Raw genomic sequence first — 414,430 nt, 5'->3', positions numbered from 1 at the left:
CGACTTGCATGTATTAGGCACGCCGCCAGCGTTCGTCCTGAGCCAGGATCAAACTCTCCATTAAAGACCAACCGAAGCCGGTTTATAGAAAGAGCGATAAGCTCATTTTTAATGCTAGCGATTCTTCTTTATAAAAGAAGAAATCTTTGTTTCATCATCCATTTGTTCAGTTTTCAAAGAACTTGTCTGTTCTCGTTCGTTCAACGAGCCAGGAATTATATCATATCATGTTAGTTGCTTTCTTGTCAAATCTTTTTTTTGATTATCTTTTCAGCAACCTCGCTTCAAGAAATGATACTCTCAAAGCAACGTCTAATAATATATCATGCCTAAAGTTATTTAGCAAGCATTTATTTATATCTATTTTATTTCCTACTATACAACAGATAATAAGGCAGCCACCCCGCCCCAGAGCGGAATGACTGCAGTCATTGCAAAACTATTATTCTTGTTCCAGCAGTCTGATAAATTCATCCTCATCTTCTATGGTGTCAATTCCGAGCTGTTGGGCCTTAGCCAGCTTACTCCCAGCCTTTTCACCAGCTATGACTAGATCCGTCTTTTTCGATACAGACCCCGCAACTTTGGCTCCCAGCGCCTCCAGCTTGGATGCAGCTTCGTCACGCGTAAGCTGATGCAAGGTACCTGTAAGCACAACCGTTTTGCCACTGAAAAAGCTGTCTGTCTTCTTCTCCTGTGGAGCTTCAGGGGCCTGAGCTTTCACCCCTAGAGACAGCATCTTTTCAATTCCCGCCTGAGTAAATGGATCTGCAAAGAAAGCAACAATGCTTTCGGCTACAATCCCGCCCACATCCGGTAGTTCTATCAGTTCTTCGACCGTAGCGGACATCGTCTTGTGCAAATCACGGTAGTGTTCAGCCAACATGCGTGTTGTTGCTTTACCAGTATTCGGTATACCCAGAGCATAAAGGAAAGAAGCCAAATCTCTCTCTTTACTCTTTTCTAGTGCCGCCAAGAGGTTACTGGCCTTTTTCTCACCAAACCGCTCCAGCTTCACTAGATCATCATATTGGAGTGTATACAGATCCGCAGGCTCGCGCACTTCCAGTTCGTCATGCAGCTGTATGGCCGTTTTGTCACTGAATGTCTCAATATCCATAGCATCACGTGAAGCAAAATGGGAAATACGAGCTACAATTTGTGGTTTACAACCCAGCTTATTGTCGCAAAACAAATGGGCACCTCGCTGCTGCAACGGAAACCCGCAGGCTGGACAATGATCTGGTACGACAATTTCCTCTCCGTCGTGCTCAGATGTTACCTTTCCTAATATCTCCGGAATGACATCGTTTGAGCGACGAATAAACACACGTGCACCCAAAGCAAACTTCAAGTTTTTGCGCTCGATGTCACCAGCATTGTTCAGTGTACAATTTTGTACAGTGACTCCCGCCAGTTCTACCGGCTCTACCCTTGCAAGTGGGGTGATTTTACCCGTTCGTCCTACATTCCACTCAACCGAGTTAAGCACTGTAGTTGTTTCCTCGGCTTCGAACTTATAGGCCACCGCCCAGCGTGGGAATTTATCGGTATACCCGAGAGCCTCACGTGTGCGCATATCTGTAATTTTCAATACTGCCCCATCAATGAGGTAATCCAATCCGGCACGAGATTCTTCAATCTCAATCAGTTGCTCCATTACATCTTCAAAATTATCAAAGTAAGTCAGGTAAGGGTTTACCTTAAAATGATTTTCACGCAGGAAAGTCATCATTTCCTGGTGGCTGTTAAACTGGATCCGGTCTGCATAACCCACATTGTAGAAAAATGCATTCAATCGCCGTTCTGCTGTCACTTTGGGATTCAAGTTACGCAAAGCGCCAGCTGCGGCGTTGCGTGCGTTTTTAAGAGGGTCCGTGGCAGTCTCATTATATTTGGACAGTACAGAGAGATTCATTATCCCTTCTCCCTGAACTTCAATAGTTCCATTTCGAAAAGGAATTGTAAGTGGCACGGATTTAATCGTTTTTACCTGCGCCAATATCCCCTCACCCACCACACCATTACCGCGGGTAGAAGCCTGTACCAGCTGTCCATCAGTATATGTCAGGTTCAGCGTTAGACCATCAAATTTAAGTTCTATCGCATAACCTGGAGATGGCAAAGGTTGCTCTGGGTTCTTGGTATTGTAATCATTGACCAGCTTCACGACACGCGCGTTCCATGCACGCAGCTGTTCCATATTCTGAGCTTTATCAAGGCTCCATAATGGGGCAAGGTGGCGATGCGGTGTGAACCCTTTGAGTAACTCCCCGCCCACACGCTGTGTCGGCGAATCCGGCAGCACAAGACCGCTCGTCTGTTCAAGCGCTACCAGCTCGTCATAAAGCACATCATATTCTTTGTCGCTGACCTTGGGTTCATCCAGTGTGTAGTAATGATAGTTATATGTGTTCAGTTCAGCAACAAGCTGCTCCATCCTGTGCATTGGGTTCATGCAGGCGTATCCCTCCGGGAACTTCATCAGGGCAGAGGTCCTAAACCAAGCTGCCACTCATGAGGTTCGAGATTTAATGATGTTTGAGATTTATTCTACTTTTGTAATCGGTGCAAAGCCAGCTAACAGTCGTTTAACCCCTACTGGAGCCGGGAAAGCAATTTGAAGCTCCATATCATTGCCCGTCCCTTTTACAGCTACAATAGTTCCAATCCCCCATTTACCATGCTGTACCTTGTCTCCAGCAGCAAAAATGGAGGGGCCTCCTGCCGAAGCAGCCGGAGTGGGTTTCGCGGATGAAGATGTCGTTACTGTTACGCGAGGTGACGCGGAAGCGGACGAACCACTACGGCTCATCGTATCAAACGAGCGTTCTCCACCAAAGTTGCTGCCACCACCTTTATTCAGTCCGCGCCCACCATAAGATCCGCCTACATTGCCTGAGCGACGGTAGCGGTCACGTTTGATGATCGTATCCTCTTTTAACTCGTCCGGAATCTCTTCGAGAAAGCGGGAAGGCGGGTTAGCTGTGGTGCGGCCAAACAGAGTGCGCATCTGTGCGCATGTAAGGAACAGTTGCTCCTCTGCACGGGTAATCCCGACATACGCCAATCTGCGCTCTTCCTCCAGCTCTTCGTTATCCAGAAAGGCACGACTATGAGGGAATACTCCCTCCTCCATACCGACAATAAATACGATGGGAAACTCCAATCCTTTGGCGCTATGCATGGTCATCAATACAACCGCATCGCTTTGCTCTTCTTCATCGTCATTCATGGAATCAATATCGGCAATCAGAGCAAGGTCGGTCAGGAAGGAGACGAGTGACTTGTCTTCCGCTCCTTTTTCAAATTCCATGGTTACCGACAGGAACTCATCAATATTCTCCAAACGTGAGCGTGACTCGAGTGTATTCTCGTTTTGCAGCTCCAAGCGATATTGGGTGGTTTCCAGCATTTTTTCTGTTAACTCAGTAACCGACAGGTAGTCTACCATCCGACTTAAACCTTCGATCATATCGTAAAACTCAACCAACGCATTGCGCGTACGTCCTGCAAAGCCCAAATCGTCTACAACTTGAAGGACACGGAAAATTGAAACTCCACGTTCTGCTGCAGCTGCCTGCAATTTGCCGACGGTTGTGTCTCCGATGCTTCGTTTTGGCACATTAATGATTCGGATCAAGCTGATGTCGTCGTCAGGATTGGAGAGCAGGCGAAGATACGCCAGCAAATCCTTAATTTCCTTCCGATCATAGAACTTGATACCGCCCACGATCTGGTAAGGAATATCCGATTTAATCAAAATTTCCTCGACAACCCGAGACTGAGCATTCGTACGGTACAAAATGGCATGATGGCTATAGGTTTTGCCCGCATTAATATTCTTATGAATTTCGGAGGCGATAAAGTAGCCCTCATCATGCTCAGAGTCAGCACGATAAACTTTAATCTTGGCTCCGCCTTCTTTGTCAGTCCATAGTTTTTTCGGCTTGCGGCCTGTATTTTGGCCAATAACTTCGTTGGCAGCATTGAGAATATTTGAGGTGGACCGGTAGTTCTGCTCCAGCAAAATGGTGCGTGCTTCCGGGTAGTCCTCTTCAAAATTCAAAATGTTGCTAATATCCGCCCCCCGCCACCGATAGATGGATTGGTCACTGTCACCTACTACGCAAATCCGGTGATGCTTGTCGGCCAGCATTTTGCACAGCATGTACTGCGCACGGTTCGTATCCTGATATTCATCAACATGAATGTATTGAAATTTTTTCTGATAGAAATCCAGTACCTCAGGTACTTCTTTAAAGAGCTGAATCGTTGCCATGATCAAATCATCAAAATCAAGAGAGTTGTTATTTTTGAGTCGTTGTTGGTACTTGGTATATACCTTCGCCACAATCCCCTCAAAATAGTCGCCAATCTTGCGTTCATACATTTCGGGAGTGACCAGTTCATTTTTAGCCGTACTCATCATAGACTGAACCGCTTTGGGTTCAAACTTTTTGGTGTCTATATTCAGATCCTTCATGCAGCTCCGAATGACAGACAATTGATCCGTAGAATCCAAAATGCTGAAATTCGAGGTAAATCCAATCCGCTCGATATCCCGACGTAAAATACGTACACACATCGAGTGGAAGGTGGATACCCATACATCTCTTCCCTGTGGGCCAATCAGCTTGGATACGCGATCCTGCATCTCACGCGCGGCCTTGTTCGTAAAGGTAATCGCCAAAATGCCCCATGGAGCCGTCTTGCGGGTCGCGATGAGGTAGGCTATTCGGTGCGTGAGCACCCGTGTTTTACCACTGCCTGCGCCAGCCATAATCAGCAGCGGACCATCTACCGCCTCCACAGCCTGACGCTGAGGCGGATTAAGGCGAGCTACCGCCTCGTGTATATCTATTGATTGCATGCGTGCATGCTCCTTTCCCTGAGCTTCCATAAATTCACGTTCTATACTTCCAATTTCACAGCTACCGTCTCCAGCGCTTTCGCCAAGTCACGATAAATGATGTTTCCTACTACAATGGTGTCACAAACGGCAGCCGCTTGTAACGCGGTAGATTTATCCACGATACCTCCCCCGTATAGGACACGAGAGCGCTCCGTACTGCGATGTATTTTCTGCACCAGCTCCATATCCCCAAAAGCACCGCTATATTCCACATATACAATCGGCAGATGCATGAGCTTGTCAGCAATCTGTGCATATGAGACGACAGATGAAGCACCCAGCGAAGTATCTGCTTCGGTAAGCTTAGCGACCGTAGAATCACCGTTCAAAACAATATATCCTTCCGCCACAAGCAAATCCCACGGGATCATATAACCAAACTGTTCAATCGCACGTTGGTGCTGCCCTAGAATCCAATTACTGTCAGCAGTATTCAGTACCATAGGAATCATATATAGATCAAACCCTGGCACTACAGCCTCCAGATCGGACACCTCAAGCACGCACGGCACCTCATAACGCCGAACCCTCGACAGCAAATCCACCGTATTTTCATAGGTAATACCTGAGGAACCTCCTACCATAATCGCATCCGTACCAGACATACACACAGCGTCAAGCGCACCATCATCCAGTTCCTTGTCAGGATCAAGCTTAAACACATGCCTCCATGATTGAATTGAATCTGCCAACACACATTCCTCCAGCATTCATTGCTTTTGTCATGATCCAGGCGAGCCGAATTCCAATATCCAAAAGCGTTCTATGCTAAGTCTATGATAGTGCTTAAAAGGTGTCAATGTTCGTATCAAATGGGAACACCCCGTTCAGACAACTCATGGTCGTAACGCATACAACCAACTGCGTTCACTAAGTTCTTTTTCCGTTAAAACATCTGTATAGTAACCTCTCACACCCATCTGTTCATACTCAGCGGCATCCTTCAACTCATTAATGGTATTTACGTAGCACACTGCCCCTGCCTGACGCAAACTTTCCACTAAAGCACCACTCACCCGATTCTCTGGTAAAGTTACTGCCGTTATATCATTTTGTTGTACAAATCGAATGATCTGGTCGTCCTTATCTTCTGTGGCATAGAGCGTATAAATAATGGATGGGTAAGGATAAATACTTCGTAACGTTCGCAACATTTCTTCATTATAAATTTGAGGAACAATACGGGACAAAAGCTCGGGGTTTTTCTCCTGTGCCTGACGGGTCAGTTGCGCAAACAACTGTTTGATTTGGACAGGGTCCTGTTCTTTCGTATCGGTCACAATATAAGCATCCGGGTATGTTTCCAATAAATCCAATACATCCTTCCAATCTACCGGGGTGTAGGAACCGTGTATGGGGGTGTTCTTAAATTGATGATAGCTCCAAGGTTTTCCGCCCTGTTCCGTAGCAACTGCATGTTCCTGTTGCATTTGCTCTGTAAAAGATTCTGTCCATTCATGGCGCGCCACCAATTGTCCATCCGATGTAAACATCAGGTCGACCTCGAATACGCGGCTGCCTTTTTTATAATTTTCCACAAACGCTTCACGCGCATTAGTATAGGCCAAACCATCAACGGCTCCCATGGCATGCGAAATCACACGGTGCGTGGTAAAGCCAGTATATTCTTCTGTAGATTTTCCTTTGTATGCCAGTAAAAATGTGCCGATTAACATTAAAAGAATAACCGCAACAATCAGTCGTTTCATAGGAGGTCACATCCTTTTCGTACAGGTCAATACCCCACATACGCATGCTCAAAACAACTGCCAGACGCAAAAGCACCCTCCGGCTAAACCGTAGGGTGCTTCTGTATTAATACGCGTTCTTGAAACCGTTGCGAATCGTGCGGAAAATAATTTTAATATCGAATAAGAGTGACCAGTTCTCAATATAGAAGATGTCATGCTTAATCCGTTCCTCAATAGATGTATCTCCACGCAACCCGTTGCTCTGTGCCCAGCCTGTGATTCCAGGACGAACATGATGCTTCACCATGTATTTTGGAATTTCCTCACGGAACTGATCCACATAATAGGGGCGTTCTGGGCGTGGACCAACGACACTCATATCACCCAGCAGAACGTTGAAAAATTGAGGCAGCTCGTCGAGACTCGTTTTACGAATAAAAGTACCAAAACGTGTGCGTCTTGGGTCATTAGCAGTCGTCCAGCCCGTATCTTCAGTTCCAGGAGGCAGCACCTTCATCGAACGAAATTTGTACATTCGGAAGGTGCGACGATTCAAGCCCACCCGCTCTTGCTTAAAAATGATGGGCCCTCTGGATGTGATCATTACACCAATCGCCACTGCCAGCATGATCGGAGAGGTCAGGAGAATCGCGAATAAAGAGAATAAAATATCGAATAGACGCTTAAACAATCGATTCCCCGCCACATCCAGTGGAATATCCCGTACATTAATCATCGGCATACCTGCAAAGTTATCAAAGTACGGACGAGCCGGCAAATAATCAAAAAAGTCAGGGATTATAAGCGTGCGCACTCCAGCCTTTTCACACATGTTGATAATCTTGGGATACTTATCATGGGCATCCAGCGGAAGCGCCAGAATAACCTCGTCAATCATCAGACGCGACAGCGTAGCCTCCAATTGATCTAAACCTCCAAGAATCGGGCGAAAATGCGCCGCTTCCTCTTCACTCCAATGCCGCTTATCATCCAGAAAACCCACGACCTCGTATCCTAGATCAGGATACTGTCCAAGATTATGATAAAATCGTTGGCCTAGAGTACCCGCCCCGAGAATAAGCATGAACTGCTTGTTGTACCCTTTTTGACGGAGAGCTTTAAGAACTTGCTTCAAAAAGAACCGGTAAAACAAAATAAGCAGCACATTCCCAACCATATAGATCGCCAGATAGGACCGCGAAATGTCGATTTGCTTCACGAAGAACATCACACTCAACAGCACGAACAGGCCAACAATATGAATTTGGGTGACGCGGAATACGTCATCTGCAAATCGTTTTTTGCGTTTGGGCGAATAGAGCGAGAATAACATCCCTAGCACTACGGCAATCAGGCCGTAGATTAAGCTCCAGCCTCCATATACTTGAATAGGAAGCGGTTCTTTATAGGTGATCCATTCACTTTCAAATTTGAAAAACCAAGCGATCAGAAAGGACAACTGAATGACCGCGAAATCCGCCACAATATATAATTGGGTTAAAAAACGCTGATTTCTGCGTATCATGCTTTCACCTCAGTACGAGATTGTTCCCCGCTGTCCGGCTTGACCGGTGCAGACAACTTATTTTTTAGAAAGGCCATTCCAAACTTCACCGTAATTCCCGCATATACAGCCATATTGGTGATCCAACTGTATTGCTGTTTATAATGCTTACGATGAAATACCCACATAGCTCTATGAAACTCATAAATAATTTTCAAAGGACGGCGGCGAGCGCTACCTCCTTTGATATGAATAATATATGTGCGCGGGTAGTAGTAAATGCCCCACCCGGCTTGCTTAATCCGGTAACACCAATCAATATCCTCACCATACATAAAAAAGGTTTCATCCAAGCCACCGACCTGGTCAATCGTCTCCCGGCGCACCAGCATAAAAGCACCTACCAGTACATCTACTGGATACTCATCATCCGGGCTTAGATGCCCAAGCTGATATTGATTGTACTTCGGGTTATCCGGGTAACGCTTCGACCAGCCGAAAGCGTAGTAAAAAGAAGCTGACGGCGTTGGAAAGCCACGCTTACAAGCCTTATCTAGCGAGCCATCTGGCAAAATGACCTTACAGCCCGATGCCCCCATCTCCGGATGCGTATCCATAAACTGAATCATTGTATCCAGCGTGTCCGGTTGCACCAACGTATCGGAGTTCAATAACAATACATAACGCCCGCTGGCTACTTCCATCCCCTGGTTGTTCGCCTTGGCAAAACCTGTATTATTCTTATTGGCTATCAACGTAATCTCCGGGTATGCAGCACGAATAGCCTCAACAGATCCGTCACTAGAGTGATTATCAATCACAATCACTTCATATCGGTACTGCGACTTTGACGCATACACCGATTGCAAACAATCCAGCGTCAATCGACACGTATTATAGTTGACGACCAGTATGCTTACATCCATATTTAAAACGCTCCTGACAAATTCAGTAATCTATTCTACTATCGCCTATTATAGCATACCGCGCAGACCACGGGGCGCAAAAAAGCACATAACTTGTAGCCTTACATAGTTAGTAGAATTTCACAAAATTCGATTCCAGTCGCTCCAAAGTGCAAATATAGACAAACGAAACCATTTCGATCTATATATTGTTCATTGGAAGTCGTTTATTAGATTTTTGTAAAATCCTCGGTTGAGGTCTAAAATTCATCGTGGTAAGATATACATGGAAAAAGGGCTGGTGCCAGCCAGCCCCTGCGCAACCAACGCTCCAAGAGCGGACGGTTTTGGAACAATCAGGCCGAAAATAGACCCTTCCTTGCGGGGGCGGTCTATTTTCGTTTGTTAAACTCTAACAGTGTGACGATTAACGCCCCGAACGTCAGCATTAAACTGAGCGCCTCAAACACTGTCACAGGCTTCACCCCCCTCCTCGGGAGAGTTAGCCGACCGCCCTTTGCAGCTCTATCGGTTGCACGTTTCAATTATACTATATTTTTCCATAAAGGAACACGCATTCGATGGTATTTTATCTAGTATTCATTTGCACCTTTGACTATTTGACGCTTATATATGGAAAAAAGTTTCAATATTTTTTCTTTCCATACCTCTATAACTTCCTCAATACAAAAACCAACTTATAAATCCAGTTGTCCAACCGTGACTGCCTGTAAAATGGAGACTGCCAAATATATTTCATACGAGAAAACACACCCTTTTGGTAGCTGTCCAGGAATTGATCCATATCTTTATACATTTGAGGAGACATGTCTTGTCCATAAAGCTGAATAAATTGCTGGGCTTGTTTGCTTAAAATATAGCGATTTTTTCCTTTTGCAAATCTACTTAGTCTTTTCCTCCACTTGCTAACCCAGCCATCCGTAGAACCTCCCAGCACATTGTTTTGATGCTGCCGATACCAAATGTACGGATCGGGGTCAAAAACAACCTCACCAAAAGAGGAAGTGCATAAATAAATCCACCAGTCATGCATGATAATATTATCCAAAGAAGTTGGGATTCTCTTTTTCACGAGCTTGAGTGTTTCTTTATTGATCACCATGGTACAACCTACACATACATTCTCAATGAGAGCATTATAGAAGGATACAGGTCGTAGGATGTCAGCTGGCCATACTTTGAGTGGTTCCAATGTTTGAGAGACCATTTGAGTAGCAGAACAGTACATCAGCGGTCGGCTCCCATCCTGCTCCCTGAGATGTGCCACAGCCTGAGCAAGTTTATTCGGCATCCACACATCATCCTGATCACAAAAAGCGTAATAGTCGAATGTATCAGACGATCTTTGAATCAGATCAAAAAAGCTTTTAATAACCCCTACATTGCTCTCGAGGCATAAAAAAATCTGTTGAGGATAACGTTGCTTCAGCGCGCTCAACTTGGCAACCGTATCATCTGTCGAGCCATCATCACGAATTAGAATCTGAATCTCTACGTCTTTTTGATTGATGAGACTTTCTATTTGCTCATCTAAGTAAGCTGCTCCATTATATGTAGATAATAAAATTTGTACGTTAGGTCTGTTCAGAGTAATGACCTCCTTCTTTTAAAATGTGCAATAGAGGGACAATATGTTTCATCTGCTTATACATTATAATGCTCATTGTCCTTAATCAACATAGGCCTAAATATAATAAAATCTCCCACTCATGAACTGATGGGAGATTGTTGATATTTATAATAAGGTTTTATTTACTCGGATGTACTAAGACACTCCTGCAAAAAATCACGCAATCCCTCACGCCAGTCGCGCAAATCATTCAATCCATTGGTTCGGATCGCGATATGCTCCATAACAGAGTTACGTGGCCGCGCTGCTGGTCTGGGAAATTGCTCTGTGCTGCATGGTTCCAATTTCGCTGTGATCTTGGCATCTAATATTTCCGCCGCATCCTGTAAAATAGCTTGCGTAAATTCATACCAGGTACAGGAGCCGCTATTGGATGCATGGTATACGCCGTACTTCTCCGTTTGAATCAATTCCGCCAAAAAGCGTGCCAGATCCACCGTATAGGTAGGTGAACCCTTCTGATCATTCACTACCTGGAGGAGCGGCTTCTCCTGTCCAAGCTTCAGCATCGTTTTGACAAAATTGTTCCCGTGCAATCCATATACCCAAGATGTACGAACAATAAAATACCTAGAGGAAAGTGTTTGGGTCAATACCTCCCCCGCCCGTTTGGACTTTCCGTAGATACTCTGCGGATTGGTATTATCGTACTCATGATATGGCTGTTTTGCCGTTCCATCGAACACATAATCTGTGCTGATATAAACCAGCTTGGCTCCAACCTTTTCCGCAGCCATTGCCATATTACGTGTACCTGCCGCGTTGACTTGATAAGCCCCGTCTACATCAGTCTCCGCTGCATCCACAGCCGTATACGCTGCACAGTGGATTACGGCATCAGGTTGGTACTGTTCCACGATCTTCACAGCCTGCTCCAAATCCGTGATATCCAGCTGTTCCCGATCATATCCAAGAACATCATGTCCTTGATCCTGAAAAACGTTTACTACATCTTTACCAAGTTGACCGGATGCTCCAGTAACCAGCACCTTCATTTTACGCATCCCCCAAGCGGGAACCGTACTGTTTAGCATAGTATTGTTGGTATTCGCCGGATTGAATACGAGTCCACCATTCTTCGTTGTCTAAATACCAGCGAATCGTTTCTTTAATGCCTGTTTCAAAAGAGTGCTTTGGCTTCCAGCCCAGCTCATTCATGGTCTTCGTTGGATCAATGCCATAACGGCGGTCATGTCCTGGACGATCTTGCACATACGAAATCAGAGATTCCGGCTTGTCTAGCTCCTCCAATACCGTTTTGACGATATGCACATTTGTCCGCTCGTTATTTCCCCCAATATTGTATACTTCACCCAGTTTACCCTGATGAATGACTAGATCAATTGCGCTGCAATGATCCTCTACATACAACCAGTCGCGAATGTTCAAGCCATCCCCGTATACAGGTAGCTGTTGGTCGCTCAATGCACGTGAGATCATTAGCGGGATCAATTTTTCAGGAAACTGATATGGACCGTAGTTGTTAGAACAACGCGTGATGTTCACTGGTAAACCGAAGGTTTCATGATATGCACGAACTAGCAGATCGCCGCCTGCCTTGGATGCAGAATAAGGACTATTAGGCTGCAACGGAGTTTCCTCCGTAAACAAGCCTGTTTCTCCCAAAGATCCATACACCTCATCTGTTGATACCTGTACAAACTTGGTCACGTTATATTTCTTGGCTGCGTCCAGTAGCACTTGCGTACCCAATACGTTTGTTTTCACAAACACTTCCGGTTCCAGAATACTCCGATCCACATGTGACTCCGCTGCAAAATTAACCACCACATCAATCCCCTGCTGCATCAGTTGGTCAATCGCTTGTGCGTCGGTAATATCTGCTTTGATGAAGCTATGCTTGGGGTTATTTTCAATGGATTTCAAATTTTCCAGGTTACCTGCATAGGTAAGAGCATCTATATTTACAATTTCATAATCTGGATGCTGTTTTAACATATACAATACAAAGTTACTGCCTATAAATCCGGCCCCGCCGGTGACAAGAAGTTTCATACTGACCTCCTAAATCTTATTATTCCTCTAATCAAAATTAATGTCAGCGTCGGCCAGTGCCGAATGCTTCTGATCCTTCTCTGAAAGAATAGCATGAGAAGTTGGCCAATCAATCCCTAGTGCTGGATCATTCCACAGAATTCCACGATCATTTTCAGGTGAATAATACTCGTCTACCTTATACAGCACTTGAGTGTTAGGAACAAGCGTACAGAACCCATGAGCAAAACCCTTGGGCACCAGTAGCTGACGTCTATTATGTTCACTTAAGATTACCCCGACCCATTGACCGAATGTTGGAGAACTTTTACGAATATCCAAAATCACATCGTAGATAGCTCCAGAAAGCACACGAATGAGTTTGGTCTGTGCTTTAGGATTAAGCTGATAATGCAAACCACGAATCACACCGGCTTCTGCAGACAAGGAGTGGTTATCTTGAATAAAAGCATGGTCTATTCCGTTTTCTTTCATGATCTGTTCATTGTAACTTTCCATAAAAAAACCACGGTGATCACCATGAACCACGGGTTCAATGATTTTTGCACCTGAAAGTACTTCCTTTATTATCATTCACGAAACCTCCAACATCTTGAGTATATACTTTCATTTATGATTACTATAAAATTAATAAGCACACTATATTGGGAGGGAATATGCTTTTGAATTTATCGAGAGTTAATAAAAATTTTGTTTGGTCCTATTTGGTTTTGACGTGGCTACTTATCCCGATTCTAATACTGTTTAAAGTCGATTCTTACTATATTTCCATATTATTCGGTCTAAATATTGCACAGTCGTTTGTCATAGGTGCTACATACATTTTACACATTAGTGGTATCTTAACATATGCCAAGAAAGAAATAATGGTGCAATACCTAGCTTTTGGCGGTTATCTAGTTGGAATAATATTCATTTACGCCTTCCTTCAAAGGGAACATTTCATTTATTATTGGGACTTTTCAGCCTATTGGAATACATCCATACAATTTAATAACCTTTTAAGTACAGATTTTATAGCAGCTTCTAAACAAATCTATGCAAGCATTTTAAGAGATGATTATTCCGTTTTCCCAACAATCTTTCTCTCTTTACCATTAAAGTTCTTAGGTACAAGCTACATGAGCTATGTCTTGGCAATCTATACCTGCTTCTTGTATCCTTCTTGTTTGATACTTTTCTTATTATGTATCAAGATTGCTGATCAAATCCAGTTAAACACAAAATTGAACATTTTCATGATCTTTGTACTTACATTTACCTTTCCAATTATGATAGCTCCTATGTTAGGTGGATATCTGGATTCTATAGGACTTATTTTTATTTGCTTGTCGCTTGTTATCTTATTTAATAATGACTTTGAACGCTTAAATTTAAAAGCAGTTTTACTCTTTGCTGCTTGCCTAGTATTACTAACATTTACAAGAAGATGGTATGGGTTTTGGATCGTATCTCTTTTTGGCTCGATCAGTATCGCTTTTTTGTTCAAATGGATTCTAGAAAAAGAGTTTCGCTTCAAGCAGCTCTTGCAGGTTATTTTAAATTTTTTCATTATAGGATCTTCAAGTGCATTATTTCTTATTATATTCTTCAATGAATTTATTCAAAGAGCCCTAACCAATAACTTTAAAAACGCCTACTCAGCTTATTATTTTGGTGACGTCTTAAGTAACTTACACAATTTATTTTATCATTATGGTGCCTTCATTTTTCTGATAGCTCTTGTTGGTTGCATAGGCTTGTTATTTATTAGTAAAACTAGGTATATATCAATCTTTCTAGTTACAAACTTGTTTATTACGTACTTTCTTTTTACAAGAATTCAAAGCTTAGCTTCTCAGCATTATTATCTTCTTACCGTGAACGTATTAATTTTATTTATTTGTGGCGTTATTCTTATTCTAAACTATTTGTCCAAGATAAAATATGCAAAAAATGTTTTCTTAGTTATTCTAGTTTATTTAGTCGCTTGTAATTTCTTGGTAACATTCACTAATGTAAATGCACGTCCTGTTACCTATTTTTCTTCTTTATTCAGTGACTTTAAACAAACACCTAGAGTAAGAACAGATATACCTGTTTTAAAACAATTAACGACTTATCTTAAGGAAATCTCATCAGAGCAGCATAAGGTATATGTTCTGTCTAGCTCTGGAATTCTTAATGATGACATACTCAGACAGATTGAAATGCCTGACAATAGCGACGCTCTTCCATTTATGAATCTGACCCATCACGTTGATTTAAGAGATGGTTTTCCAGTGTCGTTTTTTGAGTCCGATTATGTCGTGATCGCATTACCTACACAATACCATTTAGGTGAAAGTGGTCAAAAAGTTGTAGGTATACTCGCAGAAGAGGTTATGAACGGATCTCTTAAAAATAATTATAAACCTTTAAAGAGCTATGCTCTGGATAATAACGTTAAAGCCATAGTCTTAAAAAAGACATCATCCATCACGAAGGAAAAAGTTGAACTAATACATTCACAATTCAAAAAAATATACCCTGATAATCCAGATCTTTTCTAATTCAATACAGATGTCGATGCATACAAAAAAGCCCTCGATTTTTATTCGAGGGCTTTTTAAGTTAATCGTTAAACAATCTTATTGGGAATTGTTGCTGTTTTATTAGAACTACCAGAACTAAATTTTTTGCCAATCAGGAAAGGTAAGAATCTATTAAATAGTTCAATAAAAAGAATACAACTTAAGAAGACAAGCAAGGTAGAAATAACAACAAATGAAATTCCATCTAAATACATATTTGTTGTAACAGAAAACTTCTCGTAAAAATTCATATTCTCCCAGAAGCTAAGTATTAATCCATGCAGACCAAATATAATTAAAGAGTTTTTACCAAAATAGGACAGTAAACTAGATGACTCAATTTTTTTGGATAAGTATATATAAAATATTAAACTAGCCAATACCGACAGATAAAATAATACATAATTATGTCCATAGTAATTTCCTGACATGCCTGGTTTATCATTCATTAAAAATAATAAAAGACCCAGAAAGCCCGCTGCGTAAGCAACATATGGTTTGTTAATTCTAATTTTTTCAATAAAATATTGTTCATTCAATTTGAATATATAACCACAAATAATTAAAGAGGCTGCATTAATTGACGTGCCAAATGACCAAGGAAGTGCATGTGTGTCAAGCTTGCTTAAGAATGCACCAAGTATGGTTAGCAATATCCAAAATATATACATATAACTTCTTTTGGACGAAATTTTCAAGACCAAGTACGAAATGATCTGGGCTAAGAATAGACAAGGTAGGAACCAAAGAGACATGTTTAGAATACCTAAGTGATCTCCATCTGCATATAAAAAAGTTTCAATAACAACCATTGGATCGAGCGTTCCGACAATCCCCATCCAATGCATCCAACCAAAATACAGTAGTGAGCATATATACAGAGTCGTATATGGTAAAAGGATTGTTTTGATTTTAGACCACAAAAAACTACTAAACTTATACTTCTGAAAATTAGAAGTAAACCCAGAAGCAAAAAAGAAAAGAGGCATATGGAAGGAATAAAAATAGCCTATAATAAAGCTCTTATCCATCATTTCATTACCTTTAAAACCATGGGGCACCAAATGTGAGAATACTAAAAAAATAATCGCCAATCCCTTTAGTACATCCACCCACTTTATTCTAGTTGGAAGAGCTTTTACAATTTGCATTTAAATAGACTCGCTTTCTTAATTATTTAGCATAAGGTATCTTTAGTTCTATGATAATACTAAGAAAACAGCTCATAACCCATTTCACTTACTAATTTGTTAGCAAGCATCAAAGAACTATGTGTTCCCGCATCAGTCCACCAGTTCTCTAAAATATCAAATGTAAGTTGGTTTCGTTGAATATAAGCGTTATTAACATCTGTTATTTCATATTCTCCTCTTGCTGAAGGAGTCAAGGTCTTGATGATATTGAATACAGAGTGATTGAACATATAAATGCCCGTAACTGCATAATCACTCTTAGGAACCTCTGGCTTTTCTTCAATATTTACAATGTTATCGCCTTGTAGTTCTGGTACTCCATAGCGATTAGCATCAGGCACTTTATGAAGTAATAATTTCGCTCCTGATTCTTGAAGTTTGAATTTTTCAACAAACGATGAGATATCATCTTTAAAAACGTTGTCCCCCAAAATAACAACCATCTTGTCATTGCCAACAAAATGCTCAGCTAAAAGCAAAGCCTGTGCAATCCCCCCGGCTTCATCTTGCACTTTGTAAGTCAGAGTAACTCCAAGGTCGACACCACTTCCTAAGAGATTGACCACATCTCCCATATGTTCTTTTCCAGTAACGATTAAAATATCATTTATATTCGCCTTTTTGAGTTTATCAATAGAGTAATATATCATCGGATATTTACCAATCGGCAACAAATGTTTGTTTGTAACTTTAGTAAGGGGGTATAATCTAGATCCAGTCCCTCCAGCTAATATAATCCCTTTCATATCTAAGTTCCTCCTATTGAAGCTCTTTTATAAGCAGCTCCATAATGGTTTTTGCACGAGCTTCCCAATTATTATGGACTACGAAGTTTTCCAGTTGCTCTTGATCATAAAAAGGGCGTTGTAGGGTATCTATATCCATTAGATATTTTCTTATTTCCTCTAAACTATGATATAGATAAATCCCTTCCTGATTTAAGAGCCTTGTTTCTTCGCTATCCACCGCTAATATCACTTTATTAAAACTCAAATACTCATAAACTTTTACTGGATTGATCGTATCAATTCTATCCGAATTCCTCAAAAAGGGGTATAAAGAAATATCAAAAGCATTAATAATCGCACCAATTTCTGATTTAGGAACAGTCTCATAATATTTAATCCTATTATGCTGTTCAAAATTATAATTCAGGTTATTTCTCCCAACCAAACATACAACAAATTTCTCATCAAAATCAGTAATAGCCTTAACCGCTTCTACATCAAACCAGTGGTCAATCGCTCCCACATAGCCAAAAATATAGTAGCCCTCTTGCTTTAAACGTCTCAATTCATCAGCAACCAAGCTATCTACATTTATGTTTAGTATAGCTGTATCCACAGCATTTTTCACTAAATAAGATTGTCTACATAATGTTTGAGAATGCTTATGCAAATGATTACTTGTAGAAATAACCAGATCCGCCTTGGCAAGTAATTCAATTTCCCACTTTTCGAGTAATTTCTTCATTAATGCATTGTTAGTTAGAAATACATAGTCGTCCATTCGATCAAACACAATCTTCTTATTATTATTTGATTTAATAAGAGGATAAAAGACTGGACTTCCTAACCAAATGATATCTGCACTGGAAACTAAATCTTCCAACTGCCTTTTTTCAAACCATTGATTCATATGGAATATGTCTAGGCTTTCAAAGCTTCTAGGCAATCTCAGACTGCCCGAAGGCCTGAATATTTGAAGACTATCATTTATGGTTTGATTTCTTCTCTTATAATCTGAGTTCTGCCTTACAATACTATTAAGTATGCTAATGGATGGTTCTACAAAGGTGATGTGAACCCCCGGCATTTTAGCAAACTCTTCGGCCATATGTTGCGGACGTTGTTTTAAATCATTCCAATAGATTGGAGAGAAATATAAAATTTTCATTTAACCGCTCCATACTAATAAAGGCGCCCCTTATTTTTTTATAAAAGAGGCGCCTTTAAAGTTTTATTAATTATCTATATGCTCTTGCCAACTGTTTTCGAGAATTTATATCGTTTTCCTTCATTTGTATTAATTCTTCATACGCTTCAACTGTGTATTGTTTATACAGAATATCAATTTCAACGTCTCGATTTTTAGTCGGAATCTTCTGCAAATGATCTAATTCAGCTTTAACAATTTCAAGGTGATTCTTATCTGCCTCAATATCCGATTCCATCGGCGCATACAGATCCTTTTGCAATTGGTAATTAGTTAAAATACTGTTTCGCATTGTCTTTCTAACATGCTCAACAGTATATCGGGAGGTGTCCACATCATGAATGACTTTCATTTTAGGATTAAGACCAACCTTATAGCCGATTTCTCTCATAGCAAAAGATACAACAATTTCTTCTCCTCCAGCGTAATTGTTTCCTTTACGCCCATAGGCGCTTCTAAAGCCCCCAATTCGCATTAGCGCAGCATGTCTAACTGCAAAATTGGCTCCATAAGGGAACTCCCACTGAAAATTAGAATCGATAATTTCTTCGCCTTCCACGATAAGCTGACTCCAGTATGCTTCAGTACCTGGTTTAACCACTTCAGGCCGTTCCTCGTGTAAATTGAGTATGATATTCCCACCCATGACCCCGATATCGGGACGATCTGAGAACCCTCTGATGGTTTCCTCAAGCAAGTTAGAGTTTGCAATAGCGTCATCATCAATATAGAGTATGACCTCTCCTTCTGCCCCAAATAAACCAACATTACGCGCAAAGGAAAGACCTTTTAATGGAGCCTCCATATATCGGAGGAAGGATTCGTCAATATTACAGGTTGCTCTGAACTCACGAACCAAATGATGAATCTCATCATTCAAATAATCATTATTTACAACGATAATTTCATAGTCTGCTTTATCCAACGACTGTTCTATGACAGATTTAATCGCATTCGATAGCTTTTCACTCCGCTGGTAAGTACAAATAATAACTGATAATCTCTTATTATAAACGGGTTCACTTTCAATGACCGCCTCAATACGGTACAAGTGATCGTTCTTAACCTTCGTATTTATAAGAGAGAACAGAACTTCCGTATCCTGTGCAAAAAAGTCATAATTGCTATCTGTTTCATCATTCATTTTATCCTTTATTTTCAGATCCCACGGATAGTCAGCTACAAATGTATCTGTTGTATGCTCTGATTTATCTATAAGCAGTGCATACATAGACGATAAAGTATTAGAATCAATAAATTCAAAATCATGGACTTCGCCTGTTTTTATATATAAATAGCAAATAGGCGTTGCCAAATTAAGACCAATAATCGTATTCACTTCATCTCTTCCAACCACAGTATGTCCTTTAGCAAGAACATACTTCTTAAACTCACCAACTTCAGTAGCATCTCCCTCAATGATCCATACTAATGGGGTCAGATAAAAATCTCTTCTAAAATCATCAAGTACCATGAGTTTATATCTGTTAGAGGTGATGCCTAGTTCTTGATCTAAAGCGGTCAGTGACTTATCGTGCCAGCGATAATCATATATAGGCTCATCGAACGTCACATGTTTGAGCTCAAATAGAGAGTTCACTCTCATCCAGTAATCATAATCCTCAAGGGTATGCTTATAACTAGAATAGTCACCCAATAACTGGGATACCTTGGCCCTATACATAAAAGCTGCACCAATCGTATTGTTAGGATATACGTTTAACTCCAATGCAGACTTAGGCAGCATAACATTGCCACTGAACTGTGGTTCTTCATACCAGCCATGGTTGGAAATCACTTGACCAGCAGAGTCGATTAACCTCATGTTCGCATATACCATACCAATATTTTCATCTCTTTTAAGATCAGCTACCATCTTCTCCAGGAAATTTTCAGGGAGGATATTATCTGCACTTGTCCACGTATGATATTCACCCTTGGCTAGTTTAAAACCTCTGGATAATGTTCTTGGTATTTTACGATTTTCCTGATGAACTACTCTGATACGATGATCTGCTTTAGCGTACTCATCAATAATTTCTGCCGTTGAGTCTTTTGAACCATCGTTAATAATAATGAGTTCAAAATACTTGTAAGATTGCTGCAGAATACTATCAATAGCTTTTGATACATAATCCTCACCGTTATATACAGGAAGGACGACCGATATAAGATCCTTCTCAAATTTAATCTCGAACTTATCAAGCTCCAGAGAAAATGAGTTATCTTTAGATACTTTATAATTGTAAAATTTATACTCATACCAGGTTAATAACTGATTGTAATTCCCTTCATCTTTACGTAGATCAATCGGCTGATCCCCCGCGTTCGTTCTTTTAAGCTTATTCGACACTTTAGATTTTATCTTTTTCAGTAAGATAGTGGTGCCATAACTTTTCCATACTCTATATCCCTTAAGAACATATATCATTTTGGACTTGTGTAAGATATGTTTAAGTTTATTCGCCATTTTCCACCTTTTAGAGTTATAAATATTGTGAATCTCTGTAGACAGTCTTCCATTATATTCTTCCAACTCACTGAACTGGGTGTTCAGTTCATTATATTGACCAAATAGTTGTCTATATTGATGATTTAATATATCCAAGTTGTTTTTTTCGTTATTATAATCCTGTGTAAGTTGAACATATTTCTGTTCTAATTCGTCTTTCTTTTCAGACAGGGATTTAAAATCTGCTGACATGCTACTTATTACATTTTCCTGATGATCTCGCGTTTGAATCAATGTGTTAATCTGATCCATATGCTCAACAATGTGTTGTTTTTGCTGCTCTATTTCTTGGCTTTGAGCATGATTATGAGCTTGTAATTCATTAAATTCATTATTCAGGCGTGTATGCCCTGCTCTATAAGCATGGTCCACGTCATCTTTTAGAAATCTGCTAATTACATCCATACACTTATCTATCGTCTCTCTTCCTTTAACCGGAAACATCTCTAAAGTAAATTTCCTTCTTTGTTGTATTAGTTGTTCATCTAAGATTGCATTAAGTAAGGTTTGTTTAATATTGCCGTTATCGCTCACAAAAGGAACAATATTTTGCTGAACTATTTGTTCTTCCAAAGGTAAAATCCCCTCGAAAGATTCTGTTTGGGGATGTTGGAATATTACAATTGGAGTGTCCGTAAACAGCGCATCAAATATAGCCCCAGAGCCGTCAGACAATATCACATCAGCTTCCTCTATTAAATGAACAAGAGAAGCCTTATGATCAAGCACATCAGGAATATGAGACTTAACTAGACTAACCCGATCATGCTCCAAAAAAGAAGTGCCATGATGCAATTTCACCTTCATATTAAAGGTATCTGACATTTCTTCAATATGGTTCATAACAAGCTCAATAGACGACTCATTCCCATACGTAGGCAAATAAAGCAAATTATATTTATCCGTTTCGCGCTTCTTCCTTTGAAATTTGGCGTATTTAATCATTCCTACGATTTCAGTCTGAGTGTACGCTGCCAGAACCGAGGAATCATACAGCCCATTACAAAAGATAAAATCGAAATTTCGACTCCATGTGTCTAAATTCCAGTTTGGCTTAGCCATTCCATACTGATATCTAAACTTATAATCGGACTTAACTTCCAAATAATAAGGGAGATAAGGATAGAAGGCTATTTTATATGCCTTGTCAGGTACAGAGCTTGTTAGAGTCACTTTTATACCATTGTTCTTCAAATAATGATAGGTATCTAAGGACATGTCTCCCCAATCTTCTTCTTCAATGTGAGGGACATAAATATCACAAACGATCTGCTTTCTTTCACACTCCTCAATTAAAGGCTTAATCGTTTCATATAAAACTAGATTGTGAATGACAAAAGCTATAGATCTGTTCATATTCACTGCAAAACCTCTTCCTTTCAGGCAAAAATCTTATACTTATTTTCTTAATTTCAGTAATGTCTCATTCAGTAAAGTCGATGATGTACTCTTCGTATAGGGAAAATATATAATTTTCACTCCAACTTCCTTAAACTGCAACTCATACTGGTCCCAACGTTCATTTTGAAACCAATCATCACCAACGAACATTACGTCATATTTTAATTTTTGCCAAACCTCAAATTTATCCATGGAGTCCTGAGGAATTACAGTATCAACAAAGCTGATGTTTCTGACAATCTCAATTCTTTCCTCAAAAGGAATTACTGCTTTTTTGTACTTATAGGAAACTAACTCATCTGTCGTCACACCAACAATGAGTTTATCACAGAGTGATTTAGCATTTCTCAACAAATTCAAATGCCCAATATGAAATAAATCGAAGACCCCGGAAGTATAGCCGATAATCATAAGATTTCTCCTAACGTAGTTAAATTGAAGTTAAACCATTTGTCGAATGTCGTCTTCCCTTCAATTTTCTCAGAAGATAGGACTTTTTCAAGTTGAACAGGAAAACCCACCTTTTTTCTGTTTACAATCTCTGCAGGGACAATATCTTTAAAAATTCTCTTGAGAGGAGCCTTAACAACCCCATCCTTCATTTTGTACAGAGAATTTACACCTGCAAGCCTTTCAATTAATCTATAGTCCAAGAAAGGAGATCTTGCTTCCACGGAATTTAACATTGAGGCACTATCCAGTCTTTTAAGTAACCCTCTCAAATGGGCTTGCTGAAAGAATGCAGCTACGATTTTTTGAGGCGACTTTAACTTCATGAAAGGTGCCAAAGCGTCTTCTACAATCTCTATATCATCTTCAGATCCGTAGGTGTAGAGTTCACTAAAGGCTCGGATATCGAAGTCTGTAGTGCTACTAGCCCATCTGAAAATGCGGTCATACCCAAAGAAAAGCTCATCAGCGCCTTCTCCACTTAATATGACTGTATTTTTAGCAGATGCTTGCTGAGTCATATGATACAGTAACACTTCATTGGGCACAGACAGAGGCTCTTTTTTTACAGTTATAAGCTCTCGAGCTAATGATAAAAAGTGATCAGGTTCAAACAATATCGGATGATGAATGGTATTGTATCTTGTTGCTGCGATTTCAGACCACTGAAACTCATTATAATCTTCAAAACCAACAGTCCAAGTATGCTCTACTTTGGCAAGTGCGGTAATAATCGTACTGTCCAATCCCCCGCTTAGGTAACTTCCAATTTCAACATCTGCGATCTTACGGTACTCTACTGCAGAGCGAATTAGAAATTCAAGTTCCTCATCGGAAGGAGGTTCTTTTTCAGAGTAATCAATTTCCCAATATTTAATAAATTCGCCATTCTCGTAATAATATCCTGGTGGAAACTCTTTTATTTCATTATAGATAGTACGATCATTAAAAAAGCATCTCATCTTTTTATATTGTCTTACGGCTTCTTGATCTATAGAAATGTGGTGGACTAATGGGAGCAATGGAGCAATTTCAGAACTGAAAATGAACTCTTCCCCATATCTGTTGTAATAAAGCGGCTTTACTCCCATACGATCTCGTGCTACAAAAAATGATTTCTGCTGGATGTCTAAAACAATAAAACTGAACATTCCATTAAGCCAATTCAACATTTGGGGACCATATTGAATATAAAGCTTCAATAAAAGTTCAGTATCTGAGTTTGTTCTCATTTGAATTGAATAGCTGGAGGCTAATTCTTTATAATTATAGATCTCTCCGTTAAATATAATCACATATCTTCCGTCATCAGAGAAAAAGGGCTGATCACTTCTCCGATCCAAATCTAAGATACTTAATCTGTTATGCCCCAGCATAAAGTTTTCACTCTGATATACACAAAGTGGGGCCGTAGGCCCCCGGTGTTTCATTATATTTAAAGAATTAAGAAATACTTCTTTATTTATGGCTACATTAGAAAACAAAATCCCACACATTTTATCACCAGCCTTAATTAATGACTTGCAAATCTATTGTGTTATCTACAAATATTAATCCTGGTACGTAATTATTCTCGGGCTTAGGAACCTCAAATACAGCTGCTATACTTACGCTATCCAGATAAAGAGGCTCAAAAGGCTTAGGCTTCAAACCAATAGAAATGGTGTATTTACCACTTTCAGATAACAGATTACGGAAATTAAAGTTAACCTCCAGAATGCCTCCCGCTTGCATTTTCGGAACTAATTTTGCTTTATTATAGATATTCATGCCAAACACATCGACACCAGTATGGTTTCTAACCATGTAGCCAATAGTTCCCTCAGAATCTATATCTTTATAATATTGTGCCAATAAACGCAAAGTAACCATTTCGCCAAAAGGGACCTGGTTCACAACTTCTCCATTGACTAACAAGTCCGCTCTTATAAAACGCGCATCTCCCGTTCCAGAACGAAACTCATTGGCACGTTTTGCAAAAGCAGGGTCCTCTTCTAACAGCAACAGCGAACTCTTTTTATCTGTTTCAGAATTAACAAATACATCCAAGGATTGAACACGTTTCATATCTGCAATTTCCTGGTTAACAATGTTTTCATAAATTTGTGCTACACGTTTCACTGGACCAATTTCGACCATGTGTCCTTTATCAATCAGCAACGCTGTATCACAAAAACTTTTAATGGTATCCATGGAATGTGAGACAAATAAAACCGTACTTTTTTTGGAGAGCTCCTTCATTTTGGTAATACATTTTGCCTGAAAATAAATATCTCCAACAGACAAGGCCTCATCTACAATCAAAATATCTGGATCAACATTGATAGCTACTGCAAAGGCTAAACGGGCAAACATACCACTGGAGTACATTTTGACTGGTTGATTAATGAAGTCCCCGATATCCGCAAAGGATACAATAGATTCAAGTTTACCATCCATCTCTATTTTGCTATACCCCATAAGGGTTCCATTCAAATATATGTTTTCCATTCCTGTTAAATCCGGATTAAAACCCGCGCCCAATTCCAAAAGAGCAGCAACTTTCCCATTCACTTTAATGCTTCCGTTGGTGGGAGTAATCACGCCTGTGATCATCTTTAAAAGAGTCGATTTTCCAGAACCATTTTTACCAATAATACCAATCGCTTGTCCTTTATTTATGGAAAAGGACAGGTCACTGATGGCCTTAAATTCAGAATGATACTTTTTTTAAAGGGATGAACGGCCTCTTTTAATCGCTCATTGGGATTATCATATATTTTATATATTTTAGTGACATTATTAACTTCCACAGCAACTGATTCTGTTTGATTCATCATTTTCTCCTCACAATACATCTGCAAAATGAGATTTCATTTTCTTGAAAATTTTGATTCCTATAGTACCTGCGATAATCACAATAGCCCAAAAGTAGATCGTCATTGATGGATGCTCCCAGAACCATTTGTGATCAATAAAAGTATCCCGATATCCTTCGACGATATAAAAAACAGGATTTAGTTTAAAGAAAAACTGATACTTATCTTCAACAATATTTAAATTCCAAAAGATCGGCGTAAGCCAAAAGAATAGCTGAATAAATACCGCAACAACTTGACCAACATCCTTTACAAAAACAACTAATGTCGCTGTTATGTAAGAAATGGACAAGGAAAGAAAAATCGTGGCTAATAAATAATAAAGGATTTGAATGTTATAAATCGTAAATTCAACATTGTAGATTTTAAACATAATGAAAAGAACAATGATAAAAAATACATGTACAAACAGAGCTGACAAAATTTTCACCATCGGCAGCAAACCAACTCGGAAAACAATCTTCTTTACCAAATAATTGTTTTCTATAATACTATTGGTTGCAGTTGCTAAGCTTTCAGAAAAGAATAACCAAGGCACCATTCCTGTTAATAACCAAAGTATAAAGGGAGTATCTCCAATAGGTACATTTTTAAAACCAACCTGAAATACGACCCAATAAACAAGTATAGATACCATAGGATGTATAAAAGCCCAGAGTACCCCCATAAACGAACCAAGGTATCTAGATTTAATATCTTTTTTAGACAGTTCCCAGAGTAACTTTAAATTTTTTGATAAGTTTTCAGTTAAATTCATACGAGTGTGTCACGACCTTAAACATGGTTTGGTAAGTCTCTTACAATCAAACATTGTAAAAATTTGGTATGGTCTTTGTTGCGATATGGCTCTAACAGCTACGATATGCTAAAATGTTGACGTATCTACAAGAAAAGGAGATTGTAAACCTTGTCGAATCCAGTATACGGGAAACAGGCCAAAACGTCGACCCGTGACGATAAAAGGCCGGCTATGTTTTGGGTGTTAATTGTTGGCATGATTCTGTTTTTAGCTTGGGCCCCCTTCCAGGCTGCGCTTTTTAATGGTCAAATGCTCGACTTTGAGAAGCCTTTGTATTGGGCTTTGATCATCAGCACGATTCTATTGATTTTAGGAATTGTAACCTATTATAAAAAATTCAAGCTGGAAGAGCAAAGGGATTGGCTGGCTGTATTAGTACTACTGCTTCCCCTGTCTTATGTGCTTTCACTGACTTCAGCAGCTTCGCATTACTTGGCCATGAATATGGTGGTGGTACAGTGCATATATGCCGCCCTGTTTATCATCTCAATCTATCTACTACAAGATCGCTTAGGCAATAAGATTATTCACAACCTGATTATGACTGTTGCTTATGTCATTGTCGGCTTTGGCTTTATTAACTGGTTCGGACAGTGGGTAATTGCCGGCAAGATGGTAGGCTGGTTTACCCAATATGTGTATCAATATCGTTATACCAATGCAGTTATGACAGATACAAATGGTCTCCGGCTGACATCCGTGTTTCAATATGCGAATACATATGCCGCTTTTCTAATGGCTTTCCTATTCGCTGCCGTTTTCTGTCTGATGAAATCAAAACTATGGTATGGCAAGGCTATTCACGGCTTCATGTTGGTGCCTATTCTGGTCTCGTTATTCCTGACCTTGTCACGGGGCGGTCTGGTTATGTTGCCAGTCGTTTTCGTGCTGCTCTTGCTTTTCCTTAAACCTGCACGCCAAATTATATGGATTTTGCATTGCGCCATTGCTGGTGTAGCGTCAATATCTATCTTGGCGCCAATTACAAATATGGGATTACAACTCAATAAGGCCTACAACGGTGGTGAGGCTGCCAAGGCTTGGGGGTTACTTATTGGGGTCTCCCTTGCTGTAGCTGTTGTACTGTGGCTTGTTGAACGTTATCTGGCACCGAAGTTGGAAAGTGCCCTCACAGGCTGGACTTCCCGTAAGTTATCCAACCTATGGCTGCCTGTCGGATCAGTTGTCGTGATTGGCTTGCTGGCTTTTCTGTTTATTGGAACTGGCCTGCGCAGCGTACTACCAGAAAACGTCCAGGTCCGGTTTGAAAATATCAATTTCCGGCAGCATAGTGTACTGGAACGACTTGTATTCTATCAGGATGCTGCCAAATCGATTAAAGATCATCCTGTTATTGGCACCGGCGGCGGCGGTTGGGCTACTTTATATGAGAAATACCAAGACTATCCTTACACAAGCCGTCAGGCCCATAACTTCTTCATGCAGTATCTGGTTGAGGTTGGTATTCTCGGTTTTGTAATTTTCATGTCATTCATCTTATTTATTTTCTACAAATATATCCGTAACTATATTAGACAAAATGATGAAGAACGGGATTCTCACTTTCTGTATCTCATTTTGGCGCTCTCGATCTTACTTCATAGCTTGCTGGACTTTAATCTGAGCTACGTGTTCATGGGCATACTGATATTTATGAGTCTTGGTGGTATGACCGCTGCTATGGACAGCAAACCTCTTAGACGCTTGTCCATGAGTACTTCTGGTTTCCGAATCATGTATAGTGCAGTCATCGGCATTCTAAGCATTGTGGTGCTTTTTGCAGGTCTCCGCTTCGTGCAATCGGCCAATGCTGCCACATCTGCCAAACAGATCATGGCGGTCAGCACATCTTTTGAGGAAATCCAAAGTGCCATTAATAAGGATCTTGAACTTCGTCCTACGCACCCAGATTCGGTTATAAGTTTGGCTGCACTGTACAAGAATGTGTATGATCAAACGAAAAAAGAGGAATTTTATAATGCTGCAATAGAGGTACTTAATACGGGCCTGAAGGCAGAACCGTATAATAAAATCATGTATAACTCCAAAGTTAACCTTTTAAAAGCAAAAGGTGAGCATGAGCAAGCCTTCAGTATTTTGGAAAATAACATTTCCAACTTCAAATGGGACAATGACTGGTACAACATGTTGATTACTCAAGCCTACTCTATTGGTGATAAGGCACGTGAACAGAAGGACACCGCCAAGGAGCAGAAATATTTCCAAGCAGGCCTTGCTGCATACCAGCAGGTTCTGGATGGGGTAGCTCATATTAAGACGGTTCCACCTGAAATTCAGTTGACACGTACTTTTGAGGTAACTCCAGGTATTGCGCTCAGCACTGGCAAAATTGAATTCATGTCAGGCAAGCCTGCAGAGGCTGCCAGCATCCTGAAAAACGGTCTGAAGGACGATTTGAGTGATGCTACGAATCGTGAGGTCGCCCGCTACTATATCGCTGCTCTGCAACAGCAGGGACAGGATGACAAAGCATTGTACGATAAGCTGATTAAAGCTGATCCGAAGGAGAGGGAGCAAATTGCTCAGTTAAAATCGGAGAAATAGTATAGAAAAAGAGACTATCAGATGATGTTATATCATCCGGTAGTCTCTTTTTTATTTGGAGAAAGAGAGGTTTGGTGAGGTGTTTATTTTTCTTGATCAATATCTTCAATAACCTGTCTCATATAAGCCAGTACTTCATCCTTGATTTCGTTATGCTGTAGAGCATAATGGATCGTTGTTTCAATGAATCCCAATTTCTCGCCAACATCATGGCGATTCCCGTCAAATTCGTAGGCCAGGATCGGATTCTTTTCTCCCAGTTTGGACAATGCATCCGTCAACTGAATCTCCCCGCCTACTCCCGCAGATTGCTGACCCAGGATATCAAAAATATCAGGCGTCAAGATATAACGTCCCATGATCGCCAAGTTGGAGGTTGCTTCTTCCTTCTTTGGCTTTTCTACCAATCGTTCCGCTTCAGAGATTTTGGAAGTAAGTGCATGACCTTCAACTATGCCGTAACGATGTACCTCGTTCCAATCCACTTGTTTTACACCTACAACAGAACGCTGATACTCATCGAACACGTCTATCATCTGTTTGAGGCACGGATTCTCAGACTCAACGATGTCATCCCCTAAAAGGACGGCAAAAGGTTCGTCACCGATAAACTTACGTGCACACCAGATGGCATGCCCCAACCCTTTAGGTTCCTTTTGACGAATATAGTGGATATCTGCCATCTCCGATGGTTTACGCACTTCATTGAGCAGATCCCATTTTTCCTTCGCAGTCAAATTATGCTCCAGCTCAAAGGAGTAGTCAAAATGATCCTCAATCGCCCTTTTGCCTTTACCAGTAACGATAATGATATCCTCTATACCAGATGCAACAGCCTCTTCAATAATATATTGAATTGTTGGTTTGTCTACAATGGGTAGCATCTCTTTAGGCATGGCTTTCGTAGCAGGAAGGAACCGGGTTCCTAATCCCGCAGCAGGAATAATCGCTTTACGGATTTTCATAGGTTAAAACTCCTTTTCAACAAAACTTACTAAATTATTCAATAATTCGATTAACGTTTGTAAATTGCTAATAGTTTATTATAGCACTTAGTCATTGCAATGTTATATAATTTAAGTAAACCATATTATAAACTAAAAAGGATAGAAATTTGAGTACCAGATATGCCAAAATTTGAGGAGAGAGTTCTTTGGATTCAATAATCAGTAACCCTGTTTTAACGTTAGTTATTCCCTGTTATAACGAAGAAGAGGTACTGCCTGAAACTATAAGCAGACTTACGGTCATTCTTGAGGAGTTGGCAGAGAGCCAGCTCATTTCTAAACATAGTAAAATGTTGTTTGTTGACGATGGTAGCCGTGATAAAACATGGGACATCATAGCATCATATAATCTAAAAAATCCTTTTGTCAGTGGTCTCAAATTGGCGAAAAATGCCGGCCATCAAAACGCCCTATTATCTGGGTTAATGGAAGCTAAAGAGACATCTGATTGTGTGATATCCGTTGACGCTGACCTGCAGGATGATCTCAGTGCCATCCGAGAATTTATAATAAAGTTCAAAGAAGGTTATGACATCGTATATGGGGTTCGAAAAAGTAGAACCACCGACACATTCTTCAAGCGTTCAACAGCCCAAGGCTTTTATCGTGTTATGAGTAAAATGGGAGTCAATATTGTATACAATCATGCGGATTACCGTTTAATGAGCAAAAGAGTTCTCCAGGAATTAAGCAACTTTAAAGAGGTAAATCTCTTTTTACGTGGTCTAGTTCCGTTAATAGGTTATAAGTCTACTGAAGTTTATTACGATCGACATGAACGCTTTGCAGGAGAATCCAAATATCCTTTAAAGAAAATGCTCGCTTTTGCTTTCGATGGAATCACTTCATTTAGTATAACCCCAATCCGGCTTATCTCAGCGGTAGGTTTTGCAATGTTTGGCATAAGCTTATTAATAGCTGTGTATACCATTATTAGTAAGCTCCTTGGAACCACTGTCTGGGGCTGGTCTTCTTTAATGTTGTCCATCTGGTTCATAGGTGGTCTGCAACTTGTAGCACTGGGGCTCATTGGCGAATATATCGGTAAAATATATAAAGAGGTAAAACAAAGACCCAAATATATTATTGAGACCCTATTAGATTCCCAGAGCACCCTAGATACTGAAAACACAAAAAAAGTGAAAAATAGTGAGAGGGAAGCTGTGGCTGTCCAATAAACAGATGCGAACAGGTGACTAATTTGACTTTATTTCAGAATAGCTTTTTCCGTTTTCTTGTCGTAGGTGTCCTAAATACAATATGCGGCATGTCCGTCATGTTCCTGCTCTTTAATACTTTAGGGACTAACTACTGGTTATCGACCTTTATTGGTAATTCTGTAGGTGCCACTGTAAGCTATTTCTTAAACAAAAGATTTACTTTCAAAAACAATGCAAGCCATGGACAGACCATTTGGAAGTTTGTCTTTATCATATTGATATGCTATTTGCTATCGTATTGTCTCAGCTATCTAATCAGCCACTTCTTGATCTCAAGTCTGAGTATTAAAAACAATGCAATTTCAGGCAATCTGTCCATCCTAATCGGGAATATCTTCTATACTTTAATTAATTATGTCGGGCAAAAATTCATTGTTTTTTCCAAAAAAACGAAAGTCCAGAAAGTATAACAATACGAGATTCATAGTATTTCAAATGGACTTATTGATAAAAATAGGGTATGTGCTCTCAAAGCACATACCCTATTTTTTCTTTTTCTACGTTCAAATATCAAAATAAATAACTGTGATAACCTATAGCATCCTTTTACTTCACCAGCTGCCCACGTGTAACACCCAACTGATTCGTCGCTTTCAGCGTCTTCCATACTTGTGTTCCACTGATTTCTCCGCGCAGGGCACGGTTATAGAGATCAATAACCTCATGCACTTGCTCCGGTGTCTCCTCCAAAAATTCCACGCGGTAACGGGACACGCCCAGCTCCAGGAAGTTGGATAGGTATTCCGCGCCGGATTGCTCAATCGCGTTGTACACCGTGTTGCGGCAGCCTTCGTCCACACGGACCGGATGAGACATACCAATTCGATCACGCAGGGATGCGCGATGGTCCTCACATGGACGTCCACAGTTAGTGTAGTCGGTGCCTTCACTCATAAAGGTGCAGTATACGCAATGTTCAGTATGGAACATGGGCATATGCTGCTGGATCACGATCTCCAGCTTATCAGTACGTGTACGTCTGAGCATATCGACCATTTGCTGAATGTTCAGATCGTACGAAGGCGTAACCAGGTCGCAGCCAGAATCCAGGAACAGATCAGCCGCTTTATGGTTGGCTATGTTCAGCGAGAAGTCACCAATCAATTGCGGGTGATGTGCGTCCGGGTTCTCCAACCGATGTCGCAAGTAGAAATACAGTGCCCCTGGATTGCGTACCAACACAGCATCCGGCTTCAAGCGCAGGATATTGTTGTGGTAGCCATTTTCACCCGGCATGTGAATACGCGGGGTCGCCAGCGCAATTCGGCGGCCTGCAGCGTGCACAGCCTCTACGGCTGCTGGGAATTGCTTGATGAACTCGAAGTCGGCGTAGATGAATTCCACGCCGGCCTCAAGCGCAGCCTCCACCTGAGGGAGGCTGCGGCACAACGCGGTCAGCTCTGCCTGACCGCGTGCAACAGACGATGCCGGAGTCGATGCATCGTCATACACCTCGACCGTCCGTTTCGTGTACACGGGCGGTTTGGGGCGCTCGCCCGCGAGCAGTTCCACCGCCTGACGGCGGATACCGTTCAGCTCGCGCATCGGCACGATGACGTCCCCATGCAGATGGACGTCCAGTTCTTCCAGCTGGAACACCGTTCCGCCCAGTCGGCCGAACTGCTCTTCGAGCAGTTCATGCGTCATCGGACGCTTCTGGGCAATTTCGAGCTCCAGCTCGGAGTCCACGCGGACCGTTGTGCCTTTCTGCACGTCGGTCCACCATGTCGACAGCGGTTGCCCTGGAGAGCCGCTGACCCGCACATATACCGGGAAGACCCGGTACGGCTTGTCGGTGTCGTACGACTGGCGCAGACGTTTGTCCAGCGCTGGGTCGTTGGTCTTCCAAATGCGGTCGCCCACGTGCACACGGCGCAGATCCACATCGTTGCGTCCCGCTACGATGTCGATGATCCAGCCTTCTCCGGCTTCGCCTTCAATCTTCACGCCCTTGCGGCGGATATCGTATACGCGTCCGCCTTCTTCTTTTTGCGTGGGATCTCCCGCATCGAATACAATACCATCGCCACGCTTGAGCGGTGCATCAATACGGCACACTACGCCATCACGAAGGATTTGTTCCACTCGGCCCAGATACACCCCCCGGCTTTTCGGGAATGTACCGTCAACCAGCTTCTTGTTATTGGTCCCTTCGAGAAAACCGTGCGTAAAGCCGCGTGAAAAGCTCTGCTGCAGCTCGCGGATATCTTCTTTGCTGGTCTTGGACGTATCGCCATCAAAATACTTATCAATGGCCTTGCGGTACTTGCTGACCACATTTGCCACATATTCAGGTGTTTTCAGTCGCCCTTCAATTTTAAAAGAAACAACACCCGCGTCGATCAGTTCAGGCATCAAGTCAATCGCTGCCAGATCCTTAGGTGACAGCAGATACGTCACATCTGCCATTGGTTTCTGCTCTCCGTCCACCATTAGATCGTAAGGCAAACGACATGCCTGTGCACACTCACCACGGTTAGCAGAGCGGCCGCCCCACATTTCTGAAGTCAGGCATTGACCAGAATAAGATACGCATAACGCTCCATGTACGAATACCTCCATTGGAAGCCTCGCCTGATCGCCTATCTTTTGGATCTGTTTCAGGTTGTTTTCGCGTCCAAGCACGACCCGTTCCATATTGAAGGGTTTTGTAAACTCTACCGCTTCCGGCGAGGTAATCGTCATTTGGGTAGAACCATGAATCGGAAAATCCGGTGAAATGTCGCGGATCATTTTCACCAGGCCCATATCCTGGACAATTAAGGCATCGACTCCAGCATCAATACAGGCATCGACCAGCTCCTTAGCGTCCTCCAACTCGTTTTCAAATACCAATATATTGAATGTTAAAAAACCTTTAACCCCATAGCTATGCAAAAACGCCATAATTTCAGGCAGTTCCTCCATGCGGAAATTATTCGCCCGTGCTCGTGCGTTGAACTTTTCCACCCCGAAAAAGATCGCATCAGCCCCGTTTGCCACCGCCGCACGCATACAATCCCAGTCACCGGCTGGTGCCAGAAGCTCAACATCTTCTCTTCGTACTGCTGATTTCATTATTGCCCTCCCCATATGCTGAAAACGAATGATCCCCCGAGGAATAATCGTTGTTTTCAGGGCAGCTATGCTGCTTACTTGGTAATCTCATGGATGTTCCATAGACTCATTCCAAAGCTGATCATGGTTAGTCAGGGGAATGGAAGCCTACTAAGAATCATATTTTAAATCCTATCCGTCTCTATCATCTTGTCCGATCATCCACACACTGAACCATCGGTTCCTCGCGTGAATTACATCCAACTCAAAAAATCCGCATCACAAACATCTGCGGCAGAATCATTCTTATCTTGTAACTAATCTAGTGTACCAGACTGCGACCTAAGCTTCTACACTTTCCAAGCGATTCCTTTAAAAAATAATACTAAAAACACCTCCAAACCCGTCAAGCGGTGCTTTGGAGGTGAGTCATCCTATCATTAACTAGGCAAACCTATACTTCGCAAGCATTTCTCCCCAAGGTGATATTCCCTTCTCTCTGAAGCCTGTTTTACTATATAGCTTTCTAGCTAGTTCATTGTCTGGTTTATACCCAATCATGATAACATCCGTCCTATCACTGGCTTTCCTTATTTCGTCGATAACCAGCAACATCGCATTGTAGCCATAACCTTGACCTTGAAATCTTTCGTCAATCATAAATCGGTAAACCCAGTAATTTCCGTCATCCGGGTCTAAACCATACATTGTAAAACCAATTAATTCGTCATCATTATAAATTGCTTTAGATAAAAATCCATCTAAAAACTGACACTCCGCAATCGAAAAAAGGTTAGATACCATAAATCTTTTTTGCTCAGGTGTCGGTTCAAGTTCGGCACATGCTTCCCAATTATGTTTGTCGACTGCTTTTAGCGTAATCATTTTGGATTCCTCCTATACGGGGAAATACGTATAGACTTCCCTAGTGCTTACTTCACTCATTATAAGATTGGTGGTATTTGGCGAGCGTCAGTGAAGCGGGCCATTGGAATCCGAAGAAGCGTCAGCGATCGTAGGCTCAAATGGCACGCGTAGCGCTTCCCCCACAACCTCGCTAATCTTTTACCTACACCTTCTACTTCACAAAATTAAACGAATTTAACGTCGAATCCAGTGCGTTAGACTGTACAGCCGTGTTGTTCGCATCATTTAATGTTGTTGTCACAGTATACGTTTTTCCGTCACGTTCCAAAACCAATTGGTGGCCTGTGTAGCCAATGCCTTCCTCTATACGATGGAATGTAAAGGACACTGCCGGAACACCAGCAAACGTTACGTCCTTAACTTCCTCAACTTTGAGGTTTTTGTAGTTCTTTGCTTGCTTATCATAGAAGTCCTTGAGCTGGGATACCGTTAGTTCAAATGATTGGTCGTTGTCGATTTTGATGGAAAAACGACCTCCGGTAAACTGGTACTCTACATCGCCCAATTCAAATTGATCGCTAATCGCGGTCCAATATCGTGGGATATTCACCGTATATTCATAGGCTTTTGACGTCTTTTTGACCGTTTTCGTTTTGTCCGTCAAATAGTCGTCTTCTTCCAACTGTCCAAAGTTACTTGCTACGGTTTGAAAATCGATTTGAAGCGAGGAAATGAGCGCATTGAACTGATCATTTCCTTTGCTTACTTTTTCAGGCACTGCGTATTCAGCCAAATAGCGGTATCCATTTTGCTGGATCAGCACATTGTACTCTTTGACCCATCCATCGCCAAAATTATAACGGTACTCCTGTACTAACCCTTGAACGCCTGCAACTTCCAGCGGATACGTCTTCTGTGCCTCATAAGCCGTAGACACAAATGAATCGCTCAGCCATTTTTGCAGTTGCTGTCCCCAGTTCTCCAACTTTCCATCCGCTGGAGCCGAGGTTATTTTCATGCGGAAGCTCGATCCATCATTACTTTCATATTGCATCCGTTGATCGTCCATTTTCCAGCCTGCGGGTATGCTGAGTGACACGCCGTAGTCTGGATTTCCGGCCTCGCGTGTGCCTCCTACGACAGTGGACAAGTCCTTAATACTTTTATCCTGCGCATCAAAAGAGGTCTTGAAGGAATTTAACAGTCCCGCATACTGGGCCAGATCTTTATAATTCGTTGCTTTAGCATCGGAAAAATAAACTACATACAATCGTCCGTTGTCATAGTACTGACGATTTTCCCACAATACGCCGTCCCCATCCTTCGTAATGACACGAGCATAAGGTACCTTCGCTTTCGGGAAGGATTTTCGATCGATCACAGTTTCTCCCGTTTCCTTGGCTGCCTGCACTAATTGTTGCAACAGATCGTCCGCATTCAGTGGAACCGGCTGTGACGCTGTGTGCACTTCCATATAGTACGCACTGTTCTCGTCCATAAAAGTGGAGATACTCTCATCTCCACCTCCCTGACCGATGACGAGACCTGTTGGATAGTTCATAGACCAGCCATAGTAACTGTTCCCGATCTGCGTCTTGCCCTCATCATTATCAATGTTCGGTGTCTCTTCAGCTACCGTGCCCGCCTCTTCTTGTGCTTCCATCCGAATAATGATTCCGGCGCCGTTCTTCTCCAACTTACCGCCAAGCCCTTCTGCTACTTGACGCAGAGGCACCATGAGAATACCTGATGACATTTCCGGTGGAGCTGGAAGTGTCACCTTGTGACCTCTCACCCAAGCAGTACGGCTACCAATGGTCAGCGATACAACATGAGTTCCGCTAGTGATTTTAACCACATTATCTTCAGCCAATCGAATTTTGCTGTTAAATGCCTTTTTAAAAATACCAGCTGGAACCATCAGTGCACCACTTTTTGAATATGGCTTCGTAATATTGGCATTATGGCCGTTCATGATGGCTGTATTGCTGCCGCTTTGCAACCGCAATTCCAGCATGGTTTTATCTTGATCTGCTGCAACTGCTGGCAAAGCGGAAAGCAGAAGGGACAATGCGACAGCGCCGACCCCCAGCTTACGCATCATTTTTCTTTGAATATGCTTCACAGTAAATCTCCCTTTAGCTTTATTTTATAAATTCAAGAGCCGTTATTGTTCACTTTCCAGTAGTTGCCCCTTGAGCTGGCTCCGATGTTTCCTTAGGAAGCGCTACGCCGCCATCTTCAGCGGCCTCCGAACCGTTCGAATCTTCACCATCTTCTCCAGACTGAATGGACTCATAGATTTCACCATTATCCTGTGTCAGTACTAGCTTGCGCTTCACAATATCACCGTCCGACTGCATTAGTACACTCACCGTTTGACCTGGTTGATAGTTTTTAAGCAGCTCATTGACATCAATGGCCGAAGCTACACGCTTACCGTTAATGCTATACAGCTCATCGCCTTCCTTGATTTTGGCCTGAATGGCATTGGCTGAGGTAATTTTCGTAACTTTCAGAGGGTCCTCGGTAGGTAATCCAACGATAGCTGACCAGCTCTCTTCCAGACTCAGACCAAGACTGGCGCGCCGAACCTCTCCGTATTTGAAAAATTGGCCGATGACATATTTCACCGTATCCGACGGAATCGAAAAGCCCATATTTTCAATGCCGACCGCCGAGAATTTCATCGTATTGATCCCAATGACCTCACCCTTGAGATTGACCAGCGGACCGCCGCTGTTACCAGGATTGATCGCGGTATCACTTTGGATCAAACGATAAGCAGCGTTGACACCACGGTTCAGCCCGCTAACAACACCTGAGGTTGCCGAATTGCGAAGTGAAAAGGATATAGGCGTACCAATAGCCACTACCTGCTCACCTACCTGTAGACTGTTCGTTGAAGCTGCCAAGGTGGCGGGTTTGAGGCCGCTTGCCTTGATTTTGACTAATGCCAAATCACTGATCGGATCGCTGTAGCTGTCGGTGATTCCATAAGATTTTCCGTCCGAGGTTACGACCACGGCATCACCTAATCCTTCGATAACATGTGCATTCGTCACAATCCATCCATCGGTACGAATGATAACACCCGTGCCGTGAGCCAGGTTGTATCGATCTCCTCCTGCTACGGTCTCTCCCGTGGCTGAACGGCCAATGATACCGACCACAGAAGGAGATACATTTTTAACCACCTGCGGCACACGATCGGCCGATAACGTATATGTACCATTTGCGCTGTTATATGCGCCGCTGGTTCCTAATGCTTTATTCATATCGCTTACGTTAACATAGACCCCACCATTAATGACTCTGGCCTTTAACGCAGTTCCACTGCTAGCTGCACCTGCCGTTCCAGAAACACATAGAGCGCTGCCCAGAGCTAGAACAACTGCCCTTTTCCCCATCTTACGCATATACTCACCATTTCCTCTCTTACATGACCCTGTTCTATCAGTTAGTCCAAATCTACCATAGAGGGGACACGTATACAATCGCTTTAAGCCCTATCTTTTTCTAAAAGGCGCGTTTGCTACATCCCTGTCCCCTCATGCTATTTATATTATAAATTTTCCAAATCCTTATATCAAAAAAATAAGCAAAAACGATAAATAATCGTTATACCGTTTAGGTCATTCCTTCGTTTACGGGCATAACCAACTATGATACCATCACATTATATCTTAGTTTTATTGTCGGAAATAAAGAATAAAATCATGAATCCTCTATCCAAAACACTAAAGTATAAATAAGCACCTACAGGAGGTTAAAAGAATGGCCTACGAACCAATCTGGAACGCTCATCCCGATAAGCTTAACAAATTCGAGTTAGTCAAGCTGGAAAAGGACGGTCTCGACGTTATCCGTACCATTATTGAAAACTATGCCAACGAAGGCTATGACTCGATCTCTGCGGACGATATGGACCGTTTCAAATGGGCTGGGGTATATCAGCAAAAGCCTAAGGATGGTCATTTCATGATGCGGGTCCGCATCAACACAGGGATCATGACTTCAGCACAGGCACATGCATTGGCGGACATATCCGCGCTATATGGACGCGGTCTTGTGGATGTCACCACTCGCCAGGCGATTCAATTTCACTGGCTGACGGTCGAAAGCTTGCCTGATATTTTTGAAAGACTGGAAAAAGTTAATTTGTATTCCTTTGAAGCCTGTGGAGACTGCCCGCGTACCATTGTTGGTAATCCACTGGCTGGCATCGATCCCAATGAATTGGTGGATACCCAGGAGATTGTAGATGAAGTAAACCGCTTTTTCTTATTAAATCGAGACTTCTCCAATCTGCCGCGCAAGTACAAAATGTCTATCTCCGGTAATACGTACAATAATGCACAGGCTGAAATTAACGACCTGTCCTTCACTCCAGCCACCAAGATCCTCGACGGAAAAGAAGTGGTCGGCTTCCATGCGATGGTTGGTGGAGGTTTGTCCGCCAAGCCGCATATGGCACAGTCTCTGGATTTGTTTGTTCGTCCTGAGGAAGTACTGAAGGTTGCTATTGCTGTCACCACCATTTTCCGTGATTACGGCTATCGGGAAAAGCGGCACCATGCCCGCTTGAAATTCCTCGTTGCCGATTGGGGCCCAGACAAATTTCTGGCTAAGCTCACCGAGTACATCGGTGAAATGCCCGGACGAGGCGAGGACAAAACGATTGGCTGGCAAGCCGCCTATTTTGACGGCGTGCATCCTCAAGCTCAAAAAGGTCTGAACTATGTCGGTCTGAACGTTCCTGTCGGTCGCCTTAGTGCTGACGAGTTACATGAACTGGCCGACCTGGCTGACCGCTATGGCGATGGTCAGATTCGTACCACGATGTCGCAAAATATTTTGCTGAGCGGCGTACCGGATGAGCAGGTGGATGAACTACTGGAAGCCCCCGTGCTGCAACGCCTGACACCACAGCCCAAGCATTTTATGAGTCGTACGGTATCGTGCACAGGAAATGAGTTTTGCAATTTGGCGATTGTGGAAACCAAAAAACGGGCGGTTGACGTTGCCGAGTATTTGGATCAGCACGTACAATTGGATGAAAAGGTGCGCATTCATTTTATCGGTTGCCCGAATTCCTGCGGTCAAAAGCATATTGCGGACATTGGTCTGCAAGGCTCGCTTATTAAGACACCGGAAGGCTTGGTCGACGCGTTCGATATCGCTGTCGGCGGAGCGCTTGGAGCAGGCGCCCAGTTTAACAAGGCGCTCAAAGGTCGCGTACGCGGGGATCAGGTTGGACCTGTACTGGCAGAGCTCATTCTGTTCTACAAAGAAAACAGGAGCGCTGGCGAAAGCTTTTACGCATATGTACAGCGTGTAGGTATTCCGACTTTCCAGGAAAAGCTGTCTGCCATTTTACAATCCAGCCACGTTGCATCCTAAATATAGAGTCTATTAACAGCCTGTTTGTATTACATATACAAGCAGGCTGTTTCTTATCGTCATACAACCTCGCAATATCGTTCCCCTCAATTTCACAAAAAAAGACACCGGATTACTCCGGTATCAATATTTTCGCAAAATCCAGTACTGTTGGCTTATGAGCTCCTGTTGTAGATGTCACCACCACGTAGCCTGAAGGTATCTTGTATATCAATCCCGTATCGTAACGGATGCCGAAGGAATTATCCTCCTTATAATGAGTCCTCGTTTCCCACACCTTCGTACCGTTTCCTTTCAGGCCTGTAATGGTGATGCCATGCATCTTCGTGGTTTTACCCAGTGGATCATATTGATCACTGAACTGGACATACAACTGCTCCTCAGGCAGATACACCCGGTCAGCCGCATAGTCCTCTGTATTACTAAATAATTGTAGACCATTACTAAGCACCTGTGTACGCTTGCTGTTTCCTTTAAGCCCTGTTACAGCAATATGACCGCTCGGCAACTCACGTACTGCGGCAATTTCTTTACCTGATCCTAAGTCCAGATGGATGTCACGAATATCGCGACCATATACATCTGCTTGTACCCCAACGGGACCATCTGAGCTATTCAAAAGCGCATAATATCCATTGTGACTGCCGACCAGCCAACCCGAGGTCACTCCGGCCGTCGTTCGATTCCATTGTAGATCGCCAGTTTCAGTGTATTTGAGTACAGTGAAGGACTGCTCAGCAAGGTTTAGATAGGAGACCAGGAAACCGCCATCCTCCAATGTCTCCAAACCAACCTGAGAATCCTGCCCATGAGATATCAAGCCATCTGTGGGTAATGTTTTGGACCACAAGGTGTTTCCATCCTCGTCCAATCGTGAAGCCTGCAAATCTCGTATTCCGTTCGGTTTTGTATAATCAATCAGAAACAGCAAGCCCCTATCCGATGTCTCCCGCTGGACTCCCCTGCTGCTTGTTCCGGGTTGTACGTTCAGGTCCTGCTGATGTTTCCATACAGCCTCCACAGAACTGTCCAGCTTGCCATATGTGACGTGTACTACACTTGCTTCTGTATCGTCCTCGACGTTCAGCATTAAAAACCCACCATTCGCTGCGGGTTGAATGTAATCATGAGCGTTTTCTAAATCCTTAATACTGCCAATTGCTGCACTTGTTTCGATTTCGGCTTGTTTGGGCGCAAACGCCTCAGACACCTCGGAGGCATAGGACGGTGCAGCACTATAACCCATCAAACATGCCGCCAAAGCAGCTCCTGCTGCCCATGAATATACACGTGTACGTAAAACTCTACTTTGCTTAATCTTCAAGCGTTCCAGCTCCCTTCATGACTTCCTCAAAGATGTTGTATGAACCTTAGATGTGATAAAACTACAGACGGTTTCGCTTCAACTTGTAATGGTTGTCACGCGGGCACGGAACTCCGTATGATGCTAAGTAATCATAAATTATATATTTACCTCTTCAAGCCCGAGCCTAAACATCCAAAACTCCAAAATTTAGAGACTACTCAGAGACTTTCTGTCGATGAATATACGTATAGATTTATTATTCCAGCGCTTGGTAAACTATGTGTCACATGCTTTAACGCAGGAATTTGATAAAAGTTTTCTTTTTTTACAAAAAAAATAAAACCCTGCAAGACGAAGGCATCAATACACTAGTTCGTATTCTGCCTTCCTGCCTGTGCAGGGTTTTTAAATCATACGTTAAATGGTATTTATAGATCGACTGTCTGAAGCGATTGACTACGCTGGGTATCCCGTTCAAGGATCGGCTTTAAGTATCGACCTGTATAGGATTCTTCGACTCTAACGAGTTGCTCCGGTGTCCCGGTAGCCAAGATCGTTCCACCGCCGCTTCCGCCTTCCGGTCCCAAATCAATCAGATAATCGGCTGTTTTAATCACATCCAGATTATGCTCAATAACCAGCACCGTCTCTCCTGAATCAACCAAACGATGCAGCACCGTCAATAATCGGTCAATATCGTGAACATGCAGACCGGTTGTCGGCTCGTCCAAAATATAAATGGTTTTGCCTGTGCTACGACGATACAATTCGGAGGCCAGCTTCACACGCTGTGCTTCACCGCCAGACAAGGTAGTCGCAGGCTGACCCAGCTTGATATACCCCAATCCTACATCCATCAGCGTCTGGATCTTGCGATGAATCTTCGGAATATTTTCAAAAAACTCCGTTGCATCCTCAACCGTCATCTCCAGCACATCGGCAATACTTTTCCCTTTGTATTTAACCTCCAGGGTCTCCCGGTTATAACGCTTGCCTTTGCACACTTCGCATGGAACATACACATCCGGCAGAAAATGCATCTCAATCTTGATGATACCGTCGCCTCTACAAGCTTCACAACGGCCTCCCTTAACGTTAAAGCTAAAGCGGCCTTTCTTGTAGCCTCGTACTTTGGCCTCGTTCGTCTGCGAGAATAAATCACGGATATCATCAAATACACCAGTATACGTTGCAGGATTGGAACGCGGTGTACGGCCAATTGGCGATTGATCGATCTCAACAACCTTTTCGATATGTTCTAGCCCGCGAATTTCTTTATGCTGTCCTGGACGTACTCTCGCCCGGTTTAGATCACGCGCTAACGTTTTGTACAAAATTTCGTTGACCAGTGTCGATTTTCCAGAGCCGGATACACCAGTAACAGCTGAGAAAACACCCAACGGAATTTTGACATTCACATTTTTGAGATTGTTCTCCTTGGCTCCGCGAATCTCCAGCCACTTATCAGCAGGCTTGCGCCGCTCGGTATTGACCGGAATGAACTTGCGTCCGCTCAAATACTGCCCGGTTAAGGAATTCGGGTCTTCCATAACTTCCTGTGGAGTCCCCTGCGACATGATCATCCCACCATGGATTCCAGCTCCTGGCCCAATATCAATGATATAGTCCGCCGCCATCATCGTATCTTCGTCATGCTCCACCACAATCAACGTATTGCCGAGATTCCGCATATGCTCCAAAGCACTTATCAGACGGTCATTATCTCGCTGATGAAGACCGATACTAGGCTCGTCCAAAATATAAAGCACACCCATCAGACTGGACCCGATCTGTGTCGCCAGTCGGATGCGCTGTGCTTCACCGCCTGACAACGTGCCTGCCGCACGGCTTAAAGTCAGGTATTCCAGACCAACGTTAACGAGGAATCCCAGACGGCTGTTAATTTCTTTTAAAATGAGATTGGCAATCGACTTCTCCTTCTCACTCAGCTCCAGTGTATGGAAAAAGTTTGAGGCTTCACCGATAGACAAAGCTGTCACAAAAGCTATATTACGCTCTTGAATGGTTACCGACAGACTTTCTTTTTTCAGTCGGTGTCCCTTACAGGTGTTACATGGCTTTGCACTCATAAAGCCTTCAATAAATTCACGTATACCTTCAGAAGCCGTATCACGATAACGACGCTCCAGATTGGGGATAATCCCCTCAAAGGTCACATAGGCTTCCTTACGTTGACCAAAATCATTCTCATAGCGGAAACGGATCTTCTGCTCTCCCGTTCCATGTAAAATGAGGTTCATTTGCTCTGTCGTCAATTGACTAACAGGAATGTCCTGCGGAATACCGTAGTGCTCGCATACTGACTGTAAAAATTGAGGATAATAAGTGGAAGTTCCACCACTCCAAGCCTGAAACGCTCCATCCTCCACACTTTTTTCAGGATCGGGAATGAGCAGATCAGGGTCAACTACCATTTTAACTCCTAACCCATCACAATCTGGACAAGCGCCAAACGGACTATTAAAGGAAAACATTCTTGGAGACAGTTCATCTATGCTGAATCCACAAATAGGACATGCAAAGTTGGAGCTGAAACGCAACTCCTCTTGCCCCATAATGTCTACAAGCAACTGCCCACCTGAAAGATTCAGTGCCGTCTCAATAGAGTCAGACAGACGCGCACGCACATCTTCCTTGACTACGATGCGGTCTACGACCACTTCAATCGAGTGCTTCTTGTTCTTTTCCAGCTCAATCTTCTCAGACAATTCACGTAGTTCTCCATTCACACGTACCCGTACAAAACCCTGCTTGGCTATATCCGTGAACAGTGTTTTATGTTCACCTTTGCGGCCGGATACCAATGGAGCCAAAATCTGAAGTCTTGTCTTTTCAGGATACTGCAAAATGCGGTCTACCATCTGTTCAACGGTCTGTGAAGTAATTTCAATGCCATGTTCAGGACAATGAGGATGACCCACCCGAGCAAACAACAACCGTAGGTAGTCATAGATTTCGGTAACCGTTCCGACAGTAGAACGCGGATTCCGACTTGTCGTTTTTTGGTCAATGGAAATGGCAGGAGACAGACCGTCAATCGAATCAACGTCTGGTTTCTCCATTTGCCCGAGGAATTGGCGGGCATACGCAGATAAAGATTCCACATACCGCCGCTGCCCTTCTGCATAGATCGTATCGAAAGCCAGTGACGATTTACCTGAGCCGCTAAGCCCTGTCAGGACGACGAACTTGTCCCGTGGAATTGTCACGTCAATATTTTTGAGATTATGCGCGCGTGCGCCTTTGATGATGATGCTTTCATTCGCCAAATGTTTCATCTCCTTAGCCGTAGTTCACGTCATGCTATATCGCATTGGATTATCCCATGGAAGTGATATATCGCAAAGAGAACGACCACATAGGCCGCCCTCACTATTTTTAAAAGCAAAGCAATCAAACATTTTATTTTCATATGTTTTGCTTCTAGCTTATTCTCAATGTTTAATCAGCTCGTAACTCCAGCAAAGCGTCACGCAGCTCGGCTGCCCGCTCGAACTGTAGGTTCTTGGCGGCGTCTTTCATCTCTGCTTCCAGACGCTGAATGAGTGATTGACGCTCCTTCTTGGAAAGTTTACCCGTCTCATTAGGAAGGTAATCATTCTTAGACTCTGCCACCTTGGTTGCTTCAATAACATCACGAATCTTTTTACGGATGGTTTGCGGGGTAATCCCATGTTCTTCATTATACTGAATTTGGATCGCACGACGACGTTCCGTTTCCTTTATCGCTTTATCCATAGAATCGGTAATCTTATCGCCGTACATAATAACACGACCGTCACTGTTCCGTGCTGCCCGTCCGATCGTCTGAATCAGAGAGCGCTCAGAACGCAGGAAGCCTTCTTTGTCCGCATCCAAAATCGCGACCAGCGATACTTCCGGCAAATCGAGGCCTTCCCGCAACAAGTTGATCCCGATTAGCACGTCGAAGGTCCCTAGACGAAGATCCCGCAAAATAGCCATCCGCTCCAACGTCTTAATTTCGGAGTGCATATACCGAACCTTGATGCCTACTTCTTTTAAATAGTCAGTCAAATCTTCAGACATCTTCTTCGTAAGTGTGGTCACCAGTACCCGTTCTTCACGTTCTATGCGAAGCCGTATCTCACTAATGAGATCGTCAATCTGCCCCTTGCTCGGACGCACCTCAATAATCGGATCAAGAAGCCCGGTAGGACGAATAATCTGCTGTACCATCGTTTCGCATTTCTCCATCTCATAGGGTCCTGGAGTAGCCGATACATAGATGATCTGACTTACCTTGTCCTCGAACTCTTCAAACTTCAACGGGCGATTATCCAATGCGGATGGCAAACGGAAACCATGTTCCACCAGTACATTCTTACGTGCTTGGTCACCATTATACATGGCACGAATCTGCGGCAACGTAACATGGGACTCGTCAATGACGATCAGCATATCATCCGGGAAATAATCCATCAGTGTATATGGTGTCGCACCTCGCTCGCGGAATGTCAGTGGACCTGAATAATTCTCGACGCCGGAACAAAAGCCAACCTCTTTCATCATCTCGATATCATAGCGGGTACGTTGTTCCAAACGTTGTGCCTCTAAGAGCTTCCCTTGCTCCTTCAACTCCGCTAATCGCTCTTCAAGCTCACGTTCAATGTTGACCAATGCTACCTTCATCGTATCCTCATGAGTAACGAAGTGAGATGCCGGGAAAATGGCAATATGATCACGTTCACCGATCAATTCACCCGTAAGCACATTAATCTCGGTAATTCGTTCAATTTCATCCCCGAACAGTTCTACACGTATAGCGTGTTCCCCATGGGAAGCCGGGAATATCTCCACAACATCCCCCCGTACACGGAAAGTACCCCGCACGAAGTTGATATCGTTCCGCTGATATTGAATATCGACCAAGCGGGACAAAATCTGATTGCGGGGTTTCTCCATGCCGACTCTAAGCGAAAGCAGCAGGCTTGAATATTCTTTCGGGGAACCCAAACCATAAATGCAGGAGACACTCGCTACAATAATAACGTCACGACGCTCAAACAGAGAGCTTGTCGCTGAGTGGCGAAGTTTATCAATCTCCTCATTAATGCTGGAATCCTTCTCAATATACGTATCGGAAGACGGGATGTATGCTTCCGGTTGATAGTAATCATAGTAGCTGACAAAATAATCGACTGAGTTATTCGGAAAAAATTCTTTAAACTCACTCGCCAGTTGAGCAGCCAAAGTCTTATTATGTGCAATAACCAGCGTAGGCCGATTCAACTTGGCAATGGTCTGTGCGATGGTAAACGTCTTACCTGTTCCCGTAGCACCCAATAGCGTTTGATGCTTCTTTCCTTCTGCAATTCCCTCTACCAATTCAAAAATGGCCTGAGGCTGATCGCCTTGAGGTTGGAATTCCGACTGAATTTCAAAAGTCTTATCGCTAACAACGATATCACTCATTGCCCTGCATCACCCTTATCGTCTAAAATGGAAACATCATGATTTTACACCAGTCGAGCTTTAACGTCTTTACCTGTAACTCTATGTCGATATTTCCCGAGCAATGATACTTGGGAAATATGGTTAGATAAGAATGTTTGTTCCCGTATTATACCTCTTTCTTACCATGGATGCAAACGATAAGTCTTGAATAGGAGTGAATTAAATTTTGGATATCACCATCGTATTGGGCATCATCGCCGGAATCATAGCATTAATCGGTGGCTTCTTATGGGAAGGCGGCGAATTTACAGGGCTGCTTCAAGGTACATCGGCTCTCATTGTATTTGGGGGAACTTTCGCCGCAGTTGTGATCAGCTACCCAGCTTCCAAGCTGAAGACGATCCCCACCGCCCTACGGATGGCATTTAGCCGTGAGGACAATCCTACGAAGCAATATATAGAAGATTTGGTTTCCATGGCTACCACCTCACGCCGATCCGGTGTGCTTGCGCTAGAGCGTACTTCATCAGAGCATCCGAATGCATTTTTGCGTGAAGGTCTTCAGTTGGTCATCGACGGCACCGAGCAGGAGCAGATCAAACAGATTTTAGAGCTTGAGTTAGATGCCATTGAACACAAACATGAAGGATACGCCAAAATATTTGAATCCGCAGGCGGTTATGCCCCTACGATGGGGATTATCGGTACTGTCATGGGCCTGATCCATGTACTGGGCAGCCTGACCGAGCCTACTGCGCTTGGTCCGTCCATTGCTGTTGCTTTTATCGCAACACTATATGGCGTTGCTAGCGCTAATCTGATCTTCCTGCCCATCGCATCCAAAATAAGAGCTGCCAGTGAGAGTGAAATTATCACTATGGATTTGCTGCTGCAAGGTATTTTGGCTATCCAAAACGGAGAGAATCCAAAGCTTGTACGCAAAAAGTTGGAGTTCTTTATCCGCTCAGAGCAAAATATAGATCGCAAACCGCCTCGTCGCTCACGCACAGAGGACGCTTCTCCAAAGGAGGACTTCCATGAGAGCGCGCGGTAAGCGCCGTGGGGGTCAAGGAGGCGGCGGAGACCATCGTGACCGCTGGATGATTACCTATGCCGATCTGATCACCCTGCTGCTCATATTTTTCGTTGTGATGTATGCCATGAGTAGTCTGGATGCTAAAAAATACGATGTCGTTGTTCAATCCCTCCAGGATACGTTCCACAAGGGAGATTCTATTTTGGAGCAAGGCTCGGGCATTACAGGTACTGCCGATCGTTACACCAGCAAGAATCCACCCACGACCAAGCAACCAGCAGCCGATAAAAAGGAAGCTGGATCGACAAAGCTCACCGAACGTGAACAAGCATTCCGCACGCAGGAAAAAGAGCTGCAAAATTTAATGGGTGTCATTCAAGAATATATTACGGACAACAAACTGGAAAACCAGATTTTCGTGTCAGATCAGCCGCGTGGTATTGTCATCACGCTAAATGACCGCTTTTTATTCGATCAAGGTAGAGCTGCACTCAAGCAAGGCTCTGCCAACACGCTATCCAAGTTGGCCAGTCTGTTTCGAGATTTGAAAACACCGATTAGCATTGAGGGCCATACGGACAACATTCCGTTCACGCGCTCCTCGAACTCATCGACGTATAAGGATAACTGGGAGCTTTCCGGCGCACGGGCACTATCTGTACTCCGATTCTTTCTCGACAGAGAGCAACTTTCACCCTCAGGATTTCAGTATGCGGGTTATGCAGATACCCGACCGGTTGGTGACAATAGTACCGAAGCTGGACGACAAAAAAACCGCCGTGTCGAAATCACCGTACTACGCCAGCTTCAACAGTAAAACCCAAAAACCTCCTGAGTCACGCAGTAACGTGAATCGGGAGGTTTTTTTGATACATATCTTCATGTTACATGGCTTCCCCTCTGATGTAGACGCAGAACAATAAACTGTACGAACAACGTGGATAAGAGCGGCGTACGAGATGCAATAGAGATTATTTTGTTTATTCTATATCCCACTATGTATTAGAAGCCCTGGTGAAGTTAGGTTTATCTTGTCATGATACTTGAAAATCAATAAGATAGGACAAGCTCGTGTTGCTTCTCTTGCATTTGTGAACTTTGGGGTATGCTCTGTTGTCTACGATAGCTATATTTCCAGTCACTATATTTATTAAGGAGTCGATCCAACTCCATGGACTTGATTAACACCCGCCGATCCTTCAATCCCACCTCATTCGCCAAATCATTTAGTTCCTTCCGCTTTTCTTCGATGCATTCCTCCAATTGTTTCCATTTCACATCAATAAACCTCCTGTTCGGTGTGGTATTTACATTAGTTTACAAGCTGATACCTTCCCTACAGGTTAAAAATATAATAAAACCCAATTCATCCCTTTAACGGGATGAATCAAAAAACCAGCCTCAGTAAGGCTGGCTTTTTGATCCATCTATTTACTTGGAAAACTCCCTTGAAACTCACCTGGAAGTGAACAGCACTATTGAATTTCACCCGCCTCTACCATGACTAGAAACTGAAATATGAGAATTATTACTAACTATAATATCATGGAAAGAAGACAGAACCCCGATATTACTGACTACTATTAGAGAAAGCAAAAGTGAAAGTAAAACCTTCCTCATCTTTGCACACCTCCTTAATAATAGACTTATAAATCTCAATTTGTCCTTCGTCACATAAAGCTCTATTATTTTCGAATAAAACCATACTTTGGGCGAAACTCTCTACATTTTTAAGAAAGAATGATATCTGTATACATTGTAAATTAGCATTTATTGCATCCTTGTATCTCTTATTTCGTCTATAATAAATGGCTAGTTGGAAATTAAAATTATAATAATCATCCATAAATATTACATCCTGAGTATTTCTAAAAATATCAATATATTGGATAAACCGATCCAAAATACTGTCAACTGAGAAGAAATTTCTATTAGCCGATTCTAAAATATTCACAAGACCGGGTAATATCTCATCATTATTGTTCTCTAATAAGTTTACATATTGAGGGAGCACAGACGTATCTCCTAATAGTAAATCAAGTGTATAAGAGTTCCCCATAGACCATACCTTAAACTTTTCCACTTCTCTTTTCCCAACGGTGTTTAAACCCTCAAACCAACTTAGATCGGCATACTCAGCAACGATTTTTTTTGCATTCTCATAGTCGCCAATTTTTTGTAAGGCATAAGCTTTCATAAGTAATCCTTGCCCATAATATACTACTAAATGTCGCTCGGTCTTTATCGGTACATAATTCCTGTTTTTCCGAGCCCTTCTTTTATTTTCTTCTTCATATATAATTTTAGATTGTTCCCAAAGCTCATCGCTGTGTGTAATTGTTTCTTGCCATTTATGTAGTGAAGAATATATATTTGTTAGATGCAACAATCCGTCTAATTGATGGCACTCTGGCAACCGAAAACGAAAAGGTTCAAATCGTATAGCCGCCTTTAGATTTAATTCAGTATTCTCTCCAATTCTTGCACGAAACAATTTATAATGGCTTATCGCCAATCTCTCAGAATGCTGATACTTTTCATTTTCAATGACACATTCATAGAATGGAATTGCCTCTTGCAGCTTCCCACCTTCGTATAACTCCTCTGCCAAAGCAAAAATTGTAGGGATGTGATTAAGATCCTCCATTAATCGAGATAGCACTTTCTCCACACACCTCAGATTTCCTACTTCAACACAGCGTATAAGGAACGGCTTAACTCTTTTCCAATGAGGTCTTCCATCATAAAAACATTCATCCACATACAGGTCATACAACCAGCCCTCTGGATAATTAAACGCTTTAGTAATCAAGTCCATTTGTCTTACGGAGATAGGTTTAGGCGGATTCCCGTTAAGCATAGCACTAAATATGCCCCGGTTAAGACCCGTAGCTTGTCCAAAACTATTAAAAGTGTAGCCACCAAGTTTTAGTTCTTTCTCAATTTCCGAACGAATCGTGGTTGCATTTTCCAACAAAAACACCCCCGGCGTATTCAGATGATTTTAAAAAATCACCCTCCTCGACAATCAATTACAATATACTAGAAATTATATGAATAAATTGGATGATGGTCAACCCCTTTTCTACACTGTTTTATTATATTATGGAATTTGATGTTTATTAAAATAGTTCTTACAAGAACTAAATATCGAATAATTAAGGCAATTTAATTACCTCCACGCTTAATCTAGCTTTGTCTACACTCATACTATAGGAGTGTGGGTGTCTATGGAAACAACGAAACTATTAGGAACGAAAATCCGTCAATTTCGAAAATTGCGGGGTATTACACAAGAACAGTTAGCAGAAGCATCCGATTCAACAGGTTCCTATATCGGCAAGTTGGAGCGCGGTGAGGTCAATGTGCAGATCAAAACACTGGAGAAAATAGCAGAGGCGCTGAACACAAACGTATTTGCATTTTTTGACTATAATCCATATGAGGAACTCAAAAGCCAGCCCTGGATTTGGGAATGCATTCATATACTTTCCCAGCAGAATGAAGCGGGGCAAAATAAAGCTTATCGCATATTGAAGGAACTATTCACCTCTTCACAAAGCGAGCTTTTGGAGAGTAACTCCGACACCCCTGATACACATGAGGAATAGTAAATTTCACTCGATTAACATGCGCGAAAAATGAAAAGAGCTGTGTGTTCTTCTACTCTAGGTAGAGAAACATAGCCCTTTTTTGCTCTAAGAGGTCATTTGCCTCATACTAATTTCCACTGCTTGTATCACTTTTTTATATTCTGTCCGTTGTTCTTCGGTCGAGTGATCCTTATACTTCTCAAACAATAGCGTGATGGACTTGATATAGTAATTCTTATCGTTTAACTCTGAGGAGGCTTTTAAACTAATCAGCATACTGTCTATCGCCTCGGTATAGCTTCCTTTACTAAAATAGTATCGACTAAGCTCCAGAAAAAAACGAGAATATGTCAGCAGATCATTATTTGTATGATAATACGAAATATTTGTACGTAGCTCCCTAAATTCATTAATATTCTCAGCAAAAAGAGCCAGAGTTTCGTCTACTGAGTAACTGTAATGATTGGCCGATTCTATAATAGTCAATAGCCCGAGTAATATTTCCTGTGGATTATTTCTAATAAGTTCAACATAGGCAGGCAAACTAGCCGTATCCCCCATCAAAATTTCTAAATTCAAACGATTTGCTTTTCCCCATATTTCGAATTTCTGTGCCTCTATCATTCCAATCTCATCTAGACCTTCAAATCCAGTTAGATTTTCATAGTAAGGTATGAACTTCATAGCCGCTTCAAATAGTCCTTGTTTTTCTAAGGAATTTCCCTGCATTAAATAGGCTTGACCATAATAAACGATTAGATGTCTTTCTGTATTTAAACGTATAACTTCACGATTCTTAGCCCTCGCTTGGGCTTGATGCCAATAAATGCTTGTGACCAGTACCTCAAGTTCCTTCGCATAGTGTATAGCCGCCTCATAATCATAAAATTGGAAATATACATTAGTCAATTTTAACAACGCGTCTAGTTGGTAATTCTCGGGTAGATTCTTCCCAAACGGTGCAAACTTTATAGTTGCTTGCCGATTATTATCCAAGTCAGTATTCAGAGAACAACAAAACAAACGATACTGGCAAATTGCCAACCGCTCCGAGTGGTAATATCTCTCATTCTCTATTACACACTCGTAAAAGGGGATAGACTCCTTTTTCTTCCCTGCTTCGTGTAGTTCTTCTGCAAGATCAAATATCGTCGGTACATAGGACAAGTCCTCGGTTAGTCTTGACAGTACCTTTTGGATACAGTCTTCCCTCCCTAACTCTACACAACGTAATAAAAAAGGCTTAATCCGTTTCCAGTGTCCTTTTCCTTCATAAAAGCATTCATCTATGTATAACTCATACAACCAGCCTTCGGGATATCCCAATGCCTTGGTAATTAAGTCCATCTGCCGAACCGAGATCGGCTTGGGTGGGTTACTGTTAAGCATGGTGCTAAATATACCACGGTTAATTCCAGATACTTTACTGAAGCTGCTAAATGTATGCCCCCTTTGCTTTAGTTCTGTCTCTATCTTTGAGCGGATCGTAGGTGTATGTTTCATTCCAATCCCTCTCTTTCTACTTAAAAAAATTATATTTTCCGTCTCTTATAGCATTATAAGGCAATTTTAGTTCGTGATTTCTTAAACTTGAATATAATAATCAAACATATCTCTTGAAGGATTTTTGTGCAAAAAAAAATGAGCAGGTGGGTACTAAATCCCCTGCTCACTTCAACGATGGACACCTGTCTTAATTAGCTACCGGTTCTGTTCCCCAAACAAGTACGCCATTATGATACAACGTAGCTTTCGTATGATCGGCGAATGAAGTCTGCGTTCCTTTATACGAGTAATCGTCACTTTCGTTATAGTTCGACCAGTCTGCTTTATGAATACGGGTTTGAATTCCGCCTGTGCTTCCTCCAGGTGCTAACACGCCTGCATCCGAGTTGAAGCTGACTTCCAAATAATAATCAGCGCCTCCTACAGCTTTATCCATTTTAACCAGCTTACCATTCAGTTTCGAGCAGCTCAGCGTCGCATAGTCGCAGTTGAATGTCTGCGCACGATCGCCGTCGATCGTGTAGTAGTAGCGAATTTTCAACTCGTTGATCGGTACGGAGGTTGTACCTTTGTTTACAATTTGGAAATGCGGGTTCAAGTGATTGTCGTTCACATTTGTATCCGCTGTGCGATACTGGAGCACCAGTCCCGTTGTCGGCTGTTGAGTATCCGCTTTCGGTGCTGCGCTAGCCGTGTTCGAAACCGTTTGACCTGCATCGTTCTTCGCTACGACTTGGTAATAGTACATCGTGTCTGCCGTTACGGCTGTGTCGATGTAGCTGCTTCCGTATACATCGCTCGCTACTGTGGCGAAAGCGCCGTTTTCAGCCGTCGAACGCTTCACTTCATAGCTTGCCGCATTCGCCGATGCTGTCCAGCTCAGCTTTACTTTCGCCGTTTCACCCGCTGCGTTCAGCGTGAAGCTGCCCGGTACTGATGGCTGCTCGGTAATACCATACGTTTTTAAGTTAGTCGGGAGCTTTTCAAGCGTAATGACGTTCGGATGATTATACACTTTTTTCAGATGCTCAAGACTGTTTTGTTTGCCGTCTCTCAAGAAATCCCCATACCATGTAGCGAACCAGCTCCAATGGGCTTGATACGCCTTCATCAGATCAGGGTCCGGGATAGGTCCGTTTTCGCTCATGGCAACTAACTTTTTGTCCTTACCCAACGTAACAAGGTCTTCGTATTTTGCAATTTGCGGGTTGTAGTCGCCTGCTTGCGGATAAGAGTCGAAGCTCAAAATATCCACATACTCATCCCCTGGATACCAGTCGGGAGCAACAGAGTTCCAGACCCAGATCAGATTGTTCAATTTGTGCACATTAGACAAACGATCGTACATCAAAATATACAATTTTTTAACAGGCTCAGGACCTTTAGCGCCCCACCAAAACCATTTGCCTTCCGCTTCGTGCAAAGGACGGAACAGGACAGGAACTTTCGCATCCTGCAACTTCTTCAATTGCCCTGCAATCACATCGATGTCGCGAATAAGCAATTTATAATCTTCGGACTCTGGATGATTCATCGCATATTCTATATCGAATGTAGTCGAATCGGCATAGAAGCCTCTCCACCATTCTTTTCCCTGCGTATCGATCAGACCTTTCGGCGCGTTCCAGTGCCATACAAAGGTAACAATTCCCCCTTGCTTATCCCATTCAATCGCCTTTTCCGTCTCTGTGGAACTAAGACCGTGTTCCGCTCTACTTGGCGAATAGTCGATCAGGTCAAGCGCTGCAATAGCCGGCTTTTTACCTACATTGGCTTGAAGCCAATCAATTTCGGTTATTTCCTCTTGACCGGAAAGCATATTCTTCCCGTATTGATCAACCAGATAGTTCATCAATGCTCTTGCTTCTACCGTCGCATTCGGATTGGTGAGCGTTTTGGTTACCGCATGTGGTGGACGGTCAGCAGCTGGCTCCAGCTTGACGTAGTCGATATCATACCAGCCCCAGCCTGTTTCAAAACCGATCGTGTTCGCCCCTGCATTCAAAAGAACCTTACCACCGGAGGTTTCTTTAAAATCAGCCGATTTCCAAAGTACCAGCTCGCCAGACGCTTTGCCGTTTAAAGAGAAATTCGTACGTTTGTCATCATGAGGCGAACGGTAGCCGATTGTAAGATTGTACAAGCCTGCCGCCTCTGCCTGGATCGTCATCGTCAGGGAATCCCCTGCATTGTGGAAATTAGTTACATAACCAGTACCGGAGAAGCCGGTTCCGCTGGATTCCACAATGGTTCCCTTCAGCGTGCCATCTTCGGCTTCATAGCGATCCGGTCCGTCTACAGGCGTTCGCGGAACCGCTTTCAAAACATTGGATTCGCTCGTTCCCGCCTTTGTTAGTGCGGTTATTTTATAATAATAAGAAGTGCCGTTCGTTACGTTCGTATCCGTATAAGACGTTTCGACCAAGTTGGATGCTACAGCAGCAAAAGGACCGTTTTCATACGTTGCCCGCTGTACACTGTAACTTACAACTCCGCTGGAAGCGTCCCAGGATAAATCGACTTTCCCATCGCCAGCCTCAGCCCTCAGCGCAAAGCTTTCAGGACCTTCCACAGGTGGCACAGACGTATCATTGCCAACAGTCAAGACGATGTGATAAGCCGTCAAAGGCGGTACTGTATAGGTAAAGCGGTTGCCTGAAATTTGCGTAATTGGCGCTGCTTCTTTAATTTGCGAGCTATTTTTGTCGAAGCCCCATACTTTACCGGAACCGTAAGTCGTCTCACCGGAAAGATCAAATTGGGCGTCGAATGCACTGTCCATGCTTTTATTCATGACAACGAGGTGCAGTTCTTTGTAGGATGCATCCGTTACGGAAGCATGCACCGAGCTATTAACAATATCCGACGTTTGCGCATTAACGCTGATATCACCGAAAGTAGAGCTTTTTCCGTCATAATTGCGGTAAAGCTTGTAAGCGGCACTAACGTAGTTGTTGGCACCATCCTTTAACTTCCAGTAGTTTGCCATATAAACATCGTTTTTGCCCAAGATGCCTAACACATCAGTCATAGCGATACCGCCGGAAATATCATTTTCGCCGCCATAGCTATACTCAGTCAAAGCCAGCTTGGTTCCCGGGTAATACTGATTCACCGACTGCTTTAATCGAGGCAGTAAAGGCAAGAATTCACTGTTCCATTGAGCGATCCAGCTATCTTCCTTGTAGGTCGGGTCCCACAAGGTACGAGGCGCCTGCATTCTGGCTGTCTTCGTTTCGTCATTGCCTACCTCATTCGTAATTCGTATGCCTCCACCCATCGCTTCGGGATACCAGTGCACATCGAAAACATCCAGCAATCTCTTGCCTTCGGCTTGCGAGCTGAGGCGCATTTGATCGAGGTAATAGTCCACGAACCAGCTGTAGTTGCCTTTTACAGAGTTCCAATCAGGTGCAGTTTGAAGATCTTTATAGGCGCCAAAACCGTAAAGAACGGGCCCAAAAATTTCCGCACCCGCGTCAACCGCCTTAACGGCTTTGGATAAACTTACCGACCGCTCTACCAACTCTTTCGCTCCGACCTTTTCACCATGAATGCGCGGATGCGTATGCGACCAGAGAGCGGGTTCATTGTCGAGCGAGTATCCTTTCACACCTGTTTTTGTTGAAGCAGAGCCATACTTTTTCACTAAAAAGTTGACGAATTCATCCGCATAAACCTGATTGTCTTTCAGATCAGGCTGCAATTGAAACGGTGCATTTTTAGCGTTTACGACCTCATTCCACCGAGCGGAAGGAGCCTTTTCGCTTTCCTGCACACTTCCGTTTCCATCCTTGGCCACATAACCGGCCATCGGCAGTGTGACTAAAGAATATGTGCCCTGCTTCAGCGATTGATCGTGAAACGAGGTTGCCACCGCACCTGGCTTTTCACATTCGGCTTTTGTCAATCCGGCGTTGTCGCATAAATAGCTATCACTGGACTGCATCCAGTCGCTTCCTGCATTGGACATATTGTTTTCCCAGTTATATCCGGTCATTCGATTGCCACCAAGTCGTCTGGCAGTCAGATTCTCATCGCCTGACAACTCCTGATTCGTACCGTAAATATAAGGGCTAATAGGCTTACGATCCTTGGATGTATCGACTTTAATGGTAACAGTCTTTGCCGTTTGACCGTGAACTACAGTTGGAGTCGGTAGAGCACCCCCTACTATAATCGTGCATGCCATGACGACAGGCAGCCATTTGGAACGTTTGGACCAAATACTACTACTATTTTTCGCCTTCATGCCGCTTCCTCCCTTCAATTTAAAAAGAGCGGCACCCATACGAATGCCCCTCCTTGAGGCTTTAAGGCCCCTTCCCTGTCCCCAAACGAGCTTATCGTTCCGTTGCAGCGTCATATCCGTGCTTGAAATGTTCCAGCCGAAAACAACACCCTCTTTCTTTGAAACTGGATTTATAATATTACCTTAACACAAAGGTATATTGACATTTTTAACTATTATTTTAATTAGCTAGTATTAATTTCTTAAATAACCATATAGCTTGAGTATCCCAATAGCTCTTGCTCATCCACACTCGTCTTCCCTAGCGCACTTTATCCTTTTGAATAAGCTTATAATAGATGCGTGCAGGCTCTGATTCTCCAGTGGATAAAATGTATTCTGCCAAAGGCGCGCACAGCTTTTGGAGATAGAAGGAGTACAACAGCTCGGCCGTGTCAAAATGAATTTTCAGCACTTGCTTCATCAAGCCTTCGAATTTGGAGTAATCCAGTTCTTCCGGGGTAATATCAAACGGGTATTCAGGAAAGGTTTTTTTCTGAATTTCAACAAACTGCTCCCTAAGCTTCGGTTGATTGCCTGAACGGGCAGCCGAGAAATTCATCATAAAAAAAGATACAAAATCCGTCTCACGGTCACTTAACTTATAGTACTCACACCAACGCATGAATATCAACGGTTTTACCATATATAAATCTCCTTTAACAAAAGTTCAGATTTATCATGAATCTTACAAAAATCTAGCGGGTTCCATCTTATGTAATATATAGGTTAAGCCCCATTTTAAAATATGATTCCTTAAATGAATTTTGCTTTTTAACATATCCCCTTATCTTATATATCTATGAAAGTGTACAACAAAAAAAGACCGTTTCAGCATTTTAATGACGCTGACCAAGTCTTCTCATAATCATCCGTATATTCACATTCGTATTTATTCTAATCCTCTACATAGCTGCAAGGTTACAGGCTGCAAGTGAACACATAAGCGGGCGGGACATTGCAGTTTACCTTTTTAATCTGAATGTCAGCAAAAAAGGTGCGAAAAAAATTGTGTTTGACCTTGCTGTACTGGAACGTAATAAATTTGCCTTCCTGGCCCAAAACCTCAGCCGTTTGTCCCAAAATGAGGCTGGATAATGCAGCGGGCAAGCTGGTGAAAGGGAGCCCTGACACGACATAATCCACCTTTGGGACCTCATACTGTCGTATATACTGAGCTACATGCTCAGCCGATCCATGAATAATGTGTACCCTCTCCAAGTGTCCGTACTTGCTTTGTAGCGTTTTGTAAAACGATTCATTAGCTTCAATCACTAAAAGTAGCGTTTCTGGACGCTTGTTCAAAATCAACTCTTGCGTAAACACACCGGTTCCTGCACCATATTCAATAATGCACGATGCTTTGTCAAAGTAAATCGGTGTGGCAATTTGTTTGGCCAACTGTCTTGAGCTGGGTATAACAGCGCCTACGCTGCGTGGATGCCTGATGTACTCTCGAATAAAGTGGATCGCGTTCATCTTTTCCTCTCCCTGCTTGACACACATGATAGGCATTCGGTTCATCAACGCTTCTTATTACATATTCATTGTATACCGATCAGAATATTGATTTCAAGCAGGCTACTGTCGGCATATAAAAAGAGCGTAGCCTTATTCGACTCTAATCAAATAATGGCTACCCTCTTGTTGTAACATCTATTTGTCCACGGTATCCAAATGTGCCTTCTCTGCCTGCGATGCCTGTCCAGCTTTACGTTGGCGTGCGCCTATGTGCATGGCAACAATCCGGTAGATGGAGGCTGGCTGTATGGATACGGCCCAGCTCGCGTCTGCATCAGGTGCAAGCACAACCCCTAGCTGGTGATGATCGCCATCGTACATGCCTCGCTGCACAAACTTGCTCTCGCCCTGCAGATTGCGTACCTCCAGCTTACAAAAAGCAGAGTTGATCCGCAAGGCCTGGTGTAACTCGGCACGGGTATTCACAACAATCCCATTCACGCGGTAAATGGCCTCGCCCGGCAGTATGCCCATGGCTGTCGCCGGACTGTCTGGCAGCACAGCGAGAACACGCATCCCTTGCTCCGGATGGACAAACAACGGGCTAAGACGACTTTCCTCTATATTACCATACCAGATCAGCGCCTCATGAGCCAGAAAGGAGAATAACGCTGCTAACAATATCAGCGGACTCCACCATGCAGCCAGCAAGCTCAGCAGAAGTAAAGCCACACTGTACAGGAGCAAACGGTTCGAAGTAAGTACCGCCTTCTGTCGTGGTAGCTGGCCTAGCGTCACGCTGCTGAAGCCCATCAGGACTGGCAAGGCTGCCAGCATATACCCGGTTCCGGCATCGCCGCCGAACAAAGGTGTCCAGGGAAGCGTAAATCCTCCCTGGGTCGGTACCAGCAACAACAACGGAATGGGCCAGAGGTCTTCCATACGATAGCCGCCAACCAATCTTCCCCGTTTGCCCTCGACAAACAGCGGAGTGGCCGCCTTCCCCCCTTGCCAGCGAACCAACAGCGCCTCAGCCACATGCAGCACGGCGACCAACACCAACAGTGCTGGAATATCCAATCCGCGGATAGCTACTACTGATGTTCCGAGCGCTCCTCCAGGTTGCCAGCCACTGGCCACGTTTAGGAAAAATTGAACCACACCTAGCAGACCTACCGAATAAGCGAGACACAGGTAACGGACGCGTACCAGCATGAGCAGTAATGTCGCTACCCACAGGCATACGATGGAAGCCGAGTTCAGATGCACGCTGACGAACATTCCCAGAGCAGATAGCGCCATTCCAGCAAGCAAACCACTCCATACGACACGCCAGGTCTCTGAAGCCCAGCTATGCATTTTGGTATGAAATAGCTTGCGCTCCAGCAGCATTTGCCGACGATAACCAAGTGCTACAATGAGTATTGAGATATAATAAAACGGCTGCAAAAGCAGGTACAAGCAAGCATTTAAGACGCTCCATCCCCATTGTAATGCCCATTCCAAGTCCATTCACACTCCTTATGCCCCTGGCCCGCTGTATAGCGGATCACGTACATTTCATATCCATTTATTCTATATGAAATTGCCAACGTAGGGAAGACAAACCGACAGACTGCAAATAAATCCCAATATAAAAGGAGGCTGTTTCCAGCCCCCTTGTTGTAGCCTCACTATTATTTCGCTACGCTTGTCTTCATTTCCTTCCGAATCTCTTCAATCCCCTGCTTGAGTTGATTATCATTTTTCGGATCACGAATTTTCTCAATCAGCTTGGCTTCCATCGCTGCTGCTGTCTTCGCATCAATGATGCCGCTAGCCGTCAGCTTCGCTTGTTTTTGAAAAGCAATAACAGAGCTTTCAGTTACTTTGTCAAAATAGCCATCCTCGCGACCTGGGTTGTAACCCAAGCCTTGTAGAATGATTTGTGCATTTTTCACATCACTGCTATTCATATTGTATTTCAGGGACTTTTCCTTGTTCAACGGTGCTGCTGTGAAGTATTCAGGCTGTTCCACCGCGATATTCGGCTTAATCCCTTTTTTATGAATCCACGTTCCATTTGGCGTTAACCATTTGGCAATCGTGATTTTGAGCAGGCTACCGTCACCCATTTGTTTGTCATAGCTGGTTTGTACAGTACCTTTACCAAAGGAATTTTCCCCGATCAACACGGCACCCGCTGATTGCTGGAGAGCACCTGCCAGAATTTCGGATGCACTTGCGCTACCTTTATTCATTAGCAAAGTCACAGGATAATTTTTGCGTGAACCTTTGGATTTCTCTTCTTCACGCTTCTGATTCTTGTCTTCCACTTGTACAATCGTTTTGCCAGAAGGTACAAATTGCTGTGCAATATCAATGACGACGGAAAGCACGCCGCCCGGGTTATTACGCACGTCAATGACGAGCCCTTTAAGCCCTTGTTTTTCGAGCTTCGCTAACTCTTCCTTGAAGCGTTCTGCTGTATTCAAGGAGAACTGGGTGATCGTGATGACGCCTACACCGTCGCTTTCCATATGAGCCGTTACAGTTTCCATATCAATGTTGTCACGGGTAATCGTGTATTCGAGCGGATCAGGAGAGCCACTGCGCTGAATTTTGACTTTCGCCTGACTGCCTTTAGGTCCACGAATTTTGGAAACGGCCTTGTTTAGATCCAATCCGTCCAGTGTTTCACCATTAACAGACAAAATAATATCCTTAGAGCGTAACCCTGCCTTTTCAGCCGGGGAGCCTTTAATTGGCGTGACTACAACTACTTTCCCGTTTTCGGCCGCTACTTCGGCTCCGATCCCGGTAAAGGAACCTTCTATGGATTGCTCGAATTGTTGTGCAGTTTCTTTACCCATATAAGAGGAATACGGGTCACCGAGCGACTCCATCATACCATTGATGGCGCCATCCACCAGCTTGGTACGATCCACATCCTGATAATATTGTCCCTGAATCAAGTCCATCGCCGTCTCAATTTTGCGGATATCACTTCTGGAGGTAGAACTGCTACCTGTCACACTCGCCAGCAGTCCTTCGCCCAGAGCGCTGTTCCCTACTGTAGTCGTTCCAGTATAGGCAAAAGTGAGCAGACTGCCGCCAAGCAGCCCGATCACCATCAAGAGTATCGCTGTACTTTTTTTCAACATCTAATCGTCCACCGCCTTCTCATTATCTTGTATCCTATTGCCTTACAACGCATATCCATCCACGAAGTATACGTCTAGCTTGTACGGAATATGTTAATTGTATCCTACTCGGTGTCTCAATGCACATGTTCTTCATCGGATATTAACCATTACAGCAAAGCCCTATCTACAACCGTAATGGCTATAAATAGGGCTTACCTTATCTACTATAAATAGTTCATCGGATTTACAGGTTTGTTATTTTCGCGCACCTCAAAATGACAGTGAGGTCCTGTGGAATTGCCCGTCGAACCAACTTCTGCAATTTTTTGACCCCGTTTCACAGTCTGCCCGGTATGAACCACCGTACCGCCATTGCGAATGTGTCCGTATAGGGTCCATAGTCCGTCTCCATGGTCAATCACAACTGTGTTTCCATAGCCACTCCACCATTCGGCAACAATGACAACACCATCTTCGGCTGCATGAATATCGGTTCCCTGCGGAGCCGCCATATCAACACCTGTGTGGCCTTTAAGCTTGCCAGTAATCGGATGTACCCGCATGCCAAAAGTAGATGAGAGTCGGTAATGGGATACAGGTGAAGCCAATGTGCCCGTTCCACCTGTATACGTACTGGCTGCCGCATGGCTTGAATTTGAGGCGGCGCCTGAGGATGAAGATGCATATCGTTTGGCTTCAGCCGCACGTGCAGCCGCTCTAGCGCGTGCGGCTTTGGCAGCCTGCTCCGCTCTAAGCTTGTTCTTCTCCTGCACCAGACCCACACGTTTGTTAGCGAGTGCTACCAGCATGTCATTTTGCTCTTCGCTGATTTCATCTGACTCAGCAATATCATGATCGTAATTGGAAATCAGTCTTTGCTTCTCTTTTTCCTTCGAATTCAGTTCTGCTTTGGCGTCCTGCTTGAGCGCATACAGCTTCTTAGCATTTTTATATTCCGTGTCCAGCTGTTTCTTCTTGCTTACGACCAGTGCCTTGTCCTTTTTATGCTCGTCCAACAGGATTTGATCCTGCTCCACGATCGTTTTCAGGGAATCTACCCGGCTGAGAAAGTCACTAAAACTGGACGAAGACATCAGCACGTCCATATATGAGACGGTTCCATCCGTATACATCAAGCGCACACGGGTTTCCAGCATTTTTTCCCGTGACTGGATACGATCAATGGCCTCGGCTAAATCTTTTTTGGTCGCACGCAGATTATCTTCCGTTTGATCAATCTGAACCGCAACACGAGTCAGCTGATCACTGACGCTGTTAATCTGAGCAAGCACAATTTTGAGGTTTTGCACGGTTTTATTTTTGTAATGTTGGGCATACTGTTTATCTTGAGCAGCCTTTTTCTGTTGTTGCTTGGCAGATTGGGCCTGCTTTTCCAATTGGTTCAGCTGCGAATTGATTTCACTCATGCTTTTGGCATATCCGTCAGAAGGCTGGATTAGCAATGCGGCTACCAAGGTAGCGGCCAACACAGATCCTGTTTTTTTCAACTTGCACTCCCCATCCTTTATCGCAAAATAACACCGGGCTTCCCCGTTCTAATTGATATCGAACACGACGTCCAGCCAACGCTTCTTTTATACTTTTAAGAACTTGCGCATGGACAGGGTACTGCCAACAATTCCGACCAGCATCCCCAAAATAATCAGCAATGCACTCAACTGAATCCAAATGCCTTCAAGTGGCATAAGCTTCAACATATTCAGAGCTATATCGCCCTGAACGGCAGTCAGCAAACGCTGATAGCCAGTAAATAAAATACCTACCGTAATAAGGGAACCAATGAGACCAATAAGCGCGCCTTCGATAAAAAACGGCCAGCGTATAAAAAAGTTGGTTGCACCGACCAGCTTCATAATACCAATCTCTCTGCGTCGTGCCAATATGGTCACGCGAATCGTATTCGAGATGAGGAACATGGACATGATCGCCAGTCCGGCGACGAATATAAAGCCTACATTACGAATGAGCTTCGTAATCGTAAAGAGTGTCTCTACGGTGCCTTTTCCATAACGCACCTTTAAAATCGGCTTCTCAGGATGCAACGTATTCAGCTTCTCAATCTTTTCGGCCACAAATGGAACCGTTGTTGGTTCAATTACCTCTACCACAATTTTGTCCGGGAGTGGATTGCTGTCCTTGTCAAAGCCCTCCAGCAGCTCCTTGCCGCTGTCTCCCAAATCTTTACGCAGCTCCTCCAAACCCTGAGCTTTAGTCACAAAGGTCGTTTTGCTGATTTCCGGCATCGCCGCAATTTCCTTTTGCAGCGTTTCACGCATGTTCTGCTCTACATTTAGCTCCAGAAATACGTTAACCTCCACCTGACTATCTGCCTGATCAGCCAGGGAATTGACGTTGAGCACCAGCATGATAAATACGCCCAATATAAGTAATGACACAATAATCGAGGTGACGGATGCCACGGACATCCAGCCATTGCGGAATATGTTTTTGAAACCTTCCCGCACATGACGTAAGAAGGTGTTAAAAGTCATATCCGTACTCCCCTCTTACCTGATCCCTTACGATGTTGCCATTTTCAATGGCAATGACACGTTTACGCATGGAGTTCACGATGTCCTTATTGTGGGTCGCCATTACAATAGTCGTGCCCCGAAAATTAATTTCGTCCAGCAACTGCATGATCTCCCACGATGTTTCGGGGTCCAGATTACCCGTTGGTTCATCGGCAATGATCACGGAAGGATTGTTCACGATCGCCCGCGCAATTGCTACACGCTGTTGCTCCCCACCGGAAAGCTGGGCAGGCTCACGATTCATTTTTGTTTTCAAGCCAACCAGTTCAAGCACTTCTGGTACCCGTTTGCGAATCAGCTTCTTGGGAGCTTCAATAACTTCCATAGCAAAAGCCACATTCTCATAAGCCGTCAAACGCGGCAAAAGCCGGAAATCTTGAAAAATGACTCCGATGTTACGACGAACGTAGGGAATTTTACGCTGCTTGAGCTTCCCGATATTAAAACCATTGACTGAAATTTGCCCCTTGGTAGGTACTTCTTCTCTATAAATAAGCTTCATAAAAGTCGATTTCCCCGCTCCAGACGGGCCGACTACGTATACAAATTCATTACGGTCAATTCTGACCGATACTCCTTGAAGTGCGTGGGTTCCGTTAGTATAGGTCTTCCACACATCCTGCATTTCAATCACTCGATCACTTCCCGTTGCTTAATCATATTACGCATAACCTAATATCCATTCGACATATTCCATGCATTTCCTTTAAAAACTTCTCTATTTCATCATACCGTTTATCATTGTAACAAATTTGTTACCTAAATAGTACCGAAAGTTTTCTGCTTTTGGCACATATATATGAATATTATGGCACACGAATCGCTATCAAGCTTATCAGACAGGAGACATCTGCATTATGAAAAAAATTCATTTATCTGTCATTTGGATATGGTCTGGTGTTTTGGCGCTGGCCATGTTGTGGGGAGGACTTCATCTGTACGCCGACAGACAAACGCTGCCGGAGGGAGTGAGGGTCGGAGGAATAAACGTAGGAAGCATGGATCACACAGCCGCTCTTCGGCTGGTGGATAAAAAATTGGATGCATTGAAGCAACGTCCACTGCTTCTGACGGACAGTGACAGCAGTGCACAGGATATAAAACTTACACTCGGGGCAGCAGGGATTCATTATAAAGCGGAGGCATTTCGGAATGCCGTGAAGGCGCTCAGCTCGGAGCATCTATGGACTCGTGTTCAGACACGTTTTAGCTTCGAGAAGGAATGGTCTATCACATCTTTCCGACAGGAGGAGATATTAAGGGCCCAATTCGGAGCCGATTGGGAGGAGCAACGATACGGCATGCCTATCAATGCTGTGCGACAGATTGACGGGAATGACCAGGTTCGTTATATTCCGGGGCGCTCTGCCCGACGGCTGGATTGGCCCAGATTGGACGCCGCACTAGATAAGGCGCTGCCCAAGGATTTTACCGCTTCGGAAGAGCCAATACGAGTGGAATTACCTTTCCGTCAGCTGGAACCGAACATTTCGGTGGACAGTCTACGGAACGAAGGGATTGAGCGCAAAATCGTACAGTTCTCCACCAGTCTCGGCAGTAGCTCGGAAGGACGCGTGTATAACGTTAATTCAGCGGCAAGCACCGTTGATGGTCTAACTCTCAAGCCAGGTGACATATTCGACTACGGTCAATTGATTGCCAAGGCTGAGCGCACTCATGGCTTTCGTGAAGCTCCAGTGATCGTGAACGGTCAGTTGGAGTCCGGCATAGGCGGCGGGATTTGTCAGGTATCCAGCACGGTGTATAATGCAGCGCTGCGAGTCGGCTTGGACATTGTTGAGCGCCGCAACCATTCTTTGCCAGTCAGCTACCTACCCAAAGGTCAAGATGCGACTTTTGCTACAGGGTCCATTAATTTTCGTTTTAGAAACAATACAGGCAAGCATTTACTGCTTCGTGCCGCTGTCCAAAACCGAACGCTTACTGTTAAATTTTTTGGTACATTTCCATCCAATGTTTCGTATGAACTGGAATCCCATACAGTTCGCATACTTCCCATACCGGAGAAGAGACTCCGTAATGACTCACTTTCCCCCGGCTTCTATCAAGTACTTCGGCAGGGCAAAGAAGGGTATGTGGTAGAAACATTCCGGGTAAAAAAGGTAGACGGAAAAACTGTAGATCGCACCCGAATCAGCCGCGATACGTATCGAGCGCAGCAACGCATTACAGCTAGTTATGGCGGTGGCACATCGTCTGAGCCACAAACACGTGAACCCGAGAAATCTATTGTCGAGGACGGTATAAGCGAATAAACGAAAAATCCCCCTTCCACTGTCGACTGGACTTGTTCCAGACAGAGTGAAAGGGGGATTTTAGCTATAAATTACTCGCTGCGTTTACCCAAAACAGAAATTTCTACAGGCTCACTTTCGTTACCATCTGCATCTTTAGCTTTGATTACCAGCCTAACCGTTGCTTTTTGAGTAAGCACACTGATACTAAATGTGCCATCATCTTTGGCTACTGCACTACCGATAGGCAGTTCGTTGGAATAGGCGGTTACTGTGGAACCTGCTTTAGCTGTCCCCGTAATTGTACCTTCTCCATCATACACATTGTTGACTTTCAGTGCTCCCGTAGTTGCAACTGTGTCTGTAGTGCTATCTGTAGTCGTAGTCGTATCCGTAGTTGTGTCGGTATCTGTGTTGGTATCTATTGTTGTAGAGTTGTCCGTAGTCGTGCTATCTGTGCTGGTACTTGTGCTGGTATCTCCTGTTTCGCTGCCAGAAGTAGTTGACGTGTTACCATAAGTGGAATCTGTCACGTTGCTGTATGTGGAGTCCGTCACCGTTCCACCAGGAGTCGTCGTCAGATTATCGACAGAGCTCAGGTTGTAACCGGAGGCAGCGTCCAGAATAGCAATCGCCTCTGCACGAGTCAGCGACTTCAGTGGCTGGAATTTACCATCTGGATAACCGTTGATGATTTTTTGCTCCGCAGCTGCCGCTACACTTTTCTTCGCCCAAGACCCAATTTTGTTGGAGTCAATGAATTTAGTAACATCTGCTGCGTTACCCGCAGTCAGTCCAATAGCTTTGCCTACGATAGCCGCAGCCTCTTGACGTGTTACCTTACCATTTGGTTTGAGCTTGTTATCTGCATAGCCGCTTATGTAGCCTGCATTCACGGCACTTGTCAGCTCGTTGTATGCCCAGTGCGAAGCTGGAACATCTGTGAACGTTCTGCTTCCATTACCATTTACTTTCACACCACCCGCATATGTTACGTCTGTCACTGCTGGAGTTTCCTGTGTGAACGTTCCCAAGCTGCGATTCAAAAGAACAATAAATTCGGCACGTGTGATCGCCGCATCTGGTTTTACCGCCCCGTCCAATTGCCCTGTGGCTGACCAGCGTTGCACCTGATCTCCCGCCCAATGTCCACTTGTAGTTTGGGGAGCAGCTGCCGCTGCACTGAATGCGCTAAGAATAAGACCTGTACTCAATACACCTGTAACTGTGTTTCTTAACTTTTTTCCCATGCTATAAATTCCTCCTCTGATTGGATTCATCATTCTTTTTTAAACACTTTACCAGAAATCAAACCCAAATAACCCCCAAATTAAAAAAATCGTCCCATATAACCATACCCCCACCTAATGTAGGATAAATAAGAAACGGGACTTAATACCTAGTTATTCACTTGGATATGTATATTTAGACAGGCTAAGGTATACTGAATGAATACTCGGTCATATGCTGGAACACCGCAATGAGGTCACAAAACCCTAGGAAAGAGGTCTTCTTATGGCTCTTATTCAATGTCAGTTTTATTCGGAAGTTCTAGGCCTGAGCACATCCATGAATGTTATTCTTCCTCAGGCAACCCGTTCGCAAATTGGACTGGAGGGCAAGCAAGGAACCGGGCCACATCCGACGCTATATTTGCTGCATGGCCTGTCGGACGATGATTCAACCTGGTTGCGTCGAACCTCCATTGAACGCTATGTCGCCTCATTGGGCCTAGCTGTCGTCATGCCCCAAGTACATCGGAGTTTCTATACGAATATGGAGCAAGGAGCGGCTTATTGGACCTTTGTCAGTGAGGAATTGCCGGCTTTGGCACGTTCATTCTTTCCTCTGTCCGACAAGCGTGAAGACAATTTTGTAGCCGGGCTTTCTATGGGTGGATATGGTGCTTTCAAACTGGCACTCCAGCATCCAGAGCGTTTTGCAGCTGCTGCGAGCCTTTCGGGAGTCATGGATTTACACGCATCACGCACCGATCCTATGCAAAATGCGATGAGTCCAGCGGAATGGCTTAACATTTTTGGTCCAGATGAAATACGTGGAACGGATCACGACTTGCTGGAACTGTTACAACGTCATGCTGCCTTGGGGACCTCGCTTCCCCGGCTTTACCAATGCTGCGGCACGGAGGATTTCCTATATAAGGGAAATCAGGCTTTCCGTGAAACATGTAATACTACCGGAGTTCCGCTGACCTACGAAGAAGGTCCTGGGGCTCATGAATGGGGATACTGGGACGCGAAAATTCAGGATGTACTGGCGTGGCTACCACTCAAAGAGCACTAAACAGGTTAAAAAAATCCCCGCAGCTTCCCTCATCGCACCATGGCGAAGGGATAGGCTCGGGGATTTTTTTGCACATTACGGATTTGTCGTGGTCTCCGTCGATGGAGATTCTTTAGTTAGTGACTTGGGTAGCACCTTGTACAAGCGCCACTCACCGTTAAACTCACGTTCAAGCTGGACCCATGGAGCGCCTTTTTCATATAAATTCGGATATACCATATTGATTTTACTCAGTGGCATGCCTGACATGATCTTAGGTACAAGGACATAATCCACATGGTTATCCTGCGGATAACTTAATGCCTTATTGAACGAATAATCACTGGTGATCAGGAAGCGTTTGGGATATTGGCTGTAGACAATCATGGTGTAGGCTGAGGCCGAATCGGTCATAATGGTAGACTTCGGCAGATGCTCATCCAACCAGACGGCAATCTTACGATCTGACTCCTGTCTCACATAGTTCACATTACCCGTTCGTGTGAGAAAGCTGTTCTCATCCGGTGCAATATCCGGGCGAGTCAACGCATAGGAAAGTAATCCAGCGGTAAGCAGCAGACTGACGGATACCAGGCCAAAGGCTGCCCTCCGCCATCGTCCCTGAAGCTGGCTCAGCTCATAGGGCAACCAAGCTACAGTAATTGGGAACACGTACATAAAATAACGAAACCACCCATACGAAGATTGCTTCATCATGAGTAAAAACTGCAACCCCGGCACTGACAGGAACAGCAGCAAAATAATCAGTGTTCCCCATCGGAACAAGCGTCCACTTAACAGACGAATGAACAGAATAGCAAACAACGGTACCGAATACCAGAGTGTTTTGGAAGCAATAAATTTCAAGGCCACCAGCGGATTGGAGAAAATCTCTACAAACTTATCATCATTCAGAAGCTCTGCCGATTGGGCTGTGTTCGAATACTCCGAATTCAGGAAGTAAAAAGCATTCCCCATAATGAGATAGTTGAAGAAAATCCACAACAGCCCGGAAAAGACCACGGGGAGCAGAAGCAGTAACCAAGTTGCCTCGACCTTGTGCAATTTTTCTCGCAAGGCCAGCTCACGTCTGCCCATGTTTCGATGTAGAAACAGGATCGCCAATACCACTCCACCCGCCATTGCCACGCCCAGAGGAACCGCTTCATAACGAGTCCAGAACGCCATGGCAAGCGCTAATCCAGAAACAATCAGACTTGCCGTCATGCGATCCTTGAGCCACAATGCAAACTCAATCACCGTCATCATAATGAAATATATGTATAGCGAATCGCTCAGCCCATTGGCACCAAACAGTAAAATAAACGGATTCAGTGCATACAGCAGTGCCAGCATGATGCTCATCCCTGAGCTAAGCCCTGTTCTGACCCCCGCCCGATACAGCAGCATAGCAGTCAAAGCGGCAAAGGTAGCACTAAGAATGACAGCAGCCAATCCATAGGTGGCTAATGCCGGAAAGATTGGATACAGCAGTAGAATCACCATTTCCAGAAGACTAGGTAGTGGATTCCAGATAAATCCGATTGCGCCCAGATGCGGGTCACGGCTGTACAACACATAAAATGCATTAGCTACGCGACTGAGCGCGTCTGTGTGCATATATCCCAGAACATAGCTGAAATAGATGCCCGCAGACAACTCCAACGCAAGTATAAATACAAACAGACCTATAGCCATCCATCTGCTTGCAGACCATTTGCGAAAGGACATTCCTCTCGTTCCCCCTCAAACTTCTTGCGGTGATACAGCTGTAGCCCACTCACACCCTACAGCTGTATTCTTCGCTCCGCTACGATGCACTAAAATATAATAATTATTTCGATTCTTCATGCTTTATTTTGTACAGTCGCCACTGCCCGTCAAAGTCATGTACCAGTGAGGCCCACGACGCTCCCTTTTCGAACAAATCAGGATAGTTCCGATTTACCTGATCCAGCGATACCCCATCCACCAAGCGCGTGATCAACACATAATCCACCTTGGAAGCAGGCAGATCCACTAAAGATTCCCCAAAATCAAAATCACTCGTAATCATAAACTTCTTCGGAATTTTGCTGCTCAAAATGATCGGATAGGCGGCATAAGAATCTGTCAAAATGAGAGATGTACCATAATGCTCATCCAGCCACGGCGCTATTTTCCGCTCAATAATTTGACGTTCGTAGCTTTCATTACCACTATGCGTCAAATAGCTGTGTTCATCTGCTGCAATCGCGGGGTTCGTCAGTGCGTAGGATAACAAGCCTGCTGTTACCAACATTCCTGCTGTTACCAGAGAGATTCCGATCCCCCTCATTTTTCCCTTCAATAAACTTAGCTCATACGGCAACCAGGCAACCGTAATCGGGAACACATACATAAAATATCGGAACCACCCAAAAGAAGAATGCTTGAGCATCAGCAAAAGCTGAAGTCCAGGCACCGATAAAAAGATTGCTAATAGCGTAAGCGTGCTCCAACTCAACAGACGTTTGTCCAACAATCGTATGAGCAAAATGGCAATCAACGGAGCAGCATACCATAAGGTTCGTTGCCCGATAAACTTTAGCATCAGCACAGGGTGGGCAAACATGGCCACAAAGCGTTGATCCTCTAACAAAGCCGCTGATTGTGTGGAATTGGAATATTGCGAGCGTAAAAAATAAAGCGGATCGCCCATGATAATCCAGTTAAAAAAGAGCCACAGCAGACCGGAAAAAACAAGTGGCAACAACAATAGAAGCCATGTCGCTTCCACCTTGTACAGGCGCTCTTTTAAAGACAATTCCGTTCTAACCCTCTCTCTGTTTGTACGCCATCTATGCAGAAAAAAGATCGTCAGCAATACACCCAAAGCCATCGCAACGCCAAGCGGAACCGCTTCATAGCGTACCCAAAAAGCCAGTGCAAGCGCAAAACCGGATACGATCAAATTCGCCGCCTTGCGGTCCTTCAACCACATACAAAATCGACTCACTGTCAACAGGATGAAAAAGATATATGGCGAGTCACTTAAACCGTTGAAGCCAAACAGAAACATAAATGGATTCAGTGAAAATAATAGCGCAATCAGCAAGCTGGTTGCACCGTGAAGCCCCAACTGTTTGCCCGTCGCATACAATAATGCCCCGCTCGCCCCTGCAAACAGGCTGCTCACAATCACTGCCGCCAGCCCGTGGGAAGCGAGTGCTGGAAATAAAGGATAAAACAACAGCACAATCAGTTCCATCAAACTGGGCAGGGGATTCCATACAAACCCGATAGCACCCAAGTGTGGGTCACGACTGTATAGCACATAAAATGCGTTAGCCACTCGACTGAGCGCATCGGTATGCATATAACCAAGATACCATGCAAAATACACGCCCACGGCCAGTTCAAGAGCAGTAATACAAGCAAACAATGATAGAAATTTTCCGTGTTTTCTTAAAATCATGAAACCTCTTTCTGACGCTGTTGCGGAACGGAGAAGATCCAGTAGCGGTTCCAGAAATAATTATGAACAGGCACGATGATGGTAGTTAGTACTTCACCGATCAGATACGACCAACCGATCCAGTGAATGGTCACGTACATCAGAGCAGCATTTAAGAGCAAGCCACAGGTACAGACCAATAAATATTTAAGAAACTGGGTGCGACTTCCCTCGCCGGTAGGCTCGAACGTCCAGTTTCGGTTCAGCACATACGAAACGAGCAATGTAACCACGAATCCGATTGTAGTAGCCGTTACTGCTGGTACCGTAAACAACTCCACCAGCAGCACAAGCACACCCACATGGATACCTGTACCTAGCAACCCCACAATACCGTATTTAATGATTGGATACTTTAGATATGAACGTCTGATCATGTTGATTAAACTCCCTGTCCACCCACAATCGGTCAGCATTCGCCCGTTTATCTGCTATCAGATAGCGAGGCCTAGCTTTGACTTCGTGATATATGGCGGCAATATATTCTCCTACCACTCCAATCGACAGCATGAGTACACTGCCAATAATCAAGAGCAGCAAAATCACAGTGGTAAAACCGGTCACAGCGTCACCCGTTAATTTGCGCATTAAGGTCTGAATCCCCAATACGACTGAAATCAGCATAAAAATGAGGCCCATCAGACTTACTACCCGCAACGGTACTGTTGAAAACGAAACGATCGCTTCTGCTGCCAGTCGAATCAGCCCTAACGGACTCCAGCGGCTTGGCCCCTCTTCGCGTGGAGCCACCCGGAATGAAATCTGGGTTTTGCGGAAACCTAGCCAGGCTGTCATCCCGCGGAAAAACGGCATCCGCTCTGGCATCGCCATCCAGGCATCCACCACTCGTCGATCCAGTAGCTTATAATCGGAGGCATCCTTGAGATTAAAGCCCGTCAAGCGGTTCAGGGTCGCGTAGAACAATGAAGCACCGAGCTTTTTGCCCACCGACTCTTCTCCCCGAAATTCTTTCACACATTCGACCAAATCATAACCTTCATTTTGCCATAAACGTACCATTTCTCCAATCATTTCAGGAGGATGCTGCAAATCACCGTCCATGACAATAATCGCATCGCCAGAGGCATTTTCCAGACCTGCGCACAACGCCAGCTCCTTACCGAAATTCCGACTCAGCCGGAGCGCGAGCAAAGAGGGCATACGACGGGACAATTCGGACAGCTTGAGCCACGTATCGTCTTTGGAACCATCATCTACTATGATGAGCTCATAGCGTGAGGTGACAACAGACAATACCCCATCAATTACCTTAAGCGACCGCTCGAGATGTGAGCTTTCATTGTACATGGGAATGACGACGGATAAAAAAGGTGTTTTTGTCTCCATTCTTGCTCCTTCTTTCTTCATATTCAGGAGGACTGTGCCGGGGTATCATCCAAGTCGTGCATATCGGTCAGACCATGCGTGGTCTTCTCCCAATAGAACGGCTTGGTAATGAGCTGCCAAGCTGCTTTCACCGCAGCTATACTCATAAGTACCCAATATAACGGCGAGAGTAGCCCGTATTTGACCATCGCGTATGAAAATGTTCGTTCACCGCGCTCTTCCAGTTCCCCGATGACCCAATACATTCCGGCCACATTACTGAATACGAACAGAAAGTTACCGATATAAAACTCCGCACTGGCCAGGTAATACACATAACCCGGGAATAGCTTGGGAATAAAGGACAACTCCCAGCCAAACCATAAAATAAGCAACCCCCAAAAAATCGGATTCAGCAACGGCAACATCGGAGTTGCCAGAATCATCACCTGAAAGCCGAAAAAGCCTTTCCAGCCCACTTCGCGCACCAGCTTAACCGGATTTCGCATATGAACCAGCCATGTCTGCATATACCCCTTGATCCAGCGTGACCGCTGACGAATCCAGTTGCCCACGCGGCTGTTAGCTTCCTCCCATGTGCGGGAATCGACAATAGCAGTTTTGTAGCCGCCTTTATACAGACGTATGCCCAGATCAGCATCCTCGGTTACATTGTAGGGGTCCCACGCATTAATATCTTTTAATACAGATACCCGAAAATGATTGGATGTGCCGCCTAACGGAATTGGGGTATCTAACTGCATAATACCCGGCAGCAGTAACTCGAACCACATACTGTATTCTTGAGTGAACCAGCGGGTCAGCAGATTTTGTGTACTATTAAAATAGTTGAGCTTCGCCTGAATACACGCATAATGCTCAGGGAGTGAATCGAACGCTGCAATGACCTTTTTAAGCTGATCAGCGTCGGGACGATCCTCAGCATCGTAAATCACGACAAACTCGCCACGTGCCCGAATAAGTCCGTAATTACATGCCTTCGGCTTGGTTTTCGGCAAACCGTCTGGAACGACTAGTGTCGTGTAATAGGCCGGTAGCTTCATTTCCCGAAGTAGCTCAATCGTCTCTATGTCGTCCTCTTCAATCAGCAGCCGCACATCCAGCTTGGACTTTGGATAATCCAGTTGCTCCAAATTCCGCAATAACATCGGAAGCACGCCCGCTTCCTTATACATAGGTACAAGAATGGTATAGATCGGCAGTTTCTTTTCATCCATGGCGTCAACCTCTTCCTTCGTAAAACGAAGCTGTGCCCCACGCCGGGAACCGAGATAAATGATGCCAAATTTAAATAGCGTCATCGCAAAATAAAACAGCTGAATCATCATATTGATGATCAACACCGTTTTCCAACTGTTCCAGAGGAGACCGAGCAGTGTAATCATACCCATGGCCGCGAACACCCAGAGCTGTCCCTTTGTAAAGGTCGTCCGTGCTGAATTGTGTGGTTCTTTTTCCAATAGCCCGGTCGTGCTCTCCTGCATCATTTCTTCACCGTAGATTTTACCCCAGAGCTGCTCCATCTCTTCCTTCGTAGCGAGCACCTGCTCTACCGGCATACCCAAAATTTCCTCCAGCTTCAAGCGTCGCTCTTCTGGCAGCGGATCGCTGACCGCCACAATATAACGGTTCATATATTGATGGATGACGACCACGCCATATGCCATCGCCACTTGCTCGGGTAGTTTATACGCCGCATCCAGCGCGAGCTCCTCACCAATTCGCCCGATTCGGTTCTGTGTAGCAATCGCGCGGTACAAGTCCGCAGGTTCCAGCATTTGCAATGATAGTAAGATGTCTCCCAGTAGTCCGCCGCTCTTCGCCTGGAACTCCAGTGCGCGCTCCAGTTGTTCCGGTAATATATAGCCGGAACGAACCAGCATATCGCCTAGGCGCTCCTTGGACTCATCGCCGCCAACCTGTTCCTGTAGCTGCTCGGCTGTAATGAAGCCCATTTCTACAAGAATATCGCCCAGCCTGCCACCGTAACGCTTCTGGTTGCGGATGGCATCTGTCAGCTGATCGCGGGTGATCATCCCGTTCTCCACCAGTTGATCCCCCAGACGGGCCTTGCCGTTTCGTCCGCTCTTCGTTCCTCTTACTGCCTCTTGGCCTTCCGTACCAGGGATACTGGAAGCAGCGCCCATAGCGGTTCCTGTCGCTACCTGTTCCTGCCCAGATGCATATTGGACTTGAGCCTCCTGCACCTGTCCATCCTGTAACCCTTCATCCAGCAATTGTTCCACAGCTGCTGCTGTATCATTGGCGTTCTGTATCGCCTGGATACGAAGTTCTGTATCCTGAAGTCGCCGTTCCAACTCTTCGATATGAAAATCAAGCTTGTACAGTTCCGGGGCCTGCTCTAACCGCTGAGCCTCTAGCTGTTGTTGCAGTTGTTCGATTCGCTGACGCTCTTCTTTTATTCTTCTCTTGGTTTGGCGAATTGAAACTCCTCCAACCTGCCATCTAAGCTTGTCACCCATGAATTCCCGCCCTTTCAATCCAGCGCCGCTCTTCCGCAAGCGCATCCGCAAGCAGCTGCTTTAACTCCCCATCCCGCTGCTTTTTCCGTTCCAGCGCCGCGTGGAAAAGTTCCCGCTCCTCACGCAGTAACTCCTCCGCTTGCACCCGTTCCTCATGCAATGAAGATATCAGTTGATCGGCTTCAGAAGCGCGATAACCGATCCAAGCGCTCTTTAACTGACGCGCTGTCCTTTTAGTTCTCATAATACCTCCCTGGATCATCCCGACTCTGCCTTCAGCTACGTCGCTACTTTAGAGCTTTTACTTACCGTTCTCCCAAAACCAGGACATACCTATGTTCTCATTCAAGCCCTTCATTTACACATTTATGAAATTCGCCTGTTCAAAAGAGCCCCTAGTAACTTGACATTTACTTATTGAATATAGTTCTTGTCCTATTAAATTGGTAATTCGATGAAAAACTTAGTGCTATTCTACCATAATCATCATAGGTGTAGTATACAAAAATGTAAATTCTAGAAACTTTCATACCAGTGTATTAATAGGTATTTGGAACTATGAATTAATGCCCCAAAAAACACAAAAGACACCGCGAACGGTGCCTTTGAAACTTAGATTGCTAATTCCTTAAAATTTGATTTTACACAGCATCCCGCTGCTATGCAAGAGAATAATATCTTTCTTTACTGATTAATTTTTCGGCTTGTGCCCTTCAAACCATGTTGATGTATTCGCCAGGAGCTGTTCACTGCGCCCAATAGCTGCCTGTACCTGCCCGGTAGCGGTTCCGCCATATACATTCCGTGCATTCACTACCGCTTCTGGTTGAAGTACCTCATAGATACGCTCGTCAAACAGATCCGAAAACTGCTGGAATTCGTCCAGTGTCAGATCAAGCAAGTATTTTCCATGCTGGATGCAATACAGTACGGTTTTGCCAATGACCTCATGCGCCTGACGGAACGGGAGCCCTTTGCCGACCAGGAAGTCCGCAATATCCGTTGCGTTGGAAAAATCCTGATTGACTGCTTGACGCATACGATCCTTGTTCACCTTCATCGTGGCGATCATCGGTGCGAACAGTTGCAAGGCTCCTTCCAGCGTGGCAACGGTATCGAACATCCCTTCCTTGTCCTCCTGCATATCCTTGTTGTATGCCAGCGGCAAGGATTTCAGTACGGTCAACAAGCCCACGAGGTTTCCATAGACACGTCCGGTTTTACCACGTACCAGCTCCGGTACGTCCGGGTTTTTCTTCTGCGGCATAATACTGCTGCCTGTGCAAAAAGCATCATCCAGCTCGACAAAACCAAACTCCGTGCTACTCCATAGCACCAATTCTTCGCTCAGACGAGACAAATGCGTCATAATCAGCGAGGCGCCAGCCAGGAACTCTACGATAAAATCCCGGTCGCTGACGGCATCTAGGCTATTTTCATATACGCCATCAAACCCCAGTTGCTCGGCTACAAAGTGACGGTCGATCGGAAAAGTGGTCCCGGCCAAAGCGCCAGCACCGAGCGGCAACACGTTAATCCGCTTATAGCTGTCTTTGAGTCGGTCAATATCACGCTCCAGCATAGATACATACGCCAGCAGATGATGTGCAAATAAAATAGGCTGCGCACGCTGCAAGTGTGTGTATCCAGGTACAATCGTGTCCAGATTATCCTTTGCCTGGCCGATTAATGCAGCTTGTACGTCATGCAGCATACCCACCAGCGATACCACACGTCCTCGCAAATACAAGTGCATATCCGTTGCTACCTGATCGTTACGACTGCGCCCCGTGTGCAGCTTACCTCCGACCGGACCAATGGCCTCGATTAGATTTTTTTCGATATTCATGTGAATATCCTCATCCGAAACGGAAAATTCAATTTCCCCACGGCGGATACGCTCCAGGACCGTTTGCAATCCTTCCTTGATCGTGTCTGCATCCTCCTGCGGAATAATTTCGCATTTCCCCAGCATGGCCACATGAGCCAAACTACCTTGAATATCTTCTTCCGCCAACGCCTGATCAAACCCGATAGAAGCCGTATATTCCTCTACCAACTTGTTCGTTTGCTTCGTAAACCGTCCGCCCCATAGCTTACTCATTGCATGATCCCCTCTCTGCAATACAAGCCGCCCTCGTCGTTTGGACAAGAACGGCCCGCATTCCGTACATTTTTTAGGTTACATCATTATTTATGATTTTGTGTTACGCCTGCGTTGACCTTTAAACGCAGAGCATTCAAGCGGATAAAGCCTGTTGCATCGCCTTGATCGTAGGCTTGTGTCGGGTCGGCTTCCATGGTTGCAATGTCCGGGTTGTACAAGCTAACCGGGCTTTTAACGCCTGCGCCGATAACGTTGCCTTTGTACAGCTTCACGCGCACGGTACCACTGACATTTTTCTGACTTTCATGAACCAGAGCCTGCAAAGCGACACGTTCTGGTGCGAACCAGAAACCGTTATAAACCAAGGTAGCATAACGGGTAATCAGACTATCACGCAGATTCATAACCTCGCGATCCATCGTGATGGATTCCATTTTGCGGTGAGCAGTGAACAGGATCGTACCGCCCGGCGTCTCATAGACTCCCCGACTTTTCATGCCGACAAAACGGTTCTCTACCATATCCACACGTCCGATACCATGCTTGCCGCCGAGCTCATTCAGTTTTTCCATCACTTGCAATGGACTTAGCTGTTCTCCGTTCAAAGCGACGCAGTTACCTGCTTCAAATTCCAACTCCAAATATTCTGCTTCATCAGGAGCGTCCTCAGGCGCGTTGCTGAGCAAGAACATTCCTTTATTTTCAGGAGCACTTGGATCAAACCAAGGGTCCTCCAGCACGCCGCTTTCATAGCTGATATGCAGCAGATTACGGTCCATGGAGTATGGCTTGGCTGCAGAAGCAGTTACCGGAATGTCGTGTTTTTCCGCATAGGCAATCATTTCTGCACGGCCCGGGAACTGATTGCGGAACTCTTCCAGCCGCCAAGGTGCGATCACCTTGATATCCGGCGTCAACGCCGCCGCGTTCAGCTCGAAGCGTACCTGATCGTTACCTTTGCCTGTTGCCCCGTGAGCAATGGCTGTTGCTCCCTCGGCAATCGCAATATCGACCATCCGCTTAGCGATCAATGGACGTGCAATACTCGTTCCGAGCAAATATTGTCCTTCATATAAAGCACCCGCCTGAAACATCGGATAGATAAAATCCTTGGCGAATTCATCACGCAGATCATCAATGTACACTTTGGAAGCCCCTGTAGCGAGTGCTTTTTCCTCCAAACCGTCCAGTTCTTCCTTTTGACCGATATCTGCGGTGAATGCGATGATTTCAGCATCATAAGTTTCTTTGAGCCATTTCAGAATGACCGACGTATCCAGACCGCCGGAATATGCGAGTACGATTTTTTCTTTTGCCATTGTTGAAGTCCTCCCCGAATGCTTCTAGCCTTTATCTTCTTTACCTATCAATACCTATCAATCTTAAATCTTATGCCATTAAAGCAACTAACAGCGCTTTTTGCGCATGCAGACGATTCTCTGCTTCATCAAAGATGACCGAATTCGGACCATCGATTACACCTGCACTTACTTCTTCCCCACGATGCGCAGGCAGACAATGCAAGAATAAATAATCCGGCTTCGCCAGCTTGACCAGCTCCTCATTCACCTGAAAGTCGGCAAAAGCAAGCTCCCGCTCCTTCTGCTCTTCCTCAAACCCCATGCTCGCCCACACATCTGTGTAGATCGCATCCGCATCTTGTACTGCTTCCTGCGGACTCTGAGTTATAACGATCTCACTCCCTGTCTGTTTGGCAATTTCACGGGAAGCTGCGACCACATTCGGGTCGGGCTCGTAACCAACTGGACTTGCAATGGACACATGCACTCCAAGCTTTGCTCCCCCAATTAAGAGGGAATGAGCCATATTGTTACCGTCTCCGATGTAAGCCAATTTGAGCCCTTTTAGCTTACCCTTTTGCTCATACAAGGTTTGATAATCAGCCAGCACTTGGCATGGATGCGCCAAATCACTCAAACCATTGATCACAGGAACGGACGCATAACGTGCCAACTCTACCACATTATCGTGTCCAAAGGTACGAATCATAATGCCATCCAGATAACGTGACATGACTTGAGCCATGTCGCTAATCGGTTCGCCGCGTCCCAGTTGAATGTCATTTTTGCTGAGGAAAAGGGCATGCCCGCCCAATTGATACATACCGACTTCGAAAGATACCCGTGTACGTGTAGAGGATTTTTCGAAAATCAGTCCGAGCGTCTTCCCTTTTAGCGGCTGATAAGTTTCCCCGTTTTTGTGCTTACGCTTAATTTCAATGGCGAGATCAATTAAATACTGGATTTCCTCTGGAGAGTAATCGTCCAGCTCCAGGAAGTCCCGTCCTTTCAAATTCATCTGCTGCAGTGCGCCGCTCTGGCTCATGCTATCGTCTCCTTTTACACTCTAGTCTATGATAATTTGGCCTTTACACTAAGCCACATGCTCCCGAATCAATTCAGCAATCAAGGTTACAGCCTGATCTATTTCGTCTTTCGTTACATACAAGTTAGGCAACAGACGAATCACGTTCGGTCCTGCTGTAATGAACAGAATGCCCTTCTTCTGTCCTGCCAAAACAAGCTCCGCTACCGGTTCCGCACACTCAATACCAACCATCAGACCTTTTCCACGGATATCCTTTACAAAAGGGCTATCTCCAAGCTGCTTTTGCAGACTATGGAAAAGGTAATCTCCCATCTCAGCTGCACGTTCTGTTAGCTTGTCATCAATAATCGTTTCAATAGTAGCTTGAACCGCTGCCATAGCAAGTGGCGTACCTCCAAAGGTAGAACCATGACTGCCCGCTGTGAACGCTTCACGCAAATATCCTTTGCCTAGCATCGCACCCACAGAGAAACCACTGCCCAGTCCTTTCGCCAATGTAAAGATATCCGGCTCTATACCATAATGCTCAAAGGAAAACAGCTTGCCCGTCCGTCCCATACCTGTTTGTACCTCGTCAATGATCAGCAGCAAACCATGCTCGCGGCACAGCTTTGTAATCACATCTACGAAAGCAGGGTCTACCGGATACATGCCACCTTCGGCCTGCACCATTTCCAGCATAATTGCCGCCGTATGCTCACTAATGGCTGCTTCAAGAGCCGTCTGATCATGAAGCGGAACACTTTTGAACCCGGCAGGAAGCGGTAAAAAGCCCTCTTTAACTTTGTCCTGACCCGTAGCGGTCAAGGTTGCCAGCGTCCGTCCGTGAAAGGATTGCGTGAACGTAATGATTTCGTAGCGACCGGTCTGCTTTACCTTCTGGTGGTAACGACGCGCCAACTTAATTGCAGCTTCGTTCGCTTCGGCCCCGCTGTTGCAGAAAAACACGGCATCTGCGCTGCTATTGGCTGTCAGCAAGGCAGCAGCCCGTTCTTGCCCCGGAATATGAAACAAATTGGATACATGCCACAATTCATCGATCTGTTTTTTCAATCGTTCAGCTACTGCTTGAGGCGCATGGCCGAGATTGGTAACGGCAATGCCTGACATGAAATCCAGATAACGCTTGCCCTGATCATCCCACAGCCAGCTTCCTTGTCCTTTCACCAGTGTAAGCGGGTATCTTGCGTAGGTTGGAAAAAGGGAGCTTTCTGTCTGCGCTTTTGCCGACACCTTTTCCGTTTGCACTCCGCTTCCATCCGTACTTGGCATTTCCTCGCTCACCAGCGTATTCGGTTCCTTACTCATTATGTTCACGCTCCTTTATCGTTTGGTTATATAGGTCGAGCTATATATTGCAATTACTGCATACGCACGATGCGTGTTCCAATCGATTCTCCGCCCAGCACACGGCTTAGTACCTGCGGTTCGCTACCGTTCACAATGACGACTTCCTTCACTTTGCCGTGGATACAGGCAATAGCCGCTCTCACTTTCGGGATCATACCACCATATATTTCACCTGTGCTGATCATATCCTCAATCTCCTGTACGGTGATAGAATCCAGCACTTTCTTTTCTCCGCCATACTTCTTCAATATGCCTGGTACATCTGTAACGACGATCATCCGACTGACCCCCAGATGAGAGGCTACCGCACCCGCCGCTGTATCCGCATTAATGTTGTAACGCTGACCAGATCGATCAATCCCGATGGGTGCAATAACAGGCATATAGTCCATATCCAGTACACCTGTAATAATCGAGGCTTGAACGGACGTTACCTCTCCGACCCAACCGACCTCAGCGGCATTCGACACAGGCTTGGCTTCGATTAAATAGCCATCACTGCCTGACAACCCCAACGCTCGGCCCCCATGCATCCCTATTCTACGTACAATCTGCTTGTTAATGCTGCCTGCCAGTACCATTTCCACGACATCCAGCACAGGTTCGGTCGTTTTGCGTAATCCATGAATAAACTCTGTTTCGATCCCCAGCTTCGCCAAGTTGTCGGAAATCGCAGGGCCACCGCCATGTACAATGACAGGTTGAAGACCTTCCGACTGCAAACGCGCCAAATCTTCAAAAAAGGAATCAGGTAACGCAGCCAGCGTACTTCCTCCGCATTTCATCACAAAATTACGACGTGCCACTCCCGCATGATTCGCTTGATCCGCGTGTTCCACTGCCGATTGCATATCATCTCTCCTTTTCTTCTCTGCATATCCGTGCAATTTTCAAATGATACTGGACTTCCATCCGCTCGTTGTTTCTATTATCTACTATCCTTATTCAATCCGTATTTTATTCTGGTCTCTATGTCCGATAAGCAGCGTTTATCCGCACATAATCGTAGGTTAAGTCACAACCCCATGCTGTAGCGGTTCCGTTCCCGTGATGCAAATCAACAATAATTTGCACCGTATCTCCCCTCAAATAGGCTAGCGCCTCTTCTTCGTCAAAAGCGACCGGACTCGATTGGCTTAGCACAACAATATCACCCAAGCGAATATCTACCGTATCTGGATTAACGGGCTCTCCAGCACGCCCTACGGCCGCAATAATCCGTCCCCAATTCGCATCTGCTCCGAAGACGGCTGACTTGACCAGACTGGACCCAACCACCGTCTTAGCTATCGCTTGAGCGGACGCATCGCTTACCGCTCCGCTTACAGACACCTCTACCAGCTTCGTAGCACCCTCTCCATCGCGAGCAATTGCCTTCGCCAACTCTCGGCAGATATAGGTGAACGCCTCGGCAAAAGCGTCCCAATCGGGATGCCCTACGTGCAGTTCACGATTGCCAGCCAGTCCGCTCGCCATGGCGATTAGCATATCGTTCGTGCTCGTATCCCCATCCACCGTAATCATATTAAAGCTGGTATCCGTTGCCTGCTTTAATAGTTGATGAAGCGCCGTCTGTCCGATCGCTGCATCACAGGTCATAAAAGCGAGCATTGTTGCCATATTCGGATGTATCATGCCAGATCCCTTGGCCGCCCCGGCGATGTGTACGGTCACACCGTCCACTTCAACCGCCACACACGCTTCCTTTTTAACTAAATCCGTTGTCAGAATGGCTTGCGTAAATTGCTCTGCTCCATCGTTTGCCCCGCTCATACGGGCAGGTAAAGAGGATATACCGCCAAGCACACAATCCATTTTCAAATGCTCACCGATCACGCCCGTCGAGGCGACGGCTACATTGCTCTCAGCAACACCCAGTTCATGAGCCGTAGCCGAACGCATAGCGTAGGCATCTTGCTCTCCTTGTTGTCCCGTGCAGGCATTGGCGTTCCCGCTGTTCACCACTACTGCCTGCAATCGACCATCTGCCAAGCTCTCGCGGGTCACCTTCAGCGGTGCAGCCTGAAACACATTGGTGGTGTACACCGCAGCAGCTGTCGCTTCTACCTCGCAACGAATCGCGCCCATATCGTTGCGGTACGAATTTTTCAGTCCGCAGTGTAATCCCCCGGCTGTAAAGCCACGCGGAGTTACGATGTTGCCTCCGTTTACTACTGTAAACTCTACTTTGCCCATAATTATGTGCCCTCGTTCGCAACATATTCGATGAATGACAGCTGCCTGTATTCGAAATTCCGCTCGCTGACGTTTCCGTATCCATGTTGCGGTTACTTGCTACTTACGGATATACCGGTATGAAGCCCAGCCCGAGGTTCTCCTCCCATCCCATCATCAAATTTAAATTCTGAATCGCCTGTCCAGCGGCACCCTTCACAACATTATCAATGACGGAAATAATCGTAAGGCGCCCGGTTCGAGCATCTGCTGCAAAACCGATGTCGCAGTAATTCGAACCCAATACTTCCTTCGTTGCTGGCCATATACCTTCACCACGTACGCGGACAAAAGGATGCCCTTTATAATAATCCCGGTATAACCCGATAAGATCCTGATCTGTATGGTCACCCTTCAGCGTGACATAAATTGTACTCATAATTCCTCGGGTCATGGGAACAAGTTGTGTCGTAAACGTAATCGTAACGTCCTCGCCCGCAATATCACCCAGTACCTGTTCGATCTCAGGGATGTGCTGGTGCTTATTCACCTTATAAGCTTTAAAATTCTCGTTCATTTCCGCATAATGCGAAACGAGGCTTGTTCCCCTACCTGAGCCGGATACCCCAGATTTGGCATCTACAATCAGCGACCGGTGGTCAATCCAATCCGCTTTCAGTGCAGGAATAATGCCCAGCAATGTTGCGGTCGGATAACAGCCTGGATTAGAAATAAAAGAAACGCCCGCCAGCTTTTCTGCATACACCTCACTGAGTCCGTATACAGCTTGCTTGAGATACTCGGGTGAAGCCGCAGGCTTTTTATACCATGCTTCATACGTTCCCCCGCTTCGAAGCCTGAAGTCCCCGGAAAGGTCAATGACCTTCAGTCCGGCATCAAGAAGCTGCGGCACTAACTTAGTACTAACGCCCGATGGGGTAGCAGTGAAAACCAGATCGGCCTTGGCAGCAATTTCGTGGACTTCGACACCGTCCAAATCCTGCACCACAATGTCCGTCAGATGTGGAAACCCGTCACTGATTGGGACACCCGCGCTGGATGAAGAAATAACAGATACAATCTCTACTTGCGGATGATGAACCAAAAAACGAATCAGCTCCACCCCGCCATACCCGGTGGAACCGACAATTGCCACTTTTAACTTGCTGCTCACAGACCTTCCTCCATTCCGTCCCTATGAAATATGTATTATTATACGACTCTATTCATATAAATACAACACCTCATGTCATGTTATTCCTCCAAATTTAAAATATGCGCTCTTACCTATTCTTTTGACGGGCAGGCAGTACAGGCTATAATAAAGGAAATAAAAAATAAACAGAGGGCCTCTTGAATACAGTCTGCCGTTTTGCATAAAGAAAAGGGGGATATTCCCTTTAAATTATTTCACATATTGGTATTCATCTCGATTGGTCATTTGCTGCACTTTATGAACTTGTTGAACATGAAGGGAGTACACGTAGCACTACACACAAGAGCAAATCACATGGGCTGCATCTAGTGAATCTGCGCAGAGGAGCCGCTGAAGCGGATAATTGGGGTCGAAAATAATCCAAAATGTTAGGAGTGCTACACATCGAAACATATACAGCGAATATCGTTATAGATGCAAAAGCAAAGTTAGGCGAGGGGCCTAGCTGGGATCAGCGGTTTCAACGTTTATTTTGGGTCGATATTGAAGGCTTTCAATTGCATATCTACGATCCTTCTACGTGCACAGATCGTACAATAGATGTTGGTGAACATATTGGTGCAGTTGTACCTTATCTCAAAAATAAAGTAATCGTAGCGCTGATTAGCGGTCTATATTGTTTGGATATTGAGACAGGGGCCAAAGTATTGATCCATGATCCTGAGGAAGGTAGACTAGGTAATCGTTTTAATGATGGAAAATGCGATCCTGCAGGGCGTTTTTTAGCAGGAACAATGAGCCTAAACGACGAACACGCGCAAGGAGCATTGTATAGTTTGAACACAAAAGGCCATGTCTCCTTACTGGTTGATAAAGCCTCCGTATCTAATGGATTAGCCTGGAGCGCAGATCATCGTACAATGTATTACATTGATACTCCAACATTGGAGGTCGTCTCCTTCGATTACGATGTGGCACAAGGCACGATTAGGAATAAGCAACTGGTGGCTAGATTGGATGAAAGTGAAGGGTATCCAGATGGCATGACAATCGATGCAGAGGGCATGTTGTGGATCGCGAGATGGGGCGGTAAACGTGTCTCCCGTATCCATCCTGCTCATGGAGAAGTGATTGCTGAGGTGTCACTCCCCGTCAATTGTGTGACTTCGTGCGCTTTTGTCGGTGAACATCTGGATGAGTTATATATTACGACTGCTCAAGATGATGATAGTGCCGATCAACCCTTAGCGGGCGGTCTATTCATGGTGAAAACAGGCGTAAAAGGGACGCCAACCTCGTATTTCAATCAAGGACAAACGGCAAATTGGCTTGAACGATTAGTAAAAAGAATCTAGTAAAGCCATACTGAAGAGAGAGGAGCCCACTACATTAGTGGGCTCTCCTGCATGGATTCATTTAAGAGCATGCCTCCAGAAGGCCCTCTTTGTTTCAGCTTTCCTTCTTAAACCCTTCACCCAATACCTCACGAGTATTACTAATAATCACAAAGGCTTCTGGGTCTACCAAGCGGACGAGCGTTTTAAGGCGAGTTACCTCGTTTTGTCCGACTACAACCATAAGCACAGGACGTTCTTCGTTCGTGTAACCGCCCCGTCCCGCCAGCTCTGTCAATCCCCGGTCCAAATCCTGCAAAATAGCCTGCGTGATCGTTTCTTTCTGATTGGATATGATGTAAGCCACTTTGGAGTAGCTCAGTCCCATTTCCACGGCATCAATGACCTTGCCCGTTACAAACAAGCCGATCAATGCATACAGCGCCCGTTCCGGCGAGAGGGCGAAACCAGCCAGTGTAATCACCGTGCCATCCATCAACATGACACAGAGAGAAAGACTAAAACCCGTATACTTTTGAATAATCTGCGCCAAAATAGCCAGTCCACCCGTCGAACCCCTGCCCCGAAACACGGTACCTAAACCCAACCCAACTCCGATTCCACCATATAGCGAAGCCAGCAACGGATTTGTTGTCGGTACTGCCCAGTCCTTCGTCACATAGACGAACAGCGGCAGCATAATACTTCCCAGCAGAGAACGTAAACCGTATTTTTTCCCTAACAGCAGTACCCCTGCGATAAATAACGGAATATTCATTCCCCACTGCGTATAGGCGGGTTCCAGGCCAAACAGGTCCTCCCCCAAGATAGACAAGCCCGATACGCCTCCGGACGCGATCCGGTTTGGGAGCAAGAACATGTTAAAGGTCAGCGCTGTAATGAAAGAGCCAAGTATAATCAGTAAAATATCGGTCACGTTGCGTGCGGGTCCGCTGGCGGCAATCAGAGGCTTGCGTCGTCTTCGGCGGACAGCGGGAGGATTCAATTGAAACATCATTCGTGTTCTCCTTTAGTTAAAAAATACCGTTACACAAAAATTCCTACAGTCCGCAGGCACATGGTCTGCGGACTGTAGGAAAACGTACAGGCTATTATTCTGCGTCCAGCTTAATTTGGCTGCGCAGGTAACCATCGATGAATGGATCGAGATCGCCATCCATGACAGCTCCTACGTTGCCAGTCTCCACGCTAGTACGGTGATCCTTAACCATGCTGTATGGATGGAACACGTAGGAGCGAATTTGGCTACCCCATGCAATATCAGACTGTTCTCCGCGGATTTCGTCCAATTGCTGACGCTGCTCTTCGATCTTACGCTCGTAGAGCTTGGAACGGAGCATCGTCATGGCACGCTCTCGGTTCTTGATCTGGGAACGTTCATTCTGACAGGTTACGACAATACCGGAAGGTAAATGCGTAATCCGAACGGCTGAATCGGTCGTATTAATATGCTGACCGCCCGCACCACTGGCCCGGTACGTATCAATTTTGAGATCTTCCGTGCGGATTTCAATGTCCACATCATCCGCAATTTCAGGCACCACATCACAGGATACGAACGATGTATGCCGACGGCCGGAGGAATCAAATGGAGAGATACGAACCAGCCGATGCACGCCTTTCTCCGCTTTCAGATAGCCGTAGGCATTATAACCTTTGATCAATAGTGTTACACTCTTAATCCCTGCTTCATCACCCGCTAGATAATCCAGGGTCTCTACCTTAAAGCCCCGTTTTTCAGCCCAACGTGTATACATCCGTAGCAACATTTGCCCCCAGTCTTGGGACTCAGTTCCGCCTGCTCCCGGATGCAACTCCAAAATGGCATTAAGTTTGTCATACGGCTGATTCAAAAGCAATTGCAATTCAAACTCCTGAAGCTTGCTCAGCAGAGAAGTGACACTGTTCTCGATCTCTCCAGCCAGTGTTTCATCGCCTTCCTCATCAGCTAGCTCAGCCATCATACCAGCGTCTTCATATTCCTGACGAAGCTGTTCATAGCTGTCTACTGATGACTTAACAGCGTTCATTTCTGCAATTACACCTTGAGCCTTATCATTATCATCCCAAAAGTCAGGTGCAGCCATCTTTACTTCAAAGTTTGCAATCATTTCCTGTTTGAGATCTAAGTCAAAGAGACCCCCTAAGGTTTGTTAGTTTCTTGCCTATTTCTCGCAAATCATGCTTTACACTTGGATCAATCATGATGTCATTCTCCTTTTAATATATGGTTAGGGGGATGGGGCGTTGTGAGTTACGGCTGGGTGAAGAGACGCTGCGCGAATGATTTGATCTTACGATCGCTGTTGCAGCGAGATGCCCTTGATTGGATTAACACATTCAAAGGTGGGCATCTCACTGCAAAGGCGAACGCTGACGCTTCTCCAGATTCAAATCCTCCGCTTCGCTACCAACCGCCGTAAAGTCAAACGACTTATAGATAATCGGCTCAGGTATGTGAGCCGAGTCAAGAGCTGAATTAACTGACAAACAAGCAGATACCTGCTTGCTTGTCATAATTGTTTTAAAAGAATTGAGAGCAATCTAGCCATTCATCAATATTCAAACTGACCCTCAAACAAAAGAACTATAAGTTGAATACATCAGTCTCACCCCTGTATGGCACAAAATGGCCGACGGTCAGTGGTTGAACTGCCGCCTGCCATTATATGCACTGCAGGGAATAGTGTATCTCAAGATCTCTCCCTTAATTTCAATCCGTTATTTTCTACGCGGACGCGAAGGAGCGGATTTCTTTTTAGGAGCCGCGGGTTCACCACTCGTCGAGATTTTGTCTTCGTCGATGACAGCTTGACGCTCTTGATTGGATTCAATTTGTGCTTTCATGATGTATGTCGCTACTTCCTCTTGGATGCTAGCGATCATAGCATGGAACATTTCGAAGCCTTCAAATTGATATTCGCGCAGCGGATCGGTACCGCCGTAAGCACGCAAGTGAATACCTTGACGCAATTGATCCATAGCATCAATATGGTCCATCCATTTGCTATCGACTGCACGCAGTACGATAACTTTCTCGAACTCGCGTACCATATCTTCGCCAATCATTTCTTCACGGCTGTGGTATCTGTTGGTAACTTTTTCGAAGATCATATCCACGATCTCCTCTTTTTCCTTGCCCCACAGGTCGTCACGTGTAAGTGTATTTTCCTCAAGCAGGTTGTTGTTCACATACTCTGCTACTTCTTCAAGTTCCCAGTTTTCAGGAATGTCATCACCGCAATGAGCTTCCACCACACGCTCAATGACAGGCTTGATCATGTCAAACACAATTTCCTTGATGTTCTCTGATTCCAGCACCTCACGGCGTTGCTTGTAAATAATAGCACGCTGCTGGTTCATTACATCATCATACTGGAGAACGACTTTACGTTGATCAAAGTTGTTGCCTTCGACACGTTTTTGAGCTGATTCGATAGCACGTGTAATCATACGACTCTCGATAGGTTGGTCTTCCTCGAAACCCAACCGCTCCATCATATTCAGTACGTTGTCCGCACCAAAACGCTTCATTAACTCATCGCCCAGCGATAAGTAAAACTGTGTGGAACCCGGATCACCCTGACGTCCTGCACGTCCGCGAAGCTGATTATCAATACGACGGGATTCATGACGTTCTGTACCGATGATGTGCAAACCACCAAGTTCTGATACGCCTTCGCCCAGTACGATGTCAGTACCGCGTCCAGCCATGTTGGTAGCGATGGTAACTGCGCCAGCTTCACCTGCACGGGAAATAATCTCAGCTTCCTCAGCATGATACTTGGCGTTAAGCACTTTGTGACGAACGCCTTTGCGTTTCAGCATTTCAGAAAGAAGCTCCGAGTTTTCAATAGAAACCGTACCTACTAATATCGGCTGGTTCTTTTTGTTACGCTCCAGGATTTCATCTACCACTGCATGGAATTTGCCTTTTACGCTCTTGTACACTACGTCAGGCATATCCACACGCTGGTTGGGGCGATTCGTCGGAATTTGGAGCACTTCCAGACCATATATTTTTTTGAATTCTTCTTCTTCTGTTTTCGCTGTACCCGTCATCCCCGCCAATTTGCGGTACATACGGAAATAGTTTTGGAATGTAATCGTCGCTAGCGTCATGCTTTCATTTTGTACAATGATGTTTTCCTTCGCTTCAATGGCTTGATGCAAACCATCACTATAACGGCGTCCAGCCATCAGACGACCTGTAAACTCATCGACAATCAGAACTTCACCGTCAGCTACAACATAATCCACATCCAAACGCATAATAGCATTAGCCTTCAATGCCTGTACAATGTGATGATTAATTGTAACACTTTCCTGATCGTACAAGTTTTCGAGACCAAAGAAATTTTCAGCTTTGGATACGCCGTTTTCGGTCAATGCAACCGACTTCACCTTAATATCCAGCGTGTAATCTTCTTCAACATTCAGGCTCTTCACAAAACGGTCGGCCGCGAAATACAGCTCTGTCGATTTCTGAGCTTGTCCTGAAATAATCAATGGTGTACGAGCTTCATCGACGAGAATGGAATCGACCTCATCAATGATACAGAAGTACAACGGACGTTGAACCATCTGCTCTTTGTAAAGCACCATATTATCGCGTAGATAATCGAACCCGAACTCGTTGTTTGTACCGTACGTGATATCACAAGCATACGCTTCCTGCTTGGCGGCATGATCCATATTGGCCAAATTCAGCCCTACGGACATTCCCAGGAAGTTATAAATCTGTCCCATTTCTCCGCTGTCACGTTGCGCCAAATAGTCATTGACCGTAACCACGTGCACGCCTTTGCCCAACAGAGCATTCAAATAAACCGGCAGTGTTCCTACCAGTGTTTTACCTTCACCGGTTTTCATTTCGGCAATTTTACCTTCATGCAGCGCAATACCGCCGAGCAACTGTACGTCATAATGACGTTTGCCCAGCACCCGCTTGGACGCTTCACGAACCGTTGCAAAAGCTTCCGGCAAGATTTCTTCAGCCGTAGTCCCCTGTTCGACCCGAGCTTTAAATTCCGCCGTCTTCGCTTGCAATTCCTCATCCGAGAGCTTTTCAAAATCCGGCTCTATCTTATTGATCAGTTCAACCGTCTTCATTAAACGCTTGACGTCACGTTCATTGGTATCTCCGAAGATTTTCTTAACAATTCCTAGCATGGTTTACCCCTTTCGCGCAAAACAATTAATAGAATCAATTTCACAATTAGAAAGGGTCCATGATGAAATTGATTCCCGATATGTTTGACAGGCCCGGCTGTACCAGCCCATCGTGCGATGTTCTTTGCATAAATTGTAACAGTTTGTAGGACATGCCGCAACACAAGCAGCCTCCAGATTTGCATCCGGTTAAAGATACCAAAACAATTGACGTACGAAATACACAACTTGGTTACACTTATCCAAGTTGAATTTTCCTTACATTTACAAAAAAACATATAAAAGAGCCTTATCCCGCCAGGTTCGCAAGGATAAGGCTCGTGTTTGTTTTCATTTTCCTAATATCCATGAAGCATGCTTCAATCGAAATCGTTCTATTCATTTTAAAATGTGAAAAGTTCCTACTTACAGGCTATTCCCGTTCGATCAGACCGTATTTACCATCATTGCGCTTGTAAACTACGTTAACTTCTTCGTTATCAATATTGGAAAATACAAAGAAATTATGTCCAACCATGTTCATTTGAAGAATAGCTTCTTCCACATCCATAGGTTTCAATAAGAAACGCTTGGTGCGGACGACTTCCAGCTCATCCAGTTCTACATCCTCATCTTCAGCAACAGCCACGCCACCTGCCGGATCTTCCACAAAAAGGGTTTTCAAACTACCTTCCTGACGGAATTTTCGGTTTAGCTTGGTTTTGTGCTTGCGAATTTGCCGTTCAAGCTTGTCTACCACGGCATCAATGGATGCATACATATCATCGCTCTCGTCTTCGGCACGGAGTACAAGCCCCGGCAAAGGAATGGTTACTTCTACAGTGTGCAAATCTCTGGTTGTGCTTAACGTTACACTTCCATCAGACGTCGGGGGTGCATCGAAATACTTTTCAAGTCTGCTGAATTTCTTATCAACGTAGTCCTTCAAAGCGTCGGTAACCTCGATCTGTTGACCTCGTACTGTTAAGTTCATAGGGCACGCCTCCTTTGCCCCTTCAGTATAGCACATATGTTAACGCCAAGTAAAAAAAGAGACCAACATTTCGAAGCTATTTTACAAAGTTCTTCTTTTTTCGCTAAAACGCTTCCCATAACGTCATTCTTTGAAAACAAGTCTGTTTAAATTTGACTTGCATACATATGTGAATAATGTGTGCATATATAAAAATTGCTCCGCTGACGTCATAACAAACAATTATTTTGGGCTTCATGCTAAGTGATTTTATGGAAAAAGGGGGTGCCCTTTTCCCGCTGGATCAGGTACATGGGCTTGTGCGGTATGCAATGCCTGGTTACAACGCAGGCCATTTATACGAAAGGATTATTACACCCAGCCTAGCTGGCTCTTCCTATACGGAGATCCCAAGATAACGGATTTGGAAGAGATGGAAAGTAGGAAGCTAATCCATGGCTTTTATTCAGCGTTACGTAACGAATCAGACGGGGGCTGTCTAGGGAATACACTTGGGCTGGCACGCTCTAATTCGGTAGGAGTGCCGGGAACAGCGACCAGCATTGGCGCTTTCATCACAACCAATACAGCCTCTCGCTTCGGCACGTATCCATTCGGTACGACTTCTGCCTTTACCAGTAACTCATCGACAGCATTCCTTGTGCTTCCTGTGGGCAGTACGGTGCTGTACGCTGAGCTTATTTGGGGAGGAAGTTATGCGAACGGCAGTACCAATGTATTATCCAGCACCAACAACCCGGTCACATTTCAGACACCTGCTTTATCTACTACGGTCAGTCCTGAATCTGCAACATCAGTCAACGTCACCAGTCTCAGTACCTATGTGAGAACAGCGAATGTCACAAATCTAGTCATTCAAGGCGGTGCAGGGACATATACGGTCGGAAATGTGACGGGCACCATCACGGTTCCCGATTCCACCAACACCAACCATGCCGGCTGGACGCTGGCTGTGGTGTACAATAACCCATCTCTGCCCTTCCGTAACCTGTCGCTACGCGTTGGTGGTGAAGGGGTCAGTACCGCTACAGGCTCGGTCAATGTGGTGGTGAGTGGCTTTGCCACGCCCGTACAGGGGACTTTGCGTGGTAGGGCGCTGATTAGCGCCCAAGAGGGTGACGTGGACATCACTGGTCTTCTCCGCGCTTGTCGTTCGTGCCTCCGAGTCTGGCACACTAGTGAATCAAGCTCTGCTGGCTTACTCCTACCAGCTGCCGGACGGACGAAGCACGAATCTGGTAACTGCTTCACCTTCTGTCTCGGTTAAAGTAGCCCCTACTGCTAGAGGAACCTTGTCGGCCGTGCTACGCACAACAGTGTCTACTGTCGCATTAGGGGATGCTGTACCTTATCAGCTGACTCTTGTTAACGATGGAGGCTCGGTCATTACCGATGTAGTATTAGCCGATTACGTACCGAATGGAACCATCATAAACCCGGATAGCTTGAGAATTAACGGTTCTCCACCTGCTTCTAGCAAGCCGGGTGAACCATTATTTATCGGCAGCTTACAGGCGGGACAGACAATGAATGGATCCTAAGTCTCTGCCTCTCGGAGGACGTCTAAACAATAGCGTACGGCTTCAATATGCTGGCAGTGACGGTGCGAGCGAGGTTACCAGCAACACCGTGACTATAACTGTTTTTGATCCACAGCTTGCCGCAATTATCTCTACGGAAAATACAGAGGCCATCGCAGGAGAAAGCCTTACTTATACGGTACTGCTCAACAACTTTGGCAACGTAACATCCGAAGTTACACTGCAACATTTCATTCCTGCCGGGACTCTATTGATTCCTGACAGCATACAGTTGAATGGTCAATCACTGTCGGGAACCGATCCTGCTGTTGGTGTTAGTCTGGGGTCTGTGGAACCTGGACAGTCATTGACACCGACTTATCAAGTGACCGTATCGGAGACGCCTCCATCTGGCTACATCGTAAATCAAGCTGCCCTTGCCTACTCGTTTACGTTACCTGGAGGAAGAGTCGTATCAGGGACATTGACTACGAATACCGTTACCATCCCAATTGTATTCCCACTGCTCGAATTAGTTAAAAAGGTGAACACCACAGATGCCTCTGTAGGCGACACACTCACCTTCACCATTCAGATTACTAACAAAGGGGGGATCTCTGCACAATATCCGTTGTTCACGGACCCGTTGCCGCATGGACTCATTTATGTACCCAACAGCCTAACTATCCAAGAAAAAGCACAGGCAGGTGCTAATCCCGCCGCAGGTATCACGCTCCCGGATATTGCACCAGGGGAGACGCTCACCCTTACGCTTCAGACGCAAATTCGTGAAGCACCTGCTGATGGAACATTCAGCAACCAGGCCATCATCGAATATACCTCACGTCGTAGTGGAGGAGAGACCATCCAGGAAACCTCCCAGACCAACACCGTTGGCGTGACCGTTATTGCAGCCATTCCTAAACTCACGCTTAGCTCCAGCGCTCTGCGTGTCGGCCAAGAAGATACCCTGTCCTTCACCGTCCATGTGGAAAACATCGGCAATACTCCACTGGAAGAGCTCTTGCTCACTGCACCATTTGCAGCCGAAGATTTCATTTTGCTGCGAACGGTCACCGTGAATTCTGTGCCGCTTCCGCATCCTAACCTGCTCCAAGGTATTCCGTTAGGTCGGCTTGATCCAAACCACAAAGCAGTCATCGTATTCTCTTTCGACATCGAATCTGCGCTCCGCGCGTATCTGATCGCCCAGGTCATCCTGCGCTATCAATTCCGCTATCCAGATGGAAGTGTAGAGAATCAATCTGCCTCCTCCAATACCATTTTTGTGGAGATGGCTGACTTTGATGGTTCTCTAGAGTAAATGCTCTGTTGCGTTGAGCTCCTTACCACCGGGTAAGGGGCTTTTTTATGTAATTAGAAAACATAAAAAAGCCCTGGAATAAATTCCAGGGCAGTGCTAGCGCGTTATCCATTGCTAACCATCTTACCAATTATGTAGGTCGGCTATGCCGGGGATGATTATAATTTGGTTACGTTAGCGGCTTGTGGTCCACGTGCGCCTTCGACAATGTCGAACTCCACGTCTTGTCCTTCTTCAAGTGTTTTGAAGCCTTCTGTTTGAATTGCGGAAAAATGTACAAATACGTCGCCGCCGTCAGACGTTTCAATGAAACCATAACCTTTTTCTGCGTTAAACCATTTTACTTTACCTTGCATGCACTAACATTCCCTTCGTCATCAAATGAAGTGAAGCTCTCGCCCACATTTCCGACTATACCATCCAAAGTTATCCATTGTCAATTGGAATTGATAATGTTTTCATTCATAGTTATTCCAATTTTACAAAGCAATCTATTTTTATAGATTGAAATGGTTTATTAAGCAAAGAGTTTACTATAAAAGTATAGTAAACTCTTTGTGAATGTTTGAAACTCCTAGGGGAAAAACATTGAAAATTTTTGTTATTTCTTTTTTACTTAATTATAGTAAACTACCGTTGGCTGGGGCTCAATTCCTTTTGCATAGTAGTAATTCAAGTTACTTACAAAATCAATTACTTTCTTTGTATCCAGATCATACACAAGAATGTCTGGATCTCCAGCCATATCAATAATATCTAGACGTCTCGGCGTAGTTCTGCCACTGGTGTCAACAAAAGAGGAACTGTGATATGGTGGATTGCCAGAACTATATGCAGATTCAAAATAGGTAAAAAGCGTGTCAGCATTTAGAACAATCAAAACAGCATTATCTGAGCTTGCATAATTTGAGGTGTATTTCACAGGCGTAGTAATACTTTTCACCCGAACATCAGATACATTATGACTCCTTGAAGAATAACTGCCACCACTGGAGAAGTTAAATTCTCTTGACCATTCCAAATTCGGGTTTGCCACCGTTGTATTGGCAATTTGAGTCCCATTCATCTTAATATCTCCATTTGGATACTCAATGACCGTATATAACAAATTGTTCGAATAGGATGTTAGCTTGGCCGTCTTACCATTAATCGGTGTATCCGCTGGCGAGGCCGCATTCATGTGGATACTATAGCTTTCACCTACCGTTCCTGTGGAAGTAACACGAAGTCCCCAGTCCCCTGCTTTTAAGTCTGTAGCAAACTTCAATTCAGAGGCCTTTCCTCCAAAACCCGTCAAACTTGCTGTTCCCTTGCTCCAATCAATCGAATACAAATCAAATCTATAATTGGGATTACTGGATTTGATCTGAGCCAGAATGCTTCTATCCGTAGGTACGTTAAAGAACCAAAAATCTGTTGGATCAGTTGTCGTTAAAGAATCAGTGAAACTCATGAGGTCACCGTTCACATTGAAATTAGACATTAATGTAACCCGGTGATTGTTCACTTTAAGAGTATCGCCATATACAGCCTCAGTCGTGCTGGTAGGTTCCATCGTTTGAGTCGTACTGACCGAAAATGGCGTAGGGCTTCCCTTCTCCGTCGTACTTGATGAACTGCCCTCAACTGAGGCTGGAGCTATTGACATACTGCTTAAAACTAAAATAGCCAATAAAATTCCAGAAAGATATTTTCCCCACTTCATAAACATCATCCCTTCTCAGAATATTTAAAATTATTCATAGATTGAAAATAATTCCTATGGATGATGTACTAATTCTATAAAATACTTAATTATCCTTTATTCTAAGATTTCGTCTTAGACGATCTTATGTTGAATCTATGAACGAGCCTTGATCAGCACCCTCGTCCAATAATACCAACTTTCCAATTTTTGAATTCTGTAACCACACTTTATATATAAATTCAATGCATTGTAATTTCGACCTTGTGTTGAAACTACTAGTTGTTCAATCGGCCTACTTTCAAGAAACACCTTTAATTCTGTTAGCAACTTCGCGCCCATTCCATTGCTTTGATGTTTCAGATCAATTCCTAAAAGACCGATTCTTGCCTTTCTATTTATTAGATTTTCTTTAATTGTCACAAATCCAATAATTTCTTCATTTAATTTAATGACAAGACAATAATCATCGAACGCACCAGTAATAGACTTTTTCACCCATAGTTTATATAACTCATCCACTTTTTCAATATTAAAAATATGTGGATAACAAGAATATCTACTATCCTTAAATAATCCAGTCATCATATTTTGTAAAACAGGAAAGTCATGCTCCGTTGCTAATACAAGAGAACTTTTATTCTGTGCATTAGTATCTATTCTAGTCTCAAATGTTACTTTAGTATCCGCTAAGTGGAAATTTTCATTTTCGAGAAAATGAATAGTCGTTATATCATCAATTTTACAAAGTGCTTGTATAAAATCTAATTGATTCTTCTCTATCACATGTTGAAAATATGAGCTTGTAACTGGGGAAGTAGTAGAAACTTCGGCCATATTCATAGCAAAAAAAATAGAATCCCAATGCAAAAGCCTTAGCATCCTAAATCCCTCCAACTATACTGTCGAAAAAAATCGTATATACAATCTACAATCTTATTTATATCTGACTCTTTTATATTATAATAGAGAGGTAATCTAATTAAGCGTTCGCTCTCTCTAGTTGTATAGGCATCCTCACCAATAAATGAACTATGCTTTAATCCTGCCTCGGAACTATGAAGCGGCACATAATGGAAAACAGCCATGATTTCGTGTCTTTTCAAAAAATTCAATAGTTCGGTTCTTATTTCTAAATCTCTTATTTTAATATAAAACATATGAGCATTATGGGTACTATTAAGAGGTATAAATGGTAAGTCGATTAAATTTAATTCACTCAAAGGCTGTAATAGATTAAAATATAAATTCCAGCTAACCAATCTATTCTTTGTAATCATTTCTGAGGCTTCAAGTTGTGCCATTAAAAATGCAGTGTTCAGTTCACTAGGGAGGTAGGAAGAACCTATGTCAACCCAAGTATACTTATCTACCTGACCTCTAAAAAATTTAGATCTGTTTGTCCCTTTCTCACGTATTATTTCAGCCTTTTCCATAAATGTTTCATCATTAACTAACAAAGCGCCACCTTCCCCGCAATGTACATTCTTGGTTTCGTGAAAGCTGATACATCCTAAGTGACCAAGGGTACCCAGTTTCCTTCCTTTATATTCGCTAAGAATCCCTTGTGCTGCATCCTCCACAACTGCCAAATTGTATCTATTCGCCAACTCTAAAATCTTATCCATATCACAAGCTACTCCAGCATAATGCACTGGGACAATTGCTTTTGTTTTATCTGTGATCGCATCTTCTATAAGATCTTCATTAATATTCATAGTATCAGGTCGAATATCCACGAATACAATCTTAGCTCCTCTTAAAACAAAGGCATTGGCAGTGGATACAAACGTATAAGATGGCATGATAATTTCATCACCCTGTTGGATATCCAAGAGAATAGCAGCCATCTCCAGAGCATGTGTACAAGAAGTCGTTATTAATGTTTTTTTTACATCAAAAGTTCTTTCAAACCAGTTTGCACATAAACGCGTAAATTCTCCATCCCCCGAAAGATGTCCACTAGAAAATGACTTTTCGACATACTCTCCTTCTTTGCCTACGATTGCCGGTACATTGAAATTTATCATTATCATCTCTCATTTCAGCAAATTATGTGGTAAAGTCCATGCAGCTTAATAAAAGTGTGGTGATTTAGTCATAGTCTCTATAATTTCTCTCATAACCTTTTCACTGTCAAAAATTTCATCCGCCCTATTTATTGCTACAAATCTTTCGCGTTCCCTAAATACAGGATTTTCCCAATTTTTTATAAATGTCTTCACATCATCAAAACTGTTAATATGATAGTACTCTCCTGCCGTGTGAGCAACATCTCCGAAGGCATATGTAAAAACGGGTAGCCCTTGCCGTAAAGCAATGGCAGCAGAAGTACCGCCTCCAGATCGAACTGTGTTTAAATACGCGTCACACACTTCATAAACAGCGGCTAAGTCCCTTTGAACTCCGACATGGACAGATTGTTTTTCAAGAGTGACATACTGATTCGTTATCTTTTTATAATTTTTAAGTTCACCTATAAACATAATGCGGATATGATCATTACATTTCAATAGATCGTCTAGTTCTGTTAAAAAAGAATCGTCTAGCTCCGTATCAAGGCGATTACCTACTACGGCCAATACAAAATTACCCTCGGCTAACCCCCAATACTCTCTATGCATTTTAGTCTGTGGAGGCGTATATTTATAAGTAAACACACTCTCAATAACTGATTCTCGAGACCTATTTAATTCTTCTAGCGTGTTCAAATCTGCTGTGTTTATTTTTCTGGGCAAAATTGAAAATGTGCTCTCTGAGATGGGAAGATCATAAGCCAATGGCAGAGTAATTACGGGCACAAAATTAGAAAATAAGTCGGAGCTTAGATTTGAGCCTGAGATGGATAAAACAAAGAGCGGCTTTAAATGCAATATCATTTGCATAAGCTCCATTATTTGGCTACCATTTGGCATTTCTTTTTGACATTGAAAGAATGGAATACTTAAATTTTCATACATTAGCTTGTCAGTTTGATTGTAACCCTCAACATAGTTAGATAGGACAGCTCCGAAATAAGGCGTAGCTATAGAGCGGGGCATGTCTGCGGTATTGATAAGGAAAATATTTTTTTTGAGATTATATAAAGCTTTGCAATGATCTAGCGCTACTTGTGTTGGGCTATGTAACATAGAAAGCACCTGTCCAGCTACAACAACTACAAAATCTTTGTTGCGTTCTTCATAAGGAATCCATTTCGTCTCGTTTGCAATTTGACTATTAAAATACTCAAAATATTTTCGATATATCCTTCTCAGTCTGTTAGTATTTTTTTCTGTTTTCAACTTAGGAGTAGTAAAAAGAAAGCTCGTAACTTGCCAGTAAATAAAATGAAGCACATCTATTCTTACTTCTTTTTCTATATATTCAAAAATATCATCTAAAAACTTCTGATCCTTTGTACAGGTGAGTAAAAATGACGTTAAATATAGTCCCCAATTCTTATAATCTGATATCATTTGTTCGATTTCAGTTACTATCTCTTGACGACTATTTGAATTTATACTTTCAAAGTTTCCAATTAATTTGGTTAGTTCATGATCCAGTAATTTGTATACTTCCACATTCGACAATTTATCATTTGACAGTATTTTTTCTATTTCAAGCATTGCCTCAGAATAGCTCATTAGGAACCTCTTTTCATTCTATCATTAGGGTTTGTTAAGGAAACCGAATTTAGGCGTGAAAAGCCAAATAATCCTCCTAATCTCCCTTTTCATGCCCCAAAAATCAAATCTAATTTTGGATAAAAAAACACAAGGGACAAACACAGTAGTTAGTTCCTATTCACATCACTCACAAATACGATGATGTCCCTAGAGGAGGTAGACGTATACAGTCTATTCTGTCCATCCAAAACTCTCTTTTGTCCGAAATCCCTCCTTCTCTTGTACTGAAAGCACCAACAAATCCATTCTGTACTAGAACAGGAGTTAGTTTGTCCAACATTAACTTTTGGTTGATTCCACCACCAAAAGCAGGCGTATACCAGATCGGGTTTATACCCAAAACACTCTTCATCCAATTTTTACAAGGAGCGATCTCAATATTATAAAATTCCTGTGGATCGCCATTGTACGGAATATGATTATGAGCATGCACACCTATAGTCATTCCTGCCTGGCTCATTTCGACTATTTCTTCTGTACTTATATAAAAATCATTTATAAATTTTTGCTTATCGGGAAACAAGGACTGAAAAATAGACTCAAGAAAGATAGTTGCTTCCGTAACAGATAATTTAAAATTAAGCATAAATTTATTGTATCTGCGGAGTTTCTTCTGTTCGTACTTATAGATTTGGCTCTCCTCTTCCACACCGCTCGTATCATATGTCCCACTCAATAATTCCCATAACTCTTCATCGGATTTGAAAGAGAGTACCGTATGTACCAAATGAACTAATGGAACGTTACCTGTGAGGTGTGGACCAGACATGACTGTGAAATATGCAGGAATTCCTTTTCTTTTCAAGATGTCAAAAGCAAACGTATATTGGTCTTTTGTACCATCATCAAACGTTAGTACACACCATGGTTCCGAATTAAATCTATCAATCTCGTCTAACGAGATAATTCGATGTGTCTTGCTAATTAAATCTAGTTGTTCTTCAAAATCATGGGGATGCATGGGAACAATCCCATCCCACCCCTTTTTCTCACGTACATAGTGATACATAGCAGCAATATTACCCATTATTAATTCCACCCTTTAGGAAGTGGCCAAATGTTGGGACGATCCATATCTCCGTCAGTTTTAACAAGATATATGTCATTCACTTCCGTATTTTGAAAATAACCTTCATTATTCTTATTTTTCCACACAAAATTAATAGGATTAACACGATAACGAAAAGGCTGGAACAGGCCTGCCAAGCCACATTCCTTTGGCGTGTAGTCTATATTTTGTTTTCTAAAACCGATAGATTCCAGAACATGCTCTAAACGATTTGAACTTAACTGAAAATCCGCCGCAACACACCCTTGTTTTCGAGACCATGACAAAACCCCAGATACCATCTCAATCAAGCGATGATCTGCTATTCCTTCCCAAACATCAGCATTAGCTGGGATGATTTCTATAACCCTTAATACTTTTGTGCCGTGGATACTCTCTTCGGGAGCATATACTCGATCTAGACGTGCAATTACAATCCCCTCAGCAGTGGAATCACCGAAAAATAAATACTTATAGCCCGCACTATTTATATATCTCCATTCCCAAAATGAGGCGCTACGGTACTGCGAAAGTGAGAAGCGATGTTGAATACTTTTAACGTATAATCGTTCTAACTCCTCACCCGTAATATTGAGTATTGGGCTGTATGAATGTATCAATTTTCCTTCGACATCCGATAACCATTGACTAATGCTTGCTTGATCAGCAGGGTCCTTTAGTAATTTTACATAACCATTCACATCAAGCGGAATGACATAACGGTTCAAATGATCTGAATAAGAATAGCCCATACGCTCATACATAGGCACCACTTGAAAATTACAACCCAAGGTCAAGCACACCAAATTGTACTTTTCAGCTTCTTTCATAAGCATAATGCCTAAGCCACTGTTTCTATACTTTTCTGATACAATCCACATGGCGAAACTGATACCCCTATATTGTTCTCCGTTAGAACTATACTCACCAGGAATGACCCCAAGGAATCCCTCAATAGAACCCTTGTCGATCAGCAGTAAACTTTCCGATAGACCATTCTCGTCAATCCGATACTGCCAATCAAACAATTCTTTGTTATAGATAGCATGCTCTAGGGACCAATTAATTTTCATAAAGGCAACCAGCGACTCATAATCAGAATCTTTATATTTTACAATTTCCAATAGCTTTTCCCCTCCTTTTTATACGTTATATTGTTCTGCATAACACTTCAAATAAAATATTAATTAGGAATATTATTCAAAATAAGCAAAATATTCTTAACTGAATCTATATTAGCTATTTCATCAATGGGAATAGACACATTAAAATTAGCTTCAAGTTCCATCACTAAATTCAATTGATTGAGCGAGTCCCAATTTTCAAAGTCACTTTTTACCGATTCCAATGTCACTTTTTCGACAGACACATTCATAATTTTAGATATTATCGATTGAACTAACTCAAATTTATTCAAAAAGAGCACTCCTTAAGTAAGATATGATGAGGTAAGAATATCTCTCCTAGATCTAATTCATTGTTTTTGGATACATCCCTATACTTCTTTGAAATAAAGTCATAAAAAGGTTTATTTTTTTCTGTTTTTATATACGTATCCTTAATACTATGGAGGGAAAAATGCTTGATAACTAAATAAAGCATTGCTTCCTCAATCCCTTTGCCCATAACACGACAACTCATAACAAAATCATGGATTTCAGCCTGACCTTCATCATCGCATGAAACCGAAATCAGTCCTGTATAACCTGCATTTCCAAATTTATCTTCCACTTCAAATAAGATTGCATGATTATTCGGTAGTTCACTCCAGGACCAATACTCTTCAATTGTAAACCTGCGCGTCGCCATGTTAAACTGATTCGTTTTATTCATTAACTGGACAGCACGTGTTAGCAATAATTTATTCAATTTATGTGGAGTCAGCTTAATTTCAAGTGAGTGAAGCCACTCTTCCAATGACCCTACGTTTAACTTTATCGACTCCCGTTCTTGCTCCTGTTTGAACCAGTCTGTTCGTTTACGATCCTCCAAAGTTATAGCAGGAGTCTCAAAACAATCCAGTTGGCTAATAAAAACAGGATATTGGGTTACATCTACAGGTAGGTCAGGTACATATATTTCAGGAAGAGCTTGCTTGATACGATCTCTTTCAGATGGATTATCATCCAAAAACACAACAGATTGCAGACCTAGATTGAGTTCTTTTACAATTTCAACAACATTAGCAGCCTTATCGTTCCAGTTGATTCGAATTGAAGAAAAGTCCTTTTTTCTCAGAATCATTTCCGGATGCTGTTCTATCATTTCTAGTGCTATCGGTTCGCTGTTTTTACTGCAAATAGCCAGAATGACACCTCGATTACTCAAACTGTGCAATTCTTGCTGAAAAAGCTTGAAACTCTCACCGACGGGATCAATCCCCCCCAGTTTGATGTTGTCAATGCCATCGTCACCAATCACGCCACCCCAGAGTGTATTATCCAGATCACAGATAATTAACTTTTTACTTTGTCCGTATAGACCACTAATGATTGATTTTAGCTCATTGGATACAAAGAGAAAAAAATCGCGCGAGAACTGAATTTTCCCAAGTGCATACATTTTAGCATCGTAGCTTTTTTGCTGGATTGCTGCATACCAATAGCTAGAATCAAGAATGATAACATGCTCGTGCTCTTGTAGTCGTTCTGAAAGACGTAGATTCATTTGCATAAGTACATTGCTTAATCCTACATTGTGCTTTAATGTCATCGATTGTATCCAACGGTAATGAGGTGGGAGGGACCAAGACACAACAAAAATATGTTTTGCTTTTCCCTCAGCTCTGATAATAAGCTCACAAAATTGATCGACTTCATTAAGAACATCACCGATATTAACTTCCTTATATTCCAGCAGTTTATTAAAAGAAGGACTTACTTTCTCAGGACTTGTCCATAAAAGCAACATGTCCTTTTTTTCCGACCATACGGAGTGATCAGAATTCATAAGAGCCTGATTCACTTGATTATAAGGAGCTTCTGTGACTTCTAACGTCAAATCTTGAAAAGATCCCTCTAGAAAACGAACCATCGGATTTAGATTAGAATCAGAGAGGATTAATAGTTTATTTTTTCTCATTTATTTTCTCCCCCATAAATCAAGGTTCAACTTACTTCATGATGGCGACACTACCACATAAGTCACTTATAGGAGTGTACTTTACACCATGTTCTCTACAATACTCTCTAACCGCCTGTTTTACACCATGAAATCGAGTACTGTTGTAGTCATGGATTATAATATATCCCCCATCTGACATCTTAGGATAGAAAAATTTTAATCCTTCGAGAATAGGCTGATACAAATCAACATCCAAACTAACAAATGCAAAAGTTTCATTCACGTTACTTGCTGATTCTGGAAAATACCCTTTTTTCACAATACAATTTTCTTTATACATCATTTTATTCAGTACTAAGTCCACATCCGAATTGCAAAATTCTCCTGCAACCGAGTTTGAAAAATCCCCTTTATTCTCGTTATCAATATCCTTTTGATCAAAACCGCTAAAGGTATCAAATAAATATAATTGACGATCAGGAAAAACCCAGTTAATATACTTAGAAAATTCCCCCTTAAACACACCGAGCTCTGCTACACTTCCCTTTACTCCGCACTCATTTATTTCATCAGCAATTTGCCGTAATAGAGCCAGCCTAGTATCAAATTTCAAACTCATAAAATAGTCAATAATTTTTCCCTTTTCAATCGACAACTCTTCAGTTAGCTGCTTGTACACTGATTCTCCATGAATATTCGCTATAATTACATAATCGAATACAAGCTTACAGATTTCATTAGGAGCAACGATCGGTTTGGACAAAAATTTCGAGCCTTGTTTAGATACATCATTGTCTGCAAATGCGATAACCTCGAATTCATCACTTAATAGATAATGAACACGAAGTCCTCCGTCACCTGCACCAAAAATAACTACCTTTGCTTTATCAATCAAATTCTACACCTCTCCCGAAATAAGCATCATAAAAATAATGACTGAATAAATGCTCTTTTTATGCAAAACATAGCTGCGCTAATTGAGTTCAATATTATAATCATCGAAAGAAAGCCTTCATTTGATTAATAACAAAGCTCTGCTCATCCACCGACATATTTGTTCCAGAGGGCAAACAAACTCCTTTTTCAAATAATATTTTGCTAATATCCAAGCCACCTTCATGAGCAAAATACACGGCATCTTTAAAGAGTGGTTGCAGATGAAGCGGCTTCCATACTGGTCGAGATTCAATATTATCTTTTTCTAAATAACCTATTAAATCACTAATGCTTGTACCAATAATCTCAGGGTCTATTATCATTGTTGTCAACCATCGAGTAGACTTACCAAAACTCTTTTCCGGCATAAATTGTATTCCATCAATTCCTGATAGCTCATAGCTATACTTTTCAAAAATTTCTCGTTTCTGTTGAATGCGTTCGTCCAACACACGAAGCTGCCCTCTTCCTATACCAGCCAGAACATTACTGAGACGATAATTGAAGCCTACATCCTCATGCTGATAATGTATCGCCTTTTCCCTCGCCTGAGTTGCGTAATGTCGCGCTCTACTTAGTGCTTCTAAATCATCTGAAACCAGCATGCCCCCACCTGAAGTAGTAATAATTTTATTTCCATTAAATGAAAGAATGCCGAATTTCCCAAGCGTTCCACTCATTTGCTTGCCGTAAGTTGCTCCGAGTGATTCCGCAGCATCTTCTACAATTGGCACCTCGTAATAATCACATATTTTTTTCAAGCGATCGTAGTCTGCACTCTGCCCGTACAAATTGACTATAACTACAGCTTTAGGTTTCTTTCCCTTATCTGCATAAGTCTTGAATGCTCGCTCTAGTGCCTCAGGGGACATATTCCAGCTGTCTGGTTCCGAATCGATAAAGACAGGAATTGCACCTTGATATAAGATCGGGTTAGCACTGGCAACAAAGGTAAGAGAAGAACAAAAAACAATATCATCCTTTTCCACACCAAGCAATATTAAAGACAAGTGAATCGCTGCTGTTCCAGAACTTAGGGCAACTGCGCCTCCACATCCTAAGTAATTTGCCACCTCTGATTCAAAAGCGTCTACATTTTTACCTAGTGGAGCAATCCAATTCGTTTCAAAGGCTTCTGCGATATATTGTTGTTCAAGCCCGCCCATATGCGGTGAAGATAAATAAATTCTATCTCGATTGGACATTTTGTTTCATCCCTTATCCTTATAGGTTTTTTATTACTTTGGCCGGACAACCCACAGCTATAACGTTTTCTGGCAAATCGCGGATGACACAAGAAGCAGCACCAACGATGGTATCACACCCTACGCGAACACCAGGTATAAGACTTGCACCTATTCCGATATGAGCACAGCACCCGATCTGAACTCCACCTGCCATATGTACACCTGGGGAAATATGCACGAAGTCTTCTATTCGGCAATCATGGTCTATAGTAGCAGCGGTATTAACAATGACATGCTCTCCAACGTACGCGTCTGCGTTAATTACAGCATTAGGCATGACAACCGTCCCTTCCCCAATGAATGCGCTGGGTGCGACTACAGCGCTTGGGTGAACAGCAGTACCAAATTGGACTGAAGCAACTTTTAATTGACTTACAATTTTCCTTCTGGTTGTATTATCTCCGATTGCCACAACGAACAGTGCCTCTGGATACAGAGATAATAGTTGAGCAATCTGATTACGGTTCCCCAAGATCGGCAATCCGTTCCATGCTTCTTCTTTACAATGATCATCCAGAACTCCAATGATTTCTTCACCACAGGACCGTAAAATATCCACGATGACCTTGGCATGTCCTCCTGCTCCAAAAACAATATAGCTCAAGGCCGATCCTCCTTAATAGGTAATTGTCTTTTGAATAAGCTGCTCTGACTTGGATGTTCGGTTCAATATATCTACGATGCGAGAGCTTGTGTTATCTCTACTGTAAATATTGTCGGCTGCTTTAACAATTTGTTGGAAAGACTCAGACATTGCGTACTCCATTGCAGAAGTCAATTCGAGCTCGTCAGCTACAATATCTATTGTGTTCACAGAACGCTCTCTGCCTGTCTGGCGAGTTCCAATATTAATGACTGGAACATGAAAGGAGGCAGCCTCAATAATCCCTGATGAAGAATTTCCAATTAATATTTTTGCATTTTTCAACATCGTCAGATAATCAAGTTGCTCAAAACTGGTTACAAGATTCATCCCTTTTCTTGCAGCAAAACGATTATATACATCAACAATCGCATCAGCTCCGGCATCCGAATTGGGCATCACACAAATTACCTCATTCTCCCCAGCCAAGAGAACTTCCATCATCCTACCAAGGATGTGCATATCCGCTTCTTCCGTGGTGACAGGATGATAAGCAAACAGTACATAATCGTTATCTATATTCAGATCGTATTTACGTTTCGTCCTCTCTAGCTCAGGCAGGGATGTGTTCATCATCGTTTCAATTCTCGGAGCACCGACGACATGAATTCTCCAAGGTTCTTCGCCAAGTCTGATTAGGCGATCCCTGCTTCCATTTGTAGCCACAAAGTGGATGTGGGCCAACTTACTAATCGCATGCCGTACAGACTCATCAATCGTGCCGGATACTTCTCCACCATGCAAATGAACAAGCGGAATGTTCATGTGAGAGGATACAATCGCAGCTGCAAGCATTTCTCCCCGATCTCCTAATACAACAACGAAATCTGGTTCCAAAGCTTCTACGGCTTGTGTCATGCCCATGATTGCTATTCCAATAGAGCGAGACATATTAGCATGAGTAGATCCTTGCAGCAGACAGTCTACCTTAGCAGATACACGAAATCCGTCCTTTTGGATAGCGTCCAATGTGTACCCATGCTGTGGAGACAAATGCATGCCTGTAACCAACAGGTGGAGTTCCAGAGTATGTTCTTCCTCAAGAGCCCGCAAAACCGGGTAATATATCCCATAATCAGCTCGTGTTCCGGTAATCACCAATACTTTTTTCATTGCACATCATCCCATGATAACAAATAGTCTTCATGTACATCCTTTAAAAGCTGCTTACCAACCAAGTCATCAAAATATTTAGGCTCTATTCCAGTGCCCGGACGCTTGATAACTAGATCTTCTAGTGTTAGCAACTGACCTGTTTTTTTGGGTGTTGCCATCACAATACTTTTTCTTGCAACGTCTCTGGTGCTTTCCTCGGAAGGCATGCATCTTTTAACACCATCCCCTAAAGCCTGCTCCACATTTCGAATCGCAAGAACCATTTTTGAGAAATCAGCAGGCTCCAGTGAAGCCTTATGGTCAGGACCTGGAAGGGTTCGATCCAGTGTAAAATGTTTTTCAATAATTCTAGCTCCCAGTGCTGAAGCAGCTACAGCGATCTCAATTCCAGCCGTATGATCTGAGTAACCTGTGACCTTATTAAAGGCTGTAGATATTGTCTTCATAGCTAGCAGATTCACATCTTCTAAAGGCGCCGGATAGTCAGAAGTACAGTGTAGCAATAGTACTTTACTTTTTTTAAATGCTTGTAACGACTCTCCAATTTCATCTAAATTAGACATCCCGGTGGATAGAATAATCGGACGCCCATAGCTATCAAGCTTCTGAAGAAAGGGGATATTGTTCATATCTCCTGATCCTACCTTGAATGCGTCAATATGAATTGAATTCAGAAACTCAGCACTTTCTTCATCAAAGGGTGTGGAAAGGAAATCTATCCCTTTATCCTCACAGTACCCTTTCAAAAGAACAAAATCCTCAAAGCTCAATTCCAACTGTTTTAACATATCTAGTTGGCTTTCAGCTGAATTGGTATTTTCTGTCTGATAGTTAGCCTTCTGGGCGTACTTGGTTACCAACTTTTCGCTTTTAAAGGTTTGGAATTTTACTGCATCGGCACCACATAAAATCGCTTGATCAATACATTCGAATGCAAGCTCCAATGATCCGTTATGATTGACTCCTACCTCCGCGATAATATAGATGGGGTTGCTACCATTATTTGATAAGAGGTTTTTCATGTTATATCCCTCCCTCCTACTGCAAGGATTCCTTGTGATTGGATTCTCTCCAAAAAAACTCTGCCATTTTTAAATCAAACTCGTCATCTATGTCAATAGATCGTTCTTTAGGCATAATGTAGCCACAATTATTAGGCCCAACCAGAGTGTCACTATTCATCAACAAATCTCTTTTCACGATATAGATGGCTCCATTTAGAGCATGTAGTTCTTTCAGATCTTGCCTTCTCAAATGCTCCCTCTCATCTTTCAGGTAGGGCGTAAGCCGCCCGTTATCCATTTCCCTTAGTAGATAAGGTTGCACTCCAGACAAAGTGACACTTTGAAGTGAATCAGCCTGATGATCCAAAAATATTTTATATGCTTCTTTAATGTCCATAGCATTTCGCAGTGGAGATGTGGGCTGAAGCAGCATAATAACATCAAAAAATTGATTTTGCGTCTGCTCATAAAATTCAACTGCATGCTTCAATACATCAATGCTTTTAGCCTCATCGGTGGCCAGTTCATCGGGCCTTATAAACGGAATAGCCGCTCCGGCTTGGCCTGATACACGAGCAATCTCTTTACAATCCGTTGAAACTATAACTTCGTCCACACAACCACTATTTAGCGCGGCTTCAATGCTATATTGAATGAGCGCTTTATCATGTAACAATCTTATGTTTTTACCGGGTAAACCTTTTGATCCACCCCGCGCAGGAATAATAGCCAAACATTTGTGATTGCTCATCATACAATACCTTTTGTAAAGCCCAATCCGTTCTGTTCAATAAGCTCCCGGATGGCTTTCGGGAAAATCTGTGGTGCAGTCATCGAAGAATATTCTTGACGAATTGCCTTTTGAAAACCTTCATATTCTTGCTCTGCGGTATGAAATAACGAAGGAATGATATACATTTGTCCATTCTCCAACGCTCTTTCCGATTCCTCAAGCGTCATTAGCTCCTCATATAGCTTTTCTCCCGGCCGGATTCCGGTCTCAATAGTTTCTCCACCATAAGGTTTACCAACTGCCTCTTCATACGAGTCAATCAAACATTGGGCCAAATCCGTAATTTTGAGAATCGGCATTTTTAGTACAAATACTTCTCCGCCTTGCGAATAGCGGGCCGCGTCTATGACCAACTGAGCGGCTTGAGGAATAGACATCATAAACCGAGTCATCTCTGCATGTGTGACCGTCACCGGTATCCCTTTAGCAATCTGATCACGGAATAATGGAATAACGGAACCTCTGGACCCCATAACATTTCCAAAGCGGACACAAGAGAAAATGGTACGTTTGCTCCCTTTATACAAGTTGGCGGCAGAAATCAAACGTTCTGATAGCAGCTTCGTAGCCCCCATCGTATTCGTTGGGTTTACCACTTTATCTGTGCTGATGGCTACTACTTTTTCTACATTATGCTCAATAGCCGTCTCTATCAGATTTTGTACGCCAATAACATTCGTTTTCACTGCTTCCATAGGGTTGTACTCGCATGCAGGCACATGTTTGAGAGCAGCAGCATGAAAGATATAATCCACATCCTCCATAGCATAACTCAGTCTCTGCTTGTCCCTGATATCACCGATTAGATAACGTATATTCGTATATTCTTTTAATTCCTGTTGCAGATCAAACTGCTTGCTCTCATCCCTGCTAAAAATCCGTAAGGCTCTAGGGTTATAAGATAAAATATTACGTACAATTTCGCTTCCAATGGAACCTGTGCCGCCCGTAACCAGTACAATCTTGTTGGTAAACATAATGACCTCCGGAGTGTAAAACGATTAATTTATATATCTTTTTGGACCACTGCATCGCTATCTGTTTTTTTATCTAAACGGCGAATCGATTCCGAAAACATTTCTTCGAGTATTGGAATTTGTGTTGTAATATCCTTTAAAATCTTACCAACGTGCTCATAAATTAAATCAGACTTACGAGTCAACTGATGTTCTGTCACAATCACAGGAAGCACCTGATCAAAACGAGCAACTTCGATAGGCATAATGGACTCAAATATAGGTGAGAACCATTCCCTGTTGGCAATCAATCCCCACATCTGCTCTATAGACTCCACCATATTTTGAGCCTTTGCTGGTCTAGTCCGGCTAAACTCGCGTAGCTTATTCATAAGCTTGTGAATTGCTGCAATCTCAGAGCGTACATTAGAGAAGTCCTCAAGTGTCACTATCAGCTTGTCTCTGACGTCCTGCACCTTATTCATATCAACAGCAAGATTTTTTTTGTTTATCAAATCAGCAATTGCATCATTGTCAACATGTTCCGAAGCCATGAGATCGTAGATCTCTTCCATAGGCTTAAATGGAGCACCCTCAATCACTGCACCGTTGCGACTTGAATTGACGAATTCAAGTCGTGGAAGGGCAGCAATCAGATTTTCGAGCCCATCCTTCATCAGGGAGAAACTCTCATCTGTAAAGTTGTATGTCCCCTTTACATTCAGCACTTTCTTTGGTGCTTCCTGCACTATCTTATCCGTAGTTTCGGCTGCAAAGTGCTCTATCCCATCTGCGTAAAACTTATTATCAGGAAATGATAAATCCTGACCTGCAAGTATAATTCGTTTAGCCCCTAGACAGGCTGCTACCTGAATAGCCGTTCCTGCAACTGTTTCTGTAGGCGATATAAAAAGCTCTTCTCTACTGAGTCCTAGGAAATACTGAGATACATCATCGCTTTTCATAATACTATGAATTTTTTCTGCGCAATTCTGATCCGAAATCTCATAATAAGATGATGAGGTAAACAGTAAGGGCTGTTCCCTCGTTGCAGAGGAAGCAAAGATCTTTTTATTCACTGGATGTCCATCCATAATCACAGCAAGGTGAGGCTGAATTCCATGCTTTATTAATGCCTGAATACTCGAGCCTGCTGAAATAATCAGTACATGCGGACGTAATTTTTTCAGGCATTCAATATCCTCCTGTAACGATGGTCCCGATGATACCACAACCGCCGTTGCACCTTCAAAAGCATAAAAAATTTGTTCAATGGAAGGAGTGTACAGTACATCAGATAGATGATATAAAAAATTTCGAGTCCATTCTTCTCGAAAACGATGCTCTGTATGTTTATCTACCAAAAAGCTATAGCGATATTCCTGAAATTGTTCCTTTACTTCACGCAGCATACTCATATCATCGGTTAGATACTTACGCAGCGCAATAAACACTAAATCTTCCATCATGTAACTACTCAGCATGTGAAACATCATATCGAGTTGAGAACCACCAACTGCTAGCCAGTATAAATTGGGATGCTCCAATAAAAGACTGAGGTCATAGTCTGTTATTGCCTTCCTAAACAGCTGCTCATCCGGCTCGTATACAAACAACCAGTGGTTCGGGTACAATTCGAGGAGATCAGCAATACTGAGCCCTCTTTCAAACCCGTATACAAAAATAATCTTCCCATTCCCAATAGATCCATCAACAGCATTGAGCCAAGCGATATCCCTTTCAAAAGACTCGGTAAACAAAGGTATAGATAAGTCATCATTCGGCAAACTATTTAAATGGGTTGCAACATGAGGAAACCTTTGCTCTAGAATTGTATGGTTTATTTGTAGTTGAGACAAGGTAATACCACCGTTTCGCATTAAGATTTGTTAATTAGTATATCGGATTTACTCTTAATGGAATGAACCTTTTCACAAAAATACCCCTATTCTAACCGAATAGGGGACGCTCCATAAAACATTTTTTATTTGCGATGATCAATAAACAAACTGTCTACAGAATAAGCTTGTTGGTATGCATGCTGCTGCACACGAATGGCTCCACGTTTCTCCATCCATTGACCAGCCTTATCCTTTAGTACATGCATACGCTGCAAAATTACAGAATCGTTACTTAGTATATCACGAATTTTCTGCTTATCATTTTCCGTTAACGATGGTTGATAGGGCTGCATCTGTTCTACAATGCGCTGCCTTTGATCTGCAAACTGTTCAAACTCTTCCTCACTTATATTCAGAAGGTTAGATAACACTGCTTCTGTCCTATGTTGCAGCTCTTCAAGGAGTACTTGCATATTAGGATCTGCCATCACACACTACCAACTACACCAGGCATTTTCATGGCTTCCAACCAAGCTTCCCGTAGGTCAGTCAAATGTTCCAGCACCTCTTGTGCCGGAGCGGCTATTTTGTGAACATTCGCCTCAATCAGCTCATGCAGCATATATTCATACACTCGCAATAAGTCATGGGATATTGGATACTCAAAATTCAACGCAGATATCAACTCGTGTACAATCGCTTGCGCTTTACACAAATTATTATTTGCTTTCTCGTTATCCTTATTCTCTATCCCCTCAATTCCCGCACGAAGGAAACGAATAGCCCCATCGTACAGCATAATTAGCAGTTTAGGCTTGGAAGCAGTTTGCGCTTGAGTCTGCCGGTATTTCTGATAGGGTGTATTGATCAATTGTAAAACCTCCTTTATGACGACATGCCAGTAAGACTCGAAGATGTACTATTATACTTGCTGATTGCCGTCTCCATCGCGGTGAATTTTTTGTAATAGTTAGTTTCAATCATCGTTAGACGGCTAGTCATGTCACTAATTCGACGGTCCAGGCTCGACAATTGCTCTCCCATTGTGCTCGTAGAAAGAAATGAAGCAGTTAGGTCCTTACTTACTTTTGAAGTACCAGCTGTATCTGCCATTCTTTGAAGTGAGGTATTCGAAATTTTCTTTAGTTTAGCAAGAACACCATCTTGTTGTGTATATTTATTTGTTAATAGGGTACTTGGGTCCTGTTTCCCGAAAAAGTTCGCGACAATATCTGGATCTTTTTCTACCGCTGCACGCAATTTGTCTGCATCTAGAATAAGCTTGCCTTTGGTATCATACGTCCCCGTAGTGATTCCTAGCTCAGACATCATTAAGGGCTTATTCTTACCATCCGCGTCAACTCTGCCGATATCTACACCTTGAATCATAGCACTACGCATCTCAGATAATGTATCCTGCAGGATAGGATCGTTTCTAAGCATGCCACTCTTGGCCTTGGTTGTCCAGAGCTTGGCTTCATCATCACTCATAGCGGCTCTTTGTTCCGTCGTAAGCGGAGCGTATTTTTTATATCTCTCCTCACCAACCTTGCCATTGAGTGTAGCGAGAACATCATTATATGCATCGACAAAGCTTTGAATATTCTCCACAATCTTATCGGTATCTTTGGTAGCTTCGATTTTTGTAGCAGCACCACCGGCTGCCTTTAGTGTAATATCAATGCCATTAATGGTAAAATTATTTGATGACTTTTTGACTTCAAGTCCATTTACCTTTAGCACAGCATCGGTTCCATTCGTTGAAGACAGTTTAAACTCACTACTAATTTGACCGTCGATATTGAATGCTTGTGAACCGGTAGTTCTGCTCGTTAATGACAAACCCGATTTGGGGTCATACAGGGCCGTTACTCCTGTCTTACTGTTATCATTAATTTTTTTAACAAACGATTCAATGGTTTCGTTTGCATCCACATCAATAGTAGCCCCACCAACCTGAACCGTGCGAGCTGCTCCATCAGAAAAGGCAAGTTCAGTGCTTGCCTTCTCCGACCATGAACTGTCTGAGACAGACCTTGCAGCAGTAGCGAGATTGGTTACGGAGATATCCAGTACTCCACTGGCAGATGATGAAGCTGATGCAGACAAGGCATCACTATTGCCCGATACTGTTACTTTCTGCGGATTCATTGAAGCAGTACGACTTAATGTCGTCAGTTTATCTTGTAGAAATGAAACAATTTTAGTACTGGACTCACGATAGTTTTCTCGTTTCCATTCCATTAGCTGCTTTTGTTGAGTCAGCTTATCGAGAGGTACACGCTTAGCAGTCATCAGTTTTTTAACCATTGCATCAACATCCATGCCTGAAGCAAGCCCACTTATTCTAGTTACCATGGTTATATCCCCCTATACTTTTTTATCGATAATAATCCCTGCAATTTCCATCATTCTAGCCGCTATATCTAAAATTTTTTCGGGAGGTACCTCACGAATCAGATCGCCCGTTTCCTTGTTCATCACTTTTATCATGATTGCATGCGTCTTTTCATGCACAGAGATCTCAAACGTCTTCTGTGGGCCTTGTATAGCATCAATTACTTTCTGTAGCTCCAAAACTGCTTCCTCATGTGACGGTTGCTTCTGACCGGTGCCGCCTCTATTGGCTGTTCGGGGAGCATCTTGTGTAGCAGCATAATTTGTTTCGGCATCCGAAGGGGCTTCACGTTTTATTCCTGCTGATGACTGAACCGGCAACAGATTCCCGGTGCTAGGGGGGATCATCGAGTCCATAGAATAACCTCCATTAGTATTTTTAAATACAATAGAACCGTTCTATATTTGAAAAGCCAATACATTATATATCGGTAAAAGCGTGTAATTATTTATGAAAAAACTAAAATAAAACAAAAAAAGATCCTGCAAAAGCAGGATCTTTTTTTGTAACGGCTGTCGTTTAAAATTAACGCAGCAACGACAGTACGCCTTGTGGCGCGGAGTTTGCTTGTGACAACATGGATTGCGAAGCTTGCAGCAAGATGTTGTTTTTGGACAGAGCAACCATTTCTTTTGCCATGTCAGTGTCACGAATACGGGATTCGGAAGCTGTCAGGTTTTCTACAGTTGTGCCCAAGTTATTGGAAGTATATTCCATACGATTTTGCATAGCACCGAGGTTCGCACGTTGCTTAGCAACCGCTTCAATTGCAGCTGTTGTAGCAGACAAAGTAACTGCAGAAGTAAGACCTCTGAAACGAGCGGAACTGATACCTTTAATAGTAATTACGAACTTGTCATCATCAGCTTGGATTTTAACGCCTGCTCCGCCAGAAATTGAAATACCGTTGAATTTTGTGTTGGACAGGATTGCGTCAATTTGACTACCCAATTGACCAAGTTCTGCTTTGATGTTGGATTTATCGCCAGCACTGTAAGTATCATTGGATTGTTGAACGCTCAGTTCTTTCATACGAGTCAGCATGGAGGATACTTCGTTCATTGCACCTTCAGCTGTTTGTGCGAAAGAGATACCATCTTGAACGTTACGTTGTGCTTGTTCCAAACCACGGATTTGACCGCGCATTTTTTCGGAAATGGAGAGACCAGCAGCATCGTCAGCTGCACGGTTGATGCGCAGACCTGAAGACAATTTTTCCATGTTTTTGCTTGCTGCCGTGTTGTTCAATTGCATGTTACGGTGTGTATTTACTGCAGGTAAGTTGTGATTGATAATCATTTTAAATTTCCTCCCTGAAATGGTTTGATTCCCACATCCTTGTGGTATAAGCGTCTTCACAGGTCGGCCGCCCTGAAGAATTACCGCTCTAAAATATATATCGACCCTAAGACTAGAATTGTTTATAGCATTCCAGATTTTTTTTGAAATATTTTCTTAGAAGTCTACGACTCGGTTATTTCGATTAAAAGTCAATATCTCTATAATGATGACCTTGCCCAAATCCGAACTGTCTACACCTGACTTAAGCCATTAAACAATCACCCAGGTGATAAATGTGGAATACAAGATTATATCAAGCACTGTTTCCAGATGAATAAACGTAAAATTGAAGGCCGACACTTTACTCGTGTCGGCCTTTCTCAATGATTGTGCACTACTATTTATTGTTTAATCAGACTTTCTCTTATCCATTTCCAACATTGCATTTTGAATAGCATTCGAATCCATAACAGCAATTTGATTATTTTGCTGAATAGCATCAAAGACTTCTTTTCGGTAAATATCGATATCCTTAGGGGCAGAAATACCGATTTTCACAGTATCTCCTTCAACAGAAAGAACTGTAATGACGATATCATTCTGAATTACAATAGATTCACCTTTTTTACGTGTTAATACCAGCATTAGGACTCACCGCCTTTGCTGGACTCTATTTCATTCCACAAGGGATGCTTAATTGTATAGTTCGTATTTTGCAAAACAATTTGCTTTCCCGTCTGCTGTTCAATGTTAAAAATTAAAGGCGCAAGCAAATTAACTGTTGTTTTGGATTGATCACTGTTCCATGTACAAATACATCGTACTGATATCTGTTCCTGACTTGTAATCCCAATATCCTCTAGAGCATCATCAGATAACTCAAATTCATAATCTTCAAAGAAATCAAATGGATTTACGGTGATAAAAATAGTAGCTGGCTGTTCTACTGCACTGAAAAGACTAAATAATTCATTATGCTCCTGTAGCTGAAATTCCCGAAGTTGTTCAAATCCTGGTATTCCTTTCGGAAACACATAAAGACTAGTATTTTCATCTCGGTTCTCTTCATCTAATCTCTGTTCTGGGGTCATAAGTAACTCCTCCTATAAATAGTAACAAAAAAGCTACGGACCACTCGTCCATAGCTTCAAATCACAAATGTCAAAGATAAAAATCAGCTCATAAAGTCCATCAAAGATGGCTGCATGATCTTAGCAGATGATTTCAGGGCAGCTTCATAAATGGTTTGGGCAGATGTAGCCTGAATCATCAAACTAGCAACATCCGCATCTTCCGTTTTAGCTTGAAGTGTCGTCAAATTCAAATTTCGCTCTTCCAAACGGGATTGTATCAGTTCAACCCGATTCGTACGCGCTCCCACTTCAGACAAACTTGTCTGCATTTTAGTAAAGCGGGATTCAATACTTGAAAGTTGACTCGATATTGCTGTACTATTTCCGCTGCTTAGTGCAGAAGATATAGCATCCATGACCTTAAAAACATTATCAGCATCTGTCGATTTCCCAAAAAAATCGCTACCGGACGTATTTACCCGAAATGCGTCTTGGTCTCCAACTGCATAGCTAACAGCGGCTTGATCCGGATTAATCTGATCATAACTTGTTACCGTAGCAGATAGCTGATACGGCGCCTGATCATAATTTTGTCCATTAAAAACATACTTCCCACGAAGCTGGCTGTTACCAATATTCATCATTTGTTCTTTTAACTGATCAACTTCCAGTTTAATTGAATCCAAGCCAGATTGAGGAAGGGTTTCACTTGAAGCTTGAACTGTCAGCTCTTTAAGACGCTTCATTACATCACTGGCTTGTTGCATGGTTGTATCAGTGAAATCTAACCAGCTAACAGCTGCATCTGAGTTTGTCTTATATTGTTCATTAGAAGCCAACTCGGCTCTGTACCGTAGGGCATAAGTTACCCCTACTGGATCATCTGAAGGCTTATTCAACTTACGACCAGTCGAAATCTGATTCTCCATTTTACCCATATTATTATTATTTCGATTCAGGTTACTGAGCAGTTGCATATTAGTCATCCCTGAAGTCACTCGAATTGGCATGGCTTACTCCACCTTCTCATTATACTAGAGACCTACGCGACCTGTACCATTAATCAGCTTTTCCAACAGTTGATCAAAAGTTGTCATGAACCGGGAAGCTGCACTGTAAGCATGTTGAAACTTGATCATGTTTGACATTTCTTCATCCAGTGATACCCCGCTGACAGATTGGCGGTTCAAGTCCACTTGCTCGGTCAACAACTGTGCATTCTGCGATTGTCGCTCTGCTTCCTGAGTTTGAACACCCAATTGCCCAACAATTGCACTGAAGAAGTCATCTACAGTGGTGGTTTGCGCTTGAGTTGTATTAAAACCAAACTTTACATTTTTCAGGCTCGCCATAGACAATGCCAATGCATTGTTACCTACGGTCACCTTCTCATTGGCCGTTCCCGTTCCATCTACACGCAAAGAACTGGCAATTTTGTTTGGATCGTCTTGAATATCCTTATTCAACGTAATGTTACCTGCTGTAATAGCAGCTCCATCTTTGGAGGTAAAGAACGCCCCGCCCTTTTGTGGTGTCGTACCACTAAGTGTGTATCCCAACTGATGGAGTCCATTAATTCCTTGTACGGTTACTTTCAAATCCGCGGTCAAGGTTCTGTTGTTATTCGCATTTGAGTAAGTAACCGCTGCATTGTTGACACCTGAATTCAATACCGTTCCCTCAGGTAGAACTGTACCTGCAGGTAAAGTAATTTCAATGTTACCATTTGCCAATGTATTAGCTAACTGGTCCATCTGGGTTTTATAATCTGCTACATATTTATCTCTGGATAAAATCATACCGTACACTTCGCCACCAGTTAACGCTCCACCTTGATATGCAGCCTCAAGGCCAGCCGCCGTAATAGCAGTTACCTCTGCGCCAGCTACAGCTATCTGTCCTGCCACCGTTACCTGATAACCGTTATCCAGTTGAGTTACCTGCACATTCGCAAGCTTGGACAACTTATCAATTGCATAATCCCGCTGATCCCGCAAGTCATTTGGATTATCCCCAAGCTGTTCTAATTTATAAATATTTCCATTCAAATCCGCTACAGACTGCAATAACGAATTCATCTCAGATGTTTTTAATGTAACGTTATTAGTCAAATCAGAACTGAGTGCATCCAGTTGCTTACTAGCCTGGTTCATCGCATCTGTCAGAGCAAGTGTAGTCTCTTTTACAATTTTGCGATTCGTGACATCCTGGGGGTCTTGGCTCAGATCGGACCATGAATCCCAAAAATTATCCATGACCTTACGGATACCTGTATCGGAAGGCTCATTCATGATGGTCTCGAGCTTGTTCAGTGTGTCATAACGGATGTCCCATCCACCTTGAGAAGAACTTTCATTACGATACTGATCGTCGAGAAACGTCTGACGAACACGCTCAATAGCAGTGAATTCAACCCCTGTACCCATTTGACCTCGTACAACGGAACGGTTCAAACCATAGGCTTCCATAGATTCCGAGGCCTTCATACTAACCACTTGTCTGGAGTAACCCGCTGTGTTGGCATTCGAGATATTGTGTCCGGTTGTATTTAATGCAGCTGTTTGTGTGTTTAAGCTTCTTTTCGCTGTTTCTATACCATGAAATGTTGAGACCATGTTTTCCTCCTTCAATTAGGCGCGTGTATCAAATAGTCCCGCTCGTACTGATGATGTGCTCTTATCAGCTGGACGCTGATAAACCGCTTCAGATTCCGCATAATATGACATACTCTCAATAGAAAAATCAATATAGGAAAGCGCCTGTTGTATAAGCTGTTGATTCAACTCATTTAATTTTTTCAATTCTTCAAGCGTATCCGCTAGATTTTTTTGAATGTGAAGGAGGCGCTGCTTATCTTCTACATCAAACACAAGACGAGACAACTCCGTAATATTGAGATTCAACTTGGATTTAATACCACGTTCCTGCAAAAATTCATATGCTGCCTGCAGGCGTCGTTCATCCAGCTGTTCAATGTGTCTGGACATCTTCGATTCCTGATTCATGACTAGAATGAGCTGATCTACCTTATTTGATATCAGTGCTTCCTTTTTTTGAGTTCCTAATGCAATCAACTGCTCGTGAGCCTCTCTAAGCTGCTCCAGCACATCAATCAATCGCTCTAAAGGCATATTCCTTCACCTAGCTTTCGGAAGACTGCTTGAAGTAAGGTAACAGCTTCTCTGCAATTTTATCGGCATCCACACGATAGGTTCCAGAAGCTACTTGCTGCTTAAGCTCCTGAATTTTCTTAACACGGTCTGCATCACTGCTGCGGTTCAGCATTTCCATTGCTTCCGGAGAAATCGAAACCTCATCCTTGCGGCGGGACTTCTTAAGCTCCTCTTGACGTCCTGTTTCAATATTTCGCTGATATGGATTAATAGCTCCGATGCGGTTGGTCTCGTTAATTTTCATAACTTCCACCTTCCTTAGTTATTTGATATGGTCAGAATGTATCAGACGACATAGCGTCGAACATGGTTCGTATTATGCCTCACTTCTTTATTTTGTGCATGTTGCTAAAAATAAAAAAACCGATAAGCTCTATAAAGATTATCGGCGGAATTTGAAACTTTTTGAATAGCTGAATGCGTTTTTAATTCCCCTGTACTACTTTCCACGAAGTTTATCAATCGCGCTGTAGGTACCTGAGCCCATATTATTACTTTGATCCTGATTACTACTTTCGCGTACAGCCTGATGCAGGTCTTTAGTCAGACGTGTTCGACAAGAATCGCACATATGCCCTTCACGAATCGGTATCCCGCATACCTCGCAAGGATACGTCATATTGGGCGCATTAGCAATGGAAATACGTCCCTCACGTATAAATGTCGTGATTTGCTTTACAGATACCTCAGTAGCCTCTGAAAGCTCATGCATATGAATGCCCTTATTTTCACGTATATGTTTGACACAACGTTCGTATTCAATTTCAATTTCTTTAATACAGTTCTGACAGATTCCCCTGACGTTCTTAATAAACAGCTTTCCACAGCGAGGACAGTTATCCAAATTCATCCTCTGTAGCGCCCCTTTCCAATTTCCGATCTTTAATTACTTTTATCCTTACATTAACTTATAATGAAGAGCCTCGTCTAGCAAATATTTCAAAAAAAAAAAGATTTTCGGATTTTACACAATTGCACATCTTATAAGTTATCATATTAATAGCATAAGGGAAAATGATCCATCAGCAAAAGTTTCTCTATATTTATATTCAATGTCATAAAAAATAAAGAAAGCCCATGAAAGCTAATAGCTCAGCCTAGTGCATGTATCTATTTATCGTCAAACATTACACCGTACTTTAGATAGAAAATAAAATAAGCGCCATTCCAGTTATTTTCGGGAATAGCGCTTCATCATACAATTAAAATAGCTATATATGAATATGAGTAAATGTAGAAACTATCAAGATGAGGGAAAAACCGGGCGAAACAATCCTCAGAAGAATTCATGTTCACCTGTGCCCCGAATGACATCAAGGAAATCCTGTAAATCCGGGGGAACGGCGCCCATACGAATGCTCCGCACATGGAGTGTGGGTATTCATAAATCTCATGGACCTAACATCATCTCAACTTATAACATATCTGAAATCAAGCTAGATGCATCCGTGGAAATTTGCAGCCCAAAAAAACAAGCTATTTCACAAATAATTATTCAAAAAAGCATTGTTTTAATAGAGGCCTTCCCGTATACTATAGTCAAACGCTTGGTTTAAAAAACACACTTCATTATACATTTATAATGATATTTATTTATTTGTGTTTGTTTGCGGTACTTGCAGTTCTTGGCCTACTTTAACCAGGTTGTTGATTTTAACCAGTTCTTCAACAGTTACACCGTATTTTTCAGCGATAGAAGCCAATGTGTCGCCCTCTTGAACATTTACTGTGATTGTATTTACAGCAGCTGGTGTTTCAGTTGTAGTCGTTGCTGGTTTTGTGGTTGTTGCTTGATTGTTGTTCTCAGTAGCTGGTTGAGCTGGTGTTGTAGTTGCTGCATTTTCAGTAGTTACAGTTCCAAAAACTTTTGCTTCAAATGCTTTTTGTGCTGCCTCTTGTTGTTCTCTCATGATTTGATCTTCCAATTGTTGCTTTTCGTCATCGGAGTGGGATTTAGCCAATACTTGACCTGTTGCAAGCGGACTCAACAAAGATACTGCACCTAAACTAGCTGCCAACATGCTAGATATTACTACTTTTTTCATTACGTTTTTCATGATTTTTTCTCTCCTCTTTTTAAGCTTTAAATTTTAATTAACTGCTTTACTACTGAGCGAGACACTCCCAATGTCCGCTCTTTTGTCATTAGCTAATCACTTATTACCAATCATGTTAGCTATCAACAGATAGAAATTGTACTCCTCTTTTCCAAAAAAATCAACCTCTAAATTGAAATATTCTGTTTTCATCCTTCACTTCCTTACTTTTTGTTTGTCTCTATATTTTTATTATATACCTCTCTCTAGCTCATTGTCAAATCCTGCTGATTGTACGGCTTAAAAGACTTTTGCTCTATCATTTAATCCTTCTTACAAGAGAATTATAACCTCTTTTTCATAGTTTCAAGCAAAATTTCATGGAAAATACTAGATATTTAGACTTATGATCTTGCTAAGGTCAGGCAAAAAATAGTCAAATGTATTCCTTGCTCTAATGCCTTTTCTCTCAAAACACGCGCACACGCCTGCAATGTGCTTCCCGTTGTATAAATATCATCTACAAGCAAAACGGTAACAGAAGGCTTGTTCTCCGTAACACATTGAGATTCAGCTTTTAAAATAAAAGACTTCAACAAATTTGTCATATTGGGGTGGACAGAAAACGCATTATTCATGGTGTTCATGCGTTCCTTTTTGGATTTAAAGCTTTGTTTGCCTGTATCTTGTGGACGAGCAAGTAAAGATAGGAAGGGGAGCTTATTCCGCCTAGCAATCTCTTCTGCCAAGATCTGAGCCTGATTGAAGCCTCGCTCTGTCAGCCTCTTCTCACTTACCGGGACACAGGTCACTACATCCACACTCCACAAAGATTGCTTGAAACGAGAATGTTTATTGCCTGCAAACTCATACCTCATCGCCTGATAGGCTCGATTCATGATCTCGCCCAGCAAGGAACCATACTTTTCATTTCCACGATATTTGAACTGCCCAATCCATTCTCTCATCATCGGTGTATAGCTGGTTGCACTCCGATTGCACACATAGTAACGTACTAATCGGTCATGCCTTACGCAATCCGGGCATGACGTCGGACGTCCACAATAAACACAACGAATATCGTAAACCCAAGGAATTTGAAGCGAACAAGAAGTACAAATTCCGGGGAATTCGGAAAAACGCCCTGTGAGAGTGCCGCAAGCCATACATGTTTGGGACTGGCGATGGAATAGCCAATTCAAAAATAGACGGGTTGTTGGAATCATCCTCATACCAGAATGCACCTTTCTTGGTAGTTTACGTACCGACATTGTTTCAGGTTTCACATTTCCAAAAAAACTTTTTTTATTTAATGCATTTAGTGCTTCGCCTCCTTCAGGTATCCTCTTTTCCGAGCCAGTGCATTCATACGTTTAATCTGTCTAATTGCTCTCTTTTGACCTCGAGTCCATTGGGGGGATGTAAAAATAACACCTCCACATGGGTCATCCTTGGACCTTCCTGCACGACCCGCCATTTGGACAAGAGAGGCTTCATCAAAAAGACTGCTGTCCGCGTCTAATACGTACACATCACTCCGTGGAACAGTTACCCCTCGCTCCAAAATAGTCGTTGTAACCAGAACACGTATTTCAGTAGCTCGAAATAAGCGCACTTTAGCGGTTCTTTCTTCATCCTGTGAGGAGGTGCCTGCAATAGGTACATCAGGTAATTGTTTAATCAGCAGCTTCACAAGTCCCTGAATATGTGAGATTCGTGTCACAAACAGGAAAACCTGTGCCCCACGTTGTATGGATACGCGTAGGCGTTGAATAAAGGATAGGGGAAGCCGACCTTTTTGCAGCCAATGTTGCACTGAAGCAGTCCCCAGACGAAATGGGACAGGTAGAGGGTAACGATGAAAACGAACGGGAACCTTGGCGTGTGGCAGTAGACCGCGTGCAGCCTCTTTCTGCAAGGATTGCGGTGGTGTAGCAGATAAATAGATAAACTTTCCCTTCGGCTTACATACTGCTCGTGCAGCAAAGGCAAGCATAGGATCATTGTGATAAGGGAACGCGTCTATCTCATCAATCACAACCAAATCAAAAGCTTGACGATAACGCAATAGCTGATGTGTCGTTGCTAGTGTAAGCTGTCCCCTTTGCCACCGTTCTGCGCTTCCCCCGTAGAGCGTCACCATGCTCACATCGGGAAAAGCAATGGCCAATCGAGGCGCTAACTCCAGTACCACATCACGGCGTGGTGTTGCCACGAGTGCCGTTCCTCCGTGGTCCAACACATATTGCAATAGCGGAAACATCATTTCCGTCTTGCCTGCGCCTGTTACAGCCCAGAGCAGAAAACGTTCTACTGTGGTATCAGGCACCTGCCGATCAGCGTTATGCCTCGCACCTTCGCCAGGTTTTGGCGAAGGTTGCCTGCTGCGTGCAAGGGTGCTGCCATTCGAAGCGGCAGCATCTGATCCCCGGCGCGCAACCCTATCGCGCCGGAACAACGCCCGGAGCCCACGGCCTTCCGGGCGAAAACGTCCCCGCACTTCGCCGTGCGGTGCGGCCAAAAAGCGCAGCGCCGCTTCGGCGGCGGCACGTTGTGCAGGGCTCAGCCCCCAGCGGTCGAGTTCCATCGCCGGGGCCCTGCCTGCTGTGCACGGCAGGGCGGGTTTCGCTGCACCGCGCAACAGCAGCGAGCATTCACGGCTGCGCCCCAGTGCGAGACATGTCTCGCAGTAAGCGCACGCCTTACGTCCGCACGATGCGCAGCTCGTGCGGTGCACTACCCCGCTGCCACAACGATTGCAGCGAAGTTCATGCGTACGCGCGGCAGACCAGCGCGTACGTGGTGCTGGAGCGAGGCCAGCAGCAAAGCTGAGTCGGCCTTGCAGATATGCAAGTTGTGCAGCGGATCGCCAAGTATGCTCCAAACCTGGCGCTGCCTCTGCCAGCAGCGCTTCGACTTCCGGAACGAGTAACTGGCGTCCTGACAACAAATTAGCCAGTTCATTCGCTTGTCGTGTTAAACACTCCCTATCCAATCCATCAATTCGAATAGAACGTAAAATTCCGTCTGTTTCCCGTCCCTCATCCCCACCTTTTGTGCAGGAAGTCCACCCTTGTACATGATCCCAAATGCATATATTTTCTACTCCTCCAGACAAAATTCGTTCTCCATCAAAAGGCTCAATAGCCAGTTCACTTTTTAGCTGTGCGAGAATATAAGCCCACCACTGCCGTTTTCCCCATCGCACCATATTTGCTAATACCTTAAATGTTTCGCACAGCCTTCTCCCCCATGACAAGGGAAGCTCATCTCCTAAAAGCACCCATCTTTCGACAACATTCTCTTGCCCCTCATCTTGATTCATCCACCATGTCATATCTACTCGAATATCCGCAGATAATCGGAGAGTCCAATTCCCTTTATACCTCACTGCATATACTGCAATTTTCACCTTCCCCTGCTCCTCCCATTCATGATTTTTGCTGTTCTTGTTACCCCAAAGAACAGCAAAAAAGCACACTCCTAGGGCTAATAGCCTGAAGTGTGCTTCACATCAAGTAGATCTCAACGAAATCCCTGTCGTCTTGCCTATGCAACTGCTTTAAAACATTTATATCCGATTTTAACCACGATGTCCACAATCCCCTATCGCTAAGGAACAAATGGGGCGTCCGCCAACGACTTGACCGTTCTAAGATCAATAACAACCTGCCTTTCACCGCCTGACTTCGGTAAGACCGGGTTCCCCGGTGAAAAACGACTTGAAATGACTGAAACCTCCATATGACTATAGCGTAGTAGCCGTGTCAGAATCGGTAGCGTATCGTCCATAGATTCATCATCCAGTACCGTCACATGTAGCGGCCTCCGGTGTAGCCAGGCAAGTATGTTCAGCGAGCGCATCACCCATTCCACACGATCTCCGTCATTGGACGTAATCACAATATAGCGAGTCGCGCGATGACCCGGAGATATTGCGCGTGAATCTTCACCATTGTGATAAGCCTGAACCGCCTGTCGTATATACATAAGATGAACGACTGCGGCTCCCACACCGTATATAAGCAATATCCAAACCAAATGAGCCGTCACGAGGGTTCCACCTCCTCCTATAGCGACAATATATGCCGTATAACAGGAAGAGGTGTCACGGTTATGTACTGGGTTTCCGTATGAGCGGACATATCGCTCCCAAAGAAAGTCGGTACAGCATTCATATCTATTAGCAGCTGCATCGTCTAATGCATGGAAAGACTATACTTTACAGCGTAACCCATCCATATTTAATTGAGTTAATAACTGCTTGTGTACGGTCATCAACCTCCATTTTTTGCAGAATACTGCTGACATGGTTTTTGACCGTTTTCTCACTAATAAATAAATATTCACCGATCATCTTGTTGCTCTTACCTTCAGCCATCAGACGCAGCACTTCAGCTTCACGACGGGTCAATGGATTATTTTCACCTGCGACAAACTTCACGCCGGCTTCCTTCGTATGACCTTCAGCCATAGCCCCTGTTTCATTCAGGTAGGTCATCCGGCGAAGCTGCTGAATGAGCTTACCCGTTACCTTCGGATGGATAAACGCATATCCTTCATGAACCGAACGAATTGCATTAATGAGGGACTCGGCCTCCATATCTTTTAACAGATAACCATTGGCTCCCTTGCGCAACGTCTCGAATACATAGCTTTCATCATCATGAATGGATAAAATGATAACTTTGACATCCGGGAACATCTCACGCAGTTTTTCGGTTGCCTCTACACCATTTTCAATTGGCATATTAATGTCCATCAGAACAATATCTGGTTTCTCTACGTTACAGAATTCCAACACTTGAATACCATCGCCACATTCTCCGATGACCTCAATGTCGTCCTCCATATTCAAAATACGTTTAAGTCCTTCACGGAACAACTGATGATCGTCCGCTAAGAGAACTTTAATGGGTGCATTGCTAATTTCCTGATTTTCCATGTTGTTACTCCTTTCCCTTTTCCACGTTGGTTGGGATATGAATCACTATCTTGGTGCCTTGATTCTCAGCTGATTCGATCTCCATTCTCCCCTCGAGCAGTTCAACCCTTTCCCGCATACCAATCAGACCAAAATGCCCATGATCTTTGCTTTTTTGCTGAAAAAGCTCTGGCTTAAAGCCCAAACCATTATCCTGCACCACGATTTTTACAAGCTGCGCCTGATAGGTAATCTCAACAAGCACATAGGTAGGATAAGCATGCTTGGCAGCGTTGGTCAAAGCTTCCTGGATCAGACGGTAAATGGCTGCTTCCATCGCGGAAGAGAGACGGTGTTCCTTGCCCCTTGTTTCAAAAAGCGATCTAATTTTCGTTTTTTCTTCAAAATCCTGCACATATTTCCGGAGCGTCGGAATAAGTCCCAGGTCATCCAGGGCCATAGGACGCAAATTGAAAATGACCTTTCGCATTTCTTCAAGACTGGAGCGAACCTGTTTCTTCAAGTCTACTATTTCGTCCTGAACCATCTTAAATTCCTGCTTGGCGATCATTCTTTCCACAATTTCCGTCCTAAGCACTAGATGCGCAAGGAGCTGCGCAGGTCCATCGTGAATTTCACGGGATATACGCTTGCGCTCCTCTTCCTGAGCCAAAATAATTTTCAGACCAATAAACTGCCGGTTTTTGGCCGATTCGATGATCCGCGTCACTTGCCCTAATTCACCCGACAAATATTCCAGCACGACCCCCATCTGCGAACCGATGGTTTCGGCGCGCTCGACAGAAGCCTCGACACTTTTGGCCCGCTTTTGAAGATCATCCCTTCTGGCTTTGAGATACATTTCCTTCTCGCGGAAAATCATCACATCAAGTTGAAGCTGTGTTGCCTTCTCATAAGCCTGCTTGATATCCTCTTCCGAATAGCGAACGAAGTCGCGGCTGACCTCAGTCAACCGAATGCGGGACCGCCGATAGTTCATTTCCAGCTGGTCCACCTTTTCGATCGTTTCTGCTGTTTCCTTCAAGACGCTCTGGAGCTCCTGATTTAACGTGACCAGCTCGGTCCGGGCCGTGTCCAATATTTCGAACATCTGATATTTGCTGTTCTCCATCACCTGGATGGCATTTTTAATGACTCGGTCTATGATATCGGCTTGAAAGTCCACAAATGTTCTACTCCAATCCTAGCATTTCAAGTATATATCATACCATATCATGACTGGAGGGTGATGGTCTTCGTTTCTTGTTCCCATTTTACAGTCATTCCTAACTGCTCAGAAACGAGTCTTAACGGGACTAAAGTCCTACCTCCTAGCACAATGGGTGCAACATCAGTGCTTTGACGCTTCCCGTTCAGAACAACTTCTTTTTTCCCTACGGTCAAATCCATCAGCACACCGCCGCGCATAATGGTGATCCGCTGATCGCCCGCATTCCATTTGGCTTGTCCGCCAAATGCGTCCAGTACATACTTGATCGGAACATACGTTGAACCATCGCGAGTCATCGGAGCGGCATCAATCGTGGTCGGCGTTCCGTTCACCGTCATTGATTTTTGTCCAATCGTCATTTGAGCTGTTCCTTTTTTGAGTCCTTCTGTACCGACCGTTCCCGGTGTATTAAAAGAAATATTATCAAAAGCAATATTACCTGTTTTAGCACGCTCGTCCTGACCCTCCGCCACATTGACCACATAAAGACGCTTCAGCTTCGCCGGATACGAAATATTCAAACCGCTCATATCTGCGTTAATGGTTTTCCAACCGTTCCAGTCGATCACTTTAGCGAGATCAATATATGCTGTTTTGCCTTGGGCATCCTCTAGCTCCGCACGCAGCCAGTTCAGACTCTTATCCCCTCTGACATCAATTGAGATGGAAGTAGCCGCCTGTTCAAGCGTTTTCCCGGATGTGCCGTTCAATTGAGCGTAAGCATACATTTTACCACTGCCGTTCGTCATATCGTAGTTCAGCTCTAGCACTTTGGAACTGGCATGGTCGCCATCTCCTTGTACAACAGCCGCTGTGCCGGTAACACCTTCCACATTCGAAGTAAAATCAACCGGATACGAGACATTTTCAAAGTTCTCCCAGTTGTTTGTACTTGCTCCGCCAGCAGACAGGAAGACGACAGCGCTGAAACCATCATAGCGACCGATGGCATAGCCCGTTTTTACGCCTGCATCCACCGTATTTACCGTAAGCTGATTGTCCTTGACACTTCCCTTAAAGCCGATGAACTCCCATTTGAGCGCATCTGACGTAATGCTGACACTCTGTCCATCTTTTGTCTTTGCCGTTACCGGTACAGCGATTTTAGCTCCAGCGGTAAGCGAGCCACTTCCAGTACCAGCGGTAAGTGATGAAATTTCATCTGCTCCAAGCACCGTAACCTTGGTTGTAGCGCTGGCTGAGCCACTGGATGCCGTTAAAGTAGCAGTTCCCGGTTTGGCTCCCTTTACAGCGCCGCCGCTCACTGAAATAACAGCCGGATTGCTGGATTTCCACGTCACTTGTACTTTCGAGGTATCGAATGGATTGTAGTAATTGTCATAACCTTTGAAGGAATAGCTTCCGGTCTGACCAATCAGCAACGTTTTATTGCCCTTGATGGTGAAGCCTTTGAGCGTTCCTTTAGGAGCATTGGTATATACCCCCACTCCATTTACAATACTACGTTGCTCTGTGCCATATTCTGTATTGAACGTAAGCCCCGCTGTCGTATCTCCCAAATCACGAGTCACCATAGTGGTAGAGCCGCCCCCGTCAAGGTTCATACCCTTCCAGACGCCAATATCTTTCATCAGCGTTTGCAACTCGCTCAGGGATACACCAACGCTGTTCCCATTCTTCTCAACAGCAATGACATAAGCGTAACGCTTGTCACGAGAATATCCCAGAGCTGTACGCGCACGCGTCCCGCCTATGCTTGTTGTGCTCCGAGAAAAAGAGGTTTTCTGACCGTCATTTACTAATATGGTATGTCCACCAATCATCATTTGAAGGTTAGAAGGATCTACTTCGCTCCCTGTCGATTTAACACGAAGGTGATAGCTTGTTTCTACCGTCTGTCCCACGGTCAGATGCGCTTTGGCATAATCAGCAGCTTTACCATGAGTACGTAAAATATAGCCATCCTGCGGAACGGTCATATTCAACGTAGCATTGTCGGAGACTTGTGTAACCACACCATTTTGTACCAATATCTCGGTGGGCGTTGTCGAACTGTTTTTGGGCCGCTCAATCGCTTTCCAAGCAGATGTATAAATATACATAGCATTAGAGTGGCTATAGCCGCCCCCACTCGTCTCAGGCGAATACGAAGCCTTGTTCATCCCCGCCAAAGAGAAGGACGACCCATCTCCAGCTTTTACTGTACCTTCAAAAGTAAACTGCTCCACCATGGGAGAACCATCCTTGGTTACAGCAAAGGCATACATACCCGTTAAATCAGACGGAGTAGACATCAACACACCCTTGGATACTTGTCCACCGATCGGCGCTCCCTCGCTGGAGGTATTAAAATAATCTCCGTTTACACCAGCAACCGCCCCTGTCTCTTTTGCCATGCCACCTGTACTCTGACGGGTCGTAAACTGTCCATTCTTCCCCGTCATGACATCCAGCTTGACGTACGGATTTTGTAAGTCCACTCGAATGATATCAGCCAGCGCTGTTCCTTTGGATCCTTTAAAACGATATTTCAATAATGTTGCACCCGAAGTAATGATCTCTTCGCCCAATTTTACAGTTGAACCAGAGGCTGCGCTTGCGATTGGAGCAGACATCCAACCATTCAAGGGGATTAGAGCCCCAGTTCCAGCAACCGGACCGACCCATAATACCCCTGCCAGTGTTAACACGGCCCATCTTTTAGCAATTCCTCTGCCATTTACTTTCACTTCACTCTGTTTCTTATTACTTAAAAACATTTGGATAATAGCTCCCATCTCCAGTGTATTCAAACGGCTTTATTCCGCACGTGTACTCTATCAATAAACAAAAAAATCCTCTTATGTTAATAGACTTATTATATAGGCAAAAGTTACGAAAATCCCGTCAACTAATTCATAAAATCTAAAACGATGAATTGACGAATGCAATATCGGCGCACTATAATACATTTGAACTGATTAGTTCAAATAATACTGATTAGTTCACAACTCCAATTATGACCCTATCGGAAGGATTGATAATCATGAATAAACAACGGGCCATCATCATATTCACTTTATCCCTGAGCATCGCAATGACCGGATGTTCTACAGAAAAAAAAGATGCCGCTCTAGGTTCATCTGCACAGCCAACCGTTGTGCGCACTGCAATCGTCAAATCCACGCCACTTCATACGGCCTATAACTTGTCAGGCACTCTTCAGGCTTATGAGGAGAACACACTGGCTTTTCAAAATGGGGGCACTGTAGCCAGTGCATATCTCACTGTCGGTACTGCTGTACAGAAGGGCGCCGTTATTGCTAGTCTGGATGACGCTGACTACAAGCTTCAAGTGGCACAGGCGACAGCCTCCATCTTGGAGGCACAGGCTGGTATTGATAACGCACAGGCTAATTTACAGGCTGCTACCTCCGCGATTCAATCCGCCGATGCCGGCATTACAGGAGCTCGCGCGAATGTTAATAAGGTCAATAAAGGCGCACGTGCTCAAGAGAAACAACAAGCGCAAGCTACTGTAGATAAGGCACAAAGCGCTTATAACAAGGCCAAGACGGATAGCGAGCGTACACAGAAGCTGTTTGAGGCAGGCGCTGCTACCGCATCAGATAATGAAAATGCTCGCCTGAATGCTACCGCAGCCCTGAAAGACCTGGAACAAGCCAAGGAATCCCTGTCCCTTTTGCTGGAAGGAGCCACAGCCGAAGATCATCAATCCGCCCAAGCTTCCTTTCAAGATGCGCTTGCAGGTAAAAGCAAAGCCCTTGCGGCCAGTGAACAGGCTGCAGCTTCCCAAAAACAAGCCCATGCCAACTACGAAAAAGCCCTTGTTGCCAAGGGGCAGGCAGAACTTGCACTTTCACGTACACGTCTAATCTCTCCTGTGAACGGTGTAATCTTAGACAAAATCGTGAATACAGGTGATTTGGTCGCGTCAGGGCAAGCCGTCTATCGCATAGGCTCCATCGACCGCCTCAAAGTACTGCTTCCTGTACCAGACAGTGAAATTAAGGATTGGAAAAAGGGTCAACAAGTAGAAGTGGCGCTCTATGAAGAGACTCGTCAAGGTACGGTGTCTAACATCTATCCTTCGACCAGCACCGACACGGGAAGGGTTAACGTAGAGATTGTTATAAACAATCCACAGCGAGACTGGTTACCCGGTCAGGTCATTAAAGCTGCTCAACAGGTGACTGACAAGAATGGGATTCTCGTTCCTGCCGAAGCAGTCATTAACACGGGAAGCAAGCCTTTTATTTTCAAAGACATTCAAGGAAAAGCTGTTAAAACCCCTGTGGAGCTTGGTAATCAGGTTGTAGATAATCAGTTGCAAATCGTATCGGGACTTCGTGAAGGCGAACGTATTATCGTTAAAGGGGCAGAAAACCTGTTTGATGGAAATGCGATTCAGTCGGAGGAAGGCGGACGCCCATGATTGAGTACATCGTAAAAAAACGAAAAATTACATTGCTGTTTTTTGTCATGCTGATTTTGGTCGGAATCTTCGGCTTTTTCCAGTTACCACAGCAGGAAATGCCGGATGTCACCATACAAAATGCCACAGTAACAACAGTCTACCCTGGTGCTTCACCACAAAAAGTAGAACAAACCGTAACTAAAGAGCTGGAGAAACGCATTAAGGAAGTTGAAGGTGTTAAAACGATTAGTTCGACTTCTGGTAACGGATTCTCCTCTATTTTAATCGAATCCAAAAACGGAGTTGATCCTCAAACGGTTTGGGATAATATGCGTAAAAAAGTGCAGGATGCACAAGCTGATCTTCCTCAAGGCGCTGAAGTGCCTGTTGTAAATGACAAGCTAACCAGCTCTTTTATCGGCTCCTATGCCCTAACAGCTGACTCTTCCGCACCACTGTATAAACTAAATGATTTAACAACAACCTGGAAAGATCAGCTTAATACCATTTCTGGCGTATCTAGCGTCAAATTCAATGGTCTCCCTGATCAAGAAGTACGTGTTCATATTGACAACCAGAAGCTTCAGCAATACCAGCTGTCATGGGGACAAGTAGCTCAAGCAATCCAGTCTCAAATTGATCGGGTTCCTACTGGTAATATTGAATACAACGGACGTACCTATCAACTTATTGTTCGCGAGACCGAAAAAGCTGCTGAATTGAATCAAGTCCTTTTGACACGCACCAAAGAAGGTAATCCTGTATATTTGAGAGATGTCGGCACAACGGAGCTGGCACATCCTAATACAGAATACTTTGCCTATGTAGAGGGTAAACCGGCCATTACGCTAAGTATTGGAGCAGAAACAGGCACAGACATCCCTTCTATGAGCGAAAAGGTCAATACCAAGCTCAAAGAACTGGAGAAAACACTTCCCGCAGGTGTTCACTTTCAAACTCTTTTTACACAAAAGGATCAGGTAAGCCATATCTTTGACGACTTAAAGCGTGAAACGATTCTTGCGATTGTGGCCGTTATTCTCGTTTGTATGTTGGGGCTGAATTTGCTCACCTCTGCATTTGTTGCACTGGCCATTCCTATTTCGGTTTCGATTGCCATTATCTTTTTGCCTATGTTCGGCATCACTCTAAATCAGATTTCCGTTGTCGGTCTGATCATCGTACTCGGCATACTCGTGGATGATGCCGTAGTTGTAAATGATAATATTGAGCGTAGACTTACGGAATTAGGAGAATCACCCTCAGTCGCAGCTGTAAAAGGTACCAAAGAGGTCATGCTTTCTATTTTGGTTGCAACTCTGGCTACCATCTCAGCTTTCGCGCCATTGTTGTTTCTTCCTGGAAATGTAGGTGCCTTTATTAAACCTATTCCTGCTATTGTCTCCCTGACCATGCTTGCCTCTATGATTATGTCGCTCACCATCATCCCTATTTTTCGAGAATGGTATGAGAAGCGCAGACAGGCTCGTCACCCTCAGGGTAAGTCTAAACCAGCAGGCTTGCTCGGCCAGCAGATTCATTCTTTAAACAAGCTCTATTCACAAAAACTGATGCCTAAGGTCATTCAGCGTCCCTTGTTGACAGCCATGGTCGGACTCATGCTTGGAACAGCCGCCTATGGATTAGTTCCCTTTACCTCAGTTGAACTTTTTCCTGAGTCGGAAGATCCTCATGTTGCACTAAATGTAAAAATGCCTGTAGGCACTTCAATTGCGGAAACCGACCAGGTCGTTAAAGACCTTGCAGGCTGGGTGAAAAAGCAACCTGAAACTTCCAAGGTCGTCTACAGCGCTGGAGGGACTGCCCCACAACTTTTTAGTGACATTAATAGTTCGGGTGGAAATATTAGTTATAACGAAACGGTGGGGCAGATTGCTGTCGTCGGCAAAGAAAACGTATTCGATCTCAATACGACAGTTGATGCTTGGGAACAACATGTTAAGAAATCCTACCCTGGAGTTACAGTTACGATGTATGTTCCTCGTCTCGGGATTCCAGTGGGTAAGCCCGTTTCTATTCGTATCTCAGGTCAGGATCTGAATGAACTGCAAACTCTTGCCCAAAAAGCAAAGGAGCAGATCGCGACAGTAGAGGGCACAACAGGCATCGTGGATGATATAGGAATTGAACGATATGCACTGGAACTTGAGGTCAACAAACAAGCGATGGATCAATACCTGGTAAGTTACACAGATTTGACTCGCACCCTGCTTCTATTAAAAGAAGGAGCCCAAGTCAGCCAATTTGATACTGGAAACAGTCTGGTAGATATTAAAATGTATTTGAATCACAGCGACGAGGAGCCAAGTAAGCTTTTCCAACAATTAAGTGTAGTTAATGCAGCTGGTAAGCAAATTCCATTAAACCAGCTTGTCCAGATTAAGCCGTCATTTGCTATTCAGCAAATCAAGCATTACAATATGGAGCGGACGATTACGGTGGAAGCCGATTTGAACGGACGAACTGCAAGCGAAGCGATGGTTGATGTTGAAAGTAAGCTGGCGCAAATGAAGTTCCCAGAAGGCTACAAATGGGAGGTTGGTGGGGAAACCTCTGACCAATCGACCATATTCAAGGACTTAGGACAGCTGGCGATCGTTGTAGTCTTGCTCATTTTACTCTTGATTACTATGCAATTTTATTCTCTCTCCATTCCTATTATTATTATGACGACCGTGTACCTGGCAGCAGCCGGCGGGATCATTGGTATTTTCTTGACCGGTATGCCTATTGGTTTTATGAGCATCATGGGAATTATTGCACTCGCGGGCATTGTTGTGCGGAATGGGATTGTGTTAATTGAATTTATCGAGGATGCACGACATGAAGGAATGGAATTAAAGGAAGCCGTAATACAGGCGGCCGCTGCTCGCTTCAGACCGATTTTATTGACATCTTTGGCAGCTATTGTAGGTATGATTCCATTAGCACTATTGGGAAGCCTGCTCTTCAAGCCACTGGCGTTTACCGTCATTTTCGGTTTGTTATTCTCGACCTTGTTAACCTTGTTTGTCGTGCCGTCCTTGTATATGATCATGGCCAAGTACAAGATGCGCCGTCAACTCAAAAAACAGCAGCACACAGTTATCACACGTGACCAACCTTTGTGATGTATGAAGTGAATTCGATGCTGTCGAGTTGGCCGGTCCCTAGGGGGAAGTATGTATGGAAAGTAAAAAAAATGATATTTTACAGGCGGCCATTCGGCTGTTCTCCAGAAAAGGCTATTATTCAACATCTGTTGAAGAAATAGCCAAAGAAAGTGGGATGGCGAAAGCATCCTTCTATAAATATTTTCAAGGAAAAGAAGAACTCCCTCTAGAAATGTGTATCATTCTGGAAAATAACATCGAACAAGACATCCGGGCTCTCTACAGCAAACCTAATCTTTCTAAGCACGATAAACTGCACGGTTTTATTGTACTTTACTTGAAAAATCTCGTTGAAAACAAAGTGTATCTTATGATGGATCTTCCTGAGCCTTCCATGCTTATTTTTCAGAATGAACAACTTAATTACGCATTCGAGAATCATGAATACAAATTGTACAGATGGGTTCGCGACTGCCTGATTGATATTTTTGGACCGAGCATTGAAGATCATGCATGGGATATGACCTTTGTACTTAAAAGCATTGTGTTTGAATATATTCGCTTCTTTGCCGATCGGATGAATGATGAAACGATTGAACATCTAACACAATTTATTATCTTCTTATCCAGCTCCTTGGCAACCAGCCTAAACAATGCTGATTTAGCTCCACATTTGTTCTGGAGCAAGCAAGGCTGGTTACCTGAAAGTGCTCTAAGTAATCCCTTTGACCAAGGCCGTCAAATTAACAGCCTTCTCCACTCCTTGGAAGACAGTATACTGCTGTCTTCGTGGAGTTCAGAGGAGAAACAAGAGTGTCAGCAAATCTACGCTCATTTAAAGGAAGAGGCTCTGAAATCGAACCCTCAAAAAGGCCTCCTGAAAGCCCTTTTTGCGTATTTGGAGCAGTACAAGGAACTGCAAAAGGTTTGTCGTTTACTTAAAAATTTATTGGACCATGCACCGATATCCGAGTAGTCACTCAGTATTCGGTATTTCGGTGCAAATTCATACTTAACAGCGAAACACATCAAAAAAAGACTGTTCATGCAAAGCATGAAACAGTCTTTTTGGGTTATTGCTTTTATTTTGATAATATACGAGGAATTACAGCCCCGCTTGTTCTTTTAGAATTTCAGCTTTATCTACGCTCTCCCATGGTACATCCAAATCTGTACGGCCAAAGTGACCGTAGGCAGCAGTTTGCTTATAAATTGGACGACGCAGATCCAACATGCGAATGATGCCTGTTGGGCGCAGATCAAAGTTATTTCGGATCAATTCAACTAGCTTCTCATCGCTTACTTTACCCGTACCGTATGTATCGACGTTAATCGAAACAGGCGTAGCTACACCAATGGCATAAGCAAGCTGAATTTCCACTTTGTCTGCCAATCCAGCTGCCACGAGGTTTTTCGCTACATAACGAGCAGCGTAAGCAGCGGAACGGTCCACCTTGGTCGGATCTTTACCGGAGAATGCTCCCCCGCCGTGACGCGCATAACCACCATACGTATCCACAATAATTTTACGGCCTGTCAGACCTGCATCTCCTTGAGGACCACCGATAACAAAGCGTCCTGTCGGATTAATGTAATATTTGGTTTGCTCATCCAGTAATTCGGCAGGAACAACTGGCAAAATAACTTTTTCTTTGATGTCTGCTTGAATTTGCTCCAAAGTAGTATCTTCCGCATGCTGCGTAGAAACCACAATAGCATCAATACGAACAGGTTTACCATTTTCATACTCTACCGTTACTTGAGTTTTACCGTCTGGACGAAGGTAATTCAGTGTTCCATCCTTACGCACTTCAGACAAGCGTCGTGCAATACGGTGAGACATAGCGATAGGCAAAGGCATCAACTCAGGTGTCTCGTTCGTAGCAAAACCAAACATCAATCCTTGATCCCCAGCCCCAATGTTTTCCGTTTCTTTATCTACTTCAGCAGGATCACGGCTTTCCAAGGCAGCATTAACCCCTTGAGCAATATCCGGCGACTGTTCATTCAAAGAAGTCAATACAGCGCAAGTATTATAGTCGAAACCGTATTTCGCACGTGTATAGCCAATTTCCTTAATCGTATTACGTACAATGGATGGAATATCCACGTATTCCGATTTGGAGCTGATTTCACCAATGACGAGAACGAGACCAGTAGCTACCGATACTTCACATGCTACCCGTGCATTAGGGTCATTAGCCAGAAAGGCGTCCAATACAGCATCGGAAATCTGATCACAGATTTTATCCGGATGGCCTTCTGTTACAGACTCGGACGTGAACAAATGACGGCCTTTTACAGACATGAATTTCAACCTCCCACAATTAAAATACATGAGGATTTATTAAAAAATCCTGACATGGCAATGGCATTATTCAGATACCTTCAAGCCAACAAATGGCGGGAGATATCTTGTTACCTTATTAATAAAAAATGAACCTTTTCCGGTAGGAAAAGGTTGCGTACAAGCCTCAAATGCCATGATATCCTATTTAAAACAAGGTGTCAATTCATGCAGCCCAATTACAACATTCGAAATTGAGGTAAGTTTACATGCAAATCAATTTTCGATTCACATGTAAATAACCCTAGTTTATACGCTACTATATAATCAAAAACCTAGAAAATTATAGCTATTACAATGTACCAAATTCAGATAAGCTACGTTCAGCAGATTGTATCAGTCGCTTAGTAATTTCACCACCAACTGAACCGTTCTGTCTTGAAGTCAAATCACGCCATGCTACATTTTGGCCCCCCGCAAACGCCCCCAATTCTGCAGCAAATTCACTGTCAGCATTGGGATGTATATGAGTATATTGAGGATTATAAACTGGTAGCCCAAACTCAGCAGCGATCTCATACTTCAAATCATCTAACCTGGCACGGCTTTCGGGAATTAATCGTCTTTGACCTCTTGACGCCATCGTATACACCCTCCACAAAACATATTGTCTTTCATGGGGTTAGTGTGCTGCGATTAGGTTCAATTTAGCCAAGAACAATTTGCTATCCCAAGCAGTATTTAAGAAAAAGAGCCACCGAAAGCAGCTTATATACAAAAAAAGTTTACTGAACAGTGTAACCGCCTCGTACCATAACGACCAGACCAAACTTCTGACCTTCTTTTACTTGAATACCTCTTCCTTCTCTAGGAAAGGATAATAAATGATTTTTTTCGACAGTCTGATTATGGACAATTTCCGTTCCAGAAGTAATATCAATAGCACCACTGGCATCCATACTATACACAACAGCATAACCATTTCGTAAAATAAACTCTGACCCTGCTTTGGCAATCAGTTTTTGACCAGGCTTTACATCAACTACCTTTAAAGCCTCTGTCTGCTCTGGTGTGGAAGTTTTTCCTGCACCAGAAGTTCCTGACGCTGTTGTGTTAGAAGTAGCGTTTGTTGCTGGAGTAGTCGAGCTAGTTGCTTTACTACTAGTACTGCTTGCAGTTCCTCCACCTTTGATGGCCTGAGCAATTTTTTGATCAACATAGCTTTTGGTTACGACTGGATCATCAGCTGTGCCAGGTTGTCCAGAACTGGAGGCACCATTAACTGAATTGTTCATTAAGGAACCAGCAACAATTCCTCCTCCAAGTAAAACAGCAGCCAACGATACTTTATAGCGTGATTTCATGAAGTCCTCCTACAGCAGGTTATAGCAAGTATAGTTAAGTTTTAATTATTGTGCGCTAGCTCCAGAAGAACCCTGCATAGCCCAAGGCTTATCAAAAGCCAACTTCAAAGTATCAATATTTGTAACTATATCTTCGGCCTGTTGCTCAGCAGTAGTGACTTTCAAATTAGCTTCATAAACCTGAAGCTCTGTAGCCAACCCAACATCAAATTGTTTCTTAGCCATATCAGCCGCACTTCTAGCACTCACCAAGCCAGCTTGAATCTGTGAATATTGACTTTCCAACGCTTTGATGTTGTTATAGATTGTTCTTACTGCTTCTTCGAGTTGTCTCTTTGTACCCTCTGTTGCATACTGAGCTTTCTCGACATTAAGTTGTTCAGCTTCATAAGGCGTATTTCCTGCAGTATTAAAATTGTAAAGTTTCAGGCTCAATTCAGCCAAGTCCACTTTTTGCTCACTTAACCAAATGGCAGTGCTGCTAGTAAGTACTTGGCTTACTTTAGTTTCCACATTATCTTTAAACTCTGAATAAACAGGTTTATCCTTTAATTCATAACGGTGCTCAGGTTTGTAACCAATCACTTGGTTCAAGGATACATACGCACTATCTAAATCTTTTTTTGCCTTCTCTAAAGCAGCTTGATTTTGAGTCACCTGATTAGTTGCTTGCGTAACCTCATAATCACTCGACATTTGATTATCTCTTTTAATTTGTGCAACTTTTAACTTGCGCTCAGCATCTTCAATATTCAAAGCAGCCAGTTTAACTGCATTTTGCTTTTGAAGAAGCTTATTATAAAGATCCTTTACATTGTACTCAATACCTTCTTTGGTCATATCCAAGTTCTTTTTAGCAGCCTCATAATTAAGGTTCGTTTGAGCATAACCTTTGAAAGCTTTATCTTGGCCTTCATCACCTGCTTCTGCTGGAACAAAGTCAATATTCTTGCCTGCTTCTTTCATAATTTTCCCAGCTTGATCGATATTTGTTGCTGCTGTTTTAACTGAAGTACTATCAGCTATAGCCAGTTTAACTGCATCATCATAGGTCAATGAATCATTATAATAGGTATCATAAGTAACTTGAGTCACAGGAGCTGTGAGAGGCTTACTGGACAAGCTATTGGCTTCCCCAGTTGTACTTCCATCTGCTTGGTTTGAAATAGTAATTGTACGTGTACTTTGATCCCAATTTACTTTGGCGCCTAATGATTGGCTCACAAAACGTAAAGGAACTAGTACTTGACCCTTTTGAATTTGAGTCGCTGCATCGAGCTGTACAGGATTACTATTTTTATAAGCAAGCTTGGAACCAACATTCAAAGCCAATGTATCTTCATTTTTAGAAGCAGTTACTTTTTTAGCTTTGCTGTCCCAATCGACTTTCGCACCCAAGCTTTCAAAAACACCACGCAGAGGCACCAAGGTTGTATTTTGACTAACAACTGGGGACTGGGTATATTGCTGTGTTACACCGTTAATAATAACCTTTATATCACCTGGTTGAGCTCCTGCAAGATTGGCGAACGCAGAAGAAAGAACCAATGTTGACAGTACTGCCACTCCAAAACGTTTCATAATTTCTCTCCTTTGTCAATAAGACTAATAAAAGAAAAGGGCTCCAAAAGGAACCCTCTTCTCATCTAATTCAGTTAACTCAAAAGAGTTGCTCTTAAATTAGTTGTTGTTTTCAACAGTTACTGTTTTAGCAGTTGCATCATAGTTGATGGATGCATCCAGCGCTCTGCTCACCCAGAAGATAGGCAGTACAGTACGGTTTTTGTTAGTTACAGCTTTAACGTCCATACGAACCACAGAACCGTTAATAGTCAACAGGTTTGTGTTCAGCTTGATTTGAGCAACGCGGTCACCTTTAATCAGGGTAACTGTGGAAGTTGCTTTGTCAAACAGGATGTTTTGTGGGGATACACCCAAAGCTTCAGCTGCATAACGTACTGGCAAGTAAGTGCGTCCGTTTTCAGCATAAGCAGCTACATCAGAAGTTTTACTTTCGCCGTTCACAGTGTAGGAAGTGCTTCCCAGTGTGAAGACAGCTTTAGTTTTAGTAGCACCTGGAGCTGGAGTTCCAACAGTTGCGATTGCTACTTCAGCAGCTGCAGTGTTGTTGTCTTTCCAGTTTTGAGTGTTGTCAGTTGCGCCTTTGTATGCAGTGTAAGAAACTGCGCTACCTTTCAGCTTAGCAACGATGTCACCTTGAGCTACAGTACGGTCAACAGTCAGCTTAGGAGCTGAGATTGTGATTGTACTTGGAGTAGCACTTTCGCTGTCGATGTAGAAGCTCAGACGGCCTTTGTTGCTTTCGCCGTAAGTATCAGTAGATACGCTCTTCACTTTAACGTCACCAGCTGTAACTTTTACTTCTGGAGTAGAAGCAAAACGTACGCCTGTTGGCAATTCCAAGATTACTTCACGGCTACCGTCTTTCTTAACGAAAGCTTCTTTAGCAGCTTCAGTGATTGTGATATCGCCAACTTGTTGGTCGCCCAGACCGATTGTCAGGGTTGGTTTGGAAGCAGCAGCCAAAGTAACCGCTTGTTTCACAGTTGCAACCTTAACATTACCGCTCAGACCTTGGCTACCAGCAACTTCAACGTTCAGATCGCCAGAGAAACCTGGTTGTGTAGCAACTTCGACGTTTTTCAATTTCAAAGTACCAGCATCAGTTGTGCTGTTAACGTTTTTGAAAGTCAGTTTCAAAGTACGTTTGTCGGAATCAGTGTAAGAAACATCTGCTCCGCCCAATCCGTTAGTGTTCTCCATAGAACCGGAGAAGTTACTTCCTGGGTTGTTGCTTTCAAAAGTAGACTGCCAACGAGCACCCTCAGGCAGACGCAAAGTTACAGTACGTCCATTAACAAAAGATTTAGCAACAGTTTCTTTGATTACGATGTCGCCAATTTTTTGTTCGTCATGACCTGCAAGGATAGTTGATGGAGTAGCTACGGAAACGCCACCACCGATTTGACCATAGCTACCTACTACGAGGGAGCTAACATCAGTTGTTGCATTACCAGAAATGCTAACTGTTACGTCGCCTTCTTTAGCGCTAGTTTCGTCGTCAACATAGAAACCTACAGGCAATTGGAAAGATGTTTGCTGACCACTCACTTTATCCAAGGACAAAGTCAAAGTATCGCCGTCAGTAGAATATTTTACATTTTCTGGTTTGATATCAGTACCAAACAGAATAGTAGCTGCAGATTTAGGAGCAGAATCCCATTTGAAGCCGCTAGGCAATTTCAACTTAATGTTGTTGTTACCCAATGAACCAGCTGTTTCTTCTTTAACTTTCAAAGTTGCAGTAAAGTTTTCTTCACTGGAAACAGTATCAGCTGCGCTCAAAGAAATTTGACCAGAAGAAACTACGTTACCAATTACTACTTCACCGCTAGTCAAACCGCTTGCGGAAGCTGCATCAATAGCAACTTTGATAGGGCCATTGGCAGGTCCAGTAACATTGATTTTACCAAAGTTCAGGTAAAGATCAGCGCTATCTTTAGAGTTACTGAAATTCAATTCTACTTTTGCAGACTTGTTAGTCAGCTTAGTAACTACAACTGCATTTGCATCATTATAACCAGTAGCTTCAACGTTTTCAGCGTCGTCGTTATCTTGTGCATCAAGATATACACCTAAACCATAAGTAGAATCAGTAGCAGTCTTTACGCGACCAACACCGTTTCCAGCGCCAGCAAATTCAAAACCTTTTGGCAATGTTACTGTAAACGATGCACCAGGTCCGATGGAAGCTTGGCTAATGCTAACTTTTGCTCTACCCAATTCAGCATTAGGTTGTGCACCAGAACCAATATTAGGATTGTTCAGGTTTGTAAAGCTAGAAGCCGCATGAATTGCAGTTGGTGCAGTCAATGCTGCGATTGGAGCTGCTACACCAGCAACCAATGTTGCTGTTGCCAGCACGTTAATCATTTTTTTATTAAACTTTGTCATAACCTTTTTTTCTCCTCCTTGAATATAACCAGAAATATTATTTTTGTCTTTTTGTCGGATCTTGTCACTCATCAGTCGTTACACCTCCTTTCCGAGCTTTATGAGAACCCTTATAAAATGATATCTGTGACAATATCACAGAAGCTTGGAATCTAGTTGAAAGAAAGCGTCCATTTATGACGTACTCCAGTATTATACAATGTGATAACAATGCAGTAAAGATTTTTTTTAGCGAATTTTGTCTTTACGCTTTTGTACCCCTTTGTTTCATACTCACCCAATTAGACGTAGCATGGGTTCAAAAAGTTGCGTCCGTTTCAAAAAAAAATTTTATTTTTTTTGATTATGTATTCCGCTTTCCACAGTCATAATTATACTATTGAACCTGTTCCTCCGTCATCCTACAACTTTTACCTTCTCAACCTTAAATGTACAAGGATTATTTTCGTACATTTAAGTCGGTCTTTAATGGAGTATATTCGTTAAGAATTATCCATAGAATATATAAAGCACATATAGTCTATAGATTCTCTTGAAATCTAATACTCTAATACACTTTAAGTAGTAGGAATGACGGAGTAACAATGATTTACAGTAAATATAACCGAGACAAATTACTTCACTACATTAATCTTCGCGCCATCCGTAAGTAGACTAACACCCTTAACGACAACATTTTGTCCTTCAGCAAGCCCCTTGGTTACCTCAACCTGTTTGGCACTTTCCTGGCCTGTCTGCACTTCTACCCGCTTAGCAACAGTTCCCTCCACTACATAAGCATACTTCTTCCCTGCCTGCTCCGTAATGGCATCCTGCGATACCAAAATGTTTTTAGGAGCTTCTGATTTCATGTATACAGTTACAACCATCCCTGATTTTAATTCACCAGAACCATTAGGGACTGAAATCTCGACAGGATATGCCTTAAGATCATTATCCATTACCGGATTGACAGCCGATACTCTGGCCTCAATCCGCTTATTTAACGAGTCCACGCCTACAGTTACAGATGAACCCACCTGCAACTTAAGAAGCTCAGCTTCAGAAACGTTAACTTTAGCAATAATAGGATTGGTATTCGCAATTGTAGCAACCGCGGATTGTGCACTAACCATTTGCCCCTGGGTTCCTGTTACTACTGATATTGTGCCAGAGATTGGAGCTTTAACTACAGCATCCACCAATTGACTACGAGCTGTGTCTAAACTGGACTTAGCCTGATTGACAGAAGCACGAGCTACGTCAATGCCCGTTTTCTGTTGTGCAAGACGTAATGATTTTTGAGCATTATTATATGTTGTTTGCGCACTTTCCTTAGACGTTTGTGCATTATGGAGTGTGATCTGTGCATTCTCCACCGCAGTTACAGCCCTTCTATGCGCTATTTGAGACTGCTCTAACTCGGATTGAGAAAGAGCACCCGCACTAAACAGCTGTTGGTTGCGATTGAGCGTATTTTGAGCATCACGCACGGAACTCTGAGCATCTACCAGACTGGTCTGAGCTTGAGTGATCGTGTTGTCTTGCTGGACAAGCGCACTTTTGGCTTGATCCACGCTGGATTCTGCCTGCTGCACCGATTGCGCTGCACCTGACTCTGCCTGCTTTAAATTGGCCAGGGCAACCTGGTACGACTCTTGAGATTGCTTAATGGAGTCCCGCAAGTCCTTTTGGTCTATAGTAAACAATGTGTCGCCCTTATTTACTTTTTGCCCCACTGTAAGGTTAATGCTTTGAATTTTGCCACTAATTTTCGGAGACACCTGAGCCGTCTCTTTAGGAGCAAAGCTACCAATGATACCTGTTGAATCGTTAATACTACCTTTGGTCACTTTGGCCACTTGGACCGGAATGGCTTGCTGCGCCGCAGTTGAAGCGGCAGGGGCCTCCCCCCCACCGCAACCCGCTAATGCAACTGATAAAAGCAAAGTTGTAGCAATCAGAGCACTTTTTTTATTCATTATGTTTCTCCACCTCACCTTATATATGAACACTTTTTTGTAGTTTCGCTTCTTTTTTTAATTCTCTCTTCGCTTGTCTTTTTAATTTCCGATTCTTACGTTTTTGTATCATATTATCCATGATGACGTAGACTACCGGAATTAGAATCAATGTAATAACAGCTGCGAAGGATAACCCGAATACAACAACTACTGCCATCGGTGCTTGTGTTTCGTTACCCTCTCCTGTAGCGAATGCCATTGGGAGCAAAGCTAGTACAGTAGCCAGCGTGGTCATCAAAATTGGACGCAACCGCTCAGACGCTCCATGAATAATAGCTTCATCCCGATCTTGGCCGTCTTTTCGGAGCTGAATTATAAAGTCAATCATAACAATGGCATTGTTGACAACCAACCCGACGAGCATGATGTAACCCGTCAAAGCTGAAACGCTGAGACTCGCCCCGGTTACAGCTAAACCGATAAGCACACCAATTACCGTAGGTGGAACGGAAAACATAATAACAAACGGTGTGAGCAACGATTCGAACTGTCCTGCCATAACCATATAAATGAGCACGACAGATAGTAAAATAGCTATCGCCAAGTTCGTAAAGGACTCCAGCATTTGTTCGTTTTGTCCACCACCCGTATCTGCACTGTAGCCTTCAGGGAAGTGAGTACTCTTCAAAAGAGCATCTATTTTTTGATTAATAGTAAGAATATCCCCTGTTCCATCAATATCAGCTGTAATCTGCACTTGACGCGTTTGGTCTTCACGAGTAACAGTATCGGGTACAGTCCGTTTATCAATACTTACTACGGAAGACAAAGGTACATCAATACCTTGCGAAGTGGTAATCCGTAAGGCTTTTAGATTTGACAAATCATGGCGGTTTTGCTCTGGCAACGATATCTTCACATCAATCTGATCCTCACCTGTACGATAGCTTGTGGCGACTGATCCATTAAAAGAAGTATTCACTGCTGATAAAATTTGAGTTGCTGATAAGCCATATCGACTCGCAAGCTCCCGATTAACGGTAATCTCATATTCTTCGCGAACAGCACTCAAGGTACTTTTCACATTGACCGTACCTGGTATGTTTTTTACGTCCGCAACGAGATTGTCCGAGAGTTCTCTCAGGACGTCAATATCGTCACCTTTTAAGTTAATATTAACAGCCGCTCCGCTTGAAAGGCCTGTTGTAGACGCCATTGTAATCTCTGCATCCGGAATGCTATCAAATTTTTTACGAAGACCCTCAACTATAACATCTGTTGCCTGATGTCCATCCTTCAGTGTTACACTTAGATCTGCTGAGTTGGTTGGAGCTGCCCCTGAATAACCAGAATTGCCACCAGAACCAACAGTCACTGTCATTTTATCTAGATCTGGAACTTTCAAAATTTCTTTTTCTATATCTTGAACAACCTTTTCCGTTTCTTCCAAGACCGTTCCATTAGGAAGTTTCACGTTAATTGTGAATTCCCCAGTATCGGATGCTGGGATAAATTCAGCCTTAACGAAAGGAACTAGAGCCCCAGCTGCCACAAACATTAATAAAGTAATAATTAACACAGATTTTCTATGGTTAATTCCCCACTTCAGTATACGGCGATACCCACTCTTAAATTTCTCGAAGCCAATATTAAACCACACAATAGGGTTAACACCCTTATAAGTACCTGAAGAATAAATGGATTCATCTGGCACGGTAGGTAGCCAACGTGAGCCCAGCATCGGCACAATCATAAGGGATACAAGCAAGGCTGCAATGTGAGAGAAAATAACGGTTAACGCCAACGGTTTAAATAGAACTCCCGCAATTCCGTCAACAAAAACAACTGGTAAAAATACTACGATCTGCGCAAGTGCAGATGCCATAACGGCATTACCCACCTGCTTGGAGCCATCAATAGCCCCTTGTAGCATGCTTTTCCCTTCATGTCGCTGTCTAAAAATATTCTCAATAATAACAACCGCAAAATCGACAAAGGATCCTAACCCCAGAAGCAAACCGCTCAGTGAAATAATATTAATGGTTTGTCCGGTGAAATACATCATCATAAACGTAGCTACGAAGGAAATTGGAATAACGATAGTAGCAATAATGGTAGAACGTATACTATTCAAAAATAATAGCAACACAATAGCTGCGATAATAAGTCCCAATATAGCATGCTCTACTAATGAGTGTACGGAGTCGCTAATGGGTTTGGATGCATCTGTTACCATCTCCAATTGAGTTCCCGGAGGCAATTCCTTCCGTATCGAATCTAAACTATCCTTTACAGAATCGGCGATTGAAAGGGTATTCCCCCCTGTAGCCTTAGTAACAGAAATATTGATACTTGGCTTTCCGTTATAGGTAGAAATGGTTGTAACATCATCCAAGGAATCTTCAACTTTCGCGATGTCCTTTAGCTTAATGCTTCCCTTCCCTACTGGAATTGGCGTTTCACCCATTTCTGAAACAGCTTTGTATTCACCTTGAACCCGAAGTTGGATTTCTGTATTGCCTCGGTACACCGAACCAGCAGAACCCGCTACGTTATTAGACGATAGCGCTTGGCTGATTTGATCTAACGTAATGCCATAGCTTTGAAGTTTGGCTTGATCTACGGTAATCTTCACAAGCCGAGCCTGCCCACCTGACATGTTGGCTGCAGCTACTCCCGCAATTCTTTCAAGCCGCGGCTCAATAATATCTTCAGCAATAGGCTTCAACTTGTTAATATCCTGGTCTCCTGTAAGAGAGAGCGTAATAACCGGCGTTGCGTTGAGATCCACCTTAAGGACACGCGGCGAATTAGCCGCCTTGGGAAGAGACCCTTTAACCCCATCAACTTTATCTCGCATGTCGAGGGTTGCTTGATTGATATCTACTCCCCAGTTAAATTGAATCATGACCATAGATGTTCCTTCTGAAGACTCGGACATGACTTTATCCACGTTCTCAATAGAAGCCAGACTTTTCTCAATAGGTTTAGTAACCAATTCCTCAACTTCTGTAGGCGTTGCATTTGGAATACTAGTCACCACTGCAGCGAATGGCAGCTTCATATCCGGCATTTGCTCTACAGGAAGTCTTAACGCAAAAATACCGCCCCCGATTAACAAAGCAATAATTAACATAAATACTGTTACAGGACGGCGTATTGAAAACTGAGACATCTCATCACTCCCCACTCACTTCTCTATGTAATATTTAAGCACACTCATCCACTACTACGATGAAATAGGCGTAAGGTTTCAGATAAATGTGCAAAAAAAACATATAAAAAAATAATAAACACATTTTGAGATAAACACTTAAAAAAAAACAGTTAATTACATACGTTTAATGTGAATCGAAAATAAAAAACGTTGTAATGCTTAGCCAAAGTTTTCATCTCATTGATATTATGGCATAGGCCCTTAATCCCAGTCAAATAGCTGATTTATAAAAAACATCCCTCACATGTATATGAAAGGGAATTACCATTTCGCATGGAGGGATGTTTAATAAATTCAGGTGTTTTGTTGATTAGATTTTAGGAAGCAGTTTTTTATCAGCCATAACTTTAGCTACAATAATCGCTGCATCTCCGCGCAAGGTCAAGGAAGTAGGATTAAACATATATCCTTTTTTCAGATCACTTGCATCCACAGGTGACCCTGTGATAAAGCCTTTCTTGGCGATAGCCAATATAGATGCTTGCGCATAGTAATCAATCTTGTCCGCATCTTTAAAGGTCTTAGACAGGTTCTTCATGATTTTGTCATGATCTGTTTCAAGCTTCAAATTCAATGCCTTGGCAATAATGACTGCTGCATCTTGACGCGTGATTACATCTTCCGGCATAAAGATTCTTGGTTGTGAACCTTTGACAATACCGGCACGCGCAGCCGTTTCAATATAACGATAATCGTATAGAGCATCTGCTGATATCGTATTTGGAATAGACACGTCGTCGAAATGCTTCGCTCCACTGAAATTAAGCGGAATTTGCAGACCTTTGACAATCATAGACGTGAATTCGCCTCTTTTAATGTAGCTGTCAGGTCCAAAGCTATTAATTGGATCCATTGGGTTCATAACACCTTTGGCCAAGATAGCCTCAATGTAATCTCTAGCGTATTTGTGCTTAATGACATCACTATACGTTTCTCCAACTTTAGCAACTACATAGTAACCAAAACGATCAAACGGTACTTTAATGGTGTGTTTCTTCGGATCCACCACACCACCAATGTTCTGCCAATCTTTAAGATCAGAATCGAAATAGAACACTGTCATTTGTTTCCCTGCATCCTGAGCAATACTGCTATCATACGTCAGCGTCAATGTAGCACGCTTGGATGGTACTAACTCGTTAGATGGGTCGCGCCAGTAGAAGTTTTTGATCTTGCTACTGTCATTTTGCGACTTGTTAGCCAATTGATAAGGATCAGCACCATAAGTTACCGGATCGTAATCATCCGTTTTAATGTCATCTGCTGTACCTGGATCAATCCAGAATACCGGACTCGACATATTAAAGCGGGCCGGAAAATCTCTGTTGAAGTATCTACTTCCATCTGCAATCAAGCTCTGCATATCGGACAATGCTTTTTCAGTTTCAAATTCATGACGGTCAACCACACCATCTTCGCTATTTGCTATTGCAAAGTACAAATTGTGACCAGAGAAAACCTGGTTTTTGAACTGTTGCGGTTGATCGTAGTCCCGACGAATCAGACTCGTTCCCTTTGCAAAAGCAAGTGTAAGATTACCATCGAACACTTTGTGCGATGTTTTCATCGCTTCCATGTACTGCTCGCCAGGGATATTAGTAGGCACATATTTAACAGTAATGGTCTGTTTCAGTTTTTCTTTGCCTACAGTAACCACTACATCAATTTTATTATCTTTGTTGGCTTTTAGACCTGTAACGATGGCTTTGTAAGTTGATGGATAATCAATGGTGCCATCATAATCAGAGTCGAAACCCTCTTGAACTGCTGTTTCTTTACCTACTGTAACACTATCTGCATTACCTGCATTTACAACAACTTGCACAAAGTTTTGATTCACGATTCTCTTTTCAGGGAGCGGACGCAAAATATCAAAAGATGTGGATTGACCGGATACTTGCAGTCGGAAAGTAGCAAATGGTCCGCTCTTGCCGCTATTGTACAAGGTAATGTTATAAGCTACTGGTGTTCCATCTTGCGAAATAGTTTGGTTTTTCAACACAAAGCTGAAATACTTTTTGTCCGGATGGTAGTACACAAGCAGGTCTTTTAAATCTTTATTTGTAAATTTATCTGTAGTAGAACCGGAATTGTATGTTGTCTTAGCATCTTCTGCTGAGAAAAACTCGTTACTCAGTGTCCAGTTGACTTCACTGTCATCCGATCCCTTAATCTCCAAAATATATTGATCTTTATTAGCAATATCACTTAACGAACCATTTACCTGATCTGCTTTACCCAAATCAGCAATACTGAAAGTACCAAATACATTGATATTTTTCAGAGATGTTTTGTAGTTGGTGTCATCCACTTTGGTGAAATTAGCATCTTTTGATTTCGGAGCAATTTCGCTATATTTCGGCGTATTGCTCAAGCCGCTAACTGGTGTAAAAGGGATGATTCCTTGTGTGTTGGGAACAGGAATTACTGGAATATTCGTCTGTGTAAAGTTTACTTTTACCGTATTGCTGTACTCAATACCTGGCTTGTATACAAACTTGATTTCATTATTCCCGTTCGCCAAGGCATTGGCTGCGGCTGTCTCCGAGGAAGCAGCAAGCTTGAAGTCCGCACCTGAACCATCCAAATCAACCAATACATTATTAACATACAGGAATACATTTCGGTTACTTCCAGTGTAATGAATATCTGCTGCGTTGCTCACATCAAGTAATTTACCTTTAAAGTTGCCCAGTTGAGTCAATTTATAGGTATTCAAGTTTGAGCTGGATGTATTCAACGGAATTTGTTGCCCATCATAAATCGTATCGTATTTCATGAACGGACCCTGCAACAGATTCACCGTTGCTTTAATTAATTTGGTCGAGTCGCCATTCAGGTAAAAATTCAGTACGTTTTGTCCTTCTTTAGGCAAAGTGTCTACATAAGCAACGATTTTCTTCACTTGTGTTGACTTACCATTGATTGTCCGAATTACATCTTGCGACCCTACAGTATGAACCGTTACTCCGGAAAGCTCACTAATCGAAGTAGGTGCACCATTAACAACGATAAACTCCATACCTACAGGTACAGATGCAGCATCTGTAGTCTTGTTCTTCATAGAGCTACCTGTTAATTTCATAGCTTCATCTAGGGCAGCTGCCTGATCAGACCCACTTCCTTTAGTTCTGTTCAACAATTGAGTATTAAAATCAGGAAGATAGTTAATATCATCAATATACGGCTGAGTACTGCTGCGCAATGTAAATTGGACAGCCGATGGAGCTGGAGGTGTACTGCTATCCGTATAAGTTATGCCCAGGGATGCCCTGGTCAAATGATCAAGTACAACTTCCGAAGGTACAGTCACCTGAAATGGATATACTTTATAACCATTTGATGTAACTACATTTGCAGTATCAATTGTGGCATCAACCCCAGTCGCACTACCCACAGCACTACCATTGTTACTTACATCGGTAAAACGTGCATTGATTGTGGCCACTCCTGGATCGGTTGCACCGCCTGGCACCAAAACATTACCTTTTAAAACCACACCACTTGTAGACGATACGGTAAAGTCAGGCGAAGTGGTCAAATCGGCAGAAACATTCCCATCCTTATTCAGGGTCAAATCAGAAAATTCCGGTTTACCCGTATAAATCGTAATTTCACGTGTAACTGTAAGAGCCTGAGTTCCGTTATTCACTTTAATGGTCACTATATTTTTACCCGGACTCAGTACAACACTACCCGTTAGTTTATAGCCAGTGTAAGAGTTAACTGTATACGTATTACTGCTTTTTGCAGACGTGAGCGTTACACTGTCAGCATTAGGAGCCGTACCTTGAATGACTACTTTCACATCATCCGTACCGCTATTGCGTGCGTCTGTCAGCACCGCTGTCTGATTCTCAAGCAACTGCTCGGTTTCACCATTCAACGTAGCAGATAGATCATAAAGCTTAGGCCCATCCTGATACTCAATGTAAATGGAGTCCTTCATATCAGCCGAATTTTGGCTACTTTGAAATGTAATCCGGTTCAAACCAGGAAACAGTTTAATGTCTGTAACTTTAAGCGTAGAGCCACTGACTGTAATTCCGCCTTTTTGACTCTCGTTCTTATTAACCACGTTAAGGTTTGTTCCATTTTTAGAGAGTTGGAATACACTATAAGATATAGTACTTCCGTTCACTCCGTTAATCGTACCGTTAACTGTAACTCGGTCAGTGTTTACCATTCTAGCCGAATCCACATCATATTTTTCACTTGGAAAAATAAAATAAGTTCCCGTCGCAGCATGAGCCGTACCTACCAGGGCCGCCGGCACCAAGCCAATGATGAGACCAACCGTCAGCAACATGGATAGCAATCGTTTCAAATCATTGTCCTCCTTTGATTCTGTCGCACCTTGGGGTACGTAATCATTCAATACTTTTTTTATCGGTAGTAAACATACAAAAAATTAGTAAATTCTCAAAAAAGGAGGGATTTTTTTTACAGCAAACATCAAAAAAGCCTTCAAACCCGCGGTATACCGCCAAGCTTGAAGGCTTACTTTTAAATTAAAATTATAATTTCGAACGCGTTTGGGAATCTGGCTTAGCCAGCAACCGAATCAGTGTGTTTATAACTGGGCGTTTGGTTTTGCCAACAAGACCAATAACCTCTGCACCAATCTGTAGGAAGAACATCATAATACAAATCACGACAAAGGTGACCCAGTTCGCTTCATTGAGCGCAGCAGACGATTGAATCACGGCCAATACACCGAAAAATGCAGCAATACCGTAGATAATCAACACCGTCTGTCTGTGACTGAAACCTAGTTCGCGTAAGCAGTGATGCAAATGACCTTTATCCGGAGAGAAAATCGGTTTTTTCTGCAACTTGCGACGAATGATAGCAAAGAATGTATCTGACAAAGGTACACCGATAATAATCAATGGCGTAATAAAAGATACGATAGCAATTTGCTTGAAACCAAGCATGGATAGCATGGCCAGACAGAAACCTAAAAATAATGACCCTGTATCACCCATAAATATTTTCGCAGGATGAAAGTTGAAAAATAAAAATCCGATAATACTGCCCAGCAGTACAAGACAAAGCATAGCTACCATGTAATTGCCCATCAATACCGACATCACAAAGATAGTCCCAATCGCAATTCCTGAGACACCTGCAGCCAGTCCATCCAGGCCGTCAATCAAATTGATGGCATTCGTTACACCTACGATCCAGAAAATCGTAAGCGGAATGGAAATCCAGCTTTCCAAAGATGAGTATGCATCCTGAAAAGGTACATTTACAAAATCTACACGAATATCAAAAGCAAACACGACCATACACGCAACGGCAATTTGAGCCAAAAATTTCAATTTTGCATTGAGATCAAAACGATCATCGAGAGCACCAATCAGTGTAATCAGCGTGCCGCCAATCAGAAAGGCTGCGATAAAGTTAATATCCCGAGAGGACAGCATTCCGTCAGGCACAAAAGGTAACACCGCCAATAAGGACAACAGAAATGCCAAGAAAATCCCCAGTCCGCCAAGACGCGGCATAATTCGGGTATGTACTTTTCGGGCATTCGGTACATCGACGGCTCCAACCTTCACAGCGAATTTCTTGACGAGCGGTGTCAGTAACAGCGCAAGTCCCAGTGCCATGATGAACCCAATAATATAGATCAATAACATTTGATCATTCGACCCCCAATTTTAAAGCAATCCCTTTTCAGATGTAACCGCATTGAATTATACTCTGATCAAAAATAAATACCAAGCTTCATATTCTGGCAAATTAGCGGGTTTTGAAGGCAGATTCAAGCTATTTATCACACTTTTGTGACGTTTTCTTTTTCGCGCATCACTTTCGCGGCGAATTTCGGCAGCGCAAGCATTCTTTTGTATCGGCTTGGCTCTTTGAGGAGTCTATATAACCATTCAGCCCGTAGCTTTTGGAACAATTTAGGTGCGCGTTTGGTTCTGCCTGATATAACATCGAAGCTACCGCCAACCCCCATCATCACCGGTACACCCAATTGTTCCTTATATTTACCAATCCAGGGTTCCTGTGTGTCCGCTCCACGTGCTACAAACAACAAATCGGGATTTGCTTCACGAATGGCTGCAATCACCGCTTCATCCTCTTTAGGTCCAAAAAAGCCATCACGCTTGCCACAAACCGTAATCCGGGGATAAAGCTCATGTACCCGCTTTGCGGTCGCTTGAATCACCTCAGATGTTGATCCCAGTAAATAAACCTTCCAATGATAGTTTTCTCCAGCTGCAAGTAATTCATGTAACAAGTCAAAGCCCGCTACCCGCTCAGGCACAGGATGTCCTACATAGTTTGCAGCCCAGACCACGCCAGTCCCATCTGGAACAATCAACTCTGCCTTTTTCATCACATTCATGTACACTGGATCTTCCAATGCAGCCATTACCATAATCGGATTGGCAGTGATCACTTGATGGGGCTGGCGAGACTCCACTGCTTGAATTAATACCTTTAATGTATCTTTCATATTAAGCCTTGATACCGGAACACCGAAAATCGGGACGGTAGGCACATTCGTAACCTTATCAACTGTCACTGTATCCATCATCCTTTGCGACACAAGTAATTAACGATATGCTGTGCCGGTAAGCGAGCCTCACTTTTTAACAAAGCAATGGCCGCTCCCTGGCTCTCGATCCATTGACTTCGCTGATCCAGCAACCGTATAGACTCATTAGCCAGCTTTTGTCCATCCAGTGCCTCTGTAGTGCCTACAGGCTGGCTACCGACACGGCTGAGGAAATGATCAATTTTGGGATCGTAGGATATCCCCAACGGAGGCACTTGGTGGGATGCTGCATAGATCAAGCTGTGTAATCGCATCCCGATCATCAAACTGCAACGACTGACTTCCAAAAGCATCTGTTGAGGATCGGTGACTTGATCGCACATGCTGACAAGGCTTCCCGTCCCCCTAATATCCCCCAACAAATCCATTACCATCCTTGAAGCCTGCTCGTCATCAGGCAGATGGAAAGGTAAAAAGCGTAAGTGTACACGGCGCTCAGCAGCTAATTTTTTCAAGCCGTCCGCAATAGCCGTTAAATCGCGACGCTCCTTATCCCAGTAACGTACAGATACACCAACGATCGGAAGTTTATCCTTATCCGTCTCAGTTGCTGCTTTATGTTGCTCGGAACCCGAGGGCAATGGAAGCCCCATTACCGGATCAGGAACAACTTCGACAACCGGGTTTTTTAGTTTCATAGTACCCAGTAGTGCGGCAGACTGCTCATCTCTTACAGAAACATATTCACAACGCTGAAACACAGAACGGATCATAGGATAAAATATCTTCCGTTGTACCGGACCAATGCCCTGAGCATATACAAACGTCGGTTTTCCAGCCCATTGGGCCAGTTTCAGAATCGCCAGATAATACGGAATACTTTTAGGGCTTGTTGCATCCTGGAGCAAACTACCGCCGCCACTTATTAGCCCATCGCTGTTTTTAATCGCTCTACGAACTTCCCCCAGACTCATCCGTGGTACAGCTTCTACTCCGTACATTTTCTGTGTCCAAGCGGGGTCAGAAGACAGAACAACAGGCTTGATTGTAATCCCCGCCTGACGACTCTCCTCCTCTAAAGCTGTCAAAATCGACTTAAGCACCGCCTCATCTCCACTATTGTTAAAGCCGTAATAACCCGAGATGATTATCGTTTGAGCTGTGGTGACCATTTCTTCCAACACCCTTCCAGCACTTGCCACACGACAATTGCGATGATTCCCAGCACCAGGCCCAAGCCCAACCCTAACAGCCCGCGACTAAGCGACAATGCCGCTGGAGAGTGAATGTGAGCAAAGGTATCCACCATAGAGGCTTGACCAATAGCAGCTATAATCAGCAAATAGATTGCTTTGCGATATTTCAAAGCCAGGAATGCCCCTGCAATAAACAGTGGGTGAGCCATCAAAAATTCCTTATTGCGCGGACGTACACCAAACGCATTTTCAAGGAAGTTCCGGAAGACCAACTCCGTGTTCGACACCGTACCCGCATTTCCGGTACGAGTCAAATAGTAATAACCTGCGGCTGCGATAACAGCCAGTGCGATAACCCACAATACAGTAATCGGCGTACGTAGCAGCTTGGAAATTTCCTCCCGTATAGAAACGCCACGATAAAAGAAAATATATATCGCTGCCAAGAAGATCGGCAGAATGTGAAGCAAGCTTACACCTCTAAATTGATTCAGCACAAGGCTGTAGGCAATACTGTTCAACAGCGCAATAACGAAAGGCACCGCAGCCAGCGACAAAATCGCCGTCTGCACGTACAGTATAAACGTTTGAATCAAACGCTGACCTACAGAAAGTTCAGCACCCTGTTCACGTTTAATTCTAATCGTACGCACAGCGATGATCATTGCAACCGTAGGTCCGCTAATCGCTGCGAGTAGGGCCAGGCCTTGCTCCATCAAGCTAGAGTTCAAAACATAAAGTCCTGCTGAACCTACCAAACCAAGTGCAAATGCCAGCAAAGTCAATGCCGGGACGAAATAGGACACCATAATGGAGAAGAATGCCAGTGCACCTAGTACGACAACCATTTTCAGATAGCGCTGAATGGACGAATCGACGACTTGGAACGGTTCAGCCTGTCCGAGTTCAAACCCCTTTTTCTCCATCCGTTGTACAGCGTTACCCGGCTTGTCCAAGCTGTGGATTAGGTTATCTACCGAATCCTTCACCTTGGCTTCAGCAATACTACGGCTAGGCGCGGTATTCAGATACAACATGCGAATATTACGGTCCTTGGTGGCCAATGCAAAACGATCGGCCAACGTTTCAACATCGAGCGTTGAATCTTTATCACTCAATGAGTATAAACGCACAACATTATAGTGGATATCGTAAGCGAGCTTATTGAAGCCTGCTTGCGGTTTTTTTAAGTTTTCGATAGCAGCTAGGCCAATATCGTATTTGTTCAGCAATTTAGCAAATGCCGCTAGGCTATGCTCTTTCTCGTTATCGGTGAAGCCTTTGACTGAATCACCTTCAAACAAAATGCGTTTTACACCATTTTGCTGAAAGGAAGCAAGCATCTCTTCCGTCAACTCCTGGTTGTAAGGAAGACTGTCGCTCATCCGTGGAACAATAAAAAATCCTTTGCTCCGAAGCTGCTTCATCGCAATCGGGTCAGGCTGCATGGGCTTGAGATACGCATCCTCTGGAGATGTTTCCACAACTAACCCTTCCTGTCCCTGATAAGTCCAAGGTTTTACATTGATGTCCAGGCTTGTAAACGTACGTAAAATTAACGGCTTTAATGCCTCGGCATTTTCTTTATCAGCGAAAACAATATACGTAAAATTCTCATTTGCAGGTGAAAGCCGTTTTTCCATATCGGCAACGTTCTGAGTTGTATAGGTTACGACGCGACCCGCTTTACGGAAATCATCCAACGTACTTTCATACATCGCCATGCTGTTCACACCCGCTTGCTGTAAGCGGTCAAGTTGCTCATTCAGATAGTCCTGCGGGTGAGCCTGATACGAGGCTGCCTCTGTCAAATCCCGATAATCGAATACAATCTCTACTTTTTTACTCGAGGATTCTGTCTTCACACGATCGGCGATGACTGGAATGGAAGCCAGCAAGCCGACAGCCACCAAAATCCATAACCATTTTCGAGAAGCCGTATTCCAATACTGCCATTTCTGATACACCAAAGAACCTCCTTAATATTCGGGATTTTGCAAAATTCAATGCTGCCCACCTCGCCATACTCAGCCTTTTGGTAGGTCACTCATTGAATTTTGCAAAATCCTCCGTTGCCGGAATAAGCCTATTTTCCCAAAGCCTCTTCCAGGTTATTCTGCAATACAGAAATGACCTCCACGGCGTACTGCCCTTTGCCGTGAGAGGTCACCGATTACTATATCTTATCCAATTACCTTAACCTATTCTATTATAAAGGGATTTTTCTCAAGCGTCTACGCGAGCCATAACAGCATCGACCAGATGGCTGATTCTTTGCTCCGCGTCTGCCAGCGAGGAACCGCGTACCGCAAAGTATACTTTGATTTTCGGCTCTGTGCCCGAAGGGCGCAGGCAAAACCACGAACCGTCCTCCAGTAAGAATTTGAGTACATTTTCCTGTGGAAGTCCGTCCAGACCTTGTGAGTAGTCCAGTACCTTGTCTACCTTCACGCCTGCAATCTCTTGAGGCGCGTTGCTACGCCAATCGGTCATTTTGCCCTGAATTTGTGCCACTCCATCCTTACCCTTAAGGGTACGAGACTCCAGCTTCTCAAGGAAGTAGCCAAACTGCTCGTACAGCTCTTGTAAAACATCATAGAGCGTCTTACCTTGTGTGCTGTAATAAGCAGCAGCTTCAGCGATCAGCATAGCCGCCAAGACAGCATCCTTATCGCGAGCATAATTCCCTGCCAAATAACCATAGCTCTCTTCATAGCCAAACAGGTAGGCGTACTCGCCAGTTTGGTCAAATTGGTTCATTTTCTCGCCAATATACTTGAAGCCAGTTAGCGTGTTAAACACGGTTGCTCCAAAATGTTCGGCAATGACTGCACCCATTTCGCTGGTTACGATGGTTTTGATAACAGCCCCATTATTCGGAAGCTTGCCTGTTTCTTTCAGTTGATTCAACAAGTAGTAAACCATGATCGCGCCAGACTGATTACCGGACAATACCACATATTCGCCATCACGGTTTTTCACAACTGCACCCATACGGTCAGCATCAGGGTCTGTTCCGATCAACAGATCTGCACCAATGTTCTCACCCAGCGCAATCGCCAGCTTAAACGCATCACGTTCTTCTGGGTTTGGCGACTTGACAGTCGAAAATTCAGCATCTGGCAACTCTTGCTCAGGCACAATATGCACCTGTTCAAAACCGATTTTCTCTAGCACACGGCGAACCGGTACATTTCCAGTTCCATGGAGAGGTGTAAACACAACTTTGAAGTTTTTGCCTGGTCCGGCTGCAATCAGCTCACGGTTCACACTCACACTGGCTACCGTATCTACAAACGCTTCATCTTCCTCTTCTCCAAGCCAAACCAACAATCCCTGTGCCTCTGCTTCCTCACGTGTCAGACTGCGAATGTCGGCAAACGAAGGAACCTCGCGGATATAACCAATTACCTGTTCAGCCTGATCTGGAACAAGCTGACCCCCTTCATCGTTGTATACCTTGTATCCATTATACTCAGGAGGATTGTGACTCGCTGTCACAACAATCCCTCCACTGGCTCCCAAATGACGTACACTAAACGAAAGCTGTGGCGTTGGACGCAAGGAAGGGAACAACTTAGCTACGATACCATTGCCCGCCAGCACCAAAGCTGCATCCAGAGCAAATTCTGGTGAAAAATGACGCGAATCATGTGCAATGACAACCGAAGGCTTGCCTTCTTTACCAGCATGCTGTTCTAAAATATAGCGAGCCAGCCCTTGAGTCGCACGTCCAATGACGTAACGGTTCATCCGGTTACTTCCTGCCCCGATCACTCCACGCAGACCGCCTGTACCAAATTCCAGCTCTTTGTAAAAGCGATCCTCCAGTTCCTGCTCGTTGCCTTCCAATGCGCGCAACTCCTGTTTGGTCTCTTCATCAATATAAGGGTCTTGCAGCCAGCTCTCAATGCCTTCTAGTGCTTTTTTACTCAACTGCGTCATACGGAATTTCCCCTCTCCATTTTTGGGTTGTCAAAACAGGATTTCTATGTACACATGCACTCGGTTTAGACGTCGTGCTTATGTCGGCAGAGCTTTAATTATTGGGGAGGGTCAGATAAAGCAAACATAATTTCGCCCTCAGCTACTACCGTATCGCCTACTTTAGCCGTAGCTTTCCCTTTGCCAAATGCGCCTTTGGAACGAGTGATTTCCACTTCAAGCGTCAGTGTATCCCCAGGAACCACCTGCCCACGGAAACGGAAACCATCCAACCCTGCCAAGAACCCGATTTTGCCACGATTGCTCTCTAGATGCAGTAATGCAACAGCCCCAACTTGAGCCAGTGCTTCAGTGATCAACACACCAGGCATAACAGGATACCCCGGAAAATGTCCAATGAAATGAGGCTCATTCATCGTTACATTTTTAATGCCTACTGCTCTTTTCCCTTCCTCCAGCTCAATAATACGATCCACCAATAAAAAAGGCGCTCGATGTGGGATAATCTCCTGAATTTGATTAACATCCAATTGCAATTTGTCCATTTACCTTAATAACTCCTCCCGCTTGCAGGTTTGACTCTATATCAGTCATGAGTTACTGCAAGCATAATATTACCCCGCTTACGCTGCATAAAAACAGCTCATAACGGCAACAATGTTAGATATCCTTCACCTACTGCAGAAGTGGAGGTTGAGATAAGGGGCTTTTTCCGCCGGTTATGCAACCTGAGGCGCGAAGAAGCCCTTTTGCCCGTGCTTGGTTTTACCCCGCAGTGTTATAAACTTCCCCATCATTATACAGTTAACAGATGCAAAAAGAAAATTACGCGGAAGTACCATATTGGGTGCTCCTATTATGGGGTGAAGCGGAGATTCAATTGAGCAAAGGGGGACGGGCTGCGGGAATGGATCATTCTTCCGATCGCTGTTAACCTCGGATTTTTTCAATGTATAAGAATTCAAGGGTAAAATCCGAGGTTAAAGGCGAACGCTATCGCTTCTTCAGAACGATTCCATCCCCTCCGCCGAGTTACTTTTGGCTCAAAAAGAAAGCAAGCTTCAATAATGCTCGCTTACCGTGAAGGGCAGAGAAAACTGAAGGCCTCTGTGATGACCTTCATTGGCCACAATCCATGCGTGCTACGCTGGAGGCCCCTCCCTTAAAAGCATAACAAAACCCTGCGCCACTGGCACAGGGTTTTGTTATATACTACCCACACAAATTGGCGGGTGGTTTATTTTAATAAAAGTGGCCCTGATGGCGGGTAGCAGCGGAGCGAAGGATTTGAATCTGGAGAAGCGCGAGCGTTCGCCTTTGCAACGGGATTTTTACATCTGAATAATTTATAAAATAAGAAAATCCCGCTGCAACAGCGATCGTAAGATCAAATCATTCGCGGAGCGACTTTTCCCGCCCCCACTCATTTAAAGTAAACTAAGGCGCAAATATAAGATCAATGACATGCTGCCAGGTCTTCCACTCGAACACGCCTGACAACCCTTGCTTACCTACAATTACATATCCTGCAATTAAGCCGCCTAACAGTGATAACAGGAGCAGCAACGGAACTATGAAATAACGAGCAGTACGCCAGCGGGATTTCGTCTTTTCAGGCACCGGACGGGAATCAGATTGTTCTTCTTTCATCACCAAATCCTTAAGCCCTCAGATTGTTGGCCAGGTTCATCATCGTATCGCTAGAAGTTAGTGCCCGTGCCGCCATTTGATACATCCGCTGAACTTGCATCATATCCGTCATTTCGCCCGCTAAATCCACATTAGATTCCTCAAGATAACCGGAACGCACAGATACGTCCGCTGGAACAGCACCTGCCACACCTGCTGCTCCGAATACATTTGCCTCTGTTACACCATTCAACAACACGAATAGGTTATCATCCCGCTGTTCCAGTCCTTCTGGACGCTGTACATCCATTAGCTTGATTCTCTGACCAACTGTCGGAGCCCCAGTTCCATTAGCACGAATCAGCAATTCGCCATCCGAGTTAATAGCCACCTTGGAACCCGCTGGAGCAGTCACAGGAACATCATTGTTATCCAGCACGGAATAACCTTCAGCAGTGGTCAACATCATCGTCGCACTATCATTCGGATCAGGAACAAAATGAAAGCTACCGTCACGGGTCCAAGCTTTTTGCCCATTCCCCTGGACTTCAAACATGGCATTACCTTGAATCGCCAGATCGGTAGGAAGTCCCGTCTCCTTGAGCGGACCTTGCTCCATATTTTTCATGATTGCGGCCGTTTTAACTCCGTAGCCCAAATTATAGCCGAGCGGCATGGCTCGTCCATTTTGGAGATACGTTGAAGGCTGTTGCTGCACATTGGCCAGTACATCTTCAAAGGAACCCTGTTTACTCTTATAACCAACTGTATTGATATTAGCAATATTATCGGCAATTAAATCCAAACGCTGCTGCACACTGGCCATAGATACCATTGCGCCAATCATGGAGTTGTTCATCACTTACCCCCTGTTATACACGGCCTACTTCATTAACGGCCTTGTCCAAGCTTTTATCATAAAATTGAATTACCTTCTGATTCGCCTCATACGCTCTTAACGCAGCCATCATATCCACCATCGACTGTGAAGCATCTACATTAGATACCTCCAGATAACCTTGACGAACGGATACAGCGTCATTAGCGGTCATCATTCTAGCTGTAGCACCGTCCGTATCATTCAGGCGGAAATTTCCATTGCCCTCACGAACGAGCTGGTACGGACGATCAATGACACTAATACCGAGCGTCGTCCCTAACGTCTGGTTGGACTGGCTATCTACCAATTCGCCCCGCTCATTTACTTTAAGCGCTGAGACAGCCCCCGTCAACTGAATTGGCTTTCCATTCGTATCCAGCACCGCTGAGCCAGTCGATGAAAGCAATGCTCCTGCTCCATTTACTTGAAAATGTCCATCACGTGTATAACGAACGTTACCATTACTGTCCCGCACCGTAAAAAACGCTTCTGGACGGTAGGTGACTTCACCGTTAGCATTGATGAATTTCCCTGCCTGATCAAAAGCCATAGGTTGACCAGTAGCTGGGTCGTTCACATTAATATTGGACTGTATCGCGAAATCCGTCGCTTGTCCACTGTCCTTTAATGCTCCCTGAATGTAAGGGGAGAGGCTTTCCTCAGCAAAAACGCCAGTATTGAGCTTGCCGACCGTACGGTCCGGGTTATCAGGGTTACCACCCGTCATGGAAATAAGCATCTCGGGGAAAGAACGCTGAACACTGTTCTCCTGTTTGTATCCCGTCGTATTCATATTAGCAATATTTTGCGTCACGGTGTCATGGCGTCGTTGTTGTGTCATCAATCCGGCGGCCGCAGTATATAAACCTCTCAACATGTATGGTGCACCCCAATCCTATACTCTGCTAAAATCATATGCTCGCGCGGAGGCAGGCAACCTGTCTGACCGCACACGAGTCTCTTATAGTCACTATCGGCAGATTAGAACTTTTTCTTAACCACATGATCCAAATTATCCAGCATAATTCCTGTACCTTTAACGACACAATGCATCGGATCTTCGGCAACCAGTACCGGAACACGCAGCTCTTCAGCAAGCAGCTCGTCCAATCCACTAAGCAAGGCACCGCCACCAGTCAAAATAACACCACGGTCAATAATATCAGCTGACAGTTCCGGTGGGGTCTGCTCCAATACAAACTTGGCCGCAGCAACAATCGCCGACACAGGATCTCTAAGCGCATCCTGCACTTCATCCGCAGAAATACTTAACGTTTTGGGCAATCCGGATACCATATCCCGTCCACGGATGTCCATTTCTGCACGCCGTCCGCTCGGATGCACGGTTCCGATAGCAATCTTGATATCCTCAGCCGTACGTTCCCCGATCAAAAGCTTGTACTTCGTTTTTACATATTTCATGATGGCTGTATCAAATTTATCCCCTGCCATTTTAATGGAAGAAGCTGTTACGACATCCCCCATAGAGAGGACTGCAACGTCAGTCGTTCCGCCACCAATATCCACTACCATGTTGCCGCTAGGCTCAAAAATATCCATTCCTGCCCCGATGGCAGCCGCTTTTGGTTCTTCCTCCAAAAATACTTCCTTGGCCCCGCTACGCTCCGCCGCTTCACGAATCGCTTTTTGCTCCACTGAGGTAATGTTCGTCGGCGCACAAATTAGAATACGAGGGTGGCTGTACCAGCTTTTTCCCCCTACCCGATTGATAAAATATTTTAACATCGCTTCTGTTACTTCAAAATCGGCGATGACACCATCACGTAATGGACGGATGGCTATGATATTACCAGGAGTACGTCCCACCATACGGCGCGCTTCCTCTCCGACAGCCAGAACTCTTTTTGTATCGCTTTCTATCGCGACAACGGAAGGTTCGTCAAGAACAACCCCCTTCCCTTTGACGTGGATAAGCACGTTGGCCGTACCGAGATCGATACCGATATCATTACTGAACATATTAAAAAGGCCCCCAAAGTGATATTTTAAAAGCTAAGATTCGACAAGAAGCGGCAAATATATGTATAAACCTACGGTTACATGTCATTTTTCGTCTTGTACCATCTTTTAACATATCATACTTCAGGGGGTTGATTCAATGGCTTTGCCAGCCAATTCACTATATATTTTTAGGACTTGCCGGAAACGAGGATCTCCCTTCGTTTGCCACTCGTTTTTTTGTACTTAATTTTCGTCGCTTCTCCTCCCCTTAGATGGCGGATGGATTTATGGTATTCGAGAATGTGCTTCACCTGATCGGCAAGATCCGGGTTGATTTCAGGCAGCCGTTCGGTCAGATCTTTATGCACCGTGCTCTTGGAGACACCAAATTCCTTGGCAATCGTACGGACCGTATTCCTTGTTTCCACGATACAGCGACCGATTTTGATGGTCCGTTCCTTGATGTAATCGTGCACGCTCCCGCCTCCCTACTGTGGATAGTTTGGTACATTATATGAGGAGCGTGCCTATATATTCGCGGTTTGGCGGGAAGACATGCTTCGGAAGGCCTATTTATTTGGCAAAAGCAGCTTATGTTTACCTTATGCACAAAAACTACACAAGAAAAAAGCAGGGAATATGGATTCCCCGCTTTGCATGCAAAGCCATGACCAAATTTATTTTTTAGGAAGCAGACCTGCTGGATTCACCGGCTTGTCATCCTGATACACTTCAAAATGCAGATGTGTTTTCAAATCCTTTTCAAGCTCGTTACGACCCGCTGAAGCAATCACATCGTTTTGTTTCACTTGATCGCCTTCTTTTACTTTCAGATCACTCAAGCTTTGGTACACCGTTTTGAGATTATTATCATGCGTGATTTCTACGACATTACCTACCAGCGGATGTTGTTCTACACGAGATACTTTGCCACTCAGGGCGGCTCTCACTTCAAACGCCTGATCGTCGGCCCGGGAAAGATCAATTCCAGTGTTAGCCGTAAATGTTTTATCGTACTCTACCATAGCTGCCGCCTGCTCATCAGCTGTTGCGTTCTCATCAAAGAACGGCTTTACGACCTGTACTGCGCCAGCATCTGCCACTGGCCATGCGATATTTTCCGACTGGGCAACTACTTCCACGCTTTCTGGCTGTTGTCCGTTAACATCGGTATTCACAGCACTTGTGCTTTGTACCGATGGACTAGCTGGGTCAGGTTTGAAAGACTTCTGGCTGGCATCCTGATAGACCCACACTAAGGTTAGTATAATGGCTGCTGCGGCAATGTAGGCTGCCGGGTATGCCCACCTTTTGGACAACAGCTTTTTCCACGAAGACGGCCGTGAAGCTCTTCCACCCTGAAAGGTTTTGGGTGTTTCTTCATGGTTTTGGTTCTGGTTTTTATTTTGTTCATTCATTTGCTCATCACCTCAGTAACCAGTGTTACCGGGTGCAACTCTTTTATACTTCAAAGTTTCGAAATATTTACTAACTTAGAATACGAGAGGCTTGCGCAAAAGAAATGCCAGTATAATAGTGAAGGAGAATTTGAGTGGCAGTATGACCTTCCTTGGCCATTCCATTGGCTCCCCACTGACTCATACCAACACCATGACCATAACCATAGGTTGTTATAGCAATCCGATTCCCTTCAGCCTTCCACGTAAACTCAGCCGAACGTAACCCCAGTTTGTTACGGATTTCCGGCCCTGTAAAGATTGAGCCACCAACCTCAATCTTCTTGATGCGATGTCCTTCCGTCTTGGAGAGTATACGAATCTCTGGCATACTTCCTCCTCCAGTAGAGGCGGCAATTGCAGTACGACTCAATCCCAATCTATCGAACACACTCTGACGACTCAGTGTGACGGTTTCTGTATAACGTGGGGCCAGCTGCTTGTCCCATGGACTTGACACACTTCGTAAATAGGGCACTGCCTTCGCCCATACATCCTCTGAATTTTCGGTATAGCCATTGCTAGTAGAAAAAAAAGATGCCGTTATGGGCTTCCCCTCATATACCATGATCGTATCCTTGGTGTCTCGTACAGCCTGCTGAATTTTAGCCAGCTCTGCGGATTTACCAGAACGCCCCCATTCTCTAGTAAGTTTGGCTTTGGAGATATAAGCCTGATGTTTAACAGTATCCGTCACATCTGCTCCCGCCGGCGCACCGCTAGTGTCATCAGCCAGCAAACGTCGGGCAATGAAGGTACGCGCGGCAATAGCCTGTGCTTTTAGTGCCTCGCCCTCGAAGCTGGGCGGCATTTCGGCGGCTACTACGCCGACAATGTATTGCTCCAGCGGTAACGTCTCCGTGCGACCGGTAGACGTGACGTACACGCGCACGTCCGGCTCTGCCGCCACCGGCACGCTGCGCGCTGGAGCAGCCGGCACCGCCGGTATCGGCGGGACGCCCGGCAAGCGCGTGACGGGCGTCTCGCCCTTTGCCGTCACGCTAGGCGCAGCTGGTGCTGCCGTGCGACTGCTCGGCGGCAACGGCTGCGCCGTCTGGTGAGGCCACGCCATTAGCGCGGGCACAGCCACGGCAAGCACCAGTACCCCTGCCATGGCAGCGAATGGTAGCCATGGGCGTCTGCTGCCCCAGCGCGGGGTACGCCCGGCGGATGGACGCAGGTGCGGCAGCGTCACTTGCAGCGGGGTTGCAGCGCGTGTGTCATGGGCCGCTGCTCCAGCGATAGGCAGAGCCGTATCAACGGAGTTCACAGCGGAAGGCACGGCTGTTGTACGCCGATTGGGCTTGACGCCAGTCGGCAATGTACCTCTTGTGTCCGGCTGCTGTTGCATAAGCTTATTTTTCTGTAACGAAGTAGCTATAGAGCCAGAGCGTTCCTCCGCAAGTGAAGCCTGGCAATGTTCCTTAGGATGATGAATGGGTATACGGATGCGAACCTGTGAATCTTTCATAGGCTGAAACCTCCATCAAAGGGCTAAGTGTCCGGCTAGAAGTATAGATATACTCCAGCCGATATTTTCAATCATATGAAGTCGTCCACTTTGATAGAACCATTTTAAGAGAACTGAAAGAATGAAAAAAGACTGGCTGCAAACAACAAAAAACCAAGCCCTTTCGGACTTGGTTCCTTATTGTTCAAGAATATACTTATGCAATATGAAGCTACATACGTTAAGGCTTAGGCGAGGGAAGGCTGGATCTTCTTAAACAGATTCCCCGACGTCTCTTCCGGCATTACGCGCTCTGTACTGGGTGAATGATCCAGTTTGGACTCTTCCACGGTCACTCTGTAAATGTCCGCTCCCAATCCAGTCAGCTTCTCAGCCAAATGAACGTAACCGCGATCGATGTGATGTACGCCGGATACCTCCGTTGTACCTTCTGCAATGAGTCCGGTCAGAATTAACGCAGCACCTGCACGCAAATCTGTAGAGGTTACTTTCGCACCTGTCAGCTTAGCATTACCAGTTACAATGGCGGAACGACCTTCGACCTTAATTTCGGCATTCATGAGATGAAATTCATCCACATGCATGAAACGATTTTCAAACACGGTTTCCGTAATAATGCTCGTTCCTTCAGCGGCAAGTTGAAGTGCCATCATCTGAGACTGCATATCGGTAGGAAAACCAGGATAAGGCAATGTTTTAACATCAACGGCCTTTAACGGCTTATCTGCAATGACACGAATTCCGTTCTCATCAGGTTGAATGGTTACACCCATTTCTTCCATCTTGGAAATAACCGGTCCCAAATGATCGGATATTGCGCCTTCTACATATACGTTCCCGCCTGTGATCGCAGCAGCAACCATATAAGTACCTGCTTCTACCCGGTCGGGAATGACGGTATGTTTTACACCATGCAGCTTCTCGACGCCTTCAATACGAATAACGCCCGTGCCCGCACCGCGTACTTTGGCACCCATTCCATTCAGGAAATTTGCGAGATCAACAATCTCAGGTTCCTTAGCAGCATTCTCGATGGTAGTTACGCCCTCAGCAAGAGTAGCGGCCATCATAATATTCTCGGTTGCTCCTACGCTGGCTACATCCAAATAAACTTTAGCTCCACGCAGACGCCCGTTACTTTTAGCTTCAATAAAACCTTGGCCCAGGCTAATCTCTGCGCCCAATGCCTCAAAACCCTTTAAATGCTGATCAATTGGTCGCGTTCCGATTGCACATCCGCCTGGAAGCGAGATTCTTGTACGTCCCAAACGTGTAAGCAGCGGTCCCATAACCAAGAATGATGCGCGCATTTTCCTAACCCACTCGTAAGGGGCTTCACAGGAAATTATCTTCCGCGCGTCAACACGAATGACCTCATCTTGGTATGTAACGCCTGCTCCTAAGGACTCCAGCACTTTGCTAATGGTCATCACATCGTCTAGAGGAGGTGCATCAATAATAACACTTTCTCCTTCTTCTCCTAGCAGAGAAGCGGCGATGATCGGCAGAACTGAATTTTTGGCTCCGCTGACTTTGACACTCCCGGTCAATCTGTTGCCACCGCGGACGATAAATTTGCTCATCTATGGTTCCCTCCGCGCGTCATTTCCCTTTTCCATTCTGGAAAAAAAGAACATATTCCGCTATTTTCATGCCTTGCTTTTTCATTACATAAAAAAACAAGGTTTTACTAATACCCTAACTGCCATCATACCACTGATTAAAACAAGTATACAAGCGTTTTTTGTACTTGATGACCATTGTACTCTAACTGATTCAGCCAGCTATACATCTATGGTTCTTTTGTTTACCATTGTTAACAATATGACGCGATGTTATTCGACAATTCCCGCAGAGACACAGTCATAAGGTCATATAACCCGCCTACTTCATGTTAAAACAAATTCTAGAGCATCTGGCTCCAAGAGATGTAGCTCAACAGGAACCCAGAAACCAGCTGTCCCAAGATTATAGCAAGAAATAAGTGCAGCAATCTGCCCTGCGGTCCTTTGGGTTGCCGGATTAACAAATCCAGCTTTAAGCTCTGTAAAGCCCACCAAGCTAAAGCTATACAGATAAGCGACACGATCATGGAGATCAGCGCGGTCATACTCGCCGATTGACTTAGCTGTTCAGCCAATTGCTGTTTCCCGTTCAACCATAATTCCTCCCATCTGCGTCACAGACTTCTTTATAATACTCGGCGAACGCCTAATATGCCAGTGCTATTTCTGCTTTTAGGACATTTATTTCGACAAAATGTGATTAATCACTTCTGTTTCGTGAATTTAAAAGGTACTAAATACCTAGCAACCGAGCAAGAAATAGGACTGTATATTTGGTAATAACAGCTAAAAAAAGGGCCCGATCACAGTGATCGAAGGAAGCAAGGTTCTCCCTCACCTTCTACCGGACATTCTTTGGCAGAAGTTATGAAGTGGTCTCCTTGTCGTTCCATCCGTATACTATGCCGAACCCTTTTAAAATTCCACTTAAAATCCAATATTAATTCTTATTGGTTCTGATGCTTGTAGCATTTAAACGGTTAAGCGCCCGTTGCAGAGCTACTTCCGCCCGATGGTGATCTATCTGTTCCTGTTTGCTCTGGAGCCGCAGTTCTGCCCGCTCCCTTGCCGCACGGGCACGCTCCACATCAATTTCTTCGGAACGTTCCGCACTCTCAGCCAAAATGACCACTTTATCCTTGCGGACTTCAAGAAAGCCCCCATTGACCGCGATCACTTCGGTTTGACCACCGATTTTAATGCGTATCGGTGCAATCTTCAAGGGAGTGACCAAGGGAAGGTGTCCGGGTAAAATCCCAAGATCGCCTTCCGAGCCGCGAACACTGATGCTGTTTACCTGTTCTGTATAGACCAGGCGCTCCGGCGTCACAATCTCTAGTAAATACGTGCTCACTTGAATCCCTCCTGGAAGCTGTCCACAGACAGCTCACTTCGTAAGGCTCGGCTATTCTTTGCCTGTTGTTTACAACGTTTTAGCTTTTTCAACTGCTTCTTCGATGGCTCCTACAAAAAGGAAAGCCGCTTCTGGAAGATGGTCATACTTGCCTTCCAAAATTTCTTTGAAGCTTCGTACAGTTTCTTTGACCGGCACATATTTACCTGGGAAGCCGTTAAATGCTTCGGCAACGTGGAAAGGTTGAGAAAGGAAACGCTGGATTTTACGTGCACGTGCTACCAACATTTTATCTTCTTCACTCAGCTCGTCCATACCCAGGATCGCAATGATATCCTGAAGCTCATTGTAGCGGGCCAAAATTTGTTTTACCCCTTGCGCTACATTGTAATGCTCTTCACCCACAACGTCTGGAGCCAAAATACGGGAGCTTGATGCGAGTGGATCAACCGCCGGGTAAATACCCATTTCGGAAATTTTACGTTCCAGATTCGTTGTAGCATCCAAATGGGCAAACGTCGTAGCAGGAGCCGGGTCAGTGTAGTCATCCGCAGGCACATAGATCGCCTGAATGGAAGTAACAGAACCTTTTTTAGTAGAAGTAATCCGTTCTTGCAATTGACCCATCTCAGTAGCCAGCGTAGGCTGGTAACCTACTGCTGAAGGCATACGTCCCAACAGGGCCGAAACCTCAGAACCCGCTTGAGTAAAGCGGAAAATGTTATCAATAAAGAGCAACACGTCACGGCCTTCTTGGTCACGGAAGTATTCCGCCATCGTCAGACCTGTGAGAGCTACACGCAAACGTGCACCCGGAGGCTCGTTCATTTGTCCGAACACCATCGCTGTTTTGTTGATAACGCCGGAATCTCTCATTTCATGATACAAGTCATTTCCTTCACGTGTGCGTTCACCTACACCCGCAAATACAGAAATACCACCATGCTCCTGAGCGATATTGTTAATCAATTCTTGAATGGTTACGGTTTTACCTACACCAGCACCACCAAACAATCCGACTTTACCACCTTTGGCATAAGGAGCTAGCAAGTCGATAACTTTAATACCTGTTTCGAGCATCTCTGCTTGAGTTGTCAGCTCATCGAAAGAAGGAGCTTGACGGTGAATCGGATTTCTAGCCGTTTCACTCATATCAGCACCATTATCAATTGGCGTTCCAAGTACGTTAAATACGCGTCCAAGAGTAGCTTCGCCGACAGGTACTGAAATAGGTGCTCCCAGATCTATGGCTTCAGCTCCACGAACCAGACCATCTGTGGAAGACATGGCAATACAACGCACACGGTTGTCACCTAGATGTTTTGAAGCTTCGAGCGTCAGGTCAATTTTGACTCCGCTCTCCAGCACAGTCCCAATATGAATGGCATTCAGGATTTCCGGAAGCTGTCCACGTTCGAACTCAACGTCGACAACCGGACCCATGATGCTCACTACGCGTCCTTTGTTCATCTTTTGGTTTCCCTCCTACAAGCTTGCACAGCCGCAAATCCGAACCACTCTGATTTGTTTTGCGCCCGCAATTTATCATAATAGTGTAGACATGCTATAAAACAGTCGCAACAAGCCTGATTAAGACTGAGCGCTTGCCCCTGCAACGATTTCCGTAATTTCCTGGGTAATAGCCGCTTGACGAGCACGGTTATAGGTCAAGGAAAGCTCACCAATTAACTTGGAAGCATTCTTCGTAGCAGATCCCATCGCCGTCATCTTCGCTCCCAGTTCACTAGCTTTACCATCCAGCAAAGCGCCGTAAATGAGCGTTTCCGCGTAACGCGGCAGCAATACTTCCAGCACTCCTTCTGGTGAAGGCTCATACTCATAGTTAATTGAGGATGAAGCTGTAGCTGAATCCGGTGTTGCCATTGGTAACAGACGGTCAACTGTTGGAATTTGAGTCAATGCGTTGACAAAGCGGTTATAGCATAGATAAAGCTCATCAAATTCTTTAAGTTCAAAGCCTTGTACAGCCTTGCTTGCAATTGTTTTGATATCTGCAAAAGCAGGTGTATCTGACAGATCTGTTACCGATTCAGCGATAGGAAATTCACGACGTCTGAAATAATCCCGTCCTTTTCGCCCAATGATGAAAATCACAAATTCATCCTGTGAACGGTGACGTTCAGCAATCGTCTGCGTAACCTGTCGCAAAATATTGGCGTTATAACCACCAGCCAGACCACGATCAGATGTAATGATGAGATAAGCAGTCTTTTTAACCGGACGCGTTTCCAGCATTGGATGCTTGATGTTATTCGCTCCAGAAGCAATGCTACTCACAACTTCCTTAAGCTTTTCTGAGTAAGGACGAGCCGACTCCGCTTTGTCCTGAGCTTTTCTCAGCTTGGATGCAGCGACCATTTCCATCGCTTTCGTGATCTGTTTCGTACTCTGCACACTTTTAATCTGACGTTTAATCTCGCGCATACCTTTTGCCATGATTTCACCACCTTTAAGCTCTAGCAAAGCCAAAGCTAACTTCGTAAGCAATCCCTTAGCTTAGCTTGGACCAAGTCTAAGCACTTCGTAAGATTCAAATCCAGCCGGACATATGTTAAAGGGCCTGTTATAGAGGGTAAAACATGCCAAGGAAGCCAAAACCCGGAGGGCACGCTTCCTTAGGACATCTTTCATCATAAACAGGCAATTCCAATGTATTAAACCGACGTGGCGAATGATTTTTTGAATTTCTCGATAGCCGCCTTCAAAGCCGCTTCGTTATCAGCCACCAAGTCTTTCGTGTCGCGGATAGATTGAAGCACGTCCTGATGGTCAGACACCATGAAAGACAGGAAGTCTTTTTCAAAACGTTTTACATCCGCTACAGGGATATCATCAAGGAAGCCTTTTACTGCAGTATACAAGCTCACTACTTGTTGCTCTACAGCAAGCGGTTGGTTAACGCCCTGTTTCAGAATTTCCATCATGCGTGCGCCGCGATCCAGACGGGCTTTTGTGGATTTATCCAAGTCGGACCCGAATTGGGAGAACGCTTGAAGCTCACGATATTGAGCAAGATCCAGACGCAGGGAACCTGCTACCTTTTTCATCGCTTTAATCTGAGCAGAACCACCTACACGAGATACGGAAATACCTACGTTGATCGCTGGACGTTGCCCTGCATAGAACAAGTCAGCTTCCAGGAAGATCTGTCCATCCGTGATGGAAATAACGTTAGTTGGGATATATGCAGAAACGTCGGAAGCCTGTGTCTCGATGAACGGCAATGCGGTAAGTGATCCGCCGCCCAACTCATCATTCAGCTTCGCTGCACGTTCCAGCAAGCGAGAGTGAAGATAGAAAACGTCACCCGGATAAGCTTCACGACCCGGTGGACGACGCAGCAACAGGGACAATTCCCGGTAAGCTGACGCTTGTTTAGTCAAGTCATCATAAACAACAAGGACATGCTCGCCTTTGTACATGAAATACTCACCCATGGCGCAGCCAGAGTAAGGAGCAATGTACAGCAATGGTGATGGTTCGGAAGCAGATGCCGTAACGACAATCGTGTATTCCAGCGCACCGTGACGACGCAATGTTTCAACAACTTGAGCTACCGTGGATTGTTTTTGACCAATAGCGACATAAATACATTTCATGCCATTGCCTTTTTGGTTCAAAATTGCATCGATTGCGATAGAAGTTTTACCTGTTTGACGGTCACCGATGATCAACTCACGTTGACCACGACCAATCGGAACCATCGCATCAATAGCTTTAATCCCCGTCTGCATAGGCTCATGTACCGATTTACGGGCCATAACACCTGGAGCCTGACTTTCAACTGGACGGAATTCTGTTGTAGCAATCGGTCCTTTACCGTCTACCGGTTGTCCCAGTGGGTTAACTACACGTCCGATCAGCGCTTCCCCTACAGGGACCTGCATGATCTGACCTGTACGTTTTACTTGACCGCCTTCACGAATGTCGGAGAATTGACCCAAAATAACAACACCGACATTGCTTTCTTCCACGTTGAGCGCCAAGCCCAATACGCCAGTGTCGAATTCAACCAATTCACCGGCCATAACTTTTTCCAGTCCGTAGACGCGGGCAATACCGTCGCCGACTTCAACAACAGTGCCGACTTCAACGACCTCGATATCATTTTTATATTGTTCAATCTGACTTTTAATCAATGAACTGATTTCCTCAGGTTTGATACTCAAGTGTGTTCACCCCTATCTTCTATACTCGTCTGTTAAAGGATTTCTCGAGACGATCCAGCTTGCCGGCCAGACTGCCGTCGTACAGTGTATCGCCGATAACCACTTTCAATCCGCCCAGCAGACTCGGGTCCACTATATTTTCCACGCGGATTGTTTTATGTTCACGGGCTCCGAATTGCTCGGCTACCGCTGTTTTTTCCTGATCACTTAAAGCATAAGTCGAATACACCTTTGCATGAGCAAGCCCCAGCTTATATTCCTGAATATCGAGGTATCCGGCAAGGAGAGATTCGAACAAATCTGCTCTACTACGCTGAATCAACAGCTTGATCGTGTTAATTAGCGAGGCAGACAGCTTGCCTTCAAAACTGTTAGCCAGAACTTGAAGCTTGACCGCTTCCGTAATGTTAGGAGAATTAATGAATTTACGGATTTCAGTATCCCCCGATACAGCCTCTACAAAAGCACGTAGCTCCTGCTCGGTTTCCATAATGGTCTGTTCTTGCTCTGCCACTTCAAACAAAGCTTTCGCATACCGTTTGGCAACTACCGTATCCCGGCTCATGCTTTGCCTCCTACCTCTTTAAGGTATTGGTCGACAAGCTCTCCCTGGACTTGGTCTTCCTTGATTTCCTTTTGAATCAGTTTGGAAGCAATTTGTACCGAAGCTTTACCCACTTCGCTGCGCAGTTCGGCAACCGCCTTATTACGCTCGCTTGTGATTTCACGAACAGCTTCGTCTTTCAGGCGGACAGCTTCGTCTTTAGCCTGAACAATAATTTGCTCCGCTTGCTTGTTACCTGTTTGTTTTGACTGCTCAATAATGTCGTACGCTTCCTTACGTGCCTGCTGGAGAGCCTGCTTTTGCTCCTCAACATAAGCAGCAGCCTGTTCACGCGTCTGTGCCGCTTCATTCATTTGCTGCAATACAAGCTGACGGCGCTTCTCCATAACGGAAAAGAGAGGGCCGAATGCATAACGCGTCAGTAACCAGTACAAGATCAAAAATGCAATGATAGTGAAAACGATACTTGTCCAATTAAAACTCAATTGAAGTCACTCCTTTCCGGTGAACGTCGGTTCTGGATCTTTCATGTTCAAACGAACAAAGAAGGCGCGGATGGCTGTGCCTTCCCCGCCAAACCTTGCTTCCATTCAATTAAGCACCTGCGTAGAAAATGAATGCCAGAACGACCCCGATGATTGGCAGGGCTTCGACCAGACCTACACCGATAAACATTACCGTTTGCAACGTTGCTTTTGCTTCAGGCTGACGAGCGATACCTTCAACTGTTTTACTTACGATCAGACCGTTACCAATACCTGCGCCCAAAGCGCCCAAACCTACTGCGATTGCAGCTGCGATATATGCCCAAACTCCCATTTTAAAAATCCTCCTTAGTGATGTGTATTTGTATTGTACATGTATTTGCAGTTAAGAGCGAAGCGTACTCCTGAACTTAACTAAAAACCGGAAAACAAGCTTGTCTAATGCTCTTCTTCATGCGTGTCAATGGACTGCGAAATGTATACAAACGTCAGAATGGTGAAGACGAACGCTTGAATACTGCCGACAAAAATACTGAATCCTTGCCAGACCACGAGTCCCAATACGGAAGCAACCATACCTCCCACACCAAGTGCTGTCATTTTCAGCAGAACACTGATCAAAACTTCGCCGGCAAAAATATTACCGAATAGACGCATACCATGTGTCAATAGTTTTGAGAACTGCTCAATCAAGTTAATTGGCAAAAAGAATGGAAATGGCTGAACGTAATGCTTGAAGTAAGCTTTGGTATTACGGAAAATCCCCAGGAAATGAACCAGTACAAAGATCATCAAAGCCAGTCCAATGGATACCCCTGCATCTGCAGTAGGTGATTTCCACCAGCTGATGCCTACATGGGCAGCTTCGCCCGGGTGAGACGCCTGTGCTTGTTCTAATGCTTCTTTGACTGGAATGATTTCATGTCCAAATACTTGGGCACTTTGCACATTATCGAATTCGGTCACAATCCCGAACGGTAAGCCCAGCATATTCCCCACGAAAATGAACATGATCAGCGTCATCCCCAAGGAGAGGAATGGCTTCCCTTTTTTCAAATCCATCGTGCTGGTAATCAGTCCTTGAACGAATTCTACGACCCATTCCATAAAATTTTGCAGCTTGCTTGGATTGTCCACAGACAAATTGCGCGTTGCAGCAAATGCCAGTCCAAATACAATCGCACAAGTCACAATAAGCATAATAATGACGGACAAGTCAATGTTAAACCCGCCCAATTGGATAATCGGTGATTCATGCAACATGTTTTCTCACCCCTTTCTCAGTTGAGCCATCATTTTTCCTGAAGCGCGAATATGATGCCTATAATTAACAGAAGAAATTGCCCAGTCACCAGGCTTGCCATTACAGCGATCTCATGGAAATAGGCCGGAAATTCTATCGCCAGCACCACTGCCAAAATTGAGGTCCCTAATCGAACGCCAAAGCCAATACCAAACACTCTCTTCTTTCTTTCACCGGCGGCCGCACTCGCAACCTGTCGAATTTTGTAGGCCATATACAGCACATTTAGACAGCTTACTCCCGTTCCCAGAATGATTCCGTGAGCAATGTCACGATGTTGGGGCATGAAGGCGGAGACCAGGAAACACAGAGCCATAATACCAAGCGCTACGATCCATAACATTTTTTGCATACGGGTCATCTCATTCATGGTTATCCCTCAGTACCTTTCCGATCACAAGGGCAATACTTAATGCGCCTACAACCAAGCCTGCGAGAACGCTTACGCCAATCCAAATTCCGGAGCCACCAAGTTTGGCATCAAGCCATTTTCCTGCATAGAAACCACCCAGTGTGCATATCGCCAAATCAATGCCGATCGCGCTCACCAGTCCTATAGCCTTAAAGGCATTTCCGGTGTTATTTCGGTTGTTGTTTTGCTTGGAAGGTTTGACCACTTTTCCATGTCACCCCTGCAATTCCAGTCCATTTTACTTAAATATAAGATGCTTTGTCAATTGAGATATTTTAGCGCCCTAAAGTATAAAATCAAACGACAAAGCATCTTAAATTGCTGTATCCCTTGGTAACCGTACAGTTTAACTGTATGCTTGCCTTGTAAAGAATAATTATATCGGACGAACACCTTTTGTGAACATTGTGTGAAATTCTTCAGGACGTTCAGTTTGAACACCATAATGGTGCAAAATCGCATTGACAATTCTTACTGATGCCTGTCCATCGCCGTAAGGATTCGCTGCCTGGCTCATAGATTCGTACAACGCGGAATCTGTCAAAAGTGCCTTGGTCCGATTGTACACGTTCTCTTCACTCGTACCCACCAGTTCCAAGGTGCCCGCTTCAATTCCTTCCGGTCTTTCAGTCGTATCACGCAGCACCAGAACAGGTACTCCGAACGAAGGTGCTTCTTCCTGAAGCCCACCGGAATCCGTAAGGATCAGATGTGTATGTGGATAAAAATTGTGAAGATCCACGACATCCAGCGGATCAATCAGCTTAATACGCGGATGGTTGCCTAAAATCTCAAATGCAGGTTCCTTCACAGCCGGACTCGGATGAACCGGATAAACAATAGCAATATCCTCAAACTCATCCGCAATTCGCTTAACCGCATTAAAAATCTGACGATGCGGTTCCCCTTGGGATTCCCGGCGATGTGCTGTCATGAGAATCAGGCGTTTGCCCTGAGCCCAATCCAGTACAGGGTGCTCGTAATCCTGGCGAACCGTATACTGAAATACATCAGTTACTGTATTGCCTGTAACATATATTCGCGATTCAGGCTTGTTTTCCTTCCGCAAATTCCCAGCCGATAAAGAAGTAGGCGAGAAATGCAGATCAGACAGCACGCCTGTGAGCTGACGGTTCATTTCTTCAGGATATGGAGAAAGCTTGTTCCACGTCCGCAAACCCGCTTCCACATGCCCTACTTCAATCTGCTGCATAAAGGCTGCATAGCTGGCCAGGAAAGTCGTCAGCGTATCACCGTGAACTAACACGATATCGGGCTTGGCCTCACGCAATACAGGCTCCAGACCTTGAAGTACCCGCATCGAGATTTCATTCAGTGTCTGGCGATCCTTCATTACGTCCAGATCATAGTCAGGGTGAATATTGAAAACTTCCAGAACCTGATCAAGCATCTGGCGATGTTGAGCCGTAACGCATACCACGGACTCGATATGCTCCGGGTGACGCTGAAGCTCCAAAATAAGAGGAGCCATCTTAATCGCTTCCGGACGCACACCAAAAATTGTCATCACTTTGATTTTAGACATTTTCTGTTGAACCCCTTTTCATAATAAATGTCCGCTTCACAGGTCTTCCATTATTCAGAAAAACGACCTGTCATAACGTCCATAGATTTTGCCGAACCGCCAAGGGCAGTCTACTTGGTTCCGTACAAGCGGTCTCCCGCGTCACCAAGACCCGGAATGATGTATCCATGATCATCCAGACGCTCGTCCAGTGCAGCGACATAGATGTCTACATCAGGATGCGCATCCTGCACAGCTTTGACTCCTTCAGGAGCAGCAATCAGATTCATCATTTTAATTTGAGTACAGCCTCTCTTTTTCAATACATCAATCGCCGCAATTGCCGAGCCACCCGTTGCAAGCATCGGATCAATCACGATCAATTCGCGCTCAGTTACATCTGTAGGCAGCTTCGTATAGTATTCTACGGGTTGCAGCGTCTCAGGATCGCGGAACAGTCCCACATGGCCTACCTTTGCTGCAGGCAGCAGCTTTACTACGCCATCCAGCATACCCAAGCCTGCACGCAGAATCGGAATAAGACCCAGCATACGTCCTGAAATCACTTTACCTTCTGTCTCAGCAACCGGTGTCTGCACCGTAATGCTTTCCAGCGGGATATCCCGTGTAATTTCATAAGCCATCAATGTTGCTACTTCATCCACCAGCTCGCGGAAATCCTTGGTGTTAGTCCGCACATCGCGGATAAATGTAAGCTTGTGTTGGATCAAAGGGTGATCGCAAACCACCAGTTTCGCCATAATATATTCCCTCCGGTATTATCGTCACGTTCTTTCGCGCCAGCATATCGAACTATCCTGAGTCGAAAGGATCTATGTAACCTATTTGCACAAACCAAATAAGCACAGATGCAATGCGTGCCTGTAAATCCTGTTTATTATAACATTCCCTTGATTGATTTAACACCTGCCACCGTAACCTTTTGTCAAGGGAAAGATATGACATGTAAAATACTTAATAGGACCGCTTCACGTGTGACTTTCGTCACATAAAACCACATCAAAAAGGCCCTGACGACACTTGACCGTCAAAGCCTGCTGGCTTTAAACTTCCTGCCCATGCTGTGCCTTTGCTTCCTCATGCAGCGGTATTCTTTTATCTATACTTCAAATTATCCCACGCTCCCTGAAATTGCTGAAGCATTTCGTCCTTCGTGATAACCCCTGCAATATAGGCTTGCATACTACTGCTTAAATCCTGATTTAGCCCTTTCGGAAAGCGTTGAAAGTTCCAACTCCATATCTTGCCTTCCCTCACATGTCGAGATATTTCTGCACCTAGATCACCTGTCGTCTCGTCACTGGACGTGATACTTTTGAAGGCAGGAACAAACTTAAATTCCTTGGTGATATAATGTTTGCCTGTTTCTGATGTGACCAACCAATTGAGGAATTCTTTTGCCTCCTGCTTCACAGGCGAATTTTTGTTGATCACCCAGTTCGAGGCCACTCCCACCGCGAGTCTACCTCCTGTGGAGGAATCATTGTCTATAGGCGCAGGCAGAATACCCAAATTCAAGTTAGGATTAATTCCATCCATTTGCGGTTGCGTCCAGTTCCCCTGGTGCATCATAGCAGCCTTGCCTGTCGAAAACAGTGTCACTTGTGTATTGTAATCCGTCGTGAGCGGATTGCGGTTCCCATATTTTATAGTCAGATCAAGCAACTTCACCCACTGATCGAACACGGGGTTACCGGGGATGCGAGCCGTTCCTTTGTTTAAATCCTCAACATAACTTTCCGGGTTCGGCTGTCTCGCAAACGGGATATTGATAAAATGGTTCCCCAGAACCCACCATTCCGCATACCCGTTAGCAAAAGGTATAATCCCTGCCGCTTTCAGTCGCTTGGCTGCTTCCTCCAGTTCATCTATCGTCTGAGGCAGTTTGGTTATGCCCGCTTTCTTAAACAAATCCTTGTTATAAACAAATCCAAATCCTTCTAGGTTCATAGGCTGTCCATAAATCTTACCGTTAACCGTCATCGGCTTACGAGCGAAATCGTCCAGATCCTTCACCCATGGCTGATCCGACAAATCCTCCAAGTACTCCAACCACGTATCCCGATCCTGATAGCCCTCATTTGTAAAAATGTCCGGCTGATCGCCTGATGCGAATTTAGCCTTCAACGAAGCACCGTAGTCCGTACCACCACCGACAGATTGGATATCCAGCTTGATGCCAGGGTGGGTCTTTTCGTATTCTGCCTTCAGCTTGTTTAACGGTTCCGATATCTCTACTTTGAATTGATAAATGTGTATCGTTTTCGTCTCACTCTGTTGAGCCTTCGTATTTCCACAACCTGCAAGTGTACATGCGAGCAGCACCATCAAGGAGATGACAAGTAACGCTGTTTTTTTCATCGATTATCTCTCCCTTCAGCCTTTGACCGCGCCGGCTGCAATGCCAGAAACGATGTATTTTTGCATCACCAGAAAAAACACAACAATTGGCGTGATCCCCAACACCAGTGCTGGCAGCGCCAAGTCCCATTGCTTGGTGTACTGACCAAACAACATATAGGTTGCAATCGGAATGGTACGCAGCTCAGGATCATTCAAAATGAGCGAAGGCAACAGATAGTCATTCCAGATCCATAAGGTATTCAAGATAAGCACGGTTACGAACATAGGCAGCAGCAGCGGACAAACGATGCGAAAGAACACCCCGTACCGGGATGAACCGTCCACCCTTGCCGCCTGCTCAATCTCAATAGGTACCGTTTTAATAAAGCCATGAAAAAGAAAAACGGATAAAGGGGCTCCAAAACCCAGATAACATAAGATCAGTCCCGGTATACTGTTGTTCAAGCTCAATACGTTGGACACTTCCATAAGCGGCAACATAATCGATTGAAAGGGAACTACCATCGCAGCCACAAGCAAACCGAACAGGAACCGGTTAAAACGAGTGTCATGCCGAACCATCTGGTAAGCGGCCATCGAGCTGATTAGTAGCAAAAGTGCATTACTGACGATCGTGACAATCAGTGAATTCCCCAGTGCTGTGGGAAAGTTTATTTTATTCCAGGCGTTAGCATAGTTTTCAAAACGGAAGGTTGTCGGCCACGAAGCGGAATGGGCCAAAATGTCGCCAAAGGATTTAACGGAGTTTACGAGCAAAAAATAAAACGGAACCAGAAAGATTAACCCGATCACAATTAACATTATTTCAGCAACCCATGTGCCCAAACGATAGTTTGACGTTTTTCCCATTACATTTCGACCTCCTTTTTCTTCGTGAGACGCACCTGAATGCTGGTTATGATTGCAACGACCACAAAGAAAATCATAGCTTTGGCAGTCCCTAATCCAAGTCGATTATTTGTAAACGCTTCATTATATATGTCCAACGCTACAGACTCTGTCGACTTGAAAGGTCCCCCCTTTGTGAGGGCCAAATTCAACTCAAATACTTTAAAGGACCAGGATATCGCCAGGAACAAGCAGACGGTCACCGCTGGCATAATAAGTGGCACTACAATATGACGCAGAATCTGTCTTCGGCTCGCACCGTCGATTTGTGCCGATTCAATAAGGGCATGCGGGACATTATTTAACGAGGATATGTAAATAACCATGAGATAACCTGCATATTGCCACACAAACACAATGACAGTTCCCCAAAAAGCAGTTGGCCCATCACCCAGCCACGGCAGTTTAAAAAAAGAAAGCCCTGTTGCCTCACCTACTGCAGAAAAGCCGCGTACAAATATAAATTGCCAGATAAAGCCAAGCAGCAAGCCGCCAATCATATTGGGCATAAAAAATACAGTTCGCAGTGCATTACGGGTACGTAACGGTTTGGTAAGTACATAGGCTAGGAAAAAGCCAATCAGGTTCGTCAGAACGACACCACATACGGTAAACCGGACCGTAAACCAGAATGCATTACGAAAATCTGGATCATCCCTAAAAATATGAATGTAATTCCCCAGTCCGAGCCATCGGATATTTTCAGATACTCCATCCCAGTTGGTCATAGAATAATACAGCCCCAGCAGGAACGGAATGACCATAATCAAGACAAAAAACAACGCCATCGGTCCTACAAATACGAGTTGCTGCAAAAATTGCGCAGATTTTCTTTGACTCAATGCAATCACTCCTTTGTCGTAGATCATGAAGGATAACGCGCATAAACCCTTACTGTAATCGCTTATTACCCAAAAATGTATGTTTCGAGTCGTTCGGAAGCAAAAAAAGACTGTTCTCCTCCGGCTTACGGAAGGAAAACAGCCTATAACATAAAAATTATGAATGTCGATGAATTAGTATTGAGTTCCTGGATAAATTGGGAACTTATCTGTCAACTCGCCAACCGCTTGGCTTGCTTTGGACAATACAGTATCATCTTTCGGGTTTTTAAGGGTTTCAGCAATGATTTTACCGATTTTGACCATAGCCTCTTCATCCATACCACGAGATGTTGCAGCAGGTGTACCAATACGAATTCCGCTTGTTACGAATGGACTGGTCGGGTCAAAAGGAATCGCATTTTTATTAACCGTGATGCCCACAGAATCCAATACATGCTCCGCTTCTTTACCTGTGATATTCAAATTGCGCGTATCCAACAGCATCAGATGGTTATCCGTACCACCGGATACAATGTTAATCCCTTCAGCCAACAGTGTTTCAGCCAGCACCTGTGCGTTGCGAACTACGTTTTGCGCATAGGTTTTGAACGATGGCTGGAGCGCTTCACCCAAAGCAACCGCTTTGGACGCGATCACATGCATCAGTGGCCCCCCTTGAGTACCAGGGAAAATAGCTTTATCAATCGCTTGCGCCCATGCTTTGCGAGTCAGAATCAGACCCCCACGCGGACCACGCAGCGTTTTGTGCGTCGTTGTTGTTACAAATTGGGCATGCGGAACTGGACTTGGGTGAATTCCCGCTGCCACGAGACCAGCGATATGTGCCATATCCACCATAAACAGAGCGCCTACATCATTGGCAATGGAAGCAAAAGCTTCAAAATCAATAGTACGCGGATATGCACTCGCGCCAGCTACAATCAGACGAGGGCGGTGCTTAAAGGCCGCCTTGCGCACTTCATCGTAGTCGATGCGGAAGTTGTCTTCGCGTACACCGTAAGCAGCAAAGTTATACAACAAGCCGGAAGCGTTAACCGGACTTCCGTGTGTTAAATGGCCACCATGCGCCAGATTCATACCCAGTACAGTATCTCCAGGTTTGAGAGCTGCCAGATACACCGCCATGTTGGCTTGTGCTCCAGAGTGAGGCTGCACGTTAGCATGCTCGGCGCCGAACAATTCTTTTGCGCGGTCACGTGCGATGTCTTCAACGATATCTACATGCTCACAGCCACCATAGTAACGTTTGTTCGGATAACCCTCAGCATATTTATTCGTCAGCACGGAGCCCATGGCTTCCATTACTGCTTCACTGACAATGTTCTCGGATGCGATGAGCTCGATATTGTGGCGTTGTCGTTTCAGTTCAAGTCCCATTGCTTCCATCACTGCCGGGTCACTTTTACGCAGGTGTTCCATCATGATTGATTACTCCCTCTCCATAGTCAATTGTTGGGTATACAAGCAAACGCCTGCTCCTCTGTTGGGTACCTCATCATCAATGCAAAAAAGATTAGTACAAACATGCCGCCATGCCAAATGCTAATCGCAGTTTCCTCCGACTTCTTGCTCCAGACTGTACACCGCCCGTTGTCCGCCAATAAGTGGAGGACGGGTGAACGCTGCTGTCACACGTGCTTCGCCAATCCAGCGAAGACTTGGACGAAATGGAACAGCAATGGGTCGCAGATGCATGCCAATCAGCGTTTCGCCGATGTCTATCCCGGCATGAGCCTGCACGTTCGCCGCCAAACACGCGTCACTCATAGAACGATAGGCGATAGTGGCCATAGAGCCTCCTGCTGTACGAACAGGAACAGCTGCAACCTCCGTCAGTCCCAGTCGCTCCAGCACAGCCCGTTCAACGACCAGCGCTCGGTTCAAATGCTCACAGCATTGAAACGCCACATCAAAGCCATACTCCCTGCGAACGGACTCTACTCCAGACAACAGTTGCTGAGCCACATCGAGCGCTCCCGCCGTACCAATCCGACTTCCAGCCACTTCACTTGTGCTAACGCCAATAACCAGCAGGCGACCAGCCTTGAGACTGGCTGCTTCTGCGATTTCCCGCACAACAGAAGTGGTCTGTGCTTCTAGCGAAATCTCATGATCCAATTGTTCCACTATTGGAACCTCCTTTGGTTGAACAGCCTCTCAGAGACTAGGCACGGTCTCATGCCCCAAATTCAACACACTCTCTCCTGATCACAATCTGACTATATTATAGCCGATGTTTCAGATTTCGAGCAGAAAAAATGGAAGAACCTTTAAAGGAATCAACTCTCAGCTAAAAATCTGGCATAACTTGTATATGAAAAAAAGAGCAGTCCACACCTATGTGGAATTGCTCTTTTGCCCAGGCGACCGGCCGTATATCCGATGCTCCATCGTGGTTAATCCCACTTTTGTCGCCAGTTACATCGGATTCTCATTTTTCCACCTTATCTTAACGGATTAGCGGCCGAAAATCAACAGATTCCGTACAAAACAGATGAGTAATACTAATTTTATTCGGAAGAAGCCTTTAGCTTGTCCAGCAGCTTATGCAGCGCCGTACGGATTTCCGCAGCTGTGACATCGTAGTCTTCTCGCGAACCGCCAAACGGATCTGAAATATCAAAGCCCGGAATCCGTTGGTGTAATTCAATCATTCGTTCACGCTCCTGCGCCGATAGCTCTTGTCCAAGTGAAGCCATCAACTGCTGTGAAGCATATAAACCATCCAACTCCTGTACATCATTCAACACCGCATCCCGGTTCTCCACATATTCCTTAAGTGTAAATACTTTGCCCGCCGTTTGGGGAAAGCGTTGAATTACGTGCTGTTTATGTCCTTGCGTCAAGGTTAAGATCAGATGCGCCCACCCGGCAAGCCCGTCGCTCAAAGGGGTTGAAGTGATCTGATCGGATATATCGTGATCACGTAGAACCGCCTCTGCATGTCGGGATATCGGTGTGCCTTCCATCGCGGCTACTCCCGCAGAACGCACTTCCAGTTCTAGCCCATGCTCAGCAGCCAACTTACGCAGCATGCCTTCAGCCATTGGACTGCGACAGGTATTTCCTGTGCATACGAATAAGATATTCTTCAACGTTTTCACCCCCCGTATGTTAAAAAATATATAAACAGAGGATTACTATAATCCTAATCCTTTACGATAACCCTGCACTTATTTTACACTGTCTACACTAAAATCAAAACATAAACATAAAGCCGAATGCCAACAAAATGGCACCACCCACTGCTTCCCCATAATCTCCTAGATTACGGCTGACCTTGCGACCCAGCAGCAGGCCCAGCATCGCCATTGCTCCCCCGCAAAAACCAAACGCCAGAACGGACAGCACCAGATCACTTTGGAACATACCCAGTGACACTCCTACAGAAAATGAGTCAACGCTCACCCCAAGTGCAAACAGCAAAAGGCCTAAAGGCGAACGATGATCCAATACCTGTACGCCGTCTCCTTTAAAGGAATTATACACCATATGCCCGCCCAAAAGGATGAGTAGACCCCCTGCGAAGTAGGCCGTCACATGACCTAATAAAGAACTCATATAATGGCCTGTGAACATTCCCAGTAATGGCATCAGAATGTGAAAAAAGCCAATGACAGTACTGATGCGCAGCACGTCTCGCAGGCGTATCCCCTTCATGCCGATCCCTACACCCAGCGATAACGCATCCATTCCTAGCGCTACCGCCATGATCAGAATCGTTACAACCTGCCCGGCATGGGCAGAGGCTGCCAGCATACTCCATCCCTCCATTATCCGTCTGTTCTTGTACACGTTATGCGGACAAGGGGCAAATCAGTACAAGCATGTACTGAAAGTACCCAATACCGAGACGAGGAGGGAGGAAAATTTAATATAAGAGGCTCTGATTCGACAGAAGCTACAAGCGGGCGATTCGGTGACCTGCCGCTTTAAGCAGGCGGTTCATGACGGCGTCTCCTAATCCCTTCGGCGGACAGGATTCCGCCAAAATGTAGGTGACGCCGTCCTCGTCGCAGCGACGCAGTACGCCGTACAGGCGCTGCGCTGCCTCATGGAGCGCGTCCAGCTTGCCTAGCGTGTAGACGCGTTCTCCGGCGTAACCGGCGGCATGCTCGTCGAACGCGAGCACTGCCGTGCGCTCCCCGCGCGCGGAAGCCTCCGCCAGCGCGGCGCGAATCCAGCCCGTCACCTCAACGGACGACGGGCCTTGTACCACGCTCAAGCGGCCTCGCGGCGCGTAGTGCGTGTACTTCATGCCCGGCGAGCGCGGCGCTGGGCTGTCCGCGTCTTCCCCGGGCGTAACAGTCAACGCCGGGTCCAGCACGACGGCGCGAGCAACCGCAGCGAGCTGCTCAGCCGTCACGCCGCCGGGGCGCAGGATGGTGACGGTTCCGTCGTCACCCGCCTGCACCACCGTGGACTCCAGCCCCACCCCCGTGGGACCTCCGTCCAAAATGCCGCCGATGCGGCCCTCCAGATCCTCTCGCACATGCTGTGCAAGGGTGGGACTGGGTCTTCCCGACCGGTTGGCGCTTGGCGCAGCCAGTGGACAACCCGCTTCAGCGATCAAACGAAGGGCTATCGGATGATCCGGCATGCGCACTCCGACTGTATCCAGCCCGGCTGTCACACGCGATGACAGTGCCTGCGGCACTACCGGCAATACGAGAGTCAACGGTCCCGGCCAGAACATATTCATCAGCGCTCGGGCCGTATCGTTTATTTCTGCTACCAACCCCTCTAATTGATCAGCATCAGAAATATGTACAATGAGCGGGTTATCAGAGGGACGTCCTTTGGCAGCGAATACCGCCTCCACCGCTTTTGTACTACGAGCATCGGCCCCCAGGCCGTACACGGTCTCCGTAGGAAAGGCTACCGTCTCTCCAGCTTGGAGGAGTACGCCGGCCTCCCGTATGCCCTTTTCCGCCGCGATCCGAGTCTGTTCAGCCCAAGCTTCGTCAGAAACATCCCCATCAATGTTGCTCACAGGAACCAAACATCTTACATCCCACCATTGAGTATGGGAAGACCTCAATGCCTGCTTCAGCTCGCAATTTTCCTGTTCGTCCAGCTTTTGCTCCGATTTTTCCTTTTGCACAAAATCTCCGCGCAAGTCTTGCATTTGATTCGATTTATCACTCATATCAGATCATCCCATATCTTATTGTCATATACAGGCCAGTGATTTCGCTTGATCCTCTAAGGCTACTTTGAAAGATCAGTTTATTTGGCTCTGCCATGTGTATATCTATCGTAAGCTCCATTATAGCATATGGGGAAACTTACACTCCTCAACGTTTAGGCAAACAAGCCACTCACCCAGCTACACAGTCCCGCAAGTGCATCCCACAGAAAAAAACGTACTTCCGGCTCCTTGTCAGCGGCATTCGTCCGACTTTCTCCGTGATCCGTTTTTGCTGATACTGTTTGTGCCGCTGCTTCACCACTGCCTGCATCAATAAAGCACAGCGGAGGAAACAGCACGCACCACCAATTTTGCCCTTTTCCTTGCCCCAGCGTAACCCGAAGCGCTTCATAATTCCCTGCTGGGTAGACCAGACCACCGTACATTTTCGTCGGGAAAGGTACGCTCGCCAGTTCCACCTGATGATCATATGCAATGCCGCGACGAGCCAGTTCCGTACCTACCAAACGGTCAATTTCAGGTAAATGAGCACCAATCAATGATCTAGCTTGATCTAAGCTTTGCGGGTCTTCCAGCTCACCCACCCAGGCATTCATCTGCTGTACAATAGCGTCCCGTATTTCGCGTTTAACCAGCTGATCCTCCGGACGATCCGAGTTGGCCAAAATACGCAGTCGAATGGAGTCATGTGGAATCACATTCAGCCCTGTTGTAGCTACTCCTGATGCTAAGGTTCCTCTTGTTCCAGTAGTCATAGCAGCATCCGTCTTTTGACCTTCCCAAGACATCATTAATATCGAAATACAAAATAGTATCATTGCAGCTTGCTTGATCCAATTTCTCATCTTCGTCTCCCCCAAACCCAAACTCTATCATGTCTATCAGTCTGTCCGGTTTGGGAGAGTCTAAACCTATGCATCTTGTAAAAGATTCAAGAACACTTTACAGATTTTCTTCCATACACCCTCAAATCATGCTACACCAAGCTTCTGACCCTCACCGAGGCATATAAAAAAGCCCAGATTTCACAATCTGGACTCTCTCGTTGCACCGTTTCAACTCACACAAATGCCAATCAGTTTCAAGCCAAATCCACCTGCACTAGGCTTTTTTCGCCTTCCTCAAGCTTACTCTGGAAGGCTGTGGCAGATCGTCCTCCAGCTCTTGGCCGTGCACCTTAATACTCATAACCAAGCCGATACTAGCCATGTTAATAAGCAACGAGGTACCTCCATAACTTATGAACGGGAGCGTAATCCCCGTAAGCGGCATAATGCCCAGAAACGCACCAATATTCTCAAAAATCTGGTACAGCAACATGGACACAATCCCGACAATAATATACGGTCCGGCGCGATCCCGGCATTCCAGCGAAATCAGGATCATTCGGTGAATCAAAATAAAATATAACAATAGCAGCGCTGAAGAGCCTACAAAGCCAAATTCCTCCGCTACGACCACAAAAATAGAATCCGCGTACGTATAAGGAACACGCCCGGACTGTACCGAGGTTCCTTGCAAAAAGCCCTTGCCCATCATCCCGCCAGAGGCTATCGCCAGCTTGGCATTTTTGGTATGATAAGACGCCTTCGCGGTTGCCTCTTCCGGTACCAACCAAGGGTCCAAACGCTCAACCCAGTGACTACGGCCAATCCCCTTCATAAAGGAATCAATCTCATCGTGAAACGAAATATAAGCCTTGATCCCGCCACCAACGGCGACTGCAAATACGATGAATCCGATTAACGCATGGGATGCCTTCACATTACCAATCCATAGCATACCAATGACGATGACAATGTAACCGAGCGCATTACCCAAGTCATTTTGTGCCATAACCATGGCAAACGGGACAAAGCTCACCAAAGCGACTGGAAGTACATCCTGAATAAAATACAGCTTGCTCTTGCGCTTTTTGATCAGCATATAAGTCAGAAAAATGATAAGGACCAGCTTGAATACCTCAGCAGGCTGAAGATTCAAGCCACCAATTTTCAGAAAGCCCTGAGAGTTGTTAACCGTCCCGCCAAAAAATCCGAGACCCAATAGGAATATTCCGCCTCCATATACGTAGAGGGCTTTTTTAATGAATATCCGAAAATCGACTATCGCTAAACCCAAGATCGCCACAAAACCCAATATATAATACCCAATCATCCTCTGGTAATCGTTGCCGTGATCAGGCAGGTTCGTAGGAGCTCTACCTGCGCTGTATACTGTTACGATACTAATCGCCATGAGCAAAATCAGAATAAAGATAACCGGACCGTCAATTTTTTTCAATTTCTGAAGCATGATTTCCCCCTGAGCCGTTTCTCGGTCATACTCCTCTTATTCTAAAGGAAAGACTCGCAAAAAGAAAATGCAGCACTACTCCGAGACACCTAGGACATGTCGTTCGATCCCAGCAAGGTCAGGAACGATTATAATGTTCTTCCAATGACCCGCCTGTTCCAGCAGGTCAGCCACGTCTCTGGCCTGTCCCATCCCCAATTCAAACCCGATTAGCCGGGGCGGAGCCTGAAGGAGTCCGAGCTGCTCCAGCATTGCCCGATACGGGCCGAGCCCGTCAGGACCACCATCCAACGCCATCCGCGGCTCATGGTCGCGGACCTCTGGCTGTAAGCCAGCGATGTCAGCAGCCGGGATGTACGGCGGGTTGGACACGAGAATGTCCACCCTCGTTCCCGCAAATGGCGTCAGCAGATCGCCCTCGCGGAATTCTACGGCTGCGCCGTTCGCAGCGGCGTTATGAGCCGCTACTTTTAACGCGGCAGCCGAAATATCCCCTGCCGCCACGCGCCAGCTCGGTCGCTCAGCCGCCAGCGTCACGACAATCGCACCGCTGCCCGCGCCGATGTCGAGCGTCTGCGGAGCGCCGCTTGGCCACAGCCGATCACCGTGCTGGAGTATCGCCTCGACGAGCAGTTCTGTCTCCGGGCGTGGGATCAGCACCGACGGCGAAACCATGAACGGGCGGCCATAGAATTCCTGCCGTCCGATAATATACTGCGCCGGTTCACCCGCAGCTTTGCGGGCTATGGTCCGTTCCCACGCCTCCTTGGCGGTGGAAGGGAACGGATCACCCAGAGCGGCGTAAAACGCCGTACCTTCCAACCCGAGCACATGCTCCAGCAGCAAACGGGCATTATGCTGCGGCTCCAGAACGCCACAGCTTCCTAAAAAAGAAGAAGCCTCAACTAAGGCTTCTCTGACACTCATGTTCCGTTCCGGCGACATCCGATACACACAATCGCGTTCGTTCCCCAAAACTTAAACCTCTTGTTCCATCAAATCAGCCTGCTCTGCAATCGTGAGCGCCGATACGATTTCTTCGATCTCCCCGTTCATCACCTGGTCCAACTTATGCATAGTTAGGCCAATACGATGATCCGTTACACGGCTTTGCGGGAAATTGTAGGTACGTATACGCTCACTGCGGTCTCCGGTGCCTACTTTGCTCTTACGCTCGCCTGCATATTTGGCTTCCTCTTCCTGACGCAACATATCCGAAATACGGGCACGTAAAACTTGCAGCGCCTTCTCCTTATTGGAGTTCTGGGATTTTCCGTCCTGACAGGTTGCCATAATACCTGTTGGCATATGCGTTACACGCACCGCCGACTTGGTCGTATTAACGGACTGCCCGCCCGCACCGCTGGAACAGAACGTATCCACGCGAATATCCTTATCGGAAATTTCAATATCCACTTCTTCGGCCTCAGGCATAACGGATACTGTAGATGTCGACGTATGAATACGCCCACCTGATTCCGTCGTCGGAATCCGCTGTACGCGGTGTGCGCCGCTTTCGAATTTCATCTTGCTGTATGCACCACGACCGTTAATCATGAAAATAACCTCTTTAAAGCCCCCGAGATCATTCATGTTCGCGTCCATCAGCTCTACACGCCAGCCTTGAGTATCGGCATAACGAGTATACATCCGATACAAGTCAGCTGCGAACAGTGCCGCTTCGTCACCACCTGCTGCACCACGAATCTCAATAATAACGTTCTTATCATCATTCGGGTCCTTTGGCAGCAGCAAAATACGGATTTTTTCATCCAACTCCCGCTTGCGAACACTCAGTTCTTCAATCTCCATTTTGACCATTTCACGCATCTCGTCGTCCAGCTTTTCACCCTGCATGGTTTTTGCAGCTTCCAGCTCTTCAACGACATTTTTATATTCGGTATATGCTTCATAAGCAGGCTGTAAATCAGACTGTTCTTTGGAATAATCTCTAAGTTTTTTGCTATCGTTCGCTACATCCGGATCGCAGAGCAGTTCGCTCAGTTTATCGTAGCGGTCCGCCAATGATTGCAATCGGTCCAACAAGCGATTCACCTCTTCAGTTAAATTAATATGAAACCAGCTTCAATTTCACTGGCTACAGCTCTTTATTATACCAACTAATTCATGAATTAGCTACAAGAAATACTGACTAATTTAGGATTTTGCAAAAATCCACACAACATGCAAAACAATAAAAAAGTCGCCGCCCTAATATAGGCAGCGACCACGTAATCTAGCACCTTTCAGAACACACATACATGAAGTCATCGTCTTTTATATATCCGAATCAGGTATTGTATTCTGGAAATTATATATTAAACATTAAAACGGAAATGCATAACGTCTCCGTCCTGCACTACATATTCCTTACCTTCCAGACGAAGCTGACCACGTTCCTTAGCCCCGTTCATCGAACCAGCAGCGACCAAATCGTTGTAGGATACAACCTCGGCACGAATAAATCCGCGCTCAAAATCCGTATGAATTACGCCCGCAGCACCCGGTGCCTTCGTTCCTTTGTGAATCGTCCAAGCGCGTACTTCCTGCACACCTGCTGTGAAATACGTATACAGGCCCAGCAAGCGATAAGCTGCTTTAATCAGACGGTTCAATCCGGATTCAGCTAATCCCAGCTCCTCGAGGAACATCGCCTTGTCTTCGCCTTCCAGCTCAGCAATTTCAGATTCTACCTTGGCGCTGATCGGCACCACTTCTGCATTTTCCGCCAGGGCAAAATCGCGTACCTTTTGCACATATGGATTGCTATCCGCTTCCGTTACGCCATCTTCGCTAACATTAGCTGCGTAGAGTACAGGCTTCATCGTAAGCAAATGAAGATCGCGTACAATCAACCGTTCTTCATCCGACAACTCTAAGCTACGCGCAGGTTTATCAGCATACAGCGATTCCTTGATCCGCTCCAACACTTCGACCTCTTGGGTGTACTGCTTGTTGCCACCCTTCATGTTTTTGCGGGAACGTTCAATACGCTTGTCTACACTTTCGATATCCGCCAGAATCAGTTCCAAATTAATGGTCTGAATGTCGCTGATCGGGTCAATTTTGCCGTCCACATGGGTAATGTTCTCATCTTCAAAGCAACGTACCACATGTACAATCGCATCCACTTCACGAATATGAGCCAAAAACTTGTTACCCAGACCCTCACCCTTGCTCGCACCGCGCACAAGTCCTGCAATATCAACAAATTCAAATGCCGTTGGCACCGTTTTATTCGGCACAACCAGTTCGGTCAGCTTATCCAGCCGCTCGTCTGGTACTTCAACGACGCCTACATTGGGGTCAATCGTACAAAATGGATAGTTTGCGGATTCCGCACCCGCCTGCGTTATTGCGTTAAAAAGTGTTGATTTGCCCACGTTCGGCAAGCCCACAATCCCCGCTTTTAAAGCCATAATCAGAACAACTCCCGTTTATATAAAATATGCGTTATGCCATCCGTTAGTTTACCAACCCACATTATATATGAGAACCTATACACGCGGCAAGCATACGGTTATGAAATTCAGGATATTGCTATATCCCTATTTAGATTTCTTTGCTCATCTGGATATCTGTAATCCGATAGCCCGACTTGCGATATACATGCAAAGCTCGCTCATTATGCCCAAATACATGCAAACCGATGCGTACAGCTCCCAGCCTGCGAGCCTCCTGTTCCAAAGCCTCCATCGCCAGCGTGCCTAGACCCCTCCCTTGGTATGAATCGTATACAAGAATATCCAGTAGGAAAGCTTCTTTTCCTTGCACCCCATCCGTAATATTGAACCAGATGTAGCCAGCTTCCTCCTGACTCTGCCCCCCGGCATCGGAAAACATCAACATATACAGGTGAGCATGAGGTGTGTCTAGCCTCTGTGGCAGGTATCGAGCAAAACTTTCTGCCGCACGTTCTGGTGCTTCTTCTACCGTCCATGTACCCGCTTGGATTTTCTCATCCGCGTAGTCGGCAAGCGAGCGTTGTTCAAATTGATCATATTGCTTTGCATTCATCGGAACCAATGTAATAAGTCCGCTCATCCGTTTACCTTCTTTCTTAGTCGAGTCGTATTTTTGAGTCCTTCTATTCCATCTACCCCAATACCAAACATAACCGTGCGGAGTTCCAGTTCGACCTGCTCCATACGTGCCTCCAGCGCTTCACTAGAGGCAACCGCAGAACCGAGCAAAGAACGCCCGAAGCCTGCCATGTCAGCTCCCAAAGCAAGCGCCTTCGCTGCATCGACACCGTCTCTCAGTCCACCGCTGCCGATCAGAGCACCATGTGGCTCAGCGGCTCTGACTTCCACGATACAATCAGCGGTCGAGTTGCCCCAATCCGCAAACGCCTCCGCCGCCGCGCGACGCACAGGATCAGGATTGCGAAATTTCTCCACTTGGCTCCAGCTTGTCCCGCCTGCGCCAGCGACATCTATAAAGGCTGCACCCGCATCATACAGTCTCGATGCCGTCTCGCCATCTATGCCCCAACCTACTTCCTTCACTCCTACAGGCACTGAAAGCTGACGACACAACTCCTCAATGCGTTGAAGCAAACCGCTAAAATCCAAATTCCCTTCAGGTTGAAAAATCTCCTGCAATCCGTTCAAATGCAGCACCAACATATCTGCTCCGGCAATTTCCACTGCACGGCGACAATCATCCACACCAAATCCGTAGTTCAGCTGCACCGCACCCAGATTGGCAAGGATCGGGATACTGGGTGCCAGACTGCGAACCGCAAAGGTTGAGGCCAGTTCTTCCCTTTCCACCGCAGCCCGTACCGAACCGACGCCCAGCGCCCAGCCGCGTCTCTCCGCTGTCTCTGCTAGTCGCTCATTAATCGCTCCTGTCTCGGCGCTGCCGCCTGTCATAGAGCTAATAAGCAGCGGTGTTCGTACAGCTCGTCCTAAAAAAGTAGTATCCAGACGAACCTCGTCAAAATGCAACTCCGGCAGAGCGCAGTGCTTAAAGGCATACCGTTCCAGCCCGCTGGTGATGCCTTGTCCGGCCACATCTTCTTGCAAACAAAGGCGGACGTGCTCAATCTTCCGTTCACCTGTCCTTGCGGCAGGCAGCAAAGAGCCGGATTTGTTAAAACCGTCAGGTGCTCCCTTTATATTATCCGTACTACTCATCTATGTCCCACCTCATCCAAAGTCACTCTGTTATTGCATCAAGTTCAAGAAGCACAAATAAGACCGTTCCCGAACACGGTAACCGATCTATTTATCGTCTCTTATATTCAATATCGTAGCCCTTAAAGTGGCTATTTTAAGATACTTTCATTGTATCATGGATGGAAAAATATATACACGATCGTGAACATTTTTTCTTACCCATGGCCATGTTCAAAATTTGCAATAAACCAGTTATTTCGGAAACTCTACAGAAAAGCCGCTCCTAATTGAACTGCCGCTTTTCTGCAAAATGCCTACTCGAAAGGACGATCCCTATTCCAGCAAGATAAAGGCCATTTACAATCTCCTCTATCCCTTCATCGAATCAGGTACAGATGAAATGCTTTCTGCTTGTTCCTTCGTACGCCCATGTCCAAATTTGAATACCAGAATACCACCGATAATGACCAATACTCCGATCAACTTGTTAAAGGTAAACGGAATCTTTTCTAATCCCAGCCATCCTAACGAATCCCACAACAGGGCCGTGCCTAATTGCGCCGTCAATACTATGGAGATCGCATAGGTCGGGCCAAGTCGCTTCATTCCTTGCACCAGACAGAACACAACACCGACACCAATCATGCCACTGAACCAGTACCACGGCTGCATATGCTGTAAAGTAAATGTATTTTTCCCTTCAAAAATAAGACTTCCGAGTAAGGAAGCCACGAACCCTGTTCCCAGCACCAATGTTGTTGTAGTCCACGATCCTGTCCGTTCATTCACCTTATTATTGAATATCGTTTGCAGACTGACCAAGGCACCTGCGATAATCGCCAATACAATTCCTAATAACATATGTTAACTCTCCCTTGATGATCCTTGATATTCTTCTGCTTTCATAAATGCCCATATTACAATGATTCATAAATATTATGTCCTGCCAGTTCACTCAAACCTTTTCTGTCCCGAATGACAATGTAGCCTTTTGTCCGTTCAACCCATCCATCTTCAATCATTTTGCGAATAACACGGTTGAGATGTCTATAGCTGGTTCCGATCAAATTCGCCACATCTACCAGACTGGATGCACGTAATTCCTCATGAAAAGCCGTATTCGATTCGTCAAAAGAAACCGATAGCAGGTAGCTCGCCAGCCTGACTTCCACCGGATACATGAGATTGAAACTGGAAAAGTCGGAGTCCAGGCAAAACTTTCGCGTGACAATATCCAATAGAAATTGCAGCAAAGGAGCATAGTCTCTGCCGTATTTGTTCATCCATTGGTGGTGAATACCGATCACATAGATCGGAGACACTGCCTCTACTGTGTTGATGACGTGACTACTCCGAATATATTCAACATCTCCTATAACCTCGATCGGTGTTTTGAAGCAAAGAATCAGGGTCTTCCCTTCTGTAGAGCTGGTATAAATCTTGACCTTGCCCTGCACCAGTATATATAGATGCTCGATGGGGTCCCCCTGTAAACAGAGCTTTTCCCCTTGCTCCAAACGATGCAACGACAAATAAGGATGTAGTGGCTCGTAGAGTATGGATTCCAACTCATGCAGCTGCAAAAAATATTTTAGCTGCTCTTGATCCTGAATTTCTCTCATTCCTAAGCTCACCTTCAATCTCTACATTCTAAGCTTTCTTTACAAGTTAAATTTCTATTTTAAAGCTTCAGAATAATTACACCCGCGATCATCATACCAATACCTATAAATTGTGGCAGCTTCATCTTTTGCTTCACTATACCGAACCATCCCTTAATATCTACCAGGAAGGTTAAACACAACTGCGCAATCAACAACGCCGAGATCGTGAACGTAACCCCAATATGTTGGATTGCCGTGACTTCACTAAAAATAATAATTGCTGCAAAGGCACCGCCCCAAAGATACATCGGCTTTACCTGTTTCAGTTCAGCCACATTGCCATCCCTTGTAAACATCCAGACTAATGCTGCCAAAATAAAGCCTATTAGCTGAGTAACAGTGGCCGCCTGCCATGTACCGATATCCTGACTAATCCGTGTATTCGCTACCCCCTGTAGCGTAATACACGCTCCTCCCAGAAAAGCAAACAAGATTCCTCTCATAAATCGTTATTCTCCCCATGTAAATGACTTTTCTATATATTAAATTATAGGGCAGACTTCCTATAAAGGACATATGTCCTCAACGAATAGTAAAACATCCTCCAATTCATTCCATTCAGCATCCGCGTCAATCCTGCACACTTGCGTTAATAACTTGACAGTATCCCATCATAAAACTGCATGTTCCGGCACGATAAAATGGAATGCAGCATTCAATTGAGGAGTTGATCGTCATATGACTACACGTGATCCGCTGCATTCTGTGCCGGAATATCAAAGAAGAACTGAGAAAAAGGGTCGGGCTTTTAAAATCGCCATTCTGGTACTTATCCTCTGGCTGATTGCCGTCATGCTGTATCAGACCCATAAACCATTGCCTCCGTTCGTCTCTTATGAGAGTCAGGAGTATTCGACCCATGAGGTAAACTTCTGGACAGATTTGACCTATCCCACCGGGGATGGAAGCACTGCACAGCATGAAGGTCAAACTTTGAATCGTATGCTCGGGATCATTGATGAAGCTGAGCAATTTATTGTCATCGACCTATTTCTGTTCAATGACTATAAGCATAAAGGTCAGCACTTCCCCCAAGTCAGCGCACAAATGACCGATCATCTTATTGCCAAAAAGAAAGCTCATCTGGATATGCCTATCTTTTTCATTACAGATGAAGTCAATACCAACTACAATTCTGCCCCCAATCCTTTGTTGGAGAATATGAAGCGAGCAGGGATTCAAGTCGTGCAGACCGATGTAGACCCGTTGCGGGACTCCACCCCCATCTATTCGGCAGTGTGGCGTACCTTTTTCCAATGGTTCGGGCAGCAGGGCACAGGTTGGATTCCCAACCTGATGGCCAGTGACGGACCTGATGTTACGTCTCGCTCCTATCTTAAGCTGTTGAACGTCAAGGCCAATCACCGAAAATTGGTTGCCAACGAACAGACAGCGCTCATTTCTACAGGCAACGTGCACGACGCGAGCGCCTATCACTCCAATGTAGCGCTGGAGGTGAAGGGGCCTATCATCAGAGACATTTTACAAACAGAGCAGGCGGTATTAGACTTTTCGGGCGGTGGACAGCTTCCTGCCTATACACCACAGGCCGAACCCAAAGTTCCATCGAGTAAGGACAGCTATCGAATCAAATATCTAACTGAGGGCAAGGTGTACACCTCAGTTCTGAATGGCATTGCGCAGACGAAGAAAGGTGACAGCATTCATATGGGCATGTTTTATTTGGCTGACCGCAAAGTATTGAACAGCCTGCTGGATGCCTCTGCCCGCGGTGTAAACATCCAATTGCTGCTGGACCCCAATCAAAACGCGTTTGGTCAGGAAAAAATCGGCATCCCCAATCGTCCGGTTGCCCAGGAGTTGTCCGATAAATCGGGCGGGAACATTCAAATTCGCTGGTATCATACCACCCATGAGCAGTTCCATACCAAACTGATTTATATCGCCAAGGCGCAAGGAGAGCATATCATTTGGGGTGGCTCTACCAATCTGACCCCCCGTAATCTGGATGATTTGAATCTGGAAAATGAGTTGTGGGTGGCCGCTCCGGCGGACAGCAAGCTGACCCGACAGGTTGCGGCCTATTTTGATAAGCTATGGAATAATCAGGGGGCTGAATACAGTTTGGATCTAGCAGCTTACGAGGATCATTCAACATTTTGGAAAGATATTATATACCGCCTACAGGATATTTTAGGCTTTACTACATTTTAACTACAGGATACTGCTGTAGCGAATTCGTTTATGCTTACAGCAGCGGTGAAAGCAGCCGCGCGAGCGATTCCATCAAACGTTTGAACAGACGTTTTTTCATGAATTCTTCACGTACAATCAGGCTGGCAGAGTGCAAATCTCGTTCGTAGTCTGTTACCATCTGCTGCACACTGTGCGTTTGAATTAACAGGGCGTTAACTTCAAAATTCAAATGAAAGCTACGCATATCCATATTGGCTGTCCCGATCGTCGCAACTTCCCCGTCAATGATGAGGAGCTTGGAGTGGAGGAACCCCTTTTCATATTCATATACCTTGACTCCAACCTCCAGTAACGACTGGAAGTACGAATGAGACGCGAGAAACGGTAGCCATTTATCCGGTTTTGCGGGAAACAGAATACGCACGTCCAACCCGGACAAGGCAGCCATCCGTAGGGCAGTCAGGATATCTTCATCCGGGATAAAATAAGGCGTCGCAATCCAGACTGATTTTCGGGCGGACGTGATCATGGAGAAAAAGAGATTTTTGAGCACTCTCCGCTCATTATCCGGGCCACTGGCAATAATCTGCACGCCTCCGTCCGTAATTGGTTCAATATTGGGAGACAGATATTCGCTATCGAGCACCGACTCACCCGTCATGTGAAGCCAATCTTGTAGAAATATAAGCTGCAACGTCCGTACAGCTTCGCCCTTCACAATCATATGCGTATCACGCCAAAAGCCATAGGCTTTGTTGCGGCTGAGATACTCATCTCCCACATTTAGACCGCCAATTAATCCGATATTACCGTCGATGACTACAATTTTACGGTGATTACGATAGTTTACCCGGCTGGAGAAGAACAAGATCCGAGCGCCGCCGTACGCAACAACCTCTACTCCTGCATCTCTCATTTCCTTCAAAAAGGACTTCGACAACTGAATACTGCCCACCGCATCGTACATAAACCGAACCTTAACACCCGCTTTAGCCTTTTCGATCAAAATTTTCTGAATGCTGGTACCGATATCATCCGACCGGAAAATGTAATATTCCATATGGATATGATGCTGCGCCTTGCGCAGTTCTTCCAGCAAAGTGGAGAAGGTTTCATCTCCATTGTTCAGAATTTGAGTTTCTGTCGCAAAATAAATCGGGGAGCGGGCCAGTCTGCGGGCCAAACGCATCAACTGCTGCTGCTCACCTGTAAAGCAGGTCAGATCTCGTTTGACTCGCAAAGCATCCTTTTCTATGCGGTCGTAAGCCTGTTGGTCACGCAATGCCTTTTTATCATACTTGCGACGCTTGAATACATTTTGCCCAAACAGAAAATAAAGAGGAAGTCCAACGACTGGCAGCAATGCCAGCAGCAAAATCCAGGACATCGTAGTGGAGGGATTACGATTCTCCGTAAAAATAATCAGACTGATGGAGATCACTGTCAGGGTGGAAAAAATACTGATGACAGTTCCTTCATTTTTGCCGATGTAATTAAACAAGCCAAAATAATAAATAATAAACACCATAGCCGCGATCAATACGGCCAGTAAGCTTCGCCTCATAACTAACCTCACTTCCAGTGGACTGCATTTGACAAGTATTCTTCATTATATTGTACATGAGCCCCTTATTTCTTCCCACTTTTTTATTAAAATGTTGATAAAAAAAATCCAAAGAAAAGCTTTATACAAAACGCAATGATGCTGGGTTGACACTTACTTTTTTTCGTGCAAGAATAAACTAACGAACGTTAGGTAGGTGACAATAATGGGGATGGAAGAGATTCGAAAGGCCGCTCTTTTTCAATTTGCCACCAATGGGTATGAGGGAGCCTCCTTGAGCAGTATTGCCGCTGAAGTCGGTATCCGAAAACCGTCTATATACGCGCATTTCCAAGGCAAGGAGGATCTGTTTCTACAGGTGGCTAGGTACGCTTTTCAAGAGCAGAATTTACGTATTTTCGAATACTTTACGGAACGTAAAGATCAGCCGCTTAAGCATACCCTGCATGACTTCTTGTTTTGGATGGGACAGGAATATGAGAGCAACGACTCAGCCAAGTTTATGCTTCGCTTTTCCTTCTTTCCGCCTGTATCGTTGTATCACGAGGTGCTGAATATTGTTAATCCTTTTCTGGATAAAATGGAGCGAAAATTAACTCGCCGCCTCCGGAATACACGGGATCGGGAACCCTTTGGGCATATGGAGCCAGTGGATGTGGCTTTGGCTTACATGACCCTGGTGGACGGGATCATGGTGGAGCTCCTGTACAGTGGAAGCATCAACTACCACCGAAGGCTGAACGCTGCATGGCCTATTTTTTGGCGTGGGATTACGTTAACCTCACCTCATGAAGCGTGAAGCCGTCGAACTTATAAAATTTATTTTTAAGGAGAACATTCATCATGAATCGCAGTTGGATTTACGTTTTTGTTGGAGGTCTGATTGAGGTTGTATGGGTATCGGGTTTGAAGCATGCGGACTCTATACTCGCCTGGATTGTAACCGTGCTGGCCGTGGTGGCCAGCTTTTATTTAATCATGAAGGCTGCGAACCGACTGCCTGTAGGCACAGTGTATGCTGTATTCACCGGACTAGGGACGGGGGGAACAGTCGTAGGCGAAATGCTGCTATTCGGAGAACCGTTTCAATGGTCCAAAACGCTATTAATCGCCCTTTTGCTGGCAGGTGTGGTCGGCCTGAAGTTAGTTACCGACCGTGATGTTCAGGAAGGGAGTGGCGCATAATGGCTTGGATTGCATTGGTTATCGCGGGGTGCTCGGAAGTGTTAGGAGTCATTGGTATGAAGGGAGTTACGGTGGGCAAAGGCTGGAAGTCCTTAGTGCTTATGGTCCTATCCTTTGTTCTTAGCTTCTCTCTACTCAGCTATGCCATGAAAAGTTTGCCTATGGGCACCTCCTATGCCGTATGGACAGGCATCGGAACGGTTGGCAGCACAATTACAGGCATGTTCTTGTACGGTGAACAAAAAAGCGTACTGCGTGTTTTATTCATCGCCATGATTCTTGCCGCAGCGTTGGGATTAAAGCTGATATCTTAGCATGAGCGAATGGCATCAAATATTGCAAATTGCTGATCTTAAAGGAGTGATGCCTTGTGATTACCACCGTAACACTTAACGCGGCTGTGGATAAAATCTACATGGTTGCAGGCTTCGGTTTGAATGCCGTTCACCGCATTGAAGGCGGCCTGACGGTGCCGGGCGGCAAGGGCGTGAATGCCGCCCGCGTCATTCGCACGCTAGGCGAGCCAGTACGAGCGACCGGGTTTGCTGCCGGACACACGGGACGGCTGCTCATTGACGGGTTGAGCGCAGAAGGCGTAAGCGCCGATTTCATTGAAACGGCACATGGGGAGACCCGTCTCGCCATTACCGTGCTCGACCCGTCCGCGCGCACGCAGACCGAGCTGATTGAGAGCGGACCGACCGTTGAGCCGCTTGAATTAGCCGCACTGCGGCGCAAAATCGAGACCCTTGCCGAGGAATCGGCTTGGGTCGTATTCTCCGGCAGCCTGCCACCCGGCTGCCCGCCCGATCTGTACGCCGAGTTGTGCACGCTGGCGAAGGCACGCGGCGCGCGGGTGGCGCTGGACGCGAGCGGTGAGGCGCTGCGCTTGGGGCTGCGCGGAAAGCCCGACCTCGTGAAGCCTAACGAGGATGAGGCTGCTCGCTTCGCGGGAATTGACGCCGCGCGCCCGGATGCCGCTGAAGCGGCGGCAGCAAAGCTGCTGGAAGCCGGAGCACAGCTGGCCGTCATCTCGCTCGGCGCGCGCGGGGCGCTGGCGGTAACGCACGATGCGCGCTACCGCGTGAGCCTGCCAGACGCGAACATTGTCAGCGCGCTCGGCAGCGGTGACGCTATGGTCGCCGGGCTGGTCACCGGCGCAGCTACGGGGCTGGATCTCCCTGCCATGCTACGGCAGGGAGCGGCCTGCGGCACAGCGGCAGCTCTGCACGCCATGGCCGGGAAGATCGATCTCCAGGACGTGAAGCGTCTGGAGCAGGGCATTACGGTGACGCTGTTGTAATTCAGCGTCATTTTTTTTATTTCATCCAAGCATTCGCTTATCTTCATTTCACAAATACAGTTATTCCGAATGCTCTATATTCCAAATGTGGGTTTTCGAGTTGCTTACAGCAAAACCCTATTTTCCAGTATATTTTTCATACAAATATGCGACTTCGAATGCCCCAGCTTAACTAATGAATCCTGAAGCTCTGCAATTTCCTCTACCGACGCGGTTTGTATCTTAATGAGATAATTAAATTCCCCACTGATGCGAAATAAATCGGTAGCTTCCTTCGCCTCTCTACAAAATTCAACCAACTCTTAATGTGGATGAAATATATCAAAAAGCCCTTGCCCACGGAGCAAGAACCTTTGTGGAACCCAATCAGCTTACACTTGGTGAACCTCCTCTAGTTGTAACAAATGCATTAGTCCACAGCCCCAATGGTGAGGTTATCGAATTTATCGAGGATGTTGATTTTGATATGTCTCTATTGAGCAATAAGTAATTCTCATAGCTATTAAACGGTTCCTAAAAAACATCCGATATATTGATTATCGCTTTGTTTAAAGGAGTAGATTATCATCTCAATTGATTTCAATGTGTATTGGTTTCATTTTAGTTCCGATTTGCTGATGCCATTGTTCAGCTTGATTGGACTGCTACTCATCTATAGCACCAACCTAAGCCTCAACCGGGTTGGCAGCAAGATTAAGGTATTATACAATCCATCTAACCCTCGGGACGCCCGAATTGCAGGCGGTGTAAATGGTGCAGGCTGTCTGGCCTTTATGCTGTTTTTGATCGGTGTTCCCTTTGCTTTGAGCGGGGTATTCGCTGTAATGAAGTTTTTCCTTTAACCAGGCTTGGATCACATACTGGTAATAAAATTTATCGCCATATACATTGCCAGGCCTAAAATAATCAGTGCCGATATTTTGTTGAGCACAGTCCCAAACTTCCCTTCTGAATCCATACGTCCCACGAGGCGCCCTGCCGTTGCCAGACCGATAAACCATATCCAAGATACGGACACGGCGGCCAGACCAAAGGCCCAGCGTTCCCCGCCGTCATATTGAAGGGAGCTGGTTCCAATTACGCCAACCGTGTCGAGTATGGCATGTGGATTCAATAGCGATACCGAAGCGGCAAAAATCATCTGGCGTTTCGGCCGCATCGCCTGACTTTCTCCCGAGGAAGCTGCCTTCGATCTCCATAAAGTCCAGGCCATATACAGCAGAAACAAACAGCCCGCCGCATAGAGTACGTTCGTGAGCCATAGAAATTGCTGCAAAATAAGGGACACGCCCCCAACCGCAAGCGTGATCAGGATTGTATCACAGACACCCGCTGTAATGACAGCAGGCAGTGCATTGCGAAACCGCGACTGGGACGCCCCCTGATTAAACACAAATACATTTTGTACCCCCAAAGGCAAAATCAATCCCAATGCCAATAAAACAGCATGGATAATAGCTTCCAGCATAATTATATTCCCCCAAATTTAGTCCATCATATTTCTCTAGTATTTGCTCTCCTAAATAGTCCTCGCGCAGGAAGCTTGTACGTTTCTAATCCTCTCGTATTTCCTTTAAATTCTTCACGTTCTGCGTGTTCTGTTGTACACTATGCTTCAACTGCTCTAACGCAAGCTCGTAGTCCCGCGGATTATTCATATTGAACGCGGCCTTATACCACATGTCTTCACTCACCCGCGGCAAATCCTCTACCGTCGCATAACGAACGTTCAGCTTGTTCAACCAATCGGTGAGACGAAGCTGTCTATTGCGCAAACATTCCTCGGCAGACGGCAGCACGCTCCGATGGTACACAGCCAGCAACGGATGTATACGTCCATCCATAGAAGGTATTACTGCTTGCAATGTTGGTTCCATCGTTCCATGCAACTCCGTCCATTTCTCAGTTACAACGAGCAGGTCTTGCAGCACCTCTAGCTGTATAAAAGGCATATCACAAGCGACAACCATTCCCCACTCCGTAGTAGATGCAGATAATCCCGCATGAATACCGCTTAGGGGTCCCATACCTGGAAAAACATCAGACACAGTTTCCATACCACTCAGACCATATCCTTGGTTGTCACGAGTGACTACGACAACCCGCTGGGCAGCCTGCTGCAATGTAGTATACGTCCGTTCAAGCATAGTGGCTCCATTGATCTCAAGCAAAGCCTTATCCTGTCCCATTCGGCTGGAACGTCCTCCTGCGACGATAATACCAGTCACTTTCACAAATAAATCCTCCTTTTTTTTCAGAAAACAATTGCAAATATGCATATGAATTTTTGAACAAAATTTAATTATTACATAATTGTTAATTTATTGGTTTGTTAACCCTTTCAACACATGATACATTGGAATAAAGAACCTCCCCACAGATCGGCATCGATGCGCAGTTCTCTATCGGGCTAAGAAAGGAATGGCTTGTCTTGCAAAAGAGAGAAATTCAAGAGACTCCTCTATATTCCTTAAAACTGTATAATTTTTTTCTATATGGAGCTATGGTCATTTTCTCCAGCTTCTTCCCGTTGTATCTGCAAGATATCGGCATGGACAAGCTGGAGATCGGGAGTCTGATGGCCATCGGGCCTTTTGTATCCGTATTCGCGAACCCTTTTTGGGGCTATACAAGCGACCGGAGCCGTAACCTCCGACGTATTCTGCTATTTATGATTATAGGTACCTTGTTATTGCTACAAGCTTTGTTTCATGTCCATACGTATATCATGATTTATGTGTCGATGATTGGTTTTTATTTTTTCCAAAGCCCTTTATTTGCGCAAAGCAACAGCCTAATTCTCAGTTATATTGAGGGCACAGACCGGAAATTTGGCGCATTCCGTATATGGGGCTCCTTCGGTTGGGCTGTGACAGCAGCAGCTGCCGGCATAGTTATTGACCAAACGGGGATATCCAGCATATCCACCATCTTTACGGTACTTCTTCTGGCTGCATTGATCTGCACCTTGTCGATTCCACCACTGAAAAGCACTGTGGAGACAGCAACCATTCATTTGCGCGGCTTTGGCAGTGTTTTAATGAACGGATACTTTATATCCTTTATTTTATTGGGCATCCTTGTATCCATCCCGAATTCGATCAACAGCGCCTTTATGTCCCTGTACATCACCGAGCTGGGTGGGTCCAAACAGATGCTTGGTTTTGCTGTTTTTATGTCATCGGTATTCGAAATTATTGTATTTTTGCTGTTTGATCGCTTCTTGAAGAAAAGAATGACCGTGATGGTCGGCTGTTTGGCACTCGTCAGTTTGCTGTTTGCCTTACGTTGGGAACTGATGGCTCTGGCCACAGACCCGATTCAGATTGTGTTCATTCAGGCACTTCATTGCGTCACCTTCGGTGGATACTTCTATGTAGGCACCCAGTTGACCGTCCTATTTACCCCTGCAGCATACCGATCATCCGGACAGGCCGTATATACCTTGACCTGGAGTGGTATATCCGGTATCGTAGCAGGTTTTGCGGGAGGTTGGCTATTCCAGAACTTTGGTGGAGAAATGATGTACCATGCAGGGGTGTTCTTCGCCCTACTTGGATCTGCGGGATTCGCTATCATGTGGTATATGCTGTACAAGAACGGTTATCAGCCAGAACTGCCAGCGGGCACAAACGAATAGAAGAAGCCCCTTAACAACACTAGAGGAATAAGCTATCCCCTCTTCCCTTCTGGCTTGTTAGCAAAGACAATAGAGTATCGTCAAGTCAATGATCATGTATAAAGAGTGTGCATGCGTAAAATAAAGGAGTCTGCCGACGGCAGACTCCTTTTCAACTTGGTCGCACGAAGCTACCCTCTCTCCCACACTTTCCACCAGCCTATTGCTTAGGTAATTGGAAAGAGCTTTTCAACGATACAACACGGTTAAATACAGGCTTACCCGGTTGGGAAAGCTTCGGATCGACACTGAAATAACCATGACGGAAAAATTGGAACTTGTCCTGTGATTGAGCTTCTTTCATGTTCGGCTCGACATAGCCATGAGCAATTTCCAAAGAGTTCGGGTTCAATTGGTCAAGGAATGTTTTTTCCGATGCATCCTCTTCAATCTCTTCCGTGTCCTCTGCGTTAATCAAAGGCTCATACAAACGGAATTCGGCAGGTACAGCCTGAGTAGCCTCTACCCAGTGGATCGTGCCTTTCACTTTACGTCCAGTAAAGCCTGATCCGCTCTTGGTTTCTATATCATAGGTACAGTGGATTTCCGTTACATTTCCGTCTGCGTCCTTAATCACATCATTACATTTAATGAAGTAAGCATGCTTGAGACGTACTTCATTACCAGGGAACAAACGGAAGTATTTGCTCGGCGGATTTTCCATGAAGTCCTCACGCTCGATATAAATCTCACGGGAAAACGGAATTTGACGTGTACCGAGTTCCGGATTTTCAGTATTGTTTTCCGCCTCCAGCATTTCAACTTGTCCTTCAGGATAGTTTGTGATAACCACCTTCAACGGATCTATGACTGCCATGGTGCGGGGTGCCTTAAGCTTCAAATCCTCACGTACAAAATGCTCCAGTACCTGCAAATCGATGACTCCGTAGGCTTTGGAAATGCCTGTCTCATATACGAAGCTGCGGATGGCTTCCGGCGTGTAGCCGCGACGACGTAAACCGGAAATCGTCGGCATACGCGGATCATCCCAACCATCTACGTGCTTTTCATCGACCAGAAGCTTGAGCTTACGCTTGCTGGTTACGGTTTGAGCGAGGTTCAGCCGTCCAAATTCGTATTGGTGCGGTACCTTTTCCATCTCACATTCAGCTACAACCCAATCGTACAGCGGGCGCTGATCTTCGAATTCCAGCGAACAGAGCGAGTGCGTTACTCCCTCAATCGCATCTTCCAGCGGATGAGCATAGGAGTACATTGGATAGATACACCATGTGTCGCCTGTATTGTGATGTGCTGTGTGTGAAATGCGGTAAATAACTGGATCACGTAAATTAATATTTCCTGAGGCCATATCAATTTTGGCACGCAGCACCTTTTCACCATTTTGGTATTTGCCTGCACGCATCTCTTCAAACAGCTTCAGATTGTCTTCCACACTGCGATCCCGATAAGGGCTATTTTGCCCCGGTTCGGTCAGTGTACCACGAGTTTCACGGATTTGGTCCGCGCTTTGATCATCCACGTAGGCTTTACCCTTTTGAATCAGCAGGATGGCACGCTTGTACATTTCTTCGAAATAATTGGAGGCAAAATGTTTTTCCTCCCATTCATAACCGAGCCACTTCACGTCCTCCTGAATGGAGTTCACGTATTCCGTGTCTTCCTTCGCCGGATTGGTGTCGTCAAAACGCAGATTTGTGCGTCCTCCGAATTCATCTCCCAACGAGAAATTGATCCAGATAGCTTTGGCATGTCCAATATGCAAATATCCGTTTGGTTCAGGCGGAAATCGTGTAACAACCTCCTTTACCTTACCCGTACGTAGATCCTCTTCAATAACATTTTTAATAAAATTGGGGGGAGTGATCGGCTTCTCCACGCTAATCAACCTTTCTTCCGTATAATCTGTGTAAAACCTGTTCCCTTAAATATACCCTTTCACACCGCATAACTCAATAAAATGAAAATCCTTATGCTCTCTTCAGCAAAAAAAGTGACAAGTTATGAAAAAGAGTTAACATTTTCGGCAAATAAATTCGTTATAGTGTATATATCTTTTATTTTGCCCGGAAAAGGAGACCCACCCGTGTTTAAGCTGCTCATTGTGATCCTGCTGTCTATGCTTTTGTCCTCTTCCGTCATGACTTCCGGCCATCCTTCATCGGACCCAGTGAACGAAACTGTACAATCTCGTCCGCTAGCCAGCGCTCCAGAAGACTCATCCGTCTGCTTATATGCCGTTAATCCGTCACAGGGATTATTCCAATCAGCTGTACTGGAAATCGGCCAGCAACGCCACACATTCCGATGGTCGGGCTCGGCGGATATCTCCACCGCACCACAATTATTTTACAGGGATGTGAACGGGGATGGTGTCCGTGAAGCCGTCGTGATCCTCACGCGTGCCTCGGGAACGGGTGTCGAATTGCAGGAATTGCATATTGTTAACGCACGCACGATGGAAGAATATGCGGTCGAATCGGCAGTAGATGCTGTGTCCCAGCGCGTACATAGCGCAGTAGAGCTACGTGACCACAACCGCCAGGTCCATATTGCTGTCACGATTGACGGTGTTACACACACGATAGACCCTAAAGCGTCAGTATTTTACGATGATCCAGTCCAATTTACAAAGTATCTCGATTTTAGCTCTGTCGTAATGTATGATGCTGAGCAGCTTCCTCTGCAAGCCACTGTATCTGGCAGTGTATCCCCAACCGAATTTGTAGGGGATTTGGATCTGAAATATGTATACGAGCATGAACGGTTCCGGGTGGGACCTATAGAATTTGAAGCTTCCTCTCCCTTTTGACGACTCTCGCAGAATGAGGTAGCATGGGATTAAATGCTAGACTGGCTGGTTTAGCGATTTTCCGAGTGAAAGAGGGGATCAATCATGTTTACATATGCGTTGGACGAACGCACAGTCCTTCGGCCGCTCACCAAGGAGCATGTGCAGCCTCTGTTTGAGCTGATCGAAATGTCCCGTGACCGCCTGCGTCAATGGCTTCCATGGGTAGACTCCACCACGGAAATCAGCCACACAGAGCAGTTCGTGCAGGGCGCCTTGAAACAAGCCGCAGAGAACGGTAGTCTGACCGCCGGAATTTGGATAGACAACGAGCTTGCTGGCATCATCAGCTACCATGAGATCAATTGGACTCACCGCTCCGTTAGCATCGGATACTGGCTTGGACACGGGTACGAAGGACAAGGTCTTATGACCAGCGCCTGCCGCGTATTCGTTGAATATGCTTTGATGGAGCTGGACTTGCATCGGGTCGAAATCCGTTGCGCAACGACGAACCGCCGTAGCCGCGGTATTCCGGAACGTTTGGGCTTTGTGCTCGAAGGCATTGTACGCGAAGCGGAATTGCTGCCCGACGGCTACATGAACCACGCAGTGTATGGTATGCTCCAAAATGAATGGAAGCAACTTCGGTAATATTGTATTGTACAACAACGCCGCAGACCTGATCAGGTCTGCGGCGTTGTTGGTTTAGGCCGGGCATAAAACCGAATATTGCTGTCCGTAGCCTCCCGCCTATTTTAAGAAATAGGCCATTAACACATCATCCACGAATTGGCCTGCTATGTAAAACTCCTCATGCAAACGTCCTTCAATCGCAAAACCGTTTTTTTCATAAAACATAAGGGCTTCCGTGTTGCATGAGAGTACACGCAAACTCAACTTGCGTATGCCCTCCGCAGCTGCAATGTCCTTCATGGAGTTCATGAGCGCCGTCCCAATACCTTTGCGATGATAAGCTGGATGTACAGCTATATTTATTTCGAGTACATGACAATTACTAGCCAACAGCGTTGGAGGACGAAATCCAATATACCCGCAGAGTACTTCCTGTTCGATCGCAACCAGTTGAGAGCCTGGAGGCGTATTGCGCAGAAACTCTCCGCGCGACTTCCAAGACAACGAAGCGGGAGCCGTACGTTCATTCCATACCAATTCATCCAGCGCAATCAGATCAGGAGCATCCTTCATCTCCGAATGACGTATCGTCAAGGGTTGACTTGTAAACAATTCCTTTCAATCCTTCCTGTGAAGGCTTTCCTGAAGCAATAACTGCAACCATTCGTCACTTATTGTACCATAATCGCAGCATATTACTGCACTTTTATTAGGACTTAGGAACTGGGAAGGTCGACCTTGGAAGGAGTATCAAAATTACCCATATCGTGACGGTAACGGTTCAACCAGCTATGCAGGACGAAAAATAGGATCGACAACACCGCTACGCCCGCTGCCAGCCAAAGTGTGGGCGGTAACCCACCGCCATCATACAACTTCCCCATAATATAAGGCCCCATTACCCGTCCGGCTGCGCCAATACCCCCCACAAGCCCAATGTAAAAGGGTGCACCCCGACCTCCATGATCAGACAGGAATGCTGGAACCGCAGGAGCAATCAGCATTTCTCCCAGGGTCGCTAGAACCATAGCGAATATCATTCCAGTATAGTTCTGTGTGCCCAGCATGACAATATAAGCCGCCAAATAAAATCCCCCGGCCCATGTCATTTGCGATGAAGCATGATGAGCGTACAGTCTTTTTATCCAAAAAATAATGGGTTGTGCGGCAAAAATAAGGATACCATTCAGTGTCCATAGTAACCCATACATCGTTTTAGGCAAGCCCTGCTCAATAATATGGGGAGACACTCCTGTATTCCAGATCGAATTGCCGAACCATAAAAAAAGTGAGCCTAACCCCACAAAGAGATACAGTCTGGTATCACGAAACAGCAAACGAGCTGGTACTTCCTCTCTTTTTTTCACGGACTTGCTGAGCTGTACTTCTCCCTCTTCCCGATCCACCCTGCTTAGATAAGACCAGAAGAATCCGGCAAATACCGCAGAAGTCACTCCGTTCATCACAAAGCTGAGCTGATAGGAAAGGTCAGCCAGAACGCCACTCAATCCCGTACCCACTGCAACTCCAATATTGTTAGCGACATAAATAATATTAAACAGCTCACCACGACGGTCAGCGAAACGAAAACCTACAAAGGCCTGAATCGCAGGCACAGATACGACATTAAAAAAGCCGATAAAGCCCATCATGATGACAAACGCTACCCAATGGCCACTGGTAAATGGAAGCGCGAGAAGTCCCAGCGCGTTCATCGCGAGTGAGCCAACAATCAGTTTCTTGGCTCCAATACGGTGATAGAGGGCTCCGCCCAGCACTTGACCAAAAATTCCGCCCAGAGATTGCACTAAAATCGCAATCCCTGCATCTCCCATACTACGGTTTAGCTCGTCAAACACATACATGCTAACCAACGGCCACATCAGGGAACTTCCAGCGGAATTAATCAGACTAGCAACGAGAAACACTTTCACTTCTTTCGGATAAGACTCCAACCATTTCATATCTTTTGTTTCTCCTTTTGCATCTGACGCCATAAAAGGCATTATCTCATTGACGCTTCACATTCACCACCGTTGAGAAGAAAGTAGCCCCCTGTCCCATATCCGACAGCCGATCAGAGGTTAACACATTGGCACGCTGTCTGCGTCCTTTGCCTTCCCACCATAATCCCTGGCTAATCACTGTACCGGGCAGCATCAGATCGGTGACTTTCGCTTTCAGCTCATACGTCCCCCGATCATTCCATACGGTAACCGGGTCCCCATCCGCGATGTCCCTTGTCTGAGCATCCTCCGGGTGAATTTGTAGCAAGGGCTCCCGCTCCAGTCGCTGATGCTTGGGCAAGTTAGCGAAAGTAGAATTCAGAAAATTATGGTTTGGCGGTGAAATAAACATTAATGGATACCGCTCGTCCGCTTGCGGTCGATGCTCTCCGTCGTACCCTTCAATCAGCGGCACATAAGAAGGCATCGCGGGCAGACCTGCTTGTTTCATTTTTTCCGAATACAACTCAATCTTGCCTGAAGGCGTGGTTAAACGATCCAAATAAGTAGCCTTTGGCGTCATATCGAGCTTTACAAAAGGTGACTTTTGTAAGGCTTCCAAAGTTACACCGTTGAGATAAGGGTTCGTTGGATTATCAAGCGCACCTGCGATCATGTCCTCTTCACTTTCCGTAAAGGCAGCTTCGTCAAAGCCCATAGCCCGTCCGAGCAGGCTAAACAGCTCATAATTGCTTTTGCTTTCCCCGAGTGGAGCAATGACGGGTTCCTGCATCTGAACATAGTGATGCCAGTAGGATTTATATAGGTCTGTACCTTCAAAGGAAGACGCTGCAGGCAGCACAATATCGGCATAACGGGCAGTATCCGTAAGAAACAGGTCATGAACGACTGTGAACAAATCCTCTCGTCCAAATCCTTCAGTCACCCGTTCCGAATCGGGGGCTACAACTACGGGGTTACTGCAGTATACGAATAACGCCTTAATCGGCTGTTCCTTCTGTAGCAGCGCTTCTCCGATCCGGTTCATGTTGATCACCCGGGCATCCGGATTCTGTCGCAGATCAGGACGCGCCAGATTGGCGCCGTTAAACTTGCCATAAGCGCCATTAGAGCGTGACGCTCCCCCGCCGTGCTTCAGCCATTGTCCAGTGAGCGCAGGCAAGCATGTAACCGCACGTACGTTCATACCGCCATTATCATGATGCTGAAGCCCATTGCCGATATTGATATACGCTGCTCGCGCAGTTCCGTACATTTTCGCCAAACGGATGATATCCGCTTCCGGTACGCCGGTAATCCGCGAAACTCGCTCTGGTGTATATGTCTTAACATGCTCGCGCAGTTCCTCATGGCCTACCGTGTAGCGATGTAAAAACTCGTCGTCCGTCAGTCCCTGAGCGAACAGCACATTCATAACACCCAGCGCGAGCGCCGTATCCGTGCCCGGATATAACGGAATGAACCAATCCGCCCATTGCGCCGTCCGGTTGCGATGAACGTCAATAACGACCACCTTAGCACCTTTTTTACGTGCTTTCTCAGCCAAAACGACCTGATGCATGTTGGTGCTAATGACATTTCCACCCCACACAATAATGAGGTCTGCATCCTCCGTGTCCTCCGGGCTGGTGCCGCCCTTAAAACCCATAACGGACGCCCAGCCTTCATTCCCTGCTACGCTACATATCGTCTGATCCAGTTGGCTTGAACCCAGCGCATTAAAAAATCGGCGGTCCATTCCGTCCACACTCAATACGCCCATATTGCCATAAAAGCTGTAGGGGAGAATAGATTCCGGTCCGTCCATACGTATCAGCTCCTTGAACCGACCTGTAATGGTATCGACCGCCTCCTCCCAGCTAATACGTTCAAATTTTCCTTCTCCTTTGGGGCCTATACGTTTCAACGGATAGAGCACCCGATCAGGATCATATACCCGCTCCGTCATATTGCGAACTTTGTTACAAATAGCCCCTTTGGTAATAGGATGATCCGGGTTCCCAGTCACCTTGACTATCTTTCCATTTTCCTTGTGAAGCAGGAGCCCACACGTATCCGGGCAATCTAACGGGCATACAGCCGGAAAAATACCGTCCTGCTGCTCCGTCATCCGCTGCCCCCTTTGTAAGTCTTGTTGAAGCGTGGCCTCAGGAGGCGCGCTATTACGATGATCCATAGTGTTGATGCTCCTTTCCGTTACCGTTTCCAAAAATTACACTGATCTTATCATATCCACAGCTTTGGCCTATGGCAAGAGAAGGATTTTCCCACACAGCCGCTCTCCAAAACATTAAAAAAATCCGTCTGCTGCATAGAGCAAAACGGATTTTTTTAGAATCATAATTTTTTTCAACATCCTGTTTCATCATATCTTACCGAGGGTAAAAGAGATCAAGGCATTATGGGACGAGAGCACACTCATCCTCCATGCCAAATCATGGACCACTCCCAAAAAAATCCGCCATGACAGGTTTCGTTCCCCCGGGCCTGTCATGGCGGATTTGCTTTGTTCATTGCTGTTTAAAGTACCGTAATTAAGCAGGATCACTCAACGGATTTGATGTGCAACCGAAGAAGTAGTTGGAGATTCATTCACTGGATGTGCGTTGGTTTGAGGCTTTTTCAAATAGGCCAACCAGTAGGCTCCAGCCACAAACAGGCTACCTCCTACCAAATTTCCCAGCCAGACCGGAATGAAGTTCATAACATAATCTGCCCACGAAAAGTGGCCTGCAAAAATAGCCGCCGGAATGAGAAACATATTGGCAACAACGTGCTGAAATCCAATAGCGACAAAGGCCATTGTCGGGAACCAAATCCCCATGATTTTGCTACCGATAGAGTCTGTGCTATATGCCAGCCATACAGCCAGTGCTACGAGCCAGTTACATCCTATACCCGATATAAAAGACTGCAAAAAGCTTTCATGTAGCTTATGTCCTGCCATATCCACCACTTTGTCCAGGTAAGGGCCCGTTTCTGTCAAACCCAGTACATGCCCAAAGAAAAATGCAACGAATAACGCACCTGCAAAATTACTGAGCGTAATAATCGCCAAATTACGAAGCATGGCTCCTGTCTTAATCCGTCCTGCCCATCTCGCCAAAGGGACCGCCATCATATTGCCGGTCAGCAATTCTCCGCCGGCGATCAAAACTAATACCAAACCTACGGGGAACACCGCAGCTCCAATAAAGGTGGCAATGCTTCCCCATTCTTTAGGCGCGCTTGCAATAACACGTATATCCAGCAAAAACCCGAGTGCAATAAATGCACCTGCCAAAAATCCCAGTACCACCGCCACAGTCCACGGGTTGTTCGCCTTGGCCACTCCTGTTTCCACCGTCTTTTCAGCAATTTGCCCCGGTTTATAGCTCGCCATATGTCCCCGCTCCTTTAATATCTTTTTACTAAAATATTCTTCTTTCATATTTTATTTAAAATCAGTGATTATGTTTGTGAAAAAAATCACTTTCTTAACTATAAAAAAACAGCCCTTGGAAAAAGGACTGTCTTTCTGTATTATTACATCTACTGCGCTACTACGCGCTTTACATTTAGTTGTATTCTTCCTTTTCAACTGCTCTCAAGAACCAAATAACTCCACCGAGGCCTACCAGGGCCACGACTACAAGAAAAAGGATATAAAACAAATCCATAAGCTACTTACCCCCTAATCCTTATGCTACTCTATATTGTACTATAAGGATTCGTCCGTACGTCTCAGATTGTTGACAAACTTATGAACAATGTCACAGACAAATCTAATTATACAGTAACTGGGTTCCGTTCGGATATTGTAGGCAATGCTTGTAAACCTGCTGCATTCAGGAAATTCCAAGGCTTGTTATAATGCGGCTGGAAGAAGAAATCGACAAAGGCCAACTGGTCAATGGTCATATGATTTTGAATGGCTACGGATAGTGTGTTAATGGATTGCGTCAAATCCACCTTCGACATAATTTGAGCCCCCAAAATTCTTCGTGTCTCCTGCTCATATACCACTTTCAGTAATACCTTTTCGGAGGTTGGCATAAATTCAGGCCGATAGCTGTCCTCAATGGTTACAGCTTCTACAGTCATGCCTTCGTCCGTTGCCGCCGCTTCCGTCAAGCCTGTTCCTGCGATATTGTCTTCGTAAATTTTGATACCCGAAGTTCCTTGGGTTCCCATGTAGGCAATCGTTGGTTGTACCAGATTACGTGCTACCAGTGTACCCATACGAACTGCATTGGTTGCCAAAGGGATATAAGCCGTTTTACCTGTCGGATTATAGCGGATTGCACAACTGTCACCTGCTGCAAACACGTCCGGGCAGCTACTTTGCATATAGTTATCCACAATGATCGCACCGTTAGGCAACATATCTACCTGACCTTTGAGCAGATCCGTTTGAGGTCGGAAACCGATGCAGAGAATAACAAGCTCTGTTTCATATTCTCCTTTAGAGGTCACGACTTTACTCACCTTACCGTTCGTACCCTCAAAACGACTCACCGTCTCGCCAAGTACCAGCTTAATGCCATGTTCCTTCAGGGAACTTTCAATCCGGTCTGTATACTCATGGTCCAAATACTTATTCAATATACGATCAGCACTGTCGATCAGTGTTACGTTTTTACCGTTCATTTGGAAAGCTTCTACCAGTTCAACACCAATGTATCCAGCCCCGACGACTGTAATGTTCTGTACGTGCTGGGCTTTCTCAATAATATCATTGGAATGATTATAGTTTTTACAGAGCAAAATATGATCAAGTTCAATGCCCTCCAGCTTTGGAATAATAGGCCACGAACCCGTAGTCACAATTAATTTATCAAATGTGTCTGTAAATTCTTCACTTGTTTGGAGATTACGTGCATGCAGCGTCTTGCCTGCCGTATCCACACTCGTTACCTCATGAAGCATCTTGGTCACTACACCCAAGTCAGACAGTTGATCTGGAGACGAATAAAACAGGCCGTGTGGATCTTTGACGACACCACCTACATACAGCGCAATACCACAAGATAAAAATGAAATATTATCATTACGCTCGTAAACGGTAATTTCTGCATCTGGATAACATTTAGCTGTGTTGACGATAGCTGCCGTGCCTGCGTGTGTACATCCGATAACTGCTACTTTCATGTTAAATTCCTCCTTGGTGTGTGGGCATAAAATGTATAATAATTGTGAATAGTTTCACGTAAACAGCTCGTTTGCGTTTGTGATTTATTTCACTTCATGCGCTTATTATAGTGTGATATTTTTCACATTACAATAGCTTTTCGTGATATTCACAATTTGTCCACATTTAAAAAAGAAAGGATATACAAAATCAACGGTTTGCTGAAATATTTTTTCGCTCCATTCAGTTTTCCCTGTAAGCCCCCTGATTATGCTCTTGGAATCGACTTACACATGATGCGACCACCCTTAAACAAATGCACATGTAGAGAAACAAAAAAAGGTCCGTTTCCCGGAGACACGCAGGAAATCAGACCTTTTTAAACATATACTTTGGAGTTAAGGCAAAGCTACTATAGCAATTGTTCAATGGCTGCTTTCATCGCTTCTGGTGACTCCTTCGGTTCAAAACGACCCACAGGTACACCTTCACGATTCACAATGAATTTCGTGAAATTCCACTGAATTGTTCCATCTTCCTGTTCTCCAGGCTGTTGCTTTTTCAAATATTCAAACAGAGGCGCTGTATCCGGTCCGTTGACGTCCACTTTGGCGAATACCGGGAAACTAACCCCGTAATTCAGTTGGCAAAATTCAGCCGCTTCCTCGCTGCTGCCCGGCTCCTGACCGCCAAATTGGTTGCAAGGAAAACCTAATACAACTAATCCCCGATCCTTATATTCATCATAAAGCTTTTGCAAATCCCCATACTGCGGGGTAAGTCCACATTTACTGGCGGTATTCGCAATAACCAGCACCTTACCGATGTAAGTATCCAGAGAAACCTCCTGATTGGCTGGTGTTACGGCATTATGTGAATAGACAGACATACAGCATCCTCCTTCGTGTCGCTTGGTTTAGATTACATAACCTATTTTAACCAAAAGGTGACGGACATGCCAACATCCGCAGATCCTTTACCGTGATGCCATCACTTCGAGTCTGCGTTCTTCACGTTCGGAAGCGGACATTTTTGGGCAAGCATAACAATACCGCTGGCCTCCACCTGTCTTGTAATATTGGCAACAGGACGGTTTCATGTAGGTATTTTCACCGGGGCGGTAAGGATTATCCAATTCAACGAGACGAACCGTAAACGGGTTTCTTTTACGTCCGAATACCTCTCCCTCAAGTTCACGTGTCACATAAATATAATCTTGTTCAAAGCGCTCCACATCCTGAGGATCAGTCAACAATGGCTGTACTCTATCCTTAAAATACAGCAATGTCAACGGAAACTGTCCCCACATTTGCCCAATAGATGCGCTCCCCACTGCAGCTATTGCCTCCAATATGGGCCGCATCTGCAAACTGTAAAAGTCACGTAACACTTGCTGAGCCTGTTCGGAAGAAGGGTCATCCCCATTGTTCCGCGTATTGTCCAGCTCTGTGAGGTCGATGACCTGAAGGCTAATAGAGGGATATTGACCTTCATAACAAATATGAAATCTAAGATTAGATACGGACAGATCCAAACGGCGTTCACACAGTGACACCATAAAATGCTGTGCAAACACGAGACCACGCAACTGGTTCACAAAATAAACGGCTGCGGTTAAATCGTCTTCAGCACGCAGAAGATCACCGTAATACTCCATCACAGAGCGGATCTTCTCTGGTTCAAGCCATTCAGCCACTGGCCCGGAATATACTGCATCCTCCGGCGTGACTCTCACTATTTTCGCTAGTTGCTCAAGCTGATCGTAATCCAGTGGTTTCATGGTATGTCCTCTTTAACCTCTTGCCGCTACTTGTGCTCTAGCATCACGTCGCTCAGCAACAGAACCCACGAGTTTCTTATCTTCCACATTCATTTCTTTTACTGCTTGGCTCACCGCAGGCTGTCCAGCCAAAGCATACGGAAGACAGAGCGGTACACCCGTACGAGGATCTGTTACAATATCCGCCTCGATCCCGAACACCTCACGCAGCACATCAGGGGACATAACCTCTGTTGGAGTTCCTACCGCCTCGGCCTTCCCTTTTTTGATTGCAATCATATGCTGAGCATATCGGGCGGCATGGTTTAAATCATGCACGACCATAACAATGGTGCGCTCCTCCGAAGTATTTAGATACTCTAGCAAATGCAGCACTTCCAATTGATGTGCCATATCTAAAAATGTCGTCGGCTCATCCAGAAACAAAATATCCGTATCCTGCGCAAGCGCCATAGCAATCCAGGCACGCTGACGCTGACCGCCAGAAAGCTGATCAATCGGACGATCGTGGAACTCGCTCATTCCCGTTACTTGAATGGCCCACTCCACCATTTTGCGATCTTCCGCTTTCATGGAACCAAAACCTTTTTGATAGGGAAAACGTCCGTAAGATACCAGTTCCGTCACGGTTAATCCTTCCGGTGCAGTCGGATTTTGTGGCAAAATAGCCAACTGCTTAGCTACTTCCCGGGTGGATTGCTTATGAATGGATTTACCGTCAAGCAGAACACTGCCGCCCTTAGGATTCATGATGCGAGCCATCGTCTTCAGAATGGTGGACTTACCAGAACCATTTGCGCCCACCAAGGCTGTGATTTTCCCTTGCGGTATTTCTACGTTCAGATCTTCTACAATCAATCGATCTTCATAAGCAATATCCAGATTTGCCGTTTTCAGACGAAACATTTGGAATCATCCCTTTCCCTTATCCAATATATATAGTCACGGGCTTAACGCAGACTTTCATCAAAACTTCATTCTATCTTTATATAATAAAGATATTGATAATCATTATCAAGTGTTAACTAGTTTATTTCCTATATCATACAGTGCATATCATCCAATATTCCCTTAAAAATTCAAAAAAAGATCACAGCTCCTCGAAGCTGTGATCTTTTAAATCCGGCGAATCGCATTATGACTGTACAGAAGACAGTCCAAATGCTTCAGCCATGAGACGTATAGAATTCATTTTGGCATCAAAGTCGTGAATAATGCTCGCAACCATGATCTCCTGTGCATTATAGTCCTTACTTAATCGCTCAATCTGACGCTTCACCTGTTCGGGCGAACCGACCACCATACGTTTGCGATTCTCACGAATCCGCATCCGGTCAAACGGCGTATACGGATACGCCAGTGCCTTTTCGACGGAAGGTGTTCCAGCGGAGCGCATTCCCTGCTCTAATAGAACAAGAGACAAGTCCATACTGGAAGCCAACCGATTCGCCTCCTCTTCGGTATCCGCACAGATCGCAAATACGGCAACAAGCGAACGTGGTTGGTCACTATGCTGGGAAGGCTGGAAGCTTTCCTGGTATTCCTTCATAGCCCCTGTGCCGCCTTCACCATTAATGAACTGTGCAAACGCAAAGCCCACGCCACGCTCGGCTGCCAGACCTGCGCTATCACCACTGGAGCCGAGCAACCACATTTCCGGTACAGTTTCTATAAGCGGCATCGCCTGTAGCGAACCGAAACGGTGATTATTGCCCGTGCTGTCATGTAAATAAGCTAACAGGTCATCCAACTGCTCAGGGTATAGATCTACACCACCTCGCATTTTGCCTTCTTGCAGGGCTCTGGTAGCAATGGGCATTCCTCCGGGCGCTCGTCCCAGACCTAAATCAATGCGTCCCGGATACAATCCCTCCAGCACAAGGAAGTTTTCCGCTACTTTATAAGCGCTGTAATGGGGCAGCATCACACCACCCGACCCCACTCGAATGGCCCGGGTACGTGCGGCCAGATGTGAAATCAGTACCTCCGGACTGGAGCCTGCGAGATTTGCGGCAGAATGATGCTCTGATACCCAAAAGCGATGATAACCCAAGCGTTCCGCCTCTATAGCAAGCTCAGCGGTCTTTTGTAATGCCTGCGCATGCGTCATGCCTTCCGATACCGGAGATTGGTCAAGAATGCTGAGTTTTATCATAAAAGTCTGACCTTTCTATTTGGGAATAAGGATAGGCATTAATTATAGCACGCGCAGCCACAGTTACCCAAGAGGGGCCCATATCAATTTTATAGTGGAAACGTTTATTTTTCGTAAAGACTTGCGTTCCCTTTATCCGCCTCATAGAGATGCGAACGCTTTTTAAAGAAACTGTACAGATGTGTAACGATTACTTTCAAGACAGCATACCCCGGAACCGCCAGTACAATTCCCACCACACCAAACAAATTGCCTGCGGTCAGAATAACGAAGATAATCGTGATCGGATGTACCCGAAGAGATTTGCCCATAATTTGTGGAGAAATTAATTTACCCTCAATGAGCTGTACGACTGTCCACACGATAACCATCTTCAGCAGCATAATCGGTGAGGTGACCAAAGCTACAATTAACGCAGGTGTAATGGCAATGACGGGACCTAAGTAGGGGACAACGCTCGTAAAGGATGCAATGACTGCAAGCGTCAGAGAGTAGTCTAATCCAATGATTAGGTAACCAATATACAACAGCGCCCCAATACAGAAGCTGACAATAATCTGCCCACGAATATAGGAACTGACCTGATGATTCATCTCGGTCATAATGCGATCTGTTTCTTTACGAAACATAGGCGGCAGCACTTTCAGGATAAACTGTGGCAGCTTGTGTCCATCTTTTAGCAAGTAGAACAGAATAAATGGAACCGTGGCAATCGCAAGTACCGTTTCTGTAACCACGCCCAAAAAGCTGCCCACACCCGTCCATGCATTATTAATAAAGCTAGATAACTTTTCAGAAGCTTTGGAGGCCAGCTCAGATGGATTAATTTGAATGGTGTTCTGGAATTGGTTTACAAAATCGCTGCCGATCAGTTTCTCAAATTGTCGTTGTACTTGCTCGCTATAGCCAGGAAAATTCTGGATAAGTCCCTGTATTTGATCGCGGATTACAGGTACCACCGATGTAACCACAATCGCAATAACCCCTATAATGAGCAAAAACAGTACAACAATGGAGTATACTCGTTTCACCTTGTTACGCTCCAGTACATCAACCAACGGGTTGAACAGATAGTACAACACGCCGGATAAAATGACAGGGAGAATTATCGTTTTTAACAGCACCATGACAGGTGTGAATATGTATGAAATTTTGGTAAGCACCAAGATATTCAAGCCGATCAGCAGCAGTACCAGCAGGAATAACACAAACTTATTGTTCAGAAAAAACTTCTTGAATCGGTCTTTCCATGCCGGAGTTATTTCCACACCACATTCCCCTTCTCTTTACACAAATGAGTAGACGTTCTTCATAGATACGATATATTTTTGGAACAAAATATACAAGGTTATACCCAAATAAACACAAAAGCAAACAAAGTTGTACGTCATCGTACGAACTTCGCTTGCTTTCGAGGGTTATGGAGTATCATTTATCGTGGTTGCAGCATCCACCGTCGTGGTCACAGGTTTGTTCTCCTGTTCAAAAAGATTCTGTATGAAGCGCTTGAGCTTTCTTTCGTCTACACCCAACACCTGCGCACCCTTAATGGTTTCCCCGCGCACCAATTCATTCGGCGGGATTTGCTGCTTCGCTACTGTTGTTGCATCGATATTAAAGCCCAATGAAGCCAATTGCAGCATTTCCGTAGTGCTGAGATTCGTTTCAATATAAGGAGAAATGCTATTTAGAATACTCGGCAGTTTAATTAGAGATGAAGTTGACTGAATTTTACCGCCAAGCTCGGTAATGAATTTGCGTTGCCGTTCCGTACGCGTAAAATCGGAAGTCGCATCATGACGGAAGCGTACATATTGCAAGGCTGTTTTACCGTCCATGTGCTGCATTCCCTTTTTCAAATCAATATCAAACTGGTGTTTATCTGCCTTGGAGGTATAGTGCATATCTTTTTCGACATCCAGGTCAATACCACCCACAGAATCAACCAGCGCAATAAAGCCATTAAAATCAGTATATACATAATATTGAATCGGTATGCCCAGCAGGTCGCTCACGGTCTGTCTGGTCAAATCCGGTCCACCGTAGGAAAAAGCAGCATTTAATCGACTTTGCCCATGACCTGGGATATTGACGTACGTATCACGAAGAATCGACATAAGTGTAGCCTTTTTCGTAACCGGATCAATAGAAGCAACCATAACGGAGTCAGAACGCCCTGAATCCTCTCCACGGGAGTCGCCGCCTAGCAGCAGAATATTCACTCTTTCTGTCCCATCCCATTCCGGTGGGAGAGATACCTCTACAGGTTGTACATTGGTTTGAGTTTGTGCCTGCGGTTTGAATTTCGAATCCTGTCCGGAAGCAACCGAAATTTGATTCGTAAAATGATATATAGAATACGTATAATAACCGCCCACTAAAAGAACCGCCGCAGTCACAGAAATGCCTAACCATTTTAAAAATTTTCGCATATTTTCGGGTAACCTCGCTTTTATTCATCATCGTTCGGCTTTTAAAAGCATACCCTTCCTGCAAGTTATCTGTCAATTCGTGTCGTCTGTTCTAGTGGTCGTCCGCATACCATGGATTCAAATGGACAAGCACCTCATAAACCCGCGGTTCCCGCTTCATAACAGCCCCCTTAATCAGTCGGATAATATCGTGTCCCTGCTGAATCGTCAAAGAGGCATCCACTGAAGCGCGGATGTCCACAATAATATAATGGCCGTGCTCACGGGCACGGATACGGTCAATACGTTGAACCTCGGCTACACTCAGTGCGGCTGCGGCGTAGCTTTCAATTTCCTCCGTTGCAATCGCTTTTTCCATAAGCACATCTATGGATTCACGGCCCATTTCCCACGCCAATTTCAGAACTAGCAATGCCACTACGAATCCCGCAATAGGGTCGCCGTAAGATAAGATTGAAATGCTCCAGTGCTCCCCAATTAGCCCTAAGCCGATACCCAGTACAGCAGCCCCAGAGGCGTACACATCAGCGAGATGATCTTTTGCCGTTGCAATAAGACCCTGACTATTGGCCGCTCTCCCGATACGAATCGTGTAAATATACAGCCACTGTTTCCAGAGCAAGGAAATAATAGCGGCTACCAATGCCAGTATATGCTCCTGTGGCATCGGTTCGAACAGTGCTGCAATGGAATGATAGCCGATAAATATGCCCGCTCCAAACAATATGACCGCCACCACGCTTGCCCCAATCACTTCTGCTTTGCCGTGACCATAAGGATGATCCTCATCCGGCGGCTGGCTGGATATGCGCATCGCTCCCAGTGCCGTTGCAGAGGCAATCACGTCTCCGGCATTATGCACACCATCGGCTACCAGCACCTTACTGTTGAACATGAGTCCTGTAATAATCTTAATGCCGGTTAATAGGATGTTGCTAATCAGGCTGATCCATGCTGAGACCATGGCGCGCTTGCCCATATCCTGTTCCTGCATGATGTATAATCCCTCCAAATTTATCTTTTGAAAAATGCATCCTAAACGCTAATCGTATATTTCAAGGTAGCCCCGCTACTCATGTCATCTTATGGTGCTGCTCCTTCAGCGGTATGGATGAAGATTACAATAGCCCCGGAAGATGAGCCTCCCCGGGGCTATTATGATAACCATAGTGGAGTATTCTATGAGAATACTCCTGTTTTAACTATCTAGACCGTCCGCGACGGCCTCCTTGTCCTTGACCACCACGCGGGCCGCCTTTGGCTTGTCCACCGCGGCCACCTTGACCTCCGCGTGCAGAACCGCCGCTGCTGCGGTCATACCCGCCACGCTCGCTGCTTTGTCCTGCCGAGCGACCCTGACCTCCGCGTGCGGAACCGCCGCTACTGCGATCATATCCACCGCGTTCGCTGCTTTGTCCTGCCGAGCGACCCTGACCTCCGCGTGCGGAACCGCCGCTACTGCGATCATATCCGCCGGTTTCGCTGCTTTGTCCTGCCGAGCGGCCCTGACCTCCGCGTGCGGAACCGCCGCTACTGCGATCATACCCGCCACGCTCGCTACTGCCGCGGCTAGAGCGACGTTCGCCGCCTGTGGCATCACGACGGCCCGCCTGTTCGCGGCCGCTGCCCCGGCGTCCACCGCCAGAGTCGTTGCCGCCGTAGGAACGGCGGTCGTTTCTGCCCGAGCGGCGTTCTCGACCCTGCCGATCAGCCGTATCGGAAGCAGGTCTACGCTGTCCGCCGCCCTCACTGCTGGTGAATGTGACACCAGCAACTCTTTGGATGTTCCGAAGCTCTGGAACATCCCTTGGTGTAGCGAGCGTCACCGCCACGCCTTTGCCTCCGGCACGGCCGGTACGCCCGATGCGGTGGATGTAGCTTTCGGCATCCTGCGGCATGTCATAGTTAAAGACATGCGTGACGCCTTCTACATCCAAGCCGCGTGCAGCTACATCAGTCGCTACGAGCAATTGGAGTTTCGCTTCCCGGAATGCCTTCATCACTTGCTCCCGCTTGTTCTGGGACAAATCTCCGTGAAGCTCACCGCTCTCGAAGCCCATCTCTTGCAGCTCTTCGTTCAGTTTGGCAGCCCGTCGCTTCGTACGGCAGAAAATAACAGCCAAGTACGGACGATCTGTATTCAGCATATCCACCAATGCCTGTTGCTTACCACGGTCTGTTGTTTGCACAACGACCTGACGGATTTGGCTCACCGGAACGGAAGAAGCGGATTTCACTTTGACATCTACGGGCTCATTCATATATACACGAGCCAGCTTGCGAATACCGGCTGGCATCGTAGCGGAAAACAGCATCGTCTGTCTCCGGTAAGGAACCTTCTGAAGAATCGTCTCCACATCGTTCAAAAAGCCCATGTGTAACATTTGGTCGGCTTCGTCCAGGACCAGCATTTTAATGCCACCCAGATCAAGCGTGCCACGTCTCAGGTGATCCAGCAGTCGCCCAGGTGTACCAATAATCAGTTGTGCGCCGCCTTTCAGTTTACGAAGCTGACGCTCTACGTCCTGTCCTCCATATACAGCCAGTAATGACAGGTTCGGCTCCGTAGCAGCCAAGCATTTTGCTTCCTCCGTAATCTGGAGCGCCAGTTCACGCGTAGGTGCAATCACGAGCGCCTGTGGGTGTCGCTTATCCAAATTCAGCTTTTGTAGAATCGGCAGTAAAAACGCAAGCGTCTTCCCGGTTCCCGTATGTGCCTCGGCGATAACATCCTGACCTTCCATCAACAGTGGAATCGACTCCTGCTGTACAGGAGTTGGGGATGAAATTCCCTGTTCTTTTAAGGCTTCTACCCAATGCTGCTCTACGCCTAATGCTGCAAAATTCTTCAAGTGGTATTCACTTCCCTTATCTGTATTCAATATGTGTCACGTAAAATAGGTTCATGTGCCATATGACATCTATCGTTCCATAGTTCAGAATTCCCATTTTTGTATCGGTTCTCATTCTACCCTTTTCAGGAAGGGAGCTTATCCGTTATCGTTGAATCTGTTCATGTAACCAACATACGGCCGCCATGCGGCTCAGGCCCGTTCCATGTATGACTTTCCTAGTATACGCGAAGTTGAACTGGTTTCCAAACGATTTTAATGAACAGTACCACAGTCAATGTAAAAGGTGAATTCGATCTTCATGTCATATATTATGGTATAAGAATTGGTAATTCCGTCATATACCAAAGGGACAATGCCGGAAGTGTACATTCTTTTGTCCAATGACCCCATGTGCCAATCTTCTAATCATTGCGGCATGCTCGTTTCAATCCGTCAGGACGTTTATGAAAATATCGACCAAGCAATCGTCGAAGACGTTATGATGAAGCTGAGCCAGTGGTTAAAGGCACACAAGCTGCTACACAGCCCGCGTAACTTTTATGCTGGCAGTAAAGTACGCGCTATTATGGATATTGTTCCATTTATGCTCGAACAGGATACCCCGGATATGAAGTATATTTTTTCAATCGTGGACCCCGTTCCCTTTACCACACACTTAAACAATCCGTCATACCATTAACCCTAGGAGGCTGCAATTTATGCAAATTCAAGTTCAAAAGGTTGAAAAAAAAGAGAACGAATATCTCATTCATTATCAAGCCGGGGGAGCGTTGCCGTTCGTTCCGCATGATATTGTTCTGATCCATGGCAAACAGTATTTTATAGGCACGATTTTGAAAGTAGAGCCGGAACAAGCCCTTGTACGTATCAATCCAGAATATGAAGACCAACTGGCAGGGTCCATCGGACTGGAACTGGCTTTCTCTCCAACTGTTTCTATTCAAGGTGCAGACAGCATTGTTGAAAAGCTCGGCTATTTTCCTCCCTTTCATTATGACCGAATTACGGCTGCTAATATGACGAAAGACCAGATTACACTGACGATTGAGCTATCCTACGCTAGCGTGCTTGTCCCTAAATCACCGGATCTGGAGCCTTCGGCTGAGGCACCTGTAATCCCTGAAGATCCAGCAAAAGACGTCCCACGCTATGCAGTGACTTTTACATTTATGGAAACCAAAGAACATGTATTAACTCCTGTAGAAACAGAAAACATCATCTTGCAGCTTGATTTCCGCTATGAAGAAGCAGACATGGTCGTTGATATCGATGCCTTGTCGGGACTGTCAGGTAGCTTTCTGTGCAGAGGTATCCGCGCAGAGATTAAGGAACTGAATGAATAAACAGGAGGCTGGAGGGTGGCGGACCGGAAGAAGCTTTATCTAACTACAGACATGAGAGTTGATCCGCAGTGATACATATATCTTAGTCAAGGGGGCCGCTTTTGCACTGCTTCGCGCACATAAAAGCATGCCTTTCGCACAACATGCTCTGAAGCAATTATTGCAGCATGAGGAATTCGGTGCATCTGCCAAACGGGAGCTGTCCACATCATCGACAACCAAAGGAGAATCACTCTACTTATGCGTGTAAGAATATTTATATTCATATTGATTATCGGGATTATATGTGTGCCTGCCTATTTTATTATGAGTAGCTTTGGATTATTTCAAAATGAAAAGGTGCTTGTACATTACAAGCTTGCCATTGAGGTAAAGGATAAAAAGTATGATGCCTGGCCTTTAATCAGCAGCTATACCGCTATAGATAAAAAAGGGGACAATCGTCAGCTCTACTATCAGGCGAAGGGCTCGGGCATAGAGTATCTGTTTCAACTAGCCTACGGACACTATGAACTCCGACCCTCCAAGGAAAATCCTTTTCTGGACGGGGGAGTCCACTACACCATGGACCATCCTGAGTATGTGCGTGAGGAAAAGCAGTATGAGAATGCTAACGACTACACGGAATTAACCCATTATTACAATCAGCAGGAACAGATCATTTATACCTATAATCCCGAAGCCAAGCTCGATAAAACATACGTCCGTTCCATCATCACCGCTGGGATGACTCGCACAACCGGTAGATCAAGCCGTGCGGTAAAGGATGACTATATTAATATCAGCAAGATGTTTAAGGACAAGCTGGGAGTGAATGTGAAGGTAGATGTGGATGAGAACAACAAAATCGTCACCTTATCTATGACATGATCTCACAAATGATGCACCGCTAGCGATTAATAATGATTTTCTGGATGAAAATCAATCATGTCGAGAACGCTTTGTTAATTGGTGCAGATGCGGGCGACAATTTTTACGTTCTGATATGTAATGAATACACCCCGTATGTGTACTACTGGGACCGCACACATCTTCATGCTTATGATGACAAACTGAACTATGATATTGCAGAGCAGGACGAATGTGGACATTTGTATCTGGTGGCAACAGACTTTACAACGTTTTTTAACCAGGTAATTGAACGACTCAACGAGCAGAAAGGGAGGCCTACTGATGACAGAAATACATAATCCTAAATGTGGACCGGCTTATTTGGAAGGTTGGGTTGTACCCGAAAACCCGGAGGCATGGGTCGAGCAGGAGTGGACAGGTAAGCTCCGTTCACAGGCCGGACATACGAAATTCCACATTTTTTATTATGGAGAGCTTATGGACGAGCTAATCGCTGTAACTGAATTTGCACCCCAGCTCATTATTGCAGAAGATGCAGTCACAGGTGAACAGATCGTGATTTTTGACGGAACCCGCCATGGTTACGATGCTCTGCTATGCGAAGTTTATACCAAGGAACAGCAGAACAATCGCACTCCCCTGCTGCCCTATCTGGACGAAGATGGTGAAGATACTTTCGAGGTAAGCTTGACCGCTTTTTATAATGTGGATTGGGATGACGAGTTTGCAGACGATGTGGATGAGAATGGACAGTTAGAGCTGATCAACGGCGAACGATGCAATTTTGAAGATGTGAAGCGGAACGGCTATGATGCGATCAGCATTACGATTACCAGCGCTAAAGGTCTAAAAACAGAGATCATTCAGGAAGAGCTGGCCTGACGATGGTGTTCAAAAGAATCAAGCATCGGGAAGGCGATATTTTTGTTATTCCCACGCATGATGGCCGATTTGCGGTATGTCAGGTGATTTGCGCACTGTATGGTAGATTCAAAAAAGCGTTGTTAAAAAGGCTCGAATGTATAAGGGAATGGTGTACGATCTGTGCCCAATACAGACTTTACGCGCTCTTCATCCACCAACGCTTCGACGAGGCTATACAAATCCGAGGCTGCATACCGAAAATTGCCCCATGTGCGTAGATTCAAAGCATAGATTGGGAATTCTCCCCGTTCATCAGGCGATTGAATATCCCAAATCAGCAGGTCATTCCCTTCACTGGAAGCGAAGGGAACCGCATGCTCCAAAAGTTCTGGAAAGCCATCTGGCTCCAGCGCCGCTTCTTGTAAAACCTCTTCCGATTCGAGTAAATCATCAAACCAGGCCCGCCAGTCATAATAACGATGAAGCCATGAATCCGGGTGATTGCCAAGAGGAATATGAATGTTCCATAAGCCGCATAGTCGCCCGTAACCAAGAGTTTTGACATAATCTATATAAGAAGGCGGAAAACCCATACCATTTTCAAAACGATGTTCTATTAGAAAAGCCTCATCATAATAAGCCTGAAACTGTGGACGTTGCAGCCCTGTAAAAATGCTCATGTTCGCCCTCTCCTTTTGCACGTCCTATTCACCTTTTCACCCTTCGGTGCATTGAAAAGGCCATTTTCAAGTGTTAAAATGGGAATAAGATGTATATTCTAAAAAAAGAGTGAAGATGCGCCAACATCCTCACTCTTTGGCAACAGCCGCTTTTAAGGGTGGTAGCCGTGTCAAAGGATGATCATTGAAATAGACCGCTTGCCTTTGTCGAGGGCGGTCTATTTCTTTTTATGGAAGGAAAGAATCAGGACCGTCACCTCCTTTACAGGAGACTAGCCGACCGCCCATCTAAGCCATTCTGTTGTTGAGGAATATTATAACATATGAATCATAAAATGTACGTTTTTACGCTCTTTCCGAAAAGGAGGAACGAATATGGAGCAAAAGCGCTTCAAAGATGAACATGGATATAAATATGACTTTGCCGCCGTGATCCGGAGAGGAGAACAAGTAGCTGTTCACTGTCCCCGTTGTCAGGGCCAAGCTTTTATTTCCAGATCCAAAAAAGAATGTTATTACGTTGTTCGATGCTCTCATTGTTATTACACGTATCAGCAGCCAGAATCTTATACATTCTATGCACGCGGCGTATGCAACCATTGCGAGCGGTATTTTAATATCGAAATCCATGATGACCGAACGAAACCCCATAAAAATACGAATATAAACTGTCCGCACTGTGAGACACGCAATCAGGTTCCGGTGCATCGTGTTCAATCACGCGAATGGCATACGGACGTGATCCAAAACGGAAAAGACCCTATTTTCCAGCTCCAGCTGTACTTCATTGATTACTATCGGGGTAAACCTGTCTGGGCTCTTAACCGGATACACCTGAATTACCTGCTCTCCTATATCTCTGCTGAGTTGCGGGAAAAGCCTACATCCGGTATGATGCGTACGGCTTCCCATTCCATTCCCAAGTACATTAAGGATGCGAAGAATCGCCAGGCCATCTTAAAGATATTACAAAAGCTACAGCATAAGCCAGCAGCTAAGAGAGGGGCCTCCATACATGAGCATACTAACTTTTGACAGCCTTGAAGCACTAGTTCATGCCGTTGACCAAACAGAAATCAATGAATGGGTATTTGCCAATCTGGAACGTGTTCAAAGTAATCCGCTCAATTCTACCTACTACATCATCCCCGAGGAAGAATTGTGGGAGCTGGAGGATGCGGGTCTCACCGTCACCAATCATCGTGATGAAAGTATCCCTGCATCTCTGCCAGACCATCACGTGCAATCTTGGCTGGAGGTAGCGACTGTACAGGATGTTATTGAAGTGTTACGCCACAGCGGAAGCGAGCCGGATATTGAACGCATTGCGCAGGGACTGCGATATTATCATGAATATGATGCTTTTATGGAATAAGCGTCTCCAGCAACTCTTTCACCTCAGGGACAGCCTGCTTCAGGCTGTTTTTTAGTTTCTTCGCGCCACCCCATATACGATAAACAAGCACCTCTTGTTCGTAGTCCTCCAGCTTCTCAAGCTCCTCCACCAGTACCTGTGCCTGCTCTACAGTTTCGATTCCGGATGACTTCAGTGGTTTGGCAGACTCGTTGCTTGCCAGTAGAATCCTCGTCCAAACGGGGATCGTGTCAGGTGTTAGCCCATGCGCTTCGGCAAAAGCAGCCGCGTAACCGTCCTGTACGGACTGATGTTCACTGTCCACCAGCTTCATATAACGATTCACTAATGGGAAATAGTTCGTTCCTTTCAGTCCTAATCCCATTACCGCATAGGTTCCCGGCATCGCCGACTTTTCACCGGGCTCTACATCGTTATACCATTTGAATTCTTCCATCACGGTTTCGGCATATTCAGCCAGCAACGGATGCAGCGACGGATACTCAAGTGCATTGGCGAAGAAACGATGTAGCGTAGATTTAGCCAACTTGGGTACAGGCAGGTAGTTTTTCACCTTGCTTTTGAACTTCATCCGATATTCCTTGGTAAAGCCCTTCTTTAAAATATCGCATAAATATACAAGTGCTTGTCTATAGCTTTCTTCTTCCTCTGAACGAATCTGAACCTCCAATGTTTGCAAAATATCATTGGCTTGGCAGATGACTCGCTCGCTTGTATGTAGCGCTGGGATGCTTCCTGATCCGCTCTCAAGCCACACGGAAGCCTGCTCCGAGCCTAGCTGTGCAGCAATCTCCAAATATTTCTGCCGTGCATCGGCATCGGTCGAACCCACCCGCATCGCGGTAAGCAGGAACATCTCCATGGCTGGCGCGGGAATTTCCGAAGGGAGAATATCGGGCTTCACTTTATAATCCAACCCATAGCTTTTTTCCCGATCCGCATACTTCAGCAAAAATTCATCTTCAGCCCAATGCTTTAAGCCACTGTTGAGCTGATACCTCCATGCTTCCTCACGCTTGCGGCTGACCTTCACTTTGGCATCCATTATATGGAGCAACTCATCCACCCGCTGGGCATCTATAGCGTACAAATGAGGATCAAGCAAGTGTCTCACTAAGAAGAAATCGTCCTCTTCCTTCGGGATAGCTTTACTGGAGGGGTTGAGCTTCTGCTCCACAAACTGCTGGATAGTGGCTAACAGTTGCTGCCGTTTATCTTCATTTAGGAGTGAGAATGTAAAATGATTGGCCTTATTCTCCAAGACCACTTCCAGATGAAAATCCAGCCGATAACGAAAGAACATGGAACTGAATTCTTCCGAATTAAATAGCGCCTCTATCCGTTCCCTAAACACAGGCATCCATTCGTCCTGAACCTGCTGCAGTGTTACCCCCTCCGTAAAACCAGAAATCTCCATGTCCGGTCTACGATGATCCCAATCAAACGGTTCGTAGGTATCCACCCACAGCCCATCCTTCTTACAGGTAACTTTTAAGTATTCATGAATCCCTTCGTGAAGGACACTTTTGATTTGGAATTCGGCGATGCGCTTTTGCTCAGAAGCGTACGCCTCATCAATCGCCTCAAAAATTGGATCTATGTAGGCTTGTACCCCTGATGTTGTCATAAGATGTGTTCCTCCTTCGTCCCCTCACAAATTGTAGTTCCTATGGAATTAAGATAGACTAATCTATAACTATTTTATTTCCTAATTATAGCATATCTCTCATTTACTTTTGATCTCTATCCCTATAGATAGAGTGCCGGAAAGCAGGTGTATCCTACATGTTTTGGGTTTCCACACAACATACGACGGTGGCGCCAATGAACTGACAATTTTTGAACATACCTATGGATTAACTTTACCCCCTCCCTATGTAGCATTCCTCACCCGCTACGGGCCGGGCACCTATTGCGGCCTGCTAATGATTGAAAGGCCTGATCCTCACCTATTGCAAGCCTATGCGGATTACGAACTGTGGACGCATGATGATAATTGCCCAATTACAGCGCAGCAGCTGGGTGAGTGCGTGGTCATTGGCAGCTCCATAGATGGTGACTTCCTATCGATTCACCCTCAGGTCGAAGGCTTGCTGTGGCTGCCAACGAGCAAGCCCTGGATTTCGCTCCGGCATCCATACAAGCATTGGCTCAGCGGTTTAAACAGCATTTTGCCTCAAACCTATGGATTGAAAATGAGCATATCTGCATGGCTTTTCTTCATACTCTAGGCGGATACGTGCGTTTTAACTATGCATATGGACGCGAAGTGGCGATCATTTATGAACCGAAAGCGATAGCACTTCGTGATGAAATTCTAGCATTCTTGCAAAAAGAGCATTGTCGGGTTGTAGAGTAAGAGGAGGACGAATACGAATGACAGTACATTTTGCACAAACCTTAGAAAAACTGGAACAAGTCGTTGATCGTCTGAGACAAAGTGGGATGCCTGATGTGGTATACCAATGGACGGAGGGGATTTCTACAGGTGAACTAACTGAGCTGGAGGAACGGCTGCGGATGCCTTTGCCTGCCTCCCTGTCTGAATTAATACAGCGGTGTGGCAGCTTAAATTTACTATGGTGCCTCCCCCCACACTGTATTGTAGCTGATGGACCGGAGTGTTCATATAAAAACAGCAATGATCTTGAACAAGAGCAGAGTATCCTAGACGATATCACAGGAGAGTTTGGCTGGAATCATGAGTATATTGGCTATTTTACATCCTATGGGGAAGATACCGACTCGGTAGTGGACGAGCAACGATATCTGATCCTTAATTATAATGGTGCGGGTGATCCGATACTGCTTGATATGGCGACATCCACTACAGAGCCAGCGGTGTTCTGCTATCATCACGAGTTGGACCAGTTCACGCTGCTTGCGGAAAATCTACCTGCCTATATAGACACCATGCTCACCTTGCATGGGCTATGGCTATGGGATTGGTTTAAAGTGGCCGATGAGCATGGCATTCAGCTAAACAGCCCACCACTGCAACTCTGGCTACGCTGGTTGAACATGTTTTGCACGATGAAACTGGAGGATGCGCAGTCGTTGGAGAGGCTGATCCATTACACCACCATGCATGGCGTGGATCATCCTGCTGTGTTGCAGGCTTTTCAAGCCTATGATCCAAAGGATATTTTTCTTGCCTGGGAGCAGCACTGGCAGAACATTCAACATAGCCAGGTTCCATTCTCTACTTGGGCCGTTTTGGTAGGGGAGACCGCGGGGATGGGGGCTGCTGATTGGGTCCGCTCCTTGTGGGAACCGGAAACCGTGCAAGCATGGACATCTTTAGTTCAAAACAATACCCTACATGCTAAGGGTGCATTTGTGTCCACACGTGCCTATCTGAGCGCCCGTTGCCTACCCGAGCAGGAAGGCTTGGTATGTGTTTGCAATCACTTGCTACAGGATTCGGCTGCAGAAGACAAATTAGAAGGATACACCGCTAATGGGCAGCTACAGCATTTTCGTTCACCACAGATCATTAACTGGATGCAGGATAAAGTCAATCATCCGGTGGATGGCTGGGCAATACTTTTTGCTCACTCCCGTCCTACAGCTGAGCAGTTGATTGAATGGCTATCCGATAGCGAGCTTCATCAGAAAATTGCAACGGAGGCGCTGGATATCATGATTCATCGGGATCTCCTTCCCGCTCTGGAAGCAGACGCTTGGGCCAATATCTCAGATCTGCTTCTTGCTTCTTTGCAGCTCGTTATGCTCAAAAAAGATAAACGTCGCATTGAAGCCGTGCTTAAGCAGCTTTCAGACGCGGATTCGCATGTACAGTGATGCGAGGTAAAGAAAGTTAGCCGCTGCGTCAGCGGCTTAACCCCCTGAGGAAAGTATCTATAGTGAATGCGATCAATTCATCATTGGATTTTGCCATAGGAAGTTCAAAATTCAGGAGCAAAGAAGTCAATCCGTGCAGCATGCTCCATACGGATCTGGCGATCAGGCGCTCATCTCCTTGCATGATGCAGCCTTCCTCCATAGCGGCTTTGAGCCCAGTTTCAAGCAACTCAAAGCCTTTAAAACGCCCACTGTCTATAAGGCTGACCAAGCTTACAGATTCCAGGTTGCTGATAAACAGGATGTTGTAATATTCCGGGTTAGCCGTTCCAAAACGAACATACGCATCAGATACCGTTTTCAGTGTGTCCAGAGCGTTCAATCCCGCTGCCTGTGCTTCATCCACACGCCGCTGAAGAGCCTGCAGGAACAAGGTATTTCCTTCTACCAGCAGTTCACGGACCACGGCTTCCTTATTGGCAAAATAATGATAAATAGTTGTTGGTGAATATTCGATCTGATCCGCAATTTTGCGCATGGAGACTTCGGCATATCCTTGATTCAGGAAAAGCGACCGGGCGGCCTCAATGATTTTCCGGCGGATCTCACTGCTTTCACGTTCTCGGCGTTTGATATGTTTCATGAGTAGATGTACTTGCCCTTTCTGCCTACCCCAATTTGGCGGCGATACGATCAGCTTCCATTATACCCGAGTTCATAACCCCTTGAAACCCGCCCCCAGGCTGTGTCCAGGCCCCTACCAATGACAGACGATTCACGGCTGATTTGTGCTTCAGTCTTTTTATACCGGACTGCCGGACCGTTTGTGCGTAGCCATAAACGGCCCCGTCGGGATTAGCGGTATAACGCTGCATCGTGCGCGGTGTGCCCAACTCGGCCACCACTACCTTGCTGCGAAAACCCGGATACAGCTGTTCTAGACATCCCAGTATCTGCTGTGTCACGGCTTCTTTTTTGGCTTTATATTCGGGACGTGCGGCAGGCCAGTTCTCCAATCTGTCCAAAAATGTAATTGCAATGACACCCTTTCCCGGTTCATTGAGCTTAGGGTCCATGGCGTTATAATTCGTGAGCATCCAGTTGCCTTTGGTATACTGGCCGCTCATCATAACTTCATAATCTATTTCCGAATCCGGCTCATTGCACAGGATTAAGTCTTCTTCGGTGATGCCAAGCTCATAAGGCTCACATGATAATCCCAGATATAGCTGGGTGAGAGACGTGCCAGTCTCCAGACTGCTGACAGCTTCCAGCTCACGACGGGCAGCATCATGGTTTTCCAGTAGGCGGCCATACGTATGATGGGGACTGATACCAGACACAATCCAGTTGGCTTTATATACATCGCCTTTTTTCAGACGGACTCCAACTGCTTTACCGCGTTCGAGTATAATCTCAGATACTTGACTGCGCAGGTGAACTTCTCCTCCCGCTGACTTAATAGCGTCAACCAATGCATTGGATAAAGCCTGTGCGCCTCCCTCAATGTAGTACGTCCCCTCCAAATGATAGCCGATCCAGGGAATAAAAAAATACAAGGCCGCAAGCCGCTTTGGAGGCAATCCATAATAGGCCCACAGCGCGGTAAAGAATTCTATGAAGCGGTCAGACAAACCGAACTGGCTTACAGCTTCCCAGGTCGTCATTTGCGTCCAACGGAAGAAGGTTCCTGCTTTGAGCAGGCCAACCGCCTTGCGCCAGGAAGTGAGAGTAGAAAAAGCAGAAAAGCCTGTTTCAAAACGGCGAATGCCCGCGAATAAACTGACAATGCCCGACACCTCAGCAGGAAACATATTTTTGAGGAGCTGCACATACTCCTGAACATCGGACGGAATATCAATGGTCTGTCCTTCCCAACGAATGGAGTAAGGGTGCTTTTTGCGGAGAGGAACAATTCGCTGGTCCGCATTGCAGTCCTTTAACAGCCGACCGAAGCTGCCCTCCTCGAGTCCGCCGACACCGTGCAAGGAGACATCAAAGGTATATCCCTTTCTTGTAAATTCAGTTGCGAAACCGCCAGCTAAAGTATGGCTTTCAAAAACAGCTGTTCGGTAACCGAGCGCGGAAAGTCTTGCTGCACAGGACAAGCCACCCAGTCCTGCACCGATGACAATAACATCGTATTGGTTCATGATTTCATCCCCTTTTGTTAACATCGTTATATAAGTTAACACTGTTAAGTTAAGGAGATTATATACCACAATATTACCGTTGAAAAGCCCCTATGACTTGGTTTTCCTGCTATAGATGAATACCATGAGTTCGACATATCCACTTCTAATTGCAAGTTGCTTTAAGGATTTTTGTAGAATCATCCGTAACGAAAGTAAAACTTTTTATATAAAAAACACCCAAAAATGTAGCGCTTTCACTTGTCAGATTCCAATGAAGGTGCTATCCTTCAAGTGGGATTGTTACTGAAAAGGCAAAACCCGAGTACACACGTGTACCCGGAGTTTGCCTTTTTTTGATTTGTATGAATTCCACAGCATACAGTCAACCATCCCGAACATGTAGTAAGCGCTTTAAAAAATGACACCAAAGGAGATTAATCTCATGCAAAGAAGACGTTTTGCCCTTGTTTTATTATCTTTCGTGTTCCTGCTTACGATCTTTTTCCCATCCTCCAGCTCTGCCGCAGCAGCCGATGTCCCAGCGCCAAAGGCTACCCTGCTTACTCAGGTACAGCCTTTGGGTGAAGTCGTTTCTGCTGTCGTACTGAAATACAGCACCAATATTGACGGGGCATCCTTATCCACGTCCAGCTTTCAGGTTCAATCTGTACTCAATGATGTATATACAGACAGAACCGTAACCGGTGTATATACCAATGATACTGGAGCCATCACCAACCGCAGTACTCATGGCAAATATGTCGTGATTGAGCTGGACACGCTAGATAAAAATGCAAGTACCCTTACTTACGATGCAACAAGCGCAGTTAACCGCATCAACACGCTGAATTATACGATTAGTCAAAAGAAAGATATTGCAACTTTAAAGAAAACAGTCATCCCAGCCTCTACACAGACTGTAAAAGCAACGGATAAAATTACACCAATCGTGGACGATTTCCAAAAAAACACCTTTGAAAATAAAGAAGGCTTCAAGCTGAACTACTTTACGTTTGAGCCTAAGGTAGAGCCTGACAAAACCTATCCGTTGGTTGTATTCCTGCACGGAAACGGCGAACGCGGTGATGGAAACGGAGTCAACCTGTTAGCGAATGCTGGTGCTGTCACTTGGGCTTCTCCTGAGCAGCAAGCCAAACACCCATCCTTCGTCATCGCTCCACAAAGCCCGATTGACCTGGAGCATAAATTCATTTGGGCAGATGAGCCACGCAACAGCGCTGTAGCCGATCTGGTACGTGAAACGGCGTTAAAATACCCGATCGATACCAACCGAATCTATATTGTTGGTATTTCTCAAGGAGCCATGGGGACGTGGAGATTGTTGGAAAAAAATCTGGACTTGTTCGCCGCAGGTGTGCCGATTGCCGGTTTGACCAACTATGAAAAAGCCGTTAACATGTATGCGCCTGTTGAACCTACACACGTCGAGGCATTGAAAAACGTCCCGATTTGGGCCTTCCATGCTGCAGACGATACCACAGTAAGTCCTAAAAACTCGCAAGAAATGGTCGCTGCCATTAAAGCACAAAACGGAAACCTCATTCACTTCACTGAATACGAAGCAGGGATTATCAAACCTACAGGACACTTCTCCTGGGTTCCGGCTCTGCAAAATCAGGATATGATTGAATGGCTGTTTGCACAAAAGAAATAAAATTGTTTTCCATAGCTCTAAAAATAATGCGCCAGAACGGTTCGATACCCGCCTGACGCTTTTTTATTATTCAAAAAAAGACACCTACTTTCCTGTGTACCACCATCAGGAAGGCAGGTGCAATATCAAAACGAGGAGACTGAAAAATTTGACACTGGTATTGCCATTTGCAGTTAACTTGGAACCTGCTACTTCGCGCGTTTCGCAGCTTTGATCGTTCTCAAAGCTCGTCTGCGAGTTACCTTGTTCGGACTCCGAAGCTGTCTTCTGGCAGTTGCCACATCTGCTTTAGCCATGTGTACATCACCATCCTATTCACTTAGGCTCATATTGGGAGCATGCACCTAAAGACTGTTATAAATGATTATGATTCTCATTATCATTTAAGATTATATAATGAAATCTACTAGTATGCAAGAGCTTTTGGGGGAGTAGTACATTCATAGAATGATCAGCTGCGCCTTATATCTCTGCCCTTTGCAGGTATATTTTTTCCTTGTTAATTAGCATAATTGTTATCATAATGAATGTCCATGAGAGATATCATTTTAAACTTAGGGATATAAGACGATTACTCTTGCTGACATCATAGAATATATTATAGATGATGGAAATTGAAAACAATAATTTCTTTTGAAAAGGACCCGTAAGAAGTCACTTGGGTTCATTCCCCTTTGCACAGTGTCATCTCACAGGTCTTTCTTTATTCTTTGAACTTATCACATCATTACTTAAATAAGATCAAAGCACTTTAAAAAGTATTTTTGTAGTTAACAAACTTCACCAAACAATATACAATATTAAAAGGTGAGCGGGTTAATGTACGTGTACAAAAGGAATCATTATGCTAAATATTAAAAATGTTGTTAATCGAATCAAAGCCCAAGTGACTACTTTGAAGCCGTCTCTCAAACTGGTCTTCAACTGGGTAGTCACTTGGGGTCCGTTCTTCTATGGCTTGTTCTAGGCTATTCGATTAATAGCATTACTAATCGGCTACCCATTTTAAATAGGTAAGAGGTTTTGGCGGGTTACGCAAGCTCAACCGATATTCAGGGTCAATACTTGGCAGTCTTGCCCTGAAAGAACTCTCCAATAATACACATTCACGTTACATTGACTAGAGATGCTATCTGCCGAAATCTCTTTCCTTTAATAATGTATTCTGCTTACTATAAAGCAATACCAAAAGAAAAAAGACCCCATTCTTGGCAGTCTGGGTCTTTTTCTTTAAAGGAATTCATTATGCAAATATATACTATTCGGGATTACCCGAGTGTTACCCTAAAACATTATATAAATAGATCTACTTTACTTTAGAATTCACTTATATTTTAAAATGCTCGTATAAACGTGTCAAGCCTCTTTACCCAATTCTTGCAATCATTAATCCACTTTGCCGCCCTCTACGACCAGTTGATCTGTAAAGCCTTCTCCGTAAACAGAGGTCAATGTGTCCTTGTAGGCTTGATGCACAAAGTTTTCCTTGCCTAATGTAGCCAGCTCATTGTTGATCCAGTCTAATAACTCCTTATTTCCCTTTGCTACTGCGGGTGCAATCGTATCTTGACCACCAAAGGCCGGGATGGTTACGGTAAAGCCAGGGTTGGCCTTTGCCCAGGCGATCAACTCTGTATTATCGTTGGCAATGGCGGCGCCGCGTTTGTCTTTGAGGGCTGAGAAGATTTCTGTATATTGATCGAATTTAAGCAGCTTGATGTCAGGGTAATTTTTCGTGAAATAGGTCTCAGCCGTTGTTCCCTTTGCGACAATCAGCTTCTGATCCGAATTTTTCAATTGGTCAATCGTGGTGATTGGAGCGCTATCAGGTGACACAATGCCAAAGGATAATTTCATATACGGGTTGGCAAAATCGACTTTTTCTTTACGCTCATCCGTCACCGTAAAGTTAGCCATGATGATATCTACCTTGTTGGATTCCAAATAGGCGACCCGGCTGGCAGCATCCACCAGAACAAATTCCACCTTGGACTCGTCACCCAAGAGATCTTTGGCAAACCGCTTCGCAATATAGACGTCAAAGCCTTGATTCTTCCCTTCCGAATCCACGTAGCCAAAAGGCGGCTTATCTGCAAATACACCTATTCGAATCTTGCCATTCTTTTTAATGTCCTCAATCGAAGCAAATTTAGCCGAGCCTGAACTACCGTTGGTATTTCCGCCTCCTGCACATCCCGCCAAACCAACAATCAGCAAGCTCAAAGCCAGTAATAACGTCGTGAACTTCATTCCTTTTCTCATCTGTATTCATCCCCCTGTTTATATCGTTTCGTACTGAAATATATCCAGAAAGTGCTGGGCACGCTCTGTTTCCGGTTGGGTAAAAAATTGCTGTGGCGTAGTCATTTCGCATATCTGTCCTTGATCCATAAAAACGATACGATCTCCTACCGACTTGGCAAATCCCATTTCATGCGTCACGATAATCATGGTCATGCCCTGCTGTGCCAGCTCTCGCATGACATCCAGCACCTCTCTGACCATCTCCGGGTCCAAGGATGCGGTGACTTCATCAAAGAGCATAATTTCCGGGTTCATACACAGGGCGCGCACAATCGCAATCCGTTGCTTTTGCCCGCCTGATAATTGTCTCGGATACGCATCTTTGCGATCCAGCAGACCCACTCGCTCCAATAGCTGCTCCGCTTGCTCAAGTGCCTCCTGCTTGCTTCTCCGCTGAACTTTAAGCGGGCCGAGTAATATATTTTCTAAGACCGTCATATGTGGAAACAGCTCGTAGTTCTGGAACACCATTCCGATATGCTGCCGCACCTCACGCCAATTCACTTTCTTATCCGTCAGGTCCTGCCCTCTATAACGGATATCTCCACTCTGGACCGGCTCCAGACCATTGAGACATCGGAGGAGCGTGCTTTTTCCACATCCCGAAGGACCGAGAACGACCACGACTTCCCCTTTCGTTACGTCCAGATTAATCTGTTGCAGTACTTTTCGGTCTTCGAAGCTTTTGTGCAGCCCTCGAATTTCGAGTAAAACCTCCACAGCCTCTCCCATGACATCCACCCCATCCTGCTAATTTTGCCATCTGCGTTCAAATCTTTTGGAAAGTCTGGATAACGGATAGCATACGAGAAAATACAATATGAAAATAAAGCCGTACACCCAGAAGGATGCCGAGGGCGCCTTGATTACACCAAGCTCAATAATCTGCTGCCCGACCTTGACCACTTCCACTACACCGATCAGCACCACTAATGAAGTAGTTTTGATCATCCGTGTCGCCAGATTAATAGAACCGGGAAGCATTCGGCGCACCGCCTGGGGAATGAGCACATAGCGGTATAACTGTCCATATGTCAGTCCCAATGCTTGCCCGGATTCCACCTGATGCTTGGGCAGTGATTCCAATGCACCACGAACGATGTCACCAATCTCGGCCGCTCCCCACAGGCTGAATACGATAATTGCTGTCAATTCCCCGCTGATATTCACATTCAACAAAGGAGTAAATCCAAAATATACAACATACAACCACACCAGAATTGGAATAATGCGGAATGTCTCCAAATATAATTTCAGCACAAACCGAATCGGTCTTGATTTTAAGGTGCGCAGCAACCCCATCAAAATGCCTAATAGAGTACCGATAATAATGGAAAGTAACGCAATCTCCAGCGTAACGAGCAATCCCCCTAATAGACGCTCGAAATTGGAACCTTCAAAAAGTACATTAATCCCCGAATTCAGCATATCGCACCTTCCTTTCCACCCATGTCAGCAGTATCGACAAAGGTAAAAGCAGAACGAGATATGCCAATACCAGCAGAATTAGCGATTCTGTCGTTTTGTAGTACATGCCGATCAGGTCTTTTGCCACATTCATCAGATCTAATAAAGCAATGGCGCCAACAATGGAAGTCTCCTTGAGCAAAAATATCGCATTCGCTCCCAGAGACGGAACACTGATGGCAAAAGCCTGTGGCAAAATAACATATCTCGCCAGTTGTATCTTGGACAGTCCGAGACTCAGCCCGGATTCCGTCTGGGTTTTACTCACTGCTTCCATTCCCCCACGGAACGCCTCAGCCATATAACCCCCGCCCAAAAAGGTCATGCCCACAATGGCACACGTCATTTCGCTCATATGCAGACCTACTTTCGTAAACCCGTAATACAGAAAATATAACTGTACAAGCAGCGGCGTATTTCGGGAAAGCTCAATATAGGCAACAACGATGCCGCTAATTCCCCTTACCTTGTAATACAGTACTGTGCTGCACAGCAAACCGACGACTAATGAAAATAGAATAGCAAAAAAGGCGATCTTCAACGTCAACCACATAGCTTCTCCATATAACGGCAAGCTCTCTACAATAAACTCCCAGTCTAAGTTCATATGTGTATACCTTTCGATTTTCAATTATTCCTATGTACTTGCTCTGCTTAATAACAATGATTGTATTCCTGCCCAATTATTACGTCAATACTTGGATGAAAATTTGTCATATTTATCTATGATTCAGGAATAAAAGTGTTGTTTTATTTCAGAAATAAATAAAAAAAGCTTGAAATGAATAAATTTCATTTCAAGCTTTGATTTATGCTATACGATTCATCATACGAGCGGCTCGGTAACAAGAGGGCCGCCGAGCTTCTCTACAATTAAACGGCTCTCCTCATTTAATCCCCGCAGGGTGATGGATTTGCCGGATTTCGTATACTTTTGCAACACCTTGCCGATGGCAGTAACTGCGGAGTGATCCCAAATATGAGAATGACTGAAGTCCACCACGACACGTTCTGGATCATCCGAAGGTTCGAAATGATCGACAAAATGAGTCGTTGAAGCAAAAAACATCGGACCCCTGACATGGTACACCTTTTCGTCGTTGTTCTCCGTTGCGCTGATGCGAATTTTAGCCATTTTCCAGCCAAAATGCAGAGCACTCAACAGTACGCCTACGATCACGCCCTTAGACAAATCATGCGTAGCCACCACAATGATCACCGTGACCACCATAATAAACGTGTCCGCCTTGGGTACCTTAGCAATGTTTCGGAGCGATTTCCAGTCTACGGTTCCGATACACACCATAAACATAACTCCTACCAATGCACCCATTGGCACTTCCTTTACAACCCCGCCAAGTACGAGCAAAAGAAAGGCCAAGAATACCCCAGCCGTAAAAGTGGACAAACGCCCTCTTCCACCTGAGCTGACATTAATGACGGATTGTCCGATCATGGCACAACCACCCATACCACCAAAAAAGCCATTTACAAAGTTGGCAATCCCTTGCCCGCGGGCTTCCCGGTTTTTATTGCTTTTCGTTTCGGTCATTTCATCCAAAATACTGGCTGTCAGCAGCGATTCCAGCAGTCCAACCAGTGCCATCGTAAAGGAATACGGCAACAAAATCCGCAAAGTATGCCACGACCACTCAATTTGCGGCAAATGGAATGAAGGCAGCGAGCTGGTTAGCGTACCGATATCTCCTACCGTTTTCACATTCAATCCAAATACATACGTAATGATCGTCATGATGATGATTGCCGTCAATGGAGCAGGAATGCTTTTCACAAATCTCGGTAAAATATACACAATGAGCAGCGTCCCCGCTACCATCGCGTACATGATCCAATTAGCTCCATGAAAGTGGGTGAGTTGCGCCATAAAGACGAGGATCGCCAGCGCATTCACAAATCCGGTCATAACCGGCTGCGAAATAAAGCTGATAAAGCGACCTATTTTCAAAACACCCAGTAGCACTTGAATGATTCCTGCCAAAATGGTAGCTGCAAACAGATATTCCACGCCATGATCCTTCACCAGGCCAACGACCAGTACCGCTACCGCTCCAGTAGCTGCCGAGATCATCGCCGGACGTCCACCTGCAAAAGAGATGACAATTGCCATCGAGATGGAGGCATACAGCCCGACCATGGGATTGACCCCCGCAATGATCGAGAAGGCAATCGCCTCGGGAATTAGTGCTAGCGCCACGGTCATGCCCGCAAGTATATCGGCCCGGATATTACCGAACCATTGTTGTCTAAGATTCATACTGTCTCGTTCCAGCCTCCTATATTTACGGAAAGTAGCGTGTTGACTCGCACCCCGTGTGTTTCGGGTCTCCGTCCAGCGACCAATCGCCAAGACTCTCCTATCATTCAGTTCGTCTCTCTCAAACGAACCCGGTCCGTTACATTCAGTCCATCATTATAACGTAAGGAAATCGCAGAGACGAATGAGTTAAAAGGCTGTTTACAGAAAGAAATCATCTATTTCCTTGAAATATCGATCATTATCTTCATCTTATTTCGTTTTCTTATAATTAAAATTTTCGCAATTTCTAAGATTCTAACCTGCTAAAGTTTATCACCTTAACTTCATACTCAGACTCCGCGAACTGTAGATCTTGATCCGCCGTAACCAGTACCAATTGGTTTAAATAGCTGTCGCAAGAATCAATGCATCTGGAGCCTTGAGCTTTCTTGCAAACTTATCTTTTTGTTCTCTTCTGATACGCCCCGCTTTAACTGCGATATCTGAATTAACTGCAATAAATTCCCCGCCAAGAAAAGGTATTGAATCTAAGGCAGTATCAGTGGGCAACCCGGCTATAAACTCGGACTGAGTTATAACAGAAAAGAAAATATTCTCTTTGTCTTTCTCAGCTTGTCGTATTACTCTATCCAAAGATGAGTCAAGTCTATGAAGGGCAATAGCTGCATTCGTATCAAATAAATACCCCATCTAATCCCAATCCTCTCTGGATTGTTTAACACTCTCTTCGATCTCAAGTAATTGCTCCTTACTTAGGCTGCCTCGGGAATTTAAAACAGCTTGCAACCCTTTCGGTAACGGGGACTCTAAATCAATAACCTCAGTTTCCCCCTGTTTATTTTCTATAGTAACTTTTGATGGTTCAAACCCAATATCACGAAGGAGATTTAAGAGACGTATTCGATGTAGATCAGTTAATTTTTTTGCCACTAAAATCACTCCTTAGCAAAAGATTAGTTTCCTGTCATAGCTCATTTGATTCGTTTTCTTATGTTTAAAATTTTCGCAATTTCTGTACAAGCTCCGATAGGGATTCAGCAATCTCAGAGTCCGCATGCTGCTGGAGTAAGCCTTCAAAGTCAGGCAGTGCTTGCTTCAATAATCGATAACTATAGTCATAATAACTCCAAAAAGCTACCGGATCATAACCGCGTGCTTCTTCCTCTTCCCACTCCAGTTCATCTTCTTCTGGATCGCTGTCTGCCGGCCATAGATATTTTTCGTCCAGCAGCATGGTTAGGGAATCTACAGACTTCTGTGAATCCTCTTGTGCGTTTTCCATGTCCAATGCTCCAACAACCGCATGGTACAGTTCCAACTCACTCCGCGTGATATCATCCGAATTTCTCATATGCATATTACGCAATAAGAAAAGTAACACCCATGGCGTAACCTGCCACAGTGTGCCTTGATGCTCTATCAGATCAGCAATGGCTGCGTACTCCCCGTTGGATATCAATTGTGGCAACTTCGTGCCCCTACCATAAGGGGTAGTCAGGCGGTGCCATGGCACATCTGCAATTTGGAGATTATTCATCTTATGTGTATCCATAAGTTTTCCTTTCTGGTCAGTATCTAGAATCTTCCCGATTTAAAAATGGAATATAGTAAAAAGGCAACCATTAAGAGAGCGACAACAAAGCCGATTTCAATGGCAGGTACATTCCACAGCATGGTCACCTGATGATTCAGCGATGAACCGATAATAAGTCCGACCATAATAATGCTGAACGCTAACAGCACGATACTGAATGACAGACGGTTGCTGATCTGATCCAGCCTGCGCAGAAGCATTTCCAGCTCCGGCACAGTAACCTCCAGCTTAAGCTTGCCCTTGCTGATAATCGAGGCCAAATGCCTCGCATGTCCTGGTAGTTCCATCAGCGTCTCCACCAGCTCAGTCGCACCACCCAGCAGCTTGCCTCGGATACGACGACCGCTGAAGCGTTCCTTCAACAGCTTGTTACCAAAGGGCTCAGCCAAAGCAATAATACTGAGATCGGGGTCCAGGTGCTCCACGACCCCCTCCAGTGTCAGCAACGCCTTGCCTAGCAACAGGACGTCCGACGGCAAACCAATCCGATGGCGCTGCGCTGCGCCAAATAGGTCGTTCAAAGCATCACCAATACTGACCTGTGAGAAAGGAACGTCTGAGTAATCTTCGCGTATCTTGTCCAGATCGGCACGCAGCGCATTCAGGTCGGTGTCCGGTTCGACCAGACCCAAACGTTCGATAGACCGAACCATGGCATCGGTATTTTTGCGCATCAGGGCAATAATGAGGGAAGCGAGATGATTCTTCATCTCTTCGCTCAACCTTCCCGTCATGCCAAAGTCCAAATAAGCAAGACTGCCATTTTTCAAAACGAGTAAATTCCCCGGATGGGGATCGGCATGAAAAAATCCCTCTATAAAAATTTGATGCAGCATGCTGTTCACCAGCCGCTGCGCCAGTTCTTTCAAGTTATATCCACGGCGTAATAGCTCTTCACGACTACCCAAGTGAGTTCCGTCTAGAAACTCCATAGTCAGTATACGGGAAGAGGTATGATCCCAGTATATTTTCGGAATATAGATATGTGGGTCCTGCTCAAATTGGAGCGCAATCTTCTCTGTATTACGGGCTTCATGGTTGTAATCCAGCTCCTGAATGAGCGATCTCCCCAGCTCCTCCACCATCTGGCGAAGCTGATATCGCTCTACCCACTCCCAGCGCTTGGCTGCCATAGCGGTCAGTTCCCGCAAAATGTCCAAATCTCGCCGAATAATGCGATTAACGCCAGGACGCTGGATTTTAATGGCGACCATTTCGCCGCTGTGCAGCTTGCCCAGATGCACTTGCCCGATCGAAGCAGCGGCCAGCGGAACATCGTCAAAACGAACCAGTATGTCCTCTAATGACGTGTCCAGCTCTTGCTCCAGAATGCCACGCGCCGTTTCAGATGAAAACGGTGGTACCTGATCCTGAAGCTTAACCAGCTCACGGATAATAGGCTCCGGCAGCAGGTCAGCACGTGTGCTTGCCAACTGTCCAAGCTTGATGAATGCAGGCCCCAGATCCTCCAGCACAAGTCGAATCCGTTCACCTAGCGTTTTGGACTCGGGAGTTTCTCTCGTCAGCCACTTGCGAGGCAATGACAGCAGCTGGAACAGTCCCATTTCTTCCACCATATAGCCAAAGCCATGACGCGCCAGCGCCATGGCAATTTCCCGGTAACGACCGGCGTGCTTCATACGAACCGCCATTTTAATCCAGCCGGTTCGCTTCTTCAGCGTCGCTCGAACCCGTAAGCGCCGCCTTTTCTTTTTCCAGCTCCGCTACCTGTTTTTCCAACAATGCCACACGCTGCTCCAAACTTGTAACATCATTTTCGGTAGGTACTTCCAGCTCCTGCAAAATGCGGCTAACCTGTTCGCGGATCACTGTTTTGAATTGTCCCTGTTCCTCTGCCCCTCGTTCGATCAGACGATCGACCAGCGCTTTGGATTCCGAGGGCGCAAGTTCTCCCCGGTTTACAAGATCCTCGACGGCTTTCTCCACCTTTTCTTTGCTGACAACGGTGAGGCCCCACCCCAATGAGATGGCTTTTTTGAACAAATCGCTCATAATATATCCTCCCCTACCTGTGATTACCTATAGTATAACCTGAAAAGGGGAGCCGCATAAAGTTCGCAGCTCCCCTTCCTCAATGAATGGAATGATCTATGTTTAACCCGGAAAGCGTCCAGCCCACTTGGCAGCCTGAAGCAGCAGCTTGCGGTATCCCTCGTGCTGGAAGCTTGGCTGATTATGTCCAGGCATCAAATAGACGACCCGACCCAAGCCATAGGACAGTGACCATGCAGCCGGCCACCACTGGCCTTCGTGTTCATATTCCATCAGTAGTGTTTTTTCAGTGAATGGATCAAAATCAAAACGATACGGCTCCTCTTGCATTTCGAACGGCTCGATTCCTTCCATAATCGGATGATCCGGCTCCGTTACTTTGAAGGAAAGTGGACCCGCAGCCGGGTGTCGCAAGAAACGTGCACCCATTAACTGTGCAATTTCATACCGTCCTTGCAATGTGATTCCGTTATGCAGCACAAGCAATCCACCCCCGCCGCTAACATAAGACAGCAATCCTGCTGTTTGTTGAGGTGACAGAACCTCCTTGCGGCTATCGCAGTACGAGATACATAGATCAAATGAGGTTAGATTTTCCTTGAGCAGCATTTTACGATTCTCACTGCACTGTACCGTCATCCAATCCTGTAAAATATGGCTAATCTCTTCGTCCACCCCTTGCAGCGGGTGAAACTCCGGATACGAATAATCTCCTAACAACAATGCTTTTCTTTTTTCCATGATAAATCCTCCTTGCCTGACTTGTATATAAGGACTTTAAAGGCGGGGCCCGTGTCATTTATTCTTGTTTGTGGGGTCAAAACGCTCAGAAAATTCCGTTTGGCCCTTATCCATTTCCCATAACACCGCCATCATTGTCCGAGCTACGGCATATATAAATAATTCTACAGACGACCTATTAAATCCTTTAGCAGACGATTATAGCATATATGTTCGCTCGCAATAAACTTATTAAAACTTATTCAAAATTTATAAATCTGAACGATGGCGATTCGGCCTGTTTATGGTATACTCGTAAGAAAAAAAGTGCGTCCATGCTTGATTAACAATGAAGGGCCGCTTTTTGTAAGAATTTATGCTTGCGGTTATAGAATTGATAAGAATTGCCTCAAACCTTATACATTCTATAAATCTTAAAAAACCGGGGAGGTTGCATGAATGAAAAGGACTGGAATGACCCGGCCCTTGGACAGCTTGGGGCGAATTGTGCTTCCTAAAGAGTTGCGCATGACGATGGAGATTGACATCGGCGATCCATTAGAGTTTTTTATTGAAGACCAGACACTCATGCTCCGTAAGTACAAATCAACCAACTGTATATTTTGCGGTGCGGTTGATACCAACACCTACTTTAAAGATCAGTTTATCTGCGATGAATGTGCAGCCTCGATGAAAACGGAAGATTTAGTTCCGGTCACAGCGACTGAAACCCATTCACCCCCACTTAAGCAAAATATGCATATGAAAAAAATTTATCAGCGCACAGACGTTATTTTGGAAAAAATGAGAGAGCTTATGGAAGAACATCCAGCATCTTCACAAAAACAACTCGCCTCCATGCTTGGCGTGAGTCAGGGAAGGATTTCCCAACTGAAAAAACTCATGTAAGCGAATCACCAAAAAAGTAATGTATACGCTTCCATACTATGTAAGGTTTAAATCTATTGAATTTAGAAAAGCCGGGCCCTTTAGGGGACTCGGCTTTTTTCATTTATATGAAGTAGTGGACTCGTTTGCAAACCTATTGACCGTAAGCCCGGCATTGTTCTACCCAGCGTGCTGCCGCCTTGGGAAGAGATGCAAGATGAACATGCGTGTAGGCTGCCAAAAGGTTCCCTTTCGCATAACCCTCGCTCTGGAGACCACGCATCCCCTTGGTTTGATAGGCGTAGGAGTAGGGGGCGGATGATTCATCATAGTGCATGACAGAATAATGAAATTCATGTCCCCGAATGGTCTCTCCAGCCTCCAGCAGCAAGCAATCCTGCAAAGCGGTTGCTTCCCGGTATCCCAGTGCAGCCCGTTTCTCCTGCATGCGGACGTCCGACGGAATAACCCCGGCCATGTGATAGGCATTCCCCATACGATCCGTAAGTGTCCGTGCCAGTACCATATAACCGCCGCATTCGGCGAATACTGGCGCATCCCGGCTTACCGCGTTGCGGATATCTTCCAAAAAGCCCTTGTTTGCAGCGATATCTGCGGCAAACTCTTCGGGGAAACCGCCGCCCAGATATAGGCCGCTTGCCTGCTCAGGTACGCGTTCTCCCGCCAGCGGACTGAAATAGACAATCTCTGCTCCCGCCTGACGTAGCAAATCCATATTTTCCGGGTAGTAAAAATTGAACGCCGCATCTCTGGCGACGGCGATGACGGGACGTTCCCCGGTATCAGCTTCATGCCCTGCTGATGGAAGCCAATCCGGGGGAAACAACGGTTGTGCGGGCAGAGACAACGGCGGAGCCGAATCCGCCAATGCCCGCAGTGCATCCAGATCCGTACCCGCGCGGATCAGTTCTGCCGCCCGTTGGAAAAGCGGCTCCAGCTCGCCGCGTTCCACAGCGGGTACTAAACCCAGATGACGCTCAGGAATATCCAGCCCGTCATCACGCTTTAACCAGCCGAGCACGGGGATGCCGCACTCCTGCTCAATCGCCTTTTTGACGATGCCATAGTGCCCTTGGCTACCGCAGCGATTCACAATTACGCCCACAATGCGCAGCTTGGGCTCCAAGCGCTGAAAGCCGAGCACAATAGCGGCGGCGCTTCGTGCCATACTGCGCACGTCGACCACCAGCAATACAGGGCTATCTGTCAGCATGGCGATCTCAGCGGTCGAGCCGGTGTTGCTGAGCGGGTCCTTGCCGTCATACAGCCCCATGACGCCTTCAATCACGGAAATATCCGCGCCTTCGGAAGCATGGATAAAGATTTCACGCACCGTATCCGGTGAGGTCATCCATGAATCCAGATTACGGGAAGAGGTCCCGGTCGCAGCAGTATGATAGGTCGGATCGATATAATCCGGCCCGCATTTAAAACCCTGCACTCGCAGGCCGCTGTCGGCGAACGCCTTCATCAGCCCGAGGGTAACAGTCGTTTTGCCTGCGCCGCTGCCTGTTCCGGCAACAACAATACGGCTTCTACGCGTAGCAGCAGACGGATCAGACTGTACAGCCTGCTTCATGATGTCAGTCATAGGAAACCCGCGCTACAGACAGCGTCATATTGCCGCTTTTTTTCTTCTCCAGCAGCCAATGGTCTGCACCAGAAGACAACAAGGCTGAAGGTTCACTGACCCCATATGCGCCAGTGTATTTAAAGACGGTTTCCGATGGATTGGGAAGCTGCACCGTATTCAGCTCTGACGGAGTATACGTCACCAGTTCCCAACCGTATTTGGCGCAAAGGGCAAGTAAGCCCTCTTCATCCTTTTTCAGATCAATGGTGGCAATATTCCGTACGCTTTTCACGGACAAACGCAGCTCTTGCAAGGTGTTCAGCACACCCGCCTCCAGTTCCTCTAATGCAGTCCCACGGTTGCAGCCGATGCCGAGCACCAAGCTTTTCGGACGGTACAGCACGCCATTAGAAAGAAGCTGCTCCTCTTCCTCCGGCTCCAATAAACGGTCACTCACGACCAATGCGGCGTTAAACGGTTCTTGCAATGCTTCTGCCGTCGAAGCATATACCTTGATATGTCCAGGTACAGGCTTGTCATAACGCCACCAGTTCCGTTCGCCTGTCTCTTGTATGAGCGCAACAGGCTCCTCGTTCACAACAGCGGCGCTCACAGGAGTGGCCTTGTCGAAGCTATCGACCACCCAACCCAATTCCCGACCAAACATGTCCACCGGGATCGTGCCCTGCACGTCCGATGCAGTCGTGATTACAGCACGTGCGCCTAGTACAGCCGCTACATGGCGGGTCAATTCATTGGCGCCACCCAAATGGCCAGACAATACGCTAATGACATGCTCGCCACGATCATCAATGACAACTACCGCTGGGTCTACCTTTTTATCCACCAAAATTGGTGCAATCATACGAACCACTGCACCGAGAGATATAAACAAAATAATACCGTTATATTGTTTAAATAAATCCGGCAAAATCAGCTTGACCGAGCCTTCGAACAATTGAATGCCACGCTGCTGCTCGTCGCCACGCTCAAACTTGGACATGTAATACACATCCGTGCCCGGAAAGCTGGCTCCCAAATTGCGGACCATCTCCACTCCATGCTTCGTGATCGCCACAGCGGCAAATGGATTACTCACCGGGCTTCACTCCCTTCCGGTAGCCATGGGTGAACGACTTGTCATACAGCTTGGAACGATGCGCGTCCTTGTCCACCAGCTCCGGGTCGAGCGCCCAGCCTGCCAAAATCATGGCATGCATCGTTATGCCTGCTGCACGCAAATCGGCGGGTAATTGAGCAAGCGTCGTGCGTACGATCTTTTGATCCGGCCAGGTCGCGCGCTGCACAACCGCTACAGGCGTGTCCTCACTCCAGCCTGCTGCCAGAAACTCAACGACCACCTTCTTTGCCAGCGTTGCGCTGAGGAACAGTGCCACTGTACAGTGATGGGACGCCAAGTCCCGCAGCTTTTCCCGATCCGGTACAGGTGTACGGCCTTCGGCACGCGTCAGAATGACCGTCTGCGTCAGGTCAGGCACAGTTAGCTCTGCACCCAGCACCGCCGCAGAAGCAAAGACCGAGCTGACGCCTGGTACGATTTCGTATGCTACTCCGCGCTGCTTCAGCAACACCATTTGCTCCAAAATCGCACCGTACACTGCCGGATCACCTGTATGTACGCGAGCTACACTGCGTCCAGCCTGCACAGCCTCGCTCATAATCTCGACCTGCCGCTCCAAATCCATGCCTGAGCTTTGCAATACCTGCGCCTCTGGCTTGGCCGTGGCAATCAGCTCGTCGTTCACGAGTGAATCCGTGTACAATACCACATCGGCCGTGCGTAGAATCCGGGAGCCTTTGACAGTAATCAGCTCCGGGTCGCCGGGACCTGCTCCTACGATATATACTTTGGGCTCCAACGTCATTTGCTCACCACCATTAAACTCAAATATTCAAGCTCCTGTCCGCGCAGCTCACGTGCGTCGCGCCATACCATTTCATAAGGGGAAGTGACCTTGGTAATGACTGATGCACGGTCCCCAAGATGGAGTTCATCCAGCACATCCAAAATCAAATCCAGTACCTTGGCAACCTTGATAAACACGACCGTATCGTGATTCTCAATCGCCTGCTTCATCGCTTCCCGATCATCCGTAGCCGGAATAATACCGACCTGCTGATCTCCGTCTGCCAAAGGCAATTCCAGCGCTGCCGCCGCTCCCAACACAGACGAAATGCCCGGAATAGATACAATCGGCACCTCAGGATGGAGATCCTTCATGAGCCGTGCCAAATGAATAAAGGTACTGTACAGATTAGGGTCTCCCTCTGTGACAAAGGCTACATCCTTGCCTTGGCTCAGTGCCTCCCAGCAAGCAACCACCGTTTTGTTCCACTCCCGCTCCAGTACAACCGGGTCCTTGGTCATTGGAAAAATGAGTCCCAGCATCTCCTTTTCCTCCGGGTTGACGTACAATTCCACGATTTCGTGAGCATACGACTTACCTCCCCGGCGTTTCTTCGGATAAGCCACAACTGCACATTCCTGAATCATGCGATACGCCTTGACTGTAATCAGCTCGGGATCACCCGGCCCCACGCCTACGCCGTAAAGTGTTCCTGTTGCCGCCGTATTCATGCTGTCTCTCTCCCCCTCTTGAATTACCAGCTTACTCCCCTGCTACTTCGTCAGCCACGTCCACCGACGGCTGTCCTGTAATGACATATATCGGATTGAGTCCGTCAAAACGAGTCATATTCAAAATCGGCTTGCTGCGCGCTGTTTGCAATAACGTCACCGAAGTATCGAGACCTGCTGCTTGCATCGCCTTCATCCCGTCATGCAGCGTCTCAATCGTTGCAGCATTCACTACAATTCGTCCATCCTTCCGCAGACGGGAAGCACACAGACGAATCAGTTCGGCCAATTCTCCCCCGCTCCCACCGATAAACACCGCATCCGGGTCTGGCAGATCTTCCAGTCCGGCAGGCGCTTTGGCATGAATAACCGGGAAATCGGTACGGAATTTGATTTTGTTCGCTTCCACATTAGCCAGATCGCCTTCGTTCTTCTCAATGGCAAATACTTGCCCATACTTGGCCAGCCGCGCACATTCCACCGCTACAGAGCCGGAACCTGCGCCGATATCCCATACGATGCTTCGTTCGGTCAGACGCAGCTCGGACAAGCTGAATACGCGTACTTCACGCTTCGTGATCAGTCCCTTTTCCGGCTTACGCTGGTGAAATTCCTCATCCTCGAAGCCAAATCCCCGACGAATTGCAGGCACGTCTTCACCCTTACGGCGGCGCAAAATAACCACATTCAGTGGTTGGAACGTTCCCTGCGCCATCTCATCCAACGTATAATGCTGATACGCCTCATCCGGTCCGCCCAAATGCTCGCCGACAAAGGCATCATATTCCGTCATGCCATAATGCAGCAGATAGGCAGCGAGTGCGGCGGGATGATTGCGGTCGTCCGTCAGCAGCGCGACCTTGTTCTGTCCATCGATCCGCTGCGCCAATCCAGTCATCGGACGGCCATGTACGCTTTCCAGCACCGCATCCTGCCAGCTTTCACCGAGACGCGCAAACGCCAGTTGAACCGAGCTGAGATGCGGCAAAATATCCAGATGTTTCGACCCCAGCTTGGCAGACAAATAACCTGCAATTCCAAAAAAAAGCGGATCGCCTGACGCAAGCACGACAATATCCTTGTCCTTGCGCAACCGTCCCAATTCTTCTACCACGGTAGATAAGCCGCTCTTTAATGTTCGTTTTTCCCCTACGAATGCCTTGAAAAAGGCTAGCTGGCGTTCTCCACCAACCAGCAGGTCGGCACGCTCAATGTGCTCCAGCGTCTCCTGCGACAGACCTGCCGCTCCATTTTCACCGATACCAATGACACGAATCACTCTACTCACCGACTCTCGCCCTCCCCAGCACGTTCCCTTTCATCGTTACCAGTACCATTTCCACGACAATTCCACCACCTGCATGGTCCAGACAATGCTGACATCCGTAGGTACACAGCTTTTCAAAAAAGCTAAGCGCATTCGCTTCGGTCATCATATCCGCCACCTGCGTAGCTGTATTGGCCTCTGCCACTGTCGCTGCAAGTGACTCATCCACACCTGCTTCACGTGCAACCTGGGCCAAAAATCCAAAATCCACCGGAGCGCTCTTGGAGTGTACCATCATGACACCTTGAGCTACCTTTGACAGCTTGCCAGGCATACCGACGAGAATAATCTTTTTCATTCCCAGCCGCTTCCCATGCTTAATGGCAAAGCCGACAAAATCCCCCATCTGAATAAAGGCCTCTTCCGTCAGCTGATCGTACATTTGCATGGCATATTTTTCACTGCTGCCGCCTGTAGTCAGGACTATTTCCTGGCAGTTCATCGCTTGTGCAACCGATATGGCCTGCACGACGCTGGCTTTATAAGCTGACGTGGAAAACGGAACGACCACACCACGCGTGCCTAGTATGGAAATACCGCCTAGAATGCCAAGTCGCCCGTTCAGCGTTTTCTTGGCGATTTCTTCGCCGTCCGGTACGCTGATGACGACACGGACACCTTTGGCCGATCCGTGTTCTTCAAGCACGCCTGTCACAGCCTCCGTAATCATCCGTCGCGGCACCGGATTAATCGCTGCTTCCCCGACAGGCACAGGCAGACCAGGCTTCGTTACACGTCCCACGCCGATGCCGCCGTCCAGCTCAATACCCGGCTCCTCGCGCCAGCTAACGGAGGCGATAATTTTCGCCTGATGCGTGGCATCTGGGTCATCGCCACCGTCCTTGATCGTCGTGCAGGAAGCTTCGTCCGCGTCCAACACAGGCTCGATCAGCTCAAACGCATGATCGAAGCCCGCGGGCAGCGATATCACTGCTTCCTTCGGTGGAATGCCCGTGATGAGCAGTTGTACCGCTCCTTTGGCCACTGCAGCCGCACAAGCCCCCGTCGTAAAGCCTGACCGCATCGGCTTGTCCGGCGCGGGAGCTTCACCACTTTTCATCCGTTTGGGCCTGTTGGCGGACGCCGCTTCCTTTTCCATGCCAATTCCTCCTTAACCTCTTCTGCTGATCATGTTCTAATTCATTTCATGATACAGCAAACGGACAACCGCATCTAGCGGACAGCCATTAAGGAGATCGCATTCAATGCTGCTACGACAATTGTACTGCCGCCCTTGCGTCCAATATTCGTAATGAACGGAATATCCAGCTTGCGCAGCTCGTCCTTGGATTCTGCTGCCGATACGAAACCGACGGGCATGCCAATCACCAGTCCGGGTTTAGCCGCTCCTTCTTTTACCAGACGGATCAACTCCAGCAACGCTGTCGGCGCATTACCAATGGCATAAATGCCACCTTCGCCCGCCTGAATCGCTTTGCGCATCGAAATAATGGCGCGTGTCGTATTCAGTCTTTTCGCTTCTTCCATGACGTCAGGGTCAGATATGTACACATGCACATCCCCGCCAAATTGACGGATACGATCCTTGCTCAGCCCCGCTTGAATCATCTGCACATCCGCCACTACCTGCTGTCCTGCACGAATAGCTGCAATCCCAGCTTCAATCGCCTTTGGATGAAACACCATGCTGCGGCCCAGCTCAAAATCAGCAGATGCATGAATGACACGCTGTACAACGGGATATTGCTCTGCTGTAAAAGGATGCTCTCCCAATTCTTCTGTGATCATCTCGAAGCTTTTACCCTCAATTTCCTGCGGCTGTACCGTTAGCGGTTTGAAATCTGTTTTAAAATCCATCGTATCGACCACTCCCTTATGGAAAATTAGAAAATAGTTTAGGAAAATGACAATTCATTGCTACAAAATCATAGATACCTTTTAAAAACACCTGTTTTAAGATGACTATATTTTAAATACATGCCAGAAGTCGTTCCTGATGGACTGGACTCGCAGGGGTAAGGCTCAACTCAAATTGAAGTTTTCTCTTTTGCTATGCGCAGTGCGTCGATGACTCCGTCGAAATGATCAAATACTGTGCCAAATTCCACTTCCGGCCTGGAAATCAAAAGTACGTGAATCCCCAGCTCCAATGCAGATTGAACCTTTTCATCCACTGCTCCCGTGCGTCCGCTTTCCTTGGTGACCATCACGGTCGTGCCATAGTGCTTGTACAATGCTTCGTTCATCTCGCGGGAAAAGGGTCCCTGCATGGCAATAATATTCTTTTGCTCCATGCCCAGTTCGCCGCATTTCTCCATATTGTCCAAGCGCGGCAGCATGCGTGCAACCAGACGAATCTCCGGGTCTCCGAGTAAATGCTTGGTGAACGTGCCGAGCGTCTTACTGCCTGTCGTAAGCATGACAGAGCCTTTGAGTTGCTTCGCTTCTAATGCGGCCTCTTCATAGGAAGAAACGATGTGGAGCAATGGATGATTGTCATACACCAGTCCCGCCCGCTCGTAGCGAATATAAGGAACTCCGGACTCGCGAGCGGCTGTCATCGCATTCGCATGTGCTTCTTCTGCAAAAGGATGACTGGCATCAACAACCGCCTGTATTCCCTGCTCCCGAATCATTGCACTCATTTCATCGGCTGTCATTCGGCCTGTACGTACGTCCAGTCCTGCTTCGGCCAAGCTGGCTGCCGCGCTTTCGGTTACGACCGAGGTCAATACGTTGTAGCCATTGTCACGGATTTGCAGCGCCAATTCCCGAGCATCGCTCGTTCCACATAGCATGAATATCATGAGCCCTTCACCTGCCCGCTTCCATTCACTACAGATGGCGTATGTGAATGCTCGTGATGGTGATCATGGTCATCATGGCTGTGAGCATCGACATGCTCATGAGTGTGATCGTGGCTGTGTGTATGGTGATCATGATGATCGTGATCATGTGCATGGTGATGGTGATGATGCTCATGATCGTGATGGTGGTCATGGTCATGGTCATGGTCATGGTCGTGGTGATGATGGTGGTGCTCCTGCGCCTCCAGACGGAACTGGCAGTTATCACAATTGGCCGTAACCTTGCCGAACAAGCCTTCCTTAGCTCGCTCCAGCACCAGTTCAATCAATTGAGGATGAAAACCAAAATATCCTCCCATTTCCACTTGTAATGTAGGGTGAGCCTCGGCAAATTCCTGGGTCATTTCTCCGATGCGCTTAATCAGCACACCCGTGAACAGAAAATAGGGAAGCACGATAATCTTTTTGGCCCCCAGTCGTACACAACGCTCCAATCCATCGGGAAAAGAAGGCTGCGTCACACCGATAAAGCTGCTCTCTACCCACGTATAAGAAAGCTGTTCCCATAGCATACGGGTGATTTTGAAAAAGTCACTGTTCGCATCTGGATCGCTACTTCCGCGTCCTAACACAAGTACCGCCGTTTCTTCGTCGGATACCTCGGCAAATGCCCCTACAGCGCTATTCATTCCCGCTGGAACTGCAACCGGACGGGCCTCTTTCAAGCGGCTTTGCAGAATGCTGACGATTTTCTCGTGAACGCCAATCGGGCGTCCATATACAAATTCCACCTGTGGATATTTTGCTTTTGCCCGATCAATAGCCATCGGAATATCAATTTTGGCATGTACCGCTGCGAACAAGATAATCGGAATGAGAACGACACGCGTCGCACCTTTCTCCACACATGTTTGCATCCCATCAGCAATGCTGGGACGTGCCAACTCCAAGAAACAGGTTTCCACGCACATATCCGGTACCCGGTCTGCCACTGCCTGTGCAAATTCCAGCAGTTCCTGGTTCCCCTCCGGGTCCCGACTTCCATGTCCAACTAACAATATTGCATCCACTGCTGTTTTTTCCTCCTCTTTAATAGGGATAGCCTGCATGACGCCCTATTTTATATATATGCTTGTATCCAGTTCATCAGGCCTTCAGTCCATTAATCACCACAAACCGCATTCACTTCTACCGTTGCTGGTGCATCTTCATGCCGGAAACCCGCAACGACGCCTACACGTTTAAAAAATTTATGAAAACGCTCGTTCGGATGCCCTTTTTCCTTATATTCAGCGATGACGTTCTCCACAATGTCAGTAATTTGATCACCCGGAATCCCTTCCGCTACGGGCTGAGCGGCATGAGCATTGCGCCCGAATTTTTTGCCACCAAGGAAGAGGTCGTATCCTCCCTTGCGATAGACGATGCCAATATCCTCCAGCACCGCTCCATAGCAGGCCATACCGCATCCGTTCAAAGCAATGCTCGTTTCCTTGGGTGCCTGTAATCCGCCAAGTACAACCTGTAGATGTTCAGCCACAGGCACAGCGTCATCCTTCTCCATATTGCAGAAGTCGCACGCCTTCACCTTAAACACATCGCCGATCGGCATGACAATGAATCGTTCATCCCGCAGTCGTCCGACCAGTTCCTCGGGGTCTGCGCACGGCACACGCAGCACGATCTGATGATCCGGCGTGTACTCCAGCTCGCCGTCATCACCCGCTACCTCGGCGAGCATTGCCATCTGGCGAGCGGTGAACTTCTTGTTTCCCACACCCGGGGAAACGCCCACCTCAAACAGCGCAGGCTTGCCAAAGCCGCCTGTCGCCATCCCGGCCGTAGCCCCCGCTCCGGCCACCGCTGACGTTCTTGCGGTGCTCTCGGCGGTAGGCGCTTGCCCGCTCCAGCGAGCGTTGGCTGCGTCAGGCAGCTTGCCGCCAACAGCGAGGCGGCTTAGTGCCTCTGCCGCCAGCGATGCCGGGGTTGCTGCGCCGGTTTGCACAGCGGTCGTTGCCTGCACGGCAGCCATCGCTTGCGGGCGTGCCTGCGTCGCAATCGCAGCGCCGCTCGCGGAGGGACCAGCGAGCGTAGTCGGGGCTGCACCCGCCTGCGGTGCGGCCTCTTGCGCGCCCAGCGACCACGGCTCCGCTTCCGTACGGAGACGCTGATGCGGCTTGAGCGCTTGCTCGGTCGCATCCAGCGTGTATTTGCGCTGATATCCGCGCGGAGTCACGATCAAGCCGTCATACACCGTTGTCGAGGAATTACCGATGATTACAGTTGTCAGCATCCCGATGTCATGATTCAGCATATCTTCCAGCGTCGTGACAATAACTTGCTGACGTTCACGATAAGCACTTTTCACCAACCCAACTGGAGTTTGCGGATCGCGGTAACGCAGCAAAATGGACTGCGTCTCCACAATCTGGCGGGTACGTCGGCCACTGCGCGGATTATATAATGCAATCACAAAATCGGCAGAAGCCGCTGCTTCTACGCGCTTCACAATCGTTTCCCATGGGGTCAGATGATCACTCAGACTGATCGTGCAAGCATCATGCATAACTGGCGCGCCCAACAGTGAAGCACAGGACTGAATAGCAGAGATCCCTGGCACGACTTCTACCTCAACCCCGTCCTCGCGTCGCCAGCCTTTTTGCATCAGCACTTCGTACACCAGCCCTGCCATACCATAGACTCCTGCATCTCCACTGGAAATGACAGCTACCTTCTTGCCCATCTCTGCTTGGCGAACCGCCTCCTGCGCACGGCTCACTTCCTCTGTCATCCCTGTGCGTACAATCTCCTGTCCGTTCAACAACGGACGGATCAAATCAACGTAGGTATTGTAGCCGATAATGACCTCACTTTCGGCCAGCGCATCCAGCGCCCGTTTTGTGATATGTTCCATATCTCCTGGTCCAAATCCAATAACCAACAATTTTCCTAATGGGCTCATCGTGCTCCTCCTATTCATCCTTTTCAGGGCAGCTATCCTATCTATTTCAATGATTTATGGACATCCTGTAACTCAAAAAACCCCATCCTGCCCGGATGGGGTTTCTATGTACGTATCTCTCATCAGACGAACAAACAGCGTAAGAAGACACTATTTGTCTTCCTCCAGCCTGCCGTTGTTTTCCACCTGTCTGTTTACGCTTCAAACGCTGCTGCACGTTCATATCCACGCAAACCTCTAACCAACATGGAAAAAGCAACGTGTGCCTGATTTCCTGATTTCGTACACCCATCCTCTCCACGAAGGTTAACGGTGCATACAGATCAAGGTAGGTCTCCTGGCTTGGCATCAACAGATTCTTTCGTCTTCCCCGTTTTTCACGAGTGACCATTTAAAAAAATCCTCTTCCTTACAGTGGCGGGACCGCTCGGGATTTGCACCCGATTCCCTGTTACCCTTTGCTCAACCGCAAAGGCACCTTGTCTGTCCGCTATTTGATTATGGGTCTTATCATAACCTTGCCTCAATCAGTTGTGCAAGCACGAAAAACGCTTTATTTCAAGTTCTCTGCTTTATTTTTTAACATATGTAGCAATTCATCCGGGTCCGCAGAGATACTTAATAACGCTGGATGCTCAGCCCCGGTAAACCCCTCTTGCACGCTATGGCGCACCATTTCTACTAACGGGTCAAAATATCCATTCACATTCAGCAGCCCAATCGGCTTGCGATGAATGCCGATTTGAGCCCAGCACAATACCTCGAACAGCTCCTCAAAGGTTCCCAAGCCACCCGGAAGGGCTATAAACGCATCGGCCATCTCGCTCATTGCCGCTTTACGCTCATGCATGCTCGCTACTTCAATAAATTCGGTAACTCCCCGATGAATGATCTCTGCATCAAATAACAGGGTGGGCATAATGCCAGTGACCTGACCGTCACCCGCCAGCATGCCATCCGCAACCTGACCCATCAGCCCCCTACTGGAGCCACCGTAGATCAGACGGATATGATGGCGAGCCATGGCTTCTCCCAGCTTGCCTGCCGCTTCAACATATACCGATGAATGTCCAGGTCTGGACCCGGCAAATACACAAATAGAATTCATTAACGTCTCAGCTCCTGTCCTAAGTATCATGCATCGAAACTTATTCATTATATTAGCTAAATATTTTCGCTATAACAAAAATCTTTGTCGATGCATGTCCAATAAAAAAAAGATAAAGACCTCGCAGGCCCTTATCTTTATTTTACGCTTTATCCAAAAATATAAGTTCATTTTTAGCATACTATATTTATAATTTCTATCTCATTTCTATCTCATTTCAATGACCATTCACGATCTTCAGACCACAGCCATGCACCGAATCGTTATGCTCAAAATATTTGCCAAGCTCCACCATCATCGCGCCCATGCGCTCTTCGGTTGGAAACACGACTCGTTCAATCCCCTCTTCCACAATGGACTGCGCAGTCACCTTCCCTACTGATACAGCAATCACATCCTCGCGGAAAGCTTCCAGTAAATCCTCGATTCGATTTTGCTCTCTCGCATATTGGGCTAAAAATCGGATTTGCGGACCACTCGTGAACGTAACAGCATCAACATTACGATGGATAACATCCTCCAGTAACGCCTGCAATTTTGCTTCCTCAGGTGGGATATGCTTATAAGGAAGTACCTGGCGGGTCACTGCCCCCTGCTCGTCCAGCCATTTTACCAACCGTGGGGCTGGATCGCCATGCAGTTGCAACAATACTTCTTTCCCCTTCAGATCGTATGGGGCGAAAGCTCCTGTCAATCCGATCAAACTTCCGTCCTCGTCTCGTACTACTGGCGTAAAGCCACGCTTTTTGAGTCCATTGACCGTCTTGTAGCCCCGCGCTGCAATGTTGGAAGATTGTAGAAGCTCCATAATCTGCTCAGCCACGCCCATATCCTCTGCCATATCGAACAGGGCATCCAGCCCCATACCTGTCGTGAAGATGTACCAGTCCGGAGGGTTCTTCACCCACGATACAACAGCGTTGCGCAGCTCGATATCATCCAGAAAAACCGTGCCCTGAGCCGGACGTTGTACTGGCTCACCCCCCATCTTCACAACTAGCAGCGCCATTTCTTCTGCTTTACGGGGACCCGCAAGAGCGACTCTCTTACCTGCCATGCGTTGTGCCATTCTGTTGCCTCCCTTGTAGAAGTCGTATTTCTTTCTACCAAGTATACAATCAGAGGGGTAAAAGACAAATAAGAATTACTTTTCCGATGAATACAGTAATCTTATAAGCGGCCGTGTTCTGTTCTGCCTCCATGCTGGCTTTCTTTCTGACTACTACTATCCCGCTCCCCGCTAGATGAATGCTCACCGTCGTCTTTTTCTTTAGATTTGGGTCGGAGCAACATCCATAGCACCAAGGGCATAAGTACAAAAAAAATGATTATTACCGCGGTCCACTCCCGGCTGAACTCATAAATTTGCACAATGTTGGAGAACAGCATAAACGAACAGACATAGCCTAACAAACCTACGGGCCAAACCATCAGGCTCCCCCAGGCTTGGGCAAACATCCGTTTTACCGCCAAACTGGTAACGTACAGATCAACCCCAATCTTCGTAAGAAAGGTCGGTACGGTCAGTACTGCCACGAACAAATCGAACCGATCCAGAAAGTCTGTTAGCTGCAATTGACGCACCAGTTCATACGATGGATAAAATAGCCGTGACAAGATAGGAACACCAATAACCAACTCGGATAGCAGCACCAGCATGGTCAGAAAAGCGGTTCCGAGCAAATGCCCAAACCACGCACTACGCCCATTATAGCTCTTCCCAGAAATCACAAAGGGGACTATCATAATATCGGCCATATAACCCAGCATGCGCCAACTCCCCTTGATTACTCCCTCTACTTCTGGATGTAAGTAGGGTCTCAGCATCGAAAAATCCATATTACGCCCAAAAAAAAGAGGCATAGTCAACAGCGTCACAATCAACAGCGGTATAAAATTCTCGGTCATATTCACGATGGTGCTTATTCCACCTTTAGCCATAAATACCAGAGTCAACAGCACAATAAGAGAAGTGACCACAATCGGAGTCAGCGGCAAAAGCACCACCTCCACCAGATCCGTAATAATCCTCAAATCCCGTGCAAAGATGATCAGGAATAAAATAAGGTAGATTGCAAGCAGCACACGGCCCAGCACAGGGTGAGAGCTCACCATCGCCTGCATCAGATCCTGATCAGGGAACCGGCGTTTAAGTTTCAACATCGCCCAGATCGGCAAGCATAGCACGATAGCCGCAATTATACAGGTCCAGTAAGCATGCTGATTCGCGTGATCCGCTGCCTGCGCCGGAGCATGTATAAGGGTAATACCGACCTCCATCAATACACCAAGCAGCACAATTTGTCTGGTTGTGAACTGTTTCATGCAGGTACATCCTCCTTTTGCCCGCAGGCATCCATTACACGATTTACAACGTAGGGGGGAGCCACAAGTCAATAAAACGGGTCAGCCATGTAGCCACATAAACGGTGCTCTTCGTTGATGTTCCGTAAATCCAGATACCAATGCTAATAACATACAGTACGCGGGAGACCCAGCGATTGATGGCTGGTGCATTGTGAATATTTTTACGGTCCATCAGATACATGAAGAGCATAACCAGCACCAAAGGTAACAGAAATACTTTATTCATTCTGGATTTGCTCCTTTTTGACCCCGAATGGTTTGGTGACCGCACCGATATTCTCAATATGCACGACCGGATTTATGGTGACCTTCACCTTGGGATACAGTTGTTCCCATTGAGGTTTGATCCGTTTCCATTCATCCGGTTGACTCGTAATAATAGCCCGGCCCAAACCAAGTACGTCTGAACGATACTTTTGCTGAATCACCTGAACAGCCTCTCCCAGCTCCCTCTTAATTTCCTCGGCTGTCTGCTGCTCCAGCCACTTCAAATTTTTCTCGTTGGAAATATCGAAACTCGTCTCATTTTCCTTCACATTCCCATTGCAGTTCATATGAATGGTCATTCGAATCTCATCCCCTTGGATATGGGGCTTAATTTGGACTTTATTTTCGATGAGGTGTACAGATATGTAACCTCTACCTTTGGGAGGGGGAATAAATATTTCTGTCTCCTTGGCCTGCTCCATACCCAAAAGCAGAAACCGACTGAGGTGGTTATCAATAATTCCTGTTAACCTGTCTTTGCGAAACACAGCCAGTCCATCGACCTGAATATTCGTCTTCTGTTCTTTAAGGTTAGGGGGCCCATTCTTCACCAGAGACATTACTGGTACCACCGGGTCAACGCCTTCCAGCAGGACGGAATTCATCAACAGCTTAACGGAACGAGGTTTTTTCATATAGGAAATATTGAGCTCACGCACCATTTCTGCTGGATATTGCTCTATCGGAGCATCTGCCTGAAGCAATTCCATCGTTGAACCCTTCGTAATAACAACCAGGGACGACAGACGGTTCTGCGGAACACGTGCCAGTACATCCATCATTTTGCTAATCCCTTCTCGTGCCAGCGCCTCGCCGAACAGCAGCACCCGTCGATGGGAGTAATTCAGCGTTCGCGAAACCGCACGCTGTTCCTCGGTGCTTGCTCCTCGAAAGCTTGGGCCTATTTTGGACTCCAGATAGTAGGATTTCGTACCACTGGTACCTCCCCCTCCTCCTGTACTGCCCGAAGATCCGAGTTGTCCGGGTAGAGCGATTTGCATCGTTACCCGGTATTGATCGCCTTCTTTATCCAGACCCGTACCCATCACAAAGGCCACATCATTCACTTCACGGCGATCCCAACATCCTCCCAAGAGAACAGAGCATAGCAGCAGACAACAGAGCACAGCGACTTTACGTATTTGTTGTGTATTCGATTTGGGCTTCATCACCATCCCTCCTCGCTTTTAGGCGTTCCATTCATCTTTTCCTTCGCTCGTTTGTTGTTGTCTTTACCAATCCAGGAAGGACGTTTGGTCATTTTCCACCAAGGCGCACGGACGACGATATCCTTTTGATCCATATGGTTGTATGGGCTATATCCACTCATATAAGGGACACCAAACGAGGTTAGCTTGGTTAGATGCGTAGCAATCAGCGTTGTCGCAATAATGATCCCAAACAATCCGAATAAACCCGCCATCAGCATGATGGGAAATCGCAGCAGACGAACCGTGATGGCAAAGTTAAAACGCGGTATGGTAAACGACGCAATACCTGTGAGCGACACAACAATGACTATGGGCGCCGATACGATTCCTGCCTGTACTGCGGCCTGCCCAATGACGAGCGCACCAAGAATACTGACGGCCTGACCGACCGTTTTGGGGAGGCGAATCCCTGCTTCCCGTAATGCCTCAAAGGAAATCTCCATCATCAATGCTTCCACCAGTGCTGGAAAAGGGATGGATTCGCGAGCCGCCGCAATACTCAGGATGAGCGTCGTCGGCAGCATATCATGATGATAGGTCGTCACCGCTACATATAATGCGGGTAGAAAGAGAGCCATTACGAGAAAAAGAAAACGAATCCAGCGCACCATATTACTGATGAAAAAGCGCTCGTAATAATCCTCGCTCGCTTGCATCATCTGCCACATGGTGACTGGCCCAATCAGAGCAAAAGGCGTTCCGTCCACAAAAATGGCAAAACGTCCTTCCAGTAACTGCGCAGTGACGGTATCCGGACGTTCAGTGTATTCCATTTGCGGAAACGGTGAAAACGGATGATCCTCAATCAGTTCCTCAATATACCCCGTCTCCAGAACACCATCAATTTTAATATCGCTGAGCCGTTTTTTTACATCCTCCACCAGCTTCGAATCTATGATCCCTTCAATATAAGTAAGGACGACGCTCGTTTGAGTTTCTGTTCCGATGGTCATGCTGTACATCTTGAGCTTGGAGGTCTTCAGCTTGAAGCGTAACAGTGCCGTATTAACGCGAAGAGTCTCAGTGAAGCCCTCACGCGGACCTCGAATAACCGCTTCTGTCTGTGGTTCCTCTACGCCACGACGAACGCCCCCCTTGGCGCTAAAAATATACGCACGAGGCGTGCCATCTACGAATAAGGCGGCATTGCCGTCCAGTATCGCTGCCGATACCATCTTCCATTCGTCCATCGTTTTGGTCTGGGACATGGAGATACGAGTTTCATCCAGCGGCTCCAATTTGCCGTTCACTTCAGGGTCCTTGAGCATCATGCCCAGAATGACAGGCCGCAGGATATGATCCTGCAAATCCTCCGATTTTACCGTACCTTCAAAATAAGCCAACACCCCTTTGCGTTCAGGGGAAATCATGAGCTCTCGATAGACGATATCAGAGCAATCCTTGAAAATATCACGCAAAGCAATCAAATTGTCTTCCACACTGCTACATAGCGGCTGTTCCAGCCACGATGACTCAGGCAGTCCTTTAGGCACATTGGAATTTCGTGTCTTGCGGTCTGCGGCTGGAATCGCTCTCCGGCTCCACGGTGGCTTCGGCAACTTGGGAAAGCGCCCTTTCTTCATCGTTATTCCCCCTTTACGAATGAGCCGAACAGATAATATGACATATAGGATGTACCAGCCTGCAAAGGATTATGTATCCAATGAACTCAACATATTGAACGGATAACAAAAAGACCCTGCAATGATGCAGAGCCTTCGAAAATCCATCATATATCTGAAAATTTATGATAAAGGAATGATTAATCTCCCCAATACTCCTCGGGAAGGTATTCAATCTCAGAACCAGCTTCGAACGTAAGCTTATCTGTCTGATCATGATATTCCACACTTTCCGGGGTGACGTAATACCAATGCTTCACCACGGGTCCGTCGTCTACCGGGGTTACAAAACGAAATACGTTCAACTCCCCGCTATAACGCACAATCGCCTCCGCCGTCTCACGCGGCAACTCTTGAAGCGTAAAGCGAAACACACCGTCCACCGATTCAAGATGACAATCGAAACTCTGCTTGCGGCTGTCAGCAAAGCTACGTCCCGTGACAGCATGCTTGATCAGCCATGTTTCCTGCTGCGCCATTGTGCGCACCTCCTTTTAGGGCAAATCAATCAACATATAAAAAACAGAATCTTCTGCTTTCAGTGAGAGCTTCGGCTCCTGCTCAATACGAGCGGAATCGCGTCCTTGCAGAATATGTTCACCGTTCACACGCAGCGAGCCTTCGATGACGAACAGGAACACGCGCCGACCCTCGGCCTGTGTGAATTCTACTTGTTCTCCAGGCTGAAGCTTGCTTAAATAAATCGTTAAATCCTGGTTGATTGCAGCTATTTCACCCTCCGTGCTTGGTACGCGCTTTCCGGCAACGACAGGCAGAAGCTGACCGTGAAGACGCTCAGGATTGAATGCTGTAGCCTCATATGACGGTTTCAGTCCTCTCGTATGCGGGCTAAACCACAATTGCAGCAGACTGACATCCTCCGTTTGTGAAGCGTTGTGCTCCGTATGAATGATGCCGTGCCCCGCTGACATTCGCTGAATGCCCCCAAAACGGGTTACCGCTACATGTCCATGGTTGTCTTCATGACGCAGTTCCCCATACAGCACAATCGAAACAATCTCCATATCACTGTGCGGATGCGCCCCAAATCCCCGTCCCGGTGCGATGACATCGTCATTACAGACACGCATAGGGCCAAACGCTGTATTGTTCTCATCCTGATACTCCGCGAATGAAAAGCTGTGACTTCCCCGCAACCAGCCCTTATCGAAGCTGAATCGGGAAGCCGCCGGATATATTGTAAACATAATAGCCCTCCTTCAGGAAGAAAAATGAGATCAAATCCCTCTCATTGTAACCGAGCCCAAGCGATAAAGCTACGCCTCTGTCTGAGTGATAATCTCATCTATAAAAGACTGCAAAGTACTGGTAACAAAGGCTTCCTTACGCCGGATAAACACCGTTGTTACTTCATTGTACGGCTCAGGCATCGCATGACCGCATACAAGGCCTTGAGACACCAGCCCGCTGATCGACGATTCTGGAAAAACAGTCATTCCAATACCGGCCGCCACACTGCCGATAATTGTCTCAAATGTCCCAAACTCCATAATCTGCTTGGGAATAATCCCCTCCATCTTGAGCCAAGTTTCCAGCCGTCCCCGGTAGCCGCAACCTTTTTTATACAGCAGGAGTGGACGGATTGTAAGATCCTCAACAGAAAAGTCATCTCCTTGGGATACGAGGACCAGTTTTTCCTGAAACACATCAAACTGTTCAATCAGCGGATGCTTGACCGGCCCGGTCACAAAAGCTCCATCCAGCCGCATTTCTGCAACCTCCTGCACCAGAGACTCTGTAACCCCGGCCTTGAGGGACAACTCGACATCCGGGTACTTGCTATAGTAAGCATGTAAAATGGCCGGGAGGGCAATGACAGTCTCCACAATGCCAATCTCCAGTACCCCCGAAGGTGCAGAGGTATTCTGAAACGCATGTTTCATTTCCTCAAATTGCGATAAAATGCTTTTCGTATATTGCAGCAGACGCTTGCCCTCTGCATTGAGGATCATTCCCCGCTTATGTCTATTAAATAAAGGCGTTTGCAGTTCCTTTTCGAGCAGCTTGATTCTGGCCGTTACATTGGACTGGACATAGCTAAGCTCGGCTGCAGCCTTGCTGACACTGCCATGCGCAGCCACCGTCTGGAAAATGTTTAAATCGTTCAGATCCACTACTGCTCCTCCTTATTGTGAAGGGCAAGGGGCCATCAAAATTGACGCGCCTTGTCACTTATTATCATTTTAAATGATCATAATGTTTATTTTCAATCATTTTACCAACAGCTTCCTATCCTTTATGATGTGTCCATAAGATATGTCCGCTGAGACCGGCAAGGAGGAGCTTTTGTACATCATGAACAGACAAATCATGAACAGACAAATCATGACCGGATCTTTATTATGCCTAATCGCCAGTATGTCCTGGGGGGCGATGTTTCCGGTTTCGCACATTGCATTACAACATATCAATCCACTGTACTTTTCATTTTTGCGCTATTTATCGGTTACACTCATTTTAGTCGTGCTATTGTGGCTCAAAGAGGGACGGACGGCATTTCGCTTTGAGGGCAAGGGCAAGACGTTGTTATTCTTTGGGACCATGGGATTCACCATTTATAATATGGCCGTTTTCCAGGGACAGCACGCGATGGGGGCAGCAGGTACTCTGGTAGCTTCTATAATGGAAGTGCTAATGCCGATGATTTCCATTGCGATGGTATGGATCATGACTCGTAAAATGCCTCCAAAATATACACTAATCAGCATGGTGATTGCGCTGGCTGGGGCTTTACTTGTGATCACGAACGGAAAATGGACCTTTTTCACGCTTGCCGGACAACATTTACTGCCGCTGCTGCTTATTTTCGTAGGCGTCGTCGGATGGGTCGTATATTCCATGGGAGGCAGCCATTTTGCAGGATGGTCTACTCTTCGGTATTCAACCCTAACCTGCCTGTTGGGAACTCTCGTCTCCTTCGTAGTCGTCACATTTGCCTCTGCTTTCAACTGGATTGTGGTGCCGGACTGGCAGGCTGTGTGGTCAGTTAAATACGAAATGAGCTTTATGATCCTGCTTCCAGGACTAGCTGCCCTGCTTAGCTGGAATGCAGGAATCCGAAAGCTGTCTCCACTGAACGGAATTCTATTTATTAACTTTGTACCAATTACCACGCTGGTACTCATGTACTTCCAAGGTTATGCCATTAGCCGTTTTGAACTATATGGGACAGTGCTAGTCATTTTCGCACTGATTCTGAACAATATGTTTCAGAGAAGTTCGCTGCGTCCTTCCGACAGCTCACGGGATGTCCGTTTCCGTCTGGATCGCCGCAAGTCCTTCCAACGTTAACTTCTAACCCTGCAAACCAGAAATTATGCTAAAACATTAAAAAAAGCGCCTGGATACAGAGTATAATCTCCTGTATCCGGGCGCTTTTTATCATTTTAGGATTTTCCTTCAACCTGAAAACGTCCAACCAGTTCGCGCAATTCCTCTGCCATTTGGCTCAGGTCCGCTGTAGATGAAGCAATCTCCTCGATAGAAGCGAGCTGTTGCTCAGCTGCCGCTGAGATCGACTCGGTGTTGCTCGCTGCCTCGTCCGAAATGTGGGCAATATCGCTCATAATATCTACGACGCCTACAGTCCCTCGTGCCATTTCCTGAGTCACTCCGGTAATGTCATTGATATGTACCATAGCTCGTTCCACGGCCTGGCTGATTTCCGCAAAGGATTGCTCAGACGTGGTTACCGAATCAATGCCTTCCGTCACCCGTGTCCGCGCTTGATGCATAGCACCCAGAGCATGATTCATATCCACCTGCATCGCTTCAATACGCTCCGAGATCAAGGTAGCCGAGTTCGCTGATTCCTCAGCTAGCTTACGTACCTCCGTAGCGACCACGGCAAATCCCTTACCATGATCCCCAGCACGTGCGGCCTCAATGGACGCATTCAGAGCTAACAGATTCGTCTGTTTGGCAATACCGGATATAACGCTGATAATATTCACGATTTCACCGGAGCGCTCATTGAGGGAGTCCATGGCCTGTCCGAGATCATTAACGGTCTCATCGATGTCATGCATCTTCTGGACAGCCTGCGTAGCAGCCTTGCTGCCCTCCTGAGCCGACTCGGCGTTCATCTTCACATGTTCAGATACGCCCACCATACGCTCGGATACATTCGCTGCTTGCTGAGCAAGCTCCTCCATATTTACGGAGCCGTGCTTGACGCTCTCCACCTGACGTTCGCTGCCCACAGCTACTTCCTGGATAGCAATGGTGACATGCTCAATCGCTTGAGTTGTCTGATCTGCACCTGCAGCCAGCTCCTCCGCTGAAGAACTTACCCGATCTGTCGTTTCGTGTACGCTTCGAATCATCGTGCGCAAACTATCCACCATGGTTTGAAAGTGAGCAGACAATTCGCCCACCTCATCCGTTTTTCCAGTCTCCAAATCGCCCGTCAAATCTCCTTCACTGATTCGTTCTGCTGATTTTTGCAGCTTACGAATCGGTACCAAAACAGAACGGGTAATCAGGAAAATCGCGATAAGAGCAATCACTAGTGAGGCAGCCAACACGAAAATGGTTACATAACGCATGGCAGCGGTGGCATCGCTAATCTCAGATTGATAGAAGGTACCTGCAATTTTCCAGCCGGTATCCGGATTCGTTACAAAGGTCAAATATTTCTCACGACCTTCATGCATATAGTTGAAGTTCCCGCTCGGCGCAGTATACAACGTATCAAGCGAACTCTCCTGAGGAGATGAGCCCGCTTTAGCCGTAGGATGAACTACGAATTTCTTCGTATGATCTAAAATGATGATGTACCCCTCCTGGCCCACTTTGATGGAGGCCAGTTTACGTACACTTTCCAGATTCAGAGAGATCCCAATAACCCCGGACTTGTCGGAAAGCGTCTGAGATACTACGACTACAGGAATACCCGATGAATTGATGATCACAGGCGTAATTGCAACCTTACCGGGCTGCTTCATCGCTTCGATGTACCATGGACGTTTGCGAGGGTCAAATGTCCCTTCATCCTCCTTGGGCACCCCCCGGATCATCAGCCCCTCCGGTGTACCAACAAAAATATCCGTCGCATCTTCGTGCAAACCCTTGTATTGGATCAGCTTGGGCTGAATCAAAGGGCTGTTTCGACCATTTATCATCGAGCCGTCCAGACGCTCCGCCAAATAACTCGCATCTTTAATTTTACTGGCGATTGCGTATTCAATAATCGAGTTAGCTGTCGCTACCCCCTGATTCGCACTCCCGTGAAGCTGTTTCTCCATAGCATTATATGATGATTTATAGGTCGCAATGGAAATACTTAAGCTCGGAATCAGCAAAACAAGTAAAAAGCCTAAACTTAGCTTGTTCCTGAGTGTCCATATAGTTTTTCTCTTTCGCGTTGTTCCCATGTTTTTTCCCCTTTGCTCATAAAACGATATATTTGAATTACATTCCGTGTTAGTTATATCGGTTGAAAGTAGCAAATGATTTACAATGAAATTTCACAAAGGGGAAAAACAAAAAACGCGCCCTATAAGACTAAGGACGCGGTTATATGAACATTTAGACCTGTACGTTACTGTTTTCAGCTTTTTTGCGGCCAAATAACTGATCCACTGCCAGAAAACGTCCACCGACAAGCGCTTGCTGAAGGCTTGTGAACAGAATCAGCAGATCAAATTCAATCGAGCCAAAAGGCTGTCCTTTTTTAGCGGTTAGCAATACACCAATCATAACAATGGTCAATGCCGCTCCAGCCAGTCGTGTTCCGATACCCAGAACCAGTGCAATTCCTCCAACCAGCTCAACCGTAGCGACCACAGGGGCCATCCAACTAGGGAGTCCGATACTTTGGAAGAAGCCGGAGGTTCCGTCTAATCCCTGAAACTTTTGTGCACCGTGAACGATAAAAATAACCCCTGTAAAGATTCGTACCAACAATAATCCAATATTCATAAGCGTTTGATTCATTTGCTCATCTCCTTTTAAATTGTATAAAAATCCTGCAACAAACTACATAGTGTAGTGTATTGCACATTGAGAAACGGGAGCGCGAAAAGCGCCACCCGTAAGAAACATCTTGTCCAACTAGATTAGCGCCAGTGCGAACATAAGTGTCAGCATCACTAGCACATAGCTGGAAAACATAATCGAACGCCAAGGCATTTGAATGACAGGTTCTTGCTGAGGGTCTAAAATACGTGAGATACGATAATTAATGGACGTTTCTGCAAACGAGGAACAAGCGGCGGAGTTTACCAGGCGAGTATTGGCAGGCGTCATACTCAAAAGCTTGAGCAATGCGCTCCCAATCCCAACGGGTGAACCAGCTCGATGGATCGCTTCGTTATCAGCCAAAATTTCACGGGCCGTCTTATAATGATTGGTAATGTGACGCAGCACCGGCAAGTAAAACAGCTGTTTAGCACACACTTGCAGCAACCAGGTCTTCAACGGATCATAATGTTTCATATGATAGGCTTCGTGGTATATGACAGCCTCTTCCTCGTACTTGTCCAGTACGGACAATAGTGCAGAGGACAATACAATGCGTGGCTTCCATAATCCCATGGTAAAGGCGGCTGGCTTGGCATAATCAATGACCCATATCCGATCGGTCCCGAGTTCACGATATCGCTCACCCAGTGCTTCGGTCAGCGCAAGATCTCGCATTCGGTGCAGTCTGCGAAAAGCTGCCCTGGTAGCCATACACTGTCTGACTGCTTCTCCTCCGGCAATAGCGAAAGTAACGAAAACCAGCCCGCTGAGCGCATCCACCATGTAGCCAATTCCGTAGTGCTGCAACAAACTTCTGCAAATTTGAAACACGTTATAATTCAATTTCCAGCCGAAAACATGCTGCCCGGCGTACATACCCATCTGTATAAGGGCGAAACCCGATATCAAGGCGCCTGCTGTAAACAGTAATTTAGAACGTGTTTTCCACATCGCTACATATCCTTTTTCCATTGTTTAATTTTTTGTTCCAGACGTTCGATCAACTTCGGATCGGCCACCTCCAGAGCATCAATCATATGATTGACAGCAAGCGGGCCAAATTCATCCACCAATTCGTGACTGAGTCCCTTGGATTGCTCATCCATGAACTCTTCCCTACTTAAAACTGGACGATATAAAGACGTTCTCCCACGTATACTCTTACTCAGTATTCCCTTGTCCACTAAACGGTTCATCACGGTCATTACCGTATTGAAGTTAAAGTCCCGATCCCCCTCCAACGCGGTCTGCACTTCTTTGATACTCCGATCCGAAGTGGACCATAAAATATCCATAATCTTGGCTTCCAGAGGCCCGAAAAATCGGTTAAGCCCGGTTTCGCCAGCTTTAAAATTCAGTCGTTTCATAAGAAGCACCTCACACTACCGATTGTAGTGTATATATCCGGCTAAAGTCAACCGTCACACCTAATGTCAGTTTCTTCATGGAATCATATACAAACCGCCGAATGTCTCCATCCGGCGGAAATTCATCGGTATTCATAACTTTCAGGTCAATCTGCCAATCTGTAACCTACACCTCTTACGGTTGCAATATATTCAGGTTCCGCAGGTCGATCATCTAGCTTCTTGCGCAAACTTTTGACATGCACATCTACAACGTTACTGCCGCCTACAAAATCCGTCTCCCAGATATCGTGCATCATTTGCTCGCGAGAGATCACTTTGCCTTGAGCATCAATCAGCTTGAGCAGCAAATCGTATTCTGTTTTAGTCAGATTCAGTTGACTCTCTTCTTTATATACCAGCATTTTATCTCGGTCAATCCAGAGGTCCTTGAACACCGTACGACGGCTGGCTTGCGCTGCCTGACGGGAAGCGGCAGGATGGCGTACAATCATCCGTTCAATGTCATGCACCATATGATTGGAAGCCAGCGGCCACACCAGCACCTCTTCTGAAGGAAGCAGCTCATTCGCATGTACAGACACCCGATCCTGAACCACGTACATAACCGGTGTGTCTTTCATGTGTTCTACCTCCAGACGATTGCGGATATCCAGTAATTCACTCTGTGGTTCGGTGGCGGTCAAATCGTAAATCAATAGATCGCTTCCCAGATGACGCTGCACTTCAGGCTCCCAGCGATGAAATACCATCACATCAAAACACGCATCTGACAACGTACGCACCAACCCGTGAACTACACCCGGTACCGAACTGATTAGAATGATACGACGTGTGGTCGGACAATACAAAGGCTCATTGGAGGGAACGGTCTGCACCGTAGGTGTAGAGGGAGCTGCTAACATCGATGTCCAACTACCCTTCACCCTTCTAGGCATGTCAGCCACTTTGAAACGATTCGTTATCTGATTCGCTTGCTTTGACATTCCTTACACACTCCTCCGAATACGACATGGGCATGGGCAATATTATACCCCGTTTCATGCGCAACCGTGTCAATCCAATCATGTGGGACTTCACTCATCACTTCATCTACCCGGCCGCATACCTGACAAATAATATGCTGATGATCGTCCATCCGTCCGTCATAACGACTAGCAGCTTCCCCCAGCTTCAATTCACGGATTAATTCCTTATCCGTCAAATAACGCAGTGAATTATATACCGTTCCATAGGCCAGATTATATCCGCGCTCCATCAACCGATTCATAACATCGGCCGCAGTAGGATGATCGTGGGCTTCACGAACCACATCATATACCGCTTGGCGCTGCGAAGTTAAATTTAAAGTTCTCATACCGCATCTCCCTTAACCAACGCAGATTATATTAATTACAAACTTACAATCATAATAAAAATCAATTTAGAATAAGTATAAATCTTAATTTATTTCAAGTCAATGGGATCGGATAAATTGAACAGCTTTGCAACACAATGTATACATGGTACATCTCAGCTCATACACATAGGAGGAATATTTTATGAAAATACTGTGGATATTCACACTCTTTATGATGCTTATGCTCGGCACCAATCTGCTAGTGAACTGGCTATTCAGTACTCATACCCCGTGGGAGCCGATGGCATTGGCTTTTAGCACTATGCGTCCATCCGAATATATCGTCTTGGCAGGAATGCTGCTCGTATTCTTTGTGACCGTGGCAAAAAAACAAATTAAATACGGATTTCACTTCCTCTTTTCACGATGGTCCCGTTTTCTGAAAGTTTCCGCTTCTTCCTCGGGTTCTAACTCTGCTTCGATGCAAAAGAGCGGCCAAAAAGAGCAGCAAGGGAAAGATGTAAACAAATAACGGATGAATATAAATAAACGATAATCGTGCAAGAGAAAGATGCTCAATCATGCTGGGTGTTTGTACCTGTGACCACAGTAAGACAATGATCCCGACAAAAAGTAGTGTTTTCCGGTAGGGGAGGTTAAAAATATCGGAGATCCCGAGCACCGCAGCATAGAAGAACAGGGCAATTTTAAAAAAATCGCCCACAATCATCGTCATCAGAACAATCACATCCAGACGCTGTAAATATTCTGAAAACTGTACATTCCCAAATGTGCTGAGTAAAGGAAAGATGGAGCGCTGTGCAATGTCAGTGCCCATAACAGCCACATTTAGTATTGCGGATTCAGCTAAAACGAAACCACCTACGATAATGCCCGCATAGCCTGTTCTGGCCATCTGCGACGTTTTTTCCAAATGGGGCACGAACATCATAAAACAAATCATTTCTGCGTATGGAAATGCCAAATGTTCCCGAATGGCTGAATGAAGCACAGATTTAAAGCCATGCTCCATCACCGGCGTCAGCTCATGCAAATGAATGCTGTCCGATAAAATCAACAGTACATTTCCCACAAAAATGACGGTCACCACTGCAATAAGCATGATTTGTCCTGTTCGAGCTAATACTTCAAATCCTAACCAAAGGACATACATTACGCACAAAACCATAAGGAAGGCAACGACCAGGTTGGGCGTTTGCTCCAGTACGGAAATACGAATTAGCTCTGTCTCATCGCGCAAATTCCCGCCTGTTAGAAATAAAAAAAACAAAATATATAATACTCCCATGACTGTTCCACATGTATGACCGACCAATTCGCTAGCATAGGTTGTGAGAGGCTTACCAGGGAACGTTTCAGCTGTGTAGCAGTACATTCGGAACAATACCATACCCAGAATCATAGCAACGAGTTGGATAATCCAGGTGTCCCGCTGCATATAACTATCCATATTAATGGTAATTGCGTTGCCTGTAAGAAAATGAAACATAAGAATGAGCAATTGCCCCGTGCTGATGTATGTTTTGTTTTCAAGACGATGACTCACGAGGCATACTCCTTTCTTTTTTTGTTGCGAAACTTTTTCAGCCATGACACCATAAGCAACAAGAAAGGAAAGAACACAGCAAATATCGGAAACACCCATTTCAGTACAAACTTGCCTGTTGTAAGATGTTCTTGATAGCCCTGAGCCATCAACACGCAAGAAACAAGCATGATAAGCCCAAACGGCAGAATCAGTTTATGGTATGAAACACGTAATACATCTTCAGCAGCCTTAACCGCTGCATAATAGAAAATAAAAATTTTGAAAAAATCAAAAATAATGACAGTCATGACCCCAATTACATCCACTCTATCGACGAAATCTGATATTTCCACCTTGCTGATCATAGAAAGCAGCGGGTAAGTGGCCCGTTTGAATACGTCCTCCCCAAGCACAACCACATTTGACAGTGTAACAAAAGACAGGATTGCGCCTCCCAACAATACAGCGGTGACCCCAACCCCGTTGGCACGGTAGCCTTTCTTTAATGTGGGAAGGATCATCGCAAACGTGACCATCTCACCGTAAGGCAACATCAAGGCTTGTGAATAGACAACCTCCCATATCGGCTGCCAGCCATGCTGGGCAATAGGCAATATATTGCTCATATGAACAATGCCTGACAATAAAATCATGATATTCGTAGCGAAGCCCAGCATCAGCAGCAAAAATAACAGCATAAGTCCCGTCCGGCCTGCGACCTCAATTCCCAAATGCATCACATACATCACAAGACCAATCATCAGGACACAGACGATAGTTAACGGCGTATGCTGTAATGTCCGGTCGGCAATCAGTATTCCAGTATCTCGAAGATCGCGTGCTCCGCCGTAAAGAAAAAACACAATATATAAAAAGGCAAGCACGCTCCCAGCAGTTTTGCCCAGAAGCACCTTGCAGTACTGTGTCATGAGTAGGTCGGGAAAGTGGCGGTGAAGGCTGCCGTAGCATAGAAAAAGTAGGGCTCCCAAACCTGCGGCGATAAGAATAGCAATCCACGCATCCTTGCCCGCATCTCTTCCGGGAATAGACATCATGGACGTCCCCAACTCAAACAGCATCATCAGGGAAATCATCTCTTTTGCGTCGATTTGTATCTTTTTCAATGCCTTCCCTCCTTTCCCGATTTCACTAATTGGACTCTCCCTTTGAATAAGGGCTAGTCCGTGACTGTGTATGCTTCAGCACCGAAGTCACCTGAACACGGACGGTGCTTTCTGCAAAATAGCGGCTCCATTCAGGTGAGAGTTTTTTCCACTGTTCAGGATGGCTTTTCTCCAGTGCATGGCCTAGGCCGAGTACATCACTACGGCTACGCTGAACCTCCTTAACCGTTGAAGTAATCACTTTTTTTGTTTCTTCTCCCCACTGTTTCTGCAAGCTATACATAACCTCTGGACTTTTTAAGTCAATCGAGCACTCGGCTTCCTGAATCGTCCCGGTCTGCTCCAAATTAATAACAAATACCGGCTTCCCTTGCTCGATCAGACTGTGTACATGTGTTTTAGAATACAAGGTTTCGATTCCAATGATTTCACCTTTTTTGCCGCAGCTCAACGCGGTTTCAGCACTTTTCACTTTATTGTTTACTATAGATAATCCAATAGCTCGGTTATCGTCCAGCCAATGGACGAGACGATCCTTACGGAACACACCCATACCGTTAATGCGAACAACCGCTTCGGGCAAAATAGTATCCACGTTAGCCTTAAGGGGAGCCTGCTCCAAATTACCTTCTACTTCTACACCAGTAAGGACAGGCCCACTACCTTTATTGGACATACTCCGGATAACATCGTCTAGACTCACTGCGTAATCCCCGGCGTACATACGCTGGGACGCTTCTAGCTTACCCGAGATATCATTAGCAGGAATACGACCGATTGCAGTCATGGATGCCAGTACGTTCTTGGCCGTTTCACCACGTGCTACCAGCATTTTCATCGTTAGTCGGGGCTCCGCAGCCCTTTCCAAATAATCCAACGTATCCCCGATACCACGTCGAGCCAGCTTTTCTCCAAAAACGACAATCCTCGCATGGGCCAGAGAAACTACCCGCGGAATCTTCTGTGAAGCTTTGCGAATCACTTGAAAAAGGTTGCTTCCCTTTTGCTGATACAGCACAACTGGGGTATTTCCTCGGGCTTTAGCCCCGGCAATTTCATCCGCTACGATAATCTGTAGTGAAACCACATAATCGGATTCACCATCCGCATCAATGCCTATAGCCGCGACTACTGCCCGCTGGTTCAACTCCACTGAATCCCAGCAGCCAGAGAGAAGCGGCATGACTAGTAGCCCCACCAAACTCAGCATCCATATTCTCCATTTAAAGGTTACTGTGCTTCGTTCACTCTCCTTCTCCAGATGCACCCTGAGCGCCCCCCTCCCGCATTGGTGAAGTTTTATCGGAAGGGGAAATCCCGCTTCCATCCTTCATTCGTGTCTGATTTGTTGATGTAATACTTTTAGGACGTTTCCGCATCATCCAAAACGGCATTCGCAATACCGCATCCTTTTGACTCTCCAGCACAAAAGGACTGAAAGGGGCCATGTAGGGCACCCCAAAAGAGCGAAGACTGTTCATATGGGCGATCAGCGCAATGAGCCCCAATGTAATGCCATACAGCCCCATAAATGCAGCCAGCACCATAAAAACAAACCGGAACAGTCTCCCGGCTACCGCCATGTTATATGTCGGAATCGCGTAGCTGGCAATTCCCGTCAGCGCTACTACAATCGTGAGTAGCGGGGTGACAATTCCAGCCTCCACAGCCGCTTGTCCCAATACAAGCGCACCGATAACGGATACCGTTTGTCCGCCCACACGGGGCATTCGAATACCTGCTTCTCGCAAGATTTCAAAGGTGATTTCCAAAATAAACGCCTCCAGAAATGCCGGAAAAGGAACGGATTCTCGCTGCGCTAGTATGCTGATCAGCAGTGGGGTTGGTATCATTTCATAATGATAAGTGGTTAAGGCGATGTAGAGAGAAGGCCCCAAAATCAGAATAATAAAGCTGATATAACGGATGACTCGGATGACAGTTGCCATGTCATAACGTTCCGAATAATCGGAAGAACTTTGAAAAAATTGAGCAAATACAGTGGGCATCACCAGTACAAATGGATTTCCATCGACGATGAGTGCCACCCGCCCCTCCATAATGTTGCTGCTAATCGTATCCGGTCTTTCCGAGTTATAGATCGTTGGAAATGGTGTGAGATTTTGGTCCTGTATCATCTCTTCTACCATGCCAGATTCAAATATGGCGTCAATATTGATGGCTTTTACCCGTTTGCGAACTTCATCTACGACACTAGAATCTGCAATATTTTTCATATACAGTATGGCCACATTCGTGAGGGACGTACTTCCTACTTTGAACATCTCCATCGTAAGATCGGAGCTTTTAATCCGCCGACGTACAAGAGAGACGTTCGTGAACAGGGATTCCACAAATCCATCCTTCGGCCCCTGGACGACAGACTGTGTGGAGGGCTCGTTAACCGCCCGCGTCTCTCCTCCGCGTGTGCCGCATGCGATGGTTTTTTTACAGCCTTCCAGCAGAATGATCGTATCTCCCATCAAGAGTTGTTCCATCATGGAATTCCAATCATCGCAATCCTTTACTTCACCCAGTTCCAGCGCATGAGCCTGTATCCGATTGTAAAGCTCTTCTGCACTTTCTACCTCAGCAGCCACCTCGGCAGATGGGCGGCTAAGCAATGATTTCATGACGAGCTCATTCACTGTATCCGTCTTGACCATACTATCTAGAAATACAATGGCGGCAGGGACATCCGCCTTTAGTCCGACATTAAAACGGCGAATCAAGAAGTCTGGGCTGTTTGACGTCGATTCCTTAATTTGCTGTAAGTTGGTATCCAAATGAGCCTCGATCTTTAAAGAACGTGAAGAATTTTCTTTATTCTTGACCGCACCCGACTTTTTATTATGTTTGCGATAGGGATAGCGAATCATGAGCAAACCTCATCTCCAGTAAGGCAGCAATAGATACCGCCCATTTTTCCTTATTCTTGTATCTTTGGAGTATGCTCAATCTATTCCCAGTTATGCACCAAACACGTGGACGAAACGTTATATGCGCACCCGCGTAATAAATTTCAATAAATTCTTCATTTGCAAGCTTAATGTCAGTTTTTTTGATAAAATGAAGAAATATGCCTCTCGGGAGGGTTAGCATCTTGTTCAGTACGTTTTTTGTAAATACCTGTATCCTTGTCACCTTTTTGTACATAACCGGCCTTATATCACAAAGATATAAAATCCGGCTGCACACCTTGAAGCGTAAGATACATTGGATTGGAGGTGCCCTTTTTGGGTGCTACGGCATTGTTATGATGTACTATTCAATTCCAGTAGGATTTAATACGATTGCCGATCTTCGTCATCTGGCCATCGTAGCTACCGCCACTTACATCGGCGGCCCAGCAGCGCTCATGGCTACCCTGTATGTATGTGTAGGTAGATTACTGCTGTTTGGTATCAACACTCAAGCCATTGTAGGCGCTATTTTTATGATGCTCGTTGGCCTGGGGTGCGCTTTATTGTCACATCTGTCCTGGTCACGTTTACCCAAGCTGATGATTATGAACGTTTTTGCTTTGGGCATTATATTCTGTCCCCTTATGATTAATTTGAAAAATCTTGATGATGTTCTGCACGTGTATCCGCTCCAATTCTTCATTTCCATGGTCGGCGGATGTCTTCTGTACCTCATTGCTGAATCTATCAACACATCCAATGAGCTGTTACTTCGACTGGAGCATACCTCCTACACAGACCATCTCACTAATTTAAGCAACAGAAGACAGCTTGAGTTTTCATTGGAAGAGGAGCTCCCTCAAGCTCGCCAACGTCACGAGCACTTATCTGTACTGGTGTTGGATATTGATCACTTCAAGGAAGTCAACGATACCTACGGACATGCGGCAGGAGATGCAGTGCTGCGCCAGCTTGGGCAGATTTTAATGGAAAAATGTCGTCCTAATGATGTAGTCACCCGCAGCGGGGGGGAAGAATTCACCGTGCTTTTGCCGAATTGTGCTTTTCGACAAGCGCTGCGCATAGCTAATCAGATTCTTAGTGGAGTAAATCAGCACGAGTTTATTTTAGCGGACGATCTTGTTCTTAAAGTCACGGTGTCCATCGGCGTGACGACCTTTCCTGGTACCGGTGAAGATATGTCCGGGGCAGCCCTGCTGGAGCAGGCAGATAAAGCACTATACGAAGCTAAAAATGCAGGACGTAACCGGGTTTGCTCATATGAAATATAATTTGAGGCATGACCATTTCATAGAAATAGCCGATACAACCCTCTCTTGAGAGTCGTATCGGCTATTATCATTTTGAATCTTCATTATGATTGCATTTCTCCACCACGAGTGATGTACGATTGGCAAGCGAAGCCAGCGTATGGGACCCCCATACTTCTAGCATACGTTGTTCGCTCTCGGCTAAAATTTCGGATACGGCTATCGCCAACTCCTCACAAAAAGGATTGGTTTCCGGTTCATGCATCATACCCGGGAAAATCGGATCACATATTTCAATGGCGTGATATATATCGGCAAGTGTAATATGGTCGGCCGAGCGGGTAAGCACATAGCCTCCCTCACGACCTTCGCGTGCTGCAATCAAATCTGCCTGTACAAGTCGCGTCAGCACCCTGCGCACCAAAGTGACTTCGCAGTCAATGGAACGGGCAATTGAACCGCTGGCACAGAGTTCTCCGTGCTTTTCCAAATAGACAAGCGCCTTTACCGCCACCCCAAGCCATTTGGGCGTTGCGGTGCGTAGTCGTTTTTCACTATTCAAATGAGATGACACCCCTAAGCTGTAGAAACTTCGTTGAATGCATTGTACGTGATGTCAGAAGTAAGTTCAAGCCTGAAAGCCGGAATCCTCTGTAGCATTAGCGCCCAAAGTAAAATGAGCTAGCCGCACTTCTCCGCTCAACAACAGGTATACATCACGTGTGCCAAAGACTGAATGTACCGCTTCCGCGAGCGAAGTCCATGCTTGCGCCCCTCCTGTATTGCCCACGTTCACACGTGCCACAGCTTCGTTGTCCGGCGCATCCAAACGCAGCTCAATTGTGGCATAAGCTTAATTAATATGATAAAAAGTTTATTTATGAAAGCGTTTTAATATATCGTAGCTAAAAAGGGATACCCCGGCAACAATACCGAAAACATCCTATACTGGTTGAAAGAGAGACCGCAGCATAAAGACAAAAAAAGTTGTATTTTACCTTCAATATACAAAGCTAAAAATAATATTTTTTGGTATAATCAGGATATATCATGGAAGGAGGAAGCTCTAATGAAAAATACTGGAATGACACGGCCTCTAGATCAATTGGGCCGGATTGTACTTCCTAAGGAAATGCGGACCACAATGGATATCAATATCGGTGATTCACTTGAATTTTTCGTAGATGAAGAAGGGTTTGTACTAAGAAAATACACCGGTGTCTCCTGCAAATTTTGCGGCGCGGTGGATCATTTAACTTATTTTCGCGACAGCTTTATTTGCGCAGAGTGCATCCAGGTATTAAAGACCGATGAAAATGTGCATGCCACAAGCACCGATGCTATCCAGGCTCAAGAAGATTCTAAGCCGACCCGAACCAACACAACCTGGCAACCCAAGCAATCTAGAGTGCAGCAAGGTGAAATGGTAAAAAAGCTACGCAAGCTGATTCAGGAACACCCGAACCTGCCACAAAAAGTATATGCCGAAATGCTAGATATTTCCCAAGGCCGGGTGTCCCAGTTGAAAAAGCTACTCTAAACCTTCTCAAAACAATATCCCAAGATCATATACTATGTACTCGCAAGCCTATCATTTTCCTCGCAACTACGATGGCCAGATATAGAGTAAGGTGCATATTCGTGGATGTGTCCCTTACTCTGTATCTGGCTTTTTTATGCTGCCCGCTCCTACCAATGTGACAATAGTCACATACTCTCAATGTATACGTATATACAATATATAGATCGAAACAATTGGTTAACACAAGATATCATCAATATGTTGTTTTTGTGAAAAATATATATATTTTACTATATGGAGGGTTTTACGATGAAGGTGCTGGAGGAACATCAATTATACGACATCGGCGAGCGGGTCATTGGGGCACAAGATCTGGACATGCTGCGGGAGAATGCAAATTTGAATGGAGAATCGTTCAGCGGCAAAATGAGCAAGCTTGGGTCCGAGTATGCCAAATGGTATGCACGCCTGCGGGTACTTCCGCCTGAACTGACGAACGCGATTGACCACGGGTATGTATATGTTCACGATTTGGACCAATATGCACTCGGAACTACAAATTGTATCTTTATCCCTTTTGGTCGTTTACTGCGAGACGGCTTCAATACAGGCAACGGCTCTGTGCGCACACCGCAAACGATTATGTCTGCTATGGCACTAGTCGCCATCATATTCCAGTCTCAGCAAAACAGCCAATTCGGAGGTGTCTCTGCCAATAAAATCGATTGGGACCTTGCCCCATACGTTGCCCGGTCCTTCCGCAAGCATCTGCGCAAGGGACTCCGGTTGTTCGAGGAAGAGATAGAATCCAGTCTGTCTGAAGACGAACTACATATGGCCAATCCCCATTTGCAAGAAGTCTGCCCTCGTTCCTACGCATTCGCACGCGAAGAAACGGAAACGGAAACCCGGCAGGCTGCTGAATCGCTCATTCATAACCTGAACACCATGAGCAGTCGGGCGGGGGGACAGATTCCATTTACTTCACTGAATTACGGAATGTGCACGTCTGCTGAGGGACGGCTTGTTACTCAATCGCTGCTGGAGGCCACTATTCGCGGCTTGGGCAGCGGGGAAACTCCTATTTTTCCACAACATATTTTCCAATGTAAAGAGGGAATCAACCAGGCAGAAGGCGACATCAATTATGATTTGTTCTTACGGGCGGTAGAATGCTCTAGCAGACGGATGTATCCCAATTTTGTGAATGTGGATGCCACCTTCAACCTGCCTTTTTACCGTGCTGATGATCCAGATACCATTATAGCGACAATGGGTTGCCGTACCCGCACCATTTCTGACCGTTTCGGTAGAAACCGGCAGAGTGGCAAGGGAAATCTCTCCTTCAATACCATTAATCTGGTGCGACTTGGCATTGAGTATGGTATTTGCACAGGCAAACGCCTGACACCTGACCGTGATCGCTTTGATGCGAGACTAGAAGAAGTTATGCGCATTGCGGTAGATGGCCTAATTCATCGTTATCAAATCCAGACCAGCCAACCGGCCAAAGCCTCGGACTTTATGATGCGCGAAGGGGTATGGGAAGGTGGAGAACAACTGGCACCAGATGATAAGGTGGGAAGCGTACTAAAGCACGGTACGCTTTCGATCGGGTTCATCGGGCTGGCTGAGTGCATGAAGGCACTATACGGGAAACACCACGGGGAGGATGATTTCGTATACCGCGAGGCACAGCGAATCATCACTTCCATGCGCGTGTATTGCGATCGAATGAGTGAGTACCACAATTTAAATATTACATTGTTCGCTACGCCTGCCGAAGGTCTGTCGGGCAAGTTCACATTGCTGGATCAACGTGATTTCGGGATTATTCCTGAGGTAAATGATCGAGAATATTACACGAATTCTTTTCATATTCCCGTGTATTACACGCTCCCGGCTGCTCGTAAAATCAGCTTGGAAGCTCCGTTCCATAACCTATGCAACGCTGGTGCGATTTCATACATTGAGCTGGACGGTAATGCGCGGAATAACCCGGATGCGTTTCTTAAAATTGTTCAGTATGCGCTGCATCAGAACATCGGCTACTTCTCCATCAACCATCCGGTGGATCGTTGTACGGAATGTGGTTATGAAGGGATTATCGGGACAAGCTGCCCCCAATGTGGCACAGATGAGGAGCACACACACTTTCAGCGCTTACGTCGGGTAACCGGATATCTGACAGGAGATTATACCGTTCGCTTTAATGCCGCAAAACAGGCAGAAGTTCGAGACCGGGTGAAACATAAGTGAATTTGTGTGGCTACATTCCGGAATCTCTGAACGAAGGATACGGCCTGCGCACCGTTGTGTTCATTAGCGGTTGCCGTCATGCCTGTCCTGGATGCTTTAATCCAGAGTCGTGGAGCTTCCGTGCAGGCGAGCCATTCACCCCCCAACGACAACAGGAGGTCATTCGTGACATCATGGAAAATCCGTTGTTGGACGGACTGACTCTCTGCGGGGGAGACCCGTTTTTCTCAGCAGCAGAATGCTCGCAATTTGTGCGTGACTTCCGCGAGGCCTGTCCCGACCGAACCGTGTGGGCTTACACTGGCTTTGTCTATGAAGATCTACTCACAGATCCGGAGCGACAGGAACTGGCGCTTTTGTGCGATGTGATTGTGGATGGTCGTTTTGTAGAACAGCAAAAGGACCTGACCCTTCCCTTCCGGGGCAGTCGCAACCAGCGTCTGGTAGATGTAAAAGCCAGCATTCAGGCAGACTATACCGTTTCATTGACATAAGGCGATGCTTACCCAGCAAGCAAGATGCTATATCTAATCTAAGACAAGCCCCCATCATGGGTAAGGCTTGTCTTTTTTTCATATAGCTAACAGATTCCATTGGAGTTTCTATTGCGCATCCTGTAAGTTTCACTTATGATGGTGAACAAGTATACGAGTGCATAATTATTCGTCATACCTTAACCGCATAGCTTGGAGATAGGTGTCTGTTCTATTCAGATCAGGCTTAAAAGGGAAGCCGGTGCAAATCCGGCACGGTCCCGCCACTGTAAACGGGGAACTTTCAGCTGTTCATATATCCACTGGTCCACAGACCGGGAAGGAATGCTGAGCGTCATGATCCGTAAGTCAGGAGACCTGCCTATTTTAACAACATCGCAAGTACCTACGGAAGATAGGGAGGTGTTAAGAGCAGTCGCCGTATTTTTGATTTTTTAATCACGGAGGCATTCTTTCCCCTACTTATTTTTAACCTTGGGGGGAAGAATGCCTTTTTTGGTACGTAAAAATAAAACAGCTACCCGCTAGGAGGAAAAGTACATGTCCATTATTGAATGGCCTGAATTGTCCGGCTTAATCAGCAGTAATCTGGGATATCCGCGTATCGGCGAAAATCGGGAATGGAAGAAAGCACTGGAACGCTTCTGGAACGGCAGCATTAACGAAAGCGAACTGCAGACGGAAATGAAAAAATTACGGTTGGAGCATCTGAGCAAGCAGCGCGATAAGGGGATTGATCGCATTCCTGTCGGAGACTTCTCCTATTACGATCACATGCTGGATACATCTGTGATGTTCGGTCTAGTACCTGAACGGTTCAACTATCGTCCCGCAGGTCCGGTTCCTCTGTCCGTGTACTTCGGGATCGCTCGCGGTCAGAAGGGAGCAACCGCCAGTGAAATGACCAAATGGATGAATACCAATTATCACTACATCGTTCCCGAATTGGCAAATGCAGTCCCGGTATTCACTGAAAATAAACCCTTACAAGCTTATCGTGAAGCAAAACAGGAACTAGGCATTGAGGGTAAACCGGTTCTCATCGGCCCTTATTCATTCGTTACCCTTTCCAAAGGCTATGATCGTAAGGAGCTTGCCTCTATTATAAGAACCTTCCTGCCTTTATACACCCATGTCCTATCTGAACTAGCAGCAGAAGGTGTTCAGTGGGTCCAAATCGATGAACCTGTCCTGACCACCTCATTCCCAGTAGAGGATCTGGACATTATTCAGGAAGTCTATGAAGCTTTGAACCAAGCTGCGCCCTCCTCAAATATAATGCTGCAAACCTACTTTGGCAGCCTAGATCATTATGAGCGTCTGTCCGCACTTCCGGTACAGGGGCTAGGTCTTGATTTTGTGTATGATGATGGCGAAAATCTTCAGCATATATTGCAGCATGGCTTCCCTAAAGGAAAAACGCTGGGCGCTGGTGTCATTGACGGACGCAATATATGGCGAAGCGACCTGAACGCTGTAGCTGCTCTGCTGGGTCAGTTAGCAGAACAGACCACTGCCGAGCAGCTTATCGTACAGCCATCATGCAGTCTGCTGCATGTGCCAGTCAGCCTGGAGGCAGAGCACAAGCTGGACAAGGAGCTGGTGCAAGCGCTGGCCTTTGCTGATGAAAAGCTAGAGGAAATCGCCATCCTGACGGCTGCACTTAGCAAACACGATCCATCCGCACTCACCAAGCTTGGACAAAGTGCAGATGCGGTAGCCCGTTTCAACAGTTCAGCGGCACGCGTACAGACAACTGCCGATCTGGCCGACCTGTTGGCCAAAGAGCCTCTGTCACGCAGCGTTCCTTTCGCCGAGCGTCGTGAGATTCAGCAAAATAAGCTGAAGTTGCCTCCACTGCCTACGACGACCATTGGTAGCTTCCCGCAAACCGCCGAGATCCGCAAGGCCCGCCTGCACTATCGCAAAGGAGAATGGTCTGCCGAGCAATATCGAACGTTCATCCAACAGCAAATTAAGGAATGGATTGATATCCAAGAGGACATTGGCATTGACGTGCTTGTACATGGGGAATTTGAGCGGACCGACATGGTTGAATTTTTTGGCGAAAAGCTGAACGGCTTTGCTTTTACGCAAAACGGATGGGTGCAGTCCTACGGCTCCCGCTGTGTCAAACCGCCGATTATATACGGAGACGTTTCCTTCGATCAGCCCATGACCGTGGAAGAAACGGCATTCGCCCAATCGTTAACTTCCAAACCTGTTAAGGGTATGCTTACGGGTCCTGTGACCATTTTGAACTGGTCTTTCGAACGTAATGACATTCCACGCAGTCAAGTTGCTTTACAGTTGGCTCTGGCATTACGGGCAGAGGTAGAGGCACTGGAACAAGCGGGCATCGGCATGATTCAGGTCGATGAGCCTGCAATTCGTGAAGGGCTTCCGCTGAAAAAAGAACAGCAGCAAGCCTATCTGGATTGGGCGGTTCAAGCCTTCCTTGTGACCACGGCCACCGTAGAGCCAGCGACCCAAATCCATACGCATATGTGCTATTCCGAATTTCAGCATATGATTCAGTCCATCTCCGATATGGATGCCGACGTTATATCTATTGAAACCTCGCGAAGCCACGGAGAACTGATTGTCAGCTTTGAAGATCAGGTATACGACAAAGGCATTGGTCTGGGCGTGTACGATATCCACAGTCCGCGCATCCCCGATGTATCTGAAATGCTAAGCATGATCCAGCGTGCCCTGCGCGTACTGCCATCAGATTTGTTCTGGGTTAATCCGGATTGTGGTCTGAAAACCCGCACCAAAGAGGAATCTGTCGCCGCCTTGCGGCAAATGGTACAAGCAGCTCAAGCAGCCCGGGCTGCTTTGGCTGTATCCAACTAATTTTTTTATCGTATCCAATCGCGCCATCATTTTCGCCTTATCCTATTCCCCTTTCCGGCCCTTATTGCTAAAAGCCAGGAAGGGGGATTTATTCTAGATCATATAATGTATATACGCCTTGAATATGCTCCATTTTCATCTGCTTCATATGTACGCCTAAGCCATGTTCTCGATCCCAGGAGCAACTAAAATTCAAATACAGTTCATCCTTTGCCGATGAGTCGGAAATCAGTATAGACATAAGCTGTATTCGATCCAACAATTGTTCCGGTCGCTCCACATAAGGCGCATATTCATCTGGGTCCTCTCCCCATGTACTGTAAGCATTCCGGTACTTTTCCACTATGCCAGCATAATGATGGTGTATGGACTCCAACACTTGAGGATGAATAGTTGACGAATATTCCATATACTGCTCCCATGTCTTTTTTTGCAACTGTGTAGGTTCTTCTATAGTCTGTGCCTGTTCTTCGGAGTCGGCTCCCACGATAAATTCGACTTCTACTTCCGAGGGCTGCCCGCAAAAATCAACATGTACTACACCACGCAGAACAATCTCCTCAGATACATCCCAAGACTCATCATCCTGTTCCAGTTCCATATACCAGTGTTTCCAATCCACCCTTTACCACCTCTTCATAAAAAGTAATCTTTAAACCTATTGAATACTTTACAATCTATCATTTTAATGAATGAAATTAAAGCGGCATCTTATTTGGGCTTCCAGCCAGATTTCGAGGAATTTCCAAATGAAACTACTTTTTTCTACAACATTCGCTATTCAATAAAGCCTTCAAGAAAGAAAATCTGCCCATTTCGGCACAAATATTTTATTATTAAAAATTTAGTACCTTGCATTAATCAGTACATGATGTTAAATTATACCTGACTACTGTTCTATAATTAGTACCCGTGACAAATTATGCACAAACACACGTTTCTTCCCCTTATTCCGAACGACACCTATGAATCATTGATAACATCCAGGAAGGGAGCACCGCTCGTGAATGTGAACATCCAATTCAAAAAAGGGGTACTGGAACTGTGCGTTCTAGTTCTAATTGGACGCAGAGACCGTTATGGCTACGAGTTGGCTCAAGCCGTCTCCCGTCATATTGAAGTAGCTGAGGGAGCCCTATATCCACTGCTTCGCCGTCTGGTATCAGAAGGATACTGCACAACGTATTTACAGGAATCGACCGAGGGGCCTCCCCGTAAATATTATCGGCTGACTGATACTGGAAGCCATTATACAAAAATACTTACGCGGGAATGGAATGATTTTGTCCATCATGTCGCAAGCCTACTGGAGGAAGGAAATTCCGATGAATAGAAAACAGTTTCTTACAGAGGTGGAGCAGCGTCTTTCTCCTCTCCCTGCAGAGGTACGCAATGAGCTGCTTAGTGATTTGAGCCAGCATTTTGACTACGGGTTGGTCAATGGAAAAAGCGAAAGTGAGATTGCCAATGAGCTGGGTAACCCAGAGGATATTGCCCGAGAAGCGTTGGATGATCCCAATGCAGCCTGGAACGCTTCTCCTCCGCTTCGCCAGGGAAGCTTCGCACGCAATCTTTTTACTTTCTTAGGACTGCTGTTTCTCAACTTGCTGATCTCCATCCCGATTATGGCTACCCTATGGGTAGTATGGGTTTCATTGACCGTAGTAGCGGTCATCTTCATTGCAGCCCCCCTTCTCGCCGTTACTGATTATGCGCTGAACAGCACCTTTTACCCGGCCAAATTCTTTTTCTCTATCACGTTGACGGGTATAGGTCTATTGCTGCTGCCTGGAGTACGTTATCTCTTACTCCTTATGGTCAAAGGCACAGTACGATACTGGAAATGGAATCAGACTACCCTGAGGGGAGCTTACTAACAACATGAATAAAAAGTGGTTTATTGCTGCAGGTCTGTGCATTGTGATCGGTGTAGCCGGAATGGTGGCTTACGGTGCCCCATGGAGTCAACAAGTCATGAAGGAAACAACTGCGATTAACAAAAAATGGACGTTCACACGTGGTCAGCTACAGAAGCTGAAAGTGGACAGTTCTGATGATGTCTCTATTTTGTTTACTCCCGGCTCTGGCGACCAAGGTACGATACGCATTAGTGGAGAAGTTCAGACAAAGGTAGCCGACCAAATTCATAATGCCCGAATTGAGAACGGTAAGCTTACGATTCAATCGGAGCCGGCCGCTTCCTTGTCATTTCTTTCGATCACCCCTGATTTAGATCAAACGATTACCGTAGAGATGCCCTCCGGCGAAACACTAACTGACCTACAGGTAGATGCACATTCAGGGAATGTAAAACTTCAAGATGCCTCCGTGCAGAATACTTCCATCACCGCTACTTCAGGCACTGCCGAGATTACAAACCTCCAAAGTACCCACCTGATCGCAAATTTAACATCCGGCAATTTTACAGCCAGTCAGCTTGCAGCAGATATGGAGTTGAAGCTTACTTCAGGCGATGTTACCATCCGCGATTATAGCGGTAATGGCCTTATTTCCCTAACCTCAGGGGAGACAAATATTACGCAACGTGCCGTAGCCAACTTGGAAGTAAATGCTGATTCTGGTGACGTGAAGATTAAACAAGCTCCCGATTTTAAAGGTGTTTATAATGTCCACTCTGACTCTGGGAGTATAGATACTCCCGAATCTGTTCTCGGTAGTGTGAACGTGATAAAGGTAGAAACCACCTCAGGGGATATTAATATTTCCAAATAGGAGACCTCTAGATGAATACCTCATCAGAGGCGAAGTTTGGTTCAATGAGTTTAACCTTGTATAATGTAACCATGTGCTCACATGCACAATCACGTTATGGAGTGAAAAGGAGGAGACTGGATGGAACTTAAGAATAAAACAGCCATTATTACAGGAGCCAGCAAAGGAATCGGTAAAGCAATTGCCGAAACTTTAGCCAAGGAAGGCGTTAACCTGGGATTAATCTCACGAACATTGACTGACCTGCAAAAGCTGCAGGATTCGCTGGGGAGTACATACGGTGTGAAAGTGGTGAGTGCTGTTGCAGATATATCTGATCGCGCACAGGCCGCTGCCGCTGTAGCTTCACTGGAACACGAGTTGGGCGCTGTCGATATTTTGATCAATAATGCAGGCATTGCTACCTTTGGCACAGTCGCAGATATGGACCCCGAAGAGTGGGAACGTATTATTCGCGTAAACCTGATGGGAACCTATTATGTTACACATGCTGCTCTTCCAAGCATGCTGGCACAAAAGAGCGGAAACATTATTAATATTTCCTCGACGGCAGGAGAACGAGGTTTTGCAACAGGCTCGGCATATTGCGCATCCAAATTTGCTTTGATGGGCTTCACGGAAGCACTGATGCAGGAAGTTCGCAAATCCAATATTCGCGTCACCGCGCTGACTCCAAGTACTGTCAATACAGAACTGGCGGCAAACGCAGGACTGCCTATTGGTGATGAGGATCGCATGCTTCAACCGCAGGATTTGGCCGATCTGACATTAGCCGCATTGAAACTGCCTCCACGGGTTCAATTAAAAGTAGCCGGTATTTGGACAACCAACCCACAGTAATTCGACATGACATCTTAGATTCATTGGCTGTACAATGCTCCGGCAGACGTAATTGTTCGTCATGCCGGAGCTTTTTTTCAGCATAGCTATACCAAAACAAACTGTAATATAAGCGCTTTGTACTTCCAGCATATATACATACAATTCCTACAACTATAAGCGCATTTCAGGAAAGGGGAAAAATGATGAAGAACACAGGAATGACACGGCCATTAGACCATTTGGGCCGCATTGTGCTGCCCAAGGAGCTGCGCAATTCTATGAATATTAATATTGGAGATGCCCTCGATTTTTTTATTACCCCAGAGGGACTGATGATTCGCAAGTATACGGGGGTTTCTTGCTATTTTTGTGGTGCCGTAGATCATTTGAGCTATTTTAGGGATCATCTGATATGTAAAAGTTGTATTGAAAATCTGAAGAGCGATAATCCTTCCAGTCATTTGAATGAATCCCGTCCTGTCCAGCCCAAGAAAAGAAGGAGTTACAGAAATCAGAATGATCTCCTGAATAAACTAAAACAGCTCATGCAGGAGCATCCTAATGTATCTCAAAAAGAATTAGCCGAAATGCTCGAACTATCCCAAGGACGCGTGTCGCAGCTTAAAAAGCTACTTCTTTAAATCATCCGACCCGATCTCGTATGTTCTAATTAACAAAAAAAGAGCCTGACGGCTCTTGGATCATCATCGTTACGCAATGTCGGACTGCTCTATAACCGGGACCCGATAGGCCAGCAAGGACTCGTCTATTACGGCAGAAATAAACGTTGCTTCTATTTCAGGCACCAATCTAAGCGCATAATTCCATGCGTTTTCTTCAATTTGCAGCGCAAGTCGTTGCCGGGTCCCTATCCCGTTCTCTTGCTCCAACGCATCGGAGAGGTCCACTAATTCCGTATCGGCGGCGTGCCCGATCTCATGTGCAAGCACAACCGTAAAATACTCCTCAACTCGATCAACGCTGCCGAACATCTGTACACACTGTGTTTCGATAACGTCCGTATACATGGTAATGGCGTGAGCATTCATGGCATACTTGCCCCCAATCAGCCTTCCACCAGGAAAACGTTTCTCCAGCTTGACTGTCACACCTATAGCAGCCCGTTCCAACAGCTCAGCGACAATGCGCTCTGCCTGATTTCTTTCCAACTTAGCTTCGCTCCTCAAACCAGGATATATAAAGTTATATTTACTTTAAACTTATGAAATCATGGATGTGTTCATACCATATACAGTACGATATTATACCTTTTTACAAAGGAGAATACCATGTCAGAAGATTATTATATAGGTTGGGGAACGCTTGCCCTGATTAATGCCGGTTTGGCACAGTCCAAAAATCGGAGCGGGCTAAATTGGTTTCTGCTCTCCCTATTAATAGGGCCACTGGCTACCCTATTTATCGTTGCATGGGATAAGCTGGAGTCCTAATCCAGCCATTAGGTCATTCCCATCGTTATCCGGAATGAAAAGGGCAGCCTTGGCGCTTCTGCTGAAGCACTGTGTCTGTTGCTGTACTAGTAGCCTGTCTCGACGTATACGGCTTCTCTTGAACTCCGAAATTCGGCTTCACAAGCCGATTATCATAGGAGCTATGAAAAATATGCGTTGTCGCCGGGGATAGCGGGGGGATCAGCCATGTCCAATTGCCTGTCAGCGCGCGCCCAGCCTTGGCTTCTCGTTCCTCAAACAGCTTGAATTGTGCCGCTGCGGTATGGTGGTCGACAATGCTGACTCCCGCTTTTTTAAAAGAATGCAGCACAGCAATATTCAATTCCACCAGCGCCCGATCACGCCAAAGCGTTGTTTCACTCGTCGTATCGAGTCCCATCAGCTTAGCCACCTGTGGCAACATATTATAGCGGAAGGTATCCGCAAAATTACGGGCGCCGATTTCTGTTCCCATATACCAGCCGTTAAAGGGAGCCGCTGTATAGATGATACCGCCAATCTCCAGCGTCATGTCCGAAATCATAGGCACGGCATACCAACGTAGTCCAAGGGAGGCTATACTTGAGAGTTCTGGATGCTCAATGGGCACCTCCATTACCAAATGTTTGGGAATATCAAAGAGCTGGGGAGGCTGCCCACCGGCTTCCACAACCAGTGGCAATATATCAAAAGGAGTCATCGCCCCTTGCCAGCCCATGTCTTTACAAGCATTGGTAAAATCCACCGAGATCGGGTCCCCGATGATCCCTTGATCGGTTTCATATCCAGCGTAACGAATGAGTTGATGGTTCCAGATGCGAATATTCGGTTCCCCCGGCTTGGAGGCGCGAAATACAGTAAGCGTTGGCTTAATTTTACCGCCATTCGTTCCTATGCGTATATGCTCCAGTAGCTCGCTGACCACCTCCGTCGCATCTGATGCGCCCCGCGCATCCCTGACCAAAAGCTTGTCCCAAAATAAGCGCCCGATGCAACGATTGCTATTGCGCCAAGCCATGAGCGCTCCGTGCTCCAGCTCTTCGTAAGTATGATCATACGTTCCCGTAGCCTCTATGTCGTAACGAATATTAAGAAGCCGGGCTTCCGCTTCATCGCGGCTTCGGCCCAGCTCCTCATAACATGTATATATAAACTGCTCCGCTTCATGCAAAAGCTGTTGTTTTACTTCCATAACATACACCCCATCCCGGCAGCTCCATGACTCAAGAGCCCGTGGTCTTCCACGCCTTCTCGTCATTATACTCCAGTGGCAGACTGGAACCAACGGGATGTGTATCTTGTTCACCTGATCTCCATATACATGGAAATATACACCAATTAATTATCCCAAATACGCACTCAGCATCCAGATATGTTTATCCATTGCTTCTCTCAAGCCGTTAAGAAGATCCTCTGTCGCTTTATCCTGTGCTGCTTCCGCTGCTTCCATCCCATTAGCCAGTTCAACAGTGATGGTTTTAAAATCAGCAACAACGGACTTCACCATATCGTCAGCTGTCTGCTCACCTGCAGACTCCTGAATAGCTGAAAGTTGCAAATGCTCCTTCAAGGTCGCAGCTGGACGGCCACCAATAGCCAACAAACGTTCAGCAATCGTATCTAAATTAGCTGTTGCTTCATTGTAAAGCTCTTCAAATTTAGCATGCAGTGTGAAGAATTTAGGTCCTTTCACATACCAGTGGAAATAATGCAGTTTCGTATACAATACAGACCAGGTAGCTACCTGACGATTCAATGCCTTGTGCAATTCTTGAATAGCCTCTTGTGTAGGTGCGTTCGTATGATTTAATGTACTCATGTTAAAATCCCCTCTCGTTTTCATTCAAAATATAGTTGGTGTAAAGCTTGGATACTCGTTAACAGTAGTGTCTGATTTTCTTCAAATTCCCATGCGTGAATCCAATAAATATTTATTAATTAATTTAGACTTAATCTAAATCCTGTTTTAATTATAACACTGTGTCGATGTTTTTCAAGTCTTAATTCGGTTTAAATCATGAAGATTACGTGAATTGATTGTAAATCAAACTCTATAGGCAATAGGATATCCAGAATCAAGACTTATTTATCTTTTATACATAGGTTACATCAATAGGAGTAAAGAAGATGTTAATTTTGTCTGCTAAAGTATCTGTATTGTAGGCAAAGTCCATAACCTACTACCTCATACCTAGCCACAACAAAAAAAGAGCCGGCCCGTACGAGGGTCGGCTCTTTTTTTTATTCTTGCATCTCTGAAGGTTGCACGATTAAGGATACAACCTTGCCAGCATTTACATCAATCAGGCCGTGATCGGTAATCTTCAAGGCTGGGCTGACCGGCAAAGAATGCGTACTCAGTGACATGATTGGATTGTAATGACGGTAGCCCAGCGACAGCAAGGCTGAACGAAGCTCCTTCACATGGGCTGCAACCATTTCCAGCGGTCCTTCTGTTAAAATCCCGCCTACGGTTAACGGCAAATGGGACAGCACCTTGCCATTTTCAACTACGCAAAAGCCACCTTGGCTGGATAGAACCGTATTCGCAGCCAGTATCATATCTTGCTTGTTATGCCCTACGACCAGCAAGTTATGGTTATCGTGCGAATAGGTGGTTGCCACTGCCCCACGTTTAATCGTATCTCCCCCGATCAAACCGTAAGCACGGTTGCCATTCTTTCCATACCGTTCAAACGTAGCGATGAGTCCATGTTCACCATGTTCCCATACCAGTTCACCCTGCTCCACATGTGCAGGTGCAATCCGTTCGCTCGTAAAAGTAGAGCCATCCTTGACCATCATAATACGACATTGATGTGTGCCATCAGCTACATCCATCTTTACCGTAAAATCCTGTTCCGTGAGCGGATTGAGCTTCACACTTTGATAAAAATGGGCGGGGAAGCGGCTTTTTATCGGTGCTTGATGGTATTCCTCGAACTTATCGAATACCTTGAATCCGTCCTTATAGACTTGCTCCACATCAAATTGACCAAGATCGGACAGCAGTACAAAGTCAGCTATTTTTCCCGGTGCAATTGTTCCGCGGTCATGCATTCGCATCCGTGCAGCAGGAGTAAACGTAGCTGCATAAATAGCATCCTCAGGCTTCATGCCCATTCCGATTGCTTTACTTACAATATGGTTCAGATGCCCTCGCTCTACGAAAGAGTCTGGCATGACATCATCCGTTACGAAGCAAAAATGCTGTGCCACATCTTCCTGAATAAGATAGTCCATCACTTCAGGGGTCATCGATTTTTCCTGGATTTCAATAAACATTCCGGCAGCCATCCGCGCCTTCATACCTTCAATACTTTGGTGAGTATGGTCCGAGCCTATTCCCGCATAGATCAACTGATGCAGATCCAGATCAAGCAGCTGCGGCGTATGGCCTTCAATGATCAGCTCCGGGTAGTGCTCACGAACATGGCGTAAGATGCGATTCGTCTTGCTCTCCGGATCACGAATGACATCCACATAGTTCATAATTTCACCCAGGCAGATCATTTCGCCGGTTTGCAGTAGCGCATCAATCTCGGGAATACCAATCTCGCCCCCTGAGGTTTCGAGCGGCGTTGCCGGGACAGAGCTTGGAATGCCGTAGAACATATCAGCCACGCAATCTTTGCTGGCTTCCATCATTTCCTGGATGCCTTCCAATCCGAAAACATTCGCCATTTCGTGCGGTTCCGGTACAATCGTCGTTACCCCATTGCGAATCAGCCCATAGGAAAAGGTTGCCGGTGTCACCATGGTACTTTCGATATGCAAATGGATGTCAATCAGGCCGGGAATCATATATTTCCCGTGCCCTTCGACAATTTCAGCAGCCTCGAAAGACTCCAGACCACGCTGACCGATATACATAAACTTACCGCCAAGTATAGCTACATTACCTTCTTCGAACGTCTTGTAGTAACTGTTATACACCTTAACTTGTAAAATCATTTTGTCTGCACGCATGATGTATCTCCTTCATCGAACCCGCTGATTATTGGACCAGCACCATTTTATCTGCCGGAAAATGTAGGGTAACCCGCTGACCACTCAGGTAAGGAGTATCCATTTCCTGATTAGCCGTAAAGTTGCCTTTCGCCGTTTCTACCACATACTGATAGCTACGCCCCAGGTAAGTACTTACTTTAATAATACCGGGAAGCTCATTTTCCCCTGTCTCGTTGCCTTCTGTTCGAATGACCAAATCATCCGGGCGAATAGCGCCCTGACGAGCACCCGGTTGGGCGGTACCCTGATTACGCGCTACGCCGAACGAAAGATCGTCTGTATTCAGTCGAATACGATCCCCTTCTTCAGTACGCTCGTCAAAGCTTAGAAAATTATTAAACCCAATAAAACGGGCGACAAATTCGGTCGTCGGATATTTAAAAATGGTCGATGGAGCATCTAATTGTTCGATGTTCCCCTTATTCATAATCGCAACCTGGTCAGAAATCGAAAAACATTCCTCCTGATCATGCGATACATACACAGTAGTGATGCCCAGTTCCTGTTGAATACGGCGGATTTCCACACGCATATTTACACGCAGGTTAGCATCCAAGTTACTCAGAGGTTCATCAAACAACAGCAGATCGGGTTCAATCACAAGCGCTCGCGCAATCGCAACACGTTGACGCTGTCCGCCTGACAATTCACCGGGGAAACGTTTTTCAAATCCCCCTAGGCTAACCGTATCCAGCATGGTCATAACGCGGCGTTTCACATCATCTTCCTTTACCTTACGTAACCGCAGACCAAAGGCAACATTATCAAAAACGGACAAATGCGGGAAGAGTGCATAACTTTGGAATACAAAGCCGAAGTTCCGTTTATTCACCGGAACCCGAGTATAATCCTTATCGCCAAACAAAAATGTTCCTTGTTTAGCTTCGAGAAATCCTGCAATGAGACGAAGTGTGGTCGTTTTGCCACAACCACTCGGTCCCAGCAACGAGAGCAATTGCCCCCGTTCGAGCTGCAAATCGAAATCCTGCAAGATCAGTTGGTTGTCATAAGCGACCGATACGCGATCCAGAGTAAGCAGTGCCATAAGGTTGAAGCCTCCATTACCTTTTAGTGAAGTAAGACAATCCCATCAGTCGTTCAATCAAGAACATCAGGATACCGGTCAAAATCATCAGCATAACCGAAATCGCTGCAATCGTCGGGTCAAAATAATTTTCGACGTAAGTCAGCATTTGAATGGGCAGGGTGCTGAAGCCCGGTCCTGTCATGAAGACGGAGATGTCGACATTGTTGAATGATTCCAGAAAGGCAATCAGGATAGCCGCAATAATACCTGAGCGGATGTTGGGCAGAACCACCTTGAAAAAAGTTTCCAGCCGTCCAGCCCCCAAACTAAGCGCTGCTTCCTCAATCGCAAAATCAAAGTTAGACAAACTGGATGCAATGACTCTAATAATGAACGGCAACATAATCACCGTATGTCCGATTAATAGTCCAGCATATACTGGTAAATGATAAACAATGATCAAATAGCGCAGCAGTGTAAAACCAAGAACGATACCCGGTATAAGCAACGGGGAAAGGAACAAAGCATTCAGTGCATCCTTCCCGCGAAACGAAAAACGACTAAGTGCATAGGCGGCAGGCATACCGATCAGCAGTGCCAAGATGTTGCCTAGCAGAGAGACGACAATGGACGTTTTGAATGTGGACATAAACAAATCCACTTCAAAAATATTTTCATACCAGCGCAAAGAAAAGCCCTGCGGAGGAAATTTTAATACCGTGCCCGGCTCGAAAGAAGTGACCGATATGATCAACAGCGGACCGAGCAGAAAGATGAAGACCAGCAGGCTAAAGAAGCCTAGTCCGTAATGTTTCTCCCGCATATCCACCTACCCCTTCGGATTGAGTTTATGGGCCGCCTTATTTAAGAGACCGACCACGATAAATGTAATAACAATCATAATTGTTGCAATAACAGAAGCTAAAAACCAGTCGTTTAGCGTCATCGCGTTCTGATACAAAAATGTAGCGATAACCCGCTGTTTTCCTCCAAGTAGTGCTGGTGTCGTATATGCAGTCAGGCTACCTACGAAAACGAGAATGCTTCCAATGATCAGACCCGGCACAGACAGCGGAAATACGATTTTACGAAATGCGCTGAATCTGGAAGCCCCGAGGCTCTGAGCAGCATGAACAAGATCACCGTCGATATTTTCGAGCACACCAATCAGTGAAATAATCATCAGTGGTAAAAACAAATGAACCAGACCAATAATCATCGCTGCCGGGGTGTACAAAATATTCAGCGGTTCATCTACAAGTCCTAAACCGATGAGCACGTTATTTAACAGCCCCTTGCGACCCAGAATGACCATCCAGCTGAATGACCGCACCACTGGACTCGTCAATAAGGGAAAGATAGCCAGCGCAAGCAAAATACCTTTACGACGCGGGGCCTTTTGCGAAATATAATAAGCCGTCGGGAAGCCGAGTAATACGCACACGAGTGTCGTTACGACACTGACTTCCAGCGTAGTCAGCAATATTTTCAGAAAATAAGGGTCCTTGAAGAAATGGAGATAGCCTTCTAGGGTGAATGAGCTGTTCTGTACGAAGGTCGAACCGATCGTCAACACAATCGGAATGACCATGAACACCGCCAGAAAGAGCAGACCTGGCAGCAGCAGCCAATACAAGTATGTTTTCTTCATGGGTAGCTCCTTGCGGTTATCGAAATGTTATTCCTTATTCAGCACCTGGATGAACAGCTCCAAAAAAGCTTCGCTGTCCACCTGTTCGCACACATTCATATTGGGGCTATGATTGAGGCGGTTCTGCACATCGCCCACCGTTTGTCCGTCACATATGCGACTGGAGGTTTCCACGTCGACATACAACGACGAGGTATCTACTAACCTCGAATTCAATGCGACACCCACGGCAAGCGGGTCATGAAGCGCACACGCTTTTACCCCGTTGCGTTCTTCATAACGCTTGGTATAAACAGCCGTACTTTCAGCTACATAATTACGAATTGCAGGATGGGACAGACGAGCAATATGATCGGCAGTCAGCAGAGCCTTCCGTGTTACATCCAGTCCCACCTGTATCAACCGACCAAATCCTGCATGAAATACGATCCGTGCGGCTTCAGGGTCAGCATACATGTTGTACTCCGCTACAGGTGTAATATTGCCGCACCCGTGAATAACACCGCCCATAAAAATGACCTCATCGACGTGATCCGTCAGTTCGGGACACTTCAGCAGCGCCAGTGCCAAATTGGTGAGCGGACCGGTGCAAATGAGCGTCACTTCCCCCCGGTGAGCCATCACGGTATCAATGATGATATCCGGCGCAAAACCTTCGGATGCAGACATCGCTGGGACTACTCCACTCAATGCACCTCCAATGCCGTCTTCTCCATGGACACGGTGCTCGTGCAGACCTTTACGTATTAAGGGAGCCTCCGCCCCCCGATAAACCGGAATATCCGGTCTATCCAAAAGGTCGAGGATTTTGCATGTGTTCAATGTTGCTTGTTTAAGTGAAACATTACCGCATACTGTAGTAATCGCTTGGATATCCAACTGACCACTTTTGGCGGCCAGTAAAATACCCAACGCATCATCAATGCCCGTATCTACATCTAATATAACCTTTTTCATTACTGTGCTACTTCCCGGTTCCAGCGATCTGTCCATGCCTTGATATGATCGTTAACGAACTTCATATCCAGCTTGGTCAACTTATTCACTATATCTGTACCGTACGTAATTCCTTCTGTATCCGCACCGGACAGTACCACCTGCGTGTTCACCGGAGAATCAACCTTCGCCTTGGCGGATTTTTCTTGAACTTCCTTGCTCAGCTGCCAGTTGATAAATTCCTCAGCCAGCTCCTTCTGGTCGGAGCCTTTCACTACATTAATCGTGTTCATGACTGCGTAAGCACCTTCACTAGGAGCTACAAATTTCGCTCCTGGCACAGCCGCCTGCAAATCTTTGAAGTACATTTCCATGATCGGACCGCCCGCAATTTCTTGTTGACTAAACATGTTCACGAACTCGGACGTTTTGCTATAAAACTTAACGATATTCGGACTCAGCTCTTTCAGTTTTCCGAAGGCTTGTTCTTCATTAAACTCCTTACTACCCGCTACCTTGGAGGCTGCATCTACCATCATCGGTCCGGCAGTCGCCGTGATATTCGGCAAAGTCACGTTTCCTTTGAACTCAGTTCCCCACAGGTCAGCCCAAGAGGTCACATTCTTTTTCACCAGCTCCGGATTATAGGCAATACCGAGACGCCCGACCGTATAAGCAGGACCATACTCCTCACCCAGCGGCGCTTTGGCAATATCATAAATTTGGTTCAGGTTCGGCACCTTGCTGCGATCCAGCTTCTCAAACAATCCCTGTTGGATTCCCTGTTGAGCATAATAATCAGACAGATAAATCAGATCGACATCTGTGCTGCCTTGACTGATTTTGTTCAACCGTTCCGCGTTATTTCCAATTTCGACTACAATGTCAACGTTATGTTCTTTTTCAAAAGGCTCGTACACTTCTTTGTTAAAAAAATCCTCGGAAAAGCCCCATGTGGAAATAACTAGTTTCTTTTTCCCATCAGCTGAACCATCTTTTCCATCTGTCTGACCGCCAGTAGCATTGCTGCCGCAACCTGCCAGTACCACGGATGCCAAGGTCACAGCCATAAACCCTTTAAACCATTTTTTCATATGAAACTCCCCCTATTTTTTTATTATGCACACCTTATGACACAAAAAAGAAAAGTACTCTTGTAATACAAGAATACTTTTCTTCGTAAACAAAGAATAAGTTGATCCCGCTGCGCGTTATAACAGGTTCTCCCCTCAGATAGATCCGAAGCGAAAAGCCGAATATCCAATTTTATTAGGATTCTTTCAGTATGATGTTCGTAATTGCCCACTGCGTTGCTGAATCATAATCACGCAGTAAAGCTTCTATATCGAGCTCCATATCCTCAATCAGCTTCTCGCGAAGTCTCTTCTTGTACAGCATGGACATTCGGAAATCCACTTCCAGCTTCAAGCCGGGGGCTTCCACTTCCAATGCCGCCGAGCGTGGAGAACGCCGGTGCTTCGCCACAAAGGTAACAATGTTGTTCTCAACGGTGGCCCGCAGTAGCGTGGTCCCGAAGCCGAACAGTTCCTTTGAAACTTCATTGTAAATCTGGCACATCCGCTTCTTGCTTTCGTTACTGTCGAGCAGCGTCATGAACCCACCCTCATCAGCATATTACGTACAATCAATCTTTCAACACGATAGATTATACATAAATATACGATAAATAGCAAACAAAAATCCCTAATCTAATAACATATGATGCGAAAAAGCGAACAATATGTCGAACTTTGTAGCTTTTCAACATTTTTACACTTTTTCGTCTACCCCTTAAGTTTTCGAACACTGCTATATTCCCCGCAGGAAAATTAAAGTAGACTACAAAGTCGTTATCGTCACCACTCTGGGAGAATATTTTTTTCTACTACTATATATGTAGTTTTTATTTAAAAGCATTTAACCGTACCCCGCGGGAGTCCCCTAGCGATTGTACGTTTTTTTTATGTTATGTAGCTGACTGGCAGATGGGAACCCCTTCAAGAAAAAGCCGATTGAATCCACGAGGACACTACAAGAGTAGCTGGCCACAGCAGCATAAAGTTAGCTATGATATACGCCTTCTTAAAAGCATAACGATGATAAAAATACCAACAGCTCCATGAAATAAATACTCCTATCGGGTAGCTCATTATGACATAGGCAAAAATATAACTGATGAGATAATCTCCAGCTGTTGGTGCATCGAAAGAAAATACGACCACCATCAGCATGGCCGGATAGGCAAATAGAGTTAAGCCATAAACGATATTCAATATAAGTAAAATGACAAATGCATTTTGATCTTTCATGATGTTCTCCTAACTATTGCAGTCTGCCTGTATCACCATTGTGCAGCCCGTTTACGTCTCTCCTCACGCCGATCAGCTTCTTCCATTTTGCGAATATAACGTTTCAACTGCTCTTTATGATCGTCCAATTCTTGTATTCGTACCGTGGTTCCTTGGAGAAATACCTCCATTTTACGTGTTAATTCAGCAGCCGATTCGCCCCTCCAGTCTTGCAGACGACCATATATATTTCTCATCTGCTGCTCCTGATGCTGAAGTCTTTGCTTTAGCTGCTCGCATTGCTGTACAGCCCTACGCAGATCCCCCAGGCTCAAAGATATTCTACTCATCTCTTTTGCCTCCCGTTGTGTTCTTCCAGCTGCTCTTTTTATTGATCCACCATCGTAAATTCCTGGCCCTTGCGATCTATATACTCTGCTATCTCTGTAATCGATTCCTGATACCAGCGATTGATCCGATCCAGTGTTGCCGTTGCACTATGCGCAATTGGGGTCAAAGACTGACTTTCACTTGTCCCGATATGAGCCTGAAATAACTGGATGGATGCTCGGGTATCGCTAGAAAATCCATGCAGGCTGGAACGCATCTGGTTAGCCGCATGCTTTAGCTCCTCAGGTGTTAATTGAATTGTGCCCCCATTTTTGTTGCCTACAAAATATGCACCGCCATTGGAGCGACCATTCTGTTCTCCTACTTCCAGGATATTCACTCCCAGTGCATTAGCAGCAAACTGCCCGAAGGCCCCCATTTGTCCACCGTAACGTTCAACCAGATCGCCCATGACTTCCTTGAGCTCTGCTCGCGCGGCCAGCATCTGCTCGTATGCCTGCACCCGTGGGTTACCTTCCACCAATTGACCGTCCATGGTGTACAGTGGATTGCTGATATTGCCGTTTTCATCAAATGTAAAGTTTTCCATGCTATGAGTGTGCTCTCCACCTAATACAGAATTATAGAATTTGGTGAATGCATCTTGCTGTATCATAGGCAATGTAATCGGAACATAAACAATAGGAGTCCACTTGGGGCCAAGAAAAAGTCTTTCCAATTCGGTTTTTCTTTCCAAGGGAATTGAAACAGGAATAGTAAACTTGGCTACATTGGCAGTCTTATAATCACTCCCAATATGATACGTTTCCCCCACATGTTGGTTAGCCTTAGTGGCTCCCCCACCAACGCTATCTCCGGGATGGGCAAAAGCCACATTAGTCTTCTTGAATTCTCCTGCTTTTACCCTCTTTTGAAGATCTTCAGGCAATAAATGTACAATGCTCGGAGCAGCAAAACTCACAGATGATAAACCATTCTTCACTGCAACATATTCTGCTTCTGCACCGCCTAAAGAATGACCTGTCGTAGATATTTCGGCAGCGGGATACTTCTTCTTCACTTCGTCGTACAGTGTTTGAGCTTTTGTAAATTGATTATCCTGATACTGGGCCTCATACTGATGAAATGAACTTTGTACCTGTGGGAGGGAATTTTTTATCTCTTCTTGATTATTTACATAATAATCGTGAACTTGATTTAAATTTTTTGCTCGTCCGCCCACGACATCGCTAATATCCGTTCCTATGTCCATCGCTCTACTCCATATTGGTCTTCCTCCTGGTTCAGTTCCCCTATATCCTATAATCACCTGATTGCTATTCTCATTGTGAAAAACGGTCGCATCAAATCCAGAACCATTCGTGTCATGTAATAGTTTCTCGTCCAACTTAACAGCTTTCCAACCAGGTATGCTTTCACTCTCATAAGCCTTTACATCATTACTTCGCAAATATACTCTTTCTGCTATGTGCCAATAAGTCTCATCTGTGATATATTGCACCTTTTCCCCACCTTGTTTAATTGACCTATATATTATAAAGTTATAAAAAGCTATTACTACCAAAAAAGGAGAAACATAATATGAAAAAGAAAATCGGGGTTTATACCCTTATCCTGGTTTCCATCCTTGTAGGAGTTTTCTATTACATACAGTACACATCAAATGCAGAAAAAAAAGAACTTGTCCAAACTGTCGCTCTACCTCTTGGGAAAGAATATATTAAACAATACTATAGCGCAGACTTCATATTGAAAGATTATGAATTCAATGGCCCTTATGTTCACTCTACGGTTTTTCTTTATGGATATATAAAGGGACATGAGGGTCAAACAGTCTCCATCACCTATGACTATAAAAAAAAGGAAATCATAGATGTGAGTGGACCCGGTTGGTTCATCGATAGTCGGAATCCCAAAAAGAATAATCCCTAATTTTGAAAATTAAAATAATTACACAAAAAAAAGCGCCCGTGATCAATCTCTATAAGGAAATACATTTTTCCAATCTAAGGAAGTAAAATCATTATAATACTTCCTATTTACTTGGGGTATAGTTGAAAGTAAAAATAAGTATAAAGTCGTTGGTTACTGCATTTCTGGTCGCGGTTCATACCTAATAACGATTAGGACTTTGTAACTGTATGTTAGAAGAGATTTGCGTATATGAACACAATTTTTAAACGTTGTACCGAGCTAATCCTTTTATTAAATAAATGAGCTATCCTACTATTATTATAAAAAGCAGTAATGTTATGAGTTTATAGTCAGGAGATACTAAGGAGAAGAATTCAACTTGAAGAAGAAAAAGGATTGGGGAAGCATCTTTATAGTAGTTTCAATCCTTGTAGGAATCTTTTATTACATGCAATATACGGAGGATGTACAAAAAGAAGAGTACGTCCAATCCGGCATACCTATCGGGCAAGACTATATTAGGAAATACTATAATGCTGAATTTATATACCAAAATAACGACTTTATTGGTAGTTACGTTAACTCTACCGTATATCTCCGTGGCTACATAAAAGGACATGAAGGCCAGATAATCTCAATAAATTACGACTATAAGAAAAAAGAGGTGCTCTACGTGACTGGACCGGATTGGTTCATCGACAGTAGGAATCCTAATAAGATTGTTCCGCCATTCTAAAATCAAGTCTGTATTCAAATAATTAGTCCCATTACAGATGATTTTTTCCTAAATATGAGGAAATAGTATCATTATAATACTTCCTGTTACTGAGAGATATTTGCAACAAAAATAAGAACCAATTCATTGTTCACTGCATTCTGGTTGTAGTTCACATTAAATTATAAATAGCATGTTAGGGGAATGTTGCGTAAATGAACACAATCCTTAAATGTTGCACAGTTCTCATCATAATATTAACCATTCTGGACGGTTGTGGTTTTTCTACCGCTCAAGAGGAAGAGATAGTGGAGTCTGCTACTACTGTCAGTATCAAATATATTAAAACTCACTATAATACGGATTTCGTATTAAAAAATTACAATATTGAAGAAAACAGTGTCTTTGCAAGAGTACATCTTTACGGCTATATAAAAGGAAACGATACAGACTTAATTAGGATATCCTATGACTTGGACTCAAAAGAAATCGTCAATGTTACGGGACCGGATTGGTTTATTGATAGTAAGGTTATAGATAAGAATGCACCTTATTCCTAAGAAAGCGTATAGCATATTTAGCTCAATTTTAAGGAGAATACTTCAACTTGAAAAAGAAACAACTATGGCTTTTTGTCTTTATATCACTTGTCATTCTGGTAGGAGTTTTCTATTACATGCAGTACGCATCGAATGCCAAAAAAGAAGAAATCGTTCGGACAGGCATACCTATTGGAAAAGAGTACATTAAGGAATACTATAGGGCCGATTTTGTTTACCAAAATAACGAGTTTATTGGCAGTTACGTTAACTCTACCGTATATCTCCGTGGCTATATAAAAGGGCATGAAGGCCAAATCATATCTATTGCTTATGATTATAAAAAGAAAGCAGTGCTTAGTGTGAGCGGACCTGCTTGGTTCATCGATAGTAGAAATCCTAAAAAGAACTAGAATATTGAACCATGATTGCAGAAAAGGCTCCCTAGGAGCCTTTTTCAGTCGTCGTTAGTCATATTTAACGCTATTCACCTTAGGTGCTATGCTTAGTTACATGAATAAAAGGATATTCGCCTTTGCTTATTTTACGTTTCCATTCTTGAATCATATCTTCTTGGGTAGGTGGTTTCTCATTCACAATTGCTCCTGTAGTTACTTTAGCCATGGTTTACCCTCTCTTGGTGGTTTTAGTTATTGCGTCTTTATCTTTTCTCCAGTCATTTTAATGTTACCATCCATTTCTACCAAACTCGTTTTACATTTTAACCCGATGGCATCTTTCGCGGTGACTTGTATTGTGTTACCCGCATTGAATACCAGGTTCCCGTCGGCTTTTACACGAATATCCTTTTTGCTTCGCAGTTCAATTCCATGGTCATCCAGTAGTCGAATCACCACTTCATCGTCGTTCCCCGTAATTAAAATTTCATTTTTCTCAAATATAATGGATTTGCGGTACTTGGTCATAAAGATCTTCGTCGACGGGTCCTGAATAAAGTCACCGCCTTTGGATCTCTTTCGGATCGAGTGGGTCACAATAGCGTCTTTTTCTGTAGAGGTCGGAAAGTAGATATCTACAAAATCAAACAGCTCCGGCATGCAGTACCATCCCGTATTCCCTTCCGATGTATAAAATGTAGCCGTTGGAAAAGCGAAGGTTTCCTTGACGTTAGGCTTGACCTTATCCATTTCATAAAAGAAAACCTTCACATGATCCTGCTCAATTCCAATGACCTTAGATTTCAATGACATGCCCCGAATGTCCTCATTTACAATCAAATCCTGTTTCATTCCATCCGCTGTAGTCAGCACATATTCATGCCACAAAGCACTATGTCGTATAAACGCAACAGACTGCAGGACGTATAAGGCTTTCCCTTTGAACTTGACTTCTGCACCAATATGCAGCAGGACATCTTTGGCCCCAGTCGTCTGCACTTTATAATACAAAAGATTGTCGTCCTTGCTGGCCCCCGGCTTGGTTTTTCTGGTCATCGAGTAGTTATACTGTTTGAGCTCACCTTGATTGACACCATCCGGTAATCCAAAATAAAACTGAGGTTTTTCACCAATCGGATCAGGTATTAGTCCCCAACCAAGCCGAGACGCTATACGTTTTAGAAATGACCAGTCCGTTTCGTCGAATTGCATCGTAAATTCCTGTAGAAGCTGATCTTTTAAGCGGCTCGTACAATTGGCTTTGGGATAGGATTTGAGCACATGTTCAAGTAATGCCTGCACCTTCATCTTTACATTTTGAAAAGATTGTCTATGAGGTATTTCATCCATCTGGCATGTATAAGATAGAGCTTCGACAACTAAATGAGCTACATTGGATACCATCTTGATTCTGAACTGCGTGACTGGCCCTCGAAATAGCACAATCTGTTTATGATCGTCATTCATATAAGAAACAACTAACTTCGCCCCTGCTTCCATATGATCTGTATACTCTTCCATTTGAGCACCCGTTAACACACCTGTCAAAAAGACTTTCACATGCTCATTCATTTTCTGTACAACTTTAACTTTCGGATTTTTAAGAGATAAAACCGTTCCGTTATACTTTATGATTGGATATCCCATGTTACCGCTCCTCTATGTCGGTTAGTTTACGTTTATCCGTTGTTTGCTAACGTATTGAACGACATCTTTAATGGTTTGATTATGTGCCTGATCGTTAAGAGCCTCATCTAATGTAGGAATCGTGGTAAAAGTTTTATTTTTTTTCTGAAAATATATGTCCGCTATAGAGAATTCATCAACTCTACCAGATCCATGAATCCCGTTGTCAACATCGGCAATGATGATAACATCCTTCAATCCATCCTTATTCACATCCTTGAAGGCCACTGCTTCTACTCCTCCGTAACGTGCAACCCACTCACGGTTCCCGTAGAAATCGGGGAATGGATACAGAATATGTCCTTGGTCATCCAATAGGAAGAAAAAGAATTTACGAAAACCTTCCGTATACCCATATGTCGATACAAACCGTACTTTCCCAAAGCCTTCGAAAGTAGTTTGAAAAGACTGCGACTCTTCAATTTCATATTGGTCAGTATTCAACTTTTCACCGCCAACTGTGGAAACAGACTGATCCTCAACAGAACTTAACTCACTCCATAGTTCCTCATTTTGCCTAATATTCTCTGGAATTTGTGCAAAACGAATTTCATACTCCGCATGGTCCCCTACCACATGTGCCATAGGTACACTCATCCCCAACGAATCATTTGTGAGATAACTAAACGATTCCATTTCTGCTTCCGCAGGCGAACCTTTGGTTACATCCGCATTTGTTAACAATTGAATCAAATCATCTTTTGTGAAATCACCAATTAACCCTTGTTGCTCCGGCTGAACAGCTGTAATCTTCCCGCTTTTTATAAGCTCAATAAAAGATTTCTCGACCTTTACCAGATCCCTCAATTTTATTCTTGAAGCCTGCTTCATATCCAGGTTCGTCGTATAAAACATATGACTAGGATAGGCTGCGTCCTTCACATAACGAATACCCGTATATTGAACGCTCAAGAATCGTTCACTCTGTCGTTTGATCTCATAATCAATTTCGACATGGACTCCAGAATTGGAATCCGCATAGTTTTGTAATCCTTCTAAAGCATCAGCCTTAAGAATTTTGTTTAAAGATTTCTGCTTTGCAATATCCTTGAGTTTTATAATTTGAGGGTATTTAATCACGATCCCATTTTTTGAATATTCCTCTTGAATGAGTTCATAGCTTTGCCGTTCACTATGAGTATTCAAGGCGTTGCTATATTCGGAATCAATACGGACTTCTCCACTTTTGGAGAACTCAATGATAAGGTTCTGTTCAGAATCATCACTGTTTATGAAGAAACCATCGCCGTGGTCTAAAACCTCGATACCTATGCTATTATGTTGTCGACTCTCTAAAATAATGGGCTCATTCATATCCTTGTTCAATTCCCACGCATCCGGGAGCTTCATCTTACCTACATTTATGCCTTTCTCCGTCCACTTTTGTCCAGACAACTCCCACAAATCAACAAATACGGGGTCTGGATGATATATGGAGACATATCCCCCTAACCACAGCTGTATTCCCTTGTCTGAATCCCGAACCACGAAGTCTGTAGTCAATTCTGGCCCGCCATCCTCAATCATCTGGGCATGTACAAGTCGTTTCGTACTCCACCACTGAATAAATGTGTATTTATCTCCGATCGTACCTGTCACCGTTTTAGGTGCTCTATAATTCATAACCCTAACGTTTAGCTGCCCGCTTTTTAACGGAAACGATTTTGTTAAGATAATGAGATTATTCTCGAACTTTTCTACTAATTCTTCATCCTTCATCTCTACACTTTCAGGCTCGTTTAACAACGAATTAAGTTCCTGTATGAACTCCTCAAGCTTATTTTGTCTGGTATCAGAATCCTTATTTTCATCGTTGACTATATGGAGTTTTTTCACTAACGTGTCCAGCTTTTTCGAATAGGTAATCGTTTTATCGTCATTTTGGAGAGAAAGTGCATGAGTTGTTTCAGTTGCTGGAGAATCCTGTCCCTTCATGCACCCATTCAGCACTACACAGGAAATGAGTAATAACAGGACGCAAGAAGCTCGCCCGTACTTCAAGTAATTCATGCTGGATATCACACTTTCTACAATTTATCATTCATCTCTATACTCATAATCTTCCACTTGCCTGATTGCTTTTCTAATGTAAATAGAAGTCCTTGGTTTGATTCCTCTTCTTCTGAGCTACTCTTTACCAAAAACACCCGCTGATTAGCCTCATAAGCAATCTCTTTTACATTCAAGTCTAATCCTGTATAGTCCATAGCGGAAAAATCTATGATATCTTCAAAATGATTTTTCGGACTTGCTGACAACGCAGTGAATTCCGCCATTTCAGGCAAGTGTATCAAGAAGCGATTCATAAGATAATAATCTTCCAAATAATTTTGGATAATATCTTTAGGAACCGTGGGATATACAAATTTTTTATTCTTATTTTCATATAGGACTTTTGTTTTTTCGGGTCCGGTGCTGTCGAATTTATGATATGTTATTATCGTATGTTGTTGAGTATCCTGAAAACTGTAATAACTCACATCCTCAAAAACACCATCTTTATTAATATCCTCTAGCTTCCTGCTTCCTTGCCCTGTTGCTTCTGGATAATTGTAATTCAGATTGTTAATTCGATTATGATCCAAAGCAAAAATAGAGAAACCTTCTGTCTCATTCACTTCGCTAGTGGAATATACTACGATAAACTTTTGTTCTGTTTGACCCAGCTTCATGATCTTCATGTCTGTATTAAGATGTGCAACTATAATTGGGTCCTCTAATTTACCAATGATGTGATAGCCAGCTTCCTCCCGGACTACAAATACGTTGTCAATCACCCCTTTTTCTAACCCAAAAGCAAGCACGTATTCCGGCTTTCCATCATGGTCCAAATCTTCTTTTAATATTTTCTGAAGCTGCTCATTTTGAGGTTGGATTTTCTTTATAAACTGATCTAATGTGTCAGAATCTGCGTCGGAATTTCCATTTCTTTTATTTATCGGATTCACAGTATTGCTATTTCGACCTTGTTCTTGAGCAGCAGACCCTGGTTCAGTCACAACTTTTTGCTCTATCACTTGAGTGCTAGGTTTGGTGGAATCAACTGCTTGCTGCTTCTCATTCGTAGGCTTTTCAGAACATCCATTCAATAGCAGACTAAATAACAATATTAAAAATAGTATTTTATTTTGTTTTATAAAGTTGATTTCAAAAAACTCCTCTCTTACATTATTCATTACATGTTTATACGTTGTTTGCTTACGTATTGAATGACATTTTGAAGTGTTCGGTTATGTCCAGTTTGATTGATACTCTTATCCAACTCAGGCAGGGTAGTGTACGTTTTGTCCTTTTTCTGAAAGTAAATTCCCGCGACAGGTAGAGTCTCTATTCCGTGTGCATTAACTCCGGTGATATAATCAGCAATAATAACAATATCTGTACGTCCATCCTGATTCAAATCCTTAAAACTTACTGCTTTGATCCTGTCGATCATTCTACCTTTGTTACCATAAAATTCGGGGAATTCGTACAAGATCTTGTTTTCCACATTTTTGTCATTGTTAACTTCCAAAAAAAACTTTGCGTGTATCAGATCATTCGTATCCTCATCTTTTAAAGTGGATATAAACTTTACATCTCCCCATCCATTAAGAGTGGTGGTAAATGATTGTTCCCTTTGAATAGTATATGGTTCTAGATCAGGGTCGGGCTGAGCATCCTCTTCTACATAATCAGCACTACGTTGCTGCTTTACGGATTTCTCCATGTTATATTCGATAAAAATATTATCTACTTTCTCTGTTTTAGTATCCCACTGAATCCTCAAATGTAAGCCATTCTTGGAATAAAGCAGACTCCCATTTGTTACAGTACTCGGTTTGCCATAGAGCTGTAGTACTTTGCCAAGGGTATCACCGATCTTCAAGCCTCTTTTTGTTTTAAACTTGGGATTCTCCAAACTCACGGCTACTAAATAGCTTTCACCATCCACCAGTTCCTCCCCTTCAAATTCGATCTTAGATAGAACTACAAATCGAATTTCTGAATCTTCATAGTTAGGATAAGATAAGTTCCATCTTCGGTAGGTTCCATTCCCACTAATATATCCTCGATTGAAGCTATCGTATCCCTCACTGTAACCCCACTTATGGATAAGTTCTTTAATATCCGTATTCCTATCAATTTTGTGCGACCGATATGATATTGTGAAGTCCTCATCCTGAAGGGGCTTTGGATCGGCAGATACAACATTTTTGGCTTTGTCTGTTCCTTTCTCTGGATAGTAGCTAGAGCTTTCTTGCTTAGCTTTAGCAGTAGCTGTTTTCCCATTGTCATAAGTATTGATATCTGAAAGACTACATGCGGTTACTCCTAAAGCCAAAAAAATCAATATAATAAAATAACCGTAACTTGGCTTGTACACTTCTTTTCCTCTTTTCGAATTTTAGCTTATCGTTCGCCCGTTACCGTCCACTTTTTAATCTCATTACCACCACTATCTTGAGCATTTCGGAGTGCCTTGAAGGTAATAGCAGGAAGTTTTATACCTTCTGAGCTAGCAATATTTTGAGCTGTGTCTTTACTAATATTTGATAGATATAAGTCATAATTATCGGCCTCTTTATTACTTAGTTTGTTATAAATGGATTTTACATCTTCACCCCATGTACCATGACCAGCATACGGCCCACAATCTACTCTCTTCGAATTCATTCTTACAATCGGAGTTATCCAATTGCAGTATTGATATATATCACCTTTACCTTTAATCCCCTCCAAGTTGTTGTTTTTAACTACAACTTGTCTAAATTCCTCACCATAGTAAATGTATCCCAACATTTTACCAAATATTAAATTATGTGCCTTCACCAAATCCTTTGCATAATTAGTCTCGACACCATGCTGACCATCGGCTGCTCGATTTGTACTACTCGTATTAAAGCTTCCCGTCCCTTCCTGAATAATAATAGCTAACAAAAGACGTGGATCAATCTGAATATGATACGTTTCTTGTATGCTTTTTGTAGCTTCCCACAAACTGTGCAGCTTTTCCTGATTCCATTTTTGTTTAATAAATTTTTTTGAACGCTTTTTGAAATATTTCTCAGCTTCAGAACTACCGTTATACTGGAATTCAGCAGGTATCCATTTTCCAGCCGGAGTCTTTACGTTCGTTTTTGTAGGTTCATCTTTCGATTCGGTGGTAACGGGTACTTCCGGTGGTACTTTAGTACTCGTATCGATCAAACCTAGCTTCTCGCGAATAGCTCGTCCCGCTTTCTCAGCAGCCAGTCTTTCCCTGATATCTCCGCTTGCCTCCGCAGTCATCCAACGAACGGTTTCTTTTTGCATTTGCTCTTGAGCCCATTTGGGGAACTTAGCCATTTCACGTAATTTGCTTCGCAGCCCCTCTGCCAGCTTTTGCGCTTTACGCATACCAACCTCGTCACCATTGGCTTGAGCAATATACCAATCTTCTTTGTATTTACGCATCCAGGTCTGGGCCCAGTCGGGGTAATTTAGTTTTTGCTTTTTCTGTTCTGCTGCAAGATCAAATGCCTGTGCCTTCCTGTGTGCATTAGCAGTTGTTAAAGCTTTCAACATAGGTGTTGCACCAAACGTTGGCTCTTTCCATTTCATATGTCTTCTCCTTTGTTAGAAATGCTAGAAGAATCGTATCTCCGACATACAGGTATCGTGATATTTAGTTCCTCGCTCTACGGCCTCAATCGTTATTTTCACGAAAGAGGTATGAATGGGGTTATCAAGAAATTCGTTTCTTATAAAATCATTATCTATCACCCTGGTCTGCCCGTTTGAAAACTCCAGTTTCATTCGTTTAACTCTATTATTTGCTTGGAAAGCTTTGGATGACTTGGCTAAACCATTAAAAAGTTCAAACCCCTTCAGTTCTTGCATAGAGCCGAAATCAATTTTGATCCACTCCCCGATCCCGTCTCCTTTAACTCCTTCACACCAGGCTGTACTCGCATCTCCGTCCATGATGTTTTGGGCAGCATAGGAATTTCCTGCTTGGTCTGGAAGTGTAGAAGAGGCAATGATTTTCCGTGCCGGGATACTTTTTCGATATTTCATTAAATCCGTTGTTGTTTGTATCCATTGTGTAGGGGACACGTTATAGCCTATCCTGTGAAATAGATTGGAGTATTTTATAGGCAAACCTGTTTGGATGTTTCGTTGTTGCATTTCACCCTTCGAATTCACATAAGCAACCCTGTGGTTATCTAAAGTTAAAACAGGGTTCTCAGAGAATTCTGCCAACATCCTCTTCTTTCCGTCATCTAAATTCAACATGTACCACTTTTCGTCATCATAGGAACGGTAAACTATCTTATTATTATAAAGCCACTGATAAACCTGCATTGCCTTGGTCACTGTGATTCGTTGAACCTCTTTATTCGCCATCAGATCAAAAATATATAGAGTACCATTATCTTCAATACATAATTTTGAACTATCAGGAGAAAACACACTATATCCAATAGATTCTTCCGAACCAGTATAGTTGGAAATAGATAGTTTTTGAGTGACTCGTCCCTGAATATTGTATTGAAAAAAATCTCCATTATTGGTGTACACACATTTACTTAAATCCGGTGATATTACGACGTATTCCCTATCAGGTATATTAAATTCATACAACTTTTTATATGTGGATAAGTCATAAATAAAAATGGCACTGTAATCTATCATATGTGTATATCTGCTCAGTGCTATAGTCCTGCCGTCACTAGAAAATCGCATTATTTCCAGCTCACTTCTAGGGAAATCCTCTTTCTCACTTGCGTACAACCGATCAATAATATCAGTTGTATCAATAAACGTATTGCCTGTAGGATCATCCATATCAACGAGATAGTCCACAGGCATGTTTTCATTTTCCGCTTCAAAGAGCAACCAATTTACAGCCCTTTTTGTTGGAGGAGGTTTCTTGGACTGAGAGACAGAAGCATAAGTTTCATTCCGCTCCTGTCCTACTTTTTGCCCCTCATTCGATTGTATACACCCGCATAGCATGGAAAAGATCATGACCAATAACGTAATTTTACTTATCCATACTGCAGTTTTTTTCCGTTTTCTACTGTTCATCACAATAACTTCAGCTCACCTATACATGTATTTGGGAAGTCCGCGCCTTTTTTCACTTCCAGGATGGTAATCTTGACGAAAGATGTTTGTAAGGGTTCATCAAATTTGAAACGTACGTCACTGCCCTCAAGCACCACAGATTGTCCATCCGAAAAATCAAGTTTCATTTTTTTGATTTTACTTACGTCTAAATACTTATTATTAACCCACATGAAGTTATCGGTTATATCTATACCTCTCACCTCTTGAGTTGAACCCAAATCTATAGTTACCGTTTCCCCTACTCCGCCCCCCTTGGTTCCTTCACACCAAGAGGTTGAATAATTTCCATCCGTTAAATTGTCCACATTAAAAGAACGAATACCCTGATCAGGTAGCGTAGAAGAGGCAGTAATTCTTTTCACTTTAACCTTGTTGCTATACTTCATATAATTGGTTTTTGCTTCGATCCACTGTATTGGAGCCGTGCGTATTCCTTGGTTTTTAGTAAAAGAGGATATATCCTCCTTTCTTCCATCGCTCAGATGAACCAGATACATTTTTGATGCTTCGTATTCTGCGGACAGCGCCAATTTTTGATCAGGGGATAGTATAAATGGTGCCGTACTTTTAGTTATCCACCTTTTTTCTCCGCTCTCTATATCAAATGAATAGACATCTTTTGTGTAATTGTCGTCCTCTTCAGAAATTGTATAAATTAATTTATCTTCTTGATCCCATTGCAAAAGCGAAACCATAGACCCTGTAAGTAAACGTTTTACTCCACTAATACCGGACAGATTCAGCATAATGATGCCTGGTTGGTCATTTTCCTCAAAACAGAATCTAGTGCCATCTGGAGAAAATAATCCTGAACTAATGATACCTAAATCTATTTTACGTTTCCCAAGGTCTATTTTTGTCGATTTCCTCTTTACTGCATCATATAAATACACTTGCCCATTCAACTCATAAAGATATTTACTTAAATCAGGAGAGACTACAGGGTAAGACGTTGAAGGCAGTTCAAACTCGGACTCTTTTTTTCCTGAGTTCAGATCATATACCTCAAGAATGTGTTTTTCGTCCCCTTCTTCCACATCAGAGATTGTCCTTACGATCGCCATTCGACTTCCATCATTTGATACTCTACTGACAGTTACTTGGGAGCCGCGATATTTTATTCGCTCTTCTTTAGTTTGCATCGCATCTACCAAGTCATCGATTCGTATATAGGTCTTCCCTGTAGGATCATCTAAATTGGTCAAAATTGAGTCGGATATGGGTCTTCTTCTCCATTTAAAAGCCACCGTGCTTCTTTTTCAGTAACATTTCTATTATCTTGTGTGACCCTGTGTGATGATATTTCTTGGGGGTGAGGAGACGGGAAAGCTTCCTCTCCTTTAAACCCACTACATGCCGATATAATGGCTACAAAAGTAACAATCAATATGATTTTTATAAAATTCACTTTCCCTCTTCCGTTCTCAATAAAGCCTACCCATTAATCGAGTTAGTGCTATTTCCTCTTGAGAAAACAGCTTGGAATTAATACGAAGAACTATCGTCTCAGGTAATGATGTATCTGTATCTTCAAGAACAATCAAGTGCCACCTATGATCAGGTATGAGATTAGTATCATTTACTTGCCGATTATGCTGCAATACTGTCGATTGTAATTCTTGGTTTAATACAACCATCATCTTATCTTTTGTATCGTTAGTATCAAAATTTATTGAAGTAATACTAGCGTCTTCATATACTCCAAAATAATCTTCAACATAAAGATCTAAAACGTATTTATTGTATTTATCGCCTAAAGTTTGAAGCAGATCTGCTTCATTCTCATCCCCTCTAATACTGTTTAATACTTTTTTATATCGAGAGTCACTTTCATCAATTGGTCTCACTAGTACTAAAATTCTTAAGCCACCAAGGACAGAAGTATCCGCATAAATTGGTAAAGGAGATTTAAACTTTTTTTTAATCTTTAATAATTCTCTATCTATTTCATCATTCGTGCTCTCATCTGTTTGATAGGTTTGCTTAATATAAGTACCTTTAAGATAGGTCAATATTAGGTTGTAGTCAGATTCATCCTTTTTAGTTTCTTGTACAAGCCGTTTAAATTCTTTTATTTCTTTTTCCATCGAAGGAACAATATATTTGTATTGCAATTCATAAAATTGTTTAAGTGTCTTAGGCTTAGGATGTTTAATACTAGAATCATTTTTACTTGTCAACTTCAACTCCTGCTCATTTACAAGACTAGGCCCAGGCTTTGCTTGCACACTTTTCTCTGTACTCTCTGATTGTTGGGAAACATGCCCCTTCTCAAATGACTCCAAACTTGTGCAACCTGTTAACGACCATACCAGAATAAACACAATAGATATTTTTGTGATATTCAAATCACTACCTACTTTCTTATTTATAATTGATTGAGCCATCATCTTGTATAATACGCTTAACTGCTATTACGTTCTTATATATAAGACCGTAAGACCCCTTCCAATCTTTGCTCAATTTATCTATTGTTACATTGTGAGATGGCTTGTTATCCTTCTTCATTTGGTTACGAGTCTGTGCACGACCATGCTCGTGAATGAACTCTCCATCTCCAATATATATTCCCACATGGTCTGGTATAAATTCGGTCTCTCCCCTATTCCCCCAATCAAATAAGATCAAGTCACCTAATTTGAGGTTCTTATAGTCCCCGCTTTTTCGTAAATTCTCGTGACTCACTTTCGTCCCCCGATTGATTTGGTCTCTTGTAGTACCGCCTATATGCACATTTAATATGGTCAAGTACACTGAGGAACTAAAATCAGAGCAGTCCATATATTCAGGAGGGTTGTTGGGATTAAGCTTCATCGTTCTGATTTTAGTATCCATACAGTAAGGAATCTTGCCTAAAAACTTCTTAGCGAATTCCACAATTGCTTTCCTTTTCTCCTCGGCAGAACTGTTGGATGGTGTAGGCTTTGGTTCCTCCTTCGTTGGCTTTTCAGGAGTAGTCGGCGGCTTCTTGCCCGGTTCCGTTTTCGTTGTTGTCGTCGTTGTTGGAACAGTCGGCGTTGTAGCCTTGCTAACCTTAGGCCATGGAAGAATGCCATTGGATACTTGATGCAGGTACACTGCGAGCACATCACGACCATAGCCCTTATTCTCCAAGCCGTATTTTTTCGCAAAATCATGCAGTGCAGCGTTAAGCTCCTTATCCCAATCGCCTGTAGTTGGAAGCTTGTACGAGAAGCTATCTGGATACTTCTTGGCAAGCTTGTTCAAATTCTCCCTGGCAAGCTGGCTGTTCACGCCATACTTACTCCGCAGAGCAGCTGCTTCCTTGGCTAGAGCCTTTTGATCAGCAACGGTCAGCTTATGGGCTGCATCTGAATATTGCCCGGACAGCTCCTCCAGCTGATTCGCATCCAGATAGGATTTGGCTGAATGCCCACGAATCAGCTCGTTGATTAGCACATTGTCACGCAGTTGGTTGGCGAGAAGATGCATCTGCTTTTGCTTGGCCTTGTCGTTTGCATCGTACGCTTCCCACCACTGGGACGTGTATTCATGCATTTGCGCTCTAGCCCAGGCAGGCATACGATCTATTTCTGCCACCTGCTGACGCAATTTCTTGGCCTTGGCTACTGCTTCCTTGGCCCCCTTTTTGTCCCCAGCTGCCACAGCTTTGTAGTAGTCCGTTTTATATTGCAAAAGCAAATTCTGCACCCATTGCGGATACCCTTTTCCCTTCAATTCTTGAATCAGGGATTTATAGGCTTTCAGTTCGGCATCAGGCACCTGATTTTTCATGAACTTATTAGCCTTGATATGAAGCGTTCCATCAGTTCGGATATAACTGCTTTTGCACGTCAGAGATATTTCGCGAGTAGCGGTCATTTGTACCTTTTTGCCATGCAGCACCAAGTCTGTATCGGCGTGAAATGTAAGATCGTGATGACTATAGACGTGAATACCGGAAGCTGGATTCAAGCGCACAAGTATCTTTTCTTTTTGGGTGGAAAGTGCCACTTCTTTGTCGTCGAATCTCGCCACTTTTTGAGTTTTGGTATGAAATAGCTTTCTTGACGGCTTGCTGATTTCATCTCCTTTGTAGTCTCTCTTACGCAGAGATTGGACTACACGAGCTTCCTTTTCTTTGTTAGATGGAAAATACAAATGGACATGATCCCCAAGCTCAGGCATGCAATGCCAACCAATTCCATCCCCGGTATACATGGTGGGGTATGAAAACCAGCAACCCTCAACTTTGGACTGCATAGAATCCACGGACAAGTGAAGTTTAACGGATTCGTTTTCACCATCTAAATCAATGACTTTCCCTTCAATAGAGGTACCTTTGATTAACGGGTTATGTATAACCTCCCTCGGAATGCCTGCTCCCGGAACGAGAACGTAGCCATATGTCATAATGCCTTGCTTCATCTCTGCATGAATCCGATCAATAACCCAATGCTTTCGTTGAAACATGACGACATCTCCAAGTTCAAACCGTTTCGTATCCTCCACTTCAGCATATGTATACTGGGGACCTGACTTTGTTTTTTGGAGGAAAAAGTTAATGCTATGCAATTCACCTTTCACCTGTTCTTTTGAGGTACCTAACCATAATCTCGGAAATACGGATGTAATCTCGGCAATGAGTCCAGTTTGCAGATGAGAGGCCATTCTTTTTAGAAACTCCCAATCACTCTCCTCATACTGAATAGTAAAGCCGCCCAGCTTTTGATCGCTGTCCGCCAGGTCAATAAAATCCCCATGTGGATAGGCATCTATAAGTTCGCGGAATAGTTGATAATACGTCAAGTTGCTATTTTGAAACGAACGGTTTTTCCGTTGTTGATCCAATAAATATGTAAAAGACGCAGCCTCAAGGTACATGTGATATACGCCATTTTTGAATGCAATTCTAATATTGGTGACTATTCCTTTAAAGATGCTAACTGTCCCTCGGTCTTCATCCATCTCATATACCTCTAGCACATCTTCATCGTAAGCTAATCCATCATACTTTGCATGATCCTCATCCGGTATGAGAGCAGTAATGTACACCTTGCCGTGCTCATTTATCTTCTGTGTCAATTCAAAATCAAGTAGCCGGATAATTTCATACGGTGCATTCACTCTAATATTTCCATAAGTCAGCATAGTTCCTGCCAGTCCCATCTTACTCCCCCCGGTTGCTTTTCATATGATGCAATTCCTACAATCTGTTAGCTATTCCTGCCCATCTGTCGTGAATGAAATTTTGCCGCACCACATGCATAAGTTCGTGGAGCAGCTCATAAGAGCCGGAGATTGATCTACGTATACATCCTTTTTTCCATTCAACCAAGGCATAGAAACGCTCGGTTTACAGGGCTGCGGAATGATTCCCCCGGAATTTCCTTTGTTAGCAGAAGAGACTGCAGGATTATGCATACTACGGCACTTTCCGAAAGAAGGGATATGCGTCTGCGGGTGAAAATCCTGAATATTCCCTTGCAGTTTGTCGCCAATACTAATCCCCCTGTTAGCTGAAACACTAAACCTTCCCGTATGACTTCCATAGCTACAATGTATCTGTGCCCCATCCACTACATAGCTCTCACTCATTCTTGGACTCTCCTTTGTATAGATGGCCCCTCTGTATCGACCTTTTGTAATTTCAAGCCTACCAGATTGAACTTCAAAATACATTCAGCCACATCAAGATCTACAATGATATGATGATTGGCATCCTGAACCCTGAATATTTTATGATTCTCGACTGCATATTCATCTAGAATGATTTTCTTCAGTGTACCGTCCCTATGATATTCACTACGTGGTGATAAACACATCAGGCTAGGCGGATTTGCCAGCCAATACCTTGTTTGCTGCATTCGCTGCATATCGGCAAAAACAACCAACTTCCAGCTTAATCCGGCTTGATATATATCAAAGATTTCCTTTAGTTGTTCCGAAATGATGGATACCGGATGCTCTATAAAATCAATATAGTCCGCATCACCTGATACATAAAATTGTAAAATAGATTCTTCATCGGCACATGATGGGCTTTCTGCCCATTCTAACAACTGCCTGCGATTTGTCTCTACTGGATACATATACTCCGTAATACGATTATCCTGTTGAATCATGTAGTACTCCATAAGCTGTTGAATACACCACCTCACTGATTCCTTTATACTCCCCTATTCTTACTTCCAAATCATTCTCACATTTCAACGCCTTGAATTCAGGTAAGTGTACAGCCTGCTGAATAGCATCTTTCGCTAATTTCAGAATATATTGATGAAATTCCCCTGTAGCCTGGAGTACAAATCGCTCCACATCAGGCTGAAAAATCTTATTCATATAGGGTTTTCGAAGCTGATTCAATTCATCCTCCAATTCTGCTAAAAAGCTGAATGCCCAGCCTGCACCATAGGTTCCATAACAAGGTTGAGGATCAAAGAACCAATTTTTATCATAGGCTTCGACGACATAGTTATAGTTACGATCCATCAGATACGTGCGCCTCATAGAATAAGTAATGTATCCGATCCTTGTCTTGGCCACTTCTGCAGAATGGGCTTGCAGGCAGATTGATTGAAAGGATTGAATAAAAGAAAAAATGAGTTCCTCTTTTCTATGCTCATATAAAGACGCTGCCTGATGTAATTTCTCATTCAGTACATCTTCCGCATAGGTCTTATGGAAGTGTTGTAGGGCTTCCTGTCTATTCATAATTCCACCTCTGAACCTATTATATAGAATATTTACATGATATTACTGGTTCTATCCTCCTATTTTATTACACAATTTTCATATCATGAGATTACATATGAATGTATGAAAATAGAATGAAAATAATCATATTTTTTCGTGAATGTGTAATAATATATGCAAAAATTCTCCAAGAAAGGCCAGCATTAGACCTAAAAAATGAAGGTTTGTGCAAGCGAATAGGTAAATCGAAGTAGAAGACTCAGGTTTATAACGAAATAATCATGTATAATTAATAATACGCTCCAGCAATACTTTCAGAGGACTAGGAATGGGATACACAAACTATTAGAGTTTTGTTAACCACCACTTTGCATCAAGATTGGAGACATATGACTACTTCACCTACAGGTTTTTATAATAGTATTCAAGAGGCTACCGCGCATGTCATTGATGTGTTGAGTGATATTTTACATGTTAATACCATTTTTATTGCCGCTAATGATGGGGTTACAAATGTAATTGTAGATTCATTTAACCGGGAAGAGGTGCTGGTTCGTAATGGAGAGGAGCTTCCTTTTGAGCTTAGCTATTGCAGTCTGGTGCTGAACCATTCTGCGGATTACCTCACCATTTCGGAAACGTCTACTCATCCACAAACACGTGATTTATATGCGACTAAAACCATGGGAAACCACTCATTTACAGGAGTCCCTATTCGCATGAAAAATGGTCAGGCTTATGGAACCATTTGTATCTTGGACGCGCCATCTGTACATTTGACAGAATCAGAACTGAAGGCACTACAGGCTATGGCCGTATTTCTGGGGTATGTAGTTGAACTGGAGAAAGGCAAGATCGATGCTGAAATCTCTTCCATGAGCAAGCTGGATTTGATATCTTCCCTGAGTAATAAAATTCGGTTTTCGCTGACCGAAATATGGGGAGCCACCGATCTCATGCTGACGACGGAGTTAACCGAGGAACAACAGCAATATATGGGCATCATGGAGTCGAGCAGTCGCTCGCTTATGACGTTGTTGAGTAATATTTTGGATTACAGCAATATAGAGTCCAGGCAGATCGATGATATTGAAGATCCGTTTGATCTGAGAACGATGATGGAAAATGTGTTGAGTCTGTATACAGAGGTAGCTGCGCGACGGAATCTAGAGTTGAAGCTCGACTGGAATCTCACCAGCTCGCCTATTTTTATCGGGGATGAGGCTAAAATTCGCCGTATGCTGATTAATTTGGTAGATAATGCAGTGAAGTTTACAAGCACAGGAGCCGTCACTTTATCTGCAACCGCCCAATCCGTGACCGATGCACCTGAGGTTGAACTGGAATTAAAGGTGAAGGATACTGGGATCGGTATATCTCCTAACAAACTGAAATTGTGGCTTGAGCATGACCGTGGGAACTCTCCCTCATATGGCAATCCAGGATTGGGTTGGCTGATTACCAAACATCTATTAAAACGAATGAATGGTAAAATGACTGGGATCAGTGAACCTGGTAGCGGGACAGAAATAACGCTCCAGTTCACTCTGAAAACATACCAGGAGTCAGCATGAAATAGAAACTAGCTTGTGATAATTATAGGACACATCATGTAATAGAAGCCCGTGACGCATAACGTCACGGGCTTTATGTTATGAGTACGTGTCACTAGGCAATATTATCACCCTATGCCGCACGTTTGTGCATAGTCAGACTTAGTAACGTTTGGGAGCAGCCAGCTTGGCCAAATCCGCCATATACGTAAAAAAGGCTTCTGGATCTGTATCGTATACCAGGTTCACAGGGCGTCCCTCTGCCTGTTCCACCGTTCTGCCCTGACTCGGGCCTTCTGCGATAACGCTGCAATGCACCGTCTTTTTCTTGACAATGTCCGGGCGTCCTACGGATGCAGTGGTCAGTACATCCCACAAGTAGTAGGTTGAGTTCGTTTCGCTATAGACGAGCGGCGGACATCCTGCATAGCAATTACCCAAGAAATCCACGCCTTCATATCGGCGCTCGGCAGCCCAACGATTGCGTACTGCTGGAGTTAATGGCACTTTGCTTGTGCTTTCCAGCGCTACCAGATCAATCGTGATGCCGCTTTGCCACACCCGATATGCCGCTTCTGGGTCCCAGAACACATTCCACTCTGCTGTGCCGTCATGCTCCGGCTCCTCCACATTCCCTTTTTCAAAGGTGCCGCCCATCCATACCAGCTTTTCAATCTTTGCTTCAATATCCGGTGCTTCATCCAGCGCACGGGCCAGATCGGTTAACGGTCCAGTGAATAGCAACAGCGTCTTACCTTCAGCTCCGCGTACCTTTTCGATCAGATGCTGATGAGCTGGCAGGGATGAAAGCGGTGCTTCCATTCGCCCCGATTCATTCAGTACCGGTAATGCATCCACATAGAAGGAATGTAAACGCCAAGCAGCAGGAAACGGATTTTTACCGCGTGAATTAGACTTTGCGACTTCCACAGGCCCTTTATTTTGTCCAAAACGATCAATAATTTTACGGCTGGCATCCGTTGCAGGCTCCAGATAACCATCTGCTGGAATCACCGATACTCCGGTCAAATGAATCTGTTCCATCTGAAGCAACATAAACAGGGATACTAGATCATCCACTCCACCATCATGATTAAAATAAACGTTTGTCTGACTCATCTGTCTCTTCCTTCCTTTATCCCCGTAAAACAGGCTTGTTCTTATCGGCAACCACCCTTCATTATGCCTGATCGCTTCACAGGAGTAAATGTGCGATAGTGTGTGGATCAGGGATTTTTTGCTTACTCCATGCTTAAGATAGGTAGAAATGTGTGTAATAACAGGGTAGAATCATGGGTCCTAATCGGAAGCGTATGAAGGAGAGATGCATATGACAGCCCGAACAATAGAAGAGTTGGAGCAGATCCGTAGAGAGTGTAAATCCATGGTGACGAAAAGGGCTGCGGCTTCTGGTGGAGCGGTATTAGTTCCAGTTCCAGGGGCTGACGTTCTTGCTGATGTTGGCATTTTGATGCAGCTACTGCCAGCCATTAATGGAAAATTCGGATTATCTGAGAAGCAGCTGGAAGGTCTGGACGCAGAAACAAAATCCATGGTGTATGGTTTTATCACCTCAATTGGCAGCAAGCTGATCGGGCGACTCATCACCCGTGAAGTTATCGTGCAGATTTTGCAAAAAATGGGCATTCGTATCGCTACCAAGCAGGTTAGCAAGTTTGTCCCCCTTCTGGGGCAAGGGCTAGCCGCGGCAATTGGCTTTACTGCCATGCGAACCATTGGTAATCGGCATGTCGATCAATGTTATGAAGTAGCCAAACGCTTGCTGGAGCAGCGAACTGCCGCAGATACCGCGCGCAACTGGACGGTTCCACAGCAGCCTCTAGAGCCTGTGGGAGTGGATCATTTGCCAAACCGGGAGCCGGGAGCAGCGATTCCACTACTGCCGGCACCCCCTAAAGATTAAGTTCTTCACATTCGAGTCAACCATCCATTTCACACGCACGGGGTACCGCAGATCGAGACGGGTCCTGTATCCCGTGCTTTTTAGCCTTCCACCTTGGCTCCATAGGAGCGGGCCACCGCTACTGCCTGCTCGATATCCAACTTGGCTCCGGTGATGTCCAGATCTTTAAAATTCACGCCATCCATCTTCGCACCGCGCAGGTCTGTTCCTTGAAGATGGGCTTTGTGCAGTCTTACCCGGGTAAGATCCGCCTCCCGCAAATCTGCTTTTTCCAAATTGCATTCGGATAAGTCGGCTTCCTTGAATCGTATTTTTCGCAAATCTTGTTTTCTTAAATCTGCATGACGCAAATTCGTATAAGACCAGTCTCCGCCCGTAATTGTGATACCATCCATATTCGCCCCCGCAAAATCTGAACCTACCAGCTTGCAGTTATCAAACCGGACTACAAACAAATTGGCGCTGGTGAACAAACAATTCGTAAAAGCCGACTCCTTGTAGTGAGATGCATTCAGAATGGCTCCGGTAAAATCACAGTCCACAAAAGTACAGCCTTCCACGAGGGACTCATTCATCTCCACCCCCCGAAAGCGACATCGGGTAAACTCACAATTTCTCCACTCGCCTTCTCTGGCATCCATTGAGCCAAAATCACGGGCTTCATAGACCTCGTCTGTATAAAAGAACATGTTCTCTCTCCTATTCCTTATTCCCTATATTAGGAACTCAGCATTTCGGCAAAGACCGCTCAAAACCGCCCTTCATTTTTCCCAGTAAACCCTTCATCATCTTATGGTCCTGTGGCGTAAACTCAGACATACACGACCGAATCAACTTCGTATAATAAGGGACTATCTTACTCAACAGCTCTCGTCCTGCCTCTTTTAATCCGACAGTCACCATCCGTCCGTCACTCTCATGAGCCACACGTTCAATCATGCCATCTCGCTCTAATCCGTCGATCAGCCCCGTCATGGTTCCACGCGTCACATCAGCTTTTTCCGCCAACTCTGATGGTGTCATGCGATGCGGCGAATGGCAATGCAACAGGCTAAGAACAATAATCCGACCCTGAGAAGCCCCCAACTTGCTAAAATCCGTATCCATTTCTCTGAAAATACCATTAGCCAAGCGCGCAAATGTCACAAAAGTCTCTATATTATCCACTTCGGCATCTTCATGTCCAAAGCTACGCAGCACCCCGCGTATGGAGTCATTATGAAAATTAAAGTTCATAGTCTATCCATTCCTTCCTTAATCCCGCTTGTTCCGTCAGACGGTAGCTTTTCCATTCATCTGGCAGCAAAGAAGCATACGGTTCCTTGGCAAAACGATCATCTACCAGGACCAGCAATCCTTCGTCGTGCTCTGTGCGAATCAGTCTGCCACCTGCCTGAAGAACCTTGTTCATTCCCGGATATACATACGCATAGTTGAAACCATTCCGTCCCTGTTCCGAAAAATAATTCCGCAGCACATCCCGCTCTGCTCCAATTTGCGGCAAGCCGACGCCGACGACCACTACCCCATTTAAGCGATCCCCAGGTAAATCGACACCTTCAGCAAACACACCACCCAATACGGCAAAGCCAAGCAAGGTGTGCTCTTGCCCAGGCTGGAAGGCCTCTAGGAATTGATCCCGCTCTGGTTCGGTCATCCCCGGACTTTGTACCAACGTATTTGCGGACACGTCCCGAAGCATGAATTCCTCATACACCTCACGCAGATATGGATAGGACGGGAAAAACACAAGGATATTTCCTTTCCGTTCCACAACCAATGCAGCCAGCATATCCGCAATCGCCCCTTTGGAACGCTCACGATCCCGATAACGGATGGAGAGCGGCAGCAGACGTACATCCCACTGCTCCTGATGGAAGGGCGAAGGAACCTGTAACGTATAATCTTCCTCGTTTGCTCCGAGCATGTCCCGGTAATAAGCAAGCGGTGTCAACGTCGCGGAAAAATAAATGGCTGAGCGGTAGCCCTTAATAGCTTGTCCCAGCAAGTGAGAAGGATCAAGGCAGAACAGCTTGACCCTCACTTCACTGCGTCCTGCTTCCACATAAGTAACGTACCGTTCATCATATAAAGCTGCAATTCGCAGCATATTCTGAGCGGTAAAATACGTATCTAGAAGCAATGCATAAGCTGTACCCTCACCGCTTGCATGGCTTGTGCTGCCCCCCGTTACCAGTTCACGTTCAGCTGCTTCCACAAAAGGCACCAACAGCTCCAGCACCTCTTGCGGTGCTGCTGTCTCTACTGCTTTTCCTGTATCTGCATATTGCTTGCGCAGCGTAATCATATGTGCGTTCACTGCACTCGCAGCCGCAGCAATCTCTGGGCTTAGCAACTTAAATTCTCGTTTCAGTTCCAAAAAAGAAGATTTCAAAATTTCCGCCGAAAACATGTCCCGGCCGCGTTCTACCAGATTATGCGCCTCATCCACCAGTACAACACCTTTTCGCTTGTGCTCCTCCAGCAATCTTTTCAAAGAAATCCGCGGATCGAAAACATAATTATAATCACTGATTATACCATCCGAGGCATACGCCACATCCAGAGAAAATTCAAAGGGACATACCTTATGCTTGCGCGCATAATGCTCAATCACTGCCCGGGTCATTAACGTCTCATTCGCCAAAATATCGGAAACCGCACCGTTGATTCGGTCGTAATAGCCCTCGCACATGCTGCATGATCCAGCATCACAATCATTTTCATCCTTGAAGCAAATTTTATCCTTCGCAGTCAAAGTCACCACATGCATGTGCAGCCCTTGAGTCTGCATCTTGGCGCAAGCCTCTTCGGCTGCTGCCCGAGTGGTGGTACGAGCCGTCACATAATATACTCGTCTCACCAATCCTTCGCCGATCGCCTTAATCGCAGGAAACAAGGTGGATACCGTTTTACCAATACCTGTAGGTGCTTTGGCAAAGAGGTTAACCCCTTCGGTAATCGTCTTGTACACCGAACCCGCGAGCGTTCGCTGACCCGAACGATACGTGTCAAAGGGAAAGTTCAACATAGCAATGCTGGCATCCCGCTTTTCCGCATGTGCTCTCAGCAGGAATGCATACGGTGCATAACCAGCAATCATCTCCTGTGCGAAAGCTTCTAGCTCAGTAAAGGATAGTTCTCGTCTGAATCGGCGAATGTCTTCACTGTGTGCCTGTACGTAAGTAAGCTGGACCTGCAACGAATGATGTTGTTCCTCACGAGCAATCATATAGGCATACAGAAATGCTTGTGCCCAGTGTACAGGTTGGCCGTCACCCTGAATATCTTCGAGTGGCAAAGAGGTCGATTTAATTTCATCGACCGTCCATATGCCATCCAGCTCAATCAGTCCGTCACAGCGTCCTTCAATGATAAACAATTCGTCCTTATACGGAATTTCTGTACGTAAATGTACTTCTTTGCGGTCATGCTCCTTGTAACCTTTCTGGATAACCTGATGCACGCGAGTTCCTTCGAGCATACTGCTATTCGATCGAAAGCCGCTATGAATGCTGCCGCTCCGATGCACATATTCCACAAGTGGACGCACCGATATGTGAATTGGTTCCTTCATACGATCACCCGTTCCGGTCATAGTCCTTTCACTGTACCACGTAGATAGACGAAACGTAAGGGACATAAGAATCGTTTGTATTCAATTGGTATTCACTCATGCCTACTTTTTACCGAAATATAGAAACGAGGCCTTTTGCTTTATTCCCCACGATACTACAACTCTCATTACAGCATAAAGGATAGGGATATGTTAAAAGAATTAATTAACAATTTTGCGTTATTAACAAGCTTCTTATTCTTTGGAAATTTATTTTTCCGGAAATATGAACGTTACCTAAAAAAACATATATTCATTTATCGGGTAATGAACGGTTTAATGCTGGGTCTGTTTGGCATTCTGTTAATGATGACCGGTTTATGGGTCCGTGGGCACTTTGTGGTCGATCTGCGCCAATTGGCGATTATCATATCTGTTTATATGGGAGGATCGGTATCCGGTCTGCTGACCACCTTGATCATAAGCCTGTACCGTATTTACATCACAGGTGGTTGGACAGATGTTTCTCTGACTGCTACCGTCAATTGTTTCATGACACTGGGCATTTCACTTATCTTTATTCGAGAAAAAAGCCTAACACTCCGCAAGTGGATGTCGGCCGTACTTGGAGCTGCTGTAGTGTCGCTGTTATCTACTTTCTTTGTAGTTAACCCTCCTGATAATGAATCTATTATAATAATCACAACTGTTAAGTTGCTTGGCGGCCTGTTCACTTATTTTATGATGTCCTATATCAAAAAAACAGAACGGGCTGTTCATCTGCTGGAAGAAGCTGCAAATCGGGATCATTTAACCGGACTCTACAGTCCACGTGCTTTCGATGCGCTATTTGAAGAGGTCTTTCATACTTCCAAGACTACAAAACAACCCTTCGGACTCGTGATGCTGGATATTGACCACTTTAAGAATATTAATGATACGTATGGTCATTTGAACGGAGATACCGTCTTAAGCCAATTGGGAATGCTGTTAACCCGGGAATCTACAACGAGGGCGTACCCCTCCCGTAAGGGCGGAGAGGAATTTGCCATTCTGATTGGAAATTGTGATAGTCAGAAAGCAGCAAGCTTTGCCGAAAAAATTCGGAAAGCTGTGGAAAATGAACGTTTCCTTTTGAATGACGGAACCTCGATCTCTCTAACCGTATCCATCGGAGCAGGCAGTTCACCTGTCATTGCATCGAGGCACTTACTGGAAAAGTCAGATGAGGCATTATATGAAGCTAAGCGTTCAGGACGCAATCAGGTGAAACTGGCAAAACCATAGATATTAGTCGCTAAATGTCAGGAAAGCTGGATTATTGTTAATAAAAAGTGGTAAAATGGAAATAACATCGTTATCAAAAAAAACTTCTGCCGCTAGTGGAGACATGCCTTACAATCGACATGGGGGGTGGGCTTTGTGAACCTCGAACAATTGGAAAAACTCATGGAAAAAGAACGCCGTGAACTGAATCGCATGGCTGACTTACACGGATTAAAAGATGAACGTGTATTGGACAAATCCTCCAGACTTGACCGTATTATGGACAAGTACCTTCACACCAAGCGTGCAATAAACCAAACACACTCATAGAAGCAAGCTACATCGCTGCCCCTCAGGGCAGCTTTTTTATGATGTAAGCAGTATTCGTCCTCCTTCGGTACACATCTGCATCGTACTCACCTTCTCGCGGACTGACTACTTCCCGCCATATTCCGTCCGCAACAATTGCTGTGTGAACGATATCCATTCTCTGGCGGCAAAGGACAGATAACGATCGTTCCGCCAGATCATCCCCAAATGCCAAGGAATGACGGGGTCCACCAATGGAAGAACACGCAAGCGCTCAGAATCCAGATCTCGGCATATAGCCTCCGGCAACAGAGCTACCCCCAGGTTTGCAGCAACCATTTCGCTAATCAGATCCCATTGTGAGCTTTCGTAGACTACACGCGGCTGAAAGCCAGCACGGACACATTCGGCAATGATACGGTCATGCAGCGTAAAATCCTCACGAAACAGTACAAACGCCTCCTCCGCTAACGCAGATAACGGTACCTCCTTGCACTCTGCCAATGCATGCGTAGGATGAACGAGCAAATTCAGCTTTTCCTCCACAAACAGAAATGTCTCAAACATATCTCCAACCGCAGGCAGCACAATCACCCCGATATCCAACGCTCCGGCTTCTACGTCCTGTTCCACTTTCTTCGCCCCGTCCTCAAATAATTGAATGGTCACATCAGGATATGCCTTATGAAATTCTCCAATGACACGCGGAAAAAAGCTCGATCCGACCATAGGGGGCAAGCCAATACGGATATGTCCTTTTTTCAGGTTCATCAAATCACTCAGCTCCGAGGACAGGCTCTGAAAGGACTTTACAATCGCTTGTGCTTGAAGCTCAATTACCTTGCCCGCGTCCGTCAGTTCGATTCTTTTGCCAATTCGGTCGAACAAAGCGACCCCCAGTTCATCTTCCAGACTTTTAATCGTCTTACTGATCGTCGGCTGGGTAATAAACATGCTCTGGGCTGCCTTTGTAAAGCTACGCAACCGCGCGACTTCCAAAAAATATTGTAAATGTCGGATATCCAAACCTACACCTTCTCTCATAGACAAACGGAATAGATCACATTCTTTATATGCATTTTACTCATGAAAGCTTGTGATGTAAAATTTCATTACAGTTTGAAAATAACCGATCTCAAAGATAGGAGCCATTATATATGAAAAGCTTCATACGCGGTGTCCTCCAGATCGCCGTCCTGATGGCCTTTTCGCTCATCCTGAACGCGGTAGTCTCCTGGCTCCACCTGCCTGTACCCGGTAGTATCATTGGTATGCTGCTCCTTTTTATTCTGCTGCAAACCGGCTTGGTCCGGCTAAGCTGGATTGAAGTTGGCGCAAACTGGTTGCTGGCCGAGCTGCTATTATTCTTTATCCCCTCCGCTGTCGGCGTTATGAATTATTGGCCGATGCTGGAACACGATGGTATGAGCATCATGCTGGTCGTGTTGCTCGGCACCTTTCTGGTGATGGCCTGCACAGGTATGGTCGCCAGTCTGCTTGGTAAACGAAAGGAGCATAAATCATCATGACCGGTCTTCTATGTATTGTATTGACACTCGCTATTTACTGGATGGCCAAACGCATGTACCGCACACTGCCCAAGGTGTATTTGTCTCCATTGCTCATTACACCTATTGTTATCATTTTGATTTTGACGCTGACGGGTGTGAACTACCGTTCTTATAATTCGGGCGCCCACTTGCTGTCCATGCTGCTACAGCCAGCTACGATTGCATTTGCTGTCCCTTTGTACCGATATTTCCCTGTGTTAAAAAAACACGCGACTCAAATCGTGCTTAGCGTGCTGTCTGGGTCCGTTGTAGCCGTGTTGTCCTCCATGGCGCTTGCCAAGTGGATGCATCTGAATTCTTCGCTGCTGAGCAGCCTGATTCCTCGCTCCATTACGACACCCATTGCGATGAATGTATCGCAAACGATTGGCGGGAATCCGACGGTCACAGCTGTATTCGTTATTCTGACCGGTTTGAGCGGTCTTATTATCGGTCCGATGATTGTAAAACTGTTCCGTATTGAAAATGAAGTCTCACGTGGGGTGCTGCTCGGTACCGGTGCTCATGGTACTGGCACTTCCAAAGCCTTCGAGTTCAGTTCGCTGACGGGGACGATATCCAGCATCTCGATGGTGCTCGCCGCTCTCTTTACCTTGGCAGCCGCCCCGTTCCTGTTCCACTTGATGCTGTAAGCAATATGTATACAAAGAAGCAGCGATTCTCTTGTTATTGGAGAATCGCTGCTTCTTTGCTTTCGGTCTATGCCGCGAAGCGGGCGCAACAGCTATTGGAACAACGGTCCGTTCGCGGAGCGTCCATCTGAAGTACCGACGAATATCCTTCTCTAAAGCAAGGAGACGCTCAAGAAAACGCACCCTTCACTGCAATCAGATTGCCTTAACGACGCCAGATTTCTTCTCTGCCTCTGCCTCTACAGGCGTTACAGCTTCATACAGGCAAGCATCCAGCTCAGCCGTATATTGTCGTGCTTGCGCGGCACTCCAGCCTGCATGTTCGGACATTAATGCAATGGCGGGCTGTTTCCAGCGCTTCACCTCGTCAATTTGGAAGAACAGCGCCCCGGTTCGGCGTATGAAAAAATCAGACGGTGTCACCGTCATTTCCTGTTCCATCGCATACAGGAGCGGGACACGCACTTCCACAGGGAGCGCCGCTTCCTGCTCGGTAGCCTCCTTCATGCTCCGTACCGCTATGGCAAACAGCCGCTCTGTGTTGGAGCCATAGCGGGTTGCCCATGCTCTAGCCGTTTCCGGCGACAGGCCGAGCGCAATACCCGCTGCGGTTTGCTTGCTCACGAAGGCGTCCCAGCCCACCGAGCCGCCTACACTGCCGCCCGAAATCGGGATATGTCTGGTGCGGCATGCCCGGAAGCTTTGCCCGCGCAAGCGTCCCAGCTCCCGTACCGCACGATCCACGACGAGTTCGGACATTTTCCGGTAGCCCGTCAGCTTGCCGCCTGCAATCGTGATCAGACCTGAACGGGATTCCCAAATTTCGTCCTTGCGTGAAATTTCCGAAGGACTTTTACCGTCTTCATAAATGAGCGGCCGTACCCCAGCCCAACTGGATTCTACATCCGTAACAGTCAATTTCACATCTGGGAACATTCCGTTGATCGCTTGAAGCACATAGGCCCGATCTTCGGCGGTCATCCGAGGGTGCGCCGTATCCCCTTCATACACCGTGTCGGTCGTACCTGCATAGGTTTTTCCATCACGTGGGATGGCAAATACCATGCGTCCATCCGGTGTATCGAAGTACACTGCCTGTTTGAGTGGAAAGCGCTCAGAATCGAACACCAGGTGAATACCTTTCGTCAGGCGTAGCACCTTGCCCTCTTTGGAGCGATCCATTTCCCGCAACGTATCTACCCATGGTCCGGCCGCATTAATAACCAGTGAAGCTCGAATTTCGTATGGCTTTCCCGTTACCCGATCCGTTACGCTTGCGCCGCTTATTCGTCCGCCGTCATACAGCAGCTTGTCAGCCTTGGCATAGTTCACCGCCAGCGCTCCTCGTGTAACAGCTTCCTTCATGACCTCAATCGTCAGGCGAGCGTCATCTGTGCGGTACTCCACGTAGCTGCCGCTCCCCTTCAGTCCATCACGCTTCAGCAAAGGCTCGCGCTCTAGCGTAGCCTGGATGTCCAGCATACGACGGCGCTCACTACGCTTAACACCAGCAAGGAAATCATATACTAGCAGCCCAACAGAGGTGGTGAATGCGTTAAACGTGCCACCCTTGTGAAAAGGAAGCAGCATTCGCTCCGGTATGGTCACATGTGGACCATTTTCGAATACAATTGCCCGCTCCTTCCCGACCTCGGCTACCATCTTAACTTCAAACTGCTTCAAATAACGAAGACCACCATGCACTAGCTTGGTCGAGCGGCTGGACGTACCTGCTGCAAAATCCTGCATCTCCACCAGTGCTGTCTTCAAACCACGATCCGCCGCATCCAGCGCAATCCCCGCCCCTGTAATGCCGCCACCAATAATTAAAATATCAAAATGCTCATCTCCCATACGTTCCAAAACAGCGGTTCTCTCCTGCGCAGCAAATCCCTGTTCTCCCATCATGTATCCCTCCAGCTTTGTATATATTCACGATGCAATCTGCCAACCGAATCATCATAAGGTACAAAAAAAGACCACGAACATCGCTGCGGCGGATGCCGAGCGGTTCATGGTCTCTCCAAGTCTCCTGACGAGTATTAACTTATCTATATCGTAGCACACACGATACGCTATGAAAAGGGAAATCTGCCTGTTGCCACATGGCTGCCTTCTATCGTAAAACCATCCCTACTTGAACGCCATTGCGGCATGAACTGCCTTTTTCCAGCCACCATAAAGCCTAGCCCGCGCGTCTTCACTCATGGACGGAGTAAAGGTTTGATCACTCTGAGCATATCCCCGGACTTCATCCAGACTGCTCCAAAACCCAACTGCCAGTCCCGCTAAATACGCCGCACCGAGTGCTGTTGTCTCGTTCACAGCAGGTCGTTCTACAGGCAGATCGAGAATATCGCTCTGGAACTGCATCAGGAACTCGTTCATCACTGCACCCCCATCTACACGCAATGAACGCACAGGTACACCCGAGTCGCTCGCCATGGCAGTTAGTACATCTTTAGTCTGATAGGCCAGCGATTCCAGTACCGCTCGGATAAAATGCTCCTTGGTCGTTCCCCGCGTCAAGCCGAATGTCGCGCCGCGCACGTCACTGTCCCAATACGGGCTGCCCAGACCCACAAAGGCCGGGACAAAATATACCCCTTCCGTCGAGTTCACACGCGCCGCATACGCTTCACTATCTTTGGCTTCGCGGAACATACGCAACCCATCACGCAGCCACTGAATAGCAGATCCGGCTACAAAAATGCTGCCCTCCAGCGCATACTTCACCTGACCGTTCAGCCCCCATGCAATGGTTGTAATCAGTCCATGCTCCGATTCACAGGGTTCATCTCCGGTATTCATCAACATAAAGCATCCCGTACCGTAAGTATTTTTAATCATGCCCTTGTCAAAGCAACCCTGACCGAACAGAGCTGCTTGCTGATCACCCGCCGCTCCGGCAATAGGGATTTCCTGTCCAAAAAAGTGATAATCCACCGTATGCGCATATATCTCAGAGGATGATTTCACCTCTGGCAACATAGACGCGGGAACGCCGAGAATATCCAGCAGCTCCTCATCCCATTGTAGCTCATAAATGTTGTACATGAGTGTACGGGCCGCATTGGAGTAGTCCGTTACATGTGCTTTACCACCGGACAATCTCCAGATTAGCCAGGTATCAATCGTACCCAACAGCAAATCCCCGCGCTCTGCTTGAGCTCGTGCCCCTTCGACGTTGTCGAGTATCCATTTGACCTTGGTGCCAGAAAAGTAGGGATCAATGAGTAGTCCCGTTTTGCTATGAAAAATATGATCAAATCCACGGCTTTTCAATTCCTCGCAGATCCCGGCTGTTTGCCGTGACTGCCATACCAGCGCATGATATACAGGCAGACCCGTATGTTTATCCCACACCACTACGGTTTCCCGTTGATTGGTAATACCAATCCCGGCAATTTGGCTGGCTTTCACACCTGATTCCGACAAGCAGGAGGCGATGACGGCCAAAATAGAGCTCCATATCTCATTTGCGTTTTGCTCTACCCACCCCGGCTGGGGAAAATACTGTGGGAACTCCCGTTGTGCCTTGTATACCACTTTTCCCTGCCGATCAAACAAGATGGCCCGCGAACTGGTTGTGCCCTGATCCAAGGCAAGAATGTATTGCTCCATCACTTCCCAGCCTCCTTGCATATTTATGTATTGTTGCCCACTTGATTCAAATAAAGGCTATTGCTTATAATGCTCGAACAGTTGTTTATTGGAGGTCGTAACTGCTGTAGCTCCCGCAGCCAACGCCGCTTCCACATCCTCTGGGGTGCGAATAAGTCCGCCCGCCAAAATAGGAATGCCCGTGCGTTCGCTGACCTCCTTAATCATCGGCGGAACAACACCGGGCAGTACCTCAATATAATCAGGTCGTGTTTTTTCCACCAGCGCGTAGCTTTTTTCCAGCGCAATCGTATCGAGCAGGAACACCCGCTGTACAGCAAGAATCCCCTTCTTTTTAGCGGTTGCGATCACCCCGGACCGGGTCGAAATGATCCCAAATGGCTTAATTTCCTGACACAAATATTCAGCCGCATATTCGTCATTCTTCAAACCTTGCACCAGGTCGGCATGTAGGAGCATTTGCTTGCTGCGACTTCTAGCCATCTGGTACAGGTTGCGCAGCTGCGCTACATGCGTATCCAGAAAAACAGCATACTCATAAGAACTATCCAAAATACCCTCCAGCTGCTTCATATGCTTAGCTGCAGGTAAAATGCGTTGTCCCTGAAATGGCATGGATATCCCCCTTAGGCTGAATGTCGGTCAAACTCGTTCAAATTTTATATTATCACTCTGTTCGACGAACGTGAAGCGGTTTCATTGTAGATATGTATAAAGGCTGCCTTCCCTGCAATAGATGTCAGCAGGAAGAAGACAGCCTAATCGTTCAAAGGAACTGGATCAAATCACACGACGGCACCCTTAAAATGCTCTATAGTGTACTAGCCCTCAAACCCTTGGCGCAGCCATGAGGTAGCGAGCGTGATCGCACCGCGCTTGGCCGCGGTTTCCGACAATGGGTTCAGCATCACAAAGTCGTGGATGATGCCCTGAAAGCGTGCAGCGGTTACCTCTACCCCTGCTTCACGCAGCTTATTCGCATAGGCCTCACCTTCATCACGTAGCACATCGGCCTCGCCTGTAATGACCAGCGCACGCGGTAGCCCGTTGAGCTGTTCTATGGTGGCACGTAACGGGGACGCCGTAATCTGCGCTCGTTCATTGGGATCTGTCGTATATTGATCCCAAAACCATTGCATTCCTTCGCGGCTCAGGAAATATCCTGTGGCGAACTCCTGATAGGATTCCGTGTCAAAGGAAGCGTCCGTCACCGGATAAAATAACAACTGCTGCCGGATGGCAGGACCACTGCGTTCTTTGGCCAGCAGCGTTACGGCCGCGGTCATGTTACCGCCGACACTGTCTCCGGCTATCGTCAGCGTATCGGGCTTCAGTCCATGCTCGCGCCCATGCTGTGCCACCCATTGAACGACCGCGTAAATTTCCTCAATCGCCGTCGGATATTTAGCTTCAGGTGACAAGCTGTATTCCGGGAATACAACGGCTGCCTGTGAGCCGACTGCCAATTCACGAATCAGACGATCATGCGTGTGGGCATTACCGAATACCCAGCCTGCTCCGTGAATATATACAATGACCGGCAGATCGCTTGTCACTTGTTGTGGACGAACAATTCTGACCTTTACCTCACCGCCAGGCCCACCTGGAATAGTTAGATCTTCTACATCTGCGGCAGGTTTGTCTGCTGGACCGGATTGAACCTCATTGACCGTTTCACGTCCTTTTTCAGGACCCAAATCATATAGAAACGGAGGTTTGGCATTATCGTCTGCAAATTTCTGTGCTGCGGGTTCAAGCTGTACTTTTTTACTCATATCGATTCACTCTTCCCTTCTTATCTGTGGTCTACATATATCCAATATGGCTTAAGTTTGCTCATTCAGTTTCACCTTATATATTTAAACGAGTTCCTCTCTTTCCAATCGGAGGACTTTAGTTTGCCCAATAGAAGAGCTTGACTTTTATTTTGTATTGTAACTATAATAGTTACATATTAAAGTTCGTAAATGCACTGGGTACACTTACGATCAAACGAATGAATCATCCACATCATATTTATAGGAGGCTATCTATTATGAAAATTGCAGTTATTGGTGCAACCGGTAAAGCAGGAAGTAACATCGTAAAAGAAGCATTAGACAGAGGGCATGAAGTAACCGCCATCGTCCGTGACTCGGCTAAAGTAACAGAAAGTCGTGCTACTGTAGTACAAAAAGACGTTTTTGATCTGAAAACAGATAATTTGAAAGGTTTTGACGTAGTTGTTAATGCATTTGCCGCACCACTCGGACAAGAGCATCTGCATGTCGATGCAGGTAACGGACTGATTGAAGCCCTGCGTAATGTATCCGGTACTCGCCTGATTGTCGTAGGTGGTGCAGGCAGCTTGTTCACTGACGAATCCCAAACACTTTTGGTAAAAGATGCTCCCGGCTTCCCTGATTTCGTATATCCAACAGCAAATAACCAAGGAAAAAACCTGGAAATTTTGCGTGGTACCAGCGACCTGAACTGGACTTTCATTAGTCCTTCTGCGGAATTTGCTCTGGGTAAACGCACAGGCTCTTACCAAGTGGGAAAAGACACACTGTTGGTTAATTCCAAAGGTGCAAGCTATGTCAGCTACGAAGATTATGCAGTTGCCCTAGTGGACGAAATCGAAAAACCACAACATCTGAACCAACGTTTCACTGTCGTATCCGAGTCCTAATTACTGTGTTCTCGCAGCACATTTAGCATAAAAAAGACCCTTCGCCCATTCTCTCATGCAGCACGCTATGAGAAATTGAACCCGGAGGGTCTTTTTGTTATGACCTGTTGATACCCTCGTTATGACTTGTCCGTACTGACCTTTTTTTCTGTATCGTGAGCGGAAGTCTCCCTCTTATCGCTAAAACACAGCTTGAGAATCGAAGGCGAAGCCAAGGTCGTCAGAATGATGGCAATGATCACCGATGTAAAATATTGCTGTGCCAACAGACCCGACTGTAGACCGGTAGCTGCGATAATAAGTGCGACCTCGCCGCGAGATATCATCCCTGAGCCGATTGCAAGGGCAGAACGGTTATCGAAGCCCGTCAGCCGCGCCCCGAGTCCTCCCCAGAATAGCTACGACGAAGAAAGCTAGCTTTTTGCCAACAAGAAGTCCCAACGAAGTTTCTCCACCCATACCGAATATACTCATTACTACCGCTAGCAGCACGCCGATTTTAGACATATCATGAATCAGCGAATCATTCTGAACCCATCCTAATACGGCTGAACCCAGGACAATTACTGCGATCAGCTTTCCCAACACCGCTGGTTGACCGAGTTTGACAGACACATGACCCGCAACTTTTGTGAACAGTAGAATCAGCAGAAGATATAGTATAAATTGCATAAAATAAAAAGGGAAACCTGAAATAAAGCACAGGTTCCCCTAAAAAAGACATGAAGGAGCCTTGGTGACAGGCTCCTCCGGTAAATTCATATATTCTTTTAATGTTGTCGGTCAAACTTGCGCAAACGAGCAATTTTATCTCTTCTGCAAACCCGTGTAAACGTGTTGAATCAATTTTCTGCTTTTTTCACATAGCGGTCGCGGTATTCGTGGTCCAGCATACTCATCAGAATCGAATCATGGTATTCATAATTGTAGAATAAAGCATCCCGCTGCACACCTTCACGCTGAAAGCCTACTTTTTCATAGCAACGAATGGCACGTTCATTAAAATCAAACACATTCAGCTCAATCCGATGCAGATTACAGATACCGAATCCGTAACCCAGCATGAGTACAAGCGCTTCGGTGCCGTAGCCTTTCCCCTGATTTCCCTGCTCATTGATCGCAATACGGATGTTGGCACTGCGGTTCAGGCTGTCCATATCCTGCAGGGCTATATCCCCAATGACACGATCATCTTCGCGAAGCGCAATCAACAGCAACAGGCTTGAGGTGTCCTGTCCTTTAGCTTCAATATAACGGGCAATTTGATCCTTGGTAAAGCTGCGTTGTGTGCCTGTCAGCCTCCGCACATCCTGATGGAACAATGTATTATAGTATAGCTCGGTGTCCTCTACGTTAACGGGACGCAAGTACACCCGTGATCCTTCAAGTAACCGTGCCACAGGCTCTGAGGCTGAAGTTTGTTGAGTCATCATGATCTCTCCCATGCTAAAAATATAAATGACGAAAATCAAAGCAATTATTGCACAAGTTCGACTACGCAAGGTCTGCATTTTGCTCCGTAGTCAGGCTAGAATCAGCGAGGGACTCGCGCCAAATTACGGATTGAAGCAGCAGGCCTGCCAAACCCAAGATTCCAACAGTCATCCCGATCCAGACAAAAGCCGTTCCCGCCCCTGCTATTCGGATCAATACTCCCCCCGCAAGCGGGGAAACGACCATGATTGCTCCAATCACGGTACTTTGGATACCAAAGACGCGCCCCACCATATCAGCAGGGGTTTTGGCTTGTAATATATAATTCTGGGTGATAATGTACAGGCCGTTGCCCACGCCCAGCACGGCCCCGATCATAAGCAGTACGGGCAATCCTGTTCCGGGTTGTGCCCAGCCTAAAGCAGCAATAGCTCCGCCAACCAGCACATATCCACCACCGAGCCCCCAGCCTGCGCTTATGCGATTCAAGCGATTAAGCACAAGCATGCAGCCGACGGCGCCAGCACCAATGGCTGAAACCAGCCAGCCAAGCAGTGATTCATTACCCGGAGCGAGCACTCGCAGCAATGTAGGGAACTGGTAGTCGATCATGAGAATGGCGATTAAGCCGAAAAGTCCGAATATAAGCGTATGCAAAAGCATTCGACTGCGCCATAAGAACGCCCAGCCCTCGCGCCATTGGTTGAAAAACCGAGATGCGCGGACATGCTCCTCCCGCATTTTGGCTTCATCGGCCTTAGGCGCTGTATGGGCAGCCGCCTTTCCTTGCTGCCCGGCTGCAACAGCTTGTTGGTCTGCGCTGGCCAGCGCCGGACCGATTCCGCGGAGCGGCCACAGCAACAGGCCGGAACAGAGACGCAGCAATGCATTGAGAATAATGCATGCCTGAGGGGACAACACAGTCAAGGTCATAGCGCCCAGTAATGGCCCAGCCACTTTGGAGGCCTGATTGACCAACCCATTCAGCGAGGTCGCCCGAAACAGGTCGTCGCTGGCGACTACCGTGCGGGTCAAGCCTTGCTGTGAAGGCATTTGGAATACGCCAGCCGCCGCGCGCAGACCGAGCAAAGGCAGCAGCCACGCCGGGCCCGGGACGGCGAGGATCGCCAGCGTCAATAAGGCAATAGCTGCATCGCAGACGATCATCAGCCGGGCCTTGTGTACCCGGTCGGCTAACGTGCCCGCGATGGAACCCAGCAGCAGACCCGGTAGGGCCATCACTACCGGAATCAGCGCAATCATCATAGGGTCGGCTTCCCAGCGATAGGCAACAAGCACCTGAATGGCGATAGCATCAAACCAATCGCCAAAGGAGGCAGCCGTGTGCGCCGCAAACATCCGCCGAAAACGGCCATTGCGCCAAATGCTAGGCGTGGATTGCAGTTCTTTCTTTTCCTTCATTATCTACTCACCCTGCTCTCATTTTCAGCTTCTTTAGCAATAAGAACATTCTAACGGGCCTATATCAGAGGAAAATCAGACAGCTAAAAACATCAGACCACAGAAAGTGTTTGCTCCAACCAGCGCCTTAGCGCCTGACGATGCAGTGTTAAACTGTTGTCCCGGTCAAGCCGATCATATTGAGCCGCATATTTCTCTTCCAGCGTGGGATAAGAACCGCAGAGCTTCAAAAAACCGCGGATTTGGCAGACCGCTTTGATTTTTAGCAATTCCTGTTTAGCCATATCAAGGGTATCCAGCCCTTCATCCATAAGCCGCTCGGCGTTGTTCACATCTCCAGTACGCAAAAGCATAAGTCCGCGCATCATGCGATAACGGCCCAGTTCGCGTAAATACGGAGCCTCCGACAGCATGCCTTCCAGACGATCAGACAGTTCCGCAGCCTTTTCCATATGATTGGAAACCAGATGCATGTACATCTCCATCAGTGCAACAGGCATCACAAATTTATCGAGATTATCCCGTTCCATTACCCTCAAGGTTAGTGGTAGACCTTCCTGTGCGCGTTCAGGTTCTCCATTTTCCACATAAGCCTCCAAGATGTTGAGAATGCGTAATTCCCGTTCCTGTTCACTGGACAGGAGCCTGCTGGAAAGCGCACACTCACATAGAGCAATCCCATCATTCGTTACCCCTGCTGTGCCCGTAAATAGCAGCAACATCCAATACAATCGGTCTACAGGGGCAAAATCCTCCCGCTCCAAGAACCAGGACACATCCGCCTGTACAAAACGGGTATACATTTGATAAAAGGCGGACATTTGAAAACCCATCTGTTCCTGCTGGGCAGCCAGCGCTACGATGGAATTCCCCTGTCCCAGCAGCTGGTATTTCCGGAATAGTCCATGTACAGCGTCCTGCACTTCCTGATCGAGCAAGGACGGATGATTCTGTGACTGCACTTCAGTCAAGGTCAAGCTGTAGCCATACCCTCTAACCGTATGAATACGGAGCCCATCCCATGACTTAAGTTTTTTGCGCAATCTATAGATATGATCATCCACCGTACGCTCCACCGGATACTCCAGCGGCCACACACGATCCAGCAGTTGTTCCCGGGTGAACACCTGATTCCGGTTATCGTACAGAAAGCGCAACAGCGCAAATTCTTTAGCCAACAACATAACACGATCTGCATTACAGACCACACTGTAGCCATCTGCATCAAATTGCAGCCTGATCATCCACCTCGCCTCCGACATATCGTTTCTTAGCTGCACCCAGCCCTATAAACATAAGCAACACACTCAGACACAAGAGCAGCAGTAGCGGGATTGTCCAGCCTTGCGTCGCATCATGCAGATAACCGAACAACGTCGGTCCTGTTGCTGCTAGCAAATAACCAAAGGATTGTGCCATACCAGACAGCTCTGCTGCCTGCTGCGGTGTCCGCGTCCGCAAATTAAAGAACATCATCACTAACGGGAAAGCAAAACCACCCGCTATACCGATACAAATGACCCAAATCACACTCCACTGTGTAGCCCCAAGCAGAAATCCACCCAAACCGATAAAATACAGCGCAGCCATAATAACAACCAATACCCGCTGATCCTTTACCCGCGCTGCCCAAATAGGCACAATAAAAGTAAATGGCATTTGTGAAAACTGCAGCACGGACAGCATCCATCCCGCAGTCTCTGAATCCATCCCCTGTCCGCTCATCATTTCGGGAAACCAAGCGGCAGGAACATAGAACAGGGCAGATTGCAGCCCCATAAACAGCGTCACCTTCCAAGCCAAAGACGATGTATACACATTCACAGTTCGGGCAGACACTGCCGCTTTATTGGCTGTTTTGCGGGCCTTAAGGAGTTGGGGTACCCATAGTAAGATTCCTACGACACCTACAATCGCCCATATTCCCAAAGCACCGCGCCAGCCCATACCTCCGTTCAGAGCCAGCGGTATACTCAGCCCGGATGCGGTTGCAGCAACCACATTCATGGATACTGAGTATACGCCGGTCATCAGTCCGCTGTTGCGAGGAAACTCTTCTTTGATCAGACTGGGCAGCAACACATTACACACGGCAATAGCCAGTCCCAGCATGGCGGTCCCGACAAATAATGCGGTCACCCCCAGCGTTGAGCGCACCACAATACCTGCGGTCAACAGCAGCAAGGCTGCAAAAATAATAAGAGATGACCCGAAGCGGCGCGACAGTTTGGCTACAAAAGGCGACAACAGGGCAAAAGCCAGCAACGGCAATGTCGTTAATAGGCCACTCAGTGTATTCGAAATATGCAAAGAATCCTTAATCAAACCGATAAGAGGTCCTACCGAGGTAATCGAGGCGCGCAGATTGGCACCTACCAGAATGATCCCTATGGCAAGCACCCAAGGACCGGCATGCCACAAAGATTTGTATACCAAAGCTCGTTGGTGTTGCTGTGAACTCATCTCTCCATTCTCCTATCTATCTGTGTTATGCTCAAAGGCTCCAACCAAGTGTACGGCTGGAGCCTAGCAATTTTTATCTCATTAAATTATAAAGGCATTCGTGCCATATGCATAGGACGGATCGAAACAGCGCTCCAAGTCTTCAAGTTCAGCATATAGCTTCATTAAAAAATAAAAGCTGCCTGAAAGGATAGTTTCCTTTTGAGGCAGCTTTCAGTTCATAAACTTCGATGCGACCAGCGCTGCTTAACGTACCAGCCAGCCGCCGTCCACCGCCAAGATATGACCGTTCATGTAGTCGGAACCCTGACTGGCGAGGAAAACCACAACTCCCATCAAATCAGACGGATCGCCCCAACGACCCGCAGGAATACGCGACAGGATTTCTTGATTGCGACTTTCATCCGCACGGATTGGAGCTGTATTTGCCGTAGCAATATAACCCGGCGCAATCGCATTGATCTGAACGTTATGAACTGCCAGCTCGTTCGCAAATGCCTTGGTCAAACCAGCTACCGCATGCTTGCTCGCTGTATACGGTGGAACGAACTTGCCACCCTGAAAAGCAAGCATAGAAGCGACATTGATAATCTTCCCGCTTTTTTGCTCTACCATCACTTTTGCCACTTCCTGGCTCAGGTGATATACGGCATTCAGGTTAATCTCCATGACAGCGTCCCAATCCTCATCTTTATACTCCAGCAGAGGGGCGCGACGAATCGTACCTGCATTGTTTACAAGGATATCAATTTTACCGAATTCATTGACGCATTCTTCTACAATTTTCTTAATGGATTCTTTCTCTGTCAGATCAGCCTGATAAAAGGCAACCTTCACACCCGTTGGCTCCAGCAAACGTCTTGTTTCTTCATATTCATCATTGTTAGCTACAATGAACAGATTTGCACCTGCTTTAGCCAAAGCTACGGAATATCCTTGACCCAAACCAGTGTTGCCTCCTGTTACAATCGCCGTTTTACCTTTTAGACTGAAAAAATCCAGTGAAAAATTGTCCAGACCCATGCCTACGCCTCCATCACAAATTAGTATAAAACCTATAATTCCTGAAGCCTACAGCGCTGCGCGTACTTCCTTATATTTAGCTACATAACGTGCTGCATTTTCTGTGATCAAGTCGTAGCGACCTTCCTTGGCTGGAGCCGTCAAATTACCCCCAATTCCCACGGCTACACATCCGTTACGCAGCCAGGTTTCCATATTGTCCAGATCAACGCCACCAGTTGGCATAATCTGTACATGAGGCATTGGACCTCTGACAGCCTTCACAAAGTCCGCCCCCATCGCACTGCCTGGGAACAACTTCACGACATCGCTACCCAATTTCATGGCTTCCTTGATCTCATTCAGCGTCATACAGCCGGGCATATAAGGAATCGCGTACAAATTGCATAGCTTCGCTGTTTCTTCTTCAAAAGAAGGACTCACGACAAACTCTGCTCCGGCTAGAATAGCAATTCTTGCCGTCAGTGACTCCAGTACCGTTCCTGCACCAATCACTGCCCGATCCTTAAATTCGTCTCTCAATCTTCGAATGACCTGATCTGCATCCGGCGTCGTAAACGTAAGTTCAATATTATCCAAGCCGCCTTCAATGCAGGCTTTAGACATTAGATATGCTTCCTCCGCCGTATTTCCCCGAATGACTGCGACGACACCTACTGAAGTGATATGTTCCAAAACTTTCTTTTTCGTCATGTTCCTGATCCTTTCCACGAATGGGATGACCATGTACCCTCAGCCACTTGCAGGTTCACGCTCCAATACACTGATTGGATTAACGCAACTCGCTCATGGCAACCTGATCCATGTCTTTGTATGTTTTATTTTCACCGGCCATGCCCCAAATGAAGGTATAGCTGCCCGTAGCCGCACCGCAGTGGATAGACCAAGGTGGAGAAATAACGGCTTCATCATTTTTCATCACCAGATGGCGCGTTTCGTTCGGTTCACCCATCAGGTGGAACATTCTCGCATTCTCATCCAGTTCAAAGTAGAAATACACTTCCATCCGCCGGTCATGAACATGTGTCGGCATGGAGTTCCACACACTGCCGTTCTCCAACGTCGTCATCCCCATAACCAATTGGCAACTTTGAATGCCTTCATCATGGATAAAGCGACGCAACGTACGGTTGTTAGCTGTTTCCTGCGAACCCAGACTTTCAGACGGTACATCGGCAAAAGACTGCTTCGTCGTCGGATACGTGGTATGAGCCAGAGCCGAAACGATATAAAATTTCGCAGGCTTTTCACTGGAATCGCTTTCAAAGATCAACTCCTTGCCCCCTCTGCCTACATAGAGACAGTCTTTTGTGGCCAGCTCGTAAGTTTCACCGTCCACCTTGACCGTACCGCTGCCGCCGACATTAAAAATGCCCAGTTCGCGGCGCTCCAGGAAAGTTTCTGCTTTGATTTGATCGTTACCTTCCAGCGCAACAGATTTATTCACGGGATAAATGCCCCCGATAATGACACGATCTTCATGCGTATAGACCAGCTTTACCTCCTCAGGTACAAACAGTTCCTGGATCAAATAGTGCTGACGCAACTCTTCAGTCGTAAAATGCTTGGCATGTTCGGGATGAGTTGAATAACGCATTTCCATAAAAACATTCCTCCTGTTTAGATAAACTTTTTTATCAACGGAATTGTTATAAAAGCGGTTTCTAACTCTACTTCTTAGCTAGAATTGTAATAATTATCTAAGAGGGTGTCAACCCAAAACTTCATTATTCCTAAAAAAACCCTTAGTACATTCGAAGTTTTACACGCTTTTTACCTTTTGATAAACAAAACCACATTTTTTTATCTATATTACCTAAAAAGTTTTTAGCCAATATATCAACTTCATCATTGTGAAAAACCGATTTATGTGATAATTTCAATTTATTCAGTTGGTGCATGCGCTTACAGATTAAGTTTACTAAACATAAGGAGGAATACAAATGACCGCAACATTGGATGCTGTTACCTTCGGAGAACCGATGGCCATGTTTTATGCCAATGAAGCAGGCTCTCTGGATGAGGTGCGTTCATTCACCAAAGCGTTGGCCGGGGCAGAGACGAATGTTTCAGCCGGTTTGGCGCGTTTGGGTCTACGGGCGGGACTCGTGACCAAACTCGGCGAGGATACGTTCGGCAAGTTCATTGCCAGTGCGCTACGTGAGGAAGGGATCAACACACAGAACGTCATGTTTACCAAAGACCACTCTACCGGAATGCTGATTAAATCCAAAGTTACAAGTGGGGACCCCGAGGTGGAATATTTCCGCAAACATTCGGCCGCTTCTACATTAAGCATCGCTGATTTTAACGAGGCTTATTTTTCCGGAGCTCGCCATCTGCATTTTACAGGTATTTCTGTCGCCCTCTCTCCTGAGTGCCGTGATTTCGCACGTCATGCGCGGCAATTTATGAAAAAGGCTGGTAAAACCGTATCCTTTGATCCGAACCTTAGACCTAAGTTATGGCCTGACACGAAAACGATGGTGGAGGCGATTAATGAGGCATCTGAGGGGTGCGACTGGCTTCTACCCGGCATTCATGAAGGTAAAATATTAACAGGCTACACCTCACCGGAGGATATTGCTTCGTTCTACCTCGATCGCGGCACCTCGCTGGTCATTATCAAGCTGGGAACCGAAGGCGCCTATTACAAATCCGCAGATGCGGAGGGATATGTCAAACGTTTCCGCGTAGATCATGTCGTGGATACCGTCGGTGCCGGTGACGGATTTGCCGCAGGCGTTATCAGCGCGCTGCTGGAGGGCTTGCCCCTGGCAGAAGCAGTCAAACGCGGGAATGCCCTCGGCGCACTGGCCGTCATGTCAGCCGGAGATATGGACGGCTATCCGACACGAGCCGAGCTGGAATCCTTTTTGCTCAGCGCCAGCACAAATTAGTCGGGGTTTATTCCCCGCATAACCTTCACCGCTATAAGCGCAAGCTCAACAAGGCCGAATCCAAAGTCAGCCTTAACTTCCAATAGCCCGTATTCGCGTTTGTACGATCTGAGCAGCATACGCATACTCAGATCGTACAAAGGAATACGGGCTATTTTTATAATATATGACACATTGCTCGTCTACAGCGTTTTGACGGATTCTCCCCGATTGATATCCGGCACAAATCGGTAAATAATCGGGACTGATTCGCCGCCTTCCTCAATGCTGGACAGCAGTGTTTTTGCTGCCTGCTTCCCCATATCCGCAATGGGTTGTGTAATGGTCGTAATCGGCGGATTGTAAATATGGGCAAACTCCGCATCGTCAATCCCGATAATGGACAGCTCTGCCGGAATACGTATACGGCGGGCATTCACATACTTTAACACCTCAGCCAACACGATATCATTCCCGGCCAACAGCGCAGTCGGCGGCTCCGGCAGTTGGAACAGCTCCTTCAGCGTCCGCTGGATTTCTTCTCTCGGCACACTGTGCATATATTCTTCACGAGATGGCAAGCCATGCTCCTCCAGCGCCTTTTTGTATCCGCTAAGCCGCTCCACTCGTGGAGTAATCCGATTCAGGCCAAGGGGCAAGGTAATCAGCGCAATTCGCTCATGCTTGTGAGCCACAAGTTCCTGAATCGCCAACTTAACCGCCATTTCGTTATCCAGCAGCAGACTGCGCGTATTGACACCGTCCACCAAGCGGTCTAAAAACACCAATGGATATTTCTCACGAATGAGCTGGTTGTAAATGTCTGCATGCTTGCCTGTCGGGAAGATGATCAGGCCATCCACCTGCCGAGCCTTGAGCATCTCAATATACTGACCCTCCTTGTCCGGGTTTTCATCGGCGTTGCAAATGATCACCTGAATGCCAAAACGTTGCAATTCCTCCTCAATCGCACGGATAGACTGGATCGAAAGGGTATAGTCAATGTTGGCTACAATGACCCCCACCATAAACGTCCGGTTTTGCTTCAAGCTGCGGGCCAGCCCGTTAGGCTGATAGTTCAGCTCTTGAATAACCTCGGCAATCCGGTCTCTGGTCTGGTCGCTCATATATTTATATCGTTTGTTCAGAAATTGCGAGACAGTGCTTTTAGACACTCCTGCCTTCTGGGCAACATCTTCAATCGTCGGCTTCTTCATCGGTACACTCCTTGTCTTTCATGTACTGCGTTAGTGCAACAAAAGTATATCTTTTTTTTAGTAAATTTACCACACTTCAATTTATGAATGCCATTATGATATAAGTCGAACTTCAAAGTTGCCTATCGTGCCACCGTGTAGAAGTATGGTTCTCCAGCAGCAAAAAGGAGGCAGTTCAAGATGTTCTCTTGAACTGCCTCCGCGTACACAACTTTATCGAAAAGCTAGGTTCCAGCTGGCCCTAAATGCTGCTCGACATCAATGTGCCGGAACGGGCGTTGCAGACTGATCTGGTGTATCGTGCTCGACCAGCGCATGCTTTTCCCATAAACGGCTTTTCCAGCGGGCATACATGATGACAGCACGAGTCCATTCATCAGCAGCAATGGCCAGCCACACACCGGCGAGCCCCATGTCCAGCTTGAACACAAGCAGATAACCAAGCGGCAAGCTCATACAGACCATGGAGATCAGACCCATAAAGACCGGGAACTTCGCATCTCCAGCAGCACGTAACGAGTTAATAATGACGATATTCGTGGTCCGGCCAGTTTCTAGCAGAATGCTAAGTAAAATGACCTGTGCTCCCAAACGAATAATTTCAGGGTTTTCCGTGAACAAACCAAGCAAGGGAACACGGAAAAAGATGACCACCGCATCAATAATCACGGTCACGAGTAGCGCCCATTTCACACTGGTCAGTACACGTTTATAAGCCGTATCCTTCTGTCTGGCTCCCACGAGCCTTCCTACCACAATAGCCGTACCCATACCAACTGCCATACTGAATAAGTAAATATAGCTCGAAATATTATTCGCATATTGACGTGTCGCCATTGCTTCTGCGCCCAGATAAGTCACGTACAGTGTGAAGATGAGCTGACACGACTGATACATAATGGACTCCAGCGCGGATGGTACACCAATGCGCAATATTTTAGAGATGAACTTTTTGGACAATTGGACGTAATATTTCCACTCAACACGAACCTCAGTGACCCGGTACATCAGCCAGAAGAAGATCAGGAGACAAATAAAGCGGCTACCTACTGTAGAAATAGCAGCACCTTCTACTCCAAGTGCAGGCATTCCCCAATGCCCAAAAATCAAAACATAGTTGCCGACCACGTGGATCACGTTCATAAAAACCGATACATACATTGTTTCTTTGGTAAAACCATGTGTACGAATAGTCGCCGCCAGCGCATTAATCAATGCTTGAAGAAAAATGGCACCCCCGACGATGCTCATATAAGACTCCGCGTAAGCCAGAATCTCACCCTGGACATTCAGCCATTGCAACATGTGCGTACCAAATACGAGAAAAATTACGCTAAGCAAAAGACCTACCATCAAATTCAACGTAATGGCCGTACCTGTAACCTGGGCCGCTTCGACTAGTTTCTTAGAACCGATATATTGAGCTACGACGATAGCAGCGCCGTTGCCGATAACCTCCAGTACAAGGATAGCAATTGAAATAATTTGATTGGACGCGCCCACACCCGACACCGCATTATCAGATACAGAACTGATCATGAATGTGTCGACGCTCCCCATTAGCATAAACAGAAACAATTCAAGGAAAATAGGCCATGTTAAACGGAACAAATTCAGTTCCCTAGCTTCGGACAATACCGAACCTTTTTTTAGTGCTCTGGTTGTCATTCATTCACCTTTCTTCATAGATTTATTTAACGATCAAAAGGTATGTTAGCACAGTCATTCTGAAAATACATCCCGTTTACGTAAAATGATTTGCAAAATGCGTAAGAATTCATTTATCACCCTCTTTATAATTGATTATCGAACTTTATTGAAACAGGATATTGCAAGAATATATCAGTAGTCTGGTCTTTTCGACGCAATTATGAGCTAAAGAGTATAATAGAATACGAGCCTGTGAGCATTGCCGCTGACAGGTTGTGAAGATTGTTGTATGCTTCCTAAGCATAATTTGTGAATTAAAGATGGAATATATAGGATATCCATAGGGTTAAAAGGTAATAAAGGAGGCTTTTACAGATGACTCAATCATTTCAAGCTCTTGTCGTCGATCAGACACAGGACGGTGAAGTTCAAGCAGAGGTACGTTCTCTGGAAGCTAGCAGTTTACCTGCTGGAGAAGTATTGATTCGTGTCGCTTATTCCAGCATCAATTATAAAGATGGACTTGCTGCCCGCAAGGATGGAAATATTGTCAAATCTTATCCGTTCGTACCAGGCATAGATTGCTCGGGAACCGTCGTCTCTTCGGAGGATAGCCGCTTTAGCGAAGGACAAGCGGTGCTCGTTACCGGATACGGGCTGGGTGTGTCTCAATTCGGAGGATTCAGCCAATATGCACGCGTGCACGCGGACTGGGTGGTTCCACTTCCGAACGGACTCACGCCGAGAGAGGCGATGATTTTCGGGACAGCTGGATTCACCGCAGCCCTGTCGTTATATCGGCTGGAACAAAACGGCGTTACTCCGGAGCAGGGCAAGGTACTCGTCACCGGAGCGACAGGCGGGGTAGGCGGGGCAGCCATTGCCTTGCTGAGCAAGAGGGGCTATCATGTCGTAGCCAGCAGTGGCAAGGCCGATGCGCACGATTACCTCAAGGCGCTTGGAGCAGCCGAGGTTATTTCGCGCGAGGAGGTCTACGACGGTGCGGAGAGCATCCGCCCGCTAAGCAAGCAGCTTTGGCAAGCGGCTGTTGATCCTGTAGGCGGAAAGCCGCTCGCTTCGCTGCTCAGCCAGATCGCCTACAACGGCTCCGTTGCCGTGAGCGGCCTGACGGCAGGCACCAAGCTACCTACGACGGTGCTGCCGTTTATTTTGCGCGGCGTAAGTCTGCTGGGCATAGACTCTGTCTTCTGCCCATACGACACCCGCGTAGCGATCTGGGAGCGGCTCGGCAGCGAATGGAAGCCGGAACAGCTGGAGCAGCTCGTTGAGCGCGAAGTCGGATTGGCCGACCTGCCAAGCGCGCTCGAAGACATCCTTGCAGCCCGCTCGCAAGGAAGAACGCTAGTACGGCTGGTTGACTAAGCGGAGTAGTCCGCAAGCTATCCATTAGCGTGTTTTCGCGTGAAGAAGTGTCATCCCTTAGGGTCTAGCATAGGAACATGTAAGAAGCCTGTAAATCTGCAATTTTGAGATTTACAGGCTTCTTTTTTTCGTGTGGTACATTTGAAGCAGACGGTTTACTTTTTGCAACCAAATGAACCTTTTGAGAACCTCAGTTGTTATATAGATAAACTGCACGAGAAAGGAGAGCACATCATTGGAGAGCAATCGAGAGTTGTTTGATTTGTATCAACGAGATGTATACCGAACCTGCTACTACATGGTACATAATGCATCGGATGCAGAGGATTTAACGCAGGAAGTGTTTATCATCCTGTTTCGCAGCAAACGTGAACAGATCGAACGACTAAAAGCCTGGATTATGAAGATTACGGTCAATCATTGTCTGAATTACCTTAAACGCCAGAAAAGCCTGCATTTGAAGGTATCGGCTAATCCCTATCTATTTAGCGGGGCGGAAGGTAAACCTGTAGACAGGCTGGTGGAAGAACGCGAATCGGCAGAGGAATGGGCCGTTTATATGAATCGCCTTCCGGCCAAAATCCGCGCTGTGCTGACACTCCGCTATATGCATGATTTCACGCTGGCGGAAATATCAAAACTGCTGGAAATTCCGCTGGGAACCGTCAAATCGAGGACTCACAAAGGACTAAAGTTATTGGAGCAAATATTGTGGGATGCAGGGGTACAAATTCCCGAGATGGAAGGAGAGAACTATGAACAACATAGAAAAGGCATTGAAGCGCAAGTTAAATGATGATTCGGAAATGGCCTATCCTGACTTCGATGAGATGTGGAACCGGATGGAACAGACAGGGCATACTGCCCCTACGCTAACCGACACTTCCGATTCATTCACTCCCCACCGACACAGAAACTGGCGCAAAATAGCTATTGCCGCCTCTCTAAGCGCACTTCTGGTTGCAGTTCCTGTCTATGCCGCCATCCACTACAACTGGGACAATCTGCTACGCGGAAGAAGTGGCATCCAGACAGCATTAAAGCAAAACCTCGGGCAACCGCTGGAGCAGTCCGTGACCAGAGACGGAGTGAAGCTAACGCTGCATACAGCTATTGTCGATGAGAACCGGACCGTGATCCTGTACAGCTTGGAGGTCGGAAAACGAGCAGAGAACGAGTTTTGGAATGTCAAAGGCGTATCGCTAAAAAGTGCTGCGGGGGAAAGCAGTGCAGGGGAATATAACTTCCAGCAATGGGACCCGAAAAATCAACGGTACAACGGGTACTTTGAAAGTGATTGGACACCGCAGCAAGAAACAGAGAACGTGCAGCTGACCATAGATCATATAGAGCTCACCAGCGTTCAGGAACTGGATTTGCCGCTCGATATTCGGTCGCCTCAAATACAGACGTTCAAGCTGGATCGTAGCGGCTTACAAGATATGAAGGTACAGGTATTCGAACAAGGTAAGGACAAACTGATGCTGTCCTCAGCGATTACCTTCGATTCGTCCATACCCAAGAGATGGGACAATCCACAAATTATTGCCTACAAAGGCGACGAGCCTGTGATGTCGCAGCCTGGAGGGGCTTTTGGCAAACCCGGTGATAACGGGGAGTATACAGCACAGCAATATTTTTTCAAAGCGGATATGCCGGAAGGACGGACTACCTTCAAACTTCAATATGCGCAAACCGAGAAAAGTATACATGAACCTATAAAATTTGACCTGCAGCTAAGCAAGAAGAAGATGGAAAGCGGGACGATTAAAAGTGCGCTGAATATCCCACTGGAGAAAGGCAATCCAAATGTTTTGCTAGAACAAATGATTGTCACACCTACGCAAATCCGTGTCACGATCAGAAGCAAGGAGAAGTTCGCCATGTTACCTTATCAAAAGTACTTTCTTTCTGTGAACGGCACAACATTAGAAGGTAGTCGTTGGTCTTCACCTGATCAGGAACACGATCTGAACACGATCCGTTTTGAACGACCTTCCAATCTTGTGATTACCAAGGACACTCCTGTTACTTTTACAGGCAAATACAAGGTTACGACCCATTCGGATGACAAAACGCCACAGCGTTTAACTGATATTTCTGAGCAAAAGCAGACGCTAACGACGCAAATCGGTGGCTATCCTGTGAAGTGGACCTACTACAAACAGGGATCAGACTTATTCGTAGAAACCGAAAGCGGGGATGCTCACTTTGGAGGGATTAACCAGACGCATATTGGCCTGGGTAAAGAACGGATTATCGGCAAGCCGATCACTGCCAATTTTGCCGGAGACGGCAATAACAAGGCAGTGGATGTCTACAAGAACTTCAAAAAGAAGGAAGCTTTTATCTATATGTTCTACTATACAACGGACGACCCGGAAGCAGAGACAACCGTATCCTTACAGCCTCTGACAAGCAACAGCGAAGCATCTAAATAGCAATGCTATAAAAAGAGGGTCCTCTATACCTGTGTGAACCGTGGTATAGGGGACCCCTTTTTATTTTCCTAGGAAAGCACAGTCTGCCTGGAACGGTTGACTCCCGTCCTACTTTACAGAACCTTGCGTAACGCCGTTGATGATCCATTTTTGTGCAATCAGATAGACAATAATCATCGGCAGCAAGGCCATCAGATACGAGGCAAAGGCCAGATTGAAGTCGGTATTGAACTGCCCCTGAAACACATACTGGACGAGCGGTAGCGTATATTGCTCCGCATCGCTAATAATAATGAGCGGCAGCAGGAAGTCGTTATATGTGGACAGACAAGTGAGAATTCCCACCGTAGCACTAATCGGCGCCATCAGCGGGAATATAATGCGCCAAAAAGTACCCCATGTCGTCGCACCATCTACCGTGGCCGCCTCTTCCAATGCCACCGGAATGGAGCGAATATAACCGACATACACGAAAACATTAAACGCCAAACCATACACCGTATGCAGCATAATGAGACCCAACAGATTAGTCATATGAAGGCCCGAGGCCAGTTTTACAATCGGCAGCATGATGATCGGGAACGGTATAAACATGGCGCTCACAAAGTAAAAATATAATCCCTTAAAAAAGCGTCGCTGCATATTACGGGCAATCGCATAAGCGACCATCGAATTGGTTAGCAAAGTCAATATGACCGTCGATGTCGTGACCATCACACTGTTCTGAAAAGCGCTGAAGAAGTTGGTCATTTCTACTGCACGACTAAAATTTTCCCAATGCAGCTCGGTCGGAAAGGCAAAGGCGGAGTGCGCCATCTGTTCGGGATTTTTAAGTGCTATCGTTACCGTCATATAGAGGGGAAACAGGATAAATATTGTCCCCAACGCTACCAGAAACAGCACAGGCCAGTTGGTACGTCTGCTTGTTTTCATCAGTTATCCATCTCCCTTCTCTGGAGGAATCGCAGCTGTAAGATGGAAATGATCGCGATCACAATAAAGTAAATAACAGAGTTAGCCGACTGATAAGCAAATTCTCCGCCTTTAAATCCCCCGGTGTATATCAGGTGGGAAATCGACTGGGTGGCTCGTCCCGGCCCGCCATTCGTCAAAGCCACGATCTGATCGAACACCATCAGGGAATTTTTCATCGCCAATACCATATTAATCGTGAAGAACGGAGCAATTAACGGAAAGGTAATACTCCAGAATTCGCGCCATTTCCCCGCACCATCCAGATTGGACGCCTCATACAGACTTGTCGGAATGGTTTGCAGCCCGGCCAGATAAAGAATCGTATTAAAGGCAATGCCTTGCCATACGGCTACGATGACAACCCCCACCCAAGCCAGTTGTTCGCTGCCCAAAATGTTCGTCGACAATGAGGTAATACCTAAATTTTGCCCCCAAATCGTAAATACGTTCGAGAACAAGTAATTGAATATGTAACCCACGATCAGCACGCTCAAAATATTAGGCAGAAAATAAATACCGCGGAAAAAGTTACGAAACCGTATTTTAGCATTCAGCCCTATCGCAATCAGCAAACTAAGGATATTAGTTGCAATGGTAACCACAATCGCAAATTTGAAAGTAAACCAGTATGCGTTCCCCACATTATCATCCTGAAACAAATTAATATAGTTCTTAAACCCGACAAAGTGATACTGATGACCAAAGCCGTTCCAGTTCGTAAGCGAATAATAAAAGCCCTGCAAGGCAGGCAAGGTCAAAAATACAAAAAACAATAGCACCGCCGGTACCGTCATCCAGTAAAAAGTCGTTAGTCGCTTATTCATGTCTCCTCCTCCTCTCCTATCGGCGGTTAGCTACCTTATCCCATTCTCGGTCCAGCTTGGCCAGATAAGAGTCGATGTCTCTGTTTTGCAGGAAGGCCTGCACAATCGAATTCAATTGGACCGCTTTGGGAATATAGTGATCGGCAAAATCAACAACGCGGCCCGATTTAAAATACGGCAACAGCTCTGCCACACTCGGATCATCCTGCGTGACTCCCTTCACCGCCGAAAACAGCGTTTGCTCTGTAATGTATTGCTTGCTGTTCTCCGGCTTCAACAAGAAGGCAATGAACTCCTCGGCTTCCTTTTTATGCGGAGTGCTCTCCGATACGGCTAATAGCGTATCTATACCGGACACCAGTTTGACCGCCTTTTCGTCATTCCCTGTTGGTAATGGGAAAAAACCAAGCTCCACTTTCGGGTTAGCTTTGCGAATTTCAGATATGGCCCACGAGCCCTGAATGTACATCAATCCCTGCCCGTTAGCGAAGGCACGGTTACCGTCGGCATAGTTTTTGCCAAAATTATCGCCATGTCCGTATTTCAATAGCTCCAGCTGCTTTTCAGCAACCTCGCGGTACTTGTCCTGAAAAGTGACCTGATTTTCACGCCGTTGCAGGAAAAAATCAATGCCCACCAGATTCGGGCCCAGCGCATTAAAGGGGAGGTTCGTTTGCCAATCATCTTTATATGTAAAATAGAACGGGATTTTTCCGGCTGCCTTGATCTTTTGCGCCGTTGCAATCAGCTCATCCCACGTTTTGGGCACCCGTAATCCCATTTCCTTAAAAAGCGTTTTGTTATACATCACACCATTCGCATTCGCAGCATAAGGAATTCCATACACGGGATCGACCCCGGTTACATCCTTAAGCATTTTGAGGTAAATCGGATCAATCGTACGTGGCAATTCTGTATTCGCCAGGTCCGTAAAAATACCACTTTGCGCCAAAATGGAGTAGGTATCGGTGGCCCCAAGCCCTACAATGTCAGGTACATCGTTTTTGACAACCCGGGTCAATAACACAGTCTCTGCCTCTGGCGGATTGACCTGTGTCACTTCAATACCGGGATGTTCCTGATTGAATTGAGAGATTAGCTTATCGAATGAACCCTTGGCCTCCGGCTTGTTTTGAAAAAACTCAATTTTCACCTTACCCGAAGCATCGTCCTTGTTGCATGCGCTTACAAAAAAAGCCAATAAAAGGATCGCCGCCAGTGTAGACAGCTTTTTGACCCAACACCACATACTCATACCTCCTCTTCCCCTATGTCAATCTATGCGGGACTAGACAATTAATACCCGTCCCTTATGGAAAAGAAACGATACTGCTACAACAATCTGATAACAGGAGGAACCAATGTTAAAAAAGATCCAATTGACCCTCAAATGGTCGGTTGGATCTTTCTTTTACTTTTATGATGTTCAGGTTACAAGTCTTATTTCTAAACAATCTTTTTTTCCCATCGTGTAAAACTAATAATGATACTTACCAGAATCAATCCACCTGCACACATCCAAAAATTAAAAGAACTGTCTACTCTTAAAGCAAGCATTATTTGCTGAAATGGGTCCATTAACATAATGAGGGGCCTAAACAACTCAAAGAGAAATACGGATAAGATAAGAATCACTATATAAGCAAACAGTGGCCGTGACATGAACAAACATACAGCGCTACTCAACATGAGCTTTACCAAGCAAACCAGCGTTAATACCAAATAAAACGAAAGTATGTAGGGTACGGCATCTGATGGGGAAGAGGCGACGGATGAACCATATTTAAAAAAAGTAGAGCTGTGCGGGAAAAACAACCATCCAGCGAATACACCTATAAGCAAGCTTGTCCCCATAAAAATGGCCGTTGAGGCTGATAGTGCGAGCAACTTGGCAAGCCAAAACTGAAAACGTCGATACGGTCGTAGCATATATAGCCTATATGCTCCAGAATAGAGATCGCCGCTTAACTGATCCACGTACAGAATGGGCAGGATTGCTGTAACTAGAAATAAGGCAACCTCACTCATCATCAGCCACGGCAGGTTCAGATTATTTACGACCACAGTTCCTTCACCAAAACGTAAGACCTTCGTACCCGTTACTTTATGGCTCCATATAATTGCAACCACGATGAATATATAGGCTATATATAATAAGAGAGTGGCTTTGCGATTCCAAATTCGTTCCATTTCACTTCGCCAGATTGCCAGCATGAGGAAATCCCCCTAATACAGATAATCATCAGTCACAAAACGGCGGTATGCGCCCCAAGTAAACAAGATAAGATATAGACTAACAACGGTGATAATCGCCCCATTCACAGACAAATTCCCCATTAAGGACCTATCTAATCCTGTATGCTGCATATATGGAATAATCATAAATGCGATCACATTGTATAGGTATGGGATATGGGAAACAAAAGAAGCCAGTTTTAAATATAATGAATCAAACAACAGAGAACCCAGATTGTATACCATACAAACACCGATGGCATACGTTACACTTTTGCTATACATAGCGACGAAACAATAGAAGGAGCTTATTGCCAATAATGAGGCAAGCGCCCAACCATAGTATTTAAGCATCTGCAGTCCTTGAGATCCGGACAACCCCGCATCACTTACATCATATGAAAGAGTCCATACTTCAACGATCACCTGCGAAGATACTGCAAATACAATGAGAAGAAACAAAATAGTAGCATTTAAAACCAGCAGTTTACTCCAGAAAATCTGCCCGCGGGTAAATCGGCGCATAAATAACAACCGCAGTTGCCCGCTTCGAAATTCCTCTGTGTATACAGCAGCAGCTAAAGCAGCTACAGCTATGTTGCATACTAAAAACAAATTCTCACGCAGACCAGTAACGACAAAGTTTAAAGATAATACCTCAACAGGAACCTTCATCGTGCGCAAAAAATATACTCCTGTCGAACAAGCAAGCAGCGGCGTACATAACACCATGAGCCAGAACCACTTTCGTCTCCATAATCGCTCGAACTCACTGTATATTAATGATTTCATAGTCCCATCAATCCCATGAAAGCATCCTCTAGCCGTTGGCCGTCCTCTACTAGTTGATCAGCAGGTCCCTGCCAAACTAGCCTGCCCTCTTTGATAACAATGAGTTCGTCACACATCTGTTGCAGTTCATCCAACAGATGACTGGAGATAAAAAAGGCATAATTTGCTGAATCACGTAGCTGAAGCACGATATCTCTCAGCTCCCGCATTCCCATAGGATCAAGCCCATTAGACGGTTCATCCAGCAATAAAAGCTCAGGAGCACCCAGCATGGACTGCGCAATACCTAGCCTTTGCTTCATTCCCAGCGAATAGGTTTTCACCTTGTCATCTCCCCGTGTTTCCAGTCTCACCTTTGTAAGCAACTCTTCAATATGCATCTCCCGATCTGAGGGCACAATCTCAGAGTGTAACCGTGACAAATTGCGCAAAACCTGTCTGCCTGTCATATAATCAAAAAAGACCGGAGATTCAATAATAGCCCCCACCTTGGACAGCGCCTTTTCCCGATCTGTCTGTACATCATATGAAGCTATCTTTACAGAGCCGCTGGTTGGCTGCATTAATCCGGTCATGATTCGCATCATTGTAGTTTTACCAGCTCCATTAGGTCCGATGAATCCATATATCTTCCCTTTCTGAAGCTTAAAGGAAACACGGTCTAACAAATGTCTTTTCCCCATTCTTTTCGTTACCTGACTGACCTCCAGTAAGGAGTCTGACATACTATTCCCTCCATCCATAACAAATCACAACAAAGTTCCAACGCGTGCATTTGATATGTAAGATCATGATGGACAACACATACTTCACTTAACAATGAAACATATTATTTATTCAATTTAAAAAATATCACATGTTGCGAAATGCAAACAACTTTCTTTATATGTAAAATATAATAATAATGATACATCAATTCCATTTATCTTAATTAATGGTCATTAATTTTCGTGATGATCTCTTTGTCTTTACACTGCAAAAAAGGTAGCCCTTCGGTAAACGTTCTACCTCAGGGCTACCCTCTATATAAAATAAACTGTTTTCTATCCAGTAACTACTAACCTGTCACCTACTCCAGTTCAACCCACTCGCCAAGCAATACATCCAGCTCCGCTTGCAGTCGCTCACGCGCGTCCCACAGCTCCGCCATGTATATCGTGTCGTCGCTTGTGCCGAGCAGCTCCAGCTCGGCATCCGCCGCCGCCAATTCTGCTTCTTTGGCGGCGATGGCCCGCTCCAACCGCTCGCTGGATGCAGCGGGCGTGCGTGATGGCTTCGCGGCCTTCGCTTCGCGTGCCCCAGACCCGGCAGCGGGCGAGCCCAAGCGACCTGAGCGTGCACGGCTCGCATCGTCTTCCGTAGTCGCTCCCGTATGCGCAGCCGCCCCCATGCCATTGCTCGCTACACTGGAATGTACAGCTGAGCCCGAGCCAGAGCCGCCACCCGATGCGGCTCTGCTTGCAGATGTCGGGCGTCTCCCGGTATCCCCCTCGCTCTGTAGACGAGCGTTCTCCAGCTCACGCTTCTTCGCTCGGTACTCATCAAAGCTGCCTAGATAAAAGGTCAGCTTTCCAGCCTCCAGCTCCCACACGCGCCCTGCCAGCTTGTTCACAAAGTAGCGGTCATGTGAAATCGCCAGCACCGTTCCCGTGTAGGTATCCAGCGCTTCCTCCAGTGCCTCGCGTGAGTCAATATCCAGGTGGTTCGTCGGCTCATCCAGCACCAACAAATTTGGCTTTTTCATGACCAGCAACGCCAGCCGCAAGCGGGACCATTCGCCACCGGACAGCATGCTCACGGGCTTAAACACATCGGCACCGTAAAATAAATACTTCGCTAGCAACCCGCGTGCCTCGCCTTCTTCCACCCCTGCTTCCTCCTTGAAGTAGGCAAGCACAGTTGCCCGGCTATTTCGTTCTCTTTCTTGCTGCGCCAAATATCCGTACTCCACGCGCGCACCCCACTGGACTGTGCCTGCATCTGCGCTTTCCTGACCAAGCAGCAGCTTGAGCAACGTCGTTTTGCCTGACCCATTATCACCCAGCAAGGCCACCTTTTCGCCGAATTCCAGACTGCCCGTTGCCCCGTTTAATATCTGGCGCTCTCCATAGGCTTTAACAATTTCTTCAAACTGCAGTACCCGGCGACCGGAACGATCCTCCAGCTTTAAGTGAAATTCCGCCCCCTGCGGGTCCAATACAGGCCGCTTCACCAGTTCCAAGCGCTCCAACGCCTTACGAATGGAGGCCGCTTTTTTGAAAAACTTTTCGTTATCGCCATTGCGACCCCACTCTTCAAAACGCCGAATGGCCTCTTTCATCTTTTTGATCCGCTTTTGCTGTTCTTTATAATCTTCAAATTGCAGTAGCAATCGTTCTTCCTTTTCCTTCACATAGCCGCTGTAGTTCGTATAATACGTAAACGCCTCGCCATCCTCAAGCTCAATCATTTTAACGGCGACCCGATCCAGAAAATAACGATCATGAGATACAACCACACACGCACCTGTATAGCCCTGCAGAAATTGCTCCAGCCATTCCAGCCCTTTCAAATCCAGATGGTTGGTCGGCTCATCCAGCAGCAGCAAATCCGGTCGTCCGATGAGCTGTGATGCCAGCGCTATTTTTGTTTTCTCTCCACCCGACAGCGAGCCGAAGCTGCGCGTATACATGCCTTTGGGAATACGCAGCCCATCCGCTACCTGGTCAATGTTTGCATCCATTTCATAGCCGCCATTGCGTTCAAACCGTTCCTGCAAGGCAGCATACGATTGCAGTAGCTTCTCCAGAAGGCTCGCATCCGCTGCCACAACCGGATCTGACATTTCCCGTTCCAGTGTGGTCATCTGATTGCGGCAATCCTTCAGCTCACGATAGGCGTAAGCCAGCGTTTCGTACACGGTGAAGCTCTCAAACTCCGCCGGAATTTGCGGTAAATAGCCGATTTTCGTATCCTTGGCGATGACGAGCTGCCCTTCATCTGGGCGGGACAAACGTGCAATTAGGCGTAATAGGGTGGTTTTACCGCTTCCGTTACGGCCGATGAGCCCCACCTTTTCTCCCGTATGAATATCAAACGATGCACCATCCAAAATCAGATTGGCAGCGTGGTATTTTTTCAATTGTTGACCGTTTACTATATACATGTTCAGGCTCTCCTTTATTTAGGAAGACCCTTACCCGGGTAACACAAAAAGAGCCGCAGGAGCAACCCCGCGACTCTTCGGAAGATACAGAAATCCGTTCGAGTTAAGGTAGGCGTCTTCTCGCGATGTTTACAACCGTATGATTAAAATTGGACAGACTTCTCCCGTTGTATGGAAAAGCATGAACAATGCCAGCCATAGCAATCGGCAGCTGGCTAATACGGTTGTTCAGCATCTCGTGATTCACCTACCTCACCTCCTTCTTCATAATTGTGTGTAGTATAACATGTTTGCTCGTATTATGAAAGAGGACGATGGTCCATCGAGCTATGAAACAGAGTGGTGTCCTCTGACAGCCTGCGAAGTCCCGGCTCTGGTAATCGAAAATACGCCGCAGACGAAAGCAACAATCACAAATGCCCCACCTACCCAAGCGTTAGTGGCAACAGATTCACTATTCTCAATCACTACTCCTCCCAAGGCAGAACCGAGAGCGATCCCGACCTGGAGCGCGGAGAAATTAAAGCTTTGCTGAATACTACCCGATTCGGGTGCATTTTCAATAAGATAACTTTGCATCGGGGGCGACAAGGCCCAACTCAGTATGCCCCAGATAATCAGTAGCGGCGCAAATACATAAATCGAGTGAATTGAGAATGGCAGCAAGAACATCACGGCGATAAACACGCCTACGACGACTAGAATACTTTTCGCTGTGCCGAACCGATCTGCCAAAGAGCCGCCAATAAAACCACCGCTCACTGCCGCCAGCCCAAAGACAAAATAGGCCACACTAACCCATGAAGCGTTCAAGCCCATCATATTTTCTAAAAACGGAGTGAAATACGCATATAACGTGTAATGGCCCGCCAGTGTCAGCGTGGTCACCAAATGAGCACTGATGACTTTAACATTTTTTAAAGATTTCAACTGATCACGCATAGGTACAACATGTTCTGTCGGAATCCGCTCCATAAACAAGTTGATAACGATCATAGCAACGACCGTCAATAAAGCAATGATCAGGAAAAGCACCCGCCAGCCAAATGCATTTCCAATCAGCACCCCGGCTGGAATACCTAGAACGATGGAGGAGCTAACCCCCATGGAGATGACACCGAGGACACGGGCCTGATAAGCCTTGGACACCACTTTGACTGCAATGGTCAGTGACAATGTAACGATCAGCGACCCGCTTGCAGCGGTAATGATACGGGATACAAACAAGACTGCATAATTCGGACTCCAGAAGGCCAGCAGACTTCCCAGAATAAAAATAAACATCGACCACAGGTACAGTCGTTTTCGTTCAATTTTGGCTGTCAACGCCAACAGAGTTGGCCCAGCAATAGCATACACGAGCGCATAGATCATGATAAGCTGTCCTGCCGTGCTTACGGAGACATTCAAATCCTGTGCAATTTGGGGTAGCACGCCACCGATAATCAGCTCCACCAACCCCACCGTAAAGGTCGCAATCGTTAAAATAACTACTTTGAAGTTCATTACATTAGCTCCTTTGCTGTCATGTAAATTCCCTCGTATTACGCAAAAAAATCCTGACCACAAGAAATGTACAAGACGTACACTTTTTGTAATCAGGATTTATCGGTTCCTGGTAGAGACCCTCAAACCATATTATTGAGGTTATACAAATGGGGCATTCATTTATTACGCATTCACGAAGGTTATAGCTATTACTATAAAGGAGCCTGTGGCTAAGTTCAACCCCCTACAGCCGCAAAAATTCGCTCATAGCATGATCTGACAGATAAGGTAGGTACTCATGACCGTATTCGTGATACAGGAGTATTTCCTTGTCTGATACGATTTTATTGTACACCGCAAACTGCGTGGAAGGCGGACAGATGATGTCCGACAGTCCTGTCACAAACAACACACGACCACGAATACGATCTGCCAAATGTTGAATATCAATGTAGCCTAGTCGGTGAAAGAGCTCCTCCTCGCGCAGATGGTTCGGATCAAACCAACGAAAATAATAAACCAGTTCTTCATATGCAGATGTAGTGGCATCCAGCATCCAGGCTCTTTTATAGTCCGACAGAAACGGATATACCGGAACTGCCATACGGACACGCGGCTCCAATGCAGCGCAGGCAACCGTCAAGGCCCCTCCCTGGGAGCAGCCAAATGCGCCGATCCGTTCAGGGTCGACCTGCTCCATAGACATCAGAATGCGCACCGTCTGTACCGTATCCAAAAATACATTGCGGTAATACAACCGATCCGGGTCCGGGTCGTCAATCCCTCGGATGATATGGCCGCGTACCGTCGTTCCCTGAACCTGCAAATTGTCCTCGGACAGCCCACCTTGTCCCCGGCAATCCATGGCCAGCACAGTGAATCCGTGTGCCGCATAGCTTACCTTGTCGAACCAGTCGCCACTGTCGCAGGAATATCCATGAAACATGGCCAAAGCTGGCCCTTGTTCCGTAAGGTGCTTGGGACGAGCCAGCTTCCCATGAACCTTTGCTCCGCCCACTCCAGTAAAATATAGATGGTAACACTCCACCATCGGAGAGACAAAATTAGCAGGCTCCAGTGTATAATCAAGCGGCTGCCGCTCCAGCTCCTGTAATGCCCGTTCCCAGTATGCGTCAAAATCCGGTGGCTTCGGGTTACTCCCCATATATGACTGCAATTGCTGTAAAGACATATCCTCCGGCATTCAAGTTCCTCCTACATCCGGCCTGACTCACGGTCGTCTGCGACCACTTCATCCGTTGCGATGACATACTTCATAATGTCGGACACTGTCGTGTATGCAATACCTACATACGTGTCAGCAGCTCCATAATAAATCGCAATCCGCCCGGTGTCCGCATCATGCAGCGTAGCACACGGGAACACCACATTCGGCACAAAACCCCGTTCTTCGTACCATTCCTCCGGAGTCAGCACGAAATTAGAGGAACGATATTTAACTTTAGACGGATCATCCAGGTCAAGAACGGCTACGCCCATACTGTAAACCAGCCCATTGCACGTGCCTGTCACCCCGTGGTAGAACATCAGCCAGCCCTCTGTCGTCTCAATCGGAGCCGGTCCGCCGCCAATCTTTACCGATTGCCACCAGCCCTGTCCGCCCTTGCTCATGACATGACGGTGCTTGCCCCAATAGACCAAGTCAGGACTTTCACTCAGAAAAATGTCGCCAAACGGTGTATGTCCGCTGTCGCTCGGACGGGATAGCAACATAAAGTTTCCGTTTAGCTTGCGGGGCAACAGCACACCATTACGATTAAACGGCAGGAACGGATTTTCCAATCGTACAAAGCTTTTAAAATCCTTCGTTTGTGCTATCCCCAATGCTGCACCGTAAAAATCTGTACACCAGATGATATAATACGTGTCCTCCACGCGAACCAGACGCGGATCGTAAGCATAATTTGGCTGATAATCTTTCCCTTCCTCATCAACCAAATGCAAACGTTCTGTCTCAATGTCCCAAGCCAAGCCGTCGTCACTCCAGCCTAGGTGCAAATGCGGACGTCCATTAATCGTTTCAGCCCGAAATACCCCTACAAACCGTCCCTCATACGGAGCTACTGCACTGTTGAAAATACGGGCAATGCCCGGTACCGGATTCCGTCCAATGACCGGATTCTCACTATGTCTCCATACCGGAGCCTCACTGCCTTCAGGCTTATCCTGCCACGGCATTTCCGGCAGACTACCTCCCACAATTCGTACGCTATCTACTCCCAAATCCACATTCAATTTATTCATACGTGTATTCCCCTCTCACCGAGATATTTGATTCACCAAATTTTCCATTTCGCCATTGTTCTATTTCACCGAACCCTGCGCGAAACCGTTATAGATATATTTTTGTAATGATAAAAACGCAATCAGCGTCGGAATAATGGCAATGATTATGCCCGCGCTAATGACTTCCCATTGCGAGCCATATGGCCCTTTAAACTTGAACAGCGCCGTCGATATGACCTGAAGGCTTGTTTTGGGCATATACAGGAACGGGGTGTAAAAGTCGTTGTAAATATTAACGCCCTTGATAATGATCACCGTCACAATGGCAGGCTTCAGCAGGGGCAAGATAATGCGCCAGTAGATCGTCAGATAGGAGGCCCCATCCAGCATGGCCGATTCATCCAGCGCCACCGCGATGGAATCCAGAAATTGCAGAAAAATATACACCGCAATAATATCCGTTCCCAAATACAGCAAGATCGCCGCCCAAGGCGTGTTAAACAGCTCCAGCTTGTTGATTATTTGGAATGTCGACACCTGTGTCGTCACCCCCGGAATGAGCGTGGCGAGCAAGAACGCACCCAGCATGAGACTTTTGCCCTTAAATTTAAAACGGTTCAAAATATACGCGATCATGGAACCGGTCAACGTAGCTCCGATGATCGAAATCAACAGGATAAAAGCTGTGTTTACAAATCCGGTCAGCATATTTCCGTTGATAAAGGCTTTGGTATAGTTAGCCCAATTCAGCCAGTTTACGGGGGGAGTCAGAGGACTGGTTGCCGCATATTCAGCCTTCGTCTTCAAAGATGCAAACAAAATTACGACAATCGGTAGCAGTGCAATGAACGCACCTAGTAGTAGCGCGGCATACTTGATGCTGCTACCCAGTATTCTTTTCAGCTTATACATGATTAGTCCTCCTCTCCCCGAATTAGCAACCGTTGAAGCAGCGTAACAGCAATCACGATCAGCAGCAGAACGACCGCCATCGCTGAGGCCAAACCGACCTTGCTGTATTTGAATGCCACATCAAGCGTCTGAATGACGAATGTTTCACTGCCGTTGGAGCCACCGGTCATAATATACGGGATGTCGAACGCACTGATCGCCCCGCTAATCGCCAAGATGAGATTCAACTGCAAAATCCGCTTGATACTCGGCAAAATAATAGAGCGGAATTGATGCCAGCGGTTAGCCCCGTCTATATCAGACGCTTCATACAGATCACTGGATATGGAGGAAATCGCACCGAGAAACACGATAAAGTTAAAGCCCATGTATCTCCAGATCGACGTGCCAGCCAGTGAAATATTGATAATCTCCGGATTGCCCAGCCACAGCTTGACATACGAACCCAGCCCCATCGCCTGAAGCAGTGTATCAAGGGTACCGTCTGGCTTAAAAAAGAATAGAAAAATAAAACCAATAGCTACCCCGTTCATCAGGGAAGGAAAAAACAAAACGCCTTTAAAGAAATTTTTAAACCAGGTTTGAAAGCTAAGAATGGTTGCAAAATAAAGGGCCAGCCCCATCTGTACAAAGGTGGCTACAAAGTAATACAGACTGACTTTAAACACCGAGAAATACTCGGGGTCGGTAAAGATTTTGATATAGTTTTCAAAGCCCACATATTCCAGACGCTTACTATAACCGTTCCAGTCCGAAAAGCTGTACTTAAACATATTGATCACTGGCAAGTACGCAAAAGTGATCAGCAGCGCTAGCGGAATAAACGAAAAGGCAACAATAATCGCCAATCTTTGTTTGGAGTAGCTGAGATTCGAAAATTTTAACATGCTGCACCTCCTGGCTGTCCGTCCATCTACTATTACGTCGATCCTTTCTTTTCGTCAGTTCAGATGGCTATTTTGCTTCCTTTGCAGCCACTTCAGCACGCGCCTTCACCCATGCGTCGTTCAGATCCTTCATAATGGTGTCATACGATTCCGGGCGGTTACCGACTGCTGCCTCAATAATGCGTTTTTTGAAGTCAGGCTGCCACAAGCCGATTTCTCCCTTTTTGTCGATTTTATCGACAATCCCTTCCTGTCCTTTTGGAGATGGAGTAAGCGTTTCAAAAACGACTCCCTGATCTTCGTATTGCTTCAAAATGCTAGGCATTGGGGCACCCTTCAGCGGACTAATGCTACCTGCCTGCTCTACGGCATAGTTGGACTTTTCGGTAAACCAATCCACCCAGGCACGGGCCGCCGGTTTATTTTCACTGTTTACGTTAATACCGAGGTTAAAATCACCAGCCAGAGGCACAAGCACCTTGGAGGCATTCGTCGGGAAAGGCATAAAACCGATATCATCCTTGTTAGAAGCTGTGCTTTTGATCTGGTCAATCGCCCAAGAGCCAAGCACCATCGTACCGATTTTGCCTTGAGCGAGATCCGCCTTGGAGGTCTCCCAATCTGTAGTCGTTGGATCTTTTTCAATCAGGCCTTTTTTAGCCGCATCGTACAGTACCTTATACAGTTCATAGTGGGGCTGGCCCTTCGTGAAATTGTCATCTGTATTCGGTTGTGTGACATTCACATATTCCTTTGTACCCGCCAATGTTGCCAGACTAGACTCCCACTGGGTCAGTGCCCAACCAGAGGCATAGTTCGTAAACAGCGGCACTGCCTTGGTTTTGTCCTTAATCTGCTGTAACGCTGTCAGGAATTGGTCCGGTGTTTTGGGAAGCTGCGTGATTCCTGCGTCCTTGAACACCTTTTTGTTATAAATCACACCAGAGTAAACCATCGCAATTGGAATACCGTAGCTGTTATGATCCACCGTACGTTCTTCAAGGCCGGTATACTTGTTTTTCATCTCCTCATAAGTACCCAGCGGCTCGAAAAAGTTGGGCAGCTCTTCAACTGGAATACTGCCAGGAATCAGCAAAACATCTCCATAATCCCTGGTCCCCATCCGGATTTTAATTTGACCCTCATAATCGGCCAATGCCTGAAAATTGACCTTCACGTTCGGATAAAGTTTGTTAAATTCCTTGGCGTAATCCTGAAATACGGTATCCACAATATCAGTCCGCTGTGTGATAACCGTAATTTCACCTTCCACACCCTTCGGATCAGAGCTGGCAGCTGGCTCATCCTTCTTTGAGGTACAGCCAGTAAACAGCCCCGCTAACAAAACCACGGATAGTAATGACATCAAAACCTTGGACAACTTCATGAGACGACTCCTCCTGTTGTTTTCAAATAAGGTTATCGTTAAAGTAACAAAATCATTTTATTATGTTAGCGCTTACTGTGTCAATTACAATATTCTTTTTGTAAAGTGGAATGGGTCACATCTTATGAAAAAACACCAATTTAGCATGGTTGACAGTTTACAAACAGCTAGATATGATACTACTGTAAAGTTAACGATAACTTAATAATTTATTTTCCGAAGGAGGCTTTGTCTCTTGGAAACATTACTGGACGAAATTAGACAGGAATGGAAGGAACACATACTCCCATTCTGGCTTGGACTGAAGGATGAGACACACGGTGGGTTTTACGGCGAGGTGGACGTGGATCTGCACATTCATAACCAAGCCGACAAAGGAGGGATTGCCACTGCACGGCTACTCTGGTCATTCTCGGCGGCTGCCCGTGTAACAGGGGAAGATACCTATGCAGAAGCCGCACGACATTCATTCACATTCCTGCGAGATCACCTGCTTGATCCATTACATGGAGGAATGTACTGGATGGTGGACTACACCGGGCAACCCGTGGACACGTGCAAGCATGTATACGCGCAGGCATTCGCGATCTATGCGATAGCAGAGTATGCACGTGCCACAGACGACCCGAATGCATTACCACTAGCTATGGAGCTGTTCCACCTACTGGAGCAAAAAGGATATGATCCCACCCGGCAGGCATACGGCGAACAATATGACCGCTCGTGGAACATGCAGCCTAATGAGCTACTCAGCGAAAATGGGGTTACCGCGCATATCACCATGAATACGCATATTCATGTTTTGGAGGCGTACACCCAATTGCTGCGCGTCTGGCCAAATGAAGAGGTTCGAGATGCACTGACGAACGTACTGGATATTTTATATCATCGTGTTTACGATGCTTCTGCTCGACGACTGGGGGTATTTTTCGATCGTGAATGGCGCTCTCTGCTTGACCTGACCTCATATGGTCACGACATCGAAGCCAGCTGGTTGATTGAGGACGCTATGAGTGTGCTGGGTTTTTACCCGTCAGAATACGTGGATATGGTGATGGATATTGCCGATGCGGTAGCAGAGCGCGCTGTTCAGCCAGACGGCTCGCTCATCAATGAGCGGGAAGGAGAGCGGGTAGACACCTCACGTATCTGGTGGGTACAGGCCGAGGGAATGGTTGGTTTTTATAATGCGTTTCAGCGTACAAAAGACGAACGTTTTTTGCAAATTGTGAAAAATCTATGGTCCTATACCCGGCAACATATCATCGATCCGCGCCCCGGAGGCGAATGGTTCTGGTCAGTTCAAGCGGATGGTAAGCCTGATGCGAGAGAGATTGCAGGACCTTGGAAGTGCCCTTATCACAACAGCCGATTTTGCATAGAAATGCTAGAAAGGATGGAAAACCAATGATCCATAGCAAATATAATGAGCTGCGGTTGCAGCAAGAGGAACTGATTACACGCCCCAATGAGGTTAAAACTACCTTTTATAATGGTATCTACGAACGCTACATCTACCCAGTGCTCACACGCCATCATGTTCCACTTCACTGGCGGTTCGATCTGGATGCGCAAACCAATCCCTTTTTCATGGAGCGGCTGGGTGTAAATGCGGCATTGAATCCAGGGGCGATCTATCATGAAGGAAAATACATTCTTGTTTCGCGTACCGAGGGACTGGATCGAAAGTCATTTTTTGCTTTGGCAGAGAGCGATAACGGCATTGATCAATTTCGGTTCATTGACGCTCCCCTCGTATGGGAGGATATCGACCCGGAAGAAACAAATATGTACGATATGCGATTGGTAAAGCATGAGGACGGCTGGATTTACGGTATTTATTGCTCAGAGAAAAAAGACCCTGACGCGCCACCCCACGATACCTCCAGTGCTGTCGCTCAGGCCGGACTGGTCCGCACTCGTGATCTTCGTACATGGACCCGGCTTCCCAACATCACTACCCAGTCCCCCCAGCAGCGCAACGTTGTCCTGCACCCTGAATTTGTGGACGGTCAATATGCCTTCTATACTCGTCCCCAGGACGGGTTTATTTCCACCGGTTCAGGCGGAGGCATCGCCTTCGGCCTGTGCAAAGATATTACACAACCCGTGATTGAACACGAAACCGTCATTGATGAGCGTTGTTATCATACGGTGTACGAAGCCAAGAACGGACAGGGGCCTGCCCCGATCAAAACCAGTCGCGGCTGGATTCATATCGCTCACGGGGTACGCAATACAGCCGCCGGACTACGGTATGTGCTGTATACCTTTGCCACCAGTCTGGAAGACCCTACGCGCGTCATCGCCAAGCCCGGTGGACACTTTCTGGCTCCTTATGATGAGGAACGCGTGGGCGACGTTTCGAATGTTATTTTTTGCAACGGGGCTGTTGTTAACGAGCAAGATGAAGTCTTTATTTACTACGCATCCAGTGATACCCGTATCCACGTAGCGACGACCACCATCGCTCGACTGGAGGACTACACCTTCAATACACCATCCGATCCCTTGCGCTCTCTCGGCAGCGCCGCTGTTCGCCGCGAGCTAATTCATCACAATGAAGCGCTATTGCAAGCACACTCCCGTCCTTCCCAGCGGACATAAGCCGCAGGCTTTATCCTGCTTGCGGAACCATGTATACTATCCATAGAACAACTGTTATCCGCAGGCTAATAGTTGTTCTATGGGCAGCTACGCTGCTAAGTTTTTTGGATTTTACAGGCGGCTAAGCTACTGATATATTCCCCAGCATTTTGCATCCATTCTCTGGATTAGGCAAAATGCTTATCTTTTTAAAATTGGAAGGCGGAACAGGAATGAAGAGCAACGTTACGATGCGGGATATTGCAGATAAGCTGGGAGTAAGCAGCGTGACCGTGTCGAAGGCGCTCAATGACAAGGATGGGGTTAGCGAGGAGCTAAAAGAGCGTATTAAGACGCTCGCGGGCGAAATGGGTTATCGTTTCAATACCGTTGCCAAGTCCATGAAGGAGGGCCTCACCTATAACATAGGTGTTGTCATTCCTGAACGTTTTACTGGCCCCGGCCAATCGTTTTATCTGCACATCTACCAGCAAATTTCACGGGCACTGGAGCCATACGGCTACTATGGCATCCTTCACATCCTTCATCGCGAAGACGAAGAACAGCTTAATCTGCCACGTATCTATTACGACCGCAAGGTGGACGGCTTCATTCTCCTGGGTCAAGTGAGCAAGCCATATATCGAGCTGGTACAAACCATGGATCTACCCAAAATGTTTCTCGATTTTTATGATGAACATGCCGATATCGACTCCGTGGTGACGGATAATTTCTACGGAGCCTATGAGCTGACCAACTATTTGATCGCCCAGGGGCATCGTGATATTGCATATGTAGGCAATATCTATTCCACCAGTAGTATTCAGGATCGTTTCCTCGGCTACTATAAATCCTTGCTGGAGCACAGACTGCCCCTCCGTAACGAGTGGGTGCTCAGTGACCGGGACGACGAAGGTGCTTTTGTTGAAATGGAGCTGCCTCAGCCGCTACCGACTGCCTTTGTATGTAACTGCGATCAGGTCGCTCACAATCTGGTACACAAGCTCATTGCTCTGGGATACCGCGTGCCTGAGGACTGCTCTGTAGTCGGATTTGACAACGATGTATATGCCACTCTTATTGTTCCGCAACTGACCACAGTCGGCGTAGACATCGAGCAGATGGCACGTACCGCGATTGATTCGATGATGAAAAAAATAAGCCATCCCGGCGGCCGCTTTGGTCGAGTCCTCGTGCAGGGTCATATTGTATATCGTGATTCCGTACAGCCCATCCAGAGACCATGATCAACACACACTTTACTTGGGGAAAGGTCACCCCTACCCCAATATTCACAACCAAAAGCCGCTCAGCATGTCGCTGGAGCGGCTTTTGACGTTCATAAATTCTGCAGTATGATCTCGTACTCACTTTCAATGGTGGATTTTGCAAAATCCTGGATTAGGAGCGCTGGGCGACAAAGGAATTGCCCGCCCGATTGAGAATCGGTAGCATCCGCATTTCCTGCCCCATTGAGGCTTGGCAAAATGGACAAGCTGGCTCGTTCAAAAAGGTGAAATCCGTTCGCATCCAACCGTTGCAACCCTCGTTTGTACACGACCAAATAGCCGTATTTTCCTCTGGAATGATTTCCGGGGCCTGGCGTCTGTACATCTATATCCCCCCTCGGTTTTTATAGGGTAATATCCCCTGTCGGCTTACTGTTAATTTCTATCCACGCCAGTATTTTGCAAAATTCGATTCCAGTCGCTCCGAAGTGCAAGATATAGACGAACTAAACCATTTCGATCTATATCTTGTTCATTGGAATTCGCTTATTGAATTTTTGCAAAATCCTCACCTGTGCGGGTATTAATATGCTCCAACCTCCAAAAAATATGCGCAATTTACCAAAATGTTTATTTACGGATAGCCTTAGTCCAGAAGCCGCCATGAAACTGCTTCGGCTCTACCGTAATGACAAAAGCCTTAGGGTCCAGCTCCAGAATGGACTGATACAGCTTATTCTGATTTTTTCGTTTAGCCAAAATTTCCATTACCAGGCGCTCTCCATCACGTCCACTGCCCAGCCAGGCTGTAACGCCGTATCCTTTGTCCCGCAGCGCATTGGCAATTCCTCCATTGATCTCATTGCTGATCACCTTAACGGTGACATAACCGAGCGCTATTTTTTCCTCAATCCATGCTCCAATAAGAATGCCCAATGCATAGCCAATGGCGTATACTGCAAGACTTGCCACTTGATCCAGGTACTTAAGCACAACATTCAAGCCCAATACATAGACCGTAACTTCCACGGTGCTAATGAGCGCAGCAATGTACTTCTGTCCTTTCAGCGTCAGAATCATGCGCAGTGTATACGCCGATACGTAAATAATTTGAATAACGAGAATAAACAATAAAATTTTGAGCATGCGCTCACTCCCCACTTCACGTTCTGATTTAATCCGTATCCAACATTATACCCCCGTCTGTGATATACAGCCTCTGGTTTCGTATTACCCTCGCTCGGGTAATGACTAACTACAGCATGCTGAATGAAAGTTCGATCACATAAGGAGGGCTATAACATGAAGGATAACGGAACTAGCGATAAAATCAAAGGTAATGTGAACAAAGCCAAAGGTGAAATCAAGGACCAAATCGGGAACGCTACCGATAATAAGTCCCTTCAAGCCGAAGGCAAACTGGATAAGGTCAAAGGCCATCTTCAGGAAACAGCAGGCAAACTGAAGGACGGCAAATAATCCTGAATGGATAACCTCGACGCACTGTTTTACCAACAAGTCTCGCTGTCTTGTGCAGCGGGCTTGTTTTGTGTTGTTCGGATACTTTTGGAAAAACTTTTGCGCAAACAGGGCAACTTTTACGGTTGCTGTTGCGTCTAACCAATATAAGCACAACCCATAATGACTCTCCAAGCTGTTGGATTTTGTAGGCATTAATGTTACTCTAGTCTATGAACCAGGCTATAATTCTTAAATAAAGGGGTAGACCAACGAATGAAATCACTGAAATCTATCAAAAAACCTGTCATCATCACTGCCGTATCCGCCTTGGCCATATCCGGGGCTCTTTTCAGCCAATCCACATATGCCGCACAAGTGACTAAGCCGATCCAAGCAGTATATAACAATATCAAAATCATCTACAACGGAACCGAGGTTCCTTATGATGCCAAAACAGAACCATTCCTGCTGGATGGCGTAACGTATATCCCACTGAAGCTGGCAGGTACAGCTTTGGATAAAAAGGTAACATGGGATGGCACAAACAAACGCGTAGTCATTGCCGACAACGGCGTCCCGATTGATCAATCTACAGTGACGGCGTTGAACAACCAGATTACGACGCTGACTCAAGAGCTCAACACAGCGAAAGCAGCGAACACAACGAAGGACGCTACCATTGCTCAATTGCAAAAAGACAACCAGACGCTAAAAGATGAAGCAAGCAAAAATAGCTCTAGCTCCTTGAAAGATCTTCAAAAGAAGCTGAACGATGATCACAGGGATGACTACAACACCAACTCGGATATCACTCTGGATGGTAACAAAAACGATATTACGGTGACCATCGAAATGACAAAATCCAGATGGACTGAGTTATCTGACAGCAGAAAGGAAAGCTTCCTGGAGGACATCGTGGAAGATATTTTGAAAGAGTATAAAGATGCCGATGTAGAGGGTACGGTTAAAAACTCCAGTAATAGAGATAAAATGGCGACCTTCACAACCAACAGCAGAGGAGATGTTACTTTGAAGGATGTAGCTTCTTCCTTGGATGCAAGTACGATTCAACGTGATTTGGTTAATAGATATGGCAATTACGCTGGCGTTGGCTTTGATTTCACAGTAAGAGGCGACAGCAGTGAAGCTAGCGTGGATGTATATGTAAAGACTGACGCTTGGAACAATACACTTACTAATGCGCAAAGAAACTCTCTTATAGAGAATGTTCTTTATGAGCTTAAAAACAGAAACTCGGTATCTCGAGTAGTGGGTAAAATTAAGTCTAGCGAAAACAGCAACACGATAACTTCGTTCTAAATCGCACTTTTTTCAAAAAAGCGACAAAGGCCCTTAAGCCTTTGTCGCTTTTTTATGATGTACAAGCAACATACATTCCACTACTTAATTAATCTGCCAACAGAAGTAATATATTTTATATAATCTTCATCCGCATTGGTTGTATCGATATTCATTGTATAAACCAAATTACCAGGACTGGTTATTTTAACTTTGTAAAACATACTGGGTTTAGAATAAGGATATACACTATAGGTCCCTTTGCTATAAACAATCATAGGATTAAAGTCAATTTGCTTGAAGGCGGGCGATAAGTCGCTCTTATACGTAGCATGAATATTCAATACACCTTGCCTTTGATCCCAGCCAAAGGAAAAAAGATCAAATGCATTCGCGTCAATGACTTGGGCCAAGTCTTGTCCCTTGAACCTCATAAGAACTGGACTTTCTGTAAAGCTATCATGCCTTAGCTTCAATAAGCCACGCTTGGAATCCCACTCCATCTGCGCATCTGTATCTTTCAACAAAATGGAAACTGGTAAAAACATCGCGTTGCTTTTCATGATGGGGACTGTGTCCATTGTCACTGGCTTACCGTTAACCGATATTTCGGGTGATCCGATCGTAGTCGTTACATTACGGCCTAGCAAATCAACAGAAGCCGTTTTGTTCGCTGCATTATAAGTTACTTTGCCGCCCAGTATATCTTCAGCCGCTTGGAGTGGTATAAACAGTCTGCCCTTCGGATCCACAAAGGGAGGGGCAGGATAAGTGTATAAAACGTAATGATCATTGACCTTTAGGTGTATAGGGGTCTGAGCTTGAGCTGATGTTGAATTGGAGAATGCGGTAACAAAACTTAGTACAATCATAACACTGATTAATTGCCTGATTTTCATAATGCCCTCCTAGTGATTTTGTTTAGATTCAAAACTAAATTACGGAGAAGAGGTACAGTTGAGCAATCATAAAACGGAAAAACATCTGCCAAACCACATTGTTGTAAGTTTCACCCAACAAAAAGGGAATGACAGATGCTATTCAGTATATTTTAGCTTGAGCCATCGTTTAACTATTGTTCTTAACGGTTTGGATTTCTGATCCACACACTTGTATCAAAATGAGTAATATAATCAATAGGCCAATCAATCGTACCGAACCACTGACTTCCATCCCAAAAAGAGTAATCCCGATAGTTATCCCATGGATAATAATTATCCGAATTGAATTTCGAGACTACCAAATCTGAAAATTCTCCACCGATAGCACTTCCATAGATATTGCTGCCATCAAAGTTATCTTTCGCTATTGCTGTCACTCTCTTAACAGACATAGACGATAGGTCCCAGGAATTAAAAGAGGTTTGCATAACGACGATTTGATTGTAGTAGGCTAACAGATAAGCGTTATAGGTACTATTATCAATATAAAATTTAACTGAATTATATCCCTCCCCATTTACCCACGAATCTGTAGAATATTCATAAAATCCATTTTTAATGTATCCTAAGTATCTTTTTTGGCCCGTTTGGAATGAAAATCCCCCCTCAACTTTCTTCCCGTTCTTCGAATCAAAACCGTAATACACCCATGGCTGTTCGTTTGCTCCTAGATCCCTAACGGTTGGTAAAATCACACGTGCATTGACCCCATCAAAGCCATCATAATCCAATTGAACCCTTGAGAAAGTTCCCGTTGTCCCTCCACTCACTTGCGATGGAGTGGGATTATTTTTACTTGATATGGAAACATCATGATTGTTGCTTGGTTCACTCAAAGAGTTTGTTTTCATATAAGTAGCATCCGTTACACTATCTTCTTTTGATTCAACTTTATCCGCCATACCTACATAACCTTTTTCTGAGCTGTATACTTCTCCATCGAGCGTAAGATATATGTATTCCGATTTGTTAAGCTTCTCCAGATTTTGTTGTAGATCACTATTACTTTTACTCTTTAGTGATGTACTATCCGCTGTATTCAGCAGTTCAGCAATAGATGCTTTCGGATTAACAGCGATCTTGTGTTCTTGAAGCTCATGGACTATGGCCCGCTGTTTAAGATTTTCAAAAAATGAAGCATCGTACGTACTAGGCTTCGATTCCGCATAGGCGAGACTTCCCGAAAGTGAGGAGCACATGAGAATGGTTGCTAACCCCATGCCTAAAAACTTTTTTTTCCTAAACATACACAAACCTCCTAGTTATTTTTCGAAACTAGCATACCTCCATAAATACATAACGTCAACCATAATTTATAAATTTTACCTAAAAAGAGAGCATAGTATTTTACATATCATAGTGTATAGAAGGGTCAACTACGTATCAAAAAAGAAAGTGTGGAGCTGTGCCGTCAAAGGCGCTTAGATGCTGAGATCTTCCTTATAGCTATATAATTCATAAATACATTAATAATATTCATAAATATAAAGGTATTTAGCATTGAAAGTAGAATATATCACTGTATTCCAATTTAGAAAAGGGGATAATGTATATGATGAGAAGCTTCGTTAAACGTAGAGTCAGGTCGAGCATTGCATTAACATTGACATTTTTATTGGCAATCGCAGGTGCACCATTAGGTACAATAGACGCGGCGGCAACGGTGCCAGACCAGAACAATAAGCAGGATGCGCCAACCTTCTCTAATGTATCGGTTCATGACCCTTCCATTGTCAAAGACGGTGACACTTATTATGTATTTGGGTCACACATCTCTGCGGCGAAGTCAAAAGATCTTACAAACTGGACTTCTTTTGCAAACGGTTACACTACGCCTGGAAACACACTTTACGGGGACTTATCGAAGAATCTAGCTGGATCTTTCGCTTGGGCGGGTGAGAATGATGCGGACAGTAAGGGAGGATTCTCGGTATGGGCGCCCGATGTATTTTGGAATGAGCATTATGTCAATGAGGATGGGACAAAAGGGGCATATATGATTTATTATAGCGCATCTTCCACCTACATTCGTTCCGCGATCGGCATTGCAGTTGCACCCAAAATCGAGGGTCCATATCAATATGTGGATACCATTATACACACTGGTTTTACGAAGGAGACTGCATTCGATAAAGATAGCAAGGTAGATAAAAAATGGACAAATACGCCGATTCAACAACTCATTAAGGAAGGCAAGCTTGAGGGCCCCAGACCGGGATGGTTTAATACCGATGGTTCTTATGCGAACCGGATGTTCCCAAATGCAATCGATGCAAGCGTTTTTTACGATGCAAACGGGCGCTTGTGGATGACGTATGGTTCATGGTCCGGGGGAATATTTTTACTCGAGCTGGATAAGGCAACTGGCAAACCCATGTATCCAGGTAAAGATGGAACTACGGAGGACGGCCGTCTGATTGATCGTTATTTTGGCACCAAGATCGCAGGTGGATACGGTGAGTCCGGGGAAGGTCCGTATATTGAATACAACCCAAAAACGGGTTATTACTATTTGTATGTAACCTACGGCGGTCTTGCAGCGGACGGAGGGTATAACATGAGGTTATTCCGTTCCAAAAAACCGACAGGACCTTATAAAGATGCCAAAGGACAGAATGCTGTTTTCCGGCAAACACCAAAAATACAACTTATGGCAACAAGTTGATAGGTAATTTCTTGTTCGATAGTAAAATAGGCGACCCCGGTACAGGCAATGGCTACGGCTATGTTTCCCCTGGACACAATTCTGTATACACCGATCCTGCTACTGGACAAATGTTTGTCGTCTTTCATACCCGATTCCCTCAGCAGGGGGAGACACATGAGCTGCGTGTACACCAAATGTTCATGAATCAGGATGACTGGCCTGTCGTAGCTCCTTACCGTTACGGTGGCGAGACGCTAACAAAGCTGGATGAGAAACAATTCATTGGCGATTATCAATATATTAATCATGGCAGTGATTCTTCGGCTACGATCAAGAATACACAATTCATTCAGCTTAGAGCAGATCATACCATTCAAGGCGATGTACAAGGAACATGGCGCAAGTCGGGGGATGCGAATATCCAATTAACACTGGATGGTGCTGTGTTGGATGGGGTGTTTTTAAGACAATGGGATCAGGTTACGAATCAATACATCGTGGCGTTTACAGTTTTATCGAATAAAGGTGAGATGGCTTGGGGCAGTAAGCTCCCTGATATGACCGATACGACAGTAGTGGATAGTGTGTATCGTGATTTAGATCTTGCCGATACAAGTCGGGTGACCGCTAGCCTGGATCTTCCGAAGGAAGGCAGTCGGCAATCCCGGATTACCTGGAAAACTTCAGACCAAAGCGTCATTACGGATACAGGTGAAATCAAGCGTCCAGGAATCGGAGAAAAGGCTGCATCTGCCACTTTGACGGCTACCATTACCAAAGGAGAACGTAGTCGGGACAAAGTTTTTAACATCACGGTATCCCCTTATGAGAAAGCAACATTGACTGCGTCATACACATTTGAAAATAATCTGGAGGATCAGCAGGATGCTCTTGCTAATGGCAAAGTTATCGGTGACCGAATCGATCGCCAGGGAGGAAGTGTATCCTACGCTGAAGGCGTAAAGGGCCAAGCTATAGTCCTTGATGGAAAGTCAGGCATTGCTCTACCCGAAGGACTCATATCCAGCTCAGCATATTCCGTGTCACTGTGGGTAAAACCAAGCGATTTGACGCTGCATACACCAACTTTCTTTGGAGCTATGGATAGTAACCACTGGATTAGCCTTCTGCCCAGAGGACCCGAGAAGGATAATACAATGGTCTGGTCCGGCAGCTCACTTTGGTATACCGGCAGTACTGGCCTAAAGATCAAAACAAATGAATGGACCCATCTCGCCTTCACTGTAGATCGTGGGGTGTTAGCCGTGTATGTGAATGGCGAGCTTCAATTTACCGGCTCAGGATTCCCAGATGTCTTTACCTCCAAATCTGGAACATTCAGCTTAGGTGTCAACTGGTGGGACCCTGCGTTCAAAGGATGTATTGATGAGCTGAGTATATTTGAAGGTGCGCTCCCCCCTGTACAAGTGGCAGAGTTAGCGAAGATGAAGTGAATTAAGACTAATGAATCGTAAGCACTCTAGTGTCGTAAAGAAAAGCTACAAAAAAAGAGAGCGCTGAATAGCGCTCTCTTCCAAAGAAACATATAAAATATAAAGAATATTAATAGGCCAATGCAAAAAGTCCTTTGATGTGGGACAAGTAACGGATGTTACTGCCTTCCTTCATCAAAGTAGCTACAGCGCCTTTCAGTTGGGTGCCATTCGCGCCTACAGTACCGATCGCGTCTGTTCTGCCCAAGCTGCCCAGTGTACCGGAGAATACTGGTGTAAAGCGTTCCATTTTCGCTCCGTTGAAATAAGCGAAGATGTTGTAACCAACTAATTCGCCCATTTGCCAAGCCAACTGTGCAGTTGGAGGGTATGGACGCTCGCCTTCACCCGGGAACACCACTGCGCTGTCGCCAGCGAGGAAGATGTCTTCGTGAGAAGTCGATTGCAGTGCACCATTCACAGTTGCGCGACCACGGTTTACTTCGATACCAGATGCGCCAACCAGTGCATTACCTTGTACGCCGCCTGTCCAGATCAGTGTGTTCGTTTTGATCGAACGTCCGTCTTTCAAGAGAACCTCGTCAGCTTTCATTTCTGTAATCGGAACACCCGCTACGATTTGAACGCCACGTTTTTCAAGGCTTGTTACTGCACGATCAACCAGTGGTTGAGGGAAGCCTGCCAAAATAGATGGTCCAGCTTCTACGCAATACAAGTTGATATCTTCGTAGTTAATACCTTTTTCGCGACAAATTACAGGCAATTTGTCAGCATATTCACCCACCAGCTCCACGCCTGTCAGACCGCCACCACCGATAACGATTGTAGCGTCTGCTTGGTTACCGGATTGCTTGTAAGCATCCAGACGAGCTTCCACATGTGCGCGAATGCGATTGGCTTCTGCCACTGATTTCAGCGTGAAGCTATGCTCTTGCAGTCCTGGAATACCAAAGTAAGCCGTTTCGCTGCCCAGGGAAATAACGAGAGCGTCATAGCTCAACGTAGCGCCACTGGCCAAGGTTACTTTTTTATCGTCAGGCTTGATTTCGGAAACAGTATCCACTTTCAGGATAATTTCTTTGTTACGCAGCAGCTTTTCCAAAGGAAGCGCAACAGCTTTTTCGGCAATTGTACCTGCCGCCAAACGGTGCAGTTCTGTAATAATTTGATGCGACGCAAAGCGGTTAACCACTGTAATGGTTGCTTGGCTAGCGTCCATATGCTGGCGTGCTGTAAGAGCGGCTAACAATCCGCCGTACCCGCCGCCCAAGATCAAAATTTGCTTCGACATGTCCATCCTCCGTTCTCGATCAGGTAATTATTTGCTTTCGCGTTGGCGCTCATTCAGAATATCCAGGAAAGCCTGGCTGAAACGCAGCGTTTTTTGTACATTCGGATCTTTAAGCATTTTGAGCAGGCCAAACAGACCTACACTGCCGTCCGTAGTTTGTACACGGTCATTTGCTTCAATTGCAGCAGAAGCCAATCCTTTAGCCGAATCTGTAACAGGCTTCACAAACTCTCCCATGGAGCTTTTCATATCTCCGATAAAGACAGGGTCAGTCGCCAGACTGCGAGCTACATCATAAGCGTCGGTCATCAAAGTAACCATCTCAGTCAACTTGGGCAGATTTTCTACCAGCACGGTCAGCGATTGCTGAACCTCCGGTTTCATCAATTGGTCCAATACATCCCGAGACTCTTTGGTAGCTTCCTGTGTTACTGCCACCTCTTGTTGGTTTTCAGACATGCGTGAACGTCCTCCTTTACTGTGAAAATAGAAGTCCATTCCTTTCTCGTAACCTGTATCCATAAACTCTAGCAATAAAACGTTCATCGAATTCACGCCCTTAAACATGCAAGAAGCACAGCTAAAACCGGCCTATACCCTAAAGGGCAAGACTGATTTATCGCAGATGCCAATTGTATATTGCTCAGACGGTATTCTGTTGTTACTGCTGCGGAATATTCCACGAAGCGCTCCTTCGTGACTACAACAGGCCGAAACGGAACCCTATACCTCTATATTACACCTTTCACGACACAATCGTCGAAGAAATTTTAAATTTGCACAAATTTCTGCAAAATTTTTATTGTTATTTTAGATAAAAATTAGAATAAGCTCGATTTTTGTCCAAGTTTCCCTTAAAAGAAGGGTCATCTTATGCTAGAGGAGGGTAATAAAGAGAGTGCGTTTTAGTTCGATAATATGGAAATAACACAAAATATATTCATACGGAGGTTTTAAATGATGGCTAAAACATTTGGAGATATGGTTCAAGAAGCGAGGCAGCACGTTCAGGGCATTGATTCACAGGAGGCACGTCAGCGAATAGAGGCAAATCCAGATACATTCGTTATCGATGTACAGGACTCCCATGATGCAGGCGCTTGCGGTCTGATTCGCGGAAGCGCCAATATTTCATTGGGCATGCTGCCCATCCGCGCTGACTTGGAGGTTCCACAGGATTTGCGTGACGAACGTCTACGTGACCGCAACCGCCCGATTATCACCACTTGTGGGGCAGGCGGACAAGCTGCATTGGCAGCTTATACACTCCAGCAGATGGGCTTTACCAATGTAGCTTTTATCGAAGGCGGAACAACAGCCTGGAAAGAATCCGGCTTTGAAGTAGAACTGTACTAAGGGACCTACGCTCCAAAGAGTCGCCCTACGTATGTAGGGTGCCTTCAGAAGCGTCAGGATTATCAGGTGCCTCGAAATCATCAGGAGACGGCTGCGGTACACCAGACTCAATGAACTCATCTACATCACGGGCAGCCTTAACTTGATTGCATTCATTGCAAGCACATACACAATTGACCGGCGTCGTGTGCCCTCCTTTTGCCCGAGGCAGTAAATGATCAATCGTGTCACCGTAGCCCCCGCAAAAAAAGCAAGTATAACGGTCACGCTTAAGCACATATTGACGAAATTCCTTGTTGCTATACAGCCTGCGCACGGTGTATGGATTAACAATCACCGCCATACGCTCTCTGACCAGGGTCATGGCCAGATCAAGCTCAATCTCTTGATGCCAGCGTCTCCCCTGGTCGGTTTTGCCTCTTAGCCGAATCATGCCATTGCGATTGAGCCGCAACGCCCGGGTATCCGCAGGCTTCAGCCTGCTAAGCAGATGCCGAACCCGTTGCCGGTGGCACTCACGCGCTTTGTCCGTGACCGGCTTCCTGCGGGGGCGTTGTGCCTCCATAGGTAGCGACGCCTCTAGGCTGTGCGCAGCCGTATTTGCTTCAAGGCTATGCTGCATCACGGGAGCAGCCGAGGGGTTCGTTTCCTCGCCGGAAGGAGCGGACGTAGCTGTACGTTCTTGCGGGGCCAATCCTCGGCAGGAACGGCAAGGACCGCGCCGGGAATAAGGACCAGCCCGGCGACCCGTTCTGCGCTGAAAGTCCGTTAAAGGTTTCATCTCCTGACAATACGTGCATTTTTTAATCAGCGGTTTGCTCGCTTCATCCTTGTTCTGCTGCGGTTCTGTCACGTCCACTCCTCCTTTCCTCTGTTGCTCGCGCTTCACAGTTTGCCCAAAACCCGAACTATTGTTAAGTTAGATTCATTTTACCGTTTTCACGTTCTCTTTTCTAGCTACCCGAGTCGTTGTGAACACTCAGGTATAACAAATTTTAATGATTCAGCATACGTTATACAGCGATCCTTGTTCTTCATTCAGCATCATATTGACCGTCTGACGTTTAGCCCCCCTCACTTGGTGGGTAACTTGTTATATATGAAGGAGGGACGCACATGAAAAGGAACCATACGATGATGCAATTTTTCGAGTGGAATGTCGAAGCTGACGGTTCTCACTGGAAAAAGCTTACCCGCCTGGCGCCGGAACTGAAGGCCAAAGGAATTGACGCGATATGGATTCCACCTGTCACCAAAGGCCAATCGCCCGAGGATACGGGATACGGCGTCTATGACCTTTATGATCTGGGCGAATTTGACCAAAAAGGTGCGGTGCGCACCAAATACGGAACCAAGGAAGACCTGCTGGAGGCTGTTGCCGCCTGTGTTCGCCACGGCGTGTCCGTCTATGTCGATCTGGTCATGAATCATAAGGCCGGCGCGGATGAAACTGAAGTATTCAAGGTCGTCGAGGTTAACCCTGATAACCGCAATGAAGTCATTTCCGAGCCCTTTGATATCGAAGGCTGGACTAAATTTACGTTCCCCGGCCGTCAAGGTCAGTATTCCACATTTCAATGGAACTTTGAACATTTTAACGGAACCGATTACGATGCAAGCCAGGACCGGACAGGAATCTATCGTATTTTAGGTAAAAATAAAAGCTGGAGCGAAAATGTAGATGATGAATTCGGCAATTATGATTATTTAATGTTCGCCAATATTGACTATAATCATCAGGATGTGCGCAAAGAGATGATCCGTTGGGGAAAATGGCTGGTAGATACTCTGCAATGCAACGGATTCCGTCTGGATGCAATCAAGCATATTAATCATGAATTTGTACGAGAGTTTGCTACAGAAATGATTAAAAAACGCGGGCAGGATTTTTATATGGTAGGCGAGTTTTGGAAACCGGATCTGGAATCGTGTCAAAAGTTCCTGGATACCATTGATTATAAAATCGACCTGTTTGACGTATCCCTCCACTACAAACTACATAGCGCTTCCTTGGGTGGCAAGGATTTCGATTTAAGCACCATTTTCGAGGATACGCTTGTTCATACCCATCCCCTGAACTCGGTAACTTTTGTCGATAATCATGATTCCCAGCCGCATGAAGCGCTCGAATCCTGGGTGGAGGACTGGTTTAAGCCTAGCGCCTATGCACTCATCTTGTTGCGCAAGGATGGTTATCCCTGTGTGTTCTACGGCGATTACTACGGTATCCAGGGACAAACGCCCGTGAAAGGCAAGCAGGCTGAGCTAGACCCGCTTCTATATGCCCGGTACCATAAAGCTTATGGTGAGCAAAAAGATTATTTCGATGATCCCCATACGATTGGATGGGTTCGTCAAGGCGTGCCTGAGCTGGAAGGCTCCGGATGTGCTGTGGTGATCACCAACGCAAATGACGGAGAAAAGCGCATGTTCGTAGGCAAACAACGTGCAGGGGAAGAATGGATGGATTTGACCGGACATCACGATCATACCGTAAAAATTGAGCAGGATGGCTACGGCATATTTCCCGTTCGTGCCGGCAGTGTATCGGTGTGGGCACTTCCCGCAGAGGAAGACAGCCAGGAAACAGAAGAAGAGGAAGCGAACGCTTAATCTATACCCAACACAAAGAGGACAGGATGCGAGGAAGCGCCCTGTCCTCTTTGTGTATGGAAAGTTACTCCGTTACCTTGCTTTGGTTGGCCACGGCCTGCTTCTTAGCCTCTACATGACTCGGATCACCGAGATAAAAACGCCGGATGGGATCTATATGCTCATCCAGCTCGTACACCAGTGGAATGCCTGTCGGAATATTCAAATCCAGCAATGCGGTTTCGTCCAGATTCTCCATATACTTGATTAAGGCCCGCAAAGTATTACCATGTGCAGAAATGATAACTCGATCCTTTTTGAGAATCAAAGGTACAATCCGCTGCTTCCAAAACTCACCGACCCGATGCACGGTGTCCTCCAGGCTTTCCCCAAGCGGCAGCTCTTCCGGCTTAATATTACGATAACGCTCTTCCCGATGCGGACTCCGTTCGTCCTTCTCATCCAGCATGGGGGGTCGCACCGTCAGACTACGCCGCCAGATATGAACCTGCTCCTCGCCGTATTGCACGGCGGAATCCAGCTTGCTAAGCCCCTGAAGAGCACCGTAATGGCGTTCATTCAGCTTCCACGACTTCTGCACAGGTATCCACAGATGATCCAGCTCATCCAAGATGTGATACAGCGTGCGGATAGAACGTTTTAGCACAGAGGCAAATGCCAAATCAAACGTATAACCAGCCTCCTTGAGAATACGTCCCGCCTCAATGGCCTCATGAGTCCCTTGTTCAGTCAGGTCCACGTCCGTCCAGCCCGTAAACAGGTTTTGTCGGTTATACACGCTCTGTCCATGCCTAACCAGCACCACTTGATACATGCACTCACTCCTCTCCTGTCTGTCTTTATGTTTTACCCAACTTCTATGTATTTAACGTAAAATGCATTTTTTAAACCGTCTCTTTAATACAAAAAAGGACGGCATTCAGCCATCCTTTTCTTCTCACCCTACACTTAGTCCCTCTTACTGAACTTGGCCAACAGATCCAAAATCCGTACATACAGCCATACTAGAGTCACCAGTAATGCAAAAGCACCATACCACTCCATATATTTGGGTGCGCCTTGATCTGCTTGCTCTTCAATAAAATTGAAATCAACCAGCAGATTCAAAGCCGCAATGATCACGATAAATAAGCTAATGCCAATACCCAGCCAACCTGTTTCATGGATATAGGGAACATTCATACCGAAAAAGTTCAAAATAAAATCAACCAGCGTCACCAGAAAAATCGCCATCGTACACAGGACCACGAATGAGATAAAGCCGCGTGTCACCTTGATGATTCGCTGTGTGTACATAAAGAGCATCAAGAACAAGATACCCACGGTCAGCAAAATGGCATTGGCTACAATTCCAGGGTACTCATACTCCATAAAAGCTGAAACGCCACCCAAAGCAAAACCACTCAGAATCGCATATACAGGAGAGAGTAATGGAGCCGTTTTTGGGAAAAAGGATATCGCAAGTGCTACGCCTGCCATACCAATAAAGCCTGCCGTCAGCAAGGATAGCACCTCTACGGTTCCTTCGTAGGTCATGTACCAGGTAATACTTCCAGAGACGATGAGCAGAACCAGCAGAAGCAACGTTTTGTTCACCGTTCCTCCGATGGTCATGCGTTGTTCACTTGCTTCTCTTTCATCTTCGCGCAAAAAGATGTCATCACGTAAAACCGGATTGCTAAAGCTCATACAGGGTACTCCTTTTCGATGTTGTTGTTTGCTATGCTATATGTATATATCGGCACAATATGAAAAAAGTTTCAGAAAATTTCAAACAAAAAAAACTCTAACCTTGCCATACGGCAAAGCTAGAGTTAGAGGATCAGGTCGTTACAGGTTAAAAATCAGCTGTCGCAATCTGGATCGTACCCGTAGCTGCTCCAGCTGCGGTAGTCTGCAGAGCAGCTACCAGCAGTAAAGCAACCTCTAACGTGAGGCTGTTAGTTGGGGGGATAACATAAGTGATCACAGGTGCATTGACACGAGTTACGACAAGATCGATCGGTGCCGGACCGTTATTATTAACGGTAATTGTAGCATTCGCGCCACCGTTCAAGTTTTCAAAGTATGATTTACCAATATTAGCTGCGAGAGAATAGAATTGCTGAGGTAATAGAATCGCCATAGGATTCACCTCCCTTGCGCTTGATAGTGTATTCTATGCTTCCAATCTACGAACGTAACGTTAAGTGACTCAGTAATAAGACACAATTTGAAAGACTTATAGATTAACGTACCCTAACCTATGCAAAAAAGGAGTTGCCCTCTCAGATCCCCTTCAGAATCTGCGGACAACTCCTTACTAAATAATAGAAGTATCAGACAGTATAAAAGCAGTTAGCAGGATTGTATGTTGCCTTTGCTTCCTTATTGCACGTCAATGCTCAATTCCTGCGAACCGAAACGAGAAGGCGCGGAAACACTCACTCGGATATTGCCCACCTCACCCTTTGTACGAATCCAGAATGCAATGCGTCCACCAATTAGGGATAAGCTTGAAGGACCGATCAATTGACCCACTCCCTCGACCTCCACCGAAACAGGATCTGTATAGAACGGCAGGGCATTGCCGTATTCGTCTAGAGCATCCACTACTACTCGGGTTACGTCCCAATCGCCAGCTTCCAGTACCATATCATCTGCAGCTACCCGTAACTCTGTCGGCACCGGATTACGTGAATAGTATTTGCGGATCACTTCTTGCCCGTCTACGTACCCAATGAATACAGCGTCTTCCCACTTCATGCCCCAGTGGCCTGTCAGCTCGTCGATCACGACAGGGGGGTGAGGAAGCGCCGGGTACTTCTCTCGGTTTGGACGATAAATACCTTTGCGCTCATGACCGTAGATGAACTCCACCTCATCGCAATTGGTGAACACAACCAGCGGCACGATGCCCCCGATATTTCGCTCGCCACGAGACCAGTAAGTGACTGGCTCCATAACGATTTCCTGTTCGACGTTCTTCTGGCTCCGGTACACGCTCGCTGCAAATTTAGGCAGGCGGAACATATCCATGACACCATGGTAGCAGATTTTATCACCGGAACCAAAATCAGCATGCGTGTTATAGTCAAAAGCACACCAGCCAATCGCTCCGGCAATGCCCTCATCGGCATAGGAAGCATTTTGGACCCGCGTATGGCGCAGTGCATGCTCCATTACCCGTTCCTCCTGGTCAAAACGTTTCGTCGGGTACATATGCCCGTTATATTCTGTTACCAGATAAGGGACCGGATGATCCAGCTTTGTAACGAGAGACGGCTGGCGCAAGCCTGTCGTTTCGCCATCTACGCCTTCTGTATCGTCATACGTATCAAAATTGCGGATTTCCTTCGCCAAATATTTTTTATGCCCACCATCATGAACAAAATCATTTATCGTGTATACATCTTCCAGCAGCTCACTGCCTACAATATAACGCACACCACCCGTAGCACGGGTCGGATCTAGCTTTCGTGCCAGCTCATTGGTACGCGTGTACAGATCATGGTCATCCTGCGACTCATTAATTCGTACGCCCCAGATTACAATGGAGGGATGATTACGATCACGGATAATCATGTCCTCTACGTCCCTCACCGCCTGCTCCTTCCACGCTTCACCGCCAATATGCTGCCAACCCGGAATCTCTTCGAAAACGAGCAATCCGATTTCATCACAGCGGTCTAAAAAATGACGGGACTGAGGGTAGTGGGATGTCCGTACCATATTCAGCCCCAGCTCCTCCTTGAGCACATCTGCATCACGACGCTGCGCTCTTTTGGGCATAGCATAGCCAACGTACGGATAGGACTGGTGACGGTTCAGGCCGAGCAGCTTGATCTTCCGCCCGTTCAAGTAAAAACCGTCCGGCTGAAATTCAGCCTCGCGGAACCCAAAGCGCACGGTCACCTGATCCAGTTCTTCTCCGCCTCGTAGCAGCGTCAGCTTCGCTTCATACAGCTTAGGATCATCTATATCCCAAAGCCGCAGGCCGCCCAGCTCTTTCAGCTCCAGCGTGACTTCCGCCGCCGTCATCGCTGCCAGCTCGGTCTCCGCCTTCACGCTCGCTCCGTCCAGCAATTGCAGCGCGACCGTCAAGTCGTCCTGCTGATCGCCAATGCCCTCCAGCTCCACGACCACGCGCACCGCCTTATTTGCCGCAAGCGGCTCCGGTGTCTGAATGAATATCGTTCCAAGGTGTACAGGCTCCACTATTCGCAGCTGCACTTCGCGGTAAATACCGCCGTAGGTCAGATAGTCAATGACTGCCCCAAAGGGGGGGATGTCGTCCCGTTCCGTGGAATCGACAATGACTGTGAGCACATTGGAGCCGCCATACTCGGCAAGTTCGGTCAATTCAACGCTGAACGGTGTATATCCACCTTTATGCTCCCCCGCTTTTACCCCGTTTAGATATACCTGGGCATAGGTCATGACTCCTTCAAAATCAACATACACTCGCTTACCTTTGGCATCTGCCGGAATGTTCAGCTCTCTTTTATACGTAGAAATAAACTGAAATGCCTTGTCGTCAAAATTATTATACGGAAGCTCTACATTGGTGTGCGGCAGCTGAATTGGCTCATACCGACTTGCATCAATGCCTACGCTTACTTCGCTCTCGACATATTCAGGAAGGTAAAACCATTGATCATTCAACGGCAAAATGGTACGCATGGGCAGTCACCTCAACCTTTTATTTTCCACTCTTATACCATAGTAAAATATTTAAGTAAAAATGACGAGTAAAACTTAGTAAAATAAATATATGTTCAATGTAAGCATTTCCAAGACAATTGTCAATCCATTTTTGTATCTTTTTATAATCAAAAAACAGCCCCGGAAGGCGGGGCTGTCCAAATCCATAGCGTCGATTTTATTTGGCATCGGTATACAGCGGCGCACTGCTGTTGCGAATCATTAGCTCGGTCGGAATGATGACCTTGCGCCCCACCTCGTTTGCACCGTTGCGTACTGTATGCAGCAAGAGCTGAACGCCCGTTTCTCCCATCAGTTCGGTATGCGTTTTGACTGTTGACAGAGATGGGGTCAAATATTCCGCTGTCGGAATATCATTGAAGCCAACAATGGAGATACGTTCCGGCACCGCAAGGTGATGCTGCTCCAGCGCCTTCAACACCCCAATAGCCACCGAATCGCTCGCGACAAAGAAGGCTGTAGGCAGGTTTTCTGGTCCTGCCAGAATAGCCGCTTCCATCGCACGGAAGCCGTCTGCCGCTGTTCCTCCGCACACATGAATATCATCCGACGTGCATAGCCTATGCTGTTCCTGATACCGCAAAAACGTTTCATAGCGGGCATCTAGCTCGACTTGTTCGGAATCATGGGACTGCTCATCCTTACCCATACCTACATATCCGATGTGACGATGGCCCGCGCCCATCAAATAATCCAGTGCATCAGCCGCAGCGTGAGCAAGGTCAATGACCACATAGTCTGCCCCTGTACGCTCTACCGGATGATCCAGAAAGACGCAAGGAATGGGCAGTTCCAGCATACGTTCTACCTCTTCGCTGCTAAAATGCCCTAGCACGATTAGTCCATGCAGCCCTTCGGATGACGTCTTCAGCGCAGTTAGGTCCTCTCTTCTGAAAATACGCTCCAGCTGCGCCCCGCTTTGGCGGCACTCTTTTTCCACGCCAAACCGAATAGATAGATAATAAGGGTCTTCCAGTTCCTCGTACGCACTAAACCAGTGCACCATACCCAACCGGATGGGTCCCTCTGCCTTCTTGCGGGGCTGACGACCAATACCGCCATTTTTACGTTTAACCGTCGTATATTTCATGCGCTCGGCAACCTCAAAAATTTTACGCCGCGTTTCCTCTGATACAGACAGTGTTTCATCATAATTCAGCACTCGGGAGACCGTGGATATCGAAACCTCTGCCTCCTGGGCGATATCTTTTAACGTAGGCATTGCAGACTCCTTTAATCGTTTTACTCTATTTTTACTTTTATTTTACTATTATCTTACTCGTCTCCCCTGTGCAACACAACCATTCATTCCTAAAAGGGTCAACCATTTTTTTCATATTATAAGCCTAATCATGATAAAATACGTACCATAATAGAAATGACACTAAGGAGGATACACACATGAAACAGGAACTGATTGACCGCCTGACTACATATGTTCAGGTAGATACCCAATCTGATGAAAGCAGCCACACTTGCCCCACTACACCCGGACAGCTCACATTGGGCAACCTCTTGGTGGGCGAATTGAAAGCCATTGGTATGACAGACGTAACTATTGATGATAATGGTTATGTGATGGCGACCCTTCCTTCCAATACGGATAAAGAGGTTCCCGTCATCGGTTTTCTCGCTCACCTCGATACGGCTACCGAACTGACTGGCGCAGGGGTAAAGCCGCAATTGACGGAAAACTATGATGGGGGCGATATCACGCTGAATGCTTCGCTTGGTGTGGTTCTTTCTCCACGTGAGTTCCCCGAACTGACTCAATATAAAGGCCACACCCTGATCACAACAGATGGTACCACCCTGCTCGGTGCAGACAACAAAGCCGGGATCGCAGAAATCATGACAGCTATCCACTACCTGATTGACCATCCAGAAATTCAACATGGCAAAATTCGCGTTGCCTTTACACCGGACGAAGAGATTGGAAGAGGGCCGGAACGCTTTGATGTAGCCGCTTTTGGCGCTGAATATGCCTATACGGTAGACGGCGGACCGCTCGGAGAACTGGAGTATGAGAGCTTTAACGCCGCAGCCGCCCATATTACCATTCACGGTGTGAACGTGCATCCCGGTACGGCTAAAAACAAAATGATCCACGCTGCCAAAATCGCTATGGAACTGCACAGTCGGTTACCTGCAAACGAAGCCCCAGAATATACAGACGGATATGATGGCTTCTATCATCTCTTGGAGTCTACAGGTACGGCAGAACAAGCTAAACTGTACTATATTATCCGTGATTTTGACCGCAAGAGCTTTGAAAACCGGAAAGCTTATTTAACAAATGTAGTCAAAGAGCTGCAGGCCGCATATGGAGAAAACCGTATTGCGCTGGAATTGAGAGATCAGTATTACAACATGAAAGAGAAAATAGAGCCAGTCAAGCATATCGTTGATGTCGCATATGAAGCAATGACAAAGCTGAATATCGAACCCATTATTAAGCCGATTCGTGGCGGTACAGACGGTTCACAGCTATCCTACATGGGACTGCCTACCCCGAATATTTTTACAGGTGGGGAGAACTACCACGGTAAGTTTGAATACGTGTCGGTGGACAACATGGTACTTGCTACCAAGGTTATTGTGGAAATCGTACAACTGTTCGAGCAACGCGGTAAGTGAACTACCTATACACAGCACTGACACGTTAAGGTTAAATAGAAGGCATATCGTTCCGTAATGGAAACGGTATGCCTTTTTTTCTGAAGCTTTCATTTCCCTTTAAATTTTCAATATCTTTATAACTTTTATCCGTCTTTAGACCGACAACTATATACGAGACTATAAAAAATATATCTAGTAAAGAAAGGTAGGTTATCTATTTGAATACAATAGATGCATTAATTGCAGCCATTCCCTACATACAACAGATTATGCGTGAGAAAGTGACCCTTGCTCTCTTCGACCGCACTCATGTCCTTATGTATACCCAATCGGAGGGTATGGACCTCGGCTTTGAAACGGGCTCGGAGCTGCTCGAAGACTATAAAGATTTTGCCATGCTTAAAAATGGACGTGAGCCCAGCCTGACCCACATCCCTGCTGAAATTCTAGGGTTTCCTCTTGATATGATCAGTATTCCTGTATTTGATGAGAAAGGTGAAGTCATCGCAGCATTTGCGGCCTCTTATAATTTGACTAACAAAAATCAACTGGACCAAATCGTTTCCGAGAACCTCTCCATCACTGAGCAGCTCATTGATATGGTACAGCATGTGGCGGCTCATTCCGAGGAGCTTCAGGCAACCAGTGAACAGATTTTGAAAAACACCCAAATCGCCGTACAAAACTCGGGTAAAATCAATCAGGTAGCTGTGTTCATCAAGGAAATTTCTGATCAAACCAACCTGCTTGGATTGAATGCAGCGATTGAGGCCGCGCGTGTCGGAGAAGCAGGAGCAGGCTTTGGTATCGTCGCTCAAGAGGTGCGCAAGCTATCCGTAGAATCCAAAAAGGCGACGGTCGATATTGAAGGAGCCCTTAAGGATGTACAGAACTCCATTCGTCAAATGGAGCAGGAAATTGAGCAAATTGTTTCTTCTTCTCAAGAGCAGGCGACTCTGGTAGGCTCCTTCACTGAAGTGATGGAGCGTATGCAAAAGGCGAGTGAAACGATGCAACATCTGGCCAGTCACCTGACTTCGTATGTCGTAAAATAAATCCTGGCATAAAAAGGGGGAGTACACTGATCGCAAAATGCGTAAAAGTGTGCTCCTTTTATGTACAAAAGCCCTATCAGGCTTGAAGGTCTAATTCTGACTCAAGCAGTATAAGAAAAAATACCATGATTTGAAGGAATCACAGGGTCTAACCCTCCCCAAATATTTCCCACCAGAAGAGCAATACTAAGAAACGCCAAGACCATAGTTACCGAGATTAATGCCTTTTTCATTATGAAGCCCCCTTAATAAAATGGTTTGGTATTGCTCTCGCTGTGATGGTGTTGCCAAATCTCGATAAGTCTCAAACAGAGCAACCAGTGTCCTGAAATCGGCATCCGCTTCTACACTGGCAGAGAATTGCAGAGAATCAAGGACATAATTTAAGGCAACGGAGTACTGCTTCTTCTTGAGATGGTAAATGGCCAATTGGTTGACCAATTTTAAATAATATACGCGGTTTGCTCTATCTTCATAACCTTCAAATATCTTAATATCATCGGCAAAATCGTTCAGCAGGTCGTCTATATTCCAATTATTCAGGTTAGCTGCTTCGGTAATACCAACCAATCCTGGAAGTAGCTCCTCGTCATTGTCGTGAAGAAATTGAACGTACTCAGGCAAAAGTTCCCTTCTCCCCGAAAGTAATTCAATCGTAAATAAATTAGCCTTGGCGAGGAAACGGAATCTCTCTACTTCTTCGTGACCGCTCTGATCCAGCGGAGTCATGCTCGTAGCCTCCATTTTTTGCATACCATTATATTACATATATAGTCAAAACCTAACATGAAGTCAATTCAATCATAACTACCTTCTTTTTTTGCAACCTTACATTGCTGTGTACGGTTATCGGTTATGAATAGTCGACTCCCCTTATAGAAATAATGCTAAAAGAAAACAAAATGTAGGCTCTCTCACGGATGGTTTTTATGATGCTATAGTATCGTGGGGGTAACTACGTTACGAATTAGTGCGTACTTTTCAACCGGGTAGCTGGGCCTTACAATCAAACCTGTGCATGAAACTAAAGTATAGATTGATACTCAACAGAGCATGTACCTGTTCATCAAAATATAAATTCACTTAAGGAGTGAAGTTAATAACATGGAACTTCAATTGGCTTTAGACTTAGTAGATATCCCGCAAGGGATTGCATTGGTAAAAGAAGTAGAGTCGTATATTGATATCGTAGAAATCGGTACGCCGATTGTCATCAATGAAGGGCTTCATGCAGTAAAAGCAATGAAAGAAGCATTCCCGAATCTGAAAGTGCTGGCTGACCTGAAGGTTATGGATGCAGGGGGCTATGAAGTGCTAAAAGCTTCCGAGGCTGGTGCAGATATCGTTACGATTTTGGCTGTAGCTGAAGATGCAACAATCAAAGGCGCAGTAGAAGAAGCGAAAAAACAAGGTGGCAAAAAAATCCTGGTGGATATGATCGGTGTTAAAAACCTGGAGCAACGTGCGAAAGAAATTGACGCTCTTGGCGTTGACTACATCTGTGTGCATACAGGCTACGATCTGCAAGCTGAAGGGCAAAGCCCATTCGAAGCACTGCAAACCGTCAAAAAAGTCGTGAAAAACTCCAAAACTGCTGTGGCTGGCGGTATTAAGCTGAGCACATTGGCTGAAGTCGTGAAGGCTCAGCCGGATCTGGTTATCGTCGGCGGTGGTATCACTGGCGAGGACGACAAAAAGGCTGTAGCTTCCCAAATGCAACAGCTCATCAAACAAGGTTAACCCCAATGGAAACCTCTCAATATTTATCTGAGGTACTCAAGGAGCTACAATTGGTTCCACAATTGATCAGTGATACGGAATCGGAACAGCTGATCCATTCCATCGCCGTTGCCAATAAGGTATTCGTAGCAGGTGCGGGCCGCTCAGGGTTCATGATTCGCTCGCTGGCAATGCGGCTGATGCATATGGGAATTCAAGCTTACGTAGTCGGGGAAACCGTAACTCCCGGTTTGGGCGAGGGCGACCTGCTCATTATCGGTTCAGGCTCTGGTGAAACCAAAAGCCTGATCTCCATGGCAGAAAAAGCAAAGAAACTCGGAGCCTCTCTGGCGCTACTAACCACTTCTCCCGGTTCCACCATTGGCAAACTGGCCGATATCATCGTCAAGCTGCCTGGTGCGGCCAAGGACCCGTCCAACAAGGACTACCAGACGATCCAGCCCATGGGCTCATTGTTTGAGCAAACCCTGCTGTTGTACGGTGACGCATTGGTACTCAGAACGATGGATCTGCGCAAGCTGACCTCCAAATCTATGTTTGGTCAACACGCCAATTTGGAATAAAACTGTAATTCCTTTACGATAGCAAAGCAGGCTGTTCTTTACATGTCACATGTGAAGAACAGCCTGCTTTTATGCTTGTATAAGGCGATGTTCGATACAGCATAGAATAAGGCAAAACGAGCCCGGCATGTATTCAAACCATTTATTCGTTGTTCCCTGCTGGCAACGACGGGACTTTGGACGGATCAGCAAGTGCCCAATAGGCATATTTGGCCTTTAACCGTTCGTCGAATAGTAGCGGCTTATCCAACCGGGCTATCGGAAACGTGCTGAGCCACGTATTTCCATCATCCGTACCCCAAATCGTCACATTGCTGATATGTTCCTGCTGTCTTGAAAACATATCGAACAGCGCCCGATAGCGGTGAGCCTGCCGGATGAGCATAGATTCTGGAATTGTTTCATAGCGATCTGTGTCATTGGAATAAAGCCCCATATCCAGCTCGGTAATTTGATTATCCAGACCAAGCGAAGCAAACTTCTCTATGGACTGCTCAATCTCGCTAATAGCGGGAAACTCCAGGCGGATATGCGATTGGTGGCCTACCCCGTCAATCGGTACACCTTTAGCGAGCAGATCACGTACCAAATTGTACAGAAAATCCCGTTTCTTCGGCTCATGCGTGTTGTAATCGTTAATGAATAGCCGTGCGTTCGGGCCCGTCACTTCCCTCGTGACACGGAATGCTTTTTCAATATAATCCGTACCGGTAATCTGATACCACTTGCTGCGGCGCATGCCGTCCGGCTGATCAGGATCAATGACCTCATTCACCACATCCCAATCGGTGATGACATTTTTATACCGGGCTGCAACAGCGCGAATATGCGTCTCCAGCCGATCCAGCAAAAGCTTTTTATTCTCAGCAGTCGGCGTCATCGGCTCTCCATTCTTATCCTTGAACATCCAATCCCCAGTTTGGTTATGCCACACCAAAGTATGGAAGCGAATTGCCAGTCCATGCTGTCTAGCAAACTGCACAATTTGGTCTGCTTCCTCCCAATGGAACTGTCCCTCGGACGGTTGTAAGGAGATCGGCTTCATCGCATTCCCTGCAACGACGCTGTTAAAATGCTTCTGTACCAACTCTCCGTAAGCCCCTTCGGTCTGGAAAGCTTCAATCGCTGTGCCAATGCTAAACTGTCCCCCATATAATCCATGCAAAGAAGGAATGTCCTTTTCAATAGCAAGCGGTGGTACAAGTGACAGCTCGAAATCATCCATATAAAAGGAAGGCGTTCCTTCTGCCGTTTCCAAATACATGGAAACGGTGTCTGCATCATACGCAAGCGTATACGTACCAGACAAATGCATCCATCCCTCTGTCGTAGTTGCCGTGTCGCCTACAACAGTTTCATACGCACTATCCCCTTGATGATCACGCTGTACGCTGAGCCTCACCTTGGCAGGCTGCTCACCCGGCGCCAGCTTTACCCAGGCACTGACCGTATATCGGCTGCCCTTTTGCATCGTAGCAGTCACATCCAGCTTGGGTCCGGCATATGTCTTTTGTCTGCCTGTTGTCAGCAGACTGTATGAGCCGCTTCGTGCATCGGCGTCCGAAACCTGTACGGTCTCGACTCCCATACGGGACACCCATCCTTGAGCCGTACCATCTTCAAACCCGGATACGATACCATTGGCCGGCTCCGTTGGCGTCTTCGATACCTGTGTTATTTCTATCTCATCCACATAGTAGGCCTGCGCGGGATTCGAGCTTTCCACATACAGCTTCAATGCATCCATCCCCCCGGTAAAAGTATATTTCCCCTGAAGTTTGATCCACGATGTATCCGCCGTCTCCGTCTGCGCTACCGTCTTCCATGTCGTAGTCCCGCCTGTGGGCTGCTGCTCCACTGTAAGTTTAACCATGCTCGGAACCGCAGAATGACCATCCAGCTTCACATAGCCACTAATTTCATACTCCACATCCGGCTGCAACAGCGACTTCACATCCAGCTCCGCCCCGTTCCAAGCCGCTGTACGAGCGGTTGCCTTCAGACTGTGCGTGCCGCCATATGCTGCTTCCGTGACGGATGCAATTTGGGTATAAGTTCCTCGCGGCTTCCAGCCGTCGCTGTTTCCTTGCTCAAATCCATACGTTCCAATGGTCTTATGAATACTACCCGCCGATAGCACCACATCCGAAACGGGCGGGGAATGTTCTATAGACGGAGCTGCCTTCACTACAGACGCTCCCCACCAACCGATAGGCGATAACAACAGCGCTCCGACCAGTACCAGACAAAAAGGCTTAACCCAACATGACCGCAAAGCAATCCCTCCCGTACTCCAATTTTTTGGAATTGGTATTTGGCACCATTGGTTTTCATTTACTATCCTTTGACACCGCCCAAGGTCATACCCTTCACAAAGTATTTTTGCAAAAAGGGATACACTAAAATAATAGGCACTGAAGCGACAATCGTCATTGTGGCCCGAATCGAGGTAGGCGTGACCGACTTCGCCAGATTTTCCGAACCAGCGAATTGGCTCGCATAGTCCTGACCGTTAACAGACGTGTTAGAATTTTGCAGTATTTTCATCAGCTCATATTGAAGAGTGCTCCATTGCTCATATGATGAATTGTACAAAAACACATCGAACCAGGAATTCCATTGTGCCACCGCTGTAAACAGCGACACCGTCGCCAGTACGGGAACACACAGCGGTAAAACGATGCGCATAAAAGTGGCAAACTCCCCAGCCCCGTCAATACGCGCCGACTCCAAAATCCCTTCCGGCAATCCCTCAATAAAGGAGCGAATGACAATCACATTAAACACCCCAATCAATCCCGGCACGACATATACCCAGAAAGTCCCCAGCATCCCAAGCTCACGAATCAGGAGAAAGTTCGGAATCAATCCACCGCTAAAATACATCGTTAAAATAAAAGCAATCGAAACAAATTTGCGCAGCACATATTCCGGCCGGCTGATCGTGTACGCCACCATCGCGCAGCAAAACACCGAGGTCACTGTGCCCACAACTGTACGTAATACAGAAATCAGCGTAGCATGGAAAATCGTCGCTTCCTTGAACACAAATTCATAATTACTCCACGTAAATTCACGCGGCCACATATAGATCCCGCCCCGAATCGAATCATTCGCTTCATTTAACGAAACCGCCAGCGTATTTAAAAACGGATACAGCGTGAACACCATCAGGCAGAGCATAAACACGATATTGCACGCATCAAAAATTCGATCCGAGGGCGCCCGAAATCGCCCGTGTACGGCCTTCCCTTTGCCCATAACTTCCGCTCCTTTCTAGAAAAGTAATCTTGCCCTGCACATTAGGTCTTGATGAGGTCAGCGAAGCGGCCTGCTAAAAATCCACTGATCTTCTCCTGTAGTATGAAGAGCACACACCCGCTGCTATCTCCTTCGAATAGCACATTCCTAAAAAACAGCCTCTAATGGCGATGGCGATAGCGAAGCTGAGCCAACCATCATGGCGCATTTATCCAAGGAAGCGCGAGTCAAGCGCCCTTCCTTAAGCTCTCCCCTTGCCACTACCCTCAGTTCTCAAAAAAAGTGACTTTACAGCGGGTAGCAGCGGAGCGGGCGGAATTGTTCTGAAGAAGCGGAGCGTTCGCCTTTATCCCCGGATTTTAACCTATGATCTTTATTCCAATAAGAAAATACGGGGATAACAGCGATCGGAAGAACAATCCGCACGCGAAGCGGCCGTACCCCCACCATAACTCACTCTTTCTTCAGAACAGCCTCTCCTCCCCTAACCGCTTCGCAATATGATTGGCGCTAAACAGTAAGATGAAGCTGACCACCGTTTTGAACATCCCAGCAGCAATGGAAAGCGAGAAATTACCCATCTGGATACCATATTTCAGCACGAAAATATCCAGATTCTCCGAGTAATCCACGTTCATGCCGTTGCCCAGTAAGTATTGCGGCTCAAAGCCGGATTCCAGTAAATTTCCAATGTTCATAATGAGCAGGATGATAAATACAGGCTTCAATCCCGGTAATGTCACATGCCAAATCCGCTGAAAACGCCCTGCTCCGTCCATCTCGGCTGCCTCATACTGCGAGGGATCAATCATCGTCATCGCGGCCAAATAAATGATGGTGTTCCAGCCGACATTTTTCCATACCTCCGATGCACCGAGAATGCCCCAAAAATAGCTCCCCTCGCCCAGCCACAGAATAGGCTCCTTAATCAACCCCAGCCACATCAGCACCTCATTGATGATGCCGCCATCCGCAGACAGCGCCGTACTGATGATGCTAGCCGCGACCACCCACGAAATAAAATGTGGCAGATAGCTGACCGTCTGCACGACCCGCTTGAACATGATCTGACGAAGCTCATTCAGCAAAATCGCTAATGTTATAGCGGTGGCAAAGCCCAGCACCAGATTAATAAAGCTCATCGCCAGCGTATTGCGCATGACCCGCAGAAAGTGTTCATCCTGAAATAGAAAATGGAAATGTTTTAATCCGACCCATTGCTGATCGAGCAACTTGCGGGCAGGCTTAAAATCCTGAAAGGCAATCGTCCAACCCCAGATGGGCAAATACTTGAAGATGAACAGCCAGATTAAAAAAGGGACGGACATCCATACCAGTGCCCGTTGCTGATTCAGCTTGTGCATAAATCCCCTAAAGCCGGTTCGCCGCGAGGGCGGCAAATGATCCGAGGAGATCGTGACAGGTGGTGGTGACGAGTGGCCCATAGCTGCTTCCTCCTTTATTTTTTACCGGGATTTTCGATTTTTTTGGCAACCTCCTTCGTGATCAGCTCCTCATACGCCTTTACATCCAGCTTGTTGAATTCAGTGGTGTATTCATTCCAAATCGCATCAAACTGCTCCGGTGCAGACAGCACCAAACGCGGGAAATATTTGCGCTGTAGGTCCCCCTTCTTTTGCTGGAAGAGCTGCGCAGTTGAGCCTTGAGCAATCGGAATACTCCAGGCCGGATACCATGGTCGCTCGTCAGGTGCGGAAAACATTTGCGAGAAGGACTCTACACCATAGACTTTTAGTAGCTTTTTATCTCCCTCGGTGTAGGACATACGCGCAACCTCAGGCTGCCGTCCGGGGCCAACCGAGTTGCCGTCAGGCAGGGTAGAACCGCTACCGTATCGCGGCCAACTGTATTCAAAATATTTGAACCCGAATGATTCGCGGAACGCGTCCTGACCAGTCTGCTTAATTTGCTCCTCAGTCCGGTAAAAGCGTCCTTTTTTATCTACATCATAGGTTTCTCCCTTGATTCCCCAGTTGGATAATATCTGGTTTTCGTCCGTCAGCAGGTTGTCAAAAAATTTGATGATACGCACCGGGTCCTTGGCACTGACCGTAATTCCTATGCCTCGGTTATTAACAAATGACGAAGGATCAATGTACTGATCCTTTATATTCTGGTCGTATACAACAGGCAGCCCTATATACTCCATATCATCATTGCCCGATTGCTTGGAAGCCTCTTGCAGATTATTCAGAGCCTGCCCCGCCTGCCAGCGGTAGTCGAAAAAGCCCAGCACCTTACCCGAGGTCAGCTTCGCCAAATATTGATCGTAATTGTCCACAAAGGACGATTTATCAAATAGGCCCTCTACATTGAGCTGATTTAGCTCTTTCAGATACCGCTTTGTGATTTCCATATCTCCATAATCCGTGGCCCGGTGTGTTTTCATATCAATAATCGTGCCGCCATCATTCGGATAGCCTGCCAGATGCATCGGCGCGTTCGTAAGAGCATAAAACCTATCCTGTGTGGTTAACGCCAGGTACCCAGTCAAGCCCTCATCTGCATGCTTTTTCGCATAGTTACGAATCAGAGCTAAATACTCGTCAAGTGTTTTGATTTTTGGATATCCCGCTTCTTTTAATACCCTGCGTTGCACCCAGAAGGCTCCTTGCTCTAAGTTAGGCGCAGGTAAATAATCGCCTACCACCGCACTTAACGGCAGAAAGTAAATGTTCCCATCCTCCGCCTTCATCAAGTTGTAGTACGGTCCATATACACGCTTAATATTTGGTCCATATTTGTCGATCAAATCATTCAGGGGAATAAAAGCCCCGGCATCCAGCAGCTTATCGATCGTGCCATCCGGTACTATCACATCCGGGTAATCGTTACTGGCAATAAATGTACCGATCTTCGTATTGGAATCACCCACCAAATGCTCCAGCTTCCAGTTTACCCCCGTCTGATCCTCCAGGATTTTGCCGATCCGCGTTTCATTGGTATTAATGTCCCTCCCCGCAGTGGCATTAAAATACGTGAATGTGACCTTCTCCTTGCTATCTCCTGACGCCGGCTCCTTGCCCGAGCTTCCTGAGCAAGCAGCGATCATAGACGCCATCATAACCATTACCAGACTGATGATTCCGAACCTTTTGCTTGTCATGCCAGACCCTCCCCTTTCGCCCTCTTTTGTCGATTGTGTGTGAATATCGTGCGCACGTACCTCAAGCACTGAGAATCCCGCACACCCTAAATTGTAAGCACTTTCATTTTATAAAATGCTGTTCATTTCGTTCACCTGTCAATCTAAAGGTGTTACTTAGAAAACTATAGGTAAAGGTCCTTCAAAGCAAATGGACGCCAATCCAGCATCGGCGTCCATGAAAAAACAAATTAGTAATAACGTATTTTCCCTTCTTTGATATAAATCGTTTCATCACATGCATCGGCGACTTGCTGGTCATGCGTTACGACTACAATAGTTTTCCCCCGTATATTTAAATCCTTGAAAATACTCAAAATATTCTGTTCAGAGTGTTCGTCAAGGGAACCTGTCGGTTCGTCAGCCAGTATAATTTCTGGTTCTTGAACAAGAGCTCTTGCTATCGCCACCCGCTGCATTTCACCACCAGACAACATATCAACAGAATGAAAACCTAATTTTCCCAACTCTAATGCTTCTAAAACATCTTCCACCATATGACTTATCTTTGCTTTAGGGTATTTACTATATTTTAGGGGTAAAGCCACATTATCGAACACATTTTTGGTATCAATCAGAGCATAATTTTGTAAAATAAATCCTATTTTTTCTCTTCTGAAATCTGCTAATTGATTTAGAGTTTTAGTTGTCAGATCTTCTTGCTCATACATGTAAGTTCCACTGTCCGGTTTGTCTAATCCAGCAATTATATTTAGCAAAGTGGATTTCCCTGAACCGCTCCTACCCATAATTGCTGTCATAGAGCCCCTTTTAATACTCAAATCTACACCCTTTAATACTTCCAAAACCCTCTCTCCCACCTTAAAAGCTTTGTGAAGATTATTTATTGTAATCATTAAAACCAATCACTCCATTCGTTTTAAAAACATACTAACCTGCAACTTCCTGATCTTGTAGTAAAGTAGAAGTGTAGACAACGCAAATATAATTAGCATGCTCAGCAATATCGTAATGAAGTAACTCCCCATTTTAAAGTTAATAAAATAAGTATACAGAAATAGACTAATTAAACCTGGCACTATCACCAAAAATGCTATCTCTGCAATAAAATAGAAAAGTATATTCATTATCGTTGCTCCAGAGATCAAGTGAATAGATAAGTTTTTCATATTTTTCTCTAATTTAGTTACCATTAAAATCGAAATGCTAAGAATACACACTACAAATATAGTTATAGCTATAACACTGAGTACCATGATGTTCTCGTGTAGCGCTGAAAAAATAAAATTTAATGGTGGGCTGTTTGCTCCAAGAACTTGGGTATCATAAAAACCAGTCTTTTTTTGGGCTTCTTCTACCTTGCTCCTTACAAAGTACTCGGTTTCTGAACTCCAAATGTCCCCATTAATCAATTGGAGATAGTGTTTCTGTTGAAAGTTAAAGTCTTCCTTAGTATCTGGGACACTTGTAAACTGTTGTGCGGGCATAATAATATACCGATCAAGATATATTTCCGGGTTATTAGCATTAAAAACAAGTGAATCCTTTTTAACAAACCCTTTTACATAAAACTCAAAATCTTTAAACAAATATTTTCCTTTTAAAATATCTCCTGCTTTATATAGTTGCTTATATTCTGCTCCTAGGAGTACAGGAATGCTTGTATGACCCACATGATTAAAATCATGTGCGGTCAAGTTCTCCCCCTCATCTGTTTCAATGGAAAACTGATCTAGTCCTTGTTTATTAATTTGTAAAGCTTTTATAGAAACATAAGGGCCTTTGTTATTGATAGTAAAGACATTCGGTTCAAATCCTTGTTCATAATCCTGTGAAAATTTCGCCTTGTCCGCTCCTTCAAAATGAATGAGGTCAACAGGCTGCGTAAAAATGTAGATATACTTCTCACCTATATGTTTCTCTACATAATTATAAAAATTTTTAATTTTGGTTAAGAACATCGGTTGATTCATAAGTTTTTTTAATTCATCACTATTCGTTAGAGTGTCTGATAACTGGAAACTGTCTTGTGCCCCTAAGGCTGCTGTTTTACTTGATTTCGTAACTAAATGATTAAAATTCAAAAATAAAACAGTAACTAAAAAAAACAAAATAGTAATTTGAAGGAGAATAAATATCGTTGTACTTTTGTTCTTTTGTACGCTTTCTAAAACTTCACTGTATACCATTCTCATTTAAACTTAAGTCCTTTCCTGATCTACCTATCTTTTTGACAGTAACGGATATGGAAAGATAAGAAGATAAGAGAATTAATACGTAGCCTATAAGCAAATATTGTACGTACAGTTCAATATTTTCTGTTGAAGCCCGAGCGATCAAAAATAAGAAAAGGCTTATTGTACATATAAGCAAATAAGACAGGGAGACGGCTACATAATATCGTTTGGAGAATTTCGCTATCACTTTCTCTGACTTAATTCCCATAATCCATAACCAATTTATTTCAGTTTTCTTTTTATCGTACCAATTCATAGTAAATATAACACTGGAGCAAACTAACAACAGAAATACGGTAATTATGATCGTATTACGATATATATCTATGCCCACATATCTCTGTGCTCCAGCATCACCGCGGTCAAATACATTCACCTTAACGCTTAAGTTTTCAAAAATTAAATAGCCATTTTTGAGAACAGAGGACACTGCGGGAGAATTTAGTACATAGATATTATTTAGGTGAGTTTGTTGACCAAGGGCATCCAAGTTTAGTAGCACCGTTGTATCCAGAGTTGATGGATAGGCCGCCCCCATAGAACCTATGACTTCAAATTTTTCTCCTTGGAACAGATAATACCGTCTGCCGTCAAGAGAAGTAAGTGCTGATTCAGCAATACGTTGTCCAATTACAGCATACTTATGATCACTATAAAAATCGTCCTCATTAAAAAATCTCCCTGCAACCATTGGTGGCTTATATGTATCCTCTTTATAATAAAGAGCTCGCACATTCATTTCCCCAGTTTCAAGCTCCTTGAATATGGTAAATGGGTACGTTGTTCGGAGCTTACGCCAGTCCCATTCGTGAGCAGTATTTTGATCTACCATAAAGAATAAACTATTTTCTTGGTAAAGACCTCTGGACAAGGAGTCTAATTCTTTTTGTTGTACCATGTAATAACTCACAGAGATCATAATCATGCTCAATAAAAAATACAGTACGAATATTGGTATTAGTCCATTTCTAGAAATTTCCTTCAGCTTACTTTTCATTTCAAATACCTCTCGTAATAAAAGGTGAAATTGTTAAAGAAACTAACAATCTCACCTTCTTTAGTTTTTAATTATTCTTGGCTACCGCCGTAAAAAGTTCTCGCTACAAGAATAGCTTCACCATAACCAGTGACAGCCCTGGTACGATCCCACCCCCATTGTCTATCGCTATCAAGACGTACACTTCCTGCCCAAGTTAATTGTGCTCTGGAATAGTGATATTCACCCTCCCACTTTGTTATAGCAACGGCTCTTTCTAAATCTGAATTTCCTGGCTTAGCTTCCGTATAACCTTGGTGATCTGGAACACTTTTCGCAGCACGTAAGGAAAGCTCTTGATGAGAAATATTATTAGAAAAATTACCCTCCCCTTCAATCCAACCTCCTTCAATGGTGCTAGAAGCATAAGCAGAGGCGGAAATTGAACCAATAATAGCAACAACCGCTAGGGACTTAATTAACTTTTTAGTAAACTTCATCTCTTCCTCCAATAAAAAATTAGTTATATTTGAAAGCTGGCCAGCTATTCAAAACTTCATTGGTGTTAAGATATCCAAAGACTATTTCTTATAATTAATTTAGTATATATTCATATTTACCATATAATAGAAAGGAAGTATATAGCTAAAAATGAAATATTATGTCGATAAATTATTTATTTAGCTTTTTTTACACTTTTGAGGGTTCTATACTCGATCCGCAGGAATCCTAATTCGAATCTCCGTACCCTCGCCGGGTGCACTGCGAATGGCAAGCTCAAAGCGGCTTCCGTAGTAAAGTTTAAGACGATATATGACATTTTGTAGACCTATACGCTCACCCATTTCTTCCTGCCTTTGCATGTAACCATACAAGCGGTGTACCTGTTCCTCAGACATGCCCACCCCATCATCCAGAACCGTTAGAATCAGTTGTCCTTCCTCATGCTCAAAATGAATCTCAATGCGTCCTCCATGCTTTAGCGGCTCAATGCCGTGGATACTTGCATTTTCAACCAGTGTCAGCGCGACCATTTTGGGAAGCATATTGTCCAAGTCTTCAGAGCGCGCCTGCACTTCGTACTGTATTCGCTCACCAAAGCGATATTGCTGAATTTCCAGAAAACAACGGATCAGCTCCAGCTCCTCCCGCAAAGTAACCCGATCCTTGTTCCACACCAGCGAATTGCGGAAAATCCGTGCCATGTTATGAATAATGCGCGCCGTCTCATCCTCATGCTTCATCAAGCTCCGCATGCGAATCGTCTCCAGTGCATTGAACAGAAAATGTGGGTTGATCTGGCTGTGAAGTGCATTCAACTGGGCATGTCTGCGCTGAATTTCCAGATTTTTTCGCTGTATATCGGCCATATAGACATCGTTAATCAGTCGCTTTATTTTCAGCGTCATCCGATTAAACTCACCTGTTAATTGCCCGATCTCATCTCGCGACTCTATACCGCGAATCAGTTCAAAATGCTGATTTTTCACCTTCTTCATGTGCTTTAAAATACGATGAATCCTCACGTTCAACGAACGTGTAATCCAAATAATGATTAATGTAGGCAGCAGCATATTTACACAGGTTAACAAGAGCACAAAATTGCGAGATTCCTGCATTTCATACAGCACTGCATCTCTCGATACCGCAGCCACAATGCTCCAGCCATTCAGATTGCTCGTAAGCACATAATTCGTCTTGAACTCC

At 45.4% G+C, this 414,430-nt stretch carries 366 protein-coding genes, 1 rRNA gene, 7 pseudogenes and 4 riboswitches (1 of these 378 running past the window's edge); of the genes and pseudogenes, 79 read left to right on the top strand and 295 right to left on the bottom strand.

The genetic code is table 11. From position 1 onward, the window contains the following. From NLX74_RS07115 to rfbC, 13 genes and pseudogenes are all read right to left on the bottom strand, one after another. Positions 1-64: ribosomal RNA gene (locus NLX74_RS07115) — 16S ribosomal RNA — on the bottom strand; the annotation flags it as partial. 378 nt (positions 65-442) lie between these two features. Then, positions 443-2,458: an NAD-dependent DNA ligase LigA gene (ligA, locus tag NLX74_RS07110; protein ID WP_254328325.1), complete on the bottom strand. Its 2,016-nt coding sequence runs from the start codon at positions 2,456-2,458 to the stop codon at positions 443-445. Between the two features lie 90 nt (positions 2,459-2,548). Beyond that, positions 2,549-4,873 carry a DNA helicase PcrA gene (pcrA, locus tag NLX74_RS07105; RefSeq protein WP_061831733.1) on the bottom strand — a complete coding sequence of 775 codons (2,325 nt, stop codon included), beginning with the start codon at positions 4,871-4,873 and terminating at the stop codon, positions 2,549-2,551. Positions 4,874-4,914: 41 nt separating this feature from the next. After that, positions 4,915-5,607: a heptaprenylglyceryl phosphate synthase gene (gene pcrB / locus NLX74_RS07100; protein WP_483311647.1), complete on the bottom strand. Its 693-nt coding sequence runs from the start codon at positions 5,605-5,607 to the stop codon at positions 4,915-4,917. Between the two features lie 144 nt (positions 5,608-5,751). After that, a complete protein-coding gene (locus NLX74_RS07095) occupies positions 5,752-6,624 on the bottom strand; it encodes a phosphatidylinositol-specific phospholipase C/glycerophosphodiester phosphodiesterase family protein (protein ID WP_235306438.1) in 873 nt (290 codons plus the stop codon). 106 nt (positions 6,625-6,730) lie between these two features. Next, positions 6,731-8,131: an undecaprenyl-phosphate glucose phosphotransferase gene (locus NLX74_RS07090; protein ID WP_061831729.1), complete on the bottom strand. Its 1,401-nt coding sequence runs from the start codon at positions 8,129-8,131 to the stop codon at positions 6,731-6,733. Further along, complete coding sequence (locus tag NLX74_RS07085; protein ID WP_254328323.1) at positions 8,128-9,036, bottom strand: glycosyltransferase family 2 protein; 909 nt, start codon at positions 9,034-9,036, stop codon at positions 8,128-8,130. The genes NLX74_RS07090 and NLX74_RS07085 overlap by 4 nt, the downstream gene beginning before the upstream one ends. A gap of 371 nt (positions 9,037-9,407) precedes the next feature. After that, positions 9,408-9,485: a putative holin-like toxin gene (locus NLX74_RS25790; protein WP_354005523.1), complete on the bottom strand. Its 78-nt coding sequence runs from the start codon at positions 9,483-9,485 to the stop codon at positions 9,408-9,410. Positions 9,486-9,685: 200 nt separating this feature from the next. Beyond that, positions 9,686-10,327 (bottom strand): glycosyltransferase family protein, encoded by a 642-nt coding sequence (locus tag NLX74_RS07080; RefSeq protein WP_254328322.1) that lies wholly within the window; start codon positions 10,325-10,327, stop codon positions 9,686-9,688. Positions 10,328-10,342: 15 nt separating this feature from the next. After that, positions 10,343-10,546, bottom strand: a pseudogene (locus NLX74_RS07075) (glycosyltransferase); the annotation flags it as partial. Positions 10,547-10,788: 242 nt separating this feature from the next. After that, positions 10,789-11,661 (bottom strand): dTDP-4-dehydrorhamnose reductase, encoded by an 873-nt coding sequence (gene rfbD, locus NLX74_RS07070; RefSeq protein ID WP_254328321.1) that lies wholly within the window; start codon positions 11,659-11,661, stop codon positions 10,789-10,791. 1 nt (position 11,662) lies between these two features. Further along, positions 11,663-12,682, bottom strand: coding sequence for a dTDP-glucose 4,6-dehydratase (rfbB, locus tag NLX74_RS07065; protein ID WP_254328320.1), 1,020 nt, complete (start codon positions 12,680-12,682; stop codon positions 11,663-11,665). 27 nt (positions 12,683-12,709) lie between these two features. After that, on the bottom strand, positions 12,710-13,255 hold the full coding sequence (rfbC, locus tag NLX74_RS07060; protein ID WP_254328319.1) for a dTDP-4-dehydrorhamnose 3,5-epimerase: 546 nt from the start codon (positions 13,253-13,255) through the stop codon (positions 12,710-12,712). A gap of 83 nt (positions 13,256-13,338) precedes the next feature. Here rfbC and NLX74_RS07055 point away from each other — a divergent pair, with 83 nt between their 5' ends. After that, a complete protein-coding gene (locus NLX74_RS07055; RefSeq protein WP_254328318.1) occupies positions 13,339-15,213 on the top strand; it encodes a hypothetical protein in 1,875 nt (624 codons plus the stop codon). Positions 15,214-15,281: 68 nt separating this feature from the next. On the opposite strand, the gene NLX74_RS07050 is transcribed toward NLX74_RS07055, so the two are convergent. The 8 genes and pseudogenes from NLX74_RS07050 to NLX74_RS07015 form a co-directional block, all read right to left on the bottom strand. Next, entirely contained in the window at positions 15,282-16,385 is a 1,104-nt protein-coding gene (locus tag NLX74_RS07050) for an acyltransferase family protein (RefSeq protein WP_254328317.1), read from the bottom strand. A 59-nt stretch (positions 16,386-16,444) separates the two neighbouring features. Continuing rightward, positions 16,445-17,173: a sugar phosphate nucleotidyltransferase gene (locus NLX74_RS07045; protein WP_061831721.1), complete on the bottom strand. Its 729-nt coding sequence runs from the start codon at positions 17,171-17,173 to the stop codon at positions 16,445-16,447. Between the two features lie 13 nt (positions 17,174-17,186). Further along, complete coding sequence (locus NLX74_RS07040) at positions 17,187-18,323, bottom strand: glycosyltransferase family protein (RefSeq protein ID WP_235306446.1); 1,137 nt, start codon at positions 18,321-18,323, stop codon at positions 17,187-17,189. A 70-nt stretch (positions 18,324-18,393) separates the two neighbouring features. Next, complete coding sequence (locus NLX74_RS07035) at positions 18,394-22,230, bottom strand: glycosyltransferase (protein ID WP_254328342.1); 3,837 nt, start codon at positions 22,228-22,230, stop codon at positions 18,394-18,396. Positions 22,231-22,272: 42 nt separating this feature from the next. Beyond that, positions 22,273-22,686: an FAD synthase family protein gene (locus NLX74_RS07030; protein WP_013312205.1), complete on the bottom strand. Its 414-nt coding sequence runs from the start codon at positions 22,684-22,686 to the stop codon at positions 22,273-22,275. Further along, a complete protein-coding gene (gene asnB / locus NLX74_RS07025) occupies positions 22,683-24,221 on the bottom strand; it encodes an asparagine synthase (glutamine-hydrolyzing) (protein WP_254328316.1) in 1,539 nt (512 codons plus the stop codon). Before asnB ends, NLX74_RS07030 begins: the two co-directional genes overlap by 4 nt. A 13-nt stretch (positions 24,222-24,234) precedes the next feature. Further along, positions 24,235-25,541 (bottom strand): annotated as a pseudogene (locus NLX74_RS07020) (ABC transporter ATP-binding protein). Positions 25,542-25,551: 10 nt separating this feature from the next. After that, positions 25,552-26,340, bottom strand: a complete 789-nt coding sequence (locus NLX74_RS07015; protein ID WP_235306448.1) for an ABC transporter permease — start codon at positions 26,338-26,340, stop codon at positions 25,552-25,554. 150 nt (positions 26,341-26,490) lie between these two features. On the opposite strand from NLX74_RS07015, the gene NLX74_RS07010 reads away from it, so the two are divergent. Then, positions 26,491-28,947, top strand: a complete 2,457-nt coding sequence (locus tag NLX74_RS07010) for an O-antigen ligase family protein (RefSeq protein WP_235306449.1) — start codon at positions 26,491-26,493, stop codon at positions 28,945-28,947. A gap of 83 nt (positions 28,948-29,030) precedes the next feature. Here the strand turns inward: NLX74_RS07010 and galU are convergent, their stop codons facing one another. Then, positions 29,031-29,912, bottom strand: a complete 882-nt coding sequence (gene galU, locus NLX74_RS07005; RefSeq protein WP_254328315.1) for a UTP--glucose-1-phosphate uridylyltransferase GalU — start codon at positions 29,910-29,912, stop codon at positions 29,031-29,033. Between the two features lie 188 nt (positions 29,913-30,100). On the opposite strand from galU, the gene NLX74_RS07000 reads away from it, so the two are divergent. Then, the gene (locus tag NLX74_RS07000) at positions 30,101-31,132 is read left to right on the top strand and encodes a glycosyltransferase family 2 protein (protein ID WP_254328314.1); all 1,032 of its coding nucleotides are present in this window, start codon (positions 30,101-30,103) and stop codon (positions 31,130-31,132) included. A gap of 14 nt (positions 31,133-31,146) precedes the next feature. Then, positions 31,147-31,584: a GtrA family protein gene (locus NLX74_RS06995; RefSeq protein WP_367997020.1), complete on the top strand. Its 438-nt coding sequence runs from the start codon at positions 31,147-31,149 to the stop codon at positions 31,582-31,584. 136 nt (positions 31,585-31,720) lie between these two features. On the opposite strand, the gene NLX74_RS06990 is transcribed toward NLX74_RS06995, so the two are convergent. From NLX74_RS06990 to NLX74_RS06975, 4 genes are all read right to left on the bottom strand, one after another. Continuing rightward, the gene (locus NLX74_RS06990; RefSeq protein ID WP_254328313.1) at positions 31,721-34,231 is read right to left on the bottom strand and encodes a U32 family peptidase; all 2,511 of its coding nucleotides are present in this window, start codon (positions 34,229-34,231) and stop codon (positions 31,721-31,723) included. A gap of 423 nt (positions 34,232-34,654) precedes the next feature. After that, positions 34,655-35,095, bottom strand: coding sequence for a GNAT family N-acetyltransferase (locus NLX74_RS06985; RefSeq protein WP_061829971.1), 441 nt, complete (start codon positions 35,093-35,095; stop codon positions 34,655-34,657). Between the two features lie 193 nt (positions 35,096-35,288). After that, entirely contained in the window at positions 35,289-37,202 is a 1,914-nt protein-coding gene (locus tag NLX74_RS06980) for a stalk domain-containing protein (protein WP_235306452.1), read from the bottom strand. Positions 37,203-37,251: 49 nt separating this feature from the next. Then, positions 37,252-38,496 carry a S1C family serine protease gene (locus tag NLX74_RS06975; protein ID WP_254328312.1) on the bottom strand — a complete coding sequence of 415 codons (1,245 nt, stop codon included), beginning with the start codon at positions 38,494-38,496 and terminating at the stop codon, positions 37,252-37,254. A gap of 358 nt (positions 38,497-38,854) precedes the next feature. Here NLX74_RS06975 and NLX74_RS06970 point away from each other — a divergent pair, with 358 nt between their 5' ends. Further along, positions 38,855-40,480 carry a nitrite/sulfite reductase gene (locus tag NLX74_RS06970; protein ID WP_235306453.1) on the top strand — a complete coding sequence of 542 codons (1,626 nt, stop codon included), beginning with the start codon at positions 38,855-38,857 and terminating at the stop codon, positions 40,478-40,480. Positions 40,481-40,592: 112 nt separating this feature from the next. Here NLX74_RS06970 and NLX74_RS06965 read toward each other — a convergent pair whose 3' ends face one another. The 3 genes from NLX74_RS06965 to uvrB form a co-directional block, all read right to left on the bottom strand. After that, positions 40,593-41,804 (bottom strand): hypothetical protein, encoded by a 1,212-nt coding sequence (locus NLX74_RS06965; protein WP_254328311.1) that lies wholly within the window; start codon positions 41,802-41,804, stop codon positions 40,593-40,595. 410 nt (positions 41,805-42,214) lie between these two features. Next, the gene (uvrA, locus tag NLX74_RS06960) at positions 42,215-45,076 is read right to left on the bottom strand and encodes an excinuclease ABC subunit UvrA (protein WP_235306455.1); all 2,862 of its coding nucleotides are present in this window, start codon (positions 45,074-45,076) and stop codon (positions 42,215-42,217) included. A gap of 172 nt (positions 45,077-45,248) precedes the next feature. Further along, on the bottom strand, positions 45,249-47,240 hold the full coding sequence (gene uvrB, locus NLX74_RS06955) for an excinuclease ABC subunit UvrB (protein WP_061829965.1): 1,992 nt from the start codon (positions 47,238-47,240) through the stop codon (positions 45,249-45,251). Positions 47,241-47,448: 208 nt separating this feature from the next. On the opposite strand from uvrB, the gene NLX74_RS06950 reads away from it, so the two are divergent. Beyond that, on the top strand, positions 47,449-48,276 hold the full coding sequence (locus NLX74_RS06950; protein ID WP_254328310.1) for a flagellar motor protein: 828 nt from the start codon (positions 47,449-47,451) through the stop codon (positions 48,274-48,276). Then, positions 48,260-49,075: a flagellar motor protein MotB gene (locus NLX74_RS06945; protein WP_013312222.1), complete on the top strand. Its 816-nt coding sequence runs from the start codon at positions 48,260-48,262 to the stop codon at positions 49,073-49,075. The genes NLX74_RS06950 and NLX74_RS06945 overlap by 17 nt, the downstream gene beginning before the upstream one ends. 233 nt (positions 49,076-49,308) lie before the next feature. Here NLX74_RS06945 and NLX74_RS06940 read toward each other — a convergent pair whose 3' ends face one another. Both NLX74_RS06940 and NLX74_RS06935 read right to left on the bottom strand, forming a co-directional pair. Continuing rightward, on the bottom strand, positions 49,309-49,536 hold the full coding sequence (locus NLX74_RS06940; protein WP_235306458.1) for a Spo0E family sporulation regulatory protein-aspartic acid phosphatase: 228 nt from the start codon (positions 49,534-49,536) through the stop codon (positions 49,309-49,311). A 292-nt stretch (positions 49,537-49,828) separates the two neighbouring features. Further along, entirely contained in the window at positions 49,829-51,232 is a 1,404-nt protein-coding gene (locus tag NLX74_RS06935; RefSeq protein ID WP_254328309.1) for a DNA-binding protein, read from the bottom strand. 256 nt (positions 51,233-51,488) lie between these two features. Between NLX74_RS06935 and NLX74_RS06930 the strand changes: the two genes are divergently transcribed. Beyond that, on the top strand, positions 51,489-51,869 hold the full coding sequence (locus tag NLX74_RS06930) for a helix-turn-helix domain-containing protein (RefSeq protein WP_254328308.1): 381 nt from the start codon (positions 51,489-51,491) through the stop codon (positions 51,867-51,869). An 87-nt stretch (positions 51,870-51,956) separates the two neighbouring features. Here the strand turns inward: NLX74_RS06930 and NLX74_RS06925 are convergent, their stop codons facing one another. The 9 genes from NLX74_RS06925 to ftsE form a co-directional block, all read right to left on the bottom strand. Further along, positions 51,957-53,354 carry a DNA-binding protein gene (locus tag NLX74_RS06925; RefSeq protein WP_254328307.1) on the bottom strand — a complete coding sequence of 466 codons (1,398 nt, stop codon included), beginning with the start codon at positions 53,352-53,354 and terminating at the stop codon, positions 51,957-51,959. Between the two features lie 190 nt (positions 53,355-53,544). Continuing rightward, the gene (locus tag NLX74_RS06920) at positions 53,545-57,609 is read right to left on the bottom strand and encodes a glycosyl hydrolase (RefSeq protein WP_254328306.1); all 4,065 of its coding nucleotides are present in this window, start codon (positions 57,607-57,609) and stop codon (positions 53,545-53,547) included. A 301-nt stretch (positions 57,610-57,910) separates the two neighbouring features. Further along, a complete protein-coding gene (locus NLX74_RS06915) occupies positions 57,911-58,294 on the bottom strand; it encodes a hypothetical protein (protein WP_029514546.1) in 384 nt (127 codons plus the stop codon). Positions 58,295-58,569: 275 nt separating this feature from the next. Next, positions 58,570-59,127: a class I SAM-dependent methyltransferase gene (locus NLX74_RS06910; protein ID WP_023990616.1), complete on the bottom strand. Its 558-nt coding sequence runs from the start codon at positions 59,125-59,127 to the stop codon at positions 58,570-58,572. Positions 59,128-59,304: 177 nt separating this feature from the next. Continuing rightward, positions 59,305-60,621, bottom strand: a complete 1,317-nt coding sequence (locus tag NLX74_RS06905; protein ID WP_254328305.1) for a PDZ domain-containing protein — start codon at positions 60,619-60,621, stop codon at positions 59,305-59,307. 164 nt (positions 60,622-60,785) lie between these two features. After that, positions 60,786-62,252, bottom strand: coding sequence for a S41 family peptidase (locus tag NLX74_RS06900; protein WP_061829953.1), 1,467 nt, complete (start codon positions 62,250-62,252; stop codon positions 60,786-60,788). A 206-nt stretch (positions 62,253-62,458) separates the two neighbouring features. Beyond that, positions 62,459-63,742, bottom strand: a complete 1,284-nt coding sequence (locus NLX74_RS06895) for a M23 family metallopeptidase (protein ID WP_254328304.1) — start codon at positions 63,740-63,742, stop codon at positions 62,459-62,461. Positions 63,743-63,829: 87 nt separating this feature from the next. Next, complete coding sequence (gene ftsX / locus NLX74_RS06890; RefSeq protein ID WP_013312238.1) at positions 63,830-64,747, bottom strand: permease-like cell division protein FtsX; 918 nt, start codon at positions 64,745-64,747, stop codon at positions 63,830-63,832. After that, entirely contained in the window at positions 64,737-65,423 is a 687-nt protein-coding gene (gene ftsE / locus NLX74_RS06885; RefSeq protein ID WP_023990620.1) for a cell division ATP-binding protein FtsE, read from the bottom strand. Before ftsE ends, ftsX begins: the two co-directional genes overlap by 11 nt. Before the next feature lie 223 nt (positions 65,424-65,646). Here ftsE and NLX74_RS06880 point away from each other — a divergent pair, with 223 nt between their 5' ends. Beyond that, a complete protein-coding gene (locus tag NLX74_RS06880; RefSeq protein WP_254328303.1) occupies positions 65,647-67,065 on the top strand; it encodes a VanW family protein in 1,419 nt (472 codons plus the stop codon). Between the two features lie 71 nt (positions 67,066-67,136). Here the strand turns inward: NLX74_RS06880 and NLX74_RS06875 are convergent, their stop codons facing one another. Next, positions 67,137-68,294 (bottom strand): S-layer homology domain-containing protein, encoded by a 1,158-nt coding sequence (locus tag NLX74_RS06875; RefSeq protein ID WP_254328302.1) that lies wholly within the window; start codon positions 68,292-68,294, stop codon positions 67,137-67,139. A gap of 265 nt (positions 68,295-68,559) precedes the next feature. Between NLX74_RS06875 and NLX74_RS06870 the strand changes: the two genes are divergently transcribed. Then, positions 68,560-69,348 carry an alpha/beta hydrolase gene (locus tag NLX74_RS06870; protein WP_235306466.1) on the top strand — a complete coding sequence of 263 codons (789 nt, stop codon included), beginning with the start codon at positions 68,560-68,562 and terminating at the stop codon, positions 69,346-69,348. A gap of 75 nt (positions 69,349-69,423) precedes the next feature. Here the strand turns inward: NLX74_RS06870 and NLX74_RS06865 are convergent, their stop codons facing one another. The 13 genes from NLX74_RS06865 to argC all read right to left on the bottom strand — a co-directional run bounded on the left by NLX74_RS06865 (position 69,424) and on the right by argC (position 85,787). Then, positions 69,424-71,058 (bottom strand): glycosyltransferase family protein, encoded by a 1,635-nt coding sequence (locus NLX74_RS06865; RefSeq protein ID WP_254328301.1) that lies wholly within the window; start codon positions 71,056-71,058, stop codon positions 69,424-69,426. A 103-nt stretch (positions 71,059-71,161) separates the two neighbouring features. Beyond that, positions 71,162-72,763: an ArnT family glycosyltransferase gene (locus NLX74_RS06860; RefSeq protein WP_254328300.1), complete on the bottom strand. Its 1,602-nt coding sequence runs from the start codon at positions 72,761-72,763 to the stop codon at positions 71,162-71,164. Continuing rightward, positions 72,760-73,179 (bottom strand): GtrA family protein, encoded by a 420-nt coding sequence (locus NLX74_RS06855; RefSeq protein ID WP_025721701.1) that lies wholly within the window; start codon positions 73,177-73,179, stop codon positions 72,760-72,762. Before NLX74_RS06855 ends, NLX74_RS06860 begins: the two co-directional genes overlap by 4 nt. Next, complete coding sequence (locus NLX74_RS06850) at positions 73,142-74,149, bottom strand: glycosyltransferase family 2 protein (RefSeq protein ID WP_025721702.1); 1,008 nt, start codon at positions 74,147-74,149, stop codon at positions 73,142-73,144. The genes NLX74_RS06855 and NLX74_RS06850 overlap by 38 nt, the downstream gene beginning before the upstream one ends. A gap of 23 nt (positions 74,150-74,172) precedes the next feature. Next, a complete protein-coding gene (locus tag NLX74_RS06845; RefSeq protein WP_254328299.1) occupies positions 74,173-76,632 on the bottom strand; it encodes a cyclic di-GMP-binding domain-containing protein, MshE-related in 2,460 nt (819 codons plus the stop codon). Next, a complete protein-coding gene (locus NLX74_RS06840; protein ID WP_254328298.1) occupies positions 76,625-76,876 on the bottom strand; it encodes a hypothetical protein in 252 nt (83 codons plus the stop codon). Before NLX74_RS06840 ends, NLX74_RS06845 begins: the two co-directional genes overlap by 8 nt. Before the next feature lie 447 nt (positions 76,877-77,323). Continuing rightward, entirely contained in the window at positions 77,324-78,736 is a 1,413-nt protein-coding gene (gene argH, locus NLX74_RS06835) for an argininosuccinate lyase (protein ID WP_254328297.1), read from the bottom strand. A gap of 86 nt (positions 78,737-78,822) precedes the next feature. Beyond that, positions 78,823-80,058 (bottom strand): argininosuccinate synthase, encoded by a 1,236-nt coding sequence (locus tag NLX74_RS06830; protein ID WP_061829944.1) that lies wholly within the window; start codon positions 80,056-80,058, stop codon positions 78,823-78,825. A 70-nt stretch (positions 80,059-80,128) separates the two neighbouring features. Beyond that, on the bottom strand, positions 80,129-81,085 hold the full coding sequence (gene argF / locus NLX74_RS06825; RefSeq protein WP_254328296.1) for an ornithine carbamoyltransferase: 957 nt from the start codon (positions 81,083-81,085) through the stop codon (positions 80,129-80,131). A 48-nt stretch (positions 81,086-81,133) separates the two neighbouring features. Beyond that, positions 81,134-82,396 carry an acetylornithine transaminase gene (locus tag NLX74_RS06820; protein ID WP_254328295.1) on the bottom strand — a complete coding sequence of 421 codons (1,263 nt, stop codon included), beginning with the start codon at positions 82,394-82,396 and terminating at the stop codon, positions 81,134-81,136. A 53-nt stretch (positions 82,397-82,449) separates the two neighbouring features. Further along, on the bottom strand, positions 82,450-83,289 hold the full coding sequence (gene argB, locus NLX74_RS06815) for an acetylglutamate kinase (RefSeq protein WP_061829941.1): 840 nt from the start codon (positions 83,287-83,289) through the stop codon (positions 82,450-82,452). A gap of 118 nt (positions 83,290-83,407) precedes the next feature. After that, positions 83,408-84,634 carry a bifunctional glutamate N-acetyltransferase/amino-acid acetyltransferase ArgJ gene (gene argJ / locus NLX74_RS06810; RefSeq protein ID WP_254328294.1) on the bottom strand — a complete coding sequence of 409 codons (1,227 nt, stop codon included), beginning with the start codon at positions 84,632-84,634 and terminating at the stop codon, positions 83,408-83,410. 103 nt (positions 84,635-84,737) lie between these two features. Further along, positions 84,738-85,787 carry an N-acetyl-gamma-glutamyl-phosphate reductase gene (argC, locus tag NLX74_RS06805; protein ID WP_254328293.1) on the bottom strand — a complete coding sequence of 350 codons (1,050 nt, stop codon included), beginning with the start codon at positions 85,785-85,787 and terminating at the stop codon, positions 84,738-84,740. A 407-nt stretch (positions 85,788-86,194) separates the two neighbouring features. On the opposite strand from argC, the gene NLX74_RS06800 reads away from it, so the two are divergent. Then, positions 86,195-87,124 (top strand): SMP-30/gluconolactonase/LRE family protein, encoded by a 930-nt coding sequence (locus NLX74_RS06800; protein WP_254328292.1) that lies wholly within the window; start codon positions 86,195-86,197, stop codon positions 87,122-87,124. 94 nt (positions 87,125-87,218) lie between these two features. Here NLX74_RS06800 and NLX74_RS06795 read toward each other — a convergent pair whose 3' ends face one another. From NLX74_RS06795 to hpf, 5 genes are all read right to left on the bottom strand, one after another. Then, positions 87,219-88,118, bottom strand: a complete 900-nt coding sequence (locus tag NLX74_RS06795; RefSeq protein WP_254328340.1) for a YitT family protein — start codon at positions 88,116-88,118, stop codon at positions 87,219-87,221. Between the two features lie 97 nt (positions 88,119-88,215). Next, positions 88,216-89,329, bottom strand: a protein-coding gene (gene prfB / locus NLX74_RS06790; RefSeq protein WP_155765234.1) for a peptide chain release factor 2 whose coding sequence is annotated in 2 segments (ribosomal slippage) — positions 88,216-89,256 and positions 89,258-89,329 — 1,113 coding nt in all. Because the reading frame shifts where the segments join, the coding sequence is not laid out codon by codon here. Between the two features lie 150 nt (positions 89,330-89,479). Then, complete coding sequence (locus tag NLX74_RS25605; protein WP_258012365.1) at positions 89,480-89,614, bottom strand: hypothetical protein; 135 nt, start codon at positions 89,612-89,614, stop codon at positions 89,480-89,482. A 231-nt stretch (positions 89,615-89,845) separates the two neighbouring features. Continuing rightward, on the bottom strand, positions 89,846-92,296 hold the full coding sequence (secA, locus tag NLX74_RS06785) for a preprotein translocase subunit SecA (protein ID WP_250260285.1): 2,451 nt from the start codon (positions 92,294-92,296) through the stop codon (positions 89,846-89,848). A gap of 412 nt (positions 92,297-92,708) precedes the next feature. Continuing rightward, positions 92,709-93,269, bottom strand: a complete 561-nt coding sequence (hpf, locus tag NLX74_RS06780) for a ribosome hibernation-promoting factor, HPF/YfiA family (RefSeq protein ID WP_013312261.1) — start codon at positions 93,267-93,269, stop codon at positions 92,709-92,711. 412 nt (positions 93,270-93,681) lie between these two features. Between hpf and NLX74_RS06775 the strand changes: the two genes are divergently transcribed. From NLX74_RS06775 to NLX74_RS06765, 3 genes are read left to right on the top strand one after another with little or no spacing between them, the layout of a single operon-like run. Next, positions 93,682-94,536: a hypothetical protein gene (locus NLX74_RS06775; protein ID WP_254328291.1), complete on the top strand. Its 855-nt coding sequence runs from the start codon at positions 93,682-93,684 to the stop codon at positions 94,534-94,536. A 34-nt stretch (positions 94,537-94,570) separates the two neighbouring features. Then, a complete protein-coding gene (locus NLX74_RS06770) occupies positions 94,571-94,810 on the top strand; it encodes a hypothetical protein (RefSeq protein WP_254328290.1) in 240 nt (79 codons plus the stop codon). Continuing rightward, the gene (locus NLX74_RS06765) at positions 94,800-96,113 is read left to right on the top strand and encodes a COG1361 family protein (RefSeq protein WP_254328289.1); all 1,314 of its coding nucleotides are present in this window, start codon (positions 94,800-94,802) and stop codon (positions 96,111-96,113) included. Before NLX74_RS06770 ends, NLX74_RS06765 begins: the two co-directional genes overlap by 11 nt. 158 nt (positions 96,114-96,271) lie before the next feature. Here NLX74_RS06765 and NLX74_RS06760 read toward each other — a convergent pair whose 3' ends face one another. From NLX74_RS06760 to NLX74_RS06585, 36 genes are all read right to left on the bottom strand, one after another. Beyond that, positions 96,272-96,469, bottom strand: a complete 198-nt coding sequence (locus NLX74_RS06760; protein ID WP_013312263.1) for a cold shock domain-containing protein — start codon at positions 96,467-96,469, stop codon at positions 96,272-96,274. 260 nt (positions 96,470-96,729) lie between these two features. Continuing rightward, complete coding sequence (locus NLX74_RS06755; RefSeq protein ID WP_254328288.1) at positions 96,730-97,818, bottom strand: hypothetical protein; 1,089 nt, start codon at positions 97,816-97,818, stop codon at positions 96,730-96,732. Between the two features lie 135 nt (positions 97,819-97,953). Continuing rightward, on the bottom strand, positions 97,954-98,679 hold the full coding sequence (locus NLX74_RS06750) for a GNAT family N-acetyltransferase (RefSeq protein WP_254328287.1): 726 nt from the start codon (positions 98,677-98,679) through the stop codon (positions 97,954-97,956). Then, positions 98,673-99,827 (bottom strand): dTDP-4-amino-4,6-dideoxygalactose transaminase, encoded by a 1,155-nt coding sequence (rffA, locus tag NLX74_RS06745; RefSeq protein WP_254328286.1) that lies wholly within the window; start codon positions 99,825-99,827, stop codon positions 98,673-98,675. Before rffA ends, NLX74_RS06750 begins: the two co-directional genes overlap by 7 nt. Positions 99,828-99,872: 45 nt before the next feature. Next, a complete protein-coding gene (locus NLX74_RS06740) occupies positions 99,873-101,423 on the bottom strand; it encodes a glycosyltransferase (RefSeq protein ID WP_254328285.1) in 1,551 nt (516 codons plus the stop codon). A gap of 169 nt (positions 101,424-101,592) precedes the next feature. Next, positions 101,593-102,492 carry a polysaccharide deacetylase family protein gene (locus NLX74_RS06735; protein ID WP_039271470.1) on the bottom strand — a complete coding sequence of 300 codons (900 nt, stop codon included), beginning with the start codon at positions 102,490-102,492 and terminating at the stop codon, positions 101,593-101,595. Between the two features lie 2 nt (positions 102,493-102,494). Further along, entirely contained in the window at positions 102,495-103,637 is a 1,143-nt protein-coding gene (locus NLX74_RS06730) for a GNAT family N-acetyltransferase (protein ID WP_254328284.1), read from the bottom strand. A gap of 59 nt (positions 103,638-103,696) precedes the next feature. Then, positions 103,697-103,939, bottom strand: a complete 243-nt coding sequence (locus NLX74_RS06725; protein ID WP_254328283.1) for an acyl carrier protein — start codon at positions 103,937-103,939, stop codon at positions 103,697-103,699. Next, the gene (locus tag NLX74_RS06720; protein WP_254328282.1) at positions 103,927-105,594 is read right to left on the bottom strand and encodes an HAD-IIIC family phosphatase; all 1,668 of its coding nucleotides are present in this window, start codon (positions 105,592-105,594) and stop codon (positions 103,927-103,929) included. The genes NLX74_RS06725 and NLX74_RS06720 overlap by 13 nt, the downstream gene beginning before the upstream one ends. A 31-nt stretch (positions 105,595-105,625) precedes the next feature. Beyond that, positions 105,626-106,471: a TylF/MycF family methyltransferase gene (locus tag NLX74_RS06715; protein WP_254328281.1), complete on the bottom strand. Its 846-nt coding sequence runs from the start codon at positions 106,469-106,471 to the stop codon at positions 105,626-105,628. Between the two features lie 100 nt (positions 106,472-106,571). Further along, positions 106,572-107,717, bottom strand: a complete 1,146-nt coding sequence (locus NLX74_RS06710; RefSeq protein WP_254328280.1) for a DegT/DnrJ/EryC1/StrS family aminotransferase — start codon at positions 107,715-107,717, stop codon at positions 106,572-106,574. A gap of 19 nt (positions 107,718-107,736) precedes the next feature. After that, a complete protein-coding gene (locus tag NLX74_RS06705; RefSeq protein WP_254328279.1) occupies positions 107,737-108,363 on the bottom strand; it encodes an acetyltransferase in 627 nt (208 codons plus the stop codon). A gap of 12 nt (positions 108,364-108,375) precedes the next feature. Then, the gene (gene neuC, locus NLX74_RS06700) at positions 108,376-109,515 is read right to left on the bottom strand and encodes a UDP-N-acetylglucosamine 2-epimerase (protein WP_254328278.1); all 1,140 of its coding nucleotides are present in this window, start codon (positions 109,513-109,515) and stop codon (positions 108,376-108,378) included. Next, positions 109,512-110,540, bottom strand: a complete 1,029-nt coding sequence (gene neuB / locus NLX74_RS06695) for an N-acetylneuraminate synthase (protein WP_254328277.1) — start codon at positions 110,538-110,540, stop codon at positions 109,512-109,514. The genes neuC and neuB overlap by 4 nt, the downstream gene beginning before the upstream one ends. Positions 110,541-110,556: 16 nt before the next feature. After that, entirely contained in the window at positions 110,557-111,273 is a 717-nt protein-coding gene (locus tag NLX74_RS06690; protein WP_254328276.1) for an acylneuraminate cytidylyltransferase family protein, read from the bottom strand. Then, positions 111,273-112,292, bottom strand: a complete 1,020-nt coding sequence (locus tag NLX74_RS06685) for a UDP-N-acetylglucosamine 4,6-dehydratase family protein (RefSeq protein ID WP_254328275.1) — start codon at positions 112,290-112,292, stop codon at positions 111,273-111,275. Before NLX74_RS06685 ends, NLX74_RS06690 begins: the two co-directional genes overlap by 1 nt. Before the next feature lie 29 nt (positions 112,293-112,321). Continuing rightward, positions 112,322-114,130 (bottom strand): motility associated factor glycosyltransferase family protein, encoded by a 1,809-nt coding sequence (locus NLX74_RS06680; protein WP_051717978.1) that lies wholly within the window; start codon positions 114,128-114,130, stop codon positions 112,322-112,324. A gap of 125 nt (positions 114,131-114,255) precedes the next feature. Then, positions 114,256-114,600: a hypothetical protein gene (locus NLX74_RS06675; protein WP_209940547.1), complete on the bottom strand. Its 345-nt coding sequence runs from the start codon at positions 114,598-114,600 to the stop codon at positions 114,256-114,258. After that, a complete protein-coding gene (gene fliS / locus NLX74_RS06670) occupies positions 114,600-114,983 on the bottom strand; it encodes a flagellar export chaperone FliS (RefSeq protein WP_039271489.1) in 384 nt (127 codons plus the stop codon). Before fliS ends, NLX74_RS06675 begins: the two co-directional genes overlap by 1 nt. 14 nt (positions 114,984-114,997) lie before the next feature. Then, positions 114,998-116,470, bottom strand: a complete 1,473-nt coding sequence (gene fliD, locus NLX74_RS06665; RefSeq protein WP_039271491.1) for a flagellar filament capping protein FliD — start codon at positions 116,468-116,470, stop codon at positions 114,998-115,000. A 12-nt stretch (positions 116,471-116,482) separates the two neighbouring features. Continuing rightward, positions 116,483-116,866: a flagellar protein FlaG gene (locus NLX74_RS06660; RefSeq protein ID WP_039271493.1), complete on the bottom strand. Its 384-nt coding sequence runs from the start codon at positions 116,864-116,866 to the stop codon at positions 116,483-116,485. 169 nt (positions 116,867-117,035) lie between these two features. Next, positions 117,036-117,809 carry a flagellin N-terminal helical domain-containing protein gene (locus tag NLX74_RS06655; RefSeq protein WP_039271495.1) on the bottom strand — a complete coding sequence of 258 codons (774 nt, stop codon included), beginning with the start codon at positions 117,807-117,809 and terminating at the stop codon, positions 117,036-117,038. A gap of 390 nt (positions 117,810-118,199) precedes the next feature. Further along, positions 118,200-118,436: a carbon storage regulator CsrA gene (gene csrA, locus NLX74_RS06650; RefSeq protein WP_025719131.1), complete on the bottom strand. Its 237-nt coding sequence runs from the start codon at positions 118,434-118,436 to the stop codon at positions 118,200-118,202. Then, positions 118,436-118,882 carry a flagellar assembly protein FliW gene (locus NLX74_RS06645; protein ID WP_254328274.1) on the bottom strand — a complete coding sequence of 149 codons (447 nt, stop codon included), beginning with the start codon at positions 118,880-118,882 and terminating at the stop codon, positions 118,436-118,438. Before NLX74_RS06645 ends, csrA begins: the two co-directional genes overlap by 1 nt. Before the next feature lie 83 nt (positions 118,883-118,965). Further along, complete coding sequence (gene flgL, locus NLX74_RS06640; RefSeq protein WP_254328273.1) at positions 118,966-119,874, bottom strand: flagellar hook-associated protein FlgL; 909 nt, start codon at positions 119,872-119,874, stop codon at positions 118,966-118,968. A gap of 24 nt (positions 119,875-119,898) precedes the next feature. Then, a complete protein-coding gene (gene flgK / locus NLX74_RS06635) occupies positions 119,899-121,479 on the bottom strand; it encodes a flagellar hook-associated protein FlgK (RefSeq protein WP_254328272.1) in 1,581 nt (526 codons plus the stop codon). A 15-nt stretch (positions 121,480-121,494) separates the two neighbouring features. Continuing rightward, the gene (locus NLX74_RS06630; RefSeq protein WP_254328271.1) at positions 121,495-121,995 is read right to left on the bottom strand and encodes a flagellar protein FlgN; all 501 of its coding nucleotides are present in this window, start codon (positions 121,993-121,995) and stop codon (positions 121,495-121,497) included. Between the two features lie 10 nt (positions 121,996-122,005). Next, positions 122,006-122,281 (bottom strand): flagellar biosynthesis anti-sigma factor FlgM, encoded by a 276-nt coding sequence (gene flgM / locus NLX74_RS06625; protein ID WP_039271505.1) that lies wholly within the window; start codon positions 122,279-122,281, stop codon positions 122,006-122,008. 195 nt (positions 122,282-122,476) lie between these two features. Beyond that, complete coding sequence (locus NLX74_RS06620) at positions 122,477-122,887, bottom strand: TIGR03826 family flagellar region protein (RefSeq protein ID WP_044648603.1); 411 nt, start codon at positions 122,885-122,887, stop codon at positions 122,477-122,479. 739 nt (positions 122,888-123,626) lie between these two features. Then, the gene (locus NLX74_RS06615) at positions 123,627-124,094 is read right to left on the bottom strand and encodes a LysM peptidoglycan-binding domain-containing protein (RefSeq protein ID WP_254328270.1); all 468 of its coding nucleotides are present in this window, start codon (positions 124,092-124,094) and stop codon (positions 123,627-123,629) included. A gap of 383 nt (positions 124,095-124,477) precedes the next feature. Further along, the gene (locus tag NLX74_RS06610; RefSeq protein ID WP_254328269.1) at positions 124,478-125,044 is read right to left on the bottom strand and encodes a ComF family protein; all 567 of its coding nucleotides are present in this window, start codon (positions 125,042-125,044) and stop codon (positions 124,478-124,480) included. 347 nt (positions 125,045-125,391) lie between these two features. Beyond that, positions 125,392-127,485: an ATP-dependent helicase ComFA gene (locus NLX74_RS06605; protein WP_254328268.1), complete on the bottom strand. Its 2,094-nt coding sequence runs from the start codon at positions 127,483-127,485 to the stop codon at positions 125,392-125,394. Between the two features lie 200 nt (positions 127,486-127,685). After that, the gene (locus tag NLX74_RS06600) at positions 127,686-128,126 is read right to left on the bottom strand and encodes a hypothetical protein (RefSeq protein WP_254328267.1); all 441 of its coding nucleotides are present in this window, start codon (positions 128,124-128,126) and stop codon (positions 127,686-127,688) included. A gap of 169 nt (positions 128,127-128,295) precedes the next feature. Continuing rightward, positions 128,296-129,018 (bottom strand): response regulator, encoded by a 723-nt coding sequence (locus NLX74_RS06595; protein WP_007432713.1) that lies wholly within the window; start codon positions 129,016-129,018, stop codon positions 128,296-128,298. 4 nt (positions 129,019-129,022) lie between these two features. Further along, entirely contained in the window at positions 129,023-130,183 is a 1,161-nt protein-coding gene (locus NLX74_RS06590) for a sensor histidine kinase (protein WP_013312293.1), read from the bottom strand. Between the two features lie 47 nt (positions 130,184-130,230). Then, a complete protein-coding gene (locus tag NLX74_RS06585) occupies positions 130,231-132,948 on the bottom strand; it encodes a stalk domain-containing protein (protein ID WP_254328266.1) in 2,718 nt (905 codons plus the stop codon). Between the two features lie 266 nt (positions 132,949-133,214). On the opposite strand from NLX74_RS06585, the gene NLX74_RS06580 reads away from it, so the two are divergent. Genes NLX74_RS06580 through NLX74_RS06570 form a run of 3 tightly spaced genes read left to right on the top strand, consistent with a single transcriptional unit; the run spans position 133,215 to position 138,695 of the window. Continuing rightward, positions 133,215-134,624, top strand: coding sequence for an efflux RND transporter periplasmic adaptor subunit (locus tag NLX74_RS06580; protein WP_254328265.1), 1,410 nt, complete (start codon positions 133,215-133,217; stop codon positions 134,622-134,624). Beyond that, positions 134,621-137,737: an efflux RND transporter permease subunit gene (locus NLX74_RS06575; RefSeq protein ID WP_254328264.1), complete on the top strand. Its 3,117-nt coding sequence runs from the start codon at positions 134,621-134,623 to the stop codon at positions 137,735-137,737. The genes NLX74_RS06580 and NLX74_RS06575 overlap by 4 nt, the downstream gene beginning before the upstream one ends. A gap of 55 nt (positions 137,738-137,792) precedes the next feature. After that, complete coding sequence (locus NLX74_RS06570) at positions 137,793-138,695, top strand: TetR/AcrR family transcriptional regulator (protein WP_254328263.1); 903 nt, start codon at positions 137,793-137,795, stop codon at positions 138,693-138,695. A 129-nt stretch (positions 138,696-138,824) separates the two neighbouring features. Here the strand turns inward: NLX74_RS06570 and metK are convergent, their stop codons facing one another. The 53 genes from metK to NLX74_RS06305 form a co-directional block, all read right to left on the bottom strand. Then, the gene (metK, locus tag NLX74_RS06565) at positions 138,825-140,027 is read right to left on the bottom strand and encodes a methionine adenosyltransferase (RefSeq protein ID WP_013312298.1); all 1,203 of its coding nucleotides are present in this window, start codon (positions 140,025-140,027) and stop codon (positions 138,825-138,827) included. 331 nt (positions 140,028-140,358) lie between these two features. Beyond that, positions 140,359-140,649, bottom strand: a complete 291-nt coding sequence (locus NLX74_RS06560; RefSeq protein ID WP_254328262.1) for an alpha/beta-type small acid-soluble spore protein — start codon at positions 140,647-140,649, stop codon at positions 140,359-140,361. 142 nt (positions 140,650-140,791) lie between these two features. Continuing rightward, positions 140,792-141,370, bottom strand: coding sequence for a hypothetical protein (locus tag NLX74_RS06555; RefSeq protein WP_254328261.1), 579 nt, complete (start codon positions 141,368-141,370; stop codon positions 140,792-140,794). A gap of 45 nt (positions 141,371-141,415) precedes the next feature. Next, on the bottom strand, positions 141,416-142,951 hold the full coding sequence (locus tag NLX74_RS06550) for a stalk domain-containing protein (protein ID WP_254328260.1): 1,536 nt from the start codon (positions 142,949-142,951) through the stop codon (positions 141,416-141,418). Between the two features lie 99 nt (positions 142,952-143,050). Continuing rightward, positions 143,051-145,417, bottom strand: coding sequence for a copper amine oxidase N-terminal domain-containing protein (locus NLX74_RS06545; RefSeq protein ID WP_025722445.1), 2,367 nt, complete (start codon positions 145,415-145,417; stop codon positions 143,051-143,053). Between the two features lie 542 nt (positions 145,418-145,959). Further along, entirely contained in the window at positions 145,960-147,306 is a 1,347-nt protein-coding gene (locus tag NLX74_RS06540) for an efflux RND transporter periplasmic adaptor subunit (protein WP_254328259.1), read from the bottom strand. Between the two features lie 19 nt (positions 147,307-147,325). After that, positions 147,326-150,463, bottom strand: coding sequence for an efflux RND transporter permease subunit (locus NLX74_RS06535; protein ID WP_254328258.1), 3,138 nt, complete (start codon positions 150,461-150,463; stop codon positions 147,326-147,328). Positions 150,464-150,815: 352 nt separating this feature from the next. Beyond that, a complete protein-coding gene (locus NLX74_RS06530; RefSeq protein WP_254328257.1) occupies positions 150,816-154,832 on the bottom strand; it encodes an S-layer homology domain-containing protein in 4,017 nt (1,338 codons plus the stop codon). Between the two features lie 190 nt (positions 154,833-155,022). After that, positions 155,023-156,153: a glycosyltransferase family 4 protein gene (locus NLX74_RS06525; RefSeq protein WP_013312307.1), complete on the bottom strand. Its 1,131-nt coding sequence runs from the start codon at positions 156,151-156,153 to the stop codon at positions 155,023-155,025. Positions 156,154-156,290: 137 nt separating this feature from the next. Further along, on the bottom strand, positions 156,291-157,052 hold the full coding sequence (locus NLX74_RS06520) for a WecB/TagA/CpsF family glycosyltransferase (protein ID WP_254328256.1): 762 nt from the start codon (positions 157,050-157,052) through the stop codon (positions 156,291-156,293). A gap of 8 nt (positions 157,053-157,060) precedes the next feature. Next, complete coding sequence (gene csaB, locus NLX74_RS06515) at positions 157,061-158,197, bottom strand: polysaccharide pyruvyl transferase CsaB (RefSeq protein WP_254328255.1); 1,137 nt, start codon at positions 158,195-158,197, stop codon at positions 157,061-157,063. Beyond that, the gene (locus NLX74_RS06510; protein WP_254328254.1) at positions 158,173-160,188 is read right to left on the bottom strand and encodes a DUF5693 family protein; all 2,016 of its coding nucleotides are present in this window, start codon (positions 160,186-160,188) and stop codon (positions 158,173-158,175) included. The genes csaB and NLX74_RS06510 overlap by 25 nt, the downstream gene beginning before the upstream one ends. A gap of 259 nt (positions 160,189-160,447) precedes the next feature. Then, on the bottom strand, positions 160,448-162,166 hold the full coding sequence (locus tag NLX74_RS06505; protein ID WP_254328253.1) for a phospho-sugar mutase: 1,719 nt from the start codon (positions 162,164-162,166) through the stop codon (positions 160,448-160,450). 98 nt (positions 162,167-162,264) lie between these two features. Beyond that, a complete protein-coding gene (gene fabZ / locus NLX74_RS06500; protein ID WP_013312312.1) occupies positions 162,265-162,711 on the bottom strand; it encodes a 3-hydroxyacyl-ACP dehydratase FabZ in 447 nt (148 codons plus the stop codon). Between the two features lie 892 nt (positions 162,712-163,603). Next, positions 163,604-163,816, bottom strand: coding sequence for a DNA-directed RNA polymerase subunit beta (locus tag NLX74_RS06495; protein WP_061831651.1), 213 nt, complete (start codon positions 163,814-163,816; stop codon positions 163,604-163,606). 10 nt (positions 163,817-163,826) lie between these two features. After that, a complete protein-coding gene (locus NLX74_RS06490; protein ID WP_025724236.1) occupies positions 163,827-164,654 on the bottom strand; it encodes a flagellar hook-basal body protein in 828 nt (275 codons plus the stop codon). Positions 164,655-164,667: 13 nt separating this feature from the next. Continuing rightward, complete coding sequence (locus NLX74_RS06485) at positions 164,668-165,552, bottom strand: flagellar hook-basal body protein (protein ID WP_061831647.1); 885 nt, start codon at positions 165,550-165,552, stop codon at positions 164,668-164,670. Positions 165,553-165,656: 104 nt separating this feature from the next. Continuing rightward, on the bottom strand, positions 165,657-166,655 hold the full coding sequence (gene mreB / locus NLX74_RS06480; protein ID WP_023990703.1) for a rod shape-determining protein: 999 nt from the start codon (positions 166,653-166,655) through the stop codon (positions 165,657-165,659). Between the two features lie 170 nt (positions 166,656-166,825). Beyond that, positions 166,826-167,113, bottom strand: a complete 288-nt coding sequence (gene spoIIID / locus NLX74_RS06475; RefSeq protein ID WP_007432737.1) for a sporulation transcriptional regulator SpoIIID — start codon at positions 167,111-167,113, stop codon at positions 166,826-166,828. 201 nt (positions 167,114-167,314) lie between these two features. Beyond that, a complete protein-coding gene (locus NLX74_RS06470) occupies positions 167,315-168,055 on the bottom strand; it encodes a M23 family metallopeptidase (protein WP_190298128.1) in 741 nt (246 codons plus the stop codon). Between the two features lie 70 nt (positions 168,056-168,125). Beyond that, entirely contained in the window at positions 168,126-169,565 is a 1,440-nt protein-coding gene (gene spoIID / locus NLX74_RS06465; RefSeq protein ID WP_254328252.1) for a stage II sporulation protein D, read from the bottom strand. 227 nt (positions 169,566-169,792) lie between these two features. Further along, positions 169,793-171,148, bottom strand: coding sequence for a UDP-N-acetylglucosamine 1-carboxyvinyltransferase (murA, locus tag NLX74_RS06460; RefSeq protein ID WP_104497760.1), 1,356 nt, complete (start codon positions 171,146-171,148; stop codon positions 169,793-169,795). A 323-nt stretch (positions 171,149-171,471) separates the two neighbouring features. After that, positions 171,472-171,723, bottom strand: coding sequence for a DUF1146 family protein (locus tag NLX74_RS06455; protein ID WP_013373430.1), 252 nt, complete (start codon positions 171,721-171,723; stop codon positions 171,472-171,474). Between the two features lie 347 nt (positions 171,724-172,070). After that, a complete protein-coding gene (locus NLX74_RS06450) occupies positions 172,071-172,484 on the bottom strand; it encodes a F0F1 ATP synthase subunit epsilon (protein WP_013312322.1) in 414 nt (137 codons plus the stop codon). 69 nt (positions 172,485-172,553) lie between these two features. Continuing rightward, positions 172,554-173,954 carry a F0F1 ATP synthase subunit beta gene (atpD, locus tag NLX74_RS06445; protein WP_013312323.1) on the bottom strand — a complete coding sequence of 467 codons (1,401 nt, stop codon included), beginning with the start codon at positions 173,952-173,954 and terminating at the stop codon, positions 172,554-172,556. Between the two features lie 120 nt (positions 173,955-174,074). Beyond that, positions 174,075-174,941 (bottom strand): ATP synthase F1 subunit gamma, encoded by an 867-nt coding sequence (atpG, locus tag NLX74_RS06440; RefSeq protein ID WP_254328251.1) that lies wholly within the window; start codon positions 174,939-174,941, stop codon positions 174,075-174,077. A gap of 218 nt (positions 174,942-175,159) precedes the next feature. Next, positions 175,160-176,674: a F0F1 ATP synthase subunit alpha gene (atpA, locus tag NLX74_RS06435; RefSeq protein WP_013312325.1), complete on the bottom strand. Its 1,515-nt coding sequence runs from the start codon at positions 176,672-176,674 to the stop codon at positions 175,160-175,162. Positions 176,675-176,693: 19 nt separating this feature from the next. Then, positions 176,694-177,239 (bottom strand): F0F1 ATP synthase subunit delta, encoded by a 546-nt coding sequence (locus NLX74_RS06430; protein ID WP_250266823.1) that lies wholly within the window; start codon positions 177,237-177,239, stop codon positions 176,694-176,696. Next, positions 177,236-177,724 carry a F0F1 ATP synthase subunit B gene (gene atpF, locus NLX74_RS06425; protein WP_069290542.1) on the bottom strand — a complete coding sequence of 163 codons (489 nt, stop codon included), beginning with the start codon at positions 177,722-177,724 and terminating at the stop codon, positions 177,236-177,238. Before atpF ends, NLX74_RS06430 begins: the two co-directional genes overlap by 4 nt. Positions 177,725-177,833: 109 nt before the next feature. Continuing rightward, complete coding sequence (atpE, locus tag NLX74_RS06420) at positions 177,834-178,058, bottom strand: F0F1 ATP synthase subunit C (RefSeq protein ID WP_007432750.1); 225 nt, start codon at positions 178,056-178,058, stop codon at positions 177,834-177,836. Between the two features lie 104 nt (positions 178,059-178,162). Continuing rightward, positions 178,163-178,987 carry a F0F1 ATP synthase subunit A gene (atpB, locus tag NLX74_RS06415; RefSeq protein ID WP_069290543.1) on the bottom strand — a complete coding sequence of 275 codons (825 nt, stop codon included), beginning with the start codon at positions 178,985-178,987 and terminating at the stop codon, positions 178,163-178,165. 29 nt (positions 178,988-179,016) lie between these two features. After that, positions 179,017-179,397 carry an ATP synthase subunit I gene (locus NLX74_RS06410; RefSeq protein ID WP_013312329.1) on the bottom strand — a complete coding sequence of 127 codons (381 nt, stop codon included), beginning with the start codon at positions 179,395-179,397 and terminating at the stop codon, positions 179,017-179,019. After that, positions 179,390-179,644 (bottom strand): AtpZ/AtpI family protein, encoded by a 255-nt coding sequence (locus tag NLX74_RS06405; RefSeq protein WP_023990711.1) that lies wholly within the window; start codon positions 179,642-179,644, stop codon positions 179,390-179,392. The genes NLX74_RS06410 and NLX74_RS06405 overlap by 8 nt, the downstream gene beginning before the upstream one ends. A gap of 171 nt (positions 179,645-179,815) precedes the next feature. Then, complete coding sequence (gene wecB, locus NLX74_RS06400; protein ID WP_061832041.1) at positions 179,816-180,985, bottom strand: non-hydrolyzing UDP-N-acetylglucosamine 2-epimerase; 1,170 nt, start codon at positions 180,983-180,985, stop codon at positions 179,816-179,818. 110 nt (positions 180,986-181,095) lie between these two features. Further along, a complete protein-coding gene (gene upp, locus NLX74_RS06395) occupies positions 181,096-181,725 on the bottom strand; it encodes a uracil phosphoribosyltransferase (protein WP_013312332.1) in 630 nt (209 codons plus the stop codon). 355 nt (positions 181,726-182,080) lie between these two features. Then, positions 182,081-183,346 carry an ABC transporter substrate-binding protein gene (locus tag NLX74_RS06390; RefSeq protein ID WP_254328250.1) on the bottom strand — a complete coding sequence of 422 codons (1,266 nt, stop codon included), beginning with the start codon at positions 183,344-183,346 and terminating at the stop codon, positions 182,081-182,083. A gap of 15 nt (positions 183,347-183,361) precedes the next feature. Beyond that, entirely contained in the window at positions 183,362-184,198 is an 837-nt protein-coding gene (locus NLX74_RS06385; protein ID WP_069290545.1) for a carbohydrate ABC transporter permease, read from the bottom strand. Next, on the bottom strand, positions 184,198-185,106 hold the full coding sequence (locus tag NLX74_RS06380; RefSeq protein WP_483311646.1) for a carbohydrate ABC transporter permease: 909 nt from the start codon (positions 185,104-185,106) through the stop codon (positions 184,198-184,200). Before NLX74_RS06380 ends, NLX74_RS06385 begins: the two co-directional genes overlap by 1 nt. A gap of 147 nt (positions 185,107-185,253) precedes the next feature. Then, positions 185,254-186,504, bottom strand: a complete 1,251-nt coding sequence (locus NLX74_RS06375) for a serine hydroxymethyltransferase (protein ID WP_013312336.1) — start codon at positions 186,502-186,504, stop codon at positions 185,254-185,256. 120 nt (positions 186,505-186,624) lie between these two features. Then, positions 186,625-187,212: a TIGR01440 family protein gene (locus tag NLX74_RS06370; RefSeq protein WP_254328339.1), complete on the bottom strand. Its 588-nt coding sequence runs from the start codon at positions 187,210-187,212 to the stop codon at positions 186,625-186,627. A gap of 220 nt (positions 187,213-187,432) precedes the next feature. Continuing rightward, positions 187,433-187,514: riboswitch (ZMP/ZTP riboswitch) on the bottom strand. Positions 187,515-187,592: 78 nt separating this feature from the next. Further along, the gene (locus tag NLX74_RS06365) at positions 187,593-188,177 is read right to left on the bottom strand and encodes a low molecular weight protein arginine phosphatase (protein WP_029518516.1); all 585 of its coding nucleotides are present in this window, start codon (positions 188,175-188,177) and stop codon (positions 187,593-187,595) included. Between the two features lie 103 nt (positions 188,178-188,280). Next, on the bottom strand, positions 188,281-188,841 hold the full coding sequence (locus NLX74_RS06360) for a manganese efflux pump MntP (RefSeq protein ID WP_023990719.1): 561 nt from the start codon (positions 188,839-188,841) through the stop codon (positions 188,281-188,283). A gap of 142 nt (positions 188,842-188,983) precedes the next feature. Next, complete coding sequence (locus tag NLX74_RS06355; protein ID WP_254328248.1) at positions 188,984-190,231, bottom strand: L-threonylcarbamoyladenylate synthase; 1,248 nt, start codon at positions 190,229-190,231, stop codon at positions 188,984-188,986. Between the two features lie 155 nt (positions 190,232-190,386). After that, the gene (spoIIR, locus tag NLX74_RS06350; RefSeq protein WP_254328247.1) at positions 190,387-191,079 is read right to left on the bottom strand and encodes a stage II sporulation protein R; all 693 of its coding nucleotides are present in this window, start codon (positions 191,077-191,079) and stop codon (positions 190,387-190,389) included. Positions 191,080-191,335: 256 nt separating this feature from the next. Then, positions 191,336-192,529 carry an FtsW/RodA/SpoVE family cell cycle protein gene (locus tag NLX74_RS06345; protein ID WP_254328246.1) on the bottom strand — a complete coding sequence of 398 codons (1,194 nt, stop codon included), beginning with the start codon at positions 192,527-192,529 and terminating at the stop codon, positions 191,336-191,338. Between the two features lie 75 nt (positions 192,530-192,604). Further along, entirely contained in the window at positions 192,605-193,504 is a 900-nt protein-coding gene (prmC, locus tag NLX74_RS06340; protein ID WP_254328245.1) for a peptide chain release factor N(5)-glutamine methyltransferase, read from the bottom strand. Positions 193,505-193,507: 3 nt separating this feature from the next. Beyond that, entirely contained in the window at positions 193,508-194,575 is a 1,068-nt protein-coding gene (gene prfA, locus NLX74_RS06335) for a peptide chain release factor 1 (protein WP_013312344.1), read from the bottom strand. A gap of 272 nt (positions 194,576-194,847) precedes the next feature. Then, positions 194,848-195,948, bottom strand: a complete 1,101-nt coding sequence (gene ychF, locus NLX74_RS06330) for a redox-regulated ATPase YchF (RefSeq protein ID WP_254328244.1) — start codon at positions 195,946-195,948, stop codon at positions 194,848-194,850. Between the two features lie 133 nt (positions 195,949-196,081). Further along, complete coding sequence (locus NLX74_RS06325; protein WP_165177759.1) at positions 196,082-196,573, bottom strand: GNAT family N-acetyltransferase; 492 nt, start codon at positions 196,571-196,573, stop codon at positions 196,082-196,084. After that, positions 196,570-197,670, bottom strand: coding sequence for a type 2 isopentenyl-diphosphate Delta-isomerase (fni, locus tag NLX74_RS06320; protein ID WP_235306529.1), 1,101 nt, complete (start codon positions 197,668-197,670; stop codon positions 196,570-196,572). The genes NLX74_RS06325 and fni overlap by 4 nt, the downstream gene beginning before the upstream one ends. A 351-nt stretch (positions 197,671-198,021) precedes the next feature. After that, positions 198,022-198,513 (bottom strand): DMT family transporter, encoded by a 492-nt coding sequence (locus tag NLX74_RS06315; RefSeq protein ID WP_235306530.1) that lies wholly within the window; start codon positions 198,511-198,513, stop codon positions 198,022-198,024. 56 nt (positions 198,514-198,569) lie between these two features. Beyond that, entirely contained in the window at positions 198,570-199,274 is a 705-nt protein-coding gene (locus NLX74_RS06310; RefSeq protein WP_165177763.1) for a Crp/Fnr family transcriptional regulator, read from the bottom strand. 59 nt (positions 199,275-199,333) lie between these two features. Further along, positions 199,334-199,759: a DMT family transporter gene (locus NLX74_RS06305; RefSeq protein WP_039271579.1), complete on the bottom strand. Its 426-nt coding sequence runs from the start codon at positions 199,757-199,759 to the stop codon at positions 199,334-199,336. A gap of 235 nt (positions 199,760-199,994) precedes the next feature. Between NLX74_RS06305 and NLX74_RS06300 the strand changes: the two genes are divergently transcribed. Next, positions 199,995-201,491 (top strand): phospholipase D family protein, encoded by a 1,497-nt coding sequence (locus NLX74_RS06300; RefSeq protein WP_254328243.1) that lies wholly within the window; start codon positions 199,995-199,997, stop codon positions 201,489-201,491. A 34-nt stretch (positions 201,492-201,525) separates the two neighbouring features. Here NLX74_RS06300 and cls read toward each other — a convergent pair whose 3' ends face one another. Next, complete coding sequence (cls, locus tag NLX74_RS06295; RefSeq protein WP_039271582.1) at positions 201,526-203,037, bottom strand: cardiolipin synthase; 1,512 nt, start codon at positions 203,035-203,037, stop codon at positions 201,526-201,528. Positions 203,038-203,242: 205 nt separating this feature from the next. On the opposite strand from cls, the gene NLX74_RS06290 reads away from it, so the two are divergent. From NLX74_RS06290 to NLX74_RS06275, 4 genes are read left to right on the top strand one after another with little or no spacing between them, the layout of a single operon-like run. Beyond that, the gene (locus NLX74_RS06290; RefSeq protein WP_367997017.1) at positions 203,243-203,836 is read left to right on the top strand and encodes a TetR/AcrR family transcriptional regulator; all 594 of its coding nucleotides are present in this window, start codon (positions 203,243-203,245) and stop codon (positions 203,834-203,836) included. 44 nt (positions 203,837-203,880) lie between these two features. Continuing rightward, positions 203,881-204,222: a DMT family transporter gene (locus NLX74_RS06285; protein WP_039271586.1), complete on the top strand. Its 342-nt coding sequence runs from the start codon at positions 203,881-203,883 to the stop codon at positions 204,220-204,222. Next, a complete protein-coding gene (locus NLX74_RS06280; RefSeq protein ID WP_013312355.1) occupies positions 204,222-204,536 on the top strand; it encodes a DMT family transporter in 315 nt (104 codons plus the stop codon). Before NLX74_RS06285 ends, NLX74_RS06280 begins: the two co-directional genes overlap by 1 nt. Before the next feature lie 56 nt (positions 204,537-204,592). Beyond that, on the top strand, positions 204,593-205,525 hold the full coding sequence (locus tag NLX74_RS06275) for a 1-phosphofructokinase family hexose kinase (protein ID WP_254328241.1): 933 nt from the start codon (positions 204,593-204,595) through the stop codon (positions 205,523-205,525). Positions 205,526-205,629: 104 nt separating this feature from the next. On the opposite strand, the pseudogene NLX74_RS06270 reads toward NLX74_RS06275, so the two are convergent. Beyond that, positions 205,630-205,827: pseudogene (locus NLX74_RS06270) on the bottom strand (Lrp/AsnC ligand binding domain-containing protein); the annotation flags it as partial. Between the two features lie 2 nt (positions 205,828-205,829). Here NLX74_RS06270 and NLX74_RS06265 point away from each other — a divergent pair. Then, a pseudogene (locus NLX74_RS06265) lies at positions 205,830-206,015 on the top strand (VOC family protein); the annotation flags it as partial. A 94-nt stretch (positions 206,016-206,109) separates the two neighbouring features. After that, positions 206,110-206,367 carry a DUF3592 domain-containing protein gene (locus NLX74_RS06260; protein WP_254328239.1) on the top strand — a complete coding sequence of 86 codons (258 nt, stop codon included), beginning with the start codon at positions 206,110-206,112 and terminating at the stop codon, positions 206,365-206,367. 11 nt (positions 206,368-206,378) lie between these two features. Here NLX74_RS06260 and NLX74_RS06255 read toward each other — a convergent pair whose 3' ends face one another. Both NLX74_RS06255 and mobA read right to left on the bottom strand, forming a co-directional pair. Then, positions 206,379-206,993 (bottom strand): LysE/ArgO family amino acid transporter, encoded by a 615-nt coding sequence (locus NLX74_RS06255; protein WP_039271593.1) that lies wholly within the window; start codon positions 206,991-206,993, stop codon positions 206,379-206,381. A gap of 85 nt (positions 206,994-207,078) precedes the next feature. Then, positions 207,079-207,759, bottom strand: a complete 681-nt coding sequence (gene mobA, locus NLX74_RS06250; protein ID WP_254328238.1) for a molybdenum cofactor guanylyltransferase — start codon at positions 207,757-207,759, stop codon at positions 207,079-207,081. Between the two features lie 197 nt (positions 207,760-207,956). Here mobA and NLX74_RS06245 point away from each other — a divergent pair. Continuing rightward, a pseudogene (locus NLX74_RS06245) lies at positions 207,957-209,179 on the top strand (MFS transporter). Between the two features lie 185 nt (positions 209,180-209,364). Here the strand turns inward: NLX74_RS06245 and NLX74_RS06240 are convergent. Next, on the bottom strand, positions 209,365-211,044 hold the full coding sequence (locus tag NLX74_RS06240; RefSeq protein WP_254328236.1) for a glutamine--tRNA ligase/YqeY domain fusion protein: 1,680 nt from the start codon (positions 211,042-211,044) through the stop codon (positions 209,365-209,367). Positions 211,045-211,251: 207 nt separating this feature from the next. Between NLX74_RS06240 and NLX74_RS06235 the strand changes: the two genes are divergently transcribed. Beyond that, the gene (locus NLX74_RS06235) at positions 211,252-211,977 is read left to right on the top strand and encodes a copper amine oxidase (protein WP_254328235.1); all 726 of its coding nucleotides are present in this window, start codon (positions 211,252-211,254) and stop codon (positions 211,975-211,977) included. Positions 211,978-212,061: 84 nt separating this feature from the next. After that, positions 212,062-212,610, top strand: coding sequence for a GNAT family N-acetyltransferase (locus NLX74_RS06230; protein ID WP_028540721.1), 549 nt, complete (start codon positions 212,062-212,064; stop codon positions 212,608-212,610). A gap of 99 nt (positions 212,611-212,709) precedes the next feature. On the opposite strand, the gene NLX74_RS06225 is transcribed toward NLX74_RS06230, so the two are convergent. The 13 genes from NLX74_RS06225 to NLX74_RS06165 form a co-directional block, all read right to left on the bottom strand. Then, the gene (locus NLX74_RS06225; RefSeq protein WP_254328234.1) at positions 212,710-213,204 is read right to left on the bottom strand and encodes a GNAT family N-acetyltransferase; all 495 of its coding nucleotides are present in this window, start codon (positions 213,202-213,204) and stop codon (positions 212,710-212,712) included. Positions 213,205-213,308: 104 nt separating this feature from the next. Continuing rightward, positions 213,309-214,556, bottom strand: coding sequence for an MFS transporter (locus NLX74_RS06220; RefSeq protein WP_254328233.1), 1,248 nt, complete (start codon positions 214,554-214,556; stop codon positions 213,309-213,311). 46 nt (positions 214,557-214,602) lie between these two features. Continuing rightward, complete coding sequence (locus NLX74_RS06215; protein ID WP_254328232.1) at positions 214,603-216,735, bottom strand: molybdopterin-containing oxidoreductase family protein; 2,133 nt, start codon at positions 216,733-216,735, stop codon at positions 214,603-214,605. 372 nt (positions 216,736-217,107) lie between these two features. Continuing rightward, positions 217,108-217,941 carry a formate/nitrite transporter family protein gene (locus NLX74_RS06210; RefSeq protein WP_254328231.1) on the bottom strand — a complete coding sequence of 278 codons (834 nt, stop codon included), beginning with the start codon at positions 217,939-217,941 and terminating at the stop codon, positions 217,108-217,110. Between the two features lie 386 nt (positions 217,942-218,327). Next, positions 218,328-219,689 (bottom strand): FAD-dependent oxidoreductase, encoded by a 1,362-nt coding sequence (locus NLX74_RS06205; protein ID WP_254328230.1) that lies wholly within the window; start codon positions 219,687-219,689, stop codon positions 218,328-218,330. Between the two features lie 392 nt (positions 219,690-220,081). Continuing rightward, positions 220,082-220,558 carry a glutathione peroxidase gene (locus tag NLX74_RS06200; RefSeq protein WP_254328229.1) on the bottom strand — a complete coding sequence of 159 codons (477 nt, stop codon included), beginning with the start codon at positions 220,556-220,558 and terminating at the stop codon, positions 220,082-220,084. An 87-nt stretch (positions 220,559-220,645) separates the two neighbouring features. Then, a complete protein-coding gene (locus tag NLX74_RS06195) occupies positions 220,646-221,449 on the bottom strand; it encodes a hypothetical protein (RefSeq protein ID WP_254328228.1) in 804 nt (267 codons plus the stop codon). Positions 221,450-221,461: 12 nt separating this feature from the next. Beyond that, on the bottom strand, positions 221,462-222,355 hold the full coding sequence (locus tag NLX74_RS06190) for an ABC transporter ATP-binding protein (protein WP_235306544.1): 894 nt from the start codon (positions 222,353-222,355) through the stop codon (positions 221,462-221,464). 229 nt (positions 222,356-222,584) lie between these two features. Next, positions 222,585-223,604: an LLM class flavin-dependent oxidoreductase gene (locus NLX74_RS06185; protein WP_254328227.1), complete on the bottom strand. Its 1,020-nt coding sequence runs from the start codon at positions 223,602-223,604 to the stop codon at positions 222,585-222,587. A gap of 104 nt (positions 223,605-223,708) precedes the next feature. Beyond that, positions 223,709-224,872, bottom strand: a complete 1,164-nt coding sequence (locus NLX74_RS06180) for an AI-2E family transporter (protein WP_061832023.1) — start codon at positions 224,870-224,872, stop codon at positions 223,709-223,711. Between the two features lie 150 nt (positions 224,873-225,022). Then, positions 225,023-226,036: an LCP family protein gene (locus NLX74_RS06175; protein WP_013312376.1), complete on the bottom strand. Its 1,014-nt coding sequence runs from the start codon at positions 226,034-226,036 to the stop codon at positions 225,023-225,025. A 91-nt stretch (positions 226,037-226,127) separates the two neighbouring features. Beyond that, positions 226,128-227,030 carry a cation diffusion facilitator family transporter gene (locus tag NLX74_RS06170; protein ID WP_013312377.1) on the bottom strand — a complete coding sequence of 301 codons (903 nt, stop codon included), beginning with the start codon at positions 227,028-227,030 and terminating at the stop codon, positions 226,128-226,130. A gap of 208 nt (positions 227,031-227,238) precedes the next feature. Continuing rightward, the gene (locus tag NLX74_RS06165; RefSeq protein WP_254328226.1) at positions 227,239-228,888 is read right to left on the bottom strand and encodes a DEAD/DEAH box helicase; all 1,650 of its coding nucleotides are present in this window, start codon (positions 228,886-228,888) and stop codon (positions 227,239-227,241) included. A gap of 364 nt (positions 228,889-229,252) precedes the next feature. Here NLX74_RS06165 and NLX74_RS06160 point away from each other — a divergent pair, with 364 nt between their 5' ends. The 5 genes from NLX74_RS06160 (at position 229,253) to NLX74_RS06140 (ending at position 231,968) form a co-directional block, all read left to right on the top strand. Further along, complete coding sequence (locus tag NLX74_RS06160; RefSeq protein WP_254328225.1) at positions 229,253-229,570, top strand: hypothetical protein; 318 nt, start codon at positions 229,253-229,255, stop codon at positions 229,568-229,570. A gap of 19 nt (positions 229,571-229,589) precedes the next feature. Continuing rightward, positions 229,590-230,234: an immunity 50 family protein gene (locus NLX74_RS06155; RefSeq protein ID WP_254328224.1), complete on the top strand. Its 645-nt coding sequence runs from the start codon at positions 229,590-229,592 to the stop codon at positions 230,232-230,234. A gap of 240 nt (positions 230,235-230,474) precedes the next feature. Beyond that, complete coding sequence (locus tag NLX74_RS06150) at positions 230,475-231,104, top strand: hypothetical protein (RefSeq protein ID WP_254328223.1); 630 nt, start codon at positions 230,475-230,477, stop codon at positions 231,102-231,104. A gap of 44 nt (positions 231,105-231,148) precedes the next feature. After that, positions 231,149-231,424, top strand: a complete 276-nt coding sequence (locus NLX74_RS06145; RefSeq protein ID WP_254328222.1) for a hypothetical protein — start codon at positions 231,149-231,151, stop codon at positions 231,422-231,424. Beyond that, positions 231,408-231,968: a hypothetical protein gene (locus NLX74_RS06140; protein ID WP_254328221.1), complete on the top strand. Its 561-nt coding sequence runs from the start codon at positions 231,408-231,410 to the stop codon at positions 231,966-231,968. Before NLX74_RS06145 ends, NLX74_RS06140 begins: the two co-directional genes overlap by 17 nt. Before the next feature lie 122 nt (positions 231,969-232,090). Here the strand turns inward: NLX74_RS06140 and NLX74_RS06130 are convergent, their stop codons facing one another. Then, positions 232,091-232,630: an SMI1/KNR4 family protein gene (locus NLX74_RS06130; protein WP_254328220.1), complete on the bottom strand. Its 540-nt coding sequence runs from the start codon at positions 232,628-232,630 to the stop codon at positions 232,091-232,093. Between the two features lie 375 nt (positions 232,631-233,005). On the opposite strand from NLX74_RS06130, the gene NLX74_RS06125 reads away from it, so the two are divergent. After that, complete coding sequence (locus NLX74_RS06125; protein WP_254328219.1) at positions 233,006-233,665, top strand: hypothetical protein; 660 nt, start codon at positions 233,006-233,008, stop codon at positions 233,663-233,665. Beyond that, positions 233,646-234,005 carry a DUF7716 domain-containing protein gene (locus NLX74_RS06120; protein WP_254328218.1) on the top strand — a complete coding sequence of 120 codons (360 nt, stop codon included), beginning with the start codon at positions 233,646-233,648 and terminating at the stop codon, positions 234,003-234,005. The genes NLX74_RS06125 and NLX74_RS06120 overlap by 20 nt, the downstream gene beginning before the upstream one ends. On the opposite strand, the gene NLX74_RS06115 is transcribed toward NLX74_RS06120, so the two are convergent. Continuing rightward, a complete protein-coding gene (locus NLX74_RS06115; protein WP_254328217.1) occupies positions 233,995-235,632 on the bottom strand; it encodes a DUF6138 family protein in 1,638 nt (545 codons plus the stop codon). The two genes, NLX74_RS06120 and NLX74_RS06115, sit on opposite strands and share 11 nt — an antisense overlap. Before the next feature lie 298 nt (positions 235,633-235,930). Between NLX74_RS06115 and NLX74_RS06110 the strand changes: the two genes are divergently transcribed. Genes NLX74_RS06110 through NLX74_RS06100 form a run of 3 tightly spaced genes read left to right on the top strand, consistent with a single transcriptional unit; the run spans position 235,931 to position 237,809 of the window. Then, on the top strand, positions 235,931-236,236 hold the full coding sequence (locus NLX74_RS06110) for a hypothetical protein (protein WP_254328216.1): 306 nt from the start codon (positions 235,931-235,933) through the stop codon (positions 236,234-236,236). Beyond that, positions 236,215-236,364: a hypothetical protein gene (locus NLX74_RS06105; protein ID WP_254328215.1), complete on the top strand. Its 150-nt coding sequence runs from the start codon at positions 236,215-236,217 to the stop codon at positions 236,362-236,364. Before NLX74_RS06110 ends, NLX74_RS06105 begins: the two co-directional genes overlap by 22 nt. Before the next feature lie 17 nt (positions 236,365-236,381). Further along, on the top strand, positions 236,382-237,809 hold the full coding sequence (locus NLX74_RS06100; protein ID WP_254328214.1) for an SMI1/KNR4 family protein: 1,428 nt from the start codon (positions 236,382-236,384) through the stop codon (positions 237,807-237,809). Between the two features lie 28 nt (positions 237,810-237,837). Here NLX74_RS06100 and NLX74_RS06095 read toward each other — a convergent pair whose 3' ends face one another. Both NLX74_RS06095 and NLX74_RS06090 read right to left on the bottom strand, forming a co-directional pair. After that, a complete protein-coding gene (locus NLX74_RS06095; protein WP_250266852.1) occupies positions 237,838-238,452 on the bottom strand; it encodes a TetR/AcrR family transcriptional regulator in 615 nt (204 codons plus the stop codon). A 25-nt stretch (positions 238,453-238,477) separates the two neighbouring features. Beyond that, positions 238,478-239,962, bottom strand: coding sequence for a phytoene desaturase family protein (locus NLX74_RS06090; RefSeq protein ID WP_254328213.1), 1,485 nt, complete (start codon positions 239,960-239,962; stop codon positions 238,478-238,480). A 424-nt stretch (positions 239,963-240,386) separates the two neighbouring features. Here NLX74_RS06090 and NLX74_RS06085 point away from each other — a divergent pair, with 424 nt between their 5' ends. After that, positions 240,387-241,619, top strand: coding sequence for a PHB depolymerase family esterase (locus NLX74_RS06085; protein WP_254328212.1), 1,233 nt, complete (start codon positions 240,387-240,389; stop codon positions 241,617-241,619). Positions 241,620-241,807: 188 nt separating this feature from the next. Here NLX74_RS06085 and NLX74_RS06080 read toward each other — a convergent pair whose 3' ends face one another. From NLX74_RS06080 to NLX74_RS06025, 12 genes are all read right to left on the bottom strand, one after another. Next, entirely contained in the window at positions 241,808-241,915 is a 108-nt protein-coding gene (locus NLX74_RS06080) for a putative metal homeostasis protein (RefSeq protein WP_158451783.1), read from the bottom strand. Positions 241,916-243,005: 1,090 nt separating this feature from the next. Beyond that, on the bottom strand, positions 243,006-243,881 hold the full coding sequence (locus NLX74_RS06075; protein WP_069290583.1) for a cysteine ABC transporter substrate-binding protein: 876 nt from the start codon (positions 243,879-243,881) through the stop codon (positions 243,006-243,008). An 18-nt stretch (positions 243,882-243,899) separates the two neighbouring features. Continuing rightward, on the bottom strand, positions 243,900-244,655 hold the full coding sequence (locus tag NLX74_RS06070) for an amino acid ABC transporter ATP-binding protein (RefSeq protein ID WP_165177831.1): 756 nt from the start codon (positions 244,653-244,655) through the stop codon (positions 243,900-243,902). Between the two features lie 18 nt (positions 244,656-244,673). Next, positions 244,674-245,351, bottom strand: coding sequence for an amino acid ABC transporter permease (locus NLX74_RS06065; RefSeq protein WP_250266856.1), 678 nt, complete (start codon positions 245,349-245,351; stop codon positions 244,674-244,676). Then, on the bottom strand, positions 245,332-245,997 hold the full coding sequence (locus NLX74_RS06060) for an amino acid ABC transporter permease (RefSeq protein ID WP_254328211.1): 666 nt from the start codon (positions 245,995-245,997) through the stop codon (positions 245,332-245,334). The genes NLX74_RS06065 and NLX74_RS06060 overlap by 20 nt, the downstream gene beginning before the upstream one ends. 219 nt (positions 245,998-246,216) lie before the next feature. Next, the gene (locus NLX74_RS06055) at positions 246,217-247,665 is read right to left on the bottom strand and encodes a SulP family inorganic anion transporter (RefSeq protein WP_039271645.1); all 1,449 of its coding nucleotides are present in this window, start codon (positions 247,663-247,665) and stop codon (positions 246,217-246,219) included. Positions 247,666-248,049: 384 nt separating this feature from the next. After that, on the bottom strand, positions 248,050-248,358 hold the full coding sequence (locus NLX74_RS06050) for a PIN domain-containing protein (protein ID WP_254328210.1): 309 nt from the start codon (positions 248,356-248,358) through the stop codon (positions 248,050-248,052). Next, complete coding sequence (locus tag NLX74_RS06045) at positions 248,359-248,598, bottom strand: hypothetical protein (RefSeq protein ID WP_069290586.1); 240 nt, start codon at positions 248,596-248,598, stop codon at positions 248,359-248,361. Positions 248,599-248,662: 64 nt separating this feature from the next. Beyond that, on the bottom strand, positions 248,663-249,220 hold the full coding sequence (locus NLX74_RS06040) for a hypothetical protein (RefSeq protein WP_254328209.1): 558 nt from the start codon (positions 249,218-249,220) through the stop codon (positions 248,663-248,665). Positions 249,221-249,243: 23 nt separating this feature from the next. Continuing rightward, positions 249,244-250,914, bottom strand: a complete 1,671-nt coding sequence (locus tag NLX74_RS06035) for an ABC1 kinase family protein (RefSeq protein WP_254328208.1) — start codon at positions 250,912-250,914, stop codon at positions 249,244-249,246. A 1-nt stretch (position 250,915) separates the two neighbouring features. Further along, complete coding sequence (locus NLX74_RS06030) at positions 250,916-251,275, bottom strand: phasin family protein (protein ID WP_013312404.1); 360 nt, start codon at positions 251,273-251,275, stop codon at positions 250,916-250,918. Between the two features lie 102 nt (positions 251,276-251,377). Continuing rightward, positions 251,378-252,016: a ThuA domain-containing protein gene (locus tag NLX74_RS06025; RefSeq protein ID WP_039271649.1), complete on the bottom strand. Its 639-nt coding sequence runs from the start codon at positions 252,014-252,016 to the stop codon at positions 251,378-251,380. Between the two features lie 438 nt (positions 252,017-252,454). Here NLX74_RS06025 and NLX74_RS06020 point away from each other — a divergent pair, with 438 nt between their 5' ends. Then, a complete protein-coding gene (locus NLX74_RS06020; protein WP_025721620.1) occupies positions 252,455-252,904 on the top strand; it encodes an AbrB/MazE/SpoVT family DNA-binding domain-containing protein in 450 nt (149 codons plus the stop codon). Between the two features lie 133 nt (positions 252,905-253,037). On the opposite strand, the gene NLX74_RS06015 is transcribed toward NLX74_RS06020, so the two are convergent. The 19 genes from NLX74_RS06015 to NLX74_RS05925 form a co-directional block, all read right to left on the bottom strand. Further along, positions 253,038-254,495, bottom strand: a complete 1,458-nt coding sequence (locus NLX74_RS06015) for a cobyrinic acid a,c-diamide synthase CobB (protein WP_254328207.1) — start codon at positions 254,493-254,495, stop codon at positions 253,038-253,040. Continuing rightward, on the bottom strand, positions 254,488-255,576 hold the full coding sequence (locus NLX74_RS06010) for a cobalt-precorrin 5A hydrolase (protein WP_254328206.1): 1,089 nt from the start codon (positions 255,574-255,576) through the stop codon (positions 254,488-254,490). Before NLX74_RS06010 ends, NLX74_RS06015 begins: the two co-directional genes overlap by 8 nt. Next, positions 255,569-256,363, bottom strand: coding sequence for a precorrin-4 C(11)-methyltransferase (cobM, locus tag NLX74_RS06005; RefSeq protein WP_160788663.1), 795 nt, complete (start codon positions 256,361-256,363; stop codon positions 255,569-255,571). Before cobM ends, NLX74_RS06010 begins: the two co-directional genes overlap by 8 nt. Further along, a complete protein-coding gene (gene cobI, locus NLX74_RS06000) occupies positions 256,360-257,076 on the bottom strand; it encodes a precorrin-2 C(20)-methyltransferase (protein ID WP_254328205.1) in 717 nt (238 codons plus the stop codon). Before cobI ends, cobM begins: the two co-directional genes overlap by 4 nt. 31 nt (positions 257,077-257,107) lie before the next feature. After that, positions 257,108-258,364 (bottom strand): precorrin-6y C5,15-methyltransferase (decarboxylating) subunit CbiE, encoded by a 1,257-nt coding sequence (gene cbiE / locus NLX74_RS05995; protein WP_254328204.1) that lies wholly within the window; start codon positions 258,362-258,364, stop codon positions 257,108-257,110. Beyond that, complete coding sequence (locus NLX74_RS05990; protein ID WP_254328203.1) at positions 258,357-259,502, bottom strand: cobalt-precorrin-5B (C(1))-methyltransferase; 1,146 nt, start codon at positions 259,500-259,502, stop codon at positions 258,357-258,359. The genes cbiE and NLX74_RS05990 overlap by 8 nt, the downstream gene beginning before the upstream one ends. Positions 259,503-259,576: 74 nt before the next feature. Beyond that, on the bottom strand, positions 259,577-260,221 hold the full coding sequence (locus NLX74_RS05985; protein ID WP_226002540.1) for a precorrin-8X methylmutase: 645 nt from the start codon (positions 260,219-260,221) through the stop codon (positions 259,577-259,579). Positions 260,222-260,391: 170 nt separating this feature from the next. Further along, the gene (gene cobK, locus NLX74_RS05980) at positions 260,392-261,171 is read right to left on the bottom strand and encodes a precorrin-6A reductase (protein WP_254328202.1); all 780 of its coding nucleotides are present in this window, start codon (positions 261,169-261,171) and stop codon (positions 260,392-260,394) included. Continuing rightward, positions 261,168-262,241: a sirohydrochlorin chelatase gene (locus NLX74_RS05975; RefSeq protein ID WP_254328201.1), complete on the bottom strand. Its 1,074-nt coding sequence runs from the start codon at positions 262,239-262,241 to the stop codon at positions 261,168-261,170. The genes cobK and NLX74_RS05975 overlap by 4 nt, the downstream gene beginning before the upstream one ends. 92 nt (positions 262,242-262,333) lie before the next feature. Then, positions 262,334-264,133 (bottom strand): precorrin-3B C(17)-methyltransferase, encoded by a 1,800-nt coding sequence (cobJ, locus tag NLX74_RS05970; protein WP_235306575.1) that lies wholly within the window; start codon positions 264,131-264,133, stop codon positions 262,334-262,336. 310 nt (positions 264,134-264,443) lie between these two features. Beyond that, a riboswitch (cobalamin riboswitch) is annotated at positions 264,444-264,629 on the bottom strand. 57 nt (positions 264,630-264,686) lie between these two features. Next, positions 264,687-265,241, bottom strand: a complete 555-nt coding sequence (locus tag NLX74_RS05965; protein ID WP_235306576.1) for an LOG family protein — start codon at positions 265,239-265,241, stop codon at positions 264,687-264,689. A gap of 217 nt (positions 265,242-265,458) precedes the next feature. Beyond that, a complete protein-coding gene (locus NLX74_RS05960; protein ID WP_235306577.1) occupies positions 265,459-266,310 on the bottom strand; it encodes a uroporphyrinogen-III synthase in 852 nt (283 codons plus the stop codon). A gap of 101 nt (positions 266,311-266,411) precedes the next feature. After that, on the bottom strand, positions 266,412-267,566 hold the full coding sequence (locus NLX74_RS05955; RefSeq protein WP_254328200.1) for a GerAB/ArcD/ProY family transporter: 1,155 nt from the start codon (positions 267,564-267,566) through the stop codon (positions 266,412-266,414). 43 nt (positions 267,567-267,609) lie between these two features. Continuing rightward, positions 267,610-267,834 (bottom strand): hypothetical protein, encoded by a 225-nt coding sequence (locus NLX74_RS05950; protein ID WP_254328199.1) that lies wholly within the window; start codon positions 267,832-267,834, stop codon positions 267,610-267,612. After that, complete coding sequence (locus NLX74_RS05945; RefSeq protein WP_254328198.1) at positions 267,827-269,044, bottom strand: Ger(x)C family spore germination protein; 1,218 nt, start codon at positions 269,042-269,044, stop codon at positions 267,827-267,829. Before NLX74_RS05945 ends, NLX74_RS05950 begins: the two co-directional genes overlap by 8 nt. Beyond that, positions 269,044-270,669 carry a spore germination protein gene (locus NLX74_RS05940; RefSeq protein ID WP_254328197.1) on the bottom strand — a complete coding sequence of 542 codons (1,626 nt, stop codon included), beginning with the start codon at positions 270,667-270,669 and terminating at the stop codon, positions 269,044-269,046. The genes NLX74_RS05945 and NLX74_RS05940 overlap by 1 nt, the downstream gene beginning before the upstream one ends. Positions 270,670-270,848: 179 nt before the next feature. Beyond that, the gene (locus NLX74_RS05935) at positions 270,849-271,187 is read right to left on the bottom strand and encodes a hypothetical protein (protein ID WP_254328196.1); all 339 of its coding nucleotides are present in this window, start codon (positions 271,185-271,187) and stop codon (positions 270,849-270,851) included. A 15-nt stretch (positions 271,188-271,202) separates the two neighbouring features. After that, positions 271,203-271,916 (bottom strand): pirin family protein, encoded by a 714-nt coding sequence (locus NLX74_RS05930; protein WP_235306581.1) that lies wholly within the window; start codon positions 271,914-271,916, stop codon positions 271,203-271,205. A 69-nt stretch (positions 271,917-271,985) separates the two neighbouring features. Next, positions 271,986-272,843 carry a LysR family transcriptional regulator gene (locus NLX74_RS05925; RefSeq protein WP_235306582.1) on the bottom strand — a complete coding sequence of 286 codons (858 nt, stop codon included), beginning with the start codon at positions 272,841-272,843 and terminating at the stop codon, positions 271,986-271,988. A gap of 196 nt (positions 272,844-273,039) precedes the next feature. On the opposite strand from NLX74_RS05925, the gene NLX74_RS05920 reads away from it, so the two are divergent. Then, complete coding sequence (locus tag NLX74_RS05920; RefSeq protein ID WP_226887718.1) at positions 273,040-274,020, top strand: DMT family transporter; 981 nt, start codon at positions 273,040-273,042, stop codon at positions 274,018-274,020. 95 nt (positions 274,021-274,115) lie between these two features. Here the strand turns inward: NLX74_RS05920 and NLX74_RS05915 are convergent, their stop codons facing one another. The 6 genes from NLX74_RS05915 to NLX74_RS05890 all read right to left on the bottom strand — a co-directional run bounded on the left by NLX74_RS05915 (position 274,116) and on the right by NLX74_RS05890 (position 279,417). After that, the gene (locus tag NLX74_RS05915; protein WP_254328195.1) at positions 274,116-276,104 is read right to left on the bottom strand and encodes a methyl-accepting chemotaxis protein; all 1,989 of its coding nucleotides are present in this window, start codon (positions 276,102-276,104) and stop codon (positions 274,116-274,118) included. Positions 276,105-276,258: 154 nt separating this feature from the next. Further along, entirely contained in the window at positions 276,259-276,666 is a 408-nt protein-coding gene (locus tag NLX74_RS05910; RefSeq protein ID WP_254328194.1) for a DoxX family protein, read from the bottom strand. A 117-nt stretch (positions 276,667-276,783) separates the two neighbouring features. Further along, positions 276,784-277,644, bottom strand: coding sequence for a M56 family metallopeptidase (locus tag NLX74_RS05905; protein WP_254328193.1), 861 nt, complete (start codon positions 277,642-277,644; stop codon positions 276,784-276,786). Between the two features lie 2 nt (positions 277,645-277,646). Next, on the bottom strand, positions 277,647-278,060 hold the full coding sequence (locus tag NLX74_RS05900) for a BlaI/MecI/CopY family transcriptional regulator (RefSeq protein ID WP_039271686.1): 414 nt from the start codon (positions 278,058-278,060) through the stop codon (positions 277,647-277,649). 146 nt (positions 278,061-278,206) lie between these two features. After that, on the bottom strand, positions 278,207-279,046 hold the full coding sequence (locus tag NLX74_RS05895) for a winged helix-turn-helix domain-containing protein (RefSeq protein WP_039271688.1): 840 nt from the start codon (positions 279,044-279,046) through the stop codon (positions 278,207-278,209). Continuing rightward, the gene (locus NLX74_RS05890; RefSeq protein ID WP_023990809.1) at positions 279,022-279,417 is read right to left on the bottom strand and encodes a Fur family transcriptional regulator; all 396 of its coding nucleotides are present in this window, start codon (positions 279,415-279,417) and stop codon (positions 279,022-279,024) included. Before NLX74_RS05890 ends, NLX74_RS05895 begins: the two co-directional genes overlap by 25 nt. A 184-nt stretch (positions 279,418-279,601) precedes the next feature. Here NLX74_RS05890 and NLX74_RS25990 point away from each other — a divergent pair, with 184 nt between their 5' ends. After that, positions 279,602-279,931: a YczF family membrane protein gene (locus NLX74_RS25990; protein WP_081330702.1), complete on the top strand. Its 330-nt coding sequence runs from the start codon at positions 279,602-279,604 to the stop codon at positions 279,929-279,931. On the opposite strand, the gene NLX74_RS05885 is transcribed toward NLX74_RS25990, so the two are convergent. From NLX74_RS05885 to NLX74_RS05870, 4 genes are read right to left on the bottom strand one after another with little or no spacing between them, the layout of a single operon-like run. Further along, positions 279,821-280,966, bottom strand: coding sequence for a GerAB/ArcD/ProY family transporter (locus NLX74_RS05885; protein ID WP_254328192.1), 1,146 nt, complete (start codon positions 280,964-280,966; stop codon positions 279,821-279,823). The two genes, NLX74_RS25990 and NLX74_RS05885, sit on opposite strands and share 111 nt — an antisense overlap. Then, the gene (locus NLX74_RS05880) at positions 280,963-282,072 is read right to left on the bottom strand and encodes a GerAB/ArcD/ProY family transporter (protein WP_254328191.1); all 1,110 of its coding nucleotides are present in this window, start codon (positions 282,070-282,072) and stop codon (positions 280,963-280,965) included. Before NLX74_RS05880 ends, NLX74_RS05885 begins: the two co-directional genes overlap by 4 nt. A gap of 25 nt (positions 282,073-282,097) precedes the next feature. Then, positions 282,098-283,339, bottom strand: coding sequence for a Ger(x)C family spore germination protein (locus NLX74_RS05875; RefSeq protein ID WP_254328190.1), 1,242 nt, complete (start codon positions 283,337-283,339; stop codon positions 282,098-282,100). After that, the gene (locus NLX74_RS05870) at positions 283,317-284,951 is read right to left on the bottom strand and encodes a spore germination protein (RefSeq protein WP_254328189.1); all 1,635 of its coding nucleotides are present in this window, start codon (positions 284,949-284,951) and stop codon (positions 283,317-283,319) included. The genes NLX74_RS05875 and NLX74_RS05870 overlap by 23 nt, the downstream gene beginning before the upstream one ends. Positions 284,952-285,175: 224 nt before the next feature. Here NLX74_RS05870 and NLX74_RS05865 point away from each other — a divergent pair, with 224 nt between their 5' ends. Beyond that, positions 285,176-286,267 (top strand): GGDEF domain-containing protein, encoded by a 1,092-nt coding sequence (locus NLX74_RS05865; protein WP_367997014.1) that lies wholly within the window; start codon positions 285,176-285,178, stop codon positions 286,265-286,267. Positions 286,268-286,334: 67 nt separating this feature from the next. Here NLX74_RS05865 and NLX74_RS05860 read toward each other — a convergent pair whose 3' ends face one another. Beyond that, positions 286,335-286,808 (bottom strand): Rrf2 family transcriptional regulator, encoded by a 474-nt coding sequence (locus tag NLX74_RS05860; protein WP_235306588.1) that lies wholly within the window; start codon positions 286,806-286,808, stop codon positions 286,335-286,337. Between the two features lie 66 nt (positions 286,809-286,874). Next, positions 286,875-287,081 (bottom strand): carbohydrate-binding protein, encoded by a 207-nt coding sequence (locus tag NLX74_RS05855; RefSeq protein WP_302058529.1) that lies wholly within the window; start codon positions 287,079-287,081, stop codon positions 286,875-286,877. Between the two features lie 234 nt (positions 287,082-287,315). Between NLX74_RS05855 and NLX74_RS05850 the strand changes: the two genes are divergently transcribed. From NLX74_RS05850 to metE, 4 genes are all read left to right on the top strand, one after another. Beyond that, positions 287,316-287,786, top strand: coding sequence for an AbrB/MazE/SpoVT family DNA-binding domain-containing protein (locus tag NLX74_RS05850; RefSeq protein ID WP_023990816.1), 471 nt, complete (start codon positions 287,316-287,318; stop codon positions 287,784-287,786). 291 nt (positions 287,787-288,077) lie between these two features. Continuing rightward, on the top strand, positions 288,078-290,027 hold the full coding sequence (locus NLX74_RS05845) for an anaerobic ribonucleoside triphosphate reductase (protein ID WP_235306589.1): 1,950 nt from the start codon (positions 288,078-288,080) through the stop codon (positions 290,025-290,027). Continuing rightward, on the top strand, positions 290,024-290,521 hold the full coding sequence (nrdG, locus tag NLX74_RS05840) for an anaerobic ribonucleoside-triphosphate reductase activating protein (RefSeq protein ID WP_235306590.1): 498 nt from the start codon (positions 290,024-290,026) through the stop codon (positions 290,519-290,521). The genes NLX74_RS05845 and nrdG overlap by 4 nt, the downstream gene beginning before the upstream one ends. A gap of 183 nt (positions 290,522-290,704) precedes the next feature. Beyond that, positions 290,705-290,900: riboswitch (cobalamin riboswitch) on the top strand. Positions 290,901-291,061: 161 nt separating this feature from the next. Next, entirely contained in the window at positions 291,062-293,380 is a 2,319-nt protein-coding gene (gene metE / locus NLX74_RS05835; protein WP_254328186.1) for a 5-methyltetrahydropteroyltriglutamate--homocysteine S-methyltransferase, read from the top strand. An 88-nt stretch (positions 293,381-293,468) separates the two neighbouring features. Here the strand turns inward: metE and NLX74_RS05830 are convergent, their stop codons facing one another. Further along, entirely contained in the window at positions 293,469-294,002 is a 534-nt protein-coding gene (locus tag NLX74_RS05830; RefSeq protein ID WP_254328185.1) for a DUF6985 domain-containing protein, read from the bottom strand. A 381-nt stretch (positions 294,003-294,383) separates the two neighbouring features. Here NLX74_RS05830 and NLX74_RS05825 point away from each other — a divergent pair, with 381 nt between their 5' ends. From NLX74_RS05825 to NLX74_RS05805, 5 genes are all read left to right on the top strand, one after another. Further along, complete coding sequence (locus tag NLX74_RS05825) at positions 294,384-294,713, top strand: PadR family transcriptional regulator (protein WP_061830478.1); 330 nt, start codon at positions 294,384-294,386, stop codon at positions 294,711-294,713. Continuing rightward, on the top strand, positions 294,706-295,257 hold the full coding sequence (locus NLX74_RS05820) for a DUF1700 domain-containing protein (protein ID WP_254328184.1): 552 nt from the start codon (positions 294,706-294,708) through the stop codon (positions 295,255-295,257). Before NLX74_RS05825 ends, NLX74_RS05820 begins: the two co-directional genes overlap by 8 nt. Before the next feature lie 4 nt (positions 295,258-295,261). Continuing rightward, positions 295,262-296,113: a DUF4097 family beta strand repeat-containing protein gene (locus NLX74_RS05815; RefSeq protein ID WP_254328183.1), complete on the top strand. Its 852-nt coding sequence runs from the start codon at positions 295,262-295,264 to the stop codon at positions 296,111-296,113. Positions 296,114-296,233: 120 nt separating this feature from the next. Then, complete coding sequence (locus NLX74_RS05810) at positions 296,234-296,953, top strand: 3-ketoacyl-ACP reductase (RefSeq protein ID WP_076264523.1); 720 nt, start codon at positions 296,234-296,236, stop codon at positions 296,951-296,953. Between the two features lie 185 nt (positions 296,954-297,138). Further along, positions 297,139-297,576 carry an AbrB/MazE/SpoVT family DNA-binding domain-containing protein gene (locus NLX74_RS05805; RefSeq protein WP_061830486.1) on the top strand — a complete coding sequence of 146 codons (438 nt, stop codon included), beginning with the start codon at positions 297,139-297,141 and terminating at the stop codon, positions 297,574-297,576. A gap of 69 nt (positions 297,577-297,645) precedes the next feature. Here the strand turns inward: NLX74_RS05805 and NLX74_RS05800 are convergent, their stop codons facing one another. Continuing rightward, on the bottom strand, positions 297,646-298,104 hold the full coding sequence (locus tag NLX74_RS05800) for a hypothetical protein (protein ID WP_061830488.1): 459 nt from the start codon (positions 298,102-298,104) through the stop codon (positions 297,646-297,648). Positions 298,105-298,224: 120 nt separating this feature from the next. On the opposite strand from NLX74_RS05800, the gene NLX74_RS05795 reads away from it, so the two are divergent. After that, entirely contained in the window at positions 298,225-298,386 is a 162-nt protein-coding gene (locus tag NLX74_RS05795; protein WP_013312451.1) for a hypothetical protein, read from the top strand. Between the two features lie 25 nt (positions 298,387-298,411). Here NLX74_RS05795 and NLX74_RS05790 read toward each other — a convergent pair whose 3' ends face one another. From NLX74_RS05790 to NLX74_RS05735, 12 genes are all read right to left on the bottom strand, one after another. Beyond that, complete coding sequence (locus NLX74_RS05790) at positions 298,412-299,578, bottom strand: nitric oxide synthase oxygenase (protein WP_254328182.1); 1,167 nt, start codon at positions 299,576-299,578, stop codon at positions 298,412-298,414. A gap of 150 nt (positions 299,579-299,728) precedes the next feature. Next, positions 299,729-300,205 carry a Dps family protein gene (locus NLX74_RS05785; protein WP_023990827.1) on the bottom strand — a complete coding sequence of 159 codons (477 nt, stop codon included), beginning with the start codon at positions 300,203-300,205 and terminating at the stop codon, positions 299,729-299,731. Between the two features lie 422 nt (positions 300,206-300,627). Then, complete coding sequence (locus tag NLX74_RS05780) at positions 300,628-302,355, bottom strand: adenine deaminase C-terminal domain-containing protein (protein ID WP_254328181.1); 1,728 nt, start codon at positions 302,353-302,355, stop codon at positions 300,628-300,630. Positions 302,356-302,383: 28 nt separating this feature from the next. Next, on the bottom strand, positions 302,384-303,442 hold the full coding sequence (locus NLX74_RS05775) for an ABC transporter ATP-binding protein (protein WP_254328180.1): 1,059 nt from the start codon (positions 303,440-303,442) through the stop codon (positions 302,384-302,386). A gap of 16 nt (positions 303,443-303,458) precedes the next feature. After that, positions 303,459-304,247, bottom strand: coding sequence for an ABC transporter permease (locus NLX74_RS05770; protein ID WP_013312456.1), 789 nt, complete (start codon positions 304,245-304,247; stop codon positions 303,459-303,461). A 6-nt stretch (positions 304,248-304,253) separates the two neighbouring features. Further along, entirely contained in the window at positions 304,254-305,075 is an 822-nt protein-coding gene (locus tag NLX74_RS05765; protein ID WP_013312457.1) for an ABC transporter permease, read from the bottom strand. Positions 305,076-305,102: 27 nt separating this feature from the next. After that, positions 305,103-306,032 carry a nucleoside hydrolase gene (locus tag NLX74_RS05760; protein WP_165177918.1) on the bottom strand — a complete coding sequence of 310 codons (930 nt, stop codon included), beginning with the start codon at positions 306,030-306,032 and terminating at the stop codon, positions 305,103-305,105. Next, complete coding sequence (locus NLX74_RS05755; RefSeq protein ID WP_254328179.1) at positions 306,032-307,105, bottom strand: ABC transporter substrate-binding protein; 1,074 nt, start codon at positions 307,103-307,105, stop codon at positions 306,032-306,034. The genes NLX74_RS05760 and NLX74_RS05755 overlap by 1 nt, the downstream gene beginning before the upstream one ends. Before the next feature lie 175 nt (positions 307,106-307,280). Next, positions 307,281-307,625, bottom strand: a complete 345-nt coding sequence (locus NLX74_RS05750) for a hypothetical protein (protein WP_013373571.1) — start codon at positions 307,623-307,625, stop codon at positions 307,281-307,283. Positions 307,626-308,008: 383 nt separating this feature from the next. Continuing rightward, entirely contained in the window at positions 308,009-308,320 is a 312-nt protein-coding gene (locus NLX74_RS05745) for a hypothetical protein (protein ID WP_013312461.1), read from the bottom strand. 32 nt (positions 308,321-308,352) lie between these two features. Next, positions 308,353-308,649: a WXG100 family type VII secretion target gene (locus NLX74_RS05740; RefSeq protein ID WP_250260184.1), complete on the bottom strand. Its 297-nt coding sequence runs from the start codon at positions 308,647-308,649 to the stop codon at positions 308,353-308,355. Between the two features lie 38 nt (positions 308,650-308,687). Then, positions 308,688-310,151, bottom strand: a complete 1,464-nt coding sequence (locus NLX74_RS05735) for a lipase family protein (protein WP_254328178.1) — start codon at positions 310,149-310,151, stop codon at positions 308,688-308,690. Between the two features lie 80 nt (positions 310,152-310,231). On the opposite strand from NLX74_RS05735, the gene NLX74_RS05730 reads away from it, so the two are divergent. From NLX74_RS05730 to NLX74_RS05715, 4 genes are all read left to right on the top strand, one after another. Beyond that, the gene (locus NLX74_RS05730; RefSeq protein WP_061830507.1) at positions 310,232-310,582 is read left to right on the top strand and encodes a hypothetical protein; all 351 of its coding nucleotides are present in this window, start codon (positions 310,232-310,234) and stop codon (positions 310,580-310,582) included. A gap of 361 nt (positions 310,583-310,943) precedes the next feature. Beyond that, a complete protein-coding gene (locus NLX74_RS05725) occupies positions 310,944-311,300 on the top strand; it encodes a hypothetical protein (protein WP_235306604.1) in 357 nt (118 codons plus the stop codon). Between the two features lie 194 nt (positions 311,301-311,494). Further along, on the top strand, positions 311,495-311,839 hold the full coding sequence (locus NLX74_RS05720; RefSeq protein WP_254328177.1) for a hypothetical protein: 345 nt from the start codon (positions 311,495-311,497) through the stop codon (positions 311,837-311,839). 47 nt (positions 311,840-311,886) lie between these two features. Beyond that, positions 311,887-312,231, top strand: coding sequence for a hypothetical protein (locus NLX74_RS05715; RefSeq protein ID WP_254328176.1), 345 nt, complete (start codon positions 311,887-311,889; stop codon positions 312,229-312,231). Between the two features lie 79 nt (positions 312,232-312,310). Here NLX74_RS05715 and NLX74_RS25600 read toward each other — a convergent pair whose 3' ends face one another. From NLX74_RS25600 to NLX74_RS05655, 13 genes are all read right to left on the bottom strand, one after another. Then, the gene (locus NLX74_RS25600) at positions 312,311-312,442 is read right to left on the bottom strand and encodes a hypothetical protein (RefSeq protein ID WP_302055376.1); all 132 of its coding nucleotides are present in this window, start codon (positions 312,440-312,442) and stop codon (positions 312,311-312,313) included. A 26-nt stretch (positions 312,443-312,468) separates the two neighbouring features. Next, complete coding sequence (locus NLX74_RS05710; protein ID WP_254328175.1) at positions 312,469-313,863, bottom strand: phage late control D family protein; 1,395 nt, start codon at positions 313,861-313,863, stop codon at positions 312,469-312,471. Between the two features lie 21 nt (positions 313,864-313,884). Continuing rightward, positions 313,885-315,912, bottom strand: coding sequence for a DUF4163 domain-containing protein (locus NLX74_RS05705; RefSeq protein ID WP_254328174.1), 2,028 nt, complete (start codon positions 315,910-315,912; stop codon positions 313,885-313,887). 17 nt (positions 315,913-315,929) lie between these two features. Continuing rightward, positions 315,930-317,078, bottom strand: coding sequence for a hypothetical protein (locus NLX74_RS05700; RefSeq protein ID WP_254328173.1), 1,149 nt, complete (start codon positions 317,076-317,078; stop codon positions 315,930-315,932). Beyond that, positions 317,078-318,268 (bottom strand): hypothetical protein, encoded by a 1,191-nt coding sequence (locus tag NLX74_RS05695; RefSeq protein ID WP_254328172.1) that lies wholly within the window; start codon positions 318,266-318,268, stop codon positions 317,078-317,080. The genes NLX74_RS05700 and NLX74_RS05695 overlap by 1 nt, the downstream gene beginning before the upstream one ends. Positions 318,269-318,294: 26 nt before the next feature. Continuing rightward, positions 318,295-319,485: a hypothetical protein gene (locus tag NLX74_RS05690; protein ID WP_254328171.1), complete on the bottom strand. Its 1,191-nt coding sequence runs from the start codon at positions 319,483-319,485 to the stop codon at positions 318,295-318,297. 24 nt (positions 319,486-319,509) lie between these two features. Beyond that, positions 319,510-320,955: an NADase-type glycan-binding domain-containing protein gene (locus NLX74_RS05685; RefSeq protein WP_254328170.1), complete on the bottom strand. Its 1,446-nt coding sequence runs from the start codon at positions 320,953-320,955 to the stop codon at positions 319,510-319,512. Further along, complete coding sequence (locus tag NLX74_RS25785) at positions 320,955-322,244, bottom strand: NADase-type glycan-binding domain-containing protein (RefSeq protein WP_254328169.1); 1,290 nt, start codon at positions 322,242-322,244, stop codon at positions 320,955-320,957. Before NLX74_RS25785 ends, NLX74_RS05685 begins: the two co-directional genes overlap by 1 nt. A gap of 177 nt (positions 322,245-322,421) precedes the next feature. After that, positions 322,422-323,387: a hypothetical protein gene (locus NLX74_RS05675; protein WP_254328168.1), complete on the bottom strand. Its 966-nt coding sequence runs from the start codon at positions 323,385-323,387 to the stop codon at positions 322,422-322,424. Continuing rightward, positions 323,362-326,127 (bottom strand): NlpC/P60 family protein, encoded by a 2,766-nt coding sequence (locus NLX74_RS05670; RefSeq protein WP_254328167.1) that lies wholly within the window; start codon positions 326,125-326,127, stop codon positions 323,362-323,364. The genes NLX74_RS05675 and NLX74_RS05670 overlap by 26 nt, the downstream gene beginning before the upstream one ends. A gap of 51 nt (positions 326,128-326,178) precedes the next feature. Next, positions 326,179-326,556 (bottom strand): DUF4280 domain-containing protein, encoded by a 378-nt coding sequence (locus NLX74_RS05665; RefSeq protein WP_254328166.1) that lies wholly within the window; start codon positions 326,554-326,556, stop codon positions 326,179-326,181. Beyond that, positions 326,553-327,083 (bottom strand): hypothetical protein, encoded by a 531-nt coding sequence (locus NLX74_RS05660; protein ID WP_254328165.1) that lies wholly within the window; start codon positions 327,081-327,083, stop codon positions 326,553-326,555. The genes NLX74_RS05665 and NLX74_RS05660 overlap by 4 nt, the downstream gene beginning before the upstream one ends. Then, complete coding sequence (locus NLX74_RS05655) at positions 327,067-327,672, bottom strand: hypothetical protein (RefSeq protein ID WP_254328164.1); 606 nt, start codon at positions 327,670-327,672, stop codon at positions 327,067-327,069. The genes NLX74_RS05660 and NLX74_RS05655 overlap by 17 nt, the downstream gene beginning before the upstream one ends. Before the next feature lie 371 nt (positions 327,673-328,043). Between NLX74_RS05655 and NLX74_RS05650 the strand changes: the two genes are divergently transcribed. Beyond that, entirely contained in the window at positions 328,044-329,228 is a 1,185-nt protein-coding gene (locus NLX74_RS05650) for a GAF domain-containing sensor histidine kinase (protein WP_254328163.1), read from the top strand. 141 nt (positions 329,229-329,369) lie between these two features. On the opposite strand, the gene NLX74_RS05645 is transcribed toward NLX74_RS05650, so the two are convergent. Continuing rightward, positions 329,370-330,326, bottom strand: coding sequence for a nucleoside hydrolase (locus NLX74_RS05645; RefSeq protein ID WP_039271744.1), 957 nt, complete (start codon positions 330,324-330,326; stop codon positions 329,370-329,372). A gap of 211 nt (positions 330,327-330,537) precedes the next feature. Between NLX74_RS05645 and NLX74_RS05640 the strand changes: the two genes are divergently transcribed. After that, a complete protein-coding gene (locus NLX74_RS05640; RefSeq protein WP_254328162.1) occupies positions 330,538-331,131 on the top strand; it encodes a hypothetical protein in 594 nt (197 codons plus the stop codon). A gap of 80 nt (positions 331,132-331,211) precedes the next feature. Here the strand turns inward: NLX74_RS05640 and NLX74_RS05635 are convergent, their stop codons facing one another. From NLX74_RS05635 to NLX74_RS05625, 3 genes are read right to left on the bottom strand one after another with little or no spacing between them, the layout of a single operon-like run. Continuing rightward, positions 331,212-331,820, bottom strand: a complete 609-nt coding sequence (locus NLX74_RS05635; RefSeq protein WP_028540785.1) for a pentapeptide repeat-containing protein — start codon at positions 331,818-331,820, stop codon at positions 331,212-331,214. 37 nt (positions 331,821-331,857) lie between these two features. Further along, positions 331,858-332,367, bottom strand: a complete 510-nt coding sequence (locus tag NLX74_RS05630) for a MarR family winged helix-turn-helix transcriptional regulator (protein ID WP_013312480.1) — start codon at positions 332,365-332,367, stop codon at positions 331,858-331,860. Next, a complete protein-coding gene (locus NLX74_RS05625; protein WP_254328161.1) occupies positions 332,357-334,729 on the bottom strand; it encodes a helicase C-terminal domain-containing protein in 2,373 nt (790 codons plus the stop codon). Before NLX74_RS05625 ends, NLX74_RS05630 begins: the two co-directional genes overlap by 11 nt. Before the next feature lie 168 nt (positions 334,730-334,897). Between NLX74_RS05625 and NLX74_RS05620 the strand changes: the two genes are divergently transcribed. Both NLX74_RS05620 and NLX74_RS05615 read left to right on the top strand, forming a co-directional pair. After that, entirely contained in the window at positions 334,898-335,974 is a 1,077-nt protein-coding gene (locus NLX74_RS05620; protein ID WP_254328160.1) for a GGDEF domain-containing protein, read from the top strand. A 135-nt stretch (positions 335,975-336,109) separates the two neighbouring features. Further along, positions 336,110-336,283: an aspartyl-phosphate phosphatase Spo0E family protein gene (locus NLX74_RS05615; protein ID WP_013312483.1), complete on the top strand. Its 174-nt coding sequence runs from the start codon at positions 336,110-336,112 to the stop codon at positions 336,281-336,283. Between the two features lie 105 nt (positions 336,284-336,388). Here NLX74_RS05615 and cidR read toward each other — a convergent pair whose 3' ends face one another. Then, complete coding sequence (cidR, locus tag NLX74_RS05610; RefSeq protein WP_023990853.1) at positions 336,389-337,288, bottom strand: cidABC operon transcriptional activator CidR; 900 nt, start codon at positions 337,286-337,288, stop codon at positions 336,389-336,391. A gap of 131 nt (positions 337,289-337,419) precedes the next feature. On the opposite strand from cidR, the gene NLX74_RS05605 reads away from it, so the two are divergent. Together NLX74_RS05605 and NLX74_RS05600 are read left to right on the top strand one after the other, a co-directional pair. Continuing rightward, a complete protein-coding gene (locus NLX74_RS05605; RefSeq protein ID WP_235306620.1) occupies positions 337,420-337,791 on the top strand; it encodes a CidA/LrgA family protein in 372 nt (123 codons plus the stop codon). Beyond that, positions 337,788-338,465: a CidB/LrgB family autolysis modulator gene (locus tag NLX74_RS05600; RefSeq protein ID WP_013312486.1), complete on the top strand. Its 678-nt coding sequence runs from the start codon at positions 337,788-337,790 to the stop codon at positions 338,463-338,465. The genes NLX74_RS05605 and NLX74_RS05600 overlap by 4 nt, the downstream gene beginning before the upstream one ends. 195 nt (positions 338,466-338,660) lie before the next feature. On the opposite strand, the gene NLX74_RS05595 is transcribed toward NLX74_RS05600, so the two are convergent. The 4 genes from NLX74_RS05595 to NLX74_RS05580 all read right to left on the bottom strand — a co-directional run bounded on the left by NLX74_RS05595 (position 338,661) and on the right by NLX74_RS05580 (position 343,864). Beyond that, positions 338,661-340,370 (bottom strand): glycerol-3-phosphate dehydrogenase/oxidase, encoded by a 1,710-nt coding sequence (locus tag NLX74_RS05595; RefSeq protein ID WP_302058523.1) that lies wholly within the window; start codon positions 340,368-340,370, stop codon positions 338,661-338,663. A gap of 228 nt (positions 340,371-340,598) precedes the next feature. Next, a complete protein-coding gene (gene glpK / locus NLX74_RS05590; RefSeq protein WP_254328338.1) occupies positions 340,599-342,089 on the bottom strand; it encodes a glycerol kinase GlpK in 1,491 nt (496 codons plus the stop codon). Between the two features lie 57 nt (positions 342,090-342,146). Beyond that, complete coding sequence (locus NLX74_RS05585; RefSeq protein WP_023990856.1) at positions 342,147-342,704, bottom strand: glycerol-3-phosphate responsive antiterminator; 558 nt, start codon at positions 342,702-342,704, stop codon at positions 342,147-342,149. Positions 342,705-342,910: 206 nt separating this feature from the next. Next, the gene (locus NLX74_RS05580; RefSeq protein ID WP_254328158.1) at positions 342,911-343,864 is read right to left on the bottom strand and encodes an alpha/beta hydrolase; all 954 of its coding nucleotides are present in this window, start codon (positions 343,862-343,864) and stop codon (positions 342,911-342,913) included. A 260-nt stretch (positions 343,865-344,124) separates the two neighbouring features. Between NLX74_RS05580 and NLX74_RS05575 the strand changes: the two genes are divergently transcribed. Then, on the top strand, positions 344,125-344,760 hold the full coding sequence (locus NLX74_RS05575) for an NAD(P)-dependent oxidoreductase (protein WP_254328157.1): 636 nt from the start codon (positions 344,125-344,127) through the stop codon (positions 344,758-344,760). Between the two features lie 119 nt (positions 344,761-344,879). On the opposite strand, the pseudogene NLX74_RS05570 reads toward NLX74_RS05575, so the two are convergent. The 8 genes and pseudogenes from NLX74_RS05570 to kduI all read right to left on the bottom strand — a co-directional run bounded on the left by NLX74_RS05570 (position 344,880) and on the right by kduI (position 352,705). Further along, a pseudogene (locus NLX74_RS05570) lies at positions 344,880-345,432 on the bottom strand (cation:proton antiporter domain-containing protein). A gap of 170 nt (positions 345,433-345,602) precedes the next feature. Then, positions 345,603-346,193 (bottom strand): GNAT family N-acetyltransferase, encoded by a 591-nt coding sequence (locus tag NLX74_RS05565; protein WP_414126120.1) that lies wholly within the window; start codon positions 346,191-346,193, stop codon positions 345,603-345,605. 61 nt (positions 346,194-346,254) lie between these two features. After that, entirely contained in the window at positions 346,255-347,616 is a 1,362-nt protein-coding gene (locus NLX74_RS05560; RefSeq protein WP_254328156.1) for an MFS transporter, read from the bottom strand. Between the two features lie 92 nt (positions 347,617-347,708). Continuing rightward, positions 347,709-348,860 (bottom strand): winged helix-turn-helix domain-containing protein, encoded by a 1,152-nt coding sequence (locus NLX74_RS05555; protein WP_254328155.1) that lies wholly within the window; start codon positions 348,858-348,860, stop codon positions 347,709-347,711. After that, entirely contained in the window at positions 348,841-350,079 is a 1,239-nt protein-coding gene (locus tag NLX74_RS05550; RefSeq protein ID WP_254328154.1) for a CynX/NimT family MFS transporter, read from the bottom strand. Before NLX74_RS05550 ends, NLX74_RS05555 begins: the two co-directional genes overlap by 20 nt. 246 nt (positions 350,080-350,325) lie before the next feature. After that, positions 350,326-351,102 (bottom strand): 2-dehydro-3-deoxy-D-gluconate 5-dehydrogenase KduD, encoded by a 777-nt coding sequence (kduD, locus tag NLX74_RS05545; protein WP_061831955.1) that lies wholly within the window; start codon positions 351,100-351,102, stop codon positions 350,326-350,328. A gap of 48 nt (positions 351,103-351,150) precedes the next feature. Further along, positions 351,151-351,795 carry a bifunctional 2-keto-4-hydroxyglutarate aldolase/2-keto-3-deoxy-6-phosphogluconate aldolase gene (locus NLX74_RS05540; RefSeq protein WP_025683172.1) on the bottom strand — a complete coding sequence of 215 codons (645 nt, stop codon included), beginning with the start codon at positions 351,793-351,795 and terminating at the stop codon, positions 351,151-351,153. Positions 351,796-351,874: 79 nt separating this feature from the next. Continuing rightward, positions 351,875-352,705: a 5-dehydro-4-deoxy-D-glucuronate isomerase gene (kduI, locus tag NLX74_RS05535; protein WP_061831956.1), complete on the bottom strand. Its 831-nt coding sequence runs from the start codon at positions 352,703-352,705 to the stop codon at positions 351,875-351,877. A 340-nt stretch (positions 352,706-353,045) separates the two neighbouring features. On the opposite strand from kduI, the gene NLX74_RS05530 reads away from it, so the two are divergent. Continuing rightward, entirely contained in the window at positions 353,046-354,002 is a 957-nt protein-coding gene (locus tag NLX74_RS05530) for a sugar kinase (RefSeq protein ID WP_254328153.1), read from the top strand. 182 nt (positions 354,003-354,184) lie between these two features. On the opposite strand, the gene NLX74_RS05525 is transcribed toward NLX74_RS05530, so the two are convergent. Then, entirely contained in the window at positions 354,185-355,198 is a 1,014-nt protein-coding gene (locus NLX74_RS05525) for a LacI family DNA-binding transcriptional regulator (RefSeq protein WP_235306631.1), read from the bottom strand. 258 nt (positions 355,199-355,456) lie between these two features. Further along, positions 355,457-356,866 (bottom strand): MATE family efflux transporter, encoded by a 1,410-nt coding sequence (locus tag NLX74_RS05520; protein WP_254328152.1) that lies wholly within the window; start codon positions 356,864-356,866, stop codon positions 355,457-355,459. A gap of 357 nt (positions 356,867-357,223) precedes the next feature. On the opposite strand from NLX74_RS05520, the gene NLX74_RS05515 reads away from it, so the two are divergent. From NLX74_RS05515 to NLX74_RS05505, 3 genes are all read left to right on the top strand, one after another. Further along, positions 357,224-358,231, top strand: a complete 1,008-nt coding sequence (locus NLX74_RS05515) for an acrylyl-CoA reductase family protein (RefSeq protein ID WP_254328151.1) — start codon at positions 357,224-357,226, stop codon at positions 358,229-358,231. A 235-nt stretch (positions 358,232-358,466) separates the two neighbouring features. Then, entirely contained in the window at positions 358,467-359,027 is a 561-nt protein-coding gene (locus NLX74_RS05510) for an RNA polymerase sigma factor (protein WP_254328150.1), read from the top strand. After that, entirely contained in the window at positions 358,987-360,672 is a 1,686-nt protein-coding gene (locus tag NLX74_RS05505; protein ID WP_254328149.1) for a DUF4179 domain-containing protein, read from the top strand. Before NLX74_RS05510 ends, NLX74_RS05505 begins: the two co-directional genes overlap by 41 nt. 108 nt (positions 360,673-360,780) lie before the next feature. Here the strand turns inward: NLX74_RS05505 and NLX74_RS05500 are convergent, their stop codons facing one another. The 14 genes from NLX74_RS05500 to NLX74_RS05435 form a co-directional block, all read right to left on the bottom strand. Beyond that, a complete protein-coding gene (locus NLX74_RS05500) occupies positions 360,781-361,605 on the bottom strand; it encodes a carbohydrate ABC transporter permease (protein ID WP_068939060.1) in 825 nt (274 codons plus the stop codon). Beyond that, positions 361,605-362,471 carry a carbohydrate ABC transporter permease gene (locus NLX74_RS05495; RefSeq protein ID WP_254328148.1) on the bottom strand — a complete coding sequence of 289 codons (867 nt, stop codon included), beginning with the start codon at positions 362,469-362,471 and terminating at the stop codon, positions 361,605-361,607. Before NLX74_RS05495 ends, NLX74_RS05500 begins: the two co-directional genes overlap by 1 nt. 16 nt (positions 362,472-362,487) lie before the next feature. Then, the gene (locus tag NLX74_RS05490) at positions 362,488-363,720 is read right to left on the bottom strand and encodes an ABC transporter substrate-binding protein (protein WP_254328337.1); all 1,233 of its coding nucleotides are present in this window, start codon (positions 363,718-363,720) and stop codon (positions 362,488-362,490) included. Positions 363,721-363,917: 197 nt separating this feature from the next. Further along, the gene (locus NLX74_RS05485; protein WP_254328147.1) at positions 363,918-364,685 is read right to left on the bottom strand and encodes an ABC transporter permease; all 768 of its coding nucleotides are present in this window, start codon (positions 364,683-364,685) and stop codon (positions 363,918-363,920) included. A 12-nt stretch (positions 364,686-364,697) separates the two neighbouring features. Further along, the gene (locus tag NLX74_RS05480; RefSeq protein ID WP_254328146.1) at positions 364,698-365,498 is read right to left on the bottom strand and encodes an ABC transporter permease; all 801 of its coding nucleotides are present in this window, start codon (positions 365,496-365,498) and stop codon (positions 364,698-364,700) included. Then, positions 365,495-366,223 carry an ABC transporter ATP-binding protein gene (locus NLX74_RS05475; protein ID WP_254328145.1) on the bottom strand — a complete coding sequence of 243 codons (729 nt, stop codon included), beginning with the start codon at positions 366,221-366,223 and terminating at the stop codon, positions 365,495-365,497. The genes NLX74_RS05480 and NLX74_RS05475 overlap by 4 nt, the downstream gene beginning before the upstream one ends. A gap of 344 nt (positions 366,224-366,567) precedes the next feature. After that, positions 366,568-368,643 carry a ribosomal protection-like ABC-F family protein gene (abc-f, locus tag NLX74_RS05470; protein WP_254328144.1) on the bottom strand — a complete coding sequence of 692 codons (2,076 nt, stop codon included), beginning with the start codon at positions 368,641-368,643 and terminating at the stop codon, positions 366,568-366,570. Between the two features lie 103 nt (positions 368,644-368,746). Beyond that, entirely contained in the window at positions 368,747-368,890 is a 144-nt protein-coding gene (locus NLX74_RS05465; RefSeq protein WP_016822706.1) for an RAxF-45 family protein, read from the bottom strand. A gap of 80 nt (positions 368,891-368,970) precedes the next feature. Beyond that, positions 368,971-370,149, bottom strand: a complete 1,179-nt coding sequence (locus NLX74_RS05460) for an MFS transporter (protein ID WP_235306641.1) — start codon at positions 370,147-370,149, stop codon at positions 368,971-368,973. A gap of 69 nt (positions 370,150-370,218) precedes the next feature. Continuing rightward, positions 370,219-370,318, bottom strand: a riboswitch (purine riboswitch). A 57-nt stretch (positions 370,319-370,375) separates the two neighbouring features. Continuing rightward, positions 370,376-371,335 carry an acetylxylan esterase gene (locus tag NLX74_RS05455; RefSeq protein WP_235306642.1) on the bottom strand — a complete coding sequence of 320 codons (960 nt, stop codon included), beginning with the start codon at positions 371,333-371,335 and terminating at the stop codon, positions 370,376-370,378. A gap of 11 nt (positions 371,336-371,346) precedes the next feature. Next, positions 371,347-372,396 carry a glycoside hydrolase family 130 protein gene (locus NLX74_RS05450; RefSeq protein WP_235306643.1) on the bottom strand — a complete coding sequence of 350 codons (1,050 nt, stop codon included), beginning with the start codon at positions 372,394-372,396 and terminating at the stop codon, positions 371,347-371,349. Positions 372,397-372,456: 60 nt separating this feature from the next. Next, complete coding sequence (locus NLX74_RS05445; protein WP_025721962.1) at positions 372,457-373,290, bottom strand: carbohydrate ABC transporter permease; 834 nt, start codon at positions 373,288-373,290, stop codon at positions 372,457-372,459. Between the two features lie 2 nt (positions 373,291-373,292). Beyond that, positions 373,293-374,177 carry a carbohydrate ABC transporter permease gene (locus tag NLX74_RS05440; protein WP_235306644.1) on the bottom strand — a complete coding sequence of 295 codons (885 nt, stop codon included), beginning with the start codon at positions 374,175-374,177 and terminating at the stop codon, positions 373,293-373,295. 67 nt (positions 374,178-374,244) lie between these two features. After that, positions 374,245-375,564: an ABC transporter substrate-binding protein gene (locus NLX74_RS05435; RefSeq protein ID WP_235306645.1), complete on the bottom strand. Its 1,320-nt coding sequence runs from the start codon at positions 375,562-375,564 to the stop codon at positions 374,245-374,247. Positions 375,565-375,799: 235 nt separating this feature from the next. Here NLX74_RS05435 and NLX74_RS05430 point away from each other — a divergent pair, with 235 nt between their 5' ends. From NLX74_RS05430 to NLX74_RS05420, 3 genes are all read left to right on the top strand, one after another. Continuing rightward, positions 375,800-376,975, top strand: a complete 1,176-nt coding sequence (locus tag NLX74_RS05430) for an AGE family epimerase/isomerase (RefSeq protein ID WP_254328143.1) — start codon at positions 375,800-375,802, stop codon at positions 376,973-376,975. Continuing rightward, positions 376,972-378,171: a glycoside hydrolase family 130 protein gene (locus NLX74_RS05425; protein WP_250260144.1), complete on the top strand. Its 1,200-nt coding sequence runs from the start codon at positions 376,972-376,974 to the stop codon at positions 378,169-378,171. The genes NLX74_RS05430 and NLX74_RS05425 overlap by 4 nt, the downstream gene beginning before the upstream one ends. 212 nt (positions 378,172-378,383) lie before the next feature. Continuing rightward, positions 378,384-379,397 carry a substrate-binding domain-containing protein gene (locus tag NLX74_RS05420; RefSeq protein ID WP_061829539.1) on the top strand — a complete coding sequence of 338 codons (1,014 nt, stop codon included), beginning with the start codon at positions 378,384-378,386 and terminating at the stop codon, positions 379,395-379,397. Positions 379,398-379,551: 154 nt separating this feature from the next. Here NLX74_RS05420 and NLX74_RS05415 read toward each other — a convergent pair whose 3' ends face one another. Both NLX74_RS05415 and NLX74_RS05410 read right to left on the bottom strand, forming a co-directional pair. Continuing rightward, entirely contained in the window at positions 379,552-379,764 is a 213-nt protein-coding gene (locus tag NLX74_RS05415) for a cold-shock protein (RefSeq protein WP_025721956.1), read from the bottom strand. Between the two features lie 245 nt (positions 379,765-380,009). Continuing rightward, positions 380,010-380,525, bottom strand: a complete 516-nt coding sequence (locus NLX74_RS05410) for a DUF2179 domain-containing protein (protein WP_023990890.1) — start codon at positions 380,523-380,525, stop codon at positions 380,010-380,012. Between the two features lie 156 nt (positions 380,526-380,681). Between NLX74_RS05410 and NLX74_RS05405 the strand changes: the two genes are divergently transcribed. Continuing rightward, positions 380,682-380,858: a CsbD family protein gene (locus tag NLX74_RS05405; RefSeq protein WP_071643790.1), complete on the top strand. Its 177-nt coding sequence runs from the start codon at positions 380,682-380,684 to the stop codon at positions 380,856-380,858. Between the two features lie 255 nt (positions 380,859-381,113). Beyond that, positions 381,114-382,160 (top strand): stalk domain-containing protein, encoded by a 1,047-nt coding sequence (locus NLX74_RS05400; RefSeq protein WP_069290637.1) that lies wholly within the window; start codon positions 381,114-381,116, stop codon positions 382,158-382,160. Positions 382,161-382,240: 80 nt separating this feature from the next. Here the strand turns inward: NLX74_RS05400 and NLX74_RS05395 are convergent, their stop codons facing one another. Both NLX74_RS05395 and NLX74_RS05390 read right to left on the bottom strand, forming a co-directional pair. After that, positions 382,241-383,038, bottom strand: a complete 798-nt coding sequence (locus NLX74_RS05395) for a copper amine oxidase N-terminal domain-containing protein (RefSeq protein WP_254328142.1) — start codon at positions 383,036-383,038, stop codon at positions 382,241-382,243. 182 nt (positions 383,039-383,220) lie between these two features. Next, positions 383,221-384,327 (bottom strand): hypothetical protein, encoded by a 1,107-nt coding sequence (locus NLX74_RS05390; RefSeq protein WP_254328141.1) that lies wholly within the window; start codon positions 384,325-384,327, stop codon positions 383,221-383,223. Positions 384,328-384,632: 305 nt separating this feature from the next. On the opposite strand from NLX74_RS05390, the pseudogene NLX74_RS05385 reads away from it, so the two are divergent. Further along, positions 384,633-387,181, top strand: a pseudogene (locus tag NLX74_RS05385) (LamG-like jellyroll fold domain-containing protein). 109 nt (positions 387,182-387,290) lie between these two features. Here the strand turns inward: NLX74_RS05385 and NLX74_RS05380 are convergent. Both NLX74_RS05380 and NLX74_RS05375 read right to left on the bottom strand, forming a co-directional pair. Next, on the bottom strand, positions 387,291-388,472 hold the full coding sequence (locus NLX74_RS05380) for an NAD(P)/FAD-dependent oxidoreductase (RefSeq protein ID WP_061829474.1): 1,182 nt from the start codon (positions 388,470-388,472) through the stop codon (positions 387,291-387,293). Between the two features lie 27 nt (positions 388,473-388,499). Then, entirely contained in the window at positions 388,500-388,931 is a 432-nt protein-coding gene (locus NLX74_RS05375; protein ID WP_013312528.1) for a DUF1641 domain-containing protein, read from the bottom strand. A 501-nt stretch (positions 388,932-389,432) separates the two neighbouring features. Between NLX74_RS05375 and NLX74_RS05370 the strand changes: the two genes are divergently transcribed. Next, a complete protein-coding gene (locus NLX74_RS05370) occupies positions 389,433-389,828 on the top strand; it encodes a rhodanese-like domain-containing protein (RefSeq protein ID WP_235306652.1) in 396 nt (131 codons plus the stop codon). 25 nt (positions 389,829-389,853) lie between these two features. On the opposite strand, the gene NLX74_RS05365 is transcribed toward NLX74_RS05370, so the two are convergent. Next, complete coding sequence (locus NLX74_RS05365; protein ID WP_254328140.1) at positions 389,854-390,681, bottom strand: HNH endonuclease; 828 nt, start codon at positions 390,679-390,681, stop codon at positions 389,854-389,856. A gap of 263 nt (positions 390,682-390,944) precedes the next feature. On the opposite strand from NLX74_RS05365, the gene NLX74_RS05360 reads away from it, so the two are divergent. Continuing rightward, a complete protein-coding gene (locus tag NLX74_RS05360) occupies positions 390,945-392,441 on the top strand; it encodes an alpha-amylase (RefSeq protein ID WP_254328139.1) in 1,497 nt (498 codons plus the stop codon). Positions 392,442-392,505: 64 nt separating this feature from the next. Here the strand turns inward: NLX74_RS05360 and gpmA are convergent, their stop codons facing one another. The 5 genes from gpmA to NLX74_RS05335 form a co-directional block, all read right to left on the bottom strand. Next, positions 392,506-393,255 (bottom strand): 2,3-diphosphoglycerate-dependent phosphoglycerate mutase, encoded by a 750-nt coding sequence (gene gpmA, locus NLX74_RS05355; RefSeq protein WP_013312531.1) that lies wholly within the window; start codon positions 393,253-393,255, stop codon positions 392,506-392,508. 134 nt (positions 393,256-393,389) lie between these two features. Beyond that, positions 393,390-394,130: a Bax inhibitor-1/YccA family protein gene (locus NLX74_RS05350; RefSeq protein WP_023990900.1), complete on the bottom strand. Its 741-nt coding sequence runs from the start codon at positions 394,128-394,130 to the stop codon at positions 393,390-393,392. Positions 394,131-394,278: 148 nt separating this feature from the next. Further along, positions 394,279-394,566 carry a hypothetical protein gene (locus NLX74_RS05345; protein WP_061829478.1) on the bottom strand — a complete coding sequence of 96 codons (288 nt, stop codon included), beginning with the start codon at positions 394,564-394,566 and terminating at the stop codon, positions 394,279-394,281. A 242-nt stretch (positions 394,567-394,808) separates the two neighbouring features. Then, entirely contained in the window at positions 394,809-397,103 is a 2,295-nt protein-coding gene (locus tag NLX74_RS05340; protein ID WP_254328138.1) for a glycoside hydrolase family 2 protein, read from the bottom strand. 199 nt (positions 397,104-397,302) lie between these two features. After that, the gene (locus tag NLX74_RS05335) at positions 397,303-398,367 is read right to left on the bottom strand and encodes a LacI family DNA-binding transcriptional regulator (RefSeq protein ID WP_254328137.1); all 1,065 of its coding nucleotides are present in this window, start codon (positions 398,365-398,367) and stop codon (positions 397,303-397,305) included. Positions 398,368-398,546: 179 nt separating this feature from the next. Between NLX74_RS05335 and pepT the strand changes: the two genes are divergently transcribed. Both pepT and NLX74_RS05325 read left to right on the top strand, forming a co-directional pair. Then, positions 398,547-399,782, top strand: a complete 1,236-nt coding sequence (gene pepT / locus NLX74_RS05330) for a peptidase T (protein WP_235306657.1) — start codon at positions 398,547-398,549, stop codon at positions 399,780-399,782. A 200-nt stretch (positions 399,783-399,982) separates the two neighbouring features. Further along, positions 399,983-400,819 (top strand): methyl-accepting chemotaxis protein, encoded by an 837-nt coding sequence (locus NLX74_RS05325; protein ID WP_235306658.1) that lies wholly within the window; start codon positions 399,983-399,985, stop codon positions 400,817-400,819. Positions 400,820-401,005: 186 nt separating this feature from the next. Here the strand turns inward: NLX74_RS05325 and NLX74_RS05320 are convergent, their stop codons facing one another. Further along, positions 401,006-401,548, bottom strand: a complete 543-nt coding sequence (locus NLX74_RS05320) for a hypothetical protein (protein ID WP_235306659.1) — start codon at positions 401,546-401,548, stop codon at positions 401,006-401,008. A gap of 375 nt (positions 401,549-401,923) precedes the next feature. On the opposite strand from NLX74_RS05320, the gene hxlA reads away from it, so the two are divergent. Together hxlA and hxlB are read left to right on the top strand one after the other, a co-directional pair. Then, positions 401,924-402,559: a 3-hexulose-6-phosphate synthase gene (gene hxlA / locus NLX74_RS05315; protein WP_013312540.1), complete on the top strand. Its 636-nt coding sequence runs from the start codon at positions 401,924-401,926 to the stop codon at positions 402,557-402,559. Between the two features lie 5 nt (positions 402,560-402,564). Further along, a complete protein-coding gene (gene hxlB, locus NLX74_RS05310) occupies positions 402,565-403,122 on the top strand; it encodes a 6-phospho-3-hexuloisomerase (RefSeq protein WP_069290647.1) in 558 nt (185 codons plus the stop codon). Between the two features lie 142 nt (positions 403,123-403,264). On the opposite strand, the gene NLX74_RS05305 is transcribed toward hxlB, so the two are convergent. The 9 genes from NLX74_RS05305 to NLX74_RS05265 form a co-directional block, all read right to left on the bottom strand. Continuing rightward, positions 403,265-405,397 carry an endo-1,4-beta-xylanase gene (locus tag NLX74_RS05305; protein WP_235306660.1) on the bottom strand — a complete coding sequence of 711 codons (2,133 nt, stop codon included), beginning with the start codon at positions 405,395-405,397 and terminating at the stop codon, positions 403,265-403,267. 62 nt (positions 405,398-405,459) lie between these two features. Next, complete coding sequence (locus tag NLX74_RS05300; protein ID WP_254328136.1) at positions 405,460-406,383, bottom strand: carbohydrate ABC transporter permease; 924 nt, start codon at positions 406,381-406,383, stop codon at positions 405,460-405,462. 464 nt (positions 406,384-406,847) lie between these two features. Next, complete coding sequence (locus NLX74_RS05295; RefSeq protein ID WP_254328135.1) at positions 406,848-407,828, bottom strand: ABC transporter permease; 981 nt, start codon at positions 407,826-407,828, stop codon at positions 406,848-406,850. A gap of 14 nt (positions 407,829-407,842) precedes the next feature. After that, positions 407,843-409,510, bottom strand: coding sequence for an ABC transporter substrate-binding protein (locus NLX74_RS05290; RefSeq protein WP_254328134.1), 1,668 nt, complete (start codon positions 409,508-409,510; stop codon positions 407,843-407,845). Between the two features lie 230 nt (positions 409,511-409,740). Further along, entirely contained in the window at positions 409,741-410,406 is a 666-nt protein-coding gene (locus NLX74_RS05285; protein ID WP_254328133.1) for an ABC transporter ATP-binding protein, read from the bottom strand. A 9-nt stretch (positions 410,407-410,415) separates the two neighbouring features. After that, positions 410,416-411,705, bottom strand: a complete 1,290-nt coding sequence (locus NLX74_RS05280) for an ABC transporter permease (RefSeq protein ID WP_028540829.1) — start codon at positions 411,703-411,705, stop codon at positions 410,416-410,418. After that, positions 411,686-412,744, bottom strand: a complete 1,059-nt coding sequence (locus NLX74_RS05275; RefSeq protein WP_254328132.1) for an ABC transporter permease — start codon at positions 412,742-412,744, stop codon at positions 411,686-411,688. Before NLX74_RS05275 ends, NLX74_RS05280 begins: the two co-directional genes overlap by 20 nt. 71 nt (positions 412,745-412,815) lie before the next feature. Further along, entirely contained in the window at positions 412,816-413,223 is a 408-nt protein-coding gene (locus tag NLX74_RS05270) for a hypothetical protein (protein ID WP_028540831.1), read from the bottom strand. 207 nt (positions 413,224-413,430) lie between these two features. Next, positions 413,431-414,430, bottom strand: the 3' portion of a protein-coding gene (locus tag NLX74_RS05265) for a sensor histidine kinase (RefSeq protein ID WP_254328131.1). Its footprint extends 764 nt past the window's final position; 1,000 of the gene's 1,764 nt are visible here — the last part of the coding sequence; its start codon lies beyond the right edge, outside the window; the stop codon is at positions 413,431-413,433.

This window comes from Paenibacillus sp. MZ03-122A, from assembly GCF_024213325.1.
Taxonomy (GTDB): Bacteria; Bacillota; Bacilli; order Paenibacillales; family Paenibacillaceae; genus Paenibacillus; species Paenibacillus polymyxa_B.
Note: the sequence above shows the minus strand (reverse complement) of the source record. Positions and strands in the feature narration are given on the sequence as shown.

Coding starts and splice junctions, on each gene's coding strand:
- NLX74_RS05320 (WP_235306659.1), bottom strand. CDS start 401,548: ATGACTCCGCTGGATCAGAGCGGTCACGAAGAAGTAGAGAGATTCCGT.
- NLX74_RS06495 (WP_061831651.1), bottom strand. CDS start 163,816: ATGAAAGAAGAACAATCTGATTCCCGTCCGGTGCCTGAAAAGACGAAA.
- NLX74_RS05685 (WP_254328170.1), bottom strand. CDS start 320,955: ATGAACAGTAGAAAACGGAAAAAAACTGCAGTATGGATAAGTAAAATT.
- fliD (WP_039271491.1), bottom strand. CDS start 116,470: ATGGTAACTAGAATAAGTGGGCTTGCTTCAGGCATGGATGTTGATGCA.
- argB (WP_061829941.1), bottom strand. CDS start 83,289: ATGCAATCGGCAGTGGAACACGCGGATCAAGCGAATCATGCGGGAGTG.
- NLX74_RS06540 (WP_254328259.1), bottom strand. CDS start 147,306: ATGAATAAAAAAAGTGCTCTGATTGCTACAACTTTGCTTTTATCAGTT.
- NLX74_RS06105 (WP_254328215.1), top strand. CDS start 236,215: ATGGCTTTTCTTCATACTCTAGGCGGATACGTGCGTTTTAACTATGCA.
- ligA (WP_254328325.1), bottom strand. CDS start 2,458: ATGAACCCAATGCACAGGATGGAGCAGCTTGTTGCTGAACTGAACACA.
- NLX74_RS06430 (WP_250266823.1), bottom strand. CDS start 177,239: ATGAGCCGGGATACGGTAGTTGCCAAACGGTATGCGAAAGCTTTGTTT.
- NLX74_RS05560 (WP_254328156.1), bottom strand. CDS start 347,616: ATGAAGGAAAAGAAAGAACTGCAATCCACGCCTAGCATTTGGCGCAAT.
- NLX74_RS05435 (WP_235306645.1), bottom strand. CDS start 375,564: ATGAAGTTGTCCAAGGTTTTGATGTCATTACTATCCGTGGTTTTGTTA.
- NLX74_RS05660 (WP_254328165.1), bottom strand. CDS start 327,083: ATGATTCAACAGGATAATCGTATTACGGAGTATATGTATCCAGTAGAG.
- NLX74_RS06065 (WP_250266856.1), bottom strand. CDS start 245,351: ATGCTGAATTCGGGGATTAATGTACTTTTTGAAGGTTCCAATTTCGAG.
- NLX74_RS06060 (WP_254328211.1), bottom strand. CDS start 245,997: ATGAACTTAGACTGGGAGTTTATTGTAGAGAGCTTGCCGTTATATGGA.
- NLX74_RS06230 (WP_028540721.1), top strand. CDS start 212,062: ATGTTTACATATGCGTTGGACGAACGCACAGTCCTTCGGCCGCTCACC.
- NLX74_RS06290 (WP_367997017.1), top strand. CDS start 203,243: ATGGGGATGGAAGAGATTCGAAAGGCCGCTCTTTTTCAATTTGCCACC.
- secA (WP_250260285.1), bottom strand. CDS start 92,296: ATGCTAGGAATTGTTAAGAAAATCTTCGGAGATACCAATGAACGTGAC.
- fni (WP_235306529.1), bottom strand. CDS start 197,670: ATGAGTAGTACGGATAATATAAAGGGAGCACCTGACGGTTTTAACAAA.
- NLX74_RS05900 (WP_039271686.1), bottom strand. CDS start 278,060: ATGAAACGACTGAATTTTAAAGCTGGCGAAACCGGGCTTAACCGATTT.
- NLX74_RS06410 (WP_013312329.1), bottom strand. CDS start 179,397: ATGAATGAGATGACCCGTATGCAAAAAATGTTATGGATCGTAGCGCTT.
- NLX74_RS05690 (WP_254328171.1), bottom strand. CDS start 319,485: ATGAAATGGAAAGAGCCAACGTTTGGTGCAACACCTATGTTGAAAGCT.
- NLX74_RS06215 (WP_254328232.1), bottom strand. CDS start 216,735: ATGGATCATCGTAATAGCGCGCCTCCTGAGGCCACGCTTCAACAAGAC.
- NLX74_RS06870 (WP_235306466.1), top strand. CDS start 68,560: ATGGCTCTTATTCAATGTCAGTTTTATTCGGAAGTTCTAGGCCTGAGC.
- NLX74_RS05485 (WP_254328147.1), bottom strand. CDS start 364,685: ATGCTGGCAATCTGGCGAAGTGAAATGGAACGAATTTGGAATCGCAAA.
- abc-f (WP_254328144.1), bottom strand. CDS start 368,643: ATGTATATAGTAAACGGTCAACAATTGAAAAAATACCACGCTGCCAAT.
- NLX74_RS06125 (WP_254328219.1), top strand. CDS start 233,006: ATGGAGCAAAAGCGCTTCAAAGATGAACATGGATATAAATATGACTTT.
- NLX74_RS06855 (WP_025721701.1), bottom strand. CDS start 73,179: ATGATCAGACGTTCATATCTAAAGTATCCAATCATTAAATACGGTATT.
- NLX74_RS06535 (WP_254328258.1), bottom strand. CDS start 150,463: ATGTCTCAGTTTTCAATACGCCGTCCTGTAACAGTATTTATGTTAATT.
- argJ (WP_254328294.1), bottom strand. CDS start 84,634: ATGGGCAAAGTAGAGTTTACAGTAGTAAACGGAGGCAACATCGTAACT.
- NLX74_RS05785 (WP_023990827.1), bottom strand. CDS start 300,205: ATGAGTACATTAAATCATACGAACGCACCTACACAAGAGGCTATTCAA.
- NLX74_RS06305 (WP_039271579.1), bottom strand. CDS start 199,759: ATGAGAGGAATCTTGTTTGCTTTTCTGGGAGGAGCGTGTATTACGCTA.
- hxlA (WP_013312540.1), top strand. CDS start 401,924: ATGGAACTTCAATTGGCTTTAGACTTAGTAGATATCCCGCAAGGGATT.
- NLX74_RS05655 (WP_254328164.1), bottom strand. CDS start 327,672: ATGAATAGACAGGAAGCCCTACAACACTTCCATAAGACCTATGCGGAA.
- gpmA (WP_013312531.1), bottom strand. CDS start 393,255: ATGTATCAAGTGGTGCTGGTTAGGCATGGACAGAGCGTGTATAACCGA.
- NLX74_RS05295 (WP_254328135.1), bottom strand. CDS start 407,828: ATGGGCCACTCGTCACCACCACCTGTCACGATCTCCTCGGATCATTTG.
- NLX74_RS06025 (WP_039271649.1), bottom strand. CDS start 252,016: ATGGAAAAAAGAAAAGCATTGTTGTTAGGAGATTATTCGTATCCGGAG.
- NLX74_RS06070 (WP_165177831.1), bottom strand. CDS start 244,655: ATGGGAGAGGCTGTGGAGGTTTTACTCGAAATTCGAGGGCTGCACAAA.
- NLX74_RS06575 (WP_254328264.1), top strand. CDS start 134,621: ATGATTGAGTACATCGTAAAAAAACGAAAAATTACATTGCTGTTTTTT.
- NLX74_RS05940 (WP_254328197.1), bottom strand. CDS start 270,669: ATGAAGAAAGGGCGCTTTCCCAAGTTGCCGAAGCCACCGTGGAGCCGG.
- NLX74_RS06130 (WP_254328220.1), bottom strand. CDS start 232,630: ATGAGCATTTTTACAGGGCTGCAACGTCCACAGTTTCAGGCTTATTAT.
- NLX74_RS06030 (WP_013312404.1), bottom strand. CDS start 251,275: ATGAGCGATTTGTTCAAAAAAGCCATCTCATTGGGGTGGGGCCTCACC.
- NLX74_RS05525 (WP_235306631.1), bottom strand. CDS start 355,198: ATGAAGAAGCCGACGATTGAAGATGTTGCCCAGAAGGCAGGAGTGTCT.
- NLX74_RS06550 (WP_254328260.1), bottom strand. CDS start 142,951: ATGAAACGTTTTGGAGTGGCAGTACTGTCAACATTGGTTCTTTCTTCT.
- NLX74_RS06820 (WP_254328295.1), bottom strand. CDS start 82,396: ATGAGTAAGGAACCGAATACGCTGGTGAGCGAGGAAATGCCAAGTACG.
- NLX74_RS05790 (WP_254328182.1), bottom strand. CDS start 299,578: ATGGAAGTAAAACAACAGCTTTTGCATGAAGCGGAGCAGTTTATATAT.
- wecB (WP_061832041.1), bottom strand. CDS start 180,985: ATGTCTAAAATCAAAGTGATGACAATTTTTGGTGTGCGTCCGGAAGCG.
- NLX74_RS07050 (WP_254328317.1), bottom strand. CDS start 16,385: ATGCAAATTGTAAAAGCTCTTCCAACTAGAATAAAGTGGGTGGATGTA.
- NLX74_RS05555 (WP_254328155.1), bottom strand. CDS start 348,860: ATGATCAGGCTGCAATTTGATGCAGATGGCTACAGTGTGGTCTGTAAT.
- NLX74_RS06080 (WP_158451783.1), bottom strand. CDS start 241,915: ATGGCTAAAGCAGATGTGGCAACTGCCAGAAGACAGCTTCGGAGTCCG.
- NLX74_RS05350 (WP_023990900.1), bottom strand. CDS start 394,130: ATGAGCTTTAGCAATCCGGTTTTACGTGATGACATCTTTTTGCGCGAA.
- NLX74_RS06115 (WP_254328217.1), bottom strand. CDS start 235,632: ATGACAACATCAGGGGTACAAGCCTACATAGATCCAATTTTTGAGGCG.
- NLX74_RS05985 (WP_226002540.1), bottom strand. CDS start 260,221: ATGGATTTTAAAACAGATTTCAAACCGCTAACGGTACAGCCGCAGGAA.
- NLX74_RS06800 (WP_254328292.1), top strand. CDS start 86,195: ATGTTAGGAGTGCTACACATCGAAACATATACAGCGAATATCGTTATA.
- NLX74_RS05990 (WP_254328203.1), bottom strand. CDS start 259,502: ATGGAAAAGGAAGCGGCGTCCGCCAACAGGCCCAAACGGATGAAAAGT.
- NLX74_RS05275 (WP_254328132.1), bottom strand. CDS start 412,744: ATGAAAAGTAAGCTGAAGGAAATTTCTAGAAATGGACTAATACCAATA.
- NLX74_RS05675 (WP_254328168.1), bottom strand. CDS start 323,387: ATGATGGCTCAATCAATTATAAATAAGAAAGTAGGTAGTGATTTGAAT.
- NLX74_RS05870 (WP_254328189.1), bottom strand. CDS start 284,951: ATGATTCGCTATCCCTATCGCAAACATAATAAAAAGTCGGGTGCGGTC.
- NLX74_RS05460 (WP_235306641.1), bottom strand. CDS start 370,149: ATGAACTTCAAAGTAGTTATTTTAACGATTGCGACCTTTACGGTGGGG.
- NLX74_RS07085 (WP_254328323.1), bottom strand. CDS start 9,036: ATGGATGTAAGCATACTGGTCGTCAACTATAATACGTGTCGATTGACG.
- NLX74_RS07040 (WP_235306446.1), bottom strand. CDS start 18,323: ATGAAAATTTTATATTTCTCTCCAATCTATTGGAATGATTTAAAACAA.
- NLX74_RS05580 (WP_254328158.1), bottom strand. CDS start 343,864: ATGAGTAAAAAAGTACAGCTTGAACCCGCAGCACAGAAATTTGCAGAC.
- NLX74_RS07080 (WP_254328322.1), bottom strand. CDS start 10,327: ATGCCGAATAAACTTGCTCAGGCTGTGGCACATCTCAGGGAGCAGGAT.
- NLX74_RS05650 (WP_254328163.1), top strand. CDS start 328,044: ATGACTACTTCACCTACAGGTTTTTATAATAGTATTCAAGAGGCTACC.
- NLX74_RS05340 (WP_254328138.1), bottom strand. CDS start 397,103: ATGCGTACCATTTTGCCGTTGAATGATCAATGGTTTTACCTTCCTGAA.
- spoIIR (WP_254328247.1), bottom strand. CDS start 191,079: ATGAGAAATTGGATCAAGCAAGCTGCAATGATACTATTTTGTATTTCG.
- NLX74_RS05705 (WP_254328174.1), bottom strand. CDS start 315,912: ATGAATTACTTGAAGTACGGGCGAGCTTCTTGCGTCCTGTTATTACTC.
- NLX74_RS05600 (WP_013312486.1), top strand. CDS start 337,788: ATGACCGGTCTTCTATGTATTGTATTGACACTCGCTATTTACTGGATG.
- NLX74_RS05760 (WP_165177918.1), bottom strand. CDS start 306,032: ATGAAAAAGGTTATATTAGATGTAGATACGGGCATTGATGATGCGTTG.
- NLX74_RS05490 (WP_254328337.1), bottom strand. CDS start 363,720: ATGTGGTGTTGGGTCAAAAAGCTGTCTACACTGGCGGCGATCCTTTTA.
- NLX74_RS05290 (WP_254328134.1), bottom strand. CDS start 409,510: ATGACAAGCAAAAGGTTCGGAATCATCAGTCTGGTAATGGTTATGATG.
- NLX74_RS07095 (WP_235306438.1), bottom strand. CDS start 6,624: ATGAAACGACTGATTGTTGCGGTTATTCTTTTAATGTTAATCGGCACA.
- NLX74_RS06110 (WP_254328216.1), top strand. CDS start 235,931: ATGATTGAAAGGCCTGATCCTCACCTATTGCAAGCCTATGCGGATTAC.
- NLX74_RS06830 (WP_061829944.1), bottom strand. CDS start 80,058: ATGGCAAAAGAAAAAATCGTACTCGCATATTCCGGCGGTCTGGATACG.
- kduD (WP_061831955.1), bottom strand. CDS start 351,102: ATGGGTCTGGACAATTTTTCACTGGATTTTTTCAGTCTAAAAGGTAAA.
- NLX74_RS05415 (WP_025721956.1), bottom strand. CDS start 379,764: ATGTACAGACGCCAGGCCCCGGAAATCATTCCAGAGGAAAATACGGCT.
- NLX74_RS06190 (WP_235306544.1), bottom strand. CDS start 222,355: ATGTTTCGTCTGAAAACGGCAAATCTGGATATTGCTTATGAAGATCGA.
- NLX74_RS06760 (WP_013312263.1), bottom strand. CDS start 96,469: ATGCAAGGTAAAGTAAAATGGTTTAACGCAGAAAAAGGTTATGGTTTC.
- NLX74_RS06490 (WP_025724236.1), bottom strand. CDS start 164,654: ATGAACAACTCCATGATTGGCGCAATGGTATCTATGGCCAGTGTGCAG.
- NLX74_RS05515 (WP_254328151.1), top strand. CDS start 357,224: ATGACTCAATCATTTCAAGCTCTTGTCGTCGATCAGACACAGGACGGT.
- cobK (WP_254328202.1), bottom strand. CDS start 261,171: ATGATATTCATGCTATGTGGAACGAGCGATGCTCGGGAATTGGCGCTG.
- NLX74_RS05440 (WP_235306644.1), bottom strand. CDS start 374,177: ATGTTAAAATTTTCGAATCTCAGCTACTCCAAACAAAGATTGGCGATT.
- NLX74_RS06280 (WP_013312355.1), top strand. CDS start 204,222: ATGGCTTGGATTGCATTGGTTATCGCGGGGTGCTCGGAAGTGTTAGGA.
- NLX74_RS05500 (WP_068939060.1), bottom strand. CDS start 361,605: ATGAAAACAAGCAGACGTACCAACTGGCCTGTGCTGTTTCTGGTAGCG.
- NLX74_RS05845 (WP_235306589.1), top strand. CDS start 288,078: ATGAAGGTGCTGGAGGAACATCAATTATACGACATCGGCGAGCGGGTC.
- NLX74_RS05410 (WP_023990890.1), bottom strand. CDS start 380,525: ATGCTCAAAATTTTATTGTTTATTCTCGTTATTCAAATTATTTACGTA.
- NLX74_RS06990 (WP_254328313.1), bottom strand. CDS start 34,231: ATGAAATCAGCAGTACGAAGAGAAGATGTTGAGCTTCTGGCACCAGCC.
- NLX74_RS06840 (WP_254328298.1), bottom strand. CDS start 76,876: ATGAGAACTAAAAGGACAGCGCGTCAGTTAAAGAGCGCTTGGATCGGT.
- NLX74_RS05345 (WP_061829478.1), bottom strand. CDS start 394,566: ATGGCGATTCTATTACCTCAGCAATTCTATTCTCTCGCAGCTAATATT.
- NLX74_RS06315 (WP_235306530.1), bottom strand. CDS start 198,513: ATGTTATTAGGAATTGTATTGGCGATTATCGCAGGTGCCTTGGTCAGT.
- NLX74_RS05420 (WP_061829539.1), top strand. CDS start 378,384: ATGAAGAGCAACGTTACGATGCGGGATATTGCAGATAAGCTGGGAGTA.
- NLX74_RS05780 (WP_254328181.1), bottom strand. CDS start 302,355: ATGCGTGCAGACAAAATGATTTTACAAGTTAAGGTGTATAACAGTTAC.
- NLX74_RS05945 (WP_254328198.1), bottom strand. CDS start 269,044: ATGAAGCCCAAATCGAATACACAACAAATACGTAAAGTCGCTGTGCTC.
- NLX74_RS06155 (WP_254328224.1), top strand. CDS start 229,590: ATGCAAATTCAAGTTCAAAAGGTTGAAAAAAAAGAGAACGAATATCTC.
- argH (WP_254328297.1), bottom strand. CDS start 78,736: ATGAGTAAGCTATGGGGCGGACGGTTTACGAAGCAAACGAACAAGTTG.
- NLX74_RS06690 (WP_254328276.1), bottom strand. CDS start 111,273: ATGAGCAATCACAAATGTTTGGCTATTATTCCTGCGCGGGGTGGATCA.
- csrA (WP_025719131.1), bottom strand. CDS start 118,436: ATGCTGGTATTAACACGTAAAAAAGGTGAATCTATTGTAATTCAGAAT.
- NLX74_RS05595 (WP_302058523.1), bottom strand. CDS start 340,370: ATGGGAGAACAGGGATTTGCTGCGCAGGAGAGAACCGCTGTTTTGGAA.
- NLX74_RS05890 (WP_023990809.1), bottom strand. CDS start 279,417: ATGAGAACTTTAAATTTAACTTCGCAGCGCCAAGCGGTATATGATGTG.
- NLX74_RS06750 (WP_254328287.1), bottom strand. CDS start 98,679: ATGCTAAGGCTTTTGCATTGGGATTCTATTTTTTTTGCTATGAATATG.
- NLX74_RS05335 (WP_254328137.1), bottom strand. CDS start 398,367: ATGCCTACGTTAAAAGATATCGCCCAGGAGGCAGAGGTTTCGATATCC.
- NLX74_RS05635 (WP_028540785.1), bottom strand. CDS start 331,820: ATGTTCTTTTATACAGACGAGGTCTATGAAGCCCGTGATTTTGGCTCA.
- hpf (WP_013312261.1), bottom strand. CDS start 93,269: ATGAACTTAACAGTACGAGGTCAACAGATCGAGGTTACCGACGCTTTG.
- NLX74_RS07035 (WP_254328342.1), bottom strand. CDS start 22,230: ATGAACAGATCTATAGCTTTTGTCATTCACAATCTAGTTTTATATGAA.
- NLX74_RS06505 (WP_254328253.1), bottom strand. CDS start 162,166: ATGACGCAGTTGAGTAAAAAAGCACTAGAAGGCATTGAGAGCTGGCTG.
- NLX74_RS06035 (WP_254328208.1), bottom strand. CDS start 250,914: ATGGCGGTTCGTATGAAGCACGCCGGTCGTTACCGGGAAATTGCCATG.
- NLX74_RS05270 (WP_028540831.1), bottom strand. CDS start 413,223: ATGAAGTTTACTAAAAAGTTAATTAAGTCCCTAGCGGTTGTTGCTATT.
- NLX74_RS06765 (WP_254328289.1), top strand. CDS start 94,800: ATGGATCCTAAGTCTCTGCCTCTCGGAGGACGTCTAAACAATAGCGTA.
- galU (WP_254328315.1), bottom strand. CDS start 29,912: ATGAAAATCCGTAAAGCGATTATTCCTGCTGCGGGATTAGGAACCCGG.
- NLX74_RS05285 (WP_254328133.1), bottom strand. CDS start 410,406: ATGATTACAATAAATAATCTTCACAAAGCTTTTAAGGTGGGAGAGAGG.
- NLX74_RS06300 (WP_254328243.1), top strand. CDS start 199,995: ATGACTACACGTGATCCGCTGCATTCTGTGCCGGAATATCAAAGAAGA.
- NLX74_RS06385 (WP_069290545.1), bottom strand. CDS start 184,198: ATGGGAAAAACGTCAAACTATCGTTTGGGCACATGGGTTGCTGAAATA.
- NLX74_RS05905 (WP_254328193.1), bottom strand. CDS start 277,644: ATGTGGAAAACACGTTCTAAATTACTGTTTACAGCAGGCGCCTTGATA.
- NLX74_RS06570 (WP_254328263.1), top strand. CDS start 137,793: ATGGAAAGTAAAAAAAATGATATTTTACAGGCGGCCATTCGGCTGTTC.
- NLX74_RS06175 (WP_013312376.1), bottom strand. CDS start 226,036: ATGCGAAAATTTTTAAAATGGTTAGGCATTTCTGTGACTGCGGCGGTT.
- NLX74_RS05740 (WP_250260184.1), bottom strand. CDS start 308,649: ATGAGTAGAATATCTTTGAGCCTGGGGGATCTGCGTAGGGCTGTACAG.
- NLX74_RS05910 (WP_254328194.1), bottom strand. CDS start 276,666: ATGAATCAAACGCTTATGAATATTGGATTATTGTTGGTACGAATCTTT.
- NLX74_RS07030 (WP_013312205.1), bottom strand. CDS start 22,686: ATGATTATCGGCTATACTTCCGGGGTCTTCGATTTATTTCATATTGGG.
- NLX74_RS05895 (WP_039271688.1), bottom strand. CDS start 279,046: ATGTCAAAGCAAGCGAATCAGATAACGAATCGTTTCAAAGTGGCTGAC.
- NLX74_RS05405 (WP_071643790.1), top strand. CDS start 380,682: ATGAAGGATAACGGAACTAGCGATAAAATCAAAGGTAATGTGAACAAA.
- NLX74_RS05665 (WP_254328166.1), bottom strand. CDS start 326,556: ATGAGTGAGAGCTATGTAGTGGATGGGGCACAGATACATTGTAGCTAT.
- NLX74_RS06075 (WP_069290583.1), bottom strand. CDS start 243,881: ATGAGAAAAGGAATGAAGTTCACGACGTTATTACTGGCTTTGAGCTTG.
- cobM (WP_160788663.1), bottom strand. CDS start 256,363: ATGACGTTGGAGCCCAAAGTATATATCGTAGGAGCAGGTCCCGGCGAC.
- asnB (WP_254328316.1), bottom strand. CDS start 24,221: ATGTGTGGGATTTTGTTTTCTAATGTAGCCATAAATAAAGAAGTATTT.
- NLX74_RS06375 (WP_013312336.1), bottom strand. CDS start 186,504: ATGATGGAACACCTGCGTAAAAGTGACCCGGCAGTGATGGAAGCAATG.
- rffA (WP_254328286.1), bottom strand. CDS start 99,827: ATGATAAATTTCAATGTACCGGCAATCGTAGGCAAAGAAGGAGAGTAT.
- NLX74_RS05375 (WP_013312528.1), bottom strand. CDS start 388,931: ATGTCTGAAAACCAACAAGAGGTGGCAGTAACACAGGAAGCTACCAAA.
- NLX74_RS05955 (WP_254328200.1), bottom strand. CDS start 267,566: ATGAAACAGTTCACAACCAGACAAATTGTGCTGCTTGGTGTATTGATG.
- NLX74_RS05495 (WP_254328148.1), bottom strand. CDS start 362,471: ATGAATAAGCGACTAACGACTTTTTACTGGATGACGGTACCGGCGGTG.
- NLX74_RS06100 (WP_254328214.1), top strand. CDS start 236,382: ATGACAGTACATTTTGCACAAACCTTAGAAAAACTGGAACAAGTCGTT.
- NLX74_RS06865 (WP_254328301.1), bottom strand. CDS start 71,058: ATGTCCTTTCGCAAATGGTCTGCAAGCAGATGGATGGCTATAGGTCTG.
- NLX74_RS06525 (WP_013312307.1), bottom strand. CDS start 156,153: ATGTTATTGATCTATATTATTGGGTTCATCATGGCACTGGGACTTGCG.
- NLX74_RS06360 (WP_023990719.1), bottom strand. CDS start 188,841: ATGCTGGCAGCCTCTGCCCATGCCGGGCAGGTTGTAACGATTCTGATC.
- NLX74_RS07015 (WP_235306448.1), bottom strand. CDS start 26,340: ATGAATTTAACTGAAAACTTATCAAAAAATTTAAAGTTACTCTGGGAA.
- NLX74_RS05550 (WP_254328154.1), bottom strand. CDS start 350,079: ATGAGTTCACAGCAACACCAACGAGCTTTGGTATACAAATCTTTGTGG.
- NLX74_RS06580 (WP_254328265.1), top strand. CDS start 133,215: ATGAATAAACAACGGGCCATCATCATATTCACTTTATCCCTGAGCATC.
- mreB (WP_023990703.1), bottom strand. CDS start 166,655: ATGTTCAGTAATGATATCGGTATCGATCTCGGTACGGCCAACGTGCTT.
- NLX74_RS05620 (WP_254328160.1), top strand. CDS start 334,898: ATGTTAAAAGAATTAATTAACAATTTTGCGTTATTAACAAGCTTCTTA.
- NLX74_RS05300 (WP_254328136.1), bottom strand. CDS start 406,383: ATGGGCAAAGGGAAGGCCGTACACGGGCGATTTCGGGCGCCCTCGGAT.
- NLX74_RS05750 (WP_013373571.1), bottom strand. CDS start 307,625: ATGACGCTGCTCGACAGTAACGAAAGCAAGAAGCGGATGTGCCAGATT.
- NLX74_RS06880 (WP_254328303.1), top strand. CDS start 65,647: ATGAAAAAAATTCATTTATCTGTCATTTGGATATGGTCTGGTGTTTTG.
- NLX74_RS06675 (WP_209940547.1), bottom strand. CDS start 114,600: ATGGCAGATCCTAATATGCAAGTACTCCTTGAAGAGCTGCAACATAGG.
- NLX74_RS06655 (WP_039271495.1), bottom strand. CDS start 117,809: ATGATTATCAATCACAACTTACCTGCAGTAAATACACACCGTAACATG.
- NLX74_RS05640 (WP_254328162.1), top strand. CDS start 330,538: ATGACAGCCCGAACAATAGAAGAGTTGGAGCAGATCCGTAGAGAGTGT.
- NLX74_RS05565 (WP_414126120.1), bottom strand. CDS start 346,193: ATGATGACTCAACAAACTTCAGCCTCAGAGCCTGTGGCACGGTTACTT.
- NLX74_RS06140 (WP_254328221.1), top strand. CDS start 231,408: ATGACAGAAATACATAATCCTAAATGTGGACCGGCTTATTTGGAAGGT.
- NLX74_RS05455 (WP_235306642.1), bottom strand. CDS start 371,335: ATGCCGGAGGATATGTCTTTACAGCAATTGCAGTCATATATGGGGAGT.
- NLX74_RS06310 (WP_165177763.1), bottom strand. CDS start 199,274: ATGAGAGAAATTCAGGATCAAGAGCAGCTAAAATATTTTTTGCAGCTG.
- pepT (WP_235306657.1), top strand. CDS start 398,547: ATGAAACAGGAACTGATTGACCGCCTGACTACATATGTTCAGGTAGAT.
- cobI (WP_254328205.1), bottom strand. CDS start 257,076: ATGAATACGGCGGCAACAGGAACACTTTACGGCGTAGGCGTGGGGCCG.
- NLX74_RS05950 (WP_254328199.1), bottom strand. CDS start 267,834: ATGAATAAAGTATTTCTGTTACCTTTGGTGCTGGTTATGCTCTTCATG.
- NLX74_RS05920 (WP_226887718.1), top strand. CDS start 273,040: ATGAACAGACAAATCATGACCGGATCTTTATTATGCCTAATCGCCAGT.
- NLX74_RS05475 (WP_254328145.1), bottom strand. CDS start 366,223: ATGTCAGACTCCTTACTGGAGGTCAGTCAGGTAACGAAAAGAATGGGG.
- NLX74_RS06775 (WP_254328291.1), top strand. CDS start 93,682: ATGGAAAGTAGGAAGCTAATCCATGGCTTTTATTCAGCGTTACGTAAC.
- NLX74_RS06120 (WP_254328218.1), top strand. CDS start 233,646: ATGAGCATACTAACTTTTGACAGCCTTGAAGCACTAGTTCATGCCGTT.
- NLX74_RS06205 (WP_254328230.1), bottom strand. CDS start 219,689: ATGAAAGTAGCAGTTATCGGATGTACACACGCAGGCACGGCAGCTATC.
- atpD (WP_013312323.1), bottom strand. CDS start 173,954: ATGAACAAAGGACGCGTAGTGAGCATCATGGGTCCGGTTGTCGACGTT.
- neuC (WP_254328278.1), bottom strand. CDS start 109,515: ATGAAAAAAGTATTGGTGATTACCGGAACACGAGCTGATTATGGGATA.
- NLX74_RS05755 (WP_254328179.1), bottom strand. CDS start 307,105: ATGAAAAAATGGTTTAAAGGGTTTATGGCTGTGACCTTGGCATCCGTG.
- NLX74_RS06185 (WP_254328227.1), bottom strand. CDS start 223,604: ATGATAAAACTCAGCATTCTTGACCAATCTCCGGTATCGGAAGGCATG.
- NLX74_RS05795 (WP_013312451.1), top strand. CDS start 298,225: ATGTCAGAAGATTATTATATAGGTTGGGGAACGCTTGCCCTGATTAAT.
- NLX74_RS05820 (WP_254328184.1), top strand. CDS start 294,706: ATGAATAGAAAACAGTTTCTTACAGAGGTGGAGCAGCGTCTTTCTCCT.
- rfbD (WP_254328321.1), bottom strand. CDS start 11,661: ATGAAGGTGCTGGTTACTGGAGCATCCGGTCAACTTGGTAAAGATGTA.
- NLX74_RS06145 (WP_254328222.1), top strand. CDS start 231,149: ATGAAAATCAATCATGTCGAGAACGCTTTGTTAATTGGTGCAGATGCG.
- NLX74_RS05670 (WP_254328167.1), bottom strand. CDS start 326,127: ATGGGACTGGCAGGAACTATGCTGACTTATGGAAATATTAGAGTGAAT.
- flgL (WP_254328273.1), bottom strand. CDS start 119,874: ATGCCAATTCGAGTGACTTCAGGGATGACTAATATGCAACTGCTCAGT.
- NLX74_RS05480 (WP_254328146.1), bottom strand. CDS start 365,498: ATGAAATCATTAATATACAGTGAGTTCGAGCGATTATGGAGACGAAAG.
- NLX74_RS05810 (WP_076264523.1), top strand. CDS start 296,234: ATGGAACTTAAGAATAAAACAGCCATTATTACAGGAGCCAGCAAAGGA.
- NLX74_RS05720 (WP_254328177.1), top strand. CDS start 311,495: ATGAACACAATCCTTAAATGTTGCACAGTTCTCATCATAATATTAACC.
- NLX74_RS05360 (WP_254328139.1), top strand. CDS start 390,945: ATGAAAAGGAACCATACGATGATGCAATTTTTCGAGTGGAATGTCGAA.
- NLX74_RS06040 (WP_254328209.1), bottom strand. CDS start 249,220: ATGGATACACATAAGATGAATAATCTCCAAATTGCAGATGTGCCATGG.
- NLX74_RS05605 (WP_235306620.1), top strand. CDS start 337,420: ATGAAAAGCTTCATACGCGGTGTCCTCCAGATCGCCGTCCTGATGGCC.
- NLX74_RS06735 (WP_039271470.1), bottom strand. CDS start 102,492: ATGGGTAATATTGCTGCTATGTATCACTATGTACGTGAGAAAAAGGGG.
- NLX74_RS05710 (WP_254328175.1), bottom strand. CDS start 313,863: ATGGGATATCCAATCATAAAGTATAACGGAACGGTTTTATCTCTTAAA.
- NLX74_RS25990 (WP_081330702.1), top strand. CDS start 279,602: ATGAAAATACTGTGGATATTCACACTCTTTATGATGCTTATGCTCGGC.
- NLX74_RS06345 (WP_254328246.1), bottom strand. CDS start 192,529: ATGCTTCAGAAATTGAAAAAAATTGACGGTCCGGTTATCTTTATTCTG.
- NLX74_RS25600 (WP_302055376.1), bottom strand. CDS start 312,442: ATGGCTAAAGTAACTACAGGAGCAATTGTGAATGAGAAACCACCTACC.
- NLX74_RS06220 (WP_254328233.1), bottom strand. CDS start 214,556: ATGAAATGGTTGGAGTCTTATCCGAAAGAAGTGAAAGTGTTTCTCGTT.
- NLX74_RS05400 (WP_069290637.1), top strand. CDS start 381,114: ATGAAATCACTGAAATCTATCAAAAAACCTGTCATCATCACTGCCGTA.
- argF (WP_254328296.1), bottom strand. CDS start 81,085: ATGAGCCAGAGCGGCGCACTGCAGCAGATGAATTTGAAAGGACGGGAC.
- NLX74_RS06485 (WP_061831647.1), bottom strand. CDS start 165,552: ATGTTGAGAGGTTTATATACTGCGGCCGCCGGATTGATGACACAACAA.
- NLX74_RS06090 (WP_254328213.1), bottom strand. CDS start 239,962: ATGAACCAATACGATGTTATTGTCATCGGTGCAGGACTGGGTGGCTTG.
- ftsX (WP_013312238.1), bottom strand. CDS start 64,747: ATGACTTTTAACACCTTCTTACGTCATGTGCGGGAAGGTTTCAAAAAC.
- NLX74_RS05395 (WP_254328142.1), bottom strand. CDS start 383,038: ATGAAAATCAGGCAATTAATCAGTGTTATGATTGTACTAAGTTTTGTT.
- NLX74_RS05770 (WP_013312456.1), bottom strand. CDS start 304,247: ATGCGGGAGAAACATTACGGACTAGGCTTCTTTAGCCTGCTGGTCTTC.
- ychF (WP_254328244.1), bottom strand. CDS start 195,948: ATGGCTTTAAAAGCGGGGATTGTGGGCTTGCCGAACGTGGGCAAATCA.
- NLX74_RS06755 (WP_254328288.1), bottom strand. CDS start 97,818: ATGAAGTGGGGAAAATATCTTTCTGGAATTTTATTGGCTATTTTAGTT.
- NLX74_RS06095 (WP_250266852.1), bottom strand. CDS start 238,452: ATGAAACATATCAAACGCCGAGAACGTGAAAGCAGTGAGATCCGCCGG.
- NLX74_RS05815 (WP_254328183.1), top strand. CDS start 295,262: ATGAATAAAAAGTGGTTTATTGCTGCAGGTCTGTGCATTGTGATCGGT.
- spoIID (WP_254328252.1), bottom strand. CDS start 169,565: ATGAAAGATTCACAGGTTCGCATCCGTATACCCATTCATCATCCTAAG.
- NLX74_RS05775 (WP_254328180.1), bottom strand. CDS start 303,442: ATGGCACTGCTTACTCTGGATCGCGTATCGGTCGCTTATGACAACCAA.
- NLX74_RS06985 (WP_061829971.1), bottom strand. CDS start 35,095: ATGATTACGCTAAAAGCAGTCGACAAACATAATTGGGAAGCATGTGCC.
- cls (WP_039271582.1), bottom strand. CDS start 203,037: ATGAGGCGAAGCTTACTGGCCGTATTGATCGCGGCTATGGTGTTTATT.
- NLX74_RS06740 (WP_254328285.1), bottom strand. CDS start 101,423: ATGAGCTATTCTGAGGCAATGCTTGAAATAGAAAAAATACTGTCAAAT.
- NLX74_RS05380 (WP_061829474.1), bottom strand. CDS start 388,472: ATGTCGAAGCAAATTTTGATCTTGGGCGGCGGGTACGGCGGATTGTTA.
- kduI (WP_061831956.1), bottom strand. CDS start 352,705: ATGGAAATGCGTTATTCAACTCATCCCGAACATGCCAAGCATTTTACG.
- NLX74_RS05765 (WP_013312457.1), bottom strand. CDS start 305,075: ATGAAGAAAACATACTTGTATTGGCTGCTGCTGCCAGGTCTGCTCTTT.
- csaB (WP_254328255.1), bottom strand. CDS start 158,197: ATGGTCACCACAGCTCAAACGATAATCATCTCGGGTTATTACGGCTTT.
- NLX74_RS05280 (WP_028540829.1), bottom strand. CDS start 411,705: ATGAGAATGGTATACAGTGAAGTTTTAGAAAGCGTACAAAAGAACAAA.
- NLX74_RS05700 (WP_254328173.1), bottom strand. CDS start 317,078: ATGAATAATGTAAGAGAGGAGTTTTTTGAAATCAACTTTATAAAACAA.
- NLX74_RS06850 (WP_025721702.1), bottom strand. CDS start 74,149: ATGGAGACAAAAACACCTTTTTTATCCGTCGTCATTCCCATGTACAAT.
- NLX74_RS06055 (WP_039271645.1), bottom strand. CDS start 247,665: ATGAATCTTAGACAACAATGGTTCGGTAATATCCGGGCCGATATACTT.
- rfbB (WP_254328320.1), bottom strand. CDS start 12,682: ATGAAACTTCTTGTCACCGGCGGGGCCGGATTTATAGGCAGTAACTTT.
- NLX74_RS06470 (WP_190298128.1), bottom strand. CDS start 168,055: ATGAATGAACAAAATAAAAACCAGAACCAAAACCATGAAGAAACACCC.
- metK (WP_013312298.1), bottom strand. CDS start 140,027: ATGTCTGTAAAAGGCCGTCATTTGTTCACGTCCGAGTCTGTAACAGAA.
- atpG (WP_254328251.1), bottom strand. CDS start 174,941: ATGGCAAAAGGTATGCGCGAGATTAAACGTCAGATTAAAAGTGTGCAG.
- NLX74_RS06910 (WP_023990616.1), bottom strand. CDS start 59,127: ATGAACGCGATCCACTTTATTCGAGAGTACATCAGGCATCCACGCAGC.
- NLX74_RS05645 (WP_039271744.1), bottom strand. CDS start 330,326: ATGAGTCAGACAAACGTTTATTTTAATCATGATGGTGGAGTGGATGAT.
- NLX74_RS06560 (WP_254328262.1), bottom strand. CDS start 140,649: ATGGCGTCAAGAGGTCAAAGACGATTAATTCCCGAAAGCCGTGCCAGG.
- NLX74_RS05450 (WP_235306643.1), bottom strand. CDS start 372,396: ATGAATAAATTGAATGTGGATTTGGGAGTAGATAGCGTACGAATTGTG.
- NLX74_RS05530 (WP_254328153.1), top strand. CDS start 353,046: ATGACCGCAACATTGGATGCTGTTACCTTCGGAGAACCGATGGCCATG.
- NLX74_RS06545 (WP_025722445.1), bottom strand. CDS start 145,417: ATGAGTGACAAGATCCGACAAAAAGACAAAAATAATATTTCTGGTTAT.
- NLX74_RS07090 (WP_061831729.1), bottom strand. CDS start 8,131: ATGATACGCAGAAATCAGCGTTTTTTAACCCAATTATATATTGTGGCG.
- NLX74_RS06195 (WP_254328228.1), bottom strand. CDS start 221,449: ATGAAACCACTGGATTACGATCAGCTTGAGCAACTAGCGAAAATAGTG.
- NLX74_RS05625 (WP_254328161.1), bottom strand. CDS start 334,729: ATGACCGGAACGGGTGATCGTATGAAGGAACCAATTCACATATCGGTG.
- NLX74_RS05630 (WP_013312480.1), bottom strand. CDS start 332,367: ATGAACTTTAATTTTCATAATGACTCCATACGCGGGGTGCTGCGTAGC.
- fabZ (WP_013312312.1), bottom strand. CDS start 162,711: ATGGACAAATTGCAATTGGATGTTAATCAAATTCAGGAGATTATCCCA.
- NLX74_RS06170 (WP_013312377.1), bottom strand. CDS start 227,030: ATGCAGGAACAGGATATGGGCAAGCGCGCCATGGTCTCAGCATGGATC.
- NLX74_RS05575 (WP_254328157.1), top strand. CDS start 344,125: ATGAAAATTGCAGTTATTGGTGCAACCGGTAAAGCAGGAAGTAACATC.
- NLX74_RS06585 (WP_254328266.1), bottom strand. CDS start 132,948: ATGTTTTTAAGTAATAAGAAACAGAGTGAAGTGAAAGTAAATGGCAGA.
- NLX74_RS06555 (WP_254328261.1), bottom strand. CDS start 141,370: ATGAAATCACGCTATAAAGTATCGTTGGCTGCTGTTTTACTTGGAGGA.
- NLX74_RS05965 (WP_235306576.1), bottom strand. CDS start 265,241: ATGAATTCTATTTGTGTATTTGCCGGGTCCAGACCTGGACATTCATCG.
- NLX74_RS05930 (WP_235306581.1), bottom strand. CDS start 271,916: ATGTTTACAATATATCCGGCGGCTTCCCGATTCAGCTTCGATAAGGGC.
- NLX74_RS05370 (WP_235306652.1), top strand. CDS start 389,433: ATGGCTAAAACATTTGGAGATATGGTTCAAGAAGCGAGGCAGCACGTT.
- NLX74_RS05585 (WP_023990856.1), bottom strand. CDS start 342,704: ATGCCATTTCAGGGACAACGCATTTTACCTGCAGCTAAGCATATGAAG.
- NLX74_RS06595 (WP_007432713.1), bottom strand. CDS start 129,018: ATGGAAAATCAGGAAATTAGCAATGCACCCATTAAAGTTCTCTTAGCG.
- NLX74_RS06390 (WP_254328250.1), bottom strand. CDS start 183,346: ATGAAAAAAACAGCGTTACTTGTCATCTCCTTGATGGTGCTGCTCGCA.
- NLX74_RS06150 (WP_254328223.1), top strand. CDS start 230,475: ATGCGTGTAAGAATATTTATATTCATATTGATTATCGGGATTATATGT.
- NLX74_RS06685 (WP_254328275.1), bottom strand. CDS start 112,292: ATGTTTACCAACAAGATTGTACTGGTTACGGGCGGCACAGGTTCCATT.
- NLX74_RS06795 (WP_254328340.1), bottom strand. CDS start 88,118: ATGTTTCAATTGAATCCTCCCGCTGTCCGCCGAAGACGACGCAAGCCT.
- NLX74_RS05960 (WP_235306577.1), bottom strand. CDS start 266,310: ATGGCACAACGCATGGCAGGTAAGAGAGTCGCTCTTGCGGGTCCCCGT.
- NLX74_RS06615 (WP_254328270.1), bottom strand. CDS start 124,094: ATGAAAAACGTAATGAAAAAAGTAGTAATATCTAGCATGTTGGCAGCT.
- NLX74_RS05745 (WP_013312461.1), bottom strand. CDS start 308,320: ATGAAAGATCAAAATGCATTTGTCATTTTACTTATATTGAATATCGTT.
- NLX74_RS06610 (WP_254328269.1), bottom strand. CDS start 125,044: ATGATGAGAGAATGGATTGGGCAGTTCAAATATCGTGGAAATGAAAAG.
- NLX74_RS06970 (WP_235306453.1), top strand. CDS start 38,855: ATGGCCTACGAACCAATCTGGAACGCTCATCCCGATAAGCTTAACAAA.
- NLX74_RS05915 (WP_254328195.1), bottom strand. CDS start 276,104: ATGGGAACAACGCGAAAGAGAAAAACTATATGGACACTCAGGAACAAG.
- NLX74_RS05425 (WP_250260144.1), top strand. CDS start 376,972: ATGATCCATAGCAAATATAATGAGCTGCGGTTGCAGCAAGAGGAACTG.
- NLX74_RS06380 (WP_483311646.1), bottom strand. CDS start 185,106: ATGATCTACGACAAAGGAGTGATTGCATTGAGTCAAAGAAAATCTGCG.
- NLX74_RS07045 (WP_061831721.1), bottom strand. CDS start 17,173: ATGAAAGGGATTATATTAGCTGGAGGGACTGGATCTAGATTATACCCC.
- NLX74_RS06015 (WP_254328207.1), bottom strand. CDS start 254,495: ATGACTGACATCATGAAGCAGGCTGTACAGTCTGATCCGTCTGCTGCT.
- NLX74_RS06930 (WP_254328308.1), top strand. CDS start 51,489: ATGGAAACAACGAAACTATTAGGAACGAAAATCCGTCAATTTCGAAAA.
- NLX74_RS06050 (WP_254328210.1), bottom strand. CDS start 248,358: ATGGGGTATTTATTTGATACGAATGCAGCTATTGCCCTTCATAGACTT.
- rfbC (WP_254328319.1), bottom strand. CDS start 13,255: ATGATAATAAAGGAAGTACTTTCAGGTGCAAAAATCATTGAACCCGTG.
- NLX74_RS06920 (WP_254328306.1), bottom strand. CDS start 57,609: ATGAAGGCGAAAAATAGTAGTAGTATTTGGTCCAAACGTTCCAAATGG.
- NLX74_RS06645 (WP_254328274.1), bottom strand. CDS start 118,882: ATGACCCCAGAACAGAGATTAGATGAAGAGAACCGAGATGAAAATACT.
- cobJ (WP_235306575.1), bottom strand. CDS start 264,133: ATGAGCCCATTAGGAAAATTGTTGGTTATTGGATTTGGACCAGGAGAT.
- flgK (WP_254328272.1), bottom strand. CDS start 121,479: ATGGTCTCAACATTTCATGGTATAGAAACAGCGAAAAGAAGCTTAAAC.
- NLX74_RS05520 (WP_254328152.1), bottom strand. CDS start 356,866: ATGACAACCAGAGCACTAAAAAAAGGTTCGGTATTGTCCGAAGCTAGG.
- NLX74_RS06325 (WP_165177759.1), bottom strand. CDS start 196,573: ATGAGCGGACTTATTACATTGGTTCCGATGAATGCAAAGCAATATGAT.
- NLX74_RS05390 (WP_254328141.1), bottom strand. CDS start 384,327: ATGTTTAGGAAAAAAAAGTTTTTAGGCATGGGGTTAGCAACCATTCTC.
- pcrA (WP_061831733.1), bottom strand. CDS start 4,873: ATGCAATCAATAGATATACACGAGGCGGTAGCTCGCCTTAATCCGCCT.
- NLX74_RS06630 (WP_254328271.1), bottom strand. CDS start 121,995: ATGCCTTTAGAGCGATTGATTGATGTGCTGGAGCAGCTTAGAGAGGCT.
- murA (WP_104497760.1), bottom strand. CDS start 171,148: ATGAGCAAATTTATCGTCCGCGGTGGCAACAGATTGACCGGGAGTGTC.
- NLX74_RS06285 (WP_039271586.1), top strand. CDS start 203,881: ATGAATCGCAGTTGGATTTACGTTTTTGTTGGAGGTCTGATTGAGGTT.
- NLX74_RS06085 (WP_254328212.1), top strand. CDS start 240,387: ATGCAAAGAAGACGTTTTGCCCTTGTTTTATTATCTTTCGTGTTCCTG.
- NLX74_RS06945 (WP_013312222.1), top strand. CDS start 48,260: ATGAGAGCGCGCGGTAAGCGCCGTGGGGGTCAAGGAGGCGGCGGAGAC.
- NLX74_RS06860 (WP_254328300.1), bottom strand. CDS start 72,763: ATGATTTTAAGAAAACACGGAAAATTTCTATCATTGTTTGCTTGTATT.
- NLX74_RS06355 (WP_254328248.1), bottom strand. CDS start 190,231: ATGAGTGATAAATCGAATCAAATGCAAGACTTGCGCGGAGATTTTGTG.
- NLX74_RS05730 (WP_061830507.1), top strand. CDS start 310,232: ATGAAAAAGAAAATCGGGGTTTATACCCTTATCCTGGTTTCCATCCTT.
- hxlB (WP_069290647.1), top strand. CDS start 402,565: ATGGAAACCTCTCAATATTTATCTGAGGTACTCAAGGAGCTACAATTG.
- NLX74_RS06660 (WP_039271493.1), bottom strand. CDS start 116,866: ATGGACTCGATGATCCCCCCTAGCACCGGGAATCTGTTGCCGGTTCAG.
- atpB (WP_069290543.1), bottom strand. CDS start 178,987: ATGTTGCATGAATCACCGATTATCCAATTGGGCGGGTTTAACATTGAC.
- NLX74_RS05850 (WP_023990816.1), top strand. CDS start 287,316: ATGAAAAATACTGGAATGACACGGCCTCTAGATCAATTGGGCCGGATT.
- NLX74_RS05805 (WP_061830486.1), top strand. CDS start 297,139: ATGAAGAACACAGGAATGACACGGCCATTAGACCATTTGGGCCGCATT.
- NLX74_RS06620 (WP_044648603.1), bottom strand. CDS start 122,887: ATGAATTTGGATAACTGTCCTCGCTGTGGAAAGCTGTTTATTAAGAAC.
- NLX74_RS06210 (WP_254328231.1), bottom strand. CDS start 217,941: ATGGCGAGCTATAAACCGGGGCAAATTGCTGAAAAGACGGTGGAAACA.
- NLX74_RS06875 (WP_254328302.1), bottom strand. CDS start 68,294: ATGGGAAAAAAGTTAAGAAACACAGTTACAGGTGTATTGAGTACAGGT.
- flgM (WP_039271505.1), bottom strand. CDS start 122,281: ATGAAAATTAACGAGACCAACCGCATCGGAGCTATTAATCCATATCAG.
- glpK (WP_254328338.1), bottom strand. CDS start 342,089: ATGGAGCAATACATTCTTGCCTTGGATCAGGGCACAACCAGTTCGCGG.
- NLX74_RS06020 (WP_025721620.1), top strand. CDS start 252,455: ATGAAAAGGACTGGAATGACCCGGCCCTTGGACAGCTTGGGGCGAATT.
- NLX74_RS06200 (WP_254328229.1), bottom strand. CDS start 220,558: ATGTCTGTCTATTCACATAATGCCGTAACACCAGCCAATCAGGAGGTT.
- NLX74_RS05505 (WP_254328149.1), top strand. CDS start 358,987: ATGAACAACATAGAAAAGGCATTGAAGCGCAAGTTAAATGATGATTCG.
- NLX74_RS07055 (WP_254328318.1), top strand. CDS start 13,339: ATGCTTTTGAATTTATCGAGAGTTAATAAAAATTTTGTTTGGTCCTAT.
- NLX74_RS06255 (WP_039271593.1), bottom strand. CDS start 206,993: ATGCTGGAAGCTATTATCCATGCTGTTTTATTGGCATTGGGATTGATT.
- metE (WP_254328186.1), top strand. CDS start 291,062: ATGTCCATTATTGAATGGCCTGAATTGTCCGGCTTAATCAGCAGTAAT.
- atpE (WP_007432750.1), bottom strand. CDS start 178,058: ATGGGAGTTTGGGCATATATCGCAGCTGCAATCGCAGTAGGTTTGGGC.
- NLX74_RS05540 (WP_025683172.1), bottom strand. CDS start 351,795: ATGACGAAAAAGAAAGTTTTGGAACATATCACTTCAGTAGGTGTCGTC.
- NLX74_RS06975 (WP_254328312.1), bottom strand. CDS start 38,496: ATGCGTAAGATGGGGAAAAGGGCAGTTGTTCTAGCTCTGGGCAGCGCT.
- uvrB (WP_061829965.1), bottom strand. CDS start 47,240: ATGAGTGATATCGTTGTTAGCGATAAGACTTTTGAAATTCAGTCGGAA.
- NLX74_RS06925 (WP_254328307.1), bottom strand. CDS start 53,354: ATGAAACATACACCTACGATCCGCTCAAAGATAGAGACAGAACTAAAG.
- NLX74_RS06915 (WP_029514546.1), bottom strand. CDS start 58,294: ATGGTAAAACCGTTGATATTCATGCGTTGGTGTGAGTACTATAAGTTA.
- NLX74_RS06900 (WP_061829953.1), bottom strand. CDS start 62,252: ATGTTGAAAAAAAGTACAGCGATACTCTTGATGGTGATCGGGCTGCTT.
- NLX74_RS06845 (WP_254328299.1), bottom strand. CDS start 76,632: ATGGGTGACAAGCTTAGATGGCAGGTTGGAGGAGTTTCAATTCGCCAA.
- NLX74_RS06710 (WP_254328280.1), bottom strand. CDS start 107,717: ATGTCCAATCGAGATAGAATTTATTTATCTTCACCGCATATGGGCGGG.
- NLX74_RS06720 (WP_254328282.1), bottom strand. CDS start 105,594: ATGAGAAAAAATAAACTATTAATCCTCTCTGATTCTAATCTAAATCCG.
- neuB (WP_254328277.1), bottom strand. CDS start 110,540: ATGAAAAACCTCTTATCAAATAATGGTAGCAACCCCATCTATATTATC.
- NLX74_RS06905 (WP_254328305.1), bottom strand. CDS start 60,621: ATGGACTTGGAATGGGCATTACAATGGGGATGGAGCGTCTTAAATGCT.
- NLX74_RS05445 (WP_025721962.1), bottom strand. CDS start 373,290: ATGTATAAGCTGAAAAGAATACTGGGTAGCAGCATCAAGTATGCCGCG.
- NLX74_RS05935 (WP_254328196.1), bottom strand. CDS start 271,187: ATGGCGCAGCAGGAAACATGGCTGATCAAGCATGCTGTCACGGGACGT.
- upp (WP_013312332.1), bottom strand. CDS start 181,725: ATGGCGAAACTGGTGGTTTGCGATCACCCTTTGATCCAACACAAGCTT.